At 72.2% G+C, this 335,800-nt stretch carries 249 protein-coding genes, 2 rRNA genes and 4 pseudogenes (2 of these 255 only partly in view); 122 read left to right on the top strand and 133 right to left on the bottom strand.

The window, feature by feature from the left end:
- A 23S ribosomal RNA gene (locus NAEX_RS08930) occupies positions 1-414 on the top strand (it extends 2,529 nt beyond the left edge of the window).
- 167 nt (positions 415-581) lie between these two features.
- Positions 582-698: ribosomal RNA gene (gene rrf / locus NAEX_RS08925) — 5S ribosomal RNA — on the top strand.
- A 693-nt stretch (positions 699-1,391) separates the two neighbouring features.
- Here the strand turns inward: rrf and NAEX_RS08920 are convergent.
- The 3 genes from NAEX_RS08920 to NAEX_RS08910 all read right to left on the bottom strand — a co-directional run bounded on the left by NAEX_RS08920 (position 1,392) and on the right by NAEX_RS08910 (position 5,852).
- Complete coding sequence (locus tag NAEX_RS08920; protein ID WP_143141247.1) at positions 1,392-1,583, bottom strand: hypothetical protein; 192 nt, start codon at positions 1,581-1,583, stop codon at positions 1,392-1,394.
- 5 nt (positions 1,584-1,588) lie between these two features.
- On the bottom strand, positions 1,589-3,589 hold the full coding sequence (locus NAEX_RS08915) for an FG-GAP-like repeat-containing protein (protein ID WP_143141246.1): 2,001 nt from the start codon (positions 3,587-3,589) through the stop codon (positions 1,589-1,591).
- 955 nt (positions 3,590-4,544) lie between these two features.
- On the bottom strand, positions 4,545-5,852 hold the full coding sequence (locus NAEX_RS08910; protein WP_100793418.1) for an FG-GAP repeat domain-containing protein: 1,308 nt from the start codon (positions 5,850-5,852) through the stop codon (positions 4,545-4,547).
- A 460-nt stretch (positions 5,853-6,312) separates the two neighbouring features.
- On the opposite strand from NAEX_RS08910, the gene NAEX_RS08905 reads away from it, so the two are divergent.
- The gene (locus NAEX_RS08905) at positions 6,313-6,618 is read left to right on the top strand and encodes a putative quinol monooxygenase (RefSeq protein WP_211302379.1); all 306 of its coding nucleotides are present in this window, start codon (positions 6,313-6,315) and stop codon (positions 6,616-6,618) included.
- On the opposite strand, the gene NAEX_RS08900 is transcribed toward NAEX_RS08905, so the two are convergent.
- The 5 genes from NAEX_RS08900 to NAEX_RS08880 all read right to left on the bottom strand — a co-directional run bounded on the left by NAEX_RS08900 (position 6,539) and on the right by NAEX_RS08880 (position 9,682).
- On the bottom strand, positions 6,539-7,327 hold the full coding sequence (locus NAEX_RS08900; RefSeq protein ID WP_143141245.1) for a helix-turn-helix domain-containing protein: 789 nt from the start codon (positions 7,325-7,327) through the stop codon (positions 6,539-6,541). The two genes, NAEX_RS08905 and NAEX_RS08900, sit on opposite strands and share 80 nt — an antisense overlap.
- Positions 7,328-7,361: 34 nt before the next feature.
- A complete protein-coding gene (locus NAEX_RS08895; protein WP_143141244.1) occupies positions 7,362-7,805 on the bottom strand; it encodes a nuclear transport factor 2 family protein in 444 nt (147 codons plus the stop codon).
- Positions 7,806-8,022: 217 nt separating this feature from the next.
- The gene (locus NAEX_RS08890) at positions 8,023-8,388 is read right to left on the bottom strand and encodes a hypothetical protein (protein WP_096327084.1); all 366 of its coding nucleotides are present in this window, start codon (positions 8,386-8,388) and stop codon (positions 8,023-8,025) included.
- A 432-nt stretch (positions 8,389-8,820) separates the two neighbouring features.
- A complete protein-coding gene (locus NAEX_RS08885; RefSeq protein WP_143141243.1) occupies positions 8,821-9,246 on the bottom strand; it encodes a hypothetical protein in 426 nt (141 codons plus the stop codon).
- A gap of 13 nt (positions 9,247-9,259) precedes the next feature.
- Positions 9,260-9,682, bottom strand: a complete 423-nt coding sequence (locus NAEX_RS08880; RefSeq protein ID WP_096327082.1) for a hypothetical protein — start codon at positions 9,680-9,682, stop codon at positions 9,260-9,262.
- A gap of 249 nt (positions 9,683-9,931) precedes the next feature.
- Between NAEX_RS08880 and NAEX_RS08875 the strand changes: the two genes are divergently transcribed.
- Together NAEX_RS08875 and NAEX_RS08870 are read left to right on the top strand one after the other, a co-directional pair.
- A complete protein-coding gene (locus NAEX_RS08875) occupies positions 9,932-10,144 on the top strand; it encodes a DUF3606 domain-containing protein (RefSeq protein ID WP_211302378.1) in 213 nt (70 codons plus the stop codon).
- Between the two features lie 546 nt (positions 10,145-10,690).
- Positions 10,691-13,606 carry a serine/threonine-protein kinase gene (locus NAEX_RS08870; protein WP_170135575.1) on the top strand — a complete coding sequence of 972 codons (2,916 nt, stop codon included), beginning with the start codon at positions 10,691-10,693 and terminating at the stop codon, positions 13,604-13,606.
- On the opposite strand, the gene NAEX_RS08865 is transcribed toward NAEX_RS08870, so the two are convergent.
- The 3 genes from NAEX_RS08865 to NAEX_RS52015 form a co-directional block, all read right to left on the bottom strand.
- Positions 13,593-14,015, bottom strand: a complete 423-nt coding sequence (locus NAEX_RS08865) for a hypothetical protein (protein WP_096327080.1) — start codon at positions 14,013-14,015, stop codon at positions 13,593-13,595. The two genes, NAEX_RS08870 and NAEX_RS08865, sit on opposite strands and share 14 nt — an antisense overlap.
- A 314-nt stretch (positions 14,016-14,329) precedes the next feature.
- Entirely contained in the window at positions 14,330-14,629 is a 300-nt protein-coding gene (locus tag NAEX_RS08860; RefSeq protein ID WP_096327079.1) for a hypothetical protein, read from the bottom strand.
- Between the two features lie 658 nt (positions 14,630-15,287).
- Entirely contained in the window at positions 15,288-16,472 is a 1,185-nt protein-coding gene (locus tag NAEX_RS52015) for an alpha/beta fold hydrolase (RefSeq protein ID WP_096327078.1), read from the bottom strand.
- A 110-nt stretch (positions 16,473-16,582) separates the two neighbouring features.
- Between NAEX_RS52015 and NAEX_RS08850 the strand changes: the two genes are divergently transcribed.
- On the top strand, positions 16,583-17,347 hold the full coding sequence (locus NAEX_RS08850) for a helix-turn-helix domain-containing protein (protein WP_096327077.1): 765 nt from the start codon (positions 16,583-16,585) through the stop codon (positions 17,345-17,347).
- A 36-nt stretch (positions 17,348-17,383) separates the two neighbouring features.
- Here NAEX_RS08850 and NAEX_RS08845 read toward each other — a convergent pair whose 3' ends face one another.
- Positions 17,384-17,734 (bottom strand): hypothetical protein, encoded by a 351-nt coding sequence (locus NAEX_RS08845; protein WP_096327076.1) that lies wholly within the window; start codon positions 17,732-17,734, stop codon positions 17,384-17,386.
- Positions 17,735-17,895: 161 nt separating this feature from the next.
- Between NAEX_RS08845 and NAEX_RS08840 the strand changes: the two genes are divergently transcribed.
- On the top strand, positions 17,896-19,536 hold the full coding sequence (locus tag NAEX_RS08840; RefSeq protein WP_096333558.1) for a dihydroxyacetone kinase subunit DhaK: 1,641 nt from the start codon (positions 17,896-17,898) through the stop codon (positions 19,534-19,536).
- Positions 19,537-19,628: 92 nt separating this feature from the next.
- On the opposite strand, the gene NAEX_RS08835 is transcribed toward NAEX_RS08840, so the two are convergent.
- Together NAEX_RS08835 and NAEX_RS08830 are read right to left on the bottom strand one after the other, a co-directional pair.
- Positions 19,629-20,465, bottom strand: coding sequence for an outer membrane protein assembly factor BamB family protein (locus tag NAEX_RS08835; protein WP_096327075.1), 837 nt, complete (start codon positions 20,463-20,465; stop codon positions 19,629-19,631).
- Positions 20,408-21,187, bottom strand: a complete 780-nt coding sequence (locus NAEX_RS08830) for a DUF4215 domain-containing protein (protein ID WP_100793416.1) — start codon at positions 21,185-21,187, stop codon at positions 20,408-20,410. The genes NAEX_RS08835 and NAEX_RS08830 overlap by 58 nt, the downstream gene beginning before the upstream one ends.
- Before the next feature lie 191 nt (positions 21,188-21,378).
- Here NAEX_RS08830 and NAEX_RS08825 point away from each other — a divergent pair, with 191 nt between their 5' ends.
- On the top strand, positions 21,379-22,878 hold the full coding sequence (locus NAEX_RS08825; RefSeq protein WP_100793415.1) for a c-type cytochrome: 1,500 nt from the start codon (positions 21,379-21,381) through the stop codon (positions 22,876-22,878).
- A 40-nt stretch (positions 22,879-22,918) separates the two neighbouring features.
- Here the strand turns inward: NAEX_RS08825 and NAEX_RS08820 are convergent, their stop codons facing one another.
- The 5 genes from NAEX_RS08820 to NAEX_RS08800 are packed head-to-tail and all read right to left on the bottom strand — an operon-like array spanning position 22,919 to position 27,855.
- Positions 22,919-24,406, bottom strand: a complete 1,488-nt coding sequence (locus NAEX_RS08820; RefSeq protein WP_143141242.1) for a DUF1501 domain-containing protein — start codon at positions 24,404-24,406, stop codon at positions 22,919-22,921.
- Between the two features lie 19 nt (positions 24,407-24,425).
- On the bottom strand, positions 24,426-25,055 hold the full coding sequence (locus NAEX_RS08815) for a hypothetical protein (RefSeq protein WP_096327071.1): 630 nt from the start codon (positions 25,053-25,055) through the stop codon (positions 24,426-24,428).
- 13 nt (positions 25,056-25,068) lie between these two features.
- Positions 25,069-26,052: a DUF1585 domain-containing protein gene (locus NAEX_RS08810; RefSeq protein ID WP_096327070.1), complete on the bottom strand. Its 984-nt coding sequence runs from the start codon at positions 26,050-26,052 to the stop codon at positions 25,069-25,071.
- 34 nt (positions 26,053-26,086) lie between these two features.
- Entirely contained in the window at positions 26,087-27,328 is a 1,242-nt protein-coding gene (locus tag NAEX_RS08805; RefSeq protein ID WP_096326213.1) for an ISL3 family transposase, read from the bottom strand.
- Complete coding sequence (locus NAEX_RS08800) at positions 27,262-27,855, bottom strand: hypothetical protein (RefSeq protein ID WP_096327069.1); 594 nt, start codon at positions 27,853-27,855, stop codon at positions 27,262-27,264. Before NAEX_RS08800 ends, NAEX_RS08805 begins: the two co-directional genes overlap by 67 nt.
- Before the next feature lie 281 nt (positions 27,856-28,136).
- Between NAEX_RS08800 and NAEX_RS08795 the strand changes: the two genes are divergently transcribed.
- Positions 28,137-29,042 carry a LysR family transcriptional regulator gene (locus NAEX_RS08795; protein WP_096327068.1) on the top strand — a complete coding sequence of 302 codons (906 nt, stop codon included), beginning with the start codon at positions 28,137-28,139 and terminating at the stop codon, positions 29,040-29,042.
- Between the two features lie 40 nt (positions 29,043-29,082).
- Here NAEX_RS08795 and NAEX_RS08790 read toward each other — a convergent pair whose 3' ends face one another.
- Positions 29,083-30,465, bottom strand: a complete 1,383-nt coding sequence (locus NAEX_RS08790; RefSeq protein ID WP_096327067.1) for a sigma-54-dependent transcriptional regulator — start codon at positions 30,463-30,465, stop codon at positions 29,083-29,085.
- Positions 30,422-31,870: a sensor histidine kinase gene (locus tag NAEX_RS08785; RefSeq protein WP_096327066.1), complete on the bottom strand. Its 1,449-nt coding sequence runs from the start codon at positions 31,868-31,870 to the stop codon at positions 30,422-30,424. The genes NAEX_RS08790 and NAEX_RS08785 overlap by 44 nt, the downstream gene beginning before the upstream one ends.
- 377 nt (positions 31,871-32,247) lie before the next feature.
- Between NAEX_RS08785 and NAEX_RS08780 the strand changes: the two genes are divergently transcribed.
- The 3 genes from NAEX_RS08780 to NAEX_RS53725 all read left to right on the top strand — a co-directional run bounded on the left by NAEX_RS08780 (position 32,248) and on the right by NAEX_RS53725 (position 35,292).
- On the top strand, positions 32,248-33,462 hold the full coding sequence (locus NAEX_RS08780) for a KamA family radical SAM protein (RefSeq protein WP_211302377.1): 1,215 nt from the start codon (positions 32,248-32,250) through the stop codon (positions 33,460-33,462).
- A 4-nt stretch (positions 33,463-33,466) separates the two neighbouring features.
- A complete protein-coding gene (asnB, locus tag NAEX_RS08775) occupies positions 33,467-35,104 on the top strand; it encodes an asparagine synthase B (protein WP_096327065.1) in 1,638 nt (545 codons plus the stop codon).
- A 62-nt stretch (positions 35,105-35,166) separates the two neighbouring features.
- Complete coding sequence (locus NAEX_RS53725) at positions 35,167-35,292, top strand: hypothetical protein (RefSeq protein WP_256254107.1); 126 nt, start codon at positions 35,167-35,169, stop codon at positions 35,290-35,292.
- A gap of 160 nt (positions 35,293-35,452) precedes the next feature.
- On the opposite strand, the gene NAEX_RS08770 is transcribed toward NAEX_RS53725, so the two are convergent.
- Positions 35,453-37,039, bottom strand: a complete 1,587-nt coding sequence (locus tag NAEX_RS08770; protein WP_143825544.1) for a hypothetical protein — start codon at positions 37,037-37,039, stop codon at positions 35,453-35,455.
- A gap of 622 nt (positions 37,040-37,661) precedes the next feature.
- Between NAEX_RS08770 and NAEX_RS08765 the strand changes: the two genes are divergently transcribed.
- From NAEX_RS08765 to NAEX_RS08730, 7 genes are all read left to right on the top strand, one after another.
- Positions 37,662-39,725 carry an FG-GAP-like repeat-containing protein gene (locus NAEX_RS08765; protein ID WP_143141240.1) on the top strand — a complete coding sequence of 688 codons (2,064 nt, stop codon included), beginning with the start codon at positions 37,662-37,664 and terminating at the stop codon, positions 39,723-39,725.
- A 417-nt stretch (positions 39,726-40,142) separates the two neighbouring features.
- Positions 40,143-41,132 carry an SIR2 family protein gene (locus NAEX_RS08760; protein WP_096327062.1) on the top strand — a complete coding sequence of 330 codons (990 nt, stop codon included), beginning with the start codon at positions 40,143-40,145 and terminating at the stop codon, positions 41,130-41,132.
- Positions 41,133-41,477: 345 nt separating this feature from the next.
- Complete coding sequence (locus tag NAEX_RS08755; protein ID WP_143141239.1) at positions 41,478-42,185, top strand: hypothetical protein; 708 nt, start codon at positions 41,478-41,480, stop codon at positions 42,183-42,185.
- Positions 42,186-42,406: 221 nt separating this feature from the next.
- Positions 42,407-43,615, top strand: a complete 1,209-nt coding sequence (locus NAEX_RS08750) for a hypothetical protein (RefSeq protein ID WP_096327060.1) — start codon at positions 42,407-42,409, stop codon at positions 43,613-43,615.
- Positions 43,612-44,367, top strand: a complete 756-nt coding sequence (locus NAEX_RS08745) for a ferritin-like domain-containing protein (protein WP_096327059.1) — start codon at positions 43,612-43,614, stop codon at positions 44,365-44,367. The genes NAEX_RS08750 and NAEX_RS08745 overlap by 4 nt, the downstream gene beginning before the upstream one ends.
- Before the next feature lie 873 nt (positions 44,368-45,240).
- The gene (locus NAEX_RS08735; RefSeq protein ID WP_096327057.1) at positions 45,241-45,993 is read left to right on the top strand and encodes a hypothetical protein; all 753 of its coding nucleotides are present in this window, start codon (positions 45,241-45,243) and stop codon (positions 45,991-45,993) included.
- Between the two features lie 643 nt (positions 45,994-46,636).
- Positions 46,637-47,533 carry a hypothetical protein gene (locus NAEX_RS08730; RefSeq protein ID WP_096327056.1) on the top strand — a complete coding sequence of 299 codons (897 nt, stop codon included), beginning with the start codon at positions 46,637-46,639 and terminating at the stop codon, positions 47,531-47,533.
- Positions 47,534-47,854: 321 nt separating this feature from the next.
- Here the strand turns inward: NAEX_RS08730 and NAEX_RS08725 are convergent, their stop codons facing one another.
- Entirely contained in the window at positions 47,855-49,270 is a 1,416-nt protein-coding gene (locus NAEX_RS08725) for an alpha/beta hydrolase (RefSeq protein ID WP_096327055.1), read from the bottom strand.
- Positions 49,271-49,346: 76 nt separating this feature from the next.
- Positions 49,347-49,496 carry a hypothetical protein gene (locus tag NAEX_RS49855; protein ID WP_170135572.1) on the bottom strand — a complete coding sequence of 50 codons (150 nt, stop codon included), beginning with the start codon at positions 49,494-49,496 and terminating at the stop codon, positions 49,347-49,349.
- Between the two features lie 496 nt (positions 49,497-49,992).
- On the opposite strand from NAEX_RS49855, the gene NAEX_RS08720 reads away from it, so the two are divergent.
- Positions 49,993-50,778: a hypothetical protein gene (locus NAEX_RS08720; RefSeq protein WP_096327054.1), complete on the top strand. Its 786-nt coding sequence runs from the start codon at positions 49,993-49,995 to the stop codon at positions 50,776-50,778.
- Positions 50,779-51,019: 241 nt separating this feature from the next.
- Here NAEX_RS08720 and NAEX_RS53720 read toward each other — a convergent pair whose 3' ends face one another.
- Positions 51,020-51,391, bottom strand: a complete 372-nt coding sequence (locus NAEX_RS53720; RefSeq protein WP_096327053.1) for a BON domain-containing protein — start codon at positions 51,389-51,391, stop codon at positions 51,020-51,022.
- A gap of 220 nt (positions 51,392-51,611) precedes the next feature.
- Positions 51,612-51,917: pseudogene (locus tag NAEX_RS54415) on the bottom strand (hemerythrin domain-containing protein); the annotation flags it as partial.
- 251 nt (positions 51,918-52,168) lie between these two features.
- Between NAEX_RS54415 and NAEX_RS08705 the strand changes: the two are divergent.
- Positions 52,169-53,257 (top strand): hypothetical protein, encoded by a 1,089-nt coding sequence (locus NAEX_RS08705; protein WP_143141238.1) that lies wholly within the window; start codon positions 52,169-52,171, stop codon positions 53,255-53,257.
- Positions 53,258-53,604: 347 nt separating this feature from the next.
- Here NAEX_RS08705 and NAEX_RS08700 read toward each other — a convergent pair whose 3' ends face one another.
- Genes NAEX_RS08700 through NAEX_RS08690 form a run of 3 tightly spaced genes read right to left on the bottom strand, consistent with a single transcriptional unit; the run spans position 53,605 to position 56,632 of the window.
- The gene (locus tag NAEX_RS08700; RefSeq protein WP_096327051.1) at positions 53,605-54,657 is read right to left on the bottom strand and encodes a methyltransferase; all 1,053 of its coding nucleotides are present in this window, start codon (positions 54,655-54,657) and stop codon (positions 53,605-53,607) included.
- On the bottom strand, positions 54,654-55,784 hold the full coding sequence (locus tag NAEX_RS08695) for an aminotransferase class V-fold PLP-dependent enzyme (protein WP_096327050.1): 1,131 nt from the start codon (positions 55,782-55,784) through the stop codon (positions 54,654-54,656). The genes NAEX_RS08700 and NAEX_RS08695 overlap by 4 nt, the downstream gene beginning before the upstream one ends.
- Positions 55,781-56,632 (bottom strand): tryptophan 2,3-dioxygenase family protein, encoded by an 852-nt coding sequence (locus NAEX_RS08690; protein WP_096333556.1) that lies wholly within the window; start codon positions 56,630-56,632, stop codon positions 55,781-55,783. Before NAEX_RS08690 ends, NAEX_RS08695 begins: the two co-directional genes overlap by 4 nt.
- A gap of 997 nt (positions 56,633-57,629) precedes the next feature.
- Here NAEX_RS08690 and NAEX_RS08685 point away from each other — a divergent pair.
- On the top strand, positions 57,630-59,282 hold the full coding sequence (locus tag NAEX_RS08685; RefSeq protein WP_096327049.1) for a hypothetical protein: 1,653 nt from the start codon (positions 57,630-57,632) through the stop codon (positions 59,280-59,282).
- Between the two features lie 260 nt (positions 59,283-59,542).
- Here NAEX_RS08685 and NAEX_RS08680 read toward each other — a convergent pair whose 3' ends face one another.
- The 3 genes from NAEX_RS08680 to NAEX_RS08670 all read right to left on the bottom strand — a co-directional run bounded on the left by NAEX_RS08680 (position 59,543) and on the right by NAEX_RS08670 (position 64,401).
- Positions 59,543-60,487: an STAS domain-containing protein gene (locus tag NAEX_RS08680; protein ID WP_170135570.1), complete on the bottom strand. Its 945-nt coding sequence runs from the start codon at positions 60,485-60,487 to the stop codon at positions 59,543-59,545.
- A 384-nt stretch (positions 60,488-60,871) separates the two neighbouring features.
- The gene (locus NAEX_RS08675; RefSeq protein ID WP_096327047.1) at positions 60,872-64,018 is read right to left on the bottom strand and encodes a lantibiotic dehydratase; all 3,147 of its coding nucleotides are present in this window, start codon (positions 64,016-64,018) and stop codon (positions 60,872-60,874) included.
- A 140-nt stretch (positions 64,019-64,158) separates the two neighbouring features.
- Entirely contained in the window at positions 64,159-64,401 is a 243-nt protein-coding gene (locus NAEX_RS08670) for a hypothetical protein (RefSeq protein WP_143141237.1), read from the bottom strand.
- A gap of 350 nt (positions 64,402-64,751) precedes the next feature.
- Between NAEX_RS08670 and NAEX_RS08665 the strand changes: the two genes are divergently transcribed.
- The 3 genes from NAEX_RS08665 (at position 64,752) to NAEX_RS08655 (ending at position 69,508) form a co-directional block, all read left to right on the top strand.
- Entirely contained in the window at positions 64,752-65,981 is a 1,230-nt protein-coding gene (locus NAEX_RS08665; RefSeq protein WP_170135569.1) for a lanthionine synthetase C family protein, read from the top strand.
- A gap of 66 nt (positions 65,982-66,047) precedes the next feature.
- Entirely contained in the window at positions 66,048-68,474 is a 2,427-nt protein-coding gene (locus tag NAEX_RS08660; RefSeq protein ID WP_096327044.1) for a thiopeptide-type bacteriocin biosynthesis protein, read from the top strand.
- Positions 68,471-69,508: a tetratricopeptide repeat protein gene (locus NAEX_RS08655; protein WP_096327043.1), complete on the top strand. Its 1,038-nt coding sequence runs from the start codon at positions 68,471-68,473 to the stop codon at positions 69,506-69,508. Before NAEX_RS08660 ends, NAEX_RS08655 begins: the two co-directional genes overlap by 4 nt.
- Before the next feature lie 345 nt (positions 69,509-69,853).
- Here the strand turns inward: NAEX_RS08655 and NAEX_RS08650 are convergent, their stop codons facing one another.
- From NAEX_RS08650 to NAEX_RS08630, 5 genes are all read right to left on the bottom strand, one after another.
- Positions 69,854-70,150, bottom strand: a complete 297-nt coding sequence (locus tag NAEX_RS08650; RefSeq protein WP_096327042.1) for a hypothetical protein — start codon at positions 70,148-70,150, stop codon at positions 69,854-69,856.
- Between the two features lie 734 nt (positions 70,151-70,884).
- Complete coding sequence (locus NAEX_RS08645) at positions 70,885-71,619, bottom strand: hypothetical protein (protein WP_096327041.1); 735 nt, start codon at positions 71,617-71,619, stop codon at positions 70,885-70,887.
- 424 nt (positions 71,620-72,043) lie between these two features.
- Positions 72,044-72,394, bottom strand: a complete 351-nt coding sequence (locus NAEX_RS08640; RefSeq protein ID WP_096327040.1) for an MmcQ/YjbR family DNA-binding protein — start codon at positions 72,392-72,394, stop codon at positions 72,044-72,046.
- Between the two features lie 219 nt (positions 72,395-72,613).
- Entirely contained in the window at positions 72,614-73,408 is a 795-nt protein-coding gene (locus tag NAEX_RS08635; protein ID WP_096327039.1) for a hypothetical protein, read from the bottom strand.
- A 340-nt stretch (positions 73,409-73,748) separates the two neighbouring features.
- Positions 73,749-75,140, bottom strand: coding sequence for a glycoside hydrolase family 88 protein (locus NAEX_RS08630; protein ID WP_170135568.1), 1,392 nt, complete (start codon positions 75,138-75,140; stop codon positions 73,749-73,751).
- A gap of 283 nt (positions 75,141-75,423) precedes the next feature.
- On the opposite strand from NAEX_RS08630, the gene NAEX_RS47530 reads away from it, so the two are divergent.
- Positions 75,424-76,701, top strand: a complete 1,278-nt coding sequence (locus tag NAEX_RS47530) for a cytochrome P450 (RefSeq protein WP_170135567.1) — start codon at positions 75,424-75,426, stop codon at positions 76,699-76,701.
- Between the two features lie 50 nt (positions 76,702-76,751).
- Here the strand turns inward: NAEX_RS47530 and NAEX_RS08620 are convergent, their stop codons facing one another.
- The gene (locus tag NAEX_RS08620; protein ID WP_096327037.1) at positions 76,752-77,858 is read right to left on the bottom strand and encodes an ATP-binding protein; all 1,107 of its coding nucleotides are present in this window, start codon (positions 77,856-77,858) and stop codon (positions 76,752-76,754) included.
- 523 nt (positions 77,859-78,381) lie between these two features.
- On the opposite strand from NAEX_RS08620, the gene NAEX_RS08615 reads away from it, so the two are divergent.
- The 3 genes from NAEX_RS08615 to NAEX_RS08605 all read left to right on the top strand — a co-directional run bounded on the left by NAEX_RS08615 (position 78,382) and on the right by NAEX_RS08605 (position 88,726).
- Positions 78,382-87,096 (top strand): non-ribosomal peptide synthetase/type I polyketide synthase, encoded by an 8,715-nt coding sequence (locus NAEX_RS08615; protein WP_143825543.1) that lies wholly within the window; start codon positions 78,382-78,384, stop codon positions 87,094-87,096.
- A 37-nt stretch (positions 87,097-87,133) separates the two neighbouring features.
- Positions 87,134-87,568, top strand: a complete 435-nt coding sequence (locus NAEX_RS08610; RefSeq protein ID WP_096327035.1) for an ester cyclase — start codon at positions 87,134-87,136, stop codon at positions 87,566-87,568.
- Between the two features lie 432 nt (positions 87,569-88,000).
- Complete coding sequence (locus NAEX_RS08605) at positions 88,001-88,726, top strand: SMI1/KNR4 family protein (RefSeq protein ID WP_096327034.1); 726 nt, start codon at positions 88,001-88,003, stop codon at positions 88,724-88,726.
- A 124-nt stretch (positions 88,727-88,850) separates the two neighbouring features.
- On the opposite strand, the gene NAEX_RS08600 is transcribed toward NAEX_RS08605, so the two are convergent.
- The 4 genes from NAEX_RS08600 to NAEX_RS08585 form a co-directional block, all read right to left on the bottom strand.
- Positions 88,851-89,537 (bottom strand): glutathione S-transferase family protein, encoded by a 687-nt coding sequence (locus tag NAEX_RS08600; RefSeq protein WP_096327033.1) that lies wholly within the window; start codon positions 89,535-89,537, stop codon positions 88,851-88,853.
- Positions 89,538-90,032: 495 nt separating this feature from the next.
- Complete coding sequence (locus NAEX_RS08595; protein ID WP_096327032.1) at positions 90,033-90,329, bottom strand: hypothetical protein; 297 nt, start codon at positions 90,327-90,329, stop codon at positions 90,033-90,035.
- On the bottom strand, positions 90,326-91,477 hold the full coding sequence (locus NAEX_RS08590; protein WP_096327031.1) for a serine hydrolase domain-containing protein: 1,152 nt from the start codon (positions 91,475-91,477) through the stop codon (positions 90,326-90,328). The genes NAEX_RS08595 and NAEX_RS08590 overlap by 4 nt, the downstream gene beginning before the upstream one ends.
- Positions 91,477-92,115, bottom strand: coding sequence for a hypothetical protein (locus NAEX_RS08585; protein ID WP_096327030.1), 639 nt, complete (start codon positions 92,113-92,115; stop codon positions 91,477-91,479). The genes NAEX_RS08590 and NAEX_RS08585 overlap by 1 nt, the downstream gene beginning before the upstream one ends.
- Positions 92,116-92,583: 468 nt before the next feature.
- Between NAEX_RS08585 and NAEX_RS08580 the strand changes: the two genes are divergently transcribed.
- A complete protein-coding gene (locus NAEX_RS08580; RefSeq protein ID WP_143141233.1) occupies positions 92,584-94,527 on the top strand; it encodes an IgGFc-binding protein in 1,944 nt (647 codons plus the stop codon).
- 106 nt (positions 94,528-94,633) lie between these two features.
- On the opposite strand, the gene NAEX_RS49845 is transcribed toward NAEX_RS08580, so the two are convergent.
- From NAEX_RS49845 to ligD, 3 genes are all read right to left on the bottom strand, one after another.
- The gene (locus NAEX_RS49845) at positions 94,634-98,566 is read right to left on the bottom strand and encodes a serine/threonine-protein kinase (RefSeq protein ID WP_096327028.1); all 3,933 of its coding nucleotides are present in this window, start codon (positions 98,564-98,566) and stop codon (positions 94,634-94,636) included.
- Positions 98,567-98,710: 144 nt separating this feature from the next.
- Positions 98,711-100,606, bottom strand: coding sequence for an FG-GAP-like repeat-containing protein (locus tag NAEX_RS08570; RefSeq protein WP_170135566.1), 1,896 nt, complete (start codon positions 100,604-100,606; stop codon positions 98,711-98,713).
- 248 nt (positions 100,607-100,854) lie between these two features.
- A complete protein-coding gene (gene ligD / locus NAEX_RS08565; RefSeq protein WP_211302376.1) occupies positions 100,855-102,786 on the bottom strand; it encodes a DNA ligase D in 1,932 nt (643 codons plus the stop codon).
- Positions 102,787-103,504: 718 nt separating this feature from the next.
- On the opposite strand from ligD, the gene NAEX_RS08560 reads away from it, so the two are divergent.
- The gene (locus NAEX_RS08560) at positions 103,505-104,797 is read left to right on the top strand and encodes an RCC1 domain-containing protein (protein WP_100793407.1); all 1,293 of its coding nucleotides are present in this window, start codon (positions 103,505-103,507) and stop codon (positions 104,795-104,797) included.
- A 202-nt stretch (positions 104,798-104,999) separates the two neighbouring features.
- On the opposite strand, the gene NAEX_RS08555 is transcribed toward NAEX_RS08560, so the two are convergent.
- Entirely contained in the window at positions 105,000-107,624 is a 2,625-nt protein-coding gene (locus tag NAEX_RS08555) for a protein kinase domain-containing protein (protein WP_143141232.1), read from the bottom strand.
- Between the two features lie 249 nt (positions 107,625-107,873).
- On the opposite strand from NAEX_RS08555, the gene NAEX_RS08550 reads away from it, so the two are divergent.
- The 4 genes from NAEX_RS08550 to NAEX_RS08535 all read left to right on the top strand — a co-directional run bounded on the left by NAEX_RS08550 (position 107,874) and on the right by NAEX_RS08535 (position 111,699).
- Positions 107,874-108,911, top strand: coding sequence for a PAAR domain-containing protein (locus tag NAEX_RS08550; protein ID WP_096327023.1), 1,038 nt, complete (start codon positions 107,874-107,876; stop codon positions 108,909-108,911).
- Positions 108,911-110,017: a DUF4123 domain-containing protein gene (locus NAEX_RS08545; RefSeq protein WP_143141231.1), complete on the top strand. Its 1,107-nt coding sequence runs from the start codon at positions 108,911-108,913 to the stop codon at positions 110,015-110,017. Before NAEX_RS08550 ends, NAEX_RS08545 begins: the two co-directional genes overlap by 1 nt.
- A 129-nt stretch (positions 110,018-110,146) precedes the next feature.
- Positions 110,147-111,331 carry a D-Ala-D-Ala carboxypeptidase family metallohydrolase gene (locus tag NAEX_RS08540; protein WP_096327021.1) on the top strand — a complete coding sequence of 395 codons (1,185 nt, stop codon included), beginning with the start codon at positions 110,147-110,149 and terminating at the stop codon, positions 111,329-111,331.
- The gene (locus NAEX_RS08535) at positions 111,331-111,699 is read left to right on the top strand and encodes a hypothetical protein (protein WP_096327020.1); all 369 of its coding nucleotides are present in this window, start codon (positions 111,331-111,333) and stop codon (positions 111,697-111,699) included. The genes NAEX_RS08540 and NAEX_RS08535 overlap by 1 nt, the downstream gene beginning before the upstream one ends.
- A gap of 18 nt (positions 111,700-111,717) precedes the next feature.
- On the opposite strand, the gene NAEX_RS08530 is transcribed toward NAEX_RS08535, so the two are convergent.
- The 8 genes from NAEX_RS08530 to NAEX_RS08495 all read right to left on the bottom strand — a co-directional run bounded on the left by NAEX_RS08530 (position 111,718) and on the right by NAEX_RS08495 (position 120,292).
- Positions 111,718-112,065, bottom strand: a complete 348-nt coding sequence (locus NAEX_RS08530) for a thioredoxin family protein (RefSeq protein WP_096327019.1) — start codon at positions 112,063-112,065, stop codon at positions 111,718-111,720.
- 158 nt (positions 112,066-112,223) lie between these two features.
- A complete protein-coding gene (locus NAEX_RS08525; protein WP_096333554.1) occupies positions 112,224-114,614 on the bottom strand; it encodes an ATP-binding cassette domain-containing protein in 2,391 nt (796 codons plus the stop codon).
- A 60-nt stretch (positions 114,615-114,674) separates the two neighbouring features.
- Positions 114,675-114,899 (bottom strand): hypothetical protein, encoded by a 225-nt coding sequence (locus NAEX_RS08520; protein ID WP_096327018.1) that lies wholly within the window; start codon positions 114,897-114,899, stop codon positions 114,675-114,677.
- A gap of 135 nt (positions 114,900-115,034) precedes the next feature.
- Complete coding sequence (locus NAEX_RS08515; protein WP_096327017.1) at positions 115,035-115,475, bottom strand: SRPBCC family protein; 441 nt, start codon at positions 115,473-115,475, stop codon at positions 115,035-115,037.
- Entirely contained in the window at positions 115,472-115,801 is a 330-nt protein-coding gene (locus tag NAEX_RS08510) for an ArsR/SmtB family transcription factor (protein WP_096327016.1), read from the bottom strand. Before NAEX_RS08510 ends, NAEX_RS08515 begins: the two co-directional genes overlap by 4 nt.
- 258 nt (positions 115,802-116,059) lie before the next feature.
- Positions 116,060-117,895: a hypothetical protein gene (locus tag NAEX_RS08505; protein WP_096327015.1), complete on the bottom strand. Its 1,836-nt coding sequence runs from the start codon at positions 117,893-117,895 to the stop codon at positions 116,060-116,062.
- Positions 117,896-117,934: 39 nt separating this feature from the next.
- Complete coding sequence (locus tag NAEX_RS08500) at positions 117,935-118,819, bottom strand: STAS domain-containing protein (protein ID WP_170135565.1); 885 nt, start codon at positions 118,817-118,819, stop codon at positions 117,935-117,937.
- A 504-nt stretch (positions 118,820-119,323) separates the two neighbouring features.
- Entirely contained in the window at positions 119,324-120,292 is a 969-nt protein-coding gene (locus NAEX_RS08495; RefSeq protein ID WP_096327013.1) for an ADYC domain-containing protein, read from the bottom strand.
- Between the two features lie 1,314 nt (positions 120,293-121,606).
- On the opposite strand from NAEX_RS08495, the gene NAEX_RS08490 reads away from it, so the two are divergent.
- Positions 121,607-122,851 (top strand): sigma-70 family RNA polymerase sigma factor, encoded by a 1,245-nt coding sequence (locus NAEX_RS08490; RefSeq protein ID WP_096327012.1) that lies wholly within the window; start codon positions 121,607-121,609, stop codon positions 122,849-122,851.
- Positions 122,852-123,004: 153 nt separating this feature from the next.
- On the opposite strand, the gene NAEX_RS08485 is transcribed toward NAEX_RS08490, so the two are convergent.
- The 6 genes and pseudogenes from NAEX_RS08485 to NAEX_RS08460 form a co-directional block, all read right to left on the bottom strand.
- A complete protein-coding gene (locus NAEX_RS08485; RefSeq protein WP_096327011.1) occupies positions 123,005-123,919 on the bottom strand; it encodes a PQQ-binding-like beta-propeller repeat protein in 915 nt (304 codons plus the stop codon).
- Between the two features lie 172 nt (positions 123,920-124,091).
- Positions 124,092-124,511: pseudogene (locus NAEX_RS54410) on the bottom strand (hypothetical protein); the annotation flags it as partial.
- Between the two features lie 231 nt (positions 124,512-124,742).
- Positions 124,743-125,186, bottom strand: coding sequence for a hypothetical protein (locus NAEX_RS08475; RefSeq protein ID WP_096327010.1), 444 nt, complete (start codon positions 125,184-125,186; stop codon positions 124,743-124,745).
- Between the two features lie 107 nt (positions 125,187-125,293).
- Positions 125,294-126,535, bottom strand: coding sequence for an ISL3 family transposase (locus NAEX_RS08470; protein ID WP_096326274.1), 1,242 nt, complete (start codon positions 126,533-126,535; stop codon positions 125,294-125,296).
- 195 nt (positions 126,536-126,730) lie between these two features.
- On the bottom strand, positions 126,731-126,928 hold the full coding sequence (locus NAEX_RS08465) for a ferredoxin (protein WP_096327009.1): 198 nt from the start codon (positions 126,926-126,928) through the stop codon (positions 126,731-126,733).
- A gap of 33 nt (positions 126,929-126,961) precedes the next feature.
- Positions 126,962-128,161, bottom strand: coding sequence for a cytochrome P450 (locus NAEX_RS08460; protein WP_096327008.1), 1,200 nt, complete (start codon positions 128,159-128,161; stop codon positions 126,962-126,964).
- A gap of 174 nt (positions 128,162-128,335) precedes the next feature.
- Here NAEX_RS08460 and NAEX_RS08455 point away from each other — a divergent pair, with 174 nt between their 5' ends.
- The 3 genes from NAEX_RS08455 (at position 128,336) to NAEX_RS08445 (ending at position 130,057) form a co-directional block, all read left to right on the top strand.
- On the top strand, positions 128,336-128,917 hold the full coding sequence (locus tag NAEX_RS08455; RefSeq protein ID WP_096327007.1) for a TetR/AcrR family transcriptional regulator: 582 nt from the start codon (positions 128,336-128,338) through the stop codon (positions 128,915-128,917).
- Positions 128,918-129,063: 146 nt separating this feature from the next.
- On the top strand, positions 129,064-129,723 hold the full coding sequence (locus tag NAEX_RS08450) for a DNA-binding protein (protein ID WP_096327006.1): 660 nt from the start codon (positions 129,064-129,066) through the stop codon (positions 129,721-129,723).
- A 163-nt stretch (positions 129,724-129,886) separates the two neighbouring features.
- Positions 129,887-130,057 (top strand): DUF1918 domain-containing protein, encoded by a 171-nt coding sequence (locus NAEX_RS08445; RefSeq protein ID WP_211302375.1) that lies wholly within the window; start codon positions 129,887-129,889, stop codon positions 130,055-130,057.
- A gap of 81 nt (positions 130,058-130,138) precedes the next feature.
- Here the strand turns inward: NAEX_RS08445 and NAEX_RS08440 are convergent, their stop codons facing one another.
- Positions 130,139-130,585 (bottom strand): SRPBCC family protein, encoded by a 447-nt coding sequence (locus NAEX_RS08440; protein WP_096327004.1) that lies wholly within the window; start codon positions 130,583-130,585, stop codon positions 130,139-130,141.
- 55 nt (positions 130,586-130,640) lie between these two features.
- Here NAEX_RS08440 and NAEX_RS08435 point away from each other — a divergent pair, with 55 nt between their 5' ends.
- A complete protein-coding gene (locus tag NAEX_RS08435) occupies positions 130,641-132,140 on the top strand; it encodes a hydroxysqualene dehydroxylase (RefSeq protein ID WP_096327003.1) in 1,500 nt (499 codons plus the stop codon).
- A gap of 288 nt (positions 132,141-132,428) precedes the next feature.
- Here NAEX_RS08435 and NAEX_RS08430 read toward each other — a convergent pair whose 3' ends face one another.
- A complete protein-coding gene (locus NAEX_RS08430) occupies positions 132,429-133,892 on the bottom strand; it encodes a carotenoid oxygenase family protein (protein WP_096327002.1) in 1,464 nt (487 codons plus the stop codon).
- A 163-nt stretch (positions 133,893-134,055) separates the two neighbouring features.
- Positions 134,056-135,534 (bottom strand): flavin-containing monooxygenase, encoded by a 1,479-nt coding sequence (locus NAEX_RS08425; RefSeq protein ID WP_096327001.1) that lies wholly within the window; start codon positions 135,532-135,534, stop codon positions 134,056-134,058.
- Between the two features lie 80 nt (positions 135,535-135,614).
- Between NAEX_RS08425 and NAEX_RS08420 the strand changes: the two genes are divergently transcribed.
- Positions 135,615-136,475: an SDR family NAD(P)-dependent oxidoreductase gene (locus NAEX_RS08420; RefSeq protein WP_096327000.1), complete on the top strand. Its 861-nt coding sequence runs from the start codon at positions 135,615-135,617 to the stop codon at positions 136,473-136,475.
- Positions 136,472-137,119, top strand: coding sequence for a TetR/AcrR family transcriptional regulator (locus tag NAEX_RS08415; RefSeq protein WP_096326999.1), 648 nt, complete (start codon positions 136,472-136,474; stop codon positions 137,117-137,119). Before NAEX_RS08420 ends, NAEX_RS08415 begins: the two co-directional genes overlap by 4 nt.
- Positions 137,120-137,269: 150 nt before the next feature.
- On the opposite strand, the pseudogene NAEX_RS08410 reads toward NAEX_RS08415, so the two are convergent.
- From NAEX_RS08410 to NAEX_RS08380, 7 genes and pseudogenes are all read right to left on the bottom strand, one after another.
- A pseudogene (locus tag NAEX_RS08410) lies at positions 137,270-137,590 on the bottom strand (TUGYCR motif thioredoxin fold (seleno)protein); the annotation flags it as partial.
- 12 nt (positions 137,591-137,602) lie between these two features.
- On the bottom strand, positions 137,603-137,815 hold the full coding sequence (locus tag NAEX_RS08405) for a hypothetical protein (protein ID WP_096326997.1): 213 nt from the start codon (positions 137,813-137,815) through the stop codon (positions 137,603-137,605).
- Positions 137,816-138,013: 198 nt separating this feature from the next.
- Positions 138,014-139,783: a cytochrome c3 family protein gene (locus NAEX_RS08400; protein ID WP_143140890.1), complete on the bottom strand. Its 1,770-nt coding sequence runs from the start codon at positions 139,781-139,783 to the stop codon at positions 138,014-138,016.
- Positions 139,784-139,884: 101 nt separating this feature from the next.
- On the bottom strand, positions 139,885-140,988 hold the full coding sequence (locus NAEX_RS08395; protein ID WP_170135564.1) for an STAS domain-containing protein: 1,104 nt from the start codon (positions 140,986-140,988) through the stop codon (positions 139,885-139,887).
- A 719-nt stretch (positions 140,989-141,707) separates the two neighbouring features.
- Positions 141,708-143,585, bottom strand: coding sequence for a thioester reductase domain-containing protein (locus tag NAEX_RS08390; protein WP_096326994.1), 1,878 nt, complete (start codon positions 143,583-143,585; stop codon positions 141,708-141,710).
- A 651-nt stretch (positions 143,586-144,236) separates the two neighbouring features.
- Positions 144,237-145,604: an amidase family protein gene (locus NAEX_RS08385; protein ID WP_096326993.1), complete on the bottom strand. Its 1,368-nt coding sequence runs from the start codon at positions 145,602-145,604 to the stop codon at positions 144,237-144,239.
- A gap of 186 nt (positions 145,605-145,790) precedes the next feature.
- Positions 145,791-146,756 (bottom strand): helix-turn-helix transcriptional regulator, encoded by a 966-nt coding sequence (locus NAEX_RS08380; RefSeq protein WP_096326992.1) that lies wholly within the window; start codon positions 146,754-146,756, stop codon positions 145,791-145,793.
- Between the two features lie 62 nt (positions 146,757-146,818).
- On the opposite strand from NAEX_RS08380, the gene NAEX_RS08375 reads away from it, so the two are divergent.
- Positions 146,819-147,364: a dihydrofolate reductase family protein gene (locus NAEX_RS08375; RefSeq protein WP_096326991.1), complete on the top strand. Its 546-nt coding sequence runs from the start codon at positions 146,819-146,821 to the stop codon at positions 147,362-147,364.
- A 276-nt stretch (positions 147,365-147,640) separates the two neighbouring features.
- Here the strand turns inward: NAEX_RS08375 and NAEX_RS08370 are convergent, their stop codons facing one another.
- On the bottom strand, positions 147,641-148,702 hold the full coding sequence (locus NAEX_RS08370) for an alpha/beta hydrolase (protein WP_096326990.1): 1,062 nt from the start codon (positions 148,700-148,702) through the stop codon (positions 147,641-147,643).
- A gap of 249 nt (positions 148,703-148,951) precedes the next feature.
- On the opposite strand from NAEX_RS08370, the gene NAEX_RS08365 reads away from it, so the two are divergent.
- Positions 148,952-152,119: a response regulator gene (locus NAEX_RS08365; protein ID WP_096326989.1), complete on the top strand. Its 3,168-nt coding sequence runs from the start codon at positions 148,952-148,954 to the stop codon at positions 152,117-152,119.
- Between the two features lie 72 nt (positions 152,120-152,191).
- On the opposite strand, the gene NAEX_RS08360 is transcribed toward NAEX_RS08365, so the two are convergent.
- Complete coding sequence (locus tag NAEX_RS08360; protein WP_170135563.1) at positions 152,192-153,547, bottom strand: monooxygenase; 1,356 nt, start codon at positions 153,545-153,547, stop codon at positions 152,192-152,194.
- A gap of 90 nt (positions 153,548-153,637) precedes the next feature.
- Between NAEX_RS08360 and NAEX_RS08355 the strand changes: the two genes are divergently transcribed.
- The 3 genes from NAEX_RS08355 to NAEX_RS08345 all read left to right on the top strand — a co-directional run bounded on the left by NAEX_RS08355 (position 153,638) and on the right by NAEX_RS08345 (position 156,065).
- Entirely contained in the window at positions 153,638-154,537 is a 900-nt protein-coding gene (locus NAEX_RS08355; RefSeq protein WP_096326987.1) for a LysR family transcriptional regulator, read from the top strand.
- Positions 154,538-155,001: 464 nt separating this feature from the next.
- Positions 155,002-155,718: a hypothetical protein gene (locus tag NAEX_RS08350; protein ID WP_143140889.1), complete on the top strand. Its 717-nt coding sequence runs from the start codon at positions 155,002-155,004 to the stop codon at positions 155,716-155,718.
- An 89-nt stretch (positions 155,719-155,807) separates the two neighbouring features.
- The gene (locus tag NAEX_RS08345) at positions 155,808-156,065 is read left to right on the top strand and encodes a hypothetical protein (RefSeq protein ID WP_096326985.1); all 258 of its coding nucleotides are present in this window, start codon (positions 155,808-155,810) and stop codon (positions 156,063-156,065) included.
- A 112-nt stretch (positions 156,066-156,177) separates the two neighbouring features.
- Here NAEX_RS08345 and NAEX_RS08340 read toward each other — a convergent pair whose 3' ends face one another.
- Positions 156,178-157,086 (bottom strand): hypothetical protein, encoded by a 909-nt coding sequence (locus NAEX_RS08340; protein WP_143140888.1) that lies wholly within the window; start codon positions 157,084-157,086, stop codon positions 156,178-156,180.
- Between the two features lie 316 nt (positions 157,087-157,402).
- Between NAEX_RS08340 and NAEX_RS08335 the strand changes: the two genes are divergently transcribed.
- The 3 genes from NAEX_RS08335 (at position 157,403) to NAEX_RS52005 (ending at position 160,605) form a co-directional block, all read left to right on the top strand.
- Positions 157,403-158,245 carry a phytanoyl-CoA dioxygenase family protein gene (locus NAEX_RS08335; RefSeq protein ID WP_143140887.1) on the top strand — a complete coding sequence of 281 codons (843 nt, stop codon included), beginning with the start codon at positions 157,403-157,405 and terminating at the stop codon, positions 158,243-158,245.
- A 663-nt stretch (positions 158,246-158,908) separates the two neighbouring features.
- Positions 158,909-160,108, top strand: coding sequence for a matrixin family metalloprotease (locus tag NAEX_RS08330; RefSeq protein ID WP_170135562.1), 1,200 nt, complete (start codon positions 158,909-158,911; stop codon positions 160,106-160,108).
- A gap of 284 nt (positions 160,109-160,392) precedes the next feature.
- Positions 160,393-160,605, top strand: coding sequence for a hypothetical protein (locus NAEX_RS52005; RefSeq protein WP_096326982.1), 213 nt, complete (start codon positions 160,393-160,395; stop codon positions 160,603-160,605).
- Between the two features lie 283 nt (positions 160,606-160,888).
- Here NAEX_RS52005 and NAEX_RS49840 read toward each other — a convergent pair whose 3' ends face one another.
- Complete coding sequence (locus tag NAEX_RS49840; protein ID WP_170135561.1) at positions 160,889-161,065, bottom strand: hypothetical protein; 177 nt, start codon at positions 161,063-161,065, stop codon at positions 160,889-160,891.
- A gap of 1,422 nt (positions 161,066-162,487) precedes the next feature.
- Between NAEX_RS49840 and NAEX_RS08320 the strand changes: the two genes are divergently transcribed.
- The 7 genes from NAEX_RS08320 to NAEX_RS08290 all read left to right on the top strand — a co-directional run bounded on the left by NAEX_RS08320 (position 162,488) and on the right by NAEX_RS08290 (position 170,897).
- Positions 162,488-163,999, top strand: a complete 1,512-nt coding sequence (locus NAEX_RS08320) for a prenyltransferase/squalene oxidase repeat-containing protein (RefSeq protein WP_096326981.1) — start codon at positions 162,488-162,490, stop codon at positions 163,997-163,999.
- A gap of 1 nt (position 164,000) precedes the next feature.
- Positions 164,001-164,882 (top strand): terpene synthase family protein, encoded by an 882-nt coding sequence (locus tag NAEX_RS08315; protein ID WP_096326980.1) that lies wholly within the window; start codon positions 164,001-164,003, stop codon positions 164,880-164,882.
- A 1-nt stretch (position 164,883) separates the two neighbouring features.
- On the top strand, positions 164,884-166,275 hold the full coding sequence (locus tag NAEX_RS08310; RefSeq protein ID WP_096326979.1) for a cytochrome P450: 1,392 nt from the start codon (positions 164,884-164,886) through the stop codon (positions 166,273-166,275).
- Between the two features lie 154 nt (positions 166,276-166,429).
- Positions 166,430-167,941 (top strand): ATP-binding protein, encoded by a 1,512-nt coding sequence (locus tag NAEX_RS08305; protein WP_170135560.1) that lies wholly within the window; start codon positions 166,430-166,432, stop codon positions 167,939-167,941.
- Positions 167,938-168,381 carry a response regulator gene (locus NAEX_RS08300; protein WP_096326977.1) on the top strand — a complete coding sequence of 148 codons (444 nt, stop codon included), beginning with the start codon at positions 167,938-167,940 and terminating at the stop codon, positions 168,379-168,381. Before NAEX_RS08305 ends, NAEX_RS08300 begins: the two co-directional genes overlap by 4 nt.
- 118 nt (positions 168,382-168,499) lie before the next feature.
- Entirely contained in the window at positions 168,500-169,672 is a 1,173-nt protein-coding gene (locus NAEX_RS08295) for a hybrid sensor histidine kinase/response regulator (RefSeq protein WP_096326976.1), read from the top strand.
- Between the two features lie 22 nt (positions 169,673-169,694).
- Positions 169,695-170,897, top strand: a complete 1,203-nt coding sequence (locus tag NAEX_RS08290; protein ID WP_096326975.1) for an ATP-binding response regulator — start codon at positions 169,695-169,697, stop codon at positions 170,895-170,897.
- A 91-nt stretch (positions 170,898-170,988) separates the two neighbouring features.
- On the opposite strand, the gene NAEX_RS08285 is transcribed toward NAEX_RS08290, so the two are convergent.
- The 3 genes from NAEX_RS08285 to NAEX_RS08275 form a co-directional block, all read right to left on the bottom strand.
- Positions 170,989-172,032 carry a hypothetical protein gene (locus NAEX_RS08285; RefSeq protein ID WP_100793208.1) on the bottom strand — a complete coding sequence of 348 codons (1,044 nt, stop codon included), beginning with the start codon at positions 172,030-172,032 and terminating at the stop codon, positions 170,989-170,991.
- A gap of 471 nt (positions 172,033-172,503) precedes the next feature.
- Positions 172,504-173,082, bottom strand: a complete 579-nt coding sequence (locus tag NAEX_RS08280; RefSeq protein ID WP_096326973.1) for an antibiotic biosynthesis monooxygenase family protein — start codon at positions 173,080-173,082, stop codon at positions 172,504-172,506.
- A 19-nt stretch (positions 173,083-173,101) separates the two neighbouring features.
- Positions 173,102-173,494: a hypothetical protein gene (locus NAEX_RS08275; RefSeq protein ID WP_096326972.1), complete on the bottom strand. Its 393-nt coding sequence runs from the start codon at positions 173,492-173,494 to the stop codon at positions 173,102-173,104.
- A 34-nt stretch (positions 173,495-173,528) separates the two neighbouring features.
- On the opposite strand from NAEX_RS08275, the gene NAEX_RS08270 reads away from it, so the two are divergent.
- The 3 genes from NAEX_RS08270 to gntA all read left to right on the top strand — a co-directional run bounded on the left by NAEX_RS08270 (position 173,529) and on the right by gntA (position 177,281).
- Complete coding sequence (locus NAEX_RS08270; protein WP_096326971.1) at positions 173,529-174,602, top strand: AraC family transcriptional regulator; 1,074 nt, start codon at positions 173,529-173,531, stop codon at positions 174,600-174,602.
- Positions 174,603-175,263: 661 nt separating this feature from the next.
- Positions 175,264-175,536 carry a hypothetical protein gene (locus tag NAEX_RS08265; RefSeq protein WP_096326970.1) on the top strand — a complete coding sequence of 91 codons (273 nt, stop codon included), beginning with the start codon at positions 175,264-175,266 and terminating at the stop codon, positions 175,534-175,536.
- 248 nt (positions 175,537-175,784) lie between these two features.
- Positions 175,785-177,281, top strand: a complete 1,497-nt coding sequence (gene gntA, locus NAEX_RS52000) for a guanitoxin biosynthesis heme-dependent pre-guanitoxin N-hydroxylase GntA (protein WP_211302374.1) — start codon at positions 175,785-175,787, stop codon at positions 177,279-177,281.
- Between the two features lie 74 nt (positions 177,282-177,355).
- On the opposite strand, the gene NAEX_RS08250 is transcribed toward gntA, so the two are convergent.
- From NAEX_RS08250 to NAEX_RS08235, 4 genes are all read right to left on the bottom strand, one after another.
- Complete coding sequence (locus tag NAEX_RS08250; RefSeq protein WP_096326969.1) at positions 177,356-178,270, bottom strand: hypothetical protein; 915 nt, start codon at positions 178,268-178,270, stop codon at positions 177,356-177,358.
- A gap of 555 nt (positions 178,271-178,825) precedes the next feature.
- Positions 178,826-179,317, bottom strand: coding sequence for a hypothetical protein (locus tag NAEX_RS47500; protein ID WP_143140885.1), 492 nt, complete (start codon positions 179,315-179,317; stop codon positions 178,826-178,828).
- A gap of 524 nt (positions 179,318-179,841) precedes the next feature.
- Positions 179,842-180,345, bottom strand: coding sequence for a hypothetical protein (locus tag NAEX_RS08240; RefSeq protein WP_096326967.1), 504 nt, complete (start codon positions 180,343-180,345; stop codon positions 179,842-179,844).
- Between the two features lie 1,295 nt (positions 180,346-181,640).
- On the bottom strand, positions 181,641-185,549 hold the full coding sequence (locus NAEX_RS08235) for a LamG-like jellyroll fold domain-containing protein (RefSeq protein WP_143140884.1): 3,909 nt from the start codon (positions 185,547-185,549) through the stop codon (positions 181,641-181,643).
- A gap of 651 nt (positions 185,550-186,200) precedes the next feature.
- Between NAEX_RS08235 and NAEX_RS08230 the strand changes: the two genes are divergently transcribed.
- The 3 genes from NAEX_RS08230 to NAEX_RS08220 all read left to right on the top strand — a co-directional run bounded on the left by NAEX_RS08230 (position 186,201) and on the right by NAEX_RS08220 (position 189,714).
- The gene (locus NAEX_RS08230; protein ID WP_096326965.1) at positions 186,201-186,917 is read left to right on the top strand and encodes a hypothetical protein; all 717 of its coding nucleotides are present in this window, start codon (positions 186,201-186,203) and stop codon (positions 186,915-186,917) included.
- 1,024 nt (positions 186,918-187,941) lie between these two features.
- Complete coding sequence (locus NAEX_RS08225) at positions 187,942-189,246, top strand: BON domain-containing protein (RefSeq protein ID WP_096326964.1); 1,305 nt, start codon at positions 187,942-187,944, stop codon at positions 189,244-189,246.
- A 171-nt stretch (positions 189,247-189,417) separates the two neighbouring features.
- Positions 189,418-189,714 (top strand): hypothetical protein, encoded by a 297-nt coding sequence (locus NAEX_RS08220; protein WP_096326963.1) that lies wholly within the window; start codon positions 189,418-189,420, stop codon positions 189,712-189,714.
- 1,243 nt (positions 189,715-190,957) lie between these two features.
- Here the strand turns inward: NAEX_RS08220 and NAEX_RS08205 are convergent.
- Entirely contained in the window at positions 190,958-192,124 is a 1,167-nt protein-coding gene (locus NAEX_RS08205) for a sigma-70 family RNA polymerase sigma factor (protein ID WP_096326960.1), read from the bottom strand.
- A 490-nt stretch (positions 192,125-192,614) separates the two neighbouring features.
- Complete coding sequence (locus tag NAEX_RS08200) at positions 192,615-193,322, bottom strand: transposase (RefSeq protein WP_096326959.1); 708 nt, start codon at positions 193,320-193,322, stop codon at positions 192,615-192,617.
- Here NAEX_RS08200 and NAEX_RS08195 point away from each other — a divergent pair.
- The gene (locus NAEX_RS08195) at positions 193,277-193,594 is read left to right on the top strand and encodes a transposase (protein ID WP_096326958.1); all 318 of its coding nucleotides are present in this window, start codon (positions 193,277-193,279) and stop codon (positions 193,592-193,594) included. The two genes, NAEX_RS08200 and NAEX_RS08195, sit on opposite strands and share 46 nt — an antisense overlap.
- Before the next feature lie 559 nt (positions 193,595-194,153).
- On the opposite strand, the gene NAEX_RS08190 is transcribed toward NAEX_RS08195, so the two are convergent.
- The 5 genes from NAEX_RS08190 to NAEX_RS08175 form a co-directional block, all read right to left on the bottom strand.
- Positions 194,154-194,624 carry a hypothetical protein gene (locus NAEX_RS08190; protein ID WP_143825542.1) on the bottom strand — a complete coding sequence of 157 codons (471 nt, stop codon included), beginning with the start codon at positions 194,622-194,624 and terminating at the stop codon, positions 194,154-194,156.
- A gap of 976 nt (positions 194,625-195,600) precedes the next feature.
- Positions 195,601-195,726 carry a hypothetical protein gene (locus NAEX_RS53715; protein ID WP_256254076.1) on the bottom strand — a complete coding sequence of 42 codons (126 nt, stop codon included), beginning with the start codon at positions 195,724-195,726 and terminating at the stop codon, positions 195,601-195,603.
- Between the two features lie 259 nt (positions 195,727-195,985).
- The gene (locus NAEX_RS08185) at positions 195,986-196,471 is read right to left on the bottom strand and encodes a metallophosphoesterase family protein (protein ID WP_096326956.1); all 486 of its coding nucleotides are present in this window, start codon (positions 196,469-196,471) and stop codon (positions 195,986-195,988) included.
- 257 nt (positions 196,472-196,728) lie between these two features.
- Positions 196,729-197,349 (bottom strand): hypothetical protein, encoded by a 621-nt coding sequence (locus tag NAEX_RS08180; RefSeq protein ID WP_096326955.1) that lies wholly within the window; start codon positions 197,347-197,349, stop codon positions 196,729-196,731.
- A complete protein-coding gene (locus NAEX_RS08175; RefSeq protein WP_096326954.1) occupies positions 197,342-198,496 on the bottom strand; it encodes a hypothetical protein in 1,155 nt (384 codons plus the stop codon). The genes NAEX_RS08180 and NAEX_RS08175 overlap by 8 nt, the downstream gene beginning before the upstream one ends.
- A 94-nt stretch (positions 198,497-198,590) precedes the next feature.
- On the opposite strand from NAEX_RS08175, the gene NAEX_RS08170 reads away from it, so the two are divergent.
- From NAEX_RS08170 to chrA, 3 genes are all read left to right on the top strand, one after another.
- Positions 198,591-199,367: a hypothetical protein gene (locus NAEX_RS08170; RefSeq protein WP_096326953.1), complete on the top strand. Its 777-nt coding sequence runs from the start codon at positions 198,591-198,593 to the stop codon at positions 199,365-199,367.
- 259 nt (positions 199,368-199,626) lie between these two features.
- Positions 199,627-199,929, top strand: a complete 303-nt coding sequence (locus tag NAEX_RS08165) for an MBL fold metallo-hydrolase (RefSeq protein WP_096326952.1) — start codon at positions 199,627-199,629, stop codon at positions 199,927-199,929.
- 207 nt (positions 199,930-200,136) lie between these two features.
- Positions 200,137-201,327 carry a chromate efflux transporter gene (gene chrA, locus NAEX_RS08160; RefSeq protein ID WP_096326951.1) on the top strand — a complete coding sequence of 397 codons (1,191 nt, stop codon included), beginning with the start codon at positions 200,137-200,139 and terminating at the stop codon, positions 201,325-201,327.
- Between the two features lie 135 nt (positions 201,328-201,462).
- Here chrA and NAEX_RS47495 read toward each other — a convergent pair whose 3' ends face one another.
- Positions 201,463-201,672 (bottom strand): hypothetical protein, encoded by a 210-nt coding sequence (locus NAEX_RS47495; RefSeq protein WP_143140881.1) that lies wholly within the window; start codon positions 201,670-201,672, stop codon positions 201,463-201,465.
- A gap of 55 nt (positions 201,673-201,727) precedes the next feature.
- Positions 201,728-204,655 carry a serine/threonine-protein kinase gene (locus tag NAEX_RS53710; protein ID WP_096326950.1) on the bottom strand — a complete coding sequence of 976 codons (2,928 nt, stop codon included), beginning with the start codon at positions 204,653-204,655 and terminating at the stop codon, positions 201,728-201,730.
- Positions 204,656-204,841: 186 nt separating this feature from the next.
- Between NAEX_RS53710 and NAEX_RS08150 the strand changes: the two genes are divergently transcribed.
- Together NAEX_RS08150 and NAEX_RS08145 are read left to right on the top strand one after the other, a co-directional pair.
- On the top strand, positions 204,842-205,096 hold the full coding sequence (locus NAEX_RS08150; protein WP_096326949.1) for a hypothetical protein: 255 nt from the start codon (positions 204,842-204,844) through the stop codon (positions 205,094-205,096).
- 239 nt (positions 205,097-205,335) lie between these two features.
- Positions 205,336-206,469: a PAS domain-containing protein gene (locus NAEX_RS08145; RefSeq protein WP_170135557.1), complete on the top strand. Its 1,134-nt coding sequence runs from the start codon at positions 205,336-205,338 to the stop codon at positions 206,467-206,469.
- Between the two features lie 57 nt (positions 206,470-206,526).
- Here NAEX_RS08145 and NAEX_RS08140 read toward each other — a convergent pair whose 3' ends face one another.
- Positions 206,527-207,222, bottom strand: coding sequence for a hypothetical protein (locus NAEX_RS08140; RefSeq protein ID WP_096326947.1), 696 nt, complete (start codon positions 207,220-207,222; stop codon positions 206,527-206,529).
- Positions 207,223-207,238: 16 nt separating this feature from the next.
- On the opposite strand from NAEX_RS08140, the gene NAEX_RS08135 reads away from it, so the two are divergent.
- From NAEX_RS08135 to NAEX_RS08125, 3 genes are all read left to right on the top strand, one after another.
- The gene (locus NAEX_RS08135) at positions 207,239-207,559 is read left to right on the top strand and encodes a hypothetical protein (protein WP_096326946.1); all 321 of its coding nucleotides are present in this window, start codon (positions 207,239-207,241) and stop codon (positions 207,557-207,559) included.
- Positions 207,560-207,833: 274 nt separating this feature from the next.
- Positions 207,834-208,676 carry a hypothetical protein gene (locus tag NAEX_RS08130; protein WP_096326945.1) on the top strand — a complete coding sequence of 281 codons (843 nt, stop codon included), beginning with the start codon at positions 207,834-207,836 and terminating at the stop codon, positions 208,674-208,676.
- A 44-nt stretch (positions 208,677-208,720) separates the two neighbouring features.
- Positions 208,721-211,705, top strand: a complete 2,985-nt coding sequence (locus tag NAEX_RS08125; RefSeq protein WP_096326944.1) for a tetratricopeptide repeat protein — start codon at positions 208,721-208,723, stop codon at positions 211,703-211,705.
- 341 nt (positions 211,706-212,046) lie between these two features.
- On the opposite strand, the gene NAEX_RS08120 is transcribed toward NAEX_RS08125, so the two are convergent.
- The 4 genes from NAEX_RS08120 to NAEX_RS08105 all read right to left on the bottom strand — a co-directional run bounded on the left by NAEX_RS08120 (position 212,047) and on the right by NAEX_RS08105 (position 214,589).
- Entirely contained in the window at positions 212,047-212,790 is a 744-nt protein-coding gene (locus NAEX_RS08120) for a hypothetical protein (RefSeq protein ID WP_096326943.1), read from the bottom strand.
- 191 nt (positions 212,791-212,981) lie between these two features.
- Positions 212,982-213,356, bottom strand: a complete 375-nt coding sequence (locus tag NAEX_RS08115; RefSeq protein ID WP_096326942.1) for a VOC family protein — start codon at positions 213,354-213,356, stop codon at positions 212,982-212,984.
- Positions 213,357-213,450: 94 nt separating this feature from the next.
- On the bottom strand, positions 213,451-214,266 hold the full coding sequence (locus NAEX_RS08110) for an SDR family NAD(P)-dependent oxidoreductase (RefSeq protein WP_096326941.1): 816 nt from the start codon (positions 214,264-214,266) through the stop codon (positions 213,451-213,453).
- A 98-nt stretch (positions 214,267-214,364) separates the two neighbouring features.
- Positions 214,365-214,589 carry a hypothetical protein gene (locus tag NAEX_RS08105; protein ID WP_143140880.1) on the bottom strand — a complete coding sequence of 75 codons (225 nt, stop codon included), beginning with the start codon at positions 214,587-214,589 and terminating at the stop codon, positions 214,365-214,367.
- A 533-nt stretch (positions 214,590-215,122) separates the two neighbouring features.
- On the opposite strand from NAEX_RS08105, the gene NAEX_RS08100 reads away from it, so the two are divergent.
- On the top strand, positions 215,123-216,991 hold the full coding sequence (locus NAEX_RS08100) for a right-handed parallel beta-helix repeat-containing protein (RefSeq protein WP_143140879.1): 1,869 nt from the start codon (positions 215,123-215,125) through the stop codon (positions 216,989-216,991).
- An 8-nt stretch (positions 216,992-216,999) separates the two neighbouring features.
- On the opposite strand, the gene NAEX_RS08095 is transcribed toward NAEX_RS08100, so the two are convergent.
- The 3 genes from NAEX_RS08095 to NAEX_RS08085 form a co-directional block, all read right to left on the bottom strand.
- On the bottom strand, positions 217,000-217,932 hold the full coding sequence (locus tag NAEX_RS08095) for an aldo/keto reductase (protein ID WP_096333551.1): 933 nt from the start codon (positions 217,930-217,932) through the stop codon (positions 217,000-217,002).
- Positions 217,929-218,846, bottom strand: a complete 918-nt coding sequence (locus NAEX_RS08090) for a helix-turn-helix transcriptional regulator (protein ID WP_096326938.1) — start codon at positions 218,844-218,846, stop codon at positions 217,929-217,931. Before NAEX_RS08090 ends, NAEX_RS08095 begins: the two co-directional genes overlap by 4 nt.
- Before the next feature lie 239 nt (positions 218,847-219,085).
- Positions 219,086-219,880, bottom strand: coding sequence for a helix-turn-helix transcriptional regulator (locus NAEX_RS08085; RefSeq protein ID WP_170135556.1), 795 nt, complete (start codon positions 219,878-219,880; stop codon positions 219,086-219,088).
- Positions 219,881-220,907: 1,027 nt separating this feature from the next.
- Here NAEX_RS08085 and NAEX_RS49835 point away from each other — a divergent pair.
- From NAEX_RS49835 to NAEX_RS08035, 13 genes are all read left to right on the top strand, one after another.
- Complete coding sequence (locus tag NAEX_RS49835) at positions 220,908-221,081, top strand: hypothetical protein (RefSeq protein ID WP_170135555.1); 174 nt, start codon at positions 220,908-220,910, stop codon at positions 221,079-221,081.
- A 98-nt stretch (positions 221,082-221,179) separates the two neighbouring features.
- Positions 221,180-221,344, top strand: coding sequence for a hypothetical protein (locus tag NAEX_RS49830; RefSeq protein WP_170135554.1), 165 nt, complete (start codon positions 221,180-221,182; stop codon positions 221,342-221,344).
- Between the two features lie 53 nt (positions 221,345-221,397).
- Positions 221,398-221,574, top strand: a complete 177-nt coding sequence (locus NAEX_RS49825; protein WP_170135553.1) for a hypothetical protein — start codon at positions 221,398-221,400, stop codon at positions 221,572-221,574.
- 69 nt (positions 221,575-221,643) lie between these two features.
- On the top strand, positions 221,644-221,811 hold the full coding sequence (locus tag NAEX_RS49820) for a hypothetical protein (protein WP_170135552.1): 168 nt from the start codon (positions 221,644-221,646) through the stop codon (positions 221,809-221,811).
- Positions 221,812-221,903: 92 nt separating this feature from the next.
- Complete coding sequence (gene gwsG / locus NAEX_RS08075; protein ID WP_096326935.1) at positions 221,904-222,893, top strand: grasp-with-spasm system ATP-grasp peptide maturase; 990 nt, start codon at positions 221,904-221,906, stop codon at positions 222,891-222,893.
- Positions 222,883-223,083, top strand: coding sequence for a hypothetical protein (locus NAEX_RS08070; RefSeq protein WP_100793206.1), 201 nt, complete (start codon positions 222,883-222,885; stop codon positions 223,081-223,083). Before gwsG ends, NAEX_RS08070 begins: the two co-directional genes overlap by 11 nt.
- Positions 223,084-223,085: 2 nt before the next feature.
- Positions 223,086-224,231: a grasp-with-spasm system SPASM domain peptide maturase gene (gene gwsS / locus NAEX_RS08065; RefSeq protein ID WP_096326933.1), complete on the top strand. Its 1,146-nt coding sequence runs from the start codon at positions 223,086-223,088 to the stop codon at positions 224,229-224,231.
- A gap of 42 nt (positions 224,232-224,273) precedes the next feature.
- Positions 224,274-225,455, top strand: a complete 1,182-nt coding sequence (locus NAEX_RS08060) for an erythromycin esterase family protein (protein ID WP_170135551.1) — start codon at positions 224,274-224,276, stop codon at positions 225,453-225,455.
- Positions 225,452-226,411, top strand: a complete 960-nt coding sequence (locus tag NAEX_RS08055; protein ID WP_096326931.1) for an efflux RND transporter periplasmic adaptor subunit — start codon at positions 225,452-225,454, stop codon at positions 226,409-226,411. The genes NAEX_RS08060 and NAEX_RS08055 overlap by 4 nt, the downstream gene beginning before the upstream one ends.
- A gap of 6 nt (positions 226,412-226,417) precedes the next feature.
- Positions 226,418-228,625, top strand: coding sequence for a peptidase domain-containing ABC transporter (locus tag NAEX_RS08050; protein WP_096326930.1), 2,208 nt, complete (start codon positions 226,418-226,420; stop codon positions 228,623-228,625).
- Positions 228,626-228,693: 68 nt separating this feature from the next.
- Positions 228,694-229,536, top strand: coding sequence for an efflux RND transporter periplasmic adaptor subunit (locus tag NAEX_RS08045; RefSeq protein WP_170135550.1), 843 nt, complete (start codon positions 228,694-228,696; stop codon positions 229,534-229,536).
- Between the two features lie 60 nt (positions 229,537-229,596).
- The gene (locus tag NAEX_RS08040) at positions 229,597-230,520 is read left to right on the top strand and encodes a nucleoside hydrolase (protein WP_096326928.1); all 924 of its coding nucleotides are present in this window, start codon (positions 229,597-229,599) and stop codon (positions 230,518-230,520) included.
- A 148-nt stretch (positions 230,521-230,668) separates the two neighbouring features.
- Complete coding sequence (locus tag NAEX_RS08035) at positions 230,669-231,220, top strand: hypothetical protein (protein WP_143140878.1); 552 nt, start codon at positions 230,669-230,671, stop codon at positions 231,218-231,220.
- Between the two features lie 12 nt (positions 231,221-231,232).
- On the opposite strand, the gene lepB is transcribed toward NAEX_RS08035, so the two are convergent.
- Positions 231,233-232,234, bottom strand: a complete 1,002-nt coding sequence (lepB, locus tag NAEX_RS08030; protein WP_170135549.1) for a signal peptidase I — start codon at positions 232,232-232,234, stop codon at positions 231,233-231,235.
- 762 nt (positions 232,235-232,996) lie between these two features.
- Between lepB and NAEX_RS49815 the strand changes: the two genes are divergently transcribed.
- Complete coding sequence (locus NAEX_RS49815) at positions 232,997-233,167, top strand: hypothetical protein (protein ID WP_170135548.1); 171 nt, start codon at positions 232,997-232,999, stop codon at positions 233,165-233,167.
- 198 nt (positions 233,168-233,365) lie between these two features.
- Here the strand turns inward: NAEX_RS49815 and NAEX_RS08020 are convergent, their stop codons facing one another.
- A complete protein-coding gene (locus tag NAEX_RS08020; RefSeq protein WP_100793205.1) occupies positions 233,366-234,028 on the bottom strand; it encodes a hypothetical protein in 663 nt (220 codons plus the stop codon).
- 209 nt (positions 234,029-234,237) lie between these two features.
- Positions 234,238-237,084 (bottom strand): serine/threonine-protein kinase, encoded by a 2,847-nt coding sequence (locus tag NAEX_RS08015; RefSeq protein ID WP_170135547.1) that lies wholly within the window; start codon positions 237,082-237,084, stop codon positions 234,238-234,240.
- 542 nt (positions 237,085-237,626) lie between these two features.
- On the opposite strand from NAEX_RS08015, the gene NAEX_RS08010 reads away from it, so the two are divergent.
- Positions 237,627-238,808, top strand: a complete 1,182-nt coding sequence (locus tag NAEX_RS08010; RefSeq protein WP_096326922.1) for a hypothetical protein — start codon at positions 237,627-237,629, stop codon at positions 238,806-238,808.
- A 26-nt stretch (positions 238,809-238,834) separates the two neighbouring features.
- Here NAEX_RS08010 and NAEX_RS08005 read toward each other — a convergent pair whose 3' ends face one another.
- Positions 238,835-239,452 (bottom strand): RNA polymerase sigma factor, encoded by a 618-nt coding sequence (locus NAEX_RS08005; protein WP_245913644.1) that lies wholly within the window; start codon positions 239,450-239,452, stop codon positions 238,835-238,837.
- A gap of 792 nt (positions 239,453-240,244) precedes the next feature.
- Here NAEX_RS08005 and NAEX_RS08000 point away from each other — a divergent pair.
- The 3 genes from NAEX_RS08000 (at position 240,245) to NAEX_RS07990 (ending at position 245,360) form a co-directional block, all read left to right on the top strand.
- Positions 240,245-241,744 carry a S28 family serine protease gene (locus NAEX_RS08000; protein WP_143140877.1) on the top strand — a complete coding sequence of 500 codons (1,500 nt, stop codon included), beginning with the start codon at positions 240,245-240,247 and terminating at the stop codon, positions 241,742-241,744.
- A 449-nt stretch (positions 241,745-242,193) separates the two neighbouring features.
- Entirely contained in the window at positions 242,194-243,690 is a 1,497-nt protein-coding gene (locus tag NAEX_RS07995; RefSeq protein ID WP_211302373.1) for an ATPase domain-containing protein, read from the top strand.
- Entirely contained in the window at positions 243,687-245,360 is a 1,674-nt protein-coding gene (locus NAEX_RS07990) for an ATP-binding protein (protein WP_211302372.1), read from the top strand. Before NAEX_RS07995 ends, NAEX_RS07990 begins: the two co-directional genes overlap by 4 nt.
- 141 nt (positions 245,361-245,501) lie before the next feature.
- Here NAEX_RS07990 and NAEX_RS53705 read toward each other — a convergent pair whose 3' ends face one another.
- A complete protein-coding gene (locus NAEX_RS53705) occupies positions 245,502-246,272 on the bottom strand; it encodes a citrate/2-methylcitrate synthase (protein WP_275937633.1) in 771 nt (256 codons plus the stop codon).
- A gap of 158 nt (positions 246,273-246,430) precedes the next feature.
- A pseudogene (locus NAEX_RS53700) lies at positions 246,431-246,751 on the bottom strand (helix-turn-helix domain-containing protein); the annotation flags it as partial.
- Between the two features lie 171 nt (positions 246,752-246,922).
- Between NAEX_RS53700 and NAEX_RS07980 the strand changes: the two are divergent.
- Positions 246,923-248,017, top strand: coding sequence for a citrate synthase (locus tag NAEX_RS07980; RefSeq protein WP_096326917.1), 1,095 nt, complete (start codon positions 246,923-246,925; stop codon positions 248,015-248,017).
- Positions 248,018-248,080: 63 nt separating this feature from the next.
- Here the strand turns inward: NAEX_RS07980 and NAEX_RS07975 are convergent, their stop codons facing one another.
- From NAEX_RS07975 to NAEX_RS07965, 3 genes are all read right to left on the bottom strand, one after another.
- On the bottom strand, positions 248,081-249,460 hold the full coding sequence (locus tag NAEX_RS07975) for a hypothetical protein (RefSeq protein WP_096326916.1): 1,380 nt from the start codon (positions 249,458-249,460) through the stop codon (positions 248,081-248,083).
- Positions 249,461-249,707: 247 nt separating this feature from the next.
- Positions 249,708-250,958, bottom strand: coding sequence for a hypothetical protein (locus NAEX_RS07970; protein WP_096326915.1), 1,251 nt, complete (start codon positions 250,956-250,958; stop codon positions 249,708-249,710).
- A 137-nt stretch (positions 250,959-251,095) separates the two neighbouring features.
- Entirely contained in the window at positions 251,096-252,199 is a 1,104-nt protein-coding gene (locus tag NAEX_RS07965; RefSeq protein ID WP_096326914.1) for an ADYC domain-containing protein, read from the bottom strand.
- A gap of 287 nt (positions 252,200-252,486) precedes the next feature.
- On the opposite strand from NAEX_RS07965, the gene NAEX_RS07960 reads away from it, so the two are divergent.
- Entirely contained in the window at positions 252,487-255,558 is a 3,072-nt protein-coding gene (locus NAEX_RS07960) for a serine/threonine-protein kinase (protein ID WP_096326913.1), read from the top strand.
- A 70-nt stretch (positions 255,559-255,628) separates the two neighbouring features.
- On the opposite strand, the gene NAEX_RS07955 is transcribed toward NAEX_RS07960, so the two are convergent.
- A complete protein-coding gene (locus NAEX_RS07955) occupies positions 255,629-256,192 on the bottom strand; it encodes a hypothetical protein (protein WP_143140875.1) in 564 nt (187 codons plus the stop codon).
- Positions 256,189-256,635 carry a hypothetical protein gene (locus tag NAEX_RS07950; RefSeq protein WP_143140874.1) on the bottom strand — a complete coding sequence of 149 codons (447 nt, stop codon included), beginning with the start codon at positions 256,633-256,635 and terminating at the stop codon, positions 256,189-256,191. Before NAEX_RS07950 ends, NAEX_RS07955 begins: the two co-directional genes overlap by 4 nt.
- A gap of 204 nt (positions 256,636-256,839) precedes the next feature.
- Here NAEX_RS07950 and NAEX_RS07945 point away from each other — a divergent pair, with 204 nt between their 5' ends.
- The 4 genes from NAEX_RS07945 (at position 256,840) to NAEX_RS07930 (ending at position 261,241) form a co-directional block, all read left to right on the top strand.
- Positions 256,840-258,102 (top strand): hypothetical protein, encoded by a 1,263-nt coding sequence (locus NAEX_RS07945; RefSeq protein ID WP_096326910.1) that lies wholly within the window; start codon positions 256,840-256,842, stop codon positions 258,100-258,102.
- Positions 258,099-258,659 (top strand): RNA polymerase sigma factor, encoded by a 561-nt coding sequence (locus NAEX_RS07940; RefSeq protein ID WP_096326909.1) that lies wholly within the window; start codon positions 258,099-258,101, stop codon positions 258,657-258,659. The genes NAEX_RS07945 and NAEX_RS07940 overlap by 4 nt, the downstream gene beginning before the upstream one ends.
- Positions 258,652-259,650, top strand: coding sequence for a FecR domain-containing protein (locus tag NAEX_RS51995; protein ID WP_211302371.1), 999 nt, complete (start codon positions 258,652-258,654; stop codon positions 259,648-259,650). Before NAEX_RS07940 ends, NAEX_RS51995 begins: the two co-directional genes overlap by 8 nt.
- Positions 259,651-259,882: 232 nt before the next feature.
- Complete coding sequence (locus NAEX_RS07930) at positions 259,883-261,241, top strand: FG-GAP repeat domain-containing protein (RefSeq protein WP_096326908.1); 1,359 nt, start codon at positions 259,883-259,885, stop codon at positions 261,239-261,241.
- Between the two features lie 18 nt (positions 261,242-261,259).
- Here the strand turns inward: NAEX_RS07930 and NAEX_RS07925 are convergent, their stop codons facing one another.
- Together NAEX_RS07925 and NAEX_RS07920 are read right to left on the bottom strand one after the other, a co-directional pair.
- Positions 261,260-262,261, bottom strand: coding sequence for an isopenicillin N synthase family dioxygenase (locus NAEX_RS07925; protein WP_096326907.1), 1,002 nt, complete (start codon positions 262,259-262,261; stop codon positions 261,260-261,262).
- Positions 262,258-263,547, bottom strand: a complete 1,290-nt coding sequence (locus NAEX_RS07920) for a PAS domain-containing protein (protein WP_143140872.1) — start codon at positions 263,545-263,547, stop codon at positions 262,258-262,260. Before NAEX_RS07920 ends, NAEX_RS07925 begins: the two co-directional genes overlap by 4 nt.
- Positions 263,548-264,301: 754 nt before the next feature.
- On the opposite strand from NAEX_RS07920, the gene NAEX_RS07915 reads away from it, so the two are divergent.
- The 5 genes from NAEX_RS07915 (at position 264,302) to NAEX_RS07900 (ending at position 270,986) form a co-directional block, all read left to right on the top strand.
- Positions 264,302-267,262 carry a carboxypeptidase regulatory-like domain-containing protein gene (locus NAEX_RS07915; RefSeq protein ID WP_096326905.1) on the top strand — a complete coding sequence of 987 codons (2,961 nt, stop codon included), beginning with the start codon at positions 264,302-264,304 and terminating at the stop codon, positions 267,260-267,262.
- Between the two features lie 306 nt (positions 267,263-267,568).
- Complete coding sequence (locus NAEX_RS49810; RefSeq protein ID WP_170135546.1) at positions 267,569-267,715, top strand: hypothetical protein; 147 nt, start codon at positions 267,569-267,571, stop codon at positions 267,713-267,715.
- Between the two features lie 21 nt (positions 267,716-267,736).
- The gene (dctP, locus tag NAEX_RS07910; protein ID WP_096326904.1) at positions 267,737-268,582 is read left to right on the top strand and encodes a TRAP transporter substrate-binding protein DctP; all 846 of its coding nucleotides are present in this window, start codon (positions 267,737-267,739) and stop codon (positions 268,580-268,582) included.
- Positions 268,583-268,910: 328 nt separating this feature from the next.
- Positions 268,911-270,038 carry a beta propeller repeat protein gene (locus tag NAEX_RS07905; RefSeq protein ID WP_096326903.1) on the top strand — a complete coding sequence of 376 codons (1,128 nt, stop codon included), beginning with the start codon at positions 268,911-268,913 and terminating at the stop codon, positions 270,036-270,038.
- A gap of 219 nt (positions 270,039-270,257) precedes the next feature.
- Positions 270,258-270,986: a class I SAM-dependent methyltransferase gene (locus NAEX_RS07900; protein ID WP_096333550.1), complete on the top strand. Its 729-nt coding sequence runs from the start codon at positions 270,258-270,260 to the stop codon at positions 270,984-270,986.
- Between the two features lie 355 nt (positions 270,987-271,341).
- Here NAEX_RS07900 and NAEX_RS07895 read toward each other — a convergent pair whose 3' ends face one another.
- Positions 271,342-272,688, bottom strand: coding sequence for a serine/threonine protein kinase (locus tag NAEX_RS07895; RefSeq protein WP_096326902.1), 1,347 nt, complete (start codon positions 272,686-272,688; stop codon positions 271,342-271,344).
- 614 nt (positions 272,689-273,302) lie between these two features.
- Here NAEX_RS07895 and NAEX_RS47480 point away from each other — a divergent pair.
- On the top strand, positions 273,303-273,932 hold the full coding sequence (locus NAEX_RS47480; protein WP_143825541.1) for a hypothetical protein: 630 nt from the start codon (positions 273,303-273,305) through the stop codon (positions 273,930-273,932).
- 157 nt (positions 273,933-274,089) lie between these two features.
- Here the strand turns inward: NAEX_RS47480 and NAEX_RS07890 are convergent, their stop codons facing one another.
- Genes NAEX_RS07890 through NAEX_RS47475 form a run of 3 tightly spaced genes read right to left on the bottom strand, consistent with a single transcriptional unit; the run spans position 274,090 to position 278,278 of the window.
- Positions 274,090-275,844, bottom strand: a complete 1,755-nt coding sequence (locus tag NAEX_RS07890; RefSeq protein WP_096326901.1) for an ABC transporter ATP-binding protein — start codon at positions 275,842-275,844, stop codon at positions 274,090-274,092.
- Positions 275,841-277,616, bottom strand: a complete 1,776-nt coding sequence (locus NAEX_RS07885; protein ID WP_143825540.1) for an ABC transporter ATP-binding protein — start codon at positions 277,614-277,616, stop codon at positions 275,841-275,843. Before NAEX_RS07885 ends, NAEX_RS07890 begins: the two co-directional genes overlap by 4 nt.
- Positions 277,613-278,278 (bottom strand): hypothetical protein, encoded by a 666-nt coding sequence (locus NAEX_RS47475; RefSeq protein ID WP_143825539.1) that lies wholly within the window; start codon positions 278,276-278,278, stop codon positions 277,613-277,615. Before NAEX_RS47475 ends, NAEX_RS07885 begins: the two co-directional genes overlap by 4 nt.
- A 1,042-nt stretch (positions 278,279-279,320) precedes the next feature.
- Between NAEX_RS47475 and NAEX_RS07875 the strand changes: the two genes are divergently transcribed.
- The 4 genes from NAEX_RS07875 to NAEX_RS07860 all read left to right on the top strand — a co-directional run bounded on the left by NAEX_RS07875 (position 279,321) and on the right by NAEX_RS07860 (position 291,482).
- Positions 279,321-280,988 (top strand): right-handed parallel beta-helix repeat-containing protein, encoded by a 1,668-nt coding sequence (locus tag NAEX_RS07875; protein WP_096326898.1) that lies wholly within the window; start codon positions 279,321-279,323, stop codon positions 280,986-280,988.
- Positions 280,989-282,236: 1,248 nt separating this feature from the next.
- Positions 282,237-286,703 carry a type I polyketide synthase gene (locus NAEX_RS07870; RefSeq protein WP_096326897.1) on the top strand — a complete coding sequence of 1,489 codons (4,467 nt, stop codon included), beginning with the start codon at positions 282,237-282,239 and terminating at the stop codon, positions 286,701-286,703.
- A 302-nt stretch (positions 286,704-287,005) separates the two neighbouring features.
- Positions 287,006-290,527 carry a non-ribosomal peptide synthetase gene (locus tag NAEX_RS07865; RefSeq protein WP_170135544.1) on the top strand — a complete coding sequence of 1,174 codons (3,522 nt, stop codon included), beginning with the start codon at positions 287,006-287,008 and terminating at the stop codon, positions 290,525-290,527.
- 19 nt (positions 290,528-290,546) lie between these two features.
- Entirely contained in the window at positions 290,547-291,482 is a 936-nt protein-coding gene (locus NAEX_RS07860; protein WP_170135543.1) for a thioesterase domain-containing protein, read from the top strand.
- 215 nt (positions 291,483-291,697) lie between these two features.
- On the opposite strand, the gene NAEX_RS07855 is transcribed toward NAEX_RS07860, so the two are convergent.
- Positions 291,698-293,206, bottom strand: a complete 1,509-nt coding sequence (locus NAEX_RS07855; RefSeq protein ID WP_096326894.1) for a hypothetical protein — start codon at positions 293,204-293,206, stop codon at positions 291,698-291,700.
- A gap of 582 nt (positions 293,207-293,788) precedes the next feature.
- Entirely contained in the window at positions 293,789-294,754 is a 966-nt protein-coding gene (locus NAEX_RS07850; RefSeq protein WP_096326893.1) for a ferritin-like domain-containing protein, read from the bottom strand.
- An 867-nt stretch (positions 294,755-295,621) separates the two neighbouring features.
- Between NAEX_RS07850 and NAEX_RS07845 the strand changes: the two genes are divergently transcribed.
- Both NAEX_RS07845 and NAEX_RS07840 read left to right on the top strand, forming a co-directional pair.
- Positions 295,622-297,934, top strand: coding sequence for a PAS domain-containing hybrid sensor histidine kinase/response regulator (locus NAEX_RS07845; protein WP_211302370.1), 2,313 nt, complete (start codon positions 295,622-295,624; stop codon positions 297,932-297,934).
- Between the two features lie 365 nt (positions 297,935-298,299).
- Entirely contained in the window at positions 298,300-298,848 is a 549-nt protein-coding gene (locus NAEX_RS07840) for an RNA polymerase sigma factor (RefSeq protein WP_170135542.1), read from the top strand.
- 316 nt (positions 298,849-299,164) lie between these two features.
- Here the strand turns inward: NAEX_RS07840 and NAEX_RS07835 are convergent, their stop codons facing one another.
- From NAEX_RS07835 to NAEX_RS07825, 3 genes are all read right to left on the bottom strand, one after another.
- Positions 299,165-299,713 carry a hypothetical protein gene (locus NAEX_RS07835; RefSeq protein WP_096326890.1) on the bottom strand — a complete coding sequence of 183 codons (549 nt, stop codon included), beginning with the start codon at positions 299,711-299,713 and terminating at the stop codon, positions 299,165-299,167.
- 259 nt (positions 299,714-299,972) lie between these two features.
- Positions 299,973-300,935: an ADYC domain-containing protein gene (locus NAEX_RS07830; protein ID WP_143825537.1), complete on the bottom strand. Its 963-nt coding sequence runs from the start codon at positions 300,933-300,935 to the stop codon at positions 299,973-299,975.
- Between the two features lie 86 nt (positions 300,936-301,021).
- Positions 301,022-304,189: a protein kinase domain-containing protein gene (locus tag NAEX_RS07825; protein WP_275937632.1), complete on the bottom strand. Its 3,168-nt coding sequence runs from the start codon at positions 304,187-304,189 to the stop codon at positions 301,022-301,024.
- Positions 304,190-304,634: 445 nt separating this feature from the next.
- Between NAEX_RS07825 and NAEX_RS07820 the strand changes: the two genes are divergently transcribed.
- Positions 304,635-306,164 (top strand): RNA polymerase sigma factor, encoded by a 1,530-nt coding sequence (locus NAEX_RS07820; protein WP_096326887.1) that lies wholly within the window; start codon positions 304,635-304,637, stop codon positions 306,162-306,164.
- A gap of 102 nt (positions 306,165-306,266) precedes the next feature.
- On the opposite strand, the gene NAEX_RS07815 is transcribed toward NAEX_RS07820, so the two are convergent.
- From NAEX_RS07815 to NAEX_RS07795, 4 genes are all read right to left on the bottom strand, one after another.
- Positions 306,267-307,091 carry an amidohydrolase family protein gene (locus tag NAEX_RS07815; protein WP_211302369.1) on the bottom strand — a complete coding sequence of 275 codons (825 nt, stop codon included), beginning with the start codon at positions 307,089-307,091 and terminating at the stop codon, positions 306,267-306,269.
- A 249-nt stretch (positions 307,092-307,340) separates the two neighbouring features.
- Entirely contained in the window at positions 307,341-307,655 is a 315-nt protein-coding gene (locus tag NAEX_RS07810) for a hypothetical protein (protein WP_096326886.1), read from the bottom strand.
- A 533-nt stretch (positions 307,656-308,188) separates the two neighbouring features.
- On the bottom strand, positions 308,189-308,614 hold the full coding sequence (locus NAEX_RS07800) for a hypothetical protein (RefSeq protein ID WP_096326884.1): 426 nt from the start codon (positions 308,612-308,614) through the stop codon (positions 308,189-308,191).
- 354 nt (positions 308,615-308,968) lie between these two features.
- Entirely contained in the window at positions 308,969-309,580 is a 612-nt protein-coding gene (locus tag NAEX_RS07795) for a TetR/AcrR family transcriptional regulator (RefSeq protein WP_096326883.1), read from the bottom strand.
- A gap of 10 nt (positions 309,581-309,590) precedes the next feature.
- On the opposite strand from NAEX_RS07795, the gene NAEX_RS07790 reads away from it, so the two are divergent.
- Entirely contained in the window at positions 309,591-309,956 is a 366-nt protein-coding gene (locus NAEX_RS07790; protein WP_096326882.1) for a DUF6463 family protein, read from the top strand.
- A 31-nt stretch (positions 309,957-309,987) separates the two neighbouring features.
- Here the strand turns inward: NAEX_RS07790 and NAEX_RS49805 are convergent, their stop codons facing one another.
- Both NAEX_RS49805 and NAEX_RS07780 read right to left on the bottom strand, forming a co-directional pair.
- On the bottom strand, positions 309,988-310,659 hold the full coding sequence (locus NAEX_RS49805) for a hypothetical protein (RefSeq protein WP_096326881.1): 672 nt from the start codon (positions 310,657-310,659) through the stop codon (positions 309,988-309,990).
- Between the two features lie 109 nt (positions 310,660-310,768).
- The gene (locus NAEX_RS07780; protein ID WP_170135541.1) at positions 310,769-312,871 is read right to left on the bottom strand and encodes a cation:proton antiporter; all 2,103 of its coding nucleotides are present in this window, start codon (positions 312,869-312,871) and stop codon (positions 310,769-310,771) included.
- A 67-nt stretch (positions 312,872-312,938) separates the two neighbouring features.
- On the opposite strand from NAEX_RS07780, the gene NAEX_RS07775 reads away from it, so the two are divergent.
- The 3 genes from NAEX_RS07775 (at position 312,939) to NAEX_RS07765 (ending at position 313,899) form a co-directional block, all read left to right on the top strand.
- Positions 312,939-313,148 (top strand): hypothetical protein, encoded by a 210-nt coding sequence (locus tag NAEX_RS07775; protein ID WP_096326879.1) that lies wholly within the window; start codon positions 312,939-312,941, stop codon positions 313,146-313,148.
- Positions 313,145-313,474 carry a hypothetical protein gene (locus NAEX_RS07770; protein WP_143825533.1) on the top strand — a complete coding sequence of 110 codons (330 nt, stop codon included), beginning with the start codon at positions 313,145-313,147 and terminating at the stop codon, positions 313,472-313,474. Before NAEX_RS07775 ends, NAEX_RS07770 begins: the two co-directional genes overlap by 4 nt.
- 134 nt (positions 313,475-313,608) lie before the next feature.
- Positions 313,609-313,899, top strand: coding sequence for a putative quinol monooxygenase (locus NAEX_RS07765; RefSeq protein ID WP_096326877.1), 291 nt, complete (start codon positions 313,609-313,611; stop codon positions 313,897-313,899).
- Between the two features lie 184 nt (positions 313,900-314,083).
- On the opposite strand, the gene NAEX_RS07760 is transcribed toward NAEX_RS07765, so the two are convergent.
- The 3 genes from NAEX_RS07760 to NAEX_RS07750 form a co-directional block, all read right to left on the bottom strand.
- Positions 314,084-314,917: an EamA family transporter gene (locus tag NAEX_RS07760; RefSeq protein WP_211302367.1), complete on the bottom strand. Its 834-nt coding sequence runs from the start codon at positions 314,915-314,917 to the stop codon at positions 314,084-314,086.
- 97 nt (positions 314,918-315,014) lie between these two features.
- Complete coding sequence (locus NAEX_RS07755; RefSeq protein WP_096326875.1) at positions 315,015-315,425, bottom strand: response regulator; 411 nt, start codon at positions 315,423-315,425, stop codon at positions 315,015-315,017.
- Positions 315,422-318,493 (bottom strand): ATP-binding protein, encoded by a 3,072-nt coding sequence (locus tag NAEX_RS07750; protein WP_100793202.1) that lies wholly within the window; start codon positions 318,491-318,493, stop codon positions 315,422-315,424. The genes NAEX_RS07755 and NAEX_RS07750 overlap by 4 nt, the downstream gene beginning before the upstream one ends.
- A gap of 307 nt (positions 318,494-318,800) precedes the next feature.
- Here NAEX_RS07750 and NAEX_RS07745 point away from each other — a divergent pair, with 307 nt between their 5' ends.
- Both NAEX_RS07745 and NAEX_RS07740 read left to right on the top strand, forming a co-directional pair.
- Positions 318,801-319,988: a mechanosensitive ion channel family protein gene (locus tag NAEX_RS07745; protein WP_170135540.1), complete on the top strand. Its 1,188-nt coding sequence runs from the start codon at positions 318,801-318,803 to the stop codon at positions 319,986-319,988.
- A gap of 362 nt (positions 319,989-320,350) precedes the next feature.
- Positions 320,351-321,553, top strand: a complete 1,203-nt coding sequence (locus NAEX_RS07740; RefSeq protein WP_096326873.1) for a metallophosphoesterase — start codon at positions 320,351-320,353, stop codon at positions 321,551-321,553.
- Positions 321,554-321,626: 73 nt separating this feature from the next.
- Here NAEX_RS07740 and NAEX_RS07735 read toward each other — a convergent pair whose 3' ends face one another.
- The 4 genes from NAEX_RS07735 to NAEX_RS07720 all read right to left on the bottom strand — a co-directional run bounded on the left by NAEX_RS07735 (position 321,627) and on the right by NAEX_RS07720 (position 328,482).
- Positions 321,627-322,253 (bottom strand): CAP domain-containing protein, encoded by a 627-nt coding sequence (locus tag NAEX_RS07735; RefSeq protein WP_100793200.1) that lies wholly within the window; start codon positions 322,251-322,253, stop codon positions 321,627-321,629.
- Between the two features lie 383 nt (positions 322,254-322,636).
- Complete coding sequence (locus tag NAEX_RS07730; RefSeq protein WP_096326872.1) at positions 322,637-324,076, bottom strand: TolC family protein; 1,440 nt, start codon at positions 324,074-324,076, stop codon at positions 322,637-322,639.
- The gene (locus tag NAEX_RS07725; RefSeq protein WP_096326871.1) at positions 324,069-327,398 is read right to left on the bottom strand and encodes an efflux RND transporter permease subunit; all 3,330 of its coding nucleotides are present in this window, start codon (positions 327,396-327,398) and stop codon (positions 324,069-324,071) included. Before NAEX_RS07725 ends, NAEX_RS07730 begins: the two co-directional genes overlap by 8 nt.
- Positions 327,399-327,408: 10 nt before the next feature.
- Positions 327,409-328,482, bottom strand: a complete 1,074-nt coding sequence (locus tag NAEX_RS07720) for an efflux RND transporter periplasmic adaptor subunit (RefSeq protein WP_096333546.1) — start codon at positions 328,480-328,482, stop codon at positions 327,409-327,411.
- A 459-nt stretch (positions 328,483-328,941) separates the two neighbouring features.
- Here NAEX_RS07720 and NAEX_RS07710 point away from each other — a divergent pair, with 459 nt between their 5' ends.
- From NAEX_RS07710 to NAEX_RS07685, 6 genes are all read left to right on the top strand, one after another.
- On the top strand, positions 328,942-330,387 hold the full coding sequence (locus NAEX_RS07710) for a sensor histidine kinase (RefSeq protein WP_143140870.1): 1,446 nt from the start codon (positions 328,942-328,944) through the stop codon (positions 330,385-330,387).
- Positions 330,384-330,869: a response regulator gene (locus tag NAEX_RS07705; RefSeq protein ID WP_096326868.1), complete on the top strand. Its 486-nt coding sequence runs from the start codon at positions 330,384-330,386 to the stop codon at positions 330,867-330,869. The genes NAEX_RS07710 and NAEX_RS07705 overlap by 4 nt, the downstream gene beginning before the upstream one ends.
- The gene (locus tag NAEX_RS07700; RefSeq protein WP_096326867.1) at positions 330,848-331,753 is read left to right on the top strand and encodes a sigma-54 interaction domain-containing protein; all 906 of its coding nucleotides are present in this window, start codon (positions 330,848-330,850) and stop codon (positions 331,751-331,753) included. The genes NAEX_RS07705 and NAEX_RS07700 overlap by 22 nt, the downstream gene beginning before the upstream one ends.
- Before the next feature lie 189 nt (positions 331,754-331,942).
- On the top strand, positions 331,943-333,250 hold the full coding sequence (locus NAEX_RS07695) for an alpha/beta hydrolase family protein (protein WP_143140869.1): 1,308 nt from the start codon (positions 331,943-331,945) through the stop codon (positions 333,248-333,250).
- A 44-nt stretch (positions 333,251-333,294) separates the two neighbouring features.
- Positions 333,295-333,897, top strand: a complete 603-nt coding sequence (locus NAEX_RS07690; protein WP_096326865.1) for a TetR/AcrR family transcriptional regulator — start codon at positions 333,295-333,297, stop codon at positions 333,895-333,897.
- A gap of 304 nt (positions 333,898-334,201) precedes the next feature.
- On the top strand, positions 334,202-335,800 hold the 5' portion of the coding sequence (locus NAEX_RS07685) for a serine/threonine-protein kinase (RefSeq protein ID WP_170135539.1). Its footprint extends 1,179 nt past the window's final position; only the first 1,599 of its 2,778 coding nucleotides appear in the window; its start codon is at positions 334,202-334,204; its stop codon lies off the right edge, out of view.

The raw sequence follows: 335,800 nt of genomic DNA, 5'->3' as shown, positions 1-335,800 counted from the left end.
CACATCGACGGCGTGGTTTGGCACCTCGATGTCGGCTCATCGCATCCTGGGGCTGTAGTAGGTCCCAAGGGTTTGGCTGTTCGCCAATTAAAGCGGTACGCGAGCTGGGTTCAAAACGTCGTGAGACAGTTTGGTCCCTATCTGCCGTGGGCGCAGGAATCTTGAAGTGGAGCTGTCCCTAGTACGAGAGGACCGGGATGGACAGACCCCTGGTGTTCCGGTTGTTTTGCCAAGAGCATCGCCGGGTAGCCATGTCTGGAACGGATAACCGCTGAAAGCATCTAAGCGGGAAGCCAACCACAAGATGAGGATTCCCTGAAGGTCCGTCGTAGACGACGACGTTAATAGGCCGGGTGTGGAAGCGCGGCGACGCGCGGAGCTAACCGGTACTAATCGACCGTTCGGCTTGACCTTGGGCACCGCTCCCGTGTGGTGCTTGAAGTCCGAGGTTCCGAGCGACACCTGCACGACGGCCGCCAAAGCGGCCCGCTCCGAGACGGAGCCCCATCACAGCACGATCTCTTGCGAGGACGAATCCGCGGCTCCACCGCGGTTCTCCTCGCCGCTCGTCGACAAGTTTTGCTGGTGGCTATGGCGGAAGGGCCACACCCGATCCCATCCCGAACTCGGTCGTTAAGACTTCCAGCGCCGATGGTACTGCAGGGGAGACCCTGTGGGAGAGTAGGACGCCGCCAGCGCTATGCCCCCTTCGAAAGAAGGGGGCTTTTTTATTTGGGTCCAGTGAACGGTAACGGTTCGACGACCCGCGGGCGGCGAGCCGTCCTCATTCGCCTCCTCCGGCGCGCCGGTTGCCTGGTCCAAACGAATTTCGGGCGTACGAGCCGGACGACGAGGAGGGCGGATCGATGCTCGACGACCTCGCTCGTCTCCTCGCCGGTCCGCTCGAAGGCGTCGAGGCCCCCACGCTGCACCTCCGGCGGCAGCACCTCGATCACGAAGGGCGGCAGCTCGGCGGCAGCGGCCGCTGGCCCGGGCCCCCGCCTCGTCGCGCACCGGCTTCGGCTCCGGCGCCGCCGCCGACAGCGCGATCTTGGACGGCTTTGTGCCGAGCACCTGCCCCAGCACCGGCAGCGTGAGCTGCGAGCCTTCGCTGGTGAAGCGCTCGGCCCTCTTGCCGGCGACGATTTCTCGTTCGAGCAAGGCGCAGCGCTCTAGCGTCTCGAGGTACAGCCGGCGGTACTGCTCGCGCTCCGCCTCCAGCTCGGTCAGGCGGGCTTCAAGGGCGGTGCGCCGGGCGTCCATCACCGCTCCTCGATAGCGATCCGCGCAATCATGTCAAGAGCGATCTCGCCCTGGCCGCGCCGTGACGACTCCACCCCCTCAGCAGTTCCACGAGCGCTTGGTCAAGCACATGCCCTCGTGCATCACAGTTACGTCGCGTTACCCGCGCTGTAGGGGCAGCTACCCGACCTGCGACGTGCTCTGGCGAGGAGGTGCCCCTCCGCGCCCGAGGGTTTCTCCAGGATTTCGGCAAACGCGGCCGCGTCGTGGTCGAAGTGGAGGTCGGCCACCTTCGAGCCGACCATTCCGGTCGCCTCCACGTCGTCGTGGAGGTGCTCCACGGCGCTCACTGGAGGCCGTAGCCGACCGGGTAGCCGGTGGGATCGCTGGCGACGGAGGTCTCGGTGAAGGTGCCGTCGCCGTCCGAGATCCAGACCCTGTCGGTGCCGACCGGATCCCACCAGTAGATGTCCGTGGTGCCGTTGTTGTCGTAGTCGCCGAGCACGGGCAAGAGCTCGTTGTTGCCGACGTCGACCGTGACGCCGGTATGGCTGAAGTCGCCGTTCTGCAGCCACACGATGTCGTGGTCGCTCGGCCCCTCGTTCTGGTTGTACCAAAAGACGTCGGTCGTGGCGTCGCCGTTGAAGTCGCCGGAGAACACCTTGAACTTCCCGGCGAGCGACTGCGACGCCACGAACTCGGCCATGCTCGCGCCGTTGCGCCAGATGACGACATTGGAGCCCGGGGCGGTCGGCGAGTACCACAGGATGTCTTGCGGCCCGTTGCCGTTGAAGTCACCGACCGTCATCGCGTAGAAGAACGGGGACGTGTTGCTCCCCTGGATGCCCTTCGCCGTGTGATTCACGTCGGTCGAGGTGAACGTCCCGTTGCCGAGAGAGCGCCAGAACTTGCTCTTGTCGGGCGACACGTTGGTGTCGACATCGGAGTGGTAGGCGAAGATATCGGTGAAGCCGTCGCCGTCGAAGTCGCCCGCGACCGGGCTGTACCATCGCGTCGGCTCGCCGATGATCGGGACGAACACCGTGTGCTCGGTGAAGGTCCCGTTGCCGTTCGAGACCCAGTGGATGAGCCCTCCGGTCACCCCGAAGAACAGGATGTCGGTGCGGTCGGTGCCGGCGAACTGCCCGACCAACGGGACGACGAGCGAGTCCGACAACGACAGCGCGGACGCGGTGAAGGAGAGGTTGTTCGCTTGTTTGAGGAACAGCGTCTCCTCGCTGGCGTTCGGGCCCTGCGTGTGCAACAGGACGTCCGAGAGGCTCCCGCTGTCGTACTGGCCGACGAGCGGCTTGTGATGAGCCAGTGGCGCCGAGGAGAGGCTGTTGGACAGCGTGAAGGCGCCGCCGCCCTGCGAGAACGAGAATTGCTCGGGCCCGCCGGGCGCGTACCAGAAGATGTCGGAGCGGGCGTTGCTGTCGTAATTGGCCCACTGCGGGAGAGCCGGGCCCGCGGCGGAAGTCCGCAACCAGCCCGACTTCGGCAGGTTGTAGAGGAAGCGCGCGGCGGCGGCGTCGCGCCGGGTCAAGGACGAGTGCGTGCCCTCGCCGCCGTCGCAGAAGTCGTACCACATGACCGACGCGGGGTCGATCTCGCTGAGCTTCTGGAAGTTGACGAACTCCGTGTCGTCACAGCGCGGGTTGTCGACGCCCGTGTTTCGGTAGTGTTCGTGCTCGAGGCCGATCACGTGGCCCAGCTCGTGGCGGAGACCCTCGAGCAGGGTGAACGTCGCGCTCAAGGGGTCGTTGCAGCCGTCCACCGCGTCCTGGGTGATCGTGACGACGCGAATGATCGGGTCCGGCTGCGCCAGGCCGCCCGGCCCGAAGGCATTCATCCCGCAGCCGGTCGCCGCCGACTTCTCGACGGTGAAGTAGACATCCGCGCTGGGGAAGTCGCAATCACCAGTGTCGGCCGAGGGACGGTGGATGAAGTTGACGTCGCCGGCGAGCTCCCACTCCAGGCTCGCCTGCTTCATCGCGGCCACCACCAGGGCGTGTTCGGCGGGGGTGAACCCGCCGTTGGCGTCGCCCGTGACCGCGTCAACGCAGTACGTCAGGGTGAGCTTGCGGTCGACGCGCCACGCGGCGTTGTGCCCGTCGGTGCCCTTCGTGCTGTAGGCTCGGGGCTGGATCCGGCGGTCAAAGTAGGACCTCAGCTGGTCCTCGCTCATCAGCATGTCGCCCTCGACGACGAACAACTGCGGGTAATCGACGCTGCGCTCGGTCGCGTCGCGAAACTCCTCGAAGGTCGTCTCATCGTCCGCGGCCTCGTCCGCCCGCTCGCATGCGGGCGCGATGGCGGCGATGAGGCAGATCTTCACCAAGTACATCGAATGAATCCAACGAATAGGCATCGACATCGAACAGCTCCCGGCTCGCGGCGAGATGCGATCCGCTCGCACTCACACGCGCAGCCGAGTCGACGCTAAACGTGGTTACGGGGCCCGTCAAGGCAGCGCGGGCGATCCTCGGCGTTCGTGCGAAGGTGCGCTCGGCGCGGGTCATGCACGCCCGGAGTTCGTCTGTCACGCGCAGGAACGAACCCGGTGACGCCCTCGACGCGCCAATCGCGTATTCTGGAGGGCCGTCGTCCAGGGGTCGATGTGCTCGGGGCGTCGCCGGGCCCCGGACGCGGCGCTTGTCGCGAGGCGCTCGTGCGGCTCCGTCGTCGGTGCTGCGACGCGGTCGCGGCCGGAAGTCGGCGCTCACCAAGGAGTCTCACCGCTCGCTCCCACGAACCGGCCGGAGACGGCATCGGCGTGGTCACTCGAGCCGGATGGGTGTTGTCGCTTCCAGGGACCTTGTCGTTCATGCGTGGAGTTTTAGGAGGATCGCCCGGCGACACCGCGTCGGGGACCCGGGAGACGCACTCGCGGAACCAGCCCTCGGTCAGCCGGCTCCGGGCCAGCTCGATCCACGCGGTCATGGGCTCCTGGTGCGTCCGCGCCGACGAGCGCAATCGTCGATAGGCGCCGTTGGCCTCGGCGATCGCCGCGGCGGTGCCTCGCCGTCGGAGCAGGGCACGTCGATGCGCGCCGTCACGGTCGGGGCATTCGGGCGACCCCAGGGGGACGAAGTGGAAGTAGGCGCAGTCGGGTCGGATGGCGCTCGGGGTCAGCAACGCCAGCTCGTGATCGATGGGCAGGTACCGCGCGGGGTCGGGCGCCACGAACAGGTTCACGGCGGACCGATCGCCGATCCCGACCAGCACGTCGAACAGGAACAGTCGCCAGAGCCCCGCGTCGAGCAGGACGCTCGTCCGGTGAGCTGACCTGCGGCGCTTCGCTACTGCCCGCGCGCCAGCGTGAACGACGGGCCCTCCTTCAGCATGACGTCGAGCCGGCCGTCGCCGTCGAAGTCGGCCGCCGCAGCGAGGACCCCCGCGCCGACCAGACACGGCTCGAAGCCGGACCCCGTGCTGCGGTACAGCACGACCAGGCCGTCACCGTCGGCCAGGAGGTCGGTGCGCCCGTCGGCGTCGGCGTCGAGCGCCTGGCGGATCCACCGATCGTCCGGCACCTCGAACGGTTCGAGCGCGGCGAACGTCGCGTCGCCCACGCCGAGGTGGCGGTTGAAGTGTGGCGTCTGGTGATGGCCCTGGGTGACGAGGTCGACCACTCCGTCGCCGTCGTAATCGCCGGCCACGAGCACCGGCGGGTCGGACGACTCCGCCAGGCCCACGTCCGGGAGCGCCACGTAGCCGTCGCCCTCGCGCAGGTGCATCGCGATCGGCGGCATCCCCAGGACCGCGTTGCAATCGCCGACGACCGCGAAGTCGAGGTCGCCGTCGCCGTCGAAGTCGGCCCAATCGCTGCCGGTCGCGTAGCACGCCGACACTTGCAGCTGGTGGGTCGCCGTCAGCGCGCCGCCGTCGGCCAGCAGCACGTCGACCGGCTCGGAGTGACGGCCGCCGAGGCTCACGTCGCTGTCGCCGTCGCCGTCGACGTCGGCGACCCGGAACGTGTAGTAGAGCGCGTCGCTCGGCGTCGACAGCGGCGGCGCGAGCTCGCCGCCGATGTTGAGCTGCACCTGCAGCTCGTCGGCGATCGTGAAGTCGTAGTGCACCACGTCGACACGGCCGTCGCCGTCGAAGTCGCCGCCGGCCATCTGCCCGCCGTTGGCGATGTCATGCACCAGACCGGCCGTGAACGCGGCCCCGTTCCCGCCGTTGAAGTGGATCTGGGCCGTCCCGCCGTCGGGCTTGACCACGAGGTCGATTGCCCCGTCCTGGTCGAAGTCCCCGGCGACGAAGGCCTGACCGACCAGGCCGCGGACGGTGGACTCGGCGAAGCCGCAGGCCGCGAGACCATCCGGCCCGCCGGTCGTGGTGGTGCCGGGGTCGTCGGTCGTGCTCGACGTCGCCGTCTCCGGCTCCACGCTCGTCGTCGGCGTCGGCCCCGTCGTGCCGGTCGTCCCGGGCCCGCTCGTCGGACTCTCCGTGCTCTCCGTCTCGCTCGCGCCCTCCGACGAGGGCTCCGCGCCCGTGGTCGCCGTCGAGCCGCTCGTCGCGTCGGTGTCGGCGGGCGTCCCCGGACCACACGCGCCTGCGACCACCAGCCCCACGAACCCCAACATCCACTTGCATCGATGCATCCGCCTCAAGCTCCTGTAAGAAATCGCGATCGGCTGTCGCGATCGCCCGACGAGAACGTACCGCATTTCCTGGGCGCTCCGGCGCTCCGCTCATTCCGTGGCCGGTCCGCCTTCGCCGCGACGGCGGGGCCGAGTTCTGCCTGGAGCTCGGCGGGCCTCACGAGGTCGCAGGCGCCAGGCAGATTGGGCGGCTCGCGCGCGATCGCGCAGCCCGCTGGTACGCGAGCCGATGAGCCTGCGTCCGCTGCAACGTCGGTCAGCGGCGGGAACCTCGCCCCGAAGCTCGCGGCGGAAGCGATGCTCTCCGAGAGCAGTCCTTCATGCCCGGACTTTGACCAATGAAATGCGGACGGTGGATGGTAGAGCATCCAGCCTTGCGCCCTTAAACCTGTCTCTCGTCGACGCCGCTGCTCGCGGCGGAGGAGAAGACATGAGAGCGACGTATGGATTCCGCGCCACGATGACCGCTCGTCCCGGCAAGGGCGACGAGCTGGTCGATCTCTTGATCAGCGTGACGACAGGTGCGCGACCGGCCCTCAGCGAGCACTGCGTCCTCTACCTCGTCGGTCGCTCGGCCAGCGACCGCGACGTCGTCCACGTCACGGAGGGCTGGACCACCAAGGAGGCGCACGCGGAGAACTTCGCCAGCGCGCAGGCCAGGGCATTTCTGGCGAAGATCGCGCCGCTCATCGAGGACGGCACCCAGTACCAGGACGAAGTGCCGGTCGGCGGCCGCCTGCTCGAGGGGTGGGGCCGCTGTGGCTGAGCCCCGCGATCGCCGCGCTCGGCGAAAGCCCGAACAGGGCGCGAAAGCTGCGCGAAAGGTGGGCGGTATCGGCAAAGCCCGCATCCATCGCGGCGGTGCGCACCAGCACCCCCGCTTCGATCTGCCGGGCGGCGTGCTGAAGCCCCGACCATAGCTTGAATGCGCGGAAGGTCAGCCCTGTCGCGGCCTTGAAGCGGCGCAAGGCCTGTGTTCGCTCCATGCCGAGCCGCCGCGCCAGCTCGGCCTGCGGCATCCGGACCATCGGGTCGGCCTCCATCGCGCGCACGATCGCGGCCATGTTCGTGGGCAGCGGCGGGGTGGCCAGGTCCAGCCGCGCGCGCAGTTCGGCGATCGCATCGGTCGCCCCGCCGATCGCGTGCGCCGCCAGCTGGGCAAGTGCGCCCGTGGCCGCGACCGCCAGCGGCGCCGTGAAGGGAAAGGCGAGGCCGTTCAAATACAGCACATCGGCGCCGCCTTCGGCGAAGGAGACGCTGTGCGAGATCCCCGGCCGCACGATCAGCGCATCCCCCGTCACGCGCCCGCCTTCATCCGCCACCGTCACCGGCCCCGTCCGCCCGACGAGCACCGCCAGCACCGCGTTGGGATGCGCCGCAAGCCGCCGGACCCCGACCGGGAAAATTGGACTGCTGAAAGGCGTTCTCGGATCGGCCATGGTCGCGAGGATCGGCGCGGTATCGGGAGGATGCAAGATGGTAGCGGGCGCGGTCGGGACGTGATACGCGCTATCGTGCGATCCCGGCGCGTGCGAACGCAGCCTGTGCCTGGGCGCCGTTCGTAAAGACGTCCTTGCGCGCGACCTCGCCCGCGCGATTGAGGGTCACCACGTCGAGCATCTCGACGCGTGCGGTGAAGGGGGCGCCGCCGGGCTCGCGGAGCGCGAGCACCATCGTCCATTCGAAGACCCAGTGGTCCGCGCCATAAAACCGGCGCCCCATTTCGAAGCTCCAATCGAACCGCGAAAACAGCTCTGCGCAATGCCGCCGCAGCGCGTCGCGCCCATGCACGGGCTCCGACCCGTCATGGACGTGGAACACGCTGTCTTCGGAATGGAGCGAGGCGATCCGCGAAGGATCGCGGGTCTCCCAGCCGACATGGTAGCGCGCGAAAAGATCGGGCAGGGACAGCGACGGCACGGTGTTCTGTGCGGCGGGCATGGCGACGGACATGCGAGTTCTCCTCCTTCTTCGCGCCGACTGTAGCCGGGCAGCGGGCGGTCGCGTTGAAGCAACGTGCGCTCGTTGCAGTGGTGCCCGCACGTGCTGCCGGGTCGATTTGCGTCGCGCCGTTCACTACATATAGGGTGCGGGGCCGGGCGAGCCGGCCGCTGGCGCGGCGCGAGGGCCTCAGCGGAGGCCGCTGTTGACCAGCCACCACCCGGTGGCGTCATCGACCGGACGTCGTCGGCCAGGCCGTGGGCGCGCTTGAATTGGCGGAGGGCGGCCTCGGTCTGCGGGCCGAAATGCCGTCGGGCAGCCCGGACGCGCTGGCGACCAGGCCGCGCGGGCCGTAACCGAGCCCGAGCAGGCAGCCCTGGACGCGCGCGGTGTAGGGGTGGCTGCCGCCGCCGAGCGCCGCCAGGTCGACGGGCGCCGGCCACGGGGTCGGCGTGGTGGGGGTCGTGGCGACGGACGACGACGGCTCCACCTGCGCGAGCGCGGCCAGCAGGCTCTCGTCGCCCATCAGGCGATCGACGTCGACGTCGCCGACGACCCCGGGGACGGTGCCGTAATAGGCGAACTCGCCGCCCACGAGAACCTGGGAGTCGCGCCGACGTCGAGCTCGATCAGGGTCGCGGCGATTTTTTCGCGGGCGCGTGCCCGTCCCGGGATAACCTGCAGCGCGGCCGCGAGATCCGCCGGCGGCGTGCGCCGCCTCGGCCGCTTCTCGGCTCGTGGCGCGCCCCTGAGAGCGAGAGCAGCAGGCGCAGGCCTTGAGGAGCGGGACGGTTCGGGGCCCGAGGTCGCGGAGTGCGGGTTCGCGCTTGGACCAGGCGAGCTCAATGGGTTGAGGTCGGGCGAGTCCGGCTGCCCAGGGCCGTGCGCGGGACCGAGGTCGCGAGGCTCGCCGGCAGGGACGGCGCGGGAATCTCGGCGGCCGCGCTGGTCGCCGGCAGGTCCGGCGATTGTATGGACAGACGATCGGCGAGCGCGGCGGGCCGCCGCTCGCGGGCCTGGCGAGCGGTTAGGTGCAGAGGTCGAAGTCGTGGCAGCTGAATCCGGTGTACTCCCAAGGCCCGCAGCCGCCGCAGGCGACCGGGCTCGGGGGTTTGTAGCACCAGCGCCGATACTTGTTGTAGACGGTGCCGTTGTTGCCGCGCGTGAACACGCAGGTGTTACAGTTGGTCCTCTCGCTTTTGGTCTCCCACTCACCCTGGCACACGCCCTCGGCGACTTGCGGCGCGTCCGCGAGCTCGGGGATGTCCGCCGGAGAGGGTGCCTCGGCGTCGGCCTCGGGCGGTAGACTCATGCAGAGCGGGAGCAGGAGCTCGAGCTCGTCCGACGGCGCGAGCGCGACCTCGGCGTCGCCGGAGGCGGGCTCCTCCATCGGGTCGCACGCAGCGACGCAGAGGGCCCAGGCGATCGAGAATGCACGGGTTCGAAGATTCATGGCGAGGCTCCTCTCAACAGCCGACTTCGCACGACCAGGACCACAGGGTTTTCGAGTAGCAGCCGCACGCGGGCGGGCTCGGCGGCTTGTAGCAGTACTGCCACCAGTGCTCGACCTTCCTGCCGGACTCTCCCGTGATCGGGTGTCGGCAGCTCCCGCACCCATAATCGATGGGGACGTAGTCGTTGCTGCCCGTGCTGCACGTGCCGAGGGCCGGGTCGGCCTCGTCGGTGAATTCGTCCGGGCCCTCGACGGGCGGCTGCGAATCGAGTTCGGCGAGGTCGCACACCTCGCGCAGCTCGGAGTCGGCGATGACGACGGCGTCCTGCGCCTCGTCCTCGGCGGCGAGGACCGTACCCTCGTCCTCGGCGAGCTCGACGTCGGGGTCGTCGCAGCCCGCGAGGGCGAGGACACACAGCCACCTCGCGCGCTTCATGATTGATCTTGCGGTCGTTCGTGCCGTCATGGTGTCGCTCCTTTGGTTCGAGCGGTCGTCCGCGCGCGCGTGCCGATGAGCCCGGCGCGCGGCCGAGGCTGCTCCTCGGGGGGATGACAGGCGGCGAAATCAGTTGTCGCGGCGCTCGAGCAAAAAAAGTTGATGCGCGTCTTCCGCCGGGAACAGGGGCCGATCCTCATCGCGCGCGCTTCCTAAAATTTTGGGAAGTCCTCGCGCCGGCGTTGCTCGATGGCGAAGCTGAGCAACGCTGTCGGCACCATGTCCGACGACCCGAACATCAATGGCCCCCAGGACCGGAAGACCATCAATATCCACCAGGAGCACGAAGTCCGAACGTGGACGAGGACGCTCGGCACGACCCCCGAGAAGCTGCGCGAGGCCGTCCAGGCGGTCGGGACGTCGGTGGAGCGGGTGAGGGAGTACCTCACGAGCAATCGCTAGGATCGTGCCGAAAACCCCCGTGCGTCCGGACTGGGCATATCCCTCGGGAGCGGCGACCGGGTCCCGAGGGTGCCCAGGACCCACCCTGAAAACCGGCACCGCGCGCCACGACGCCACGGATGGTTACGTCGCGGTTCGACCCGACCTCGGCAGAGGGGTCACTCGCACGGTCACGCAGTTGAGCCGTGCGCACAGACCTGCACGTCGAGGCGGGTGGGCTCGTCGGTCGCAGTGGATCCTGTCTCTGAGGACAGGACGAAGAAACATGCGCCTCGACCGGCTCGGTCTTGCGGCCCTGCGACGGGCTGAGCGTCGCGGACAACCGGGAGGCGGTCGCAGGTCGATGTCCCCCGGGACATGTCCGTTCGTGCCGGCGCGCGCGTCCCCGAGGCTCGGCAGCCCGTGCTCGACCCGGGGTCGGGGCGCCACGGACGGCGGCGGGGCCACGCGGACGGGCGCACCGGCTGGGTGATCGCATCGCCGTTGCACGATCGCGCGCCGACGTTCGGGACGCCCGTCCCGCTCTTGCACGCTTCGCCGGCATCCGTGAACCTCGAACAGGCGCCGATGCCCGTCGACCCCACGCACACGAGCCCGCTCGTCACCCGCGTCGACACGCTCGCGTCCGCGCCCGAGCGCGGCAGGCGGGCCGAGCCGGAGGTCGACGCCGGCCCGGCGAAGATCGGCCGGTTCGTCGTGCTGCGCAAGCTCGGCGAGGGCGGCATGGGCGTCGTGTACTCGGCGTACGACGAGCAGCTCGAGCGCAAGGTCGCGCTCAAGCTGCTGCGCGGTGAATTTCGCGGCCAGCAGCAGAGCGTCGGCCAGGCTCGGCTTTTGCGCGAGGCGCAGGCGATGGCCAAGCTGTCGCACCCGAACGTCGCTCAGGTCTACGACGTCGGGCCGTTCGGCGACGCCGTGTTCATCGCCATGGAGTTCGTCAGCGGCGGCAGCCTCAAGGACTGGTTGCAGCGCGAGGACCGGCCGTGGCGAGCGATCCTCGGCGTGTACCTGCAAGCCGGCCACGGCCTCGCCGCGGCCCACGGCGCCGGCATCGTCCACCGCGACTTCAAGCCCGACAACGTGCTCGTCGGCGACGACGGCCGCGTGCGCGTCGTCGACTTCGGCCTCGCCCGCCACGACGAGCACGCCATGACGCACCCGGGCGCCCCGCCGCCGAGCGCGAGCAGCGTCGACCTGACGCAGGTCGGCACGTTCATCGGCACCCCCGCGTACATGGCCCCCGAACAGCTGCTGCGCGAGCCGGCCGACGCGCTCAGCGACCAGTTCAGCTTCTGCGTCGCGCTGTTCGAGGGTCTGTACGGCTACCGCCCGTTCAAGGGCGCGACGACGGCGGAGATCTCGCGGGCTGTCCTCGAGGACAGGCGCCTCGAACCGCCGCGCGACACCGAGGTCCCGGGCTGGGTCCACGCCGCGCTGGTCCGCGGCCTCAGCATCGACCCGGCGCTGCGCTTCCCGACGATGGACGCGCTCCTGCAGGTGCTGTCGGCCGACCCCGATCGCGCCCGACGCCGCCGCCTCGGCGTCGCCGCGGCCGCCGCCGGCGTGATGTTGTTCGCCAGCGCCGGCGGCTACGCGGCCCACGCGATCCAGGCCCGCGACGCCGCGACCTGCGTCGGCGCCGACGAGCCGCTCGCCGGCGTCTGGGATCCTTCCGTCGCCCGGGCGGTCCGCGAGGCCTTGACCGCGACCGGGGCCGCCTACGCCGACGAGGTCGCGACCCGCGTCGGCCAGCGGCTCGCCGAATACGCCGGGGCATGGGTCGGCATGCGCCGCGGCGCCTGCGAGTCGCACCGCCGCGGCGAGCAGTCCGACTCGCTGTACGACCTGCGCGTCGCCTGCCTCGACGACCGCAAGACCGCCCTGCGCGCGCTCGTCGAGGTGTTGACGACCGCCGACGCCGCGGTGCTCGAGAAGGCCGTGCAGGCTGCCGACCAACTGCCGACGCTCGCGCGCTGCGCCGACACCCGCGCCCTGCTCGCCCGCAGCCCTGCTCCCGACGACCTCGCGGCCGCGCACGCCGTCGACGACCTGCGCGCCCGCCTCGCCGGCGTGCAGGCGAAGTTCGACGTCGGTCAGTTCAAGGCCGCGCGCGCCGAGCTCGGGCCGCTGCGCGCCGAGGCCGAAGCGCTGGGGCATGCGCCGACGCTCGCCGCGACGCTGCACCTCGCCGGCAAGATCGACGACCAGCTCGGCGACTACCCGACCGCCGAGGCGGCGCTGCTGCGCACCGTGGCGACGGCCGACCGCGCCGGCGACGACGACACCCGCGCCGCCGCGACGATCGACCTCGTCCGCACGGTCGGCGTGCGACAAGCCCGCTTCGACGAGGGCCTGCACCTCGCCGAGCTCGCGCGCGGCGCCACCGGGCGCCTGTCCGACGGCGGCACCGCCGAGGCGCTGCTCGAGGGCCGTCTGGGCGACCTGCTGCTGACCCGCGGCGACCTCGACCGCGCCGCGCCGCACATCGACCGCGCCGTCGAGCTGCGCGCCCGGCTCCACGGCGAGACCTCGATCGCCCACGGTCAGGCTCTGATTTCCCGCGGCACGCTCAAATTCCTGCGCGGCGACTACCCGGCCGCGATCGCCGAGTACCGCCGCGTCCTGGCGATCTTCGAGCAGACCTACGGCGCCCACCACCCCGTGCTCGGCGACGTGCTCAACAACATCGGCGCCGCGGAGCTGAGCCTGTTCGACCTCGACGAGGCCGAGGCGACGTTCACCCGCACGCTGGCGATCGTCCGCGGCGCCTACGGCGACAGCCACCCCGCGCTGGCGACCGTCCACTTCAACCTCGGCCTGATCGCCCAGTTCGAGGCGCGCTACCCCGATTCACTGACCGCGCTCCGGCAGGCGCTGGCGATCTACGAGGCCCACCTGCCGCCCGCCCACCCGAGCCGCGGCGACTGCCTGATCGAGCTCGGCAACACCCACCTGTTCGCCGGCGACTTCACCGCGTCGGAGCAGTCGTTCGCCGACGCGCTGGCGATCTTCCAGCAGGCCTTCGGGACAGGCCACCCGCGGACCACGCAGGCGCTCGCCGGCATGGCCACCGCGCAGCTGCGCGCGGGTCGGCTCGGCGACGCCGAGCGCACCTTTCAACGCGCCCTCGCCGAGCTCAAGCCCGATCCCGCCGACCCGACCCGCGGCGTCCCGCTGGCCGGGCTCGGCCGCGTCCACCTGGCCGCCGGCCGCCATGCCGCCGCCGCCGAGGCGCTCGAGCAGGCGCTCCCGCTGCTGCCGCAGAACGCCTTCGTCGCCCCGTACGACGTCGCCGAGGCCCAGTTCGCGCTCGCTCGTGCGCTGGTCCGGCTCGACCCGGCCAACGCCGCGCGCAGCCGCGACCTCGCATCGCAGGCGAAGGCCGGCTTCCTCGGCGTCGGCGCGGCGTTCCAGCCGGCCGCTGCCGAGGTCGACGTCTGGCTGTCCGCTAGGGCAGGTTGACGAATGCGGTCCCGTCGGACTTGCCCGTGCAGACCAGCCCGCCGAGCGTCATCGTCTTGTCCCAGACGACGACGTCCCCCTCCTGCTCGATCGCGTCGAACTTGCTCTTCGGCGTCAGGCACTGGAGGTCGGCGCCGGTCTTGAGGCACGCCTCCCACACGGGCACGCCGGTGAAGCACTCGCACTCGATCGGCTTGACCGTACAGGGCTCTTCGCCGCCCATCTTGCTCGCGTCCTGCCCGAGCGTACTGCCGGTCGTGCCGTCCGTCGTACCGCCCGTCGTGGTCCCGCCGCCGATGACGCCGGTGCCGATGATCACCTTGCCCGGGTAAAAGTAGTTGGCCACCGCGGTCCCGGCGATCCCGAGCCCGCACGCCGCGAACACACCGATCACAATCAACTTGCGCATGTCCTAACCCTCCGCTTCCGAACCGAGCCTGCCATTAGGCCGGCACCTCCGCGGCGGGTCAATCCGCGCAACGACCTGCGCATGATGCTGCCATGTAGGTAAAAGGTGCATGGGCGCCGCCGTGCGGACGGGGGACCATGGCGGCCATGACCGTGGCCCCCGACAACGCCCGACCGCCCGCTCTGCTGCGCCGCGGCGGGGCCGGTGTCGAGCTCGAGCCGGGCAGGCCGGACATCAGCCTCGGCGGGGCCGTCGTCATGCTGCGACGCCATCCACTGCAGGCGTCGTCGCCCAGCCGGCGACGAGTCGTCCCCTCAATTCACGATGTCGCATTGCCGGTCCCACTCGCTCGTGATGGACCAATCTCCGGCGGAGGTCGCGTCGTGCCTGCCCGTCGCGAAACATTCGCCGCAATCACTGCCGTACGCGATGTACCGCCCCTCCTTGAAGCCGGGAACACACACCTCGCCAAAGGGCGTGTCATGGCATTCCTCGCGCGTCGCCGTATATGCGGCCTCACACTTGAACTGGGCGGAGTGCACCGGGCGCGGAGCGGCGAACAGGCCCGAGACGACGGCCAGGACGGGGAGCGAGAACAGAAGCTTCTTGGACACGGTCTATCTCCTTCTGCTGGCAATCGAACCGTATCGACTGCGAGTATAGATTGGTCTCGAAAAGTTTCATGTGTCCAGCGAGCTCTTGTGAAATAGCAAGGCCAGCGGAACCAGGGCCAGGTGCTTGAGGCAGCGGCGAGAGCAGCACCTACCAGTCGTCGGCGAGCGTCCGCCCACGCGCTGGGCGAGCAAGCGACCAACTGCCTACATAAACCGTAAAATCGCGCCGCCGCCCGCTGGACGGCGCGAGCGCCGGTGGACACTCGGGGGCCCCAACGACGGTCGACGGCTGTCAACCTGCACGCGGCGGCGCTCCGTCGTCGCTGCTCGCGGGAAGTTCTGCACGCCCAGCGTGGGGCAGGGCGCCAGGGCGGCAACGTCAATCAGGCGGCGGCGCCATCGCCCCACGACCACCGGCTCCCCACCGGCTCGTCGAACGGTCGCAGCGTCGACGCGCGGGCGGCGAGCAAGCTGGGCCCGCGACAACGCCTCGCTACCTCCGCCACCGCCGATCCCGCGCCCGTCCGAAACATTCGCGGTCGTCGCCACCCGCCTTCGCTGTCACCTTGCTCCGCGACGACGTGGACGCCTCCAGCGAGCTGCCCCGGCGGCGGACGGGTGCAGGCGCACCCGCCATGCCGAGGTCGTCATCGACGGCTCATCCGCGGATGAACGCGAGCAGGTCGTGGTTCACGCGATCGACGTGCGTCACGAACAAGCCATGCGGCGCGCCCGGATAGATCTCGAGGCGAGCGCCTGTGATGCCGGCCGCGGTGCGCTGGCCGAGGGCGAGCGGCGCGGACACGTCGCGGTCGCCGTGAAGGATCAGCGTCGGGCGATCGATCGCCGCGAGGTCCGGGCGCAGGTCGGAGAACACCACCGCGCGCTGCGTGGCGATCGCTACGTCGACGTGCGTGCGCAGCAGCTCCGAGACGAGCCATGAGCGCATGGCGGCCGAGGTCTCGGGGACGAAGAACGGCGGCTCGTTGTCGGCGGCCCAGCCCGGGAAGTCGTGCGCCCAGGTCGCCCACAGCGCCGCGAACGCGGCGTCGGGCAGGCCCTCGGGGTTGTCGGGGAGCTGGCGCAGCACCGGCGTCGTCGGGGCGAGGAGGGCGATCCGCGCCACGCGCGACGAGCCGTGGCGCGCGACGTAGCGCAGCACTTCGGCGCAGCCGAGCGAGTGGCCGATCAGCGTCGCGCCGCGGAGGTCGAGGTGCGCGAGCACGGCGGCGAGATCGTCGGCCAGGGTGTCGAGCGCGTAACCCGAGGCCGCGGGGCTCGAACGCCCGTGGCCGCGGCGGTCGTAGGCGACGCAGCGCAGGCCGGCCGCGCGCAGCGCGTGCTCCTGGTATTGCCACATCGAGCTCGACAGCGCCCAGCCGTGGACGAACACGACCGGCGGACCGTCGCCGCCGGTGTCGCGGTAGAACAGGCTCTCGCCGTCGGGCAACCCGATCGTGCTCCCGCGGGGCCGCGTCGGCAGCACGTCGAGAAAGCCCGTGACGCTGGCAAAGCGGCCGTCGGGCGCGAGCGTAGCGAAGTCGGTGCCGCCGGCGATCGCCGCGCCGCTCGCCGGCGCGAGCGACCACGAAAAGCGCAAGTAGTCGCCGTGGCGGTCCGCCGCGCCGCGCCGCGCGAACACGTGCGCCGGAAATTTCGCCTGGACCGCCCCGATCATCGCGTGGATGCCCGCGTGCCCCTCGCTCGCGGCGAGCGGGTCGACGTAGCGCGCGTCTGCGGTGAAGGTCGCGGCGATCAACTGCGCGCGGTGAGCGTCATCGCGTTCGTTCCACGCGGCGAGGTAGCGGTCGACGAGGTGCAGGCTCTCGAAGGTGCTGGACATGGGCTGAAAATGGGCCCGTGCGAGCGCCGGGTCGATTACCTCCCAGGTAACGATCGGATGACCCGCGAGGTTATGGAGCGCCGGCGCGGGACGGGTACACTGGCGCGGCGATGCAGAGCCCCACGCGACCGATCGGCGCCCTCCTGCGGCAATGGCGCGAGCGCCGGCACATGAGCCAGCTGGCGCTCGCGGCCACGGCCAACATCTCGACGAAGCACGTCAGCTTCCTCGAGTCCGGCCGCGCCACGCCGAGCCGTGACATGGTGCTGAAGCTCGCCGACGTGCTAGCGATCCCGCTGCGCGCCCGTAACGCGCTGCTGCTGGCGGCCGGACACGCACCGTCCTACTCGCAGCACTCGCTCGATGCGCCCGAGCTGGCGAACGCGCGCCGCGCGATCGACCTCTTGCTCGGCGCGCACGAGCCGTATCCTGCGATTGCGATCGATCGCCACTGGAACCTCGTCGCCGCCAACCGCGCGTTCGCGCCGCTGGTCGCCGATCTGCCGGCGCGCCTGTGCCAGCCGCCGATGAACGTGCTGCGCCTGAGCCTGGCGCCCGACGGGCTGCTGCCGCGGATCGTCAACGCCGCGGAGTGGCGCGCGCACGTCATGCACCGGTTGCAGCAACAGATCGATGCGAGCGCCGACCCGGCCCTCGTCGAGCTGCGCGCCGAGCTCGGCGGCGATCCGGCGGCCGTCGGCCACGGGAGCGACCTCGTCGCCACGCTGCGCCTGCGGGTCGGGGACGCCGTGCTGTCGTTCCTCAGCACGACGACCATCTTCGGCAGCCCCGTCGACGTCACGCTGTCGGAGCTCGCCATCGAATCGTTCTTCCCGGCCGACGCCGCCACGGCGGAGGCGCTGCGGCGCATGTAGCCGGCGCCCCCGTGGGCCGCCTGATGGACTTCGGACTCAGTGATAGCAGTTGCACGCATCTCCATTAAAGGTGTTGGAGTCCGCCCAGCCGAGGGACATGCACATGGCGCTGCATGCGGCCTCGTTCAGGCTGCCACGACCCGAGCAGTAGCAGTAAATTTCGAGGGCGTACTCTTTTGCCTCACCGCTGGAGAATCCGGCTTCCAGACAGGTCGCTGTGCAGGCACTGGCGGTCGTGAGCTCCTCTTCGCTGTCCAGCCCCTCGTCTGCGCCTCCTCCGAGGTCCTTCTCGGGCGGGTCGTCGTTCTCGGGCGGGTCGTCCTTCTTGTCGGGGCCTCCGCAACCGAGCAGTGGAAGGGCAAGGAAGAGGGCAGAGAGGCGCGGCATGAGAAGCTCCTGGCAACGAGGGACAGCTTGGCTCGGGAGCCTACCTCACTCGTTTCCGCGTGCGAAGAGCCCGCTCAGCTCTATGTCGACGATCCGCGGTCAACGGGAGATTCGATCCGGTGGGGGCTGATCAGGGCCGGCGGTTGTGCGACCATCGCCGCGTGAAGCACTTCATCAACGAGCGGGCGGATATCGTCCGCGAGGCGATCGACGCCGCGGTGATGCTCGGCGAAGGCAAGCTCGCCCGACTCGACGGCTACCCCGCGATCAAGGTCGTCGTCCGCACTGACTGGGACCGCGGTCGGGTCGCGGTGATCTCGGGCGGCGGGGCGGGACACGAGCCGGCGCACGTCGGTTTCGTCGGCGACGGCATGTTGACCGCCGCGGTCAGCGGCGAGATCTTCGCCTCGCCGAGCGTCGACGCGGTGCTCGCGGCGATCCTCGCGGTCACCGGCGCGCCGGGCTGCCTGCTCGTCGTCAAGAACTACACCGGTGACCGCCTCAACTTCGGGCTCGCTGCCGAGAAGGCGCGCGCGCTCGGCCTCGACGTCGAGGTGGTCGTCGTCGGCGACGACATCGCGATCCCCGAGGCGCCGCGTCCGCGCGGCGTCGCCGGCACGCTGTTCGTGCACAAGGTCGCCGGCCACCTCGCCCGCGATGGGGCGCCGCTTTCGGAGGTGAAGCGCGCCGCGGAGCGCGTCGCCGGGGCGGTGTGCTCGCTCGGCCTGTCGTTCTCGTCGTGCACGATCCCCGGCCAGCCTGCGGAAGCGCGGCTCGGCCCGGACGAGGTCGAGCTCGGCCTCGGGATCCACGGCGAGCCCGGCGCGGAGAAGATCCGCTACGCGCCGGTGCGCGAGCTCGCCGAGGTCCTCGTGTCGCGCCTCCACGCGCGGCTCGACGACGCGGGCTCGCCCGTCGCGCTGCTGGTCAACGACCTCGGCGGGGTGCCGCCGATCGAGATCGCGGTCGCCACGGGGTCGCTGCTCGCGTCGATGCGGCGCGAGGTCGGTCTGGTGTTCGGCCCGGCGCGGCTGATGACGTCGCTCGACATGAAGGGCCTGTCGCTGTCCGCGCTCGCGCTCGACCCGGAGCTCGAGCGCGCGCTGCTGTCCCCCGTCGGTCCGGCCGCGTGGGTGCCCGGGCGGCGCGTCGCCCGCGTCGCGCCGGTCCCGCTGCCCGCGCGCCTGCGGCCCGAGCCGCTCGCGCCGTCGGTCCACGACGCGCGCCGACGCGTGGTCGAGGTCGTATGCGAAGAGTTGGTCGCCCGCGAGGCCGAGCTCAACGCGCTCGACGCGAAGGTCGGCGACGGCGACACCGGCACGACGTTCGCGACGGCGGCGCGTGCCGTGCTCGCGGAGCTCGATCGCCTGCCGTTCGCCGACGCGGGCGCGCTGTGTGCCGCGATCGCCGGGCACCTGTCGAGCGTGATGGGCGGCTCGAGCGGGATCTTGCTGTCGATCGGGGTGTCGGCGATGGGTGTCGCGGCGAGAGCGGCCCAGGACTGGCCGGCGGCGCTGCGCGCGGGCGTGCAGCGGATCCAGCAGGTCGGCGGCGCCGAGGCAGGCGATCGCACGATGCTCGACGCGCTGCTCCCGGCGATCGCGGCGCTCGCGGCCGACGAGGGGCTCGCAGCGGCCGCCGCAGCAGCGCAGCGGGGCGCGGAGGCGACGCGGACGATGACGCGGACGCACGCCGGTCGCGCGAGCTACGTGCCCGAGAGCGCGTTGCGCGGCGTCCCCGATCCGGGGGCCGTCGCGGTCGCGGCGATCTTCGGCGCGCTCGCGGCGGCGTCGCCCGCGTGACCCGGCCTGGGCGTCACTTCGGCCGCACCGACGGCCGACATCTCGGCACCCGCCAGCTCGATCATCGGAATACGCCCTCCCTGCGAGTGCCGTCAGGGCGAGCCGTTCGGATCGTAGCTCGTGATCGCGGTCTCGGTGAGCACGTAAAAACGGTCGTCCGGGGCGAGCAGGGCGTCGCGAACGCCGTGGCCCGCGGCCAGCTTCGACCACAGGACCGCGCCGTCCGGGCCCACGCGGGCCACGTGCTGGACCGATTGGCCCTCGCTCACCGCGCCGCCGGCCAGGAAGACGCCGCCGTCCTCGGCCGCGACCAATGGGCCGGCGCCGCCGCGCCAGGGGGCCGGCAACGAATAATCGGTCCACGACAGCTCACCGCCGGCGGTGTCGAAGGTGACAAGGCTGTACCCGGGCAAGGGCTCGAACGGAAAGTCGACGCCGTGGCGGGACAGCGAGACGACGAGCTTGCCGCCCGTGAGCGCCATGCCGCCGACGGACACACGGACGGGATCGGGCGGCGGGCGATCGAACTGCCACAGGGGCGCGCCGTCGCTGCTCAGGGCGCGCAGGTGGACGCGGTGGTCGATCGGCAGGTCGTCCGTGTCCTCGTGGCGCTGGCCGACGACGTAGACGGCGTGGGCGTCGACCGCGAGGTTGTGATAGGAGGTCTGCGTCGGATACTCGTCGAAGGGGTCCTGCGCGGCGCTCCACAGCAGCGCTCCGTCGCCGGTGAATCGATGCACCTCGCTGCTCGAGACGATGTTGAGGATCATGCCGGCGACGACGATGTCGCCGTCGGGGGCGATCTCGAGGCCGAATGGTTGCAGGTGCAGGTCATCGTATTTGATCTGCCACACCAGGTCGCCGGCCGCGGTCAGCCGGGCGAGCCAGAACTTGCCGAGACCGTCCGAGAGGACCTCCTGGTTCCACACCGGACCCGCGACACGACGTCGCCGTTGGCCGCCGTGGCGGCCTCGAACACGGGGAGCCACTCGACCTTGTCGGACTCGAGCGACCACGTCCATTGCGGCTGGCCGACGCCGGACAGGGCGAACTGGCGCGCGCGGGCGAGGAACTTGTCGGTGTTCTCGACCCACCCGTAGGAGCCGAGGACCAGCGCCGGCGCCTGATTCGGCGCGAAGGCGCCGTCGATGGCGGTGAAGCAGCGCAACGATTCGTCGGTGAACAGCGGCGGGAGCGGAAACCCGAGACCCTGGCCGCTGGGGCCGGGGGTGCAGTCGTTGCGACAGAGATCGAGATCGTCGAAATTGCCGTCGTCGCAGTGCTCCCCGTCGTCGAGCACGCCGTTGCCGCAGAGATTCGGGAGACCGGTGTCGCTCGAGGTCGAGGCGTCGGTGGCGGTGTCGGTGGTGGTGTCGGGGCCGCGCGTGCTGTCGAGCTGTCCGCTGGACTCGACACCGGTGGCGTTGCCCGTGGCAGTCGTCGCGCCGTCGGTGGTGGTCGGATCGAGGGGGGCGGTCGAGGTGGTGGCGGGACCGCCGGTGGTCGAATCGCCCGCAGTGGGATCGGTCGAGCCGGACGTCGTGGTGCCGGTGGTCGGACCCTGATCGGCGCTCGTGCCCGCGCTGTCGGGGCAAGCGGACAGCGCCAGCGGGAGCACGAGGGCGAGACGGCGCCAGGACATCAGGGGCATGGGCGCAGGATACACGACCGCGGAGCTCATCCATGACGCCTGCTGAGGTGCCCGCAGCATCGCCCCGGCCCTCGCCGCTGGCGCGCCGCGAGGGCATTCGCCAAGGAGGGGCATGCGGCCCGCTCGAGCGTCGGGACCGATGCCCGCGGTTCCTCGATGCGCCGGCCCGGCGAGATCGGATACCATGCGGCATGCGTCCAGTCGCCCTCGCCGTCCTCACGCTGCTGTCCGCCTGTTCGAACGTCCCCTCGGCGGCGGACGGGCCGGGCAGCGAGTCGGACGCGAGCACCGGCAGCAGCGGCGGCGACAGTACGGGGGATGGCGGCAACCTGCTCTGCGACGGTGGTCCATGGCAGCGTGGGCGGCCGATCGCGGTCCCGGAGTTGCCGGCCGGCGATCCGGTCGCGGGCTACGAGGCGCTGCTGACCCGTGATTACGTCAGTTGCGGGATCCCCTGGGAGCTGTTCGGCTTCGCTGAAAACGTGCTCGGCGTCGAAGAGCCGTTGCCCGGTCGCACCGGCAAGAACGCCGAGGTCGGCCATGCCTGGAACGTGGTGAGCCGCTCGGACGGCAGCGAGCTGGTCGTATCCAACTGTCTGCAGTGCCACGCGGGCTACTTCAACGGCGAGCTGATCGTCGGCCTCGGCAAGGCCTCGGCCGACTTCACGACCTCGCTCAGCGACTTCGCCGAACCATTGCCGGACCTCCCCGAGACCAGCGAGGCCAACGCGGCCTTCAACAAGTTCAAGGCCCGCGCCGCGGCGCTCGGGCCCTATTCGACGATGCTGACCGTCGGCGCGAACCCGGCGGTCATGTTCGCGATCATCCTGCTCTCGCACCGCGATCCGGTCACGCTCGCGTGGAGCGACGAGCCGCGGTACGAGCTCTCCACGGAGCTGGTGATACCGGCCGATCCGCCGCCGTGGTGGCGGGTCGGCAAGAAGGCCAGCAACTTCGCCAACGGGATGTCGCGCCGCGACCATCGCGGGACCATGGTCCTCGCCTCGTCGCTGTGCACCGACAGCGTGGAAGAGGCCGCCCCCGTGGTCGACTACTTCGCCGACATCCAGGCCTATCTCGCCTCGATCGAGGCGCCCAGCTACCCGTTCGCGATCGACGCGGCGCTCGCGGCCGACGGCGCGGAGATCTTCGAGTGCAACTGCGCCGGCTGCCACGGGACCTACGCCGACGACGCCAAGGCCGAGACCTACCCCAACCTGCTGATCCCGCTCGACGTGATCGGCACCGATCCCTCGTTCGCCACCCTCGCGGCCGAAGGCGGCTTCTATCACCACCTGCGAGATTGGTTCAACGAGTCGTTCTATGGGATGTTCAGCGAGGTCGTGACCGACGACCCGACGCCCGGCTACACCGCGCCGCCGCTCGACGGCATCTGGGCGACGGCGCCGTACTTCCACAACGGCTCCGTGCCCAGCATCGCGCTCGTGCTCGACAGCACGGCGCGACCGAGCCGTTGGCGGCGGCTCGACTACGACAGCACCAACTTCGACCAGGCCGCGCTCGGCTGGCCGTGGGAGCCGACCATGCCCTGGGCCGACGCGCCGGAGAGCGAGCGCAAGTTCATCTACGACACCACCGCGTTCGGCTACGGCAACGGCGGCCACACCTTCGGCGATCACCTCGACGACGCCGAGCGCCGGGCCCTGCTCGAGTACCTCAAGACGCTCTGATCCGGCCGCGCCTGTCTGGCGACAGGCGGCCGTCCACGGCTCAGGCGAGCAGCGCGGACATGTCGATGCGCTCGGGGAACTCGATGTCCATCGCCTGGGCGATCGCCGAGTAGATGTGGGCCTCGGAGCACTGGAGGCTCGGGTCGGCCTCACCCGTGCTGCCGTCGAAGCCGTAGGTCTCGCAGGTCGTGGGGTCGATGCCGCCGAACACGGCGTTGCCCTTGAGGAGCGGCGAGACGATGAGCGTGCCGTTGTTGAGCGAGTGGCCCGTGCCCCACGACTCCGCGCCGGCCGGCCGGGTCTTGTCGCGGCCGAATTCGGTGGCGACGTAGATCAGCGACCGGTCCCACATCTTGCCGAGCGCGGGATCGCCGAGGTAGTCGAGCTGCTGCAGCAGATCGACGAGCGCGTCGACGGCCTTGAGCACGTGACCCCACATCAAGTACTGCGCGGTCCGGTGGTCGGTGTGCGAGAAGTCGAAGGCGATCGGCGTGGTGATCAGCTTCTCGTTGCCGAAGGTCGGCTCCTGGCGCAGGCCGATCGTGCTGACGCACGACAGGCCGTAGTACGCCAGGAGCACGGCCAGCGCCGCCTGGGACTCCCACGGATCGATCAGCAGGTTCGAGAACTTGGCGGTCAGCGTCGGCAGCAGCGGGCTCGACATCACGCCGTACTTGGGGTCGAGGAGCTCGGGCGGCAGGAGGGTCAGCCGGTCCATCAGGTTCGTCGCCTCGAGCCGCGGCTGCACCTCGCGGCGGTTGACGAGGAAGCGCTGCCGCCTGGGGCTGTCGGTGAACGTGCGGCCGAACGTCGAGGCGTCTTCGAGCTGCTCACGGACGCCCCGCGCGCGCTCCACCAGCCCGCGGCCGGGGGCCCCGAGCACGCCCTTCACGCCGTCCATCGCGGCCGCGAAGCCGAGCGGCGAGGCGATGATCTCCGCCCGCGCGAACTCGGGCGTCGACGGGTCGACGCCGGGCTGGATGTACCCGTCGTTGGCCATGTTGCAGTTCGGGATGATGAGATCCTCGCCGTGCCGGACCGCCATCGCCTCCATGATCGTCCGGCCGCGGTTGAGCCCGGCGCCCGTCACCGATCGGTATTGCCCGACGTTGTGGTTGACGCTGGTGCACTCCTGCGTCAGCACCGTCATCCACGGGTGGTGCTTCTTGAGGAAGGCGTCGAGGGAGAAGCTCGACTCGTAGAGCCCCGCGAGCAGGCCGACCGAGTCGTAGTAGCCGGGGCACCGCAGGTTGCTCCCGGTCGGGGTGATCACCTTATCGTCGTCATAGGCGTTCAAGGTGTCGGCCAGCGCGTCATCGCCGACCTCGCTGCGGGTCACGGGCAGGAAGCTGTCGACGATGCTCGCCCCGCCCGTGGCACACAGGACGAACAGCAGCTTGCGATCCTTGTCTGCGCTGCTGCCCGCGCGCTCGCCGGCCGCCCGGCCGAGGGCCGAGCCGAGCGCGGTCGTGCCCATCGCCCCGGCCATCGCCAGGAGCATGTTTCGTCGCCCGATTTTGCTGGTCATCGTCGCAGGCTCCCGTGGCTCAGAAGAACAAGAACTCGGTCGAGGTGCCGACCGCGAAGCAGGCGAGCACCGCGAAGTCATGGGCCGACACCGGCTTGCCGTCGTCGTCGGCGGTGAGCCCGCCGAGGATCGTCAGCTCGTGAGGCTCCGGGTCGCGGGACAGCAGGCGGCGGTACAGCGCCGTGATCGTCGCCGCGAACGCTTGGTCGTCAGGGGACGGCGCCGCCGCGGCGGTGAGGTCGAGATCGACGAACACGACCGGCTGGCCGCCGCGGTCGAGGTTGGCCCGGCTCGCGCAGGCGCTCATGACCACGCGGTCGAGCACGATCGGCGTCGACACCAGGGTGTCGGGTAGGGGCTCGTAGAGCCCGATCCGCAGCGGGTCCGCGCCGCCGAGCGAGATGTGGTGGATCTCGCGGGCGCACGAGCCCCGGCCGAGCTCGTTGCACACGCCGTCCTCGGGGAGCTCGAGCGCCCGCATGAGGTCGCGCTGGAGCGCCGCGTTGCGCTTCCATTGCAGCTCGCCGCGCTGGGCGCGTTGCAGCTCGTCGGCGCCGGTGTCGTCGGCACCCCCGCTGCCGTCGTCGCGGCAGCCGCCGGCGAGCACCAGCGCCGGCACGAGCGAAAGGACGAGTTTGCGCGTGGTCATCGTCGTGCTCCTCTCACGGGATCCCGAAGGCGTCGGTGTCGACGAGGCGGTGAAGCAGGCGGTTGGCCGAGTAGCCGTCGGTCGGCATCGCGGTCCAGACGGCATCGAACTCGTCGAGCTCGTCCGGGCGCGGCTCGTGCCCCACGGCGTAGACGAAGAACACGTGGGCGAGGTTGCGCTGGAACTCGCGCGACTGCGACATGACGGCGGCGAGCTCGACGAGGCTGTCGACCTGCCGGTCGAGCACGACGAACTCCGGCTCCGCCGCGTCCCACCCCGGGATCCGCTCGCTCGGGCGCGTCGCACGGTACTGCCCGGTGCGATTCAGGTTCTTGAGGTCGATGCCCTCGTAGTACGAGAACGCGTACGACAGCGGGTCGAGCGTCGAGTGGCACTGGGCGCACGCCTGGGCGGCGACGCCCTTGTCGTCGATGTCGAGGGGCTCGCCCTCGACCGGCCGGATCCCCTCGTTCTGCGACAGATCGAGCCCGAGGTACTCGCGGTAGGCGTGCCCGGCCGCGACGCGGGGGACGGCGGCGAACATGATGTTGATGAACAGGTTCCACTGGGTGGTCAGCATGCCCGCGCGGTGCTCCGGCGCGAGCAGCTGACCGCCGCCGAACGCGCCCGACGGGTTGGCGATCGTCCCCTCGACCTTGTGGAAGTTGCCGGCGTCATCGAGGCCGACGTGGTACTGCGCGGTGAGCAGCTCACGGGCGTCGCGATCGCCGGACAGCACGTACTGCCAGAGGCGGTAGTCCCAATTGTAATCGGAGAGCGTGATCTTGTAGCCGTTGATCGAGACGTCGGTGTCGACGCCGAAGGCCTTGACCGGGCGGATCTTCGGGTGCGCGAGCGAGGCGAGCGCCTCGTCGATCCAGAAGTCGGACTCGAGGCACTCGGCGAGCGCGTCGTGGATCGCCTCGATCTGGGCCGCGCCGGCCAATGCGGCGAATTCCTTGGCCTCGTCGTACGACGGGGAGGTGCCGCAGAACAACGGCTCTTCAGGGTTTGTGGTGGATACCGCTGACTCAGCGCGTGATCCCGGCAGGATAGAGGTCGAGGCCGCCGAGGTGGAAGTAGATCGCAGCTCGGAAGCGGTCGCGGTTACGGAAGCCGCGGGCGACGTACTTGAGCTTCTGGATGACCGAGTTAAGGCCCTCGGCAGAGGCGTTGGTGATCCGTTCGGTGGCTGCATGGATGATGCCGCCGAGGTGATTTTTGACCATGCGCGCGGCGGCCTTCATCGGCTCCAGGCGAGAGCGGATAGCCCAATCGTACCACATGCCCCATTGGTCCCGCATGTTGCTCGGCGAGGTGTGCTCCCAGACCTCCATCGCCGCCTCCTTGAGCGCCCACGCGCGGGCCGTCCGCAGCGAGCTCGTCCGCAGCGCCTCGAAGTCGTCCCAGACCTCCTTGCTCATCCGTTCGGGGTTGCGCAGCCAGAGGTACTTGGTGCCCTTGAGCCGGTTGTCGCCGAGGCCGTGGAGAGCGCGGTGTTCCTCGCGTCGCACGTGGTCGACGGCTTGACCGAGGCGCGCGGCGACGTGGTACTTGTCGAAGGCGATCTTCGCGTCGCCATCGGGGATGGCCTCGCGGACAGCTTGAATGTAGGGCTCGTGCATGTCCATGACGACCACGGAGACCGCAGCCCTCTCTGGGCGCGAAAAGCCGCTCAGGAAGCTCTTGAGGGCCCCCTTGCCGCGTCCGTCGGCGACGTGGATGACCCGCTTGCTGGCGGACTTCGGGTCATGCACGATCGTGACGTACTCGTGGCGCCGCTGGAAGGAGGTCTCGTCGACGGCGAGCATCTCCGGCAGCGCGACCTCGCGGCGCTCGAGTCCGCGTTGTACTGCACGCTCCTGGACGCCGGCGACCTGATCCCACGAGAGCCCGAGGCGCTCCGCGACCACTGCAATCGGCGCATCGCGGAGCCAGTCGATCACCAGCGCCTCGAACAGCGCGGTGAGCCGAGCGCTACCGTCCGCCCACGAGACGCGCATCGTGAGCGTACCGTGCTTCGGGCACGACGTCCGCGGTACGCCGGCTTCGATGATCGTCCGATACTGACACGTATCGAGGTGCCGCCATCGGCGAGTCCGCGTATCGTGACGGGGAACAGCCTGGCCACACTCCGGGCACGTCGTCGGCACATCGGGGTCGTGCTCGACCTCGATGACGATCTGCCCCTGCCCGAGCTGCAGCTTCACCGCAGCAACTCTCCAGGGAGCCTCGATACCGAGAATTCGGGCGTAGAGTTCGGTCTCTGCCATTTCGCGCACGATATCACGGCGCGATTTCGCGCGCAACCTACGCCACCCTCAACCCTGAAGAGCCAGAACAACAGGCGGACGCGCTTGTAGGCGTAGCGCGGGTCGTACTCGCCGATCGCGTAGCTCGGGTTGTCCGCCCCTTCGGGGGTCGGCCGCGGCATCCACTGCGACAGCGGATCGCCCGGATCGGTCCCGAGGTCGATCTCCTCGCGATTGCTCAGACCGTCGCCGTCGCTGTCGTCGTCCTCGATGGCCGCGAGCGCCGACGCGAGGTTGTCGTCGAACGCGGCGCCCTGCAGCGCGCCGAGCACCGCGCCGCCGTAGGCGTTCCAGCTCACCGGCTGGGTCGACACGTGACACTTGTTGCACGTGATGCTGCGGCCCATGCACTCCGGCGCGTCGGCGTAGACCTCGCAGAAGGCGCGCGGGCCCGTCGGTCTCGCCCGGCTCTCGGGGGCGAACGAGGCGACTGCGACGCCACAACCGACGAGCGCCAGCAGCCGCGGGATGCCGTACCTCGACTTCATCGGTCCCCCTCCCCGAGCCGCGACGGCTCGGCGGACCCCCCGATCGCCGAACATGCGGGCGGAGCCGCCACGAGCTCGCCGTGGCCGAGCCGGCAAGGGCTGAAGACGGTCGGTGTCGGGCGGGGAGGTCGGGCCGTCCGCATACGAACGGGCGCGACGGCGAGCGACAAGGCGGCGGTCATTGGCGGCTCCTGTGTCCTCGAAGGTAGAATCATCCGCTGCAGCAATCGAGCCCCACCCACGCACCTGACTGGTGCGTCCACGCAACAAGGATTTCGCGCATGGAATCACTGCTCGCCAACCTCCCCACGCTGATGGCCCTCGTCCGGCACGGCTCCGTGTCCGCGGCCGCGGCAGAGCTCGGTGTCCCCAGGAGCACGGTGAGCCGCCGACTCGCCCGACTCGAGCAGGAGCTGGGCGTCGTGCTCGCGGAGCGGACCACCCGCACGTTGAAGCTGACCGACGCCGCGCGCGAGCTGGGCGGGGAATCGGCCGCGCTGCTGACGAAGCTCCGGACCACCGCAGAGGCCATCGTCGCCGAGGCGGGCAAGGTGAAGGGGAGGCTGCGGATCGCCCTGGCGCCGGGGCTCGGCGGGCCGTTCATCGCGCCGCTGATCGCCAGCTTTCACAGACGGCACCCGGACGTCGTGGTCGAGCTGCTCGTCACGGAACGGCAGCCGCACCTCCTGGACGACCAGATCGACGCGCTGGCCGTGACGACGCTCGACCCGGCGTTGCCCTGGAGCCGCCGGTCCCTCGGGAGGACCCCGGCGATCGCCGTCGCGAGCCCACGCTATCTCCGTGATCGCCCGGCGCTGACGGACGCCGCGGCGCTCGACGGTCACGTCGTCCTCTGGTACGGCCTCAACCGCGGCGGGACGTTCACCTGGCCGCGGCTGCGGGGCGCGCCGATCCCGGTCCGTCCCGCGTTCGTGACGAACGACCTGCCCACGCTGCGGGAGATGGCGCTCGAGGGCGTGGGCGTCGCGATGCTGCCCATGCACCTCATCGTCGACGAGCTCGCCCGGGGCGCGCTCGTGCACGTGCTGCCGAAGCAGATCGGCGCCACCATCGAATTCTTCGCGCTCTTCGTCCCCGAGCGAGGCAAGAGCCCGGTGCTACGCGCCCTCTTCGACGAGGTCTCGCGCTACTCGGCGAAGCTCGCGGCCAGCGCGAACAAGGCGTGACCGGGAGGCGATGCGCGCAGCGAGCGGGCCCGACGCGAGGTCACTCCTTCACGTCGAGGTCCGCAGCTTCTTGCGCGCCGAGCAGTCGCCCGAGGGTCTTGACGTCGATGCCGAGGCGGCGGGCCGCGTGCGCGCGGATGCCGTCGACCTGTTCGAGCACCCAGGCGGCGTATCGGCGCTGCATCTCTCGCATCGGCACGATCGCGTCGAAGGTCGGGAGCGAGTCCGGGGGCGCGCTGAAGTTGCGGGGCAGGTCCGCGACCTCGATCATCGCCCCGTGACCGAGCAGGACCAGACGCTCGATGGTATGGGACAGCTCGCGGACGTTGCCGGGCCACGGGTGGGCGAGCAGCCGCTCGAGGGCCGCGCGAGAGAAGCTGCGGACCGGGCTGTCGGGGTAGCGCGCCCGGGCCTTGGCGAGGAAGTGATCGATCAGCTCGGGCAGGTCGCCGTTGCGCTCGCGCAGCGGCGGCAGCTCGAGGACGACGAGGTTGAGGCGGTACAGCAGATCTTCGCGGAACCGCCCGTCGCGGACGGCCTGATCGAGGTCGCGATTGGTGGCAGCGAGGATGCGGACATCGATCGGCCGCTCCTTCGTGCCGCCGATCGGGCGCACCGCCCCGCGCTCGATCACGTGCAACAGCTTGGCCTGCAGCGGCAGGGCCATCTCGCCGATCTCGTCGAGCAAGATGCTGCCGCCGTCGGCGGCCGAGAACAGGCCGGCAGCGCTGGAGGTGGCGCCGCTGAACGCCCCCCGCACGTGGCCGAACAGCTCGCTCTCGAGCAAGTTCTCGGGCAGGGCCGCGCAGTTCAAGGCGACCAGCGGCGCCGAGGCGCGGCCGCTGCGCTGGTGGATCGTCGAGGCGACCAGGGTCTTGCCGGTGCCGGTCTCGCCGGTGATGAGGACGGGCGCCGAGGTGCCGGCGACGCGGTCGATGATGCGGAACAGCTCCTGCATCGCCGCGCTGCGGCCGAGCAGGCCCGGCGGCCCCGGCTGGACGCGGAGCGCGTGGCGCAGCACCTCGGCCTCGCGGCGGAGCTGCGCGTCCTCGAAGGCGCGGCGGATGAAGATCAGGAGCTCGTCGACGCGGAACGGCTTCGCCAGGTAGTGGAACGCGCCGCGGCGCACGGCCTCGATCGCCGTGTCGAGCGCGCTGTAGGCCGTCATCACGATGACCGGCAGCTGCGGGTTGAGGGTCCGCGCCTGGGCGAGCAGCGTCAAGCCGTCGGCCCCGGTCATGCGCAGGTCGGTCACCATCACATCGAAGTGCGCCTCCCCGAGATGCACCAGCGCCGCCTCGGCGGAGCGCGCGACGGACACGTCGAACCCCTTCTCGGTCAGCCCGTCGCTGAGCGCCTCGAGCATGTCGAGGTCGTCGTCAACCAGCAAAATTCGGGTCTTGTGCTTCGTCGGCGAGAGCATCGTCGGACATGCGTTCGGCGGGTAAGCGTAGCACGGCGTTCGTTCCGCCGCCGGGGCGGTCCTCGAGCCTGAGTTCGCCTCGATGCATGCGCATGACCTCGCTGGCGATCGCCAGGCCGAGGCCCGTGCCCTCGGCCTTGGTGCTGAAGAACGGCTGGAGGCGCGCGCGGACGGCAGGGTCGATGCCGCCGCCGCGATCGCTGACCGCGATCTCCAGTTGCGCGCCCCGCAGCGACGCGCTGAGCTCGACCTCTCCGCGCTCGCGCGACGCGTCGCACGCGTTGAGCAGCAGGTTCGTCAACGCGTGCTCGAGGAGCCGCGCGTCGCCGTAGATCCACGGCAGATCGGACAGCGAGTGGACGCGGAGCGAGACGCCGGCGCGCTCGAACCGGTGCCTGACGCGAGAGACCGCGCTGCGCAGCACGTCCGCGGCGGGAAAGCGCTCGCGCAGGGGCGCCGCGCCGCGGGCGATCGCCAGGAAGCCGCGCGCGTTCTCCCGGATCTTCGCCACCTGCTCGGTGATCGCTCGCGCGCCGCGACGCGCCCGGTCGTCTTCGGCGTTGTTCTCGAGCTGCTCGGCGCGCATGGCGATCACGCCGAGCGGCGTCGACAGCTCGTGGGCGATGCCGGCCGCGAACGTCAACATGGTCGCGGCTCGCCCCTCGCGGGCGAGCTGGACCTCCTGGTGGGCCCGCATCGACTCGCGGGCCAGCATGCGCTCGAAGGCTCGCTCCTGTCGTTGCGTACGGAGGAGGACCAGCCCGAACCCGAGCACCACGAGGCTGGCGAGGCTGACCATGATGATGGTCCGGGCGTAGCGCCGAGACTCGCGCGCACGCTGGCGCTCCGTCGAGCTGACGACGGCGAGGATCCACTCGCCGAACCGCGGATCCTCGACGCGCGACAGCCCCGCGACCGCGAGCTCCTCGGGCAACCCGAGGCGCAGCGCTTCGCTCGGCGTCAACCAGGCGCTGCTCTCGCCCGCCGTCGCGGCCTGGACCACGCTCGGGAGGTCCACGGGCGTACCGTCGATGGTCCGCAGGTCGTCCGTCGCGGTCGCCCACACCAGCAGGCGGTGATGGGCGTCGTCGGCGATCGCGTCCTCGTGGAGGAGCTGGCGCGGCTCGACCAGGAGAGAGGTGTGCTCGAAGCGCCACGCGCTGCCCTCGGCGTGGGCGGCGCCCGCGGGCTCGTCGCCGCCCAGCGACGACAGGCCGGCCCGGAACTCCGACGCCAGCACTTCGGCCAGCACGCGCGCCTCGCGAGAGCTCTCGAGGCGCGTGGTCGACACCAGCGAACGCTCGTCCATCACGCCCAGAGCGGCGATGGCGCCGATTGCGAACACCATCGCGGTCGCCAACAAGCCCGTACGCCAGCGCTTGAAGCGAAACTGGGACGCGTTCATGGCCGGCAAGAGAAGCACGCTTCGCGCCAATTGGGAAACGGCGCCGAATCGGCGGTGAACGCGATCGGAACGGGCATCCTGCCGGGCCGCCGGGAAATTTTCCCAGCCCTGCGATGCACCCGCCGCCGCGCGCGGGCGCGGGAAATGTTCGCTCGAGCGGTCGTGCCGGCCGCTCGCGCCCTGGGGCGGTGCGCCGTGGCCCTTGGCACACCCCTTGCTCAGACACCTTGCCGCGCACACCGACGCGCGAGCTCGGAGGCCGAGTGCTTGATTCCACGCCGCCACGACCCACGTATTCGCCGATCACGTTGCGCGATTTTGCGTCCATCCCGCAGATCGCCGCGCTCCCTGCCGATATTCGCCTGCAACTGTCCGCGGTGGCCCGCGTCCTGCCGTTCCGGGTCAATCGATACGTCCTCGACGAGCTCATCGATTGGGGCCGGGTCCCCGACGATCCGATCTATCAATTGACCTTCCCCCAGCCCGGGATGCTGGACGACGCCGAAGTGCAGGTCGTCGCCGATCTGCTGCGCGCCGAGGCGCCCGGCGGCGAGATCGAGGCGGCGGTGCGGCGGATCCAGCGCGGCCTCAATCCCCATCCGGCCGGCCAGATCACCCTCAACGTGCCGACCCTGGACGGCCGGGCGCTGCGCGGCATGCAGCACAAGTACCGCGAGACCGTGCTGTTCTTCCCGGCGCAGGGGCAGACGTGCCACGCCTACTGTACGTACTGCTTCCGCTGGCCGCAGTTCGTCGGCCTCGACGACCTCAAGTTCGCCGCCCGCGAGTCCGAACAGCTGGTCGAGTACCTGCGCCGTCACCCGGACGTCACCGACGTGCTCATCACCGGCGGTGACCCGCTCGTCATGCGCACGGCGGCCCTGCGCCGCACGATCGAGCCCCTGCTCGCGGCCCGCCTGCCCGGGCTCACGACCATCCGGATCGGCACCAAGGCGCTGGCCTACTGGCCGTACCGGTTCACCACCGACGCCGACGCCGACGACCTCCTGCGGCTGTTCGAGGAGGTGGCGGAGCGGGGGATGCACCTGGCGCTCATGGCTCACTCGTCGCACCCGCGCGAGCTCGAGACGCCGGCCGCGATCACGGCGATCCGCCGCGTGCGCTCGACCGGCGCGGTCATCCGCTGCCAGGCGCCGCTGATCCGCCGGGTCAACGACGACCCGCAGGTGTGGGCGGAGCTGTGGCGGGCGCAGGTGCGGCTCGGCGCGGTGCCGTATTACATGTTCGTCGAGCGCGACACCGGCCCGAAGGAGTACTTCAAGGTCCCGCTCGCGCGGGCGGTGGCGATCTTCGGCGACGCGCAGCGGCAGGTGTCCGGCCTGTGCCGCACCGCCCGCGGGCCGTCGATGTCGGCCATGCCCGGGAAGGTCGTCGTCGACGGCGTGGTCGAGTCGGGCGGGAGGCTGTGCTTCTCGCTGCGGATGCTGCAGGGCCGCGATCCGGCGTGGGTGGGCCGCACGTTCCTGGCCGAATACGACGAGCGCGCGGCCTGGCTCGACGAGCTGCGGCCGGCCGGCGACGAGCCCGAATTCTTCTACCAACGCGTGCTGCGCGAGACGCAGCGGAGGTGACGACATGTGCGGGATCATTGCAGTGTTCGGCGACGTCGACGGCAACGTCGCGGCGGCGGCGGAGGCGGCCGCGGCGCGGCTGGCCCACCGCGGCCCCGACGGCAGCGGCTTCTGGATGCGCCTCGGCTGCGCGGTGCTGTGCCACCGACGGCTCGCCATCATGGACCCCGCGCAGGGCAAGCAGCCGATTCACGGGCGCGACGGCGCCGCGGTCGTCCACAACGGCGAGATCTACAACTTCCGCGCGCTCGCCCGCGAGCTCGCCGGGGTCGGGCGTCGCTGCGTCAGCGGCTCGGACAGCGAGGTCCTGGCCCACCTCTACGAGGAGCGGGGCGAGGCCTGCGTCGAGGCGCTGGACGGCATCTTCGCCTTCGCCGCCGTCCACGGCGACGAGTGGCTCGTCGCGCGCGACCCGATCGGCATCAAGCCGCTCTACTACGGCCGCGACGCCGCCGGCAACCTGTGGTTCGCGTCCGAGCTCAAGGCGCTGATCGACAATTGCGTGTCGTTCGAGGTGTTCCCGCCGGGCCACCTGATGACGCGCAGCGGCGGCCTGCGCCGCTGGTACGCGCCGGCCTGGCTCAGCGGCGAGGCGAGCGCGACCGGCGATCCGTCCGGGCTCCGCCGGCGGCTGACCGACGCGGTCGAGAAGCGACTGATGAGCGACGTGCCGCTCGGGCTCCTGCTGTCGGGCGGGCTCGACTCGAGCCTGATCGCTGCGCTGGCGACCCGACTCGTGCGGGCCCGCGATCCGGGCGCGGAGATCCACAGCTTCGCGATCGGGGTCGACAGGGACGCGCCCGACCTGCGCGCGGCCCGGGAGGTCGCGCAGTTCCTCGGCACCACGCACCACGAGGTGTCGTTCCGGGTCGAGGACGGGATCGCCGCCCTCGACGACATCATCCGGCACGTCGAGTCCTATGATATTCCGACGATCCGGGCGAGCATCCCGATGTACTTCCTGAGCCGCTATATTCGCGATCGGGGCGTGAAGGTCGTGCTATCCGGCGAGGGCTCCGACGAGATCTTCGGCGGCTATCTCTATTTCTATTACGCCGAAGATCCGGAGGAGCTGCGGCGCGAGACGGTCGCGCGCGTCGCCAACCTCCACCTCAGCGACGTCCTGCGCGCCGACAAGAGCACGATGGCGCACGGGGTGGAGGCGCGGGTGCCCTTCCTCGACCTCGCGTTCCTCGACCTGGCGATGTCGCTGCCTCCCGAGCTCAAGCAGCCGCGGAGCGCGAGCCGCGGCCGCGAGGCGCGGGTGGAGAAGTGGCTGCTGCGCCAGGCGTTCGCCGACGACGCCGATCCGTTGCTCCCGGCGTCGGTGCTGTGGCGCCAGAAGGAGCAGTTCTCCGACGGCGTCGGCTACGGCTGGGTCGACGCGTTGCGGACGCACGCGGAGCGCGTGGTGACCCCGCGCGAGCTTGCGCGCGCCGGGGAGCGCTTTCCCTACGCGACGCCCGCGACCGCGGAGGCGTACGTCTACCGCGAGCGCTTCGAGGCGCTGTTCCCCGGCGAACACGCGGCCCGGTGCATCGTCCGCTGGACGCCGCGCTGGCAAGCCGACAGCGACACTTCGGGTCGTGCCAACCCGTTCCATCGCGCGGCCAACGAGCGCGCGGGGGCGCGGGCCGGCTAGGCAGGCGCTCGAGGGACGAGGAGCGGGTCCGCCTGGCGACCCCCGCCGGGGACGGGCGCCCCGTGGCGGCGCGGCTCGACGAGGCCGCCGCGCGCCAGGCCGGGCGTACGGCGGAGGCGGCGCGGCTCGCCGCCCTGCGCGCGTTGCAGCTGCTCGGCGAGCGTCACGTGATCGTGCGCGTGCAGTGAAGGCCGCCGCGGTCGCCCCCGGCGCAGTATGACGCGCCTGTCTCAAGGGACATGGCGAAGCTGCACCGGCGTCGCTCGGACCCGGACGAACGTGCCGACCCGAATCAGAAGGCACGGGCCAGGCGACGCATGAGCGGGCAGGCAGGCGGGAGTCCGGCGATCACGGGGCCAGGACGTACACGATCGTCACCACCGCGCCGCCGCGGAGGATGCGGATCGCGGCGCTGCCGGAGGCGGTCAGGGCGTCGACGCCGCGCAGGACGGCGCTGACGTCGGTCGCCGGGTAGCCGTCGACGACGTAGACGACATCGCCCTCCTCGAGCCCGAAGTGCGCGGCGAAGCCGTCGGCGTGCAGCCAGTCGATGGCGAAGCCCTGGAACGGCTCGCCGTCGACGGTGACCGTGGTCGAGTGGGTCGTCGCGTCGAGCACGAAGTCGTCCAGCCGCGCCTCCACGTATCCCAAGACCCACCGCGGGACGGTCACGGTCAGGCCGCCCATGCCGTCGGATGCGATCGAGATCTCGGTCGCCTCGGCCGCGACCTCGTCGACCCGGCACGGCTGCTCGCCCGCCGTCGGGTTCGCGGGCGGGCGCGCCAGGACGGCGGTCGCGAAGGGCGTCATCGTCGGCGACTCGCACTCCGCCGGCACGTGGCCGAGGGTGATCGGGTCGACCTGTTCGTGGAAGAACTTGCACTCGAGCATGTCGATGTACCCGAGCGGGACGTCCCAGTCGCCGAGGTACGCGCTCTTGCCCGGCATGCGCGAGTACGCGGCGCCGAGCAGCATCGCCTGCGCGAGCGCGGCCCCGTACGTGAAGGCGTCGCCGTATTCGTCGTCGTCTTCCGCGTCGTCATCTTCGTCGGGCTCGTCGCCCGTCGTCTCGAAGGCGTCGTTGTGCTCGGGCTCGCCCATGGCGTGCCCGAGCTCGTGGGCGAAGCTCGGGGCGATGAAGTATTTGGCCGCCACATCGGCCTCGACGGCGTTGGGCTCGCGGACGAAGCCTCGCTCGACGATCACCGCGTTCTGCAGCTCGGCCCACTCCATGCGCCACGTGACCTCTTGTACTTCGTCGTAGGCGTTGATCTGGCTGATCGAGCTGTAGAAGTGGAGCAGGAACTCGCGGTTGTAATCATTCTCGTCGAGCACGAACGAGCCGGCCGCGGGCAGCTCGGCGACGGCGAACGACTCGGCCCAGCCCTCCGGGTACAGCTCGTCGGCGAAGAACAGCGCCTCGTCGGCGGGCACGAACAGCGGGTGGAAGAACAGGGCGTGCAGCCCGCTGACCGTGTTCTTCAGCTCCTCCGCGTAGTTCGCGGCCTTGCTGGTCGCGAGCGCGTCGATCTCGGCCGTCGTCATCTCCGGGTGCTGCGCTGCCAGCTGCGGGACGAGGTCGTCCTTGGTGAGGAACCACGTCGACTCCCAGTTCCACAGCTCGAACAATTGCTCGCGGCACGCCTCCGTCGGCGCGAACGGGTCGTCGACCTCGGGCTCGGCCTCCGAGTAGCCCGGGCCGACGGGGCACACGAGCCCGGTGTTGTGCTCGAAGGTCGTCTTGTAATTGCAGGCTTCGACCAGCGCCTCGATCTGCTCGGGCGTCAGTTGGCGCGGCGGGGGCACGCACGATTGCGCGCCGCAGGGGTCGGCGGGGGCATTGTGACACCCGCCCGCGCCGACGGCGCAGGCGAGCACGACGGCGGAGCCACGAAACCGGGGTCTTTGGCGCAGGGACGCGATTGTAGCCTTCATGATCAGGATAGTCCGATGCAGTTGAGATTGCGGGCGCTCGCTCGGCGCCGCCGACGTCGATCCGCGCGTTGTCGTAACGGGTGCTCGCGATAGGGCCGGTCGGCGCGATGCGGCCGCGGCCACGGCCGGGCAAGCTCCCGGGGGAGAGGGGACAGCGCTCCCACGGTACGGGGCGATAGTGATGTTCGGCGCTTCTTCCCTTCGGCCGGTGCGCAGGTATCAGCAACCGATGTGCCGCCCATTTGTCGTGGAGTTCTGCGAGGCGCCGGCGAGGCGCCGTCCCGTGGCCGCGGGGCAGCCCCAGGGCGCCCCATGGGGCAGCGCCGGCGCTCCTGGGTCGCGCGAGCATCGAGGCCTCGGGCGAGCCCGAATGCGTCGCGCGCTGCAAGTGTGCGTGGTCCCTGGCCATATTGATTCAATCGCCTGTCGCCGCGATCGACCGTCGATGGCGACCGGTGCGATGGCTCATGTCCGCCGCCTCGCCGACGTTCGCCCTCGCCCCGCGATTCGTGCGACCCTGACATCGGATCGCGGTGTCCGTGCTGTCTCGGCTCCGCGGATCGGTCATCACACCTCGTACACGATCGCGGCAGTACATCCCGGCACGGGTGAACGGGCCGCCATGAGCACGACCATGTATAAAAAATTGTCCAGTCCTTCGTCCACGCCGGCTCCTCTGTCCTCCGCGCCGTCCCTCGGCCGTCCGCCGCAGCGGCTCTTGTGGGCCCTCTTGACGCTTCTGCCGAACCTCTCGGCCTGCGAGCCGGACGACGGCGCGGAGGAGGGCGTCCCGAGCTGGGAGGAGTTCAGGGCCCAGGTGACGCCGGTGGCGGATCAGGACGACGTGTGGATCGTCGAAGGCGACATGCTCGTCCAATCGGAGGCGTCGCTGCGGTACTACTACGACACGCGGGTCGCCGTCGCGAAGCCGCGCGCCTGGGTGGAGCTGGAGAACAACGACTTCGACGACATCCACGACGTCGGGCGCAAGCTGGCGCTGACGTACTGCGTGTCGGACGAGTTCGTGACGCAGTACTCGGCCCAGAAGAAGGCCGAGGTGGTGGCGTGGATGCACACCTATACGGCCGACTGGGAGCGGGCGGCCGACGTCAACTTCGTCTACCGGCCGGAGTTCGATGCGACCTGCACCGGGCCCTCGAACGACGCCTGGTACGCGGTACGGCCGACCCCTGGCCTGGGGGGCGCCTGCGCGGCCGGGGGATTTCCGTTCCCGGCGATCTTCCAGACGAATCGAGAGATTTTGCTGGCGCCCCCGCTGCTCAACGGCTCGATCGGATGTTCCGACATCCCGCGGATCATGCGTCACGAGCTCGGTCATGTGCTCGGGCTACAGCACGAGCACACGCATCCGGGCGTGACCGATCCGGTGAACGACGGCGACGACTGCGAACCCGACAGCGGCCCGGCGCGGCCGCTGTCGGAGTTCGACAGCTACTCGGTCATGGCCTACAAGGGCACCCCCCAGGGGTGCAACAACGACCCGCTGGCGACCCTGTCGCGGCGCGACGCCGCCGGCGTCGGGTTGCAGTACAACCTGGCGTGGGAGGGCTGGCACGCGTCCTCCCATCAGTACTCGAAGTACGACGCGAACTCGACCAAGGACATCTACTGGTACCGGCCGTCGAACATGGTCGGGGACACGATGTGGTGGGGTCAAGCGAACGGGACCTTCCTGTCGGCGAACGTCCCCTCGCCGGCGACAGGTACGCGGCTGCGGCCGGTCGTCGGCAACTTCGCCGGCGACGCGCGGCAAGACATCTTCTTCTTCGGCGCCGGCAGCGAGCAGGACCCGTTGTTCATCCGCACCGGCGCCGACGGCACCCCGGGCTTCACCGCGGTGAACTTCACCATGGGCGGCCTGTTCCAGCCGCTGGTCGGCAACTTCGCCGGCACGGCCAACACCGACATCTTCTGGTACGGCCCGGGCTGGATCACCCACTTCCTGTGGAAGTCGCTCGGCGCGTCGGCGTCGCCGTACTTCGACCAGTACGCCTACACCTTCGGCACCCCCACCGATTGGTACGTCCCGGTCGTCGGGAACTTCGACGGCACCAGCGGCACCGACATCTTCTTCTACAACTCCGACACCGACGCCGCCAACAGCGTGTGGTTGAAGAGCCTGGGCGGCGGGATGATGTCCCCGGTCAACATCGATCACGAGGCGCTCGGCCTGCTCGGCACCTTCTCGACGCCGTACTTCTATACGCCGCTGACCGGCGACTTCAACGGCGACGGCAAGGTCGACATCTTCTGGTACGCGCCGGGCCAGGCGACGAGCGGGCGGTTCTGGGGCGGCGGCGCATCCGGACCCGGCACCCTCAACGTGGTGGCGAACGCCCCGGCCGGGACCTACAAGCCCTATGTCGGGGATTTCAACGGCGACGGCAAGAGCGACATCGTATGGCTCGATCACGACGGCGACATGGACCAGGTGTGGTGGATGGGCGCCAACTTCACGAAGACGGTGACGACGATCGACCTCCAGGTCGTCGACGCCAGCCTGGTGCTCGGCTTGCTGACGGCGGACAACCGCACGGACATCTACGCCTACGACCTCGCGTCGGCGACCGACCGGATCTGGACCGGCAACGCCGACAACACGTTCACGCTCGCCGGCACCGTCCCGCACGGCGAGGGCTACCCGGTCGGCTACGGCCGCCGCTGAACGTTCGGGGCGCGGACGAACGCGCCGCCGGTGCCCTGATCCGGCGGCGCGCAGGCCCGGGCGTTTCGTTTTCGGTCGCGCTCGGCACGGCGAGGCTCGCGCAGACCTCGGTGCTCTGCCCCGGCGCGACGGGGGCGAGCGAGCAGGGCGATGGATCGCATCGACGGGCTCGTCCGCAGTGACGCGTAGCGACCTCGTCCTCTACGGGCCGTGAGGCGCGCCTGCGAACTCAGCAGCAGTGGACACCGAGCACCGGGCGCGCCTTACGCCGCGCCCGGTGCGCCAGGGCTCCTCTCCACGCAGAAGGGCCGCAGCTCGGCATGTCCGTCGACGTTTGCTCGTGAACCAACCTGGGCCACTCATCCACTGGCGGCTGCCGGTCCGCGGCCACGAAGCGACGCCGTCTCGACGCTCCGCATGCCGAAGTTCCCCCGCGATCTCGTACGAGTCTTGAAGGAAGGGCGGGTCTTGCCCTTCGTGGGAGCCGGGGTGTCTCGAGCCGTGACGAATCGAGCGGGCCAGCCGGTGTTTCCCACCTGGCGCGAGCTGCTGGAGCGGGCCGCTCAGCAATTGCACGCCGACCAGAAGGCCGAGGAAGCGCGAGCGGTCCGGGCTCGCCTCGAGAGGGGCGAGTACCTGGCGGCAGCGCAGCTCGCGCGGGACGGGCTCCGGGGTCGGCGGTGGCGAGACTTCCTGCTTCACCAGTTCGATCCGGACATCGCGGAGATCGATCGGAGCACGCTGGCGTGGGCCGAGTCCATCTGGTCGCTCGGCAGCGACGTGGTCGTGACGACCAATTACGACCGAGTGCTCGAATGGGCCAGTCCGCATCCGCCGGCCTGCGAACACTGGCCGACGAAGGTACCTGCGGATTATCTCGCGGCGTTGGCGGGGAGGACCGCGAAGCCCGCCGTCTGGCACCTTCACGGCATGATCCAGCAGATCGATTCGATCATCCTGACGTCCGAGGATTACGATCGCCTGTACTCTTCCTCGCTCCAGAGGCGGTTTTCTGCGGCCCTGGCGACCCTCCGCAGCTTCCTCGCGCACAAGAGCTTCGTGTTCTTCGGCTTCGGCTTCATGGACCAGCGCCTCCTCAACGAGCTCCTCGGGGTGGTCGAGGACGGGCGGGGCGGCACGGGCCCGCACTATGCATTCGTCCACCGCGACGAGAGCGAGCGGTTGTTGCCGCGAGTCCGTGCGCTGAACCTCGAACTGGTGACCTTCGATGAATTCGGCCCGCCGCTCGTACAGCTCGTCCGTGAGCTCGGCGACGCCCGCACCGCCCGTCTGTTCCCGAAGCTGACGCGCTCGCTCGACAAGCAGGCTCCGTCGCTGTCGCCAGGGGCGGGCGAATTCGGCTCCCCCAGGGGCGGGGGAAGCGAATTCGTCACCGAACGCGGCTGAAGCCGAGCCTTCGCGCTCCTCGAACCGCGCTTGCAGTCCCGGGCCCGAGGCTTTCAGCGGCACGTGGTCCGCGCCGGTTCGCCCGCGACCGCGAACCGAAGCTCGGTTCATGGGAGCCTGGCATCTGCTGTCGATTCCGCCCGAACTCCACGTCCGCGACGGCGCAGAGGGCCCGCCCGGGGTCGCGTCATCACGTCCGGTCAGTAGAAGTCTCTCTGCCGAATCATCGGACCGGTAGAGCCCGCTGCCGCGAGCATCTCTCTTCCTCGCGTCGATTCGCCTTCACGGGCGCGGGCCAGGGTGAATCCCAGTTGCGGGCGACCGAGCGTTTGCTACGTCGCTGGCATGTCACCCGCCCTTCTTCGATGCGTCGTGCTCGCGTTCTCCTGTGCTGCGTGCAATGCCACGTCCGATCGCCGCGAGAACGGGCAAGACAACACCTTGTTGGCGCGGGGCGTCGATACTCGGGCGTCGACCTACAAGGATCCGCAGCCGCCTCGCACGTCGCCCCGTGCGCCCGAAGCGGCCGGATCTGCGGAGGACGCCGAGGGGGCGTCGATCAGCGCCAAGACGCGCAATGAGACGATCTCCGACCTCCATGTCAGGGTCCCCGTCGAATGGGGCCGGCGTCCGTCTTCCGATCCGTCGGAGCGCCCGAGCTTCGTCATTCCCGGGCCCGGCGGCGACGCCGAGCTCACGGTATACAGCTTCCCCGCCGAGGGAGAGGAGGGGGAGGCCGCCTTTCAACGCTGGCGGGCTCAGTTCTCCCGCGCCGAGGGCACGCCGGACGGCGGCGCGACGCGGGTCCAGACGATGGTGCGAGGGCCGCTCAAGGTCACCCTCGTCGACATGCCGGGGGCGACGGGTGCACAGGCGCTCCCGGATTCATCCGCGCGCCGACCGGGCCCGCAGGACCGGCTGCTCGGGGCGATCGTCGAGGGGGACCATCAGCGCCACTTCTTTGCCGCCGTCGGGCCTGCGCCGACCCTGGCGCTCTGGGAGCAGGCCTTCGCCGATTTCGCGGCGACGTTCGCGGTGGGCTCGTCCCCGTGATCGCCCCCCACGGGCTCAAGAAGCCCGGGCGATACGATGGCCGGCCCGTCGAGGGCACGACGAGGCGGCGTGAGCGCTCGGTCGTGGCAGCCCGGCTGGTCGCGCTCGACCGGCGCAGGTTGCTCGGACTCTGTCCCGACAATATCGCCCGAGCGTAGTTGCATCTCCACGAAATCAGGCCAGACAGGCCGTGCCAGTCTACCCCCAGCCAGGAGTTCGCAGTGAGCCTCGACATCTTCAAGGAGCGCGGTACCCCGCTCGAGCGCCAGATGTTCACGTGGAAGGAGATCGCCGGCGAGCCCTACAGCAAGCTCGACGACGACGCCTTCACCCGCGTGCGACAGATCTTGATGCACGGCGTGGAGCAGGAGTCCTGCCGGTTCAAGCACTTCGCGGCGCGGTTCAACCCGGACCTGCGCCTGCCGCTGGCGCAGATCCGGCGGGTCGAGCATCACCAGGCGACGATGGTCAACTGGCTGATGCCGGCCGACCAGTCGGCGCTCGAGACGACGATCGGCTTCGAGCAGGTCGCGATCGAGGTCACGGCCCACGTCGCCGCGGTCGAGCCGGATCCCTACATGGCGCAGGTGTACCGCTTCGGCTTGCTCGAGGACTTCGATCACCTGTACCGCTACGCCGCGCTGATGGATCGCCTCTGCGGCAAGGATGCCAACAACATCCTGCAGAGCTACACCGACATCATGCCCGGCCGGCCGACCTCGGTGGAGCATCGCAGCCCCGAGGACGACCTGCGACGCTACTACGAAAAGACGAAGGCGGCGCCGCTGACGAAGATCCACGCGGCGTTGATCACCGGCGCGGAGTGGCAGACCCGCGACTACTACCTGACCGTGGGGCCGACCTTCGCCGACCCGCTCGCCCGCCAGCTGTATGCGGAGATCGCCTCGATCGAGGAGCAGCACGTCACGCAGTACGAGGCGCTGAGCGACCCGAACGAGACCTGGCTCGAGAAGTGGCTGGTGCAGGAGGCGACCGAGGCCTACGCGTACTGGAGCTGCTATTGCCAGGAGCAGCACCCGCGGATCAAGCAGATCTGGGAGCGCTTCTTGAGCTACGAGCTGGAGCACCTCCGGATCGTGCGCGAGCTGATGCAGACGCTCGAGCGCCGCGACCCGGCAGAGCTGCTGCCCGCGGAGTTCCCCGACCCGCTGAGCTTCACGAGCCACCGCAAGTTCGTGCGCGAGACGCTGGCCGAGGAGGTCGAGCTGCGGGCCCGCGGCTTCGACATCGTGCCGCCTGACCAGGAGAGCCCCGCGTCGGTCGCCTACCGCGCGCAGCTCAACGGGGCCGGCTCGCCGTCGGCGGTCGTCGCCGCGGGTTATCAATGGAAGCCAGGGACCGAGCTCACCGACCCGCGGACGCGGCGGATCGAGTTCGCCTCGCTGGCCGGAGAGGAGGCTGTACGATGAGCTCGAACAATCGCCCGACCGACATCGGCATCAATCGCACCGGCATCGCGCTGTCCCCCATCGACGGCCCCCTCATGGCCGAGGGCGCGAGCGCGGCCCCGCCGAGCTCGACCGGCTCGGCGCGCGACGCCGCGACCGTCCGCCTCCAGTACGCGGTGGAGGCCGGCGACTTCGGCCACATGCCCCCGCCGCTGACCCTGCGCGGGGCCGCGAACACCGCGGTGGAGCTGCTCAAGGGCACCAAGGCCAACGTGCTGCTCGACAAGCTCGGCGAGCGCCTCGCGTTCGAGCGCACCGGCGTGCGCTTCTACGACGGCCTGATCATCAAGTTCGAGGCGAGCGGCACCTGGGAAGGGGGGCCGACGCTGGAGGAGCTCGTCGCGTTCCGCGACGACGAGGCGCGCCACTTCGATCTGATGGTACAGACGCTCACGGCGCTCGGCGCCGATCCGACGGCGATGACCCCGTCCGCCGATCTCGCCGCGGTCGAGGGGCTGGGCGTGCTGCAGGTGATCTCGGACCCGCGCACCGGCCTCGCGCAAGCCCTCCACGCGCAGCAGATCGCCGAGCTCGCCGACGTCGCAGGCTGGGACCAGCTCGCCTGCCTCGCCGAGACGCTCGGCCACACCGAGCTGACGGCGCAGTGCCGCAGCGCGCTCGCGCAAGAGAACCTGCACGCCGCCGCGGTGGCGCGCTGGCTGAAAGCCCACGCCGAAATCGCCGCGCGCGGCGAACTGTCGGCGGCGAGCTGAGTCGCTGCGCGACCGGTGACGCGCGAGACCCGGCGCGGTGTACTTGAGGGCCTTGAAGTGGGCGACTGCCCGGCGCCGCGCCGTGAGGTATCCTTGTCCCATGACGATGCCGTGCGCGCTCACCGAGGTGATGGACGAGGTGTCCCGCGCGACCGCGACTGGTCCACGCCGCAGGACCTCGGCGTCGCCCGGGCGGCGCCGCGGCCGCCTGGCTAGCGAGCGACGATCCGCTCGCCATGCTGCTCCTGCTCGCCGCGCTGCCTCGACGCGAGGAAGAGATGTGCATCGGGCTGGTGGCGGAGCTGTCGTCCTTCGGGACGAAGCACGCAGGATGAGCTACCGCCGCGCCGGCATGCACGTCGATAGTCGGTGTCCGTTTCGCTTCCTCCACCTCTGGCAGCGGCGGCGCGTTGCCTTCGTGAGGAGCGAGGACACGGAGCGGTCGCGGCTCGAGCCGGAGCTCGCCGCGGCGATCCGCGTCATCGTCCACGATCCGTTCACGCTCGTCGGGCCCATGGGACGATCGCAAAAGAGCTCGAGGCGACGCCTGACGGCACCTCTCTCGCGTGTCGAGCTCCTGCGACGTCGCAGCGCTTGAACGGGCTTCGCTCCACCCCGGTGCGTCGCGGAGGACGCCGTCTCGCCGTCGCGGCGGTGGATGAGGTGCACGATGCGGCACATGCGGGTGAGGAAGGTAACCTCCGAGGCGTGGTCCCGCGGCGAAGCCACGGTGAAAGCGGTCCAGAATGCCCATGAAGTGAGTCCGGATCCAGGGGAAGCGACGAGAGGGCCGACACGCAGGAGATTTTGCCCGCTCCCAAAGGATCGAGTCGGCTTGACGCCCGCGGCCTGGACGTACGATCGTCCCACGTCATGCGGAGCAACGCCCCCGTCGCAGCCGTCCTCGCGCTGGTCGCCTGCGCAGGCGATTCGTCGCCCAGCCCCGCGTCGCCGAACCAGGCTCCTCCGGCCGCCGTATCGGTCGCTCCGCTGGCCGACGCCGCGGCCCCGCAGACGCCCGAGCACTGGCTCGATCTGCGGCCGGGGCGCTACACCGCGGTCCCATTCGTGATGTCGATCCCGGCGGAGCTCGCCGGCGTGCAGACGCGGTTCGCCCGGGCCGTGGCGACGCAGGAGGCGTGGGTGCAGCAGTACCTCGCGGAGCTGCAATTGCCGCCCGGCGCCCCGTTGCCGTACCACCCGAACCTCGGGGTGAGCGAGGCCGAGTACCAGCAGCTCCTCCATGCGTACGAGCACCCGATCGTCGTCGAGGCTGACAAGCGCGACCTCGAGGTCCGGGTCGAACGCGGCGCGTTGCGGTTCTCCGCGCCTGAGCCCCTCGCGGCCCTCGACCTGCTGGCGATCGAGGCTGGCGGACGCGCGCGTTACGGCGACGAGGTCGTCGTCGATGGTCCCGAGCGGATCGACGGGCTGCAAGGGAGCTTCGGCGCGTGGTCGGGCTTCGCCTGGCGGCACGACGCCTCGAGCCTCGTCTCGCGCACGATCGACGTCCTCGACGTCGAGCTGGGTCGAGTCGCTGGCCGGCGATTCCTCCATCTCGCCCGCCGACGCGGCGACGGCACCGCCATGACCGAGGCCACCGAGCTGTTGGCCTGGATCGATTGACGTCCGAGGTATCTCGCCGTGCGGGCGAACTGCCCCCCCGACATCCCTGGTCTGGGCCCCTCGTCGGCCGCGACGCAGCCGGCGTTGCTCCTCTCCGCGCTCGGGTTGGCGATCACCAGCACCTCCGCCGTCGCGTCGCCGTCGAGGTCGGCGATCACGAGGTATTCGTGGATCGTCCCGCTCGAGTTGCGGATCTGCGTGCGCACCGTCCCGTCGGCTCCGTCGATCAGCCGGAACGCGCACTCGTCCTGGTGCGCGATATCACCCCCGTTCGCGTCCTCGACCCCGTGGTGCCCCACCAGACTGACGTGTAACGCGCTCGCTCTCGTCCCTCGAAGGTCGCCGTGCGTCGGCGAACCCCGCCATCCGACGCCGTAGCAAGATCCCCTGGTGGCGCACGCGCGATGCGGATAACGTTGCGCGCGTGCGTCGCTTGCTCGTGTCCATCATCGCGGTCCTGTCTTGCGGCCTCATGTTCACGGCAACCGGGTGTCGCTACTCCGGATCGACTTCAGACGCGCACGCCTCGCGGCGACCTCCGGTCGAGAGCCGCGCGTGCGACGACGTGCCGGCGGCCCCGTGCTCGGATGCCGTCCCCGACGCCTGCGCAGATACGTGCGCCGCCGGCGATGCCCCGAGCTGCGTGATCGCGTTCCTCCACGATCGCGCCGCCCGCGAGGCCGCGCGCGCGACCCTCGAGCGCCGCTGTGCCGCCGACCCGGCGTGCGGCTGCGCGTGGCTGTCGCAGGCGCTCGTGTCCGCCGAGGCCGCAGACGATCGTCGCCGTGGCCTGACCCTCGCGCGCTCCTCGTGCGACGCGGGCGCGCTGAGCGGCTGCGACACGCTGTACCTCACCGAGGGCTTCTGCCTGTCCGGCATCGACGAGCCCGGGTGTGACGAGCTCCGCCGCCTCGGTCGCGTCCCGCCGCGCGCCGCACCGCTCGAGCGGCTGTTCGGGTGTCGGCGAACCGTGACCAACCTCGGTCCGTCGGTGGACGTCTGTATCGCGCGCGACCGGATCTCCGTGCGTGACTCCAGCGGCGCGTGGGATCAGTGGCCGCTGACCCGCTGGACCCGCGACGATCGCCGCGACGCGGTGGTATGGGTCGCCGAGGGGCCGTCAAGAATCTGGTACATCTCGCCGCGCGCGGGCGTGCCGACCGGCGAGCACCGCGTGTTCGCCGAAATCGCCGACGTGAGCGGCCTCGTCCACATGGCCCTCGGCGCCCGACGAGACGCGGATCTCGAGCGGACTCTCGCGGGCATGCCGACCGCCGAATCAGTGTGCCGGCAGGTCGAGCGCTGCGAATACGCCTTGAAGGAGCAGCGGCACCCGGCCCGCGGCGAGGAGGGCCACGAGGTGTCGAGGCTCGCGCCGACGCTCCTCGGCTGCCACGAGCACTGGCGCCAGCTGGTCGCCGACTTCACCAGACCCATCACGGGCGTCGCGTTGCCGTCCGCGTGCGGCACGATGCACCGCAGCACCGGCGAAAACGCTTGGGCGGCGACCGTCGAGCCGCCGTACGCGCTGCCGCGGTGAGAAGGCTCGTCGATGCAGGCCGTGCGCCGTCGACCCGGTCGAGCGGCTGGCGGCGGTGCGCCCCGCGATGGACGCCGCGTCGCGGCGCGGCGGGCGTCTTTCGTCGCCTGCAGGTTGTGCGGACGAACCACACCGCCGGAGGGGCGATACGAGGATGGGTGCTCGCAGTGCGCCGAGGAGCACCTCGGCGTGGTGCATGGAGCTGTTCGTTCGCCGTGGCGACCTCGCGACCCCCTCGATGTCCCGGGGTTCGACGAGCCGCCGTGGCTACGAGCCGGTCGCAGCGGCGGGGTGAGGGGCCGCGGGCCGGTCGGGGGAGCGTCAGAGCGGCGTGATCGAGACGCTCGCCGTGTAGAACGTCGACGAGGCGCCCTGGTACTGCTGGTACGGGTTGTCGGGGCCGAGGACGACGAGCGGCGTGGTGAGCCGGCCGCTCGCGTCGGCGAGGACCGTGTACTCGGTGGCCGCGCCTTGCCCGTCTTCGATCGAGAGGCGGTAGGGGGCGCTCGGGACGTACAGCGGCGCGGTCGTCACCTCGGCCGCGCCGCTCCCGTCGAGGGTGAAGCCCCCGGGCCCGTCGACGACGAGCGTGGCGAGCTCGGCGACGGCGCGCGTCATGGTCACCTCGTAGCCGAACGCGCCGAATTCGTCGTCGGCGCTCGTGTACTCGAAGGCGGTCGGCGCCGGCGGCGGCGCTGCGAACACGGCCATCAGGTGCGGCAGCCAGTCGGCGAGCCACGGGTTCCACCAGGTGAAGCTGTGATCCGCGAGCGTCTCCTCGACGTAGCGCGGGCCGGTGCCGGGCTGCACGACGGTGCACGCGCCGCCCGTGCAGAGCGAGCGCTCCGGATCGAAGCCGGCGGCCTCGACCGCGGCGTGGAAGCGCTGGTTCACGGCGTGGATGTGCGCGTCGTCGTCCGTCCCGCTGTAGTAGGTGAGGTCGACGGGCCCGAGGTTCGCCACGAGGTCGACGGGGTTGTGCGCGCGGTAGTTGAGCTGCTGGGCGTTGTGCGCCCACGACGGCTCGTTGTTGTAGGGGCCGAAGATCGCGTTCGCGTTCGCCGCGGCGCCGATGCCCGACGCCCAGACGATGAGCTGTTGCGGCGAGTAGGTCATGTCGAGGCCGCCCGAGAAGGACGCGGCGGCGACGAAGAGGTCGGGGTGCCGCGCCGCGTACGAGAGCGCACCGAAGCCGCCCATCGAGAGCCCGGCGATCGCCCGGCCTTCCCGCGTCCCGTAGGTGCGGAAGTTGACGTCGATCCAGCGGACGAGCTGGTGAATGTGGAAGGTCTCGTAGCGCGGCGTGTCGTCGGCCTCGCGGACGAACCAATCGGTGTACCAGCCCTTCCCGCCGCCCTCGGGCATCACGACGATGAGCTCGAGACCCGCGGCGAGCACGTCGGCGTCGCCGTCGGCCGTCCAGTCGACGTAGGAGCCCGTCCCGCCGTGGAGCAGGAACAGCACGGGATACGCGTCCTCCTGGCCGTCGTCGTAGCTCGCGGGCAGGAGGATCCGCGCGCGCGCCTCGGGCTGCTCGATCGCGCTCGAGGAGGGCAGGACGGGATCCTTCGGGTCGATCGCCGCGGTCGCGAAGGCCACGTCGAACAGCCGCGGCTTCGCGGGGGGGCGCTCGTTCAGGGCCGCGAGCCCGTTCACGTCGACGAAGCCCTGCGCGCGGGCGGGCGAGGTCGCCGACAAGACGAGCAAGAGGCCGAGGAGGGTCATCGCGCGGATCATGTCGCTTCTCCCGTGGATGAAGGGTTGGTGCGGTCGGCCGCCGGGCGGCCGTTCGTCCGCCCGGCGGCATGGCGGGTCACGCCGACGACGGCCCGGGGTTGATCACCAGCATGAGGTTGTTCGCAATGAACCAGGGCATGACGCGCTCTCGGACGTCGGTCGACACCGGCAAGTCGCCTCCGAACATCCACTGCAGCTGCTGCAGGTACGAGATCAGGTCCGACACGCTACCGATCTGCTGGGAATCGATGGATTGTCGTTCACGATGTCATTTTCCTCCTCAAAGTAAAGAGCCGCTACCCCTGAACTGCGATCCAAAATCGTTTCGCTCCTGGGAGGTGCCGTCGCGGCTCGTTACGAGCTCGCGGGTTTCGCCGCCATGCGACCGGGAGATCCCCGCAGCTGCGGGGGCGTCGCGCGCCCTGCGCTGCCGGGTCCCTGGGGACCGGGTGGGGAACGCAAGCGCTCCCACCATTGACATGACCTTCATCCCCCGCGCCGGCGATTCGAAGGGTCGCATGTCACAGCGCGAGCAGGAGCGCGCCGTGGCTCGCCGCGCCGACGCCCGAGCGCACGAGGCCGGCGCGCCTGGCGGAGCTGCCGCCGGGCCTGCGTTCGGCCCGCCGGGGGTTCGCGGGGCGACCTCGGTATTGTCGACGTGGGGCGTGGGTGCAGCTGCCCTCTGGTCCCTCCACGCGCCGACAGCGTGTAAGACTCGGCCGGTGAGGCGGCACCGCGCGATCATCCATGCTCGCACTCTGGCGTTCGTCCTGATCGTGGCAGGCTGCCCCGGCCGGGACGCGCCATCGTTCGCGCGCCGCTTCGCCAAGCTGGAATGCAAGCGGCAGGAGAAGTGCTGGGACGGCAGCACGTACACGTCCTTCTACACGATGTACGGCGGTGACGTGGAGCGCTGTCGTCGCGAGGTCGAGGAGGAGCAGCTCGCGCAGGTGGAGCGCGGGTGCACGTATCGGCCCGACGAGGGCCGCGAGTGCCTCCGGGCCGTCGGCGAGCGGCACGAGCGCTGCCACGCGGACCGCGACCTCGCCATCGCGGCCGCGTGCGCCGAGGTGTTCGATTGCCCGCTCGAGTGCGACCTGACGCAAGATTCATGTGGGCCCGCCAGCAAGTGCATTCCCTACAGCGAAGACGGCGGGGAGTGGGACCGCACGAAGTGCGTCTCGGCGAGCACCGGCCTGCCTGGCGAGCCCTGCGAGATCGCGGGAGTCGAGACGGCCGGATATCACGACACGTGCGGACCTGCGTCCCTGTGTTGGGCTGAAGCGCCCGGCGCTCTCACGGGCATTTGCGTCGGCTTCTGCGAGGGCATCGAGCCGGGCTGCACCGAGGCCGGCGAGGCTTGCCTGCTCCTCGGCGAGCTCGGCTTGCCGCTGTGCCTCCCGACCTGCACCCCGTCGCAGCCCTCGACGTGCGCCGCGGCGGAGAATTGCGTGCCGGCGAGCGAGGCGGGCGCATTCGTCTGCGCGCCGGCCGAGCTGCCGGAATGACGGCTCGAGGCCGCGGGCCCGCGCCCACACGCGAGCTTCGCGTCGCTCGGTGACTTCAGGGAGCGCCGTCGAAGCGATACGTGTTGTAGGCGTCGCCCTGCGACGTCTGCGAACCGTCGTTGCTCCACAGGACCAGGGGTTCCCGTTGTGGTGGTGCGCGAAGGATCGCCGGTCATCGACGCGGTGAGCCTTCCACGGTGCGAGGCCGACGTGCGCCGCTCGTTCGTCGCGGTGGGCCGTGCTAGGACTCGGGCCGGCGGACTCGCAGGTGATTGCTGACGACGCGCACGCCGCTGACGGCGACGACCAGGTCCTCGATCCTGCGGCGAGCCGCGTGATCTTCGACCGAACCGGACAGCGTCACCTCGCCGGCCTCGACGCGGACCTCGACGTCGCCGGCGCCGACCTCCGGCGAGTGCGTCAGGACGTGCTGCACATCGTCGACGAGGCTCGCATCGGAGCGCGGGTGAGCGACCGGCCCGACGCCGGCATAGCTGCTTGAAAGCACGCCGCCCCGAGCTGCGGCCGGTGAACGCGCTGCGCCCCAGGCCGCCGGCGGTGCCGTAGTTGAACTGCTCCGGCGCGCCGAGCAGTCGGCCGGGGCGGGGGTCATGCGCGGGCTCTGCCGGACCGGGCGGGCGGCCCGGGCTCTGCCCGTCGTGCTCGCTCGTCATGCGACCGCCGCTCGGCGCGTCGTCGTCGCCACCCGCCTCGATCGCCGTGAAGGTCTCGGCGAGCGTGCGCGCCTGGCCGTCCCCGACGAGCTCGCGCACGGCCTCGAAGATCGCCTGCTCCTCGAGCGCCACGTGATCCCGCACCGCCTGCCGCAGCGCCGCGATGATCTCGTGCCAGCGATCGTCTTCGCCGGTCGTCTCGTCGAGCTCGGCGAGCAACCGGCGCACCTCGGCGTGGTCGGCCCGCGCGCGCTCGGCGAGCGGGCGCGTCCGGTCCTCGCGCGCGAGCGCGTCGTAGACGACCGACTCCTCGGCCCGTGCGTGGCGCTCGAGCAGGTCGTGGAGCTCCGCGAACAGCTCCTCTCGCCGTGCGACATCCTCCTCTCCCGCCAGCGCGTCGAGCCGCCCGAGCACCTCGCGGTGCTGCTCGCGGATCACTTCGTAGAGGGTCGGCTCGTCGGTCATGCGCCGGTCCATGACACGAGCGCCGATGCGCGGCCAATGCGGCGAGCGGCGGGCCACGGCGGCGAAACGGCCTCATCCTCGGGCCGCGGCCCGCGCAGTCGTGTCGTCGACAGGTCGCCCTCCTCGCCGTGCTCAGGGCTTGCATCACCGCCCGCGCTCGGGCCGCTCTCTCGGCCGCATGGACCGCGCAAGTCCGCGGGGCGCGAGGCTTGAGGGGGGCCCGCGAGTCGGCGATACTCCGACCGCTGCGAATGCCTCGCCCTCGACGTCACGCGATTCCTGCGAGCCTGGTGGCGCTGGCGCTCGCGGCCGGTGCATGCCGCCTCGCCCCGCCGGCGATGCCCGGCAAGGACCTGCAGGCGCACGCCGAGGAGGAGGCGACCGGTCGCGCGATGCGGGCCGCCGAGGCGGAGGCCGGAGAGGCTGTCCGAAAGGCCAGGGAGGCCGAGGACGCGGCGGCGGCGGGGTTGCGGGCCGCCGAGAGCGGGGCCGACGCCGACGCCGGGGCGCGGCAGCGGGACGGCGAGCGCTACGCGCAGGCGATCGCCGAGGCCCGCGCGGGCGCGCCCGGCTGCACCCTCGAGGTCGAGCGCCTGATCGCGCTGCGGCGCCAGCTCGCCGAGTACGTGTCCGAGCCGGCGCGCGACGCCGCGATCGCGGGGCTCGAGCCGTGCCGCAAGGCCGCCTTGAAGCTCCGCCGCAAGCACCATGAGGCGGCGCTGCGCGACCTGCCGCGCGGGGCGGCCAGGGACGCCGTCGCGGCCGCCCTGCGCGACGACGGCCTCGCCGATCCGTGGGTCCCGGTGCAGTCCGGCGCACTGCCCACACCTGGCCGCAAGACCAGCTCGGCGGACGCCGACGAGGCCGCGCTGGCGAAGCTGCGCGGCGAGGCGACCGCCGCGGCGCAGGCCGTGGACGCGGCCGAGGCCGACCTGGCGCGCGCCAGGCAGGGCGTGGCCGCCAGCGAGGCCCGCCTGGTCCAGCTCGACGAGGCCGACCGGGCGCGCGAGCAGGCGTGGCGCGGCGAGATGCAGCGATCCGCCAATCGCTACCTCGCGGTCGCCGGCGCGGCGGGCGTGGCCGCCCTGGTGGGGCTCGGCGTCGGCTTCTTCTTCATCGCCCGCGGCGACGCGATCGAGTCCGGCAAGAAGTCGTTCTCGACCAGGGCCGAGCGCGACGAGGCGGCCAGGCACGCGCGGACGAGCAGCCTGATCGGCTTCGTCGTGGCGCTGCCGTTCGCGGTGATCGGCGTCGTCGCGGCGCACTACGGGCTGCGTCGCCAGGCCCTCGGCAAGCAGCGGATCGCGGCCGGGCCCGGCGGGCTGATGATTCGCTTCTGACGAATGCCCCGAGCGGCATGCTCGGGGACGATTCGCCGCGAACGCGTCGACCAGGCGCCGGCACTGCGCGAGGGCGCTTTTAGCGACGGCGGTAGCTCGACGAGCGGCGGCACGTGCCGGCGACACGCGGCTCCGGAATACACCGAGGTACGGTGCCCTCACGAGCGGCGGCACGTGTCGGCTCGACACAGCTTTCGGACGAACACATCAAGATCCGGGTGCCGTCACGATCGGCGGCACCGCGTCGGCGGTGCTGCTCGACGCAGCTGCTTTCCGAACACGTCCGGGAGCCGTCGTCCGCTGCGCCGCCTGCGGCGACGCGGACGCGATGTCGACAGCAGGTTGTCTCATTGCGGCTGCGACGGCATCACGGCCGTCGAAGGTCGCGCCGTGCCGGCCACCAGCTCGTGGGCGCCGGGCAGCACCGCGACGTCCTCGAGGCCGAGGCGCGTCAGCCAGGCGACGTACGCCTCCGCCTCGCGCAGCCGGCTCGCGCAGCCGTCGACGCCGATCAGGAAGTACGTCCAGAAGAACTGCGCGGCCAGCCGCTCGGGCGTCCGGAACTCCTCGCACACGACGACGCGCCCGCCGGGTGCGAGCGCCGCGGCGGCACCCGCGAGCAGCCGCTCCGCGACCTCGGCCGGCCAGTCGTGGAGCACGCGCACGAAGGTGACCAGGTCGTACCCGGGCGGCAGCGGCTCGGCGAGGAAGTCGAGGGCGACGAAGCCCAGCCGGTCGCGCGCCGACGAGTCGGCGCGGACGCGCTCGAACAGCGGCCGGACCGCCGGCAGGTTGAGGACATCGACGCGCACGTGCGGGTGCGTCTCGGCGATCCACCGCGCCAGCGTGCCGTCGCCGCCGCCGACGTCGAGCACGCGCAGCGGGCGGTCGTGCCGGCCGGCGAACAGCCGCGCGGCGTGAGCCTGGAAGCTGGCGATGATCGGGCCGAGGCCGGCGACCATGCTCGCCTCGAAGCGCTCGGTCTGCTCCGCGGTCGCCGGCGGCCAGGCGAAGCCCTCGCGCGGAACCCCGGGCGCGCCGCGCAGCACCGCGGTCAGCTCGCCGTGCAGGGCTCGCCAGGGGTACCGCTCGCGGTCGCGCTCGCGGCCGCACACCTGCGCCAGCGCGGCGGCGGCCCCGTCGGCGAGGCGGTAGCGGGCGGCGCTCGCCTCGGCGAACGCCGGCGTGCGCACGACCAGCCCGAGCGACTCGAGCGCGTCGAGCAGCTTGTACAGCCGCTCCGGCAGCATGCGGTGGCGCTCGGCGAGCGCGGCGAGCGGGGCGTCGGGGGCGGCCTCGAGGTCGGCGACGAGGCCGCTGTCGAGGGCGACCTCGATCACCTCGCGGGCGCGGGCGCCGTTCCAGATCCAGTGCAGGGTGGTGGCCAGCGTGGGGCTCATACGGCGGCTCGTCTCTCCGCGATCAGGCGATCGAGGCAGGCGTCGATCTCTTCGAAGGTGTTGTAGATGTGCGGGGCGATCCGCAGCACGCCGCGCCAGCTCGTGACGTGGCCGGCCGCGAGCAGCCGCTGCTGCACCTGCTGCGAGCCGGGGAACCGCAGCGCGACGATCCCTCCGCGCCGATCGGGCTCGGGCGGCGTGGCGATGGCGATCCCCTCGGCGCCGCAGCGCGCGACGATCCGCGCGGTGCAGGCGAGGGAGTGGGCGCGGATCGCCGCGACGCCGACGCCGAGCAGCAAATCGAGGCCGCGCTGCGACACGAGGGCCGGGAGCACCTGCGGGGTCCCGCAGGCGAAGCGCCAGGCGTCCCCGGCGTACGCGCTGCGCGGCGCGAACGACAGCGGGGCGTCGGTCGCCATCCAGCCGGTGAACGCCGGCTCGAGCGTCGACAGCAGCGCGCGCCGGACGTACATGAAGGCGAGCTCGGTCGAGCCGCACAGCCACTTGTGGGCGCCGCCGAGGACGACGTCGACGTCGTCGGCGATCACGTCGAGCGGGACCACGCCGAGCGACTGATAGGCGTCGACGACCAGCAGCGCGCCGACGTCGTGCGCCGCGCGGGCGAGGGCGCGGAGGTCGAGCAGCGCGCCGGTGGCGAAGCTCGCGTGCGAGACGACGACGAACGCGGTGCGCTCGTCGAGCGCGGCGGCGATCGCCGCCTCCGGGGCGAGGTCGTCGCGCTCGACGTCGACGACCTCGAGCTCGAGCCCGTAGCGGGCCATCGCGCGCAGCAGGAAGCCGGTCGACGGGAACTCGCGGTTCGTGGTGACGACCCGCGGGCGCCCGCTTCGGTAGTCGAAGCACGACGCGAAGCGTCCGAGCAGCGCGCTCGCGCTCGCGTCGGTCATCACCGTGCCGGCCGGCGCCCCGAGCAGGCGCTCGACGCCGGCGTGGTAGCGGCGCAGCGCCGCCAGCCAGTCCTCCCACGTCTCGTCGCGCCAGCGCGTCAGGCGCTCGCCGTACTCCGCGAGCACGCGGGCGGCGTCGCGGGGGAACGCGCCGGTCGAGTTGCTGTTGAGGTACACGCAGGTCGCGAGCACCGGGAACTCGTCGCGCAGGCGGGTCATCGGCGGGCCTCCGCGACGAGCGCGACCGGGCGGCGCTCGTCGTCCGCGGCGGCCTCGGCGCGCGCGCGGGCGGCCCAGCGGTCGCCGGTCGGCGTCCCGCCCTCGCGGCTCCAGCCGGCGGTGAGCTGCACGCGGACGTCCCACAGCGCGGGGAAGAACGGCTGGCTCATGCGCCCCGCGAGCACGCGCGTCGGAAGCCCGTCGAGCGCCTGCACCTTGGCGTCGACGCCGATCGTCCGCCGGACCAGCAGGAAGTGGCGCATCAGCCAGCGCTGGAGCGCCTCGTCGAGGTCGACGCAGCGCTCGGCGACGTGGCGGATGTCGGGCGCGACCTCGGTCGCGTACACGTCGGCCAGCGCGACCTCGCGGCGCGCGAGCAGCCGCGCGAGCGCCTCGCCGACCGCGTCGGTCGCCAGCCGCAGCGCGTTGTAGCCCGGCGACTCCTGCCCGCTGCCGTTGCCGAGGTTGCGCCGCAGCGCCTGGTAGCGCGCCGGCGTCAGCGTCTCGATCACCGCCATCTCGTGCACGAGGCACTCGCCGATCCGCGCCGCCCGCTCGAGCAGGGCCGAGGCGCCCCACAGGTCGCCGGCGTCGAGCAGATCGATCGCCGCCGCGAGCTCCTCGGACACGAGCTTGAGCCACAGCTCCTGCGTCTGGTGGGCGATCTGGAACAGCAGCTCGTCGTGGGTGACGCGCTCCTCCGCGGTGAACTGCAGCGCGAGCAGCCGCCGGGTCTGCAGATACACCTCGTAGTCGAGCTCGCCCCGGCCGACCCACTGCTTCAGCATCTTGTTGTACTTCGGGGCCTCCAGCCGCTCGCGCAGCGCTTTGCCGTGATCTTCGGTCATGATTCGCTCGTTGTCTCTGCCGGAGGAGTGCCCGCAGCCGGGCGACCGATCGCGCCGGCCGGCGAATTTTTCGCCGTGCCGGCCTTCGCTGCCCGGTCTCGCCGGGAACGAGGCGACCGGCTCGGAGCCGATGCCGTCGACCCGCTTCGGCCCGCACCTCGGCGCCATCCCTCTCTTGAATTGCGACCCCTCGACCCGCAACTCCGATTCGCAGTTTCCCGAGCGGCCGCCGGTTTGAAGGGCACACGGGGCTCGTAGCAATCCGGGACCATGACCCCTTCGCCGCGGGCGATCTCGCGCTCGGTCTCGCCGGCGCGCGTCACGTTTCTCGGCAGAGGCAATGCCCGCGCTCGTGCGCGGACAGGACGAGATTCTGGGGACCGCACAGTCGAGTGGCCGCGAATCCGGGCAGGGCCGCGAACCATCGTCGGTCCACGAGGAGCCGCCGGTCGACAGTGGGCGCGGCCGTACGGGATGATCGCCGTCACCTCGCCCGGGCGCTGGCGCGCGAGCGCGTCGCGCGATCGCGAGGCCACGCGCACGCGCACGCGTGGGCGTCCGTCGAGCTCGCGGCGCGAGCCGTCGCTTTGGACGCGAGGCCACCCCGACGAGACCCGGTGGTCCCGCATCGGCAACATGACGCGGCGAGTCACCGCGAACGCGGGGAGGGGAAGCCGAAGCCGCTCGACCTCCTCGGCGACACGAAGGCGGGGAATCGAGGCGAGCCCTTCCAGGACGTCCGCAAGACCCAGTGAGCAGCCTCTTCGCGACACTCCCGAGCCTGGGAGTCCGCTGAACCCGGAGCGCCTGGTCGAGCTCCTTCGTGCGGTGCTCGACTGCGAAATGGTTCAACGCGCGGATGTCAAGTCGCCGACGGCAGCGCGGATCTCGGAAGCAGCACCCTACATGCGTATAGTGGCTCGGTCGATTGTCACGTGCATGCGATCTCTTGCAAATCGAGACACGTGTCAGGTGGAGGGATGATATAGACGCCGCCATGAACGACGCCCCCCGCCCGGTCTCGCTCGAGACATGGAGACACACAGCCAACCGCCAGTTCTTCTTCGGTGACGCGCTCGCGCTCGCCGAGGACTTCACCCACGCTCCGCACGACCGGGCGGCGACGACCTGGGACGGTCGTTACGCCAACGACCCCTGGGAGGAGGGTCCGCTGGGCGTCGCGCCGGGCGTGATCGGCGTCGTCCTCCCGCAGGACGCGAGCGTGCCCATCTTCGTCGAGCTCCGCGCCGACGCACCGCCGGCGCGTGCACCCGAGGCGACGTGGGTGGTCGAGGCGAGCGTGGAGATCGGCCACGGAGGCGCCGTCCTGGTCACCGACGGCGATGAGAAGCGCGACGAATTCCCGGTCGAGAGCGGCACCTACATGGTCCGTGTATCCCGACTCGGCGCGGAGGGATCGACCTCGCCGGTGCGGTACGTCCTTCAGGTTTATCCTGGCGCCGCGCTCCCGGCCCCCCGAGTGCTTCATGACGAGGCACATCCGGGACAGCTCCGTGCCGACGCCGACTGGACCACGCTCGAGCCGTTGCCCGTCGGCGGCAGCGAAGCGCAGCTCTCGGCGCTCGTCCGCAGCGACGCGCCGATGGGCCGCCGCCTGTGGGCGATCGAGGCGCTCGCCGCCTCGAACCTCGCGCTCGCCTGGCGCACGCGCGAACAGCTCGTCTTCGGCGATAAGTTGATCCCTGTCGCCTATGAGCTCCTCACGCAGCGCGGGGGGGATGATGCCGTCGGCGCTGATGAAGACGAGGGAAGCGAGGCCGAGGAGGAGGACGAGGACGCGAGCGAGGAGGGCGAGGACGACGACGAGGGCGCGAGCGAGGAGGGCGAGGAGGACGCGGACGAGGAGGAGGACGCGAGCGAGGAGGACGAGGAGGACGAGGAGGACGAGGAGAACGAGGCCGACGACGCGGGTGACGACGAGGACGACAAGAAGGCCGGTGATGCCGGCGAGGAGTTCGTCCTGTCGCTCGACGTCACCGGCGTGCCTGCCGAAGCGAGCGCCAGGGTGGGGCGGCTCGTGCGGCTCGACGCCGACAACCTGTTCCATCAGTGCAATCAACAGCGCGACGAGAACTTCCCGGGCGAGGCGCCATTCATCTCGGGCGTCTTGACGAACTGGGGCTTCTTCCCCGCGACCGCGCGCATCGCCGAACACGTCCGCTCGTGGTCGAACTGGGAATCGGCGGTCGCGCTGGCGCGCGCCGTGGCGGCGGCGCTCAAGGACGTCGTGTACTCCACGGACTCCGACGTGCCCTACTATCCATTCGTCGCGCCGGCGGATTCGCTGGACGAGCTCCGCGCCGCTCTCGGGCTGGGGGCCCGCGAGACCCTGCGTATCGATCGCCCGTTCGCCACGCGGACGGGGCGGAAGGCGCGGGACAACATCTTCTACGCGCGCAACGAACAGATCCGCGTCAACCCCGAGATCTACTTCTCGCCCGGCGATCGCGCGGCGCTGGCGAAGGCGGACCGCCTGCTGCGCGCGGCCTCCCCCGAGGTGATGTACGTCTATTTCAATTCGGGGTACTTCGACGACGAGGACCGACGTTATGTCGTCACGCCCGAGTACGCCCTCGCGCGGCTGCCCGGCTTCGTCGCCGGGGTCGTGACCTTCGGCGTCTTCACCTGAGCCACGAGGTCGCCGCCCCCGGCGGCCCCGGCTCGCTCGCACCGCGCCTCGCGGCGCGGCCGTCCTTCCTCCCGAAGCGGGCCATGCAGCACCTTCCTGTCCGGGCGGGCAGGTCGGTGCCGAGCGAGAACACGAGGGCCCGCATCACCAGCGGGGAGCGAATTGCGCCCGCGGCCGAGTTCTACCGCGCAAAGCGAGCTGATCGGATGGGCATGGCGACCCGTGGGTCTCGTGGGCGGAAATCGCTCGGGGTCCCTCGATCAGCGTCGCTTGCGATCGCCCTGCATCGCGAACGCGATCCCGGTCTGCAGGGTCCCGCGGGTGACGAGCTGGTCCAGGTCGGAGCCAAGGGCGACCAGCCGCTGCGCGATCTCCGGGCGGATCCCCGTCAGCACCACCTGCGCGCCGAGCAGCTTCACCGCCTGCGCGGCCTGGATGAGCCCCTGCGTGGCCTCCCCGTCGATCTCGGGGACGCCGGTGACGTCGAGGATGGCAGTGGTCACCCGGAGCCGCTGCACCTCTTCGAGGAGCACGCCCAGGGCCTGCTGCATGCGCGTCTGGTCGAGCCGGCCGATGAACGGCATGACGATGACGTCGTCGCTGATCGGGATCACAGGCGCGGACAGCCTCGCCAGCATCTCTCGCTGCGCCTGGATCGTCTCCTCCTTGCTCAGGCGCAGCGCCTCCTCCGCTCGCTTGCGGTCGGTGATGTCGACGATCGACACGAAGCACTGCTCCCACGTCCGCTCGCTGTCCGCGCTGATGACGACGCGGAACATGACGTTCCGCTCCTCGCCGAGGAGCGTACAGATGATCGTCTCTTCCTCGTACGACGTCGCCCCGCTCGCCAGGGCGACGAGCTCGCGCCGGAACGTGTCGAGAGAGTGCTCGGTAAAGACGACCGACAACGCCCCGAGCAACTGCTCCTTGTTCGCGGCGCCGCAGAGCTCGAGCGTGGCCCGGTTGACGTCGAGGATCCGCACCAAACTCACGCAAGCGACGACGTCGTCGACGTGGTGTCGGAGATACTCGTCGAGCTCGACGCCGGTGGCGAGGAGCCGGTCGAGGTGCTGCTTGACCGCGGACCAGTCTTCCTCCCACAGCGAGATCGGGGAGCTCTCGAAGATGTTGCGGTAACGCGTCTCGCTGCGCTCGAGCACCGCGACGCGGTGACGCAGCTGGGTCAGCTCATGGTCCGAGTTCAATGTCTTCTCCTGCGCGGCAATCAGGCGCTCCCCGGAGAATGCCACGACGGGGTCCTCGCGAGCGAGGCCGGGGCGAAGCGCGGGCGCCGTGGCGAACATGGGCGATGTCGGGCGATCGTGCAGGTGCGGAGCGGGTCGGGGGTTTTCGCCGACCGAGACTTACCCGGCCCCCGCTCGGGCTGGCGCTTGGAGCGCCGTCGAGCCCAGCGCCGGCATCCGCGAAGACCACGGACGTGTTGAAACGCTGGGCATCGCGGGCGAGCTCCGCGAGCGAATCATTTCAATCGTCGCCGCGGTGCTGATCATCGCCGCGGCAGCGTCGATCGACGCGTCCGCCGACCACCTGCGTGAGCGAGGCGAAGGCCCCGAGGCGGAGGCAAGCGCTCACGATGCTCGCGCTCGGCTCAATGACCGCGCTCTCGCCGGGCCGAGGAGCCGATCGACGCAGGAGACCGCGACTCGCACGACCACGAGCTCGCGGTCGGTGGGCGGCTCGATCCGCTCGAGCGCCGCCGCGGCGCCGGACAGGGCGTGCGCGCGGCGATCGAGCGCTGCGGTGATTTCGGCGAGCTCGACGAGGCCGTTCGCCCCGTCGTCGAGCCCAGCCTCGCCGCCTGGCCCGGCAGTGGCGAAGCCGGGCCCGAGCGCGGCACGTGCGACCCGGGTTCGCGTCGGTCCATCGAGCCGCAGCGCCGTCGACAACCGCGCCAGGCTGTGAGCCGCCAGCCGTGGCCGCGCCGGCTCCTCCGCTGGCACCACGCGGAGCAAGTGGAGCGCGGCCACACTGTCGTGATGAAACAGGTCCGCCATGATCTCCGCCGTGCTGCCCCACATCGCGCCGGCGTCAAACGGCGGGGGGCCGTCACGGCAGACCGACAGCCGGGAGAGCCGCCCCTCGTCGAGCGCAGGGGCGAGGCTCGTCGCGATCTCGGTGAGCTTCCCGGCGATCTCCTCGGCCGTCGAGCGTTCGAAGAAGAGCTCGATCGCTGCGCCGGCGGCGTCGAACGTCCGTACGAAGCACCAACGGCCCGCTCCCGGCGCACCGAGCAGCCGCGGCACCGCGTACAGGAGCGCCCCCTCGAGCGCCGCGCTGCTGCCCTCGAGTCGGAGCGAACTCCAGCCGTGCTCCCACGTCCGCTGCGTCGCGGCCCCGACGACGTGGCGGCCGCCAGCGTCCTCGCGCTGTCCGGCACCGGCGTCCGAGGCGAGCGGCACCATGAGCTCATGCACGAAGCGCCCCTCGGGCCCCTCGGCGACGAGCTCGTCGGGTCCCGGGAACATCTCGAGCAGCACGGCTTCGTCACGGTTCTTCACCAGGTGGACGAAGCTCTCGACGGAGAGCACGTTGTCGAGATCGACGGGCAGGAGGTTGTCGGCGTCCTGCAGCAGGACGTGGCGCGGGAACCGACGACGGGCGCGCCATCGCTGCACCCGGTGAAAGCGCGCCGTGTCTCCCCGGGCGGCCCCGAGCTCGCGGAGCTCATGCTGCTCGACCCGCCACTGGGCCCGCGCGAGCACGGCGCGGCCGACGACCACGCGCGGCAATGCGGGCAGCACGTCGAGCGCCCCCCAATTCCAGGTCAGCGCACTCGCGACGCCTTGCCCCTGCAACCACCCGAGGAAGCGGTAGAGCGGCAGGTTGTTCCGCATGGCGAAGTTGTGCGCGCTGGTCAACCGCGGGAGGACGCGCCGCCCGAGCCGGGCCGACCAGAGCACCACCCGATCGCCGCGAACGCTCACCCACAGATCGGTGATCGGGATCTGGCGATCCACGGGAGCGCTCGAGCGGCCCAGGTACGGGATCTCGTAGTCGCGCAGCACGGGGCGACAGATGACGTTGCCGACCCGCGCCTCCGGCAGGTGCACGATCTCGGCGAAGATCGCGTCCGGATCGGTCGCCTCTTCCGCCCGCAGCACCGCGCGCACCCGCTCGTCGAGCTCGGGGTAGCCGAGGCACATGCGGCCGAAGAAGGTGGCCGCCGACGGACCGAAGGCGCCTCGCAGCAGGAGCTGGAATTCGCCGGCTTCGAGGGCCGCGCGCGAGCCGGCGACCAGCGTCGCCATCGCGGTCAGGGTCGACGGCAACGGTGGCGGGACGCCTCCCTCGAGGCGCAGCAGATCTTCCTCCGAGAGGTGCCATGGTTGCGGTGGCTCGGCGGCTCCGCGCCCGCGAAGCTGCCCGATGCGGCGATAGAGGAATCGCTCGCGTCGGCCCCAACGACGAGGGGACGGCGTGGGGGGGAAGGAGAGGCCTTTCACGAGCGGCATGTGCAGCGCACTGTCGGCGCGTTCGAAGGCGATGCCGAGGTCGTCGTCGACGAGCTGGGCCAGCGGGAGCTGGCGATCGCCGTACCGCCGCACGAACGCCTCGCGGAAGGCCGACAGCGGGTCGTCCGCCGGGGGAGCGCCGCTCACTCGGTGGAGGATCGCCACGGCGCGCAGGAGCTCGGCCAGGGGCGGCCCGCCGAGTCGGAGGCGCTCGCCTGCCGCAGGTTTGATGAGGTCGACCTGGAACAGGCGGGCGAGATCGATCGAGACCGACGGGACGAGGGCCGAGAGCCGGCCGGCGATGGCACGGTAGCGCTCGACGTCGTTGCCGACGCCCGCGGCGTCGAGGGCCGCGAGCTCGCTGCGAACCTCTGCGAACGCTGCGCCGAGCGGGGCCGTCTCCGTGCATCGGCCGAGCGTCGACGCGATCGCGTCGTCGGGGCCGCCGCCCGTGAGCATCGGGGCGAGATCCGTCTCGAGGATCTGGTGCTGGACCTGCTCGCGCACGAAATCCCGCGCGTCGTCGAGGCTGATGTCCGGCTCGACGAGGCCCTGCGCGAGCGCGTCGAGGCTCGCGCCCGCTGCGGCTCGATCGAGCGTCTCGTCCAGCGCCTCTGTCCCGCGCGCGGCCATGAAGCGATAGCGCCGGCCGCCGCCCGGCGCGGTCGCGACGGCCACGTAGCGCAGCCGGTCGAGCCCTCGAAAGAGGCTCGTATTGGGCCGCAGGACCAGCGTGGACAGGAGCGCCGGGTGCTGCTCCAGGGCGCGACACAGGGCGCCGACATAGCCCATGTCGAGGCGGCTCACGCGCTGATAGTGCGCGCGCGGTCCGAGCGTCAGCGCCGTCTCGTCGTCGATGTCGCCGAGCGACCACGCCGCGAACAACCCGAAGGGGGTCGCGCGGCCGGTCATTCGCGCGTGATAGCGCACCAGCGGGCGTTCCACGGCCTGACCACGTTCGCTCCCGGGGGCCTCGGCCCAATCACCGAGCCGATCGAACAGCCCCGGTGAAGCCAGCCACAGGGCCTCGCGGACCTCCGGCCGCAGCAGCAGCTCGGCGAGCTGGCGCCGGAGGTGGAGTCGGTCACGCTCGAGCGCCGTCGCCAGGACCCCGTCGGCGCTCTCGTCCCGATGCTCCCCGCCGGGCGCCGCTGCGGCGGCGGCTGGCCCCTCGAGCGTCCGTCCAGGATCCGACCATTCCGCCAGCGGCAGCAATGGGGAGCGCAGGACGAAGAACCCGAGGGGGCGCAGCGGGTGGTTCATGGGAACCTCTTGCGGAGCCTTTCACGCGACATCGCTTCGACCAGGACGACGGGACCGGCCGGCCTTTCGGGTACCTCCTCGCGTACGAGGAGAGCGCTGCGCCGCACCTCGGTCGCCGCGAGGCGCCGGCGCAGCTCCTCTCAGCGCCTCCCGGCGCCGATCGGACGGCGCAGCGGCGCCTGGTTGTGATTGCAGTAAATGGGATAGCACACGGTGTAGCACGAAAGGGTGCAGGTCTCGGTCGCGCTCCCGCCCATGACGTGCTGCAGATCTTCGTCGCTCAATTCGCGGGCGACGTCGACCTCGACCTTCAACTTCTTCAGCTTCTTCGGCGCGGTCGTCTCGGTATTCTGATGCGCGGCCATATCTTTCTTCTTGTTCATTGTCGATACCTCCAATCGATCCAACAGAGTCGCAGACACCCATGAGTGCTCCGCTCCCGGCACGAGCTCGGGCGGGCGAAGCACCAAGAAGGGAGGGTATCATACAGCAGAATCCATGCAACACTGAATAGAGATGCGCGTTTTGTGTGCGTGGGGCGGTGTGCGTCGGTGTGGGCCGGATCGGGTCCTGGCTCATTCGGGCTTCAGACGATTTCGCTCGGACTGCCCCGGGCCGTTTGCGATTATTTTTGAGTAGAGCGGGGCGGCGAATCGTGGGACGCTGACACCGCCGATAGTGGCGCAGCGCGGAAGGACCGTGAGGCTTGAGCACTCCCCGTGTCGTCTCTCCATTGTGGACGCCCGTCCTCGAACCCGAGCACGCAGCGCGAGCGCTTTCCGTGGTGCGCCAGATCGCAGACGCGCTACGAGCAGCCCCGAGCGAAGGGCTCGACGCGGCGATCGACGCGGAGCACGCGGTGCTCTTCGCTCACCTCGCGGAGGCGTGGCCCGCACAGGGATACGAGGACGAGGCGCTCCAATACGTCGAGCGCGCGACCCGGAGCGGGGCCCACGGCCAGCGCGGCGCGGCGCTCTTCGGCGGGCTCACCGGCGTCGGCTGGGCGATCGATCTCCTGCACGGTCGGCTGTTCGAGGCCGACGGCGACCCCAACGCGGCGGTCGACGCCTTGTTGATGCGGACCGTCGCACGCTCGCCGTGGACGGCGCCGTACGATCTGATCTCCGGCCTCGTGGGCATCGGTGTGTACGCCCTGCAGCGCCTGCCCCGGGAGAGCGCGGCCACGATCCTCGCCCAGGTCGTCGCGCGGCTCGGCGAGACGGCGGAGCCACGAGACGAGGGAATAACCTGGCGTACGCGGCGCGAGTGGCGGCCCAATCGCAACCCCGGCGGGCCGATCGAGGACCCGGGCTACGACCTCGGCGTCGCCCATGGGGTCCCGGGGGTCATCGCGCTGCTCGGCGCCGTCTGTGCCGCAGGGATCGAAGTGCCGCGCGCGCGCGCGCTGCTGGACGGCGCCGTCGCATGGACCCTCGCCCAGCGCCTGCCACCCGGCAGCGAGTCGGTCTTTCCGTACTCGACAAGGCCCGGTGAGCGTGGGGAGGCGGCGCGCCTGGCGTGGTGCTACGGTGACGCGGGCATCGCCGTCGCCTTGTGGAGCGCCGCACACGCCGTGCATCAGCCGAGCTGGACCCGCGACGCGCTGGCCATCGCCCGTCAGGGCGCATCACGCCTCGACGGCGCGCACGACGTGCGCGACGCCGGGATCTGCCACGGCGCCGCGGGCCTCGGCCACTTGTACAATCGGCTGTTCCAGGCGACGGGCGACGAGGTGTTCCGGGACACGGCGCGCGCATGGTTCGCGCGCGCGCTCGCGATGCAACGACCCGACGCCGGCATCGCCGGGTACCTGAGTTTCCACGCGGGGACCGATTCATGGGACAAGGACAGCAGCTTTTTGACCGGGGTCAATGGCATTGCCCTCGCGCTGCTGGCCGCTGCGACTCCATGCGCCCCGCTATGGGACGGACGGATCCTCGCCGCACTGCCGATCGACACGTGAACCTCGCCTGGGGACCGACGCGTCGTCGTTCGTGTTCATCGCGCCGGGAGGAGACCGAAGGCCAACATGGGACGCTCCGCGAAAACTGACGACTGGGACCCCGCCGGCTTCTTCCTGACGCGACCCGTCTCCGACGACCCGCCGGCCTGGTCGCCGCGCCCGCTCGCGCCCGGGGTCGCGTCCCGACGCCGCGACCGACGCTCGCTCCCCGGAGAGCCCGCGAACGCGACCTTCGATCCCGAGCTCCTCCGCGAGCTCATCGACGCCGTCGAGCTCTTCGAAGCAATCGGGCAGACACGCGACGAACCGCTCGAGCTGCGCCGCTTCCGCGAGGCGTTCGTGCGTCGTTACGAGATGCAGGCGGTGCCGCTCACCGAGGTCCTCGACGACGAGCGAGGCCTCGGGCGGGCGGCGCGACGGATGCTCTCCGCGACGAGCGAGGAGCCGCGCACCGACGCCGAGCTCGGCCCGATCCACGTCCACCTCCTCCAGCGCCTCGCCTCGCTGGGCGACGCGCGCGAACTCGTGCTCGGGCCCGCCGATCGGGCTGCGCTGGCGCGTCGGACCGATGGCCTGGAGCGCGGTCACCCCCGCGTGCCCAGCGTCGCTGTCCGCGCCCAATGGCTCCCTCGCGACGCAACGACGGAGGCGCACGCGCACATGCTCGCGATCGACGCCGTGGCCGGCCCGGCGACCGCTGCCCTGCGCGATAGGCTGGGTGCCCTGGAGGCGTCACCGGCTGCCGACCTGCACGCGAGGCTCGCGGAGCTGCGCGCGCGCGAGATGGAGCTCGATCCTGAAGGGCCCGCCCCGGTGTTCGTCACGCCGCCTGCGTGGGCTCATGACGAGGACGTTCGCCCCTCGGGTCCCGACGACATCCCGATCCTGCCGGTCGAGGATCTCGCCCTCTCGGCCGAGGGCGCGCGCCTCGTGCTTCGATCACGACAGTTGGGGTGGAGCGTGAATGCATACCCCTTGCCGGGCGCGGCCGGCGAGGCTGCATGGTCCGTGGATTCCGCCCTGCTTGCGCGGCTCCGCGAGCAGAACGCGCCGTCCCTCGGGTTCTCGTGGGGTCCGCTCGCTGCAGCACGCTTCCTCCCGCGCGTCCGGCTCGGCCGCCTGGTGCTCGCATGGGCTCGCTGGCACCTCGATGACGACGACCTGGCCGCTCTCCGGGGACGGTCGGGCGCCGCGCTGAGACGGGCGGTCGAGCTGCTGCGCCAGCGGTTCGCGTTCCCCGACGCGGTCCTGCTCGCACGGCCAGGGGGAGCGACGCCGGTCCTGCTTCGGTTCGACGACCCGGCCGGCATCGAAGCGCTCGGGCGCCGGGCCGAGCGCGTTCAGGCGCTCACGCTGATCGAGCACCCCGTGGCTTCGTTCGAGGTCGATGCATCGAGGAGGGATGAGTCACCGGACGCGGGACAGCGCCGCGAGCCCCCCGACCATGTCCTCGCACAGGAGGTCCTCATTCCCTTGATACGAGGCTCGCGCACCCAGGAGTCCCTCCATCGCCCATCGCCACGCGCGCACGTGCCGTCCCCGGCCGGGGAGCGCCGACCGGTGACGCGGCGGTTTCCCCCGGGCTCCGAGTGGCTGTTCGTCAAGCTCTACGCCAGCGATGGGTTGCTCGACGACCTCTTGATCGCCCTGGCGCCGGTGCTCGAGGCAGCGCGGGCGGCGGGAGTCGTCACCCAGTGGTTCTTCATCCGGTACGCCGACCCGGACCACCACCTCAGGCTGCGCCTGCGCGGCGCGCCCGCGCAGCTCCTCGCCGAGGTTCTGCCGGCGATCGAGCGGGCCACCGCACCCTGGCGTCGCGAGGGAGGTCTCTGGCGGGTCGAGCTCGACACGTACGTCCGCGAGATCGAACGCTACGGCGGGCCCGAGGGGATCGAGCTCGCGGAGCTGCTCTTCCACGTCGATAGCGAGGCGGTCCTGGGGATCCTCCGGCGCGTCGCCGGCGAGGCCCGCCACGTCGCGCGCGGGCGGCTGGCGCTCCTCGGCGCCGATCGGCTGCTCGACGATCTGGGCCTCGCCGGCAGCTCACGGCGCCAGGTGGTGCACGATCTGCGGAGCAGCTATGCCTCCGAATTCCGCGCCGACCGGAAGCTCCTCGATCAGGTCGGCAGCAAATACCGCGCGGAACGAGCCGCCATCGACGCCCTGTTCACGGCCGCCGGAGCGTGCCCGCCCGCCGGGACGTCCATGCACGAAGCAAACCCCGCGAGCCATCCCCTCGCGCCATGCATCGAGCTCCTCGAGCGCCGCTCGAAGCACATCGTCCCCATCGCGGCAAGGCTCCGGGCGCTCGCGGCCGAGGGCCGCCTCGCGGTCCCGCTCTCCGCGTTCGCCTCCAGCGTCATTCACCTCCATTTGAATCGCCTGCTGCGCGGAGCGCTGCGCGCCCAGGAGATGGTGCTCTACGACTTCCTCGAGCGCGTCCACGAGTCGCGAGACCATCACGCCGCCGCTCGCCGCGAGGCCGAAGCATGATCCACACGAGCCGCGCCCGCGTTCCATCGAACCTCGCGCCGGGTACCGCCGTGCCGAAGGAACGGACCAGCCGTGAGGACGACCCGATCCGCAGGGTGAACGCCCTCGCGGACGCGGCCGCGCGTGCGTTCGGAAGCAATGAATTCCGCACCGCCTGGATGACGGCGCGACGCGCCCTGGAGGCCATGCCGGCGCTCTCACGCCGCTCCGAGCTCGGTCCCACGCGGATCAGGCTCTTGCGGCTGATCAGCATGAGCCTGATGAACCTCGGGGCGTATGCGGAGGCGCTGGTCGTTCAGCGCCAGGTGATCGCTCTCGGACGCGGCCGACTCGGACGGTTGGACCGCGCAGGCGTGCTCAACGAGCTCGGCATGCTCCACAAGTACCTCGGGAACTTCCGCCAGGCGCAGCGGTGTTACCGCCAGGCGCTCGCGCTCCGCGATCGAAGCGTCGCGGCTCGATGGCTTCGAGCGACGCTGTATCACAACCTCGGCGGGCTCGATCACGCCCGGGGTCGGTTGATTCGGGCCGAGGCGTTCACGCGCAAGGGGCTCGCGCTCGTCCAGCGACTCGTGGGTCGAGACCATCCACGGACGGGGCAAGACCTCGGGGCGTTGGCGGCGATTCTTCACGGCCAGGATCGGTTCGCGGAGGCGGAGCGCCTGTACCGGCGGACGCTCGCTATTTTTGAGAGGACGCTGGGTCCGGATCACTACGAAGTCGGATTTGTCCTGGGGAATCTGGCGGTCGCCTGCCACGAGCGGGGCAAGCTCGCCGAGGCGACCGGGCTCTATCGCCGATGTTTGCACATCATGGACCGCACGGTCGGCGCGTCGAGCCCCCAGACGGCCCTGTTCCGCGCGCATCTGGGCGGCCTGTGCGCGGAGCAGGGTGATCTGCGAAGCGCCCGGGCATTGCTGGCACGCGCCTGGCGGGTGCTGGACGCCGCGCTCGGCGCTGATCATCCCCATACCGTCGCGTGCAAGGAACGGCTCGTCGAGCTGGGCGCTCGCCGGCCAGGATCCTCGGCGTAGAGTAATTGAGGCTCACCTGCAGGCGCATCGATCGTGTCGAGAAATCAGGCGTGGCGCGAGCGGTCCGCTCGCGCCACGCGCGTCGCTGCCGGAGCTGCCCCGTGGGAGTCGTCACCGGCGTTCGATGTGGATCGAGCTGCCGTGGGTCGCGAGCGGCTCGCGGCCTGATGAAGCGGCGAGGGCCGAGGCCCTCCCCGGCGTTGCCGGGGGCGTGCACAAGCCGGATCGTTCGCGCGGCGCGAAGGCCTGGGTCCTCACGTTCATGCTCTCGGCGTCGAGGCGGCAGCGCTGACGCGGATCCCGGCGGCGGGCGGTGGCCCTTCGCCGGGATGCCGCTTGATGGCATTAGCGCCGGACGCTCTCGGGGGCGGGCGCGGGGTTCTCGGCCGGGCTCGGGGTCGCCTCGGCGACGTAACGGCAGACGGCCTCGACCTCGTCGTAGGCCGGATCCTCGATGAGGCTGATCTCGGCCTCGTCGTCGGAGCAATCCTCGTCGCACAGAGCGCACCACGGGTGCGGCGGGTCCGTTTGGCACATCGGCGCGCTGCAGCAGGGGGCAGCTTGTGCGGTGCTGGACCCGAAGGCGAACACACCGAAGAACAGGGGAGCGGCGAGGACGGAGAGCGACTTGATGATACGCATGATGGTTTTCCTCTTCGTTAGGGGTGAGGTGCTCCGGCTCGGAGCGCGGGGGCGGGGAGCGAGGACCCGGCCTCATGGGCCGTCCGGGTGGCTCGCCCGCCGCCCTCGCAGGGACAGTGCGTATGGGTCGACCGATCAATTGCGTCGTCGCGAAGAAAATTTCGATCGGGTGGCGACGACCCGTGCGAAGGCGCCCGAGCGGGCACGTCGCCCGGCTCGCGGCTCCGACCGTCACGCGGCGCAGCAGCGCGGGAACTGCTCGACGTCGTCGGCATCGGCGCGCTCGTCGGTCCGCCCCCGCAGCGCCCATGCAGCACCCCTAAGGAGGGCGCCCGACGCCGGGCTCGTGCCGGCTCGAGCAAGCGCCGCGAACGCGCCGTTTGGGGTCGCGCGCCTCCGTCCGCGAGGCGGTCGCCCCCGCGTCTCGTTCGCCGCATATGCCGCGGACGAGAGGGGCTCGCGTCTGGTGGGGGCGCCCGCCCCGATGCAAGCCCTCTCGCCGCAAAGCCTGTCCGTGTCGCTCGTTCGTCGGCGCGTGTTGCCGCGGTGCGTGGTGGGCGAATCGATCTTCCGGTGCGCCGGATCGCCTCGGCGCGGAGCGCTGGCCGTATTGCGCCGCGCGAAATGGGCCAGCCCGGCGAGCACCGCCAGGCCGCAGGCAAAGCAGGGACCTGTCCGTCGGAGCAGGTTCTTCCGGGAAGCCTCGCCGGGGTGCCCCGGCGGACAGGGTCAGCTCACGGGGCCGCCTCGACGTGGATCGCGGCCCGCGCGTACTGCGGCCATATGAGCTCCTGGCAGTACTGGGGCTCGCCGGGATCGAGGATCAAGCACGTCTCGGACCAGGCGTTGACGGCGACGCGGACCGTGTCGGCCCCCGTGTACGAGCGCGAGGAGGTCTCGTACCCGAGGTCATCGGAGTCCGGATCGATGGCGAGCTGGCACTGCCAGCTCCATTGCTGGGTGAACGCGTTGTACGCGAGGACCATCTGGCCCGTGTAGAGCCACTGATGGTGCGTCACGGTCGCGTTGGGGTAGTACGCGTAGACGTCGACATCGGCGTGGGAATTGCTGCAATCCTCTTCGGAGACGTCGTCCCGCCACGCGAGGCTACCGAGCGGGGTCACCTTGTAGTCCTGCGTGTCGGTGAAGTCGGCGACCCACCGCGGTTCGCACCCGTCCTGAGAAGGGACGGAGTCCGGCACGATCTGGTTCGAGACGGAAGAGTAGGGGAACCCCGGCCACGAGGACGAGATACCCTGGACCTGCGTCGTCGTGTGCGCCGGCACCGTGGCGCAGGTGAGCGTGCTGGCCGACAGTTCGTCGTCGTGCTCAGGGCCGGCCAGGGGGAGCTCGCGGCGGGGAGCGGCCTCGTCCTCGTGCGCGAAGAGCTCGTCGTCCTGCTGCGCGAGCGGGTCCACATCGTCGCAGGCCGGGACGAAGATAACGACGAGCCCAGCCGCGAATTTCATACGTGCTCTCGAGTTCGGCATCGTTGAGTCCTTTCGGGGATTGCAGTCCCCCGGGCTGTCGGGACGATCGCGTCGTCATCTGTGAGACGACTCCGAATGAGCGGCACCGGCCAGGGGTCGACACGCGCGCCGCGGCTCGAGCCGGAGCGGGGGTCGCGGTCCGAGCTTGGCCGTCGAGCCCGCAATTGTCGGAGGGCGACCGGGACTTTTCCCGAGACCGGCGGCGCAATGCCTCACCGCGGGGGCCGCTCGTGCGGGCATCGATCCGTCACGAAGAATGGAGATGCTCGTGCGAACATTGCGACGTCCCACCCTCGTCGAGCGCTTCAGCCGCGCTCGGCGCATCGCTGGTCGTGTTCGCCTTGAATGATTCGGCTTGCTCGGGCTGCCGCCTCGCGGATCGCGGCGACGGCTCCCGGTGGCATCAACGCCGGCGCGCGCGCTTCGCCGGCGGCTTCTTCTTCGGCTCGCTCGCGCGCGCGTGCGCTTCGGTCAGCACCGGGAGCAGATCCTTTTCCGACACGACGCGCAGGTTCACCGTCGTGTAGCCCATCCGCCCCCAGCCGCCGGGCACGGGCGCGAACGCCTCCGGCTTCGCCTCGCACAGGGCCTCCTGCAGATCGCGCTCGAGCTGGAGGTTGGCGGTCGCGCCGTCGGTCGGCAGGGTCGCGAAGATCCGCCGCTGGGTGCGGAAGGCGGCGCGATCCATGTGCGGCACTTCGGTCGTGCCCTCGAAGGAGAGGGCGAGCTCGCGGAAGCGGGCGGCGCTGATCATGGGCCGATGCTACCCGCCTCGACGGCGCGGCGCGACCTCCACCGCTTCGCCTTCGCTTCGCGGCGAGCGCCTCCTGTAGCGGCCGAGCTCCTGCTCGCGGCGCCAGGATACCGAACGCGAGGCGGCTCGGTCGGCCCGCGGACACGCTCGTGTTCGTGGGTGGTGGAGTTCACATGTCCTTGGAGACACGTGATCAACCTCGATGAAGCGGCGCGGGGCTCACTGCCCTGGTGACGCTTCATCGCGCACGCGCGGCGCGACGAGCACGATCGCGTCGTCGCGGATCGCGGCGATGCCGAAGCCCAGCGACCAGACGGCGATCCACGGATCGAGCGGGTTCGGCACGTCGGCGAAGCGTCGGCCGGCGTAGCGACGCCACGGGCTCAGGGCGTCGAGGGATTCCGGGACGCGCGCGTCCGTCGTCGCCGCGAGGCGCCAGAACTCGTGCATGCGCAGGTCGCCCACGGCGCCGCCGTTCATTCCGGACGCCCTGCGGAGCGCGTACGCGAAGCGCCGTGCGCTCGCCCCGGACTCGATCCGCACGAAGGCGGGCGGGAGGATGTGGAAGTCGTAGTCGTTCTTCATGCGCCGCCAGCGGAGCCCGGTCGGGTTCCAGCGCGCCGCGATTCGCCACACCACGGGGACGTCGGGCGCGGCGCCGATCCGCCGCGCCGCCTCGCGCGCGTGTGCCTCCGCGACGCCGATCGATCGCGCGCTCGCGGCCACCGTGATCGCGTCGTCGACGCGCGCAGGGTGAGGCAGCACGTGGAGCCCGGCGAGCCGGACCTGCCGCGTCGGCTCGTCCGGCTCGCGTTTGCGCGAGCGCGCGGCGAACCGGCGCGACGGCGCGTCGATCCAGTCGGAAGGGATCGACCCGCGGTGGGCGAGCGCGAGCCAGGCTCCGCGCGGATCGACGAGCCCGGCGACGGCCGCGCGCGCGTCGGCGAGCGCGGGCCGTTCCGGCCGCATGACGCGGGCGGCGAGCGCCTCGAGGTCGATCGGCGCGCCGGGCACGGACGGAGGATACCACCCGGCAGCAGCGCCGCGAAGCCTTCGGGTCGACGGCACGCCGTCCGCAGGACGACGCGGACCGACGCGCGCGACGTCATGACCCGGCGAGCGTGTTCGCGTGGATCGACACCTCGAATTGTTCGCGCGCCTCGACCGCTGGCGACTCGTCGCGGCGGAGCGCGGCCGGCCCGCGCGTGACATCGTCATCGCGGCGACGAGCGAGCCCATCGATTCGCATTCACACGGTCCCGGCAATGGTGAAGCCTCGGGTCACGGCGACAGGCCGGAGCTGCGCTGCAGAGGATGCGCAGGGGCCCGTGCCGTGATGACGCCGTCGCGACGCTCACGGGAATTCCTCGCCCGCGAGCTCGAAGGCTGCGAGCAGGAACGGGCCGACGCCGTACGGCAGGTCCCGCCGGGCCCGGATCGAGCGATAGTTCCAGCGCGGGCCCGGATTGGTGGGGCCGGAGATCAGCGGCAGAGAGAGCGCGCCGTCTCGCGTCTCGAGGCGCGCGGTGACGCCGGCGAAGGCCCTGCGGGCGACGTCCAGGTATTCCGCGTCGATCCAGCCGCGATGGACGGCCCTGGCCAGCGCGTAGGCGACGAGCGCGGAGCCCGAGGTCTCCGGGTGGGTGAGGCCGGGGTGGTTGACGAGCGAGTCCCAGAGGCCGTCCGGTTGCTGCCAGGCGCGCAGGGCCGCGGCCAGGCGGAGGAAGACCCGGAGGAGCTCGGGCCGGCGCGGGTCGTCCAGGTCGAGCTCGTCCAGGATCGCGGCGATCGCCACCAGCGCCCAGCCGTTGCCGCGGAGCCAGTAGGTCGCGTCGGTCGGGATCGGGCGCCCGGCCGCGATCCGCCAGGCGTGACGAAAGAGCCCGTCTGCAGGATCCTGGAGGACGGACGCGAAGCGGAGCGGCTGAGTCGCCGCGAACTCGAGGAGCTCCGGGTCCCGCGCGTGACGCCCCCAGCGCGCGGCGAGGACCGCGTACATCATGAGCGAGTCGACCCAGATCGTCCCCGGGTAAAAAATGCGCAGACCGGAGTGGCCGAGGTGATCGAGGGTGCCGAGGCGATTCCTCGGCTCGGTCTTGACATAGTCGACCCCCGCGAGCGCATTGGCGAGCGCGCCGGCGTTCCCGCCGTCACGCGCCAGCGACACCGCGGTCAAGGCGGGCGCGGCCCGGTCGCTGCGATCGATCGCCGGAGGCCCGCGCCGCGCCCAGCGCTCGTGATAGGCCTCGAGATAGGCGCGCGCCGCTTTCGCGAACGACGCCGGCCCCGACTCCGCGAGCGGCCCCAGGCCATACAAAAAGACCGCGGGTCCCCAGTCCCAGCGCAGCGTCTCGGCGGGGTGGGCTCGCATGTACGCCCGCGCGAGCGCGAGACCAGGCTCGAGCGCGCCGCGCCGACGGCTCTCGAAGGCGAGGGTGACGGCCCGTTCTCGCTGGCGGCAGGACGCCCGGACTTCGAGGTGGTGCGCACCCTCCCGCGGGAGCCGGACCCGACCGTACCATTGCCGCCGGTACGGGCCGGCGGCCCATGTCACGGGCACCTCCGTGCCGTCGAGCCGGACGTGTTCGCGGAGGCGGCCGCCGGCGCACGCGCGTACGCTCAGGACCACGGACGTGCCGAGGACGAGTCCGCCGGGCGCCGGTGACTCCATGCGCACACTCGCCCCGGCCGCGGTCGGCAGGACGGCGAGGAGCACCACGACGAACGCCGGGACCCGCGGCGGCACGGGCGACAGCTTCCCCGATCTCGGGGCCGCTTCCAAGGCGACGCCAGCGCGATCGATCGAGAGCGTCTCCTCGCGGGCCGCGAGGGTGTACACCAGCGTCGCGGCGACGCCGAGCTCGAACGGGGGGTCCGGCTTCGACTCGCGCGGGGGGCGACGACCGACAATCTCGGCGCCAGCGGGGCGGATACGCCCGAGCGCGCGCACGTGCCATTGGACGTCGCCACGGCAGTCGGCGTGCGTGCTCTTGAAGCCGCCGATCCGGCCCGAGTACGCTTCGGCGGCGATGTGCCCCGCATTCTCGTTCTTCTCGCCCGAAGTGCAGCAAGACCCGTATTCACGGTACGCCGTGGCGCGCGCCGAGGAGCCGATCTCCTTCTGCGAGGATCTGGGCATGTGGGTGGTCACCCGGCACGCCGACGTCGTCGCCATCCTCCGCGACACCGACCGCTTCTCCTCGCGGGTCACCACGACGAACGTCAAGGAGCCGCCGCCCGAGGTGATGGCGGTGATGCGGAAGGGGTTCCCGCGCAGCGGTTCGATCGTCCAGCTCGATCCGCCGGAGCACACGGCGGTGCGGCGGAAGATGAACGCCGCCTTCACCGCCGAGCGGATCTCCGCGCTCGAGGGCACGGTCGTCGCGCTGGCCGACGCGCTCGTCGATGCCTTCGTCGCCGACGGACGGGCCGAGCTGATGACGCGCTTCTGCGGGCCGCTGCCGGTGGCGGTGATCGCCGGCATCCTGGGCGTCTCGCAGGCCGACGCCAGCAAGTTCGGTCAATGGGCGGACGACGCGGCGCGCCTGTTCATGGGGGGTCAACTGCCGACCGACGAGTGGGTGCGCGCGGCCGAGAGCGTGGTGGCGATGCAACATCACCTCGCGGGGCTCATCACCGAACGAGCGAGCGCGCCGGCGGCCGATCTGCTGACGACCATCCTTCAGGCGGCGACGGACTCCGGCGGTCGGCTCGACATGATCAAGGCGGTCACCTATGCGACCACCTTCGTGTTCGCGGGTCACAAGACCACCACCGATCTGCTCGGCAACGCCGTGCGGCTGTTGCTCCTGCACCCGGACCGGCTCGCGGCGCTGGTGCGCGATCCGTCGCTCGCCGCCGCCGCGGTCGAGGAGACCCTCCGCCGCGACTGCCCGGTCCCGGGGACGACCCGCGTGGCCCGGGTCGAGGTCAAGCTCGGCGACGTCACGATCCCGCAGGACGCCCGGGTGTTCCTGGCCCTCGGGTCAGCCAATCACGACGAGCGCGTGATCGCGGACCCGCTGCGGTTCGACCCCGAGCGCGCCGACGTGGGCGAGCACCTCGCATTTGGTCGCGGGGTCCATTTTTGCCTCGGCGCCGCGCTCGCGCGCCTGCAGGGGCGCGTGGGGCTCTCGGTGCTCACCTCGCGCTTGCCGGGGCTGCGCCTCGCCGGCGATCCGCCGCTGAAGTTCCGGCAGGTCGTGATGTTCCGCGGCCTCGTCTCGCTCGAGGTCTGCTGGGACGCGCCGGCGGCCGATCCGAGGAGCTCCGCCGGCCCCTCGGCGACATCGACCCCCGCCACGTAGGCGAGCACGCAGCGGCGTGCCGGCGTCAGGGCGGACAGCAGCGGGCGACTCTACCGCGGGCGACGTGGACGGCGCCCGGGCTGCCCTTTGGAAGACTCGTCCGGCTCACCGGCCTTCACGCGCCGGCGCAGCGCGTCGGCGTCCTCCGGGGCGCGCTCGGCCCAGCGCTGCAGGGCGGTCGACGTCGCTTCTTTCACCGCGGAGTACACGCTCGAGTGAATGGGCGGGCTCATGGTCTGCCGGCCGTACTCCGAATCGGCGAGCCGCACGGCGACCGCAGCCACGAGCCCCTCGAGGGGGCGTTCGCTGCGGATCTGCAAGAAGTCGCGGATCCCGGCGAGCAGACCGGTGACGTGCGGGCCGTCCTCCATGTGCTGGAGATTGACGTAGCCGAGGAGCTGCGCCGGCCGTCCGCGCGGTTCGCTGCGCCAGGCGAGGGCGACCTCGACGGGGGTCGGGCCGTGCTCCGTCGCGTATTCGCTCTGGTGGTGCGCGACGTCGCCGAGCGGTCCGGGGAACTCGGCGCGGACCCGGGCGACGAGGCCGGTCGCGCGCTCGCCCGCGAAGCTCCACGACAGCGCGTTCGCAGGCAGCAGGAACGCGAGGTCCTCGAGGCGGCGCGTCAGTTCGACTCGTGGCACGCGCATGCACTGGAAGATCTGCGGATCGGGCCGGAAACGGACGCGCGTGCCCGACGGTCGCGAGGCGGCGTTCACTCGCAGGGGGACGTGCCGCAGGCCGCCGGCGTACGCGACGGTGGCCTGCTCGCCGGCGTGGACGGTGTCGACCTCGAAGGGATCGCTGAGCGCGTTGGCGACCGCCAGGCCGAGGCCGTGGAGCCCGAGGTGGAAGCGCGGGCGGTGACGGTCGACCGTCGGGGGCCTCGACGGTCGCTCGAGGACCTCGACCAGCGAGCCTGCGGGGATCCCCGGGCCGTCATCGGAGACGGTGACGAAGTCGTCGGCGTCGATGCGGACGTCGACGCGGGTGCAGCGGCCGAGCACGATCTGATCGATCGCGCGGTCGACGATCTCGAGCAGCATGTGCAGCGGGCCGGCACCGTCGTCGGTCGAGCGGATGTACATGCGGGGCCGTCTGCGCACAGCCTCGTGCAGCGTGAGGACCTGAATCGTGTCCGCGGTGTAGTCGCTCGCCACGCGCCGATGTTATCGCAGGGCGTCGCCGTCCGTCACGACATGCCGCGCTCTCCTTCGTGAACCCGTCGAGCCCGCGCGCGGCCGGGCGTGCGAGAGCAGTGACGCCGCCGCGGCCGACAATTGCTCGCCGCGAAGAATGCGCCCGTGTGCCGCACGCGACCGGTACGGAGATCCCCGCGCGCGATGTCGATCGGCGGCCGCCGGCGCCGATGAACGCCGCTATCGCCGCGTGTGAGGCAGTTCACGGTCGCGGCCGAAGGCGCGGTCAATTGTTCGGATCGCGGGCCTCACAACAGCTATCGAGACCGAACGAACACCGGTAATCACCGGAATTACGCGCGTAGAGCACGAGATTCGGCGCGCACGCGATTCGCGATTCACGCGACCTTCGCTCGATACGAATCATCGTATTCGTATTGCACAAAACAGGTCCGGTCAATGGCCGCGGACCCGACGACGTTTTCACCTCGCAACCCGGCGCGCGCGGGCTGTGCCCGCATTTTTGCCCGAAGGAAGATTTGCCGTGTCTTATCGAGATTCGCACCCCGTCGCCCTCCCCGCCGCCGTCCGCGAGCTGTCCTTCGGCCTGCGGACCGAATTTCCGCGCGATCGCAGCGTCGCCGCCGTGTTCGAGGAGCAGGTGCGGCGCGCCCCCGACGCGATCGCGCTGCGGTTCGAGGGCCGGGAGACGAGCTACCGCGAGCTCAACCGGCGGGCGAATCGGCTGGCCCGGCGGCTCCGGGCCTGCGGCGTCGGCGTGGACACGCCGGTCGGGATCCTGATCGACCCGTCGCCTGCGGTGATCGTCGCGATCGTCGCGATCCTCAAGGCGGGCGGCGCCTATGTCCCGCTCGATCCGCAGCACCCGGCGAGCCGGCTCGCGCGGATGATCGAGGAGGCCCGGCTGTCGGTGCTGCTCGGGAGCCGCGAGGCGGCCGCGCAATTCGGGTTCACGGGCGAATGCATCGACTACCCCGGCGCGGACGACGACGCGCCGACCGACGCCGGCGACGACGTCGACGTCGCTGGCGGCGCGGGTCCCGAGGACCTCGCGCACGTCCTCTACACCTCCGGTTCGACCGGCCGGCCCAAGGGCGTGTGCATCCTGCACCGCGGCGTGCTGCGGCTGGTGCTCGACACCGACTGGATCCGGCTCGGGCCGGACGACCGCGTCGCGCAGGTCGGCAGCGTCTCTTTCGACATCGCCACCGCGGAGATCTGGGGCGCGCTGCTCAACGGGGCCTGCCTGTGCATCATCCCCCGCGACGTCCTGCTGTCCCCCGCCGCGCTGGCGCGGACGCTGGCCGACGAGCGGATCTCGTTCCTGCTGCTGAGCACGCCGCTGTTTCACCGCCTGGCGTCGATCGTGCCGGGCGCGTTCGCCGGGGTCCGCACGCTCGTGGCCGGCGGCGACGTCCTCGATCCGAAGTGGGTCCGCGAGGCGTTCGCCGCCGGCAGGCCGGGGCGCCTCGTCAACATCTACGGCCCGACCGAGTGCACGACCTGCGTGACGTGGTTCGAGCTGCAGGCGGCCCCCGATCCGGCAGCGAGCATCCCGATCGGCCGGCCGCTCGCCAACACGACCGTGTACGTCCTCGACGAGCGCCTCGCGCCGGCGGCGATCGGGGAGCCGGGGGAGGTCTACCTCGGCGGCGACGGGCTCGCGCGCGGCTACCTGAACCGCCCCGAGCTGACCGCCGAGCGCTTCGTCCCCGACCCGTTCGCGGCCGATCCGGGCGCGCGTCTGTACCGCACGGGGGACCGCGCGCGCTGGCGGCCGGACGGCAACCTCGAGTTCCTCGGGCGCATCGACAGCCAGGTCAAGGTCCGCGGGTTTCGCATCGAGCTCGGCGAGATCGAGTGCGCCCTGCGAACCCACGCGGCGGTCGGCGACGCGATCGTCCAGGCCCGCGAGGACGTGCCCGGCGACAAGAAGCTCGTCGCCTACGTGTCGCCGCGGCCCGGCCACGACGTCGACATCGTCGCGCTGCGCGAGCACCTCGCGCAGCAGCTCCCGGCGTACATGGTCCCGCAGGCGTTCGTGACGCTCGCGGAGCTGCCGCTGAGCGCCCACGGCAAGGTCGACCCGCGGAGGCTGCCGGCGCCGCGCTTCGAGGCCGACGAGCGGGTCGCGCCGCGCAGCGCGCTCGAGGCCTCGCTCGCGCGGATCTGGGCCGACGTCCTCCGGCTCGCGGAGGTCGGCGTCCACGACCGCTTCCTCGAGCACGGCGGCGACTCGTTGCTCGCGCTGAGTTTGATCGATCGCGTCCACCGCGAGCACGGCGTCGTCCTCTCGGCCCGCGCCGTGTTCGAGGCGGCGACGATCGAGGGGCTCGCGCGCGCGGTCGAGGCCGCGCGGGCGGCGGGCGAGGCGACGGCGATCGTCCCGGTGACGCCGGTCGACAGGTCCCGGCCGCTGCCGCTGTCGTTCGCCGAGCGGCAGCAGTGGTTCATGTCCCGGATGGCCCCGGAGAGCACGTTCTACAACGAGCCGTTCACCGTGCACCTCGCGGCGGACACCGATCCGGAGCTGCTCGAGCAGGCGCTGCGGCTCGTCGCCCGTCGCCACGAGATCCTGCGCACGACCTACGCGCTCGCGGCGGACGGGCCCGTCCGGATCGTGCACGCCGGCTTCGCGCCGACGCTCGCGCGCGAGGACCTGCGGGCGACGCCGGCGGCGCTGCGGGAGGAGCGGGCGCGGGAGCTCGCCACGCGCGACGCCCGGGCGCTCTTCGACCTCGAGCGCGGCCCGCTGCTGCGCGCGACGTTCGTGCGGCTCGACGACGCCGTGTGCCGGCTCTACCTGGTGATGCACCACATCATCATCGACGGGCTGTCGATGGCGATCTTCCTGCGCGAGCTCGAGGCGTGCCACGCGGCCCTCGCCGCCGGCCGGCGCCCCGAGCTCGCCCCGGTCTCGTTGCAATACGCCGACTTCGCGGCGTGGCAGACCGACGAGCGCCAGCTCCGGGCGATCGCGCCGCACCTCGAGTACTGGACGTCGCAGCTCCGGGGCGTCGGCGCGCTCGAGCTGCCCGGCGTCCGCCCGCGCCCGGCGACGCCGAGCCACCGCGGGGCGCGGCATTACCTGCACATCCCCGCGTCGCTGGTGTCCGACGTGAAGGAGCTCGCGCGCGCCGCGGGCGCGACCCCGTTCATGACCTTCCTGGCGGTCTACGGGGTGCTGCTGCAGCGCATGTCCGGCAGCGACGACTTTGCGATCGGCGCTGTGTTCTCCGGCCGCGGTCGGCCCGAGTTCGGCGAGGTCATGGGCATGTTCGCCAACCCCTTGCCGATCCGCGTGCGCGCGGCCGCGGACCTGGCGTTCCGCGACCTCCTGCAAGACGTCCGCGCCGCCTGCCTCGGCGCGTTCGAGCACGACGCGCCGCTGTCCTCGATCATCGAGGCGGTGAACCCCGAGCGCCACGCGAACAGGAACCCGCTGTTCCAGGCCTCGTTCACGCTCGAGCCGGCGATGTCGGCGCCCGGGTCGGCGTGGCGGATGGAGCAGTTCGAGATCGACACCGGCGCCGCCAAGTTCGACCTCTCGTTCGAGCTCGACGAGCGCCCCGACGGGATCGCCGTCCGCATCGAGTACGCCGCGGATCTGTTCGACGCCTGGCAGATCGAGGCGATGGGCGGGCACTACCTCGAGCTGCTCCGCGGCGCCGCGCAGCGGCCGGACTCGCCGATCCGCGCGCTCCCGCTGCTCACGGCGCCGGAGACGGCGCAGCTGCTCGCGTGGAGCCGCGGGCCCCGGGCCGACGCGCCGGCCGAGGCGCTGCACCGCCTGTTCGAGCAGCAGGCGCAGCGCACCCCGGACGCGCCCGCGGCGGTGTTCGCGGATCGCGGGCTGACCTATCGCGAGCTGAACGTCGCCGCCAATCGCCTGGCGCGTCACCTCCGCGGCCGCGGGGTCGGGGTCGGCGACATGGTCGGGATCTGCGTCGAGCGCTCGCTCGACATGCTCGTCGGCGTGCTCGGCATCCTCAAGGCCGGGGCCGCGTACGTGCCGCTCGACGCCTCGTACCCGCCGGCGCGGCTCGCGTTCATCCTCGGCGACACGAACATCCGCTGGATCGTCGGCGAGTCGGCGACGCGCCCGCTCGTCGCCGACTCCGACGCGACGGTCCTCTGCCTCGACGAGCTGCGCGACGCGCTGGCCGCCGCGCCGGGCGACGACCTCGACGTCGAAGTCGCGGCCGACGACCTGGCGTACGTCATCTACACCTCGGGGTCGACGGGGACGCCCAAGGGCGCGCTGATCGAGCACCGGAGCGCGTATCAGTTCTGCCGCAACGTGGTGGCGCCGCTGGGCTTCGGCCCCGGGCTGCGGGTGCTGCAATTCGCCCGCCTCGGGTTCGATGCCTCGGTGATCGACATCTTCGTGACGCTCGCGTCCGGGGGGACGGTCCACCTGGCGCATCCTCGCGATTTGATCCCCGGCTTCGAGCTCGCCGAGCTGCTCGCGCGGCAACGGATCGGCCTCGTGTGCCTCCCGCCGTCGGCGCTGGCGATGGTGCCGCGGCGCGCGCTGCCGGATCTGCGGGTCCTCATCGCCGCCGGCGAGGACTGCCCGCAGGAGCTCGTCGACGCCTGGGCGCCCGGGCGTCGGTTCTTCAACGTCTACGGGCCGACCGAGACCACCGTGTTGGCGACGATCGCCGAGTGCACCCCGGGCCGCAAGCCGCCGATCGGCCGGCCGTTCGCGGGGGTCGAGACCTACGTCCTCGACGCCGCGCTGCAGCCCGTGCCCGCCGGGGTGCCCGGGGAGCTCTACGTCGGCGGGACCGGCCTCGCCCGCGGCTATCTCCGGCGGCCGGAGCTGCAGGCCGAGCGCTTCGTCGCGGTCCCGGTGGCCGGCGGCGCGACGCTCTACAAGACCGGCGACCGGGCGCGCTTCCTGCCGGGCGGCGAGATCGAGTTCCTGGGGCGCCTCGATCATCAGGTCAAGCTCCGCGGCTTCCGCATCGAGCTCGGCGAGATCGAGGCGGCGCTGCGGCAGCACCCCGGGGTGCGAGATGCCGTGGTGGTCGTGCAGTCGATCGCAGGCGACAAGCGCCTGGTCGGCTACGTCGCCGCGCCCGCGGCAGCGCGCGAGGACCTGCCGCGGAGCCTCAAGGAGCGCCTCCGCGGCCGGCTCCCGGACTACATGGTGCCGGCCGAGATCGTCGTGATGGACGCGCTCCCGCTCGGGCCCAACGACAAGCTCGACCGCAAGGCGCTGCCGCTGCCCGGGCGCTGGGGACCCGCGGCGGCGGAGCGGCCCGCGACGGGCACGCAGGAGGTGCTGGCGAAGATCTGGCGCCGCGTGCTCGGGGTCGCCGAGGTCGGCCTGCGCGACGGGTTCTTCGACCTCGGGGGCAGCTCGCTGCTGCTCGCGCGCGTCCAGGCGGACATCACCGCCGAGCTCGGCGTCCGGCCGAGCATGGCGACGCTGTTCCAGTTCCCGACCCTCGAGGCGCTGGCGCGTCACCTCGACGGCGAGGCCCGGCCCGCGCGGGACGAGCGGCCGGCGGAGCGCGCCCCGGCGCCGCGCGCCGGCGGGATCGCCATCATCGGCATGGCCGGCCGCTTCCCCGGCGCGGGCGACGTCGACGCGCTGTGGACGCTGCTCGTCGAGGGCAGGGAGGGCATCTCCCGCGCCGACGACCCCGCGGGAGATCCGGCGTACGTGCGCGCCGCCGGGCTGCTCGCGGGCGCCGACGAGTTCGACGCCGAGTTCTTCGGCTACACGCCGAAGGACGCGCGGCTGACCGACCCGCAGCAGCGGCTGTTCCTCGAGTGCGCCTGGGAGGCGATCGAGCGCGCCGGCTACGACGCGCGGCGCCTCGGCAAGGCGGGGGTGTTCGCCGGCTCGGGCGTGCCGCGCTACTGGCTCGAGCAGGTCGCCCTCCAGGGCGGCGGGGCGCCGACGGCCGCATGGTACCAGTCGATCCTCGGCAACCCCTGGCAGTTCCTGGCGACGACGACGGCCTACAAGCTGGGGCTGCGCGGCCCGGCGCTGACGGTGCAGACGGCGTGCTCGACGTCGCTGGTCGCCGTGCACATGGCCTGCCAGAGCCTGCTGACGGGCGAGTGCGAGGTGGCGCTGGCGGGCGGCGTCTCCCTCGCCGCGCTCGGCGAGGCCGGCTACGTGTACGAGGAGGGCAGCATCCTCTCGCCCGACGGGCGGTGCCGGCCGTTCGACGCCCGCGCGCAGGGCACGGTCCCGGCCAGCGGCGTCGGCGTGGTGGTGCTCAAGCGCCTCGAGCAGGCGCTCGCCGACGGCGACACGATCCACGCCGTCATCCGCGGCTCGGCGATCAACAACGACGGCGCCGACAAGGTCGGCTTCACCGCGCCGAGCGTGCAGGGGCAGCGCGAGGTCATCGCCGCGGCCCAGGCCGCCGCCGGCGTGCGCCCGCAGGACATCGGCTTCGTCGAGGCCCACGGCACCGCGACCCCGCTCGGCGATCCGATCGAGGTCCAGGCGCTGCGCCTGGCCTTCGGCGCCGACCCCTCGAGCGCGCCGTACTGCGCCCTCGGGTCGCTCAAGAGCAACCTCGGGCACCTCGACGCCGCCGCGGGCGTCGCCGGCCTGATCAAGGCGACGCTGGCGATCGAGCACGCGTACCTGCCCGGCACGCTGCACTTCGAGCGGGCCAACCCCGAGCTGCAGCTCGAGGGCAGCCCGTTCTACGTCCGCCGCGAGGGCGCGCCGTGGGTCACGCCGGCGGGCGTCGTCCGCCGCGCGGGCGTGAGCTCGTTCGGCATCGGCGGCACCAACGCGCACGTGATCCTCGAGCAGGCCCCCGCGGCCTCGATCCCCGCGCCCGCGGCGGAGCCGGCGCTGCTCGTGCTGTCGGCGGCGCGCGAGGACGGGATCGACGCGGCGTCGCGTCGCCTCGCCGAGCACCTGGGGCGGCACCCGACGCAGTCGCTGGCCGACGTCGCGTTCACGCTGCAGCAGGGCCGCGCCGCGCTCGCGCACCGGCGGGCGGTCGTGTGCCGCAGCGTCGAGGAGGCCCGGCGCGCGCTCGCTGCCCCGGCGGCGGCGCGGCGGGCCCGACCGCGCGCGCCCGAGGTCGTGTTCCTGTTCCCCGGCGGCGGCAGCCAGCGCGTCGGCATGGGCGCGGGGCTCTACCGCAGCGAGCCGGTCTACCGCGCGGCGCTCGATCGCTGCGCCGATCTGTTCGCGCGGGAGCTCGGCGGTGACCTGCGCGCGCTCCTCTTCCCGCCCGCGCACGACCGCGACGCCGCGGCCGCGCAGCTGCGCGTGCCGTCGTGGAACATGGCCTCCGTGTTCGCCACCGAGTACGCGCTGTCGCAGCTGCTCGCCGCCTGGGGCGTGCGCCCGGCGGCGATGATCGGCCACAGCCTCGGCGAGTACACCGCGGCCTGCCTGGCGGGGATCGTGGCGCTCGAGGACGCGGTGGCGCTGGTCGCCCTCCGCGGCCGGCTGTGCGACGCGATGCCGGCCTCGGCGATGCTGGTCGTGCCGCTGCCGCCGGCCGAGCTCGCGCCGCTGCTCGGCGACGGGCTCGCGCTCGCCGCGGTCAACGGGCCGAAGCACGTCGTCGTCTCGGGGCTCGCGCGGGCGCTCGACGCCCTCGAGGAGCAGCTGCGCGGTCGTGGCGTGCAGACGCACCGCCTGCCGCTCGCAGGCGGCTTTCACTCCCCGCTGGTCGAGCCGGCGATGGCCCCGCTGACCGCCCGCGCCGCCACCCTGCGCCTGCACGCGCCGGCGCTGCCGGTCGTGTCCAACGTGACCGCCGACTGGATGCGGGCCGACGACGCGCGCGACCCGAGCTACTGGGCGCGCCACCTGCGGCAGACCGTGCGGTTCTCGGAGGGGCTCGCGCGCGTGCTGCAGGACCCCGGGCGGATCTTGCTCGAGGTCGGGCCCGGCAAGAGCCTCGCCACGCTGGCGCAGCTGCACCCCGACGCGACGCCGCAGTCGCTGATCGTGAGCGCGCTCGGCGACCGCGCGGCGGACGACGACCGGGTCGCCCTGCTCGAGGCGGTCGGCGAGCTGTGGTGCGCCGGCGTGGAGATCGACTGGGCGGCGCTCCAGGGCGAGGCGCGGCGGCGGCGGGTCCCGCTGCCGACCCACCCGTTCGCGCGCCAGCGCCACATGCTCGACGCAGCCCCCGCGCGCCGCCCGGAGCCCGTCGTCCACCTGCCGCGACCGGTGCTCGCGCCCGCGACGCCGACGCTCCCCGCCGCGATCGAGCCCGCGCTCGCGGCGCTGTGGGAGGAGCTCCTCGGCGTCGAGGCGGCGCGGCTCGCCGCCGGCAGCGACTTCTTCGACCTCGGCGGCACCTCGCTGCTGGCGGTGCAGATGATCCGCGCGATCAAGGAGCGCCTGCAGGTCCCGCTGACCGCCCACGCGATCCTCGAGCACCGGACGCTCGGCGCCCTCGCGCGCGTGGTCGAGGAGGCGCGCCCGCGGGCGACGCGAGGCGGATCGAGCCCGCTGCTGATCCGCCTGCAGGACGGCGCGCCGGGGCACACGCCGCTGATCCTCGTCCAGCCGATCGGCGGCACGGTCTACACGTACATGGCCCTCGCGCGCGAGCTCGGCGCGGAGCGCCCGGTGTTCGCGTTTCGGGCCTTCGGCCTCGAGGACGGCGAGGTCCCGTTCGACAGCGTCCCGGAGATGGCCCGCCGCTACGTCGAGGAGCTCCTCGAATTCCAGCCGGAGGGCCCCTACCTGCTCGGGGGCCACTCCTCCGGCGGCGTGATCGCGTACGAGATCGCGGGCCAGCTGCTCGCGCGCGGCCACGCCGTCGAGCGGGTCGTCCAGGTCGACACGGTGACCGTCGAGCAGTCGCACCGCCTCGGCGTCCGCGACATGCACGACGCCATCCGGCTGGTCGAATCGTTCAAGGCCATCTCTTCGGACCTGGCGTCGTCGCTGCTCGTCGCCATGCGCTCCGACCCGCGGCTCGGCGCGGTCATCCTGGCGACCAACAAGGCGCTCGCGCACTATCAGCCGGCGCGTCACCCCGTCTCCCTCGTCTACCTCCGGGCCAGCGAGCGCGACTCGGTGCTCGACCCGCACGCCGACGCGTGGTGGCGCGCGCAGACGGCCGGCGGCTTCGAGGCGCACGACGTGCCGGGCGACCACTTCTCGGTGATGGAAGACCCGCACGTCGCCGCGGTCGCCCGCGTGCTCCGCGACCGCCTCGATCGCCCCGAACCCGCCCGACTGCCCGCAGCCGCGGCCGAGCGCCGGTCCCGCGGCGCGGCCTGATCTCGCCACCCGACTGACGCGAAAGGAGGACGGTCCCATGTCGATCGACGCCAACAAGGAGCTCGTGCGCCGCCTCGTGGAGGCGATCAACCGCGACGACGCGGCCGCGTTCGAGGCGCTCGTCGCCCCCGAATTCCTGCTCCGCGACGCGGTCGTCCCGACGCCGCGGGGGCCGGCCGGTTTCCGCGAGGCCGCGGCCGTGTTTCACGCGGCGTTCCCCGACTTCGAGGAGACCGCCGAGGACGTGATCGCCGAGGGCGACAAGGTCGTGCTGCGCTGGACGGCCCGCGGCACGCACCGCGGCGAGTTCCTCGGCGTCGCGCCGACCGGGCGGGTGATCGGCTTCTCGGGCATGGCGGTGTTCCGGGTCGCCGACGGGAAGTTCGTCGAGTCGTGGCAATGCCACGACCGCCAGGGGATGCTGCGCCAGCTCGAGCGCGCCGCCGCCTGCGAGGGCGGCGGCGGGCGATGATCGAAGCTCCGCCGTCATGAGGGACATGCGCCTCGGGACAGGTGAGCGATCTCCGGGGTGGCGTCGCTCGGCGCACGAGCGGCGGGGACTCGCTCGCGCGCCGTCGCGCTTGCCCGCATTGTTCGCCGCGTCGCCCGAGCGAGATCGTTCGCGTGCCTCGCTGTGGCATCGCTCCGATGACGTCGATTCGCGGTGAATCAGCGGAGAGCGTGTTCGCAATGGAGCGGCCGCGAATGGCGATACATCGTTCGGTGCGCCGGGGCGTGACGGCCGTGTCGCGCGGCTCTGGTTCGATTGTGGCTCCATTCGGCGGTAGAAGCGTCGCGGCTTGCGGGCGATTGTGAGGAGCGCCCGGACCGGGCGACGCCGCGGTCGGATTCGCCGGCGGACGGGCACCCTGCGGCGACGGGCGCCGGCTACCATGGGCCTCGCATGGCCCGCAAGCGCGCCTCCTCCCATTCGTTCCGCGCCCGCTTCGACGCGATGGTCGCGGCCCTCCGCAAGCACCCGAAGATCGAGGTCTTCGACGTCGTCGTCCGCCCGCCGGCGAGCGCCGCCGACCTCGCGGCGGCCGAGGCGGCGATCGGCATGCGCCTGCCGCCGGAGATCCGCGCGTTCTACGAGGCTCACGACGGCGTGTTCCTCGAGTGGGGCCTGAAGGGCGAGGACTACGAGCGCACGACCCCCTTCGCCGGCCCCGACGACCATCACCCGCCCGGCTGCATCAACCTGCTGCCGGTCCGCCAGGCGATGTCGCCGTCGTGGGAGGAGGACTCGCACGTCAACGAGATCCAGCCCGACCACCAGGAGCTGCTGTTCGGCGCGCCGCTCGACCCGCAGCCGGAGGTCGCGGCCGTCTGCGTCGACAACTACGCGCGCTACCACCACGGCGACCTCGTGCTCGGCCCCTCGCCGGTGATGGTCGTCTCGACCGACTACGGCGCCGACATGGACTCGTCCGACTTCGTGTCGTTCCCGGTCTACCTCGACCTGACGCTCGCCCTGTTCGGCGTCGACCGCTACGAGCACGGCCTCGGCATCGGCTGGAGCCGCCAGCCGCAGCGGGTCGAGGCCTGGACGAAGCAGTTCGAGCTCGACGCGCTGCTCGCCAGGCTCAGCGACGACGGCGAGGACGAAAACGACGACGACGAGGACTGAAGACCGGGAGTCGTCAGGACACGCCTCGCACGCGGCGGGGGAGGGTGCGTGGCGTGCAGATCGAGCCGCTCGGGCGCTGGCGCGTCACCCGGCAGGCGCGCTCGCTGTGCGCCGGCGCCGTGACTCAGGCGCGCTCGTCGGGCTGCAGGAGCATGGCGAGGCGACTGCCGACGAGGCCGTCGCGCATCTCGCCGAGCAAGGTCTGCACCACCGGGTCGCGCCCCACGCGGTCGAGGTAGGCGGCGATGCGCGGGTGCTCGGCGCTCGGGTCGTTCTTCCCGTGGAAGCGGGCGAGGCGGTTCTGGAAGGTCAGGAAGGGGATCAGCGCGCAGTCGGCGGTGGTGATCGTGTCGCCGACGGCGAACGGCTCGTCGGTCATGAAGTGCGACAGGTGGCGCAGGCCCTCGTGGATCTTCGCGAGCGTGGCGTCGACGACGGCCTCGTCGCGCGACGGGGCGAACAGCTGGCCGATCAGGCCGGACCAGCCGGGGGCCATCACGTACTGCTCGAAGATCCGCGCGAGCAGGCGGCCGCGAGCGGCGTCCTGCGGGCGAGCAGGACGCAGGCCGGCCTGCGGGAAGGCGTCGGCGAGGTACTCGACGATCGTGTCGGACTCGGGCAGCGCGCTGCCGTCGTCGAGGATCAAGGTCGGGACCTTGCCGATCGGGTTGAGCGCCAGGTAGTCGGGCGACTTCTGGCCGTTCGGCAGCCACATGCCGGCCGGGGCGATCTCGACGGGCAACGACTTGGCGTGGATCGCAAGCCGCACGCGCGAGGCGAACGGCGACAGGTTGGTGTTGAGGAGCTTCATGACGACGGGGCGACGATACCGCCCCACCGTCGATGTGCGCAAGCGCGCTTTCGTGGTCGGCGGCGACAGGCGCGTCTTCGCGTGTTTCAGGCGGATTCGAACGCAGGCCTCACCGAGGCTCGCGCCGATGCTGCGATCTGGCAGAGGAGAGGGCGCGGCCACCAGGCTCGCGTGGAAGCGCTGCAGTTCACACAGGGGGCGGAACGAGCTGCCGCCGATCCGTCGACCTGCTGGCCGTGGCGCGCTCGTGGCCGAGCGCCTCGATGCGCCGCGAATGGCAGGTATCGAGGAAGGCGCCCCTCGCGTCGGCAGGGGGAGGTCGACTGCGCCGTGGTCGCAAGCCCATCGGCTCGCCCCACCCGACGCGACCGCTTCGTCGCCGGGCTCCGCGCGTATCGGCAGCGGCGGACGAGCCCGTGCGGCGAATCATCACACTTGCCCGCGGTGCGGGGCCGGCGGGCCGCCGCGAGCGGACTGCGAGCATTCGATTCGCGGTCAGTCGTGGACGCAGCCGTGGCGGCCGTCGAAGCGGGCGTCGGCGGCCCAGAAGCCGAGCGCGACCGCGTGGACCCGCTTGTGCTCGCGGTCGATCGTGGCCTTGGCGACGTCCGGGGAGACGCGGGTCCAGGCGGCGCACTCCTGCTCGGACAGCTCCATCACGAACAGGCAGGAGCACATCTCCTTGGCCTTCTGGCGGACGGCGAGCTCGGTGTCGTTGTTGTCGTAGGCCTCGGCGTTGCAGGCGGCGAGGGCGAGGGCGAACAGGGCGAACAGGGCGCGGGGGCGGGTCACGGCGAGTCCTCCGCGGCGAGGGCGAGGGCGAGTTCGAGGTAGCGGTTCTGGTCGAACACCCCCGATTCGCGGTCGTCGGCGGTGCGCACGAGGACGAGGTCGGCGGAGGGGATGACGAAGATCGTCTGTCCCCAGTGGCCGAGCCCGGCGAAGGTGTCGGGGGGCGCGGCGGGCCACCGGCTGTCGTGCGCGAGCTCGGGGACCGGCAGGTTGAGCCACCAGTGGCGTCCCGGCACGGCGTCGCCGTCGCGCAGGAAATGTTCGTAGGACTCGCCCTTCTGAAACGACGGGTTCGGCTGCGTGCTGGCGGCGACCCAGCCCTCGGGGACGAGCTGCTCGCCGTTCCAGCAGCCGTCGCGCAGAAACAGGTAGCCGAAGCGGGCCAGGTCGCGCGGGGTCGCGTAGACGTAGGACGAGCCGACGTAGGTGCCGGCCTGGTCGCGCTCGAACATCGCGCTCGTCATGCCGATCGGCTCGAAGATGAATTCCCACGGGTAGTCGTCGGCGAGGTCGGGGCCGAGGGCACCCGCGAGCACCGCCGACAGCAGCACCGAGTCGCCGGAGCTGTAGCGATAGATCCGGCCGGGGGTCTCGGCGAGGCCCTGCGCGGCCACGAATGCGGCCATGTCGCCGGAGCCGACGCCGTACAGCATGGCGATCACCGACGACAAGTAATAGGCCTCGTCCTCGTAGCCCTCGTTCCAGTCGATCCCCGAGCCCCAGTCGAGCAGGTCGCCGACGGTGACGTCGCACAGCTCGGCGCCGGCGTCGTAATGATCGCAGATCGAGTCGTCGACGGTGAGCGCGCCGCGGCCGACGCCGACGCCGACCATCGCGTTGAGGAAGCTCTTGGACACCGACCAGGCGAGGTGGCGGTTGTGCTGCGCGTAGCCGCGGGCGTAGCGCTCGTAGATGATGCGGCCGCGGTGGACCATGACCACGCCGTCGGTGCGGATCCCCTCGCGGTCCTCGTCGCGGCCGGTGCGCGTGAACAGGTATTCGTCGGTCGCCTCGACGGTCGGTCCGCTCGCGCGCGCCTCGGGCCAGTCGGGCGCGGGCCAGGTGACGCCGGCCGGACAGGCCGCGACGGCCTCGCGGGCGGCGAGGAGGGACGCGACGGTGCACCAGGACAGGACCAGCCGCTGCATCAGAACTTGAACTCCAGGACAGGTACGATCACGGTGGTCGCGGTGCTCGCAGTCGTGGCGCGCGGCCGGCGGGTCAGCTCGGCGGTCATCGTCGCCAGTCCGCTGTTGAGGAACGCCTCGCCGAGCACGATCGCGGTCGCGTGGCCGAGGTTGCGAAAGTCGGCGCCGCCGACGACCGCGCCGATGAAGATCCCGAGGTGCGAGACCTGGTTGACGAGGAAGCCCGGCCAGAAGCGATCCCGGCCCGGGGCGATCGAGCGCCCGACCGCCCACTGCACGGTGTAGTTGAGGATCGGGGGCACGAAGGCGCCGAGCACGAGGGCGCCGATCGCCGGGCCGAGGCCGTGGCCGGTCTCGCCGACGCGCGTGGCGACGAAGTAGGTCGCCGGCTGGATGAGGATCGTGCTGAACACGCCCGCGCTGAAGTGCGAGAACACGAAGTTGCCGTCGGTCGGGCCGCGCTCGCGGCGACGTCGCTCGCGGCGGGTCGGCGCGGGGACGGAGGCCGGCTCGGAGGCGGGCGGGGCGGCGGCGGCGGTGACCGGCGGTTGGGACGTCGTCCCCGGCTCGCGCAGCTCGCCGGCGCACGCGCCGAGCGCGAGGCAGACGGCGAGGAGAGTGGGACGATGCCCCTGCATGCGGGCGAGGGTACCGCAGGCGGTGGCGCGCCAGAAGGACCGGCAGAACGCGACGCGCGGTGGTTCGCGCCGTGGTTCGCCGCCGGGGTCGCCCCGACGACCTCGCGCCGGGCCTGTTCGCGGTGGTGAGCGTGCCGGCGTCGACCTCGTCGTGGCCGCGCGGATCCGGTCGACCGGGTGATGCATCGAATCGACGTCGGCTCGCTGCGCGCGACGGTGGGCGACGGGAGCGCGACCGGACGCCGCCTCGCAGATACCTGCGGCGCGGAGTTCGAGCATGCCGCTGCGCTCAAGCCAGCAGCGCGCGCCGCCGGTGGTGGCCACCTGCGCGAGGTCGTCGAACGGGAGCGGATACCCGCGCCCGAGCCTGGGGGGTTACTCGGCCTGTCGTCGGGCGTGCTCGTTCGAGCGCAGTACGCATTCGCATGGGATGGAAGTCGCAGGTCGGGTCGTGTTACCGACGCCGACATGCTCCGCCCTGGAATGCGCCACCTCTGCGCCACCGCCCTGCTCACCTCCCTCGCCGGCTGCGGCGACGACGGCTCCGGCGTCGTCTCTGCCACCGTCGGCGTCAGCACGACCACGAGCACCAGCCAGGGTTCGAGCGGGAGCGACACGGAAGATCCGACCACCTCGACCTCGTCGCCGACCACCGGCACCTCCGCCAATTCGGCCACCAGCGACTCGAGCGGCACGACGACCTCGACGACCAGCCCGGTCACCGGCAGCACCACCGACGTGCCCGGCACCTCGACCGGCACCACCGATCCGGGCGAGACCTCGAGCGGCACCACAGAGCCCGGCGACACCACCGACGACACCACGACCACCGGCACCACCGGCCCCCAGCCGTGCGCCGAGGACACGCTGCAGTGCAACGGCAACGTCGCGCAGGTCTGCGACGGCATGGGCGGCTTCAAGTCGGAGACGCCGTGCCCCGAGCTGTGTATCGAGCCGCTCGGCTGCGTCGCCTGCGACCCCGGCGCCACCAAGTGCGAGGGCAACCAGGTCATGGTCTGCAACGACCAGGGCGACGGCTTCGTCGCCGGCGACAGCTGCGACCCGCTGCTCGGCCTGGCGTGCGACGCCAACTTCGGCCAGTGCGTCGGCGCCTGCGCCAACCTCGGCACCTCGTACATCGGCTGCGAGTACTACCCCGTCGTCACCCAGCAGCTCGACGTCTACGTCGGTCCTGCCAACCCCTACGCGGTCGCGGTCGCCAACACCACCGCCAACGCGGCGACCGTCACCGTCCACCGCGGCGCCAACCAGGTCGCGCAGCAGGTGGTCGCCGCCAACAGCGTCGCCGTGATCACGCTGCCGTGGGTCACGCAGCTGACCGGCGGGACAGGTCCGACGGTGAAGGTCACCGACGGCGCCTACCGCCTGCGCTCGACCCAGCCGGTCACCGTCTACCAGTTCAACCCGCTCAACGCCGACGTCACCAACGACGCCTCGCTGCTGCTGCCGGTCAACACCTGGACCGGCAACTACCTCGCCGCCGCCTGGACCCACTGGAGCCCGTACCCGGGCTTCCTCTCGATCACCGCGCACCAGGACGGCACCGTCGTCAACGTCAAGGCGCCGAAGAACGGCGTGCCGACCCAGGCCGGCGGCGGCGTCGACGCCCAGGGCAACGGCAACAACATCACGCTCGACGACGGCGACGTCCTGCAGATCACCTCGGCCAGCGGCGGCGACCCGACCGGCACGATCATCACCGCCAACAAGCCGGTCCAGGTGGTCGGCGGGCACGACTGCACCCAGGTCCCGATCGGCACGGTCGCCTGCGATCACCTCGAGGAGTCGATGTTCCCGATCGAGGCGCTGGCCAAGAAGTACATCGTCGCGCCGCCGGTGCAGGTCCCCAACAACGCGCTCGAGAAGGCCGTCATCGTCCGCGTGGTCGCCAGCGAGGACAACACCACCCTGACCTTCACGCCCGACCAGCCGGTCAACAAGGTCCTGGCCAAGGCCGGCGACTTCGTCGAGCTGGCCCAGAGCACCAACAAGTACGTGGTCGAGGCCGACAAGAAGATCCTCGTCACCGAGTACATGGTCGGCCAGGGCGCGGGCTACGGCACCTCGGACCCGGCGATGCTGATGGCGGTGCCGAGCGAGCAGTTCCGCTCGAGCTACCTGTTCTACGCCCAGACCGGCTGGCAGGCCAACTTCGTCGACATCATCGCGCCCAACAACTCGATGGTCCAGGTCGACGGCGCCGCGGTCAACAACTTCACCGCCATCGGCGCCAGCGGCTACTCGCTCGCCCACGTCAAGCTCAGCAACGCCGGCAACGGCAGCCACACCGTCACGTCCAACAACAAGGTCGGCATCAGCGTGTACGGCGTGATCGACTACGGCAGCTACTGGTACCCGGGCGGCCTCGACCTCGACGTCATCCCGCAGTGACTCTCTCGCCCCGATGGACCTGCTCCTTGGGGCATGTCCCTCGGGTCATGGATGACATCGCCGGCGACGGCGGCCGTCGCCGCGCGCGAGCTCGAGGCCGGCCCGCTCAGGCCGGGCCCCACGCGGCGGCGAGCTCGCGGGCGCGGACGCAGTAGGGGTTGCGGGACAGGTAGCGCTGCTGCCACGAGGGGTCGGTGATGTCGGCGGCGCGCAGCTCGATCTGGCGCAGCGTCTCGCGCAGCTCGGCGTCGGCGCGATCGGTCTGCGCGGCGGCGCGGAAGGCCTCGCTGGCGGCGACGCGGAACTCGACCTCGGCGTGGCCGGCGCCGCCGAGGCTGGGGATCGCGGCGAGGACCTGCTCGGCGACCGCGGCGGCCTCGGCCGCGCGCCCGAGCGCGAGCAGGGCGCGGACGTGCACCGACGCCGTGTGCAGCAGCCACAGCGGCATGTCCGGAAAGACCGCCATGGCCGCGCGCGCGTGGGCCTCGGCGCGGTCCGGCTGGCCGCGCAGCAGCGAGACGCGGGCCACGATCCCCTGGGCCAGGACGCGGAAGTACAGGATGCCGCCGGTGTGCGCGAGCATCGGCGCGACCAGCTCCTCGGCCTCTTCCCACGCGCTCGCGGCCGGGAACTCGCAGAGGACCCGCGCCAGCCGGTTGCGCCACAGCGCCACCGTCACGACGTCCTGGCTCTGCGTCATCGCCGGCGCGAGCGCCCGCAGGCGGTCGCGGGCCCCCTCCGCGTCGCCGAGCTCGAGCCAGCCCCACTCGCGCGAGCCGAGCAGGCTGAGCTCCAGCCGGCTGTCGCCCGCCTCGCGGCACAGGTCGGCGCCGGCGCCCCACGCCGCGAGCATGGTCCACGGGCGGGGCTGGCGGAAGTAGGCCATGCCGCCGCGGACGTCGAGCAGGTAGCGGCGGCTGGCCGGGTGTCTGGGTTCGGCCAGCCGCACGCTGGCCTCGAGCCGCTGCAGCAGCGCCGCGAGCAGCTCCGCGGGCGCGGCGGCGCCGAGCAGCGACGACGTGACGGTGGCGACGGCCTCGACGTAGGCCGCCTGGGCCTCCTCGTCGGGCTCGGTCGCCAGCAAGCGGGCCACGAGCTCGCCGACGTGGGCCTCGTCGGCGCGGCCCATCGCCGCGAGGATCGCCGGGAGGATCGCGCGGCAATAGCCGCGGCTGCCGGGTGCGAGCCCGGCCATCGCCTGCTCCGCGGTCTCGGCCAGGCCCTCGTGGCGGTCGAGCCAGAAGGCCGCGTAGCTGCCGACGCTGCACAGCTGCCCGCGCAGCTCGCCGTCGGGGGCGCAGCCGAGGCCGCGGTCGACGTGGCGCAGCGCGCCGACGTGGTCGCCGCGGTCGATGCAGCTCTCGGCGGCGCGCACGTAGGAGCTCGCGGCGCGCTCCCGGTCGCCGCCGCGCTCCCAGTGCTCGGCGACCACCGCCGCGTCGTGCTCGCCGGCGGCGCCGAGGAACTCCGCCGCGAGCCGGTGGCCGGTCGTCAGGTCCTCCGCCGTCAGCAGCCCGTAGGCGGCGTCGCGCACGAGCGCGTGGCGGAACGCGAACTCCTGCTCGTCGGCGAGGCGACTGACCGGCGCCGGCTGGATCAGCTCGGCGTCGACCAGCGCGGACAGCCAGTCCGCGACCTCGTCGGACGCGCCGGGCAGCCCGAGGACGGCGCCGACGCCCCCGCGCCAGAACCGCTCGCCGAACACCGCCGCCGCCCGCACCGCCCGCCGCGCCCCGGCCCCGAGGCGCCCGATCCGGGCCTGCAGCATCGCCAGCACCGTCTGCGGCTGCTCGTCGGACTTGCCGGCGGCGATCGAGCGGATCAGCTCCTCGAGGTACAGCGCGTTGCCGGCCGATCGCTCGACCGCGCGGGCGATCACCTCCGCGGCGACACCCGGCCCGAGCGCGTGCTGGATCAGCCGCTCGCAGGCGCGCTTGCTCAGCCCCTTGAGCGGGACCCGCTGCAGCGCGCGCGCTGGCCACAGCCGCGGGAACGCGTCGTCGACCTCGGGCCGGGCGAACGCGAGGACCAGCAGCGGCAGCTCCTGCAGGTCGCGCAGCGCCTCGTCGAGCGCCGCCACCGTCGCGCCGTCGCTCCACTGCAGGTCGTCGAGCACGAGGACCACCGGAGCCTGGTGGCACTCGGCGGCGAGCCAGTCGAGGAAGGCCCGGCTCAGGCAGCCGCGCATGATCTTCGGCTCTTGCCGGGCCGCTCGCAGCATCGGCAGGCCGTCGTCCGCGAACGGCACGCCGCACATCTCGCCCAGGAACCGCACGACGCGCTCGCGCTCGCCGGCGGGCACGTGCGCGCCGAGCCGGGCGTGGAGCCGCTGCTGCTGCTCGGCGAGCGGCCTGTTCCCGCCGAGGTCGCAGTGCCGGCGGAGCGCGTCGACCAGCAGCCCGTGGGGCGCGCCGGTGCGCATCGGGTCGCCGCGCCCGAGCAGGAGCGTGACCGGCTGATCGCGCTGCTCGACGCGGCGCACGAACTCGTGGCGCAGGCGCGACTTGCCGACCCCCGGCGGCGCCACGAACAGCACCGCGCGCGCCTGGGCGTCGTCCTCGACGCCGGCGAGCTGCGCCTCGAGGGCGGCCAGCTCGGGCTCGCGGCCGACGCACGGCGTCGGCCGGCCGAGCAGGGGGCGCCCGGCGTCGACCGCCCGCTCCTCGGCGAGCAGCAGCGCGCCGTCCGGGCGCGGCGTCTGGCTGAACCGTCCGGCGAGCAGGTCGGCGCTCAGCGCGTCGAGCAGGACCCCCGGCCCGGTGTCGGCGGACGGCGCCTCGGCGCGCTGCAGCGAGCGTGCGGCTCGCTCGACGACCTCGCCGACGGCGGTGCGGCCGTCGAGCGCGCCGTGGCCGGTCGCCATCGCCACCGTCGCCGCCGGCCACCGCTCCCGGATCAGCAGGGCCGCGCGGGCGGCCCGGGCGGCCTGGTCGGTGGCGCTCTCGGTCGGCGGCGCCATCACCACGAGCGCGCCGTCGCCGAGGAAGTCGGCCGTGACGCCGAGGCCGTGGAGCGTGTGCAGCAGCGCCGCGCGCTCGTCCTCCGCCGCCGACAGCGCCTCCGGCAGCAAGGTGGCCCCGCGGCCGTGGTCCTCGGTCGTCTCGCTGCGCCGGGGCGCCGCGAGCACGACGCTGAACAGGTTCTGCTCGCGCTGCGCGAAGGCGGTGACCGGGCGCGTGACGAGGGTGGCCCCGAGGACAGGTTCGTCCAGCTCGCCGAGCGCCGCCAGCTCGGCGCGCAGGGCCGCGGCGTCGGGCAGGCGCTGCGCCGGCTCCTTGGCGAGCAATCGGTCGACGAGCCGGACCAGCGGCGCGGGCAGGCCGGGCCGCCGCTCGGCCAGCGGCGCGGGGGCCTCGAACAGGATCCGCACCAGCACCGCGGCGAGGTGGTCGGCGGCGAACGGCGAGTGGCCGGTCAGGCACTCGTAGAAGATGCACCCCAGCGAGAACAGGTCGGCGGCCGGCGTCAGGTCGCGCGCCCCGCGGGCCTGCTCCGGCGCCATGTACTCCGGCGTCCCGATCACGCGCCCCGTCGCCGTCAGCACGTGCGACGCCGACAGGCGCCGCGCGATCCCGAAGTCGAGCAGCGTGGCGAGGGCGAGCTCCCCGCCGAGCAGGAACACGTTGCTCGGCTTGAGGTCGCGGTGGACCACGCCGCTCCCGTGCGCGCACGCGAGGGCGTCGGCGAGCCGGTCGACGAGGGCGACGCAGTCGGGCAGCGGCAGCCGGCCGCGGGCCAGGCGGGAGCTCAGGTCCTCGCCCTCCAGCCACTCCATCGCCAAAAATCGCTGGCCCTCCGGCGTCCGGCCGTGATCGACGTAGCGGACGATGCCGGGGTGACGCAGCTCCGCCAGCAGCCGGGACTCGCGGCCGAACCGCGCCGCGTCGTCCGGCCCGCCCGTCTGCAGCAGCTTGAGCGCGACGTATTCGCCGCTGGCGCGGTCGCGGGCGCGGTACACCACGCCCATGCCGCCGCTGCCGGCCAGGCGGTCGATCTCGAAGCGATTGGCGAATAGCGTTCCGGCGCCGAGCTCGGGCATCTTCGACCTGTCGGGCGCGGACGCGGCCCTGAGCGCCGCAGTCTACAGCACCTCGCGCCGGCCGCCGAGCCGGGACCGCGCCGTCGTCGCATTCGTGCGATGGCCGGCGCGTCCGAGGTCGAGCCATCGGCGGCGGCCGCTGACTCAGCGGCGACGGCGGCGGAGCAGGGCCACCGCCGTGAGCAGGGCGAGCCAGCCGGGGCGGGGGTCGCCGTCGCTGGCGCAGCCGCAGCCGCTGCCGTCGGTCATGCTCGAGCCGGTGGCGCCGCCCGACGATTCGTCGCCGCCGCTGCTCGCGTCCGACGTGCCGGCGCTCGCGGTGGCGTCGGTGGTCGGCGCCTCGCCGGTGGTCGGGTCCTCGCCGGTGGTCGGGCGCTCGCCGGTGGTCCCGGGCGCCGCGGTGGTGCTGTCATTGCCGGTCGCCGCCGTGGTGTCGCCATTCGTGGTGTCGCCGTCGGTGGTGTCGCCGTCGGTGGTGTCGCCGTCGGTGGTCGTGCCCGGGTCCTCGCCGGCCTGATACGATTGGTCGGCGGCGCAGGCGGTGTTGCCATTGTCGTCCTCTGCACATACCCGGAACACGACGGCGCCGCGCGCGGGCGGGAGGACGACGCGGAACAGGTCGCCGCCCATGAATGCGGCGTCGATCATGGTGGCGGCGCCGTCGGGGTCGATCACCGCGTACGCGCGAGCGAGCCGCGGCCCCTCGTCGGTGACGGTGCGGTCGCTGACGGCGAAGCGGACCACCGGCGCGGCGTCGACGTCGACCGGGCCGGCGACCTCCTCGACGGCGAGCAGCTTCGGCGGCTGCGAATCGACGGGATCGTCGGCCTCGGCCAGGTAGACCTCGTCGGAGCTGCTGCACTCGCCCTGCCCGGTGACGAGGTCGAGGCGGCCGTCGTCGTCGAGGTCGCCGAATTCGGCCCACAGGCTGCAATCGGTCGGGCCGGGGAACACGCCGGGCGTGTTGACGAAATTGCCGGTGCCGTCGTTGACCAGGTAGCGCTCGGGGCTGGACAGCGAGACGACGACCGCGTCGAAGTCGCCGTCGTCGTCGATGTCGGCGCACACGACCCCGTTGTCGTCGCTGCCGGCGTTGTTGCCGGTCACGCGCGCGGCGGTCTCGTCGGTGAAGCCGCCGGCGCCGTCGTTGATCAGGAGCTGCTCGTTGTAGCCGCCGCCGATGTTGTCGACCCACACGTCGAGGTCGCCGTCGCCGTCGACGTCGCAGACGCCGGGGTTGTAGTGATAGCCGCTGTTGCCGGCCGGCGGGAAGTCGGCGGCGGTGAACTGACCGGTGCCGTCGTTCTTCCACAGGTTGGCGCCGCCGTTCGCGTGGGGATTGACGAGCAGGTCGAGGTCGAAGTCGCGGTCGACGTCGAGGAGGTCGAAGTCGTCGACGTCGACGCCCTGGAGCTGGGCCGGGACCGCGTCCGCGACCTCCTCGAAGTTGCCGCTGCCGTCGTTGCGGTAGAGCCGGGCGAACCGGGCCGCGCCGCCGCCCTGCGAGTAGCCGTCGCCGGCGAGGATGTCGAGGTCGCCGTCGCCGTCGACGTCGCCCATCCGCGCCGCGGCGCCCTGCGGGAACGAGCCGGCCGGCAGGCGCTCGGCGGCCTCGTCGGTGAACACGCCCGCGCCGTCGTTGATGAACAGGACGTGCGGCGCGCCGGCGCCGTCGGGCGCGTAGAGGTCGAGGTCGCCGTCGCCGTCGACGTCGCCGACGGCGACCTGGCGGACGTTGCCGACGTAGTCGCCGACGGCGGCGGCGGACTCGTTGCTGAACTCGGCCATGCCGTTGTTGAGGTAGACGACCAGCGGCTGCGGCTTGTCGGCGCCGGCGAAGAAGTCGGCGTAGTTGGCGAGCAGGATGTCGAGGTCGCCGTCGCCGTCGAGGTCGGTGACGCGCAGATGATTGGTCCAGCAGCCCTGGCCCTGGCAGGCCTGCGGATCGAGGGCGTCGGGGACGAGCTGGTAGGCCGACGCCGGGGCGGTCGAGAGCAGGAGCGCGAGGGTCGCGCTAATCGCGAGGGTATGGCGAGTCAAGGGTATGGCCTCCGGTGGTGTCGCCGGCGCGGCTGCAGTCGAATCATCGGCCGACCGGCGGTGCGCGGCGAACATCGGCGCGCGCGGGCATCATAAAGCCCATGGCATGATGGCGCGAGCGCTGCGCGTTCCGCGGGTATGTGGTCGAGCAGCACCACGCGGCCGACGTCGCTCCGCTGCGCCCCGTTTACGCCGGGGCTGCCAGCCCTTCGGGGCGAGCACGAGGACCGATCGGGGCGCCCGGGCGGTCAACGTCTCCCCCGCCCGAGCTGCTCGACCGCGACATCGAGCGTCTGGTCGGGCGCGTATCCGGCCCAGGGGTCTCCACGCAGCGCCCGCAGCCGCGCGGGCAGGCTGAAGATGTTCCACTGATCGCCGGCGGTGAGCCGGCCCAGCTCCGACCACGCGACCGGCACGCTGACGCCGAGGCCCGGCCTCACCCGCGCCGAGAAGGCGGCGATCGTCGTCGCGGTCCGACCGTTGCGCAGGTAATCGACGAAGATCCGCCCGCGCCGGTTGCGAGCGCCGCTCTTGGCGACGAACAGCGCCGGCAGCGTGGCGGCCAGGTGCTCGGCGACGTCGCGCGAGAAGTCCTTCACCGGGTCGTACGACCAGCTCGGCCGGAGCGGCACCACGAGGTGAAGGCCCTTGCCGCCGCTCGTCTTGAGGAAGCTGCGCAGCCCGAGGAGCTCGAGGAGCCCCTTGGTGAGCTTCGCGGCGTCCCGCAGCGAGTCCCAGGGGACGCCCTCGCCCGGGTCGAGATCGAAGATGACGCGGTCCGGACGATCGATGTCGGCGGCGGTCGAGTTCCACGTGTGAAACTCGACCACGTTCATCTGCGCGGCCGCCACGAGGCTCTCGGCGCTGGCGATCTCCAGCATCGGCGGGTGGCCAGGGCGCAGCGATTCGCTGAGCTGCCGCACGCCCGGAATGCGGTAATTCTCGGTGTGCTTCTGGAAGAACTGCTCGCCGGCGACGCCGGTCGGGGCGCGCACCATGGAGATCGGGCGGCCCTCGAGGTGGGGCAGCATGTGCTCGGCGACGGCCTCGTAGTAATGGATCAGGTCGAGCTTGGTCGCCCCGCTGGCCGGATCGATGACGCGCTCCGGGTGCGTCACCTTGATCATCGGCGCGGACCGGCGCGCCTTCGGAGGGCTCATCGACGGCACCTCTCGCGGCCGCTCGCGCGAGATCGTCGCGGCGTCCTTGTCGGACCGCAGCCCGTGAAAGACCGGGTGGCGCACGCGGCCGTCGCCGGTCCACTCGCTGAACGACACCTCGGCGACCAACACGGGCCGCACCCAGTGGCCCTTGACCTCACGAGGCCGGTCATGAAACGGCGACCGGTCGACCTCGAGCGCCTTCAACTCGGCGTAGATCGATCGCAACGAGGCCCCGTCGAAGCCCGTGCCGACCTTGCCGGCGTACACGAGTCGGCCCTGCTCGTCGTGCACGCCGAGCAAGAGGCCGCCGAAGCCGGCGCGACGCCCCTTCGGCTCGGTGTAACCGCCGACGACGAACTCCTGCCGCTGCGTGCATTTCAGCTTGATCCACGAGGAGGAGCGCGCGGAGGTGTAGAGGCTGTCGGCGCGCTTGCCGACGAGCCCCTCGAGGCCCCGCTTGCAAGCGTCCGCGAGCAGGCGCTCGACCGGGCCCTCGAGCGTCTCGCTGTACCGCACGTGCTCGCCCGGTCGCGCGGCGTCGAGGACTCGCTTCAAGCGCCGACGGCGCTCGACCAGCGGCACGCGCCGGAGGTCGTGGCCGTCGTGGTAGAGCAGATCGAACACGAAATAGACGATGTCGCGGCTGCCAGCGCCGTCGAACGCCTGTTGCAGCCGTTGAAAGTCCGGCCTGCCCTTCGGATCGAGTACGGTGATTTCGCCGTCGAGCCACGCGGACCCGAGGCCCAGCGCGGCGATCTCGTCGCGCAGCGGCATCATGCGCGAGGTCCAGTCGTTGCCGTTGCGGGTGAACAGCCGGACGTCGTCGCCGTCGACGCGCGCGAGGAGGCGGTACCCGTCGAACTTGGCCTCGTAGACCCAGCCGGCGCCGCGGGGCGGGGCGGTGGCGAGCGTGGCGAGCTGAGGCAGCAGCTTCGCCGGGAGCGGCGCCTTGCGGCCGATGGCGTTTTCGCGCGCCACTCGTCGTGGCCTGGCGTCGTGCTTGGTCGCCGGCGGCATCGCGCCGAAGTCTTGCGGCGCTCCGGGCCCGCGGCGCGCTCCCGGCCGGACACCGGCGAACGGCGGCGATTCCGAGCACCACGCGGGTGAAATCGCGCTCTCCGGCAATTCGGCGCATTCACCGACGAATGCCTCGCGCGAATGTGAGCAGCGCGAATGTGCGCAAGCGAGAAGCATTGCCCGCCCGCCGGATTGCGCGATGACGCGCTCTCATCAGAGCGGGCCGATCGCAAAGATCGCCGGCGCCGTCGCCGTCGCGCGGCCATGCATACCGTGGCACCCGCCGTCCGGGTGGCCACAAACGGCAATGTCATGGGTCGGCGACACGCCCTCGCTGCTCGGCTGAGGCGCTCGGACTCCTCGCTCGGACGACATCGCAGGGACCAGCACGAAGCTCGCGAACCCGAAAGGGTCGCCGTCGGCAGCGGGCGAACGCGGCCCGCCGCGAGGCGCCCGGCCGCCGAACACGGGAAAAATGATGCGCCGGCCAATTGTTTCGGTCGGGCCGGTGACTGGACGGGACGAGAGGGCGCTCGATGTCGTCGAACCACGCTCGGTCGTGCGGGCAGCGGCACGACCTGCCAGGATGACCACGATGACTTACGAATGCCAATCCTTGTCGCGCCGACTTATCATCCCATGGGTCTCGATTCTCCTGACGCTCGGCTGCGGCCCCGGCGGAGGCGGCTCCGGATCGGACGGTGACTCCACCACGGATATGCCGACGGGCACGGCGACCGGCGACCTCGGCACGACCGTGCCGACGGGCACGGAGACCGGCGACCTCGGCACGACCCCCGGGACGAGCACCGGCGTCGAGCCGACGACCGGCGAGCCGACGACCGGCGGTAACGCGGGCCCGAAGGCGCTCCAGGTGGCGGTCACCTGGCTCTCGACGTGCGTGCTCGACGATGGCGGCGCGCTGCGCTGCTGGGGCCTCAACGACAGCGGCGGCCTCGGCCAGGGCCACACGCTCGACACCACGGCCATGCCTGCCTCGGTGAACGCTCCCGTCGAGCTGGGCGCGCCGGTGGTCGCGCTCGCGGGCGGGCAGGGGCACACCTGCGCCCTCGTCTCGGGCGGCAAGGTCCGCTGCTGGGGCTGGAATGTCGACGGGCAGCTCGGCTATGGCCATACGCAGAACGTCGGCGACGACGAGAAGCCCGCCGCGGCCGGGGACATCGATCTGGGGGCTGAAGCGGTCGACCTCGCCGTCGGCTCGCGCCACAACTGCGCCCTCACGGTCGGCGGCAAGGTGCGCTGTTGGGGCAAGGACGACAAGGGCGTGCTCGGCTATGGCGACGGGCAGTCGATCGGCGACGACGAGACGCCGGCCACGGCGGGTGACCTGCCCATCGCCGGCGAGGTCGTGCAGATCAGCGCCGGGATGTTTCATAACTGCGTGCTGATGAAGGACCGGACGGTGCGCTGCTGGGGCCACAACGACGGGCGCCTCGGCTACGGACACAACGCAACAATCCTCGAGGCCGGCAGCGCCGGACCGCTCGACCTCGGCGCGGAGGCGGCGTCGATCGCCAGCGGCAGTCACCACAACTGCGCGATCACGACGAGCGGCGGGCTGCGCTGCTGGGGCATGAACTTCGACGGACAGCTCGGCTACGGCCATCAGGAGACGATCGGAGACGACGAGGCCCCGAGCGCCGCCGGCGAGGTCCCGCTCGGCGGCGCCAAGGTGATCGACGTCGCCCTCGGGCTCTCGTACACGTGCGTGCTCCTCGATTCCGGCGAGGTGCGCTGCGCGGGCCGCAACGACGATGGGCAGCTCGGCCTCGGCCATACGTTCGAGGTCTCCTCCCTGTCGGACCCGGTCGAGCTCGGCGTTCCGATCGTCGACCTCAACGCCCACGGCTATCACACCTGTGGTCTGGCGATCGACGGGACGGTCCGCTGCTGGGGTCGGGGTGCAGAGGGCGCGCTCGGCTACGGCATGCTCGAGAACGTCGGCGACGACGAGGTCCCGGCGACGGCCGGCCCGGTGCCGTTCCTGTAGCTCGTACCTGGGCGCGGACCGGGCGGGCATCCACGTCGCCATGTTCGAATGAGGCGAGCCCGCCGGCGGCGCGAATGGCGAGGACCTGCACGCGGCCGTGGGCGAAGATGACCTGTCGCTGGGGTCGGTTTGGCGGGCGAGCCACGAGCGGGCCGACCTCGATGCGTTCCATGACGGCCGAATGCCGCAGCTAGCTAGCTAGCTAGCAGGCGACCGCTGCCAGCACGCCGAACAGGATGACGAGCGCGAGCCCGGCGTTGACGACCAGCAGCTTCTTGCGCAGCGACCAACCGGCGACGCCGGCCAGCAGCGACCTGGCCCGGGGGACAGGCGAGGTCTGGAACACGACGGTCTCCCCGCTGGCGGGCAGCATCATCGTCGACTCGGGAGCGATGGGCGCGGGCGACGGCTCGACGGCGTCGGACAGCTCCGGCGGTCTGCGCCAGATCCGGGTAGCGTCCGGATCGCTCGTCGGGGGCGGCGGCGCGAGCAGATCGTCGGCGCGAAGGACCTGGGTCGCGTCGGCGAAGGCGGGCACCGGCGATCGATCGGTGGGCGGATCGAGGTGGCGCCCCCGGGCGTCGGCGAAGGCGGGCACCGGCAATTGATCGGTGGGCGAATCGAGGTGGCCGCGCGGTGCGCTGGCGAAGGCCGGTACGGGCAATTCCTCGGTGGGCTGATGGGTCGGCGCGCGGGCGATGACCGTCGAATCGCCGAGGGGGAGCTCCGAGGCGTGGGAGGAGGCGTCGCGTCGCGTCGCCGCGCCGGCGGTGGCCGCATTGCGCGGGCGCTCGCCGATCAAGCCTCGCACCGAGCGCCGCGGGGTCACCTCGGTCTTGTCGGCCGCGGGCACCGGCGAGTGTGAGCCGGTATTCCGGGCTCGCTCGGCCGCCAGGATCGCGCTCTGTGCCACCACCTCGGTGCGCTCGGGAGGCAAGGGCGCCGCAGATCCGGCGAGGGTCGGATCGGAGCGGGACGGAGCGGCGCCGGGCGGGCGCGGGCGCGAGCGCGAGGACGAGGACGCGGCAGCCTGGGCTTGCCCGGACGAGAGGGGGGGATGCGAGCGGGAGGGCGAGGCGCCGGGCGGGCGCGGGCGCGAGGACAGGGAGGACGACGAGGACGCGGACGGCTCGGGCTGGGGGGACGAGAGCGTGGGGTGCGAGCGGGAGGCCGACGCCGAACCGGGGAGGCGCGTGCGGTTCAGCGAGGACGACGAGGACGCGGCGGGCTCGGGCTGCGGGGACGAGAGCGTGGGGTGCGAGCGGGACGGCGACGCCGAACCGGGGAGGCGCGTGGGGTTCAGCGAGGACGACGAGGAGGACGCGGCGGGCTCGTGCTCGAGAGACGAGAGCGTGGGGTGCGAGCGGGACGGCGACGCCGAACCGGGGAGGCGCGTGCGGTTCAGCGAGGACGACGACGCCGAGGGAGGCTCGGAGAGCGACGGCGAGAGGGTCGGGTGAGAGCGCGAGGGCGGTGCTCCGGGCGCTCGCGGGCGCGAGGTCGGCGACGAGGCGTCGGCGGGAGCGAGCGGCGGATGAGCGCGGGACGGCGAGGTCGACCCGCGCAGGCGCGAGCCAGACGTCGCGGCGGAGGACGGGGGATCGCTCGCGAGGGTCGGATAGGAGCGCGAGGGCGAAGCCGAGCCGGAGGGGCGCGAGCCGGACGACGCGGGCGATGCTTCGCCGCGAGCGAGCGGCGAGCCCGACTGCGACGCCCGCGAGTCCGGCGCCGGTGACATGGATGTCCCTTCGGACAGGCCGCCTCGGCTCGGCGCGCCGAGCTCCGGCGGCGGCGACGGTGCTGTGAATGACCTTTCGGACAGATTGGAGGCGCCCGGGAGGCGCGGCTCCTCGGCGATCGGCGCTCCAGATGTCCCTGGGGACAGGTTGGTGGCGCCCGGGCGGAGCGGCGGCGCTCCGGCCGATCCGTGGCCGGACTCCGCCGCGGCCTTCACCTCGGCGGCGTTCGCCTCGGCAGCGGCCCTGGCCTCGGCAGCGGCCTTCCGCTCGGCGGCCGTCGCCCTGGCGGCCCTGGCCTCGGCGGCGGCCTTCTCGTCGGCGGCGGCCTTGGCCTCGGCGGCTTCGGCCGCGGCGGCGGACACCGCCGCGGCGGCCTTCTCGTCCGCGTCGAGCAGCGCGCGCATGGCGGCCCGCAGCGCGGCCGGGTCGGCGTGGCGCTGCTGCGGATCGGTCGCGGTGGCGCGAGCCACCAGCGCCTCCAGGTCGCGGTGCGCCTCGGCCGGCGGACTCCAGCGCGGCAGCGGACCGGCGGTCGCGCGCTGGCCGGTCAGCAACTCATACAGCATCACCCCGATTGCATAGACGTCGCCGCGCGGGCCGACGGGCTGCTGCTCGGGCGCGCGGTACGGCGAATCGTCGGGGTGGCCGGGCACCAGCTCGGCGATCCCGAAGTCGAGCACCTTCACGTCCCCGCGCACCGTGACCACGCAGCGCGCCGACGACAGCGCCCGGTGGGCCGCGCCGGTCGCCGCGTGCGCGCGCTCCACGATCTCCGCCACCTGCTCGCACAGCCGCAGCGCGCGTCGCCACGGCGTCGGCCCTTGCTCGACGTGCCGGTCGAGCCCGCGCGCCATCTGCAGGTCGCTCACGCAGCAGGGCGGCGTCGGCGCCGTGCGAGTGACGCCCCGCGGCAAGACCAGGCCCGAGATCTTGGCCGCCGTCGCCGCGGCGATCACCCGGGCGAACGCGGCCCAGGCGTCCGCCTGGGCGTACTTCGGCTCGAACAGCGTGAGCTCCACCTCGCGTCCGGCCTGGTGATCGACGGCGACGAACACCTGCGCCGGACCGTCGGCGCGCAGGGGAGTCATCAGCTCATAGCGATCGCGGACACGGTCGCCCACGCGCGGCGGGGAGGGAGCGGGCACGGAGGACCTCGCATCATGCCCGCGACGGTCCGCCTCTGTCCATTGCTCGCGGCGAGATCGCGCTGCGCGATTTCGTCATTCACACATTCGCCGACCCGTGGATCGCATGATGGCAATGACAGCCGATCCGCCACGCCGGGCCTGCGCGCCGCGCGTCGGCGGTTTGCGTTACGCTGCCGGCGCTCCGCTCGCATGCCCGACGCCGCCCGCATCAGCGACTTTCACGTCTGTCCGAAGGTCGAGCCCGGTCCGGTGCCGCACGTCGGCGGCCCGATCTTCAGCGGCAGCGCCAACGTGATCGTCGGGTTCTTGCCGGCCGCGCGCAAGGGCGACAGCGTCGTGTGCTTCCCGGTGGGACCGAGCGACCGGATCCAGCAGGGCTCGGCGACCGTGCTGATCAATCACCGCCAGGCGGCGCGCCGCACCGACCCGGCGGTCCACGTCGGCGGCGACCGGATCGTCGGCGGCTGCCCCTCGGTGGTGATCGGCGACTCGACGCAGAGCTTCGTGTTCCGCGCGGCCGCCAGGGTCGGCACGCCCTTTTGTGAGGAGTGCGAGCGCAAGCGGCTGGAGTACGACACCCACGACGATTCGGCCGTGCCCGACGAGCCCGACGTCGAGACCGCGACCCTCGACGACGAGGCGCCGCCGGCGGGCGGGCGTTCCGGGCGCGACGTCTTCGCCGACCTCGACCTCTCGAAGCACGAGCTCGCCGGCCAGCACGACGAGGACGACGGCCTGTCGGAGGCGCGCCTGCAGGCCCGCTACGCCGTCGCCTATCAGTTCTACGCCGCGCACGCGACCGGCCCGATCAAGCCGAGCGACATCCTCTCGCACATCAAGGGCATCGACCTGCAAAAGCCCGTCGTCGTGCGCTCGTTCGCCGGTCGCACCATGTACCAGAGATCGATCCCCGGCGCCGGCGTCGGCCAGTACTTCACGCTCGACCCGTCGATCACGCCGGAGCAGGTCGGCTGCTCGCCGATCAGCTACGGGATGGTCGACGGCAAGCCGGGTCCGCCGCCGCTGCTCCGCGAGCCGCGCGAGGTCGAGTTCGGCGACCCCGCGCTCGGTCTGCAGAGCACGGCGGCGCCGATCGTCGACGACTGGTCGCTCAAGGACCCGCGCAAGGACACGCGGGTGGCGGTGTACTGCGCCGGCGGGGCGACGCAGGTGATGATCCCGCGGAAGTTCCACCCGCCGGCGGGGGCTGAAGCGTGCCCGGGCTGATGCGGATCACGTCGCGCGACGCCTTCGCCGAGGTGCTCGCCGAGGCCCGCGCGCGCACCCGGGCCCACGATCCGTCGCGCTGGCCGGTGCTGCGGCAGATCGAGGGCCAGCTCGAGTTCATGGCCCGCGAGACCGCCCGCGGCCGCGTGCCGCACCCCGACGATCGCGGGCGCACCCACCTGGGCCCGCTCGCCGCCCGCGAATTCGCCGAGCTCGACCCCGAATACGCCGACTGGCTGGCCGAGCTCGACTACACGTTCGCCCGCTATCACGTGCTCGCGGGCGGCCCGCCGCTGCGCCGTCGCGGCGTCTTGCAGGTGTGGTCGGGCCGCGAGGGCTTCCGCAAGCTCGTGCTCGAGCCCGGGGTCGGGCGCACCGTCGGCACGGCCGGCGCCGACTTCGTGGTCCACGCCGATCGGGCCGGCAGCCCGCAATTCCACGTCGTGTGGGACGGCGTGTGCGCGCACGTGCAGGCGATCGACCCGCACCGGATCAGCGTCGGCGGCGAGCCGTGCTGGGTCGGCGAGATGGCCAACCGCGGGTGGATGCAGGCCGGTCGCACGACCTACCGCTTCCTGGTCGAGGATTTCACGCCGCCGCCCGCCCCGGCGAACCCCGGCGAGGCCGCGCTCGCCGCCCTCGCGCCGCTCCGCGGCCTGCGCGACGCCGGCACGCTGTACGCGATCGTCGACGCCGCCCGCGCCGACCGCCCGCTCGAGCTGATCGAGGAGAGCGTCGATCCCTACGCCTCGCTGTACGACGGCGAGCAGGGGCGCGCCTTCGACGACGTCGCGCCGTACCTGGTCCGCCTCGAGCGGGGCTCCGGTCTGCTCGAGCGGCTCGTCGGCGAGGGCTGGGGCGCGGCGTGGGGCGTGTTCGTCGTCAGCGGCGCCGAATTCGAGGTCGTGCGTCGTCAGCTGCGGCGCTTCCTGATGGTCGAGCTCGCGGGCGAGCCGCACCGCGTGTTCTTTCGCTTCTACGACCCGCGGGTGCTGCGGACCGTCGCGCCGGTGCTCACCGCCGACCAGCGGGCCGACTTCCTGCGCCACCTCGACGCCGTGCTCTACGAGTCGCCGCACGAGCTGGCCGCGATCACCCATGCGTAGGTTCCGACGCGTGATGCACGAGCCGGAGCGCGCGCGCGGTCGGGCGCCGTCGCGTCCGCGTCGGGCGGCCCGGATTGATCTTCCGCGGCGAGGGTTGTTAATGTCACGAGCAGGACGGGTGGCGGGGCGATGAGCGGACCAGGGGACACAGGGCTGACCGCGCCGAGGTTCACGCGAGCTCTGCTGGACCCGAGCCCCTCGGGGCCGCTCGGCGGCTTCACCGGCAAGGCCGTCTCGCCGGAGCCGATCCAGGGCGACCCGACCCGCTTCTCGAAGCGGATGGAGGACGCCGGCGCCGCCGCCGACCAGCAGCTCGGCGACAAGCAGGCCGGCGGCGATTGTGCGACCTGTCCGCCGCGGATCCGCCTCGAGCACCGCAGCCAGTACACGGCGAAGACCCGCTACTCCGAGAAGGAGTGGGTCATCGCCGACAAGTTCATCTTCCTCGTCGGCAAGGACGTGAGCGGGAAATTCCGCACGCTGAGCGTCCGCGTGGCCGAGCCGGCCGGCGCGTCGGCGACGTGGGAGGTCACGCCGATCGGCGAGCACAGCGGCACGATCCCGAAGCGCACCGGCACCGGCAACCGCTTCGACTACACGCCGGAGGTCACCAACGCGCAGCGGCCGATCACGGCCTCGCGCAAGCCGAACCCGCCGGTCCAGTACAGCATCAAGGCGACGATCACCCACGAGGGCAAGTCGCACGAGATCACCGAGGTCGTGTCGCAGGACGAGCGGGACATCATCCGCCAGGAGTACGTCGACCAGCGCATGTGGCGGAAGGGCTTCACGCTGCACGTCCCGTACCGCACGCGGATCAAGGAGACCACGCGCGCCGACCTGCGCGGCAACTATCAGCTGATCCTCGACTCGGCGATGACCGAGCTGCTGACCGCGACCGAGGCGGCCTACGGCGAGAAGGTCTACGTCTCGAGCGGGTGGCGGAACCCGCGGCGCAACCTCGCCGCCGGCAGCCAGGTCCCCAACAGCAACCACCAGCACGGGGGCGCGCTCGACATGCAGCCGGTGGGGGCGAAGCAGATGACGGGCGCGACCCGGCGGTCGGCCTACCTCCGGCTCTACAACGCGGCGCGCACGGTCAGGTCCCGCGTGGTCCTGCTCGAGAAGGGCCCCAGGGCGGTCTATCCGTCGAGCGCGGCGGTGCCCGAGCCGACGCCGGAGATGCCGGACCACAACGAAGACGGCATCCCGGACGCGGCGACCTCGAAGGGCTCGCGGGTCGAGTCGCTGTTCGACATCGCCAGCCACGTGCACATCGACCGCGCGGCCCCCGACGAGGCGGACGACGACTGATGCTGAAGTTCGAGAGCGACCAGCGCCGCGAGATCACCGCCGCCGCCCGCGACGAGTCGGAGCGGCGGATCTTCGCCCTGCTGCGCCAGCACTACGGGCCGACCCACGTGTGGCCGGGCGACGCGCAGGCGCTCGAGGTCGTGCGCGCCGCGACGTTCAAGGCCGCCGGCTACGAGATGAACGCGGAGCGCGACGTGTTCAAGATCGCCGCGCTGATGCTGAGCTTCAGCGACGACTTCGACGCCCGCGAGCCGTGGGCCCGCGAGATCGTGGCCGCGCGCGAAGGCAACGCCCCGATCGCCGATCTGCTGTATCAGGCCGGCATCGCCGAGGTCCGGCGCCACGAGGACGCCGCGCGCCGATCGTAGCCGCGCGCTCGCGGAGCCTCAGCCGCCGGCGGCCTCCGACCCGGCGAACCGCTGGAACGCGTCCGCGAGCTCGCCCCGCGAGGGCCGCGCGAGCTGATGGACGACCGCGCCGTCGCGCATGAGCACGAAGTTCGGCCACAACTTGACCCGGAACGAGCGCCCCAGCGGCCGGCCGGGGCCGTCCTCGACCTTGACGTGCTCGACCGCGGGGTAGCGCTCGAGCAGCGACCTTACCCCCGCGGCGGCCGCCTGGCAGTAGCCGCACCAGGCCGTGCCGAATTCGACGAGGACGAGGCCTCTCCGCTGGTCGAGCTGCTCGCGTCTCGGCGCGTGATCGGGATCGAGGTATTCGGGCGCGAACGACATGGCAGAGGCTTCCTGTCCGGCATTGTGATCGCGCCTGCGAAGTCCACCAGTGCGCGTCGGACGCCAGGTCGAGCGACCGGCGCCGAAAGACTTCCCGCCTTCGTCCGGGCCGGCCCGTGCAGGCGGGCCAGCCCATCGCGTCCCTCACGCGCTCGGGGTCAGCGAGCCGCGGCGGCCTTCGCAGGGCTGCCGACGAATGCTGCCAGGTGCTTGCCGGTCAGCGTCGACTTCGCCGCGACCAGGTCGGTCGGGGTGCCTTCGAACACGACCTTCCCGCCGTCATGGCCCGCGCCCGGCCCGAGGTCGATGATCCAGTCGGCGTGGGCCATCACGGCCTGGTTGTGCTCGATCACGAGGACCGACTTGCCCGAGTCGACCAGCCGATCGAGCAGCCCGAGCAGCTGCTCGAGGTCGGCCAGGTGCAGCCCGGTGGTCGGCTCGTCGAGCACGTAGACCCCGCCGTCGGCGCCCATGTGCGTCGCCAGCTTGAGCCGCTGGCGCTCGCCGCCGGACAGCGTGGTGAGCGGCTGACCGAGCCGCAGGTAGCCGAGCCCGACGTCGGCCATGCGCTGGAGGATCGCGTGCGCGGCCGGCGTACGCGCCTCGCCGGCGCCGAAGAAGCGGACCGCCTCTTCGACGGACAGGTCGAGCACCTCGGCGATGTTGAGCTTGCCGAGCCGGTACTCGAGCACCGACGCCTGGAACCGCCGGCCCTCGCAGTCCTCGCACACGGTGGTGACGCCGGCCATCATCGCCAGGTCGGTGTAGATCACCCCGGCGCCGTTGCAGGTCGGGCAGGCGCCCTCCGAGTTGGCGCTGAACAGGGCCGGCTTGACGCCGTTGGCCTTGGCGAAGGCCTTGCGGATCGGCTCCAGCAGATCGGTGTACGTGGCAGGGTTGCTCCGCCGCGAGCCGCGGATCGGGGCCTGGTCGACCGACACCACGCCCTCCCGGCCGCACACCGAGCCGCGGATCAGCGAGCTCTTGCCCGACCCGGCCACGCCGGTCACCACCACCAGCACGCCGAGCGGGATGTCGACGTCGACGTTCTTGAGGTTGTGCGTGCGGGCCCCGCGGATCTTCATCACGCCCGACGGCCTCCGCACCTTCGGCTTCAGCGCGACGCGGTCGCTGAGGTGCCGCCCGGTGAGCGTGCCGCTGGCCCGCAGCCCCTCGACGGTGCCCTGAAAGACCACCTGCCCGCCGGCGGTGCCGGCATGCGGGCCGAGGTCGATGACGTGGTCGGCGATCGCGATCGTCTCCGGCTTGTGCTCGACCACGAGGACGGTGTTGCCCTTGTCGCGCAGCCGCAGCAGCAGGTTGTTCATCCGCTGGATGTCGTGCGGGTGGAGGCCGATCGTCGGCTCGTCGAAGACGTAGGTGACGTCGGTGAGCGACGACCCGAGGTGGCCGATCATCTTGGTGCGCTGCGCCTCGCCGCCCGACAGCGTGCCGGACGGTCGGTCGAGGCTGAGGTAGCCGAGCCCGATCTCGACGAACGAGTCGAGCGTCTGCCGCAGCTTCGTCAGCAGCGGCGCGACCGACGGCTCGTTCAGCCCGCGCACCCACTCGGCGAGGTCGCTGATCTGCATCGCGCAGGCGTCGGCGATGCTCTTCCCCTTGATCTTCGACGACCGGGCGGACTCGTTGAGCCGGGTACCGCCGCACTCGGGGCAGGCGGTGAAGGTCACCGCGCGCTCCACGAACGCGCGGATGTGCGGCTGCATCGCGTCGAGGTCCTTCGACAAGAACGACTTCTGGATCGCCGGGATCAGCCCCGAGTACGTCAGGTTGATGCCCTCGACCTTGATCTTGGTCGGCTCCTTGTGGAGCAGGTCGTGCAGCTCTTTCTTGCTGTACTTGCGGATCGGCTTGTCCGGGTCGAAAAAGCCGCAGCCGCGGTAGATCCGGCCGTACCAGCCCTCCATGCTGTAGCCGGGGATCGTCAGCGCCCCCTGGTTGAGCGACTTGCTGTCGTCGTACAGCTGGGACAGGTCGAAGTCGGAGATCTGCCCCATGCCCTCGCAGCGCGGGCACATGCCGCCGTTGACGGTGAAGACGCGCTTCTCGGGCTTCTTGCCGGCGCCCTTCTCGACCTCGATCTCGCCGACCCCGCGCACCGACGGGACGTTGAAGGAGAAGGCGTTGGACGAGCCGATGTGCGGCTTGCCGAGGCGGCTCCACAGCACCCGCAGCATCGCGTTGGCGTCGGTCGCCGTGCCGACCGTCGAGCGGGAGTTGGCGCCCATGCGCTCCTGGTCGATGATGATCGCGGTCGTCAGCCCGTCCAGGACGTCGACCTCGGGCCGCGCCAGCGTCGGCATGAAGCCCTGCACGAACGCGCTGTAGGTCTCGTTGATCAGGCGCTGCGACTCCGCGGCGATCGTGCCGAACACCAGCGACGATTTGCCCGAGCCCGAGACGCCGGTGAACACGGTCAGCCGCCGCTTGGGGATCTCGACGCTCACGTCCTTGAGGTTGTTCTCCCGGGCGCCCTGGACGCGGATCAGGTCGTGGGTGTCGGCGGGGTGTCGGCTTGAAGCGGCCATGGTCGCGCTCATTTCCTTGAGTATCGACGGTTTGTCAAGAGCGCCCCGCGGGCGCCCGGGTCACCCGTGGGACCGGGCCGACGCGCCGCGCCCCTTGGCGGTGTAGGGCAGCACGAACAGGTACAGCCCGCTGAGCAGCAGCAAGATGAGGGGGAACAGGGCCAAGAGGCCCACCCAGACGGCGGGCTGCTCCTGCCCCATGGCGGCGATGTTGATGAGGACGGCCACCGTGAAGGCAATGGACAGCCAGCGGTGGGTCTGCCGAATCGACTTGTTCCAATTCATTGGGATCTCCTGGGAGGAAACGGGCCCGAGGCGAATCGGGCACACCTACGAATACTGTGCAACCACTGTCGGGAGGACGTCCGGCTCGCCGCGCGCGAGGGCGCCGCGGCGAGCAGGTCGGAGGCCTCGACCGAATCACTCGGTCTTGTCGAGCAGCTCGATGAGCTTCTCGCCCATCATCTTCCAGCCGTAGCGCGCACCGCCGAATTCCTGCTTCTGGTCCGGCTTGAAGCCCGACTGCACGAGCGACAGGCGGGTGCCCGACGCGGTGGGCGCGAGCGTGAAGGTGACGACGGTGTCGAGGAACGGGACGGTCCAGGTGTAGCTGATCTTCCGCGGCGCCTCGACCTCGAGGATCCGGCAGTTCACGGTGCCGTCCCAACCGGGGTACGGCTGCGTCTTGAACGTGAAGTCCGTCCCCGGCGCGAGCTCGAAGCCGATGACGGGCAGCAGCCACTCCGCGAGCAGGACGGGGTCGGTCAGCGCCCGCCAGACCTTCTCCGGCGCATGATTCAACTCGAACTCGAACGAGAGGGACTCGCGCTGCGAGGGTGCGGTCTTGTCGGTGAGGGTCATTGATCCATTCTCTTCAACAGTTGGTCAAGGCGATCGACGTGCTCCGTCCAGAAGGCACGGTAGTGTGCGATCCAGTCGATGAGCGGCTTCATCCCCCGCGGCTCCACCCGATAGTAGACACAACGCCCCTCCCGCCGGCCGTTCACCAGGCCGGCATCTTTCAACGTCGCGAGGTGCTGCGAGACGGCCGGCTGCGAGATGTCGAAGCGCGCGGTGAGGTCCTTCACCGCCGCCTCGCCACGCGTGAGCGACTCGAAGATCGCCCGGCGACTGGGGTCCGCCAGCGCCTGGAAGATCTTGTCCTCGAGCACGGCCGCGCTCTGCATGGCTGACTTATAAGCCGATGCTTATGGGTTGTCAAGCAGCCGAATGGGCCGCCAAAGCGGGCAGAACAGGGGGGCAGGAGCCCATGCTCCTCCTCGTGCCGCACGCCGGAGGGCCCGCGGCTCGCGCGTGGCGCTCCGCGAGCAGGACAACGTCGAGGCGCGCCGGGAGCCGACGGGGCGGTGATCGATGCGAGCTCCGGGCCGCCGCGTTCCTGGCCTTTCAGCCAGGTGTCCCGGCAGCGCGCGACGCCGCCGGGCCTACGCGGTCGATGCCGGCGGGGCCGCGCGCTCGGCGACCCAGCGTTCGACCTCGGGCGTCGACGGCACGAGCGAGCCGAGCGCTGCGACCAGCGGCTCGAGCTCGCGGCGCGGGCGATCGTCGCTCATCTGCAGGCGGATCCCGCCGCCGAGCTCGGTCACCGTGAAGGAGTCGGGCAGGGCGGCGCGATCGAGGCGCGCGGCGTGGTCGGCCGACATCCAGAGCCGCCGGTCGACCCCGCGGACGTGGGTCTCGTGCCAGGCCGCCAACTTGAGCGGCCCGTCGTCGCGGACGGTGATGTGCTCCCAGCGCGTCTTGTCGTCGGGGCGGTAGCGGTGCATTTCGACGAGCGCCGAGGTCGACACGCCGGCGCGGATCGCCTCGTCGCAGATCGCCTCGAGGCGGCGCAGGTCCTCGGCGTGCTCGCATTCGGGGTCGGCACCCGCGAGCACGAGCTCGACGACGAGCCGGTCGCGCGGGTCCATCTGCCACGGGGCGTAGCCGAAGGTGCCGAACAGGTAGCTGCCGCCCTTGACCTGAAACGGGGTCGTCGGGCCGGGGAACAGGGCGGCGACGCGGTCGAACGGCGGCCGGCTGCCCTCGGTGCGCTCGTGCAGCACGACCTCGTCGTCGCGCAGGACGCGCAGAAACTCGTCCTCGTGCGCGGCGCTCCACGCCTCGACGTGCGGCCGGGCCCACGCCCACGCCTCCGCGAGCGACCCGCGCAGGGTGACGTGCGCGCTGACGTGCTCGCGGCGGTGCATCAAGAACAGGGTGTGCGTGTCGACGTGCTCGCGCGTCGCGCTCGGCCGCCACGGCTGCCACATCACCATCAATTCGAGCTCGCCGGTCGACCGCGAGGCGCCGCTCGTGACCTCCGCGACCAGCTCGCACTCGCCTTCCTTGAGCGTCCGATAGACGACGGCGAGCCACCCTTCCGACCTGCGCTCGATCTCCCGCGCCTTGCTGGCCTCGCGGCGACCCATGGCGAACATGTCGGGGGCTTCGACGAGCCCCGCCGGGATCGCCGCCCTCGCGTCGACCCAGGTGTGCGGGCCCGCGGGGACGAGCTTCAGCGCCTCGTGCGAGCAGGACACGACCTCGACGAAGCCCTGCTCGACGGCGCTGCCGGTCAGGCGGATCGACAGGCCGCGTCCGGGCCCGCCGACCGAGCCGATCTGCACGCGGTGCTCGCAGGTCTGGCCCACGAAGACGAGGTGCCGGCACCCCCAGCCGCGATTGCTGCCCCAGCCGATCGCGAACGCCGGCGCGCCCTCGCGGTACTGCGGCGTCCAGACCGGCTGCTTGCGGCGCAGCGCGAGGGTCGTGCCGCGCAGCGCCCGGTCGCCGAACATCTGCGCGACGGGCAGGCCGAAGCGCTGGGCCGCGACCTCCAGCGCCGTCTCGGGGAAGATCTGGATCAGCCCGTCCGCGAACGCCTTCGTCAGCTCGGCCGGCGTGCCCTTGGCCAGCAGCGGCGCCACCAGCCGCTTTGCGGGGCCCCGCCGGGCGCCGGACCCCCATCCGCCGGCGCGCTTGCCCTCGGCGAGGAGGCCGAGCCACACGATCGCGCTCGCCTCGCAGTAGGCCTCGAGCACCGGCAGCTTCGTCGCCGTCGACACCGCGTCGGCGAGCGCCCCGGCCTCGTGGCCGTCGTCCTCGATCGTCAGCCACGGCGCGCGGCCGCCGAGGCGGATCACCCGGTCGGCACCGCGGGTGCGCGCGACCCGTTCGTAGCCGGTTTTCTTCGCGTACGCGAGCACCGCCCGGACGACGCGCTCGCGCTGCCGCTCGGTCGGGGCATGGACGTGCAGGTTGTGGAAGTTGCGGCTCATGCAGGCAGGCGCCGAGGATGCCACCTCGGCGGCGCCCAGTCAGCCGCTCTCCATGGCGAACGCGATGCCGCTCTGCAGCGTGCCGCGCACGACCAGCCCGTCGAGGCCCAGGCCCAGGCCCACCAGGGTCCCGGCGACCTCGGGACGGATGCCCGTGAGTACGACCTGGGCGCCGAGCAGGCGGACCGCCCGCGCGGCCTGGACGAGCCCGTTCGCCACCGCCGAGTCGACCATCGACACCCCGGTCACGTCGAGGATGGCGATCGCGGCCCTCCGCTTGCTGATGCCGTCCAGCAGGGTCTCCAGCACCTGCTTGGCCCGCGTCTCGTCGACCTGGCCGATGAGCGGCATCACCACCACGCGGTCGCTGATCGGAATGAGCGGAGTCGACAGCTCGGCCAGCGTGGTCGCCTGGACCCGGATGATCTCCTCCTGCAGCCGCTGCCGCTCCTCTTCGGCGCGCTTCATCGACCGCAGGTCGCGCGTGATCGTGGCCAGCCCGATCGGCTCGTTCTTCGCGTTCTTGGCGAGGAAGAGGCTGTAATGGACAGGGATCGTCGCTCCCGTCCCGATGTGACGGAAGCGGAATTCACCCGCCCATTGACCGGTGCGCAGGACGATCGGCAGGATCGTCTCCTGCACATAAGGCAGATCCGCCGGATCGAAGTAGCTCTGGACGAGGGTGCGCTTCGCCTCTTCCATGCTCGAGAGCCCGACCAGCTCTCGCCCGGCCGCGTTGACGTAGAGGGCGTGGCCCTCCATGTCGGCGATGCCGATGAAGTCGGAGCTACAATCGATGAGGCGGAGCAACGATTGCTGCGCGTCGTGGTCGTCGAGGTTCCACGCGTTCGCCTCGCGCAGCGCCTCGATCGTACGTTGCTGCTCGACGACCTGTCGCTCCAGCTCCGCGATCCGCTGTCGCAATGCGTCCGTGGAGGACTCGCCAGCGCGATCGGAGGGACCGTCGTGAGACGACATTCGGCGAAACTACCGACATTTTTGTCCAGTTGCAACAACGTGAGGGCCGAAGGGCCCTCGTGGGCCGGTCCGGCGCGGCGCTCGGTGCGAGCAGGTGGGAGCGCTCTGCGCGCTGGCGAGTAACGTGTTCCAGCGCGCGCGCTCTCCAACGCGCATGGCGATAGCCGCGCGGCTGCGTCAGGTGCGAGGAGGGCGCAACTCTTCACCCCGCTCTCTCCCTGCCTGTTCGCATGCGATGCCGAGGCAGGAGCGTTCCGGGGCAATTGCTGCGAGGTCGCGGGGATCCGGCGATCATCGGGACATCGTGGGTGGAGACTTCGTCGTCACTGCCGCCATTGCGAGCACCGCCCGCCTTCGTCTACGTCGTCGCGGCCGGCGTGCCCGGGGCACGAGGCGCCCTCGTGCTCGGTCGGCCACCGTCGACGACGCGCGACGAGCTTGCTCGCGCGCTCAAGGCTCCGCGGCGTAGGTGACCCACTCGCCCTCGTCGAGCGACAGGCCGGCGCAGCTCGGCAGGCCGCAGTCGACGAGGGTGCCGGCGATCCGCGGGCTGCCGAGGCACAGCGCGCCGTCCTCGGTCCACACCGCCTCGAGCTCGCCGAGCTCGGCGAACGTTTCGGGCGCGACCGTGCCCTCGGCGTTGGCCCAGTGGACCTCGGTGCCGTTCTGCGTGTAGCTCTCGCCGCCGCCGCAGTAGTCGGCGGTCACCATCTTGAGCGTCGCCTGCCGCTGCGCCGGGGTGGTCGCGCTCGACTGCGGGCCGTAGCCGAGCAGGCGCATCTTCGCGGCGGCCGAGCCGGCGCAGGCGATCGTCAGCCAGCGCGAGCGGCCGGGGTTCACCGTCTTGTCGTCGAGGTCGTAGGTCTCGCCGCCGATCACCGTCGCCGCGCTGGCGAGGGTGTCGAGCAGGTTCCCGCTGCAGACGTTGCGCAGGCCGAGCAGCGCCGCCAGATCGGGGTAGAGCAGCGCGTAGGTCGGCACCTTCGGCGCGCCCTCGGCCCACGAGTCGATCTCCTGGTAGCCGAGCACCGTGATCGGCACGGGCAACGACAGGAGACCCGGCCCCTGGACCAGGATCGTCGCCCCGATCAGCTGCGCGCCGCGCAGGGTCTGACCGCTCGGGTTGCGGGCGACGAGGGCGTCGTGCTCGACCTCGAGGCGATAGTTGCCGAGCAGCCCGGCGGGCGCCAAAAAGCCGACGATCCGCACGCCGTCGCCGTTGGCGGCGCCGTCGAGGTTGAGCTCGCGGATCGATCTGCCGTTGACCTCGGCCGAGTTGAAGCCGCACTTCCAGGTCGGGCACGCGTACGGCCGCAGCGCGACCTCGTCGTCGGCGGCGTCCGCCGGCTCGCCCTGGTCGCAAGCCGCGGCGAAGGCGAGCGCCGCGGCGATGACGCAGTGATATGTCCTCTTGTACATGTTATCTCCGCCTTCCCGGTTGCGAGGAGAGCGTGACCGCATATCGCTCGCGGTTCGGACGCCCCGGCTCGCCAAGACCGTGGTGATCGACATGCGAAGAACCTACCGAGCACGGGCGCAAGGCGTCAACCCGGGCTTTGCGTCGTCGTGGCCGTTCGGGCGCCCGTGGGCGCCCATGGGCGCCTTGTGAGCATTTCACTCGCGCATTGGTGGGGGTCCAGGAACATCGTCGCCGCCGGGTGCCGCCCCCTGACAGCCGTGAGCCGGACATGCCGGACGACCGGCCGTCTTCACATTCGCGCTGCCGCGTCGAATCGGGCACCTGCGCCGGCGCAGGCGCGGCCGGGGCCCCTCAGCGGCGCACGCAGCGTCTTTCGGGGTTTCGACGTTTCGGGGACGTCATTGTCCTCCCGGGCCGGCGCTTCGAAGGGCTGGCTGCGCGCGGATCGATCTGCGGCCGCGTTCAGTCGGCCCTCGGGATGGCAGCGTCGACATGGCGACGTGAATCGATGTCACCCTTCCATCTCGGCTCGACCCGGCCGGCCCGTGTCCCGGGCCCAGGGGCGCCCACGGGCGCCTCGCGGGCGCCCAGAGGTGCCCTCCCGCACGCGAGCGCTCTGCTGCCGCGAGAGCGTCGCCGTCGAACGAGGTCGAGTGCCCTCAGGGCGAGCGCACGTGGAGCCGCCGCCGCGGGCGTGCATGCCCGTGGCGATCGCAGCCGTGGAGATGCTGGCCGACGAGCCGACCCGCGGGCCTGCGGCGCCGTCTCGAGAAGTGCGCCGCGCCGAGCGAGCGAAGGCGGCCGGCCTCGCGCTCGAGGCGGGCGTGCCGTGGCGAAGCCTCGACGCGGACGTGGAGCTCGCAGACGAGGGCTGCGTCGCAGCCGACGCCCGACGTGCACGTGCAGCCGGTGCACCCACGGAGCCACGGACCCGGCGTCGGTCGCGTCGAGATCGGCGTCACGGCGGAGCGCCGTGGTGACGGCGCCGGCGGCGGGCAGAGCGCGATGATGTTGAGAATGTATCGACTCGCAGCTCGCCTCCGCGAGCGCTCCGTCGCTTCGGCATGCATGTCGATGCATTTACAGATTGTTTTTAGTATTTTACCTGATGTCGATTTCGGTTTTAGCCCTATTTTTGGTCGCCACGAAACGCGGTCTCAGTCGGACAAAGTCGAGTAAAGTCGAAGAAAAACCGCGCATATGCCGCAGTTAACGCTGTTCTTTACGGGATTTTGATGCGGATGAGCCCACTTCTTTACGTCCTCTTTATCTGATCATTGCGAATCTATTGGAGGTCAGACGAGGGGTCCACAATGCTCAATCGAATCACCAACTCCGGGAATGATTGCACCTTCACTGCGGCGCCGATGGGTGGTGCGACGACCGCGCGGTACTTCCGCGAGCTGGCCGATGTCACGGTGATGGGGAAGGACGAGGAGATGGCTGCGGCCACGCGCCTGGTCGAGCTGCGCAAGGCGATGTGGGTCGCCTTCCTGAGCTACCCGCCGTTCGTGTCGGCGATCTGCGCCCTGATCGCCGAGCGCCTGTCGGCCGAGGCGGTCCCGCCGGCCCTGCTCGAGGCGGTCGAGAAGACCTCGCGGGCGCTCCGCGACCGCGTGCTGAAGAGCCACGAGGAGGCCTTCAACGCCGCGCGCAACGCCCTGATCGAGCGCCTGGTGTTCGCCGACGTCGACAGCGTCGTCGCCGACTCGATCCTCGCCGACCTCAGCGGCCTCGAGGGCGACCGCAACGTCGCCACCAACATGAAGGTCAAGCCGCCCTACCGCGACAGCGCCCCCTTCGTCCGCTACGTCACCGCCGCCCGCAAGGCCCACAACGCGGTGATGCTGGCCAAGAACGCGTTCGTGCGCAGCAACCTGCGCCTCGTCGTCGCCATCGCCCGCCGCTTCGCCCGCAGCGCGATCCCGCTGCAGGACCTCATCCAGGACGGCAACATCGGCCTGATGAAGGCCGTCGATCGCTTCGACCCCTCCCGCGGCTGCCGCTTCGCCACCTACGCCGCCTGGTGGATCCGCTACGCCATCACCCGCGCGATCGTCGACACCGACCGCAGCGTCCGCCTGCCGCTGCACATGATCGACGCCTGCAAGAAGGTCAACCGCGCCCGCCGCGAGTACGAGGTGATGTACGGCCGCACCCCGACCGACGAGGAGCTGTCGTCGGCCACCGGCATCAGCATGGAGCGGATCCAGCGGATGAGCTGGTCGCTGATCGACCAGCCGCTGAGCCTGTCGCTGCCGGCCACCCGCGACGGCGAGAGCACCCTCGCCGACACCCTCGTCGATTCCAGCCAGGCCGCGCCGTACGAGCTGATGGACTCGGCGCTGCTGCAGGACGCGCTGCTCGAGGTGTTCGAGAAGCTGTCGCCGATGGAGGCCGACATCCTCCGCAAGCGCGTCGGCATGGACGGCGAGCCCGAGCTCACCCTCAAGGAGATCGGCGCCAACTACTCGCTGTCGCGCGAGCGCATCCGTCAGCTGCAGGAGCAGGCGCTGCGCAAGCTCCGCTCGGAGTTCGCGCGCCGCCAGCTGATGTGATTGCCTCGAGCCCCTCATGACCCCGACCACGAGCCGGTCGCCCCCGCGGGCCACCGGCTCGTATCGTTTCATTTTCACCGCGGACAGTCGGCGGCGGCCGAGCTCGGTGACCGAGCTTTCGAGGTCGCCGCGGTGCGGAAGGCCAGGCCGCGATCACGGCAGGTGCGGGACGACGTAGCGCCCCTCGTCGTCCTCCCACTCGCTGGTCTCGAGGCTGTAAAACCGGCCGTCCGGGCCGGCGCGGAAGTCCAGGACCCAGCCCTCGACCTGGTCGAGCTCGTAAAGACGGGCGCCTTCCGCGTCGTAGCGGGCGACCGACGAGCTGCCGGAGTCGTCGCCCATGAAGTCCCAGTCGACGAAGAAGCCGCCGTTCGGCGCGGGCACGAACGCTCCGGGGATCGCGCGGGTGGTGCCCGGGCTGCTGCGCCACCACTGGAGCGCGCCGGCGGCGTCGTAGGCCGCCACCGCTCCGCCGCCCGTCTCGTCGGGGCTGTCCGAGAGCTGCATGGCGACCAGGACGGACCCGGCGGGGTCGACCATGAGGCTCGGGGCCGAGGTCGCGCCGTACGCCGGCGATTTCAGCGAGGTCTGCCACAGCAGCGCGCCGTCGGGCGCGAGCGCTTCGAGGTAGACGGCACGGCTCGCCGCATCGCCGTGCCCGCGATCCCCGCCGATAAAGATTCGCCCCTGCGCGTCGACGGCGACGTCGCGATAGTCGACGGACCACGCGTCGCCCTCGGGCGCGGCGCGGAGCCACAGCGTCTCGCCCGCGGCGTCGACGGCCCGCAAATGGGCGGGACGCACCGCGACGATGTCGCCGCCGGGCGTGGAGGCGAGCTGGATCGACGACACGTCGTGATCGTCGAGGTCCGAGGCATACGTCGAGGACCACACCACGGAGCCGGTCGGAGCCAGACGAGCGAGCCAGAGCTTCGGCGGCTCGTCCGGGACCGGCTCGTACTCGACGCCGCCGACGAGGATGTCGCCGTTGCCCGCCAGCTCGAGCGCGACGAGGCGCCGGTTCGCGAGGTCGACGTGCGACCACGGCGTCGGCCCGTCCGGGAGCATCGGCCTCAGCTCGAGCTGCGGCGGTCCCTCGTACGTCTGGCCGCCGAGGACGAAGGCGTCGCTCGCGGCGCCGAGCAGCGCCGTCGAGGATCACGAGCTGGCTGGCCCACGAGGGCGGCTCTTGCTTCCACACGGGCGGCAGCATGGTCCCCATGCCCTCGCTGCAATCGGGCAAACAGCCGTCCGCGGGGGCGTGGTTGCCGTCGTCGCAGGCCTCGCCGGGATCGAGGGTGCCGTCGCCGCACAGCGGATCGAGCGGCAGCGGCGGATCGGGACCCGGGGTGAGCGGCCCGGGCTCGTCGGGCGCATCGATGGTGCTGCCATCGCCGTCCGGCTCCCCGGAGGTGGTGCCGGACGAGCCGCCGGAGGTCGCGTGGTCGACGTCGCCGCTGGCGGTGGAGCCGGCGGAGAGATCGGTGGTATCGCCAGGATCAGGCGTGGGGGCGCCGGCCTCGGTGGTGCCGCCATTCGGGGCGTCGGACGGCGATTCGTCGAGGGTCTGGGAAGTGGCTGCGCCGGAGGCCGCGGGCTCGTCGTCGGGGAGCGGCTCGCGGGTACAGGCTGCGCATAGCGCCAGCCACAAACCGCTCATCACGCGCGTCATGGCGCGCACCCGAACCGCTGCATGCTCCGACATCGCCTTCCGATCGGTACCACCCCGGCGCCGATGCACAAGCGCGGCCGGAGGGCCAGCGGCCGCCGATCACGCCGGGCCGGTGGTCGTCGTCACATTCGCGAGAAGAGGCCCGCCGGCGCTCGCGTACCGCGACACGCGGAACCTCAGCGGTGCTGACGCTCGCGCCCTGCGGCTTCACAAAGGGGGTCAGAGCTGCCCCTCGACCATGTGACAGTGGGTGCACGAGAAGCCGTCGGGGGCGGTCTTCGGGTCGTAGACCGGCACCTCGAGCAGCTCGGCCATCTCGGGCCAGACCCGCTCGCCCATGAATTCGCTCCACCGCAAGTGCTCCGGGTCTTCGAGGTACTCGAGGAACTCCTCCTCGGTCGCGGGGATCAGGGGCAGCTGCGGGCTCGGCATCGCGAACGAGCCGTCGCTCGCGCCGTCGCCGTGGCAGGTCGCGCAGCTCATGCTCTCGTACTTCGCGTCGAACTCGACGAAGGTCTCCTTCATCTGCGGCATGACGACCTCGCTCATGAACGCGTGGCGCTGCGCGAAATTCATGTCCTCGTACGCCGTCGGCTCGTCCTGTCCGCGCTCGCACGCGGCGATCCACAGACACGCGGCGATCGCGATGTGCTTCATGACCATGTCTCTCCTCCTTGCCCGGTTCCACTGGCACGTCGAACGAGGGCCCGCAGGATCGACACGGTCCGAAATTTTTTGGCTCTTCAGGGTTTGTGGTGGATACCGCTGACTCAGCGCGTGATCCCGGCAGGATAGAGGTCGAGGCCGCCGAGGTGGAAGTAGATCGCAGCTCGGAAGCGGTCGCGGTTACGGAAGCCGCGGGCGACGTACTTGAGCTTCTGGATGACCGAGTTAAGGCCCTCGGCAGAGGCGTTGGTGATCCGTTCGGTGGCTGCATGGATGATGCCGCCGAGGTGATTTTTGACCATGCGCGCGGCGGCCTTCATCGGCTCCAGGCGAGAGCGGATAGCCCAATCGTACCACATGCCCCATTGGTCCCGCATGTTGCTCGGCGAGGTGTGCTCCCAGACCTCCATCGCCGCCTCCTTGAGCGCCCACGCGCGGGCCGTCCGCAGCGAGCTCGTCCGCAGCGCCTCGAAGTCGTCCCAGACCTCCTTGCTCATCCGTTCGGGGTTGCGCAGCCAGAGGTACTTGGTGCCCTTGAGCCGGTTGTCGCCGAGGCCGTGGAGAGCGCGGTGTTCCTCGCGTCGCACGTGGTCGACGGCTTGACCGAGGCGCGCGGCGACGTGGTACTTGTCGAAGGCGATCTTCGCGTCGCCATCGGGGATGGCCTCGCGGACAGCTTGAATGTAGGGCTCGTGCATGTCCATGACGACCACGGAGACCGCAGCCCTCTCTGGGCGCGAAAAGCCGCTCAGGAAGCCCTTGAGGGCCCCCTTGCCGCGTCCGTCGGCGACGTGGATGACCCGCTTGCTGGCGGACTTCGGGTCATGCACGATCGTGACGTACTCGTGGCGCCGCTGGAAGGAGGTCTCGTCGACGGCGAGCATCTCCGGCAGCGCGACCTCGCGGCGCTCGAGTCCGCGTTGTACTGCACGCTCCTGGACGCCGGCGACCTGATCCCACGAGAGCCCGAGGCGCTCCGCGACCACTGCAATCGGCGCATCGCGGAGCCAGTCGATCACGAGCGCCTCGAACAGCGCGGTGAGCCGAGCGCTACCGTCCGCCCATGAGACGCGCATCGTGAGCGTACCGTGCTTCGGGCACGACGTCCGCGGTACGCCGGCTTCGATGATCGTCCGATACTGACACGTATCGAGGTGCCGCCATCGGCGAGTCCGCGTATCGTGACGGGGAACAGCCTGGCCACACTCCGGGCACGTCGTCGGCACATCGGGGTCGTGCTCGACCTCGATGACGATCTGCCCCTGCCCGAGCTGCAGCTTCACCGCAGCAACTCTCCAGGGAGCCTCGATACCGAGAATTCGGGCGTAGAGTTCGGTCTCTGCCATTTCGCGCACGATATCACGGCGCGATTTCGCGCGCAACCTGCGCCACCCTCAACCCTGAAGAGCCAATTTTTTTGGCGGCGCGTCGCGGAGCGGCTCTGCTCGCTCCTGTGCGCCCGCGCGAGCTCGCTCTCGCGCCCCGGGCGGGCCCGGCGTCCCGGGGACATGCCCCCGAGCGCCGGGCCGCCACGTCGAGCGTCACGGGCGCTCTTCGAGGGCGATGGCGGCGCCGGGGCACACGCACGCCGCTTCGCGGACGGCGGCGTGCAGCTCCTTCGGGGGCGCCTCGTCGAGCAGGATCACGATGCCGTCGTCCCGCTGGTCGAACACCCGGGGCGCGATCAGCACGCACTGGCCGGCCCCGCAGCACTTGTTCTCGTCGATGATGATTCGCATGGTCGTGGCTCCTCGAAGTCGATCGCGCCGCGCTCACCAGGTGACCGGGAACTCGCGGATCCCGTAGACGGTGGCGTCGTCCTTGAACGAGAGCGTCTCCACCGGCACGGCGGGGCGCAGCCCGGGGATCCGCCGGAACAGGGTGTCGATGACGATCTGCAGCTCCAGGCGGGCGAGGTTCTGACCCAGGCACTGGTGCGGGCCGAAGCCGAACGCGAGGTGGTTGCGCGCGCCGCGTTCGAGGTCGAGCTCGTCGGCGTTGCCGAACACCTCCGGATCGCGGTTGCCCGTGTTGGCCAGCAGGAGCACGCCCTCGCCCGCGCGGATGAGCACGCCGCCGAGCTCGACGTCCTCCCGGGCGACGCGACCGAGCGCGTGCTCGGCGATCGTGAAGTAGCGCAGCAACTCCTCGACCGCGCCGAGGGTCTTTGTGGGATCGGCCTGGAGGGCGGCCAGCTTCTCGGGCTGCTGCAAGAGCACCAGGGTGCTCAGCGAGATCATGTTGGCGGTGGTCTCGTGCCCGGCGATCAGGAGGAGGAACGCCATGGAGACCAGGTCCTCGTAGTCGACCGCGCCGCTCTCGCGCTGCTTGCGGATCTGGCGGCCCAGCAGGTCGTCGGTGGGATCCTGCGCCTTGGCGGCCACCAGCTTGCCCAGATACATCATGAGCTCGCCGACCGCGCGCCCGATCTCCTCGGCCGTGTTCTGCTGATTGACCAGCGTCGCCGAGCGCTTCTGGAAGAATTCGTGATCGGCGTAGGGCACGCCGAGCAGCTCGCAGATCACCAGCGACGGCACCGGCAGCGAGAACGCCTGCACGAGATCGACGGGGCGCGGACCGGCCAGCATCGCGTCGATGTGCTCGTCGACGATCTGCTGAATGCGCGGTCCGAGCGCCTGCGTCCGCTGGACCGTGAACTCGCCGAGCACGCCGCGCCGGACCTGCCCGTGCTCGGGCGGGTCCAATTCGAGCAGCAGCGGCTTGAGGTCGCTCGCCGGCGGCGGCTCGCGCGACAGCGAGGGAAAGCCGGGATCACGCCGATTCGAGCTGAACCGCGGGTCGGACAGGACCGTCCGGATGTGCTCGTGCTTGGTGACGGCCCACGCAGTCCGACCATTGGGCAGCTTGACCCTGGCGATCGGGGCCTCCTCGCGGAGCCGGCGGTGCTCGGCAGGCGGGGCGTACGGGCAGGTTCGGGCGATGGGGAGCGGCGAAATGAGCTCGGCGGACATGGTTTTCACCTCGAGTCGATACGTATGCGGAAGGTGACCCTCTCGCGGCGCGTCAAACTAGCCGATCGGCTAGTGTGGTGCAAGCCGATCGGCTAGTGTGTGGTTTGAAGCCCACGAGCCGATCGCGGGACGGCGAGGAGCGCGGTACTGTCTCGCCGCCCGCGAGGAGGGCAGATGACCGCCAGCACCGCCGCCAACGCCACTCGATCGCGCCTGCTCGACACCGCGCTGAAGTTGTTCTGCGAACACGGCGTGGAGGGCACGTCGCTGCAGATGATCGCCGACGAGCTCGGCGTGACGAAGGCGGCGGTCTACTACTACTTCAAGACCAAGGACGAGATCGCCGAGGCGGTCGCGGCGCCCACGCTGCACGAGCTCGAGCAGATCATCGAGGCGGCGCGGACGAAGCCGAGCCGGGCGGCGCAGATCGATCACGCGCTGAGCGGTTTCGTCGCGCTCATCGTCCGCCAGCGCTTGCTGCTCGGGCTTTACAACAGCGACCCGGGGATCCGGCGGGTCGTGAACCGGTCATTCGCGGCGCCGCGCGGCGAGGATCTCCGGACGCGGATGAGAACGGTCCTCGCGGGCGACAATCCCGGCCTCGGTGACGCGATCACCGTGCACGTCGTGTTCACCGGGCTGGCGATCGCCGGCGGCGCCCCCGAGTACGCGAGCGTCGACGACGACACGCTGCGCCATCACCTCCTCGCGGTCGGCCGACGCCTGCTCGGCGAGCTCCGCCCGAAACGCCGGTAGGCCGCACCGCGCGCGTGAGGCGAGCGCGCAGGAAGAGGTCGGCCGCTCCTTTTTGATGAGCTCGGTCGCGCCCTTCGACCGAGCGAGCTCGGGGGGGCGAGCTCGGCTCGCGTGCTCTGCAGCGAAGGGGTTATCCTCGAGTCGTCATGTCGCTCGCTCGCCGCTCGCTCCGCCCCGTGCTCGCCGCTCTCTTCCTGGCCACCGCGTGCCGCGAGCCGGAGGCGACGGACCTGTCGATCGCCGCCGCGCGGGCGCAGGAAGATGGTACGGAGGTGACGGTGAAGGGCCGCGTCTCGGTGGCGCCCGACACGTTCACCTCGGCGACCTCCGAGCACGGCTTCGCCATCGCCGACGACGGCGCGGGCATCTACATCAAGATGGACGAAGCGGCGTCCCTCTCGCTCGGCGAGGAGGTGGAGGTCACCGGCGTGCTCGGACAGATGGCGAACATGCGGGTCGTGACGGCCGAGCCGTCCGGCGTGATGTCTTTGGGAAAAACCATGGCGGTGACTGCGGCCCCGATCGCCACCGGCGACGTCGACGAGGACGTCGAGGGCCGCCTGGTGCGAGTCACTGCGCCGGTGACGAAGACCTTCGTCGACGACGCCCCCTACGGCTACAAACTGTGGGTCGACGACGGCTCGGGAGAGACCCAGATCTTCGTCCACGTCTCCGCCGACTTCGACGTCCCGGTGCTGATGGCGCTCGCGGCCGGCCAGACGCTCGAGGTCACGGGCCTCGCGTTTCAATACGAGGATATCTACGAGATCGCCCCGCGCTCTCCCGAAGATCTGGTGATTCGATAGCGACTGCCGGTGGACCGGGCGCTGATGATTGTAGACACCTCGGACCGTCGTCCATCCCCCCGAAACGATTTATCTCGTCGCTCCGAAGGTCGCGCGGAGCTGTCGAGCTCGCTTGACATGCGGAGCGGAAAAATCCACGAAGGGACTTATCATGAGGGCACAGGTGGGAGACTTCATCCGCGTGAATGCTCTGAACGCACCGCTGGTCGGCGAGATCGTCGAAGTCCTCGGCCCCGAGGAGTCGCCGGCCTACCGGGTGAGGTTCCCGAACGGGCACGAAGTGGTGATGACGCCGTCTCCGGACGCGACCATCGTGCACAAGGAGCGCGAGTAGCCGGCGGCGATTCTTGCCGGTGCAAGGAACTCGAAGGTCGGGGCAAGAGCGCGGCAGGCGGTGGCCGGGACAGGGCCGGGCTCATTCGCCGAGCAGGGCGGCCAGGCTGCGGCGGCCCTGCTCCATCACGCGGTGGTGGCTGCGGGCCATCCACCGCTTCACGGGCGGCAGCCGGCTCAGCGTGCGCAGCCAGGCGCGGCCCAGGTCGACCTCCCACAGCATGACGACGCGCGTGCCGCCGCCGTGAACGGCGAGCGCCCAGGTGCCGCGACCGACGAGGTCGCCGTCGGCGCGGAACTCGAGCCGCCGCGGCGGCTCGCGCACCACGACGTGCTGGACGAACTCGAGGGTGAGGCCGAAGTCGCCGCGGACGCGACAGCGGACGACGCCGCCGTCGTCGTCGACCTGCTCAGCCCGCTCGAAGCCCGGCCACCAGCGAGGGTACTGCGGTGAATCGGCGATCAGCGGCCACAGCCGTTCGGGAGGCGCGAGGAACGTCCAGTCGCTCCGGAGGTGAAACGCCGGCATGCCGGGAAGCTAGCAGACGCGGCCGGGCGCGGCCGTTTGACGGGCGCGTCGCGCGGTGCGACGCTTGCCGCAGGTGCCGGCCGCGCTCGAGTTCGATGTCGTGATCCTCGGCGGCGGCATCGCCGGCTTGACCTGCGCGGTCGGCCTGCTCGACGCCGGCCTGCGCCTCGCCGTCGTCGAGCGCGACGAGCTCCTCGGCGGGCGGGCGCGCAGCTGGGCGGACCCGACCACCGGCGACCCAGTGCACGTCGGGCCGCACATCGTCACCGATTGTTATTCCAACTTCCTCAGCCTGCTGAAACGGCTGGACACGGGGGACCGCGTGGTGTGGGAGCCGGAGTCGCTGCTCTACACGATGTTCGACGGGGCCCGGGCCATCGAGCTGCGCCGCTCGTCGCTGCCGCCGCCGGTGCAGCTGCTGGCGAGCCTGCGCGCCGATCCGGCGCTCGGGCTGCTCGACCTGGCCTCCAACGCGGCGGCGGCCGGGGTGGCGCTCGGGCTCGACGAGCGAGGCGTGCTCGAGCTCGACGGCCTCGACGGAGGCGCGGCGCTGACCACCCTCGGGGTGACGCCGGCGATGCAGCGCCGCTACTGGCAATTCGCGGCGATGTCGATCCTGAACACGCCGCTGGGGCGCTGCTCGGCCGGCTCGCTGCTCCGCGCGTTCCATCACGCGATCACCCGCGACGCGGTGCGGGTCGGCTTCCCCGGCGTCGGGCTCGGCGATTTGTTCGCGCCGGCGGCCCGGGCCGCCGTCGAAGCGGCGGGCCACCCGGTGTGGACGGGCACGACGGCGACGCAGCTCCTCGGCACCGACACGCGGGCGAGCGGGGTGCGGCTGGCCGACGGCCGGATCGTCCGCGCGCGCCACGTCGTCAGCACGCTGCCGCCGGGCGACCTCGCGGCCCTGCTGCCCGAATCGTGGCAGGCGCGGGCGGGGCTCGATTCGCTGCGGTGGTTCTCGCCGGTGCCGTACATCAGCGTGTACTTGTGGTTCGATCGGCGGATCACCAGCCGGCAATTCTGGGCCCGTGCGTACGCGCCCGACGATCTGAACTGCGACTTTTACGATTATGCGAATATCTATCCCGGCTGGGCCGGCCGGCCGTCGCTGGTCGGCAGCAACATCATCGACGCCGATCGGGTGGCTCGCTGGAGCGACGCGGCGATCGTCGAGCGGACCCGGCGCGAGCTGGAGGAGAACCTGCCGGCGGCGAGGGCGGCGATCCTGCGCCACGCCGCGGTGCACCGGATCCCGCTGGCCGTGCAGGCCCCGCGGCCCGGCTTCGAGGCCCGCCGGCCTTCCGTGCGCAGCGCCGTCGCGGGGCTGCTGCTGGCGGGCGACTGGACGCGCACCGGCCTGCCGTCGTCGATGGAGAGCGCCGCGGCGTCGGGCTGGCGCGCGGCCGAGGCGGTGTGGGCCGACGAGGGCCGGCCGCGGACGCTGGTGCAGCCGCTCCCGCCGCGCGGTCGCCTGGCGCGGGTCGTGATGGCAGCGGCCCGCGTCGCCCCGTGGCCGCCGCGGCTGCGCCGGGCGATGGCACAGGACGGTTGAATCGGCCGCGGCCGCGGGCGCCGTGACCCCGGCCCGTCGAACGCGGCCGACAATGCCGCCTCTCGACATCTCTCGCGCGGCAGCTCGGCAGCGGCGCGCGTCGTGGATCCGGCCGTCGACCGCTGCGTACAGGTCTTTTGGACATGTCCATGGAGACAGGCGGACATCGCGGGGGGCGGCAGCGGAGCGCGGCGCGTCGCACTCGTTCAAATGTCCTTCGGGACATACCAGGAGAACGATCGGTCCGGGCGGCGACCAAACGCGCGGAGGCCTGCGAGTCTCGGTCGTTCAGGGCTGCGAGGCCGAGCTCCAGGTCGCGTGCGTGCCGCTGGCGATTCGTTCGGGCAGGCGGACGCGGGCGACCGGGCCGGCGGCGACGTCGTGGGCGGCGAAGATCTGGCACTCGGAGACGTCGCGGACGGCGTCGCCGACGAAGGTGACGAGCCAGGCGTCGTCTCCGCCGGTCGCACCCGGGCGCGGGGCGACGGCGACCTCGCTGGCGTAGACGCCGTCTTCGAAGCCGAAGTGGCGCTCGCGGCCGGTGTCGAGGTCGGTGTGGAGGATGCCATTGAACAAGAACCACCCGGGCTTGCCGGTCATCGACCACACGTGGCGGTGACGCACGCCGGCGACGCGCGGGTCGATCGTCGGGAACTCGGTCAGGGTCGACGAGAGGTCCTCTTCGCGGCAGGCGCCGGTGACGAGGTTCATCCGCCAGCGGCGCAGCGACGGCCGCAGGCTGGCGAGGTCGACCTGGCGCATGAGCCAGGCGTACTCGCCGTGCAGCTCGGGCTGCGGGCGCGGCATCGGGTCGCGCTGGGCGTAGCCGTCGAGCACGAGCTCGTCGCCGTCCTCGTAGGCGTTGGCGAAGTGGAGGGCGTAGGTCGCGGCGGCCTCGAACCACCGCACCTCGTCGGTCCGGCCGCGGCGCGGCAGCACGGCGAAGCGCGACGGCATGGCGGGGTCCCAGCGCGGGCGGTGGATCCCGCGGGGCAACAGCGCGGGGTCCCAGAAGATCGGGAAGTCATTGAAGACGACGAAGCGCGCCGACAGGGCCATGTCGTGCGGCAGGCGCGGGCCGGGCAGGGGGATCGCGACGTCGTGCACGCGCTCGCCGCGGGCGTCGACGACGCCGTAATGGAGGTACGGCGCGGCCTTGCCGTAGCGGAAGTAGTGCAGCTCGCCGGTCCGCGCGCACACCTTCGGGTGCGCCGAGATGCCGGTGTCCTGCGGGACCCAGGGCTCGATGCCGAGGTGCTCCATCGTCTCGGCGTCGAAGGCGTAGGCGTCGCCGCACTGGTAGTGGGTCGAGAGAACGCGGCCGCGGTGGACGATCACGTCGGTGCTCGAGGCGTCCTTCATGCCGCCGCGCGCACCCCAGCCGGGGTGCCGCGACAGGCGCGGGTCCTCGGCGATGCCGGCGTACTGCGGGCCGCCGGCGGCGAGCTCCTGGGCGAGCGCGCGGGTCGGGACCATGCGGTTGCGGTAGCGGGCGCGGCCGCCGGCGAAGCGGATCGCGTGCAGCATGCCGTCGCCGTCGAACGGGTGGTAGCGCTCGAAGGCGGGGACGAGCGGGTTCTCGGTGTTGCGCACGTAGAGGCCGGCGAGGTCGTCCGGGATCGCGCCGGCGACGACGTCGAGGTCGTCGGCGTCCCACTCGTTCAGCTGCGGCCGCCAGGCGCCGGTGCGGTAAGGGTGGGCGTCGCCCTCGGGGAGCAGGGAGGTCCAGGTGCGGTGGATCGTGGCTTTCATGCGGCGGCCACGGACATGATGCGCCGCGAGCGGCGACTCCGGGAAGCCCCCTCACCGCGTCCGATCGGGCAGTGGCGTCCCCGAGCCCGCTCGGGGCATCGTCGAGCTCCGGGTTCCCGCCGCGGACGGCGTCGTCCCTGCGCCACTCACGAGTGCCCGACGCTCACGCGACGGCGGTGGCGCGAGCGGGGCTCGAGAAGCGCATCACCTTGTCGGTCACGGGCCCGAGGCGCAGGGCGACGAGGTCGGCCGGGTAGTTCATCCGCAGGCGCCACGGCGCGCGCGAGCCCTGCTTCGGCAGCATCGCCAGCGAGCGGAGCACGTAGCCGGCGCCGAAGTCGAGCAGCGGTCGCTCGCTCATGCTCGCGTCGTCGTTGATCGGGACGCACTGGCGGTGGCCCCTGGCGTCCATGTGCCTGAGCAGGCGGCACACGTATTCGCCGGTCAGGTCGGCCTTGAGGGTCCACGAGGCGTTGGTGTAGCCGAGCGCGAAGGCGAAGTTGGGCACGCCCTCGAGCATCAAGCCCTTGTAGGTCTTGCGGGTGGACACCTGGACCTCCTCGCCGTCGACGAACACCCGGATCCCGCCGAACAGCAGCAGGTTGAGGCCGGTGGCGGTGACGATGAGGTCGGCCGCGAGCTCGTCCCCGGACTTGAGGCGCAGGCCGTCCTCGGTGAAGGTCTCGATCTCGTCGGTGACCACCGAGGCCCGGCCGCGGCGGATCGCCTTGAAAAAATCGCCGTCGGGCGCGAGGCACAGCCGCTGATCCCACGGGTCGTAGCGCGGGGTGAAGTGGCGGTCGATGTCGTAACCGGGCGGGAGCTGGCGCTCGAGCGCGCGCCGCAGCAAGCGCTTCATCACCGCGGGGCGGCGGCGCGAGGTCTGGTAGATGCCGAGCTGGAACAGGATGTTCTTCCAGCGCACCGCGGCCGCGGCGGCGGCTTCGGGCAGCCAGCGGCGCAGCGAGCCGGCGACGGGATCGTCGGTCGGGAGGCTGGAGATCCACGTCGGCGAGCGCTGCAGCATGGTCACGTGCCCGGCGGTCTCGGCCATCGCCGGGACGAGCGTGACGGCGGTCGCGCCGCTGCCGATGACGACGACGCGCTTGCCGGCGTAGTCGAGGTCGGCCGGCCAGTGCTGCGGGTGGACGATGCGGCCCTTGAACCGCTCGGTGCCGGCGAAGCGCGGGGTGTAGCCCTCGTCGTAGCGGTAGTAGCCGGTGCAGCCGAGCAGGAAGTCGCAGGTGAGCTGCAGCGCCTCGCCGGTGTCGCCGCGGACGACGTCGACGGTCCAGCGCGCGTCGGCCGAGGAGTAGCGGGCAGCGACGACGCGATGGTGGAAGCGGATCTTGCGGTCGATGCCGTACTCGGCGGCGGTGTCCCGCAGGTACTTGAGGATCGAGGGACCGTCGGCGATCGCCCGCGCCTCGGTCCACGGTCGAAAGCGGTAGCCGAGAGTGTGCATGTCCGAGTCGGAGCGCACTCCGGGGTATCGGAACAGGTCCCAGGTGCCGCCGAGGTCGGCCCGCGCCTCGAGCAACGCGAAGGTCTTGCCGGGACACCCGTGCTGCAAGTGGTAGGCGGCGCCGATGCCGGACAGGCCGGCGCCGATGATCAGCACGTCGTGGTGTTCGAGCGTCATGTCGCCGAGATTTTTCAACACTGTGTCGAGCTTGTCAACATGGTGTTGACTAGCGGGGCAATTCGGTCCAGATTGCGGCGATGAGCACGTTTCACGGGAAAGTCGCGGCGGTCACCGGGGCCGGGTCGGGGATCGGGCGGGCGCTCTCGCTGGGCCTGGCCCGCCGCGGAGCGCGGCTGGCGCTGTCGGACGTCGACGAGGTCGGGCTGGCGGAGACGGCCCGGGTGGCCCGCACGCTCGGAGCCGAGGTCGAGGCGGCGCGGCTCGACCTCGGCGACGCGGAGGCGGTGAAGGCGTACGCGAGCGCGATCGCGGCTCGCTTCGGGGTGGTCCACCAGATCTACAACAACGCCGGGATCGCGTTCTCGCGGTCGGTGCTCGACTCGAGCTACGCGGACTACGAGCGGGTGTTCGCGGTCAACCTGTGGGGCGTCATCCACGGGACGAAGGAGTTCCTGCCGCACCTGATCGCGTCGGGCGACGGGCATGTCGTCAACATCTCGAGCCTCAACGGGTTCATGGCGCAGGGCCAGATGAGCCACTACTGCACGGCGAAGTTCGCGGTCCGCGGCTTCACCGAGTCGCTGCGGATCGAGATGCTGGCGGCGGGGTTGCCGGTGCGCGTCACGGTCGTGCATCCTGGCGGCGTGAAGACCAACATCGCCAGCGCCGCGCTCGCGCGGGCCCGGGCGGCCGGGCTCGCGGTGAGCGGCGAGGACGAGGCCCGCGAGCGGGTGTACAATGAGAAGTTGCTGAAGCTCAGCCCCGACCTCGCGGCCGAGACGATCCTCGCCGGCGTGGCGCGCGACCAGGCGCGCGTGCTCGTCGGCAACGACGCGCGCGCGGTCGACCTGCTGGTCCGGGCGTTCCCCGTCGCGTATCAGCGCGCCGCGGTGGCGCTCGGCCGGCGGCTGACGGCGGCCGTGCGGGGCCGGCGATGAGCGAGGGCAAGGACCGCCCGTCGCGGGCCCGCCGGGCCCGCCGGACCAGCGGCGACGAGCGCGAGCAGGCGATCCTGGCGAGCTTCGAAGAATTGCTCGAGCGGCGCGCGCTGCCGGAGATCTCGATCGACGACATCGCCCGCGGCGCGGGCATCTCGCGGCCGACGTTCTATTTCTACTTCCCGTCGAAGGACGCCGTGCTGCTGTCGCTGCTCGACCGGATGGTCGAGCAGGCGAGGGCCGAGCGCGACGCGGCGCTGGCCGACGCGGCGGGCGATCCGGCCCGGGCGTGGCGAGCGGCGATCGAGACGTACTACCGGATCTTCCGCGCCCACCGGGCCGTCAGCGTGGCCGCCGCGGACGCGCGCGTGACGAGCCCGGAGGTCCGCGCGCTGTGGTCGCAAGTGATGACGGGGCTGGTCGAGGAGACCGCGGCCGCGATCGAGGGCGAGCGAGCACGGGGCGCCGCCCGCAGCGGGGTGCCGGCGCGCGACCTGGCGGTGGCGCTGAACTGGATGAACGAGCGGGTCCTCCACGCCGGCTTCGCCGGCCACGCGCCGACGATCGACGAGGCGCGGGTGGTCGACGTGCTGCTCGCGATCTGGCTGGCGGCGATCTACGGCGGCGCAGCGCCGTCGAGCTGACGATTTTTTTCACGAATGACGAGCGGTGACTTCGCGGCTCGCGAAGGCGATTCGTGACAGCGTGGCTCGGCGGCGCCGCCGAGGACGCCGGGTGCGATCATTCGCTGCGCCGCGTCGCGGGGCGACGGCGATGGCGGTCGATCGCGCCGCTCACATCCTGGCGGCGTCGAGCAGCATGCCCTTGAGCGCCTCGTACTCGCCCATCTGCGCCAGGTCGTGCTCGGTCAGGTTGAACACGCCGACGGGGGCCCCGTCGCGGTCGAGGATGACGACGTCGCGATAGACCACCTCCCACCTGGCCCAGGCGTCGACCTCGCCGACGTCCTGGAGGAGCGGGATGCTCCGGCCTGCCACCATCTGGGGCACGCCGGACTCGTAGCCGACGCCGTTGACGGCGAGCAGCGCGATCCCCAGGTCGGGGAACTCGCCGTCGAGCTCGAGCTGCAGGTCGTTCAGGTAGCCGAACTGGCTACGGCAGTAGCCTCACGTCGCGTGGGCGAAGTACCAGCCGGACACCGAGCCGGCGTAGTCGCTGGGGCCGCGGGTCTGCTCGTACGTCGCCGAGTCGGGGTTGACGTCGACGAGCGCCCAGTCGGCCGCCCGCCCGTCCGGGCCCGCGGTGGCCGTGTTCGGGTCGCCGCCGGCGCAGCCCGCGAGCGCGAGCGCCCAGAGGAAGAGAGGTGTTCTCGGGTTCACCGCCCGAGGCTACCACCGTTCGGGGCGCCGCGCGGGGGTGCGGGAGCTCGGCGGCGGCCTGAACGGGTGGCCCGGCGCCGCCCGCGTCCAGGGCGGCGCGTCCAGGTGGGTGTCGGGAGCCGCGCGCGAGGCACGGCGGTCTCGAGAGACATGACCTGATGGACATGACCCTTTCGGCATGTTCATCAGGTCATAAAATTACAGCCCGCTGCTCGGGTGGGTCGTGTGGCAGGAGGCCGTGCACTGGGTGAACGACTCGGCCTGGCCGCCGACGTAGATGCTGCTCACCGGCCCGAACGCGGCGACGTGGCTCTGCGGGTAGCTCGTGTGGCACGACAGGCACGCCGACTTGCTGGTCCGCTGGATGCTGGCGGCGGTGAGGTGGCAGGTGTCGCACTGCTCCACCGGGGCGTCGAAGCGGTTCGAGCGCGAGTGGATGAAGTGGACGCGCGAGTGGATCGGCGCGTCGTACTCGACCCCGAGCGGCGCGTGGCAGCCGTAGCAGGTGCCGCGGTTGGGGTTGCGGTGCAGCACCGCGGCGAGCGAGCCGCCCTCGCTGTGGCACGACTGACAGTTGCCGGTCTCGAGCGTCTTCGACGTCGGCGCGGCGGTGCCGACCTGGACCTCGATCGTGCGGGTGAACGCGATGTCCTCGCCGTGGTAGACGCGGCGCGCCTTGGTCGTCAGGCGATAGGTCCCGGGCGGGGCGTCGGCGGGGAGCTGCACCGAGAAGGTGTCGCTGCCCGGCTCGGCCCAGCCGAGGTGCTGCGGGTCGAAGGCCCCGCCGAACACGCCGTCGGTGGTCGGGAACACCTTCCACACGTCGAACAGCCCGTCCTGCTCGATCGTCGCCACCTGCTGCACGTCCTCGGTCAAGATCTGCTCGAGCGGGACGATGCTGTGGATCGGCCCGACGTTCTGCGCCGGGCCCATGAAGTGGGCGATGAAGGTGCGCTCGCGGTGCTTGCGGCGCCAGAACACCCAGGTCGGATCGAAAAAGCCCTGGTAGTACTGGAAGCCGGCCTCGTCGGCGCCGAAGATCACGTCGTTGTAGCTCGGCAGCGAGCCCTCGGGGTGGAGGCGGTTGCCGTCGCCGTCGCGCAGCGTCACGCGGAACGTCAGCTCCTGGCCGGGCAGGAAGAAGCCGTCCGGCCCCGGCGGCGTCACCACGTCGACGTCGATCTGGAAGCCGTACGCGTACTCGGGGTCGGTCTCCTGCTCGACCGGGATCACCCAGCGCTGCAGCGGGTTCGCGGTCCAGCGCAGCTCGAGCGCCGCGGTCGCCGGGTGCAGCTCGAACGACGGCGTCTGCTTGAGCGCGTTGCGCAGCTCGACCACCGCCTCCTCCTCGAACTGGGTCGCGCCGGTGCAGTCGTTCGGCGCGGGGCAGCCGAGCGTCCGCTGGATCGCGCGCAGGCGGCGGACGAAGAAGTGGTCGCTCGCGCGGCGCTGGCCGTCGCTGCCGATCGACATCGTGATCGGCGGCGCGAGCAGGTCGCCGTCCTCGTCGAGCTGCGCGAGCAGGACGAAGCTCGGCAGCGTCATCCACAGCGCGCCCTGGTAGAAGCGGCTGCGCGTGTACTTGCCCGCGGCGTCGGGCAGCTGCGCGGTCTCCTGCTCGACGAAGTGGGTCCCGAGCCACGGCGCGTGGCGGAAGTCGCCGCTGTGCGCGAGGCCCTTCACGCCCTCGTCGACCGCGCTCGTCACCACCGTGCTGATGTCGATCTGCTCGAGGAAGAACCGGGCCCCCGCGTGCAGCCGCAGCGGCGCCGAGGTCCCGTTCTTGAGGTCGATCGCCAGGCCGATCGGCTCCGTGTCACCGTCACCGTCGTCGCCCCACGGGACGCCGAAGAGCTCCGGCTCCGGCGCCGCCGCCTGCTCGTCACAGCCCAGCGTCGCGGCGCCGATGAGCGCCGCAGCCCGCATCGTCTTGCCCGTCACCCCGCGCCACCGTCCACGCTCCACCATGGTGCACCTCGATCATCGCCACGATAGGTGATGCTCGCAGCGCGGCGCCACCTCCTCGGAGCGAGACGTGGTGCTGCGGCGATGTGCCCCGTGGTTGCACCTCAACCCAGGTTGCGGATCGCCGACTGCAACGCGGCCTCGAGCGTGTTGAACGCGCTCACTCCAGCGAGCGGCGCGTTGATGGCGACGAGCGTCGCCGACATGCGCGGCGAGATGCCCGACAGCAGGCAGCCGGCGCCGAGCAGCCGCGCCGCGCCGACGATCCGCAGCAGGCTCGCGGCCGCGGTCTCGTCGAGCGCGTCGGCGCCGGTGAGGTCGAGGATCACGCAGCGCGCGTGGGTCTGGGCGATCCGCGCGAGCAGGTTCTCCGTCATGCGGGCGACGCGTTCGCCGTCGACCGGGCCGACGATCGGCAGCGCGACGATGCCCGGCCACACCTGCAGGATCGGCGTCGACAGCTCCGAGATCGCCTGCTCCTGGCGCTCGATCAGCTCGAGCTTGGCGCGCAGCTCGTCCTCGACGCGCTGGCGCTCCGCGATCTCGTCGCGCAGGCGGGCCTCGACGCGCTGGCGCTCGCGGACCTCGTCGCGCACGCGGGCGAGCGCGCTGCGCAGGTCCTCGCGCGTGGCCGCCTCGGTGTCGGCGATCGCGGCCAGCCGCGCGGCGTAGGTCTGCTCGGTCGGCATCGCCTCGAACTCGTCGAAGGCGTCGCCGCGGGCGGTGAAGCTGGTCTGCACGATCTGGCACGGGACCCCGAGGATCCGCTCGCTGTAGCCCGCGAGCTTGCCGGCGATCGACCACGTGCCCCAGTCGACGCCGAGGGCGCGCTGGTAGATGCCCTCCCAGCTCTGCTTCACGCGGTAGCGGATCCGCCGCGCCTCGCGGTCGAGCTCGACCAGCTCGAACTCGCCGAGGCCGACCGTGCGCATCGCCCGACCGACGAACGCGAGGCCCTCCTCGACGGTCGGCAGCTTCTGGATGATGTCGCGCCACTCGCCCTCGGTGCTCTCGCGGCCCGACCCCTCCAGGGCCAGGTTGAAGCGCTCGGTGCCGAGGATCCGCTGCAGGCCGCTCATGAAGCCCGCCATCGTCGACTCGGTCCACATCAATACGACCGGCTGACCCCAGCACAGCATCAGCCCGCGCTCGATGTCCCACGAAAACTCGACGCCCTCTACCGTGATCGACGGGTCCTGCTCTGCCATCTCACGGGATGATAGGAGCCGCCGTCGCGGCGGCGCAATCTTTCTCCGGGCGCTCGACACGACCGCAAGCGATGCAGCGCACGCCGACGTCTCCGCGGCGGTGTGGGCCGGCGACGCAAGCGCCTCTTGAAGGCGGGTCTGCTCGGGTGCGTGTCGGGGAGGCGGCGCCGGGAGCTCGAGTTCGGCGAGCAGACGTCGCTGCGGACACGCGCCGCAGACGGTGCGTACAGGTCGTACGAGTCCCGCAGAGTGTGATCCCGGCGCGGCGCGGACCCGCCGCCGCGAGCGCCCGGCCCTCGCCGAGATCTCCACGCCCGGGCCGCTGGAGCCGGGCATACGCTGTTCGCTTGCGCATCAGAGAAACCCTGAGCAGCCTGTCGCCTGTGCGCATGGACATGTCGAAAAGTACATGTTCAATCAGACATGGTTCAAGCGACACCATCCGCGAGCGTCAGCATCACCGGGTGCGAGGTCCAGCGAGGGATCGGCAGACCGCGACCGTCCTCCGCTCGCTCCGGGGCGCGGCATCGAAGTCGAGGTGCGACGGCGCGATGATGGAAGCGAGCGCCGCCGTCGGGCTCCACGGCGATCCGGCCGATGACTCGATGCCCGGCGCCGGGGCCGCCGCCGGCGATCAGACCGACCTGTCCCGCAAGCTCGCCGGCGCCGCCTCTCTGTACCGACGGCCGGCGAGGGACCTGCAGCGACTCGCGGGAGTCTCAATGACCCGCGGCGGCGGCGTGGACCGGCGGCAGGCGATCGGCGGCGAGCCAGCGGCGGAGGTACTTCGCCATCCGCTGGCGACCGATCGCAGGGAGCTCGAGGTCGCTGCTGGCCAGCGCCGCCAGGGCGTTGGCCGCGTCGTACGCCGGCGTGTCCTCGCGGAGCTCGAGGCGGGTGAGCTCGCCCTTGTACACGCGCTCGGCCAGCAGCGGCAAGAGCGGGCACAGCGGGTTGTCGCGCTCGCGGCAGTCCTGCAGCGTTTGCTCGAGCCACTGGTGGTAGGGCCAGCGCGACAGCCGGTACCCGAAGCTGGCGACCAGCGCGAAGAAGTCGTTGAGCTCGATGGACAGCGCCGGGTCGGGCGGGACCAGGTGGTGGGCCCGGTTCTGATGATCGGCCTGGCCGGCGATATGCAGGATCGCGCGGCCGACGTAGTCGACCGGCACGAATTCGAGGCGCTGGCGCGGCAGGTCGGGGAACGCCCCGATCTGGATCGCGCCGCGCACCAGGCGGCCGATGAAGCCCTCGGGGTCGCCGACGCCGCTGCGGCTGTGCCCCGCGAGGAACCCGGGGCGGTAGACCGTCACCGGCAGGCCCGCGCGCGCGGCCTCCCACACCATTTGTTCGGCGACCCACTTGCTCGCGGCGTAGCCGAGGTCGAAGGACAGGTACTGCAGGAAATCGTCGAGGTCGTCGCCCTCGTGGACGCGCCGCGGGCCGCCGAAGAAGCCGCTCGGCCCGAACACCATGATCGACGACACGTGATGGACCGGCTTCGGCACGCCGGTGGCGGCCAGGCGGAGCACGTCGGCGGTGCCGCCGACGTTGGTCGCGCGGTGGCTCGGGTACGGTTCGACCAGGTTGAAGCGGTCGCCGGCGTGGAAGATGGCGTCGACCGTGTACGCGAGCGCCTCGAAGGCGGGGGCGTCGAGCCCGAAGCGCGGCCGCCCGAGGTCGCCGGGGACGACGTGGATCCGCTGGGCGAACGAGTCCTGCCACAGGCCGTACTTGCCGAGCGCCTGCCGCAGGCGGAGGAGGCCGACCTGGCGATTGTTCGTCCGCACCAGACAATGGACGCAGGCCGTGGTGGAGGTGAGCAGCTCGCGCAGCAGGAACGACCCGAGGAAGCCGGTCGCGCCGGTGAGGAACACCTCGCCGGTGCGCCACGCGTCGACGGAGGCGCGCGCACGCCCGGCCGCGCCGTCGATCAGCGCGCGGATGTCCGCCGGCAGGCGCGCGTCGGCCTGCCAGTGCTCCGGGCCCGTCCCGCTCAGCGCCTCCTCGCCGCGCTGCGCCCGCTGCACCACCATCGCGCACGCCCGCAGCGTGCGGGCCTCGTAGAGCGCGTGGACCGGGAACTGCACGCGATAGGCGTCGGCGATGCGCAGCACCAGGCGCGCGGCCCGCAGCGAGTCGCCCCCGAGGTCGAAGAAATCGTCGTCCGGGAGCACCACCGAGACATCGAGAGTGTCGGCCCAGAGCGCCGCCAGCTGGGCCGTGAGCGGATCGTAGGTGGCGGCGATGATCGGCGCCGAGCTGAACACCCCCGATTGCGGCTGCCCCTCGACGAGCGCCTCGCGGTCGATCTCGCCGTCGAGGTCGAGCGGCAGCTCGTCGAGGAGGACGAAGCGCGAAGGGATCGGGTAGCCCGGCAGCTTGTCGTGCAGGCGCTCGAGCAGCGCGGCCGGGCGGAAGTCGGCGGGGGCGCACGGCACCACGTGGGCGACGAGGATCGGGTCGCCATGCGCGCCCTCGTGGACGGTCACGGCCGCCTCGGCGAGCATCCCGCTGGTCAGCAGCACCGCCTCGATCTCCGCCAGCTTGGCCCGGAGGCCGTCGACCCCATCGATGAAACAATCGCTCGACCCCGTCATCCCGTCCCCCTTCTCGAAGCAAAGAGCGCCAGGCCCGGAGGGCCGTGAGTGCTTGCGGCAACGCGCGCCCGAACGCCGCGCAGCGGCGGCGGCGGCTGCGCTGCAGTCAGCAGGTGACTATGATTATACACAGCCGTGCAAATAAAGGTAGAGACAATTTCATCGCGAGCGCAGAGACAAGGCCTGCCACCGCCGCGCTCCGTGTGGGTGCGCAGCTCGCGGGCTGCGGATCCACCGCTCCGGGCGGAACGGACATAACGTTGTCCATTCGCGACATTGGCCACACCCGCGCACCCGTCCCGTCACGGACATCGACCGAGCCCGCGGACGCGGGAGGCGAGGACCAGGGACCCCATTTCGGGGTCGGCGGGGATCCGGCGATTCCAGCCGCGCGGCGAATCCTCGCCAGCGCGTGGCGCCCGCCGCGCCTCGTGTCCCGTTGACTGCTCGTTCTTCCGGCTCCGCGTCGCGCCCGTCGGCGGGCGCCCAGTTCGCGCGATCAGGGCCGGCGCTCTCCTCGCCGCGAGTGCGAGACCGCAGGGCCGAGCGGGTCGAGCGGGGCGCGCCCCGGCGAGTCGGGGCCTCGCCGGGAACGCCGTCACTGTCACGATTTTGTAATTTAATAAAATGTCCTCGGGGACATATGAACAATCACGGCCGCGGCGTCGCGGCCAGGCCCTCCTGCTCGAGCAGGGTCGCGAAGCCGATCGTCGTCAGGTCGGCGAACCGATCGCCGATCACTTGCACGCCGGTCGGCAGGCCCTCGCGCGTCAGCCCCAGCGGGACCGCGGTGGCCGGCAGGCCGGGGAACGTGGCCACGCCCGGCCACGCCATCTGCGGGCCGTACGGCGCCTCGACCCCGTCGATGACGAGCCGGCGCGTCGCCCAGTCCGGCCGATCGTCGTGCGGGAACGCGGCGACGCCGAACGGCGGCGTGAGCACGACGTCGACGACGGCGAACACCGCCCGCCAGCGACGGACGAGCCGCACCTGCGCGTCCATGAGCGCCATCCAGGCGTGCGCGTCGATCGGCGCGGCGTTCGGCGTGCCGCGCGTCAGGATGGCCAGGAGCATGTCGCGGTAGTCGGCGTGCGCCTGTCCGAGGTCGGGCACGGCGTCATGGCGGCGCAGCACGGTGGCGCCGGCGCGGGCGAGGGACTCGGCGAGCGCGGCGATCGGCTCGCGGACGCCGGCGTCGGTGCCCGCGGCCGGGTGGGCGTCGAGCACGAGCACGCGGTGCTCCGCGAGGGCGCGGCGGCGCGGCGGCGGCAAGCTCAGGCGATACGCCGAATCGTCGCCGGGCCCGGCGATCGCGGCCAGCGCGACCGCGAGGTCGGCGGCGCTGCGCGCCATCGGCCCGAGCACGGCGAGCTCGGGCTCGGCCCCGTCGGTGCCGGGGAACGCGTGCCCGGTCATCGGCACGATCCCGTAGGTCGGCTTGTGGCCGAACACGCCGCACAGGTGCGCGGGCACGCGGATCGATCCGCCGATGTCGGACCCGAGCTCGAGCGGCACCATGCCGGCGGCCAGCGCCGCAGCGGCGCCGCCCGACGAGCCGCCCGGCGTGCGCGACGGGTCGCGGGGATGGAGCGTGCGCCCGTAGACCGGGTTGACGGCTTGCCAGTCGCCGAGGCCGACCGGCACATTGGTCTTGCCGAGGATGATCGCGCCGGCCGCCTTGAGCCGCGCGACCGCCAGCGAGTCGGCGGCGACCGGCCGCCCCGCGAAGTCGGCGAAGCCCCACGTGGTCGGCAGGCCGGCGACGTCGTGGGACTCCTTGACCGTCATCGGCACGCCGGCGAGCGGCAAGCCCCGCTTCGCGTCGCCCGCGGCGTCGAACGCCCGCGCCGCCGCGCGCGCCCGCTCGAAGTCGCGGACCACCACCGCGTGGATCGATCCGTCGCGCGCCTCGATGCGGGCAATGGCCGCCTCGCAGGCCGCGAGCGCCGAGATCGTGCCGGCGGCGACGGCCCGCGCCGTCTCCACCGCGGTCGCCTGATCGATGTCGAAATTCCTCATGTCCTGACCTCCCGAAGGGCGGCGAGGGTAGCAAGCCGTCGGCGCGGTCGCACCCGCCGCGGGGACGACCTGCAGCGAAGCGGACGCGGCGATCGTGACGCGGGCCGTCACGGTGGGGCCGAGTGGCGCACGGGCATTCGCGGGCGTTCGACGAGGGCATGCGCGCCGCCGATCGCGGCGGGATCGTCAGCACGCGCCGTTGCGGCGGGCCATCTCGAGCCCGACGAGGTGCAGGCGCCGGCGCAGCTCCGGCGGACCGAGCACCTCGACGCCGCCGCCGAGGCCGGTGAGCTGGTCGGCGGCGACCTCCTCGCTCTCGAGCAGGAGGTCGAGCTCGCGCCAGCCCTCGGCGTCGGGCGGGCCGGCCGCGGCGAGCATGCGGCCGACGGCGTCGTGCGGGACGACCCGCGGGAGCGCCTTCTGGGCCGCGGGGGACAGGCGCACGCGGCAGGGATAGACGAGCAGCGACTGGTCGAACGCGGCCGACGACGCGGCCCACCAAGCGGCGAGGTCGAAGTCGTCGGGCCGCGCGAAGGTCTCGGCGAGCGCCTCGGCGTGGTCGATGCGGCCGACGCGATAAGTGCGGACCTCGCCGCGCGAGCGCGCGACCAGGTACCAGGTGCCGGCCTTGAGCACGAGCCCGAGCGGGTCGACGCGGCGGCTCGCGGGCCGCCCGCCGTGGCGCAGCTCGAGCCTGCGGCTCTCCCACACCGCGGCGGCGACGGCAGGCAGCGCCGTCAGCGGCTCGGGCCGCGCGAACCAGGCCGGCGCGTCGAGCAGGAAGCGCTCGCGGATCCGCCCGGCCCGGTCGCGCAGCTCCGCGGGCAGGGTGGCGTCGACCTTGGCGCGCGCCGACAGGGCGACCGCGCCGAGGCCGAGGTCGGCGACCGCCTGCGGCGCGCCGGACAGGAACAGCGCGCTCGCCTCCTCGGCCGTGAGCCCGTCGAGCCGCGTGCGCCAGCCCTCGACCAGGCGGATCCCGCCGTGCGGCCCCGGCTCGGTCCACAGCGGGAAGCCGGCGGCCACCAGCGCGGCGACGTCGCGGTAGAGCGTGCGCACCGAGACCTCGAGCTCCTCCGCGAGCTCCGCCGCGGTGGCCCGCTGGCGCCGCTGGAGCACGAGGAGGAGCGCGAGGAGCCGGCTCGACCGCATGCGCGCATGATGCCGGAAAATTGCTGACAGGTCCTGTCAGGGTTCGCTGCCACCCTCGTCGCATGACGCGAACCCAGTACTTCGTGGCGGCCAGCCTCGACGGCTTCATCGCCGACGCGGCCGGCGGCCTGCAATGGCTGTTTCAGTTCAACGACGTCGAGGGCCTCGACGCCCACTACAAGGCCTTCCTCGCCGGCGTCGGCGCGCTGGCGATGGGCGCGGCGACCTACGAGTTCGTCCTCGGCGAGAAGCTCGAGGCGTGGCCGTACGCCGGGATCCCGACCTGGGTGTTCACCCACCGCGAGCTGCCGGGCTTTCCGGGCGCCGACATCCGCTTCACCGCCGACGACGTCGGCGCGGTGCACGAGGAGATGGTCCGCGCCGCGAGCGGCAAACACATCTGGCTGGTCGGCGGCGGCAACCTCGTGGCGCAGTTCGCCCGCCGCGGCCTGCTCGACGAGATCTGGCTCGGCGTGATCCCGGTGGTGCTCGGCGCCGGGGCGCCGCTGCTGCCGGCGGCGTTGCCCGGGCCGCTCGAGCTGACCGCGGTCACCCGCTTCCCGCGCGGGCTGGTCGAGCTGCGCTACGCGGTGCCGACCTCGCGCTGACGAGCGCGGCGCGCTCGACCTCCGGGAGCGCGTCGGCTCGCGCTCTCGGGGAGCCTCGGCGCTGGGCGAGGACCGCGGCGCGTGTCCGGCGTGCTCGCCGCGCGGGCGCCTGTCTCGGGGGACAGGTCGTCGCGCACTCGCCTGCACCTCGCGAGCGGCGCAGCCCGCGATCGCGAATGGACATTGGCCGCGTTCCAGTTCGCTCGACCGCCCGGCCCGCCCGGTGCGGCGAATCCACGCACCGCCATTCGTCGCGCCGGGCGCCTGCGTCCGCGACTAATCGCCGAGCGTCGCGGCGAGCCAGGCGTCGATCTGCGCCCAGCCGACCTCGCGGTTGAGGTGGAGGTTGAGGTCGTGGCCGATGTCGGGCAGGACCTCGACCGTCACGTCCGGCGAGCTGCTGTAGAACGCGGCCTCCTGGGCGGCGACGTCGGCGGAGGCGAGGATGTCGTACTGGCCGAGCTGCGACAGCACCGGGACCTCGACCTGGTCGACCCGCGACAGGGCGTGGATGCCGTCCGGGTCGCCGATGGCGAGCGCGGTCATCATGTCGAGGACGTCGAGCATCAGCCCGCGCGGGAGGCCCGACACCATGTTGGCGTTGTCGTACGCGATCACGTCCGGATCCGACGTCGGCGGGTAGTAGAACAGCAGCTCGCGGACCGGCGGCGGGATGACCACGTAGGGCTGCTGCAGCGGCTCGGCGAAGGCCTCGGGGTCGATGGGGATGATGCGCGGGGCGTGAGCCCAGCCGGTCGCCACCAGGGCGTCGGCGATCGGGCCGTAGGTGCCGAGCGCGTAGACCGAGGTGATCGTGCCCATCGAGTGACCGACGAGGGCGATCTTGTCGAACAGGGGGTCCCAGAACGGGCCGGCGCAGCGCACCTGCGCCAGCACCTGTTCGAGGGCGCTGGCGCTCTCCGCCAGGTCGACGAGATCGCCGGGAGGAGCGCTCGACGCGCCGGCCCCGAGCATGTCGAGCGCCAGGACCGCGTAGCAGCGCTCGGTCATGTAGTCGGCGTATGAGTATTGCTCGCCGTTGATCGGAGGGCCGTCCCAGTACTCGTGGTCGTATGTCCCCCCGTGCAGGAGCACCTGCAGCGTCCGGTCCTCGAAGAGCCCGCACGCGCCGCCCAGCTTCATGGACAAACGCCCGACGACCGTGTAGTCCTGGTCGTCGGACAGCGTGACCACGAAGTCGACACGCTCGCGGATGGTGATGCTGGGTGACAGCAATCCCGCCTCGGCGACGGTGCTCCACGAGAGGCCCGTCGCCGCTGCCACCAGTGCTCCCACCGCCCGAAGTCCGCGCTTCCACGCCCGCTTGCGATCTATCATCACTCCAACTCTCCGATCATTCGTCGCGGCCGTGCCGGTCGGCGACGATACCCGGGATCATCCGGGGGCGCCGCTCGCCCGTCTCGGCCGCAATCCCGCTCGGATCAACGTACCAAGCCGGCGGTACGGCCGCCAAGACAATTCGTCGGTCTCGGCCGCGACATTCACGCGCGCTGCGGTGAATGTGGGCAAGGGGGGCAAGGGAGGCCCCTCGCGCGCCCCGCTCGCCGGCATGTCGGATGCCTCGCGATGAATGATCAGACCCCCCGCGCCGCGGCGTCGCCCCGCGCCCAGGAGCTGCAGCGCCGGATCGTCCAGAGCGCCCAGCTCCTGATCGTCGCCTGTCTCATCGCGGCCGTGGGCAACACGGGGATCACGATCTTCCTCGATCACGTGTGGCAGCTCGACGGCATCATCGCCGTCCTGCTCGGCCTGGTCGCGGTGTACGCCCGCAGGGTCATTCCTCGCGCGCGGGCCGGAGACCTCGAGGGCGCCGTCCGCATCGCCGTTCGTGTCATGACGGTCGCCGTGATTGTGTGCTCGATGCTCATGCACGGGACCGCGGGGAGCCTGGCGCTGACCGGCTTCATCACGGCGCTGGCGCTGGCGCCCGGGGTGCTGTCCTTCCGCGAGGTGAACCGCACGATGCTGGTCGTCACGCTGATCGGCATCGCGCTGATCGCGGCCGACGCGATGCAGCCGCCGTTTCAGGCCGTCTTCCCGCTGTTTCAGACGTGGCTGTACATCATGACGTCGGCGGGGATGGTCGGTCTGTTCCTGCTGGTGGTCCGCGACTTCGAGCAGTACCCGCTGACCACCAAGCTGCAGGTCGCGTTCCTGTTCGTCGCGCTCGGCGGGGTCGGGCTGCACGTCGGGCTCGGAGGGATGGACCTGCGCGCGGAGGTCGAGGCCCGCGGCCAGTCGCAGCTCGGGCGCGTCGCGGTCGCCGCGGCCGAGCTGGTCGGCGACGCGGTCGCGGACGTGCGCGCGCTCGCGACCCGCGACGCTCGCCAGGGCGACCTGCTGTCCGGCGCGGACACGGACGGCCGGCGCCGCGCCGCGGAGGCCGTGGCCGCGCTGGTGCGGCGCGAGTTCAGGCCGGCCACCTTCGCCGCGCTGCTCGGCGACGACGGCGAGGTGTGGGCGTCGGCGGGCGACGCGGGCGCCGCACCGTCTGTCGCGGGCGACGGGGCGGGCGCGGGCGTGCGCGTGTGGCTGCGCGACGACGCGTTCGAGGTCGAGGCGCCGGTGGTCGCGGGCGAGGGCGCGAGGGCGGCGGCGCTGCGCGTCCGCTACGCGAACGAGGAGCTGCGCCACGCCCTCGACAAGCTCGCGGCGGTGGCGGGCGAGGGGGTCGGCGTGCTGGTGTTCGCCGCCGACGGCGAGGCGCTGCTGCGGGTCGGCGCCGACGCGGCGACGCGCTCGGTGGCCAGCGCGCGCGAACTCCCCGACGACCTGGTGATGCAGCTGCGGGCGTCGGGCCCGGACGGCCTGCAGGTCGGCGCGAGCATCGCGGCGGCGACGTTGCTCGCGCCGCTGGCCGCGCGCGACCGCGACGCGACCCTGGTCGCCATGTTGATCGCGGCGCTGGTGACCGGCGTGGCGTTCGCGGTCGGCAGCGTGCTGTCGCGGCCGATCCTCGGGCTCACCGCCGCGGTCACGCGCATGCGCGGCGGCGACCTGACGGCCCGCGCCGACGAGGGCTCGCACGACGAGATCGGCGAGCTGACGCGGGCCTTCAACGCGATGGTGTCGCAGCTCGGCGAGCTCATCGAGGGGCTGCACGCCCGCACCGCCGAGCTGATGCAGCGCGAGCAGGAGCTGCAGCGCCTCAACGAGGAGCTGTCGACCGCCCGCGACCGCGCGCTCGAGGCCAGCCGGGCCAAGAGCACCTTCCTGGCCAACATGAGCCACGAGCTGCGGACCCCGCTCAACGCGATCATCGGCTACACCGAGCTGCTGCAGGACGACGCGGCGACCGCCGGCGAGCGCGAGGTGGTGCGCGACCTGGCGAAGATCCACGGGGCCGCCACGCACCTCTTGACCGTCATCAGCGACATCCTCGACCTGTCGAAGATCGAGGCCGGCAAGATGGAGGCGCACATCGAGCCGGTGGTGTTCGCCGAGCTGGCGGGCGAGGTGACGACCGCGTTGACGCCGCTGGCGCGCAAGAACGGCAGCGTGTTCCTCGTCGACGTCGACCCCGGCGTCGGGGTGCTGCAGACCGACCGCACCTGGCTGCGGCAGATCCTCTACAACCTCCTCAGCAACGCGGCCAAGTTCACCAGCCGCGGCGAGATCCGGCTCGAGGCCGTACGCGCCGTCGACGTCGCCGCGAACGTCGACGAGCTCCGCGTCGTCGTCAGCGACACGGGCATCGGCATCCCCGCCGACAAGCTCGGCGTGCTGTTCGAGCCCTTCACCCAGGCCGACGATTCGACCACGCGGCGGTTCGGCGGCACCGGCCTCGGGCTGGCGATCACGCGCCGCTTGTGTCGCATGCTCGGCGGCGACATCACGGTCGAGAGCGTGCTCGGGCAGGGCTCGAGCTTCACCGTGACGCTGCCGGCCCGCAGGTTCGTCCCGCCGGTGTTCGAGCGGCCCGACGAGTGGAGCGAGCTCGCCGAGGTCGAGCGGACCGCCGAGGGCGCCTCGACGGTCCTGGTCGTCGACGACGAGGCGGTGGTCCAGGAGCTGATGGCGCGGTTCTTGGCGCGCGAGGGCTACCGCGTGATCGGGGCGCGCAGCGGCGCCGAGGCGCTGCGGCTGGCCCGCGAGATCTCGCCGGACGTGATCACGCTCGACGTCATCATGCCCGGGATGGACGGCTGGGCGGTGCTCACGGCGCTCAAGCGCGACCCGGAGCTGGCCGAGGTGCCGGTGATCGTGATGACGATCGTCAGCGACCGCGACGTCGGCTTCTCGCTCGGGGCCGCGGACTACCTGCTCAAGCCGATCGATCGCGACCGCCTGCTGGCGACGCTGGCCCGCTACCGCAAGTCGAGCGTGCCCGGGTCGGTGCTGGTGGTCGACGACGAGCCCGACGTCCGCGAGCTGCTGCGCCGGCTGGCCGAGCGGGCCCACTGGTCGGTGCGGGAGGCCTGCAACGGCCGCGAGGCGATCGGCGCCCTGCGCAGCGCCGTCCCCGACGTCGTGCTGCTGGATCTGATGATGCCCGAGGTCGACGGCTTCGAGGTCATCCAGACCATGCGCGCCGAGCCGGGCTGGCGCGACATCCCCGTCATCGTCATCACCGCCCGCGAGCTGACCGCGAGCGAGTCCGAGTTCCTCCACGCGGGCGTGCATCGGGTGCTGCGCAAGGGCAGCTACTCGCAGGCGGCCCTGCTCGACGAGGTGCGCGCGCTGCTCGAGGCGGCGGCGGCGAAGCAGGCCCGGCGCGACGCCGGGGTCGCGTGAGCGAAGGCCGAGCGGCGGCACGATCGTCGGCGGCAAGTCCGGCGATCGTGCCGCCCCCGGCGGGCCCGCGGCTCACAGGTCGGGGACGATGAACACGCCGGCGAGGCACATCTCGTTGCCGGTGCCCCAGCCCGGCAGCACCGGCTCGCTCGCGCTGCGGGTGTCGTAGTCGCAGGTGATCCGCAGCTTCGAATCGAGGGTGAGCGGGATCGGCTGGTCGTAGAAGTAATACAGCTGCCAGTTGAAGTCCCACCGCTGGACGTCGGCGACGCATTGCGGGGCGCCGTCGCCCTCGATCAGCTCGACCCGCTGCTTGCGGCCGTATTGATGCATGTGCGGCAGCACCCCGAGCAGCTCGCCCGACGTCGCGCCGGCGTACTTCAGCATGTCGCCGGGCGCGAAGTCGAAGCTGAACTTCACCGAGGCCTCGCCGGGCGCGAGCTCGACCGGGTCGTCGGTGGCGAGGCTGTTGAGCAGATCGTCGGGCAGGAAGAAGTGGCCCTCGCGCTCGACGCTGTCGGCGTAGCGGACGTGGAACGCCGTCTTGTCCTCGACGCCCGCGAGCGCCTCCTCGGTGAGGTTGTAGTGGACCTGGACGATCATCCAGTCGTCCTTGCTGATCCGGTAGCCGGTGCCTGCGGGCAGTTCGCTGATCCCCTGACCGGGCGCCCACGACACCGGGATCCCGCGCGGCTGCACGCCGTCGCCGGCGGCGCCGAAGCAGGGCCAGCCGTCGCGGTCGGGCGACTCGGCGTCCAGGGCCTCCATGATGTCCTTGTTCTTCACGCCGCCGGCGCCGGGGGCCTCCGGATCGACCGTGATGACGAGGACGTGGTGGATCATCTCCGGCACGCCGGGCTCGACGCTGTAGCCGGTGAGGAAGCGGTCGGCGGTCAGCCCGGTCTCGACGCGGAAGCAGCGGTACTCGTCGAAGGCCGCGAGGTCGGTGCCCTCGGCCTTCGGGACGAAGCTCGGGGTCTCGTACTTGACCGCGTCGGTCAACACCTCGACCTCCGGCACGGTGAGGTCGGTGCGCGGCTGGCCCTCGGGCGCGCCCTTGTCGGCCCACGCGCGGATCGTCTCGATCTCCGCCGGCGCGAGCGCGCGCGAGCCCTCGAACGTGCCGCACGAGCCGTCGTCGGTGACCAGCCACGGCGGCATCGTCTTCGCCTCGACGGCCGCCGCCGACGCGACGGCCCACTGCTTGGCCTCGGCGTAATCGTCGAGCGCGAACGGCCCGATCCCGCCGGCCTGATGACAGGTGACGCAGCGGTTGTAGAAGATCGGCGCGACGTCCTGCCAGTAGGTCACGCCCGCGTCCTCGCCGACGCCGGTCGTCGAATCGTCGCCCCCCTCGCCGCCGCAGGCGACCACCAGCGCGAACAATGGAATGCCCCACGGGGCCGCGCCCGCGCCCCGACCTCTCACGCGTGGATTCATTTGCCGTACTCCGACCGGGATGATGGCCGCGGGGTTGCTTCGCAGCGATGGGCATTTCTGCTAAACCGTTTTGCGCTCATGGAAACCACCACGCCGACCTGGGACGACCTCCGCGTGCTGCTCGCCGTGCACCGCCACGGCAGCTTCCTGTCCGCCGGGCGCGTGCTCGGCACGTCGACCTCGACCGTGGCCCGCCGCATCGAGGCGCTCGAGTCCGCGCTCGGGAGCACCCTGGTGCACCGCAGCAGCGCCGGGACGTCGATCGAGCCGGACGCGCTGCGGCTGGTGGCGCTCGCCGAGGAGCTCGAGCACGGGCTCGAGGCGGTCCGCCGCGACGCGGGCGGGCAGGCCTCCCGGCTGGCCGGCACGGTGCGGCTGTCGGTCGGCGACGGGTTCGTGCGCGCGGTGACCCAGGGCCTGGCGGAATTTCGCCGCAAACACCCCGAGACTTGCATCGAGCTGATGTCGGAGTCGCGGCTGGCCGACCTCGCGCGCCGCGAGGCCGACATCGGGCTGCGTACGACGCGGACCGAGTCGCAGGTGCTCATCGAGCGCCGCCTCGGGGTGCTCCGCCTCGGGCTCTACGCGTCGCAGTCGTACGTCGAGCGCCGGCTCCGCAGCGCCCGCCTGCGCCCGGGAGACTTCGAACGCCACGACTTCGTCGGCCTCAGCGGCCCGGCGCCGCGGCAAAAGGCGGCCGAGGACTGGCTGGTCGAGCGCGGCGCGAAGCACTTCCCGTTCCGCTCGAACTCGATGCTCGCCATCGTCGAGGCGACCGAGCGCGGGCAGGGGATCACGATGCTGGCCGAGGTCGTCGGCCGCGAGCTCGACCGCGTGGTGCGGATCGAGGTCGACGACCCACTGCCCACCGTGACGGTGTGGCTGGTGTACCACCGCGAGCTGCGCCAGGTGCCGCGGATCCGCGCGGTCGCGGCGGCGCTCGAGGAGCTGTTCCACCAGCGCGTCGGCACCGGCTGAGCTCGCCGGGCAGAGGGCGCGCCGACGAGGGGCGGTCCGCCGCAGCGACCGGGAATGACAAGACCGCCGATCGATCGCGCGTTCGCGATGAACCCACCACGGCAAACAGGCAGCGACGATTCCGTCGCGACCCCGAGCTGCGCGAGCATCGAAAATATGTCCCATGGGACATGTGTTGCCGACGACGTCGGCCGGCGCGCGACTTCGTCGGGCCGGGTCCGCTCGCCGGCGAGCGGCGCGGCGCTCGTTCGCGTCCGTGTCGCCTCGGAGGCCCGCGGCCGGAGTCGAGCGCAGGCGCCGACTGCAGCGTTTTCGCGGCCGCCGCGGCGGCTGCGCAGCTGGAGCGGGCGCGCCCGGTTGCGCCGCGTAGGGGTTCCCCTTGCTCCGTTGGTTGCGTCGGCGCGATCTTCGACAAGCCTCGGACGAGGAACAGTCGGAGCGAAGGTATGCTGGACCTCGGCGAAATGAAATTGGTGGAGTACGATCCCGACGTATTCCGGCGCCTGAACGACTTCTTCATCGCGCGCGACGAGCTCGAGCGCCGGGTGCAGGACGTCGCGCGGCTCGGGAATGTCATCACCGAGTACGGCCTGGAGAGCAGCGTCGGGATCCATCTGATCCACAAGCACTTCGAGCTGGCCGACGACGAATTGATCCTCCGCGAGTTCGAAGGCGATATGGCGACCATGCGCCCGAAGCGGGCCCGGGACTGCCGGGGTCACCTGCCGTACCTGTGGAAGCTCGACCGGGGAGCGAGCGGCAAGGGCTGGTATCCGCTGGAATTCTTGCTGCCGCTGCCCGAGCATCACATCGACGCGCGCGCGGAGATCGAGACGATCCGGGCGGCGGGCGACTTCCTCGACGCGCTCGCCGACCGCCTGGAGGAGCTGGATCTGGCGCACCTGTTCGGGATCGTCAGCCTGCACTCGCGCCGGCCGTTCGCGCTCGACAGCGAGACGACGCTGCTCGAGACGACCGACGAGGTGGCCCGCGTGCTGATCCTGCGGCGGACACCCCGGACGGAGCTCGAGCGGATCGACTCGACCAAGACGCTGTGGGTCTTCACCTCGGAGCGAGAGCGCCGCCTGGCCGCGGGGGCGCAGTGCGTGAGCCACTGCATCAGTCATTGCCACGGGCACGTGCTGCAGCGCCCGGACGTCGGGGCGGATTCGATTCAATGATGGGAGAGCGATCGGCGTGAGGGCGCGCGACGACGCGCCCGCGAGCGGCCGGGCCCGACGCTTTCTTGGACATGCGAAATCGTCCTACAGTGTGGCTCGTTGCACTTGCAGGGGTTGCGCGCCTGGCCCACCTTCTCGGCGAGGAGGACCGCGACGTGAACCCCAGCGATCGACTGAAGGAATTCAAGCGCAGGGCCAAGATGATGGCCGCGGACGAGCGCCGCGCGGCCCTGGCGAGCGAGGGCTTCAGGCAGCTGGTGGACGAGGCGGTCGGCTACGCGCGCGCTGCCGTCGAGTGCGGAGGGCATTGCGCCGGGCCCCGGCCGCGGTGCGCGCCTGGTTCGTGAACCGAGCGGGGCGAGGCGCGAGTCTCGGCAGCTGTCCGCGGGGACAGCTCGAAGGTCCGGCGCGGCTCGAGCCGCGGCCGCCGCGACAGGTGAAGCCGCGGTGCGTGGGGCTTCACTCGACGATGATGATCGACATGAGCTTGTCGCAGTACACGGCGTTGAACGACCCCGAGATGGCGCCCGCGATCGTCCCGACCAGGCGCGGCGGATCGGCGGGGTCGGCCACGTCCCAGTTGCCCGCGAGCTCGGTGATCGTGACGGCCGAACCGGGGAGATCGACCATCATCCCCTTGTCGTAGACCGCGGCGAACGCGTTCCAGGTGCCGGGCCAGCCTCCTTCTTCGAGCGACTTGTCCGTCCAGACCGCATAATCCGCGACCATGCCGGAGCTGCCCGTCACGTTGGCGAGCTCGGTCGCTGCGTTCGCGCCGGGCGAGAGCAGGACGATGCGCGGGCTGAACGGCTCGTCGACGCCGATCCAGCCGAAGTAGGCGCGCTGGGAGCTGAACGGCCCCAACTCGGACGGGCCCTGGACCAGGGTGCCGGCCGGAGCGTCGAGGGTGCAGCCGGCCAGCGGGTCCTGGTTCGGGCCCGTCGTGGTACCGTCGCTCGGGTCGACGGTGGTGGTGCCGCCGTCGGTGGTGGAGGCGCCGGTGGTGGTGGTGGTGGTGCCGGCCGTTCCGGTGGTGTCGTCCGTGGTGCCGACGGTGGTGGTGCTGGTCGTGTCGTCGGTCGCGCTGGTGAGCGCGTCGGTGGTGCCGGCGGTGGTGGTGCTGGTCGCGTCGTCGGTCGCGCTGACGAGCGTGTCGGCGGTGCTGGCCGGGTCGGTCGCGCTGGCCGTGGCCGGCGGCCCGGCGCTGGTGGTCGGACTGAGGGTCGTCGTCGTCGCGTCCGGCGGGGCCTCGCTGGTACCCGGCGCGGGGTCGCTGTCCTGGGGGTCGCCGACGATGATCGAGGGGACGCAGGCGGGCAAAAGGAGAGCGGAGAGCGGTAAGAGCGCGGTGCGGGCGGAGAAGGGCAAGGATCGACCTCCGCCGCGCTCGTGCCCGCCCGCCCTCGCTTCCGTCATGAGCTGCGAATTTTTCGCCGCCGCTCGCCGACCGCGTTCGCCGCGGCCGGATCGGGGCTGGGGGCGGGACCGAGGCAGGCGGTGGAGCGACGCCCAGGCCGCCGGCGCGAGCTCGCGGACGAGCGCGCGCTCCTCGGCGGCGGCGACGCGAGCCGACGACTGGCGGCCGGCGCCGGCGGCTCTTCCGAGCATGTCCCGAAGGACATCCGTCGATTCGGCGGCGCCGCCGCCGGCTGGTCGCGCGGAAGCGCTCTGTTAGGCTGCTTCGATGTCGAGTGCGACAGGAGCGGCGAGCGACCGGGCGGCCGACATCGATGGCGACGTGACGACGCTGTACCGCGACGGGATCGTCGGGCTGCAAGGCGCCTTCTCGCGCGCGTGGGCCGAGGAGATGCGCGAGGACATGATGACGGCGTTTTGGAAGGCGATTCAGCGCCCGGGCGGCGCGGTCGGCCGCGGGCCGCGGCGCTGGTACGTCGAGGTCCACCCGCAGGAGATCGGCGGGTTCGTCGAATTGGTGACGCACCCGTGGATCACGGCGATGTGCGCGGCGGTGCTCGGCGACGATTACGAGATCGTCGAGATCGGGTTCGACGTGCCGTTCCAGGGCGCGAAGGGGCAGCCGTGGCACCGCGACTTCCCGTCGTCGCCCGAGTCGTACGAACAGCGGCGGATCACGTCGCTGGCGTTCAACCTGACCGGCGTCGACGTCACGCCGGACATGGGGCCGTTCGAGATCGCGGTCGGGACGCAGTGGGAGGACGGGCGCGCGTGGCCGCACCAGATGTTCCCGCCGGCGTCCGAGTGGCCGCGCTACGCGGCGGCGGGGGTCAAGAAGTATCCGCGGATGGGCGACGTGTCGTGCCGGTCGGCGCTGACGATCCACCGCGGCACGCCCCACCCGTCGCCGATCGCCCGCCCGGTGCTGGTGCTCGGGGTCGACTCGCCGGGGGCAGGGCACGCGGCGCTGCACGACCTCATGGTCACGCGCGACTACCACGCGTCGCTGCCGGCGTCGGTGCGCGAGCACCTGGTCTGCCGCGTCGTCGACGAGCTGGTGCCGGTGACGCAGAAGCACGACATCGAGGGGCTGGTGATGGGGGTCGACTGACGGCCCGCACGAGCGGGGCGCCGGGTCGCCGGGGAGACCGGTGAGCGCCTGTCCTTTCGCGCCAGGCTCGCGTCCTCGGCGCCGCTCGGGGGCTGGCCTTTCGGACATGCGCAGTGCGGACGCGGCGGCGCGGCGAGGACGACGGCGATCCGCCGCGAGTAGACATTGACGTCATTGGCACGTCCGATCGTCCGATCGTCCGGTCGTCGGCGCCGACCCCTCGCTGTGACGGTGGTCATCTGCTCGCACATCGCGGGTCTGTAGGCAGCGCGAACCGCGGGGGCGGCTCGCGCTGCGAACCGCTCGCGTCGAGGGCGCGGCGGGGAGCCATGCGGTTTCGTGCCGTGCAGCCGCCGGTCGTGCGGATCGCAACGGCGGCGCCGATCCGGGCTGCGGGCGCGATTGCGGGGTGTTTGCCGGGCATCGGCCCGGTCCGGCGATCGCGGCGATGATCCGGACCGCGCCGACGCGCCGCACATTCGCTGGACCCGGTCCCGGCGCTGCCGGGGCATTTCTTTGTACAGAAAATAAGGAGAATTACGCATGGTTTCAGCGATTCATGGTCGTCTCGCGCGCCGTGGCCTCGTGGCCGTGGCCTGTCTCGGTGTCACGGTTTCGTGTGTGGAGGGCGAGGAGCTGTCCGCGCAGGACGACGATACCGGCGTGGGTGTCGCCCCGCTCGTCGACGACCTCGCCGATGTGCCCGTCCTCGAGCCGGCGGTCGGCGATCGCGGCGAGAAGGTCGCGCGCGCGTACGCCTATCTCAAGCAGTACGGCTATTTCCCCAACCCGGCGCTGGAGCGCCTGCCGGGCTGGAAGCCGGTGCTCGACCACGAGCCGGAGGACCCGGAGGTGTTCGACGAGGTGCTCGCGGAGGCGGTCGCGCGGTTCCAGGAGGCGCACGGGCTGGTCGTCGACGGCACCCTGAACGCCGAGACCCAGCGGCTGATGGCCGCCCCGCGCTGCGGGATCCCCGATGATTACGCGCAGCCGCGGCCGCTCAAGGGCACCTCGCAATTCGCCCCGTCCGGCTCCACCTGGGGCTCGAACGAGGTCCTCTACCGCTTCCGCAACTTCAGCGCCGACCTGTCGCAGGACGACATCCGCGCCGTGGTCGCAGAGGCGTTCGCCCGCTGGGGGGCGGTGACCGACCTGCTGTTTTACGAAGACGACGACGCCGACATCGAGATCAGCTTCGGCGCCGGCAATCACGGCGACAACTGGCCGTTCGACGGGCAGGGCGGCGTGCTCGCCCACGCGTGGCCGCCGGGGAGCGGGATCCTCGGCGACGTCCACTTCGACGAGGCCGAGACCTGGACGCTCGGCGGGGGCGACGGCGTCGTCGATCTGCGCTCGGTGGCGCTCCACGAGATCGGGCACGCGCTGGGCCTGGATCACTCGGACGACGAGGAGGCGGTGATGTACGCGTTCTACGACGAGCCGAAGCCCAACCTCCGGCTCGACGACGTCATCGGGATCCAGTCGCTCTACGGCGATCGCCTCACCCTGTCGTATTCGGCGTGGGGGCCGATCCCGGGCAAGCACTGCATCTCGGTCGCCGAGCACGCCGATCCGTACGCCTGGGACGACAACTACTTCTGCTCGGACAAGGACATCGGCGCGCAGTGGTCGATGTCCGGCCCGATCGAGGGCATGCGCTGCACGCAGGTCGTCGAGCCCGCCGACCCGCACACCTGGTCGGACAACTACCTGTGCGTGCCGACCCATAGCAAGTGGTTCTTCCATTGGCGGTACGACGGGCCGGACCGCGGCAACCGCTGCGTGCAGTGGCACGAGTTCGCCGACCCCGACACGTGGGACGACAACTTCCTCTGCAGCACGCTCCTGCCCTGGCCGTGGTAGGCGCGTCGCGTCGGCGAGCCCCTGAGATCGCGGATTTCGCCGCGGGCGGCGATGTTCTCGGGACCGCACGGAGGCGGCTCGGTGGCGACGGGGGCCTCGTTTCGTGATACTCGAGGGCGAATGCCCATGCGTCCGCATCGGTGCGGCCTCGCGGTCTTCACGAGCCTGCTGCTGTCGGCGGCGAGCGGCTGCGGGCCGGCGCCGCAGGAGCTCGGGAGCCCGCCGCCCGAGCCGGCGTCGGCCGTCGCGATCCCGCCGGTCGGCGAGGCCCAGCTGCTCGAAGCGTGCGTGCGCATCGCCGCCGCACCGATCGGCCGGACCTCGCAGCGAGCCCGCGCCAGCTCCTCGGCGAGGCCGGCGACGACCTCGCGGACCAGCGCCGCGCAATCGACCGGCTCGAGCGCGACGGCGAGGTGGCCGCGGGTGATGTTCGAGACCTCGAGCATCTTTTCGACCTCGTCGGCTCGACCGCCCGGCGCCGGCGCAGCTCGGCGTAGCGCTGGGCCAGCGCCTCGTCCTCGGCGGCGACGTAGACCGGGTGACCGGGCCCCATGCCGCCGTCGTCGCGGAACAGCTCGATCACGGCGAGGTCGAATTGCTCGGCGACCAGGCGCGTGACGACGACCTCGAGCGAGCGCTGGATGTCGAGCGGCGAGGCGAGGATCTCGCTCGTCTCGGCGAGCAGCACGGCCCGCCGGCGAGCGGCCTGCTCCTGGCGGAGGACGCGGTCCTCCTCGAGCTCGGCGTTCTGGCGATCGGTGATGTCGGAGAACGACGAGATTACCGCGCGCGGGCGGTCGGGCTCGGCGGGCAGCGGCTGCGATTGACCGCGACCCACGTCAACTGCCCGTCGGGCTTGTGGATCCCGAGCACCGCGCCGGACGGGGGCTGGCCGGCGTGGAGGTCGAACAGCGGGCCGTCGCCGCGATCGCGGAAGGGGGTGCCGTCCTCGTGCATCGCATGCCAGCGCGGGGTCAGCGAGGCCTCGCCGGCGATCTGCTCCTGGCTGAGCCCGAGGATCCGCTGGGCGCTGGCGTTGTCGGCGAGGCGGAGATCGTGTTCGGCAGCGGCTCGTCCGTGCGGAAGTCGGGAGCGGGCAGGGCGGGGAGGACGATCGACGGTGGCCCGGGTCGGCCCGGGTCGCGGCGGCGGCGGACGGACGTCGATCGGAAGACCGACGGATGCAGACCCGCCGCCGCCTCGGGCCGTCCCGCTCCCGGCGGCCCGATGAATGACGTCAGCGTCGACCCCGAGCCCGAGACGAACGCGGCCGGTCGTCGCTCCGCCAAAGATCGGACTCCGCCCGGCTCCAGGAGACGAGTTTCCGCCTCGTCGGAGTCGACGTCCCGTCCGCCGCATCGACCTCGACCCCGAGGTGCCCACAGAAGGAAGGATCGCCAGCGTCGATTCCAGGATCTGCGAGCGCAGGCAGCGAACGGCCCGATCCTTCAGGCGCGGACCGGCCGGCGCCGGCGAGGCGCTGCCGTCGGGAAATGCGCACAGGCGACATCGATCAATGATCCCGCCGTCATAAGTCCGTACGATCGGGGGCCTTCGGAGGCCGTCGGGCGTGGGGAGGCCCGTCGTTGCCCCGCGCTGTCGCCATGAATGTGCGCGGTTCACGTCTTCGCAGACGAGGTCGACCTGCCGTGGCGGCAGGTCGGGCGACCTGACGGGTGGGTCTCGACAAAGGTTCTCTCGGGGCCACCCGAGTCGGCATCGGGTTTCGCTCGATGTCTGGCGATTCACTCTACAAAGGCGATCGGGGATTCGATTCGCCGTCGTGGATCGGGTCGTCCCCGTCTCCGCGGACGCGGCCCGAGGTTGGCATCATGAATGACGTGTGGCTGGATCTGCCGTCGCGGGGCGAGCGCCGCCGCGGCAGGCCCCGGCGAGGAATGCCCGCCTCGCGGCGCGGAGGGGCGAACGTCATTCGAACATTGTTCATAGGACTCGCCTCGGCCCTGCGACGAGTGAGCCGCGAATCTCCCCGGCGCCGCGGTGTTGGCGCCTTAATCGTGAGACGACAAAATTCGTCGGCGGAGCGTGATCCGTGCCGACATTTCGATCACTATTAAAAGTGTGGCGACGGTGGACGGGCCCTTCGCGGCTCGCCGCTCCGCGGCGCTGGAGTGAAGCATAGCGTTTGGACTCGCCGACTGACAAACATTGGACTCGCTGGACGACTACGGCGAATTGGATCACACACTTGACAGTTCCAAACCACCCATGCGATAGGACCATCACGTGACAATCAACGCGCGGAGTCCTCGTGGCAGCGCCATTCGGCACGAATCTCCTTCGGGCGAAGCGACTCGCGAGGCTTTACAATCATCATCGCGGGCGTCGCATCCTCTGAGTGAGCGGGTCGCCGCGTGCGTGGGCCTGGCGGTCGAGCATTGCGTCTCGCTGCAGCGGCCCGACGGGTCGTGGGAGGTGGCCCCGGACGGGCGGATCTTCGAGACCGCGCTGGCGGGGTACGCCCTGGCTCACACGCCGGGGGGGCTCGATCGGCGGGCGGTGGCGCGGGCGCGGGCGTGGGTCGAATCGGCGGCGCCGCAGGGGCATCACCCGGTGTCCTTTCTCTTGGAGGACACGCTGCGGCGGATCGTCTGCGGAGGCGGCGGGGTGGTCGACTTGACCGCGCCCGAGCTCGACGCGCCGGTGCTGGCCAGCCGGACGATGCTGCTGCACACCCTGGCGCTGCACGCCGGGCTCGAGGTGCGGGCCCGCCGGTCCGAGGACGAACTGCGGGACCTGGTCGCGCGGGAGTACGAGCGCTGCACGCAGGCCAAGCACAAGCAGTGGAGCAAGGTCGAGCTGATCGCGCTGCACATCCTGCTGCAGGCGCGGGCCGGTCGGCAGACCGCGGTCGAGGCGGCGGGCTTCGATTTGGTGCATGTGCAGGCGCCCCGCTCCGGGTTCTTCTTCAACCCGATCAGCACGGCCCTGGCGTACATCGCCCTGTGCATCGCGGCGCCGACGTCGGACCCGTGGTTCGTGCTGCGGTCGCAGCTCGTCGAGCATCAACAGGCCGACGGCAGCTGGCGCTTTTGTACCAGCGACGTCTGGGACACGTCCTTGATCGTCCGCGCGTTCTCCGGGCTGCCCGCGTTCGTGGCGACCGCGATGCAGCCGGCGCTCGACTTCCTGCAGGCGACGCAGAACGTCGACGGCGGCTGGCCCTTCCGCTCGGGCGTCGAATCCGACAATGACACCACCGGCGCGGTGATGCTGGCGCTGCGCGGCACGCTGCAGGGCGAGCGCACCAAGGACCGGGCGCTCGCCTACCTCGCGCGGGTGCAGATGGACAACGGGCTGTGGCGGACCTGGCAATTCCGCGACGACCCGCCCGTGGAGGACGTCGTCGCGCACGTGCTGTCGGCGCTCGACGCCTACCGCGGGCGCCACCGGATCGCGGTGGAGGCGGCGCGGCGGTGGCTCGCGGCGGAGGTCGAGCGGCGCGGGGTGTGGGCGGCGAGCTGGTACCGCGGCGAGCCGTACGCGGTGGCGGAGATCGGGCGCGCGCTCGGGCCGGACCACCCGCTGGCGCGCGCGGGCGTCGACGCGCTGGCGGCCCGGCAGAACGAGGACGGCGGCTGGTCGCCGGAGGCCGGCGGCGCGAGCACGGCCAGCGCGACCGGCCTGGCGTTGCAGGCGATCGTCGATCGCCACCCCGCGCGCGTCGATCGGGCCCTGCAATACCTGACCGAGACGCAGCGCGCCGACGGGACCTGGCCTGGCCATCCGGACATGTTCGGTCCGCGGCCGCTGCTCAGCCACTTCACCACGCACACGCAGGCCTTCGCGGTCGGCGGGATCAGGGCGGCGCTGCGCCGCAACTGGCCCTGGCAGCCGTGCATCGCCGCGGTCCCGGAAGGAGCGGCCTAGGATGAGCCGGATCGCCGCCGCCGTCGACCAGGTCCTGCTGCGCCGCATCATGGCCTGGGCCGCGGAATTCGAGGACTTCGCCGTGCACCACGCGGCCGACGGGCTCTACGTCGCCGAGGCCTGCGTCGACCCCGACGTCGACGGCCGCGAGGAGGTGTTCGCCATCGCCCTGGTCAGCGCCTTCTGGTTCTGGTTCGACGATCGCAGCGACAAGTTCCTGCGCGAGGCGCAGACGCCGGTCGACTGGGACACGCTGATCGCTTACGGCGAGGACGAGCCGCCGGCGGTCCTCGGCGACACGCCGGAGGTGCGGTTCTTCCAGCGCCTGTGCGACCTGCTCGCGCCGCTCGCGGGCCACCCCGACGAGCACCGGTGGTTCCGCGTCGGCTCGGCCAAGGTGTTCCGGGCCATGTACGCCGAGGAGCGGATGTCGCGCGACGCCGAGGCGCGCTCGCTGGTCGAGTGCATCGAGACCGGCGCGCACAGCACCACCTTGCCGAGCATCCTCACCGCCGCCTATCTGGTGCGGCGGCTCGACCGGCCGCGGCGCCACGGCGACCCGCGGATCGTCAACGTCGAGCGCTACCTCTACCTGTCGCAGCGGCTGCTCAACGACCTCAAGAGCGCCGAGAAGGAGCGCCGCGAGGGGCACGCGGGCCGGGTGTCGAACGCGGTCCTCCTGCTCGAGCGTGACCTCTCGCCCGCGCAGGCGCGCGACTTCGTCGAGGCGCAGCGCCAGGGCTACGAGCGGCTGCTGCAGCACGATCTCGACCGCCTCGGGGCCCGCGATCCGTTCGCGGCCACCCTGTCCCGGCTCGTCCGTTGCATTCATCGTTGGTACGCCACAGGGCCGCTCCGCTTCGAGACCGACCCAGGGAGGTGACATGAATACGATCCTACATCCTCGATCGGAGCAGCTGCTCCGGTTGCCCGGTCCTGCCGGCTATCCGCTGGTCGGCGCGCTGCCTGCGATCCTCCGCGAGGGGATCTTCGAGTACGTCGAGCGCTGCTGGCGAGAGTACGGCGATTTCTTTCAGATCCCCACCGGCGGTCGCAGCCGGATCATCTTCACCGCTCACCCGGACGCGATCGAGCGGATCCTCCACACGAGGGTCGACAATTACTACAAGGGCAAGGGCTACGACCCGATCCGTCCGCTCCTCGGCAACGGCCTCGTCACCAGCACCGGCGACTTCTGGGTCCGCCAGCGCAAGCTGACCCAGCCGGCCTTTCACATGGACAACTTGCGGCGGATGGTGCCGGTGATGGCTCGCTGCGTCGAGGACATGCTCGGCGAGTGGGAGGCGCGTCGGCGGGACGACGCGGTGCTCGATCTGCACGCGGAGATCATGCACCTCACGCAGCGGATCGTCGGGTTTACCCTGTTCGGCATGGACCTGAGCGATCGCGAGGCGGCCTCGTCGCGGGCGGTCACCGACAGCCTCGAGATCGCCGGTCAGCGGATGAACCGCGGCGCGATGGCGCTGCCGCTGGCGGTCCCGACCCCGGCGAACCTGCGCTTCCGCCGGGCGCTGCGGACCCTCGACGGCATCGTCTACGACATCATCGGCCACGCGCGGAAGGCCGGGCCCGAGGCGCAGCCGACGTTGCTGCGGCTGTTGATGGAGGCGCGCGACGACGGCACCGGCGACGGCATGAGCGACCGGCAGCTGCGCGACGAGATCGTCACGCAGTACGTCGCCGGCCACGAGACGACGGCGCTGATCCTCACCTGGACGTTGTGGTTCCTCGGCCGGCATCCGGACGTGTACGCGAAGGTGCGCGAGGAGGTCGCGGGGCTCGGGCTCACCGGAGCGCCCACCATCGAGGACCTCGATCGTCTCACCTACACGCGAATGGTCTTCGACGAGGTCATGCGGCTGCGTCCGCCGATCTGGGCGCAGACTCGGGTCGCGCGCGAGGACGACGTCCTGCTGGCGCGGCGGATCCCCGCGGGCAGCTTCATCATGTTCTCGGCCTATTTCTGCCACCATCACCCGGCGTTTTGGGACGAGCCGACGGCCTTTCGTCCCGAACGATTTGCGCCCGAGCGGGTGCGGGCTCGTCACCGGTATGCACACATCCCATTCAGTGCGGGGCCGCGCGCGTGCATCGGCAAGCGCTACGCGCTTTACGAGCTGAGCACCGCGCTGGCCCTGATCCTGTCGCGATTCCGAATCGAGCTGTTGCCGGGCCAGGACGTCGGCATCCGACCGACCGCGACGGTGCACCCCGATCGCCCGATCTACGCGCGCCTACGCCGCTCGGACCGCTGATCTCGCCGAGGCGGCCCCGGCCGCGGGACCGGCAATGACCGGTTCGCTACCGCGCCGTCGGGCGCTGCGACTCACCGCACTCGAATGCGTGGGTTCGGCGCTTCTCGGTCCCTCGAAACGCTGGTATAGAGGACAGCACGTCAGGGAGGATTGGTTGCCTCACTATCCCGCGCTGTTTGCCCTCGCCCACGAGCCCCTCATTTGCGTCGATAGCGAGGGTCGGATCGCCGCGCTCAATCAACCGGCGGCGCAATTGCTGGAGAGCACGAGCGCCAAGCTGGTCGGTGTATCCCTGTCCGATCAGGTCCATCCCGAGGAGCGGGAGCGGGTCTCGGCCGGGATGACGAGGGCAGCCGGCGAGGACGGGAGCGTGGTCGAGCTGGCTTGCCGCCTGCGCTGCGCCGGGGCCAGCTATCGCGCGGTGGTGCTGCGGTGCGGCCGCGACGCTGCGCTCGATCCGTCGCTCGGGCAGCTGGTGGTCGCCGTCCGCGAGCTGACCGACCTCGACGAGCTGCGCCAGCAGCGGGACGACGCCCGGCGCCGGCTGGCGGCGGTGTTCGAGACGATGCACGACATCGTCTTCACCACCGACGAGCACGGCGTGCTCAACGGCGTGAACCGGGTCCCCGCGGGCCTCACCGTCGCCGAGACGATCGGCACGCCGATGCTGGCGTTCGCCGCGCCGGAGGAGCAGGGGCCGATGCGGGCCCGCTACGACGAGGTGCGCGAGACCGGCAAGCTCATCGCGTACGAGACGGTGGCGATGTACCCCGACGGCCGCAAGGAGAACTACGCCAGCCGCCTCGGCCCGATCATGGACGGCGACCGCTCGATCGGCGTCGTGCTGATCACCCGCAACGTCACCCAGGAGCGGCAGGCCGAGGAGGCCAAGCGCTACGCGGAGCAGCAGCTGCGCGACTACATGCAGCAGCTCGAGCGCAGCAACCGCGAGCTCGAGCGGTTCGCGTCGGTCGCGTCGCACGACCTGCAGGAGCCGCTGCGCAAGATCCAGGCGTTCAGCGACCGCCTGCGCGACAAGTTCGAGGCGGAGCTGGCCGAGACCGGCCGCGACTACCTCGAGCGGATCCGCAACGCCGCCAAGCGGATGCAGGACCTCATCAACGACCTGCTGATGTTCTCGCGGATCTCGGCCAAGGAGCAGGCCTACGCGAAGGTCAACCTCGGCAAGATCGCCAAGAGCGTGCTGTCCGACCTCGAGGTGCGCATCGAGGAGAACGAGGCCGAGGTCAAGATCGGCGAGCTGCCGGTGATCGAGGCCGACCCGGTGCACATGCGGCAGCTGCTGCAGAACATGATCGGCAACGCGCTGAAGTTCACGCGGCCCGACGTGAAGCCGGTGGTCGAGGTGACCTCCGAGCCGGTGCCGCCGGCCGAGCGCGGCCCCGACGACCCCGAGATGGTGAAGCTCCACGTCAGCGACAACGGCATCGGCATCGAGCCGCGCCACCACGACCGGATCTTCAGCATCTTCGAGCGCCTGCACGGCCGCGGCAAGTACGAGGGCACCGGCGTCGGCCTGGCGGTGTGCCGCAAGATCGTCGAGCAGCACCGCGGCTACATCAAGGTCGCGAGCGTGCCGGGAGAGGGGACCACCTTCACGATCGTGCTGCCCGTCCGGCAGCCCGAAAGGAGCCAGCGGACGTGAGAACGCGTCGACCGATCACCATCCTCATCGCCGACGACGACCCCGAGGACCGCATGCTCGCCGAGGAGGCGCTCCGCGAGAGCCGCCTCGTCAACGACATCCGCTTCGTCGACGACGGCGAGGACCTGCTCGAGTACCTGCAGGGGCGGGGCAAGTACGCCGGCGGCGACCAGCCGCGGCCCGACATGATCCTGCTCGACCTCAACATGCCCCGCATGGACGGCCGCGAGGCGCTCAAGGTGATCAAGAGCGACCCGGAGCTGCGCCGGATCCCGGTGGTCGTGCTGACCACGTCGAAGGCCGAAGAGGACATCTACCGCACGTACGACCTCGGCGTGAACTCGTTCATCATCAAGCCGGTGACGTTCGACTCGCTCGTCGACATCATGAAGGTGCTCGGCGCGTACTGGTTCCAGATCGTCGAGGTTCCTCCGCCGTAGCGGCCGCCCCGCCGCAGCCGGACAGCCGACCGGTGGGGGCGGCGCTACCCGGCTGTCCGTCCTGTTCGCGCCCCGCGGTCGGCGGAGGGAGGGTAGTCTGACGGCGAGGGCGGCGATTATGAGGCGACGAATTTCGGTGCTGCTCGTCGAGGACGACGAGGACGACTTCATCATGACGCAGGCGCTGCTCTCGGAGATCGACGACCCAGAATGCGCCCTCACGTGGGTGCAGACCTTCGAGGAGGGGCTCTCGCGCCTCGTCGAGGGGTCGTTCGACGTCTGTCTCCTCGACTATGCGCTGGGCGAGCGGACGGGGATGGAGCTGCTGGCGCAGAGCGCGAGCGCCGGCGTCGAGGTGCCGATCATCTTCCTCACCGCGCAGGACGAGCGCCGGCTCGACCTCGAGGCCACGCGGCTGGGCGCCGCCGACTATTTGGTGAAGAGCCGGATCCGGGCCGACCTGCTCGAGCGGTCGATCCGCTACGCGCTCGAGTGGTCGCGGTCGCTCGCGGCCCTGCGCGTGCTGAACCGCGAGCTCGAGCTGACCCGCGACCAGGCCGTCCGCGCCAACCAGGCCAAGAACGATTTGCTCACGGCGGTGAGCCACGCCTACCGCGAGTCGCTCGGGACCATCGTCGCCTGCAACGACGCCATCGAGGCGCGCCTCGCCGGCCGCGACGCGGTCGCCGAGGGCTACGCGCGCGAGGTCCGCGAGGCCTGCCGCACGCTCGAGCGGCTGTTGACGGACGTCCTCGACCTGAGCACGAGCGCGAGCGAGGCGCCGGCGGTCCAGCCGCGGGTTTTGGCGCTGGCGCCGTTCGTCGAGGAGGTGGTGGCGGCGAGCCGCCCGCTGGTCGGGCACAACGACAACACGCTCGAGGTCGCCTGCGAAGGCGACCTCGGCGCGATCGAGACGGACCCGGCGCACCTGCGGCGGGTCCTGCTCACGCTGCTCGCCAACACCTGCAAGTTCGCGCGGCGCGGCCGCATTCAGCTGTCGGTCGTGCGCCGGCCGCTCGAGGGGGCGAGCGGCGTCGAGTTTGCGATCCGTCCGAGCGGCCTGTGGATGACGCCGGCGCAGCTCGAGCTGCTGTTCGCCAGCATCCCGCAGGCCGACCCCGGGGTGGCGCCGCGGGGCGGGTGGACCGAGTCGGGGATCGCGGCCAGTCGGCGAATGTGTCGATGGCTCGGCGGCGAGCTGTTCGTCGAGACGGAGGGCGTGCGCCGGACGGTGCTGCGCGTGTGGGTCCCCGAACGGCGCGCGGCCGAAGGCGAGCATCGGCCCTCGTGACGGGGGCGACGGAGGTTCATGCGTGGACACATCGGTCTCGGTGCTGCTCGTCGAAGATGATCGGGACGACTACCTGCTGACCCGTGAGATGCTCGAGGAGCTGGGGGAGGGGACCTACGTCCTGCGGTGGGCCGATTGCTACGAGGACGGCGTCGAGGCGCTGCTGTCGGGCGGCCCCGACCTTTGCCTGCTCGACTATCGCCTCGGCGAGAAGACCGGGCTCGAGCTGCTGCGCGAGGTGGTCGGGCGCGGCTGCACGGTCCCCATCGTCCTTTTGACCGGGCAGTCGGATCGCTCGCTCGACGTCGAGGCGATGAAGGCCGGCGCCGTCGACTACCTGGTCAAGGGCGAGTTCGGCCCGCGTCAGCTCGAGCGGTCGATCCGCTACGCCGTCGAGCGCAACCGCTCGGTCAAGGCGCTGCGCGAGCTCAACGCCGAGCTGCAGCACGCGCGCAACCAGGCGACCGCGGCCAGCCACGCCAAGAGCATGTTCCTCGCCAGCGTGAGCCACGAATTCCGCACTCCGCTCAACGCCATCCTCGGCTACAGCGAGATGCTCCACGAGGAATTGGTCGCGCTCGACGCCCACGGGCTCGCCGACGACGTCCGCCGGATCCACACCGCCGGCAACCACCTCCTCACCCTCGTCAGCGACATCCTCGACCTCAGCAAGATCGAGGCGGGCAAGCTCGACCTCTCCCTGCGGGCCTTCGACCTCGAGGCGCTGATCGTCGAGATCGGCGAGGCGATCCGCCCGCTCGTGGGCCGCAACGAGAACCGCTACCGCTGCCGCTGCAGCGGCGTGGGCGAGATGGTGTCCGACGCGACGCGGCTGCGCCAGGTGCTGCTCAACCTGCTCGGCAACGCCTGCAAGTTCACGACGCGCGGGAGCATCGAGCTGGTGGTCGAGCGTCGCCCGGGGCGCGCCCGCGACTTCGACACGGCCGGCGACGACGCGCCGCTCGGCGTCGATTGCATCGAGTTCACGATCCGCGACACCGGGATCGGCATGACCCCCGCGCAGATGCAGCGCCTGTTCGCCGGCTTCTCGCAGGTCGACGCCGACGTCACGCGCCGCTACGGCGGCACCGGCCTGGGCCTGGCGATCAGCCGCCGCCTCTGTCGCATGATGGGCGGCGAGATCTTCGTCGACAGCGAATTCGGCGCCGGGTCGACGGTGCGCGTGCGGCTACCGGCGCGCCTCGGCGCGGTCGTGGCGGCCTGACGCGGGCCGCGCGGCTTGGCGCGATCCGTCACGACGCGTGCAGCTCCACGGCGCGGCCCGGTGGCCCGGGCGAGCTGTCCCGAAGGACAACTCATTCCGGCAGCTTGCACACCCCGACGTCCTCGAGCTCCGCCGGCGCCATGCCCCCCTCGAACCACGGCATGCACTCTGCGCCGGCGCCCGTGCAGGTCGGCATCGTCAGGTCGCAGAACTTCAGGCAGCAGCCGGACGCCTGGGCCTCGCACTCGGTCGCCAGCGCGGGATCGAGGCAGATCAGCCCCGGGTCGCAGCTGTTCTGGAAGGTGCACGGGTCGAATTCCTGCCCGCCGTCGCCGCTGGCGTCGGGTACGCACACGAACTCCTGCGTCTCGCCGGTGTTCAGGCACACCTCGTCGGCCTCGCAGTTCTGCGTGAGCGGGTCGCACTTCGGCAGGCAGAGGGTCAACACGCCGTCGTTGGCGATGGTGCAACCGTTCGCCGGATCGGCACACGCCGGCGCGTCCGGCGTGCCGGTGCAGAGCGGGACGCAGCTGTCGAGCCAGCAGAACAGCCCGACGTCGCAATTGTCGGTCTGATCCGTCCCCGATCCCTGCACCACGCACGGATCGCCGGCCTGCTCCGGCGACTCCGCCACCGGCGCGCAGTGCAGCGATTCCGGCGAAGTGTCGCCGTCGCCCGAGAACGGCACGCACTTCTGGCCGATCGGGCAGTCCTGCACCCACGGGTCGCACTCCTTGATCCCCCCGCCGCCCATGTCGGGCGCCGCGTAGATGAACGCCCCGCCCTCGGTCGAATCGCTGCAGCTCGCGCATTCGGTGCTGCTCGCCGTCCCGCCCGTGTCCGTGCTCGTGCTCGTGCTCGTGCTCGTGCCCGTGCCCGCCTCGCTGTCGCTCCCGCTGCTCGTCGGCGCCGTCGTCGTCGTCGGCTCCGTGCTGGTCGTCGCCTCGCTGGTCGCTTCGCTCCCGCTGCCCGAGGCCGAGTCTTCCTTGGCCGGCCCGCACGCCGCGCCCAGCATCGCCAGCCCGACCGCCCAGGTCCGCACCGTCGCGCTCACCTCGTGCTGCGTCGCGCCGCAGAACGGACACACGACCTCGGAGACACGAACATGGCGCTCGCAGCGGGTGCAGGGCTTCATGGGACGACGGTACCGCCGCCTTCTCAAAACAACAAGACCGGCAAAACTTCACCGGGATTGCGACTTTTTTGGGCGAAATGGAGCGGCGCTGCGAGGGTGCGCGTGGATGCGCGCGGGACATTCGGGCGCGAGCCTGGCTCCGGTCGACGGGCTCGCGAGCGGCGGCGTCGGCTCGCCCGGCCACTACCTCCGGCGAGCCGGTCGACCTTCGCGGCCCCGGGGACGAAGACCCGACCTGCTCGACGCGAGTCTGCCAGCGGGCGTCGTCCCCCCCGTCGACGACGCCGCATGTTTAGCGAGAGGTTCACGACGATGGAGCCCATGCGTGCTCGGTCGTCACGGTGGTCCCGGCGAAGTAGCAGCACGAAGGGACATGTCCTCGCGGTCATGTCGGGCCGACGGCGCGTCCGGCTCGGCACGGGCGAGCGCCGCGCCCGGTCGGAGGGGCGACCGGCGATCGGCGCGCGCTGGTCAATAGGACGGCGTCGCCGCGGTGGCCCTGGCGGTCGCCGTGTCCCAGGTCAGCGGCAGCTCGGCGCGCGTCACCTCCCACGAGGTGACCGTGCCGGTGGTGCTGAACTCCTGCGTGCGCTGCATGCCGGCCACGTGCTCGTCGGAGGTGACGAAGTTCATCATCGCGGTCTGGTCGCGCCACACCGCCATGGTGCGGGCCGTGCCGCACTTCATCGAGGTCGCGGTGGCGTAGCCGACCAGGCCGGGGTTGGCTACCAGCACCGGGATCATCGCTTCCACCGTGGCGGAGAACTCCTGCGCCTTCTCGGGCCGGAGCACGAGCACGGTGGTGCTCGCCACGTACTTGTCCTGCAGCGGCTCGAGCAGCCCGCCCTTGTCGGCGTCGTAGCCGGGCCCGGCGAACACGGTGGGCGCGAGGTCGTCCTCGACGCACGCCGCTTCGCCGGTGCCGGTCGAATCGTCGCGGGTGGTGCTGCCGGAGCTCTCGCTGCCGGGGTCGGTGTCGGCCCCCGGTTCGCTGCAGGCCGCGAGGGCGAGGCTGAGGGTGATGGTTCGGGCGATCGTGCGAATCGACATGGTAGGATGGCTCCTGAGATCAACGGAGGACCGCGAAGTGCAGCTCGGCGAAGTCGCGCCCGAGCCGCGGTGAGTGGAAGTCGGTGCGCCGGGCCGTGCTGGTGAGCGCCACGTCGGCGCCGAGCGGAGGCGCGTCGCCGAGGACCACGGCCCAGCGCAGCGCGCCGTCGCGGTCGCGCACCGCCAGATAGACGTAGGAGCCGGCGACCAGCCGCTCCTCGACGCGCCCGGCGAGCTGTTGCGGCGCGCTCGGGGCGGTGGCGCCGATGAACGGGTTCGGCGCGGTCGCGGGCGCCTGATGCGACGGGCTGGCATCGGCGACGCCGCAGCCGGCGGCGACGAGCGCGAGCGCGAGGACGAGCGAGGGACGGCCGGCGGCGACGCGGGCCGCGGCTGGATCGGTCGTGGGCATGCTGTTACCGTAGTTCGGCGCGGCACCCTCGGCGATGACCGACCCCGTCAAAGACTTGACCGAGTCCGACAAACCCGCGGTCACGTCGCAACCGCCGCTCGCGTTCGACGTGCCGCTCAATACGGCAGTGTGCCCGCCGCTGATCGGCGCGGCCCTGGCCGGGGTCGACGTCGACGCGCTGCTCGCCGATCTGGGCATCGATCGCCGGGCCGCCGACGACGCCGACTACAGCCTGGCGCCGGCGCTGCGGGCCGCGCTGTGGCGCGAATCGTTGCAGCGCAGCCGCGACCCTGCGCTGGCGCTGCACGCCGCCGAGGTCATCCCGTTCGGTCACTTCGACGTCGTCGATTACATCGCCAACGAGTCGGCGACCCTGGGCGAGGGCATCGCGGCGATGGCCCGCTACTTCCGGATCGTCCGCGGCGACTTCCGCCTCCGCTTCGAGGTCGACGAGGTCGAGGGCCGCCTCTCCCTCGAGCTGCCGCCGAGCTTCGGCCTCGTCGCGCCGTACACCGTGGAGTTCACGCTCGCCTGCATCTTCACCCGCTTCCGCGGGACCGTCGGCGACGCCTTCGTCGCCAGCGAAATCAGCTTCTGCTACCCCGCGCCCGGCCACCTCGCCGAGTACCGGCGGGTGTTCGCGTGCCCGCTGCGCTTCGACGCCGACGAGACGGTGGTCCGGTTCCCGCGGGCCGTGCTCGCGCAGCCGCAGCCGCGCGCCGACGCGCGCCTGCGGCTCGTGCTCGAGCGGGCCGCCGCGGTCGTGCTCGCTCGCCTGCCGCCGGTCAGCGACACGACCCAGCAAGTGCGGCAGGCGCTGAGCGAGGAGCTGCGCGGCGGCACCCCGACCTGCGACCAGATCGCCCGTCGCCTGGCGATCGGGGTGCGCACGCTGAACCGCCGCCTGCAGAGCGAGGGCACGAGCTTCCAGCAGCAGCTCGCCGAGCTGCGCTGCGAGCTCGCCCGCGGCTACCTCGCCGACCGCCGGCTGTCGATCTCCGAGGTCGCCTACTTGTTGGGGTTCTCCGAGCCGAGCGCGTTCCACCGGGCCTTCAAGCGCTGGACCGGCCACTCGCCGCAGGCCTGGCGGCGACAGGCGACGCATTGAGCAGAACCCCGGGTCGCGGGCGCACGGGTCCGACGACAGAGGCTCGATGCTCTTCGAGTCGCTGTCGCTCCCCTGTCACGACGCGTGACAGGTCGCCGAGCGGCGCCGGCTCTCGCCCTCGGTCGATCGTCCTCCGCGTCGGCGGCCGTCGGCCCGAATCACGAGACGCACCGGGCTCGACCGCCGCCGCCACCTCGGCTGCACGGCGCCCCTCGCCCCACGGGGCTCCGGCGAGCCGTGAGCCGCCTCCTCGTGGCGGCGCGGCGTGCGCCCAAGACCGCGTCGCTTCTGCCAGCGCAAAGCGAACATCACCCCAGCCGCCCGGACGGCCGGCTCCTCGGCGTCGGTGGCGGATAGGCGGAACGGCGACGCACGCAACTGCACATACAATCTTGCCCGGGAGACAGCCCCGCGGTCAAAGGGCAATGGGAGCAGCTCACGGGATGATTTCACGGACGACGATCGACCTGTAGGCGCAACGTTCCCGGTGCCTCTCGCCGGGGCTGCGCTCCCCGTCCCGACCGGGGGGCGCGCTGTTCCGGTGCGGCGCGCGATGAGGCGCGACGCGCCTCTCCGCTGTCACCATTCGGCGTCGCGCGGCTTCACGCGGGCGCCAGTCACGACGACACCAGCGCCATCGCGCTCGACAAAGGATCACACCATGCAGTTCAAGACACCCGTCCTCATGACCCTGGCCTTCACCATCGCCTCGGCGGCCGGCTGCGCCCAGACCAAGCTCGACCGCAAGGAGCGGACCGAGGACGCGATGGAGCGCCAGGAGGAGCGCATCGATCGCCGCCAGGATCGCATCGACGAGAAGCAGGCCGACCCCGACACCAGCGCGAACAAGCAGGAGCGCCTCGAGAACCGCGAGGACCGCCTCGAGGAGCGCGAGGAGCAGCTCAAGGCCAACGACGGCAAGCCCAACAACTAGCGCCGGCACCGGGGCGCTTCGACCCGTCCTCGCGCGGCGATCCGACCGGGTGGCAAGGCGCGAGGAGGGCGTATGTCGGCTCCCCATGGGACCGACGCGCGACGCTGCGAGCGCGGCGGAGGACCGGCGCGATCGCGGCACTCGCCCCGAGCTGCGGCGGAGCGGCGGCGCGGCCATGGCTGCGTCCGCCGCGTTCGCGACCGGCCCGGCGCTCTGGCCACGCGGCCCTGCCCGCGACGAGGACGATCATGTCTGACTTCCACCCGGGCGACGAACGGACAGTTGTCGCGGCCGAGTCGCTCACGCCGGGCCCACCGGACGAGGCGGAGCGGCCGAGCCGCTTCTACCGCCCCGATCCGGCCCATCCCGAGCGGCTCCTGCGGGTCGACGCCGACGGCGACGCCCAGGCCGACCTCACGGCGACGGCGATGCACGGGGCCTTCCGCGCCTTCGTGCTCGACCCGCACTACCCGTGCGTCGGGGCCCGCAGCGCGGTGCACAACAACAGCTATCGCCTCGGGGTCTACGACGCGCTCGGCAGCCCGGCGGCGACCGCCGCGCTGGCGCGCGACCTGGCGGCGTTCACCGGCGGCCTCGACGAGATCGAGGGCCCCTTCGCCACCTTCGTGGCGATCTTCACCGGGCCTCAGGACCTCGACGAGCAGGCCTTCGAGCGCGCGCTGTGGGCCCAACTGCAGGCGCTGCACGAGGCCGACGCGGCGCCGTGGGACCCGTCGGTCAGCAGCGATCCCGACGATCCTCACTTCTCGTTCAGCTACGCCGGCACGGCGTACTTCATCGTCGGCCTCCACCCCGGCAGCGCTCGCCTGAGTCGCCGGTTCCCGTGGCCGGCGCTGGTCTTCAACCCGCACGCGCAGTTCGAGCGCCTGCGCGAGACCGGCAAGTACGAGCGGATGCAGGCGGTGGTGCGCGACAAGGACCGCGCGCTGCAGGGCGACATCAACCCGGCGCTCGACGACTTCGGCGGCGACAGCGAGGCCCGGCAGTACAGCGGGCGACAGGTCGAACCGGACTGGCACGCCCCTTTCCACCCGCGCGGCGAGATGGACCTGCACGACGCGCCGACCCCCGCGACGTCGGGCTGTCCGTACCACGCCGTCGCGACCGCGACGAAGGTCGTCGAGCCGCGCCCCGGCGTCCGCTACCGGATCGCCAGGCAGTCCGGGGTGGCCTTCACGATCGCGCGCGGTCAGCTGCTGCGGATCATCGACCCCGAGGGCCGGCAGGTGTGCGACCTCTACAGCCTGGCCCGCGACGAGCTGCGCGAGCACCTCAGCTCCGGCCGCAGCATCGATTACGCCGACAAGCTCTACCTGTCGACCGGCGACGTGCTCTACAGCAACCGCGAGCGGCCGATGTGGACGATCGGGCGCGACGACGTCGGCCGGCACGACCTGGTGCTCACGCCCTGCAGCCCGGAGATGTACCGCAGGCTGCGCGGCGACGACGGCACGCACCCGAGCTGCTACGAGAACCTGCGCGGGCCGCTGTCGGCGTTCGGGGTCGAGGCCGACAGCATCGGCTCGACCTTCAACATCTTCATGGACGTCCGCTTCGACCCGGCGACCGGCAAGATGACGATCGCGCCGCCGGCGAGCGCGGCCGGCGACTGCATCGAGCTGCGCGCCGAGATGGACATGATCGTCGGCTTGACGGCCTGCTCGAGCGAGGTCACGAACGCGGGCAGCCTGGGGCCGATCGACTTCGAGATCGTCGCCGAGTGACGGGCGGGCGCGGCCTCGGGCCGCTCGCCGAACCTCGCCCGCTCGCGCGCGGCGGCGTCGGGCAGCGCGGCGGCTCAGGTCGGGGCCTGGGGCTGGCCTCCGAACATCTCGAGGAGCTCGCGCTCGGCGGGGTCGGCCAGGACGTCGCGGCCCATCCGGCTCTCGTCGCCGAAGAAGGCGTTGGAGGTGCGGTTGTCGAACACGAGGGTCGCCAGCAAGGCGAACGCGCTCTGCTCGTCGGTCGCGTCCTCGGAGGTCATGACCCGCCGCTCGGGGTTCTCGTGGTCCTCGCGCTCGAACCGGCCCTCCCAGCGATCGCCCAGCGCCCGGGTGAAGTACTGCGCCGCGAGGTTGCCGGTGCGGTCCATGTGACCCGAGCCGACCACCACGCGCAGCTGCGACCACTGCTCGGGGCTCATCTCCGCCACCCACGCCGAGAACGTGGCGTGCGTGGTGTGCAGCTGGTCGCGCGCGGCGTCGGCGATGTTGGCGCGGATGTCGTCCATCTGCGCCCGCAGGAACGCGACGAGCCGGTCCCCGGTGACCCCGTTGGCCGCCAGCACCTCGGCGATGAACTCCCGCGAGGCTTCGAGCAGCCGCCGCTGGCGCGCGCGCTGGGTCGCGTCGAAGTCGGCCCGGGCGATCGCCTCGACCGCCGGTTCGCTGCGCCGCAGGAGCTCCTCCAGCCGCCCGCGCGCGGCCTCGTCGAGGCTGCCGCCCTCGTCGCCGATGATGGTCTGGATCGCCAGAGGGACGTGGCAGATCGTCTTGAGCTGGTGGTAGAGCCGCGTCCGGGCCGGCCCGACCTCCCGCCGGCCGCCGATCCGCAAGTACAAGCTGTCGCCGACCTGAGCCACGGCCGGGCCCAGCCGGGCCAGCACGGCCTCCTGGCGCGCTTCGTAGGCCTCGAGGAAGACGTCGTTGAGCTGCGCGAGCGGGTCGCTCGGATCGAGCGCGGTCGGATGGGTCAATCGTGGCGGCTGCGGCATGCGTTCGCCCGATTCATGGCACGGTTCGCTGCGGCTGCACCTGCTCGCCGGCGCAGGCGCGCCGGACCGGCGCGAGGGAGGATATCCGTCGCCCGGCGCGGGTCGGGCGTCATCCGCGAGGCGCGAAAGGACGGGCGCGATGGCCCGCAGGAAGAGGCCGACGATCGCGCTTCGCCGTGGACGGGCCGCGGCGATGGCCGAGGTCGCCGGGCGGAGCGAGCTCGGCCGCCCGGAGTCGACCGCCGTCGCGCCCGGCTGGATCGCCGGCGGACCCAGAGGTCGTACGGACACAGCTCGGGCGGCCGTCCCTCGGCCGGCGACGAACCGGTGCTGGCCGCGGTGAAGACGTGGGCGCGACCGTCAGTTCGCCGGTGGCGGCGTCGAGGCACGCGACCGTGCCCGCGGCGCGGACGAGCACGACGGCGGCACGGTCGCGGAAAGCCCGGTGGGCGTCGCCGCCAGGTTCTGCGTCCAGCGCCGGTCGCGAGGTCCGCGCCCAGAGCTCGGCCTTGCCGCGCGCCGGATCGATCGCCTCGACGGCGAGCGGCCCGCCGATCACGACCCGCCGATCGGCCGGTGCCCACCTCGGCGATCCCGCCCGTCCTGCACCGGCACGCTGCTGTTTGCCCGCGACGTGGGCTCGCCACAGCTCGGCGCCGAGCCGCGCCCCGGGCGACGGGTGGCGTCGCGGACGTCGAACAGTGCCCCCGTGATCGTCACGATGGCGACGGTGGTCCGTGCGGCAGCGAGATCGCTGGCGCCCCGGCGCGCGGCCAGCTCGGCGATCGCCCACGCGGTGTGCGCCTCGACCGCCCGGGCGGCCGCGGCGTGCTGCGCGTCGCCGAGCGATGGGAGCGAGGTCGGCACGCGCGTGCGCTGGCGAATGGCCCGCCCCGTGGCGGGCCGCTTGTACTGGCGAATGGCTCCGTGGTCGGCGCGCGAGCACTGGCGAATGGCCCGCCCCGAGGCTCGCGTACTGGTGAATCGCCCGTCCCGTGGCCCGCGCGTGCACGGGCGAATCGCCTGCGCTGGGGTCGGTGCGAGCACTGGCGAATCGCCCGTCCCGTGGCCCGCGCGTGCACGGGCGAATCGCCTGCGCCGGGGTCGGCGCGAGCACTGGCGAATGGCCCGCGCCGGGGTCGGCGCGAGCGCTGGCGAATCGCCTGCGCCGGGGCCCGCGCGAGCGCTGGCAAATGGCCCGCGCCGGGGCTCGCGCGCGAGCGGTGGCGAATGGCCCGCGCCGGGGCTCGCGCGAGCGCTGGCGGATCGCCCGCGCCGGGGTCGGCGCGAGCACTGGTGATTGGCCATCCCCGTGGCAGACGGGCTCGCACTGGCGAATCACCCGCCCGCGAGGCCGGCGGGCTCGCGTGGGCGTGATTTGGCCGGCCCGGGGCCGGCGGGCTGCTCTCTCGCGATTCGCACGGGTCCGGCGGTCTGCACATTCCCGTCGCCTGGCTCGGCCGCGGTTGCTCGGCCGAGGTCGTCGCGCGCCCGCAGCACGGCGAGCGCCGGCATCGCCGCGGCGAGCGCGGCGATACCGGCGCTGGTGGACCCGTCAGGTCCGCGCGCGCTCAGATCCCCTCTTCCAGGGCGAGATCGAGGCAGGTCTGGGTGTCGACGAACAGGGTCTCCTCCTCGTCGAAGTGATTGCCGTGGTCGAAGTCGTCGTCGTCATCGTCCCAGCCCGGGCCGATGCCCTCCCACGGGCCGTAACCGCCCCAGCGGCTCTTCTCGACCGGCGCGCAGAACATCGCACCGTCGCCGTCGCACTGGCTGCGGCAGGTCTCGGTGTTGTCGCCGGCGACGGCGTCGCAGCCGGCGAGGCAGCTCGGGCCGGACAGCGTGTCACAGTCGTAGGCGCGGTCGTCCTGCCCGGTCTGGACGAAGATCTGCGTCTGCGTGCAGACGGCGAGCAGCAGCTCCTGTTCCTCGAGGCCGCACTCGTACTGGTCGCCCCAACACCACTCGGCCGGGTGCGCCGGGACAGCGAGGGGACGGGCCATGGACGGCGAGGCCGAGACCAGCGGCAGGGCGAACGCGAGGGCGGGGCACAGCATCAGGATCTTGCGCAACATGGGGAGTTTCCTTTCTTCTCTCGTCTCTCGGAGCGGCGCCGGCTCTCTCCGGCGTCGACCGTCCGAATATTCGCCGGGCCCCCGAGGCTCGCAATGAAGAACTGTGGTGAATCGCATCGTCCGTCTCGCGCCCGCTCGGGCAAATCGGCGCCAGGACGGCCCTGTTCGCCTCAATTCGCGGTTTCGTCGGCGAGGGCGAGAGGCCGGCGTCGGCGGCGTCGGCGGCCGTTTCGGCCCCAATTTCGGCGATTTGTCGGCGCCGCCCGCCGCGCTGCGGATTGCTCATAGCACGAGCCCCGGTCGCGGCGACGGCCACGCCCGCCCGGCGATTTCGGCAATTGCATATGATCATTCACATTGCGGCGCGACCGCGGCGACCCGCACGGTGGGGGCCGCGCATTCACACCCCGATCGACGCCAGGATCGCCATTTCACGGTATGCATCGATCATTGTGCCCACACGTCGCCGATGCTGCCACATCGGTCTCGCGAGCAGCGGACGGCGCCCGCCTCGACGCGCCTCGGCGTCGAGCCGCCACGGACGGCGCCGGCGTTCGCGGGACGCGACCGATCGCGGCGACCGACGCGGCGGCATCGGTCGACGTCGGCGCACCCCGAGCGGAGCGCTTCGGCGGACAACCGCGTCCCGGGAGCCGCCGGGCAGCGCCGGCGATCGTGCCGGCCCGCGGGCGCCGTCGCGTCGGCGAGGCGAGGGCGCCCGCACCGACGCCTCACCGGCGAGGGCCCGCCAGAGCGGGCAGGCGAGCTCCCCGCCGGCTCGCGCCGCTCCGGCGCCGGAGGTCGCGGCCGCGGACGAAGGCCAGGACGCAAGGGCCGCGGCTTCAGCCCGCGAGGACCACGGTCCGCCCGGCCGTGGGCCCGGCGAGGTCGCGCGGCGCCGGCCCGGCGCGTGAAGAAGGCGGCTCGCACCGCGCAGGCGGGGCGCGAGGCCCCGACGGTCGCTGCGCTTCGCAGCGCCGCGCTGGCATCATTGCGAATGACGACAGTGCGTCGCCCCGGCCTCGCCCTCGGCGCACGAGCGGGCAGAACCAGCCGAGCCGGTGACGGGGCGCGCCGCCGGTGACGGGCGCTTCAGCCGACCCTGCTGGTGGCGCTCGCCGACATTGTTGTCGATGGCCTCGGCGACGTCGGTGACGGGTCGAGGCGGACCCGTCGCAGCCGCGACGGACCGCCGACGACGGAGGCTTCAGCCGACCTGCTGCTGACGTCGGCGACGTCGGTGACGGGTCGAGGCGGCTCTTGGCAGCCGCGACGGACCGCCGGCCACGGGCGCTTCAGCCGACCTGCTGCTGGACCTCGTCGACGTTGCCGTAGATCGCCTCGGCGACGTCGGTCACGCCCGAGACGATCGCGAGGCCGACGGTGACGACCTTGAGCCGGCCCGAGCGATCGCTGTCGTCGTACTTCTCGGACAGGCGCATCAGCGAGCTGGAGACCCACGAGCCGCAGCGCAGCGAGAAGGAGACCACCTGGTTGTCGCCCTGCAGGTCGCCGGTGCCGAGCGCGACCGCGGAGACCGTGGTGGTGGCCAGCCCGAGCAGGCCGAAGGCCACGAGGTCGAAGGGGCGCCACAGGTCGTCGACCTTGTAGGTGACGTACGCGGACAGCACGGTCCACGCGCCGGTGACGATCTCGAGGCCGGCGTTGGTGCCGGTGTAGGGCCGGACGTTCTGCGGCAGGCTGGGGATCCGCGCGAGGGTGAGGACGCCGCGCAGCGAGGTGCAGAGGCCGCCGGTGGCCGCCAGGATCGCCGAGACCTTCTTGAGCGACTTGCCGGCCAGCTCGAGGCCCGTCTTGGCCGTGAGGACGAGCGAGTTGACGAGGCCGAGCGCCATCGAGGCCCACAAGATCCGCCGCGTGTCGGCGTTCGCTCGCGGTTGCCCGCTCTTCGCCTGCACCCCCGATTTCGCGCGGACCAGCGTCGAGCCGCCGCGCTTGCCCTGGGCCGCGCTCGCGGTCTTCTCGGTCAGCACGCCGACGATCGCGCCGACCAGCGCGACGATCCGCATGACGGTGAAGGTGCGGCCGCCGAGGATCACCGACTCGATCGCGTCGGTCAGCACGGGGACCTTGATGCGGGCGCGGAACTGCTTCTCGGCGAGGTCGATCGCCGCCTGACCCTGGGTGACGACGCTGTCGAACAAAAGGTCGAGGATCGAGGACGAGCCGTCGGCGAGGGTCCCGTTGCCGGCCAAGAGCTGCGCGATCGGCTCGCCGAGCACGCTGCTGACTTCGGTGAGATCCGGCAGCTCGCCGGCGAGGCCGTTCGCGGCGGCGAGGACGGCCGCATCGGGCGCGCCGAGGCCGGAGGTCATGTCGTCGGCGAGGTCGAACACGATGTCGGCCGATTCGAGCGCGTCCTGGAATTTCTCCAGCACGTACTCGAGCGGCTCGAGCACCAGGCGGGCGGCGTCGACGTCGAGGCCGAACAGGTCGCCGACCGAGCGCTGGCCGATCGCCTGCTCGACGCCGGTGCGCAGCGCGTCGGCGAGCTGGGCCTTGTACTCGCCGAGCTGCGGGGTCTTGCTGCGGAGCTGCTGGAGCGCGCCGTCGAGCACGGCGTGGACCTCGTCGGAGGCGGCGAGGAAGTCGTCCCACAGGAAGAGGAAGGCGAGGAACTCGAGGATCTCCCGCAGCTCGGCGGCGATCCGGTCGACGAGCGCCTTGATCGCGGCGAACGCCTCCTCGACCCCGTCGACGACGACGCGCCAGGCCGCCTCGGCGCCGTCGACGATGGTGGTGCCGATGATCTCGACGTACCGCAAACCGGTCGACGCGAGGTCCGAGACCTCGATCGCGAGGGTCTCGGCGCTGTCGACCAGCGCCGTGATCGCCTGGGCGCCGGCGCGTCGGGTCGCGCCCTCGACCTTCTTGCGCAGGGCGTCGAGGTCGCTCGCGCTGCGGCGGATCAGCGCGCCGGCCGACTTCGCCGTCCGCGTGGCGCCGGCGATCGCCCCGCTGGCGGTGTCGAGGATCGCGTTGCCGAGCGCGGCGGGGTCGAGCGCGTCCGCGGCCGCGTTCACGACGTCCTCCAGCGCGTCCGCGGCCGTGTTCGCGCCGTCCTCCACCGCCTCCGTGGTCTCGTTCCAGGCGTCCTCGAGGGCCCCGGTGGTGTCGTTCCAGGTCTCCTCGACGGCGTCGGTGCCCTGGTTGACGAGGTCCTCGCCTTCGTCGACGACGTCCTCCACGACGTCCCCGGCGGCTTCGGTGGTGTCGTTCCAGGCGTCCTCGAGGTCGCCCCAGAGCGAGCGCGCGGTGGGCTTGAGGTTCGGCTTGGTCTGCGGCTTGGTCTGCGCCTTGACCGGGGCGGTCGCCGGGAACTGGGTGGCGAGCTGGCGGAAGGCGCCGGCGAGGGCGTCGGCGTCGTCGCTCGTGGTGCCCGCGGGCAGCGGGTTGCGGCGGCCGCGGCCGGGGTTCGTCATCGCGGTGCCGCTGATCGTGCGCAGGCGCTGCTGCACCGGGGCGTCGGGGCGGATCGCGGTCCAGGCGCCGCCGGGGGCCCCGGCGACGCGGACGCGGATCGTCGGGCACGAGAGGTCGGCGGCGGTGAAGCGCAGGCGCACCTTGCCGGCGCCGTTGAGCGGCACCACGTACGTCTCGCCGGCCTTCCACGCGGTGGTCTGGAGCTTCTCGGTCGGGCCGACGAAGGCGGACAGCGGGCGGTCGACGCGGACCTCGAGCGACCTGTCGCTCGCGCCGTCGCCGGCGGCGGTGGTGACCTCGACGGTGGCGTCGTAGACGAGGACGGAGACGTAGGTCTGCCTCGACTGGGTGGCCCCGCCGAGCCCGAGCATCTTGTTCGAGATCTTCGGGCCGGGGACCATCTCGCGGACGAGCTTGCCGCGGGTGATGAGGCGGTACGGCGTGGCGCCGGTGGTGGCCGGCAGCGGCGGTCCGCGCGTGTCGGCGAGCGTCACGCCGGCGGCGGCCCGGCCCCAGCCGCGGCGCGGGCCGTGGTCGTGGAACAGGCCCTCGGAAAGGCCGTCGAGGGGGTAGCAGGCGAGCAGCTCGCCCTCGTCGCCGCGGGCGCGCGTCAGCCACCTCCGGGCCAGCCGATCCGGCCGGATGGCGCGCCAGAGCCGGACCTCCGCCAGGCCGCCGCGGAAGCGGGCCAGACCGGGCGCGGCGCCGCCGAGGCTGCACTCCGGCACGACCGGGCTGCGCAGCAGGGTGCGCAGACCCGTGCGCTGGACGGCGTCGAGGACCGGGGTCGTCCTGGCCCGCGCAGTGCCCTGGAAGTAGATCTGGCTCTCGGCCACGAGGCCCGCGTCGTCGACCATCGCGGTCGCGGCGATGTGGGCCCACTGGCCCTTCTTGAGCAGACCCTTGGCGCTGCCCAGGCGGACGTGCTTGTCGCCGACGACGAGCACCAGCGCGATCTCGCCGTCCTTGCCGCCGGCGGCGAGCACGAGCCGGCGCGAGCCGGCGCCGAGCTGGACGACCGCGCCGGGCTGGGCCTCGTCGGTGTCGAGCCGGACCCACGCCTCGATCGTCAACTTGCCTTTGGGACCTGTCACAGGGGACAGGCTGGTGAGCGCGCTGTCCTCGGCGAAGACGAAGTAGGCGGCCGGGCCGTCGGCGAACGGCGCCGGGTGCGAGACGGTGGCGAGGGCGCTGCTGCCGGCGAGGTGGCGCTTGTTCGCGCCGAGGTCCTCGCTGATGTGGCGCTTGCCCTCGGCGACGGTCCGCTTGAGCGGGTAGTAGGCCCACAGGCGCGGGGCGTCGAGGGGCGGCGGGTCCCACGTCAGCGAGGTCGGCTTGGGGTGCTTCCACACCTGGAGCTGGGCCAGCTCGCCGACGAAGCCGCCGACCGTGACGGTGCGCGGCTCGCTGCCCGGCGCGGGCAGGCTGCCGTCGGTGTAGGCCATGCCGTGGACGTTGAGCCACGCCTTGCCCTCGGGGCCGATGCCGGCGCGCACCTGCACCCAGCGCTCGAGCGGCAGGCCGCCCGGAATGGTGAGGGCGGCCGGCTTGCCGCCGATCACGGCGAACCGCAGGTCGCCGCGGTCGTCGGTGGCGAGCACGATCCGCGACTTGGACCCGGCGAGCTCGACGATCGTCTGCGAGGCAGCGTCGCCGGTGCGGCGGATCCAGAGCTGAAGCAGCAAGCCCTCCGGGAACCCGCCGTCGATCGACGGGGACACGAGCTTGGCCGCTTGGGTGAATGCGAGGACCTTGGGCATGACAATCTCCGTCCGGGCGGACATCATCGAGGCGCCGGAGGGCATCAGCGCCCCCGGTCGCCGCCGCCCGGTCGACGAGATGAGCGTAGGAAACCCGGTCGACAGGAGCTGGCCGCAGATGGCCATCGCCTGCCCATGGCGCGGGCACAGCGGCGCGCCGGCGCGCGCCGGCGGGGCCGACGGCTTCGGCTCCGTACGAGACGCTGCGGGCGAGCGTGAGCGCGAGGCTCCGGCTCGCACGGGACGCGGCGGGCGAGCGTGCTGCGCGGGGGCCGACACGGAGCGGCCGTGCGAGGTCGACGGCGCGTCTCGTCGACCGATGCGGCGATGATGAATCCGCGTGCTCGACGAGCAGTGCGTCTGCCTGCCGGGTCCATCGAAGCCGCGCGACGACGTGGCTTTCGTCATCTGCGACGTCGACGAGAGGGGCGTCCCCTCTCGCTGCCGGGCTGACCGCGGCTCTCATCCCCCCGCGGCGCCGGCCCTCGCTCCGGGAACTCCCGGGTAGGCCGCGCGCGCCGAGCCGGATCACAGAGAGCCGCGTGCGTGTACGCGGCGTCGACGACGTTGATCCCGAAGGGCGGCGGGCGGCGCTCACCGGGCATGAATCATCTATCGAGCTTCGCGGCTGTTTGTCTCTCGGTGCTCGCTGTGGCTGCTCCGGCGCACGCGCAGAGCCCCAACTATTCGGTGACGGCGCACGCGGTCACGGGCGGGATGCCGGGCGCCGGCGCGTCGTACGTCGGGCCGCTGGCGGGACAGACCTCCGCCGATGCCCAGCACGACCCGGCCGCCGTGACCTGGGCTTATTATTACACGCAGATCCTCTTCGCCGACGCCGGCGCGTACGCGTGGACCGACCTCGGCTCGTTGACCAGCCACGTCGACGCCGATGCCCAGCGGGTCGACGCGACCAGCTTTCCGAGCGGGGTCTCGGCGTCGACGACCAATCGCTTCCAGGACCGCATCACCGTCGTCTCGGACACCCTGCCGAAGAACACGCCGGTGACGCTGACCTTCCGCGCGGCGCTGTCGGTCGAGGCGACGGGTTCGGGCCTGTTCGACGGCCGCGCCAGCTGTACGGTCCAGATCGGCGCGAGCTCGGCGTCGCCGAAGTGGAGCGACGCGTGGAACAAGGCCGAGGTGGCCGCTTCGAGCCCGCTGGTGGTCGTCAAGACCACGGTCGGCGCGACGCTGTGGATCTCCGGCCGCCTCGACACCAGCGCCCACGCCTCCTTCATGGCGCCCGGGCCGCTGTACGGCGGGGCGATGCAGATCGACGCGACCTGCGAGACGCCGCTCCTCGAGACGACGCCGGGGGTGTATCTGGTCACCGAGTCGGGCTTCGACTACGCGTCGCTGCAATGATGCACGGCGGCGGTGCGCGCCGGCGGCTCGGGACGCGGTGAATAGTTAGATGTTTCTTGGGTCATGTCGCGGCATTCGCGCCGGGGCGGCTCGCCGCGCGCGGCTCGATGCCTTCGAGCCGCGGGGTTTGAGCGCGCTGCCGGCTTCGGGCGAGCGGCGAGCGAGCGGGGACCCGGGACTGAATCGTTCGACTCGGGCGGCCCCGGTGGCTGGTGCCATTTCGGGGGGATTCTCATCGGCTCGACGGCGCGGCCGCGCTGCACGCGGCAATCCGGTCTTCTGCGCCGTTCGTGACGCGAGATGCGACGCGCGGCCGGGGACGCCTCGCATCGCCGCGTGCGTGGACGCGAGGGCGGCGAGGACGAGGTCGGCGCTGGCGCACAGGGTGTCGGCGAGCGGCACGACCGGGGTGGGGCACGTCGCCGGCGGGCTCGACGGTTCGGCCGACCGCCATCACGCCGGCGAACACGGCGACGAGCCCGCGCAGGCGGTGTGGTGATTGGGCCGCACCATTGTGGTGGCGACGCTGCGCCCTCGCGTGGATGGGGCCGCTGCGGCGGAGCATCGAGAGAGATCGAAGGGCGCAGGGACGCGGCTGGCCCGTCTGCAGGCCCGCGTTCGGCTCGGCCGCGTGCGGGTGTCGGCAGCGGCCAGGCGGGTGGAGACGGTCGACTGCGGGCGGCGCCGGGAGTCGAAGGGTGACGCGAATCGCGGCAATTCGGCGCCGCGGTCGCCGGGGCTGTCTCGGTTCGGCTCGCCCCTGCCGTCCTCGCCGAACGAAGCGAGTTCGACTTATAGAAAGGGGCGTGGCTCGACAAGGGTGATTCCCAGCGGCGGATGTTGCGCATAATCGATGAGCCCGGTACCGCCATATACGTGGGACCGCTCTGGATCCCTTTTGAGTAGCCTGTGAGCGGGCTCCCTCCATGCTGTGCGCGCCACGGCGGCCTTTCGGGTCGCGCATTGTTTCCGTCCCACCGATGGAGAAGGAGAGGATCCCATGAGACAGGATGATCGTCGTCACATGCAAGAGGAGCAGAACTACGGCCGCCGGAGCCGGCAGCACGAGGAAGGGCGCGGCGAAGACATGCGCGCATGGTCGGGCGAGCGCTCTGGCCGGCGTCGCTACGACGACGAGGGCGCCGAGTTCGAGGAGCAGCGCGGCGGAGAATCTATGCATCAGGGCGGCGGCTACGGCCGCTATGAAGGGCAGGGTTCGCAGTACGGCGGGCAGGGCCAGTTCCGCGAGCACGGGCAATATGGCGGGCAGGGCCAGTACGGTGGCCAGGGCTACGGCGGCCAGGGCCAGTACGGTCAGCAGTACGGCGGGCAGGGCCAGTACGGCTCGCAGGGCATGGGCGGCTACGGCGGGCAGGGCATGGGCGGCCACCAGGGCTACGGCGGGCAGTACGGCTCGCAGGGCATGGGCGGCCACCAGGGCTACGGCGGGCAGTACGGCTCGCAGGGCATGGGCGGCCACCAGGGCTACGGCGGGCAGTACGGCTCGCAGGGCATGGGCGGCCACCAGGGCTACGGCGGGCAGTACGGCTCGCAGGGCATGGGCGGCTACGGCGGGCAGGGCATGGGCGGCTACGGCGGGCAGGGGCAATACGGCCAGCAGGGCTTCGGCGGCCAGGGGCAATACGGCCAGCAGGGCATGAGCGGTCCGGGGCAATACAGCCAGCAGGGCTACGGCAGCCAGGGCCAGTACGGGCAGGGCCAGTACGGGCAGGGCCAGTACGGGCAGGGCCAGTACGGGCAGGGCCAGTACGGCGGCCAGGGCTCGCGGATGGGCCAGGGTTACGGCGGCGGGTACGGCGAGGGCTACCGCGGCTTCGAGGGCGGCGGGTTCCAGGAGGACATGCCGCGCCGGCGCAGCTTCGGCGAGGAGGGCCGCGGCATGGGCGGCATGGGCGGCAGGATGCAGGAGCGCGGGCGCTTCGCCGGGCGCGGGCCGAAGGGCTACCGCCGGTCCGACGACCGCATCACCGAGGAGATCTGCGAGGCCCTGACGCGCCATCCGTCGGTCGACGCCAGCGAGATCGAGGTGAAGGTCCAGCAGGGCGTCGTCTCCCTCAGCGGCACGGTCGACGATCGTGAGACCAAGCGCCTGATCGAGGATCTCAGCGAGGACATCTCGGGGGTCCGCGAGGTCCAGAACCAGATCCGCGTCAGCCACGGGCAGACCGGACAGAGCCAGATCGGTCAGACCCAGGCCGGTCAAAGCCAGGGCGAGCAGGGCCAGGCCGGCCGCACGCAGGGCGAGCAGGGCCAAACCGGCCGCACCCAGGCGACCGGCACCACCACCTCGCGCAACCGCGAGGCGTGAGGGGTCACGGCGCCTCGCGCGCCCGCGAGGCGTGCGCCGATGAGCGCGTCGGCGCTTCCGGTAGCCTCGATGCGGTGTGATGATTGCGCCCACCGCCGCGCGCGTGGCGGGGAGCCGCCGGGAGCGCGGCGGATGGCCGGGCGTCCATGATCACATGGCTCTTCGGACAGGATGGCGACGACGCACCGCAGGCGCTCGGCGGGCGCCCGCGTCCTCCTGCGAGGTTTCGCCCCGGCATTGCTGGCAGCAAACCTGCAGCGCCAGCGCGACGACCTGCACCACCGCGAACGCGACCCACTGGGCGGCGGGGCGGTGCACGACGCGACGTGCCGCGCCTCGGGCGTTCCCTCGACGGGGAGGATCTCGAGCCACCATCCGGGACGTGCCGACGCGAGCACCGGCAGGATCGCGTCCACCGCGATCGCGGCGATCAGCACGGGGTCGATCGCCCGGGAGTGGGGCCCATGAAAGCGGCCACGGAGCGGCGCTGGCGGGCCCACAGACAGCCTGGACGAAGAGCGGCCTGACGTGCGAGGCATACGCGGCTCGGCTTCGTGCCGACGCGACTAGCCCTCCCGCCCCGTCTGACCAGCGCATGGCGAGGTCGCCGGTCCTCGCGCTCTCCAGCGCGATCGCCGTGGCAAAGGAGTGGGCGAGCGTCAACGGCGCGGTCCGGGGGGAACGGGGCAACGTCGACTTCCACGCGCGCAGCCGATCCGGCCGCGACCCTTACGCAGTGTCCCAGAAACGCCACGTAGTGCGGCTCCGCGAGCGCCGACGGAGCCAGGTCTGACTCGGCTCGCCATCGACCCAGAGGACCAGCGAGAGCAGGAGATCGGCCGCGCCGCCCTCGAACGAGTCGTGCGCGGCGCCCTCGTAGCGGATCGACAGACCGATCGCGGTGGTGCGCCAAGCGCCCACGTCGATCGCGAGGCGCTCGGGCGCGTCGATGCCGGCGCAGGCGTCAGGCTCGGCGCTCGCGGGTTCGTTCGGCTCGCTGCGCCCGCGGGAGGGCTCCGTCGGCGTCGGGCGCGGAGAGGCGCACGCAGCGAGCGCGCAAAGGCCGAGGATCCCTGCGTGCCGTGCCGAGCTGCCGAGCATGCGGCGATCGATACCGGAGGCTCGTACGCGTGTCGAGCACGGCCGGGTGCGGCGAGGCCGGCACCTCGGCGTCGCCCGGGCGGCGGTCGGGGGTGCCGAGCGGCATGTACGAGCCCATCTCGCCGCAGTCCTCGAGGAGCTGCAAGGCGCCGTTGTGACACTCGTAGAGCACGTGCGGATCGCCGCCGACGCCGTTGCCCCCGTGCCGCAGGCGTCCGGCTGGCGACCGCTACAACAACCCCCGCCTTCACAGCGCGATCGGCTGCGTCAGCCCGCGAGACAAGCTCCTCGGCTGCGAGACCGAGTTCTGGACAGGCCGCGATCGCAAGCTCGAGGCAGCCCGCGAGCTCCGACGCAAGCGCCGAGAATTGGACCACCTCGGCGCCGCCGCGTGACTTCTCTCGACCCTCCACTTCAACCTCAGCATCTCCGTTCGTCAACTCGCCATCGGTCCGTTCACGCTGAGCCAGTACAGCCTCGCGTCGGGGCCGCCGAGGGCCGGGCGTCATTCGTCACATGGCTCTTCGGACAGGATCGGCGACCGCGACCCGCAGGCGCTCGCTGCGAGGGTTCGGGGGCGCGCGCGCTCGGCCTGGCGGCGGGGCCGCGTTCACGCGGCGACGAGCTGGCGGCGGAGGCGGGCGCGGGCGCGGGACAGCCGGACCGAGACGTTGCGCTCGGTGATCCCGAGGGTCTCGGCGATCTGCGCGTACGAGTGACCCGAGAGGTGCAGCGCCATCACCGACTCGAGGTTGTCGGGCAGGTCGGTCAGGGCTTGCTCGATCCGCGCGCGCTGGTCGGCGCGGACGAGCGCCGATTCGATGCACGCCGCCGGGTCGGCCACGCTCGCCGGGTCGACCGCCGCGTCGATGTCCTTGCGCCGGCGGACGTGGCGGAAGCAACAGTAGCGGGCGACCCGATAGGCGAAGGTCTTGAGCGACGACTCGCCGCGGAACATCGGCAGCGCGCGCCACAGCGCGAGGGCGATGTCCTGCTCGAGGTCGGCGCGCTCGGCGGCGTTGCGGCTGTAGCTGGCCGCCATCTGCGACAGCCCGGGGCCGTGTTCGGCGACCGTGCCGGCCCAGCGCCCGCGGCGGGTCCGCTCGTCGTCCTCGCCCGCGCCGGTGCTGGCCGCCAGCGACCTCGCGCCGGCCGCGGGCGCGGCTCCGTGGCTGCGGTAGCCGAAGTTGCCGGCGGAGGCGAGCCGCTCGTCGATGGCCCACAGCTGCCCGGCGAGCGCGCGCACGACCTCGGCCGGCGAGCCCTCCTCGGTCAGCGTGCGGCGCACCGCCTCGACGTCGACCCCGAGGTCGGCCAGCCGCTCGCGGTCGCTGGCGGGCAGCGCCTCGACCAGCCCGATCCACACGAACACGTGGTCGCGGATGGCGGTCAGCGGGGCGCGCCCTTCGGACACCCCGAGCAAGAGCTCGCGCCAGCCGCTGCGGGTCGGCTCGGCCGCTTCGGCCGGCCAGTCGGCGGCCTGGACGCTGGCGCGGCGGAGCTCGGACGCGAGCGTGCGCGTCTGCTGGATCACCGCCACCATCGGCCGGGACAGGCCGGCGAGCTGGAGCGGGCGCGACGGCGAGGCACCGAAGGTCGGGCGGGCCAGGAGCAGCTGCGGCAGAGCCCGCGCCAGCCACCGCGCCGCCGTCAGCGCCAGGGCCCACAGCCGCATCACCGGCATCACCAGCAAGGTGAGCAGACCCATCCCGTAGACCAGGTAGATGAGGCTCCCGACGAGCAAGGCGTAGGGGTCTGTGGTCAGCAGATCGGTCATCGCGGAGCTCGAGTGTCGCTCGCCAACAGAACCCTACACGACCACGACGAATTTTTTCGCGGCGGGGTGGAGGCCGGGATATGCGAGCGAAATCGCGCCGGAATGCACGCGCGGGTGCGAGGCAGGCGGACACGCGGGCCGCTCGTCGCCGGGGTCACGCCGGCGGGCGAAGTTTGACGCGAGCTCGCTCGGCCGACCGCCGCCGGCGGCCCGCCTGCGCCGTCGCGGCGACGGGTCGTGACATTCGCGCGGATGGGCCGCGCGGGACGGCGTCGGATCACGCCCCGAATCATGACATGTCCCGAGAGACACGTCGATCGAGCGCAGCGACCGGACCGCGGGCGATCGCCGGCGCCGCAGCGGATTGCACCTGCGCGAGCATCTGCGGCCGCGCGGGGGGCGGCGGCGACCCGGTGACGCTGCCGACGCCGCCGGCGGACGCTAGCCCGGATTTTCTCACCAAGGATAGGTGGGGCCCGCCAAGCGGCTGTCAGGGGGCTTGGTGGGAGATGTTGGACGCCGTCGACGTGAGCCGAGCTGTAAGAGGGATTACAAAGCCGGCTACGCGTTTTGAGTGACCTGCCATAAGGACAGACGAATCCCGGCGCGCAGCGCAGCGCACCATTGTGTGACGGATGGCGAGGGCCGTCAGCGTCTCATGACGTGAATGGCGGTGGATGTTCTCGAGGACGCGCCACCACACGTGCTGGAGTGGGAAGACCGAGCTTGGGGAGACGCGGATCCTGCGGACCGAGGTGGTGACGATGGTACCGAACTTGAGCATCCGCGTGCGGATCGTGGAGACCTGGGCGTGGGCGAGCTCGGTACCGGCGAGGGTGATCCGGCGGAGCTCGTTGAGGATCATGTAGGCGACGGACGAGAGCCACAGGCGGAGCTGGTTGGCGCGCAGCGTGTGGGCGCTGGTGCGGTCGGCGAAGAGGCCGAGCTGCTGCTCCTTGATCCTGTTCTCCATGTCCCCGCGAGCGCAGTAGAGGTCCTCGTAGAGCGAGCGCGCGTCGTACTCGTCATGCGAGAGGTTGGTGGCGACGAAGCGCGGGTTCTCCTTGTCCGTCGTGTACTCGGCCTTGCCAATTACACGGCGCTCTCGCGACCACGTGCTGTTGGTCTCGTAGCGAAAGTCCTTGAAGACGCGTGCTTCCTTGCCGGTCTGCTCGGAGGTGGTGCGGGCCTGCTTCAGCGGACTACCGTTGGACCCGCTTCAACCGGCGCCACGGCGACCGCTTTCACTTCGTGTACACGCCCATCCATGCCTCGTGGGTCAACCAGATCGAGATCTGGTTCTCGCGACTGCAGCGCCGCGTCCTCCGCTACGCCGACTTTCCCTGCGTCGGAGCCTTGCCTCGCGCCGTGATGAACTTCATTCGGCGCTGGAACCGCGACGAAGCGCACCCGTTCAACTGGACCTTCCGCGGCCACTTCGTCCACACGCAGCGGCGTCACGCCGCATGACGCGACGATGTTCGGCTACCCCGCCACCTACGTGCCGCCCGCCCTCGGCCCGCAGGACATCGCTCAGCACCGCAGCAACATCGAGGCGGTCCACGCGCTCGCGGCCGACGACGTCGCGACGACGTGAGCCCCGCGAGCGGCCTGCCATCACTGAGCTACCCGATCGACGAGTAAGCGAGCACTTGGCGCACGTTCATTCTATTGACTACGGTTGGCTCGGTCTATGAACCTCGCCACTGCATCTCCCAGCGGACCGAGCTGGGGCCGGCCCGCTTCGCGGCGTGGCTGGGGATCCAGCGGTCGCAGCTGACGCGCTGGCGCGAGCGGCACGGCAAGGCTCCCTGGCGCAGCGGTGTCGCCCACGCCGACATGACCCCCCGACAGGTTCCTGGCGAGGCTGTGCGCCCTCGTGCCGTCGCCAGGCTTTCATAGGACGAGATTCCGGGCGCGCGAGCCGATGCCCCACTTCGTGGCCGACGCGGCGGCCTCCGGGATGGGACAACGCCTGAGCGGAGCCCTCGGCTGGGAGGAACACACGAGCAGTGGAGTCCCTATCGCGCTAAAAGCCGCAGCAGGCCTTGGTCCACGCGACGATTCGGTCGACGTCGCCCTCCTCCTCTGGAGGAGTGCAGATCGACGCCGAGGGCTCGCATGAACCGATGAGAACCCCGTCCTCGAAGCAAACGCACTGCGCCGAGTCGCACTCCATCCACTGCGGCGGCTCGGCGGCGCAGGCGAGCTCGATGGTGCAGATGGACGCACCGCTCTCTCCGGAGCCGAAGACATTGCAGTGGAGCACGCCGCAGGCCTCGCCCTGAGCTTTCGCGGCCTCTCCGCAGGAAGCCCACGTGTCGGTGGCGATCTCGTCGCACGTCATTCCGGCCAGGCATGCGAGCAGTGCGGAGTTGCCGGCCGCGCACTCTCCCTCGCTCTCGTAGTCGACGATGCACTGCTGCACGCATTCACCGAGTTCGGGCTCGCCCCACCCGCAGGAGACCAGGTGCTCGCAATACGCCTTGCATCCGTCCACGATAAGACTCGAGCTGCCGCCTGTCGTTGCGTCGGTCCCGGCTGAGCTCGTCGAGCCGCCACCCGTCGACCCGCCGGTGTCCTCGTCGCTCGTCGTCCCGCTGGTGGGCGACGGCGCGCCGCTCGTGTCGTCGCCCGTGGAGCTCTCCGAACCGGTCTCGACGTCGTCCGGTAGTGTTCCCGTCTTGCCGCACCCGGTGGCGAACAACCAGGTGGCAGCGCACGCGGATGCGAGGCGAAGTTTGACGTGGCGACGCCTGACCGATCGCGCGTCACGGTGAAGAAAACGATCTCGGGAGCAGTGTGGCATGGTTCGATCCTCGGTTGTGATCGTTCGTCCGGCCGTCGAGCGCTCGCGCGGGCTCGACGGTGCCGGCGTCCAGGAGGCGCGCCTACCCGACATGACCGATGGGTCATCCGGGAGGCGGCTGGGGCATGGGTTCGAAAGCGCGAGCCGGACCGTCGCTTCTATTCATGCACGAGGCCGCGAGAAGTTTCCTGAAGTCGAATTTTCTCGACGGCTGAGCGCCGCTTGCAGGGCTGACGCCGCGTCGCGCCGAGCGCCGCCGCTCGTCGGGCAGGAACCACGGGCGGCTACATCCGCGCTGCGGTCTCCACCGCGAGCGTCGAGCGCGGTCGGAAGCTCGCGCACGGCGACCATCGCGCTCGGTTCGCCGCACGCGCGTCCGGGGGACGCGGAACTGCAGCCACGGGCCATCCCGGTGGGGGCCGCGGTGTCGACGTCGCCGCAGGCAGGAAGCGCACGTCGCCGCCGACTCGGCGGAGACGCGGATCCTGCGGACCGAGGTGGTGACGATGGCGCCGATCTTGAGCAGGCGCGTGCGGTTCCCGTGGTGAGAAATCCGGGCTAGCGCTTCGGCGAGACCTGAGCGCCCGAGCCGATGAGGCCCCGCGCCGCGGATTCACATGCCTGGCTTTCGGGTCATGTCGATGGAAAGCCCGGGGCGACGGGAGCCTCATGGCTCGCGGACGGCGCGGCGCACGGGGTGGCGGTGGAACGTGCCCGGGCGGCGGAGGTGATAGCGCTGGTCGCCGATCCACAGCGGCAGCACGGCGCCCTCCAGGCGGGCGGGGCGGGCCATGCCGAGGTCGGGCAGTACCCCTCCCGGACGGATCGGCGCCGTCGGGCGAATGCCAGGTGAAGCCGAGGCCGTCCGGCGTGGGTGGCCACGAGCCGCGGTGCTCGAGCCCGTCCAGCACGAGGCGCCCCTGGCCGTCCTCGCCGAGCTCGAGGTGCCCCTCGATCTCGGCGAAGCCGACGACGCACTCGCTGTCGTTTCGGTCCTCTTCGTCCGCGATGGACACCATCGGGCTCACGCGCGGCGGGACAGGCGGGAGGTTTTAGCTGCCGGTCCGCGCGAGGTCGACGAATTCGACGGTCGGCGCGCCGGCGCCGAGGTGCAGCCGCGCGAGGCAGATCGGCAGCTTGAAGCGACGCGGCCCGGCCGAGCCGGGGTTGAGGTAGAGGACGTCGTGGTCGTACGATTGCGCGGGCTTGTGCGAATGACCGGTGATCACGACGTCGATGCCGGCCTCGCGCGGGTCGACGGCGAGGTCGGCGAGGTCGTGGAGCACGTGCACTCGCGCGCCGCCGAGTCGCACCTCGGCGGTCGCGGGCAAGCTCCGGCCCCAAAGGTCGCGGTCGTTGTTGCCGCGCACCAGGGTGATCGGGGCGATCGCGGCGAGCGCGTCGAACACCGGCCGCCCGCCGACGTCGCCGGCGTGGACGATGTGGTCGACCCCGGCCAGCGCCGCGAGCGCTTCGGGACGGACGAGGCCGTGGGTGTCGGAGATCACGCCGACGACGACCGGCTTGGAGGGCGCCATGCGCGGGCGGATCTAGCATGATTCGCCGGCTGCCACGACCACGGGTACAGGTATCGGCAGCGAGCTCGGCCGCGATCGCTGCGGCGCATTCGTCGGCTCACGGTCGGGCTCGGCCGGAATCACGGCAGCGAGGTGCACGCTGCGGCGGGGGTGTCATGATTCCTTCGAGCGCCCGCTCGCTCCGGGTTGGCGCGCGGGCGTTCGCTCACGGTCGAGGCCGGCCGCAATCACGGCAGCGGGGCGGCACGGGCCGGGTGCTATGATTTCTCCGCGCGCTTCTTGTCCGCCCTGGGTTTGCGCCCGCCCTTCGCGGCGGCCGGCGCGGTCGGCTGGTTCAGCTTGGCGCGCTCGTCCTTGGCGGTGCGCGCGTACATCTTGCGCAGCGACGGGTCGGTCTCGGCCTTGGCCACCACCTCGAGGGCCCACACGGCGTGCTCGCGGGCGAGGCACAGGGCGGCCGCGAGCGCCGAGCTGCGGACCAGCAGGTCGGAGTCGGTCAGGGCGCGCGTGAGGTGCTCGCGCAGCTCGGGCGACAGGACGGCGTACTCGAGCAGGCACAGCCGGCGCAGCCAGGGCAGGGCCTCGCGGGGGGAGGGCGCGGCGTCGGCCCCCTGCAGCAGGGCCGCGCGCGGCAGGGCGCCGAGCGCCTGCGAAAGGTCGTCGAGGGCCTCGGCGTGGACCCACGCGTAGCGCTCGCCGGTGACGTGGACCTCGCACAGCGTCACGCTCGACCCGGCCGGGTGTCGCCAGGTCCGGAGGCGGTAGCGGAGGTGCGTGCGCGGCTCGTCGCCGGCGCGGGCGTAGCCGAGGGCGCGCAGCCGGGCGTCGAGCTCGGCGCGCGGGAGGTCGGGGCTGGGGATCATGCGCAGGTCAGGCATCGTCCTGCGCCTCCTCGCCGTCGGCGACGCTGTCGTAGAGGTCGACGGGTTCGCCGTGCTCGTCGACCTGCGGCGGCGGGATGCCCTGGATCAGCACGTTCGTGATCTGGGCGCGCAGCTCGGCGCTGGCGGTCGAGCTGCCGAGCTCCTCGAGCAAAAACTGCCAGTTGTACTGCAGCGCGGCGTTGGCCACGGCGATCTGTTCGGCCTCGCCGCGGAGGATGGCGGCGCGGGCGATCCGGGCCGCCTCGACGATGTCGTCGGCGGCCACCGCGAGGGCGGCGCCGACCAGCGCGCCGCGCTGGCGGAGGTCGGTCTCCTGGGCGAGCTCCGCCTCGAACCAGGCGGCGTCGTAGAACATGAAGCCGTGCAGCGCGGCGGCGACGTCGAGCGGCATGTCGGCGGGGTAGCGCTGGTTGCTGAGCGCGTTGAACTCGGCGAGGACGGCCGAGGCGAAGCGGCTCGGGCGGTAGGTGACCTCCCAGACGTAGTGGCCGTCGGCGTGCATCTCGATGGCGAGGAGGGCCTGCGAGAACCAGGCGCGTCGGGTGAAGCGCGGCAGGGACTCGGCGATCTGCTCGCGGATCTCCCGCAAGACCGCGATCTCCTGGATGGTCGACAGCGGCTCGCTGTCCCGCAGCGGGTCGTCGACGAAGGCGCTGCCCCAGGCGTGCGGCGTGACGACGGGGCTGAAGTTGAAGTGGCGGTCGAGCTCGTGCGGACCGGCGGGCTCGAGCTCGCCGTAGTAGGGGTTGGGCACGCGGAGGAAGTTGACCGCGCCCATGTAGGCGCGCACGGTCTTCGCCTCGGCGAGGTCGAGGGCCGGCGCGCGCGGGCCGAGCTCCGTCAGCGCCTCCTCGATCGTCGCCCGCGTGGCCGGCAACGGCACGAACAGCGCGGCCGGCAGCGCGGGGTCGGGGGTGTACCAGAGGCGACCGGGGTCCGCGGGATCGAGGTACAGCGAGGGGGTGAACTCGCGGGCATGGGCGCCGCGCAGCACCGGCCCGGTCGCCCACAGCCGCAGCGGCTGCGCGCGCGCCCGGGATGCCTCCCACAGCGAGGGCGACCAGAGGATGCCGAGCGTCCAGTGGTCGGCGTAGTGGTCCCGCAGCGCCTGGCCGCCGTCCTGCGATTCGCTGGCGTTCACGGCGCGGACGCCGAGATCGGCGACGGCCTCGGCCAGCTCGCGCAGCGGGGCGAGCGGCCCGACGAGCCACTCCGTCGGCTCGGCGGCGGGCGTCTTGGCGGCGATCTTCTTCGCGCTCGTCGTGCGCTTCGCGGCGCTGCCCCTCGCGCTCGCCCGGGTGGGAGGCGTCGCGGCTCTTGCCTTCGGGGCGGGTTGCTCCGCCGACGCGGGGTCGGTGCTCGTCGCGGATCGCCTCGCTGTGGTTTTTGTCGCGGGCTTCGTGGTCGCGCTGGCGGCGGGCTTCGTGCTCGTCGAATTGTTCTTCTCGGCCGGGGCGGACGTGGCGGGCTTCGCGGCCTTGGTGGTGGCGGGTTTGCTCGTCGCTTTGTTCTTCTCGGCCGGGGTGGGCGACGCTGGCCTGGCGGACTTGGTGGCGGCGGGCTTGGTGCTCGGGAACTTCTTCGCTGCGGCCTGCGTCGTGGCCTTCGCGGTCCTGGTGGCGGCGGGTTTGCTCGTCGCTCGGTTCTTCTTCGCCACGGGCTTGGTCGTCTTGTTCGCGGCGGGCTTGGTGCTCGTCGCCTTCGCGGCCTTCTTCGCCCCGGTCGTGGCGACCTTCGTGGTCTTGCCCCTGGCGGCCCTCGCCGCGGCTGTCTTCTTCGTCGCCGTCATCTCCGCCGCCCTTCGTCGACCGCGCCTCGCGGGGCCTGCGATTTTTACCACGGCCGCGGCGCGCTCGCGCGGCGCAGGGGCGCTGCGAGCGGACAGAGGACCTGTCCTTCCGGGCAGGTGCCTCGATGCGGCGGGCGGCGATCGGCGAGATCGCGGAGATCGATCCAGAGCCGCGACGGCGCGCGCCCGCCCGGGCGTGGCTGGGGGGCGGCACACCTTGTAGGACTCGCTCCCGTCGCCGCTCGTGCTGCTGGCGAATTCGTCCCGCGCAGCGCCGCTGCCGGCGCCGCCCGCCCTCGCCGGCGAGCTGCCGCGCGCGTCGCCGCCGGCCGACATGGCGCTGGTTCACCTGCCGACCGGCATCACCCGGCGCAGCGCCGGCTTCGCCTACCGCGGCGGGGCGTTCGGCGATCGCCGCGCGTTCACGATGAGCGCGGCGCTTCGACGGCGGGCGCTACCTCGGCTTCCCGGCCAGTCACGACGTGTACGGCGACGGCGCGATCGTCGTGGTGCCGGCGTTCGGCCACACGCCCGGGTCGGTGATCGTGTTCGTCACGTTGCCCGGCGAGCGCCGCTACGCGTTCCCCGGCGATCTGGTGTGGCAGCTCGAGGGCGTCACGGAGCGGGCCGAGCGGGCCTGGCTGCTGCGCGCGCTGGCCGACGCCGACGCCGAGGGCGTGCGCGAGAACCTGCTGCGGGTCGCCGCGATCGCGGCGCGGTTCCCCGAGATCGCGCTGGTGCCGGCGCACGACGCCCGCAGCTTCGCGGCGCTGCCGTGGCTGTGAGCGGGCGGGGGGGGAGAGCGTTCGCGGCGCCGGCGCTCGCGGTCGCGTCGAGCCGGCGAGGACGAGGGCTGCCGTGATTGCGATCCGTGCCGGTCGAGCCTGGTGGCCCGCGGCGTTGCCCGGCTCCAAGAGCTCTGACAGCATGCCGCTCGCGGTGACGCCCGTGTCGACAGCGCAGCGGGAGCGACGTGCCGGGGTGACCTCGACGTGAGCACGCCGGCGGACGACGGCGACGCCGGGCGCGGATCGGCGGCGCCTGCGAGCGGCGGGCCGACCACGACGCTCGCGGAGCTCGCCGGCCTGTTCGCCCGGCTCGGGGTGACCGCGTTCGGCGGCCCGGCCGCGCACATCGCGATGATGCAGGACGAGGTGGTGAATCGCCGCAAGTGGATGACCGAGGCCCGCTTCCTCGACCTCCTCGGCGCGACCCATCTAATTCCGGGCCCGAACAGCACCGAGATGGCGATTCACATCGGCTTCGCGCGCCGGCGCTGGGCGGGCCTGGTCGTCGCCGGCCTGGCGTTCATCGTCCCGGCGATGGCGATCACGGGCGCGCTCGCGTGGGCCTACGTGCGCTTCGGGGCGCTGCCGGCGATGGACTGGCTGCTGTACGGGGTCAAGCCCGTGATCCTGGCGGTGGTGGTGCAGGCGATCTGGAGCCTCGCGCCGAAGGCCGCGCGCACGCCGGCGCTACGGGTGCTGGCGCTCGTCGCCGCGTCGCTGGTGGCGCTGGGGGTCGACGAGCTGGCGGTGCTGTTCGCGGCCGGTGTCGTCGCGTCGATCGCGACGACCACGGGCGGCGGCGGGCCGGCTCCCGCGCCGTGCCTGCTGGTGTCGCTGGCCCCGGCGGCGGCGACGGGCGCGCTCGGCGGGGTGACGCTGCCGGGGCTCTTCGCGGTCTTTTTGAAGATCGGCGCGGTGCTGTTCGGCAGCGGCTACGTGCTGCTGGCGTTTCTCCGCGCCGACTTCGTCGACCGCCTCGGCTGGCTGTCGGAGGCCCAGCTCCTCGACGCGGTCGCGGTCGGGCAGATCACCCCGGGCCCGGTGTTCACGACCGCGACGTTCATCGGCTACGTGCTGGCCGGCGCGAGCGGGGCGCTGGTCGCCACCGCCGGCATCTTCCTGCCGGCGTTCGTGTTCGTGGCCCTGAGCGGGCCGCTGGTGCCGCGCCTGCGCGCGTCGCCCCGCTCGGCCGCGTTTTTGGACGGGGTGAACGCGGCGTCGCTGGCGTTGATGGCGGTGGTGACGGCGCAGCTCGCCGGCGCGGCGCTGGTCGACGCGCCGACGCTCGGCCTCGGGCTCGTCAGCGCGGTGCTGCTGGTCCGCTTCAGGATCAACGCGACCTGGCTGGTGCTCGGCGGCGCGGCGGCGGGGTGGCTGATGCACACGCTCCGCTGACTGGGGTCGGTGGGGACAGATCCGGCAGGTCGCGGCGGCCGGCGCCCGGCGGGGGTGCGCACTCGTCTTCGGTGCGCCGGGCAGGCGCCTCGAGTCGCGGCGACCGCTGCGGGTGCAGTGATGGCACCCGCTCCCTCATCGTGCGGCGATGGGAGCCCTGGGATCGACGTGGCGAATGTCGCCAGCGAAGCGATCACGCGCGCTCGAGGGTTGCGGCGCAGCGATGGCCCGCGCTCGAGCATCGGCGCCGCGAAGGGGGGCGATCGTCGACGCGACGAGCGTCGCCAGCGGAGTGTCTTCGATGTCTTTGAGGACATAAACCAATGGACATGTTTTGGAAAGCATGCTCAGGAGAGCATGGCCCGAAGTGCATCTTCGGGAACGAAGACCGCGGCGAGGATCAGGGGGCCGGGTGGCTGGCCAGCCAGTCGCGCACCTTGGCGCGGGCGGCCGCGGTGCCGGGGGCCTCGGGGTAGGTCGTGGCGGCCTGTTCGGCCAGGGCGCGGGCGCGGGGGCGGTCGCCGCCGTCCCACAGGGCGCGGGCGAGGGCGAAGCGGGCCTCGGCGAGCTCCTCGGGCTGGACCTGCGAGGCCTCGCGGATCGCCAGCGCCCGCTCGAGCGCGGGCACGGCCTCGGCGGCGCGGCCCAGCGCGGTCAGGGCCTCGGCGCGGCCGAGGAGGGAGTGGGCGAGGCTCGGGTGGTCGGGGCCCAGGACCTGCTCCTGGCTGGCGAGGGCGCGGGCGAACAGCTTCAGCGCCTCCTCGGGCGCGCCGGTGGCGGTGAGGACCTGGCCGAGGCCGGCGACGCTCGCGACCGTCGACGGATGGTGCGGGCCGAGCCGGCGCTCGTAGATCGCCAGGGCCCGCCGCAACAGGCGCGCCGACTCGGCGTGGTCGTGGGTGTCGTAGCGGACGGTGGCGAGGTTGTGCAGGGTGTCGGCGACCATCGGGTGGTCGAGGCCGAACGCCTTCTCCTGGATCGCCAGCGCCCGCAGGAACAGCCGCGCGGCCTCGTCGTAGACGCCGGTGGCCTCGTAGACGAGGGCCAGGTTGCACAGCGAGGTGGCGACCAGCGCGTGCTCGGGGCCGAAGGTGGCCTCGCGGATCGCCAGGGCGCGGGTGAGGGCGGCGATCGCCTGGTCGTAGGTGCCGAGCGCCTCGTGGACCAGCGAGATGTTGTTGAGGGTGGTCGCGACCTGCGGGTGGGCTTCGCCGTAGACCTGCTCGTAGATCGCCAGCGAGCGGGCGAAGAGGCGCGCGGCCTCGTCGATCGCCCCGGTCGCGTAGCGCACGCCGGCGAGGTTGTTGACGCTGTCGGCGACGCGCGGGTGCTGCTCGCCGAGGGCGGCCTCGCGGGCCGCGAGCACGCGGGCGTACAGGCGCGCGGCCTCGCCGAGGTCGCCGCCGACGTAGGCGAGGCCGGCGAGGTTGCTGTCGAGGTCGGCCTGCTCGAGCGGGTGGGCCCCGGCCAGCAGCGCGAGCTGGGTCCGCGCCGCCTCGCCCCACACCTTGCCCTCGGCCAGGCGCGAGCCGCGGTAGCCGACCACGTAGACCAGCTCGGTGCTCGCCTGCAGGGCGAGCCGGGCCGAGCGGGCCTCGCGGGCGGCCGCGACGGCGCGCAACAGGCCGGCCTCGGCGTCGGCGTAGGCGCCTGTCTGTTCGGCCAGGGCGGCGGCGCGCAGCTCGGCCTGGGCGACCAGGGCCGGCCAGCCGACGGCCGCGGCCGCGTGCCGGGCCTCGCGCGCGACCGGCAGGCCCTCGGCGTAGCGCCCGGCGGCCGCCAGCGAGCCGGCCCGGGCCAGCCGCTCGCGCACGGCGAGGACCTGCTCGCGCTGGTCGAAGCGCAGCATCGGCCGCTCGCGCAGGTGGGCCGGGTCGGCGCACAGCTCGGGGGCGGCCAGCGCCGCGGCGGCGCTGGTGGCCTCGGTGAGGCTGGCGGCGTCGACGCGCCGCAGCTCGCCGACGAGCGCGACGAAGTTGCCGCGGGCCTCGGCCAGGCAGTCGACGGCGCGGGCGTACTGCTCGCCGTCCCAGGCGGCGTCGAGCCGGTGGGCGCGGCAGGCCGCGTCGGCGACGTCGTGCCACGAGGTCGCCCAGCGGTCGAGCCAGGGCGCGGTGCGGGCGAAGGTCGCGGCGGCGTGGGCCGCCCCGGTGGCGACGAAGGCCTGCAGGAGCGCGGCGCGGGCCGGCTCGTCCCAGTCGGCGAGCACCGCCGAGGCCGCGGCCTCGCAGCCGGCGAGCGTGCGCTGCTCGGCGAGCCGGGCCGCGCCGACGCCCGCCGAGGCCAGGCCGAGCGCGCCGGCGACGGCCGCCAGGGTGCGGCGCCGGCGGGTCGGGTCGGCGCGCAGGGCCTGCAGCAGCGCCCGCGTGTCGGCGAAGCGGGCCGCCGGGTCGCGCGAGAGGCCGCGCTCGAGCACCTTGCGCAGCCACTGCGGCGCGCGGGCCCGCGGCGGCGGGGCGATGACGCCGGCGGTGACGCTGGCCATCAAATCGGTGAGGTCGTCGCCGGCGAACGGCCGCTGGCCGTAGAGCGCCTCCCAGGCGGTCGCGCACAGGGCGAACTGGTCGGAGCGGGCGTCGACCGGCTCGCCGAGGAACTGCTCCGGGGCCATGAAGGCCGGCGTGCCCATGATCGCCCCGGTGTGCGTCAACGCGGTCGTCACCGCCGCGCCCGCGAGCTCGCCCGGCGGCGCCGCCGAGGCCTCGGCGCGGGCGAGCCCGAAGTCCATCAGGCGCACGCGCCCGTCGCCGCCGACCATGATGTTGTCGGGCTTGATGTCGCGGTGGACCAGGCCCTTCGCGTGGGCCGCGGCGAGGCCCTCGCCGGCCGCGATCACGACCGCGAGGATGTCCCGCCACGTGCGCGGCGCGGCCGTCAGCCAGGCGCCGAGCGTCTGCCCGTCGACGAACTCCATCGCCAGGTAGACGCGATCCTCGAACGTGCCGACGTCGTGGATCGTCACCACGTTGGGGTGGTCGAGCCGGGCCAGCGCCTGCGCCTCGCGCAGCAGCCGGACCTGCGCCGCCGACGGATCGCCGGCCGCCGTGTGCTTGAGCAGCTTGACCGCGACCTTGCGGTCGAGCAGGTCGTCGTAGCAGGCGTACACCACGCCCATCGCCCCGCGGCCGACCTGGCCCAGCACCGTGAAGCGGCCGATCCGCACCGGCCCGCCGCGGCGGGGGAACAGCGCCCGCTTGACGATCTCCTTGTCGACCGGCGTGCCCGCGCCCGGCGGCGGCGGGCGCAGCTCGACCTGCCCCGAGTCGATGGTGGTCGCCTGACCGGTCGCGGCGAGGGTCGCCCCCAGGCTTTCGTCCGCGCCGGTCATCGGGGCGGAGGATCAGTGTCGGGCGCCCCGGGGTCAATTGCTTGAATTCGCCACCCGGCGCCCGCGGGCGATTTCGCGGGCCCTGGTGCCGGCGCGGCCAGGGATCCCGCCGCTCGCGCCCGCGGGCTCCCGGTACAGTGAGGCCGTGGACGGGTACCTGCGGGCCTTCGCCGGCGCGGCCGAGCAGTGCGCGACCTGACGTTCTTGCGGCTGCTCCTGCCGGTGCTGCTGGCGGCCGGCGTGGCGCTGACGATCCGCTGGGGCGTGCGCGGGCTGGGGGCGCGCCGCACGGTCCTGTTCGGCCGCGTCGGCGGCCGCTCGCTCCACGGCGAGGTCGAGGGCGCGGCGGCGGTCGTCGTCGGCGTCCTCCACCTCGCGCTCGCCGCCGTCATCGCCGCCACCCTCGGCCCGCTGTCGTTCTGCCTGGGGTGGCCGCGCTAGCGTGAATGTCCGAAGGGACAGGTGACGTTCCGCGCCGCGGTAAAAATCGGAGACATGCCCGATCGTGCGCTGTCTGCATCCGGGGAGCCCGAGGACGACGCGCCGAACCGACCTTCGCAGATCGTGTGAGACACGGTCCGAGGCGGCGCCACGAAACTGTGCGGGAACGCCGCGTACGTGGTTCGAACGCGGTCTCGTCGCCGTCCGCAGCGTTTCCGGCGCGTGATAAGGATCGGCCGATGGACGGAAGAAGCAAGCGGGCTCCGCACGTGGTGATCGAGGTGGACGAGGCCCTGCGGGTGACGGGCTGGAGCCGCCGCGCCGAGCAGGTGTTCGCGGCGACGGAGGCGGAGGCGCTGGGGCGGGCGCTCGCCGAGGTCGTGCCGCCGGTCGCCGGCGACTGGGCCGCGCTGCTGGCGGGCGACAGCGAGGCGCCGCGCGTGCAGGCGGTGCGGCGCGGCGGCGAGGTGCTGCAATTCGAGGCGTGGTGGCAGGTCGAGCGCGACGCGGCCGGGCGCGCGACCGGGGCGACGATCCACGGCCACGACGTCACCGAGCGCGTCGCCCGGTACCGCCGCGCCGCGCTGGCCGAGAAGATGTTCGAGGCCGTGATCGAGAACCTCGACGTCTCGGTGTGGGCGCTCGACCGCGACGGGACCTACCTGTTCCAGGACGGCAAGGGCATGCAGGCGGTCGGGCTGGCGCCGAACCACTTCGTCGGGCGCAACATCTTCGCGGCGTTCCCCGACCACCCGGGGCACGGCGTGGTGCGCCGGGCGCTCGCCGGCGAGGCCTGCCGCGCCGAGGAGGTCGAGGTGCTCGGGGTGCCGTGGCGCAACTGGTACATCCCGGTCGCCGACCCCGGCGACTCCGACGCGGCGATGGTCGGCATCTCGTTCGACCTCCGCGAGTCCCTCCGCCGCGAGGCCGAGCTGCGGGCCAAGCTCGACCTGATCGAGAAGCAGCAGGAGGTGATCCGCGAGCTCTCGACCCCGATCATCGAGGTCTGGGACGGCATCATCACCGTGCCGATCCTCGGCCTCGTCGACAGCGTGCGGACGGCCGAGATCATGGACGATCTGCTGCAGGCGGTCGGCCGCCTGCGGGCCCGCTTCGCCATCCTCGACCTCACCGGCGTCGAGGTGGTCGACACCGGCACCGCCAGCCACCTGATCGCGATGATCCGGGCGATCGGGCTGCTCGGCGCCGAGGGCGTGCTGACCGGCATCCACCCGCGGATCGCCCAGACGATGGTGTCGATCGGCGTCGACCTGTCGCACGTGGCCGTCCACGCCCGCCTGCGCGACGCGCTGCAGCACTGCATCGCCCGGCTCGGCGAGAAGGCCGGGGCCGGCGAGCGGGCGGGGAAGTAAGATGTCCGGAGGGACATGTCCGCGCATTCCCGCGGACAGGGGATTGTCCCGCCGGCCTCACGGCAATTCGGCGACGAGCTTGTCGTACACCTCGGCCGCCGGTCCGCCGAGCACCAGCCGATCGACGTGGACGGCCTCGCTGTCGCGCCACCCGAGGAGCGTCAGCAGGCCGGTCGGGCTGAATTGCGCCTCGGCCGGCAGCACGGTGATCTCGTCCGGGTGGGCGGCGTTGCGCAGCTCGGCGACGTACTTGTCGCCCTGGGCGTAGATCAGCACGTCGAGCGTATTCTCGACGCCGCGGTCGAGCGGGAACGGGGCCTCGGCGTGGTCCTGCCACTGGGCCTCGGCGATGCGGGTGCGGAACACCAGCTGCGACTCCGCGGTGAGGAGCCCCAGCGACATCGCGCCCGTCTCGTACGCGGCGTCCGCCGGCAGGCGCATCGTGACCTCGAACATGTCCTCGTCCGGGATGGCGACCACCGGCGGGGTCAGCCGCAGGCGCGCGCACAGCAACGTGTCGCCGTACTCTTCCTTGGACCAGGTCGGGCTGTAGTTGTCCCACCAGTCCGGCGTCATCGGGTGCGGGCCGAAGTTCAGCGAACCTCCGGCCACCGTCGGCGCGGCCCAGGTCCCGCCCCAGTGGGCGTCGTACTGCGCCGGGTCGTCGAACTCCTCGACGTAGGGCGGGACCGCGAACAGCTCGTCGGGGCAGCCGACGTAGCAATTCAGCAGCGGCCCGTCACACGGCTCCACCCCGGTCTCTCCGCCCGTGGACGAGCTCGTGGCGTCCTCCGTCGTGTCGCCCGTGTCGCTCGTGCTCGTCGCCGTCGCGCTGGTGCTCGCCGACGTGCCGGGCTCGGTGCCGTCGGTGCTGTCGGTGCCGGGGTCCGGCGTGGAGGTCGAGGTCGGGACGACGGTGTCCGCGGTCGCCGTCGCTTCGGTCGCCTCGGTCGCCCCGGTCGGGTCGCCGCCGGAGGTGTCACTCGTGGTGCCGGTGGCATCCGTGGTCGAAGACGCGTTCGTACTGGTGATTTGCGGGTCCTCACCGCAAGCGGGGGCTGCGATCAGTACAGCGCAAAGGAGAGAGTAGGGACGAGCCGTCATTCGCAATGATGAGAGGGGCATGATCGCTTCTCCGGGTGCAAGCGCCCGGTCCGAGAGGGAGACGGGGGGGCGTCCCGACGTTTTGCGGTTTTTTTTCGAGCCCCCTCGACCGGTCCATTCCCCGGCGTCGCGCTGGAAGGCAGGGGAGCGACATCGGCGCGGCATGGGACGCCCCCACGTCGCTTCATCCGGGATACCCTGAAAGGTTTTGCTCGCCGTTCGTCGCGACGTTCCCCGCGTGAAGCTTTAAAATCCGGGCCATGCGCCTCTCCACGCGCTTGCTGTCGCTGCTCGGCGGGGCGCGGAGCCACGACGCGGAGGCCGTCGAGCGGATCCTCGTCGAGGCGGTCGAAGACGCGAGCCGCCGCTGGCCCGGGGTCACCGTCGAGCCGGAGAGCTACGCGGCCTGGGTCGCCGCGCGGGTGCCGGCGGGCGTCGAGCCGGTCGAGGAGGCCCTGGCGCAGCTGCGGCTCGCGGAGCTGCTCCTCGCGTGCGCCTGCGCGGCCGGCTCCGCGGCGGCGATCGCCGTGTTCGACGCCGAGTTCATCGCCCGCGACCGCCGGACCTCCGACGACGAGAAGCAGATCGTCCGCCAGAAGCTGTTCCTGGCCCAGGGCGACACGCCGCCCCGGATCGCCCGCTACGGCGGACGCGGCGAGCTCGGCGGCTGGGTGCGGACGGTCGCGGCGAGGGTCGTGATCGACAGCGCGCGTCCGGCCCGCGAGCAGCCCACAGAGGACGACCTGCTCGACGCCCTCACTGTCGATCCGGGGTACACCCCGGAATTCGCGCAGCTCAAGCAGGACGCCCGCAAGATCGTGCAGACCGCGCTGAACGGGGCGATCGCCGCGTTGCCCGCGCGAGACCGGATGCTCCTGCTCCAGTACCACCTCGACGGCGTCGGGGTCGTCGAGCTCGGCCGTCTGTTCAACGTGGCGCCCTCGACCATCAGCCGTAACCTGGCGCGGATCCGCGGCGTCTTGCTCGCGCAGGTGCGGCGGTCGTTGATGAGCCACCACAAGCTGTGGGGCGACGAGCTCGAGCGCCTCCTCGAGTTCGCCCAGAGCCAGCTCAGCGTGGGGGGTGCGATCGATCGCACCTGAGCCGCCGCGCGCGAGTCTCGACGAGCCCCTGTCTGTCGCCGACGATGGTCTGCCCCGAAGAGAACACCATCACCGAGTTCGTGGCCGGGGTCCTCTCGGCGGCGGACAGCGCTCGCGTCGAGGCGCACGCGGCCGCGTGTCCGGCGTGCCGGAGGTTGCTGTCCTCGCTCGCCCGGAGCCCGTCGCACGCGGCTTCGGCGTCCTTCACGGCGCCCGAGGACGGCGCGTCGCAGCGATCGTTGACGCGAGGCGCCCTCGTCGGGCGCTACGTCGTGCTCGAGACGCTGGGGGTCGGCGGCACGGGGGTCGTCTATGCGGCGTACGATCCCGAGCTGAACCGCAAGGTCGCGCTGAAGCTCCTGCGCAGCGAGGCGCTGGGCCGCTCGCACGCGCAGCGCGGCAGGTTGATGCGCGAGGCGCAGGCGCTCGCGCGGCTGTCCCACCCCAACGTGGTCGCGGTGTACGACGTGGGCACGTTCGGGGCGAGCGTCTTCATCGCCATGGAGCTGATCGAAGGGGTTACGCTGGGCGCCTGGCTCGCGCCGCGGAAGCACTCGTGGCGCGCCATCGTGGAGATCTTCAAGAAGGTGGGCCAGGGGCTGGCGGCGGCCCACGCGGAGGGGCTCATCCACCGCGACTTCAAGCCCGCCAACGTGCTCGTCGGTCGCGACGGGCGGGTCTGCGTGGTCGACTTCGGCCTCGTCCGTTCGAACACCTCGCGGACCGGAGCGGACGTGTCGACCTCGACGGACGTCGCCGAGCCGTTCGACGAGATCACGCAGGCGGGGGCGTTCCTCGGGACCCCTGCTTACATGGCGCCCGAGCAGTTCGAGAACAGCGAGGTCGATGCGAGCGCCGACCAGTTCAGCTTCTGCGTCGCGTTGTTCGCCGCGCTGTATCAGCGGCGGCCGTACACGCTCAACACCCGCGAGGTCATCCGCGCCGAGGCGCAGCGAGGCAAGCTCCCGAGCGTGGAAGGCGGCCCGGCGGTGCCGGCGTTCGTCCGACGGGTGCTGGAGCGTGGCCTCCGCCTGGCCCCCGAAGAGCGCTTTCCGTCGATGGACGCCCTGCTCGCCGCGCTGTCGCAAGATCCGCGGCAGACCTGGCGGCGGCGGGCCTTCGCCGGGCTCGGGGCGGGCGCCCTCGGGCTGTCGATCTTCGCGGCGGTGCAGCTCGCCGGCGAGCCGGCGCCGCTGTGTCAGGGGAGCGCGGCGAAGTTCGCCCAGGCCTGGAGCGACGAGGCGCGTGAAGCGATCCACGCGAGGTTCCTGGCCACCGGCATGGCCCACGCCGAGGACATCTGGGCCACCGTGGCGCGCACGCTCGACGCGTACGGGCGCGAATGGTCGGCGATGCACACGGACGCGTGCGAGGCGACGCGCGTCCGCGGGGAGCAGTCGGACGAATTGTTGTCGCTGCGGATGCTCTGCCTGGACCGCCGATGGACGGAGGTCCGGACGTTGACGGCCCTGCTCCGCGACGCGGACGCCGACGGGGTCACGAAGGCGGTCGACGCGGCCTTCAAGCTCACGGGCGTCGCGGCCTGCGCGAACCTCGAGGCGCTGCGGATGCCCGTGCGCCCCCCCGAGGGCAGCGAGCAGGCCGCCGAGGCGCGCGACATCGAGACGGCGCTCGCGCAGGCGAAATTCCTGGCGTCGCTCGGACAGTACGAAACAGGCCTCGCCGAGGCCACGCGGGCGGTCGAGCGGGCCCGGGCGCTCGGGCACCCGCCGACCGAGGCGGAGGCGCTCGAGACGCTGGGCGCCATTCAACTGCAGGCCGTCGAGCCGAAGGCGGCAGAGGCCTCGCTGCGCGAGGCGTACGCGACGGCCCAGGCAGGACGGCACGATCGGATCGCCGCGCGCGCCGCCATCGCGCTGGTCTTCGTGGTCGGTTCGCAGCTGTTCCAGGTGGAGGCCGGCCGCGAGTGGGCCTTTCACGCCCGGGCCGCCCTCAAGCGGTGGGGCGCCGATCCGGAGCTCGAAGGATCGCTGCACGCGAACTCCGGCATCCTGCTTTACAACGCCGGCGACTTCGCCGCGGCGCGGGCCGAGTTCGCGGCCTCGCTGGCCGTCCGCGAGCAGGGGCTCGGGGCGGAGCACCGCCACACCGCGCAGTCGCTCGAGCTCCTCGCCATGGCAGCCAGCGCGCAGGGCGACGTCGACGCGGCGCACACGTCCTTGCGCCGCGCGACGGAGCTCGCGCGGAGGTCGTTCGGCGTGAAGCATCCCGCCTACGGGGCGCTCCTCGTGCGGACCGGCAACCAATTCATGCTCGAGGACCGCGCCGCCGAGGCCGAGGCCCTGTTCGCCGAGGCCCTGTCCATCGTGGAAGCGGCGCGGGGGAAGGACCATCCGCAGGTGGCGCTCATCGTGCTGGATACGAGCGGAGCGCTGCGCAAGCTGGGCAAGCTGCCGGCGGCGCTCGACGCGGGGAGGCGAGCGCTCCGCAGCTTCGAGGCCACCGAGGGCGCGCGTCCGCTGGTGGCCGACGCGCTGGCGGCGATCGGGAGGGCCGAGAGCGATCTCGGGGACCTCGACGCGGCGCTCGCCGCCCATCGCAAGGCGCTCGCGATCTACGAGGAAGTGTTCGGCCCGGAGCACGAGCAGGTCGCCAATGCGCTCGAGAATTCGGGCGACGTGCTGCTGCGCCGGGGCGACGTCGAGGCGGCGCTGGACCACTACGAGCGGGCGCTCGCGCTGCGAGAGAAGGCCCAGGGCGCCGAATTCATCGACAACGCGTTCGCGTTCGCCGGCATCGGCGAGGCGCACGTGATGCGCGGCGACGCGGCGACGGCGATCCCTCCGCTCGAGCGGGCCCAGGCGTTGCTCGAGCGGCACCAGATCCTGCCGTCGCTCCTCGCGCGGGTGCGCTTCCTGCTCGCGCGCGCCCGGTGGGACGCCGGCCAGAGCCGGGACCAGGCGCTGCGCCTGGCTGCCCGGGCCGAGGAGGGCTTTCGCGCGCTCGCCACCCCCGTCGGCGACGCGGACGCGGCCCGCGTCGCCGAGTGGGTGGCGAATCACGACTGACGGCAGGCCCATGACGTCTCGCTCCTTTTCGACTGGCGAAGGCCCCCGCCGGGCACGGCCGGGCCGGTCGTCGCGGACGCGCCCGTGTGCGCGTCGAGGGCCCGTCACGAGCATTGCAGGCATGTCCGAAAGGGCATGCGCACGAGCGAACGGAACCGCCTGCGACGCGGCGCAAGAGCGAGTGCGTCACGGCGAGGCGATCGCGGGACGATGCCCCAATGAGGACGAGGCGGACGCGCCCGGCCCGTGACTCGCGCCTCACCTGCGTTCGCGCCGGTCGAAGCCGGGGCGCGCGCCGGTCCGACGATGATTCGCCGGACCGGCGCGGCGCGAGCCTGCGATCATTCGAAATTGCAGCAGCTGTGCATCTTGTCGAAGATCGCGTCGCCCTCGGCGCACACGCCGTCGGCCGGGCACTGCGCGACCTCGACGCCGTCCACCGTGCAGACGCAGGTGTCGGCGTCGCAGATGAACTCCTGCGTCGGCGCGTCGGGGCAGGACGTGCTCACGCCGCACTCGCCCTCGCCCTCGTGGATGGACTGCGTGCATTCGTCGCCGCCGCCGTCGCAGGCGATCAGCGCCTCGAGCTCGTCGTCGCACGGGGTCTCCTCAATCTCGCCTGCGATCTCGGGGCAGCTGAGCTCCGGGATGCACTGCACGACGGCGAGGTTGAGCGCGACGCACTCGGACGGGAGCCCCTGGAACTCGCCGAGGCAGCCGAGCACGCACTCGGCGCCGTCGGTCTCGGGCTCGCACTCGCCGAAGCGCTGGCAGGCGGCCTCGCAGGCGCTCTGGTGCGCCGGGTCGACGGGACCGACGGGACCGGTGGTGTCGCCGGTGTCCTCGCCAGTGGTGGCGACCGTCGGCTCGTCGTTCTCGGTGGTCGCGCCGTCGTCGGTGGTGGCGCTCGACGTCGGGGATTCGTCGGTGGTCGAGTCGCCGGTGGTCGACGCGTCGGTGGTCGAATCGCCGGTGGTGGTCGAGGCCGAGCCGGTGGCGCTGTCGGTTTCGCCGCCCTTCGGGTCACAGGCGCCGGTGATGAAGAGGAAGGTAAGGGTAAGGAAGGAGAGGTTTGCTCGCAGCATGACGTTGTCCGTGGATGGGCGAGCCGTCGGGGTCCGTGCCGCCGCGGCGCGCCGCTCGGGCCCTGGAGTCGCCGCAGCCGGGAGAAAAATTGCCGGCTCGCTGCACTTCGTCGCGGGCGGTTGCGACGCGTCCGCCCGCGGCGAGCTGCGCCCTCGCCGCCGATGCGCGGCTCGCGGGCGCGCTGCCGCGATCAGTCGACGCGCGTCATCAGCTCGAGGAAGTGGCCGTTCGGGTCGGGGAAGTACACGCGGCGGCCGTCGCGGCCGTAGCGGCTGATCTGGTTGTCGAAGCCGCCGTGCGGGCTCGAGGCGAACGGCAGGCCGGCGGCGCGGACCCGGGCGAAGATCGCGTCGAACTCGGCGTCGTCGACCAAGAACGCGTAGTGGTGGGCCTCGAAGCCGCCGTCGTCGTCGCCGAAGTCGAGCGTCAGCGAGTCGTTGACGCGCACCGGGGCGAACGGGCCGACCTCGCCGTCGTAGCGCAGGCCGAAGATGTCGGCGAAGAACCTGGCGGACGCGACCTTGTCGCGGGCCGGCACGATCGTGTGATTGAGGGTGATCGCCATCGTGGCCTCCGTGGGCTCCGCGGAAGAGCGTAGCGCCGCGGGCCCGCCCTGTCAGCCGCGCACGGTCGAGCCCGGTGACGCTCCGCGGCGGGCGTCACTCGTTCATCTCGTAGTTGCCGCGGATCAGCCATTCGAACACCGACTCGGGGATGAGCCGGCGGGCCCGCGGGACCCATACGGCGTCGGTGCCGAGCCGGTAGCGGAGCCGCGGCCGGCGAGCGGCGAGGATCCGCAGCAACAATCGCGCGAAGCGGATCGGGTCGGGGCCGGATTGCTCGGCGCGCGCCATGATGTCGATCGCCCGGTCGCGGGTGGCGGCGTACGCGGCCAGGCCGCCGGCCGCCCGCCGGCGCGCCGCGGTGGCGGCGGTCTTGAAGTCGCCGGGCTCGATCAGCGACACGTGGATGCCGAACCGGCGCACCTCCTGGCGCAGCCCCTCGGTGAGGCCCTCGACGGCGAACTTGCTGGCCGAGTAGTGGGCGTGGAACGGCACGCCGACGAGCCCGGCGAGCGAGGAGACGTTGACGATCCGCCCGCCGCCTTGCTCGCGCAGGAGCGGCAGGACGGCCCGCACCATCCGCGCCGTGCCGAAGAAGTTGGTCTCGAATTGCGCCTTCGCCTCGTCGATCGCCGTCTCCTCGACGGCGCCGGCCAGGGCGTAGCCGGCGTTGTTGACGAGGGCGTCGATCCGCCCGGCGCGGCGGAGCACCTCGTCGACGCACGCGGCCACCGAGGCGTCGCTGCGCACGTCGAGCGGCAGCATGGTGACGCCGTCGCGCAGGTCGCCGGCCGCGGCGCGGCGGCTGGTGCCGAACACGCGGTAGGTCCCGCGCGCGGCCAGAAATCGCGCCGCGGCCTCGCCGAAGCCGGACGACGCGCCGGTGATGAGGACGACTGTGGGTTCGCCCATGCGACCTCCTGAGCCCGGCGGAGGATAGCATGGTCGATCGGGCGCCACGAGCGGCCACAGCCGGTGTGACGGTGACGCGGCGAGCTCGAAGAGGCGGGTCACCGACAGCGCTCCTCGCCCTCGTCGATCGGCTCGCCGGCGGGCCGGATCTGGTCGTCGTCGACGCGCTCGACCAGCACCCCGCCGGCGAACCCGCGCAGGTGTGTGAACATGCCGCCGCAGTCCAGTGTTCGCGGGCAAGCGGTGCAGCAAGCCCGGCAACCCTCGTACACGAGCCAGCCGAGCTCCCCGTCGTCGGCCTCCTTGACTTCGCGAGTCGGCATCACGAAGACCGCGCGTTCGTCCGCGGCCCCGTGAAGCATGGGCTCCAGTCGAACGAATCGAGGGCGCCGTACCCGAGCTGTCGCAGCTCCGCCTCGAAGGCCGACCGACCCGGGTCATTCATCGCCGGGAGCGTATCGACGCCGTCGGGCGCCGTCCAACGATCCTGCCGCGCGCGCCGGTCCTGGAATCGATCGGCGTCACGCCGGTCGCCGCGCGCGGTGCACTCGTTCGACGGCGCCTGCCGGTCGCAGCGATCGCGGGCGCGCCGCAGCGGGCCGGGGGCGAGCCGGCCGGCGGCTCCAGGAGGCAGGAGAGCGGTCGCTCGCGCGCGGCCCGTGCAGCGAGTTGTTCGTGGTCCGCAATTGTCGGTCGACCTGCCGACACTCTTGATCGAGGTCAACCAGCGATCCCTGTCTCGCAGCGCCATCGACACACCCCGAAGGGGTCGGCGGGTGCGTCGCGCGACTCATCCCATGGAAAGGTCCACGTGCGTATGCGCCATCCGCGGCTCTTTGTCCGTACTCCTGCTCCGATGATGCGTCTCCTTCCCGCCACGCTGCTCGCGTGCGCCGGCTGTGCGCAGCTCGAAGATGCACCCGGCGCGGCGTCGGGCACCGAGAGCAGCAGCTCCGAGCCGACCGACGACCCCGGCGGGTGCGTGCCCGGGGAGACGACAGGCTGTCCAACCGACCACGACGGCCCGCTGGGCCTCGAAGCGCCGCAGCGCGCCACGCACGGGCCGACGTACACGCTGACGCCGCTGAGCGGCGACGGCGCGTGCACGTCGATCTTCACCTTCAACGGGACCCCGCTGAAGGGGACGCCCAGCGCGGACTGGTGCCAGATCCAGCAGGCCGTGAACGCGGTGAGGGCGGGCGGAGTGGGCGGCACCATCGAGCTCGTGAGTACAGGGCAGGCGTTTCGCCTCACCGGGCCGATCATGCTCAACGCCGATGACCTCACCGTCATCGGCTTGCCCGACGCCCAGGGCCACAAGCCGGAGATCGACTTCGACCCACCGCCTTGCACGTACACCACGACGACGATCTCGGTCGACAACACCGACGTCGTCGTCGGCCACTGCGCGGAGGGCAGCGAGATCAACTACTCGGCGTTCACGGTGAACGACCAGACCCCCGGCTGCGCGCACCCGATCATCGACGGCACCTATTGCCCGCGCGAACGCGTGAGCCTCCAGAACCTGAAGATCAACGTCCGCCGCGGCCTGGCCGGCCCGCCCACGACGCAGAACCAGGCGACCCAGCCGACCATCGCCTCGCAGTCGGTGATCATGCTGATGAACTGCGGAGATTGCGAGGTCCTGGACACGGACCTCGCGCCGGCGTACGTCGCGGGGGGCCGGGGCGTCAGCCAGGACGGCATCACCTTCGGCCCGGGTTCGACCGGCCGGCTCGGCGGCACCGGCACCACGCCGGTCTCCGTCGTCGACATGGCCAAGGCCGGGCTCTACTTGACGCCGCTGTCCGGGATCCACGTCGACGCCGGCGGGGCGACCGACGACAGCGGCGTCGCCATCGACAACGTCAGCGTGAGCGACTGCGGCGGCTCCGCCGGCTGGGGCTCCGGCATCAGCATCTCCGGTCACGGCGGCGCCGTGAATGATTGTACGATCGCCGACAACCACGCCAACGGCATCCTCGTCGCCCCGCAGCCGCTCGGGCCGCCCGCCGTCGCGTCGAGCTGGATCGCGGTGCAATCGACGCAGATCACCGACTGCGACGTCCACCACAACGCGGGGCCCGGCGTGGTGATCGGCTCGGCGGCGTCCGCCTACGGCGTCGACTTCGTGCCCGAGGACGCGGTCCTCACCCGGGTGAGCGCGCACGACAACAGCCCCTACGACGGCGTCCGCATCGAGGGCGCCCGCCACGTCAGCATCGACGGCGGGACGTTTTACGGCAACAACGCCGGCATCACGCTGGCGAACCAGACGGCGATCGTCGGCATGACGTCCGACATCGCGATCTCGGGCGTGACCGCCTACGGCAACAACTATTACGGGCTGTTCTTCATCGGCGTGCACGACGTGTCGGTCGACGACTCCCTGCTTTACAATCCGCAGACGAGCTCGTCGCCGGCCGTCGGCAACGGGGTGGGCCTGTGGGGCAGCTACTTCGACAACAGCGAGATCGCGCTCCACGACCTGAACATCGGCGAGAACGGGATCACGATCGTCGACGGCGGCGAGGCCGTCAGCGGCCTCTACAGCCTCATCGGCAAGGCCGGGCCGAGCAACCCGAGCGGGAGCCCCAACAGCTACGCCGGCGGCGTCGGCCTGCACGCGCCGCAGGGCTCGACCTACGTCGATGCCACGCACGGGGTCACCTATTCGAAGAGCACCGGCGCCGCCGATCCGAAGGGATGGGTCGTCACGCCCTGAACGGCCGCTCAACCGGCCGCTCGCGCCGCGCGGGCCATGGCCTCCACCTCGTCGCGGGTCAGCGCGATCGTGCGGGCGGCCCAGTTCTCCTCGAGATGCGCGAGCGAGCCGGTGCCCGGGATCGGCAGCATCACCGGCGAGCGCGCGAGCAGCCAGGCGAGCGCGAGCTGGGCCGGCGTCGCGCCGTGCTTCGCCGCCGCCCCGGCGAGGGCAGGATGGGCCTTGCCGAGGTCGCCGGTCGCCAGCGGGAAGAACGGCAGGAAGGCGATGCCGCGCGCCTCGCAAGCTGCCAGCACCGCGTCCGGCGACTCGACCTCCGCGTGCGTCGCCCGGGCCAGCGGCCCGAGCCCGCCCGCCATGTTGTAGAGGTTCTGCACCGCCACGATCGGCGTGCGCGCGAGCGCGTCGAAAAGCTCCGCCGTGCCCACGTTGCTGAGCGCGAGGTGGCGGATCTTGCCCTCCCGCTGCAGCTCGATCATCGCGTCGAGCGACTCGCGGAACGGCACGCCCGAGCCGGGCATGCAGCGGAGATGCGTCACGTCGCAGCGCTCGAGCCGCAGCGTGCGCAGGTCCTCCTCGCAGCCCTGCCGCAGCTCCTCGGGCCGGGCGAAGGGGGCCCACCCCCGGTCCGGCGTGCGTCTGCCGCCGAGCTTGGTGGCGATCACGAGGTCCTTCGGGTACGGGTGCAGCGCCTCGGCGATGAGCCGGTTCGCCACGTGCGGGCCGTAGAACCAGGCGGTGTCGATGAAGTTGATGCCGAGCTCGATCGCCCGCCGCAGCACGGCGCGCGCGCGCTCGGGATCCCGGGGCTCGCCCCAGACGTCCTCGCCGGGCAGGCGCATGGCGCCGTAGCCGAGGCGGACGACGGCGAGATCGCCGAGGCGGATGGTGGCGGGCGGCTGGGCGAAGTCTTGGTGGTCGTGCGAGAGGTCGTCGCTCATGCCCGGCAAGCTAGTCGTGCCGCGCGGGCCTCACTTGGGCGATGTTGGCGCTGCATCGTGCGCGCGAACTTGCCGGGCGTCACCCCGAGGATGCGGCGGAAGTGGCGGTGGAGCTGGCTCTCGTCGAAGAGGCCGACCGCGTGCGCCGCCTCGGCGCCGGTCAGGCCGGTCGACAGCAGCTCGGCGGCCCGCGCCACTCGCAGGTGCGTCAGGTACTCGTACGGCGGGACGCCGAGCTCGGCGCGGAAGGCCCGGATGAGGTGATACTTGTCGGCGCCCGCGTGGGCGGCGAGCGCGTCGAGGGTGACGGGCTCGCAGACGTGCGCGCGCAGGTACTCGCGCGCCCGGCGGACCGCTCGCGGGGCCCGCTCGTGCACGCGCACCTCGCCGCGCTCGGTGCAGGTGGCGAGCAACTCGGCGAGCGTCTCGGTCACCAGCGCCTCCAGCTCGCGCGTGACCGGCCCGCGTGCCGCGAGCGCGGCGTGCATGGCGGTGGCGAGCGCCGTGGCCCGCGGCGCCCGCCCGGGCGCGACGGGCACGAAGTGCACCGGACGAGGAACACCGAGCGTGCGCGCGGCTTCCTCCACCACGTCCGCCGCGAACGCGGCGCCCTGGACCGTGATGGGGGCATGCACGCGCACGTGGCGATGCACTTCGCCGGGCTCCTTGAGCTTGAGGCCGCCGGCCGCGAGCGTGCGCACGGTCCCGCGGTACCAGCCGTCGCATGCGCCCCGCAAGATCAGCACGACCCCGTAATGCTCGGAGTACGACGAAAGCGGGCGCGATGCGTCCTCGAGGCGGAACATCCGCAGCCCCTCGATGCCCTCGGGGCGCCAGTACTCGATGCGCGGCCCGTCGTCCCGCGCGCGCCGCCGGGCCGTGGGTTCGCGTGCCGGGGCAGAGCCTCGTCCCATGGGGGAATGCTAGCCGACGGCGGCCCCGCTCGACTTGGGCGATGTTGGCGAGACCGCGGCGCGTGAACCGAGACGGCCGCGATCGCGGACGTGCGCCCGTCGCGAGGAATGCATCGAGCGCGCGATTGCGGGGAGTCGGGCCGCGGGACGAAAATGACCGTCGTGTCACGATCCGGCGATTCGCCCGAGCGGGATGAGCCGGGGCGCAGGACGACCCCCGAGCCCGGGGGGGAGCGGACTCAGCGCCGCTTGTCGCGCTCGCCCGCGCGGTGGCGGGCGCGGTAGTCGCTCGGCGACTCGCCGGTGACGCGCCGGAACATCGCGCTGAAGTTCGCCAGCGACGCGCAGCCGACCTCGACCGCGAGCGCGGTCAGCTTCACGTCGGTGTCGCGCAGGGCGGCCTGGGCCGCGCGCACCTGGGCGGCGTTGTACTCGTCCTGGAAGGTCGTGTTCTCCTCCTGGAGGCGCCGCTGCAGCGAGCGCGCCGACATCCCGAGGGCGGCCGCCGCCTTCTCCAGCGTGATCCCGGCGAAGGGCGGGACGAGGACGCGGCAGAGCCGCGCGACCACCCCCTCGTCCATCGCGCCGGCCACGATCGCGTCGAGCTCCTCGACGAGCGCGGTCGGCTCGGCCAGCCCCAGCCAGCGCAGCGCAGCGTCCGGCGCTTCGAACACCTGCGTCGGGTAGGGCGGCTGCATCACCTGATAGAACCCGGTGACGACGGCCCCGGGCAGCCCGGTCGGCCGCAGCAGCGCCTGGCGGGTGACCACGCTCTGGTACGCGGCCTGGCGCGCGGCCAGGTGGGCCACCAGGGTCTCGTACGCGCCCTCGTCGACCCCGGCGAGCCGGCGCAGGTCGACCAGCGACGCGTGCGGGGCGACGTCCGGGCGGACCTCGACGTCGAGGATCGCGGTGAGCGAGCGCAGGTCGGCGGCGTCGGGCCGGCCCCACAGCGCGAACCCGTAGAGCTCGGCGCTGGCGCACCAGTACACGAACGTGCGCGAGGCGACGTAGAGGCCGAGGGGCGCGGCCATGAACGCGGACAACTGCTGCGCTGGCTGCATGCGAGGTCTCGCCGACCCGCGGCCTGCGTGGCTGCCGGGTCCCGACCGTGCCGATTAACGCCGGGCGTTCGCGCTGTCAACCGACGCCCGCCGGGCGCGAGGTCCGCGGGGAAGAACCCGCGTGCCCGGGACCACCCGTGTCGCGCCAAGGCCCCACCCGGGCGTCCGGGCCCCGGCTGTCTCTCGGGCCAGATCCGCCCGCGCCCGCGCACTCGCGCCCCCGCGCGGCGGCGAACTCGAGTTCATGGGTCGTCGTCGCCCGGGGCGCCGCATCTCCGCGCCGGCGCGGCCGTACGCGATCGGGGCCGCGCAGAGGGGTCGCCGTCCGCCGGGTTTCAGCGGCGGCGAGACCTCGCAGGTGAGCAAGCGCGGCGAAGTCGGCGGCCGAGGTGGTCACACCTGCGCGGGTCCGACGAATACGCGCACCGCTCGTCGGCCGCTGCGGCACTGATCAATGCAAGGAGGACCGGCGTCGATGATTGGGCATAGTACGGACGCGGCCGCAGTCCTCCATACATACGAGCGCCCGCGACCGTCGCCTGGCGTCTTCTCGAAAGCGCCGGCGCATGAACGCAATTCACGTGTCTTTGCGGACGGTTCGCTGCCGTTGCGCGAAGAATTTTTTCGGCGAAACCATTGGCAAGGTCAGGCGCCGCTGCTACAAGTGTTCGACCGACCCGGTCGTCATCATGGACGGTCCGGCCGGCGAGCTCCCCGCGAGGGGAGCATCCTTACGCCTTGCAGAGCTTATGGTTGCACCTTCCCGCAGAAATCTCGTCGCGCCCGCCCACGGTGGCGAGGCCGCTTCCGCGGTGGTCCGCGCCGACGCACGCGTCGGGGCTCCTCGCGACGGAGGCATGATCGGCGGCGGTCTGCTGGTGAATCATTTCGGTGGCGACCTCGAAACCTGCGAAGACGGTGGCGAGTCAGAGGCACACCGTCGCGTGCGGCGGTCATGCACGACTGATCGCACCCGATCGAAGAGATGGATTGGACTATGCATAAGACTACCAAGCAGAGAGATGACGAGAAGAAGAAGCGCCCCAAGTTCGAGGTCCGCACGCTCGGCGCGGACGAGCTGTGCCGGGTGACGGGCGGAGTGGCTCCGGAGACCGCCAGCACGCACTGCGGCTGCCACGTCGACGGGGTCTGTGACTCCGAGGGCGGCTGAATCGGCGCCCCCGGCGTGACGTAGCGACGAGACTCACCGCGCTGGCGCGGGCGGGTCGTGGACGATTTCCCGTGCGAACGGGAGGAGTGAACATAGCCATGAACAAGACCATGAAGAAGAAGGACGACGAGAAGAAGCTCCCCAAGTTCAAGGCCAACACGCTCGGCGTGGACGAGCTGTGCCAGGTGACGGGCGGGATGCCGTCGGAGACCGGCAGCACCAAGAGCTTCTGCCACATCGACGGCGTCGACGACGGTGATTGATCTTCGAAGGTGACGCGAGCCTCTCGTACCGACGAGAAGAAATGGATTGAACCATGAACAAGCGCATGAAGCAGGACAGCGAGAAGAAGCTCCCCAAGTTCGAGGCCCGCACGCTGGGCGCGGACGAGCTGGGCCGGGTGACGGGCGGGTTCCCGCCCGAGTCCGCCGGCTGCGTGTCGGTGTGCCACGCCGACGGCATCTACGACGGCGACGGCGCCCCCGTCTCTTGACCCCCGAAACAGACCCTCGCCCATCGGCTCCTGCCGGTGGAGACCATAGAGAAGAAACGAACATACGCCATGAATAAGCAGACGAAGAAGCAGGACAACGAGAAGAAGCTCCCCAAGTTCAAGGCCACCACGCTCGGCGCGGACGAGCTGTGCAAGGTGACGGGCGGGATGCCGGCGGAGACGACCAGCACGAACAGCATCTGCGCGATCGACGGCGTCACCGATGGTGACTGCTGAGCGCGGGGCCTGACCGCGACCTCCATCGGCGCTCGCCGGTGGAGGTCGGTCCTCTGCAACGATTTTGTGTACACGAGCGATAAAAGGCCGCCATGATCTTGATCTTCAGCAGTTCCGGGGATCCCTCGACCCTCGACGTGATGCGGTGGATCCACCACCTGAGCGGCGCCAGGGTCGTCCGGATCAACGCGGACGAGGAGTACCGCGTGGAGCTGACGTTCGCGGACGACGACTTCCACGTCCGCGTGAACGACGACGCGTTCCGGCTCGCGGACGTGTCGAGCGCGTGGCTGCGGAAGGGCGGCTTCTGGTTCAAGGGCCTGTTCCCGGCGGTGACGGCGGCCGGACGCCCGGCGCTGACGCGCCACCTCGGCCAGATGCTCGAGCGAGAGAACCGCGCCCTGCGCGACCACTTCCACTACGTGCTGCGGAAGCGCTGCGCCGTGCTGGGCAGCGCCCACGGCTCGACGCCGAACAAGCTGGTGGTCCTCGAGCGCGCGCGCGAGCTCGGCCTGCGCACGCCGCCGTTCAGCGTCTCGAACCTGAGGAGCCACGCCCAGAGCCTGCTGGCCTCGGGCGACGGGTACGTGACCAAGGCGATGTCCGACGGGCTCTACCTGTTCGACGCGACCGACAGCAAGACCGGCTACTACACGTACACGGAGGCGCTCGGGCCGCAGAGCCTCGAAGGCGCGGCGGAGCGCGGGGCCCCGTCGTTCTTCCAGCGGTACGTCGAAAAGGCCTTCGAGCTGCGGATCTTCTTCCTCGACGACCAGTTCCGCGCGGGGGCCATCTTCTCGCAGAACGACGAGAAGACCAGAGTCGACTACCGCAAGTACAACGACGAGCGGCCGAACCGGGTGATCCCGTTCCGCCTGCCGCAGGAGATCGAGCACAAGCTGTCGCTCCTCGCGCGCGCGCTCGACCTGAACACCGGCTCGTTCGACATGATCGTCGACGCGCAGGGGGAGTATTACCTGCTCGAGGTGAACCCGGTGGGCCAGTTCGGGCCGCTGTCCGAGAAGTGCAACCTGGGGATCGAGCGCATGATCGCGGAGAGGTTGGTCGCGCATGAGCACTGAGCTGAAAAAGTTGGACACGACCCCGCTGCTGCAGGCGGGGCTGCCGCTCGGGTACGCCCGGATCTTCACCAGCGACGCGATCATCGACGACGAGACGTCGAAGCGGGTGACGCTCACGCTGACGAAGTACCGCCATTCGGTCATCTACGTCAGCCGCGCGGGCAAGCCGATTTCCAAGCTGGAGCTGTGACCATGGACGCCAAGACCTTGCTGCGCGATTGCCTCGACAAGTACGTGTTCCTCTACTCCGACTGCGTGCCGGTCGAGGGGTACGCGGCGTCGGCGATCTACGACCTGACCCGACGGCTGATCTCGACGTTCCCGTCGGCGTACTTCCCGTTCTTCGAGCTGTTCCGGGCCAGGCGGCTGCGGGACATCGTGGCCGAGCTGGGCCCCGAGGAGCGCGACGACTTCGTCGCGTTCCTCGACTTCCTGCTCGAGCACGAATACGTGGCGGTCGTCGACGACGCGGCGTCGTTCCCGGCGATCTCCGGGGAGTGGGACGCGCCCTGCACGATCCACAACGCCATCCTCGACGTCCGCGGGCAGCACCACGACTACCTCAAGATCGTCGAGGAGCTCGGCGCCCTGGGCTGCCAGCACCTCCAGGTGCGGTCGTACTCGAAGATCTTCGGGATCTGCGAGCTCGCCGAGCTCGCGCGGCTGTGCCGCGGCTCGTCGATCCAGACCCTCGAGGCGGTCCTCCCGTACGATCCGTCCCTCCGCGACGACGACTACGTGGCGGTCGTGAGCGCTCACCGCGTCATCGCCGGCCTGGTGCTCCATTCGGCGGACGCGGAGCGACGGATCGCGGTCGACTACGGCGCGCGGGAGAGCGTGGCCAAGCTCTTGACGATGGAGATCCAGCTGACCACCCGGCCGATCGAGTCGCACCTGGACTGCGGCCACCTCTCGCAGCGGCAACTGCTCCCGCCGAGCACGCCGAGCTTCAACGAGCTCCACCACTTCAACGGCTGCCTGAATCGCAAGCTCTCGATCGACGAGGGCGGCCAGGTCCGCAACTGCCCGGCGATGCGCGGCTCGTTCGGCGACCACCGGTCGGTCTCGCTGGCGGACGTGGTCGCGCGCGAGGACTTTCGCCGCGTCTGGCGGGCCAAGAACGACGAGATCCAGGGCTGCCGCGATTGTCCGTACCGCTACGCGTGCACCGGCTGCCGCGCGCTGCTCGAGGAGCCCGACGTCCAGGACAGCAAGCCGCTCAAGTGCGGCTACGATCCCTACACCGATGCGTGGGCCGACTGGCGGACCCGAGCGAACGCCACGGCCACGATGGCGCGCTATCAGGCGCGCCTGCACCTGCCGATCGTGCGGTCGTAGAGCCGAGCCGAGGCGACGACGATGATGCTGCGAACGATAGCCTTGTTGGCCCTCGCCGCCTGCGCGCCCGGGCCCGGCGACAGCCAGGCCCCGGCGAGCCGGCGCGGGGACGCGGGCGAGCTCGATCGGCTGGTCGCCGACCTCTGTGACAAGCAAGTCGTCCTGCTCGGCGAGGGCGAGCACGGGGACGGCCGGACCTGGGAGATCAAGGCCGAACTCGTGCGCGCGCTGGTCGACGCGTGCGGCTTCGACGCCCTGTTCATCGAGAGCGGGGTGTACGACTTCCTCGCGCTGGACCGCGCCCACGCTGCGGGCACGGCGACGGCGCAGGACGTGGCGAACGCCATCGGCGCGGTCTGGTCCGAGGCCCGCGAGACGCAGGCCTGGATCGCCTACGTCCACGAGGCCGCGGCCGCGGGCCGGCTGGAGGTGCTCGGTCTCGACGACCAGATCCACTCCACGGCCTTCTACGCCCAGCGGGAGCTGCCCGCCGCGCTCGCGGCCCACCTGCCGCCGGGGCGCAAGGAGGACTGCGAGGCCCGGATCGCGCGGCACGTCCAGTGGACGTACGACGAGGCCCACCCGCATTCGCAAGCCAGCCAGGCGGGGCTGCAGTCGTGTCTGGCGGAGATCGAGGCCGCGGTCGCCAAGTCGGCGCCGGCGACGTCCGAGGCGCTCGTCATGACCCAAAACCTCTCGCGCTGGGTCGCGCGAGACTTCGTCGAGGATCGCCAGACCAGCTCCAACGCGCGCGATCGATCGATGTTCGCCAACTTCGAGTGGCACCGGCAGCGGCTCGGCGCGCAGCGCAAGGCGATCGTGTGGTGCGCGACGGTCCACGCCGCCAAGGACCTCGACGGCGTCGCGGCGCTGCGCGGGTTCTCGCCGCTCGGACACTACATTCACGAGCAGTACGGCGCGCGCGCGGCGGCGATCGGCTTCTCCGCCCGGTCCGGCGCGACCCAGCCGCGCGGTCGCCCGGGTCGCGAGTTCTCGGTGGCGCCGCCCGGGTCGCTCGAGGGCCGGGTCCTGGCGCCCGAACAGCCGCTCCGCTACCTCGACGGCGAGGAGCTGCGCGCGCTGGGCTCCGTCGACGCCCGCCCGCTCGGGCACGAGTTCCACCGCGCCGCGTGGCACGAGGTCCTCGACGGGCTCGTCGTCCTGCGCCGCGAGACGCCGGCGCACCACGACGCGGCGACGGCCGCGAAAGCGAGGGGCCGATGAGCGAGCCGAACAGCGAGCGCGCGAGCCCGGCGACCCGGCGGGCGATCTTCCGGGAGGAGGCCGTGCAGGCGCACCGCCGCGGCGCCGGTCCCGGCCGGCCGCTCGACATCGTCGCCACGTGGACGCGCTGGGCCATCGGCGTCACGCTGCTGCTCCTGGCGGCGGGCGTCGTGTTCGCCGTGACCGCGCGCATCGGCGAGTACGCGCAGGGCCTCGCGGTGGTGCGGCGAGAGGGCCGCGCGGCGGTCACCTCGGCGGTCGCCGGCACGGTGCAGCGCATCGAGGTGCGCACGGGCCAGCGGGTGGCGGCCGGGCAGGTGCTGGTGCAGCTCGACGACGCGGCCCCGCGGGCCGAGCTCGCGCGCGTGGAGCAGGAGTACCACCAGCGGCTCGTGGAGCTGCTGCGGGCCCCCGCCGACGACCCCAAGCGCGAGCGCCTGGCGACCCTGAAGGCGCAGCTGCAGCTGGCCCAGGCGCGCGTGCGCGAGCGGCAGATCGTCGCCTCGCAGGCGGGCGTGGTGTCCGACGTGCGGGTGCGGCCGGGTCAGCCGGTCGCGCCGGGCGACGCGGTCGTCGCCGTCGAGCAGGACAGCGCGCGCACCGTGGTCGTCGGCCTGTTCCCCGGGCACTACCGGCCGCTGCTGAGCGCGGCCGACAGCCGCGTGTTCCTCGAGCTCGAGGGCTTCCCTGACAGCCGCCACGAGGTCTCCGTGCGCTCGGTGGCCGACGAGGTGGTCGGCCCGGCCGAGGCGATGCGCTTCCTCGGGCGCGACCGCCAGGGCGCGCTCGAGCTCGCGGGTCCCGTGGTGGTGGTGGAGACCGAGCTCCCCTCGGACACCTTCGTCGCCGACGACACCGAGTACCGGGTCTACGACGGCATGCAGGGCGTGCTCGAGGCCCGGCTCCGCTCCGAGTCGCTGTTGGAGGTCCTCCTTCCGGCCCTGAAGGCCCTGTAGAACGTCATGAGCCAGACCGAGCAACATCGTGCGCTCTTCGGGCGCTTCCCTGCGCTGCGGCGCCTCGGCGCCGTCGGGTTCCCGCGCCAGCTCGAGCACGTGCAGCAGATGACCGCGACCGACTGCGGCGCGGCCTGCCTGAGCATGGTGCTGCGCTTCTACGGCCGCACCCACCCGCTCGACGAGCTGCGCGACGCGATGGGGGTCGACCACAACGGCGTCAGCGCGCTCGGCATCCTGCGGGCGGCTCGCAGCTACGGGCTCCGCGGCCGCGGCGTCCGCGTCGACGACCTCGACGAGCTCCACCTGCTGCCGGCCGGGACGATCCTGCACTGGGAGTTCAACCACTTCGTGGTGTTCGACAAGTTCGATCGGCACGGCCCGGTGATCCTCGACCCCGCGCACGGCCGACGGCGGGTGCCGCGGGCCGAGTTCGAGGAGGCGTTCACCGGCGTGGCGCTGCTGCTCGAGCCCGGCGAGGCGTTCGAGGCCAGCGGGCGCCGCCAGCCGCTGCTGCGCCGCTACTTCGGCCAGATGCTGGCCTACCCCGCGCTGTGGAGCCGCTCGCTGCTGATGTCGGTGCTCGTGCAGCTGCTCGCGCTCGCGCTGCCGCTGATGACCACGCTGCTGGTCGACCGCATCATCCCGCGCCGCGACACCGACCTCTTGCTCGTGCTGGTCGCCGGCCTCGTCATGATGGTGGCGTTCACCTTCGTCAGCTCGCTGGTGCGCGCCAACCTGCTGGTGCAGCTCCGCACGCTGCTCGACGCCAACATGACGATCGGCTTCCTCGACCACCTGATCGACCTGCCGTACTCGTTCTTCCAGAAGCGGTCCGCCGGCGACCTCCTCATGCGATTGGGCAGCAACGCCACGGTCCGCGAGATCCTCACCTCGGGCGCCATGTCCGCCCTGCTCGACGGCACGCTGGTCAGCGTGTACCTGGTGCTGATCTTCTGGGTCAGCCCGCTGATGGGCGCGGTGGTGCTGCTGCTCGCCGCGCTGCAGCTCTCGTTGTACTGGGCGACGCGGCGGATCCAGCGCGAGCTGATGAGCGAGGGCCTGGCGGTGCAGGCGCGGACGTCGAGCTACGAGGTGGAGATGCTGACCGGCATCGAGACCCTCAAGAGCATGGGGGCCGAGTACCGCGCGGTCGATCGCTGGTCGAACCTGTTCGTCGACTCGCTCAACGTGTCGCTGCGGCGCGGTCGCCTCGACGCGATGATCTCGTCGCTGCTCGACGCGTTCAGCATGGCCGCGCCGCTGGTGATCCTGGGCGTCGGCACCAAGCTGGTGCTCGACGGCGACCTCGGCCTCGGCGCGATGCTCGGGCTGTCGGCCCTGGGCGCGGGCTTTCTGCGGCCGATGGGCACGCTGGTCGGCGTCGCCCTCAAGTTCCAGGTGCTGCGCAGCTACCTCGAGCGCATCGAGGACGTGATGCAGACCGAGCCCGAGCAGGACGCGAAGCGGGTCAAGCGGGCGCCGCGGCTGTCGGGGCGGATCCAGGCCGAGGCGGTCACCTTCCGCTACTCGGAGGCGCTGCCCCCGGCGGTCCGCGAGGTGTCGGTCCGCGTCGAGCCGGGCCAGTTCGTGGCCGTGGTCGGCGGGTCGGGGGCGGGCAAGTCGACCCTGGCCAAGCTGCTGGTCGGCCTGTACGCGCCGCAGGGCGGCCGGGTGCTCTACGACGGCATCGACATCGCCGGCCTCGATCTGCGCAGCGTCCGCGAGCAGCTCGGCGTGGTGACGCAGCGCGGCGACCTGTTCGGGGTGTCGGTGCGGGAGAACATCGCCCTCGGTCGCCCCGAGATCAGCCTGGAAGAGGTGATCGACGCGGCCAAGCGGGCGGCGATCCACGACGACATCGTCGCCCTGCCGATGGGCTACGACACGATCCTCGCCGACCGCGGGGCCTCGCTGTCCGGCGGGCAGCGGCAGCGGCTGGTGCTGGCGCGCGCGCTGGTCGGCAAGCCGGCGATGCTGCTGCTCGACGAGGCGACCAGCAACCTCGACACGGTGACCGAGGCCGCGATCCAGCGCTCGCTGGCCGCGCTGCAGTGCACGCGCATCGTGATCGCGCACCGGCTGTCCACGGTCGTCGACGCCGATCTGATCCTGGTGATGGACGGCGGACGCATCGTCGAGTCGGGGACCCATCGCCAGCTGCTGGCCCACGGCGACGTGTACCGGCGGCTGTACACGAGGCAAGAGTCATGACGCGCGCGGCAGGAGCGAGGAGACGGTGGCTGGCGTGGGCCGGAGCCTGGGGGCTCGCGCTCGCATTCATGAGCGGGTGTGATCGCGGCGAGGCCGCCGACGAGGGTCCACGTCATCGCGGCGAGCTGCGCCCGGACGAGGTGCCGGTGGCTGCGACGATGGTCGCCGCGGAGCCGATGGTCGGCGTGCTCGTGCCCGAGGCCGAGGTCGTGCTGACGGCCCCGGAGTTCGCGCGGCTCGAGCGGCTGGACGTGCAGGTCGGCGACCACGTCCGCGAGGGCGAGGTGGTCGCCGCGCTGGATGTCCGCGAGGAGCGCCACGAGCTCGCGGCCGCGACCGCGGCCTGGGAGGCGAGCAAGGCCGAGCTCGAGCGGCTCGAGCTCGAGCTGCAGCGGGCCAAGGAGACGCGCGCCGACACCGAGCAGCTCGAAGGCGTGGTCTCGGGGGCCGAGCTGCGCGAGCACCGGTACGCCGAGCGGCTGGCCGCGGCCCGCAAGCGCAGCGCCAGCGCCTCGCTCCGGCAGCAGCGCAGCACGGTGGAGGACGCCGCGGCGAAGATCGTCGAGGCCGAGCTGCGGGCCCCGTTCGCGGGGGCGATCGCGCGCCGCTACGTCGACGCGGGCGCGACGCTCGAGCTCGGCCGACCGGTGGTGCAGCTGATCTCGGACGCGCGGCTCGTGCGGTTCGCCGTCCCCGAGGAGCGCAGCGAGGCGCTGCGGCTGGGGGCGCCGGTGCGGGTGGCGTTCGTCGCCGAGGGGCTGACGGTGACGGGCGAGGTGACCGCGATCGCGCCCGAGATCGACGCGGGGACGCGCCTCGTGTTCGCGGAGGCCCGGCTGGCGCCGGCGGACGGACCGCTCGCGGCGCTGCGGGTGGGCACGGTGGGGCAGGTGGAATTCGTCGCGCGGTGAGGGCCGCAGGTCTCGCCGTCGCGGCGCGGCCTCTCGCCGGCCGTGTACACTCCGGCGCGCATGCTCGACGTGGTCTGGGACATGGAGACCGGCGACCCGGACGACTTTCTGACGCTGCTCCTGCTGCTCGGGCACCCGCAGGTCAACCTCAAGGCGGTCACCGTCACGCCGGGCACGCCCGATCAGGTCGGGCTGGTCCGGCGCGCGCTCGAGTGGTTCGGCAGGTCGATCCCGGTCGGCGCGCACGACCTCGATCATCTGCCGAAGTCGGCGCGCGACGGCGGCGAGCCCGGCGAGGGCCGCCACGGCCGGCGCGGGCTGTGCGTGTCGTCGTGGCACTACGCCGCGTTCGGCGACATCCCGCCGTCGCGCGACGCGGCCCCCGGCGGCGAGGTGCTCATGGCCCACTGCGACGAGTCGACGACGCTCGTGACGGGCGCCCCGCTCAAGAACCTCGGCGCGGCGATGCAGCTGCCGGGCTTCCGCGTCGGCACGCTGGTGGTTCAGGGCGGCTTCGCCGGCGAGGGCGTGGTGCCGCCCGAGCGCCAGCTCGACAAGTTCCGCGGCATGACGACCTGCCCGACCTACAACCTCAACGGCGACCCGCGCTCGGCCGAGGCCGCGCTGGTACATCCGGGCATCGGCGCGCGCTTCTTCGTGGCGAAGAACGTCTGTCACGGCGTCTCCTACGACCAGGAGGTGCACGCGCGCGTCGGCGCGCTCACGCACCGCAGCCTGTCGCTGCGCCTGATCTGGCAGGGCATGGCGAAGTACCTCGACAAGAGCCCGGCGGGCAAGAAGTTCCACGACCCGCTCGCCGCCTGCTGCGCGATCGACCGCTCGATCGGCACGTGGGCCGAGGTCGAACTGTACCGCGCGCGCGGGGGCTGGGGCTCGCGCCTCATGCCGGGCTCGGGCACCTGGATCATCACCGGGCACGACCACGAGAAGTTCCTGCGCACGCTGACCGCATGCCCGGAGTAGCGGCGAAAGCCGCGGCGAGCGATCCGGGGAGTGGCCGGGTGTGGCCATTCGCCGGCGAGGCTTCGTCGCGTCCGAGGGCAGCTGCGGGCGCGCCCGCAGGCGTCGGCGGACCGGCACGGCGCGCGACGACGGCGTATCATCCGGGTCGATGGCCGCTCGCCCAGGAACTTCGCTCGCGCTCGTGCCCCTGCTCGCGTCGCTCGCCTGCCAGGATCCAGCCCCGACCTGGCAGCCCTTCGAGTCGCGCACGGCCGGCGTCGCCGTCGAGTTCCCGGGCGCACCCACCGTCACCGTGGAGCAGCAGCTCACGCTGCCGGTCGTGACCGAGGTCGAGCGCGTCGTGCTCGATCGCAAGTCGCGCGGAATGCTGCAGGTCACCTCGTACGTGCTGCTCCCGGCGCCCGGCGTGCCCGTCGAGTCGCTGCTGCGGATCGACTGCGAGGCTGCGTCTCTCGAGTCGAAGTTCGTCCCCGAGCCTCACCGCGAGCTCACGATCGCCGGCCAGGAGGCCATCGCGGTCACGGGGATCGCGCCGCCGTCGGCGTCGCTGCCCAGCGGCGGGTGGCAGGAAGATCGCTGCGTGGTCCTCGGCGGGCGCATGATCCACCTCATGGCCATCGGCCCGAACGACGCGGAGACTCGCCGCGACGGGGCGCGCTTCCTCGACTCGATCCGCCCGCTGTCACCGCCGGCGCCGTGAGGGCGTTCGCCGTCACGGGGGAGCGGTCGCGGGGTCGAGCGATGCGCTGGTCCGCTCCCAGTCGAGGCGCTCGCCCTGCGCGCTCCAGGCGATGAAGCGGGCGACGCCGTCGATCTTGCGCACGTCGACCGGGCCGAACGTGCGGCTGTCGCGCGAGACGGGGCGGTTGTCGCCCAACACGAACACGTGGCCCTCGGGGACGCGGACGGTCGTGGTGCTCGTATCGGCGTCGGCGATGAAGTCGAAGCGGGCGGCGTCGAGCTGCTGGGCGAGCAATCGCACCGCGCAGGCCGCGGCGGATTCGCTGTCTCGAGCCGGGGACGAGGGCAGGGCGCGGCCGTCGATGCGGATGCCCGCGGCGGACAGCTCCAGCGTCTCCCCGGGGAGCGCGAGCACCCGCTTGACCAACCTCTCGCCGTTGTCGCCGCCGGCGAACAGCACGATGTCGCCCCGCGCCGGCACCTCGCCCCGCCGCAATTTGTCGACGAACATGACGTCGCCGTCGCGCAGGGTGGGCAGCATGCTGGGCCCGTGGACCTCGAAGGTCTCGAAGAGGTCGGTCCGCATGGCGGTCTGCAGGGCCGCGAAGTCCGATGATTCCTGCGCGGCGGGCAGAATGTGCAGCGTCGTGGGCTCGGGCAGGCGACAATCGCGGATGTGGCGGATCGCGAGCGACTCCTGCCGCCGCAGCGCGCGCTCGCACCACGCGCCGGCGGCGGCGATCACCTCCGCGGGTGCGTCGATGCGCAGCAGCATTCCGTGCTCGTCGCTGTCCTCCACGGTCACGGTCACGCGCCGGGCCGCGGGGCCCGCCGTGGCGCGCAGGTGCAACCATCGCCCGGCGGGCGCGGCGAACTCGAACGCTTCGTCGGGCAATCGCGCCGTGCGCCGGCCCCGGACTCGCAGCACGCCCGGCCGTTCGTCCTCGAGGACCCAGCCACGGGCGTCGGCCGTGGCGAGGAGGTCGGGGAGCAATGGACAGACGCGCAGCTTCGCCAGCGAAGGCAGCCCCACGATCCGGCCCTGCACCCCGGCGGACGGGCTGACGACGACGCGAAGCGATCGCAGGTCCGCAGCCCGGAGGCCGCAATCGGCAAAGTCAGGGAAGCCGGCGTCGACGAGGGCTTGCAGATCCTGCCGGATCGCGGGCCCCTGGCCGGCGTCGAGGTCGACGACGGCGGTGAGCGGCGGGGCAGCTTCGCCGCCGTCCGACGTGGACGTCTCGCGCGTTGCGGCCCCGGTCCACCGGGCACAGCGGGCAGGATCGCGGGGCTCGTCGGCGGGGCCGGGCGAGGGCGCGACCGCCGGCGACGCCGGCTGGGGTGGCAGTGAAGGCTCGCCTCCGCATCGCAGCGTGACGAGTACACCGAGCCCCGCGACCGCGGCGAGCGAGCGCCTGTGCATGCGCGGCCTTGTTTAAAATACGGCTCCTCGCGCGCGCAAGTCGAGCCTCGGCGCGCGATCGTGAGGACCCCCACCGGGCCGACGTCGATGTCGGCGAGTGGGAAGACGACGGGTCCCGCCGACGCCGGAGGCGGGCCGGCCACCGAGAATGCACGGAGTGCCGGCCTCGAGCTCCGGGTCGACGGCGTGACGTCGAGCCAACCGTCGGCCTCGGAGCTCTCGACAGTCCGCGAGCCGGCGTCGGATCTCGGAGCTCTCGACAGTCCGCGAGCCGGCGTCGGGTCCGCAGTGCGTCGGCTCCAACGGCTACGGTCAGCTCGGGGGGTGGTGGCGGTGCCGGGCCTGCTCCAGCCCACTGTCGAGCTCACGCTCGTGGGAGGAAGCGGGCCGATCCTGCTCGGGGCGTCGTCTGTCCGCAGCGCCGACACCCAGGAGGTCACGATCACTCGGCTCGGGCCGGATTGGATCTGCGGCAACCTGGCGATCACGAGCGAGCGCGGGGCCGTGACCGGAGGGTTCGCCGCACGCGTCCATGGGCGGTGAGGGCGAGCGACGAGTGCGACCTCGCCGACGGCGAGGGGAGCGTCAAGATGTCGCTTCGGACATTGGACGAACCGCCGCCGTCGGTCGGCGCGAGCGTCCGTCGCTGGCCGGCGGAGGGTCGTCAAGCTGGCTCTTCGGACAGGTAGACGATCTTCCGCGCGCCAGCGATACGCACGATCGGCACCGGGCGGGGGAGCGTCAATCTGTCTCTTCGGACATATACCCGAATCGTCGCGCCCACCGCCCCAGCGCGTGCGTCTGCTTGCGCGAGCGCCAGCCCCGGTGCGCGCGGGTGTCTCGCAGGCGCTCGCGCAGCAGCGCGCGGGCGGGGGCGCCGGCGCACACCAGAGCGCACGCGAGCGCGTCGTGGCCGTGGTACGGCCGCTCGCGGGCGTAGGCGTCGCGGGCGGCCAGGAGCACCGCGTCGGCGGGGTAGTCCCCGGCGGCGGCCAGGAGCAGCCTGGCCAGCTTGCTCGCGCGCGAGGGAAAGAGGCCGTGGTCGACCGGATCCCCGGGGCGGCCGAGCGCCAGCGGACGGAGCCGTGCGCGCCACGCCTCGTCGAGCGGGCAGAGCGGGTGCGCGGGGAGAAACGGTCCTGCCAGGAGCTGGCACAGGGCCCGCGCCGTCGCGTCGCCGCCGAGGCGAGCGGCGAGCTCGCGCTCGAGGTTCGGGCCCGCAGCGGCCGCCGCGAGCAAGCACTGCGTCGGCGGGACGAGCCGCAGCAGCGCGCCCCACTGGCTCCCGGGGTCGACCTCGAGGACGTGGAAGTCGGCGTCGCGCGGGCGCAGCGTGGCGATCCGGGCGAGCGCGGACATGCCCGTGTGCCGCGGGAGTCGGGCGCGCCAGGCCGCGAAGGACATCCACCAAGCGTAGCGGCCGGGGGCCGGGCGGTCGAGCGTCGGCGACGCGTGCTCCGCGAAGGCCGAGCTGCGCCGTGGGGCCGAGGAGGAGGCTGTCCTCAGGGACAGGTCATCGGCCGGGGCTGCACTCGCGCGTGCTCGGCGAAGGCCGAGCTGCGCCGTGGGCCGAGGGGGATGCTGTCCTCGGGGACAGGTCATCGGCCGGGGCATCACTCGCGGGAGCCCGCGGCTGCCCGGGCCTGCGCCGCGCGCGTGCGGACCCGCGGCGGGTAGTCCTGCTCCGCCGTCGCGGCGTAGATCGCCTCCGCCTTGCCGAGCCACGTCGTGGCCTCGCCCAGGCGCTGTCGCGCCAGCGCGAGCTCGCCGAGCGCCAGCATCGCGTCGGCGAGCTCGCGGTTGCGCGGCGAGAGGTCGGCCTGGAAGCCGGCGAGCGCCGCCTCGAGGTCCTGCTCGGCCGCGTGGAAGTCGCCCAGCGCCGTGCGCGACTTCCCGAGCTCGAGCGAGATCGAGTGTCGTCGCAGGCGATCGATGAGGCTCGTCGCGTCGGCGAGCGCCTCGCGGGCCGCGACGAACACCTCGATCGCCTCCTCGTGCCGTCCCAGCGACGCCAGCGCCTTGCCCACGTTCCGGTACACGATCTGCGTCGCCCCCTGCCGCGGGTCGTTCCCTGCGAGCGCCGCGATCGTCTGCGCGCGCGCCTGCTCGACCGCCGGCGCGTCGTTCTCGAGCGCCGCCGCCATCATCAGGTACGACCAGAACTCGGGCAGCACCTCCTCCGGCACCGCCTCGAGCGCGCGAGTGACGTACTGCCGGGCCGTGGCGCCGTCGCCCGCGGCGAGCTCGGCGTAGGCGCGACCGAGGAAGCCGTACTTGCGCGCCCGGTCGGTCTCGAAGCGTTCGAGCGAGCGCTCGAGCTGCTGCATGCGCTCGCGCGCGGCGTGCGGGCGGCCGAGATCGACCAGGCACAGGGCGACCGCCATCTCGTACAGCGGGCGGTGCGGCTCGGACGCGCCGAGGGTCTTCTCCGACAGCGCGAGCACGCGGTGGAACAGGGGCAGCGCCTCCGCGCAGCGCCCTTGCAGCTCGAGGATCATGGCGAAGTTGTAGAGCCCGCCGATCCCGGGGGCCGTCTCGAGCAGGCCGTGCTCCTCGCGCAGCGCGATCGCCTCCTGCCACAGCCGCGCCGCCTCCTCCGAGTCGTCCAGCCGGAATCGCACGTTGGCGGCGTTGTCGAGGTACTCGGCGTACAGCGCGACGTCGTGGCGGACGCGCCGGTTGAGCGCCGCCATCAGCTCGAGGCTCTCGCGCGCGCGCAGCGGCTGCAACAAATGATAGGCGAGCACGACCCCGCGGCGCTGGCTGGCGCGCGCCGCCACCGGCGCGTGGCCGAGCTCGAGCGCCGACCACAGGGCGCGCTCGTAGGCCTCGAGCGCCTTGAGCGGCGCGCCGTCCGACTGCTGCAGGCTGCCCTTGAGATAGTTCGCCTCGGCGATCAGCGGCGCGTAGGCGGCCGCTTGCGGGTCCGCCAGCACCTCGTCGACGAGCTGCAGGCCGAGGCGGAGCTGGCCGGTCTGCTCGAGCACCTCGACCCGCGCGAGCGTCTCCCGGTGCTGCTGCACCTGCGCGCGCAGCTCGGGATCTCCGGGCGGAGGGATCGCCGCCGTCAGCGCCTCGCTGTCGGCGCAGGTGGCGAGCGACGGCAGCGCCGCGACCGCCTTGAACATCGCGTCGAGACCGACCTGACCTGCCCCCTGGACCACCTCGACCGTCGCCGCCAGGCTGGCGCGCCGCTGGTCGAGGCAGGCGGTCCGCAGGTCGAACAGCTGCGCGGAGTGGCGACCCTCGGCGTGCGCGCGGCAGGCCTCGTTGCGCATGTCGACCCACTCGTTCGCGTACGCGTCGAGCTTCGGGACGATCCGCGGCAGCGCCTCCTCCGCTTGCGCCGGCGACCTCGCCGTCGCGGCGGCGCGCAGCTCCGCGGCGGCCTCGGGGCCCCAGATCGACGCCAGCTCGGCGCGCGCGTCGGGGCACTGCTCGATCGCCGCGCCGCCCGCGAGCGCGAGCCCGGCCGATCCTGCGACCGCCGCCGTCACCGTCACCGCCGCCGCGAGCCGGTACTTCTTCAGCGGCTCGTGCTCGAGCGCCGCGACCAGCTCCTCCATCGAGCCGAACCGCTGGGTCGGGTCGTCCTTCAGGCCGCGCAGCAGCACGCGGAGCAGCCGCTGCGGCACGGCGGCGGCGGCGGGCGGCGGCGCGACCGTGCCGCGCAGCACCGCCGCCTGCAGGTCCGCGAGCGACGTCATCGGGAACGGGAACGCGCCGTACAGGCCGCGGTACAGCGCCACGCAGAAGCTGAACTGATCGCTCGCGGTCGTCGCCGTCTCGCCGCGGTATTGCTCGGGGGACATGTACGCCGGCGTCCCCAGGCGCACGCCGGTGCGCGTCAGCGGCTGCAACAGGTCGACGGCGCCGATCCGCGGCGGCTCGGCGGGCGACGGCTCTGCCGCCGCCTCGTCGGTCGCGCGCGCGAGGCCGAAGTCGAGGACCTTGATCGCGCCGTCGTCGCCGATCATCACGTTCTGCGGCTTGAAGTCGCGGTGGACGATGCCCGCCCGGTGAGCCGCCGCCAGGCCGAGGCCCGCTTGCACGTACGTCGCCACGGTCTCGCGCCACGTCCGTGGCCGCTCGAGCCAGCGCTCCAGGCTCTCGCCCTTGATGAATTCCATCGCCACGTACACCGACCCCTCGGACGCGCCGACCTCGAGCACGGTGACGATGTTGGGGTGCGACATGCGGGCCATCGCCTGGGCCTCGCGCAGCAGCCGGGGCGCCGCCGTCGCACGGTCGTGGCGCGCGTCGGTGTGCAGCACCTTGACGGCGACCTTGCGGTCGAGCTGTTCGTCGTAGCACGCGTACACCGTGCCCATGCCGCCCTGGCCGATCTTGCGGACCACGGTGAACCGCCCGATCTGCACGGGGCCGGCCCGGCTCGGCAGCAGGCTGCGCTTGAGCAATTGCTTGCCGAACGGGTCGACGAGCCGGGGCCGCGCCGGCACGGCCTGCCTCGGCTCCGCTGGCGCCGCATCGTCGGCGGTGACGTCGGCCGGCGGGCGCTCCGACTCCGTGGTCGGTCCGGCCTCGCGTCCGCCCGCGCTCGCGCGCGGAGTGGCGGCGTGGTGCGCCTCGGAGCTGGAACGACCGCCCGTCATACCTCCTCCATCCCGCGCATGCAGCCGCTCCGGAGCGCTCCGAGGGTCAGCCCCGCCGGCCGCGTGTACTCCCGCGCGTGCGGTTGCGGGGGGACGGCCACTGCGGCCCGATCGACCCCGGGAGGGCTGCGGGTCGGCTCTACCCGTGCCCTCGCGCGCGCCGACAAGTGCCGCCGAGAACGTAGCCAGGGCCCCTCGCGCTGTCCATCGGCCCGACCCGACCACGTTTGGACCGAGCGCGCGAGGCGCTGCTCGAGGGCGAGAACGACCGGGACACCCGCCGCGCGCGGGCGACAAATTTTTTGTCGTCCACCGCAATCGCTTTCCCTCCCACGGTAACAGTTAGCAGTGCGGAGGTACGGCCTTCGACCGAAATTGGAGACGACACGATGCGCACTTCGACCCTGATTATTCTTTCGCTTGGTACCCTGTTTGCTTTCACCGGCTGCGACCTGGACGACGAGACCGACGACGCCCGGCTCGACCCCGACGAGGCGGTGGCGTTCCGCTGCGGCGGCACCGGTTGCACGCAGTCGCCGCACGTCGGCACGTTCAACATCTCGAACCTGAGCGAGGACACGACCGCCGTCACCTCGCCAGACGGCACCACCTCGGTCCAGTGGACCGGGCTGACCAAGAACGGCCTGCCGTACGCCCAGCTGCGCGTCACCGACGGGGCCAGGTGCGAGGTCAGCCCAACGACCGCCGCCCTCGGGTGGCAGAGCTGCGTAGGGACCGTCATCGACCTGTCGATCGCGCAGGGCGGCCAGGTGACGACCGCGAAGATGGAGATCCAGGACGAGATGATCGACAGCAGCGGCGCGCTCCCCGTCTACAAGTACCGCATCAAGGCCAACCTCGACCCGCTGACCGGCCAGACGTCGCCGAAGTTCCAGTACGACATCTGCCCCGCCGGCGGTGAGGACGGCACGCGCAGGGTGGTGATGCTGCCCGACGTCCAGGCCACCTGGGTGGTCACCAACTTCGATGACGGCCTCGCCGAGCTGATCCCGTCGACCTCGGCCCGGTTCACCCTCGCCTGCGACGGCTACGCCGAGGCCAAGGGCTACACCCGCGGCAAGGTGCTGCCCAACACCGGCGGCGCGCGCAACTACGGCGTCGCCGACTACAACGGCTTCACCCACGCCATGCGGGCCCTGTTCCGCAAGCAGGGCACCACGAGCGAGTACAGCGCGCTGACCGAGCACGGTACGCCCGTCCGGCTCAAGGATCTGAAGAACGACCCGCCGCTGTTCGACGAGCTCGACCAGACGCCGCCGATCATCGGCTTCGGGGTCTACCTGCTGGAGAGCGTGTACAACGGCGACGTCGCCGTCCAGAGCGGCCGCAAGGGCGCGACCTGCAAGAAGCCCTACGTCGACTTCCCCTGCAGCGGCAACGGCGAGATCGAGTACCCGGACGGGGTCCACCGCCGCCCCGAGTACTCGCCGCCGATGACCGTGATCCCCGGCTGGAGCGACCTGCCGGACTGCGACACGATCCATCTCAACGCATTCGGCGCGGTCGGGGTGTACGGGTGGTACCAGGGTCAGTGCCTCCCGCCGGAGTGAGCCCGGCGCGTCGAACCCGGCCCCGCCTACTGGGGCGGCGTCCAGGCGGCGCGCAGTTTTTTGGCCCAGCCATCGAGGTCGGACAGGGTGCTCTCGAGCAGGTGCGGCGAGTTCGCCAGCAGCTCGAGCTGCTTTTCGAGCAGCTGCTTGGCCCGGCGGATCCGCGTGCGGGCGGTGCCCTCGGGCACCTCGAGCACGTCGCCGATCTCCTTGGCCGTCATCTGCTCCCAGAAGTACAGCTCGAGGATCACCTGCGACTCGAGCGGGATCCGTCGCAGCGCCTGCAGCAGCAGCTGGGCCTCCTCGGCCTGGCCGATCAGCGCCGACGCGCTCGGCACGAGATCCTCGAACGACTCCTCCTCGGGCACGAAGCGGTCGCGGTTGCGCCGCTTGCCGCGGTAGTATTGATATAGCACGTTGCGCGCGATCCCGTACAGGTAGCAGTGCAGATTGCCGCTGTCGCGCACGCGGCCCTGGTTCTCGAGCAACAGCAAAAAGGTGCGCTGGATCAGGTCGCGCGCGTCCTCTCCGGCTTTCGAAGCGAAGAAGAAGGCGAGCCCCTCGTAGTAACGCTCGAACAACGCCTCGCCGGCGACCTCGTCGCCAGACTGCCACGCGGCCAAAAGCTCGTGTTCGTCCTGCACGGGTCGCTTCATCCTCCCATGCCGTGGCAACGGCCGCAAGCGAGGGGAGGTCTCGATCGCCGCCGGGGCGGCGGCGAGGAGCCCTGCGACAGGTCCGAGGCCTGGCGGAGGCGCCCGGGGCTGCTGCGCGAGGCCGGGCCTCCCTGCCGAGGGTGAACGTGGCGCCTGCTCCCGCGCGCGCGGGGGTCCCTCCATTGCGGGCCCCGATCGGCGTCGGCGCGGGGCGAGTCGGATCCCTCGCGGGCGTGACACCGGCGCGGACGTGACCCGGCGGACTGTCCGGTATACCCGGTCCTGACCGGGCCATCGGTCGCGGGCCGCGCAGGGAATGCTCGGTCGGGATGCGCCTGATGGGGGCCGCGACGCGCACGGGGCCATCTTTATATATACATCGATGCGTCGAGGAGAAGTCGACCGCGCCTCGCGTAAATGCTGTGATGATTCATGCGTCGCATACGCCACGCCGAACGACCGTCCCGCCGCTCGAGCGACTGCGGTGACGACTCTGCCGCTGGGTGGAATTTCGCCGGTGGAATCACTCGCTGGTCTGATGATTCGACGCCATGCGCTCAAGGCCACACCTCCGCCATGCGGCGGACAGGCGGCCTGCGCGTTCGCCCTCGCTCGGAGGCTCGTCGGCGCTCCTCCGGGGCGGATGGAGTCGCTCCGGAGACCACGGGCAACCGCACGAGGCTCGGCTCGAGGGAGCGGCGAGCCTCGGTCCGGGAGGTCTCCCCGGCGGCGGGGCATCGACGGCTGACGGCGGGCCACGCGGACGGTAGACTGGCGTCGATGTCCGCGGTTCGCGTCTCCGGGGTGGTCTTCGTCGCGCTGGTGATGGGGGCGTGCGGCGAGGTCGAGGCGGAGAGCACGACGGAGGACGCGTCGACGACCGGCACGTCGACGACGACCTCCGGTGCCGGCGATGCGACGACGACGACGGTCGAGACGAGCGAGGCGTCGGCGACGGCGGCGACGGTCGAGACGAGCGAGGCGTCGCCGACGACCGGCGCGGAGGCCGACATCCTCGAGCGGTTGCAGGCGATCGACGGGCTCGAGGTCGAGGAGGCGCCGGCGTCGATCGAGGGCTACCGCTTCTTCCGGCTGCTCTATCACCAGCCGGCCGATCACGCGGCCGCGGGCGGGGCCCGGTTCGGGCAGCGGATGACGCTGCTGCACCGCGACGCGAGCGCGCCGATGGTGATGGTGACGGCGGGCTACGACATCAGCGTCCAGGCGGCTTCGCCGGGGGAGGTCGCGCAGTTCGTCGCGGGCAATCAGCTCACGATCGAGCACCGCTTCTTCACGCCCTCGCGCCCCGACCCGGCCGACTGGGAGACGTTGACGATCGAGCAGGCGGCGGCCGACCACCACCGGATCGCGGCCGCGCTGCAGCCGATCTACGGCGGGCGCTGGGTGTCGACGGGGGTCAGCAAGGGCGGGATGGCGGCGCTGTACCATCGCCGCTTCTATCCGGACGACGTCGCCGGGACCGTCGCGTACGTGGCGCCTCTGTCCCACGGGACGGCCGACCCGCGCTACGTCGAGTTCGTGGCCCAGGTCGGCGAGCCGGGCTGTCGGCAGGCGCTGCAGGACGCGCAGCGCGAGATGCTGCTGCGCCGGCCGGCGATGCTCGCCGAGATGATGGAACAGGCGGCCGACGACGGGCTGGGGTACGAGCTCCTCGGGCTCGATCTGGCGCTCGAACGCGCGGTGGTCGAGCTGCCGTTCGTCTTCTGGCAGTACCTCGGCGCGGGCGTGTGCGACGTGGTGCCGACGGCGAGCGCGACGGACGTGCAGGTGTGGGCATTCCTCGACAACGTCAATCCGCCCTCGGGCTGGTCGGACGACGAGCTGCTGCATGATGAGCCGTACTTCTGGCAAGCGGCGACGGAGCTCGGGTACCCGGCGATGGACGAATCGGGGGTCGAGGACCTGCTGCTCCACCCCGGGGTCGACGCGCCCGCGATCTACGTCGCCGGCGGGGCCGAGCACGCGCCGGCGTTCGACCCGTCGCCGATGCTCGACGTCGCCGATTGGCTGGCCACCGACGGCGAGGCGATGATGTTCATCTACGGGGAGAACGACCCGTGGTCGGCCGCGCGGGTCGAGCTCGGCGCGGCCGAGGACGCGTACGTGCTGGTGGCGCCTGCGGGCAACCACGGGGCGGAGATCGTCGATCTGTCACCGGCCGACCGCGCGCTCGCGCTGCAGGTGCTGGAGCGCTGGACGGGAGCGAGGACGCGGACGGAGGCGGCGCGCGACCCGGCGCCGCTGCGCCGGCCCTTGTGAACGGCGGGCCCGCCGCTGACGCGTCTGCCTGCGCGACGGACGGCCGGCGCTGCGTCGCGTCGCAGGCGTGACGGCTGCCGTGGCTGACCCGAACCGAGGACGCCGCGGCGTCGAGCCCGACCTGTCCTTTGGCTCAGGCGCGTCGCTCGCCGGACGCAGGGCCTCGGCCGCGTTCGTCGCCCGCGCATCGTCCGATGAACGAGCGCGACCCGGGGCCTGAATTTCGCGGGCCCGCGCTCGCCCGAATCTCATGGGGAGGTCGGGAGAGCGCGATGTCCGCGACCGGCGCTCGGGCATGCAATTTCTCATCCATCGTCGTCGACCCGGGGATCCGCAGGACGTCCGTTCACATCCTCCCGGGTGGATCGCGGTCAGACTCTTGCTCGCTGCGCCGATGGCGTCCATACAGCGGACAAGACCCATTCCTCCTCATGACCCGAGCTGTCCCCATGCCCTTCTCGCAACCGCGCGCGCCGACCGGAATCTCCGGCCTCGACGACATCCTCGGCGGGGGCCTCCCGATCGGCCACCTGTACCTCTTCGAGGGGTCGCCCGGCACGGGAAAGACCACCTTCGGCCTGCAGTTCCTGCTCGCCGGCCGGGACCGGGGCGAGGCCGGGCTTTATATCACCCTGTCCGAGACGCGCGACGAGCTCGCGGTCGTGGCCGCGTCGCACGGGTGGTCGCTGGACGGCATCCGGGTGTTCGAGCTGCTGTCCCCCACCGATCTGAGCGCCGCCGCCGAGCAATCGATCCTCCACCCCTCCGAGGTCGAGCTCGGGGAGACCGTCGACGCCGTGATAAGGGCGCTCGAGCGCGAGAGGCCGGCGCGGGTCGTGTTCGACAGCCTCTCCGAGATGCGGATGCTGGCCCAGGATCCGCTCCGCTATCGCCGGCAGATCCTCGCGCTCAAGCACTACTTCGCCCGCCGCGAGTGCACGGTCATGATGCTGGACGATCGCACGACGGCGCACCAGGACCTGCAGCTGCACAGCATCGCTCACGGGGTCCTGTGCCTCGAGCAGCAGGCCCATCAGTACGGGCCCGCGCGGCGGCACCTGCGGGTGAGCAAGATGCGCGGCCTCAAGTATCGCAGCGGCGACCACGACTTCGAGATCCGCACCGGCGGCATCGAGGTCTATCCGCGGCTCGTGGCGGCGGAGCACCGCGTCCCGGTCGAGCACGCCCTCGTCTCGACCGGCAACGCGGCGCTCGACAGCATCCTCGGCGGCGGCCTCGTACGCGGCACGAGCGTCCTGTTCAGCGGGCCGTCCGGCGCCGGCAAGACCACGACCGCCCTCTCCTGCGTCGAGGCGGCGCTCCGCCGCGGCGAGCGGTGCGCCTTCTATCTCTTCGACGAGAGCCTCTCGATCATGCTGCAGCGGGCGGCGGCGCTGGGCATCGACGTCCGGGAGTACGCCGAGGCCGGGACGCTCGAGCTGCGGCAGCTCGACCCGGCGGAGATGTCGGCGGGAGAGTTCGCCCACCGGGCGCGCAGGGCCGTGGAGGCGGGCGTGAAGGTGGTGGTCATCGACAGCCTCAACGCCTACCTGCACGCGATGCCGGGCAGCCGGTTCCTGGTGTTGCAGATGCACGAGCTGCTCGCCTACCTCAGTCAGCAAGGGGTCATCACGATCCTGATCTTGGGCCAGCACGGCCTGCTGGGCGAGGGCCGCTCGGACGTCGACCTGAGCTACCTCAGCGATTCGCTGCTGCTGTTCCGCTACTTCGAGGCGCGCGGGCGCTTGCTGAAGGCGCTGTCGGTCACGAAGAGCCGCACCAACGCGCACGAGTCGACGATCCGCGAGTTTCGCCTGACCGAGCGCGGCGTCGAGGTGGGCGACGTGCTGCTCGACTTTCACGGCGTGCTGAGCGGCATCCCGCACTACGACGGGGTGCGCCCGTTGCTGTCGGACGGCGACGACGCCCCCGCGTCCGAGGCATGAGCGTGGAGCAGCGGGTCCTGATCTACACGCCGCGCGGGCGCGACGCCGAGGTCGTGGCGGGGGTGCTACGGTCGGTGCAGCTCGAGGCCGTGACCTGCGCGGACCTGGGTGCGCTGCTGACCCGGCTCGACGAGGGGGCCGCGTGCGCCATCTTCACCGAGGAAATCCTGGCCGGGGAGTCGCGGGCGAGCCTGCGCGACTGGCTGGCGCGGCAGCCGGCGTGGTCCGACTTTCCGTTCATCGTCCTGGCGATGCGCCACCCCCGGCGGCGCTCGGTCGACGTCTCGGCGGCCCTGCGCGAGCTCGGCAACCTCGTCCTGCTCGAGCGGCCGCTCAGCGCCGAGACGCTGGCGAGCGCGACCAAGTCGGCCGTGCGCGCGCGCCAGCGGCAGTACGCGATGCGCTCCCACTGGAGCGAGCTGGCCGCGGCCAGGGCGGAGGTCGACCAGGCCAACGCGCTGCTCGAGACGCGGATCGCCCAGCGCACCGCGGCGCTCGCCAGCGCCAACGACCGCTTGACGGCCGAGATCGCCGAGCGCGAGCGGGCCCAGCTCGCGCTGGCCCAGTCGCAGAAGATGGAGGCGCTCGGGCAGCTCACCGGCGGCATCGCCCACGACTTCAACAACTTGCTGCACGTGGTGAACATGAACCTCGACCTCGTCGATCTGCTGACCGAGGACGAGAACATCCACGCCACCACCCAGCGGGCCAAGGACGCGGTGAGCCGCGGCGCGCGCCTGACCGGGCAGTTGCTGGCGTTCGCACGCCGGCGGTCCATGATGCCGCGGATCAACGACATCCGCGCCGTCTTGCACGAGATGCGCGACCTGCTGGCCGTCGCGCTCGGCGCCAGCATCACGCTCGAGTTGACGACCGGCCCCGAGGAGCTGCACGCGTTCGTCGACGCCAATCAGCTCGAAATGGCCGTGCTCAACCTGAGCATGAACGCGAGGGACGCGATGCCCGGGGGCGGCCGCCTTCACGTGCATGCGGCGGCGGGCAGCGGCGAGGGCACCGAGCTGCCGGGCGGCGAGTACGTGGTGATCTCGGTGCGCGACGACGGCGTCGGCATCCCGGCGGACCTGCTCGGCAAGATCTTCGAGCCGTTCTTCACCACCAAGCCGGTCGGCAAGGGCACCGGCCTGGGACTTTCGCAGGTCTATGGTTTCGCCAAGCAGTCCGGCGGCACGGCGCGGGTCTTCAGCACGCCCGGGGTCGGGACGACGGTGGAGATCTTGCTGCCCCTGCAAGGCAAGCCCGACGAGGACGAGGCTCACCCCGAGGCGCCGCCGGGTTCGGCCCGGCCGGCGCGACGCTTCCACATCCTGGTGGTCGAGGACGACGAGGAGGTCCGGCGCGCCGTGGTCGAGGGCCTGCAGTCGCTCGGCTACGGCGTCCGCGCGGTCGCCAGCGCCGAGGAGGGCCTCCAGTGCGTCGTCCAGGCCGCGCCGGATCTGCTGTTCGTCGATTACGCGATGCCCGGCATGAACGGCGCCGAGTTCATCCTGGCCGCCCGGGCCCGCGGCGCGAGGATGCCGGTGGTGGTCGCCAGCGGCTACGCCGACATGCAGGAGGTCGAGCGGCTGATCGATACCCGGCACTTCTTGAGCAAGCCGTTCGACATCGCCGCGATGGCCCGCGTGGTCGCGGACGCGCTCGCCAACCGGTGAATCGCCGACGGTCCGGCGGTCACTCGCTCCACCCATTCGCCATGGATGCAAGCCTCGTGGCCGCGAACCGATCCTCCGTCGCGACCGGGGAATGGAGGATGAACGCGCTCTGCGTCGAGCCCGGCCGCGGCGAGCTGCCGCTCACGGGCCGACGTAGCGGGCGCGCGGGCGCAGGAGGAAGCCGGCGGCGCGCTGTTCGAAGGCGTGGGCCAGCCAGCCGGCGGCGCGGCCGACGGCGAAGATGGCGACGGTGGTGCGCGGGGGCAGGCCGAGCGCGGCGCCGAGAGCGACGAGGCCGACGTCGAAGTTGGGCGGCTCGCGGCCGGCGTCGCGCATGGCGTCGACGATCGCCAGCAGCGTGCGGACCTTCGGGTTGCGCGGGGCGTGCTCGGCGGCGGCGGCCAGCAAGGCGGCGGCGCGTGGGTCTCCGTCGGGGTAGAGCGGGTGGCCGAAGCCGGGGACCTCCTCGCCGCGGCGGGCTCGCTCCTGCACGACCGCGCGCGCGCGCTCGGGCTTGCCGACCTCGGTGACGAGCGCCTCGACGCGCTCGGCCATGCCGCCGTGGCGCGGGCCCGAGAGCGTGGCCAGGCCGGCCGAGACGCAGGCGTACAGGTCGGCGCCGGCGGAGGCGGCCACGCGCACGGCGAAGGCCGAGGCGTTGAGCTCGTGGTCGGCGGAGAGGACCAGCGCGCGGTCCATCACCCCGCGCGCGCGGGCGCCAGCGGGGGCGCCGAGCGAGACCAGCAGGGCGCCGGCGACGTCGGCCTTGGCGAGCGCGGGGCGGACGTGATCGACGGCGATGCCCGCCCCGGCGAGCGCCGCCATGCGCACGAGCAGCGCGCGGGCGCGGACGAGCTCGGGGCCGGGCGCCGGGTTGAAGCGATCGGGGTCGGCGGCGGCGAGCGCCGGCACGGCGAGCGCGAGGGCGACGAGCGGGGGGCGCCGTCGGGCAACAGGGCGGTGAGCGAGGCGAGGCGCAGCCCGAGGCCCGGGGCCGGCCACCGCGGGGGTTGCTCGGGCAACGCGCCGGACCACAGCAACTCGGCGACGGCCTCGAACGCGCTCGCCCCCGCCAGCTCGACGGCAGGGCGGCCGCGGTAGCGCGGGCCGCCGGCGTCGATCGCCGTGAGCGCCGACTCGAGCACCGGCTCGCCCCAGCGCAGCGCGCCGGCGGCCACCGGGCCGTGGCCCGAGCGCGCGTCGCTGCGGGCCTTGAGCCGCTCGAGGTCCTCGCGGCTGTAGCGGCGCTGCCGGCCGGCTCCCCCCGGCTCGCTGCGCAAGAGGCCGCGGCTGGCGTAGGCGTACAGCGTCTCGCGCTTGACCCCGAGCAGCGCCGCGGCCTCCTTTCCGCTCAGGTAGCTCGCGCTGGCGTCGTCGCGGTCGTCGGCCATGCCCTCGAGCGAGGATGTCAAATCGATGATGGATTGTCGAATCAACGTGGACCCACGCGGCGCGGTCGTCGGTCGCGATCGCAAGCGGTGGATTCGCGCGAATGGTGGATTGTCGAATCAACGTTGATCAACGTCCGCCGCCGGCCCAAGCTGCTCGCCAGGAGGCACTCCATGGATACGATGGTGACGAGGAGCGGGCTGGACGGCGTGGTGGTGGCGGACACGCGGCTCAGCGAGGTCGACGGCGAGCGCGGACGGCTGGTGGTGGCGGGCCACGACATCGAGCGGCTGGCCGGCGCGACCTCGTTCGAGGCGGTCGCGGCGCTGCTGTGGACCGGCGCGCTGCCGCAGGGCGACGCGGCCGAGGCGACGCGCGCGGTGCTGGCCGAGGGCCGGGTGCGGGCGTTCGCGCAGCTGGCCGAGGGCGAGCTGGCGCGCCACGCCGACGGCATGGACGCGCTGCGGGCGGCGACGGCCCGGCTGACGGCGCACGACGGCTTCGACGCGCCGGCGCGGCTGACCGGCGCGGTGGCGGTGTACGCCGCCGCGTGGGCCCGGGCGCGCGCCGGCGGCAGGCCGCTCGCGCCCGACCCGAGCCTGTCGCACGCCGCCGACTACCTGCGCATGCTCACCGGCGAGGTGCCCGATCCGGCCCGCGTGGCCGCCCTGGAGGCCTACCTCGTCACGGTGGTCGACCACGGGATGAACGCGTCGACCTTCGCCGCCCGCGTGGTGGCGTCGACCGGATCCGACCCGGTCTCGGCGATCGTGGCGGGGATCGGCGCGCTCAAGGGGCCGCTCCACGGCGGCGCGCCGGGGCCGGTGCTCGACATGCTCGACGCGATCGGGGAGCCGGCTCGCGCCGCGCCGTGGATCGAGGCCGAGCTGGCGGCAGGCCGGCGAATCATGGGGATGGGCCACCGGATCTACCGGGTCCGCGATCCGCGAGCGGCGGTCCTCGAGGCCGCGCTGGCGCGGCTCGAGCAAGCGGGGGTGGCGAACGGCCGCCTGGCGCTGGCCCGCGCGGTCGAGCGCGCGGCCGAGGGGGCCCTGCGCGCGAAGTACCCCGACCGCCCGCTGGCCGCGAACGTCGAGTTCTACACCGCGGTGCTGCTCGACGCGGTCGGCCTCGACCGCGCCGCGTTCTCGCCGACGTTCGCCGCCGGTCGCGTGGTCGGCTGGTGCGCCCACGTGGCCGAGCAGCGCGCGACGGGGCGGCTCATCCGCCCGGCGTCCCGCTACGTCGGCCCGGCGCCGCTGGCGTGAATCGATCGCGGTGGCTGCTGCGCGGTGCGTCTGTCTGAATGGACAGGTTGATCGCCCGCGCCGTCAATCCTGCCAGTAGAACAGCAGGTCGCCGACGCACAGCGGGTCGCGGCGGCCGAAGAAGTACACGTGGAGGCCGGTGACCTCGCAGCCGGCGAGGGCGGGGTCGATGACGCGGAAGCCGGCCGCGACGAGGGCGGTGCGGGCCCGGCGGTCGTCGTCCTCGAAGGCGACGAAGGGCCCGAGCGCGCTGACCGACACGGCGCCGCCGGCGAAGGCAATTTCATAATAGGTGCCGTCGCCTTGATTGTGCAATTCGCCGGCGGAGCGCGGCGGCCGGGGCTCGAGGCCGGCGGCGGCGAGGGCCGCGTGGGCCTGCGCGAGCAGGGCCGATTCGTCGGGCGGGACGAACGGCTGGCCGACCGCCGCCTCGAGCAGCCAGCGCGGATCGGTCTGCCGCTGGCCGGGCGCGTACTCGGCGACGATGGCCCGGCGCACGTCCTCGGGCACGATGGGGAGCGACACCCGCGGGCTGCCGAGCGCACGCCAGGCGTCGCCGATGTCGCGCCCGCGGGCGTGGAGGACGCACAGGGCCCACATGCACGCGCCGGCCGGGCCGCGCGGGCACTCGTCGGAGGTCCAGGCGGCCGCGGCGGGGCCGTGGGCGGCGACGACTGCCCACAATGCGTCGTCGGGACGCGAGGAGCCGACGAGCAGCAGGTGCGCCTGGCGGGCGACGATGACGTCGGCGTCGGCGAGGGCGGGGACGATGTCGCCACCTGACCGATCGAGCAGGCGCACGCCGAGCAGCCGCCGGGCCGGGGTGGCGGCGGTGAAGGCGAGGGCGGGCAGGTCGGCGGCCTCGAGCGCGGCGAGCACGGCGTCGAGGCCGACGGCGGCGATCAGGGCGTCGACCGCCGCCTCGCCGGCGGTCCGCCGGTGCGTCCACGGATCGGCGGCGAGCTCGGCCAGCGGGGCCGCGGCCGAGGCGTCGCCCAGGCGCGCGCGGGCGTGCAAGATCGCCGGCAGCATGTCGTGGCCGACCTCGGGCTCGCGAGCGGCGCGCAACCACGCGAGCAGCTCGCCGGCGTGCGGGCCGAGCTCGGCGTCGGCGAGCGCCTCGAGGATCGCGCGGCGCACCTCGGCGACGTCCTTGACGTCGCAGACCCGCGCGAGCAGGCGCGGCACGCCCGCGGGCGGGACGCGGCCGCGAAGGGCGAGGGCGCACGGCCGGCGCCGCCACCAGGGCTCGCGCAGGTCGCAGACGAGGTCGAGCAAGACGTCGGCGCGCTCATCGGCCAGGCGCGCGACCAACTCGGGCGAGAAATCCGGGGCCGGAATGCGGCCGGTGAGCCGGCGGCGTGCAGAGTTCCACATGCGGCGGAGGACGCGAGTGTCGCCGAGCCGGGCGGTGGTCGCAAGCGCGACGACGCGACGGCGCATCGGCGACTCTGCACGTTCGGGGACGGCGCGCGCAGGCCTTTTGCCCCGCGCGATGGTGCGCCGGGCAACATGGCCGTCGGGACAGATTGGAGAACACGCGCGGGCCCTCACGGGGCACGTTCGGCGCTGCGAGAGAAGATGTCCTTCGGGACATCTGGACGATGTTGCCCCACCTGGCGCTGGCCGCCGCGGGGAGATGTCCGTCGGGGACATCCGGCGCGAGACGAGCGCACCCCCGCGGGGCCGCTCACTGCTGCCCTACAAAACCTGTCCGCTGGGACAGCGGGCGCAGCACCAGCGGCGCGAGCACCGTGCGGGTCGTCAGCACCGCCCAGCGCGACGGCTCCTGCTGCGGGCCCGCGATCGTGGCGACCACCCACAGCTCGCCGCGATCGAGCGCGAGCACCGTCTGCGGCGCCAGCGGCTCGGGGCCCGGGGGAGGTGGCGCGGGACCGCCGGGCAGGGCGGCGACCGGCTCGCCGGGCGCGTCGACCGGGGCGAGGGGAATCACCTCCCAGGCGGTCGCGGCCGCGCCGCGGCGGTGAAGGCCGCGTTCGTTGACGAGCCACAGCGTCCCGTCGGGCGCCTCGGCCAGCGAGGTGATGCAGCCGCCCGCGGGCTGGGGGACCGGCTTCCATGTCCCTTCGGACAGGCGGTCGAGCGCGGGCTGACCCTCCGGCAGGCAGCGATACGCGTACAGCCGGGTCGGGTCGCGGCCGACCACCATGGCGGCCGGCCCGTGCGCCGGCGAGCCGCGCTCCGGCGGCGGCGGCAGGGCGGTCCACGCGCGGGCCCCGGGCGACCAGCGGTGGAGCGAGGGCGTGAACGAGGCCTCGATGCCGACGATGACCACCGACCCGTCGGCGAAGGTGAGCAGCCGCTCCGCGCCGCGCCCCTTCGGCAGCTCCGGCCACGGCGGCGGCGGGCCGTCGTCGAGGCGATCGATCCTCGCCCGTCGCGACGGATCGACCTCGCCGCTCAGCCTCGGGTCGACGAGCCCGCGCAGGCCGAGGACCGCGCCGTCGGCCGCGACCGCGAAGTCGGAGTAAAATTCGAGCTTCGGCGGATCGCCGGCGATCGGCGCGTCGACCCAGGCGCGGTGACGCCAGCGCCGGACCTCGTACGCCATGGGGGTGCGCGTGTTGTCGGCGATCGCGGTGACGAAGACGTGGTCGGGCCAGCGGCCGCCCACGGCCCGCACCCAGTCGTCCGGCCAGCCGCGCTGCCACGTGCTCTCGCTGCGCAGCGGACCGTCGCCCACCGCCAGGGCGAGCACGCCGCGGCCGTGGACCGCGACGTCGCCGCCGGCGAGCGGCGTCACCGAGAGCGAGTCGTCGGACACGGCGGCGAGCTGCAGGGTGCGGCTCGCGTGGTCTCTGTCCGAAGAGACAGCGACCACGTCGCTCGGGGGCGGCTCCGGCATGTCCTCGGAGACAGGTTCCAGCGGCGCGCAGGCGCCCGCGAGCGCGCACGCGAGGGCGAGCCGGCGAACGAGCATGGGCGGACGTTAGCACGGGCCCGAGCGCGCGGTCGCCCGGCACAGGCCGTTCGGTCGCGGCTCACAGAGCGCGACGAGCGGCGAGCCCCGTCCGGCTCACCGCTCCTCGCAGGGTCACGAGGTCGCTCGCTCCGCGCTCAGGGGTCGACCTTGACGCCGAGCACGCCGAAGGTGGCGAGCTTGACCGCGTCGTCGCAGTGGGGCAGGGCGGCCCAGCCGCTCAGGTTCGCCACCGGGTTGACGTACTGGCGATGGATGCCGACGTTGAGCGACCCGCCCCGGCAGCTGGCGCCGGTGTCCGTGTAGCCACCTTCGATCCGCCAGCTCGGGTCGTTCGTCCAGGTGAAGAGGCCGCCGATCGGGTCGTGCGGCGAGATCGGGTTGCCCGGCACGGTCTGCGGCTTGCCGTCGTGCCACGCGGTCCACATGCGGAGCATCGCGGTGCGCTGGCTGGCGTGGAGGCCGCGGTACATGCCCGGCTCGTAGAAGACGTTGAGCCAGTACTGACCCTTGGACACCGCGCCGTCGAGGCAGCCGTTGATGAAGGTGCCCGGGGCGAGGTCGATCGTGCCGCCGGCCGGGGTGGACCCGAGCGCGACATTGTGGTTCAGGACCGAGCTGAAGCGGTACGCCGGCTCGAGGATGCCGCCGTCGGTGTCGTTGGGGCAGGTGTGGTACCAGCCGGAGCCCTTGGTCGTCTCGGGATAGACCTGGTCGTCCTTGGGCTCGACGTCGGTGACGAACACGTAGCGGCACATGGTCATCGACGGCACGTACCGGCCCGGCTCGCACTCGGCGTCCTGGATCTTCAGCTGGCCGGTGAACGGCGGCTCGGCCGGGTCGTAGGGGGTGACGAGCAGGTCGAACACCGCGCCCTCGACGTACTCGCCGTCGATCCAGCCGAACGTGCCGAGGTGCAGCTTGAGCTGGCCGTCCTCCTTGACGTCGATCTCGTCGATCGCCCGCGGGACGCCGTCGTGGAGCCCGAAGCCGCCGGTGATCCGGATGTCGGCGGTGAAGTTGCCGGCGTCGGCGTTCAGCGCCTCCTTGAGGTTCGACATCATGTGGTCGCCGATCATCGAGGTGTTCTCGACCGGCGGCGGCGTGCAGCCGGTGCCGACGCAGCGGAACACGCTGTCGACGCCGAAGTCGTCGAAGCCGTCCTCGGACGGCTCGTCGCAGCCGACGGCGAGGGAGAGGGTGGAAGCCAGGAGGAAGCAGGATTTGGTGGCCTTGTTCATCGTAGTGCCCGAACTACACCCGGCAGGTGATCGTCGCCCGGCGATCAATTGGCCCCGCGAGAAAAGTTTCTCGCGGACCGCCGCAAACCAGCCTCCCGCCGCCGTCCGTGCCCGCCTCATCGGCAAATGTCCCAGGCGGCGTCGCCGGCGCGGGCCGCGGGCGAGCACGAGGCCCCGCGCCCGCAGCCCCGGCGCGCGGTCGTGACCTGGAGGAGCGTCGGCGAGGACGGGGCAACTTCCAGGTCGAGGTGAAATTCGGCCACACTGTCCCCGGTCGATCGGCTGCGATGGCGAGCGTCGAGACAGATGCGGACACCGAGGAGGCCCAGGGCCCGTCGCTGTCGTCGCCTGTCCCCCGGGACAGCGACACCGTCCCGCGGGCGCTTGCGGAGGGGATGCCGGGCGACGATCCGCTCGACAAGAAGCTGGTCAAGCGGGCCCTGTTCCCGCGCCGCACGACGCCGGTGCAGATCGGGCGGTTCCAGATCTTGAGCCTCGTCGGTCGCGGCGGGATGGGGGTGGTCTACGCGGCCTACGACGACCTGCTCGACCGCAAGGTCGCGGTCAAGGTCCTGCTCGCCGAGTCGGTCCGCGATCCGGCGCTGTCGCGCAGCCGACTGATGCGCGAGGCCCAGGCGATGGCCCGCCTGCAGCACGCCAACATCGTCACCGTCCACGAGGTCGGCCAGGACGACGGCCAGGTGTTCGTGGCGATGGAATTCGTCCGCGGCACCACCCTCGACGCGTGGGCCCGGCAGGACCGACCCTGGCGCGAGATCGTGGCGACGTTCGTCCGCGCCGGCCGCGGGCTCGAGGCGGCCCACCGCGCGGGCCTCGTCCACCGCGACTTCAAGCCGGCGAACGTGATGGTCGGCGACGACGGGGCGGTCAAGGTGCTGGACTTCGGGCTCGCGCGCGCGGCCGACGACGGGGCGCCGCAGGAGCCCGAGCTGCCGCGCCACGTCCACGCGGCCGAGTCGCACCTGGCCCCGCTGACGCGCACCGGCGTGGTCCTCGGCACGCCGGCGTACATGTCGCCCGAGGCCCACCGCGGCGAGCCGTCGACCGCGGCCGGCGACCAGTTCAGCTTCTGCGTGTCGCTGTACCAGTGCCTCTACAGGCAGCCGCCGTTCGACACCACCTCGCTGGCGACGCTGCTCGCCGATCTGCGGCGCGGCAAGGTGGCGCCGCCGCCCGCGGGCACGCCGGTGCCGGCGCGGATCTTCCGGGCGCTGCGCCGCGGCCTGGCGAGCGCGCCGGCGGACCGCTTCCCGTCGATGACGGCGCTGCTCGCCGAGCTCGAGCACGACCCGGGCGCGACGCGCCGCCGCCTGGCGATCCTCGGATCGACGGCAGCAGCGACCGCGACGGCGGCGTTCTTGGCCGCGGGGCAGGGGCCGGAGCCGGCGCCCTGCCCCGACGCGCAGGCCGAGCTGGTGGGCGTGTGGGACCCGGCCCGCGCGGCGGCGGTCCGCGCGGCGTTGACGGCGATCGACACGCCCGCGGCCGCGGAGGCGCTGGCGAGCGTGCCGCCGCAGATCGAGCGGTACGCGGCGTCATGGGTCGAGATGCGCAACGAGGCCTGCGTGGCCCACGTCGAGGGGCGCCAGTCGTCGCAGCTGTTCGACCTCCGCACCGCCTGCCTCGATCAGCGCCGCGCCGGCCTCGACGCGCTGGTGGTCGCGCTCACCCAGGTCGACGCGGCCGGCGTCGGCGCGGTCGTGAAGGCGACCGCCGAGCTGCCGCCGCTGGCCCGCTGCGCCGACAGCGAGGCGCTCACCGCCGCGGTCCCGCCGCCCGACGAGCCGCGCCTGCGCGTCGCGGTCCAGGCCCACCGCGAGGCCCTCGCGCGCGCCCAGGTCCGCGAGGACGCCGCCCAGTACGCGCTCGGCGAGGCGCTGGTCGCGGATGTCCTCGGGGACGGCTCGGCGCTGACCTACGAGCCGCTGCGCGCCGAGGCGCTGCTGCAGCGCGGCAGCCTGGCGATGGGGGCCGGCCGCCACGACGACGCCGAGGCCGCGTTCACCGAGGCGCTGCTGGCCGGCGTCGGGTCCGGGCAGGACGCCGTGGCGGCGCAGGCCAGCTCGAAGCGGGCGTACCTGCGGGCGATCCCGCTGAACCGGCCGCAGGCGGCGCGCACCGAGATCCCGCTGGTGACGGCGCTCAACCGCCGCGTCGCGGCCGACGTCGATCTGTACGCCGAGTTCCTCAACAACATGGGCGCGATCACGTTCGCGAACCGCGACCTGGCGGCGACGCGCGAGTACTGGGAAAAAGCCGCGGCGCTGCGCGAGCGCCACGGCCGCGGCGACACGCCGAAGGGCATCGGGACGCTCGCCAACCTCGGCTTGCTGGCGCGCCAGCAGCACCGCCACGAGGACATGGTGGCGCTGTTCCGCCGCGCGGCGGCGGCCTCGGAGGCGCTGCTCGGGCCGCGTCACCCGATGCACCTGCGCCAGGCCTGGCTGCTGGCCGACGGCCAGTGGCGGCTGGGTCGACCGCGGCAGGCGCTGGCGGCGATGCGGTCGGTCGAGCAGCGCTTCGACGGCCTCGACAACGGCTACACGCGCGGCATGATCCGCCACGGGATCGCGCTGGTCGAGCTCGACGAGGGCCTGCTGCCGGCGGCGCGCGAGCACCTCGACCGCGCGCTGGCGGAGCTGCCCGAAGCGTCGATGACGTTCGACGCGGTGCTGTGCGAGCGCGTCCGCCTGTTCGCGCTCATGGGCGACGCGGCGGCGATGCAGCGCGAGTACGAGCGGGCCCTGGCCCGCGTGCCCGCGCCGCTCGACCCGGCGCAGACGCGGTACCAGTGGGTCCTGTTCGCCCACGGCCAGGCCCTCGACGCGCTCGGCCGCCCGGCCGAGGCCCTGGGCCCGCTCGAGCAGGTGCACGCGGCGCTGGTGGCCGAAGACAACGCCCTCGAAGCCGCCGCGGTCGCGGTGATCGTCGGCGAGATCCGGCTGAAGCTCGGGATCCTCGACGAGGCCGAGACCGACCTGCGACGCGCGCGGGCCGACCTCGAACGCCTCGCGCCGCCGCGCAACCTGATCCTCACCGGGGCGATCGTCGCGCTCGCCGAGCTGTCGCTGGCCCGCGGGCGCTTCGCGGAGGCGGCCGAGCTCGCCGCCGAGGCGCTGGCCGTCTACGAGGCGGTCGCCGAGCCCGACCACCTGCCGGCCCTGCGGGCCCGCTTCGCCCGCGCCCGCGCCCTCACCGGGACGGCCCCGCAGGTCCCGCCCGAGGCGCGCGCGCTGGTCGACGCGGCGATCGCCGGCTGGCGCGGCAAGTCGCGCGAAACCGAGCTGCGCCGCGCCAGCGAGTGGCTGGCGGCCCACGGCGCGGCGCCCGCGCTGTGACGATGGACATGTCGAAAAGGACATGCCTTGAAAAGCATGTCCTCGAAGGCATGTCCTCGAATACAGCAGCTCAGCAGGTCGGCGCCGAGAAGCCGCCGTTCAGCTCGGGCCCGCCGAGGGTCGGGTCGGCGATCCCGGAGCCGAAGCCGTGGAGCACGCCGGTGACGCAGTCGGCGGCGACGCCGGTCAGCTCGAGCTGGCCGGTGAAGAACGGCTCGTCGCCGATCGTGCCGGTCTGGCCGCCGCTGCCGCCGTCCATCACCGTCATGGTGCCGATCACCTCGGGGTGGGCGTCGAGGTCGATCGTCCCGGCGACCGCCAGCGCGGCGGGGATCTCGACCGTGAACACCCAGCCCGTGCGCTCGCAGTCGTCGGTGAGCGGGACGTCGAGGGCCCGCGTGCCGCACTCGAGGCCGAACGAGGTCCAGGTGATCACGAGGTCGCCCGACCCGAGCCACTCGGCGTGGGCGACGGCGATCTGCGGATCGGCGGCGACCGGCGGGGCCGCGCAGGCCGCGGTGTCGAGCGGGGTTTGGGCCGGGCCGTCGATGCACTGCGGCGGATCGCAGGCGAGCGCCAGCGATAGGCCGCAGGCCGCGGCGAACAGGTGGGAGAGAGGAGTACGGCGGATCATGGCGCGCACCTCGGGGCCCGGAAGCCGCCGTCGAAGGGTCCGTGCTGGCCGACGAGGCCGACGATCCGGCCGGTCACGCAGGTGTCGGTGACGGCGAAGATCTCGACGCTCGCCATCTCGAGCTCGCCGCCGCCGCCGTGGACGCGGGCGTCGGGCGTCTCGAACTCGACGTAGAGCGGGGTCTGCAGCGGATAGGCGCCGGGCGTCGCTTGCTCGGCCGGGAGCCCGAGGGTGAGGCCGCGGTCGTCGTCGCTGGCGCAGTAGCCGTGCTGCGAGGCCGGCTCGCCGCACGCGAGCGGACGGGTCGACATCGTCAACACCAGGCCGTCGAAGCGCTCGACGGCTCGCGCGACCGCGAGGCCCTCGATCGGCGCCACGCCGGGCGGGAGCTCGGGGCAAGCCTCGAGGTCTTCGGCGCTCTGGTTGCCGGGCAAAGCAGGCACGGGTTCACAAAGCAGTGTGTCGCAGGCCGGCGCGACGAGCGCGACGGCGAGCACGAGGAGGAGCGGAGGTGCGTGCATCATGCCCCGAATCAGTCCTCGCCCGCCGCGGAGTTTCCTGGCGAAGACCGCCCCGACCGGCGCAAAAGAAAGTCGTCGCGGCGAGGAAACTTCGGGGCGGCTCGGGCATGAAGTAACCCGGGACCCGTGCTCCTGCTCCTCGCCACCCTCCTCGCCCCGCCGACGCCGCCCGAGACCAGCGTCGAGCTGCGCGTGACGTCCGTCGACGACGGCGCGGCGAAGCTGCTCGAGCAGGCGCTGGTGCAGCGCCTCGGCGCGCGCCTGCTCGAGGACGGTTACCGGGTGGTGCCGGCGGGGCGCGCCGCCGGTGTGCGGGTGTGGGTCCACCTCGAGGCGACGGGGGCGACGATCGAGACGCGCGGGACGACGCTGCGGATCGAGACGGTGCCGGCCGGCGACCCGGCGCTGGTGAGCCTGGAGATCCAGCAACTGACGACGGCGCTGGTCGACGAGGTGGAGCCGAGCCCGGCGGAGGCCGAGCCGGCGGTGGCGCTCGAGGTGACGGGGGCCGCGGCGGACCCGGAGCTGCGCGAGCGACTGCAGCGCGGCCTGCTCGGCCGCGGCTTCGCGCTGACGCGCCGCCCGGGCGCCGACGATCGCCGCCTGTGCGTCGCCGTCGCCGACTCGGGCGAGGCCCGCGTCCACGTGGTGGGCGGAAGCAGTCGCTGCGCGGAGGAAGCCGCGGCGGTGCCCGTGCCCGCGGGCGAGACGGTGGCCCGCGGCCGCGAGCTGTTGCTCGCCGGCGCAGCGGCGGCCCTCGACGCGGTGGTGCCCGAGCCGGCGCCGTGGCAGGGGGCGACGGCCACGAACGTCGCGGCGCCACCGGCGATGGCATCACGAAAAGAATCACCGGCGGGCGAGGCCGTCGCGCCCGCCGAGCGCGACGCGCCGGTGTTCACGATCGCGGCCCACGGCGGGCTGCTGGCGCGCACCGGCGGCCCCGTCGACGGCCTGGTCGGCTTCGGGCTGCGCGTCGGTCGGCGGCGCGGCCTCGGCGGGGTGATCGATTGCGTCGTCGTGCCGTCGCGCGCCGAGCAGCTGCGCGTGGTCGAGGCCGCGCCGACGGCGGCGCTCGACTGGCGGATCGGCGCCGGCACCCGGGGCGTGGTCGCGCTCGGCCTGTTCGCCGGCGTCCACCTGCACCACTACGCGCAGACGGGCGGCGCTCGGGACACCCGCGTGGGCGCGAGCGCGGGCGCGACCGTGCGCGTCGGCTGGCTCGGCCGCCGCGGCGCGCTGCTGTTCGCGGGGCTGCGCGCCGGCTGGTCCGGCGGGCGCTGGGTCCACGTCCACGACGCGGAGGTGAGCTGGCGGCGCGCCGGTCTGGTGCTGGGGCTCGAGCTCGGCGCCGGCTGGGACATCGCGCTGCGACGCGGGAGGCGGCGATGAGCGAGCGGGCCGCGGTGTCGAAGGTCCAGGTGATCGACGAGGTCGGTCGCGACGACGACGGCGCGGCCCTGCTCGACCGGCTGTACCGCCGGCACCACCGCGCCGTGTACCAGCTCGCGCTGCGCTACGGCCTCGGCAACGAGGCGTGGGCCGAGGACGTCGTGCAGGACGTGTTCCTGATCCTGCTCGACCGGCTGCCGACGCTGGAGGACACCGGCCAGCTCGACGGCTGGCTGTACCGCGTGACCACGAATCGTTGCCTGCGCAAGCTGCGGCGCGACGCGTTCTTGAATCGTCCGCTGGTGCGGTGGTTGCTCGCGCGCGACGGCGCGGCCGAGACCTCGCCCGAGCAGCAGGTGTTCGCCCGCCGCGACCTCGAGCGGGCCCGCTCGGCCCTCGCGGCCCTGCCGGCGCGCGAGCGGGTGGTCGTCGGCATGTGTCACCTCGACGGCAAGTCGCAGCGCGAGGTGTGCGAGATCCTCGGGCTCTCGAAGGGCTACGTGTCGAAGCTGCTGGCGCGGGCGATCGCGCGGCTGGAGGAGGCGCTCGATGACTGACCGCGAGCCCGAGGTGATTGCGAAGATCCGGGCCGTCGACGAGGCGCTGGCGCGGCGCGACATGTCGCCGGTGGCGAGCGAGCGGGTGCGCCAGGCCCTCGCGCGCCACGCCCAGGCGCGGCCGCTGCGAGCCCGCCTGCGCTGGTGGCCGGCGCTCGCGTTCGCGGCCGGGGCGGCGTTGATGGCGGTGCTGCTGCTCGAGCGGCGCGAGGACGACCGCGGGGCGGTCGCCCGGCGCGAGGTCGAGGCGCCGCCGGTCGCGATCCCCGAGGTCACGGCGCCGCCGCAGCCGCAGTGTGACGCGCTGAGGACGGGCGCGTTGCGCCTCGCGGGCGACGGCTGCCTCGCGGGCGACGGCGTGCGGGTCAGCGCGTGGGCGCCGGCGACGCTCGAGCGGGCCGGCGATCGGGTGACGGTGCACGACGGCGAGGTGATGTTCGAGGTCGATCCGCGGCCCGGACGACCGCTGCACGTGATCGCGGGGGCGATCGACATCGAGGTCGTCGGCACGCGCTTCATCGTCCGCCAGCGCGACGGCGCCGGCAGGGTCTCGCTGCTCGAGGGCCGGCTGCGCGTGCGCGCGGGCGACGGCTCGATGGTCGCGCTCGCGGCGGGGCAGGAGTTCGCGTGGCCGGCCCCGGTTCCGCCGCCGGTGCAGGCGCCGTCGCCGTCTCGGCGCCGGCCGGCGAGCGCGACCGCGCCGGCGAGCGACGCGGGCCTCGCCGAGCTGCTGGCGGAGGTCGACGCGCTGCGCCGCGAGGGCCGCTACCAGGCGGCCGTCGAACGCCTGCGAACCGCCGACTCCGCCGCCTGGTCGCCGCGCTCGCGCCAGCTGGTGTCGTTCGAGATCGGCGCGCTGCTCGAGCGCCAGCTCGGCGACGCTGCCGCGGCCTGCGCCCACTGGAAGCAGCACCGCGAGCGGTTCCCGAACGGCTCGCGCGACGAGATCGTCGCCCGCTCGCTGGCGAAGCTGGGCTGCGACTCGCGGTGACGCGATCAAGACGGACCTGGCTGCCAGGGCATGTCCTTTGGACAAGGTCCTTGCGCGCAGGATCTCCGGGGCCGCCCCGAGCGGGCGGCGGCGAGCGGTGTGAGCGGTGGGTCCAACCCTGTATTGGCCGCGGGCGGGACGATCCATCACTTTTCTTGGGGTGAGCCGGCGCGGCTTGTCGGGGCCGGCGGGCCGGGCAAGACTGACAGTGATGACAACGATGCAAATTGCGATGCGGCATGTCGGCTGGATCTTCCTCGGGCTGTGCGCCTGCCCGCCCCCCGACGACGGCGAGCCCACCACCAGCACGAGCGGCGAGGAGAGCACGAGCAGCACGAGCAGCACGAGCGGCGGGGACACCTCGAGCACGAGCGGGGACACGAGCACGAGCGGGGACACGAGCACGAGCGGGGACACGAGCACGAGCGGGGACACGAGCACGAGCGGGGACACGAGCACGGGCGGGGAGCCGGCGTGCGTCCAGAGCTGGGTGGCCCCCGACATCGAGACTTGCTACGCGCCGGCGGTGCCGTACGTGCAGGTGCCCGGGGTGGGGCTGGTGCTGGCCGGCGACGTCGATCAGGACGGTCACGCCGACGTGATCGCGCCGGGGGCCGCGGGCGGGATCGCGGTGCTGCTCGGCGACGGCGCCGGCGGGCTCGCGGCGCCGGTGTTCACGGCCGTCGATGCGCCGACCAGCGCGGCGCTCGGCGACTTCGACGCCGACGGGTTGCCCGACCTCGTGGTCAGCTTCGCCGGCGCCGCGCCGCGCATCGACCTGCTGCTCGGCGACGGCGCCGGCGGGTTCGTGGTCGAGGAGTCGTTCGCCAGCGGGCCGACGGTGGGGACGCACCTGGCGACCGGCGACTTCGACGGCGACGGCGACCTCGACGCGGTGGCGATCCACCAGGGCGTCAGCAACACCACGCCCAAGCGGCTGAGCTCCATCACCAGCGCCGGGTCGGCCGCCTGGACCTACGCGGCCCAGCCGCTGACGATGTTCGTCGCCGACGTCATCTACAGCGCGTGGACACCCTACCTCGGGATCGGCGAATTCGACGGCGAGCACCTCGACGTGATCGTCGCCACCGATCGCAGCGTCGAACAGCCGCACCGGCTGCGCAGCGACGGGCTCGGCGGCTTCACCTACCTGGGCAAGCTGGTGCCGAACAACTGGCTGCTCGGGTCGCTGCCGATCGTGCCGCTCGACGTCGACGGCGACGGCGACAACGACATCATCGTCGCCGACAAGGCCGGCACGGCGGCGCTGCGCTACGTCGAGAACCTCGGCGGCGACACGTGGGCGGCGCCGGTGATAAGCTCGTTGCCCGGGCCCGGCAAGCAGCAGCTCGCGGTCGGCTCGCTGATCCACGAGCCGCGGCCCGACCTGGTGTACACCGGCAACCAGGGCGAGACGCTGGTGCGCACGATCGAGGAGGACGGGGACATCGTCGCCCCCAACCTGCCCGGCTTCGGCATCGGCTACGTCCGCGGCTTCGCGCTCGCCGACCTGAACGAGGACGGCTGGTCCGACTTCGTGTCCGTCGGCGTCGCCGCCCCGAATACGCTGTCGGTGCGGCTGTCGCTGTAGGCGGCCTCGCGTCCGCGCTCACACGTTGAGGTTCTTGGCCTTGGTCATCTTCATGAACAGGTGCTCGCCCGAGGTGGTGCGGGCGTACTTCGGCGGGTTGGCGGGGCCGCAGCAGCTCGCCAGGGGGATGACCTCGGCGTCGTAATTGGGCTGGTGGAAGAACGCCAGCGATTGCCGGCGAGTGTCACCAATGGCGTCGGGCGGCGGGTTGGTGACCCGGTGCATGGACGAGCGCCAGCGATCATTGGTCCACTGGGCCATGAGATCGCCGACGTTCATGACGAACGCGTCGGCGGGCACCCGCACGGGGGCCCACGAGCCGTCGTCGCGCTGGACCTCGAGGCCGCCGGGGGCGTCGGCCATGCTGAGCAGGGTCAGGCTGCCGTAGTCGGTGTGGGCGCCGGCGCGGAGCTGGCCGGGCTGCGGCGGGGTCGACGGGTGCGGGTAATTGAGGGCGCGCAGGCAGCTGATGTTGCGGTCGATTTTGTCGTCGAAGAACTCGCGCGGGAGCGCCAGCGCGGTCGCGAACGCGCGCATCAGTCGCCAGGCGACGCGGTCCATCTGACGGTAGAACTCGGCCCAGCTGGCCGCGAATTCGGGCACCTCGGCCGGCCAGGTCGGGTCGGGCATGTACATCCGACCGAGCTGCGAGGTGAAGTAGGGCTCGTCGCCGCGGTCGATGCGGCCGACGGTGTACGTCTCCTTGAAGTCGGGCGCCGCCTCCTGGTCCAGCGAATAGGACAGGCCCTCCGCCCCGAGGCCGCGATAGCCGACGAAGCCGCCGGGCGGGGCGGCGTAGCGCTCGCGCGTCGCCAGGTCGAGGTCGAAGAAGGCGCGGGCGCTGCGGTGCGCCGCGTCGATCACCGCCTGCGGCACGCCGTGGCCGACGACGACCACGAAGCCGAGGTCACGGCAGGCGCGGTCGAACGCGGCGGCGACCTCGGCCGCGCCTGGCGCGTCGCCGTCGCCGAAGGGGCCGAGGTCGATGACGGGGATCTCCGCAATGATGGCGCTGCTCATGCTCCATGCTCCCCTGCCGCGATGCGGCGGTTGCCGGTCTTGCGCTCGCGGATCCGCGTGAGCGCGTGGCCGATCCCGTGCTGCAAGGTCTGGCGGACGGTGAGCCGGCGCAGCGGCGCGTCGAGGTCGGCCATCACTCTGGCCAGCTCGGGCGAGATGCCGGTCAGCACCGCCTCGGCCCCGAGCATGCGCATGGCCCGGACCGTCTGCATCAACGCGTCGACGATCGCCGGATCGATCTGGCGTACGCCGGTGAGGTCGAGGATGACGACCGCGGCGCGGGTCGCCGTGATCCGCTCCAGCACGGCGCCGGCGATCTGTTGATTGCGCTCGTGGTCGATGGCGCCGATCAGCGGCACCGCGAGCACGCCCTCGGCGATCGGGATGATCGGGGTCGACAGCTCGAGCAGCGTCGACCGCTGGGCCCGGATGATCTCCTCCTGCAGCCGGAGGTGCTCGCCCTCGGCGCGGCGCATGTCGGTGACGTCGGTGGCGACCGTGCCGACGGCGTCGATCTCGCCGTCGTCGTTGCGGATCGGGAACATGTGGGTGAGAAACACCTTGGTGCTGCCCTCCCACGGGACGGTCTGCTCGAGCACCAAGGTGCCGCCGCTGCGGAACACCTGCGTGGTGGTGTCCATCATCGCCTCGGCCGCGCCCGGGGGCAGGATCTGCGGGACCCGCTTGCCGAGCACCTCCGCCGGCGTGCGCCCGACCTGGCGCGCGGCCTCGTTGCTGACGAGGACGTACTTGTGCGCGGCGTCGGTGGCGAGGATCGCCAGCGGCGCGTTCTCGACGATCGCCTGCAGGAGCGAGCGCGTGGCCTGCAGCGAGGCCTCGGCCCGCCGCTGTTTGGTGAGGTCGGTCGAGATCCCGCCCTGCGCGATCAGCCGACCGGCGGCGTCGAGCACCGGGAACTTGTAGGAGCGAAAGACGTGCATCCCGTCCTCCTGCGGGAGCAGCTCCTCCTGGGTGACCGTCGCAAGGCCCTCGACGACCTGCCGGTCGGCGACGCGAAAGGCCTCGTAAACCTCTTTCGGGAACACGTCCGAATCGCGGCGGCCGATCACGTTCTCGCGCGACAGACCGGTCATTTTCTCGTACGTGTCGTTGATATGCGTAAAAGTACCGGTCGCGTCGCGTAGGTAGATCACGGAATCGACGTGGTCGATGGTGGTCTGCAGCAGGCGCTCGAGCCGCTGGCGGTCGTCGTCCTGCTCGGCGATCCGGCGGCGAAGAGCAGCGTTCTCCGCCTGTAGGCGGGCGATCTCGGCATTCTCACTCATCGGCTCCGCCGACTTGAACACACGCCGCCGGGCCCGCGACGACGCATTGGCTCCGGGGCATGCGAGCTTGCCTGAGGTCCTGAGACCCCAGTGTGCGCGGCCGAACAGGCGTGAACGTCGCTGCGTGCGCTCCTCGAATGGTGCACTCGAGTACGCGAGAGCCGACGGTCGGCAAGAGGCGGGGGCGATTGGACCGATCGCCGCCGTCGGCAGGCGCGCAGGAGCGGCGCAATCGTCCGACAGGCTGCGGCGCGCCTACGAGGATCCATGAGTGCATTCACCGAGTCGGCGCGGCGGTCTGCATCGCCGCGCTCGCGTCGTCGGAGCGATCGCCGGTGGAACCGCCCGCCTCGCCGCTCGTGCTGGTGCGCATGTCGACGCACGAGCGCGAGCGACGAGCGCCGGTCGGCGCATCACCGGCGCGGGCTGGCGATACGCGAGGGTGCGGGTCCAATGGTGGGTGCGAAAATCATGGGAGTCGGCGCGGCACCCGGCGATCGAAAATCATGGGTGTCGGCCGATGTTTCCGACATGTGTGAATCCTATCATGGCCCGGCGCGCGCCTCCGCGCGCGGGCCGAAGACCGCGCGCAGACGGGTTTGGCGGCGCTTTGCGGCGGCGGGGAGGGCGCGTAGGCTGCTCGCTCGGCGTCCGGCGGGGGGTCGCGGGCGCGCGATTCGTGTTACGGTGACGCTGCGCGCGGCTGGTCGGAGCTGGACAAACGTGCAAGGCCGCCGTGTGCAGGATCTCAGGCATGAGCCAGACGACACGGAAGTTCGTGACCGCGGCGGCGATCGGGGCGATCGCGCTGCTCCTGTGGTGGTGGGCGGGGCGGCGAGGCGAGGAGTCGGCGGGGCCCGCCGAGGCGGCAGGGGCGAGCGGGGGGCCGGCGATCGACGTCGGACCGCTGGTCGACGAGGCGAGGCTAGCGCGTCTCGACCCGCGCCTCGCCGAGCGCGCGGCGATCTCGGGCCGCGTACACGAGGCGGACGGCCGCGGGATCGCCGGCGCGACGGTGTGCGCGGGCAGCTCGGCGCCCGGGCTGGGCAGCGCGGAACGGGCGGCCCGCACGTGCACGACGAGCGCGGCCGACGGCTTTTACCGGATCGAGGGGCTGTTGCCGGTGCCGCAATTCGTCCACGCGAGCGCGCCGGGGCACGTGCCGGGGCAGCATCGAGCGGGGCCCGGCCGGCGCGCGCGGACGCTGGTGACGCTGCGCGCGGGCCAGGTGACGACGGGGATCGACGTGGTGCTGGCGTCCGGCGGGGTCGAGCTGAAGGGCGTGGTGCGCGACCTCAGCGGCGGCGAGCTCGAGGGGGCGCTGGTGTCGTCCGGCTTCGCGTACGCGCGCTCGGGCGCCGACGGGACGTTCACGCTGTGGGTGGCGCCGGGCGAAACCTACCTCGATGCCCGGGCCGACGGCTACGCGAAGGGCTGGATGATGGGCGTGGCGCCGGGGATGACGTTCGAGATCGCGTTGACGCCGGAGTCGGTGCTGGTCGGTCGAGTGGTGCGCGCGGAGGACGGGGCGCCGGTGGCCGGCGCGAGCGTGTACGCGGAGAAGCACCTCGAGTCGTCTTCGCAGGCGGTCACCGACGCGAACGGGAATTTCCGCATCGAGGGCCTGAAGCCGGGGGCCTATCGCCTGGAGGCGTTCCACGACGAGGCCTACGGCACCGGCCCGGAGAGCGCGGTGCTCGGGCTCGGCGAGACGTCGGAGCCGATCGTGATCAAGGCGCACCCGGCGTTCCTGGTCGAAGGGACAGTCACGATCGCGGGCGGCGGATCATGCGAGCAAGGCTGGGTCCGCCTCAGCGACAAGGCGGTCGGGACGCGCGGCGGCCAGGTCGACGCCGACGGGCTGGTGCGGATCCGCGGGGTCCTGCCGGGGACGTACGAGCCGCAGGTCGAGTGCGACACGTACGTGGCCGAGGCGTCGTACGAGCCGGTCGCGGTGGTCGACGCGCCGATCCGCGGGCTGCGCTGGCAGGTGCAGCCGGGCCAGGCGATCCGCGGGCGGGTGGTGCTGTCCGGAGGGACAGCCGCGCGCGGGCTCCACGTCGGCGCCGAGCCGCAGGTCGATCCGTCGACGCCGCGGGCCCGGACGACCCGCGCGTGGTCCGAGCCGACCGCGGACGACGGCCGCTTCGAGCTGCTCGGGCTGCTGCCGGGGCGCTATCGCGTGAGCGCGTCGTCGGGCGAGCAGCCGCGGCTGGATCCGCCGGTCGACGTCGAATTGCCCGAAGGACAGGACCTCGAGGACATCCTGGTGACGCTGCCGGCCACCGGCGAGCTGCGCGGGACGGTCAAGGACAGCGAGGGGCTGCCGGTCCAGGGCGTCGAGGTGACGCTGCGCGGCGGGCAGGAGTGGCTGCCGACCACACGGACGCTCGACGACGGCAGCTTTCGCCTGCCGCACGTGCCTGCCGGCGAGTACCGGGTGCAGGCGGTGAGCGCGTGGACGCCGCTGCAGGCGCCGGGGACCACCGACGACGACGTGCAGGGGAAGGCGGTGACGATCGCCACGGGCGAGGTGCGCGAGGTGCAATTGGTGGTGGAGTCGCAGCACGGGCGGATCGTCGGGCGCGTGGTCGACTCCGCCGGCGGGCCGCTGTCGGACGCGTTCGTCGAGGCGACGCGCGAGAGCGACAGCGCGGCGGCCGGGGCCGGCGACGCGCTCCGCGACTCGCGCTGGACGTTCGGCGGGGCCGAGACGCGCAAGTTGACCGACCAGGACGGCCGCTTCGAGCTGACGCGGCTGGGCGACGGCAACTACACGCTGGTCGCCCAGCGGCGCGGCGGCGGCGAGGGCTCGGTCGAGCACGTGAAGACCGGCAGCGAGGTCGAGATCCGGATCGCCGACGCCGGATCGATCTCCGGGACGGTGCGGATCCAGGGCGGCGGCACGCCGCAGGAGTTCGAGGTGACGCTGAACGATCCGAGCACGGGCTGGCGCAGCGGCGACAAATTCTTTCGGACAGGTGGCGTGTTTCGCTTCCCCGAGGTGCCGCGCGGCAACTACAGCGTGATCGTCGAGGCGGCCGAGGGCGCCGTCTCGACCAAGACGAGCGTGAGCGAGGGCGGGCGCGCCGAGGTGCAGGTCGAGCTGCTGCCGCTGCTGACGGTGCGCGGGCGGGTGGTCGACGCGTTGTCGGGCGAGCCGGTGCCGGGCATGGAGGTGCGGATCCGGGCCCGCGGGCAGGTGCAGATGTTCACGCTGTACGACCAGACGCCGAAGGGCCAGACGTCCGACGAGCAGGGCCGCTTCGAGGTCGAGAAGGTGGCGGCCGGGGCGGCCCAGGCGGTCGTGCTGCCCAAGGATTGGGTCGACAACGGATATGGATGGTCGACGATCGCGCTGGATGTGCCGAGCACCGGGGCGACGGCGGTCGAATTGCCGCCGCTGAAGATCGCCAAGAAGCGGCGCAACGAGAACGAGGCGCCCGGCGATCTGGGGCTGCGCGTGCGCCCGCCGGCGCCGGAGACGGAGCCGGGCGAGGCGAAGCTGATCGTGGCGGCGGTGCGCCCCGGCGGGCCGGCCATGCGCGCGGGGCTGCAGGTCGGCGACGAGATCGTCAGCATCGACGGGCAGGACGTGACGGGGGCGAACGGGTATCTGTTCCATGACCTGTCGGCAGTGCCCGCCGGGACGACGTTGAAGGTCGGGCTCGGGCGCGGGGCGACGATCGAGGTGGTGGCCGACGCGATGAAGTGACGCGGGAGGAGGGCCGGCAGCGTTCGTGCGAGTGCGCGCAATGCATTGCCCGCGGGCGGGCGGCGAGGCCGTGCACTGCCGCGTGTCGAGCGAACGGGTTTCGCCGGTCGACCTGCGGGCGAGGTTGCTGCTTCACCGCGAAGGTCAGAGCCGGGGCTGGCGTGGGGTGATTCGAGAGTGCCTCGCTGGGCGCCCCATGGGCGCCCGGCGTGCGCCCATTCCCCGGTTCTCGCAATCGGGATGGCGTGACGCTCCGCGGGTCGTTTCCGTGATCCGCGCCAATCGTGCCGCTGCTATCCTGGCGTCATGATCAAAGACTCGGTGAACGGACGCCGGTCGTGGTTGAAGGGGGTCGGGGCGCTCGCGCTGGTCGGCGCCGCGGGGCTGCCTCGCCGCGCCAGAGCGGCGGAGGTGCTGAAGATCGCGACGCTGTACCCGAAGGCGAGCCCGTAGGGGCAGGTCTGCGAGGTCTGGATCAAGGCCGTGAAGGAGAAGTCGGGCGGCCTGCTCGAGCTGCAGTGCTTCTATGGCGGCAGCAAGGGCGACGAGGTCGCGACGGTCGACCTGATGAAGAGCGGTCAGCTCGACGGCGTCGCCGTCTCGAGCGTCGGGCTCGCCAGGCTCCACAAGCCCGCGCTCGCCCTGCAGATGCCGGGCCTGTTCACCACGTGGGCGAAGCTCGACGCCGCCCGCGACGCGCTGGCCGGCGAGCTCGAGACGGGGCTCCGCAACGCCGGAGCCGGCCTCGTCGGCTGGTACGACGTCGGCATGGTGTCCGTCCTGTCGCGTGGCTTCCCGGTGCGGGCCCCCGCCAACCTCAAGGGCAAGAAGCCGTGGCTGTGGCGCGACGACCCGGTCGTGAAGGCGTTCTACCAGCGCATCGGCGGGGTGACGCCGGTGTCGCGGAGCGTCCTCGAGGTCCTGCCCCGGCTCTCGACCTCCGCGGTCGACGCGGTGCTGCAGTCGCCGCTCGCCGTCGAGCAGTTGCAGTGGGCGAGCAAGCTCGACACGATCACCGACCTCGTCGTCGGGCCCGGCGTCGGGGCCATCGTCCTGGCGCAGAAGCGACTGGACGCCCTGCCCGGCGACCTGCGGTCGGTCGTGCTGGACACCGGCAAGATCGCCGCCGCCGCGCTCAAGAACCGCATTCGCACCGAGGACGCGGCCGCGCTCGCGCGGCTCAAGACCAAGATGACGGTCGTCTCGCTCACCGCCGAAGAGCGCGGCTGGTGGAACGCGCGGTTCAAGGAGACGCGCCAACTCCTGGCCCAGGGCACGTTCTCCCCCGTGCTCGTGGCCAGGCTCGAGTCGATGGCCTGAGCGACCCGTCGCCCGTACACGCGCTCTCCTGAATCATCTGCGCTGGTCACGAGGGAGGCACGGTGCGCGCGAAATCCTTCGGCCCGATGCCGACGCTCTCGGTGAAGGCGCGGCGAAGATGCCGCGCCGTGACGCCGAGCCGCGCCGGGCTTCACCGCGGGCGTGGCGGCGTGTAGGGCTGCCGTCGCAGCGGGCCGCCGTGAGCCCCAGCACGCCGAGGAACAGCGTGCGTCGCATCGACGGGCGAGGTTGCCACGCCGACTCGCCGGCGTTCCAGCCGGCCCGTCATTCCTTGTGCGGCGGCGGCCGTTTCTTCATAGTTCGCGCGATGTGGACGCGTTCGCGGATCGCTGTCGTCGTGGCCGTGACGGTCGCCGGGTGCTCGAAACGCGAGGAGCCCGAGCCCGCGGCAGGGTCGGCGGCAGGGTCGGCGGCGGCGGTCGTGCCCGGCAACCCGAACGACGCGACGGATGAGTCCCTCCTCGCGACGGCCGAGGCGCTGGAGGCCGCGGCGCAGCGCGGCGACGTGCGATGGACGCGGACGGCGGGCCACGATCTGATGACGTTCAGCAAGGATGGTCGGCTGCAGCAGCAGCCGTTCCCGGCGCCGAAGCACGGCCACGGCGACAGCGTCAACGACGCCTGGCTCGCGCCCGACGGCACGCTGTTCACGGCCGGCGACATGATCACCGGTGTGCCGGGCCCGGATACCGGCGCGGTGCATCGGATGCTGCCGGGCGGCCCGCTCGAGCGCGTGCTCGAGCTGCCGGAGCGCGAGCTGTGGAGCGTGTGGGGCCGCAGCGCGAGCGACGTCTACGCGGTGGGCCCGAAGGTCGTCGTGCACTGGAACGGCGCCACGTGGTCCGAGCTGCCGATCGACGGCGTTGTCGGCGACATCAACAACGTGACGGGCACCGCGACCGAGCTGTGGATCGCCGGCGCGAACAACGACCCCGAGAGCAGCCGGATCTACCGGCTCACCGGCACGACGTGGCAGCGCGAGATCGAGGTCCCGTGCGTGTTGCGTGGGCTCAGCATCGTCAACGCGACGCTGTACGCGGGCGGCGCGTGCAACACGGTGTTCCGGCGCGGCTCCGACGGCACGTGGACGAACGAGCGCATCCCGCAGAGCTTCGTCTACGACCTCGTCGCCACCTCGGACTCGGTCGTGTACGCCGCCGCCACCCAGCTCCTGCGCCGCAACCTCGACGGCACCTGGGTCGTCGCCGACGCCGGTCTCCCGCGCGTCCACAGCGTGTACCCCGGACGCGGCGCCCAGATCTTCGCGGTCGGCAATTTCGAGTACCCCGGCAATTCCGCCATCTCCTTCGGCGCCGGCAACCGCTTCCAGATCTTCCCGCTCGGCGACTGTGACCACGTCACCGGCACGCCCGACCTCCTCCACTGCGTCCGCGAGCGGTTCGAGTCCTCCCCGCCGCCGCCCGATCTTCGCTGAGCCCCGCAGTCGGGCCACGTCGGCGTCACCCATGCCTCGGGCGAGATCGCTGGCGTCAATTGTATCGCCGAGTCTCGACCGTGGAGGTGGGACCGTCGGCTCGGGGCGATCGAAAGTTCGGCCGATCCGGCGTGAATCTTCGCCCTGTCGCCGGCCTGCGCCGCGCCGCATCCTCCGGTCGTGACCGTCCGCCTCGCGCGGGCGCCCGGAGGACACATCATGGCCCACGACCACGCCGCTCCCTTTGCTCACCCGATCGTGCCGGGCTTCGGCGCCGACCGAGCTGCGCATTACGACACCCAGGCCGCCGTCGCGCTCGCTGGCGCGCAAGCGATGTATGAGCTCGGCGTCAGCGCGCTCGCCAGCCAGCTGGATGGCCAGGAGGCGGCGTCCCTGCTGTTCGTCGGGCTGGGCACGGGTGCGGAGCTGGCGCCTTACAACCAGTTCGACGTCCCGGGCTGGCGCTTCACGGGCGTCGACCCGTCCGACGCCATGCTCGCGGTCGCCCGGGAGCGCCTGACAGCCGAGGGACTGCTCTCGCGGACGCACCTGCACGTCGGCGAGCTGCACAGCCTGCCTCCCGGACCCCCGTTCGACGGCGCGCAGATGCTGGGGGTGCTGCACCATGTGCCGGAGACGGAGCGCCTCGAGCTGCTGCGCGAGGTGACCCGGCGGCTCAAGCCAGGCGCGCCGCTCGTCGTGGGCTGCCGCGTCGGTATGGACCCGGTGCTGTGGGACGTGGAGCTGCGGCGGTGGCGTGCCCATGGGTTTCCTCAGGAAGAGCTGGAGCGTCGGCGTCAGGGCCTGATGATGATGCGGTTCATCGAGTCCGATGCTGCGCTGTTTGAATTGTTCGCGCGGTCAGGGCTGGTGGCACCGCGGCCAATTTTCGTCTCGCTGCAGTTCAAGGTGTTCCTCGTGCGCTGCGAGCCGGGCGCTGCGGACTGAGTCTCGGCCGCGATCGTCGCGGGCGCGCCGCGCTGCCTGGGCCCGCTGCGACGGTGCGGCCCTCGTCGCCCGTCACGGAGTGCCGGACGTCCAGGTCACCGGTGACGCCCAACGCGAGCATCATGACTGGATCTCGCTGGCGCCGGCGCCTCCGCTGCACGTGCAGCGGAGGAGGTCACCTCTCCCGCTGGCCGTGTTGAGCGGGCCCCTGGTGTCGAGCCGTCGAAGAGCTTCGCTGATGACGATGACGGGCGGGCATGGAGTCGAGGCCAGGCCCGCACGGCCCAGGCGGCGCGTTCGGGCTGCTGCCGCTCGCGTGGAGCGCAAGGCGGCGGCGAGGCCGACGGCGAGCCGCTCAGGCGCTGGAGACGATGATGCTGTCGTGCCGCTGGTCCGGCAGCACCAGCAATTCGATCTCGTCGCCAGGGCGCCACAGCCTCGCTACCGACGGGAACACTGTGTCGGCCCCGCGGTGCGTGACGCCCTCGAGCGTGAACTCGTAGGTGACCTCGATCCATTCGAGCGTGTCCTTTTGTACCTGCACGATCCGCCCCGACGCCGGGACCCCGCGCTCGAAGAACCCGCGCGCCCGGGCCCGGCGCGACGCGTGCCAGAGCGAGTACACCAGCGGCACGATCCCGAAGGTCACGAGCCCGAAGAGCACCGCCAGCATCCGCTGCGTCGCCGTCAGCGGCTGCGACGGCAGGCGGCCGGTGTATAGCATCTGCATGGGGCCGAGCACCACCTGGTCGAACCGTTTCCTGAGCTCGCCCTCGATCGCCCGCGGTCCGGGGGCCAGCGCCGTCGGCTGCACGCGCACGAGCGCGGCGGACCGCGGCGCCTCCGTCGCTCCGAGCGCCGGGGCCAGCAGCGCCTCCCGCACCTCGCCCGCCGACTGGTAGCGCGCCGACGCCGAGTGCGCGAGCAGCCGTACCAGCACGCCGCGCAGCACGGCCCCGCCGGGCAGGTCCGTCGGGACCTCGATGACTCCGTCGCGCGACGCGAACTCCGTCGGCCCGCGCCCGGTGATCACGTGCAGCAGGGTCGCCCCGAGCGCGTACAGGTCGCTGGCCGGGCTGGCCTGGCCCATGTACTGCTCGTACGGCATGTAGCCGACCGTGCCGACCACCGTCGAGCCGCCCTCCGTGGCCGTGCGGAACACCGTGCGCACGGCCCCGAAGTCGACCAGCGCCGGCGCCCCGTCGGGCCGGACGATCACGTTCGCGGGCTTGATGTCGCGGTGCAGCACTGGCGGCACGCGGGCGTGCAGGTACTCGAGGATGTCGAGCAGGCCCAGCGCCAGCCGCAGCAGCGCCGGCGGGTCGAGGCCGGCGCGCTCCTCGATCCGCTGCTCGAGCGAGGTGCCCGCGACGTACTCCATCACCAGGTACGCGAGCACCACCCCATCCGCGGTCACGCGCAGGTGCTCGAAGATCTCCGGGATCCCGTGGTGCCGCAGCGAGCGCAGGACCGCTGCCTCGCGCTCGAACAGCTCGAACGCCTTCCAGCCGTGCTCGCCCTCGACGCGCATCTGCTTGAGCGCCACCTCGCGATCGCCGGCGGTCGTGTCGACCGCGAGGTACGTGTGCCCGAACGATCCGCGCCCGAGCGCCCGCACCACGCGGTAGCGCTCCGCGACCACGTCTCCCGGCGAGAGGGCCCGCGCCGGGCGCGACGGAAGTGCGGGGTTGTCGACGGACACGTGCGCAGGGTATCACCCCACGTCCGAGTCCACGCGGCGATCCCACCGATCCGCGAGACGCCCGCCCGCGGCGAGGCGCTCGGCGATCGCCGGGGAGGACCGCCGGCCCCGCGCGGCGCTCCGGCGATCCGCGTGGCACGGCAGTCCTCGGGCCTCTCATGACTCGTCGCTCATCGGCGATTCCCCGGGGCGGCCTCGAGTGGAGCCGTTTCAACCCCAAGTCACGCGCCGAGTTGCCCGTGCTGCTCGGCCCGTCGCGATCCTGGTGCCGGACTCGACGGTCGCGGTGCGGGTAGCGATGGCTCGGCGCGCGCTTGTTCCGGCTCGACGCGTGAGTCGGCCGGCCAACGCCCTCGGCGTCATCCGACACGAAGGGCTACGCGGGGCGTCTCTCGTCGGGCGCCGCAGGAACAGGGCGAGATCGGAGCTCCTCAGGACGCACGCGGCGATCCGCCGAACGAGCGCGTAGCTCGCGCTCCGCACCATAAGAAGCCGAGCTCGCCGGGGCCCGCGCTCTGTCCGCTTCGGAGTGCCGGCGTCGACGGGGCTCCGCCCAATCTTTGGAGGTTTCCTTGCAATCCGCGCCGGTCCGCACACGGTTGCGGGTAGGGACCATGCTTACGATTCGCAAACTGTTATGGGGTGCAGCGCTCGTTGCGGCTTGCGGAGACGATCGACATCGGAACGGCGACACTGTCGAACGCTCCTTTGAACCCGGCCGTTACGAGGTAACAGCCGCGAACGTCGTGTTACGGTCCGATGCGCACAGCTACGCCATAGGGAACCTGCGCGAGGGGGCGACCATGGACGTTCACGAGGTCGACGCGAACGGATGGGCTTGGGGGTTCGTCTACGGCGAGGTAAATCGCTGTGCATGGGCTCAGTTCCATGTGAAGAAAGATGGAGTCTCGACGGAAAACTTCGAAGGTCCAATCGATGATCACGTGGACCAATGCGGCCCCAAGACCCCGCTTCCACAAGCGGAGTGGACCACCGGGGAAATCAACGCCAAGCCGGACAAAGGAACGCCTGTACCCATCAACGGATGCCCTTCGCCGCACTACTGGGACAACTGGGATTTTGCGGCTGGTGCCGGAATCGGTCAGCCGCGGGGCTCCGTGACGGCCGGCCAGCAGGTGAGTTGGCGCTACGTCACGAAAGATGGGAAGGGAGTCATGGCCAACATGGGCGAGGGGGAATGGTACTTCTTCTTGAGGGAATGTTTCGACGAGCTCCCTCCGTGACGACGCGTCGCGCGGGAGCCGGCACCCCAAAAGGCCCCCAGGACCGCCGGGCTGATGAGCACGCGTCCGCGGTCATGTCGGTGCTCTTCGTCGGCCCGAGCGAGGGCGACGCCGCGCGGAGATTTCTTTCGAGCCATGTCGCGAGGGACATGTCTCGCTAGACGAAGCTGCGGTCCTTCGTCGATCCGCGGGTGAGCCGCCAGCCCTGGGCGCGGGTGCGCTCGGTCCAGAAGGCTGCGTATCGTCCGCCGCGGCCGACGAGGTCGTGATGTTTGCCGACCTCGACGACTGCGCCGCGGTCGAGCACGACGATCTGATCGGCGGCGACGACGGTGGCGAGTCGATGGGCGACCACGATCACGGTGCGACCGCTGGCGAGCGTGCGGAGGCCGTCGAGCACGGCGGCCTCGTTCTCGGGGTCGAGCGCCGCGGTCGCCTCGTCGAGCAGCACGATCGGGGCGTCCTTCAGCAGCGCGCGGGCGATCGACACCCGCTGGCGCTCGCCGCCCGACAGGCTGCTGCCGCCCTCGCCGACGCGGGTGTCCCAGCCGCGCGGGAGGCGGGCGACGATCTCGTCGACCCGGGCCGCGCGGGCCGCTGCGAGCACCTCGGCTTCGTCGGCGTCGGGGCGGCCCATGCGGATGTTGTCGAGGATCGTGCCGTCGAACAGGTAGACGTCCTGGAACACGAGGGCGATGCGGGCCATGAGGTCCTCGGAGCGCAGGTCACGCACGTCGGCGCCGCCGACCCGGACCGCGCCGCTGCCGACGTCCCAGAAGCGGGCGATCAGGCGCGTGAGGGTCGTCTTGCCCGAGCCCGAGGCGCCCACGAGGGCGGTGACGGTGCCGGGTGCGACGGTGAAGCTCACGTCGCGCAGCACCGGCGCGTCGGCGTAGGCGAAGCCGACGCGATCGACTTCGACCGAGGCGTCGGCGATCGGCGCGGACACGGCGGGCTCGGGCAGCGGGCGCTCGGCCAGCAGCGCGTCCATGCGGCCGACCGCGTTGCCCGCCATGCGCAGCGCGGCCCCGAGGTCGGCGGCCGTGATCAGCGGCTCGACGAAGCGGACCGCGAGCACGAGGAGCGCGACCAACTCGGCGGCGTCGACGGTGCCGCCGAGCGCGAGGTCGGTGCCGAGCAGCAACACGACGGTGAACGCGGCCTGGACCACGAGGTTGAACGCGACGAGCCCCGGGAGCCCGACCCAGAGCAGGCGGCGGCTCGCGTCGCGTTGGTCGCGCAGCGCCCGGTCGAGCGTCTGGGCGCCCGCGGTGGCGCGGCCGAAGGCGCGCAGGACGACCTGGTGCTGCGCGAACTCGACGACGCGCCCGCCGGCCTCCGCTGCGGCCGCGTCGTGGGCGACGTCGGCGCGGGCGATCCGGGCGTTGGTCCAGCGATACGTCAGGGCGAGCAGCGGGGCGCTGGTCAAGGCCGCGAGCGCGAGCCGCCAGTCGAACCAGAACATCGCGACCACCACCGTCGACGGCGTGACGAAGGCGTTGACCACCGGGCGCAGCAGGTGCGCGGGGATCCCCATGGCATCGATCACGCCCTTCGACGTCAGGCGGCCGACCGCGCCCACGCGCGTCCCGTCGAACCAGCCGAGCGGGAGGCGAGCGATCTGGTCGCCCAGCAGCGAGAACAGGGCGCGCGCGAGGCGGATGGCGGCGTGGTAGGCCGCGAGCTGGGTGCGGTAGCGGACGAGCCCGTAGACGACCACCAGGCCGGTGAGCGCGAACAGCCACGGCCCGGCCTCGTCCGGCCGCTGATGCATCAGCGCCGTGAGCAGCGGGACGAGCAGGACGAAGCCGAGGCCCTGAAGGACCGCCTCGACGACGAGGCCGATCAGGTTGAGGCGCAGCGGGTTGGGCCCGGCGGCGCTGTCGGCGATGGTGAGCAGGCGGCGGATCACGACTTCACCTCCGGAGCGAGATCGGCGGCGGACGACGCGGCGTCCCACAGCCGGCGGTAGCGGCCGTCCGCGGCCAGCAGTTCGGCGTGACGGCCGCGCTCGACGATCGCGCCGCCGTCGACGACGACGATCTGGTCGGCGCCGACGATCGTGTGCAGGCGGTGGGCGACCACCAGCAGGGTGCGGCCCGCGGCCAGCGTGGCGAGGGCGTCCTGGATCGCGGCCTCCGACTCGGGATCGGCGAACGCGGTGGCCTCGTCGAGCACGACGATCCGCGGATCGGCGAGCAGCGCCCGGGCGATCGTGACCCGCTGCGCCTCGCCGCCCGAGAGGACCGCGTCCTCGCCGACGACGCTGTCGTAGCCGCGCGGCAGGGCGGCGAGCCGCTCGTGGATCTGCGCCGCGCGGGCCGCCGCCTCGACGCGCGCGTCGCTGGCGGTGGGGTCGCCCAGGCGGATGTTGTCGCGCACGGAGGCCCGCAGCAGGCGCACGTCCTGGAACACGAAGCCGACGCGCTTGTAGAGCTCGTCGGGCGGGAGTTCGCGCAGGTCGACCCCGCCGAGCGAGACGACGCCCGCCGACGGGTCCCAAAAGCGCGGGACCAACTTGGCGAGGGTCGACTTGCCCGAGCCCGAGGGCCCGACGAGGGCCGTGACGGTGCCCGGCGCGAGCACGAGGTCGACCCCGCGGAGCACCTCGGTGGCGCCGTCGTACGAGAAGCGCACGCCGTGGAAGCGCACGGTGTCGTCGGCCGGCACGGGGCCGCCGGGGCCGGCGACCGGCAGGACCGGCGCGGCCAGCAGCGCGGCGATCCGCCCCGCCGCTTGCTGGGCCATGCTCAGGTCCTGCTGGGCGTAGTTGAGGGCCATGAACGGCGCCGTGATGCCGAGGCCGAGCAGCGCGAACGGCAGGACGTCGAGCGGCGCGAGCCAGCCGTTCGCCACGAACAGCGCCCCGGCGGCGAGCACGGCGAGCAGGGCGACGAGCGGGCTCAGCACCAGCTCCGCGAGGGTGCTCGGCACCAGCAGCCCCTTGACCCACTGCCAGAAGAATTCCACAAAGCCGGCCGCCTCGGCGAGGAAGCGCCGGTGGGCGCGGCCCGACTGCCCGAAGGTCTTGACCACGGCGATGCCCTGCACGAACTCGACCGAGGCGCTGTTGACCCGGGCGATGGCGGCGCCGTAGGCGGCCATCTGCGCGCCGTAGTTGCGCATGATCGTAAAATAGAGGCCGACGCCGAGCAGCGCGGGGACCAGCGTGACGAGGGTGAGCCGCCAGTCGATAGTCAGGAGGTAGGCGACCGAGGCGAGCGGCACGACGATCGCGGCGGTGAGCTCGAGGTACGAGTGCGCGACCAGATGGTGGAGCGCGTCGACGTCGTCCTGCAGCGCCTTCTTGACCGCGCCGGAGTTGTGCTCGTCGAACCACCCGAGCGGCACGCGGCCGAGGTGCGCGGCCATGCGGCGACGGATGTCGAGCTGGAGGTCGTTGTCGGCGAAGTGGGTCACGCAGGCCGCCAGACCGAGGAAGACCAGGCGGACCAGCAGGGCCGCGACGCCGGCGACGGCCACCGCCCAGACGCGGTCGCCGTCGACCACCGGCTGGGCCAGCGCGCGCGCCAGCTCGGCGACGGCGACGAAGGGGACCACGCCGGCGATCGAGGCGACGACCTGCAGCGCGCAGGCGCCGGCGATGGCGAGGCGGGCCGGCGCGAGCAGGTCGCGCAGCGCGGCCCGGTCGAGCGAGGGGACGGAGGGGCTGTCGGTCGTCACGATGCTTCTCCTGAAGAAGGGGGCGCGAGGCCGGCGGCGATGCCGTCGAGCACGAGCTGCAGCTTGCGTTCGAACCACCGCCGCGGGTTCGCCACGGCCCGCCGCGCCGGCGCGCGCAGCCGCGGGTCGAGGGCGTCGAGCCAGGTCTCGCCGTCGTCGCGCGCCTGGACGCTCTCCACCAATTGCTTCCCGCGCGCGAACACGTCGTGGACGAGGTCGAACGCGGTGTCGACCGCCAGCAGCGCGGCCTCGGGCCGGAAGCCGTCGTCGATGAGCACTTTTGCGGCCAGGTTGAAGTGAGCGAGCGCGCCGGGCGACATCCCGCCGGCGGCCGAGGCCAGCACGAGCGCCGGGTCGCGCTCGAGCACCGTCCACAACACGCGCGCCTCGGCGTGCAGGAAGGGCCGCCACGGCCCCCGCGGGGCGGGCCAGGGCGCCTCGGCATAAAGCAGATCGAGCGCCGCCATGGCCAGGTCGGCCCGGTCGGTGACGTGCGAGTAGAGCGCCGTGTGCGACACGCCGAGCGCCTCGGCCACGCTCGAGAGGGTGACGTCGGCGAACCCGAGCCGCAGGGCCGCCCGCGCGATCGCGGCGCGCGAGATCTTCGGCGGCCGCCCGCGAGGGCGGGGAGCGACGGGGGCCGCTCGCGGTGACTTGGCCATGGACTTATTTTTAGACAGCCTGTCAGAAATTACAACCGCGACCGTCGGACGAGCCGCGGATTCTTCGCGGTGGGGCCGATCCCTTCGTGCGAGCCGCCGTCGCGTGCGGGCCCGCGTCGCTCGCACGAGTCCGCCACGGGGCCGCGCGAGCGCGGAGCCGGGCTCACCTCGGACGTGATCGTGGAGCCCCGGGGTCGATCGAGTCATGCCCCCGGGCGCAGTCGGTCCATGGAGCGGTCGAGGTGCACCTGTCCGCATGGACATGGACGGCGTATTCGCGGAGGTCGGGGCGGTGGGTCGTCGTAGACCGCGGCGGGAGGTCGGCGCGGCACGGGCCTTCCGCGGACGAAGCGCTCGGGGTGGCCTCGTAGGCGGCGGGAGGGTGGCTGTTTGGACGGACAGGATGGTTTCGGTGCGGCCGTAATGCACTTCGGCGGGCGCCAGGAAGGCGGCCCGTCGTGCCTCGTTCGCGCCGGCGGCCGACGGGGCCCCGCTGCGCGGTGATGGTCAAAGAGACATGTCTTTCAGCGCATGTCGTTCGAAGCGCTCACGGGCGCGGCGGTCGGGCTCGCTTCGTGCCCTTGCTCGGACCGGGCGCGGGCGAGGCGGCGCGGCTCGCGGGCGGCGAGGCGGGGCTTCGGGCCGGCGCCGCGGTCGTCGATGGGCCGGGTGAAGCCGGAGCCGCCTCGTCCTCGCGCGTCGTCCGGCATGCGGGGGCGCCCGCCCTCGTCCGCGCGGCCGCGCCTGATCCCGCGAGACCTATCTCTTCAGACGCATCCTTCACCTCGCATCCGGGCGGCCCCGTCGTCTCCGGCTGCCCGCGCACCGCGCGGCGCCGATCTTCCTGCGCCGATGCCTGCCCGCTCCGCGCCGCTCGGGTGACAAACACTTCAGGACATGTCCTGGAAGACATCCACTCATTGCCCGCCCGCGCTGATCGCGGCGCGCACGGGACGCACCGCCGCGCCTCCGCGCGCTGCCGCCAAGGAGCCTCGCGACCGCGCACACGTGCCCGGCTGCGCCTCGACTATTATTTCCAGCCATGCTGCTTCGTCACCTCCTCGCGCCCGCGCTCGTCCTCTCGCCTGCAGCCGCGCTCGCGGCCGAGATCCCGCTGCAGCCGGGGGACGACTTTTGCGCCGCCTTCAACGCCGCCGCGCCGGGCGACACGGTCGTCCTCGCGCCGGGTGAGTATTCGGGCCCGTGCGTCCTCTCGAGCGGGGGCGCCCCCGGCATGCCGAAGACGCTGCGAGGCGCGGACCCGGACGACCACGCCGTCATCGTCTACGCCGGCCAGAGCTCCAACGTCCTCGACGTCCTCGCCAGCGACATCGTCATCGCCGACCTCACCCTCGGCCCCTCCGGCGCGACGATCGACGCCATCAAGATCAAGGACGGCTCGCGGATCACCATCCAGAGCTGCCTGTTCGACCAGGTCGGAGGGATCTCGATCGCCGCCAACAGCAAGGACAGCGACGGCGTCCAGATCCTCGGCAACACCTTCCTCGACCTCCAGGCCACCGGCATCTACCTCGGCTGCCAGGACGGCATGGACGTCTGCGCCGCCACCAACGTCGTCATCGCCGACAACCTGTTCGACGGGGTCGACTCGTCCGCGGTCGGCTACGCCATGGAGCTCAAGCTCGACAGCCACGGCGTCGTCCGCGACAACGTCATCCACGACACCAAGGGCCCCGGGATCGAGATCTACGGCTCGACCGACCTCGCGCGCGTCAGCGTCGTCGAGCGCAACCTCGTGATCGGCTCGCGCACCGCAGGCACCATCGAGATCGGCGGCGGCCCGGCCGTCGTCCGCAACAACATCGTCGTCGGCGGCGCCGAGGCCGGCCTTTACGTCTACGACTACCAGAACCGCGACCTCGTGCGCGCGATCCACCTCGTCGGCAACACCGTCGTCGGCGACGAGGGCCCGGCGATCCTCTTGAAAGAGTGGGCCGCCGGCAAGGACCTCGAGCTGACCGGCAACGCCGCCTGGCAGAGCGCGGGCGCCGGTCCGGCCGTCCCCGCCGCGATCCCCGGCGTCGCCATGGCCGGCAACGTCGACTGCACCGACGACCCCGCCGCCTGCTGGCTCGACGCCGCCGCCCGCGACTTCTGGCCGACCGAGGGCTCGCCGCTGCGGACCGACGGCGCCGCGCCGACGCTCGCCGACCCGCTCACCGACGACTTCTGCGGCCAGCCCCGCGGGGCCGTCCCGCACGCGGGCGCGCTCGAGTGGACCATGTCCCAGGGGCCAGGTGGGCTGCCGGTCGCGCTCAAGTCGAGCTTCCCCTGCCCGCAGGACGGCGAGACCACCGGCGACCCCACCGGCGAGGGCACCACCGGCGAGGACACCACCGGCGATCCCACCGGCGAGCCCACCACCGACGCGCCGACCACCGGCGCCCCGGGCTCGACGACCGACGCGCCCACGACCACCGACGCCTCGACCACCGACGCCTCGACCGCCGACGGCTCGGCCACCGACGCCTCGACCTCGAGCCCCGGCGCCGCCACGGCGAGCAGCGACTCTGCCACCACCGACGCAGACCCCTCGCTCGACGGCGACTCCGGCTGCGGCTGCCACAGCCGCCACGAGCCCGCCGCGTTGCCGCTCCTGGCCCTCCTCGGCCTGCTCCGCCGGCGCCGTCGCGCCGCGACGAGCGGACCCGCTGCGACGACTGGAGCCGCCGCGTCTCGCATCGTCTGAGGCATGGCTGCCACCTCGCTCCGCCCCGACACGTCGGGGTCGAGCGGCGGGACGCCGTGGGCACCCGCGCGCGGTCCCACCAGTCCGCCGCCACGTCGCGGGCGCCGCGAGCCGGCGAGGCCGGGCGGCGTGGCGGATGTCTGAAGCGACATGTCTTTCAGCGCATGTCGTTCGGGTCATTCGCGGGCGCGGCGGTCGGGCCCGCTTCGTGTCCTCGCTGGGACGCCGCGCGGGCCAGGCGGCGCTGCTCGCGGGCGGCGAGGCGGCGCTGACGGATCCCCTCGGCGTCGCGCTCGGCGGCGGGCGGCGGGGCCGGGCGGACGGCCTCGACGGAGGCCCCGGCGAACTTGCGGCGCAGGTGGGCCGCGAGGGGCCGAGAGCGCGACGCAGGGGGTTATCATCGCAGGCGGGCGTCGCGACGTCCCGCGAGCGCGGCGCTGCCGCGCTCGCGGGAATATTCGTAGCAGGCCGAGGGTGACGACTTGGCCGCATGCGGCCGGGCCCGTGACGGAAAGTGCGTCGAGCGGTCGCTCTCCGTCGCTGCAGGTCGTGTGCATCGGCACGCGCCGGCACCGCAGGGCCAGGATTTGTTTTCGACGGGAGCGCCTTGGCCGCCTCGCATTGCCGTGATGCTGCTGGATTTCTCGGGTCCACGAGGGAGGAAACGCGGCGCCGTTGCAGACCTCGATGCCGTCGGTGTCGGGCTCGACGAGGTCGCAGCGCGCGTCGCCTCCGACGCGCAATTGATCGCGGAGCGACGGGCACTGTATCGAGGCCGGCAGCGAGCCCGTACAGCGGACGCGCGGCATGGGCTCGATGCGAGGTCGGAGGGGGTCGTGCGAGATTTGCAAATTGCCAGAGGACGTCGGCCTTCGTGGCCGCGCCGCCCCCGGCGCCCTGCGGGTCGTGGACGCGTCGGCGCGGGCGAGATCCTCGTCGACGAAAGGACGCGCCGGCGTCGGCGACGCTCGCGGGTGCGACGCGCCGTCGGCGAGGCCCGGAGAGGGGTCCGCGAACGATCGCGGTCGCGGGCCTCGCTCGTGCGCCGGGCGCGGTATGACCGATCGACGTCCGATCGTCCATCCGCGCTCGTCCGCGTCGACCCGATCAGGCGCGGGCCGCACGGACGGTTCGGCCGGGCGAGCGCGATCGGTTCGATTCCTGCCCGCATGGTCGCCTGGATCAATGGGTCCGGCGCACGCATGATTCGCGGCGCTGGCGTGATTTCTCCGGAGAGCGAGGTGGCTGGTGCGATCGGCTGACGAGGTGCGGCGGTGGCTGACGGGGACGGTCGCCGAGATCCTCGGCGCGCCGTCGCGGCGGATCGACGCGCGCGCGAGCTTTCGCAGCCACGGGCTCGACTCGGCGGCGGCGGCGATCCTGGTGAGCCGGCTGTCGGCGTGGCTCGGGCGGTCGGTGCCGCTGACGGCCCTGTGGGAGCACCCGAGCATCGTCGAGCTGACGGCGCACCTGGTCGGTGAGGCGCGGCCGCAGGTGCAGGGCGCGCGCGTGACGGCGGGCGACGAGCCGGTGGCGATCGTCGGGCTGTCGTGCCGCTTCCCGGGCGGGGCCAGCTCGCCGGCGGCGCTGTGGCGCTTGTTGATCGACGAGGTCGACGCGATCGCCCCGATCCCGCCGCACCGCCTCGACCTCGACGCGCTGGCGCGGCTCGAGGCGGCGACCGGCGAGAGCACGGCCCGCGAGGGCGGGTTCCTCGGCGCGGTCGACGGCTTCGACCCGCTGTTCTTCGGCGTCTCGCCGCGCGAGGCGGCCGTCTGCGATCCGCAGCAGCGGCTGGCGCTCGAGCTGGCCTGGGAGGCGCTCGAGGACGCGGGCGTGGCCCCGAGCTCGCTGGTCGGGTCGCCGACGGGGGTGTTCGTCGGCGCGTTGTGGCACGACTTCGCGCTGCTGCTGGCGCGCGCGGGGCTGGCGGCGATCGAGCAGCACACGGCGACGGGCCTGAGCCACGCGGTGATCGCCAATCGCGTGTCGTACGCGCTCGGGCTCGAGGGGCCGAGCATGGCCGTCGACACCGCGTGCTCGGCCTCGCTGGTGGCGGTGCACCTCGCGTGCGAGAGCCTGCGCCGCGGCGAGTCGACGCTGGCGCTGGCGGGCGGGGTCAACCTGATCCTCGCGCCCGACAGCATGGTGCAGATGGCGAGGTTCGGCGCGCGCAGCCCGAGCGGGCGCTGCCGCAGCTTCGACGCCGCCGGCGACGGCTACGTGCGCGCCGAGGGGGCCGGGCTGGTGGTGCTCGAGCCGCTCGGGCGGGCGCTCGCGGCGGGGCGGCGGATCTACGGGCTCGTGCGCGGCAGCGCGGTCAACAACGACGGCCGCAGCAACGGGCTCACCGCCCCGAGCCCGCGGGCGCAGCGGGCGGTGCTGGCGGCCGCGTGCGCGCGCGCGGGGGTGGAGCCGGCGTCGATCGACTACGTGGAGGCGCACGGGACCGGGACGCGGCTCGGCGACCCGATCGAGGCGTCGGCGCTGGCGGCGGTGTACGGCCCCGGGCGCGCGCGGCCGCTGCGGATCGGCTCGATCAAGACCAACATCGGCCACACCGAGGCCGCGGCGGGGATCGCCGGCTTGATGAAGACGGCGCTGGCGCTGCACCACGCGGCGCTGCCGGCGAGCCTGCACTTTCGGACAGGCAACCCCGACATCGACTTCGCGGGGCTGAAGCTGGCGGTGCAGGACCGCCGCGAGTCGTGGCCCGCGAGCGAGGGGCCGGCGCGCGCCGGGGTGAGCTCGTTCGGGTTCGGCGGGACCAATGCGCACGCGGTGCTCGAGGCGGCGCCGCAGGCGGAGCGGATCGTGGCGCTGGCGGCCGGCAGCGAGGCGGCGCTGGCGGCGCTGGCCCGCGAGGCGGAGGCGCGGCTGGCCGGCGGGGCGGCGCTCGAGCGGCCCGGCGACGCGCCGGTCCGGCTGGCGATCGCGGGGCGCAGCGCGGCGGTGCTGCGCGAGGGGCTGGCGGCGTTCGGGCGCGGCGAGGCGGCGCCGGGGCTGGCGCTCGGCGTGGCGCGGCCGCGGCGGCCGGTGCTGGTGTTCTCGGGCCAGGGCGGGCAGTGGCTCGGGATGGGCCGCGCGCTGCTGGCGAGCTCGCCGGCGGCGCGGGCGGTGCTGCTGGCGTGCGAGCGCGAGGTCGCGGCGCGGGTCGGGTGGTCGCTGCTGGACGAGCTGTCGGCGCCCCCGCAGGCGTCGCGGCTGCGGGAGGCCGACGTGGTGCAGCCGCTGCTGTTCGCGGTGCAGGTGGCGATCGCGGCGGCCTGGCGGGCGCAGGGCGTGGTGCCGGCGGCGATCGTCGGGCACAGCGCGGGCGAGGTGGCGGCGGCCCACGTCGCCGGCGCGCTCGACCTCGCCGACGCGGTGCGGGTGATCTGCCTGCGCGGGCAACTGACGCGGCGGATCGCCGGGCTCGGCGGCGTGATGCTGATCGAGCGCTCGGCCGAGGAGGTGACGGCGCTGCTGGCCGAGTTCGCGGGGGTGACGATCGCGGCCCACAACAGCCCGCGGGCGACGGTGGTGTCGGGCGAGCGCGCGATGCTCGAGCGGCTGGCGGAGCGGTGCCGGCGCGAGGAGATCGGGTGCGCCGTGATCGAGGCGGCCTACGCGGCCCACGGCCCGCAGGTCGAGCCGCTGCTCGACGAGCTCGCCCGAGGGCTCGAGGGCGTCGTCGCCATGCCGACGCAGGTGCCGCTGATCTCGACGGTCACGGGGGCGGAGATCGACGGGCGCGCGCTCGCGGCGGGCTACTGGGCCCGCAACCTGCGCGCGCCGGTGGCGTTCGCGGCGGCGATCGAGGGGCTGGCGCGCGACGGCGCCGACCTGTTCCTCGAGGCAGGTCCGCACCCGGTGCTGGGGCCGGCGCTGCAGCAGTGCCTGGCCCACGCGGGGCGCGAGGGGCAGGTGGTCGCGTCGATGCGCCGCGACGGGCCGGGGGCGGGCGAGCTGACGGCCGCGGCGGCGACGCTGTGGACGCTCGGGGTCCGGGTCGCCGCGATCGAGGGGCGCGAGCCGGTCGCCGAGGCGGCCAGCGTCTTGCCGGTGTCGGGGCACACGCGCGAGGCGCTGCGCGAGCGGGTGGCGGGGCTGGTGGCCGCGCTGACCGACGCGGCGGCGCCGGCCCTGGACGACCTGTGCCACACCGCGGCGCTCGGGCGCGACCACCTGGCCCACCGGGTCGCGGTGGTGGCCGACACGATGGACGGGCTGCGCGAGCGCCTGGCGGGGGCGCTGGCCAGCGGGGCCGACGCGGGCGCGCCGGCCGAGCGCCCGCCGCGGGTCGCGCTGGTGTTCCCGGGACAGGGCGGGGCGTGGGCGGGCATGGGCCGCGAGCTGCTGGCGCAGGAGCCGGCGTTCCGCCGGGCGCTGTACGCCTGCGACGCGGCGATCGAGCGCCACGCCGGCTTCTCGGTGGCGGCGGCGCTGGCCCGCGGCGAGGCGCCGGACGACGCCGCGCGCGTGCAGCCGCTGCTGTTCGCGGTCCAGGTCGCGCTGGCGCGCACGTGGGCGGCCTGGGGGGTCGAGCCGGTCGCGGTCGTCGGCCACAGCATGGGCGAGGTCGCGGCGGCGCACGTGGCCGGCGCGCTGGCGCTGGACGACGCCGCGCGGTTGATCGTCCGCCGCAGCCGCCGGATCGGCTCGCTCGCCGGGCGCGGCACGATGGCGCTGGTCGACGCGACCCCGGCGACGCTCGAGCGCGCGCTGGTCCGCCACGCCGGGCACGTCAGCGTGGCGGCCCGCAACGGCCCGCGCAGCTTCCTGCTCGCCGGGGAGGCCGCGGCGCTGGCGGCGATCGTGGCCGAGTTCCAGGCAGCCGGGGCGTTCGCGCGCCTCACCGGCCTGCCGTTCCCGATCCACTGCGCGCTGTCGCGGCCGATCGCGGGCGCGCTCGCGCAGGACCTCGCCGGGATCGCGCCGCAGCGCGGGCGGGTCCCGATCTACTCGACCCTGCTCGGGCGCCCGATCGACGGCGCCGAGATGGACGCCGACTACTGGCTGCGCCACGCGCTCGAGCCGGTGCGCTTCCACGAGCAGACCCGCGCGCTGCTCGACGACGGCGTCGACGTGCTGCTCGAGGTCGGCCCGCACCCGGTGCTCGCGCACGCGTGCGAGCAGACGATCGCCGAGCGCGGGGCGCCGGCGCTGGTGCTGTCGTCGCTGCGCCGCGGCGGCGGGCGGGCGCACCTGCTCGAGGTGCTGGCGCGGCTGTACCAGCGCGGGCTGGCGGTCGCGTGGCCGGCCGTGCTGCCGCGCGCGGGGTCGATCGTGTCGCTGCCGACCTACCCGTTCCAGCGCCGGCGGCTGTGGCCCGCGGCGCTCGCGGGCGGCGAGGCGGAGCTCGGGCCGGTGCGCGCGGAGGCGCCGGCGCAGCCCGAGCTGGCGGCGCTGGCGGAGGCGCTGGGGGCGGAGCCGTCGGCGCCGCGGATCGAGCGGTTCGTGCAGCTGGTGGCGGGCGAGCTGCTGGCGCTGGCTCCAGCGGCGCTGTCGCCGACGCTGTCGCTGCGGCGGCTCGGGCTCGACTCGCTGGGGGCGATGCGGCTCGCCAACCGCGTGCGCGAGGCGCTGCGGGTCGAGGCGCCGGCCCCGTTGTTCCTGGAAGACCGCAGCGTCGCCGCGCTGGCGCTGGCGCTGGCGGAGTTGGCGGCGCAGGGCCGCGGACGGGTGGCGTCGGCGAGCGAGCTGGCAGCAGCGATGGAAGAGGAGGGCCTGTGAGGACGGCGGTTCTGAACGGTGAATCCGTGGAGCGCGAGGCGAGGGCCGGGAGCGCGGCGGTGCTGCAGGGTGAATCCGTGGAGCGCGAGGCGAGGGCTGTGAGCGCGGCGGTGGTGGATGGTGCATCGCCGGCGCGCGACGGAAAGACCTCGAGCGCGGCGACGCCGAACGGTGCATCGCCGGCGCGCGAGGGACGGGCTGTGAGCGCGGCGACGCCGAATGGTGCATCGACGGAGCGCGAAGGAAGGGCTGTGAGCGCAACGACGTCGAATGGTGCATCGATGGCGCGCGAGGGCGGGCGTGTGAGCGCGGCGACGCTGGTCGGCGGGTTGGTGGAGCGCGGGCTCCGGCTGTGGGCCGAGGGCGAGCAGCTGCGGCTGCGCGCCGAGCCGGGGGTGGTGACGCCGGCCGACCGCGAGGCGCTGCGCGTCGCCAAGGCCGAGGTGCTGGCGCTGTTGGCCGGGCGGGTGGCCACGCCGATGTCGAGCGTGCAGCGCCGGCTGTGGTTCTTGACGCGCTTCGACACCTCGCGGCCGGCGTACCTGGTGACCCAGGCGTACGCGCTGCGCGGGCCAATCGACGCCGACGCGCTGGCGCGGGCGCTGGGGCGCGTGGTGGCGCGGCACGAGGCGCTGCGGGCGACCTTCGCCGAGCTCGACGGCTTCCCGGTGCAGCTCGTGCTGCCGACCTGGGCGCCGGCGCTGATGCGGCTCGAGCTGGCGGCGACCGCCGATGACGCCGTGATCGCCGAGGCGACCCGGGCCGCGCTGTGCCGGCCGTTCGCGCTCGACCGCGAGCCGCCGGTGCGCGCGTGCCTGATCGGCTGCGGCGGCGCGCGATCGATCCTCGCGCTGGCGTTCCACCACCTCGTGATCGACGGCGCCTCGCTGGCGCTGCTGGCCGCCGAGCTCGGGCCGCTGTACGCCGCCGAGCTCGCGGGCGCGGAGCCGGGGGTGCCGGCGCCGGCGCTCGGCCACGGCGACTTCGTGGCCTGGGAGCGGCGCGTCCACGCGGCCGCCGACCACCTCGAGTTCTGGCGCGCGCAGCTGGCCGACCTGCCCGTCATCGAGCTGCCGCAGGACCGCCCGCGGCCGCCGCTGCAGAGCTACCGCGGGCGACAGCTGCAGTTCACGCTGCCCGGCGACGTCGAGCACGCGCTGCAGCGGGCCGCGGCCGACGCAGGCGTGACCCGCTTCGCGGCGCTGCTGGCGGTGTTCCTGGTGACGCTGCAGCGGCTGTGCCGGGCGCGCGACCTGGTAGTCGGGACGCCGCACGCGAACCGCGACGACCGCGGGATCGAGTCGCTGATCGGCTGCCTGGTGAGCACGGTGGTGCTGCGCGTCGAGGTGGCGCGCGGGCTGTCGTTCCGCGAGCTGCTGCGCCGGGTCGACGCCTGCTGCCGCGAGGCGTTCGCCCGCAAGGACGTCGCGTTCGAGCGGCTGGTCGAGCTGTCGGGGCAGCCGCGCGACCCGGCCCGCACGCCGCTGTTCTCGGTGTTCTTCGGCGCGCAGAGCCCCGCCGAGCCGCCGGCGCTGCCGGGCGTGCGCGCGGAGGCGTGGCCGTTCGACCCGCAGGTCGCCACCTTCGACCTCGAGTGCCAGTTCGTCACCGGCCCGGGCGGGACGCGCGGGACGCTGACGTACACGACCGACCTGTTCGAGGCGCCGTTCGCCGGCCGCTTCGTCGAGGCGTTCGTCCAGCTGGCCGCCGGGCTGGCGGCGGCGCCGGGGACGTCGATCGACGCGGCGCCGATGCTCGACGAGCTGCGCGCCCGCGAGGTCGTGCTGGCCTACAACCGCACAGCGGCGCCGTTCCCCCGCGAGGCCACGCTGCCCGCGCTGGTGCGCGAGCAGGCCGCGCGCACGCCGGAGGCGCCGGCCGTGACGCACGCGGGCCGGACGTGGCGCTATCGCGAGCTGGCGGGGCGGGTGGAGACGATCGCGGCGGCGCTGGCCGCCCGCGGGGTCGGCCCGGGGCAGATCGTGGCGGTGCTCGGGGAGCGCTCGGCGGAGCTGCTGTGCGCGCTGCTCGGGGTGCTGGCGGCCGGCGCGGCCTACCTGCCGCTCGACCCCGCGTTCCCCGAAGACCGGCTGCGCTTCATGATCGCCGACAGCGGAGCGACGCTGGTGATCCGCGACGCGGAGGCGCGCACGGTGCCGGGCGACGCGCCGAGCGTCACGGTCGCGGCGCTCTCCGCGGGGTCGAATGGGCACAGGCACGCGTCGATCGTCGAGGTCGACGGGTCGAGCCATCGATACCACGACGAATCCACCATCGAGGCCGACGGACTGACGCACGATCACACCCGTGCCTCGATCGTCGAAGCCGTGAAACCGACGAATCGGCGCACTGATGAATCCGTCGTCGAGGTCGCGCCGACGAACGTGCCCCACAGCGGCCCCGAGGACCCCGCGTACGTGCTCTACACCTCGGGCTCGACCGGCACGCCGAAGGGGGTGGTGGTCCGCCACCGCAACCTCGTCAGCTGCCTGTCGGCGATGGCGCGCGGGCCGGGGATCGCCGCGAGCGACGCGCTGCTGTCGGTGACGACCTGGGGCTTCGACATCGCCGCGCTCGAGCTCTTCCTCCCGCTGACGCACGGGGCCCGGCTGGTGCTCGCCGACACCGCGGCGCTGGCCGACGGCGCGCAGCTGCAGGCGCTGCTGGCCGCGGAGGCGGTCACGGTGATGCAGGCGACGCCGGCGACGTGGTCGCTGCTGGTCGCGTCCGGGTGGCCGGGCGACGGCAAGCTGCGGGCGCTGTGCGGCGGCGAGCACCCGCCGCGCGCGCTGATCGACTGGCTGGCGTCGCATTGCGCCGAGCTGTGGAACATGTACGGGCCGACCGAGACGACCATCTGGTCGACGCGCGCCCGCCTGGCGCCCGGCGACCCGATCACGCTCGGTCGGCCGATCGAGAACACGCAGGTGTTCGTGCTCGACCCCGAGGGCCAGCCGCTCGGGCCGGGGGCGCCGGGCGAGCTGTGGATCGCCGGCGAGGGGGTGGCCGCCGGCTACCTCGGCCGCCCGGAGCTGACCGCCGAGCGCTTCGTCGACAAGAACCCGGCGGGCCTGCTGCCGGCGCCGATCCGCTGCTACCGCACGGGTGACCTGGTGCGCTGGCGCGACGACGGCCAGCTCGAGTTCCTCGGGCGCCTCGACGATCAGGTGAAGATCCGCGGCCACCGCATCGAGATCGGGGAGATCGAGCACGCGCTGTCCCGCCACCCGTCGATCCGCGAGGCGGCCGTGGCGGCGCGCCCGGGGCCCGACGGGGAGCGACAGCTGGTGGCGTTCGTGTGCGCCGCGGCCGGTCAGGTGGTGCGAACCGCCGAGCTGCTCGAGTCGCTGCGCCGCAGCCTGCCGGCGTACATGGTGCCGGCGCGGGTGGTGGTGCTGCCGGAGCTGCCGCGCACGCCGAACGGCAAGCTGCACCGGCAGGCGCTGCTGACGGCCCGGATCGCCCCGGCCGAGTCGGAGGCCCGCTACGCGCCGCCGGCCGACGCGGTCGAGGCCGCGGTCGCGGCGCTGTTCGCCGAGCTGCTGCCCGGCCGCGCGCCGGGCCGCGACGACGACTTCTTCGCGCTCGGCGGGCACTCGCTGCTGGCCGCGCGCCTATTGTTCGCGGCCAAGCAGCGGCACGGCGTCGCCCTGACGATGACCGAGCTGTTTCAGGCGCCGACGGTCGCGGGCCTGGCGAGCGCCATCAAGCTGGCGCGCCTGCGGGCCGCGGCCGCGAACGGAGATCTCGAAGCGCTGTCGGCGATGCTCGCCGAGCTGCGCGAGGAGGAGGCGCGCGACCTGCTCGCGCGCCTCGATGCGTGAGGACAAAAGGTACGACACCATGGACCAGTCACTATCGAACACCAAACAGGACCTGCTGCGCGCGCTGATCAAGAACCGCGAGCAGACGACCGCGCGCGCCGCCGCCGAGGTGCCCTCCAACATCGTGCAGTTCAAGAAGGGCGCGCCCGGCGGGCCGTCGCTGTTCTTCTTCCCGGCGACCGACGGCGGGGCGTCGTACTTCCGCTACCTCGCGCCGCACCTGCCGGAGTCGGTGTCGCTGTACGGCTGCCAGGCACCAGGCTTCGACGAGGAGCGCGAGCCGTTCGGCTCGGTCGAGGAGATCGCGGCCTACAACCTCCGCCACATCCGCGCGATCCAGCCGCACGGGCCGTATTACATCGGCGGCTTCTGCATGGGCGGCCTGCCGTCGTACGAGGTGGCCTGCCAGCTCCAGGCCCAGGGCGAGGAGGTGGCGCTGCTGCTCAACGTGATGCCGGTGTTCCTGCGCCCGTGGGCCTGCCTGCCCGGCACCGACGCCCTGCAGCTGCGCGCGATCGAGGACCACCTCTTCATCTTCGAGCGCATGCTCGGGATCCACGTGGTGCTGCCGATGGACCAGATCCGCGCGCTGCCCGAGCCGGAGCGCTACGCGTTCGTGACGGCCTTCATGCGCGACGCGGGCTTCCTCAAGAGCCCCGCCGAGGAGCACCTGTTCATGCACCGCATGAAGATGTACGAGGCCGGCCTGCGGGCGATGCTCGGCTACAAGCCGGCGCGCACGTTCCAGGGCGAGATCGAGGTGATCGTGGTCGGCAAACCCGACCGCGGCGAGCTCGAGCTCGACCTCAATACGTCGTACACGTGCGCGCTCCGCAGCACGCCGCCCGAGCAGGTCAACTATCACCCGCTCGACGCCGACTCGGCGGCGATGTTCAGCGGCAGCGAACCCGACAGCGGGCTCATCGCCCGGCGCATGGGCGAGTTCCTGCGGTGAGGGGAAAGACGATTCGCAGCCGAACGGCGGGCAGCGCTGCGCTCGCCGCCCGGCCGTGAGTCGTAGTCGAGGATCCTCGGGAGATTCGCGGCCGCTGGGCTCGTCCAGCGGCGCAGGGATGAATGGCGGCGAGTCGATTTTTGCGGGGACCAGGCGCTGCTACGATAGAGGCCGCGCTCGTCGCCGACAGCCGCAGGCGCGGCGCTCCGGAGCGATCATTCGATGCACCGACCTGCCAGCGCCGCCTGCGTCTCGCCTTGCCGCAGCGTCCACACGCCGCCCGGGAGCGTCGGCGGCACGTTGCCTTCGAGCGAGGCAAGGTGGTCGTCGAAGAACGCGTCGCGGTCCCAGATCGTGACGGTCGCCGTGGCACCCGGCCGCAAGTACAGGTCGGTCAGTTCGCCCTCGGTCGAGTAGCTGCGAACCATCGGCAGGCCGATCCGGCGGCCTTCGCTGTGCAACGCGACCGTGAGCTCGGGGGCCGAGCCGTCAGCGTCGTACTCCCGCTCGGCCACGCGCGCCGCCAGCGACGAGAACTGCCACAGGTGGCACGGCGAATCGACTCCGGGCCGCTGCGGCGGCGGAGCGTCGGCGTGCGGCCGCGCCGGCTCGCAGCGCGCGAGCGCCCGCTCGTGGGCTCGCGGGTCGACGAAGGTCAGCCCGCGGTCGCTGCATCGCCGCCGCGGATCGATGCGGCAGTCCTGAGCGCGCTTGCGGCTGGCCTCGAGCGCGGCGGCGTAGCGCGCGTGCAGCCGCTCGAGCTCCCTGGCGTCGCCGCGGCGCTTGCACGCGCCGGCGGCGATCCGCGCCTGCACCTCGGCGTCGGCGTCCTTGAGCTCGCCGTGGCGGACGGCCAAATCGTCGAGGAAGCGCCGCTGCTCGAGCACGTTCCACAGGTCGGCCCCGCGCGGCAGGTTGGAGGTCACCTGGTACGGCTTCACCACCAGCTGGGTCGGGACCGTCGCGCCCAGTTGGACCTGCTGCTCGAACGCGTAGGCCTGGTGCACCAGGGCGCCCACGTCCCGCAGCTCGCTCATCGAAGTCCATCCGCCCGGGCCGCCGCCGTTCTGCAGCACGTAATAGCGGGCCCGGTGCCGCTCGAAGAATTGCCGGTTCTCGCGGCTCACGCCGCCCTTGCCGCCGATGCCGAAGAAAGACACGCCGGCGTGGCCCGACAGCCTGCGCACGTCCTCGTCGGCGACCTCGTCGAGGGCGACGATGCCGAGGAACAGCCCGCCGCTGCGCACCGCCGCGACGAAGCCGTCGCCGCACTTCTCGTAGAACTTGTGCGCCCCCTCGCGGCGCAGCGTCGCGGCCGCGTCGTCTTGCAGGCGGTAATCGACCAGTGACTGGCCTGGGGAGTCGTAGGAGATCCGGATCACCGCGAAGGTGGTGGTCGACCGCTGCGTATGGCGCTCGAGGTCCTCGAACCCGAGGTCGAGGCCGAAGCCGAAGATGCCGAGGCTCACGCCGCCGGAGAAGCCGGCCGCGCGAACGACCTCCTCGCGGTTGCGCACGATGAACACCTCGCGCTGCCACCTCCCGCCGCGTCGCGCGCGACTGACAGGTTTCGGTGCCACACAGGCGCCGCGGGTCTCGTCCGACAGCGAATCGTAGCCGTGCCCGAGCTGGGCCTCGGGCGGCGCGAGGACCTCGAGCGACTGACCGGTGTTGACGCCGGCGCACGCGGCGAGTGATAAGGCGGTGATGCATAGGACCCGCATGGCCCTGCAATGTATCGATCTCGCGCTCCCGTCAGAACCCGCCCCGTGCCGCCGGCTCATGCGCGTCCTCACTGCAATCGTGGTGACCGGAATGGTGGCCTGCGGCAACGCGAGGTCCGCCCCATCGACGCCGCCCGAGCCGGTCGTGGAGTCGGACCCGGGTCCGCCGTGGTGGTCCCCTCCGCCACCTCCGCCCCGCGCCTCGACGGCGCCGACCGTCGAGCGCGGCGAATCGTCGTGGACGGTCGAGGGCCGGAGCACCAGCACGGAGACCCACATGCGCGTGGACTCGCCGGCTCCGCCGACGTCGGGGCCGGCGCGGGATGCTTCGCCGGCCGGCTCGTGCTGCCGCATGTGTCACAAGGGCAAGGCCTGCGGCAACACCTGCATCGCCCGCGACCGAGCTTGTCACACGCCGCCAGGGTGTGCCTGCGACGAATAGCGGGAGCGCACTGCCTCGTCGACTGCAGCGGCGGAGCAGTTCTCGGCAGGGCAGGAATGGTGAGGAGCTGCGGAACGGCGTTTCGCTGGTACAGGGATTCTCGGTCCGGGACGCGCTCGCGGTCGAAGCGCTCGCAGTTCTCAGCCGACCGCGCCGATCGCCGCGGTCACCTCGCGGGCGAAGCGTTCGGCCATCGCTGCCGCGCGCGCGGGCGAGGGCCAGCCGAGCTCGGGCGGGGCGCTCGCTGCGGCCTTGCCGGTCCCGCGGGGCAACGCCGCCAATGCCCGCAGCTGCGCGGCGCGGACCTCGGCCTGCTGCGCCGCGGTGAGCTGTCCCAAGAGCCATGTGTGGAGATCCCAGGCGAGCTGGCCGTGGCGCAGCTCGTCGGCCGCGATCGCGGCGAACAGGGCGCGCAGCTCGGGGCCCTCGGCGTGGCGGGCCTGGTGAGCCGCGAGCGCCGCCGCGAACGCCTCGGACACGCAGCCCTCGACGGCGTTGTGCAGCGCGACGGCGAACAGCTCGGCGGGCGGTGGATCGGCGGTGGGGAGCGGCACCTCGGCGCCCTCGCGCCGGGCCAGCGCGGTCATCTGCTCGGCATGCACGACCTCGTCGGCCGCGGCCTCGTGGCAGCGGCGGATCAACGCCTCCGGCGCTTCGCGCCCCTGAAGCCAGGTCGCAAGCTCCTCGAACGCCCGCACCGACGCGCGCTCGAGGTGGGCCTGCGCCGCGAACCACTCGGTGCGGCAGTCGAGGTCGGCCTCCACCTCGTGGTGCCCCTGCGGTCGGCGGCCGAGGCAGATCTCCGTCTTCAAGTACTTGGCCTCGCAGGTCACCTCGACCTCGGTGTTGGCGGCGTCCCACGGCGCGTCCGGCTGCTCCTTGCCGCTGGCGTCGCAGCTCAGCGCCTCCAGGAGTTCGGGGTCGCCGAGCCCGCTCTCGACCCGGCGGCGGCAGGCCTCCTCGCAGCGGTCGTCGTCGCTGCCCTCGAGCTCGCGGACCTCGGTCAACTCCGCGTCCCTCAGCACGTTCAAAAACCCCTGGGTGACCTCGCGGGTCTTCCCGCAGTTTTCATTAAATCCGTCGTTGCAGGCCGACAGGGCGAGCACGGCGGTGACGACGGCGGACAGAGAAATAGGCGAGGAATGAGCGGTCGATGTCACGGCGAAGTCGCTCCATTAGTGAAAAAAGGTCAGTCATCCTCAGGAGAACCTTTTAGGCGGTCCGAGTCAAGCGAGCGGCGCCGCCTCGCCCCGGTGCCTGGCCTGCCGGCCGCTCCCAGGCGCTCCATGGGGGCCGCGCCATGAGCGCAGAAATCTCGGCCCCGCGCTCGCCCGCGCCCAGGCTGGCGCCGACGATTCCTCGGACTTGCGGGACGTCTGTTGCAGGAGCAGCTGCTATTCGCGAATCATGAAGCGGTCCTGCCGCGATCGGTGTTACGATTCACGCTCGCACGTCGATATCATCCATTGACGGAGGAGCTGGGCGGCCGGCGGTGATGATCTCGATGCCCAGCTCCCCACCGATCGAAGCGGGCGACCCGGGCCGGTCGAGCCGCGAGCGACCGGGGGTATCGAAGTCGTCTCGGCGACCCGAGCGGCATGCCCATCAGGCTCGGGAATTCGACGGCCATGGCGAGTCGAGCCGCGGGCGGCGAAGGCGATCTCGTCGCGGATACACCCGTCGAGCGAGCTCGTCGGTGAGAGAGCGTCCGTCGGCGGCGCCAGCTTTGCGTCGACGCAATGGAGGCCGCTGTGGGCTCGGCTCGAGGGCCGGGCGTGCGCTTGGCCACATGTTTCAACGGTGAGGGAGGAACCGGACTTCGCCTGCGGCCCTTCATGCAGGGAGGGGTCCCTGCGCGGTCCCTGCGCCCCTCTCCGCCGAGAGCGGACAGAGGAGTGTTTTTTGCGTCTTTTCTTGATAGGAGCACCCGACAACCTAGCGAAGACCCGAGCGGACGACAGTGAGGGGGCAGCATGAGCGCTCTGGTGGAGCTTATCGAGGGACAGAAGGACCGGTTGCTGGCGGCGTGCGAGCGCCGGCTCGCAGAGCGCGGCGTATGCGCCAAGCAATTGCCGCGGTACCTCGACATGCTGTGTCAGGCGCTCCGGGACGCGGGGGCTTCGCTGGACTCGGGGCTGCCGGGCGAGGTCCACGAGGTCGGGGCGCTCGTCGAGGCGGTGCTGGAGCTGCGGAGCGAGGGCGCGACGCCGCTGGACCCGCGGGACGTGGCCGTCGTCGCCAAGTGGAGCGCGGCCTGCAGCGCCGAGCTGAACGCCGAGCGGTTCATGGCCGATTCGCAGCGACGGTTCGAGCTGTTCGAGCAAGCGCCGGGCTTCGTCGCGTTCCTGCGCGGGCCCGAGATGGTGTTCGAGGTGGCCAACGCGGCCTACCACCAGCTCGTCGGCCACCGCCGCGTCGTCGGCAAGACGGTGCGCGAGGCCCTGCCTGAGCTCGCCGGCCAGGGCTACTTCGAGCTGCTCGAGCGCGTCTACACGACGGGCGAGCCGTACATCGGCACGCAGCAGAAGGTGGTGCTGCAGCCGCGGCCGGGCGAGGAGCCGATCGAGATCTGCCTCGACTTCATCTATCAGCCGATCCGTGACCCCGGCGGGCAGGTGACCGGGATCCTCGTGCAGGGCCAGGACGTGACCCAGTTCCGGCTGCTCCACCAGCGTCGCGAGGTGGCCGAGGCCGCGCTGCGGGCCTCGGAGGAGCGCTACCGCCGGCTCTTCGCGTCGCTCGACGACGGCTACTGTCTGCTGCAGATGATCGTCGACGCCAACGGCGAGACCGTCGACTATCGCTTCCTCGAGGCCAACTCGGCGTTCGAGACGCACACGGGCCTGGTCGGCGCGGTCGGGCGGACGGCGCGCGAGATGGTGCCCGACCTCGACGAGTCCTGGTTCCGCCTCTACGCCCGCGTCGCGGCGACCGGCGAGACCGCCCGGTTCGAGAACCACGCGCCTGCCCTGAATCGATGGTTCGAAGTCTGTGCCACGCGCGTCGGCGAGGCCGAGCTGCGGCAGGTCGCGCTGGTGTTCAAGGACATCAGCGAGCGCAAGCGGAACGAGGCGACCCGCGCCGAGCTGTTCGCGCGCGAGAGCGCGGCGCGGCGCGAGGCCGAGGCGGCGACGCAGCTGCGCGACGAATTCCTGGCGACGGTCAGCCACGAGCTGCGGACGCCGCTCACCTCGATCCTCGGCTGGGCGCAGATGCTGCAACTCGACGGGCTGCCGGCCGAGCAGCGTCGCCACGCGATCGACACCATCGAGCGCAACGCTCGGGCCCAGGCCCAGCTGATCGAGGACCTGCTCGACGTCAGCAGCATCCTCGCGGGCAAGCTGCGCCTCGAGGTCCAGGCGGTCAAGATCCGCGAGATCGTCGAAGCGGCCCTGGATACGGTGCGCCCGGCGGCGGAGGCCAGGGGGGTGCGCCTGCAGGCCACGCTCGCCTCGGGCGCGACGGTGATGGGCGACCCGCAGCGGCTGCAACAGGTGGTGTGGAACTTGCTGAGCAACGCGGTGAAGTTCACGCCGCGCGGAGGCCGGGTGCAGGTGCTGGTGGAGCGCCGCGACTCGTCGGTCGAGATCGTGGTCGCCGACACCGGCAAGGGCATCCGCCCGGAGTTTCAGCCGCACGTGTTCGAGCGCTTCCGCCAGGCCGACGGCGCGACGACGCGCCGCCACGGCGGGCTCGGGCTCGGATTGTCGATCGTTCGTCAGCTCGTCGAGATGCACGGCGGGACGGTCGGTGTATTCAGCGAGGGCGAAGACCGCGGGTGCAGCTTCACGGTGCGGATCCCGCTGGCGGTGACGCTGCGGCGCGAGATCGAGGCGCGCGAGACGCCACGGGAAGGACCGGCGGCGAAGGATTTGCAATGCCCACCCGAGCTCGCGGGGCTCCGCGTCCTCGTCGTGGACGACGAGCGGGACACCCGCGAGATGCTGGGCATGCTGCTGCAGCGCTGCGGGGTGGAGGTGCTGCTGGCGGGCTCGGCGGCCGAGGCCCTGCAGCAGATCGTGTCGGAGCGCCCGGACGTGCTGATCTCCGACATCGGCATGCCCGGCGAGGACGGTTACATGCTGCTCGAGCGCGTCCGCAGGTTGCCTCGCGACGCCGGTGGCAGCATTCCCGCGGTGGCGCTGACGGCCTATGCGCGCTCGGAAGATCGCACGCGGGCGCTCCTCGCAGGATTCAACAATCACGTGGCGAAGCCGGTCGAACCCCTCGAGCTGCTGGCGGTCATCGCGTCCCTGTCGTGGCGCACGCGCAAACCGCCGACCTGAAGCGGGTCGAAGGAGGCCGTCTCGGCGGCGCAGCCGGCCGTGACGAGTCCGGCCCGGTGCGCTCCGGCCCGGCGCAGCCGGTCCGTAAGCGTCAGGCAACCCGCGATTGAGCTCACCGGCAGCGTCGGCGACGGCCGAACCGGCCGCCGCACCGCCGCCGGTGCGGCGTCGCCCGACCCACCGGCTGAACAGTGCACATCACGAGCATGGCCGCCAACACGTTGGGGTGCATGGTCACGCCGAGCTCGCCACCCGCGGGGATGACTCCGACGAGCGAGGAGGTAGTATGTGCCGTACCGATGCTCGACGATCACGCGCTGCTCAAGGCTTGGCAAGGGGGGGACGAACGGGCGGGAAGGACCCTCGTGGAACGCCACTACGAGGCGGTCGTTCGCTTCTTCGCCACCAAGGATCGGGCTCGCGCGCCGGACCTGATCCAGCAGACGCTGGTCAAGCTAGTCGAGTCCGTCCCGCGGATTGCGAAGGACTGCAACGTCCGTGCGTACGTGCTGGGCATCGCCCGCCACGTGCTCTATGACCACTTCCGCGCGGCCTATCAGACCGCCGCGCGCTTCGACTTCAGCGAGCGCTCGGTCGCAGACCTACAGCCGGGGCCGAGCAGCATCCTCGCCCGTGAGCACCAGACCCGGCTGCTGTTTCAAGCCCTGCGGCAGCTGCCGCTCGAGAGCCAGCTGCTCGTCGAGCTGTACTACTGGGAGGAGCTCACGGCCCGCGAAGTCGCCGACATCCTCGGCATGCCGGAGGGCACGGTGCGCACGCGTCTGCGGCGCGCCCGGCACCTCTTGGAGCAGGCGCTCACACGCCTCGCCGAATCTCCCGAGGAGCTCCACAGCACGCTCACGGACCTCGACGGATGGGCCCGCCGGGTCCGCGAGGCGCTGCGCTCGGCGTGAGGGCTCGCGGCCCGCATCTCGACGACTTGCGATCGCGCCCCCGGACCCGCTCCGGCAGCGGAGCGACAGGCCCGAAATCGCCGGCGTTTGCCTGAGCTCGTGCCTGTCGGTGTGTATCCCCGAGCACCGGCCCGCAGGGCCACCCCGCGTGGTGCTCGCCCGCGAAGGGGTCCGCCAGAATCGGGGTCACGCATCCCGCGGCGACCAGCGCGGGATGAGCCGTGGACCCCGCGAGCGCGCTCCGCCGCGGCTGCTGGCCGCGAGCGCGAGGCCAGCGGCACGGGCACGAGCCGAGCCCCGCCGTGGCGGGCGAGGTTCAAGGATCGTTGGGCGGGAGATCGAGGCCATGGAACGCGACGCTCGCCGTCGACGAATTGCGCGAGATCGTCACCCTGGCGAAGAACAGCGCGTCGGTGCTGGTGTTGGTGGTCACGTCCGCCCCGAGCCTGTTGCTGCCTGTGACGTTGCTCGTGTTGGAATTGATGCCGGCGGTCATCGTCCCGAGGTTGTTCGAGCCCTCCGTGCGGTAGTACAGCTGCGCCGTCACATTCGAGCCCGTGGCCGTCCCGTCCGGATCGCGGTACCACAGGCGTAGATTGGTGATGCTGTAGGGATCGAGGGCCGAATACTCTTGGTCGGTCGCCACCGGGCACCACAAGGTCGCGGTGCCCGTCTCCGTGCCCGTGAAGATCCACGAGCCGTTGGACAGCTGGAGTACGGCGTCGTCGTCGGGCGACTCGGGGCTGCAGGCGGAGGCGGGGATCCGGTTGCGCAGATACGCCGCGTCGGCTTCGGACTCGAGGCCCGGCGCGACGGTGGTGAGGGTGGCGGCAGCGAGCGAAATGCACAGAGAACGATTCTTCATGTCATCCATCACTTTCCAAGGACATGGCGTCCTGTCTATATCCATTGCTTGTCGTGGCTCGATCATCGGGCTGTCCGCGCGGCGGCGCCTTCCCGGAGGATGGCGCCGCAGCGCGGACGCGGGGAGAACAGGGGGGAGCGGCGGCGGCTCGAGTCCGCCTGCGACCAGGCGCTCGGGCTCGCTCCGCCGGCGAGGCGAGCGGCGTCGCTCCACGGCGTCGCGCCGAGCGACCGTCGGTCGAACGGCCTGGGTGCAGGGCCTAAGGATTGCGGGACCAGATCAGGCCCAGATTTTCGTAAAGGGCCGTCGTCTGCGCGGCGGTGCCGCACAGAGGCGGTTTTACCGTGGTCGGGCAAGCGATCTCGGCGTACTTGTGCAGGCGCAGCTGCGAGCCGAGGCACAAGGGGCCGTTCGGGCCCCAAACCCCCTCGGTGGCCGCGCCGCCGCCTGCGCCGATGTTCCACTTGTCCTCGTAGTAGATGTCCATGCCATCCTCGGTCCACGACCTGCCGTCGGAGCAGTAGTCGGCCAGGATGAAGCGCAGGGCGAGCTCGAATCGGGTGAGCCCGAGCTCGAAGGGCCGGAAGCCGAAGCCGCGGTCTTCGAGGACGCCCTTCCCGGCGGCGCCGCGCAGGCACGCGAAGTACAGCGTGTCCGGGCGCGCCACCACGTCGCCGGTCACGGGGTCGATATCGAGGCCGTCATGGACGACTGCCATGACGCTGCCTTCGTACTCTTCGCACGCGTCCCCGTGGGTCAGCGGACCGGGACCGTCGTCGTCCCACAGCAACCTGTAGAGCCAGTGGGAGTCCGTGCCGGGCGGCGCTGCCACCGTGTTGATGGAGAGGTACTTCTGTTCGCCGTCGATGGTGAGCGTGAACACGGCGTCGTCGAGGGCGAAGCCGGAGATCCGGGTGGGGCCGTTGGGGCCCATGACGTCGGCCCAGAGGTTGCCTTCGAAGGCCCCGAACCCGAGGGCGGTCTGGCCGTTGGATACCACCAGTTTGTCCACGGTGATGCCCCTGTATTCGTTCCCCAGGGTGTCGAGCGGCGAGATGGGATGGAGGCTGCCCATCCACTTGGTGTTACCGGACGGTGGCGGACAACTCGGTGCACAACGGTGCTGGATCGGCTCCTCCGGCGCCGCGGCGAGACCTTCCGGATCGCAAGCGGCGATGAGCGAGAGCGAAGCGACGAAGAGCAACCTGTCGACGGCAAGCATTATTGAGGTCTCCTTCAGTATGTCCGCGCTCGGAGGCGCTGCTCTCCGCGCGGCCTGTGCCTCTACTTATCGACGGCCCGGCGGTTTCAATTCGGCCGCCCGGACGAATTTCCGAATTCCTCGCGGAGGAAGCGTTCGATGGCCTCTGCCTCGGGTTCGAAGCCGGGCGTGAATCGGCGCAGGCTGCCGAGGGCACCATACGCAAGCGCTTCCGCGCGCGAACGTTCGGCCGCGGACCCCTTCCGCAGCGCTCGCGCCGTGGCGAACTCGAGCCGCGCCAGCCAGGGATTGTGCGGCTCGGCTGTCGCCGCGAGCTCACGGCGGGCCGTCTCGTACTGCTCCCGCGCCTCGTCGAGGCGCCCCGCGTCGAGCAGGATGTCGCCGACCCCGAGCCGGAGCTCGGCGAGCATCTCGACGTAATGCCGCTGCGGGGTGTCGAGCAGCCGCGCCAGCCCGCGCGAGGCCAGGTCGAGGGCCGCGTCGAGGTCGCCCGCCGCGCGCAAGGCCGTGCCGATCCGGATGTCCTCGACCGCCAGGACGTACGGCGCCGTGCCCGGCGAGCTCTCGTGGACCGCCCTCGCGCGTCGGAGTGCGCCGAGCGCCGCCTCGGCTTCGCCCCGCTGGAGCGAGATTCGCCCGGCGGCGTCGTGGATCCACGCGGCAGCGCCCGCCGGGCCGGGCCCCGCTTCGACGACGGCCAGGCCGGCCGCGAGCTCCGCCATGGCCTCCTCGTGACGGCCCAGCCCCTCGAGGGCCACCGCGCGATGGATGAACAGATTCACCAGGATCGGGTCCCCCTCGAGGTCGTGCGTCGCCCTGATCGCGGCCGCCTGGTCGGTGTATTCCAGGGTCTCCGCGTAAGCCCCGCGCCGGTTGCTCAGGTCCGCGAGCTGCAAGTAACAGTTCAGCAGCACCTCGGACGACGGGCCGTGGACGCGCACCAGAGCCGCGACCGCCGCTCGCATGCCGCCCAGGGCTGCGTCGTGGCGGCCGCCGTACAATTCGACCACGGCGAGGCCCAATCTGGACAGCGCGACCCTGGGGTGGTTGGTTCCGAGCGCCCCCTCGTCGCTCTCGAGAGCGCGGACGAGGTACTCCCGCGCCGCCCGGAGATCGCCGCGCCCCAGGGCCACCACCCCCAGGTTGCCGAGCGTCACCGCGTACTCGAAGTCGAGGTCGCCGATCCTCTCCTTCGTTTCCAGCGCCGCGAGGGTGTGTTCCTGCGCCTCCGCGAACTGGCCGAGGGCGTAGTAGGTCATGCCGGTGTTGTTGAGCAGCAGCCAGCGGAGCTGTTCGTCTCTCGACCACTCGACCAGCGCCCGCGCCAGCGGCACGTCCTGGATCGCCTCCTGTGCCTTGCCGGTCTGGCCCTGCACGAAGATCCTGCGGGCGAACGCCTCCGCCGCGACCATCAGGTGGCCGGCGCGCAGCGAGGTCTCCAGCGCCTGCGTCAGCGCCTCCACCGCGGCCCCGTAGCGCAGCGCCGTCAGCTCGACGGTGCCCAGGGACAACCACGCCTCGGCCTCCAGCGGCATGTAAGCCTTCACCTCCGGCGAATCGAGGACCGGCGCGACAAGGGCTCGCGCCTCCTCGTGGCGCCCGAGCGCCTCGTAAGCGTCGGCCTGCGCCAGGGCGGCCCGGTGCGCCTCGACCGCGCGAGCGACCGACGGGTCCTCCGGGGGCGGCAGCGCGGCGGCCAGCGCCTCGGTGTCGCTGCAGGGGGCGAGCGGCGGCAGGGCGGACACCGCCTGCGCCATGTTCTCGACGTCGCCGGGCTTCGCCAGCGCGAGCGCCGAGACCAGGGTGTCGAGCGCGGCGCGTCGGCGGACCAGGCACGCGGTCCGCAGGTCGTAGTGGCGATCGGACTCGAGCGCTTCGACGTGCGCGAGGCAGGACTCGGCGCGCATGGCCGTCCAATCGCGGGCGTACGCGTCAATCGCTGGGGCGACGCGCTGCCACGTGGCCTCGGCGAAGGGCAGCCCGGTCGCCTCAACAGCCGCCGCGACGGCGATTCGGCGCTCCTGGTTCCACACCTCTGCGAGCTCGCCGGCGACCGCGGCGCACGGCTGCTCGGTCTCCGCGCCGCGGCTCGCCAGGACGTAGCTCCCGGTCGACGCCGCCAGTACGAGCCCGCCGACCGCCAGCCAGCGGCGTCGGACGGCGACCGGGTCGTCCACGAGCGCCGCCAGCAGCTCCGCGAGCGAGGGATGACGCTCATCCGGCCGAGCCGCCAGCCCGCGGGCGAGCAGGCGACGGATCCGCAGCGGAACGGGCGACCCCGGGGGCGCGTCGCGGATCCGTCCGGCGAGCACCGCCGCCCGGAGCGCCGCGAGGGTCGACCCACCGAACGGATGCTGCCCGTAGAGCGCCTCGTACAGCGCGACGCAAAAGCTGAACTGGTCGCTGCGCTCGTCCGCCGCCAGCCCGAGGTGCTGCTCCGGGGCCATGTACGCCGGCGTGCCCATCACGGCCCCGGTCTGGGTCACCGCTTCGCGGGCCAGCGCCGAACGGTCGCTCCCATCCGCAGCCACCAGAGATAGACCGTCCTGCGGGGTCGCGCAGGCGAGGCCGAAGTCCAGGACCTTGACCACGCCATCGCTGCGGACCATCACGTTCTGCGGCTTGAAGTCGCGGTGTACCAGCCCGGCGCGGTGGGCCGCGACCAGACCGGCGCCTGCCTGGGCGAACAGCGCGACCACCCCGCGCCAGTCGCTCTCTCCCTCGCGTCCGCGATGCGCCGCGATCCAAGCGTCGAGCGGCTCCCCGCGCACGAACTCCATGGCGATGAAGACGCGCCCCTCGTGCTCGCCGACCTCGTGGACCGTGACCACGTTGGCGTGCGACAGCTGGGCCATCAGCCTCGCCTCGCGCAGCATGCGGGCGCGGAACATGTCCGGCCGCGAGGCCGCATCGGCGCGCAGCAGCTTGATCGCCACCCTGCGATCGAGGTCCTCGTCGTAGGCGGTATAGACGACGCCCATACCGCCCTCTCCCAGCAGCCGCAGGAGCGTGAAGCGACCGATCTGGGGCCGGCTGGCTGCGCCCGCGAACAGGGACGAGAGGATGAGCTCCCGGAGGTGCGGGCCGCCGAGTTCGGGGTCGGGTCGCGGCCCCAGGGGGTGCTCCAGCGTGCTGGGCGTCGCCCAGCCCGGCTCGAATGGCGGTGAGTCGCTCGCGCGGGGTCGGGGCCCTGGCCCGAGGTCGTCGACCGCCTCGCCACCGGGCGAGGTCCTCGACGTGTCGCCCCGCTTCACCCCGCGCTCCACTCATGTCGGTGTAGCGCCGGGACCGGCCCGCGCGCAACCGCGGCGGAGCCCGGCGGGTTCACGGTGCGCTCCCGAACTTCCACGCGCCGGGGCCGGCGCCGCCGTTCGAGACCGCCACGAACTCGCTCTTCTTCTCGGAAGATATCGACGATTCGCGGGCGGGTGCGGTGATTCGCCGCGGCAGGAACGCCATTCGAGGGCCGGCCGGCGAGGCCCCGGGCGGGTGTGGTGATTGGCCGCAGCGGGGATTGCCATTCGCGCGAGGGCCGGTCGACGAGAGGATGCGCGAGTGTGGGGATTGGCGGCGTGCCCGAGCGATGCGTCCGGGACGTCCTGGTCATCGCGGCTTGCGCGCGAAATCGCGCGGTCATGGCTTGCATTTCGCGTTACGATCCGGGCGGGCTGCGTGCAAGGAGGGGAGCGAGGAGCCTGCATGACCGCGACCCCGCCGAGCCGCCCGATCGACCTCCTGAACGAAGCCTGCGCGCGCCACGAGGCGTACCTGCGGGGGCGCCTGCGCGGCCTCGGCGTGCCGGAGGCGGGGCTCGACGACGCGGTCCAGGACGTGTTCGAGGTGCTGGTGCGGCGGATCGGGGCCTACGACCGGCGGTTCTCGCTGCGACAGTGGATGGCGGGCGTGGCGCGCAAGATCGCCCGGCGCCACCGCGAGCGGGCCCTGCGGGCGCCGGGGGCGCTCGAGGAGGCGGAGCTGGCGGCGCCGGGGCTCGACCCCGAGAGCTGGACGTCGCGGCAGGAGGCGCTGGCCGATCTGCAGAGCTTCTTGCGCGAGCTCGATCCGGACCGCTGGGCGGTGTTCGTGCTGTCGGAGCTCGAGGGGCTGCGGGGGACCGAGATCGCGGCCGAGCTCGGGGTCAACCTCAGCACGGTGTATGCACGGCTACGTGTCGCAAAGGACAGCTTCGAGCGGACGATGGCGCGGCGGCGCGGCGAACGGCGGCGCGTGTGGCTGTGGCTGCCGCTGTTCGGCGAGCCGTCGACGCGGGGCAGCGCGGCGCTGGCGACTCCGCTGGCGCTGCTCGGATTGCTGACGGCGAGCGCCGGGGGAATGTGGGCACTGCGCGGCTGCGCGGCGGCGAACGCGGGGAGCGGAGACGAGGCGCGAATCGTCGAGGCGGGCCGGGTGGGCGGGCCGCCGGTGGCGTGGGTCCAGGGAGTGCCGGCGCGGGAGGCCGATCCCGCCGGGGGCGGCTCTCACGCGAAGGACGACTTCGACGAGCGAGTGGGCGAGGCGTGGATCGCCGGGCCCGGCGGATCGTCGTCGAACGGGCTGGGGATGTGGCAGTCGAGAATGCGGTATCTGCTGCAGGGCGACGAGGTGGTCGTGGCGCTCGTGCACACGGGCGACGAGGCAATTGCGTTGGACGGCGGGATCGGCTGGGTCGAGCTCGAGGGGCTGACGCGGATCGAGGGGCCGGGCTCGTGGTCGATCGCGCTGGAGCCGGGCGAGCGGCGGGTGGTCCGGCTGCGCTTGCGTGCGCGGCGAGACGGGGTGGTGCGCGCCGTGTTCGCGCACGGCCGGCAGGTCGGGCTGCCCAGCGGCGAGACCGGGCTGGCGCTGGTGCGCGATGCGGGCGGCTTGCGACTGTGCCGCGAGCGCGAGTGCGACCGCTCGGCCGCGTCGATCGCCGACGAGCTGATCGGCGAGCAGATCGGCGTCGAGCTGCACAATCAGTGTGACGGAGACATCGAGGTGGCGATGTCGCCGTGCGAGCTCGAGGTGCCGCCGGCCGACGCGCCGCGCCTGCGCCTGGCGGCCGGCGAGCTCCGCCCCGTCACCGTCGACGCCGCGCTGTGCCTCGGCCGCGTGTCGGACGACGGTCGCGTCGGCAGCAGGGCGCGCGGCAGCGATGGGTTCGTGATCGCGTTCTCCGGCGAGGGCTGCACGACCGTGGCTGCGAACTCGACGGAGCCGCTGCCCGCGGCGGCGAGGCGCCGCCCGTAGAGGTCATGGACATGTCTTCGAGGATATGTCCTAAGGAGCATCTGTCCGCCACGCGGGCCAGCGCCACGGGATGAGGCCCGCCTCCGCGCGCCGCCGGGGCGCTCACGCGAGCTCGAACACGCGTCGCGCGTTGCCGGCGAGGAACAGCGCGCGCGCCTCGTCGTCGAGGCCGAGCGTCTCGAGGCCGGCGAGCGCGTGTTTCGGGGCGATCATCGGCCAGTTGCTGCCGAACAGCACCTTCTTGCGGCCGTGCGCGGCGAGGTATTGGACCAGCGCGGGAGGGTAGCGCTTCACGGTGTACGCGGAGGTGTCGATATAGACATTGCGGTGCTTGGTGCACACGGCGATCATCTCCTCGGTCCACGGGTAGCCGATGTGTCCGCCGACGATCACGAGCTCGGGGAAGTCGAGGGCGACCTGATCGATGTAGGGGATCGGTCGGCCGAACTCCGACGGCTTGAGCGGGCCGGTGTGGCCGACCTGCGTGCAGAACGGCACGCCGAGCTCGCAGCACTCGGCGTACACGGGATAAAACCGCGGGTGCGTCGGCGGCAGCTCCCACAGCCACGGCAGCAGGCGTACACCGCGGAAGCCGAGCTGCTTGACGCAGCGCCGGAGCTCGCGCACCGCCTCCATCGGCCGGGTGATGTCGACGGAGCCGATGCCGACGAGGCGGCCCTGCGCCTGGGCCACCCACGCCGCGACCTCGTCGTTGGTCACCAGGGCGCCCATCGGGCCCACCCAGGCGCTGATCAAACCGACCGCCACGCGGCCCTCGTCCATGGCGGCCAGCGTCGCGTCGAGCGGCCACGGACCGGCGAAGTCGTTGCCGGTCCAGCGCCTCAGCGAGTCCAGCCACGGCTCCGCCATGAACCGCGGGGTCGGGTGCTGCATCCAGGCGTCGATGATCGGCGAGACGGGGCTCATGGTCGGCGGAGGCTACCACGGCGGGCGGCGTGGCTGGCCGATCTCGCGTCCCTACGGAGGGGGCGGACGAATCGCGTCCCTCGAGCGGCCCCGATCGAGGCGAGCGCGACGCGAGGGCGGCTTCATTGCTGCGGCGAGCGAGCCGAGCCGTCTATCTCGGCGGCGCCAGGGGGCGGGCGAGTTCGCACGAGCCGCTCGCGCAGGCGGCTCCTTCGTGCGCGAGGCGAATGAGCGCCGGCTGGGCCGACGTCAATCGCAGCGGCAATAGAGGCAGCCGGGGTGATGGGGGCCCCAGCCGCAGTAGCCGTTCCAGCCGGTGTTGCTGCAGACGCACCCTTGGTGCTCGTATTCGCAGCCGTCGAGCTCGCAGCGCGGGAGGACCTCATCCGCTTCGCTCGGTGGATCGAGTCGCTCGCGGGGCTCGGCGCTTTCGGGCGAGTCCGCCGTCCGCCCGTCGGCCGGCGCGAGCGGCTGGGCAGCGGGATCGGTCGGGGCCGCGATGGCCTCGCAGATCCCGAGCGTGAAGGTAGTGGCAGCGACACAGACAATTTGGATGATTCGCATGGCTGTTCTCGCGCCTCTCTCTGGGTTCCTCGCCCTCGCCGCGGCAGTGACCGACGCCACAGCGGAGGCCGTCGCGGAGCAGCGGCGCGGCCCGGGGAGCAGCGCTTTCGGCACCTTCGCGCGCAGCCCACGGCGGGATGGGCTGGCGGCCCTGGCGATCCCGTCGACCGCCGGACGGCCGTCGAAACGGGGGACCGGCCGCCGCCGGACTCGCCGCTCGATGCGGCGCGCCGGCCGGGCGAACCGCGCCATCCCGTGCCCGGGCTGACGGATCCCGCGCCTTCCCGGCAGCACCGGCCCGATGTGGCCGCGGTCGTCCGCAGGCGAGCGCTCGTCCACGGCCAGGACGCCGACCCCTCGCCCTCGTCGGAGTCCGGCGACTCGCCGTGACCGTGGCTGCCGACATCTTCGTCCGGAGCGAGCTCCACGCGCTCGTGACGCCTCGGCAAGGCCGCCGCCGAGGCGTACCGCGGAGCTCACTCCTGCGCGATCGTTCAGACAAGAGAAGCGAATGGTCGCGGCGAGCGATCGAATCAGCCGGTGGCGCACCCGGAGTAGTCGGTGTAGCCCGTCGAGTGGACCACGCAGTTCTCGTCGAGGAGGTGCTGCTGGCACGACCTCCAATAACAGGTCGCGCCGAAGGGCGCGTCGGGCGGGCAGCAGTTGTATGCGTGGCTCGGGCCGCAGGTGTTCCACGTCTGCGGGATGCAGTAGAGCGACGGATCGTCGCTCACCTGGAGATCGTCGGGGCCGACGAGCGGCGAGGCCGGCGCTGCTTCCTCGACGGTCTCCTCGTCGTCCTCGGCGAGGTCGAGCGCGTCGACGGCGAGCTCGTCGAGGTCCTCGAGCTCGTCGCCCTCGACGCAGGCCGGGAGACACAGGGCGCCGAGGATGAGGGCGGAGCGGGAGACCGTTCGCGGGGTGCGGGGAGGGGGGTGGTGCGCTGCGATGCTGGGCATGAGAAAGCCTCGGAGGTCGTCGCGCGAGCGCGACGGGTCGCGGACGACGGCCGCCCGGGCCTCACGCGCGGGCGAGCGTCCTCCTGTGGACATGACAGGCAGCCCGGGCGGATGTCGCACCGCAGGTGCAGAAAGATCCTGCGCGGCAAGATCGCCGTCGAGGTCGTCCGCGCGGAGGAGTGACCACCTCGCGCCGGCCAGTCCACGGAACGCGAGGTCTCCGCGATCCTCATCGTTCGAGCGGAGCGCCTGGCCTCGCGCCGCCTTGCATCGCGTTTCCAGGCCGCCGCGACGCCGCCGGCCGGGAGCCGGAGCTGCGACCATTCTGGTGAAGTGCGGCGCCGAAGCCGTGCGTCAGCGGGGGCCGGGCAGCAGGGTGGCGGCGAAGTGCCGCACCAGCGCGCGGAAGGCCGCGTCGGTCGGGGCGACCTCGGGGGCGGCGCGCAGCAGGAGGCCGGTGCCGAGGTAGGTCGCCATCGCGGTGGCGGCCCACTGGCGCGCGCGCGCCGGGGGCTCGCCGAGCTCGCGGTACGCCTGCACGAGGAACTCGAGCCGGCGGGCGGTCACGCGGGCCACCGCGCGGGCGACGTCCGGTTCGCTGGCGGCGGCGAGCGCCTGTTCGGCGCGCAGGTGCTCCGGCCGCTCCCAGGCGATCGCCACGAGGCGGCGCAGCCGCTCGGCCGGATCGGCGATGCCCGCGAGGGCGGCGATCGGGGCGTCGACCGCCAGCTCCTCCCAGCGGGCGAGCGCGGCCGCGACCAGCTCGCGCCGGTCCTTGAAGTGCCAGTAGAAGCTGCCCTTGGTGACCCCGAGCGCGCGCGCGAGCGGCTCGACGGCCACCCCGGCGAGCCCGCGCTCGCCCACCGCGGCGAGCGCGGCGTCGGCCCAGTCCTCGCGGGTCACGAGACGACGGCCCCGGGTCGCGCCCTCCTGCACGGCTTGACAATACGCCAGCGTATGGAACATACGCAAGCGTATGGAGCATACGCGGGCGTATGGAGTCGGGGCGGGGACGCTGCTGTTCTGGACCGGGGTCGTCCACCAGGCCTTCGGGCTGACGGTCGGCGGCGGGATCGCGCTGGAGATCGTGCGCGACGGCTACGTCGGCGCGGTCGAGGTCAGCCGCGACCGCGAGGTCGTGTTCTGGTTCCTCGTCGCCGGCGTCTTGATGATGATCGGCGGGCGGGCGCTGGCCCGGCTCGAGCGCGAGCGGCCGCTGCCGCGCGAGTTCGGCGGGTGGCTGCTCGCGCTGGCGCTACTCGGCGGCCTGGCGATCCCCGCGTCCGGCTTCTGGCTGGCGCTGCCGATGGCCGCGCTGGTGTTCGCGCGGGCGAGGCGCTGACCTGTCCCGAGGGGCAGGAAGCTGCGAGCGTTCAGGGCACGAGGATCCGCCCGGGCGCCCCGTTCGCGCCGGCCTGCGTGTGGCAGCTGTTGCAGTCGCCCACGGACTGCGGCGTGGCCATCGCGCGCTCCTCGTCGCCGAGGACGACCTTGGCGGCGAAGGGAAACACCGGCGTGGCCTCTTCCTCCTCGAGGAAGAAGTTGCCGGCCGGGTTGACCGGCAGCACGAAGACCTGGTTCATCGCGTCGGTGATCACGACCTCGGCGTCGGTCGCCGGCGCGGCGCTGAAGCAGTCGTCGGGCTCGTGCGCGGTCGGGTACACGGTCCCGGCGATGGCGAAGTCCGGGGCGTCGTTCTGGCTGAAGTGGCAGGTGATGCAGGCCTCGCCGGGGTTCATCCGCGGATCGCCCTCGTCCTCCTCCTCCTCCCAGTATTGGCGGCTCGAGCACTGCGGGGGATCGTCGAACGGGTTGTCGGGCGGGGCGCCGGTCGTCGGCGTCGAGGTGGTCGTGGCGGCCGAGGTGGTCCCGTCGGTGTCGTCGGCCGTCGTCGCGCTGGTGGTCGCGCTGGTGGTGCCGCCGCTCGTCGAGGCGTCGCCGCTCGTGGTGCCGGCGCCGGTCTCCCCGCCGCCGGCGTCGCCGCACGCCGCGAGCCACGCCGCGAAGATGCCGGCTTGAACTCGTGCCCTCCGATGCTTGCGCATGGGCCGATCGTGGGTAATTCCACCTGCCGGTCGATAGGGGGGTGAATGCCGCGTTCGATCACGCGTGATGCCGGTGGATTTGCGCGGGACGCGGCGCCGGGTCGGCGAATCAGACGTTTTGCGATTCGAGCCGCGCCGGGTCGGCCGCGAGGCCCTCGTGGAGCAGCGCCCTGGCGGCGGTGATCGCCGCTTCCGAGCCGGTCAGCGTGAGGATGTCGCCCGGCTGCAAGCGCTCGTGCGGGGACGGAGCCTCGGCGCCGGCGCCGGCGCGGCTGAGGGCGAGCACGGTCGCGCCGGTGCGCACGCGGAGATCGATCTGCGCCAGCGTCAGGCCGACGGCGGCGCTTCGGTCGTGCAGGCGCACCGGCGTCATGTCGGGGAAGCCCGGCAGCAGCGCCTGGACGTCGGCGAGCGAGGCCTGGACCGTCGCCTCGCCGCCGTCTTCGCGGCTCTGTTTGGCCAGCACCTCGACGATGAGCTCGGTGCCGGCGCGGACGTGCCCGTGCAGGTGGTTGATGTTGCGCCACACGCCGATCACCAGCGCGACGACCACCACCAGCAGCACCAGCGGCGCCGAGCTCAGCGGCAAGAACGGCTGGACCATGCCGACCAGCGGCAGACCGACGACCAGGCACAGCGCCAGCTCGAGCACGACCACGAACAGGCGGCGCGGCGCGAGGCCGAGGTCGAGCTTGCCGCCGCGGACCGGCATCACCATCTCGGCCAGCCGGTGAGCCAGCGCCGCCGCGCGCCGCAACACGCCGAGCAGGAAGATCGCCGCGAGCAGCAGCGTGCCGCCGAGCCACGAGAGCTCGACCAGCCACGGCGGCAGGGTGAAGCGCTCGGTGAGCTCGGTGACGACCCACCAGTGGACCAGGTTGGAGCCGGCCAGCACGGCCCACAGCAGCGCGGCGTCGATCGCCAGCACCACCACGTCGCCGCGGACCTGCGACCACACCGAGGTCGTGCGGGGCGTGGAGCGGAGCTGCTCGATCCACGACTGATAGAAGGTGATGAACGTCTGCAGCTTGGCCGGCAGCCGCTGCTCGAGCGCGAGCGCCACCGACTCCGAGCGGCCGATCATCATCGGCGCCGTCAGCTGCGTCAGCACCGACACGCCGACGGCCACCGGGAACACGAAGTCGCCGAGGATCCCCCTGGAGATGGCGAACGAGGCCATGATGAACGAGAACTCGCCGTTGTGCGCGCAGCTCATGCCGGCGCGCACCGAGGCCTTGAAGCCGTTGCCGGTCAGGAAGGCGCCGACCGACACGCCGAGGACCTTGCCGACCAGCACGACGGCGGTGAAGATCAGCACGAGCGGCCAGTTGGCGAGGATCTGCAGCGGATCGATCTGCATGCCGATGGCGACGAAGAAGAGCGCGGCGAAGATGTTGCGCACCGGCAGCACCAGCGGCTCGATCCGCTTGCCCTCGCCCGACTCGGAGACGAGGATCCCGGCGATGAAGGCCCCCAGCGCGACCGAATAGCCGGCCAGGGCCGCGAGCGCGGCCATGCCGAAGCAGGCCGCGAGCGCGGCGAGCAGCGTCAGCTCGTCGCGCTCGCGCCGGACCACCGCCCGCAGCGCGCGCGGGACGACGAACAGGCCGCCGGCGAGCAGCGCGAGCAGGAAGCCGAACAGCTGGCCGACCGACAGCGCGAACTCGCCGGGCCCGAGGCCCGCGCCCGAGGCGATCGCGGTCAGCACCGCGAACACCATGATGGTGGTCATGTCGTCGAACACGAGGATCGCAAAGGTCAGGTCGACGAAGCTGCCGCGCAGCTTCCGCTCCTCGAAGGCCTTGGCCGCGATCATGGTCGACGAGCTGCAGACGCACGCGGCGAGGAACAGGCTCTCGAGCGCGCCCCGGCCCATCAGCGCGCTGACGAGGAAGCCGAGCGTCATCATCAGCCCGATCTCGAACACGGCGGTGAGGCCGGCGCCGGGGCCGATCCGGGCGATCTTCCGCAGGCTGAACTCGAGGCCGACGCTGAACATCAGCAGGATGACCCCGAACTCCGACAGGTTCCTGGTCATGTCGAGGCTGTCGGGCCCGCCGAGCACGATCCCCGGCACGTGCGGGCCGATGAGCATCCCGGCGATCAAGTAGCCGAGCACCGGCGGCTGGCGCAGCGACTGCGAGATCAGCCCCGTCGCCGCCGCCGTGCCGAGGATGATGCTGAGATCACGGACGTAGTGCGCGAGGTCCATGCCGCGCGGACGATACACGCGCGAGCCGGGCGCGGCACGGACCCGGCGCGAACATGTCCGAGATGTCATGGGCGGCGCAAGGCTCGCTCGGATCGCCGCTCTCGAGCTCCCGATCGCGGGCGCGGTAATTTCGTGCGGCGAGCTCGACGGCGAGCGCGTGCTGGCCGACGAGGTCTACGTGGTGACGGTGGATCCGGGCGTGCAGACGATCCACGCGAGGCGCCTGCGGGCTGGAGCTTCACGTCCTCGACCGGCGCGATGGACCCGCCGCCCGTGAACGACGACGGCTTCCGGGACGTACCCGACGACGACGCGGCGGAGGAGACGAGCAGCAGCAGGGGGGACGAGAGCGCGAGCGACGGGAGCCGCGGGAGCGAGGAGCCGACGAGCACGAGCTCCGGCGGCGAGCCGCTGACCGGCGCGGGAGAGACGCAAGGGACGAGCAGCGGCGACGAGGCGACGAGCGGGTCCACGGCCGAGGAGGCGGCGACGGCCGGGACCGACACGGCCGAGAGCGGCTGCGCGTGCGCGTCGAGCCGCGGGACCGGGCCGCTCGCGTGGCTGGTGCTGGTGCCGCTGCTGCGGCGACGACGGCGAGCTTGATCCGGCGGCGCATCGGCGCCCTGCGCGGCGGTTCGCCGCGGATTCGTGCGGACCCTCGCGCCCGCGCGCGATCGCGCACGTGGGCGACGGGGGCCGTTTCGTGGTGTGTTCGCGGCCTCAGGAGGCACCGCGCCATGGCGATCCGGCAAGTCATCACGTTTCGCGTCCAGCGGGGCGCAGCGCAGGCGTTCATCGACGGGTTCGGCCCGATCATCGACAAGGTCCGCGGCGAGGACGGGTGCGAGCAGTACGAGCTGTTCGTCGGCCACGCCGACCCCGACGTGCTGGTGATGCTCGAGCGCTGGCGCGACCTCGCCGCCCTGCAAGGCGCGCTGGCGAAGCACTACCAGGGCCCGGACGACCCGTCGGTGGCATTTTTCAAGTTGGTCGAGGGCCAGCCGACGCGCGAGCGCTACGAGGGGTGAGCCTCGGTACCGCTCGCCCTCCTGCGCGGCGCCAGCGGGCGCGCCGGCGAGCTGGCGGTCGGCCGTCGAGCGGCCGTGGATGCACGAGGCCCGGAGATCTCGGGAGATGGCCGAAGAACCATGCCTCAACGGGCATGTTCGCGAGAGCATGTCGGTTCGGGCATGCCCTTCAGGACATGTCCCGTCACGCGAGCAGGATCAGCGCCGCGCCGAGGGCGATCGCCGCGGCCGCGGCGGCGCGCAGGGGAGTGACCTGCTCTTTGAGCCAGACGACGGCGATGACGGTGGCGACGAGGATGCTGGTCTCGCGCAGGGCGGCGAGCGGGGCGGTGGGGCCGAGGCGGTAGGCGGCGAGGGCGAGGCCGTAGGTGCCGATGCTGAGCGCGCCGGCGACGACGCCGGGGCGCCACTGCTCGCGGGCGACCGCGAGGACGCCGCGGCCGCGGATGGCGGCGAACACGGCGCTGATGACGGTGCCGTGGAGGACGAACAGCCAGGCGATGTAGCTCGGGCCCGACGGGGCCGCGCGCACGCCCCAGGCGTCGACGACGGTGTAGCCGGCGATGCACACGCCGGTCAGAAGCGACCAGCCGAGCGCGGCGCGGCTGAGGTGGCGGCCGAGGCCCATGGCGAGCATGCCGGCGCCGATGGCGACGATGCCGACCCGCTCGAGCGGCCGCGCAGGCTCGTGGAACACGCCGAGGACGACCACGGCGGTGAGCAGCGGGGCGGCCCCGCGGGCCACCGGATAGGCGGCCGAGAAGTCGCTGACCTCGTAGGCGCGCACGAGGGCGTAGAGGTAGACGAGGTGGATCGCCAGCGAGGCGGAGAGCCAGGTCCAGGCGCCCGCCGGCAGGGGGACGAACGCGAGCGCGGGCAGGACGAACGCGGCGCTGGCGGCGTCGATGAGGGCGCGGCCGACCAGCTTGTCGCTGCCGGCCTTGAGGATCGCGTTGACCGTGGCATGCAGCGCGCCCGACACGAGCACGAGCGCGTAGGCGAGGTCGGTGCCGCTCACGCGGGCGACGATAGTCGTTCGCGCGAAGGTCCGCCATTTTACCGACAGGCAGGTCGGGACGGATCGTGAGCCTCTCCGGGAGCCGTGGGCCGCTCGATCAGTCGCGGGTCTGGACGGCGGCGCCGACGAGGCGGAGGAGCGTGTCGAGGTCGACCGGCTTTTGGATGCAGTCGAAGGCGCCGGCGTTGCGGCAGCGCTGCTCGGTGTCGTCGGAGGCGTAGCCGGTGACGACGATGACCGGCAGGCGGGGGTCGAGCTGGCGCAGGCTTATCAGGGTGTGCAAACCGTCGATGCCGGGCATGCGCATGTCGGTGATGGCGACGTCGAAGCTGCCGTGGCGGCACAGCTCGATCGCCCGCTCGCCGCTGTCGGCGACCTGCACCGTGTAGCCCTCGCTCTCGAAGAAGTCTTGCAGGATCTCGAGCATGTCGCGCTCGTCGTCGACCACCAGCACCCGCGGGAGCGCGCAGGCGTCGGTCGCTCCGCCGGCGGCGTCGACGGCGGTCATGGGGCCTCCGGGGCCAGCTGCGGCGGCTCGGCCGGGTTCGGCGGCTCGGGCGGGACCAGCGGGAGCCACATGCGGACGGTGGTGCCGCGCCCGAGCTCGCTGTCGACGTGGATCGTGCCGCCGTGGGCCTGGACGAACTTCTGCGTCATCGGCAGGCCGAGGCCGGTGCCCTTGCCCGGGGCTTTGGTGGTGTAGAACGGTTCGAACACGTGGGGGAGGGCCTGGGGGGCGATGCCGACGCCGCTGTCGCGGATGAGGAGCTCCGCGCCGTCGACGTCGTCGTCGCCGGCGGCGGCGCGCGCGTGGACCTCGATGATACCACCTCGGCTGGTGGCGTCGGCGGCGTTGCCGATGACATTCAGCAGCGCGGACTCGAGCGCGGGGCGGTGGACGACGAGGGCGGGCAGCTTCTCGGGGACGAAGTCGGCGACGAGACGGATCCCGCGCTCGGCGGCCTCCGGGCGGACGAGCTCCAGGAGCCACGTCAGCACCTGGCCGAGCTCGCAGCGCTCGGCGACCTGCGGGCGGCGGCGGCTGTAGGCCAGCAGCGCCTCGACCAGGCCGGCGCAGCGCTGCGAGTGGCGTTCGATCCGCTCGAGCGTGCGGCGGACGAACGGGTCGCGTGAACCCCGGCGCAGGAGCATCTGGGCGCTCATGCGGATGATGGCGACCGGGTTGTTGAGCTCGTGCGAGAGGCCCGCCACGAGGGTGCCCACGGCCGCCATCTTGCTCGACTGCACCAGCTGGTCCTGGGTCTCCTTGAGGATGCGTAGGGTCTGCTCGAGCTCGTGCTTCTGGGCGACGACCTCGAGGTGGACGCGGTGCAGCCGGAGGGCCGCGCCGACCCGGGCGCGCAGCTCGGCGGGGGCGAACGGCTTGGGCAGGTAGTCGTCGGCGCCGACCTCGAGGCCGCGGACGGTCTCCTCGCGGCTGGCCTTGGCGCTGAGGACGACCACCGGGATGTCGCGCAGGTCGGGGGTGCGCTTGAGGCGGGTGACGAGCTCGTAGCCGTCCATCTCCGGCATCATGATGTCGGAGACGATGACGTCCGGGCGGCGCTCGCGGGCCGCGGCCAGCGCCTCGGCGCCGTTGGCGGTGAGGACGATGTCGTGGTCGGGGCGCAGGACCGAGGCGATATAGGCCCGCATGTCGGCGTTGTCCTCGGCGACGATGATGCGCGGGCGGCCCGGGGCGGACGACGACGCGTCGGCGGGAGCAGCGACGGCGGGCGCGACGGGTGGCGGCGGACGCGTCGGCCGCTCGGTCGGCGGGCCGAGTTGGGCCAGGCGGTCGGCGTCGATCGGCAGCTCGACGGCGAAGCAGGCGCCGGCCCCGAGCTCGCTGCACAGGGTCACGTCGCCGCCCATCGCCTCGGCGAACTCGCGGACGATGGCGAGCCCGAGGCCGGTGCCCTCGTGCTTGCGGCTGATCGAGCTGTCGAGCTGCTGGAAGCGCTGGAACACCCGCTCGTGCTCCTCGGGCGGGATGCCGGGCCCGGTGTCGCGGACCGACAGGCGCAGGCGGGCGTCGCCGTGGCCCGCCAGCGCGACGGTGACGGTGCCGCCGGCGGGGGTGAACTTGAGGGCGTTGCCGAGGAGGTTGAGGACGATCTTCTCGAACATGCGGCGGTCGAGCGGGACAGTCCGCACGTCGCCGGCGAGCTCGCGGTGCAGGGTGACGCCGGCGCTGTGGGCGGCCGGCTCGGCGTCGAGGACGATGCCCTCGACGAGGTCGTGGACGTCGACCGGCTCCCACACGACCTTCATCTTGCCGGCCTCGAGCTTTTGATAGTCGAGGATGTCGTCGACCAGGCGGCCGAGGCGCGAGGCGTTGCGCCACATGCGGATCAGCGAGGCGCGGGCGCCGTCGCTGAGCGGCTCGGCCGGGTCGGCGAGCAGCGCCTCGAGCGGGCCGAGGATCAGGGTGAGCGGGGTCCGCAGCTCGTGGCTCATCACCGTGAGGAACTCGCTCTTGGCCCGCAGGGCGGCGTCGGCGGCCTCCTTGGCGCGCTGGCTCTCGAGCTCGATGCGCTTGCGCTCGGTGATGTCGACGTAGATCCCGAGGAGCCCGGTGACCTCGCCGGCGTCGTCGCGGATCGGGACCTTGCTGGTGAGGATGAAGGTCTGGCGGCCGTCCCGGAGGCGCAGCGGCTCCTCGATGTCGAGGATCGGCACGCCGGTGGACATCACCCGCTCGTCCATCATGCGGAAGAAGTCGGCCTCCTCGCGGCTGTCCCAGATGTCGTGGTCGGTCTTGCCGAGCAGCTGCTCCTCGTTGTCGAGCCCGGTGTGCTCGAGGAACTTCTGGTTGCAGCCGAGGAACCGCCGCTGGCGGTCCTTCCAGAAGATCGCCTGGGGGACGTTGGCGAGCAGGTACTTGAGCACGGCCTGCTTCGACGCCAGCTTCTCCATCGCCCGCTCGCGCTCGGTGACGTCGAGGGCGACCCCGAGCACGCCGGTGACCTCGCCCGCGCTGCCGCGGACCGGCGAGTAGTGGACGTCGAACACGCGCCCGCGCAGCTCGCCGACGATCGTGACCGGCTGGCCGGTGAGGGCCTTGCGCATGCTGTCGAGGATCCACGGCACCTCGCGGTAGACCTCGAAGACCGAGCGGCCGACGGTGTCCCCGGGCCGGCGGCCGAGCAGGCTGAGGCCGTGGCCCTCGCTCAGGGTGATGATCGCGTCGGCGTCGACGGCGAACAGCACCACCGGGGCGTGGTCGAGGATCGTGCGCACCACGGGGTCGGCGAGCGGTGCGGGGGTCGGCTCGACCTCGCCGCGCAGGAACACCCAGGCGTCGGCGACGCGCGGGACGACGCGGACGGCCACGCCGAAGCCGTGCGGGGTGGTCGCGCGCAGGCTGAGCTCGCGGCTGCCGACGCACGCGTCGAGCAACAAGCCCTCGGGGGTCCCCGGCAGCAGCGACGCCAGGTCGCGCCCGATCAACGCGGCCCGCTCCGTCCCGAGCACGCGCTCGGCCGCCGGGTTGGCGGCTCGCACCTCGCCCCGGTGCGAGACGACCAACAAGCCGTCGTCGAGCAGGTCGGCCAGCTCTGTCCCCGGAATCACGGCAAGGACAAGGATACGTGAGCGCCGCCGGCTCCCCCGCGCCGGTCGCGGAAACGCCGTAGACCCGCGCCACGCGGCTCGCGGGGGCTCCGCAGCGGGGGGCGCGGGTTCGCCGCACCTCGCGCCGGCGGCCGGCGACGGCCGAGACGGATGCGCTCGCCCGTACACGGAGCCGGCGCGCGCGCCAGTGGCGATGTCTCTTGGGGCATGCTCTTCGGGGCATGTTCTGCGAGTCATGTCACGCGATCGGCCACGTGCAGGCCGCGGCGTGGCGCCCGCAGCGAAGTCGGTTATGCTCGCCGGCGCAATGGTCGAGGCCCTCGAATCGCTCTTGGAGCGGACCTGGCTCGGGATCACGGGCCTGCAGTGGTTGGCGGCGTCGGTGATCCTGGTGGCGTTGACGCCGACGCTGATGCTGTTGCGTCGCACGGCGTGCCGACGGATGCGCAAGCACGCGGTGCGGACGGAGTCGGACGTCGACGACGCGATCGCCGACCTGATCGAGCGCACGCGCGGGTGGTTCTTCGCGCTGCTCGGGCTGCGGCTGGCGACGTTGATGCTCGACCTGCCGGAGCGGTGGGACCACCGGGTCCACACGGCGCTGATCGTCGGCGGGATGATCCAGGGCGGGATCTGGGCCAGCACGGCGGTCCGCTACCTCGTCGACCGGCGCTTCGCCCGGCACGTGCACGCGGAGGGCGCGTCGCCGCAGGTCACGCCGATCGCCCAGGCGCTGCTGCGCCTGGCCGGCCTCGTGGTGGTGTGGTCGATCGTGGTGCTGGTGGTGCTGTCGGCGTTCGGCATCGACATCACCGCGCTGGTGGCCGGCCTCGGCATCGGCGGCGTGGCGGTCGCGCTGGCCGTGCAAAAAGTCCTCGGCGACATCCTCGCGTCGGTCTCGATCATCGTCGACAAGCCGTTCGCGCCCGGCGACTTCATCTCGGTCGGCCAGCAGTCGGGCACGGTGCGGCGGATCGGCATGCGGAGCACGATCCTGGCCAGCCTCGGCGGCGAGGAGGTGGTGCTGTCGAACAACGACCTGCTGTCGAGCCGGATCCAGAACTACACCCGCATGCAGGAGCGACGGGTCGTGCTGCGCATCGGCGTCGTCTACACGACGCCGCAGGAGCTGCTCGAGCGGCTGCCGGGGCTGCTGCGCGCGGCGGTCGAGCGGCGCGAGAAGGTCCGTTTCGAGCGGGCGACGCTGGTCAACCTCGGCGAGTCGGCGCTCGAGTACGAGGTCGTGTACTGGGTGCTGAGCCCGGATTACGGGTTTTACGCCGAGCTCCACCAGCAATTGCTGTTCGAGCTGATCCGCGAGATGCGCGAGCTCGGCTACGAGTTCGCGCTCCCGAGCCGCACGATCTACGTGGTGCCGCCGGAGGAGGGCGTTTCGGGGGGCCCTTCGCTTGCGGGGGGTCCTCCGAGCCCGCCGCGCTGGCCGGCTCCGCCGGCTCCGCCGGGCCCGCCGGGTCCGGCCGTCACGACAAGCTGACGCGGGCGGTCCGCGTCGTTGCGACTTCGGCGCCGCCGAATTTCGCGTGCGCCGCAGATCTCCGCGGCGAGGCAATTCCCGTCGAAGCCGGGTGCAGACAGTCTGCGCCGGCCGTCGCGCGTCTGTCGTCGCGGTCAGAGACCGGTCACCGAGGCGGTCGACGCCGCGGCGACGACGAGGGCGCGGCTCGATGAGGACATTCGTGGCCTCGCGCGTGCGTCGCTCGGCGCTGCAGGTCGCGTTCCGCCGCAACCTATCGTGACAGTAACCTGTCGTTTCGGACAGCGAGGACGCGGCGCGAAGGGCCGCGAGCGGCCGCGCGGGCGCGTCGTGACGGGTGGCGGCGCCGGTAGGATCGGTGCATGGATGCAGCTCGTCGCCGGTACCTCGGCCTCGTCACCGTCGCATGGTCGATCGCCGCCTGTCAGGACGCGCTGCAGGACTTCCCCGCCGCGCCGACGGCGATGGCGGGCGACGAGGCGGACGAGGGCGGAGACGCCGACGACCCGCGGCACGGCGGCTGCGGCGGGCTGCAGCGCGGCGAGGCCTGGTCGCCCGAGCTCGTCGGCGAGGCCCAGGGGTGCGAGCTGCAGGCGCCGCCCGTCGAGCCCGAGCCGCCGGAGCCGGAGCCCGGGCCGGAGCCGGGGCCGTCGCTGCCGCTGTTCGTCGAGGGCTCGACGACCTTCGTGGTCCTGCCGGACACGCAGTACTACTCGCTGCGGTTCCCCGGGGTGTTCTCGGCCCAGACGAAGTGGATCGCCCGCAACGCGATCGATCGCAACATCGCCTACGTGTTTCACCTCGGCGACCTCGTCCAATACAACAAGGAGTCGGAGTGGAAGCGGGCCAGCGCGGCGATGGCGGAGCTCGACGGGGTCGTGCCGTACGGGATCGTGACGGGCAACCACGACTACGGCCCGTCCGGCGACGCCTCGACGCGCGAGACCCTGCTCAACCAGTGGTTCTCGTTCGACGACGCCGCGCTGATGCCGAGCTTCGGCGGCGCGTTCGAGGCGGGCAAGCTCGACAACACGTTTCACCTGTTCGACGCCGGCGGGCACGCGTTCGTCGCGTTGCTGCTCGAGTGGGGCCCGCGCGACGAGGTCGTGGCGTGGGCCAACGACGTGATGTCGCTGTACGCCGATCGCCTGGGCATCCTCGTCACCCACGCGTACCTCAACCACAACGACCGGCGCTACGACCACACCGACGACGCGCACCCGCAAACCTACAACCCGCACCTGTACGGGACCCCGGGCGGGGTCAACGACGGCGAGGAGCTGTGGCAGAAGCTGGTCCGGCAGCACCGCTTCGTCTTCACGCTGAGCGGCCACGTGCTCGGCGACGGCACCGGCTACCTCGCCAGCGTCGACGACCACGGCCGGGTGGTCCACCAGATGCTCTCCAATTATCAGCACCGCGATCTCGGCGGCGAGGGCTACCTGCGTCTGCTCGAGCTCGAGCCCGACGGCCGGACGATGCACGTGAGGACGTATTCGCCGTGGTACGACCAGTACCTCACCGCGGCCGACCAAAACTTCACGATCGAGCTCGACGTCGGCTGAGCGAGGCGATTCGAGGCCCCGCCGCCCGCCGCGCGGACGAGCGGAGCCCCGGCGCGGGCCCGCCGCGGGCGCGTCAGTTCTTGCCGAAGTCCTGCGTCCAGTAATGCTTGTAGGTCGAGGAGCCGCCGTAATAATAGCCGATCCCGAGGTGCTTGTAATTGCCGTTCATGATGTTGTTGCAGTGGCCGGTGCTGGCCATCCAGCCGTTGACGACCTGGGCGGCGGTCGAATAGCCGGCGGCGATGTTCTCGCCGGCGGCCTTCCACACGTAGCCGGCGGCGGTGATCCGCTGGGTGAAGGTCGAGCCGTTCGAGCCGGTGTGGCTGAAGAAGTTGTTGACGCCCATGTCCTTCGAATGGTTGCGGGCGGCGCAGCGGAGCTGGGCCTGGGCGGTGACCGGCGGGACGGGCGGCTTGCTGACGCCGCCGCACACGGCCCCGGCCGCGCGCTTCTGATTGACGAGGGTGAGCACCTGGTCCTCAAGCGCGGCCCAGGCCGGATCCCAGCCGGCGTCGCTGCAGGCGAACGAGGGATCGGCCGCGTCGGTCAGCTCGTCGAGGTCGTAGTCCTGCAGGTCGGTGGAATCGAGGCCGACGCCCACGACGCCCTCGCCGACGCGGTTCGCGGTTTCGTCGTCGACGTCGCAGGCGACGGGGGCGAGGAGGGCGAGGAGGGCGAGAATGCGCGGAGTGTTGTTCATGCTTGCATCTATATCATCACGGCCGTGATCGTCGGCGCGCGTGCGCGGACCGCCGCGGGCGTGAGCGCGCCCCGGCGATCGCGCCGGCGCTGGAACGCTGTTCTGTGCGCGAATTGACAGGCATCTGTTCCAAGGGACATATAGACATTCGCCGCGTGCGGAGAGGCGAGGCCCTGAGGCAACGCGTGAGGGCCCGCCGGCCCAGCCGCGAATGCGCCCGCTCGGCGAGATTGCGAGGCCCGGCTCCCACTCGCGCTCACCTGCGCGTTCGCCGACGGCGCTGGCCGCACAATCGTGGCAGCGCTGCGGATTGGGGGGAATGCGGGCCGGGGGCCCGGCAGGAGGCCGCGAGACGGTGCGAGGCGCGCGACCCGTGCCGCCGATCACGGGTTTTGTCGCCAGCCGCCGCCGAGCGCCTGATAGATCGCGACGACGGCCTGCATCTGATCTTTCTTCGCCTCGACGAGGTCCATCTCGGCCTCCAGCGAGTCGCGTACGGTCATGAGGACCTCGTAGTAATCCACGTGGGCCGACTGATACAGGACCTTCGACACTTCGATCGCCGCGTGGAGCTTGTCCACTTGCCCGGACAGCTGCTCGTAGCGCTGCTTCAGGTTCGAGATCGCCGTCAATTGGTTGTACACGTCGGTGTACGCCTGCAAGATCGATCGTTCATAGTCGAAGACCGCCTGGACCTGCCTGGCGTTCGCCGCGCGGTACTCGGCCTTGATCGCCGCCCGGTTCAGCAGCGGCGCGACCAGGCCGCCGGCGAGGTTGTAGGCCAGCGACCGCGGGTCGATGAGGTGCGCCAGGTTGAACGATTCGAAGCCGATGCCGGCGTCGAGGCGCAGCGAGGGGTAGAAGCGGGCCTTCGCGCTTCGGGTGTCGAGCTTCGCCGCCTCGAGCCGCAGCTCGGCCGCCTTGACGTCGGGCCGGTTGTCGAGCAGGTCGGAGGGCAGGCCGGTGGCGACGACGTCGGGCTTCGCGGCGTCGAACGTCCGGCTGTTGCGCGTGACGGGCTGCGGGAACCGCCCGACCAGGAAGTTGATGCGGTTCTCGATGATGATCCGCTGCTGCTCGAGGGCGAACCGCCGGCCCTGGTTCTTGAGCACTTCGGCCTGGAACCGCTGCACGCCGAGCTCGGTGTCGCGGGCGGCGAGCTTCTTGAGCTTGACGACCTCGAGCGCGTTCTTCTGCAGCTCGATGTTGCGATCGAGGATCTCGATCTGGAGGTCGAGCGCGACGAGGTCGTAGTACGACTTGGCGAGCTCTGCCACGATCTCGGTGACGAGGAAGTTCCGCTCCTGGATCGTCGCCTCGTAGTGGAAGATCGCGGCCTTCCGGGCGTTGCGGAGGCTGCTCCAGATGTCGGTCTCCCACGAGGCGACGAAGCCGAAGCGGAAGTCCGCCAGGGGCCTCGGCAAGCCGTGAGCTTCGTGCTCGACTCCCGCGGCGGTGTGCTCCCCGGGCTTCTCGAGGCCCGCGCCGACGCCCGCGTCCAGCCGTGGGATGTAGTCGCCCCGGATCGCCGCGGCGTTGTTCTGGGAGATGATGATCTCCTGGAGCTGAATGTTCAGCTGCTGGTTGTTCTCCAGCGCCTCTTCGATCAGCCCCCGGAGGTCGGGATCGGCGAAGAACTGGTCCCATTGTTCCTGCACGGCGACGCTCGGACCGGAGCCCGTGGCGAGGGCGCCGAAGGACTCGGGGGTCTCCTTGTTGGCCTCCCTGGCCTTGTTGTTCCCCAGCAAGCTCGCGCAGCCGACCGTGAGCGACAGGGCGCAGGCGGCCGTCATGACGGTGACCGGGCTCCACCACTTATTCATGGGACTCCTCCTCCGCGCGCGGCGCGTGCGGCCGCGTCGGCGCTTCGGATCGGGTCACACGAGGGGGCGCTTGCTGCGACTCGCCGTCATTCGGCGAGCGCCTCTCCGAGGTCGGCTCGGCGTCCGCCAGCGTGTCGACGATGATCGACGCCAGCGACACCTCGGAGAGCGGCAACGGTTCGGTCGGCGCCGAAGGCGGACCGATCCGCAGGAACCGCTCGAACCGCTCGAGGTGGCCGAAGATGAAGTAGAGCCCCGGGATGAGGATCACGCCGAACACGGTGCCCATGACCATGCCGCCGAGCGCGGACGAGCCGATGGTGTTGTTGCCGACGGCCCCGGCGCCCTTCGCAACGACCAGCGGATACAGGCCGGCGACGAACGCGAACGAGGTCATCAGGATCGCCCGAAAGCGCGCCTTCGCGCCCGCGATCGCCGCCTCGAACACGGTGGCCCCCTCGCGCCGGGTCTGGACGGCGAACTCGACGATCAGCACCGCGTTCTTCCCGAGCAGGCCGACGAGCATGACCAGGCCGACCTGGGCGTAGATGTCGTTCGCCAGGCCCATGACCTTGAGGAACAGGAACGATCCGAACGCGCCCGCGGGCAGCGACGTGATCACGGCCAGCGGGAGGACGAAGCTCTCGTACTGCGCCGCCAGCACCAGGTAGACGAACACCAGCACGATCGCGAAGATGTAGATCGCCTCGTTGCCGCGCTGCGCTTCGTCGTACGACAGGCCCTCCCACGCGATGTCGTAGCCGCGCGGGAGGACCTCCGCCGCCACCTCCTTGATCGCCTTGACGGCGTCGCCGGTCGTGTAGCCGGGCGCGTTGTTGCCGCGGATGGCCGACGAGTTGTACATGTTGTAGCGCGTGATCTCGTTCGGGCCCTGGCGCTTCTTGATCGTCATGAACGACGAATAGGGCACCATCTCGCCGGCGTCGTTCTTGACGTACATCTTCAGGACGTCCGGCGGCAGCGCCCGGTACTCGGGCAGCGCCTGCACGTAGACGCGGTAGAAGAAGCCGAACCGGATGAAGCCCTGCTCGTAGGAGCTCCCGATCATGAGGTCGAGGTTCTCCATCGCCTTGCCGATGGAGACGCCCTTCTGCATCGCCTTCTGGTTGTCGATGACGAGCTCGTACTGCGGGTAGTTGGCCGCGTAGAACGTGAAGAGGCCGGTCAGTTCGGGCCGCTCGCGCAGCGCCGCCATGAACTCCTGGTTGACGCGATCGAACTCGTAGTAGTCGGTGCTGCCGGTCTTCTCGAGCATGCGGAAGGAGACGCCGCCGGCCGCGCCGTAGCCGGGGACCGCCGGCGGCTCGAAGAACTCGACGACCGCGCCGATGTCCTTCGCCTTCTCCTCGAGCTCCTCGATGACCTCGGTGACCGACTTGTGCCGCTCGGACCAGTCCTTGAGGTTGATGAGGCAGGTGCCGGCGTTGGAGGCGCGACCCTCGGTGAGGATCTCGTAGCCGGCGAGGGACGAGACCGAGGCGACCTCGTCCATCTCCTTGGCGATCTCCTGCAGAGACTCGGCGACCGCGTTCGTCCGCTCGAGCGTGCTCCCCGGCGGGGTCTGGATGATCGCGTAGATGATGCCCTGGTCCTCGTTGGGGACGAAGCCGGCCGGCAGCACCCGGTTGACCTGGAAGATGCCGAACACGAACAGGCCGAGCGCCAGGAGCGTCAGGTAGAACCGCCCCAGGATCGCCCGCATCAGCCGGATGTAGATCGACGTCGCGCGGTTGAACACGCGGTTGAAGCCGCGGATGAACAGGGTGATCGGGTTGCGGGTCTTCCCGTGCCCGTGCACGGGCTTGAGGATCAGGACCGACAGCACCGGCGTCAGCGTCAGCGCGATGAAGCCGGACAGCACGATCGACGAGGCCATCGTGACCGAGAACTGGCGGTAGAAGACGCCGACCGGGCCGGGCATGAAGGCGACCGGCACGAACACCGACGTCATCACCAGGGTGATGGCGATGATCGCCCCGCTGATCTCGTTCAAGACCTCCTTCATCGCCTCGTAGGCCGCCAGGTGCTTCGCCTCCATCTTGGCGTGCACGGCCTCGACGACGACGATGGCGTCGTCGACGACGATGCCGATCGCCAGGACCAGCGCGAAGAGGGTGATCAGGTTGATGCTGATGCCCAGCGCCGCCATGAAGATGAACGCGCCGACCAGCGAGACGGGCACGGCGAGCGTCGGGATCAGCGTCGAGCGCCAGTCGCCCAGGAACACGAAGACGACCAGCGCCACCAGCACGAACGCCTCGACGAGGGTGTGGGTGACCTGTTCGATCGAGGCGTCGACGAACCGCGAGACGTCGTAGCTGATCGCAAAGTCCATCCCCGGCGGGAAGGTGGACGCCTTGATCTCCTCCAGCCTGGCCTTGACGTTCGCAATCACCTCCTGCGCGTTGCTGCCGAGCGTCTGCTTCAGGACGATGGCCGCCGAGGGGTGGCCGTCGAGGTTGGAGTAGATGTTGAAGAACTCGCTGCCGAGCTCGACCTTGGCGACGTCCTTCAGGCGCAGGACCTGGCCGTCCGGGCTGGCGCGGATGATGATGTCTTCGTACTGCTCGGGCTTGTTGAAGCGGCCCTCGTAGACGAGCACGTACTCGAGCGACTGCGCCGTCTTTCCGGTGGCCTGTCCGACGCGGCCGGGACGACCGATGACGCTCTGCTCGCCGACCGCCTCCATCACCTCCTCGGCGGAGACGTTGTAGGCGCGCATGCGGTCCGGGTTCAGCCAGATGCGCATCGCGAACTGCCGGCTGCCGAGGATGCGGGCCTGACCGATCCCCTTGACGCGCATGATCTCCGGCAGGACGTTGACGTTGGCGAAGTTGAACAGGAACTTCTCGTCCGCGTCCTCGGCCGTGCTGTACACGTTGACGTACATCAACATGCTGGGCATGACGCGCATCAGGATGACGCCCTCGAGCTGGACCAGCTTCGGGAGGTTGGGCATCACCTGGTCGATCCTGGTCTTGACGTTGATGATCGCCTGGTCGGGGTCGGTGTCGAGATCGAAGATGACCTGGATCGTCGCTTCGCCGGCGCTGGTCGCGTCCGAGATCATGTAGCGCATCCCCGGCACGCCGTTGATGGCGCGCTCCAGCAGGATGAGCGACGACTGGACCAGGACGTCGGCGCTGGCGCCCGGGTACGAGATCGTGACCTGGACCTGCGGCGGCGCGATCTCGGGGAATTGCGAGATCGGACGCGTACGGATCGCCAGCAAGCCGATGAGGACGATCAGGATCGAGACGACGATCGCCAGGACCGGGCGGCGGAGAATCTGTGCGAACATTTGGGCGTACTCATTCCGCGTGGTACTTCAGCTGCGCCAACACCTCGGCGGGCTCCTCGAGCTTCACCTCGATGTGCATCCCCTCCTGGACCTTGCGCAGCCCCTCCAGGAGGATGTGATCGGTGTCCTCGAGGCCGCCGTCGACGATGAAGAGGTGCGGGAGCTCGGCGGCGACCGAGATCGGCCGCGACCTGACGACGCCCTCGTCGACCACGTAGACGTACCGGCGATCGAGGAGCTCGAAGGTCGCCTTCTGCGGGATGAGCTGGGCGTCGGGATACTTCGTCGAGACGACGATGTTCCCGGTCTCGCCGTGCCGCAGCAGCCCGGTGGGGTTCGGGAAGGTCGCGCGGAAGGCGATGTTGCCGGTCGTGTTGTCGAAGTCGGCCTCGATGGTCTCGACCTTGCCCTCCTGGTCGAACATCTTGTTGTTCGCCATCTTGAACTTGACGACCATCTTCTGCTCGGGATCCGCCTTGTAGTCGAGGTACTCGGCCTCGGGCACGTTGAAGTAGATCCACAGCATTCGATTGTCGGACAGCGTCGTCAGCAGATCGCCCTCCTCGACGAGGCTGCCCAGCCGCACGACGAACCGGTCCATCAGCCCGGTGAACGGGGCGCGGATCTCGGTGAGGCGCAGGTGGGTCTGCGCGAGCTCCAGCTCGGCCTTGGCGCGATTGAGCTTGGCCCCGGCCAGCGCGAGCTCGGCCGACGACACGATGTCCTTGTCGGCCAGCATCTTGGTGTTCTTGTATTCGATCGAGGCCGCCTCCGCCTCCGCCTCCGCGCGGTGGAGGTCCGCTCGGTAGATGAGCGGCATGACCTGGAACATCTTCGTGCCCTCTTCGATCAGCTGGCCCTCGTCGACGAAGATCCCCGTCAGATAGCCGCGCTCCTGGGCGCGCACCTCGATGTGCTGAATTGCGTGGACCTGGGCGACGTATTCGCGGGTCAGCTCCACGTCCTGTCGGAGCGGGGTCGTGACGGCGAAGACCCCCGCCTCCTCGTGATGCTCGTGCGGATGCTGGCACGCCAACATCCACAGGGCCGCGAGCCCGCTCGTGATCGATATGATTCGAGACATGAATTTTTTCTCATCGATGCGGCCGAGCAGCACGCGCAGGTTCGCCAGGAAAATGGAGGTAGGGGGCCGCCGCGGCGCGATGGGGCTGATGTCATTCATCGAGGTTCGCCTGTCGCGCGCGAGGTCCTCGCGCGCCGCCCCAGGCGCGACCGCCTCCGTCGAGGGGCCGCGGCCTGCGGGCCTGGTTCACGCTGTTACACGCGCGATGCCGGGAACGGATCGATTGGAGATCCTTGGTGAAATCATGAGGGTGCGGGGCCCGATTGGATAATTTCCCAGCGCTCGCTGGGAGCCTCTCCCATCGTCGTCGTCCGCCCTTCGGTCTGCGAGCTCGCCGCCGCGTGCGCCGCATCCACGCGAGCGAGGGTTTCACCGCACCGCAGGGGTTGCGCTCGGGCGTGGCGCGCGGATTGCAAACGCCGGAACGAACCGCGTTATCCTCGCCCGAGGAAGCCCCCCGTGACCCGCCGACCCTTCGCCCCCGCCGAACGCAGCCGTGTGCGCATCAGCGGCCTCGTGCTGCTGCTCGGCGCAGTGCTCAGCGTCGCGGCCGTGGCGGTGGTCGGGATCCGGTTCGAGGACGCGGAGTCCGAGCTGGCGATGGAGCGCGAGCAGCGGCGCCTGGGCAACCTCGCGGCGCTGCTGGCCGTCGAGCTGGCGGCGGAGCTGGCGAACCTGGCGCGCGAGCCGCCGCAGGCTGCGGACCCACCGGTAGCAGAGCCCGGCGTCTGGACCACGCGGGTCGCCGCCGGCGATGGCGCCGAGACCGAGGTGCGGGTGCGGATCCGGGAGCTGTTCCACGTGGCCGATCACCTCGATTCGGCCGACGAGCGGATCTACGTGCAGCCGCCCGGCGCGGGGAAGTTCTTCGACCTGCACGGCCTGTCCGCGGGGCCAGGTGTGCTGGCGGAGCTGGTCGCCCGCGGCGAGGACACCGGCATGCTGTCCGCCGACCAGGCGCTGCAGCTCGGGCTGCCGGAGTACCCCGCGTTCGTCAGCGTCGCCCCAGCGGACGGCGGGGTCCTCGGGGTCTGGCGCGTCGCCGTCGTCGGCAGCACCCACGAGGAGGTCGAGCGCGACCGGCGAGGCATGCTGCGCGTGATCGTCAAGGTGCTGCTGACCGGGATCACGACGGTGGCGTTCGGCTACTTCGCGTTCCGGGAGTTCCGCGCGCAGGTGATGGCCCGCCACCAGCTCGAGCTCGCCGAGCAGCGGCGGGCCGGGGAAGAGGTGCTCGCCCGCGAGAACCGCACGGCGACGATGCTGACCCTCGCGTCCGGGGTGGCCCACGAGGTCGGCACGCCGCTCGGGCTGATCCGCGTCAAGGCGGAGGCGCTGCGCGACGCCCTGCAGGACTCGCCGGAGGAGCAGGACGCCCGCACGATCCTCGGGCAGGTCGACCGCCTCCGCGACGTGGTCCAGGGGTTCCTCCGCGTCGCTCGCGGCAGCATGCCCGAGCAGACGCCCGTGGCCCCGGCGACGCTGGCGCAGGGAGTACGCGACCTGATCGCGCACCGCTTCCAGGCCGCCGAGGTCGCGCTGCACGTCGAGATCGCGCCCGAGACGCCGGAGGTGCGGGTCAACGCGCTGCTCGTCGAGCACGCGCTGGTCAACCTGCTGGTCAACGCCTGCGACGCGTCCCCGCGCGGCGGCCGCGTGACGCTGCGCGTGCGCCCGGAGGCGGAGGACGTGGTGTTCGAGGTGCTCGACGAGGGCGAGGGGGTGCGCGAGGAGGACCGCGAGCGCCTGCTCAAGCCGTTCTTCTCGCGCAAGGCGCAGGGCACCGGCCTCGGGCTCGCGCTCACCAACGAGATCGCCCGCATGAGCCGCGGATCGGTCACCCTCGCAGCGCGGTCGCCTCGCGGCGCGATCGCCACGCTGCGCCTGCCCCGGGAGGTCCCATGACGAGCGAACCCAAGGTCCTGCGCCCGCACGTGCTCCTGGTCGACGACGAGCCCGAGTGGGGCGACGCGCTCGGCGAGCAGCTCGGCCGCCGCGGCTTCAAGGTGCACGTGGCGCGCGACGCCGCGGCCGCGCTGGCGCTGCTCGAGTCGCAGGAGATCGACGCGCTGGTCACCGACCTGCGACTGGAGCGCGGCGACGGGGTGTCGCTGATGGTGCAGGCGCAGGAGCTGGTCCCGCAGCTGCCGACGATCGTGATGACCGCGTACGGGGCGATCGACACCGCGGTCGAGGCGATCCGGCGCGGCGCGTTCCACTACTTGACCAAGCCGTTCGGGGTCGACGAGCTCGTGCTGTTCCTGCGCCGCGCGCTCGACGACCGCCGGCTCCGCCGCGAGACCGGCGAGCTGCGCCGGCGCCTGAACGACGCGGCCCCCAGGGCCTCGTCGGCCGCAGCACGGCGATGCGCGCGGTGTTCGAGGTGATGGCCCGGATCGCCGACGCCGACGTGCCGGTCCTCCTCACCGGCGAGACCGGCACCGGCAAGACCACGATCGCCGCGGCGCTGCACGCCCGCAGCCAGCGCGCGTCGGCGCCGTTCGTCGCCGTCAACTGCGCGGCGATCCCCGAACAGTTGCTCGAGAGCGAGCTGTTCGGCCACACGCGCGGGGCGTTCACCGGGGCGACGCAGGCGAGCCCGGGGCTGTTCGCGGAGGCCGACCACGGCACCCTGTTCCTCGACGAGATCGGCGAGCTGCAGCCCGCGCTGCAGGCCAAGCTGCTGCACGTGATCGAGCGCGGCGTGATCAGGCCGCTCGGCGGGACCCGCGAGCGCCGCGTCAACACGCGGATCCTCGCGGCGACCAACCTCGACCTCGCCGCGGCCGTGCGCGCGGGCGAGTTCCGCGAGGACCTCTATTATCGCCTCGCCCTGGTGGTGCTCGAGATCCCGCCGCTCCGCGACCGCCGCGAGGACATCCCCCTGCTGGTCGAGCAGTGCCTCGAGTCGGCCCGCCGCCGCCACCCGACCGCGGCGCCGCGCCGGATCGGCGACGAGGTGATGGCGGCGTTCCTCGCCTACCGCTGGCCCGGGAACGTCCGCGAGCTGGCCCACCTGATCGAGCGCCTGGTGCTGCTGTCGCGCAACGAGGTGATCGCGCCGTCGGACCTCCCGCGCGGCTTCGGCAGCGAGGGCCCGGACGCCGCCGAGAGCGGTCCCGGGCCGTTCGGCGACACGGTGCTGCCGCTGCGCGAGATCCAGCGCCGGTACGCGCGCTGGGCGGTGGCGCAGAACGGCGGCGTCAAGGCCCACGCGGCCCGCGCCCTCGGCGTCGACATCAAGACGCTGATGAAGCTGCTCAGCGAGTGACTGCGAGGGGAGCGGCGATCGACGAGCCGCGCTCACCGGCGCGGTCGTGTCGTCGCCCGCCCTGCTCGTGATCGCCCGCGCGCCCGGGCCTGCGGGTCTGCGGATGCGGGTTTAAAGAAAACGAGTATTCGTTTTTTTTGGTGACGCTCCGGCCGGGCGGAGGTGTTGAACCGGCCGGAGGACACGACGATGCGAGCTTCGAACTGGATGTGGATGACCCTGTGGCTGACGGCTTGCGACCCGGGGCCGTCGAGCGGCGATGCGTCGCCGACGTGCGACACGGGCATGGAGCCCGCGGAGCGGGACGGCTGGTGGGACCTGGGGATGGCCGATCCCGTGCTGAACGAGGTCGCCCTCTATTATCTCGGTCAGGCGTGGATGGGGGCGACCGACGTCGCCGAGGTGCTCGAGACGCTGACGCGGGTCGATCCCGCGGATGAGCGCGGGTGGACTGCGGCCTTCCTGCAGACCTCGCGGCGCCTGCGGGCGCTCGCCGAGGCGAGCGAGGCCGACGGGCACCCGCGGACCGCCGCGACGGCCTATCAGCGAGCCGCCACCTATCTCCGCGCCGCCCTGCACCGGCACCCCGATCCCTGGGACCCCGAGGTGGCGGCGCTCGCGGCGGAGGCGGTCGACCTGCACGCGCGCTCCCTGCTGCTGTCGAACTCGCCCTGCGCCCCGGTGGCGATCCCCTACGCGTCCACCACGCTGCCCGGGTACTTCTGCCGCCCGCACGAGGCCGAGGGCGCCCTGCCGACCCTGATCTTCCACGAGGGCAAGGACGGTTGGGCGGAGGACGGCAAGTTCGTCGTCGATGCCGCCATGGCCCGCGGGTACAACGTGCTGCTGTTCGACGGCCCCGGCATGGGCAAGACGATCCGCCTCCAGGGCCTGCCGTTCCGCCACGACTGGGAGGCGGTCGTGACCCCGGTCGTCGACTTCCTCGTGGCGATGCCCGAGGTCGATCCGGCGCGGCTCGGGCTGTTCGGCGTCAGCCTGGGCGGGTATCTGGCGCCGCGCGCGGCCGCCCACGAGCACCGCCTGGCCGTGCTGGTCGCCAACCCCGGCGTGCTCGACTGGGGGGCTGCGATCCGGGCGGAGCTCGCGCTCATCGATCCGGAGCTGCCGGACCTCTACGCGGCGGACCGCGACGCCTTCGACGCCGCCGTCACGCAGCTCATGGCGCACAGCGACTTCGTGCGCTGGGGCATCCGCGACGCCTACTGGCACCACGGCGTCGACACCCCGTCGGCCTTCATCGCCGAGGTCGACCGCTTCCGCCTCGGCGACTCGGTGGCCGACATCCGCGCGCGCACGCTGGTGTTCGACGCCGAGGCCGAGGGGCGCGGACAGGCCGCCGAGCTGTACGCCGCGCTCACCTGCCCCAAGGACTACCTGCGCTTCACGGCCGAGGAGGCGGCGCAGTTCCACGTGCAGCCCGGCGCCACCGCGATGCTGACCCACCGGCTGTTCGACTGGCTCGACGACAACCTGTGAGCCCGCGGCGCGCGCGGTTCTGGTAGACAGGCGGGGAGGTCGTCGTGCCCCGCGTCTCCCCCGAGCACACCGCCGCGCGTCGCAGGTTGATCCTCGAAGCCGCCCGCGCCGTGTTCGCCCGCAAGGGCACGCGGGCCGCCACCATCGAAGACATCTGCGCGGAGGCAGGGATCAGCGCGGGCGGCATCTACACGCACTTCCCGAGCAAGGCGGCGATCCGCGAGGCGCTCCACGCCGAGGCGCGCGCGGCGAACCGGCGCTTCCCCGAGGCGATCCGCGCGGCCCCGGATCCGCTCGCCGCGATGCGGGACATGGCAGGGGCGATGTTCGGGCTGCTCGACGCGCCCGAGCTGCAGGCCGACCACCGCATGTCCTTGCAGATGCACGCGGACGCGGTGACCGACCCCGAGCTGGCGGCCAGCTACGCCGAGGTGCACGTCGACATGGTGCAGGCCATCCGCGGCATCCTCGACGAGGCGGTCGCCGGCGGCCGCCTGCCCGCGACGCTCGACACCGAGTACCTCGCGTGGACGCTGGTCGCGCTGTACCAGGGCGCCCGCGTCCAGAAGCTGCTCGTGCCGTCGCTCGACACGGCGCGGCTCGGCCAGATGGTCCGCGTGTTGCTCGCGGGCGTTCTCGGCGGATGAGCCGGCGGGGCCGAGTCGTCGGCCGCGAACGGGCTCGCGTTCGACGCCGAAGCAGAGGCTGGTCGCGGTGCTGCGCGAGCGGGCGGAGATCGCCTCGGCCTCGGCGCCGAGGAGGACCCCCACCGGCGCCGTTTGCCGGGCCTCCTTGCGCGCCTCGGCCGGGGTTCGTCCGAGCGGCCGCGGGCGCCCGGGAGGCGTGAAGGAGCCGTCCGAGCACTCGACCCGCCGACAAATCTCCTGGACAAACCTTTTTGTCGCGACGTGGCGATGGTCGGCGTACCGCGGCATGGGTATAGGTATGCCCGTGCCCTCGGCGTGCATCGACGAGCAGCGCGCGCAGGCCTTCGTGGGCGCCACGCTCGCGGAGCCCGCGCGGCTCGAGGTCGAGGATCACGTCGACGAGTGTGCGTCGTGCCGACAGTTGCTGGCGGCCATGATCCGCGTCCACTCGACACCGTCGCACGATGCCGGGTGCCTCGTCGGTGGACGGATCGGACGCTACCAAGTCCGCGCCGTGATCGGCCGCGGAGCCATGGGTGAGGTGTTCCGGGGCGAAGATCTCGAGCTCGCGCGGCCGGTCGCGTTGAAGCGCCTGCACAGCCAGGTCGCGGGGACCGCCGGCAGCCGCGGGCATCTCATCCGCGAAGCGCGGGCCGCGGCGCAACTCCAGCACCCCAACGTCGTCGCGGTGCACGAGATCGTCGACGTGGGAGCCGAGACCTTCCTCGTCATGGAATGGATCGAAGGGGCGACGCTGCGGGCCTGGTTGCGCCAGCGAACTCGCGGGTGGCAAGAGATCGTGCAGGTCGTCCTCGCTGCCGGCCGTGGCCTCGCGGCCGCCCACGCCGCGGGCCTCCTCCATCGGGACTTCAAGCCCGAGAACATCCTCATCGACAAGGAGGGCCGGCCACGCGTGGCCGACTTCGGCCTCGCGCGCCCGATCGGCGCACCGACGAGCACGGGCCTTCTCCCCCAGGCTCACGCCCTCACCGCCGCGACCGGCGCGCTCTCCGGCACCCCTGCCTACCTCGCCCCCGAGCTGACCGGCATGCTGCCGCCGCCAGCGGGGGGAATCGCCGCGCCCGTCGGTCGCGCTCACGACGCGCGCACCGATCAATACGCGTTCGCGGTCACCCTGTACGAGGCGCTGCACGACAGCCACCCGTTCGCCGGCACCACGCCCGAAGGGATGTGGAGCGAGATGGCAGGCGGCCGGATTCGGCGCGGTTCGCGTCGGATCCCCGCCTGGCTCGATCGCGCCGTGCGACGCGGCCTCGCCGTCGACCCGGCACGGCGGTGGCCCGACTTGACGACCATGCTCGATGGCCTCGATCGGGGCATTCGTCGCACGCGTCGAAGGCTGACCTTGATGGTCGCGGCCGCGATCGGCGCGGTGATCGTGATGGGGCTGCTCGCCCCGCTGGCGCAGCCGGAAGAGCCGTGCGGCGATCACCTCGTCGATTCGGTGTGGAACGCGGAGGCGCAGGCCGCCCTCGCGCGACGGTTCGAGGCGGTCGCGCCGGAGCGCAGCGCGGCCACGATCGCCTCGATCACCTCGCTGGTCGCGCACTGGACCGACGCGTGGCGGCTCCAGCGACGCTCCGCCTGCCTGGCAGGGCCGGCCCGGGCCGCGCGGGTGAGCTGCCTCGATCGCCAGCTCGGCGAGCTCCGCGCCCAGCTCGCCGTGTGGGAGAAGGCCGACGCCAGCGTCGTCGACCACGCGACCGCCGCGGTCGTCGCCCTGCCCAGCCCGGCCGAATGCGTCGACGCTCGCGCCACGACCTCCCCGGCCTCGGCCTCGCTGCTCGCGTCCACCGCGAGGGTCGACGCGCTCCAGCGGTCGGGGCGATGGGAGGAAGCGATGGTCCACGCGCCCGAGGTCCTGGCGCAGGCCGAGCGCACG

It is taken from the genome of Nannocystis exedens (genome assembly GCF_002343915.1).
Lineage (GTDB): Bacteria > Myxococcota_A > Polyangia > Nannocystales > Nannocystaceae > Nannocystis > Nannocystis exedens.
The sequence above is the reverse complement of the archived record's forward strand: the minus strand, read 5'-3'. Positions and strand labels throughout refer to the sequence as shown.

Bases quoted from the DNA above. Each gene is read 5' to 3' on its own strand.
- NAEX_RS08915 (WP_143141246.1), bottom strand. From the start codon at position 3,589: ATGTACTTGGTGAAGATCTGCCTCATCGCCGCCATCGCGCCCGCATGC.
- NAEX_RS08910 (WP_100793418.1), bottom strand. From the start codon at position 5,852: ATGCATCGATGCAAGTGGATGTTGGGGTTCGTGGGGCTGGTGGTCGCA.
- NAEX_RS08905 (WP_211302379.1), top strand. From the start codon at position 6,313: ATGACCGCTCGTCCCGGCAAGGGCGACGAGCTGGTCGATCTCTTGATC.
- NAEX_RS08895 (WP_143141244.1), bottom strand. From the start codon at position 7,805: ATGTCCGTCGCCATGCCCGCCGCACAGAACACCGTGCCGTCGCTGTCC.
- NAEX_RS08885 (WP_143141243.1), bottom strand. From the start codon at position 9,246: ATGAATCTTCGAACCCGTGCATTCTCGATCGCCTGGGCCCTCTGCGTC.
- NAEX_RS08880 (WP_096327082.1), bottom strand. From the start codon at position 9,682: ATGAAGCGCGCGAGGTGGCTGTGTGTCCTCGCCCTCGCGGGCTGCGAC.
- NAEX_RS08875 (WP_211302378.1), top strand. From the start codon at position 9,932: ATGGCGAAGCTGAGCAACGCTGTCGGCACCATGTCCGACGACCCGAAC.
- NAEX_RS08865 (WP_096327080.1), bottom strand. From the start codon at position 14,015: ATGCGCAAGTTGATTGTGATCGGTGTGTTCGCGGCGTGCGGGCTCGGG.
- NAEX_RS52015 (WP_096327078.1), bottom strand. From the start codon at position 16,472: ATGTCCAGCACCTTCGAGAGCCTGCACCTCGTCGACCGCTACCTCGCC.
- NAEX_RS08850 (WP_096327077.1), top strand. From the start codon at position 16,583: ATGCAGAGCCCCACGCGACCGATCGGCGCCCTCCTGCGGCAATGGCGC.
- NAEX_RS08845 (WP_096327076.1), bottom strand. From the start codon at position 17,734: ATGCCGCGCCTCTCTGCCCTCTTCCTTGCCCTTCCACTGCTCGGTTGC.
- NAEX_RS08830 (WP_100793416.1), bottom strand. From the start codon at position 21,187: ATGCCCCTGATGTCCTGGCGCCGTCTCGCCCTCGTGCTCCCGCTGGCG.
- NAEX_RS08825 (WP_100793415.1), top strand. From the start codon at position 21,379: ATGCGTCCAGTCGCCCTCGCCGTCCTCACGCTGCTGTCCGCCTGTTCG.
- NAEX_RS08820 (WP_143141242.1), bottom strand. From the start codon at position 24,406: ATGACCAGCAAAATCGGGCGACGAAACATGCTCCTGGCGATGGCCGGG.
- NAEX_RS08815 (WP_096327071.1), bottom strand. From the start codon at position 25,055: ATGACCACGCGCAAACTCGTCCTTTCGCTCGTGCCGGCGCTGGTGCTC.
- NAEX_RS08805 (WP_096326213.1), bottom strand. From the start codon at position 27,328: ATGGCAGAGACCGAACTCTACGCCCGAATTCTCGGTATCGAGGCTCCC.
- NAEX_RS08800 (WP_096327069.1), bottom strand. From the start codon at position 27,855: ATGAAGTCGAGGTACGGCATCCCGCGGCTGCTGGCGCTCGTCGGTTGT.
- NAEX_RS08795 (WP_096327068.1), top strand. From the start codon at position 28,137: ATGGAATCACTGCTCGCCAACCTCCCCACGCTGATGGCCCTCGTCCGG.
- NAEX_RS08790 (WP_096327067.1), bottom strand. From the start codon at position 30,465: ATGCTCTCGCCGACGAAGCACAAGACCCGAATTTTGCTGGTTGACGAC.
- NAEX_RS08785 (WP_096327066.1), bottom strand. From the start codon at position 31,870: ATGAACGCGTCCCAGTTTCGCTTCAAGCGCTGGCGTACGGGCTTGTTG.
- asnB (WP_096327065.1), top strand. From the start codon at position 33,467: ATGTGCGGGATCATTGCAGTGTTCGGCGACGTCGACGGCAACGTCGCG.
- NAEX_RS08770 (WP_143825544.1), bottom strand. From the start codon at position 37,039: ATGAAGGCTACAATCGCGTCCCTGCGCCAAAGACCCCGGTTTCGTGGC.
- NAEX_RS08765 (WP_143141240.1), top strand. From the start codon at position 37,662: ATGAGCACGACCATGTATAAAAAATTGTCCAGTCCTTCGTCCACGCCG.
- NAEX_RS08760 (WP_096327062.1), top strand. From the start codon at position 40,143: ATGCCGAAGTTCCCCCGCGATCTCGTACGAGTCTTGAAGGAAGGGCGG.
- NAEX_RS08755 (WP_143141239.1), top strand. From the start codon at position 41,478: ATGTCACCCGCCCTTCTTCGATGCGTCGTGCTCGCGTTCTCCTGTGCT.
- NAEX_RS08745 (WP_096327059.1), top strand. From the start codon at position 43,612: ATGAGCTCGAACAATCGCCCGACCGACATCGGCATCAATCGCACCGGC.
- NAEX_RS08735 (WP_096327057.1), top strand. From the start codon at position 45,241: ATGCGGAGCAACGCCCCCGTCGCAGCCGTCCTCGCGCTGGTCGCCTGC.
- NAEX_RS08725 (WP_096327055.1), bottom strand. From the start codon at position 49,270: ATGATCCGCGCGATGACCCTCCTCGGCCTCTTGCTCGTCTTGTCGGCG.
- NAEX_RS53720 (WP_096327053.1), bottom strand. From the start codon at position 51,391: ATGACCCCCGCCCCGGCCGACTGCTCGGCGCGCCGGAGCAGTTCAACT.
- NAEX_RS08705 (WP_143141238.1), top strand. From the start codon at position 52,169: ATGCCTCGCCCTCGACGTCACGCGATTCCTGCGAGCCTGGTGGCGCTG.
- NAEX_RS08700 (WP_096327051.1), bottom strand. From the start codon at position 54,657: ATGAGCCCCACGCTGGCCACCACCCTGCACTGGATCTGGAACGGCGCC.
- NAEX_RS08695 (WP_096327050.1), bottom strand. From the start codon at position 55,784: ATGACCCGCCTGCGCGACGAGTTCCCGGTGCTCGCGACCTGCGTGTAC.
- NAEX_RS08690 (WP_096333556.1), bottom strand. From the start codon at position 56,632: ATGACCGAAGATCACGGCAAAGCGCTGCGCGAGCGGCTGGAGGCCCCG.
- NAEX_RS08685 (WP_096327049.1), top strand. From the start codon at position 57,630: ATGAACGACGCCCCCCGCCCGGTCTCGCTCGAGACATGGAGACACACA.
- NAEX_RS08675 (WP_096327047.1), bottom strand. From the start codon at position 64,018: ATGAACCACCCGCTGCGCCCCCTCGGGTTCTTCGTCCTGCGCTCCCCA.
- NAEX_RS08670 (WP_143141237.1), bottom strand. From the start codon at position 64,401: ATGAACAAGAAGAAAGATATGGCCGCGCATCAGAATACCGAGACGACC.
- NAEX_RS08660 (WP_096327044.1), top strand. From the start codon at position 66,048: ATGGGACGCTCCGCGAAAACTGACGACTGGGACCCCGCCGGCTTCTTC.
- NAEX_RS08655 (WP_096327043.1), top strand. From the start codon at position 68,471: ATGATCCACACGAGCCGCGCCCGCGTTCCATCGAACCTCGCGCCGGGT.
- NAEX_RS08650 (WP_096327042.1), bottom strand. From the start codon at position 70,150: ATGCGTATCATCAAGTCGCTCTCCGTCCTCGCCGCTCCCCTGTTCTTC.
- NAEX_RS08645 (WP_096327041.1), bottom strand. From the start codon at position 71,619: ATGAAATTCGCGGCTGGGCTCGTCGTTATCTTCGTCCCGGCCTGCGAC.
- NAEX_RS08640 (WP_096327040.1), bottom strand. From the start codon at position 72,394: ATGATCAGCGCCGCCCGCTTCCGCGAGCTCGCCCTCTCCTTCGAGGGC.
- NAEX_RS47530 (WP_170135567.1), top strand. From the start codon at position 75,424: ATGTGCCCCGCATTCTCGTTCTTCTCGCCCGAAGTGCAGCAAGACCCG.
- NAEX_RS08610 (WP_096327035.1), top strand. From the start codon at position 87,134: ATGTCGATCGACGCCAACAAGGAGCTCGTGCGCCGCCTCGTGGAGGCG.
- NAEX_RS08605 (WP_096327034.1), top strand. From the start codon at position 88,001: ATGGCCCGCAAGCGCGCCTCCTCCCATTCGTTCCGCGCCCGCTTCGAC.
- NAEX_RS08600 (WP_096327033.1), bottom strand. From the start codon at position 89,537: ATGAAGCTCCTCAACACCAACCTGTCGCCGTTCGCCTCGCGCGTGCGG.
- NAEX_RS08590 (WP_096327031.1), bottom strand. From the start codon at position 91,477: ATGCAGCGGCTGGTCCTGTCCTGGTGCACCGTCGCGTCCCTCCTCGCC.
- NAEX_RS08585 (WP_096327030.1), bottom strand. From the start codon at position 92,115: ATGCAGGGGCATCGTCCCACTCTCCTCGCCGTCTGCCTCGCGCTCGGC.
- NAEX_RS08580 (WP_143141233.1), top strand. From the start codon at position 92,584: ATGCTCCGCCCTGGAATGCGCCACCTCTGCGCCACCGCCCTGCTCACC.
- NAEX_RS49845 (WP_096327028.1), bottom strand. From the start codon at position 98,566: ATGCCCGAGCTCGGCGCCGGAACGCTATTCGCCAATCGCTTCGAGATC.
- ligD (WP_211302376.1), bottom strand. From the start codon at position 102,786: ATGCCGCCGGCGACCAAGCACGACGCCAGGCCACGACGAGTGGCGCGC.
- NAEX_RS08560 (WP_100793407.1), top strand. From the start codon at position 103,505: ATGCCGACGGGCACGGCGACCGGCGACCTCGGCACGACCGTGCCGACG.
- NAEX_RS08555 (WP_143141232.1), bottom strand. From the start codon at position 107,624: ATGACTCCCCTGCGCGCCGACGGTCCGGCGCAGGTGTTCGTCGCCGTC.
- NAEX_RS08550 (WP_096327023.1), top strand. From the start codon at position 107,874: ATGCCCGACGCCGCCCGCATCAGCGACTTTCACGTCTGTCCGAAGGTC.
- NAEX_RS08545 (WP_143141231.1), top strand. From the start codon at position 108,911: ATGCGGATCACGTCGCGCGACGCCTTCGCCGAGGTGCTCGCCGAGGCC.
- NAEX_RS08540 (WP_096327021.1), top strand. From the start codon at position 110,147: ATGAGCGGACCAGGGGACACAGGGCTGACCGCGCCGAGGTTCACGCGA.
- NAEX_RS08535 (WP_096327020.1), top strand. From the start codon at position 111,331: ATGCTGAAGTTCGAGAGCGACCAGCGCCGCGAGATCACCGCCGCCGCC.
- NAEX_RS08530 (WP_096327019.1), bottom strand. From the start codon at position 112,065: ATGTCGTTCGCGCCCGAATACCTCGATCCCGATCACGCGCCGAGACGC.
- NAEX_RS08525 (WP_096333554.1), bottom strand. From the start codon at position 114,614: ATGGCCGCTTCAAGCCGACACCCCGCCGACACCCACGACCTGATCCGC.
- NAEX_RS08520 (WP_096327018.1), bottom strand. From the start codon at position 114,899: ATGAATTGGAACAAGTCGATTCGGCAGACCCACCGCTGGCTGTCCATT.
- NAEX_RS08515 (WP_096327017.1), bottom strand. From the start codon at position 115,475: ATGACCCTCACCGACAAGACCGCACCCTCGCAGCGCGAGTCCCTCTCG.
- NAEX_RS08510 (WP_096327016.1), bottom strand. From the start codon at position 115,801: ATGCAGAGCGCGGCCGTGCTCGAGGACAAGATCTTCCAGGCGCTGGCG.
- NAEX_RS08505 (WP_096327015.1), bottom strand. From the start codon at position 117,895: ATGAGCCGCAACTTCCACAACCTGCACGTCCATGCCCCGACCGAGCGG.
- NAEX_RS08495 (WP_096327013.1), bottom strand. From the start codon at position 120,292: ATGTACAAGAGGACATATCACTGCGTCATCGCCGCGGCGCTCGCCTTC.
- NAEX_RS08490 (WP_096327012.1), top strand. From the start codon at position 121,607: ATGCTCAATCGAATCACCAACTCCGGGAATGATTGCACCTTCACTGCG.
- NAEX_RS08485 (WP_096327011.1), bottom strand. From the start codon at position 123,919: ATGCTCCCGGACGGGCCGACGCCGTGGTCGCACGTCGACCTCGCGAAC.
- NAEX_RS08475 (WP_096327010.1), bottom strand. From the start codon at position 125,186: ATGGTCATGAAGCACATCGCGATCGCCGCGTGTCTGTGGATCGCCGCG.
- NAEX_RS08470 (WP_096326274.1), bottom strand. From the start codon at position 126,535: ATGGCAGAGACCGAACTCTACGCCCGAATTCTCGGTATCGAGGCTCCC.
- NAEX_RS08465 (WP_096327009.1), bottom strand. From the start codon at position 126,928: ATGCGAATCATCATCGACGAGAACAAGTGCTGCGGGGCCGGCCAGTGC.
- NAEX_RS08460 (WP_096327008.1), bottom strand. From the start codon at position 128,161: ATGTCCGCCGAGCTCATTTCGCCGCTCCCCATCGCCCGAACCTGCCCG.
- NAEX_RS08455 (WP_096327007.1), top strand. From the start codon at position 128,336: ATGACCGCCAGCACCGCCGCCAACGCCACTCGATCGCGCCTGCTCGAC.
- NAEX_RS08450 (WP_096327006.1), top strand. From the start codon at position 129,064: ATGTCGCTCGCTCGCCGCTCGCTCCGCCCCGTGCTCGCCGCTCTCTTC.
- NAEX_RS08440 (WP_096327004.1), bottom strand. From the start codon at position 130,585: ATGCCGGCGTTTCACCTCCGGAGCGACTGGACGTTCCTCGCGCCTCCC.
- NAEX_RS08430 (WP_096327002.1), bottom strand. From the start codon at position 133,892: ATGAAAGCCACGATCCACCGCACCTGGACCTCCCTGCTCCCCGAGGGC.
- NAEX_RS08425 (WP_096327001.1), bottom strand. From the start codon at position 135,534: ATGACGCTCGAACACCACGACGTGCTGATCATCGGCGCCGGCCTGTCC.
- NAEX_RS08420 (WP_096327000.1), top strand. From the start codon at position 135,615: ATGAGCACGTTTCACGGGAAAGTCGCGGCGGTCACCGGGGCCGGGTCG.
- NAEX_RS08415 (WP_096326999.1), top strand. From the start codon at position 136,472: ATGAGCGAGGGCAAGGACCGCCCGTCGCGGGCCCGCCGGGCCCGCCGG.
- NAEX_RS08400 (WP_143140890.1), bottom strand. From the start codon at position 139,783: ATGGTGGAGCGTGGACGGTGGCGCGGGGTGACGGGCAAGACGATGCGG.
- NAEX_RS08395 (WP_170135564.1), bottom strand. From the start codon at position 140,988: ATGGCAGAGCAGGACCCGTCGATCACGGTAGAGGGCGTCGAGTTTTCG.
- NAEX_RS08390 (WP_096326994.1), bottom strand. From the start codon at position 143,585: ATGACGGGGTCGAGCGATTGTTTCATCGATGGGGTCGACGGCCTCCGG.
- NAEX_RS08385 (WP_096326993.1), bottom strand. From the start codon at position 145,604: ATGAGGAATTTCGACATCGATCAGGCGACCGCGGTGGAGACGGCGCGG.
- NAEX_RS08380 (WP_096326992.1), bottom strand. From the start codon at position 146,756: ATGCGGTCGAGCCGGCTCCTCGCGCTCCTCCTCGTGCTCCAGCGGCGC.
- NAEX_RS08375 (WP_096326991.1), top strand. From the start codon at position 146,819: ATGACGCGAACCCAGTACTTCGTGGCGGCCAGCCTCGACGGCTTCATC.
- NAEX_RS08370 (WP_096326990.1), bottom strand. From the start codon at position 148,702: ATGATAGATCGCAAGCGGGCGTGGAAGCGCGGACTTCGGGCGGTGGGA.
- NAEX_RS08365 (WP_096326989.1), top strand. From the start codon at position 148,952: ATGAATGATCAGACCCCCCGCGCCGCGGCGTCGCCCCGCGCCCAGGAG.
- NAEX_RS08355 (WP_096326987.1), top strand. From the start codon at position 153,638: ATGGAAACCACCACGCCGACCTGGGACGACCTCCGCGTGCTGCTCGCC.
- NAEX_RS08350 (WP_143140889.1), top strand. From the start codon at position 155,002: ATGAAATTGGTGGAGTACGATCCCGACGTATTCCGGCGCCTGAACGAC.
- NAEX_RS08335 (WP_143140887.1), top strand. From the start codon at position 157,403: ATGTCGAGTGCGACAGGAGCGGCGAGCGACCGGGCGGCCGACATCGAT.
- NAEX_RS49840 (WP_170135561.1), bottom strand. From the start codon at position 161,065: ATGCACGAGGACGGCACCCCCTTCCGCGATCGCGGCGACGGCCCGCTG.
- NAEX_RS08315 (WP_096326980.1), top strand. From the start codon at position 164,001: ATGAGCCGGATCGCCGCCGCCGTCGACCAGGTCCTGCTGCGCCGCATC.
- NAEX_RS08310 (WP_096326979.1), top strand. From the start codon at position 164,884: ATGAATACGATCCTACATCCTCGATCGGAGCAGCTGCTCCGGTTGCCC.
- NAEX_RS08295 (WP_096326976.1), top strand. From the start codon at position 168,500: ATGAGGCGACGAATTTCGGTGCTGCTCGTCGAGGACGACGAGGACGAC.
- NAEX_RS08285 (WP_100793208.1), bottom strand. From the start codon at position 172,032: ATGAAGCCCTGCACCCGCTGCGAGCGCCATGTTCGTGTCTCCGAGGTC.
- NAEX_RS08280 (WP_096326973.1), bottom strand. From the start codon at position 173,082: ATGTCGATTCGCACGATCGCCCGAACCATCACCCTCAGCCTCGCCCTC.
- NAEX_RS08275 (WP_096326972.1), bottom strand. From the start codon at position 173,494: ATGCCCACGACCGATCCAGCCGCGGCCCGCGTCGCCGCCGGCCGTCCC.
- NAEX_RS08270 (WP_096326971.1), top strand. From the start codon at position 173,529: ATGACCGACCCCGTCAAAGACTTGACCGAGTCCGACAAACCCGCGGTC.
- NAEX_RS08265 (WP_096326970.1), top strand. From the start codon at position 175,264: ATGCAGTTCAAGACACCCGTCCTCATGACCCTGGCCTTCACCATCGCC.
- gntA (WP_211302374.1), top strand. From the start codon at position 175,785: ATGTCTGACTTCCACCCGGGCGACGAACGGACAGTTGTCGCGGCCGAG.
- NAEX_RS08250 (WP_096326969.1), bottom strand. From the start codon at position 178,270: ATGCCGCAGCCGCCACGATTGACCCATCCGACCGCGCTCGATCCGAGC.
- NAEX_RS08240 (WP_096326967.1), bottom strand. From the start codon at position 180,345: ATGTTGCGCAAGATCCTGATGCTGTGCCCCGCCCTCGCGTTCGCCCTG.
- NAEX_RS08235 (WP_143140884.1), bottom strand. From the start codon at position 185,549: ATGCCCAAGGTCCTCGCATTCACCCAAGCGGCCAAGCTCGTGTCCCCG.
- NAEX_RS08225 (WP_096326964.1), top strand. From the start codon at position 187,942: ATGCAAGAGGAGCAGAACTACGGCCGCCGGAGCCGGCAGCACGAGGAA.
- NAEX_RS08220 (WP_096326963.1), top strand. From the start codon at position 189,418: ATGGCGACGACGCACCGCAGGCGCTCGGCGGGCGCCCGCGTCCTCCTG.
- NAEX_RS08205 (WP_096326960.1), bottom strand. From the start codon at position 192,124: ATGACCGATCTGCTGACCACAGACCCCTACGCCTTGCTCGTCGGGAGC.
- NAEX_RS53715 (WP_256254076.1), bottom strand. From the start codon at position 195,726: ATGGCCCGCCCCGCCCGCCTGGAGGGCGCCGTGCTGCCGCTGTGGATC.
- NAEX_RS08185 (WP_096326956.1), bottom strand. From the start codon at position 196,471: ATGGCGCCCTCCAAGCCGGTCGTCGTCGGCGTGATCTCCGACACCCAC.
- NAEX_RS08180 (WP_096326955.1), bottom strand. From the start codon at position 197,349: ATGCCTGACCTGCGCATGATCCCCAGCCCCGACCTCCCGCGCGCCGAG.
- NAEX_RS47495 (WP_143140881.1), bottom strand. From the start codon at position 201,672: ATGCTTTCCAAAACATGTCCATTGGTTTATGTCCTCAAAGACATCGAA.
- NAEX_RS53710 (WP_096326950.1), bottom strand. From the start codon at position 204,655: ATGACCGGCGCGGACGAAAGCCTGGGGGCGACCCTCGCCGCGACCGGT.
- NAEX_RS08145 (WP_170135557.1), top strand. From the start codon at position 205,336: ATGGACGGAAGAAGCAAGCGGGCTCCGCACGTGGTGATCGAGGTGGAC.
- NAEX_RS08130 (WP_096326945.1), top strand. From the start codon at position 207,834: ATGCGCCTCTCCACGCGCTTGCTGTCGCTGCTCGGCGGGGCGCGGAGC.
- NAEX_RS08125 (WP_096326944.1), top strand. From the start codon at position 208,721: ATGGTCTGCCCCGAAGAGAACACCATCACCGAGTTCGTGGCCGGGGTC.
- NAEX_RS08120 (WP_096326943.1), bottom strand. From the start codon at position 212,790: ATGCTGCGAGCAAACCTCTCCTTCCTTACCCTTACCTTCCTCTTCATC.
- NAEX_RS08115 (WP_096326942.1), bottom strand. From the start codon at position 213,356: ATGGCGATCACCCTCAATCACACGATCGTGCCGGCCCGCGACAAGGTC.
- NAEX_RS08110 (WP_096326941.1), bottom strand. From the start codon at position 214,266: ATGGGCGAACCCACAGTCGTCCTCATCACCGGCGCGTCGTCCGGCTTC.
- NAEX_RS08105 (WP_143140880.1), bottom strand. From the start codon at position 214,589: ATGCCGACTCGCGAAGTCAAGGAGGCCGACGACGGGGAGCTCGGCTGG.
- NAEX_RS08100 (WP_143140879.1), top strand. From the start codon at position 215,123: ATGATGCGTCTCCTTCCCGCCACGCTGCTCGCGTGCGCCGGCTGTGCG.
- NAEX_RS08095 (WP_096333551.1), bottom strand. From the start codon at position 217,932: ATGAGCGACGACCTCTCGCACGACCACCAAGACTTCGCCCAGCCGCCC.
- NAEX_RS08090 (WP_096326938.1), bottom strand. From the start codon at position 218,846: ATGGGACGAGGCTCTGCCCCGGCACGCGAACCCACGGCCCGGCGGCGC.
- NAEX_RS08085 (WP_170135556.1), bottom strand. From the start codon at position 219,880: ATGGCCGCGCCCCTCGGCCTCTACGTCGCCTCGCGCACGTTCGTGTAC.
- NAEX_RS49835 (WP_170135555.1), top strand. From the start codon at position 220,908: ATGCATAAGACTACCAAGCAGAGAGATGACGAGAAGAAGAAGCGCCCC.
- NAEX_RS49830 (WP_170135554.1), top strand. From the start codon at position 221,180: ATGAACAAGACCATGAAGAAGAAGGACGACGAGAAGAAGCTCCCCAAG.
- NAEX_RS49825 (WP_170135553.1), top strand. From the start codon at position 221,398: ATGAACAAGCGCATGAAGCAGGACAGCGAGAAGAAGCTCCCCAAGTTC.
- NAEX_RS49820 (WP_170135552.1), top strand. From the start codon at position 221,644: ATGAATAAGCAGACGAAGAAGCAGGACAACGAGAAGAAGCTCCCCAAG.
- gwsG (WP_096326935.1), top strand. From the start codon at position 221,904: ATGATCTTGATCTTCAGCAGTTCCGGGGATCCCTCGACCCTCGACGTG.
- NAEX_RS08070 (WP_100793206.1), top strand. From the start codon at position 222,883: ATGAGCACTGAGCTGAAAAAGTTGGACACGACCCCGCTGCTGCAGGCG.
- gwsS (WP_096326933.1), top strand. From the start codon at position 223,086: ATGGACGCCAAGACCTTGCTGCGCGATTGCCTCGACAAGTACGTGTTC.
- NAEX_RS08055 (WP_096326931.1), top strand. From the start codon at position 225,452: ATGAGCGAGCCGAACAGCGAGCGCGCGAGCCCGGCGACCCGGCGGGCG.
- NAEX_RS08050 (WP_096326930.1), top strand. From the start codon at position 226,418: ATGAGCCAGACCGAGCAACATCGTGCGCTCTTCGGGCGCTTCCCTGCG.
- NAEX_RS08045 (WP_170135550.1), top strand. From the start codon at position 228,694: ATGAGCGGGTGTGATCGCGGCGAGGCCGCCGACGAGGGTCCACGTCAT.
- NAEX_RS08040 (WP_096326928.1), top strand. From the start codon at position 229,597: ATGCTCGACGTGGTCTGGGACATGGAGACCGGCGACCCGGACGACTTT.
- NAEX_RS08035 (WP_143140878.1), top strand. From the start codon at position 230,669: ATGGCCGCTCGCCCAGGAACTTCGCTCGCGCTCGTGCCCCTGCTCGCG.
- NAEX_RS08020 (WP_100793205.1), bottom strand. From the start codon at position 234,028: ATGTCCTTCGCGGCCTGGCGCGCCCGACTCCCGCGGCACACGGGCATG.
- NAEX_RS08010 (WP_096326922.1), top strand. From the start codon at position 237,627: ATGCGCACTTCGACCCTGATTATTCTTTCGCTTGGTACCCTGTTTGCT.
- NAEX_RS08000 (WP_143140877.1), top strand. From the start codon at position 240,245: ATGTCCGCGGTTCGCGTCTCCGGGGTGGTCTTCGTCGCGCTGGTGATG.
- NAEX_RS07995 (WP_211302373.1), top strand. From the start codon at position 242,194: ATGCCCTTCTCGCAACCGCGCGCGCCGACCGGAATCTCCGGCCTCGAC.
- NAEX_RS07990 (WP_211302372.1), top strand. From the start codon at position 243,687: ATGAGCGTGGAGCAGCGGGTCCTGATCTACACGCCGCGCGGGCGCGAC.
- NAEX_RS07980 (WP_096326917.1), top strand. From the start codon at position 246,923: ATGGATACGATGGTGACGAGGAGCGGGCTGGACGGCGTGGTGGTGGCG.
- NAEX_RS07975 (WP_096326916.1), bottom strand. From the start codon at position 249,460: ATGCGCCGTCGCGTCGTCGCGCTTGCGACCACCGCCCGGCTCGGCGAC.
- NAEX_RS07970 (WP_096326915.1), bottom strand. From the start codon at position 250,958: ATGCTCGTTCGCCGGCTCGCCCTCGCGTGCGCGCTCGCGGGCGCCTGC.
- NAEX_RS07965 (WP_096326914.1), bottom strand. From the start codon at position 252,199: ATGAACAAGGCCACCAAATCCTGCTTCCTCCTGGCTTCCACCCTCTCC.
- NAEX_RS07960 (WP_096326913.1), top strand. From the start codon at position 252,487: ATGGCGAGCGTCGAGACAGATGCGGACACCGAGGAGGCCCAGGGCCCG.
- NAEX_RS07955 (WP_143140875.1), bottom strand. From the start codon at position 256,192: ATGATCCGCCGTACTCCTCTCTCCCACCTGTTCGCCGCGGCCTGCGGC.
- NAEX_RS07940 (WP_096326909.1), top strand. From the start codon at position 258,099: ATGAGCGAGCGGGCCGCGGTGTCGAAGGTCCAGGTGATCGACGAGGTC.
- NAEX_RS51995 (WP_211302371.1), top strand. From the start codon at position 258,652: ATGACTGACCGCGAGCCCGAGGTGATTGCGAAGATCCGGGCCGTCGAC.
- NAEX_RS07930 (WP_096326908.1), top strand. From the start codon at position 259,883: ATGCGGCATGTCGGCTGGATCTTCCTCGGGCTGTGCGCCTGCCCGCCC.
- NAEX_RS07925 (WP_096326907.1), bottom strand. From the start codon at position 262,261: ATGAGCAGCGCCATCATTGCGGAGATCCCCGTCATCGACCTCGGCCCC.
- NAEX_RS07920 (WP_143140872.1), bottom strand. From the start codon at position 263,547: ATGAGTGAGAATGCCGAGATCGCCCGCCTACAGGCGGAGAACGCTGCT.
- NAEX_RS07915 (WP_096326905.1), top strand. From the start codon at position 264,302: ATGAGCCAGACGACACGGAAGTTCGTGACCGCGGCGGCGATCGGGGCG.
- NAEX_RS49810 (WP_170135546.1), top strand. From the start codon at position 267,569: ATGATCAAAGACTCGGTGAACGGACGCCGGTCGTGGTTGAAGGGGGTC.
- NAEX_RS07905 (WP_096326903.1), top strand. From the start codon at position 268,911: ATGTGGACGCGTTCGCGGATCGCTGTCGTCGTGGCCGTGACGGTCGCC.
- NAEX_RS07900 (WP_096333550.1), top strand. From the start codon at position 270,258: ATGGCCCACGACCACGCCGCTCCCTTTGCTCACCCGATCGTGCCGGGC.
- NAEX_RS47480 (WP_143825541.1), top strand. From the start codon at position 273,303: ATGCTTACGATTCGCAAACTGTTATGGGGTGCAGCGCTCGTTGCGGCT.
- NAEX_RS47475 (WP_143825539.1), bottom strand. From the start codon at position 278,278: ATGGCCAAGTCACCGCGAGCGGCCCCCGTCGCTCCCCGCCCTCGCGGG.
- NAEX_RS07875 (WP_096326898.1), top strand. From the start codon at position 279,321: ATGCTGCTTCGTCACCTCCTCGCGCCCGCGCTCGTCCTCTCGCCTGCA.
- NAEX_RS07860 (WP_170135543.1), top strand. From the start codon at position 290,547: ATGGACCAGTCACTATCGAACACCAAACAGGACCTGCTGCGCGCGCTG.
- NAEX_RS07855 (WP_096326894.1), bottom strand. From the start codon at position 293,206: ATGCGGGTCCTATGCATCACCGCCTTATCACTCGCCGCGTGCGCCGGC.
- NAEX_RS07845 (WP_211302370.1), top strand. From the start codon at position 295,622: ATGAGCGCTCTGGTGGAGCTTATCGAGGGACAGAAGGACCGGTTGCTG.
- NAEX_RS07835 (WP_096326890.1), bottom strand. From the start codon at position 299,713: ATGAAGAATCGTTCTCTGTGCATTTCGCTCGCTGCCGCCACCCTCACC.
- NAEX_RS07830 (WP_143825537.1), bottom strand. From the start codon at position 300,935: ATGCTTGCCGTCGACAGGTTGCTCTTCGTCGCTTCGCTCTCGCTCATC.
- NAEX_RS07820 (WP_096326887.1), top strand. From the start codon at position 304,635: ATGACCGCGACCCCGCCGAGCCGCCCGATCGACCTCCTGAACGAAGCC.
- NAEX_RS07815 (WP_211302369.1), bottom strand. From the start codon at position 307,091: ATGAGCCCCGTCTCGCCGATCATCGACGCCTGGATGCAGCACCCGACC.
- NAEX_RS07810 (WP_096326886.1), bottom strand. From the start codon at position 307,655: ATGCGAATCATCCAAATTGTCTGTGTCGCTGCCACTACCTTCACGCTC.
- NAEX_RS07800 (WP_096326884.1), bottom strand. From the start codon at position 308,614: ATGCCCAGCATCGCAGCGCACCACCCCCCTCCCCGCACCCCGCGAACG.
- NAEX_RS07795 (WP_096326883.1), bottom strand. From the start codon at position 309,580: ATGTTCCATACGCTGGCGTATTGTCAAGCCGTGCAGGAGGGCGCGACC.
- NAEX_RS07790 (WP_096326882.1), top strand. From the start codon at position 309,591: ATGGAGCATACGCGGGCGTATGGAGTCGGGGCGGGGACGCTGCTGTTC.
- NAEX_RS49805 (WP_096326881.1), bottom strand. From the start codon at position 310,659: ATGCGCAAGCATCGGAGGGCACGAGTTCAAGCCGGCATCTTCGCGGCG.
- NAEX_RS07780 (WP_170135541.1), bottom strand. From the start codon at position 312,871: ATGGACCTCGCGCACTACGTCCGTGATCTCAGCATCATCCTCGGCACG.
- NAEX_RS07775 (WP_096326879.1), top strand. From the start codon at position 312,939: ATGGGCGGCGCAAGGCTCGCTCGGATCGCCGCTCTCGAGCTCCCGATC.
- NAEX_RS07765 (WP_096326877.1), top strand. From the start codon at position 313,609: ATGGCGATCCGGCAAGTCATCACGTTTCGCGTCCAGCGGGGCGCAGCG.
- NAEX_RS07755 (WP_096326875.1), bottom strand. From the start codon at position 315,425: ATGACCGCCGTCGACGCCGCCGGCGGAGCGACCGACGCCTGCGCGCTC.
- NAEX_RS07745 (WP_170135540.1), top strand. From the start codon at position 318,801: ATGGTCGAGGCCCTCGAATCGCTCTTGGAGCGGACCTGGCTCGGGATC.
- NAEX_RS07740 (WP_096326873.1), top strand. From the start codon at position 320,351: ATGGATGCAGCTCGTCGCCGGTACCTCGGCCTCGTCACCGTCGCATGG.
- NAEX_RS07735 (WP_100793200.1), bottom strand. From the start codon at position 322,253: ATGAACAACACTCCGCGCATTCTCGCCCTCCTCGCCCTCCTCGCCCCC.
- NAEX_RS07730 (WP_096326872.1), bottom strand. From the start codon at position 324,076: ATGAATAAGTGGTGGAGCCCGGTCACCGTCATGACGGCCGCCTGCGCC.
- NAEX_RS07725 (WP_096326871.1), bottom strand. From the start codon at position 327,398: ATGTTCGCACAGATTCTCCGCCGCCCGGTCCTGGCGATCGTCGTCTCG.
- NAEX_RS07720 (WP_096333546.1), bottom strand. From the start codon at position 328,482: ATGTCTCGAATCATATCGATCACGAGCGGGCTCGCGGCCCTGTGGATG.
- NAEX_RS07705 (WP_096326868.1), top strand. From the start codon at position 330,384: ATGACGAGCGAACCCAAGGTCCTGCGCCCGCACGTGCTCCTGGTCGAC.
- NAEX_RS07700 (WP_096326867.1), top strand. From the start codon at position 330,848: ATGCGCGCGGTGTTCGAGGTGATGGCCCGGATCGCCGACGCCGACGTG.
- NAEX_RS07695 (WP_143140869.1), top strand. From the start codon at position 331,943: ATGCGAGCTTCGAACTGGATGTGGATGACCCTGTGGCTGACGGCTTGC.